Origin of the sequence: Rhizobium tropici CIAT 899 (assembly GCF_000330885.1) — a bacterium.
In the GTDB taxonomy this organism is placed as follows: Bacteria; Pseudomonadota; Alphaproteobacteria; order Rhizobiales; family Rhizobiaceae; genus Rhizobium; species Rhizobium tropici.
The window spans coordinates 1,401,106-1,848,651 of the sequence record NC_020059.1; the positions used below are offsets into that span (position 1 = coordinate 1,401,106).

General features: G+C 58.9%; 437 protein-coding genes, 19 tRNA genes and 1 pseudogene (2 of these 457 cut by a window edge). 301 read left to right on the forward strand and 156 right to left on the reverse strand.

Features of this window, described 5'->3' with window-relative positions; translation table 11 throughout:
- The 5 genes from RTCIAT899_RS06790 to RTCIAT899_RS06810 all read left to right on the forward strand — a co-directional run.
- A protein-coding gene (locus RTCIAT899_RS06790) for a type I polyketide synthase (protein ID WP_015339498.1) crosses the window boundary here: on the forward strand, positions 1 to 4,971 show its 3' portion. It extends 2,490 nt beyond the left edge of the window; the window shows 4,971 of its 7,461 coding nt (coding positions 2,491-7,461); its start codon lies beyond the left edge, outside the window; its stop codon occupies positions 4,969 to 4,971.
- A gap of 50 nt (positions 4,972 to 5,021) precedes the next feature.
- Positions 5,022 to 6,380 (forward strand): aminotransferase class I/II-fold pyridoxal phosphate-dependent enzyme, encoded by a 1,359-nt coding sequence (locus RTCIAT899_RS06795; protein WP_081598398.1) that lies wholly within the window; start codon positions 5,022 to 5,024, stop codon positions 6,378 to 6,380.
- Between the two features lie 19 nt (positions 6,381 to 6,399).
- The gene (locus tag RTCIAT899_RS06800; protein ID WP_015339500.1) at positions 6,400 to 7,254 is read left to right on the forward strand and encodes an SDR family oxidoreductase; all 855 of its coding nucleotides are present in this window, start codon (positions 6,400 to 6,402) and stop codon (positions 7,252 to 7,254) included.
- A 131-nt stretch (positions 7,255 to 7,385) separates the two neighbouring features.
- A complete protein-coding gene (locus RTCIAT899_RS06805) occupies positions 7,386 to 8,963 on the forward strand; it encodes an LTA synthase family protein (RefSeq protein WP_015339501.1) in 1,578 nt (525 codons plus the stop codon).
- Positions 8,960 to 10,255 carry a capsule biosynthesis protein gene (locus RTCIAT899_RS06810; protein WP_015339502.1) on the forward strand — a complete coding sequence of 432 codons (1,296 nt, stop codon included), beginning with the start codon at positions 8,960 to 8,962 and terminating at the stop codon, positions 10,253 to 10,255. Before RTCIAT899_RS06805 ends, RTCIAT899_RS06810 begins: the two co-directional genes overlap by 4 nt.
- 360 nt (positions 10,256 to 10,615) lie before the next feature.
- On the opposite strand, the gene RTCIAT899_RS06815 is transcribed toward RTCIAT899_RS06810, so the two are convergent.
- Positions 10,616 to 10,691, reverse strand: a tRNA-Val gene (locus RTCIAT899_RS06815).
- 391 nt (positions 10,692 to 11,082) lie between these two features.
- On the opposite strand from RTCIAT899_RS06815, the gene RTCIAT899_RS06820 reads away from it, so the two are divergent.
- From RTCIAT899_RS06820 to mce, 21 genes are all read left to right on the forward strand, one after another.
- A tRNA-Asp gene (locus RTCIAT899_RS06820) sits at positions 11,083 to 11,159 on the forward strand.
- A gap of 48 nt (positions 11,160 to 11,207) precedes the next feature.
- Positions 11,208 to 11,284 (forward strand) — tRNA-Asp (locus RTCIAT899_RS06825).
- A gap of 258 nt (positions 11,285 to 11,542) precedes the next feature.
- A complete protein-coding gene (locus RTCIAT899_RS06830; RefSeq protein ID WP_034489570.1) occupies positions 11,543 to 11,908 on the forward strand; it encodes an NADH-quinone oxidoreductase subunit A in 366 nt (121 codons plus the stop codon).
- Positions 11,899 to 12,480, forward strand: a complete 582-nt coding sequence (locus tag RTCIAT899_RS06835) for a NuoB/complex I 20 kDa subunit family protein (RefSeq protein ID WP_015339504.1) — start codon at positions 11,899 to 11,901, stop codon at positions 12,478 to 12,480. Before RTCIAT899_RS06830 ends, RTCIAT899_RS06835 begins: the two co-directional genes overlap by 10 nt.
- A gap of 18 nt (positions 12,481 to 12,498) precedes the next feature.
- Entirely contained in the window at positions 12,499 to 13,101 is a 603-nt protein-coding gene (locus tag RTCIAT899_RS06840) for an NADH-quinone oxidoreductase subunit C (protein ID WP_015339505.1), read from the forward strand.
- Between the two features lie 66 nt (positions 13,102 to 13,167).
- Entirely contained in the window at positions 13,168 to 14,358 is a 1,191-nt protein-coding gene (locus RTCIAT899_RS06845; RefSeq protein WP_015339506.1) for an NADH-quinone oxidoreductase subunit D, read from the forward strand.
- Positions 14,358 to 14,675 carry a hypothetical protein gene (locus tag RTCIAT899_RS06850; RefSeq protein WP_015339507.1) on the forward strand — a complete coding sequence of 106 codons (318 nt, stop codon included), beginning with the start codon at positions 14,358 to 14,360 and terminating at the stop codon, positions 14,673 to 14,675. The genes RTCIAT899_RS06845 and RTCIAT899_RS06850 overlap by 1 nt, the downstream gene beginning before the upstream one ends.
- Before the next feature lie 15 nt (positions 14,676 to 14,690).
- Entirely contained in the window at positions 14,691 to 15,812 is a 1,122-nt protein-coding gene (locus tag RTCIAT899_RS06855; protein WP_015339508.1) for an NADH-quinone oxidoreductase subunit E, read from the forward strand.
- A gap of 10 nt (positions 15,813 to 15,822) precedes the next feature.
- Positions 15,823 to 17,127 carry an NADH-quinone oxidoreductase subunit NuoF gene (nuoF, locus tag RTCIAT899_RS06860; RefSeq protein WP_015339509.1) on the forward strand — a complete coding sequence of 435 codons (1,305 nt, stop codon included), beginning with the start codon at positions 15,823 to 15,825 and terminating at the stop codon, positions 17,125 to 17,127.
- 9 nt (positions 17,128 to 17,136) lie between these two features.
- Positions 17,137 to 17,895, forward strand: a complete 759-nt coding sequence (locus tag RTCIAT899_RS06865; RefSeq protein ID WP_015339510.1) for a 5' DNA nuclease — start codon at positions 17,137 to 17,139, stop codon at positions 17,893 to 17,895.
- Positions 17,896 to 18,133: 238 nt separating this feature from the next.
- Positions 18,134 to 20,215 (forward strand): NADH-quinone oxidoreductase subunit NuoG, encoded by a 2,082-nt coding sequence (gene nuoG / locus RTCIAT899_RS06870; protein WP_015339511.1) that lies wholly within the window; start codon positions 18,134 to 18,136, stop codon positions 20,213 to 20,215.
- Between the two features lie 12 nt (positions 20,216 to 20,227).
- Positions 20,228 to 21,271, forward strand: coding sequence for an NADH-quinone oxidoreductase subunit NuoH (gene nuoH / locus RTCIAT899_RS06875; RefSeq protein WP_015339512.1), 1,044 nt, complete (start codon positions 20,228 to 20,230; stop codon positions 21,269 to 21,271).
- Between the two features lie 40 nt (positions 21,272 to 21,311).
- Positions 21,312 to 21,803 (forward strand): NADH-quinone oxidoreductase subunit NuoI, encoded by a 492-nt coding sequence (gene nuoI / locus RTCIAT899_RS06880; RefSeq protein ID WP_015339513.1) that lies wholly within the window; start codon positions 21,312 to 21,314, stop codon positions 21,801 to 21,803.
- Positions 21,804 to 21,952: 149 nt separating this feature from the next.
- On the forward strand, positions 21,953 to 22,567 hold the full coding sequence (locus tag RTCIAT899_RS06885; protein ID WP_015339514.1) for an NADH-quinone oxidoreductase subunit J: 615 nt from the start codon (positions 21,953 to 21,955) through the stop codon (positions 22,565 to 22,567).
- Positions 22,568 to 22,598: 31 nt separating this feature from the next.
- Positions 22,599 to 22,907, forward strand: a complete 309-nt coding sequence (nuoK, locus tag RTCIAT899_RS06890; protein ID WP_007689961.1) for an NADH-quinone oxidoreductase subunit NuoK — start codon at positions 22,599 to 22,601, stop codon at positions 22,905 to 22,907.
- Positions 22,908 to 22,914: 7 nt separating this feature from the next.
- Positions 22,915 to 24,909 (forward strand): NADH-quinone oxidoreductase subunit L, encoded by a 1,995-nt coding sequence (gene nuoL / locus RTCIAT899_RS06895; protein ID WP_015339515.1) that lies wholly within the window; start codon positions 22,915 to 22,917, stop codon positions 24,907 to 24,909.
- Complete coding sequence (locus RTCIAT899_RS06900) at positions 24,909 to 26,420, forward strand: NADH-quinone oxidoreductase subunit M (protein ID WP_015339516.1); 1,512 nt, start codon at positions 24,909 to 24,911, stop codon at positions 26,418 to 26,420. The genes nuoL and RTCIAT899_RS06900 overlap by 1 nt, the downstream gene beginning before the upstream one ends.
- Before the next feature lie 18 nt (positions 26,421 to 26,438).
- Positions 26,439 to 27,881, forward strand: a complete 1,443-nt coding sequence (gene nuoN, locus RTCIAT899_RS06905) for an NADH-quinone oxidoreductase subunit NuoN (protein ID WP_015339517.1) — start codon at positions 26,439 to 26,441, stop codon at positions 27,879 to 27,881.
- A complete protein-coding gene (locus RTCIAT899_RS06910; protein WP_041677354.1) occupies positions 27,881 to 28,645 on the forward strand; it encodes a biotin--[acetyl-CoA-carboxylase] ligase in 765 nt (254 codons plus the stop codon). The genes nuoN and RTCIAT899_RS06910 overlap by 1 nt, the downstream gene beginning before the upstream one ends.
- A gap of 14 nt (positions 28,646 to 28,659) precedes the next feature.
- Positions 28,660 to 30,333, forward strand: coding sequence for a ribonuclease J (locus RTCIAT899_RS06915; RefSeq protein ID WP_015339519.1), 1,674 nt, complete (start codon positions 28,660 to 28,662; stop codon positions 30,331 to 30,333).
- A 30-nt stretch (positions 30,334 to 30,363) separates the two neighbouring features.
- Positions 30,364 to 30,768, forward strand: a complete 405-nt coding sequence (gene mce / locus RTCIAT899_RS06920) for a methylmalonyl-CoA epimerase (RefSeq protein ID WP_015339520.1) — start codon at positions 30,364 to 30,366, stop codon at positions 30,766 to 30,768.
- 67 nt (positions 30,769 to 30,835) lie between these two features.
- Here mce and RTCIAT899_RS31855 read toward each other — a convergent pair.
- Positions 30,836 to 31,782, reverse strand: a protein-coding gene (locus tag RTCIAT899_RS31855) for an IS630 family transposase (protein ID WP_085999170.1) whose coding sequence is annotated in 2 segments (ribosomal slippage) — positions 30,836 to 31,443 and positions 31,443 to 31,782 — 948 coding nt in all. Because the reading frame shifts where the segments join, the coding sequence is not laid out codon by codon here.
- A gap of 183 nt (positions 31,783 to 31,965) precedes the next feature.
- Here RTCIAT899_RS31855 and RTCIAT899_RS06935 point away from each other — a divergent pair.
- The 4 genes from RTCIAT899_RS06935 (at position 31,966) to RTCIAT899_RS06950 (ending at position 36,236) form a co-directional block, all read left to right on the forward strand.
- Positions 31,966 to 32,241, forward strand: a complete 276-nt coding sequence (locus RTCIAT899_RS06935; protein WP_015339523.1) for a DUF1467 family protein — start codon at positions 31,966 to 31,968, stop codon at positions 32,239 to 32,241.
- A gap of 637 nt (positions 32,242 to 32,878) precedes the next feature.
- Positions 32,879 to 34,201 (forward strand): proline--tRNA ligase, encoded by a 1,323-nt coding sequence (gene proS, locus RTCIAT899_RS06940; RefSeq protein WP_015339524.1) that lies wholly within the window; start codon positions 32,879 to 32,881, stop codon positions 34,199 to 34,201.
- A 26-nt stretch (positions 34,202 to 34,227) separates the two neighbouring features.
- On the forward strand, positions 34,228 to 35,538 hold the full coding sequence (locus RTCIAT899_RS06945) for a lipoprotein-releasing ABC transporter permease subunit (RefSeq protein ID WP_015339525.1): 1,311 nt from the start codon (positions 34,228 to 34,230) through the stop codon (positions 35,536 to 35,538).
- Positions 35,539 to 35,552: 14 nt separating this feature from the next.
- Positions 35,553 to 36,236, forward strand: coding sequence for an ABC transporter ATP-binding protein (locus RTCIAT899_RS06950; RefSeq protein ID WP_015339526.1), 684 nt, complete (start codon positions 35,553 to 35,555; stop codon positions 36,234 to 36,236).
- 5 nt (positions 36,237 to 36,241) lie between these two features.
- On the opposite strand, the gene RTCIAT899_RS06955 is transcribed toward RTCIAT899_RS06950, so the two are convergent.
- Both RTCIAT899_RS06955 and RTCIAT899_RS06960 read right to left on the reverse strand, forming a co-directional pair.
- On the reverse strand, positions 36,242 to 36,709 hold the full coding sequence (locus RTCIAT899_RS06955) for a DUF5680 domain-containing protein (RefSeq protein ID WP_015339527.1): 468 nt from the start codon (positions 36,707 to 36,709) through the stop codon (positions 36,242 to 36,244).
- Between the two features lie 76 nt (positions 36,710 to 36,785).
- Positions 36,786 to 37,382 carry a hypothetical protein gene (locus RTCIAT899_RS06960; protein WP_015339528.1) on the reverse strand — a complete coding sequence of 199 codons (597 nt, stop codon included), beginning with the start codon at positions 37,380 to 37,382 and terminating at the stop codon, positions 36,786 to 36,788.
- A gap of 355 nt (positions 37,383 to 37,737) precedes the next feature.
- Here RTCIAT899_RS06960 and dnaE point away from each other — a divergent pair, with 355 nt between their 5' ends.
- Positions 37,738 to 41,232 (forward strand): DNA polymerase III subunit alpha, encoded by a 3,495-nt coding sequence (gene dnaE, locus RTCIAT899_RS06965; RefSeq protein WP_015339529.1) that lies wholly within the window; start codon positions 37,738 to 37,740, stop codon positions 41,230 to 41,232.
- Between the two features lie 62 nt (positions 41,233 to 41,294).
- Here dnaE and RTCIAT899_RS06970 read toward each other — a convergent pair whose 3' ends face one another.
- Positions 41,295 to 42,566, reverse strand: coding sequence for a L,D-transpeptidase family protein (locus tag RTCIAT899_RS06970; protein ID WP_041677356.1), 1,272 nt, complete (start codon positions 42,564 to 42,566; stop codon positions 41,295 to 41,297).
- Positions 42,567 to 42,730: 164 nt separating this feature from the next.
- Between RTCIAT899_RS06970 and RTCIAT899_RS06980 the strand changes: the two genes are divergently transcribed.
- Positions 42,731 to 43,857, forward strand: a protein-coding gene (locus RTCIAT899_RS06980) for an IS3 family transposase (protein ID WP_085999171.1) whose coding sequence is annotated in 2 segments (ribosomal slippage) — positions 42,731 to 42,959 and positions 42,959 to 43,857 — 1,128 coding nt in all. Because the reading frame shifts where the segments join, the coding sequence is not laid out codon by codon here.
- Positions 43,858 to 43,981: 124 nt separating this feature from the next.
- Here the strand turns inward: RTCIAT899_RS06980 and RTCIAT899_RS06985 are convergent.
- Both RTCIAT899_RS06985 and RTCIAT899_RS06990 read right to left on the reverse strand, forming a co-directional pair.
- A complete protein-coding gene (locus RTCIAT899_RS06985) occupies positions 43,982 to 45,025 on the reverse strand; it encodes a glycoside hydrolase family 25 protein (protein WP_015339533.1) in 1,044 nt (347 codons plus the stop codon).
- Between the two features lie 190 nt (positions 45,026 to 45,215).
- On the reverse strand, positions 45,216 to 46,505 hold the full coding sequence (locus RTCIAT899_RS06990) for a DNA polymerase IV (RefSeq protein ID WP_015339534.1): 1,290 nt from the start codon (positions 46,503 to 46,505) through the stop codon (positions 45,216 to 45,218).
- 83 nt (positions 46,506 to 46,588) lie between these two features.
- Here RTCIAT899_RS06990 and RTCIAT899_RS06995 point away from each other — a divergent pair, with 83 nt between their 5' ends.
- Positions 46,589 to 47,167 (forward strand): GNAT family N-acetyltransferase, encoded by a 579-nt coding sequence (locus tag RTCIAT899_RS06995; protein ID WP_015339535.1) that lies wholly within the window; start codon positions 46,589 to 46,591, stop codon positions 47,165 to 47,167.
- 17 nt (positions 47,168 to 47,184) lie between these two features.
- Here the strand turns inward: RTCIAT899_RS06995 and RTCIAT899_RS07000 are convergent, their stop codons facing one another.
- Both RTCIAT899_RS07000 and RTCIAT899_RS07005 read right to left on the reverse strand, forming a co-directional pair.
- A complete protein-coding gene (locus RTCIAT899_RS07000; RefSeq protein ID WP_015339536.1) occupies positions 47,185 to 47,832 on the reverse strand; it encodes a hypothetical protein in 648 nt (215 codons plus the stop codon).
- A 2-nt stretch (positions 47,833 to 47,834) separates the two neighbouring features.
- A complete protein-coding gene (locus tag RTCIAT899_RS07005; RefSeq protein ID WP_015339537.1) occupies positions 47,835 to 48,143 on the reverse strand; it encodes a DUF3572 domain-containing protein in 309 nt (102 codons plus the stop codon).
- Between the two features lie 131 nt (positions 48,144 to 48,274).
- On the opposite strand from RTCIAT899_RS07005, the gene RTCIAT899_RS07010 reads away from it, so the two are divergent.
- Both RTCIAT899_RS07010 and RTCIAT899_RS07015 read left to right on the forward strand, forming a co-directional pair.
- Positions 48,275 to 48,646 carry a response regulator gene (locus RTCIAT899_RS07010; RefSeq protein ID WP_041677854.1) on the forward strand — a complete coding sequence of 124 codons (372 nt, stop codon included), beginning with the start codon at positions 48,275 to 48,277 and terminating at the stop codon, positions 48,644 to 48,646.
- 16 nt (positions 48,647 to 48,662) lie between these two features.
- Positions 48,663 to 50,036 (forward strand): PleD family two-component system response regulator, encoded by a 1,374-nt coding sequence (locus RTCIAT899_RS07015; protein ID WP_015339539.1) that lies wholly within the window; start codon positions 48,663 to 48,665, stop codon positions 50,034 to 50,036.
- An 816-nt stretch (positions 50,037 to 50,852) separates the two neighbouring features.
- Here the strand turns inward: RTCIAT899_RS07015 and rpmG are convergent.
- The 9 genes from rpmG to RTCIAT899_RS07060 all read right to left on the reverse strand — a co-directional run bounded on the left by rpmG (position 50,853) and on the right by RTCIAT899_RS07060 (position 62,456).
- Positions 50,853 to 51,020: a 50S ribosomal protein L33 gene (rpmG, locus tag RTCIAT899_RS07020; RefSeq protein WP_003547442.1), complete on the reverse strand. Its 168-nt coding sequence runs from the start codon at positions 51,018 to 51,020 to the stop codon at positions 50,853 to 50,855.
- 96 nt (positions 51,021 to 51,116) lie between these two features.
- Complete coding sequence (locus RTCIAT899_RS07025) at positions 51,117 to 52,301, reverse strand: MFS transporter (RefSeq protein ID WP_015339542.1); 1,185 nt, start codon at positions 52,299 to 52,301, stop codon at positions 51,117 to 51,119.
- 306 nt (positions 52,302 to 52,607) lie between these two features.
- A complete protein-coding gene (locus tag RTCIAT899_RS07030) occupies positions 52,608 to 53,063 on the reverse strand; it encodes a DUF983 domain-containing protein (RefSeq protein ID WP_015339543.1) in 456 nt (151 codons plus the stop codon).
- Positions 53,064 to 53,095: 32 nt separating this feature from the next.
- Positions 53,096 to 55,474: a ribonuclease R gene (gene rnr, locus RTCIAT899_RS07035; RefSeq protein ID WP_041677357.1), complete on the reverse strand. Its 2,379-nt coding sequence runs from the start codon at positions 55,472 to 55,474 to the stop codon at positions 53,096 to 53,098.
- Complete coding sequence (gene topA, locus RTCIAT899_RS07040; protein ID WP_041677855.1) at positions 55,471 to 58,140, reverse strand: type I DNA topoisomerase; 2,670 nt, start codon at positions 58,138 to 58,140, stop codon at positions 55,471 to 55,473. The genes rnr and topA overlap by 4 nt, the downstream gene beginning before the upstream one ends.
- A gap of 273 nt (positions 58,141 to 58,413) precedes the next feature.
- Positions 58,414 to 59,562 (reverse strand): DNA-processing protein DprA, encoded by a 1,149-nt coding sequence (dprA, locus tag RTCIAT899_RS07045; protein ID WP_015339546.1) that lies wholly within the window; start codon positions 59,560 to 59,562, stop codon positions 58,414 to 58,416.
- Positions 59,562 to 60,179 (reverse strand): glycerol-3-phosphate 1-O-acyltransferase PlsY, encoded by a 618-nt coding sequence (plsY, locus tag RTCIAT899_RS07050; protein WP_015339547.1) that lies wholly within the window; start codon positions 60,177 to 60,179, stop codon positions 59,562 to 59,564. Before plsY ends, dprA begins: the two co-directional genes overlap by 1 nt.
- A gap of 34 nt (positions 60,180 to 60,213) precedes the next feature.
- A complete protein-coding gene (locus RTCIAT899_RS07055) occupies positions 60,214 to 61,503 on the reverse strand; it encodes a dihydroorotase (RefSeq protein WP_015339548.1) in 1,290 nt (429 codons plus the stop codon).
- Positions 61,500 to 62,456, reverse strand: coding sequence for an aspartate carbamoyltransferase catalytic subunit (locus tag RTCIAT899_RS07060; protein ID WP_015339549.1), 957 nt, complete (start codon positions 62,454 to 62,456; stop codon positions 61,500 to 61,502). The genes RTCIAT899_RS07055 and RTCIAT899_RS07060 overlap by 4 nt, the downstream gene beginning before the upstream one ends.
- A gap of 184 nt (positions 62,457 to 62,640) precedes the next feature.
- Between RTCIAT899_RS07060 and RTCIAT899_RS07065 the strand changes: the two genes are divergently transcribed.
- From RTCIAT899_RS07065 to RTCIAT899_RS07085, 6 genes are all read left to right on the forward strand, one after another.
- Positions 62,641 to 64,299, forward strand: a complete 1,659-nt coding sequence (locus RTCIAT899_RS07065) for an acyl-CoA dehydrogenase family protein (protein ID WP_041677856.1) — start codon at positions 62,641 to 62,643, stop codon at positions 64,297 to 64,299.
- Between the two features lie 85 nt (positions 64,300 to 64,384).
- The gene (locus RTCIAT899_RS07070) at positions 64,385 to 64,630 is read left to right on the forward strand and encodes a type II toxin-antitoxin system ParD family antitoxin (protein WP_015339551.1); all 246 of its coding nucleotides are present in this window, start codon (positions 64,385 to 64,387) and stop codon (positions 64,628 to 64,630) included.
- The gene (locus RTCIAT899_RS07075; RefSeq protein ID WP_244441445.1) at positions 64,620 to 64,970 is read left to right on the forward strand and encodes a type II toxin-antitoxin system RelE/ParE family toxin; all 351 of its coding nucleotides are present in this window, start codon (positions 64,620 to 64,622) and stop codon (positions 64,968 to 64,970) included. Before RTCIAT899_RS07070 ends, RTCIAT899_RS07075 begins: the two co-directional genes overlap by 11 nt.
- 103 nt (positions 64,971 to 65,073) lie before the next feature.
- The gene (locus RTCIAT899_RS07080) at positions 65,074 to 65,730 is read left to right on the forward strand and encodes a TetR/AcrR family transcriptional regulator (RefSeq protein ID WP_015339553.1); all 657 of its coding nucleotides are present in this window, start codon (positions 65,074 to 65,076) and stop codon (positions 65,728 to 65,730) included.
- A 136-nt stretch (positions 65,731 to 65,866) separates the two neighbouring features.
- Positions 65,867 to 66,034 carry a hypothetical protein gene (locus RTCIAT899_RS33675; protein ID WP_162531105.1) on the forward strand — a complete coding sequence of 56 codons (168 nt, stop codon included), beginning with the start codon at positions 65,867 to 65,869 and terminating at the stop codon, positions 66,032 to 66,034.
- Positions 66,031 to 66,363, forward strand: coding sequence for a DUF6105 family protein (locus RTCIAT899_RS07085; RefSeq protein ID WP_041677358.1), 333 nt, complete (start codon positions 66,031 to 66,033; stop codon positions 66,361 to 66,363). Before RTCIAT899_RS33675 ends, RTCIAT899_RS07085 begins: the two co-directional genes overlap by 4 nt.
- Here the strand turns inward: RTCIAT899_RS07085 and ruvX are convergent.
- Positions 66,300 to 66,794: a Holliday junction resolvase RuvX gene (ruvX, locus tag RTCIAT899_RS07090; protein ID WP_041677359.1), complete on the reverse strand. Its 495-nt coding sequence runs from the start codon at positions 66,792 to 66,794 to the stop codon at positions 66,300 to 66,302. The two genes, RTCIAT899_RS07085 and ruvX, sit on opposite strands and share 64 nt — an antisense overlap.
- 205 nt (positions 66,795 to 66,999) lie before the next feature.
- Here ruvX and RTCIAT899_RS07095 point away from each other — a divergent pair, with 205 nt between their 5' ends.
- From RTCIAT899_RS07095 to RTCIAT899_RS07110, 4 genes are all read left to right on the forward strand, one after another.
- Positions 67,000 to 67,710: a metal-dependent hydrolase gene (locus RTCIAT899_RS07095; protein WP_015339556.1), complete on the forward strand. Its 711-nt coding sequence runs from the start codon at positions 67,000 to 67,002 to the stop codon at positions 67,708 to 67,710.
- Positions 67,711 to 67,797: 87 nt separating this feature from the next.
- The gene (gene gatC / locus RTCIAT899_RS07100; protein ID WP_015339557.1) at positions 67,798 to 68,085 is read left to right on the forward strand and encodes an Asp-tRNA(Asn)/Glu-tRNA(Gln) amidotransferase subunit GatC; all 288 of its coding nucleotides are present in this window, start codon (positions 67,798 to 67,800) and stop codon (positions 68,083 to 68,085) included.
- 57 nt (positions 68,086 to 68,142) lie between these two features.
- Positions 68,143 to 69,624 carry an Asp-tRNA(Asn)/Glu-tRNA(Gln) amidotransferase subunit GatA gene (gene gatA / locus RTCIAT899_RS07105; RefSeq protein ID WP_015339558.1) on the forward strand — a complete coding sequence of 494 codons (1,482 nt, stop codon included), beginning with the start codon at positions 68,143 to 68,145 and terminating at the stop codon, positions 69,622 to 69,624.
- A 215-nt stretch (positions 69,625 to 69,839) separates the two neighbouring features.
- Positions 69,840 to 71,840: a DUF4139 domain-containing protein gene (locus tag RTCIAT899_RS07110; protein WP_015339559.1), complete on the forward strand. Its 2,001-nt coding sequence runs from the start codon at positions 69,840 to 69,842 to the stop codon at positions 71,838 to 71,840.
- A 78-nt stretch (positions 71,841 to 71,918) separates the two neighbouring features.
- Here RTCIAT899_RS07110 and RTCIAT899_RS07115 read toward each other — a convergent pair whose 3' ends face one another.
- Positions 71,919 to 72,176 carry a YjhX family toxin gene (locus RTCIAT899_RS07115; protein ID WP_015339560.1) on the reverse strand — a complete coding sequence of 86 codons (258 nt, stop codon included), beginning with the start codon at positions 72,174 to 72,176 and terminating at the stop codon, positions 71,919 to 71,921.
- A 298-nt stretch (positions 72,177 to 72,474) separates the two neighbouring features.
- On the opposite strand from RTCIAT899_RS07115, the gene RTCIAT899_RS07120 reads away from it, so the two are divergent.
- The 6 genes from RTCIAT899_RS07120 to RTCIAT899_RS07145 all read left to right on the forward strand — a co-directional run bounded on the left by RTCIAT899_RS07120 (position 72,475) and on the right by RTCIAT899_RS07145 (position 76,620).
- Complete coding sequence (locus tag RTCIAT899_RS07120) at positions 72,475 to 72,984, forward strand: GNAT family N-acetyltransferase (RefSeq protein ID WP_015339561.1); 510 nt, start codon at positions 72,475 to 72,477, stop codon at positions 72,982 to 72,984.
- Positions 72,985 to 73,071: 87 nt separating this feature from the next.
- The gene (gene gatB, locus RTCIAT899_RS07125; RefSeq protein WP_015339562.1) at positions 73,072 to 74,577 is read left to right on the forward strand and encodes an Asp-tRNA(Asn)/Glu-tRNA(Gln) amidotransferase subunit GatB; all 1,506 of its coding nucleotides are present in this window, start codon (positions 73,072 to 73,074) and stop codon (positions 74,575 to 74,577) included.
- Between the two features lie 3 nt (positions 74,578 to 74,580).
- On the forward strand, positions 74,581 to 75,084 hold the full coding sequence (locus RTCIAT899_RS07130; RefSeq protein ID WP_015339563.1) for a GNAT family N-acetyltransferase: 504 nt from the start codon (positions 74,581 to 74,583) through the stop codon (positions 75,082 to 75,084).
- Positions 75,085 to 75,104: 20 nt separating this feature from the next.
- A complete protein-coding gene (locus tag RTCIAT899_RS07135) occupies positions 75,105 to 75,572 on the forward strand; it encodes a GNAT family N-acetyltransferase (RefSeq protein ID WP_015339564.1) in 468 nt (155 codons plus the stop codon).
- Between the two features lie 106 nt (positions 75,573 to 75,678).
- The gene (locus RTCIAT899_RS07140; protein ID WP_015339565.1) at positions 75,679 to 76,077 is read left to right on the forward strand and encodes an NADH:ubiquinone oxidoreductase subunit NDUFA12; all 399 of its coding nucleotides are present in this window, start codon (positions 75,679 to 75,681) and stop codon (positions 76,075 to 76,077) included.
- Between the two features lie 102 nt (positions 76,078 to 76,179).
- On the forward strand, positions 76,180 to 76,620 hold the full coding sequence (locus tag RTCIAT899_RS07145; RefSeq protein ID WP_015339566.1) for a DUF2155 domain-containing protein: 441 nt from the start codon (positions 76,180 to 76,182) through the stop codon (positions 76,618 to 76,620).
- A gap of 72 nt (positions 76,621 to 76,692) precedes the next feature.
- On the opposite strand, the gene RTCIAT899_RS07150 is transcribed toward RTCIAT899_RS07145, so the two are convergent.
- The 6 genes from RTCIAT899_RS07150 to RTCIAT899_RS07175 all read right to left on the reverse strand — a co-directional run bounded on the left by RTCIAT899_RS07150 (position 76,693) and on the right by RTCIAT899_RS07175 (position 81,463).
- Entirely contained in the window at positions 76,693 to 77,322 is a 630-nt protein-coding gene (locus RTCIAT899_RS07150) for a DUF1062 domain-containing protein (protein WP_015339567.1), read from the reverse strand.
- A gap of 323 nt (positions 77,323 to 77,645) precedes the next feature.
- Complete coding sequence (gene aat, locus RTCIAT899_RS07155) at positions 77,646 to 78,275, reverse strand: leucyl/phenylalanyl-tRNA--protein transferase (RefSeq protein ID WP_015339568.1); 630 nt, start codon at positions 78,273 to 78,275, stop codon at positions 77,646 to 77,648.
- Between the two features lie 3 nt (positions 78,276 to 78,278).
- Positions 78,279 to 79,631, reverse strand: coding sequence for an acetyl-CoA carboxylase biotin carboxylase subunit (gene accC, locus RTCIAT899_RS07160; protein WP_015339569.1), 1,353 nt, complete (start codon positions 79,629 to 79,631; stop codon positions 78,279 to 78,281).
- A 9-nt stretch (positions 79,632 to 79,640) separates the two neighbouring features.
- On the reverse strand, positions 79,641 to 80,111 hold the full coding sequence (gene accB, locus RTCIAT899_RS07165; protein WP_015339570.1) for an acetyl-CoA carboxylase biotin carboxyl carrier protein: 471 nt from the start codon (positions 80,109 to 80,111) through the stop codon (positions 79,641 to 79,643).
- A gap of 24 nt (positions 80,112 to 80,135) precedes the next feature.
- Positions 80,136 to 80,573, reverse strand: a complete 438-nt coding sequence (gene aroQ, locus RTCIAT899_RS07170; protein ID WP_015339571.1) for a type II 3-dehydroquinate dehydratase — start codon at positions 80,571 to 80,573, stop codon at positions 80,136 to 80,138.
- Between the two features lie 122 nt (positions 80,574 to 80,695).
- On the reverse strand, positions 80,696 to 81,463 hold the full coding sequence (locus tag RTCIAT899_RS07175) for a DsbA family protein (RefSeq protein ID WP_015339572.1): 768 nt from the start codon (positions 81,461 to 81,463) through the stop codon (positions 80,696 to 80,698).
- Positions 81,464 to 81,675: 212 nt separating this feature from the next.
- Between RTCIAT899_RS07175 and RTCIAT899_RS07180 the strand changes: the two genes are divergently transcribed.
- The gene (locus tag RTCIAT899_RS07180) at positions 81,676 to 82,833 is read left to right on the forward strand and encodes a pyridoxal phosphate-dependent aminotransferase (RefSeq protein WP_041677857.1); all 1,158 of its coding nucleotides are present in this window, start codon (positions 81,676 to 81,678) and stop codon (positions 82,831 to 82,833) included.
- A gap of 183 nt (positions 82,834 to 83,016) precedes the next feature.
- On the opposite strand, the gene RTCIAT899_RS07185 is transcribed toward RTCIAT899_RS07180, so the two are convergent.
- Positions 83,017 to 85,908, reverse strand: coding sequence for an Rne/Rng family ribonuclease (locus tag RTCIAT899_RS07185; protein ID WP_015339574.1), 2,892 nt, complete (start codon positions 85,906 to 85,908; stop codon positions 83,017 to 83,019).
- Between the two features lie 642 nt (positions 85,909 to 86,550).
- Here RTCIAT899_RS07185 and RTCIAT899_RS07190 point away from each other — a divergent pair.
- The 3 genes from RTCIAT899_RS07190 to prfB all read left to right on the forward strand — a co-directional run bounded on the left by RTCIAT899_RS07190 (position 86,551) and on the right by prfB (position 91,779).
- Positions 86,551 to 87,801, forward strand: a complete 1,251-nt coding sequence (locus RTCIAT899_RS07190; RefSeq protein WP_376766873.1) for an N-acetylmuramoyl-L-alanine amidase — start codon at positions 86,551 to 86,553, stop codon at positions 87,799 to 87,801.
- A gap of 258 nt (positions 87,802 to 88,059) precedes the next feature.
- Positions 88,060 to 90,522 carry a penicillin-binding protein 1A gene (locus RTCIAT899_RS07195; RefSeq protein WP_015339577.1) on the forward strand — a complete coding sequence of 821 codons (2,463 nt, stop codon included), beginning with the start codon at positions 88,060 to 88,062 and terminating at the stop codon, positions 90,520 to 90,522.
- A gap of 125 nt (positions 90,523 to 90,647) precedes the next feature.
- Positions 90,648 to 91,779, forward strand: a protein-coding gene (prfB, locus tag RTCIAT899_RS07200; RefSeq protein WP_135488176.1) for a peptide chain release factor 2 whose coding sequence is annotated in 2 segments (ribosomal slippage) — positions 90,648 to 90,716 and positions 90,718 to 91,779 — 1,131 coding nt in all. Because the reading frame shifts where the segments join, the coding sequence is not laid out codon by codon here.
- A 106-nt stretch (positions 91,780 to 91,885) separates the two neighbouring features.
- Here the strand turns inward: prfB and RTCIAT899_RS07205 are convergent.
- The gene (locus RTCIAT899_RS07205; protein ID WP_015339579.1) at positions 91,886 to 92,659 is read right to left on the reverse strand and encodes an NAD kinase; all 774 of its coding nucleotides are present in this window, start codon (positions 92,657 to 92,659) and stop codon (positions 91,886 to 91,888) included.
- 158 nt (positions 92,660 to 92,817) lie between these two features.
- Between RTCIAT899_RS07205 and RTCIAT899_RS07210 the strand changes: the two genes are divergently transcribed.
- Positions 92,818 to 92,893: transfer RNA gene (locus RTCIAT899_RS07210), tRNA-Thr, on the forward strand.
- Between the two features lie 133 nt (positions 92,894 to 93,026).
- The gene (locus RTCIAT899_RS07215; RefSeq protein WP_015339580.1) at positions 93,027 to 93,296 is read left to right on the forward strand and encodes a hypothetical protein; all 270 of its coding nucleotides are present in this window, start codon (positions 93,027 to 93,029) and stop codon (positions 93,294 to 93,296) included.
- Between the two features lie 139 nt (positions 93,297 to 93,435).
- On the opposite strand, the gene RTCIAT899_RS07220 is transcribed toward RTCIAT899_RS07215, so the two are convergent.
- Together RTCIAT899_RS07220 and rlmB are read right to left on the reverse strand one after the other, a co-directional pair.
- Positions 93,436 to 94,125: an AprI/Inh family metalloprotease inhibitor gene (locus RTCIAT899_RS07220; RefSeq protein ID WP_015339581.1), complete on the reverse strand. Its 690-nt coding sequence runs from the start codon at positions 94,123 to 94,125 to the stop codon at positions 93,436 to 93,438.
- 40 nt (positions 94,126 to 94,165) lie between these two features.
- Positions 94,166 to 95,074, reverse strand: a complete 909-nt coding sequence (gene rlmB / locus RTCIAT899_RS07225; RefSeq protein ID WP_015339582.1) for a 23S rRNA (guanosine(2251)-2'-O)-methyltransferase RlmB — start codon at positions 95,072 to 95,074, stop codon at positions 94,166 to 94,168.
- Positions 95,075 to 95,272: 198 nt separating this feature from the next.
- Between rlmB and RTCIAT899_RS07230 the strand changes: the two genes are divergently transcribed.
- The 5 genes from RTCIAT899_RS07230 to RTCIAT899_RS07250 all read left to right on the forward strand — a co-directional run bounded on the left by RTCIAT899_RS07230 (position 95,273) and on the right by RTCIAT899_RS07250 (position 98,254).
- Positions 95,273 to 95,357: transfer RNA gene (locus RTCIAT899_RS07230), tRNA-Tyr, on the forward strand.
- A 25-nt stretch (positions 95,358 to 95,382) separates the two neighbouring features.
- A tRNA-Gly gene (locus RTCIAT899_RS07235) sits at positions 95,383 to 95,456 on the forward strand.
- 211 nt (positions 95,457 to 95,667) lie between these two features.
- The gene (locus tag RTCIAT899_RS07240) at positions 95,668 to 96,096 is read left to right on the forward strand and encodes a DUF3597 domain-containing protein (RefSeq protein WP_015339583.1); all 429 of its coding nucleotides are present in this window, start codon (positions 95,668 to 95,670) and stop codon (positions 96,094 to 96,096) included.
- Between the two features lie 402 nt (positions 96,097 to 96,498).
- The gene (tuf, locus tag RTCIAT899_RS07245; protein WP_015339584.1) at positions 96,499 to 97,674 is read left to right on the forward strand and encodes an elongation factor Tu; all 1,176 of its coding nucleotides are present in this window, start codon (positions 96,499 to 96,501) and stop codon (positions 97,672 to 97,674) included.
- 202 nt (positions 97,675 to 97,876) lie between these two features.
- A complete protein-coding gene (locus tag RTCIAT899_RS07250) occupies positions 97,877 to 98,254 on the forward strand; it encodes a hypothetical protein (protein WP_244441446.1) in 378 nt (125 codons plus the stop codon).
- Positions 98,255 to 98,267: 13 nt separating this feature from the next.
- Here the strand turns inward: RTCIAT899_RS07250 and RTCIAT899_RS07255 are convergent, their stop codons facing one another.
- Positions 98,268 to 98,798: a GrpB family protein gene (locus RTCIAT899_RS07255; protein ID WP_015339586.1), complete on the reverse strand. Its 531-nt coding sequence runs from the start codon at positions 98,796 to 98,798 to the stop codon at positions 98,268 to 98,270.
- 155 nt (positions 98,799 to 98,953) lie between these two features.
- Here RTCIAT899_RS07255 and RTCIAT899_RS07260 point away from each other — a divergent pair, with 155 nt between their 5' ends.
- From RTCIAT899_RS07260 to rpoC, 12 genes are all read left to right on the forward strand, one after another.
- The gene (locus RTCIAT899_RS07260; RefSeq protein ID WP_041677361.1) at positions 98,954 to 99,847 is read left to right on the forward strand and encodes an NAD-dependent epimerase/dehydratase family protein; all 894 of its coding nucleotides are present in this window, start codon (positions 98,954 to 98,956) and stop codon (positions 99,845 to 99,847) included.
- Between the two features lie 330 nt (positions 99,848 to 100,177).
- The gene (locus tag RTCIAT899_RS07265) at positions 100,178 to 100,864 is read left to right on the forward strand and encodes a glycosyltransferase family protein (protein WP_015339588.1); all 687 of its coding nucleotides are present in this window, start codon (positions 100,178 to 100,180) and stop codon (positions 100,862 to 100,864) included.
- Between the two features lie 95 nt (positions 100,865 to 100,959).
- Positions 100,960 to 101,745 carry a 3-deoxy-manno-octulosonate cytidylyltransferase gene (locus tag RTCIAT899_RS07270; protein WP_184462023.1) on the forward strand — a complete coding sequence of 262 codons (786 nt, stop codon included), beginning with the start codon at positions 100,960 to 100,962 and terminating at the stop codon, positions 101,743 to 101,745.
- Positions 101,746 to 101,957: 212 nt separating this feature from the next.
- Positions 101,958 to 102,033, forward strand: a tRNA-Trp gene (locus RTCIAT899_RS07275).
- Between the two features lie 194 nt (positions 102,034 to 102,227).
- Positions 102,228 to 102,428 (forward strand): preprotein translocase subunit SecE, encoded by a 201-nt coding sequence (gene secE, locus RTCIAT899_RS07280; protein ID WP_015339590.1) that lies wholly within the window; start codon positions 102,228 to 102,230, stop codon positions 102,426 to 102,428.
- A gap of 18 nt (positions 102,429 to 102,446) precedes the next feature.
- Entirely contained in the window at positions 102,447 to 102,977 is a 531-nt protein-coding gene (nusG, locus tag RTCIAT899_RS07285) for a transcription termination/antitermination protein NusG (RefSeq protein ID WP_004123460.1), read from the forward strand.
- Positions 102,978 to 103,190: 213 nt separating this feature from the next.
- Complete coding sequence (gene rplK, locus RTCIAT899_RS07290; protein WP_015339591.1) at positions 103,191 to 103,622, forward strand: 50S ribosomal protein L11; 432 nt, start codon at positions 103,191 to 103,193, stop codon at positions 103,620 to 103,622.
- A gap of 4 nt (positions 103,623 to 103,626) precedes the next feature.
- Positions 103,627 to 104,325, forward strand: coding sequence for a 50S ribosomal protein L1 (rplA, locus tag RTCIAT899_RS07295; RefSeq protein ID WP_015339592.1), 699 nt, complete (start codon positions 103,627 to 103,629; stop codon positions 104,323 to 104,325).
- A gap of 331 nt (positions 104,326 to 104,656) precedes the next feature.
- Positions 104,657 to 105,175: a 50S ribosomal protein L10 gene (rplJ, locus tag RTCIAT899_RS07300; RefSeq protein ID WP_004123444.1), complete on the forward strand. Its 519-nt coding sequence runs from the start codon at positions 104,657 to 104,659 to the stop codon at positions 105,173 to 105,175.
- A gap of 58 nt (positions 105,176 to 105,233) precedes the next feature.
- On the forward strand, positions 105,234 to 105,617 hold the full coding sequence (gene rplL, locus RTCIAT899_RS07305; RefSeq protein WP_015339593.1) for a 50S ribosomal protein L7/L12: 384 nt from the start codon (positions 105,234 to 105,236) through the stop codon (positions 105,615 to 105,617).
- 261 nt (positions 105,618 to 105,878) lie between these two features.
- Positions 105,879 to 110,021, forward strand: a complete 4,143-nt coding sequence (gene rpoB, locus RTCIAT899_RS07310) for a DNA-directed RNA polymerase subunit beta (protein WP_015339594.1) — start codon at positions 105,879 to 105,881, stop codon at positions 110,019 to 110,021.
- Positions 110,022 to 110,195: 174 nt separating this feature from the next.
- Positions 110,196 to 114,404, forward strand: coding sequence for a DNA-directed RNA polymerase subunit beta' (rpoC, locus tag RTCIAT899_RS07315; RefSeq protein WP_015339595.1), 4,209 nt, complete (start codon positions 110,196 to 110,198; stop codon positions 114,402 to 114,404).
- A gap of 115 nt (positions 114,405 to 114,519) precedes the next feature.
- On the opposite strand, the gene RTCIAT899_RS07320 is transcribed toward rpoC, so the two are convergent.
- Positions 114,520 to 114,813 carry a hypothetical protein gene (locus tag RTCIAT899_RS07320; protein ID WP_004123433.1) on the reverse strand — a complete coding sequence of 98 codons (294 nt, stop codon included), beginning with the start codon at positions 114,811 to 114,813 and terminating at the stop codon, positions 114,520 to 114,522.
- A gap of 509 nt (positions 114,814 to 115,322) precedes the next feature.
- Here RTCIAT899_RS07320 and rpsL point away from each other — a divergent pair.
- The 36 genes from rpsL (at position 115,323) to RTCIAT899_RS07500 (ending at position 138,918) form a co-directional block, all read left to right on the forward strand.
- The gene (rpsL, locus tag RTCIAT899_RS07325) at positions 115,323 to 115,694 is read left to right on the forward strand and encodes a 30S ribosomal protein S12 (protein ID WP_003507760.1); all 372 of its coding nucleotides are present in this window, start codon (positions 115,323 to 115,325) and stop codon (positions 115,692 to 115,694) included.
- 81 nt (positions 115,695 to 115,775) lie between these two features.
- Positions 115,776 to 116,246, forward strand: coding sequence for a 30S ribosomal protein S7 (gene rpsG / locus RTCIAT899_RS07330; protein ID WP_015339596.1), 471 nt, complete (start codon positions 115,776 to 115,778; stop codon positions 116,244 to 116,246).
- Between the two features lie 30 nt (positions 116,247 to 116,276).
- Complete coding sequence (gene fusA, locus RTCIAT899_RS07335; RefSeq protein WP_015339597.1) at positions 116,277 to 118,376, forward strand: elongation factor G; 2,100 nt, start codon at positions 116,277 to 116,279, stop codon at positions 118,374 to 118,376.
- Between the two features lie 66 nt (positions 118,377 to 118,442).
- Positions 118,443 to 119,618, forward strand: a complete 1,176-nt coding sequence (gene tuf, locus RTCIAT899_RS07340; protein WP_015339584.1) for an elongation factor Tu — start codon at positions 118,443 to 118,445, stop codon at positions 119,616 to 119,618.
- 309 nt (positions 119,619 to 119,927) lie between these two features.
- The gene (rpsJ, locus tag RTCIAT899_RS07345; protein WP_003547547.1) at positions 119,928 to 120,236 is read left to right on the forward strand and encodes a 30S ribosomal protein S10; all 309 of its coding nucleotides are present in this window, start codon (positions 119,928 to 119,930) and stop codon (positions 120,234 to 120,236) included.
- Between the two features lie 39 nt (positions 120,237 to 120,275).
- Positions 120,276 to 120,917: a 50S ribosomal protein L3 gene (gene rplC, locus RTCIAT899_RS07350; protein ID WP_015339598.1), complete on the forward strand. Its 642-nt coding sequence runs from the start codon at positions 120,276 to 120,278 to the stop codon at positions 120,915 to 120,917.
- A gap of 13 nt (positions 120,918 to 120,930) precedes the next feature.
- Positions 120,931 to 121,551 carry a 50S ribosomal protein L4 gene (gene rplD / locus RTCIAT899_RS07355; RefSeq protein WP_015339599.1) on the forward strand — a complete coding sequence of 207 codons (621 nt, stop codon included), beginning with the start codon at positions 120,931 to 120,933 and terminating at the stop codon, positions 121,549 to 121,551.
- On the forward strand, positions 121,548 to 121,841 hold the full coding sequence (locus RTCIAT899_RS07360; protein WP_015339600.1) for a 50S ribosomal protein L23: 294 nt from the start codon (positions 121,548 to 121,550) through the stop codon (positions 121,839 to 121,841). The genes rplD and RTCIAT899_RS07360 overlap by 4 nt, the downstream gene beginning before the upstream one ends.
- 11 nt (positions 121,842 to 121,852) lie before the next feature.
- Complete coding sequence (rplB, locus tag RTCIAT899_RS07365) at positions 121,853 to 122,689, forward strand: 50S ribosomal protein L2 (protein ID WP_015339601.1); 837 nt, start codon at positions 121,853 to 121,855, stop codon at positions 122,687 to 122,689.
- A gap of 15 nt (positions 122,690 to 122,704) precedes the next feature.
- Positions 122,705 to 122,983, forward strand: coding sequence for a 30S ribosomal protein S19 (gene rpsS / locus RTCIAT899_RS07370; RefSeq protein ID WP_015339602.1), 279 nt, complete (start codon positions 122,705 to 122,707; stop codon positions 122,981 to 122,983).
- Positions 122,984 to 122,985: 2 nt separating this feature from the next.
- Positions 122,986 to 123,375, forward strand: coding sequence for a 50S ribosomal protein L22 (rplV, locus tag RTCIAT899_RS07375; RefSeq protein ID WP_015339603.1), 390 nt, complete (start codon positions 122,986 to 122,988; stop codon positions 123,373 to 123,375).
- Positions 123,375 to 124,100 carry a 30S ribosomal protein S3 gene (rpsC, locus tag RTCIAT899_RS07380; protein WP_004118393.1) on the forward strand — a complete coding sequence of 242 codons (726 nt, stop codon included), beginning with the start codon at positions 123,375 to 123,377 and terminating at the stop codon, positions 124,098 to 124,100. The genes rplV and rpsC overlap by 1 nt, the downstream gene beginning before the upstream one ends.
- A gap of 36 nt (positions 124,101 to 124,136) precedes the next feature.
- Complete coding sequence (rplP, locus tag RTCIAT899_RS07385) at positions 124,137 to 124,550, forward strand: 50S ribosomal protein L16 (protein ID WP_004118395.1); 414 nt, start codon at positions 124,137 to 124,139, stop codon at positions 124,548 to 124,550.
- Between the two features lie 11 nt (positions 124,551 to 124,561).
- Positions 124,562 to 124,762 carry a 50S ribosomal protein L29 gene (rpmC, locus tag RTCIAT899_RS07390; protein ID WP_007690763.1) on the forward strand — a complete coding sequence of 67 codons (201 nt, stop codon included), beginning with the start codon at positions 124,562 to 124,564 and terminating at the stop codon, positions 124,760 to 124,762.
- 12 nt (positions 124,763 to 124,774) lie between these two features.
- Complete coding sequence (gene rpsQ / locus RTCIAT899_RS07395; protein ID WP_015339604.1) at positions 124,775 to 125,014, forward strand: 30S ribosomal protein S17; 240 nt, start codon at positions 124,775 to 124,777, stop codon at positions 125,012 to 125,014.
- A 225-nt stretch (positions 125,015 to 125,239) separates the two neighbouring features.
- On the forward strand, positions 125,240 to 125,608 hold the full coding sequence (rplN, locus tag RTCIAT899_RS07400) for a 50S ribosomal protein L14 (protein ID WP_003573790.1): 369 nt from the start codon (positions 125,240 to 125,242) through the stop codon (positions 125,606 to 125,608).
- 11 nt (positions 125,609 to 125,619) lie between these two features.
- On the forward strand, positions 125,620 to 125,928 hold the full coding sequence (rplX, locus tag RTCIAT899_RS07405; RefSeq protein ID WP_015339605.1) for a 50S ribosomal protein L24: 309 nt from the start codon (positions 125,620 to 125,622) through the stop codon (positions 125,926 to 125,928).
- A complete protein-coding gene (rplE, locus tag RTCIAT899_RS07410) occupies positions 125,921 to 126,478 on the forward strand; it encodes a 50S ribosomal protein L5 (RefSeq protein ID WP_015339606.1) in 558 nt (185 codons plus the stop codon). Before rplX ends, rplE begins: the two co-directional genes overlap by 8 nt.
- A gap of 33 nt (positions 126,479 to 126,511) precedes the next feature.
- A complete protein-coding gene (gene rpsN / locus RTCIAT899_RS07415; RefSeq protein ID WP_004118406.1) occupies positions 126,512 to 126,817 on the forward strand; it encodes a 30S ribosomal protein S14 in 306 nt (101 codons plus the stop codon).
- A 12-nt stretch (positions 126,818 to 126,829) separates the two neighbouring features.
- Positions 126,830 to 127,228, forward strand: a complete 399-nt coding sequence (gene rpsH, locus RTCIAT899_RS07420) for a 30S ribosomal protein S8 (protein WP_015339607.1) — start codon at positions 126,830 to 126,832, stop codon at positions 127,226 to 127,228.
- Between the two features lie 43 nt (positions 127,229 to 127,271).
- Positions 127,272 to 127,805 carry a 50S ribosomal protein L6 gene (gene rplF / locus RTCIAT899_RS07425; protein ID WP_015339608.1) on the forward strand — a complete coding sequence of 178 codons (534 nt, stop codon included), beginning with the start codon at positions 127,272 to 127,274 and terminating at the stop codon, positions 127,803 to 127,805.
- A 12-nt stretch (positions 127,806 to 127,817) separates the two neighbouring features.
- Entirely contained in the window at positions 127,818 to 128,180 is a 363-nt protein-coding gene (gene rplR / locus RTCIAT899_RS07430) for a 50S ribosomal protein L18 (protein ID WP_004118412.1), read from the forward strand.
- Between the two features lie 131 nt (positions 128,181 to 128,311).
- Positions 128,312 to 128,881 (forward strand): 30S ribosomal protein S5, encoded by a 570-nt coding sequence (rpsE, locus tag RTCIAT899_RS07435; RefSeq protein ID WP_004118414.1) that lies wholly within the window; start codon positions 128,312 to 128,314, stop codon positions 128,879 to 128,881.
- 13 nt (positions 128,882 to 128,894) lie between these two features.
- Positions 128,895 to 129,107, forward strand: a complete 213-nt coding sequence (gene rpmD / locus RTCIAT899_RS07440) for a 50S ribosomal protein L30 (protein WP_007690786.1) — start codon at positions 128,895 to 128,897, stop codon at positions 129,105 to 129,107.
- 17 nt (positions 129,108 to 129,124) lie between these two features.
- Entirely contained in the window at positions 129,125 to 129,601 is a 477-nt protein-coding gene (rplO, locus tag RTCIAT899_RS07445; RefSeq protein WP_015339609.1) for a 50S ribosomal protein L15, read from the forward strand.
- A gap of 226 nt (positions 129,602 to 129,827) precedes the next feature.
- Positions 129,828 to 131,168 carry a preprotein translocase subunit SecY gene (gene secY, locus RTCIAT899_RS07450; protein ID WP_015339610.1) on the forward strand — a complete coding sequence of 447 codons (1,341 nt, stop codon included), beginning with the start codon at positions 129,828 to 129,830 and terminating at the stop codon, positions 131,166 to 131,168.
- Positions 131,165 to 131,824: an adenylate kinase gene (locus RTCIAT899_RS07455; RefSeq protein ID WP_015339611.1), complete on the forward strand. Its 660-nt coding sequence runs from the start codon at positions 131,165 to 131,167 to the stop codon at positions 131,822 to 131,824. Before secY ends, RTCIAT899_RS07455 begins: the two co-directional genes overlap by 4 nt.
- Positions 131,825 to 132,032: 208 nt before the next feature.
- Positions 132,033 to 132,401, forward strand: coding sequence for a 30S ribosomal protein S13 (rpsM, locus tag RTCIAT899_RS07460; RefSeq protein ID WP_015339612.1), 369 nt, complete (start codon positions 132,033 to 132,035; stop codon positions 132,399 to 132,401).
- Between the two features lie 131 nt (positions 132,402 to 132,532).
- Positions 132,533 to 132,922: a 30S ribosomal protein S11 gene (gene rpsK, locus RTCIAT899_RS07465; protein ID WP_004118426.1), complete on the forward strand. Its 390-nt coding sequence runs from the start codon at positions 132,533 to 132,535 to the stop codon at positions 132,920 to 132,922.
- 103 nt (positions 132,923 to 133,025) lie between these two features.
- Complete coding sequence (locus tag RTCIAT899_RS07470) at positions 133,026 to 134,036, forward strand: DNA-directed RNA polymerase subunit alpha (protein ID WP_015339613.1); 1,011 nt, start codon at positions 133,026 to 133,028, stop codon at positions 134,034 to 134,036.
- A gap of 48 nt (positions 134,037 to 134,084) precedes the next feature.
- The gene (gene rplQ, locus RTCIAT899_RS07475) at positions 134,085 to 134,507 is read left to right on the forward strand and encodes a 50S ribosomal protein L17 (RefSeq protein WP_015339614.1); all 423 of its coding nucleotides are present in this window, start codon (positions 134,085 to 134,087) and stop codon (positions 134,505 to 134,507) included.
- Positions 134,508 to 134,677: 170 nt separating this feature from the next.
- Positions 134,678 to 135,088, forward strand: a complete 411-nt coding sequence (locus RTCIAT899_RS07480; RefSeq protein ID WP_015339615.1) for a ribosomal maturation YjgA family protein — start codon at positions 134,678 to 134,680, stop codon at positions 135,086 to 135,088.
- Positions 135,089 to 135,277: 189 nt separating this feature from the next.
- Positions 135,278 to 135,748, forward strand: coding sequence for a MarR family winged helix-turn-helix transcriptional regulator (locus RTCIAT899_RS07485; RefSeq protein ID WP_015339616.1), 471 nt, complete (start codon positions 135,278 to 135,280; stop codon positions 135,746 to 135,748).
- Positions 135,745 to 137,817, forward strand: a complete 2,073-nt coding sequence (locus tag RTCIAT899_RS07490; RefSeq protein WP_015339617.1) for an FUSC family protein — start codon at positions 135,745 to 135,747, stop codon at positions 137,815 to 137,817. The genes RTCIAT899_RS07485 and RTCIAT899_RS07490 overlap by 4 nt, the downstream gene beginning before the upstream one ends.
- A 4-nt stretch (positions 137,818 to 137,821) precedes the next feature.
- A complete protein-coding gene (locus tag RTCIAT899_RS07495) occupies positions 137,822 to 138,031 on the forward strand; it encodes a DUF1656 domain-containing protein (RefSeq protein ID WP_015339618.1) in 210 nt (69 codons plus the stop codon).
- The gene (locus RTCIAT899_RS07500; protein WP_015339619.1) at positions 138,028 to 138,918 is read left to right on the forward strand and encodes an efflux RND transporter periplasmic adaptor subunit; all 891 of its coding nucleotides are present in this window, start codon (positions 138,028 to 138,030) and stop codon (positions 138,916 to 138,918) included. The genes RTCIAT899_RS07495 and RTCIAT899_RS07500 overlap by 4 nt, the downstream gene beginning before the upstream one ends.
- 28 nt (positions 138,919 to 138,946) lie before the next feature.
- Here RTCIAT899_RS07500 and msrQ read toward each other — a convergent pair whose 3' ends face one another.
- Both msrQ and msrP read right to left on the reverse strand, forming a co-directional pair.
- Positions 138,947 to 139,600 (reverse strand): protein-methionine-sulfoxide reductase heme-binding subunit MsrQ, encoded by a 654-nt coding sequence (msrQ, locus tag RTCIAT899_RS07505; protein ID WP_015339620.1) that lies wholly within the window; start codon positions 139,598 to 139,600, stop codon positions 138,947 to 138,949.
- A complete protein-coding gene (msrP, locus tag RTCIAT899_RS07510) occupies positions 139,600 to 140,550 on the reverse strand; it encodes a protein-methionine-sulfoxide reductase catalytic subunit MsrP (RefSeq protein WP_015339621.1) in 951 nt (316 codons plus the stop codon). Before msrP ends, msrQ begins: the two co-directional genes overlap by 1 nt.
- 339 nt (positions 140,551 to 140,889) lie before the next feature.
- On the opposite strand from msrP, the gene ilvD reads away from it, so the two are divergent.
- Entirely contained in the window at positions 140,890 to 142,728 is a 1,839-nt protein-coding gene (ilvD, locus tag RTCIAT899_RS07515) for a dihydroxy-acid dehydratase (RefSeq protein WP_015339622.1), read from the forward strand.
- Between the two features lie 211 nt (positions 142,729 to 142,939).
- On the opposite strand, the gene RTCIAT899_RS07520 is transcribed toward ilvD, so the two are convergent.
- A complete protein-coding gene (locus tag RTCIAT899_RS07520) occupies positions 142,940 to 143,287 on the reverse strand; it encodes a lysozyme inhibitor LprI family protein (RefSeq protein WP_015339623.1) in 348 nt (115 codons plus the stop codon).
- 174 nt (positions 143,288 to 143,461) lie between these two features.
- Here RTCIAT899_RS07520 and RTCIAT899_RS07525 point away from each other — a divergent pair, with 174 nt between their 5' ends.
- Complete coding sequence (locus tag RTCIAT899_RS07525; protein ID WP_015339624.1) at positions 143,462 to 144,865, forward strand: DegQ family serine endoprotease; 1,404 nt, start codon at positions 143,462 to 143,464, stop codon at positions 144,863 to 144,865.
- Positions 144,862 to 146,178, forward strand: a complete 1,317-nt coding sequence (locus RTCIAT899_RS07530; RefSeq protein WP_015339625.1) for a replication-associated recombination protein A — start codon at positions 144,862 to 144,864, stop codon at positions 146,176 to 146,178. The genes RTCIAT899_RS07525 and RTCIAT899_RS07530 overlap by 4 nt, the downstream gene beginning before the upstream one ends.
- A gap of 32 nt (positions 146,179 to 146,210) precedes the next feature.
- On the opposite strand, the gene RTCIAT899_RS07535 is transcribed toward RTCIAT899_RS07530, so the two are convergent.
- The 6 genes from RTCIAT899_RS07535 to RTCIAT899_RS07560 all read right to left on the reverse strand — a co-directional run bounded on the left by RTCIAT899_RS07535 (position 146,211) and on the right by RTCIAT899_RS07560 (position 149,633).
- Positions 146,211 to 146,519 carry a DUF1883 domain-containing protein gene (locus RTCIAT899_RS07535; protein WP_015339626.1) on the reverse strand — a complete coding sequence of 103 codons (309 nt, stop codon included), beginning with the start codon at positions 146,517 to 146,519 and terminating at the stop codon, positions 146,211 to 146,213.
- 94 nt (positions 146,520 to 146,613) lie between these two features.
- Entirely contained in the window at positions 146,614 to 146,883 is a 270-nt protein-coding gene (locus RTCIAT899_RS07540) for a hypothetical protein (protein WP_015339627.1), read from the reverse strand.
- Positions 146,884 to 146,915: 32 nt separating this feature from the next.
- Positions 146,916 to 147,110 carry a hypothetical protein gene (locus RTCIAT899_RS07545; RefSeq protein ID WP_135488177.1) on the reverse strand — a complete coding sequence of 65 codons (195 nt, stop codon included), beginning with the start codon at positions 147,108 to 147,110 and terminating at the stop codon, positions 146,916 to 146,918.
- Between the two features lie 143 nt (positions 147,111 to 147,253).
- On the reverse strand, positions 147,254 to 148,195 hold the full coding sequence (gene dapA, locus RTCIAT899_RS07550) for a 4-hydroxy-tetrahydrodipicolinate synthase (protein WP_015339628.1): 942 nt from the start codon (positions 148,193 to 148,195) through the stop codon (positions 147,254 to 147,256).
- A 12-nt stretch (positions 148,196 to 148,207) separates the two neighbouring features.
- Positions 148,208 to 148,435, reverse strand: a complete 228-nt coding sequence (locus RTCIAT899_RS33680) for a hypothetical protein (protein WP_041677368.1) — start codon at positions 148,433 to 148,435, stop codon at positions 148,208 to 148,210.
- A gap of 181 nt (positions 148,436 to 148,616) precedes the next feature.
- Positions 148,617 to 149,633, reverse strand: a complete 1,017-nt coding sequence (locus RTCIAT899_RS07560) for a ketopantoate reductase family protein (RefSeq protein WP_015339629.1) — start codon at positions 149,631 to 149,633, stop codon at positions 148,617 to 148,619.
- Between the two features lie 313 nt (positions 149,634 to 149,946).
- Between RTCIAT899_RS07560 and RTCIAT899_RS07565 the strand changes: the two genes are divergently transcribed.
- From RTCIAT899_RS07565 to RTCIAT899_RS07580, 4 genes are read left to right on the forward strand one after another with little or no spacing between them, the layout of a single operon-like run.
- Positions 149,947 to 151,395 (forward strand): hypothetical protein, encoded by a 1,449-nt coding sequence (locus tag RTCIAT899_RS07565; RefSeq protein ID WP_015339630.1) that lies wholly within the window; start codon positions 149,947 to 149,949, stop codon positions 151,393 to 151,395.
- A complete protein-coding gene (locus RTCIAT899_RS07570) occupies positions 151,373 to 152,191 on the forward strand; it encodes a hypothetical protein (protein WP_015339631.1) in 819 nt (272 codons plus the stop codon). Before RTCIAT899_RS07565 ends, RTCIAT899_RS07570 begins: the two co-directional genes overlap by 23 nt.
- Entirely contained in the window at positions 152,191 to 153,129 is a 939-nt protein-coding gene (locus RTCIAT899_RS07575; protein WP_015339632.1) for a hypothetical protein, read from the forward strand. The genes RTCIAT899_RS07570 and RTCIAT899_RS07575 overlap by 1 nt, the downstream gene beginning before the upstream one ends.
- On the forward strand, positions 153,123 to 154,136 hold the full coding sequence (locus RTCIAT899_RS07580; RefSeq protein WP_015339633.1) for an OmpA family protein: 1,014 nt from the start codon (positions 153,123 to 153,125) through the stop codon (positions 154,134 to 154,136). Before RTCIAT899_RS07575 ends, RTCIAT899_RS07580 begins: the two co-directional genes overlap by 7 nt.
- Positions 154,137 to 154,154: 18 nt before the next feature.
- Here RTCIAT899_RS07580 and RTCIAT899_RS07585 read toward each other — a convergent pair whose 3' ends face one another.
- A complete protein-coding gene (locus RTCIAT899_RS07585) occupies positions 154,155 to 155,777 on the reverse strand; it encodes an ABC-F family ATP-binding cassette domain-containing protein (RefSeq protein ID WP_015339634.1) in 1,623 nt (540 codons plus the stop codon).
- Positions 155,778 to 156,088: 311 nt separating this feature from the next.
- On the opposite strand from RTCIAT899_RS07585, the gene RTCIAT899_RS07590 reads away from it, so the two are divergent.
- Entirely contained in the window at positions 156,089 to 157,207 is a 1,119-nt protein-coding gene (locus tag RTCIAT899_RS07590) for an alpha/beta hydrolase (RefSeq protein WP_197923092.1), read from the forward strand.
- Between the two features lie 90 nt (positions 157,208 to 157,297).
- On the opposite strand, the gene RTCIAT899_RS07595 is transcribed toward RTCIAT899_RS07590, so the two are convergent.
- Entirely contained in the window at positions 157,298 to 158,221 is a 924-nt protein-coding gene (locus RTCIAT899_RS07595) for an acyltransferase family protein (RefSeq protein ID WP_015339636.1), read from the reverse strand.
- Between RTCIAT899_RS07595 and RTCIAT899_RS07600 the strand changes: the two genes are divergently transcribed.
- Positions 158,222 to 158,632, forward strand: coding sequence for a hypothetical protein (locus tag RTCIAT899_RS07600; protein ID WP_041677372.1), 411 nt, complete (start codon positions 158,222 to 158,224; stop codon positions 158,630 to 158,632).
- 37 nt (positions 158,633 to 158,669) lie between these two features.
- Here the strand turns inward: RTCIAT899_RS07600 and RTCIAT899_RS07605 are convergent, their stop codons facing one another.
- The 5 genes from RTCIAT899_RS07605 to RTCIAT899_RS07625 form a co-directional block, all read right to left on the reverse strand.
- Complete coding sequence (locus RTCIAT899_RS07605) at positions 158,670 to 159,326, reverse strand: hypothetical protein (RefSeq protein ID WP_015339637.1); 657 nt, start codon at positions 159,324 to 159,326, stop codon at positions 158,670 to 158,672.
- A 371-nt stretch (positions 159,327 to 159,697) separates the two neighbouring features.
- Positions 159,698 to 163,495, reverse strand: a complete 3,798-nt coding sequence (locus RTCIAT899_RS07610) for a vitamin B12-dependent ribonucleotide reductase (RefSeq protein ID WP_015339638.1) — start codon at positions 163,493 to 163,495, stop codon at positions 159,698 to 159,700.
- Between the two features lie 775 nt (positions 163,496 to 164,270).
- Positions 164,271 to 164,768: a xanthine phosphoribosyltransferase gene (gene gpt, locus RTCIAT899_RS07615; RefSeq protein WP_015339639.1), complete on the reverse strand. Its 498-nt coding sequence runs from the start codon at positions 164,766 to 164,768 to the stop codon at positions 164,271 to 164,273.
- 315 nt (positions 164,769 to 165,083) lie between these two features.
- Positions 165,084 to 165,929 carry a universal stress protein gene (locus tag RTCIAT899_RS07620; protein WP_015339640.1) on the reverse strand — a complete coding sequence of 282 codons (846 nt, stop codon included), beginning with the start codon at positions 165,927 to 165,929 and terminating at the stop codon, positions 165,084 to 165,086.
- 114 nt (positions 165,930 to 166,043) lie between these two features.
- Entirely contained in the window at positions 166,044 to 166,817 is a 774-nt protein-coding gene (locus RTCIAT899_RS07625; RefSeq protein ID WP_041677859.1) for a competence/damage-inducible protein A, read from the reverse strand.
- Between the two features lie 240 nt (positions 166,818 to 167,057).
- Between RTCIAT899_RS07625 and wrbA the strand changes: the two genes are divergently transcribed.
- On the forward strand, positions 167,058 to 167,657 hold the full coding sequence (gene wrbA, locus RTCIAT899_RS07630) for an NAD(P)H:quinone oxidoreductase type IV (RefSeq protein WP_015339642.1): 600 nt from the start codon (positions 167,058 to 167,060) through the stop codon (positions 167,655 to 167,657).
- 79 nt (positions 167,658 to 167,736) lie between these two features.
- Here wrbA and RTCIAT899_RS07635 read toward each other — a convergent pair.
- Positions 167,737 to 167,822 (reverse strand) — tRNA-Leu (locus RTCIAT899_RS07635).
- 88 nt (positions 167,823 to 167,910) lie between these two features.
- A complete protein-coding gene (locus RTCIAT899_RS07640) occupies positions 167,911 to 168,252 on the reverse strand; it encodes a hypothetical protein (protein WP_015339643.1) in 342 nt (113 codons plus the stop codon).
- 392 nt (positions 168,253 to 168,644) lie between these two features.
- On the opposite strand from RTCIAT899_RS07640, the gene ilvA reads away from it, so the two are divergent.
- Both ilvA and RTCIAT899_RS07650 read left to right on the forward strand, forming a co-directional pair.
- Positions 168,645 to 169,859, forward strand: a complete 1,215-nt coding sequence (ilvA, locus tag RTCIAT899_RS07645; protein WP_051043253.1) for a threonine ammonia-lyase — start codon at positions 168,645 to 168,647, stop codon at positions 169,857 to 169,859.
- A 37-nt stretch (positions 169,860 to 169,896) separates the two neighbouring features.
- Positions 169,897 to 170,235, forward strand: a complete 339-nt coding sequence (locus RTCIAT899_RS07650) for an HlyU family transcriptional regulator (RefSeq protein WP_015339645.1) — start codon at positions 169,897 to 169,899, stop codon at positions 170,233 to 170,235.
- A 113-nt stretch (positions 170,236 to 170,348) separates the two neighbouring features.
- On the opposite strand, the gene RTCIAT899_RS07655 is transcribed toward RTCIAT899_RS07650, so the two are convergent.
- Positions 170,349 to 171,125, reverse strand: a complete 777-nt coding sequence (locus tag RTCIAT899_RS07655) for an SDR family oxidoreductase (protein WP_015339646.1) — start codon at positions 171,123 to 171,125, stop codon at positions 170,349 to 170,351.
- A 105-nt stretch (positions 171,126 to 171,230) separates the two neighbouring features.
- Here RTCIAT899_RS07655 and RTCIAT899_RS07660 point away from each other — a divergent pair, with 105 nt between their 5' ends.
- The gene (locus RTCIAT899_RS07660) at positions 171,231 to 171,812 is read left to right on the forward strand and encodes a TetR/AcrR family transcriptional regulator (protein WP_015339647.1); all 582 of its coding nucleotides are present in this window, start codon (positions 171,231 to 171,233) and stop codon (positions 171,810 to 171,812) included.
- A gap of 52 nt (positions 171,813 to 171,864) precedes the next feature.
- Here RTCIAT899_RS07660 and RTCIAT899_RS07665 read toward each other — a convergent pair whose 3' ends face one another.
- Complete coding sequence (locus tag RTCIAT899_RS07665) at positions 171,865 to 172,479, reverse strand: FMN-dependent NADH-azoreductase (RefSeq protein ID WP_015339648.1); 615 nt, start codon at positions 172,477 to 172,479, stop codon at positions 171,865 to 171,867.
- A gap of 135 nt (positions 172,480 to 172,614) precedes the next feature.
- On the opposite strand from RTCIAT899_RS07665, the gene RTCIAT899_RS07670 reads away from it, so the two are divergent.
- Positions 172,615 to 173,583 (forward strand): LysR family transcriptional regulator, encoded by a 969-nt coding sequence (locus tag RTCIAT899_RS07670; RefSeq protein WP_015339649.1) that lies wholly within the window; start codon positions 172,615 to 172,617, stop codon positions 173,581 to 173,583.
- 46 nt (positions 173,584 to 173,629) lie between these two features.
- Here RTCIAT899_RS07670 and RTCIAT899_RS07675 read toward each other — a convergent pair whose 3' ends face one another.
- Together RTCIAT899_RS07675 and RTCIAT899_RS07680 are read right to left on the reverse strand one after the other, a co-directional pair.
- Positions 173,630 to 175,618 carry a bifunctional 2',3'-cyclic-nucleotide 2'-phosphodiesterase/3'-nucleotidase gene (locus RTCIAT899_RS07675; protein WP_015339650.1) on the reverse strand — a complete coding sequence of 663 codons (1,989 nt, stop codon included), beginning with the start codon at positions 175,616 to 175,618 and terminating at the stop codon, positions 173,630 to 173,632.
- Between the two features lie 137 nt (positions 175,619 to 175,755).
- Positions 175,756 to 176,115 carry a PilZ domain-containing protein gene (locus RTCIAT899_RS07680; protein ID WP_015339651.1) on the reverse strand — a complete coding sequence of 120 codons (360 nt, stop codon included), beginning with the start codon at positions 176,113 to 176,115 and terminating at the stop codon, positions 175,756 to 175,758.
- 159 nt (positions 176,116 to 176,274) lie between these two features.
- Here RTCIAT899_RS07680 and RTCIAT899_RS07685 point away from each other — a divergent pair, with 159 nt between their 5' ends.
- A complete protein-coding gene (locus tag RTCIAT899_RS07685; protein WP_015339652.1) occupies positions 176,275 to 177,078 on the forward strand; it encodes an endonuclease/exonuclease/phosphatase family protein in 804 nt (267 codons plus the stop codon).
- Positions 177,079 to 177,084: 6 nt separating this feature from the next.
- Here the strand turns inward: RTCIAT899_RS07685 and RTCIAT899_RS07690 are convergent, their stop codons facing one another.
- Positions 177,085 to 177,546, reverse strand: coding sequence for an Lrp/AsnC family transcriptional regulator (locus RTCIAT899_RS07690; RefSeq protein ID WP_015339653.1), 462 nt, complete (start codon positions 177,544 to 177,546; stop codon positions 177,085 to 177,087).
- A gap of 152 nt (positions 177,547 to 177,698) precedes the next feature.
- On the opposite strand from RTCIAT899_RS07690, the gene ald reads away from it, so the two are divergent.
- Entirely contained in the window at positions 177,699 to 178,817 is a 1,119-nt protein-coding gene (gene ald, locus RTCIAT899_RS07695) for an alanine dehydrogenase (RefSeq protein ID WP_015339654.1), read from the forward strand.
- Between the two features lie 17 nt (positions 178,818 to 178,834).
- On the opposite strand, the gene RTCIAT899_RS07700 is transcribed toward ald, so the two are convergent.
- The 5 genes from RTCIAT899_RS07700 to RTCIAT899_RS07720 all read right to left on the reverse strand — a co-directional run bounded on the left by RTCIAT899_RS07700 (position 178,835) and on the right by RTCIAT899_RS07720 (position 182,695).
- Positions 178,835 to 179,344, reverse strand: coding sequence for a DUF1203 domain-containing protein (locus tag RTCIAT899_RS07700; RefSeq protein WP_041677860.1), 510 nt, complete (start codon positions 179,342 to 179,344; stop codon positions 178,835 to 178,837).
- A gap of 80 nt (positions 179,345 to 179,424) precedes the next feature.
- The gene (locus RTCIAT899_RS07705) at positions 179,425 to 180,039 is read right to left on the reverse strand and encodes a GNAT family N-acetyltransferase (RefSeq protein WP_051043200.1); all 615 of its coding nucleotides are present in this window, start codon (positions 180,037 to 180,039) and stop codon (positions 179,425 to 179,427) included.
- Positions 179,994 to 180,851: a 3-mercaptopyruvate sulfurtransferase gene (gene sseA, locus RTCIAT899_RS07710; protein WP_015339657.1), complete on the reverse strand. Its 858-nt coding sequence runs from the start codon at positions 180,849 to 180,851 to the stop codon at positions 179,994 to 179,996. Before sseA ends, RTCIAT899_RS07705 begins: the two co-directional genes overlap by 46 nt.
- A gap of 61 nt (positions 180,852 to 180,912) precedes the next feature.
- On the reverse strand, positions 180,913 to 181,650 hold the full coding sequence (locus tag RTCIAT899_RS07715) for an alanyl-tRNA editing protein (RefSeq protein WP_015339658.1): 738 nt from the start codon (positions 181,648 to 181,650) through the stop codon (positions 180,913 to 180,915).
- A gap of 4 nt (positions 181,651 to 181,654) precedes the next feature.
- The gene (locus tag RTCIAT899_RS07720) at positions 181,655 to 182,695 is read right to left on the reverse strand and encodes a cysteine synthase A (protein WP_015339659.1); all 1,041 of its coding nucleotides are present in this window, start codon (positions 182,693 to 182,695) and stop codon (positions 181,655 to 181,657) included.
- Positions 182,696 to 182,990: 295 nt separating this feature from the next.
- On the opposite strand from RTCIAT899_RS07720, the gene RTCIAT899_RS07725 reads away from it, so the two are divergent.
- Complete coding sequence (locus tag RTCIAT899_RS07725; protein WP_015339661.1) at positions 182,991 to 183,821, forward strand: SDR family NAD(P)-dependent oxidoreductase; 831 nt, start codon at positions 182,991 to 182,993, stop codon at positions 183,819 to 183,821.
- A 3-nt stretch (positions 183,822 to 183,824) separates the two neighbouring features.
- Here the strand turns inward: RTCIAT899_RS07725 and RTCIAT899_RS07730 are convergent, their stop codons facing one another.
- On the reverse strand, positions 183,825 to 185,282 hold the full coding sequence (locus tag RTCIAT899_RS07730; protein WP_015339662.1) for a cryptochrome/photolyase family protein: 1,458 nt from the start codon (positions 185,280 to 185,282) through the stop codon (positions 183,825 to 183,827).
- 251 nt (positions 185,283 to 185,533) lie between these two features.
- Here RTCIAT899_RS07730 and RTCIAT899_RS07735 point away from each other — a divergent pair, with 251 nt between their 5' ends.
- Positions 185,534 to 186,646 (forward strand): sn-glycerol-3-phosphate import ATP-binding protein UgpC, encoded by a 1,113-nt coding sequence (locus tag RTCIAT899_RS07735; protein ID WP_015339663.1) that lies wholly within the window; start codon positions 185,534 to 185,536, stop codon positions 186,644 to 186,646.
- A gap of 187 nt (positions 186,647 to 186,833) precedes the next feature.
- Here the strand turns inward: RTCIAT899_RS07735 and RTCIAT899_RS07740 are convergent, their stop codons facing one another.
- The 3 genes from RTCIAT899_RS07740 to RTCIAT899_RS07750 all read right to left on the reverse strand — a co-directional run bounded on the left by RTCIAT899_RS07740 (position 186,834) and on the right by RTCIAT899_RS07750 (position 190,092).
- The gene (locus RTCIAT899_RS07740) at positions 186,834 to 187,748 is read right to left on the reverse strand and encodes an ABC transporter permease subunit (RefSeq protein WP_015339664.1); all 915 of its coding nucleotides are present in this window, start codon (positions 187,746 to 187,748) and stop codon (positions 186,834 to 186,836) included.
- 7 nt (positions 187,749 to 187,755) lie between these two features.
- Complete coding sequence (locus RTCIAT899_RS07745; protein ID WP_015339665.1) at positions 187,756 to 188,640, reverse strand: carbohydrate ABC transporter permease; 885 nt, start codon at positions 188,638 to 188,640, stop codon at positions 187,756 to 187,758.
- Between the two features lie 99 nt (positions 188,641 to 188,739).
- Positions 188,740 to 190,092, reverse strand: a complete 1,353-nt coding sequence (locus RTCIAT899_RS07750; protein WP_015339666.1) for an extracellular solute-binding protein — start codon at positions 190,090 to 190,092, stop codon at positions 188,740 to 188,742.
- A 37-nt stretch (positions 190,093 to 190,129) separates the two neighbouring features.
- Between RTCIAT899_RS07750 and RTCIAT899_RS07755 the strand changes: the two genes are divergently transcribed.
- Both RTCIAT899_RS07755 and RTCIAT899_RS07760 read left to right on the forward strand, forming a co-directional pair.
- Positions 190,130 to 190,381: a hypothetical protein gene (locus RTCIAT899_RS07755; RefSeq protein WP_135488178.1), complete on the forward strand. Its 252-nt coding sequence runs from the start codon at positions 190,130 to 190,132 to the stop codon at positions 190,379 to 190,381.
- Between the two features lie 34 nt (positions 190,382 to 190,415).
- Positions 190,416 to 190,973 carry a sugar O-acetyltransferase gene (locus RTCIAT899_RS07760; RefSeq protein WP_015339667.1) on the forward strand — a complete coding sequence of 186 codons (558 nt, stop codon included), beginning with the start codon at positions 190,416 to 190,418 and terminating at the stop codon, positions 190,971 to 190,973.
- Between the two features lie 5 nt (positions 190,974 to 190,978).
- Here RTCIAT899_RS07760 and RTCIAT899_RS07765 read toward each other — a convergent pair whose 3' ends face one another.
- Positions 190,979 to 191,290 carry a hypothetical protein gene (locus RTCIAT899_RS07765; RefSeq protein WP_015339668.1) on the reverse strand — a complete coding sequence of 104 codons (312 nt, stop codon included), beginning with the start codon at positions 191,288 to 191,290 and terminating at the stop codon, positions 190,979 to 190,981.
- 116 nt (positions 191,291 to 191,406) lie between these two features.
- Here RTCIAT899_RS07765 and RTCIAT899_RS07770 point away from each other — a divergent pair.
- The 3 genes from RTCIAT899_RS07770 (at position 191,407) to RTCIAT899_RS31865 (ending at position 192,681) form a co-directional block, all read left to right on the forward strand.
- Positions 191,407 to 191,481: transfer RNA gene (locus RTCIAT899_RS07770), tRNA-Asn, on the forward strand.
- A 296-nt stretch (positions 191,482 to 191,777) separates the two neighbouring features.
- Positions 191,778 to 192,182 carry a DoxX family protein gene (locus RTCIAT899_RS07775; protein WP_015339669.1) on the forward strand — a complete coding sequence of 135 codons (405 nt, stop codon included), beginning with the start codon at positions 191,778 to 191,780 and terminating at the stop codon, positions 192,180 to 192,182.
- Positions 192,183 to 192,492: 310 nt separating this feature from the next.
- Positions 192,493 to 192,681 carry a hypothetical protein gene (locus tag RTCIAT899_RS31865; protein ID WP_081598371.1) on the forward strand — a complete coding sequence of 63 codons (189 nt, stop codon included), beginning with the start codon at positions 192,493 to 192,495 and terminating at the stop codon, positions 192,679 to 192,681.
- A gap of 187 nt (positions 192,682 to 192,868) precedes the next feature.
- Here RTCIAT899_RS31865 and RTCIAT899_RS33475 read toward each other — a convergent pair whose 3' ends face one another.
- Both RTCIAT899_RS33475 and RTCIAT899_RS07785 read right to left on the reverse strand, forming a co-directional pair.
- A complete protein-coding gene (locus tag RTCIAT899_RS33475) occupies positions 192,869 to 193,027 on the reverse strand; it encodes a hypothetical protein (RefSeq protein WP_015339671.1) in 159 nt (52 codons plus the stop codon).
- Positions 193,028 to 193,398: 371 nt separating this feature from the next.
- On the reverse strand, positions 193,399 to 194,505 hold the full coding sequence (locus tag RTCIAT899_RS07785) for a porin (protein WP_015339672.1): 1,107 nt from the start codon (positions 194,503 to 194,505) through the stop codon (positions 193,399 to 193,401).
- A 984-nt stretch (positions 194,506 to 195,489) separates the two neighbouring features.
- Here RTCIAT899_RS07785 and RTCIAT899_RS07790 point away from each other — a divergent pair.
- Positions 195,490 to 195,563 (forward strand) — tRNA-Cys (locus tag RTCIAT899_RS07790).
- A gap of 438 nt (positions 195,564 to 196,001) precedes the next feature.
- On the opposite strand, the gene RTCIAT899_RS07795 is transcribed toward RTCIAT899_RS07790, so the two are convergent.
- A complete protein-coding gene (locus RTCIAT899_RS07795; RefSeq protein ID WP_015339673.1) occupies positions 196,002 to 196,442 on the reverse strand; it encodes a Rap1a/Tai family immunity protein in 441 nt (146 codons plus the stop codon).
- Positions 196,443 to 196,885: 443 nt separating this feature from the next.
- Between RTCIAT899_RS07795 and RTCIAT899_RS07800 the strand changes: the two genes are divergently transcribed.
- From RTCIAT899_RS07800 to exoR, 6 genes are all read left to right on the forward strand, one after another.
- Positions 196,886 to 197,536, forward strand: coding sequence for a protein-L-isoaspartate O-methyltransferase family protein (locus RTCIAT899_RS07800; RefSeq protein ID WP_015339674.1), 651 nt, complete (start codon positions 196,886 to 196,888; stop codon positions 197,534 to 197,536).
- A gap of 252 nt (positions 197,537 to 197,788) precedes the next feature.
- Positions 197,789 to 198,643 carry a PopZ family protein gene (locus RTCIAT899_RS07805; RefSeq protein ID WP_015339675.1) on the forward strand — a complete coding sequence of 285 codons (855 nt, stop codon included), beginning with the start codon at positions 197,789 to 197,791 and terminating at the stop codon, positions 198,641 to 198,643.
- A 122-nt stretch (positions 198,644 to 198,765) separates the two neighbouring features.
- The gene (locus RTCIAT899_RS07810) at positions 198,766 to 201,609 is read left to right on the forward strand and encodes a valine--tRNA ligase (protein WP_015339676.1); all 2,844 of its coding nucleotides are present in this window, start codon (positions 198,766 to 198,768) and stop codon (positions 201,607 to 201,609) included.
- A 502-nt stretch (positions 201,610 to 202,111) separates the two neighbouring features.
- Positions 202,112 to 203,371, forward strand: a complete 1,260-nt coding sequence (locus RTCIAT899_RS07815; protein ID WP_015339677.1) for an OmpP1/FadL family transporter — start codon at positions 202,112 to 202,114, stop codon at positions 203,369 to 203,371.
- A gap of 358 nt (positions 203,372 to 203,729) precedes the next feature.
- Positions 203,730 to 204,059: a hypothetical protein gene (locus RTCIAT899_RS33000; RefSeq protein WP_135488179.1), complete on the forward strand. Its 330-nt coding sequence runs from the start codon at positions 203,730 to 203,732 to the stop codon at positions 204,057 to 204,059.
- Positions 204,052 to 204,855, forward strand: coding sequence for an exopolysaccharide production regulator ExoR (gene exoR, locus RTCIAT899_RS07820; RefSeq protein WP_041677378.1), 804 nt, complete (start codon positions 204,052 to 204,054; stop codon positions 204,853 to 204,855). Before RTCIAT899_RS33000 ends, exoR begins: the two co-directional genes overlap by 8 nt.
- Positions 204,856 to 204,918: 63 nt before the next feature.
- Here the strand turns inward: exoR and xth are convergent, their stop codons facing one another.
- Positions 204,919 to 205,710, reverse strand: a complete 792-nt coding sequence (gene xth / locus RTCIAT899_RS07825; protein WP_015339679.1) for an exodeoxyribonuclease III — start codon at positions 205,708 to 205,710, stop codon at positions 204,919 to 204,921.
- Positions 205,711 to 205,839: 129 nt separating this feature from the next.
- Complete coding sequence (gene erpA, locus RTCIAT899_RS07830) at positions 205,840 to 206,172, reverse strand: iron-sulfur cluster insertion protein ErpA (RefSeq protein WP_015339680.1); 333 nt, start codon at positions 206,170 to 206,172, stop codon at positions 205,840 to 205,842.
- A gap of 308 nt (positions 206,173 to 206,480) precedes the next feature.
- Here erpA and RTCIAT899_RS07835 point away from each other — a divergent pair, with 308 nt between their 5' ends.
- The 13 genes from RTCIAT899_RS07835 to RTCIAT899_RS07895 all read left to right on the forward strand — a co-directional run bounded on the left by RTCIAT899_RS07835 (position 206,481) and on the right by RTCIAT899_RS07895 (position 221,791).
- The gene (locus tag RTCIAT899_RS07835; protein WP_015339681.1) at positions 206,481 to 207,698 is read left to right on the forward strand and encodes a deoxyguanosinetriphosphate triphosphohydrolase; all 1,218 of its coding nucleotides are present in this window, start codon (positions 206,481 to 206,483) and stop codon (positions 207,696 to 207,698) included.
- A gap of 55 nt (positions 207,699 to 207,753) precedes the next feature.
- A complete protein-coding gene (gene argS, locus RTCIAT899_RS07840) occupies positions 207,754 to 209,514 on the forward strand; it encodes an arginine--tRNA ligase (protein ID WP_041677862.1) in 1,761 nt (586 codons plus the stop codon).
- A 61-nt stretch (positions 209,515 to 209,575) separates the two neighbouring features.
- Positions 209,576 to 212,323 (forward strand): SPOR domain-containing protein, encoded by a 2,748-nt coding sequence (locus tag RTCIAT899_RS07845; RefSeq protein ID WP_015339683.1) that lies wholly within the window; start codon positions 209,576 to 209,578, stop codon positions 212,321 to 212,323.
- A gap of 124 nt (positions 212,324 to 212,447) precedes the next feature.
- Positions 212,448 to 213,461 (forward strand): beta-N-acetylhexosaminidase, encoded by a 1,014-nt coding sequence (nagZ, locus tag RTCIAT899_RS07850; protein ID WP_041677863.1) that lies wholly within the window; start codon positions 212,448 to 212,450, stop codon positions 213,459 to 213,461.
- Between the two features lie 74 nt (positions 213,462 to 213,535).
- Positions 213,536 to 214,333, forward strand: a complete 798-nt coding sequence (locus RTCIAT899_RS07855) for a segregation and condensation protein A (RefSeq protein WP_051043255.1) — start codon at positions 213,536 to 213,538, stop codon at positions 214,331 to 214,333.
- 42 nt (positions 214,334 to 214,375) lie between these two features.
- Positions 214,376 to 215,062, forward strand: a complete 687-nt coding sequence (scpB, locus tag RTCIAT899_RS07860) for an SMC-Scp complex subunit ScpB (protein WP_085999196.1) — start codon at positions 214,376 to 214,378, stop codon at positions 215,060 to 215,062.
- Positions 215,063 to 215,309: 247 nt separating this feature from the next.
- The gene (locus RTCIAT899_RS07865; protein ID WP_015339687.1) at positions 215,310 to 215,516 is read left to right on the forward strand and encodes a twin-arginine translocase TatA/TatE family subunit; all 207 of its coding nucleotides are present in this window, start codon (positions 215,310 to 215,312) and stop codon (positions 215,514 to 215,516) included.
- Positions 215,517 to 215,570: 54 nt separating this feature from the next.
- On the forward strand, positions 215,571 to 216,290 hold the full coding sequence (tatB, locus tag RTCIAT899_RS07870) for a Sec-independent protein translocase protein TatB (protein WP_015339688.1): 720 nt from the start codon (positions 215,571 to 215,573) through the stop codon (positions 216,288 to 216,290).
- Positions 216,287 to 217,114: a twin-arginine translocase subunit TatC gene (gene tatC, locus RTCIAT899_RS07875; RefSeq protein WP_015339689.1), complete on the forward strand. Its 828-nt coding sequence runs from the start codon at positions 216,287 to 216,289 to the stop codon at positions 217,112 to 217,114. Before tatB ends, tatC begins: the two co-directional genes overlap by 4 nt.
- A 99-nt stretch (positions 217,115 to 217,213) precedes the next feature.
- Positions 217,214 to 218,497, forward strand: a complete 1,284-nt coding sequence (gene serS, locus RTCIAT899_RS07880) for a serine--tRNA ligase (RefSeq protein ID WP_015339690.1) — start codon at positions 217,214 to 217,216, stop codon at positions 218,495 to 218,497.
- Between the two features lie 15 nt (positions 218,498 to 218,512).
- Positions 218,513 to 219,277 carry a 5'/3'-nucleotidase SurE gene (gene surE, locus RTCIAT899_RS07885; protein WP_015339691.1) on the forward strand — a complete coding sequence of 255 codons (765 nt, stop codon included), beginning with the start codon at positions 218,513 to 218,515 and terminating at the stop codon, positions 219,275 to 219,277.
- Positions 219,278 to 219,281: 4 nt separating this feature from the next.
- Positions 219,282 to 219,935, forward strand: a complete 654-nt coding sequence (locus tag RTCIAT899_RS07890) for a protein-L-isoaspartate(D-aspartate) O-methyltransferase (RefSeq protein WP_041677382.1) — start codon at positions 219,282 to 219,284, stop codon at positions 219,933 to 219,935.
- Positions 219,936 to 220,105: 170 nt separating this feature from the next.
- A complete protein-coding gene (locus RTCIAT899_RS07895; protein WP_041677384.1) occupies positions 220,106 to 221,791 on the forward strand; it encodes a LysM peptidoglycan-binding domain-containing M23 family metallopeptidase in 1,686 nt (561 codons plus the stop codon).
- An 82-nt stretch (positions 221,792 to 221,873) separates the two neighbouring features.
- Here the strand turns inward: RTCIAT899_RS07895 and RTCIAT899_RS07900 are convergent, their stop codons facing one another.
- Positions 221,874 to 222,746 (reverse strand): ATP-binding protein, encoded by an 873-nt coding sequence (locus RTCIAT899_RS07900; RefSeq protein WP_041677864.1) that lies wholly within the window; start codon positions 222,744 to 222,746, stop codon positions 221,874 to 221,876.
- A gap of 207 nt (positions 222,747 to 222,953) precedes the next feature.
- On the opposite strand from RTCIAT899_RS07900, the gene yajC reads away from it, so the two are divergent.
- From yajC to RTCIAT899_RS07925, 5 genes are all read left to right on the forward strand, one after another.
- Positions 222,954 to 223,301 carry a preprotein translocase subunit YajC gene (yajC, locus tag RTCIAT899_RS07905; RefSeq protein WP_015339695.1) on the forward strand — a complete coding sequence of 116 codons (348 nt, stop codon included), beginning with the start codon at positions 222,954 to 222,956 and terminating at the stop codon, positions 223,299 to 223,301.
- A 159-nt stretch (positions 223,302 to 223,460) separates the two neighbouring features.
- Positions 223,461 to 226,004, forward strand: coding sequence for a protein translocase subunit SecDF (gene secDF, locus RTCIAT899_RS07910; protein ID WP_015339696.1), 2,544 nt, complete (start codon positions 223,461 to 223,463; stop codon positions 226,002 to 226,004).
- Between the two features lie 4 nt (positions 226,005 to 226,008).
- Positions 226,009 to 226,395: an Mth938-like domain-containing protein gene (locus RTCIAT899_RS07915; protein WP_015339697.1), complete on the forward strand. Its 387-nt coding sequence runs from the start codon at positions 226,009 to 226,011 to the stop codon at positions 226,393 to 226,395.
- 15 nt (positions 226,396 to 226,410) lie between these two features.
- On the forward strand, positions 226,411 to 227,271 hold the full coding sequence (locus tag RTCIAT899_RS07920) for a phytoene/squalene synthase family protein (RefSeq protein WP_015339698.1): 861 nt from the start codon (positions 226,411 to 226,413) through the stop codon (positions 227,269 to 227,271).
- Positions 227,272 to 227,347: 76 nt separating this feature from the next.
- A complete protein-coding gene (locus RTCIAT899_RS07925) occupies positions 227,348 to 227,809 on the forward strand; it encodes a hypothetical protein (protein WP_015339699.1) in 462 nt (153 codons plus the stop codon).
- A gap of 124 nt (positions 227,810 to 227,933) precedes the next feature.
- On the opposite strand, the gene trmFO is transcribed toward RTCIAT899_RS07925, so the two are convergent.
- The 3 genes from trmFO to RTCIAT899_RS31880 all read right to left on the reverse strand — a co-directional run bounded on the left by trmFO (position 227,934) and on the right by RTCIAT899_RS31880 (position 230,078).
- A complete protein-coding gene (gene trmFO, locus RTCIAT899_RS07930; protein WP_015339700.1) occupies positions 227,934 to 229,370 on the reverse strand; it encodes a methylenetetrahydrofolate--tRNA-(uracil(54)-C(5))-methyltransferase (FADH(2)-oxidizing) TrmFO in 1,437 nt (478 codons plus the stop codon).
- 112 nt (positions 229,371 to 229,482) lie between these two features.
- Positions 229,483 to 229,626: a DUF1127 domain-containing protein gene (locus tag RTCIAT899_RS31875; protein ID WP_015339701.1), complete on the reverse strand. Its 144-nt coding sequence runs from the start codon at positions 229,624 to 229,626 to the stop codon at positions 229,483 to 229,485.
- A 305-nt stretch (positions 229,627 to 229,931) separates the two neighbouring features.
- On the reverse strand, positions 229,932 to 230,078 hold the full coding sequence (locus tag RTCIAT899_RS31880) for a DUF1127 domain-containing protein (protein ID WP_015339702.1): 147 nt from the start codon (positions 230,076 to 230,078) through the stop codon (positions 229,932 to 229,934).
- Positions 230,079 to 230,925: 847 nt separating this feature from the next.
- Between RTCIAT899_RS31880 and RTCIAT899_RS07935 the strand changes: the two genes are divergently transcribed.
- The 5 genes from RTCIAT899_RS07935 (at position 230,926) to RTCIAT899_RS07955 (ending at position 235,583) form a co-directional block, all read left to right on the forward strand.
- On the forward strand, positions 230,926 to 232,065 hold the full coding sequence (locus RTCIAT899_RS07935) for a DUF2157 domain-containing protein (protein ID WP_015339705.1): 1,140 nt from the start codon (positions 230,926 to 230,928) through the stop codon (positions 232,063 to 232,065).
- Positions 232,062 to 232,676 (forward strand): GDYXXLXY domain-containing protein, encoded by a 615-nt coding sequence (locus tag RTCIAT899_RS07940; protein ID WP_015339706.1) that lies wholly within the window; start codon positions 232,062 to 232,064, stop codon positions 232,674 to 232,676. Before RTCIAT899_RS07935 ends, RTCIAT899_RS07940 begins: the two co-directional genes overlap by 4 nt.
- A gap of 145 nt (positions 232,677 to 232,821) precedes the next feature.
- A tRNA-Leu gene (locus RTCIAT899_RS07945) sits at positions 232,822 to 232,906 on the forward strand.
- 279 nt (positions 232,907 to 233,185) lie between these two features.
- On the forward strand, positions 233,186 to 234,673 hold the full coding sequence (tig, locus tag RTCIAT899_RS07950) for a trigger factor (RefSeq protein ID WP_015339707.1): 1,488 nt from the start codon (positions 233,186 to 233,188) through the stop codon (positions 234,671 to 234,673).
- 238 nt (positions 234,674 to 234,911) lie between these two features.
- Positions 234,912 to 235,583: an HAD family hydrolase gene (locus tag RTCIAT899_RS07955; protein WP_015339708.1), complete on the forward strand. Its 672-nt coding sequence runs from the start codon at positions 234,912 to 234,914 to the stop codon at positions 235,581 to 235,583.
- Positions 235,584 to 235,625: 42 nt separating this feature from the next.
- On the opposite strand, the gene sthA is transcribed toward RTCIAT899_RS07955, so the two are convergent.
- The 6 genes from sthA to RTCIAT899_RS07985 form a co-directional block, all read right to left on the reverse strand.
- On the reverse strand, positions 235,626 to 237,029 hold the full coding sequence (gene sthA, locus RTCIAT899_RS07960; RefSeq protein ID WP_015339709.1) for a Si-specific NAD(P)(+) transhydrogenase: 1,404 nt from the start codon (positions 237,027 to 237,029) through the stop codon (positions 235,626 to 235,628).
- Between the two features lie 109 nt (positions 237,030 to 237,138).
- Positions 237,139 to 237,735 (reverse strand): dual specificity protein phosphatase family protein, encoded by a 597-nt coding sequence (locus tag RTCIAT899_RS07965; protein ID WP_041677865.1) that lies wholly within the window; start codon positions 237,733 to 237,735, stop codon positions 237,139 to 237,141.
- 262 nt (positions 237,736 to 237,997) lie between these two features.
- Positions 237,998 to 238,816, reverse strand: coding sequence for a RadC family protein (gene radC / locus RTCIAT899_RS07970; protein ID WP_085999197.1), 819 nt, complete (start codon positions 238,814 to 238,816; stop codon positions 237,998 to 238,000).
- Between the two features lie 42 nt (positions 238,817 to 238,858).
- Entirely contained in the window at positions 238,859 to 239,695 is an 837-nt protein-coding gene (map, locus tag RTCIAT899_RS07975) for a type I methionyl aminopeptidase (RefSeq protein ID WP_015339712.1), read from the reverse strand.
- Positions 239,696 to 239,697: 2 nt separating this feature from the next.
- The gene (gene sfsA, locus RTCIAT899_RS07980) at positions 239,698 to 240,444 is read right to left on the reverse strand and encodes a DNA/RNA nuclease SfsA (protein ID WP_015339713.1); all 747 of its coding nucleotides are present in this window, start codon (positions 240,442 to 240,444) and stop codon (positions 239,698 to 239,700) included.
- Positions 240,445 to 240,458: 14 nt separating this feature from the next.
- Positions 240,459 to 242,300 carry a PHA/PHB synthase family protein gene (locus tag RTCIAT899_RS07985; RefSeq protein WP_015339714.1) on the reverse strand — a complete coding sequence of 614 codons (1,842 nt, stop codon included), beginning with the start codon at positions 242,298 to 242,300 and terminating at the stop codon, positions 240,459 to 240,461.
- A gap of 160 nt (positions 242,301 to 242,460) precedes the next feature.
- Here RTCIAT899_RS07985 and RTCIAT899_RS07990 point away from each other — a divergent pair, with 160 nt between their 5' ends.
- From RTCIAT899_RS07990 to recJ, 4 genes are all read left to right on the forward strand, one after another.
- On the forward strand, positions 242,461 to 242,913 hold the full coding sequence (locus RTCIAT899_RS07990; RefSeq protein ID WP_015339715.1) for a hypothetical protein: 453 nt from the start codon (positions 242,461 to 242,463) through the stop codon (positions 242,911 to 242,913).
- Between the two features lie 223 nt (positions 242,914 to 243,136).
- On the forward strand, positions 243,137 to 244,357 hold the full coding sequence (locus tag RTCIAT899_RS07995) for an LL-diaminopimelate aminotransferase (protein ID WP_015339716.1): 1,221 nt from the start codon (positions 243,137 to 243,139) through the stop codon (positions 244,355 to 244,357).
- A gap of 57 nt (positions 244,358 to 244,414) precedes the next feature.
- Positions 244,415 to 245,734, forward strand: a complete 1,320-nt coding sequence (locus RTCIAT899_RS08000; RefSeq protein ID WP_015339717.1) for a homoserine dehydrogenase — start codon at positions 244,415 to 244,417, stop codon at positions 245,732 to 245,734.
- Between the two features lie 54 nt (positions 245,735 to 245,788).
- A complete protein-coding gene (gene recJ, locus RTCIAT899_RS08005; RefSeq protein WP_041677387.1) occupies positions 245,789 to 247,594 on the forward strand; it encodes a single-stranded-DNA-specific exonuclease RecJ in 1,806 nt (601 codons plus the stop codon).
- Between the two features lie 74 nt (positions 247,595 to 247,668).
- On the opposite strand, the gene RTCIAT899_RS08010 is transcribed toward recJ, so the two are convergent.
- The 5 genes from RTCIAT899_RS08010 to RTCIAT899_RS08030 form a co-directional block, all read right to left on the reverse strand.
- Positions 247,669 to 247,743 (reverse strand) — tRNA-Glu (locus tag RTCIAT899_RS08010).
- 128 nt (positions 247,744 to 247,871) lie between these two features.
- Positions 247,872 to 247,946, reverse strand: a tRNA-Glu gene (locus tag RTCIAT899_RS08015).
- An 83-nt stretch (positions 247,947 to 248,029) separates the two neighbouring features.
- Positions 248,030 to 248,104: transfer RNA gene (locus tag RTCIAT899_RS08020), tRNA-Glu, on the reverse strand.
- A gap of 173 nt (positions 248,105 to 248,277) precedes the next feature.
- Positions 248,278 to 249,069 carry a hypothetical protein gene (locus RTCIAT899_RS08025; RefSeq protein WP_015339719.1) on the reverse strand — a complete coding sequence of 264 codons (792 nt, stop codon included), beginning with the start codon at positions 249,067 to 249,069 and terminating at the stop codon, positions 248,278 to 248,280.
- A 204-nt stretch (positions 249,070 to 249,273) separates the two neighbouring features.
- On the reverse strand, positions 249,274 to 249,714 hold the full coding sequence (locus RTCIAT899_RS08030; RefSeq protein ID WP_015339720.1) for a VOC family protein: 441 nt from the start codon (positions 249,712 to 249,714) through the stop codon (positions 249,274 to 249,276).
- A gap of 197 nt (positions 249,715 to 249,911) precedes the next feature.
- Here RTCIAT899_RS08030 and RTCIAT899_RS08035 point away from each other — a divergent pair, with 197 nt between their 5' ends.
- Both RTCIAT899_RS08035 and RTCIAT899_RS08040 read left to right on the forward strand, forming a co-directional pair.
- Complete coding sequence (locus tag RTCIAT899_RS08035; protein WP_015339721.1) at positions 249,912 to 250,490, forward strand: cold-shock protein; 579 nt, start codon at positions 249,912 to 249,914, stop codon at positions 250,488 to 250,490.
- A 168-nt stretch (positions 250,491 to 250,658) separates the two neighbouring features.
- Positions 250,659 to 251,819 carry a tyrosine-type recombinase/integrase gene (locus tag RTCIAT899_RS08040; protein WP_041677866.1) on the forward strand — a complete coding sequence of 387 codons (1,161 nt, stop codon included), beginning with the start codon at positions 250,659 to 250,661 and terminating at the stop codon, positions 251,817 to 251,819.
- A gap of 35 nt (positions 251,820 to 251,854) precedes the next feature.
- Here RTCIAT899_RS08040 and RTCIAT899_RS08045 read toward each other — a convergent pair whose 3' ends face one another.
- Complete coding sequence (locus tag RTCIAT899_RS08045; protein WP_244441447.1) at positions 251,855 to 252,307, reverse strand: XRE family transcriptional regulator; 453 nt, start codon at positions 252,305 to 252,307, stop codon at positions 251,855 to 251,857.
- 257 nt (positions 252,308 to 252,564) lie between these two features.
- On the opposite strand from RTCIAT899_RS08045, the gene RTCIAT899_RS34015 reads away from it, so the two are divergent.
- The 32 genes from RTCIAT899_RS34015 to RTCIAT899_RS08210 all read left to right on the forward strand — a co-directional run bounded on the left by RTCIAT899_RS34015 (position 252,565) and on the right by RTCIAT899_RS08210 (position 281,087).
- Complete coding sequence (locus tag RTCIAT899_RS34015) at positions 252,565 to 252,696, forward strand: helix-turn-helix transcriptional regulator (RefSeq protein ID WP_244441469.1); 132 nt, start codon at positions 252,565 to 252,567, stop codon at positions 252,694 to 252,696.
- An 80-nt stretch (positions 252,697 to 252,776) separates the two neighbouring features.
- Entirely contained in the window at positions 252,777 to 253,874 is a 1,098-nt protein-coding gene (locus RTCIAT899_RS08050) for an AAA family ATPase (RefSeq protein ID WP_015339725.1), read from the forward strand.
- A 172-nt stretch (positions 253,875 to 254,046) separates the two neighbouring features.
- Complete coding sequence (locus RTCIAT899_RS08055) at positions 254,047 to 254,256, forward strand: hypothetical protein (protein WP_015339726.1); 210 nt, start codon at positions 254,047 to 254,049, stop codon at positions 254,254 to 254,256.
- Positions 254,253 to 255,389 (forward strand): hypothetical protein, encoded by a 1,137-nt coding sequence (locus RTCIAT899_RS08060; RefSeq protein WP_015339727.1) that lies wholly within the window; start codon positions 254,253 to 254,255, stop codon positions 255,387 to 255,389. The genes RTCIAT899_RS08055 and RTCIAT899_RS08060 overlap by 4 nt, the downstream gene beginning before the upstream one ends.
- A 244-nt stretch (positions 255,390 to 255,633) precedes the next feature.
- Positions 255,634 to 255,710 (forward strand) — tRNA-Pro (locus RTCIAT899_RS08065).
- Between the two features lie 4 nt (positions 255,711 to 255,714).
- Positions 255,715 to 255,791, forward strand: a tRNA-Met gene (locus tag RTCIAT899_RS08070).
- A gap of 491 nt (positions 255,792 to 256,282) precedes the next feature.
- On the forward strand, positions 256,283 to 256,681 hold the full coding sequence (locus RTCIAT899_RS08080; RefSeq protein ID WP_015339728.1) for a hypothetical protein: 399 nt from the start codon (positions 256,283 to 256,285) through the stop codon (positions 256,679 to 256,681).
- Positions 256,638 to 258,611 (forward strand): terminase large subunit, encoded by a 1,974-nt coding sequence (locus RTCIAT899_RS08085; RefSeq protein ID WP_015339729.1) that lies wholly within the window; start codon positions 256,638 to 256,640, stop codon positions 258,609 to 258,611. Before RTCIAT899_RS08080 ends, RTCIAT899_RS08085 begins: the two co-directional genes overlap by 44 nt.
- Positions 258,612 to 258,749: 138 nt before the next feature.
- Entirely contained in the window at positions 258,750 to 259,949 is a 1,200-nt protein-coding gene (locus tag RTCIAT899_RS08090; protein WP_244441470.1) for a phage portal protein, read from the forward strand.
- Positions 259,946 to 260,569, forward strand: a complete 624-nt coding sequence (locus tag RTCIAT899_RS08095) for an HK97 family phage prohead protease (RefSeq protein WP_015339731.1) — start codon at positions 259,946 to 259,948, stop codon at positions 260,567 to 260,569. The genes RTCIAT899_RS08090 and RTCIAT899_RS08095 overlap by 4 nt, the downstream gene beginning before the upstream one ends.
- Positions 260,570 to 260,647: 78 nt before the next feature.
- Positions 260,648 to 261,898, forward strand: a complete 1,251-nt coding sequence (locus RTCIAT899_RS08100; RefSeq protein WP_015339732.1) for a phage major capsid protein — start codon at positions 260,648 to 260,650, stop codon at positions 261,896 to 261,898.
- Between the two features lie 227 nt (positions 261,899 to 262,125).
- Complete coding sequence (locus RTCIAT899_RS31635; protein WP_015339733.1) at positions 262,126 to 262,788, forward strand: head-tail connector protein; 663 nt, start codon at positions 262,126 to 262,128, stop codon at positions 262,786 to 262,788.
- Between the two features lie 15 nt (positions 262,789 to 262,803).
- The gene (locus RTCIAT899_RS08110; RefSeq protein ID WP_041677391.1) at positions 262,804 to 263,013 is read left to right on the forward strand and encodes a hypothetical protein; all 210 of its coding nucleotides are present in this window, start codon (positions 262,804 to 262,806) and stop codon (positions 263,011 to 263,013) included.
- 3 nt (positions 263,014 to 263,016) lie between these two features.
- The gene (locus tag RTCIAT899_RS08115; protein WP_015339734.1) at positions 263,017 to 263,421 is read left to right on the forward strand and encodes a hypothetical protein; all 405 of its coding nucleotides are present in this window, start codon (positions 263,017 to 263,019) and stop codon (positions 263,419 to 263,421) included.
- Between the two features lie 181 nt (positions 263,422 to 263,602).
- Entirely contained in the window at positions 263,603 to 263,962 is a 360-nt protein-coding gene (locus RTCIAT899_RS08125; RefSeq protein ID WP_015339735.1) for a head-tail adaptor protein, read from the forward strand.
- A 14-nt stretch (positions 263,963 to 263,976) separates the two neighbouring features.
- Positions 263,977 to 264,453, forward strand: coding sequence for an HK97 gp10 family phage protein (locus RTCIAT899_RS08130; RefSeq protein WP_244441448.1), 477 nt, complete (start codon positions 263,977 to 263,979; stop codon positions 264,451 to 264,453).
- A gap of 65 nt (positions 264,454 to 264,518) precedes the next feature.
- Positions 264,519 to 264,872, forward strand: coding sequence for a DUF3168 domain-containing protein (locus RTCIAT899_RS08135; RefSeq protein ID WP_244441449.1), 354 nt, complete (start codon positions 264,519 to 264,521; stop codon positions 264,870 to 264,872).
- Positions 264,873 to 264,915: 43 nt separating this feature from the next.
- Positions 264,916 to 265,347 carry a phage tail tube protein gene (locus RTCIAT899_RS08140; protein ID WP_015339738.1) on the forward strand — a complete coding sequence of 144 codons (432 nt, stop codon included), beginning with the start codon at positions 264,916 to 264,918 and terminating at the stop codon, positions 265,345 to 265,347.
- 23 nt (positions 265,348 to 265,370) lie between these two features.
- Positions 265,371 to 265,751 carry a hypothetical protein gene (locus tag RTCIAT899_RS08145; protein WP_015339739.1) on the forward strand — a complete coding sequence of 127 codons (381 nt, stop codon included), beginning with the start codon at positions 265,371 to 265,373 and terminating at the stop codon, positions 265,749 to 265,751.
- Positions 265,752 to 265,777: 26 nt separating this feature from the next.
- Positions 265,778 to 265,951 carry a phage tail assembly chaperone gene (locus tag RTCIAT899_RS31895; RefSeq protein ID WP_081598374.1) on the forward strand — a complete coding sequence of 58 codons (174 nt, stop codon included), beginning with the start codon at positions 265,778 to 265,780 and terminating at the stop codon, positions 265,949 to 265,951.
- Between the two features lie 80 nt (positions 265,952 to 266,031).
- Positions 266,032 to 269,424 (forward strand): tape measure protein, encoded by a 3,393-nt coding sequence (locus tag RTCIAT899_RS08150; RefSeq protein WP_041677393.1) that lies wholly within the window; start codon positions 266,032 to 266,034, stop codon positions 269,422 to 269,424.
- A gap of 3 nt (positions 269,425 to 269,427) precedes the next feature.
- Entirely contained in the window at positions 269,428 to 270,180 is a 753-nt protein-coding gene (locus RTCIAT899_RS08155; protein WP_015339741.1) for a hypothetical protein, read from the forward strand.
- A 66-nt stretch (positions 270,181 to 270,246) separates the two neighbouring features.
- Positions 270,247 to 270,846: a hypothetical protein gene (locus tag RTCIAT899_RS08160; RefSeq protein ID WP_015339742.1), complete on the forward strand. Its 600-nt coding sequence runs from the start codon at positions 270,247 to 270,249 to the stop codon at positions 270,844 to 270,846.
- Between the two features lie 79 nt (positions 270,847 to 270,925).
- Entirely contained in the window at positions 270,926 to 271,261 is a 336-nt protein-coding gene (locus RTCIAT899_RS34020) for a DUF6950 family protein (protein WP_425281485.1), read from the forward strand.
- Positions 271,258 to 273,444, forward strand: a complete 2,187-nt coding sequence (locus tag RTCIAT899_RS08170; RefSeq protein WP_041677395.1) for a phage tail protein — start codon at positions 271,258 to 271,260, stop codon at positions 273,442 to 273,444. Before RTCIAT899_RS34020 ends, RTCIAT899_RS08170 begins: the two co-directional genes overlap by 4 nt.
- 36 nt (positions 273,445 to 273,480) lie before the next feature.
- Complete coding sequence (locus RTCIAT899_RS31640) at positions 273,481 to 275,616, forward strand: right-handed parallel beta-helix repeat-containing protein (protein WP_015339745.1); 2,136 nt, start codon at positions 273,481 to 273,483, stop codon at positions 275,614 to 275,616.
- Positions 275,617 to 275,697: 81 nt separating this feature from the next.
- Positions 275,698 to 277,425 carry an AAA family ATPase gene (locus tag RTCIAT899_RS08180; RefSeq protein ID WP_015339746.1) on the forward strand — a complete coding sequence of 576 codons (1,728 nt, stop codon included), beginning with the start codon at positions 275,698 to 275,700 and terminating at the stop codon, positions 277,423 to 277,425.
- Positions 277,426 to 277,500: 75 nt separating this feature from the next.
- The gene (locus RTCIAT899_RS08185; protein ID WP_015339747.1) at positions 277,501 to 277,707 is read left to right on the forward strand and encodes a DUF7940 domain-containing protein; all 207 of its coding nucleotides are present in this window, start codon (positions 277,501 to 277,503) and stop codon (positions 277,705 to 277,707) included.
- On the forward strand, positions 277,697 to 278,284 hold the full coding sequence (locus tag RTCIAT899_RS08190) for a lysozyme (protein WP_015339748.1): 588 nt from the start codon (positions 277,697 to 277,699) through the stop codon (positions 278,282 to 278,284). Before RTCIAT899_RS08185 ends, RTCIAT899_RS08190 begins: the two co-directional genes overlap by 11 nt.
- Entirely contained in the window at positions 278,281 to 278,652 is a 372-nt protein-coding gene (locus tag RTCIAT899_RS08195; RefSeq protein ID WP_041677398.1) for a hypothetical protein, read from the forward strand. The genes RTCIAT899_RS08190 and RTCIAT899_RS08195 overlap by 4 nt, the downstream gene beginning before the upstream one ends.
- 228 nt (positions 278,653 to 278,880) lie before the next feature.
- Complete coding sequence (locus tag RTCIAT899_RS08200; RefSeq protein WP_161624403.1) at positions 278,881 to 279,210, forward strand: hypothetical protein; 330 nt, start codon at positions 278,881 to 278,883, stop codon at positions 279,208 to 279,210.
- A 371-nt stretch (positions 279,211 to 279,581) separates the two neighbouring features.
- Positions 279,582 to 281,087 (forward strand): hypothetical protein, encoded by a 1,506-nt coding sequence (locus RTCIAT899_RS08210; protein WP_015339751.1) that lies wholly within the window; start codon positions 279,582 to 279,584, stop codon positions 281,085 to 281,087.
- 694 nt (positions 281,088 to 281,781) lie between these two features.
- Here the strand turns inward: RTCIAT899_RS08210 and RTCIAT899_RS08215 are convergent.
- Both RTCIAT899_RS08215 and RTCIAT899_RS08220 read right to left on the reverse strand, forming a co-directional pair.
- On the reverse strand, positions 281,782 to 282,084 hold the full coding sequence (locus RTCIAT899_RS08215) for a hypothetical protein (protein WP_015339753.1): 303 nt from the start codon (positions 282,082 to 282,084) through the stop codon (positions 281,782 to 281,784).
- Positions 282,085 to 282,111: 27 nt separating this feature from the next.
- Positions 282,112 to 282,663 (reverse strand): hypothetical protein, encoded by a 552-nt coding sequence (locus RTCIAT899_RS08220; protein ID WP_015339754.1) that lies wholly within the window; start codon positions 282,661 to 282,663, stop codon positions 282,112 to 282,114.
- A gap of 141 nt (positions 282,664 to 282,804) precedes the next feature.
- Between RTCIAT899_RS08220 and RTCIAT899_RS08225 the strand changes: the two genes are divergently transcribed.
- Positions 282,805 to 283,335 carry a phospholipase D family nuclease gene (locus tag RTCIAT899_RS08225; protein WP_015339755.1) on the forward strand — a complete coding sequence of 177 codons (531 nt, stop codon included), beginning with the start codon at positions 282,805 to 282,807 and terminating at the stop codon, positions 283,333 to 283,335.
- A 66-nt stretch (positions 283,336 to 283,401) separates the two neighbouring features.
- Here RTCIAT899_RS08225 and RTCIAT899_RS33005 read toward each other — a convergent pair whose 3' ends face one another.
- The 4 genes from RTCIAT899_RS33005 to RTCIAT899_RS08245 all read right to left on the reverse strand — a co-directional run bounded on the left by RTCIAT899_RS33005 (position 283,402) and on the right by RTCIAT899_RS08245 (position 286,154).
- Positions 283,402 to 283,797 carry a hypothetical protein gene (locus tag RTCIAT899_RS33005; protein ID WP_015339756.1) on the reverse strand — a complete coding sequence of 132 codons (396 nt, stop codon included), beginning with the start codon at positions 283,795 to 283,797 and terminating at the stop codon, positions 283,402 to 283,404.
- A 558-nt stretch (positions 283,798 to 284,355) separates the two neighbouring features.
- Entirely contained in the window at positions 284,356 to 284,826 is a 471-nt protein-coding gene (locus RTCIAT899_RS08230; protein ID WP_015339758.1) for a helix-turn-helix domain-containing protein, read from the reverse strand.
- A complete protein-coding gene (locus tag RTCIAT899_RS08235; RefSeq protein WP_015339759.1) occupies positions 284,823 to 285,119 on the reverse strand; it encodes a hypothetical protein in 297 nt (98 codons plus the stop codon). Before RTCIAT899_RS08235 ends, RTCIAT899_RS08230 begins: the two co-directional genes overlap by 4 nt.
- A gap of 708 nt (positions 285,120 to 285,827) precedes the next feature.
- On the reverse strand, positions 285,828 to 286,154 hold the full coding sequence (locus tag RTCIAT899_RS08245; protein WP_015339761.1) for a helix-turn-helix domain-containing protein: 327 nt from the start codon (positions 286,152 to 286,154) through the stop codon (positions 285,828 to 285,830).
- Between the two features lie 103 nt (positions 286,155 to 286,257).
- On the opposite strand from RTCIAT899_RS08245, the gene RTCIAT899_RS33010 reads away from it, so the two are divergent.
- Both RTCIAT899_RS33010 and RTCIAT899_RS31910 read left to right on the forward strand, forming a co-directional pair.
- Positions 286,258 to 286,503 carry a hypothetical protein gene (locus RTCIAT899_RS33010; protein WP_135488183.1) on the forward strand — a complete coding sequence of 82 codons (246 nt, stop codon included), beginning with the start codon at positions 286,258 to 286,260 and terminating at the stop codon, positions 286,501 to 286,503.
- Positions 286,504 to 286,682: 179 nt separating this feature from the next.
- A complete protein-coding gene (locus RTCIAT899_RS31910; protein ID WP_015339762.1) occupies positions 286,683 to 287,054 on the forward strand; it encodes an HNH endonuclease in 372 nt (123 codons plus the stop codon).
- On the opposite strand, the gene RTCIAT899_RS08255 is transcribed toward RTCIAT899_RS31910, so the two are convergent.
- Together RTCIAT899_RS08255 and RTCIAT899_RS08265 are read right to left on the reverse strand one after the other, a co-directional pair.
- Positions 287,006 to 287,245, reverse strand: a complete 240-nt coding sequence (locus RTCIAT899_RS08255) for a hypothetical protein (protein ID WP_015339763.1) — start codon at positions 287,243 to 287,245, stop codon at positions 287,006 to 287,008. The genes RTCIAT899_RS31910 and RTCIAT899_RS08255 overlap by 49 nt on opposite strands.
- 1,019 nt (positions 287,246 to 288,264) lie before the next feature.
- Positions 288,265 to 288,510 (reverse strand): hypothetical protein, encoded by a 246-nt coding sequence (locus tag RTCIAT899_RS08265; RefSeq protein WP_015339765.1) that lies wholly within the window; start codon positions 288,508 to 288,510, stop codon positions 288,265 to 288,267.
- 215 nt (positions 288,511 to 288,725) lie between these two features.
- Here RTCIAT899_RS08265 and RTCIAT899_RS08270 point away from each other — a divergent pair, with 215 nt between their 5' ends.
- Together RTCIAT899_RS08270 and RTCIAT899_RS08275 are read left to right on the forward strand one after the other, a co-directional pair.
- Complete coding sequence (locus RTCIAT899_RS08270) at positions 288,726 to 289,574, forward strand: hypothetical protein (RefSeq protein ID WP_015339767.1); 849 nt, start codon at positions 288,726 to 288,728, stop codon at positions 289,572 to 289,574.
- A gap of 33 nt (positions 289,575 to 289,607) precedes the next feature.
- Positions 289,608 to 290,048 (forward strand): hypothetical protein, encoded by a 441-nt coding sequence (locus RTCIAT899_RS08275; RefSeq protein WP_015339768.1) that lies wholly within the window; start codon positions 289,608 to 289,610, stop codon positions 290,046 to 290,048.
- Between the two features lie 25 nt (positions 290,049 to 290,073).
- On the opposite strand, the gene RTCIAT899_RS08280 is transcribed toward RTCIAT899_RS08275, so the two are convergent.
- A complete protein-coding gene (locus tag RTCIAT899_RS08280; RefSeq protein WP_015339769.1) occupies positions 290,074 to 290,349 on the reverse strand; it encodes a hypothetical protein in 276 nt (91 codons plus the stop codon).
- A 420-nt stretch (positions 290,350 to 290,769) separates the two neighbouring features.
- Between RTCIAT899_RS08280 and RTCIAT899_RS08285 the strand changes: the two genes are divergently transcribed.
- The 5 genes from RTCIAT899_RS08285 (at position 290,770) to RTCIAT899_RS08305 (ending at position 293,449) form a co-directional block, all read left to right on the forward strand.
- The gene (locus RTCIAT899_RS08285) at positions 290,770 to 291,744 is read left to right on the forward strand and encodes an AlbA family DNA-binding domain-containing protein (RefSeq protein ID WP_015339770.1); all 975 of its coding nucleotides are present in this window, start codon (positions 290,770 to 290,772) and stop codon (positions 291,742 to 291,744) included.
- Between the two features lie 291 nt (positions 291,745 to 292,035).
- Positions 292,036 to 292,578, forward strand: coding sequence for a DUF192 domain-containing protein (locus RTCIAT899_RS08290; RefSeq protein ID WP_015339771.1), 543 nt, complete (start codon positions 292,036 to 292,038; stop codon positions 292,576 to 292,578).
- A 141-nt stretch (positions 292,579 to 292,719) separates the two neighbouring features.
- Positions 292,720 to 292,796 (forward strand) — tRNA-Pro (locus tag RTCIAT899_RS08295).
- A gap of 179 nt (positions 292,797 to 292,975) precedes the next feature.
- Positions 292,976 to 293,281, forward strand: a complete 306-nt coding sequence (locus tag RTCIAT899_RS08300) for an ETC complex I subunit (protein WP_015339772.1) — start codon at positions 292,976 to 292,978, stop codon at positions 293,279 to 293,281.
- A gap of 91 nt (positions 293,282 to 293,372) precedes the next feature.
- Positions 293,373 to 293,449 (forward strand) — tRNA-Arg (locus tag RTCIAT899_RS08305).
- 53 nt (positions 293,450 to 293,502) lie between these two features.
- On the opposite strand, the gene RTCIAT899_RS33685 is transcribed toward RTCIAT899_RS08305, so the two are convergent.
- The 5 genes from RTCIAT899_RS33685 to RTCIAT899_RS08325 form a co-directional block, all read right to left on the reverse strand.
- Positions 293,503 to 293,664: a hypothetical protein gene (locus tag RTCIAT899_RS33685; protein ID WP_015339773.1), complete on the reverse strand. Its 162-nt coding sequence runs from the start codon at positions 293,662 to 293,664 to the stop codon at positions 293,503 to 293,505.
- Positions 293,665 to 293,906: 242 nt separating this feature from the next.
- Positions 293,907 to 294,680: an amino acid ABC transporter ATP-binding protein gene (locus RTCIAT899_RS08310; RefSeq protein ID WP_015339774.1), complete on the reverse strand. Its 774-nt coding sequence runs from the start codon at positions 294,678 to 294,680 to the stop codon at positions 293,907 to 293,909.
- Between the two features lie 18 nt (positions 294,681 to 294,698).
- Positions 294,699 to 295,853: an amino acid ABC transporter permease gene (locus RTCIAT899_RS08315; RefSeq protein ID WP_015339775.1), complete on the reverse strand. Its 1,155-nt coding sequence runs from the start codon at positions 295,851 to 295,853 to the stop codon at positions 294,699 to 294,701.
- Between the two features lies 1 nt (position 295,854).
- A complete protein-coding gene (locus RTCIAT899_RS08320; RefSeq protein WP_015339776.1) occupies positions 295,855 to 297,048 on the reverse strand; it encodes an amino acid ABC transporter permease in 1,194 nt (397 codons plus the stop codon).
- 100 nt (positions 297,049 to 297,148) lie between these two features.
- Positions 297,149 to 298,174 carry an amino acid ABC transporter substrate-binding protein gene (locus tag RTCIAT899_RS08325; RefSeq protein WP_015339777.1) on the reverse strand — a complete coding sequence of 342 codons (1,026 nt, stop codon included), beginning with the start codon at positions 298,172 to 298,174 and terminating at the stop codon, positions 297,149 to 297,151.
- Positions 298,175 to 298,546: 372 nt separating this feature from the next.
- On the opposite strand from RTCIAT899_RS08325, the gene RTCIAT899_RS08330 reads away from it, so the two are divergent.
- Positions 298,547 to 299,734 carry a cystathionine beta-lyase gene (locus RTCIAT899_RS08330; RefSeq protein WP_015339778.1) on the forward strand — a complete coding sequence of 396 codons (1,188 nt, stop codon included), beginning with the start codon at positions 298,547 to 298,549 and terminating at the stop codon, positions 299,732 to 299,734.
- Here RTCIAT899_RS08330 and RTCIAT899_RS08335 read toward each other — a convergent pair whose 3' ends face one another.
- A complete protein-coding gene (locus RTCIAT899_RS08335) occupies positions 299,735 to 300,898 on the reverse strand; it encodes an FAD-dependent monooxygenase (RefSeq protein WP_015339779.1) in 1,164 nt (387 codons plus the stop codon).
- A gap of 29 nt (positions 300,899 to 300,927) precedes the next feature.
- On the reverse strand, positions 300,928 to 301,173 hold the full coding sequence (locus tag RTCIAT899_RS08340; protein ID WP_015339780.1) for a zinc-finger domain-containing protein: 246 nt from the start codon (positions 301,171 to 301,173) through the stop codon (positions 300,928 to 300,930).
- A 201-nt stretch (positions 301,174 to 301,374) separates the two neighbouring features.
- On the opposite strand from RTCIAT899_RS08340, the gene RTCIAT899_RS08345 reads away from it, so the two are divergent.
- Complete coding sequence (locus RTCIAT899_RS08345; protein ID WP_041677876.1) at positions 301,375 to 302,160, forward strand: alpha/beta fold hydrolase; 786 nt, start codon at positions 301,375 to 301,377, stop codon at positions 302,158 to 302,160.
- An 8-nt stretch (positions 302,161 to 302,168) separates the two neighbouring features.
- Here the strand turns inward: RTCIAT899_RS08345 and RTCIAT899_RS08350 are convergent, their stop codons facing one another.
- Positions 302,169 to 302,969, reverse strand: coding sequence for an enoyl-CoA hydratase-related protein (locus RTCIAT899_RS08350; RefSeq protein ID WP_015339782.1), 801 nt, complete (start codon positions 302,967 to 302,969; stop codon positions 302,169 to 302,171).
- Between the two features lie 76 nt (positions 302,970 to 303,045).
- Between RTCIAT899_RS08350 and cysE the strand changes: the two genes are divergently transcribed.
- From cysE to clpA, 5 genes are all read left to right on the forward strand, one after another.
- Positions 303,046 to 303,909: a serine O-acetyltransferase gene (gene cysE, locus RTCIAT899_RS08355; protein WP_015339783.1), complete on the forward strand. Its 864-nt coding sequence runs from the start codon at positions 303,046 to 303,048 to the stop codon at positions 303,907 to 303,909.
- 227 nt (positions 303,910 to 304,136) lie between these two features.
- Positions 304,137 to 304,340, forward strand: coding sequence for a DUF3126 family protein (locus RTCIAT899_RS08360; protein WP_015339784.1), 204 nt, complete (start codon positions 304,137 to 304,139; stop codon positions 304,338 to 304,340).
- Positions 304,341 to 304,693: 353 nt separating this feature from the next.
- Positions 304,694 to 305,059, forward strand: coding sequence for a phasin family protein (locus RTCIAT899_RS08365; RefSeq protein ID WP_015339785.1), 366 nt, complete (start codon positions 304,694 to 304,696; stop codon positions 305,057 to 305,059).
- A 288-nt stretch (positions 305,060 to 305,347) separates the two neighbouring features.
- On the forward strand, positions 305,348 to 305,701 hold the full coding sequence (gene clpS / locus RTCIAT899_RS08370) for an ATP-dependent Clp protease adapter ClpS (protein WP_041677877.1): 354 nt from the start codon (positions 305,348 to 305,350) through the stop codon (positions 305,699 to 305,701).
- A gap of 10 nt (positions 305,702 to 305,711) precedes the next feature.
- Positions 305,712 to 308,246, forward strand: a complete 2,535-nt coding sequence (gene clpA, locus RTCIAT899_RS08375; protein WP_015339787.1) for an ATP-dependent Clp protease ATP-binding subunit ClpA — start codon at positions 305,712 to 305,714, stop codon at positions 308,244 to 308,246.
- A 109-nt stretch (positions 308,247 to 308,355) separates the two neighbouring features.
- Here clpA and RTCIAT899_RS08380 read toward each other — a convergent pair whose 3' ends face one another.
- The 4 genes from RTCIAT899_RS08380 to RTCIAT899_RS08395 all read right to left on the reverse strand — a co-directional run bounded on the left by RTCIAT899_RS08380 (position 308,356) and on the right by RTCIAT899_RS08395 (position 311,322).
- Positions 308,356 to 308,784: an HIT family protein gene (locus RTCIAT899_RS08380; RefSeq protein WP_015339788.1), complete on the reverse strand. Its 429-nt coding sequence runs from the start codon at positions 308,782 to 308,784 to the stop codon at positions 308,356 to 308,358.
- 41 nt (positions 308,785 to 308,825) lie between these two features.
- Positions 308,826 to 310,013: a GNAT family N-acetyltransferase gene (locus RTCIAT899_RS08385; protein ID WP_015339789.1), complete on the reverse strand. Its 1,188-nt coding sequence runs from the start codon at positions 310,011 to 310,013 to the stop codon at positions 308,826 to 308,828.
- A gap of 122 nt (positions 310,014 to 310,135) precedes the next feature.
- Positions 310,136 to 310,855, reverse strand: coding sequence for a glycerophosphodiester phosphodiesterase (locus RTCIAT899_RS08390; RefSeq protein WP_015339790.1), 720 nt, complete (start codon positions 310,853 to 310,855; stop codon positions 310,136 to 310,138).
- Positions 310,855 to 311,322: a RidA family protein gene (locus RTCIAT899_RS08395; protein ID WP_015339791.1), complete on the reverse strand. Its 468-nt coding sequence runs from the start codon at positions 311,320 to 311,322 to the stop codon at positions 310,855 to 310,857. The genes RTCIAT899_RS08390 and RTCIAT899_RS08395 overlap by 1 nt, the downstream gene beginning before the upstream one ends.
- Positions 311,323 to 311,457: 135 nt before the next feature.
- On the opposite strand from RTCIAT899_RS08395, the gene RTCIAT899_RS08400 reads away from it, so the two are divergent.
- The 15 genes from RTCIAT899_RS08400 (at position 311,458) to tnpA (ending at position 327,068) form a co-directional block, all read left to right on the forward strand.
- Positions 311,458 to 312,285, forward strand: coding sequence for a cell envelope integrity EipB family protein (locus RTCIAT899_RS08400; RefSeq protein ID WP_015339792.1), 828 nt, complete (start codon positions 311,458 to 311,460; stop codon positions 312,283 to 312,285).
- 205 nt (positions 312,286 to 312,490) lie between these two features.
- On the forward strand, positions 312,491 to 313,258 hold the full coding sequence (rpsB, locus tag RTCIAT899_RS08405; RefSeq protein ID WP_015339793.1) for a 30S ribosomal protein S2: 768 nt from the start codon (positions 312,491 to 312,493) through the stop codon (positions 313,256 to 313,258).
- Between the two features lie 272 nt (positions 313,259 to 313,530).
- Positions 313,531 to 314,457 carry a translation elongation factor Ts gene (gene tsf / locus RTCIAT899_RS08410; protein WP_015339794.1) on the forward strand — a complete coding sequence of 309 codons (927 nt, stop codon included), beginning with the start codon at positions 313,531 to 313,533 and terminating at the stop codon, positions 314,455 to 314,457.
- Between the two features lie 237 nt (positions 314,458 to 314,694).
- Entirely contained in the window at positions 314,695 to 315,414 is a 720-nt protein-coding gene (gene pyrH / locus RTCIAT899_RS08415; RefSeq protein WP_015339795.1) for a UMP kinase, read from the forward strand.
- A 56-nt stretch (positions 315,415 to 315,470) separates the two neighbouring features.
- Complete coding sequence (frr, locus tag RTCIAT899_RS08420; RefSeq protein ID WP_015339796.1) at positions 315,471 to 316,031, forward strand: ribosome recycling factor; 561 nt, start codon at positions 315,471 to 315,473, stop codon at positions 316,029 to 316,031.
- A gap of 103 nt (positions 316,032 to 316,134) precedes the next feature.
- Positions 316,135 to 316,881, forward strand: a complete 747-nt coding sequence (locus tag RTCIAT899_RS08425) for an isoprenyl transferase (protein ID WP_015339797.1) — start codon at positions 316,135 to 316,137, stop codon at positions 316,879 to 316,881.
- Positions 316,881 to 317,714 (forward strand): phosphatidate cytidylyltransferase, encoded by an 834-nt coding sequence (locus RTCIAT899_RS08430; RefSeq protein WP_015339798.1) that lies wholly within the window; start codon positions 316,881 to 316,883, stop codon positions 317,712 to 317,714. Before RTCIAT899_RS08425 ends, RTCIAT899_RS08430 begins: the two co-directional genes overlap by 1 nt.
- A gap of 126 nt (positions 317,715 to 317,840) precedes the next feature.
- A complete protein-coding gene (gene rseP, locus RTCIAT899_RS08435) occupies positions 317,841 to 319,514 on the forward strand; it encodes an RIP metalloprotease RseP (RefSeq protein WP_015339799.1) in 1,674 nt (557 codons plus the stop codon).
- 197 nt (positions 319,515 to 319,711) lie between these two features.
- A complete protein-coding gene (bamA, locus tag RTCIAT899_RS08440) occupies positions 319,712 to 322,045 on the forward strand; it encodes an outer membrane protein assembly factor BamA (RefSeq protein WP_015339800.1) in 2,334 nt (777 codons plus the stop codon).
- Positions 322,046 to 322,096: 51 nt separating this feature from the next.
- Entirely contained in the window at positions 322,097 to 323,164 is a 1,068-nt protein-coding gene (gene lpxD, locus RTCIAT899_RS08445; protein WP_015339801.1) for a UDP-3-O-(3-hydroxymyristoyl)glucosamine N-acyltransferase, read from the forward strand.
- Positions 323,157 to 323,630: a 3-hydroxyacyl-ACP dehydratase FabZ gene (fabZ, locus tag RTCIAT899_RS08450; protein ID WP_041677401.1), complete on the forward strand. Its 474-nt coding sequence runs from the start codon at positions 323,157 to 323,159 to the stop codon at positions 323,628 to 323,630. The genes lpxD and fabZ overlap by 8 nt, the downstream gene beginning before the upstream one ends.
- Complete coding sequence (gene lpxA / locus RTCIAT899_RS08455; protein ID WP_015339803.1) at positions 323,627 to 324,442, forward strand: acyl-ACP--UDP-N-acetylglucosamine O-acyltransferase; 816 nt, start codon at positions 323,627 to 323,629, stop codon at positions 324,440 to 324,442. Before fabZ ends, lpxA begins: the two co-directional genes overlap by 4 nt.
- Positions 324,443 to 324,444: 2 nt before the next feature.
- Positions 324,445 to 325,326, forward strand: coding sequence for an LpxI family protein (locus tag RTCIAT899_RS08460; RefSeq protein ID WP_015339804.1), 882 nt, complete (start codon positions 324,445 to 324,447; stop codon positions 325,324 to 325,326).
- Positions 325,323 to 326,504, forward strand: a complete 1,182-nt coding sequence (lpxB, locus tag RTCIAT899_RS08465) for a lipid-A-disaccharide synthase (RefSeq protein WP_041677412.1) — start codon at positions 325,323 to 325,325, stop codon at positions 326,502 to 326,504. Before RTCIAT899_RS08460 ends, lpxB begins: the two co-directional genes overlap by 4 nt.
- Positions 326,505 to 326,633: 129 nt before the next feature.
- Positions 326,634 to 327,068: an IS200/IS605 family transposase gene (tnpA, locus tag RTCIAT899_RS08470; RefSeq protein ID WP_015339464.1), complete on the forward strand. Its 435-nt coding sequence runs from the start codon at positions 326,634 to 326,636 to the stop codon at positions 327,066 to 327,068.
- An 86-nt stretch (positions 327,069 to 327,154) separates the two neighbouring features.
- On the opposite strand, the gene gltA is transcribed toward tnpA, so the two are convergent.
- The gene (gltA, locus tag RTCIAT899_RS08475; RefSeq protein ID WP_015339806.1) at positions 327,155 to 328,444 is read right to left on the reverse strand and encodes a citrate synthase; all 1,290 of its coding nucleotides are present in this window, start codon (positions 328,442 to 328,444) and stop codon (positions 327,155 to 327,157) included.
- A 291-nt stretch (positions 328,445 to 328,735) separates the two neighbouring features.
- Here gltA and RTCIAT899_RS08480 point away from each other — a divergent pair, with 291 nt between their 5' ends.
- A complete protein-coding gene (locus RTCIAT899_RS08480) occupies positions 328,736 to 331,204 on the forward strand; it encodes a ComEC/Rec2 family competence protein (protein WP_015339807.1) in 2,469 nt (822 codons plus the stop codon).
- Here RTCIAT899_RS08480 and lexA read toward each other — a convergent pair.
- Entirely contained in the window at positions 331,185 to 331,907 is a 723-nt protein-coding gene (lexA, locus tag RTCIAT899_RS08485) for a transcriptional repressor LexA (protein WP_015339808.1), read from the reverse strand. The genes RTCIAT899_RS08480 and lexA overlap by 20 nt on opposite strands.
- Positions 331,908 to 332,325: 418 nt before the next feature.
- Here lexA and RTCIAT899_RS08490 point away from each other — a divergent pair, with 418 nt between their 5' ends.
- The 12 genes from RTCIAT899_RS08490 (at position 332,326) to lipA (ending at position 343,847) form a co-directional block, all read left to right on the forward strand.
- The gene (locus RTCIAT899_RS08490; protein WP_015339809.1) at positions 332,326 to 333,213 is read left to right on the forward strand and encodes a VOC family protein; all 888 of its coding nucleotides are present in this window, start codon (positions 332,326 to 332,328) and stop codon (positions 333,211 to 333,213) included.
- Positions 333,210 to 334,049, forward strand: coding sequence for a 3-deoxy-8-phosphooctulonate synthase (kdsA, locus tag RTCIAT899_RS08495; protein ID WP_015339810.1), 840 nt, complete (start codon positions 333,210 to 333,212; stop codon positions 334,047 to 334,049). The genes RTCIAT899_RS08490 and kdsA overlap by 4 nt, the downstream gene beginning before the upstream one ends.
- A 148-nt stretch (positions 334,050 to 334,197) precedes the next feature.
- Positions 334,198 to 335,472, forward strand: a complete 1,275-nt coding sequence (eno, locus tag RTCIAT899_RS08500; protein ID WP_015339811.1) for a phosphopyruvate hydratase — start codon at positions 334,198 to 334,200, stop codon at positions 335,470 to 335,472.
- A 219-nt stretch (positions 335,473 to 335,691) separates the two neighbouring features.
- Positions 335,692 to 336,003 (forward strand): FtsB family cell division protein, encoded by a 312-nt coding sequence (locus RTCIAT899_RS08505; protein ID WP_015339812.1) that lies wholly within the window; start codon positions 335,692 to 335,694, stop codon positions 336,001 to 336,003.
- Between the two features lie 156 nt (positions 336,004 to 336,159).
- Positions 336,160 to 337,203: a pyruvate dehydrogenase (acetyl-transferring) E1 component subunit alpha gene (pdhA, locus tag RTCIAT899_RS08510; RefSeq protein WP_015339813.1), complete on the forward strand. Its 1,044-nt coding sequence runs from the start codon at positions 336,160 to 336,162 to the stop codon at positions 337,201 to 337,203.
- A 16-nt stretch (positions 337,204 to 337,219) separates the two neighbouring features.
- Positions 337,220 to 338,602 carry a pyruvate dehydrogenase complex E1 component subunit beta gene (locus RTCIAT899_RS08515; protein ID WP_015339814.1) on the forward strand — a complete coding sequence of 461 codons (1,383 nt, stop codon included), beginning with the start codon at positions 337,220 to 337,222 and terminating at the stop codon, positions 338,600 to 338,602.
- Between the two features lie 15 nt (positions 338,603 to 338,617).
- A complete protein-coding gene (locus tag RTCIAT899_RS08520; RefSeq protein WP_015339815.1) occupies positions 338,618 to 339,973 on the forward strand; it encodes a pyruvate dehydrogenase complex dihydrolipoamide acetyltransferase in 1,356 nt (451 codons plus the stop codon).
- A gap of 138 nt (positions 339,974 to 340,111) precedes the next feature.
- A complete protein-coding gene (locus RTCIAT899_RS08525) occupies positions 340,112 to 340,753 on the forward strand; it encodes an SGNH/GDSL hydrolase family protein (protein WP_015339816.1) in 642 nt (213 codons plus the stop codon).
- Between the two features lie 52 nt (positions 340,754 to 340,805).
- Positions 340,806 to 342,251, forward strand: a complete 1,446-nt coding sequence (gene lpdA / locus RTCIAT899_RS08530) for a dihydrolipoyl dehydrogenase (protein WP_015339817.1) — start codon at positions 340,806 to 340,808, stop codon at positions 342,249 to 342,251.
- A gap of 55 nt (positions 342,252 to 342,306) precedes the next feature.
- A complete protein-coding gene (locus tag RTCIAT899_RS08535; protein ID WP_015339818.1) occupies positions 342,307 to 342,561 on the forward strand; it encodes a GlsB/YeaQ/YmgE family stress response membrane protein in 255 nt (84 codons plus the stop codon).
- Between the two features lie 29 nt (positions 342,562 to 342,590).
- Positions 342,591 to 342,839, forward strand: a complete 249-nt coding sequence (locus RTCIAT899_RS08540; RefSeq protein ID WP_015339819.1) for a GlsB/YeaQ/YmgE family stress response membrane protein — start codon at positions 342,591 to 342,593, stop codon at positions 342,837 to 342,839.
- A 36-nt stretch (positions 342,840 to 342,875) separates the two neighbouring features.
- Positions 342,876 to 343,847 carry a lipoyl synthase gene (gene lipA / locus RTCIAT899_RS08545; protein ID WP_015339820.1) on the forward strand — a complete coding sequence of 324 codons (972 nt, stop codon included), beginning with the start codon at positions 342,876 to 342,878 and terminating at the stop codon, positions 343,845 to 343,847.
- Positions 343,848 to 343,892: 45 nt separating this feature from the next.
- On the opposite strand, the gene RTCIAT899_RS08550 is transcribed toward lipA, so the two are convergent.
- A complete protein-coding gene (locus tag RTCIAT899_RS08550) occupies positions 343,893 to 344,267 on the reverse strand; it encodes a VOC family protein (RefSeq protein WP_015339821.1) in 375 nt (124 codons plus the stop codon).
- A 164-nt stretch (positions 344,268 to 344,431) separates the two neighbouring features.
- Between RTCIAT899_RS08550 and RTCIAT899_RS08555 the strand changes: the two genes are divergently transcribed.
- On the forward strand, positions 344,432 to 345,007 hold the full coding sequence (locus tag RTCIAT899_RS08555; RefSeq protein WP_210305319.1) for a P-loop NTPase family protein: 576 nt from the start codon (positions 344,432 to 344,434) through the stop codon (positions 345,005 to 345,007).
- Positions 345,008 to 345,016: 9 nt separating this feature from the next.
- Positions 345,017 to 345,463, forward strand: coding sequence for a type II toxin-antitoxin system RatA family toxin (locus tag RTCIAT899_RS08560; protein WP_015339823.1), 447 nt, complete (start codon positions 345,017 to 345,019; stop codon positions 345,461 to 345,463).
- Between the two features lie 12 nt (positions 345,464 to 345,475).
- On the opposite strand, the gene RTCIAT899_RS08565 is transcribed toward RTCIAT899_RS08560, so the two are convergent.
- Complete coding sequence (locus RTCIAT899_RS08565) at positions 345,476 to 345,970, reverse strand: CinA family protein (protein ID WP_015339824.1); 495 nt, start codon at positions 345,968 to 345,970, stop codon at positions 345,476 to 345,478.
- On the reverse strand, positions 345,970 to 347,190 hold the full coding sequence (locus RTCIAT899_RS08570; RefSeq protein ID WP_041677878.1) for a bifunctional 2-C-methyl-D-erythritol 4-phosphate cytidylyltransferase/2-C-methyl-D-erythritol 2,4-cyclodiphosphate synthase: 1,221 nt from the start codon (positions 347,188 to 347,190) through the stop codon (positions 345,970 to 345,972). Before RTCIAT899_RS08570 ends, RTCIAT899_RS08565 begins: the two co-directional genes overlap by 1 nt.
- 221 nt (positions 347,191 to 347,411) lie before the next feature.
- Between RTCIAT899_RS08570 and dusB the strand changes: the two genes are divergently transcribed.
- The 8 genes from dusB to hflX all read left to right on the forward strand — a co-directional run bounded on the left by dusB (position 347,412) and on the right by hflX (position 357,629).
- Positions 347,412 to 348,440, forward strand: coding sequence for a tRNA dihydrouridine synthase DusB (dusB, locus tag RTCIAT899_RS08575; protein WP_041677415.1), 1,029 nt, complete (start codon positions 347,412 to 347,414; stop codon positions 348,438 to 348,440).
- Positions 348,437 to 349,594, forward strand: coding sequence for a two-component system sensor histidine kinase NtrB (locus RTCIAT899_RS08580; RefSeq protein ID WP_015339827.1), 1,158 nt, complete (start codon positions 348,437 to 348,439; stop codon positions 349,592 to 349,594). The genes dusB and RTCIAT899_RS08580 overlap by 4 nt, the downstream gene beginning before the upstream one ends.
- Positions 349,591 to 351,042 carry a nitrogen regulation protein NR(I) gene (gene ntrC, locus RTCIAT899_RS08585; RefSeq protein WP_015339828.1) on the forward strand — a complete coding sequence of 484 codons (1,452 nt, stop codon included), beginning with the start codon at positions 349,591 to 349,593 and terminating at the stop codon, positions 351,040 to 351,042. Before RTCIAT899_RS08580 ends, ntrC begins: the two co-directional genes overlap by 4 nt.
- A 283-nt stretch (positions 351,043 to 351,325) precedes the next feature.
- On the forward strand, positions 351,326 to 353,599 hold the full coding sequence (locus RTCIAT899_RS08590) for a sensor histidine kinase NtrY-like (RefSeq protein ID WP_015339829.1): 2,274 nt from the start codon (positions 351,326 to 351,328) through the stop codon (positions 353,597 to 353,599).
- Entirely contained in the window at positions 353,589 to 354,953 is a 1,365-nt protein-coding gene (gene ntrX / locus RTCIAT899_RS08595; protein WP_015339830.1) for a nitrogen assimilation response regulator NtrX, read from the forward strand. Before RTCIAT899_RS08590 ends, ntrX begins: the two co-directional genes overlap by 11 nt.
- Before the next feature lie 49 nt (positions 354,954 to 355,002).
- Positions 355,003 to 355,866: a D-amino-acid transaminase gene (locus RTCIAT899_RS08600; protein WP_015339831.1), complete on the forward strand. Its 864-nt coding sequence runs from the start codon at positions 355,003 to 355,005 to the stop codon at positions 355,864 to 355,866.
- A gap of 107 nt (positions 355,867 to 355,973) precedes the next feature.
- On the forward strand, positions 355,974 to 356,216 hold the full coding sequence (gene hfq, locus RTCIAT899_RS08605) for an RNA chaperone Hfq (protein WP_003539403.1): 243 nt from the start codon (positions 355,974 to 355,976) through the stop codon (positions 356,214 to 356,216).
- A 78-nt stretch (positions 356,217 to 356,294) separates the two neighbouring features.
- Positions 356,295 to 357,629, forward strand: coding sequence for a GTPase HflX (hflX, locus tag RTCIAT899_RS08610; protein WP_015339832.1), 1,335 nt, complete (start codon positions 356,295 to 356,297; stop codon positions 357,627 to 357,629).
- A gap of 6 nt (positions 357,630 to 357,635) precedes the next feature.
- Here hflX and mazG read toward each other — a convergent pair whose 3' ends face one another.
- A complete protein-coding gene (gene mazG, locus RTCIAT899_RS08615) occupies positions 357,636 to 358,484 on the reverse strand; it encodes a nucleoside triphosphate pyrophosphohydrolase (protein ID WP_041677879.1) in 849 nt (282 codons plus the stop codon).
- A gap of 22 nt (positions 358,485 to 358,506) precedes the next feature.
- Entirely contained in the window at positions 358,507 to 359,094 is a 588-nt protein-coding gene (locus RTCIAT899_RS08620) for a deaminase (RefSeq protein WP_015339834.1), read from the reverse strand.
- A 295-nt stretch (positions 359,095 to 359,389) separates the two neighbouring features.
- On the opposite strand from RTCIAT899_RS08620, the gene cysG reads away from it, so the two are divergent.
- The 5 genes from cysG (at position 359,390) to RTCIAT899_RS08645 (ending at position 364,423) form a co-directional block, all read left to right on the forward strand.
- On the forward strand, positions 359,390 to 360,826 hold the full coding sequence (gene cysG / locus RTCIAT899_RS08625) for a siroheme synthase CysG (RefSeq protein ID WP_015339835.1): 1,437 nt from the start codon (positions 359,390 to 359,392) through the stop codon (positions 360,824 to 360,826).
- 3 nt (positions 360,827 to 360,829) lie between these two features.
- Entirely contained in the window at positions 360,830 to 361,144 is a 315-nt protein-coding gene (locus RTCIAT899_RS08630) for a DUF2849 domain-containing protein (protein ID WP_015339836.1), read from the forward strand.
- Between the two features lie 17 nt (positions 361,145 to 361,161).
- Positions 361,162 to 362,841 carry a nitrite/sulfite reductase gene (locus RTCIAT899_RS08635; protein WP_015339837.1) on the forward strand — a complete coding sequence of 560 codons (1,680 nt, stop codon included), beginning with the start codon at positions 361,162 to 361,164 and terminating at the stop codon, positions 362,839 to 362,841.
- 11 nt (positions 362,842 to 362,852) lie between these two features.
- Positions 362,853 to 363,365, forward strand: a complete 513-nt coding sequence (locus tag RTCIAT899_RS08640; protein ID WP_015339838.1) for a DUF934 domain-containing protein — start codon at positions 362,853 to 362,855, stop codon at positions 363,363 to 363,365.
- 245 nt (positions 363,366 to 363,610) lie between these two features.
- On the forward strand, positions 363,611 to 364,423 hold the full coding sequence (locus tag RTCIAT899_RS08645) for a ferredoxin--NADP reductase (protein ID WP_015339839.1): 813 nt from the start codon (positions 363,611 to 363,613) through the stop codon (positions 364,421 to 364,423).
- Between the two features lie 54 nt (positions 364,424 to 364,477).
- Here the strand turns inward: RTCIAT899_RS08645 and RTCIAT899_RS08650 are convergent, their stop codons facing one another.
- From RTCIAT899_RS08650 to RTCIAT899_RS08660, 3 genes are all read right to left on the reverse strand, one after another.
- Positions 364,478 to 365,092 (reverse strand): GntR family transcriptional regulator, encoded by a 615-nt coding sequence (locus tag RTCIAT899_RS08650; protein WP_015339840.1) that lies wholly within the window; start codon positions 365,090 to 365,092, stop codon positions 364,478 to 364,480.
- A 184-nt stretch (positions 365,093 to 365,276) separates the two neighbouring features.
- On the reverse strand, positions 365,277 to 365,483 hold the full coding sequence (locus RTCIAT899_RS08655; RefSeq protein ID WP_015339841.1) for a hypothetical protein: 207 nt from the start codon (positions 365,481 to 365,483) through the stop codon (positions 365,277 to 365,279).
- A 192-nt stretch (positions 365,484 to 365,675) separates the two neighbouring features.
- The gene (locus RTCIAT899_RS08660; protein ID WP_015339842.1) at positions 365,676 to 365,933 is read right to left on the reverse strand and encodes a GlsB/YeaQ/YmgE family stress response membrane protein; all 258 of its coding nucleotides are present in this window, start codon (positions 365,931 to 365,933) and stop codon (positions 365,676 to 365,678) included.
- Positions 365,934 to 366,309: 376 nt separating this feature from the next.
- Here RTCIAT899_RS08660 and RTCIAT899_RS08665 point away from each other — a divergent pair.
- Together RTCIAT899_RS08665 and RTCIAT899_RS08675 are read left to right on the forward strand one after the other, a co-directional pair.
- Positions 366,310 to 366,385, forward strand: a tRNA-Lys gene (locus RTCIAT899_RS08665).
- A 682-nt stretch (positions 366,386 to 367,067) separates the two neighbouring features.
- Complete coding sequence (locus RTCIAT899_RS08675) at positions 367,068 to 367,547, forward strand: hypothetical protein (RefSeq protein WP_015339844.1); 480 nt, start codon at positions 367,068 to 367,070, stop codon at positions 367,545 to 367,547.
- An 833-nt stretch (positions 367,548 to 368,380) separates the two neighbouring features.
- On the opposite strand, the gene RTCIAT899_RS08685 is transcribed toward RTCIAT899_RS08675, so the two are convergent.
- Entirely contained in the window at positions 368,381 to 368,662 is a 282-nt protein-coding gene (locus RTCIAT899_RS08685) for a PsiF family protein (protein ID WP_041677417.1), read from the reverse strand.
- A 284-nt stretch (positions 368,663 to 368,946) separates the two neighbouring features.
- On the opposite strand from RTCIAT899_RS08685, the gene RTCIAT899_RS08690 reads away from it, so the two are divergent.
- On the forward strand, positions 368,947 to 369,699 hold the full coding sequence (locus tag RTCIAT899_RS08690; RefSeq protein WP_015339848.1) for a cytochrome c biogenesis CcdA family protein: 753 nt from the start codon (positions 368,947 to 368,949) through the stop codon (positions 369,697 to 369,699).
- A gap of 64 nt (positions 369,700 to 369,763) precedes the next feature.
- Complete coding sequence (locus RTCIAT899_RS08695; protein WP_015339849.1) at positions 369,764 to 370,726, forward strand: AEC family transporter; 963 nt, start codon at positions 369,764 to 369,766, stop codon at positions 370,724 to 370,726.
- Here the strand turns inward: RTCIAT899_RS08695 and RTCIAT899_RS08700 are convergent.
- Positions 370,703 to 371,905 carry a UbiH/UbiF family hydroxylase gene (locus RTCIAT899_RS08700; protein ID WP_015339850.1) on the reverse strand — a complete coding sequence of 401 codons (1,203 nt, stop codon included), beginning with the start codon at positions 371,903 to 371,905 and terminating at the stop codon, positions 370,703 to 370,705. The genes RTCIAT899_RS08695 and RTCIAT899_RS08700 overlap by 24 nt on opposite strands.
- Before the next feature lie 212 nt (positions 371,906 to 372,117).
- Here RTCIAT899_RS08700 and pcsA point away from each other — a divergent pair, with 212 nt between their 5' ends.
- From pcsA to RTCIAT899_RS08775, 15 genes are all read left to right on the forward strand, one after another.
- On the forward strand, positions 372,118 to 372,843 hold the full coding sequence (pcsA, locus tag RTCIAT899_RS08705) for a phosphatidylcholine synthase (protein WP_015339851.1): 726 nt from the start codon (positions 372,118 to 372,120) through the stop codon (positions 372,841 to 372,843).
- Between the two features lie 84 nt (positions 372,844 to 372,927).
- Entirely contained in the window at positions 372,928 to 373,911 is a 984-nt protein-coding gene (locus tag RTCIAT899_RS08710) for a quinone oxidoreductase family protein (RefSeq protein WP_015339852.1), read from the forward strand.
- Positions 373,912 to 373,953: 42 nt separating this feature from the next.
- On the forward strand, positions 373,954 to 375,528 hold the full coding sequence (locus tag RTCIAT899_RS08715) for an ABC transporter ATP-binding protein (RefSeq protein WP_015339853.1): 1,575 nt from the start codon (positions 373,954 to 373,956) through the stop codon (positions 375,526 to 375,528).
- Positions 375,518 to 376,603: an ABC transporter permease gene (locus tag RTCIAT899_RS08720; protein ID WP_015339854.1), complete on the forward strand. Its 1,086-nt coding sequence runs from the start codon at positions 375,518 to 375,520 to the stop codon at positions 376,601 to 376,603. Before RTCIAT899_RS08715 ends, RTCIAT899_RS08720 begins: the two co-directional genes overlap by 11 nt.
- A complete protein-coding gene (locus RTCIAT899_RS08725; protein ID WP_015339855.1) occupies positions 376,600 to 377,520 on the forward strand; it encodes an ABC transporter permease in 921 nt (306 codons plus the stop codon). The genes RTCIAT899_RS08720 and RTCIAT899_RS08725 overlap by 4 nt, the downstream gene beginning before the upstream one ends.
- 53 nt (positions 377,521 to 377,573) lie before the next feature.
- Positions 377,574 to 378,650: a BMP family ABC transporter substrate-binding protein gene (locus RTCIAT899_RS08730; RefSeq protein ID WP_015339856.1), complete on the forward strand. Its 1,077-nt coding sequence runs from the start codon at positions 377,574 to 377,576 to the stop codon at positions 378,648 to 378,650.
- A gap of 141 nt (positions 378,651 to 378,791) precedes the next feature.
- On the forward strand, positions 378,792 to 379,754 hold the full coding sequence (ytfQ, locus tag RTCIAT899_RS08735; protein WP_015339857.1) for a galactofuranose ABC transporter, galactofuranose-binding protein YtfQ: 963 nt from the start codon (positions 378,792 to 378,794) through the stop codon (positions 379,752 to 379,754).
- Between the two features lie 131 nt (positions 379,755 to 379,885).
- The gene (gene ytfR, locus RTCIAT899_RS08740) at positions 379,886 to 381,409 is read left to right on the forward strand and encodes a galactofuranose ABC transporter, ATP-binding protein YtfR (protein WP_015339858.1); all 1,524 of its coding nucleotides are present in this window, start codon (positions 379,886 to 379,888) and stop codon (positions 381,407 to 381,409) included.
- Positions 381,406 to 382,434 carry an ABC transporter permease gene (locus RTCIAT899_RS08745; protein WP_015339859.1) on the forward strand — a complete coding sequence of 343 codons (1,029 nt, stop codon included), beginning with the start codon at positions 381,406 to 381,408 and terminating at the stop codon, positions 382,432 to 382,434. Before ytfR ends, RTCIAT899_RS08745 begins: the two co-directional genes overlap by 4 nt.
- A complete protein-coding gene (gene yjfF, locus RTCIAT899_RS08750) occupies positions 382,431 to 383,399 on the forward strand; it encodes a galactofuranose ABC transporter, permease protein YjfF (RefSeq protein WP_015339860.1) in 969 nt (322 codons plus the stop codon). Before RTCIAT899_RS08745 ends, yjfF begins: the two co-directional genes overlap by 4 nt.
- Before the next feature lie 16 nt (positions 383,400 to 383,415).
- On the forward strand, positions 383,416 to 384,162 hold the full coding sequence (locus RTCIAT899_RS08755; protein WP_041677420.1) for a FadR/GntR family transcriptional regulator: 747 nt from the start codon (positions 383,416 to 383,418) through the stop codon (positions 384,160 to 384,162).
- Between the two features lie 101 nt (positions 384,163 to 384,263).
- On the forward strand, positions 384,264 to 385,625 hold the full coding sequence (glmU, locus tag RTCIAT899_RS08760; protein WP_015339862.1) for a bifunctional UDP-N-acetylglucosamine diphosphorylase/glucosamine-1-phosphate N-acetyltransferase GlmU: 1,362 nt from the start codon (positions 384,264 to 384,266) through the stop codon (positions 385,623 to 385,625).
- Positions 385,626 to 385,737: 112 nt separating this feature from the next.
- The gene (gene glmS, locus RTCIAT899_RS08765; protein ID WP_015339863.1) at positions 385,738 to 387,564 is read left to right on the forward strand and encodes a glutamine--fructose-6-phosphate transaminase (isomerizing); all 1,827 of its coding nucleotides are present in this window, start codon (positions 385,738 to 385,740) and stop codon (positions 387,562 to 387,564) included.
- A 175-nt stretch (positions 387,565 to 387,739) separates the two neighbouring features.
- Entirely contained in the window at positions 387,740 to 388,438 is a 699-nt protein-coding gene (locus RTCIAT899_RS08770; RefSeq protein WP_015339864.1) for a DUF502 domain-containing protein, read from the forward strand.
- 238 nt (positions 388,439 to 388,676) lie between these two features.
- On the forward strand, positions 388,677 to 390,164 hold the full coding sequence (locus tag RTCIAT899_RS08775; protein WP_244441472.1) for an esterase-like activity of phytase family protein: 1,488 nt from the start codon (positions 388,677 to 388,679) through the stop codon (positions 390,162 to 390,164).
- A 41-nt stretch (positions 390,165 to 390,205) separates the two neighbouring features.
- On the opposite strand, the gene recG is transcribed toward RTCIAT899_RS08775, so the two are convergent.
- Complete coding sequence (gene recG / locus RTCIAT899_RS08780; RefSeq protein ID WP_041677421.1) at positions 390,206 to 392,311, reverse strand: ATP-dependent DNA helicase RecG; 2,106 nt, start codon at positions 392,309 to 392,311, stop codon at positions 390,206 to 390,208.
- Positions 392,312 to 392,483: 172 nt separating this feature from the next.
- On the opposite strand from recG, the gene RTCIAT899_RS08785 reads away from it, so the two are divergent.
- Together RTCIAT899_RS08785 and mfd are read left to right on the forward strand one after the other, a co-directional pair.
- The gene (locus RTCIAT899_RS08785; RefSeq protein ID WP_041677422.1) at positions 392,484 to 392,798 is read left to right on the forward strand and encodes an FAD assembly factor SdhE; all 315 of its coding nucleotides are present in this window, start codon (positions 392,484 to 392,486) and stop codon (positions 392,796 to 392,798) included.
- On the forward strand, positions 392,795 to 396,295 hold the full coding sequence (mfd, locus tag RTCIAT899_RS08790; RefSeq protein WP_015339868.1) for a transcription-repair coupling factor: 3,501 nt from the start codon (positions 392,795 to 392,797) through the stop codon (positions 396,293 to 396,295). The genes RTCIAT899_RS08785 and mfd overlap by 4 nt, the downstream gene beginning before the upstream one ends.
- 48 nt (positions 396,296 to 396,343) lie before the next feature.
- On the opposite strand, the gene ubiA is transcribed toward mfd, so the two are convergent.
- Complete coding sequence (ubiA, locus tag RTCIAT899_RS08795; RefSeq protein ID WP_041677881.1) at positions 396,344 to 397,258, reverse strand: 4-hydroxybenzoate octaprenyltransferase; 915 nt, start codon at positions 397,256 to 397,258, stop codon at positions 396,344 to 396,346.
- 151 nt (positions 397,259 to 397,409) lie between these two features.
- Positions 397,410 to 397,832: a RidA family protein gene (locus tag RTCIAT899_RS08800; RefSeq protein WP_041677882.1), complete on the reverse strand. Its 423-nt coding sequence runs from the start codon at positions 397,830 to 397,832 to the stop codon at positions 397,410 to 397,412.
- 164 nt (positions 397,833 to 397,996) lie between these two features.
- Between RTCIAT899_RS08800 and RTCIAT899_RS08805 the strand changes: the two genes are divergently transcribed.
- Entirely contained in the window at positions 397,997 to 398,584 is a 588-nt protein-coding gene (locus tag RTCIAT899_RS08805) for a TetR/AcrR family transcriptional regulator (protein WP_015339871.1), read from the forward strand.
- A gap of 80 nt (positions 398,585 to 398,664) precedes the next feature.
- On the opposite strand, the gene RTCIAT899_RS08810 is transcribed toward RTCIAT899_RS08805, so the two are convergent.
- Together RTCIAT899_RS08810 and RTCIAT899_RS08815 are read right to left on the reverse strand one after the other, a co-directional pair.
- Positions 398,665 to 399,336 (reverse strand): DsbA family oxidoreductase, encoded by a 672-nt coding sequence (locus RTCIAT899_RS08810; RefSeq protein ID WP_041677884.1) that lies wholly within the window; start codon positions 399,334 to 399,336, stop codon positions 398,665 to 398,667.
- Between the two features lie 93 nt (positions 399,337 to 399,429).
- Positions 399,430 to 401,241 carry an extracellular solute-binding protein gene (locus RTCIAT899_RS08815; protein WP_015339873.1) on the reverse strand — a complete coding sequence of 604 codons (1,812 nt, stop codon included), beginning with the start codon at positions 401,239 to 401,241 and terminating at the stop codon, positions 399,430 to 399,432.
- Between the two features lie 264 nt (positions 401,242 to 401,505).
- Here RTCIAT899_RS08815 and RTCIAT899_RS08820 point away from each other — a divergent pair, with 264 nt between their 5' ends.
- On the forward strand, positions 401,506 to 402,165 hold the full coding sequence (locus RTCIAT899_RS08820; RefSeq protein ID WP_015339874.1) for an invasion associated locus B family protein: 660 nt from the start codon (positions 401,506 to 401,508) through the stop codon (positions 402,163 to 402,165).
- A gap of 152 nt (positions 402,166 to 402,317) precedes the next feature.
- Here the strand turns inward: RTCIAT899_RS08820 and hspQ are convergent, their stop codons facing one another.
- The 4 genes from hspQ to RTCIAT899_RS34390 all read right to left on the reverse strand — a co-directional run bounded on the left by hspQ (position 402,318) and on the right by RTCIAT899_RS34390 (position 405,016).
- Positions 402,318 to 402,647 (reverse strand): heat shock protein HspQ, encoded by a 330-nt coding sequence (gene hspQ / locus RTCIAT899_RS08825; protein ID WP_015339875.1) that lies wholly within the window; start codon positions 402,645 to 402,647, stop codon positions 402,318 to 402,320.
- Between the two features lie 208 nt (positions 402,648 to 402,855).
- On the reverse strand, positions 402,856 to 404,265 hold the full coding sequence (gene glnA / locus RTCIAT899_RS08830) for a type I glutamate--ammonia ligase (RefSeq protein ID WP_015339876.1): 1,410 nt from the start codon (positions 404,263 to 404,265) through the stop codon (positions 402,856 to 402,858).
- A 62-nt stretch (positions 404,266 to 404,327) separates the two neighbouring features.
- Positions 404,328 to 404,666, reverse strand: a complete 339-nt coding sequence (locus RTCIAT899_RS08835) for a P-II family nitrogen regulator (protein WP_015339877.1) — start codon at positions 404,664 to 404,666, stop codon at positions 404,328 to 404,330.
- 218 nt (positions 404,667 to 404,884) lie between these two features.
- Entirely contained in the window at positions 404,885 to 405,016 is a 132-nt protein-coding gene (locus tag RTCIAT899_RS34390; RefSeq protein ID WP_280117189.1) for a hypothetical protein, read from the reverse strand.
- Between RTCIAT899_RS34390 and RTCIAT899_RS08840 the strand changes: the two genes are divergently transcribed.
- Positions 405,015 to 406,490, forward strand: coding sequence for a bifunctional ADP-dependent NAD(P)H-hydrate dehydratase/NAD(P)H-hydrate epimerase (locus tag RTCIAT899_RS08840; RefSeq protein ID WP_015339878.1), 1,476 nt, complete (start codon positions 405,015 to 405,017; stop codon positions 406,488 to 406,490). The genes RTCIAT899_RS34390 and RTCIAT899_RS08840 overlap by 2 nt on opposite strands.
- Before the next feature lie 2 nt (positions 406,491 to 406,492).
- On the opposite strand, the gene RTCIAT899_RS08845 is transcribed toward RTCIAT899_RS08840, so the two are convergent.
- The gene (locus tag RTCIAT899_RS08845; RefSeq protein ID WP_015339879.1) at positions 406,493 to 407,299 is read right to left on the reverse strand and encodes a DUF72 domain-containing protein; all 807 of its coding nucleotides are present in this window, start codon (positions 407,297 to 407,299) and stop codon (positions 406,493 to 406,495) included.
- 32 nt (positions 407,300 to 407,331) lie between these two features.
- Entirely contained in the window at positions 407,332 to 410,253 is a 2,922-nt protein-coding gene (gene uvrA, locus RTCIAT899_RS08850) for an excinuclease ABC subunit UvrA (protein WP_015339880.1), read from the reverse strand.
- A gap of 273 nt (positions 410,254 to 410,526) precedes the next feature.
- Between uvrA and RTCIAT899_RS08855 the strand changes: the two genes are divergently transcribed.
- On the forward strand, positions 410,527 to 411,078 hold the full coding sequence (locus RTCIAT899_RS08855) for a single-stranded DNA-binding protein (protein WP_041677885.1): 552 nt from the start codon (positions 410,527 to 410,529) through the stop codon (positions 411,076 to 411,078).
- Between the two features lie 99 nt (positions 411,079 to 411,177).
- On the opposite strand, the gene RTCIAT899_RS08860 is transcribed toward RTCIAT899_RS08855, so the two are convergent.
- The 3 genes from RTCIAT899_RS08860 to RTCIAT899_RS08875 all read right to left on the reverse strand — a co-directional run bounded on the left by RTCIAT899_RS08860 (position 411,178) and on the right by RTCIAT899_RS08875 (position 412,934).
- Positions 411,178 to 411,938 (reverse strand): IS5 family transposase gene (locus RTCIAT899_RS08860; RefSeq protein WP_085999169.1). Its coding sequence is split into 2 segments (ribosomal slippage): positions 411,178 to 411,611 and positions 411,611 to 411,938, totalling 762 coding nucleotides; the frame shifts between segments, so codons are not numbered across the junction.
- 40 nt (positions 411,939 to 411,978) lie between these two features.
- Positions 411,979 to 412,230 carry a hypothetical protein gene (locus RTCIAT899_RS08870; protein WP_041677423.1) on the reverse strand — a complete coding sequence of 84 codons (252 nt, stop codon included), beginning with the start codon at positions 412,228 to 412,230 and terminating at the stop codon, positions 411,979 to 411,981.
- Positions 412,231 to 412,301: 71 nt separating this feature from the next.
- The gene (locus tag RTCIAT899_RS08875; RefSeq protein WP_041677886.1) at positions 412,302 to 412,934 is read right to left on the reverse strand and encodes a MarC family protein; all 633 of its coding nucleotides are present in this window, start codon (positions 412,932 to 412,934) and stop codon (positions 412,302 to 412,304) included.
- Positions 412,935 to 413,158: 224 nt separating this feature from the next.
- Here RTCIAT899_RS08875 and gyrA point away from each other — a divergent pair, with 224 nt between their 5' ends.
- On the forward strand, positions 413,159 to 415,954 hold the full coding sequence (gene gyrA / locus RTCIAT899_RS08880; protein ID WP_015339883.1) for a DNA gyrase subunit A: 2,796 nt from the start codon (positions 413,159 to 413,161) through the stop codon (positions 415,952 to 415,954).
- A 150-nt stretch (positions 415,955 to 416,104) separates the two neighbouring features.
- On the opposite strand, the gene RTCIAT899_RS08885 is transcribed toward gyrA, so the two are convergent.
- The 4 genes from RTCIAT899_RS08885 to RTCIAT899_RS08890 all read right to left on the reverse strand — a co-directional run bounded on the left by RTCIAT899_RS08885 (position 416,105) and on the right by RTCIAT899_RS08890 (position 417,852).
- Positions 416,105 to 417,025, reverse strand: a complete 921-nt coding sequence (locus RTCIAT899_RS08885; RefSeq protein WP_312862835.1) for an NAD-dependent epimerase/dehydratase family protein — start codon at positions 417,023 to 417,025, stop codon at positions 416,105 to 416,107.
- Between the two features lie 178 nt (positions 417,026 to 417,203).
- Positions 417,204 to 417,338 carry a hypothetical protein gene (locus RTCIAT899_RS34395; protein WP_015339885.1) on the reverse strand — a complete coding sequence of 45 codons (135 nt, stop codon included), beginning with the start codon at positions 417,336 to 417,338 and terminating at the stop codon, positions 417,204 to 417,206.
- Positions 417,339 to 417,377: 39 nt separating this feature from the next.
- Complete coding sequence (locus RTCIAT899_RS33770) at positions 417,378 to 417,536, reverse strand: hypothetical protein (RefSeq protein ID WP_015339886.1); 159 nt, start codon at positions 417,534 to 417,536, stop codon at positions 417,378 to 417,380.
- A gap of 91 nt (positions 417,537 to 417,627) precedes the next feature.
- The gene (locus RTCIAT899_RS08890; protein ID WP_135488286.1) at positions 417,628 to 417,852 is read right to left on the reverse strand and encodes a hypothetical protein; all 225 of its coding nucleotides are present in this window, start codon (positions 417,850 to 417,852) and stop codon (positions 417,628 to 417,630) included.
- A 202-nt stretch (positions 417,853 to 418,054) separates the two neighbouring features.
- On the opposite strand from RTCIAT899_RS08890, the gene coaD reads away from it, so the two are divergent.
- The 6 genes from coaD (at position 418,055) to RTCIAT899_RS08920 (ending at position 422,687) form a co-directional block, all read left to right on the forward strand.
- The gene (coaD, locus tag RTCIAT899_RS08895) at positions 418,055 to 418,567 is read left to right on the forward strand and encodes a pantetheine-phosphate adenylyltransferase (RefSeq protein WP_015339888.1); all 513 of its coding nucleotides are present in this window, start codon (positions 418,055 to 418,057) and stop codon (positions 418,565 to 418,567) included.
- A 29-nt stretch (positions 418,568 to 418,596) separates the two neighbouring features.
- Positions 418,597 to 419,169, forward strand: a complete 573-nt coding sequence (locus RTCIAT899_RS08900) for a peptidylprolyl isomerase (protein WP_015339889.1) — start codon at positions 418,597 to 418,599, stop codon at positions 419,167 to 419,169.
- A gap of 34 nt (positions 419,170 to 419,203) precedes the next feature.
- Positions 419,204 to 419,704, forward strand: coding sequence for a peptidylprolyl isomerase (locus RTCIAT899_RS08905; RefSeq protein ID WP_015339890.1), 501 nt, complete (start codon positions 419,204 to 419,206; stop codon positions 419,702 to 419,704).
- Positions 419,705 to 419,792: 88 nt separating this feature from the next.
- Positions 419,793 to 420,878, forward strand: coding sequence for a tRNA preQ1(34) S-adenosylmethionine ribosyltransferase-isomerase QueA (queA, locus tag RTCIAT899_RS08910; protein ID WP_015339891.1), 1,086 nt, complete (start codon positions 419,793 to 419,795; stop codon positions 420,876 to 420,878).
- A gap of 6 nt (positions 420,879 to 420,884) precedes the next feature.
- The gene (gene tgt / locus RTCIAT899_RS08915) at positions 420,885 to 422,015 is read left to right on the forward strand and encodes a tRNA guanosine(34) transglycosylase Tgt (RefSeq protein WP_015339892.1); all 1,131 of its coding nucleotides are present in this window, start codon (positions 420,885 to 420,887) and stop codon (positions 422,013 to 422,015) included.
- 246 nt (positions 422,016 to 422,261) lie between these two features.
- The gene (locus tag RTCIAT899_RS08920) at positions 422,262 to 422,687 is read left to right on the forward strand and encodes a VOC family protein (RefSeq protein WP_015339893.1); all 426 of its coding nucleotides are present in this window, start codon (positions 422,262 to 422,264) and stop codon (positions 422,685 to 422,687) included.
- Positions 422,688 to 422,693: 6 nt separating this feature from the next.
- Here RTCIAT899_RS08920 and RTCIAT899_RS33015 read toward each other — a convergent pair whose 3' ends face one another.
- Positions 422,694 to 422,891: a hypothetical protein gene (locus tag RTCIAT899_RS33015; protein WP_135488285.1), complete on the reverse strand. Its 198-nt coding sequence runs from the start codon at positions 422,889 to 422,891 to the stop codon at positions 422,694 to 422,696.
- A gap of 49 nt (positions 422,892 to 422,940) precedes the next feature.
- Here RTCIAT899_RS33015 and RTCIAT899_RS08925 point away from each other — a divergent pair, with 49 nt between their 5' ends.
- Positions 422,941 to 423,831: a cell wall hydrolase gene (locus tag RTCIAT899_RS08925; protein ID WP_041677430.1), complete on the forward strand. Its 891-nt coding sequence runs from the start codon at positions 422,941 to 422,943 to the stop codon at positions 423,829 to 423,831.
- Positions 423,832 to 423,909: 78 nt separating this feature from the next.
- On the opposite strand, the gene RTCIAT899_RS08930 is transcribed toward RTCIAT899_RS08925, so the two are convergent.
- Genes RTCIAT899_RS08930 through RTCIAT899_RS08940 form a run of 3 tightly spaced genes read right to left on the reverse strand, consistent with a single transcriptional unit; the run spans position 423,910 to position 426,179 of the window.
- Entirely contained in the window at positions 423,910 to 424,332 is a 423-nt protein-coding gene (locus RTCIAT899_RS08930; RefSeq protein ID WP_015339895.1) for a DUF4864 domain-containing protein, read from the reverse strand.
- A gap of 57 nt (positions 424,333 to 424,389) precedes the next feature.
- The gene (fabF, locus tag RTCIAT899_RS08935; protein ID WP_015339896.1) at positions 424,390 to 425,655 is read right to left on the reverse strand and encodes a beta-ketoacyl-ACP synthase II; all 1,266 of its coding nucleotides are present in this window, start codon (positions 425,653 to 425,655) and stop codon (positions 424,390 to 424,392) included.
- A 17-nt stretch (positions 425,656 to 425,672) separates the two neighbouring features.
- A complete protein-coding gene (locus tag RTCIAT899_RS08940) occupies positions 425,673 to 426,179 on the reverse strand; it encodes a winged helix-turn-helix transcriptional regulator (protein WP_041677432.1) in 507 nt (168 codons plus the stop codon).
- A 189-nt stretch (positions 426,180 to 426,368) separates the two neighbouring features.
- Here RTCIAT899_RS08940 and RTCIAT899_RS08945 point away from each other — a divergent pair, with 189 nt between their 5' ends.
- Positions 426,369 to 426,860 (forward strand): GNAT family N-acetyltransferase, encoded by a 492-nt coding sequence (locus tag RTCIAT899_RS08945; RefSeq protein WP_015339898.1) that lies wholly within the window; start codon positions 426,369 to 426,371, stop codon positions 426,858 to 426,860.
- A 20-nt stretch (positions 426,861 to 426,880) separates the two neighbouring features.
- Here the strand turns inward: RTCIAT899_RS08945 and RTCIAT899_RS08950 are convergent.
- From RTCIAT899_RS08950 to RTCIAT899_RS08960, 3 genes and pseudogenes are all read right to left on the reverse strand, one after another.
- Positions 426,881 to 427,472: pseudogene (locus RTCIAT899_RS08950) on the reverse strand (NADPH-dependent FMN reductase).
- Between the two features lie 37 nt (positions 427,473 to 427,509).
- On the reverse strand, positions 427,510 to 429,411 hold the full coding sequence (locus RTCIAT899_RS08955; RefSeq protein ID WP_015339901.1) for an ABC transporter ATP-binding protein: 1,902 nt from the start codon (positions 429,409 to 429,411) through the stop codon (positions 427,510 to 427,512).
- 2 nt (positions 429,412 to 429,413) lie between these two features.
- On the reverse strand, positions 429,414 to 431,303 hold the full coding sequence (locus RTCIAT899_RS08960) for an ABC transporter ATP-binding protein (RefSeq protein WP_015339902.1): 1,890 nt from the start codon (positions 431,301 to 431,303) through the stop codon (positions 429,414 to 429,416).
- A gap of 226 nt (positions 431,304 to 431,529) precedes the next feature.
- Here RTCIAT899_RS08960 and RTCIAT899_RS08965 point away from each other — a divergent pair, with 226 nt between their 5' ends.
- Positions 431,530 to 432,186 (forward strand): dihydrofolate reductase family protein, encoded by a 657-nt coding sequence (locus RTCIAT899_RS08965; RefSeq protein ID WP_041677888.1) that lies wholly within the window; start codon positions 431,530 to 431,532, stop codon positions 432,184 to 432,186.
- A gap of 42 nt (positions 432,187 to 432,228) precedes the next feature.
- Here RTCIAT899_RS08965 and RTCIAT899_RS08970 read toward each other — a convergent pair whose 3' ends face one another.
- Positions 432,229 to 433,119: a LysR family transcriptional regulator gene (locus RTCIAT899_RS08970; protein WP_015339904.1), complete on the reverse strand. Its 891-nt coding sequence runs from the start codon at positions 433,117 to 433,119 to the stop codon at positions 432,229 to 432,231.
- Between the two features lie 102 nt (positions 433,120 to 433,221).
- Here RTCIAT899_RS08970 and RTCIAT899_RS08975 point away from each other — a divergent pair, with 102 nt between their 5' ends.
- A complete protein-coding gene (locus RTCIAT899_RS08975; RefSeq protein ID WP_041677434.1) occupies positions 433,222 to 433,449 on the forward strand; it encodes a DUF1127 domain-containing protein in 228 nt (75 codons plus the stop codon).
- A gap of 15 nt (positions 433,450 to 433,464) precedes the next feature.
- Here the strand turns inward: RTCIAT899_RS08975 and RTCIAT899_RS08980 are convergent, their stop codons facing one another.
- Complete coding sequence (locus RTCIAT899_RS08980) at positions 433,465 to 433,695, reverse strand: hypothetical protein (protein ID WP_015339906.1); 231 nt, start codon at positions 433,693 to 433,695, stop codon at positions 433,465 to 433,467.
- Positions 433,696 to 433,718: 23 nt separating this feature from the next.
- On the opposite strand from RTCIAT899_RS08980, the gene RTCIAT899_RS08985 reads away from it, so the two are divergent.
- Positions 433,719 to 434,573, forward strand: a complete 855-nt coding sequence (locus tag RTCIAT899_RS08985) for a D-alanyl-D-alanine carboxypeptidase family protein (protein ID WP_015339907.1) — start codon at positions 433,719 to 433,721, stop codon at positions 434,571 to 434,573.
- A gap of 457 nt (positions 434,574 to 435,030) precedes the next feature.
- Entirely contained in the window at positions 435,031 to 435,774 is a 744-nt protein-coding gene (locus RTCIAT899_RS08990; RefSeq protein ID WP_015339908.1) for a class I SAM-dependent methyltransferase, read from the forward strand.
- 182 nt (positions 435,775 to 435,956) lie between these two features.
- Here the strand turns inward: RTCIAT899_RS08990 and RTCIAT899_RS08995 are convergent, their stop codons facing one another.
- The 5 genes from RTCIAT899_RS08995 to metG all read right to left on the reverse strand — a co-directional run bounded on the left by RTCIAT899_RS08995 (position 435,957) and on the right by metG (position 440,270).
- Positions 435,957 to 436,436, reverse strand: coding sequence for an SRPBCC family protein (locus RTCIAT899_RS08995; RefSeq protein ID WP_015339909.1), 480 nt, complete (start codon positions 436,434 to 436,436; stop codon positions 435,957 to 435,959).
- Between the two features lie 169 nt (positions 436,437 to 436,605).
- Entirely contained in the window at positions 436,606 to 437,097 is a 492-nt protein-coding gene (locus RTCIAT899_RS09000) for a YbaK/EbsC family protein (RefSeq protein ID WP_015339910.1), read from the reverse strand.
- Positions 437,094 to 437,921 carry an MBL fold metallo-hydrolase gene (locus RTCIAT899_RS09005; protein ID WP_015339911.1) on the reverse strand — a complete coding sequence of 276 codons (828 nt, stop codon included), beginning with the start codon at positions 437,919 to 437,921 and terminating at the stop codon, positions 437,094 to 437,096. Before RTCIAT899_RS09005 ends, RTCIAT899_RS09000 begins: the two co-directional genes overlap by 4 nt.
- A gap of 4 nt (positions 437,922 to 437,925) precedes the next feature.
- Positions 437,926 to 438,708 carry a TatD family hydrolase gene (locus RTCIAT899_RS09010; protein ID WP_015339912.1) on the reverse strand — a complete coding sequence of 261 codons (783 nt, stop codon included), beginning with the start codon at positions 438,706 to 438,708 and terminating at the stop codon, positions 437,926 to 437,928.
- An 8-nt stretch (positions 438,709 to 438,716) separates the two neighbouring features.
- Positions 438,717 to 440,270, reverse strand: coding sequence for a methionine--tRNA ligase (gene metG / locus RTCIAT899_RS09015; protein ID WP_015339913.1), 1,554 nt, complete (start codon positions 440,268 to 440,270; stop codon positions 438,717 to 438,719).
- Positions 440,271 to 440,575: 305 nt separating this feature from the next.
- Between metG and RTCIAT899_RS09020 the strand changes: the two genes are divergently transcribed.
- A complete protein-coding gene (locus tag RTCIAT899_RS09020) occupies positions 440,576 to 441,319 on the forward strand; it encodes a sulfite exporter TauE/SafE family protein (RefSeq protein ID WP_051043259.1) in 744 nt (247 codons plus the stop codon).
- A 123-nt stretch (positions 441,320 to 441,442) separates the two neighbouring features.
- Complete coding sequence (locus RTCIAT899_RS09025; RefSeq protein WP_015339915.1) at positions 441,443 to 442,363, forward strand: LysR family transcriptional regulator; 921 nt, start codon at positions 441,443 to 441,445, stop codon at positions 442,361 to 442,363.
- 17 nt (positions 442,364 to 442,380) lie between these two features.
- Here the strand turns inward: RTCIAT899_RS09025 and RTCIAT899_RS09030 are convergent, their stop codons facing one another.
- The 5 genes from RTCIAT899_RS09030 to RTCIAT899_RS09050 form a co-directional block, all read right to left on the reverse strand.
- Positions 442,381 to 443,334 (reverse strand): NmrA/HSCARG family protein, encoded by a 954-nt coding sequence (locus RTCIAT899_RS09030; RefSeq protein ID WP_015339916.1) that lies wholly within the window; start codon positions 443,332 to 443,334, stop codon positions 442,381 to 442,383.
- 241 nt (positions 443,335 to 443,575) lie between these two features.
- A complete protein-coding gene (locus tag RTCIAT899_RS09035; RefSeq protein ID WP_015339917.1) occupies positions 443,576 to 444,607 on the reverse strand; it encodes a DNA polymerase III subunit delta' in 1,032 nt (343 codons plus the stop codon).
- Complete coding sequence (gene tmk / locus RTCIAT899_RS09040; protein ID WP_015339918.1) at positions 444,604 to 445,281, reverse strand: dTMP kinase; 678 nt, start codon at positions 445,279 to 445,281, stop codon at positions 444,604 to 444,606. Before tmk ends, RTCIAT899_RS09035 begins: the two co-directional genes overlap by 4 nt.
- Positions 445,282 to 445,434: 153 nt before the next feature.
- Entirely contained in the window at positions 445,435 to 446,646 is a 1,212-nt protein-coding gene (locus RTCIAT899_RS09045; protein WP_015339919.1) for a D-alanyl-D-alanine carboxypeptidase family protein, read from the reverse strand.
- A gap of 70 nt (positions 446,647 to 446,716) precedes the next feature.
- Positions 446,717 to 447,546, reverse strand: the 3' portion of a protein-coding gene (locus RTCIAT899_RS09050; RefSeq protein ID WP_041677436.1) for a septal ring lytic transglycosylase RlpA family protein. It continues 343 nt past the right edge of the window; the window shows 830 of its 1,173 coding nt (coding positions 344-1,173); the start codon falls outside the window, past its right edge; its stop codon occupies positions 446,717 to 446,719.

Genomic DNA, 447,546 nt, shown 5'->3' on the forward strand with positions numbered 1-447,546 from the left:
GATCCGGTCTCACAGTCATTTGCACGGGCGGTTGCCAACGGTGCGCCTGCGCTACGCACGCGCAGTAGCGCCACGCGCAACGCCTTCGTCAAGCTGCCGCCCCTGCCTTTCGAGCCGGTGGAGCTTCGTGCTCATGCGACGACGGACGAGATCGATATTTTCGGTCGCGACCGCAAAAGCCCGTATACGCTGCTTGGCTGGCGCGCCGATCTCAATGGTGCGAATTGGAAGAACCACCTCGACGCCCGCCTCTTTCCAGACCTCGCCGAACATGTGGTGGATGGCAAGGCAATCCTGCCCGGCAGCGGCTTTATCGAAATCGCAGTAACGGCTGCGCAGCGTTATTACGGGACTGATGAAGTCGAAATCGCCAATCTCGAAATCTTCCGGCCGCTCGAATTGTCTCAGGACCGGATGGTCGAATTGTCCACCATTCTGTCACCCGAGACGGGAGATCTCGAGATCCGGTCGCGCGAGCGCCTCAGCCATGACGAATGGACAGTGCATGCGGTCGGACGTTGCCGCAAGCCGCTGGCGGCGGAGATAGATAGCAGGGCCGCCGCGCGATCGAGCGGGGACCGTAAATCCATGTTGACGTCCGAGGTGGCCTACGAAACCGCGGAACGTTTCGGATTGCATTACGGCCCGCATTTCCAACTTCTGTCGAAAGCCGTGGCGTCTGGTCATCATGCGATCGAAGTGGACCTGAAGCCGGCGGCCTCGCCGTCTCATCCCTTCGCCAGCTATAATCTCAACCCCATGTCTGTCGACGCGGCCTTTCACGGTCTCGTCGCATTGTTCGATCAATTTTCCGGCGATGAAACCGGCGCTCCCTATATTCCCGTTCACTTTGGCACCGTGAGAGCTTTCGGCAAGGAAAGATCGATCGTCAAAGCCTTCATCGAGATCGAGCGTTTCAGCGCGAATTCGATCAAGGCGCGTTTCACCTTGTTCGATGCGAAGGGCAGCGCGGTTGCCGTTCTTGACGATTGTCGTTTCCGCCGCACGCAGCTGCGCCGCAGGGCAACGCTCGATTCCGTTGCATTTCATTATGAGAGCGTACCTTCGGCTCTTTTCGCTGGCGTACACAAATCGGGCGCTAACGGACGGCAGATTCCGTCGTACGGCAGTTCCGGCGAGAGCCATGCGCTCAACAATGCAAGCCTTCTTCTCGAAGCCGCAGTCTATCGCGCCTGCTACGATATCGCGCTAAAGGTTGCGGACCGCAACGGCGCCGTCGCATTTTCCGGCCTTCCCGGCGATGCCGAATTCCGGTCTTTCCTGGTCAATTGCCTCTACATTCTGGAGGATGCCGGCATCGCTGAGACTGGAGACGGCAAGTGGCACGTTCCCCTGGAGCCGACACTGCCGCCTGTGGCCGAGCTGTTGCAGGAAATCTATCGTGAGGACGCTGGGCGCGTGGCCGAAAGTGTTCTCGTTGGCGATGCCTATCGCGAGACGCTCGAACATCTGGCGACGATACGGCCGCACGTGTTGGAACGCGAGCCTGCTGCCCAAGGGGCAAACATTCCGGGTGGGGCAACTCTGGAGCATGTGCTTGTTCATTCGCCCTTGAGCGAACGGCGGCTTTCGATGCTCGCGGAAGCATTGACATCCGCCATCGAGGCCGATGCCGGCGTGATCGCATACGTTTTGGAAGTCGGCTCGGTTTCGGCCGCTTTCAGCCGAAAACTGGCGACGATCACCGCAGCAGCGGGCGCATGTCTCGTGATTGCCGAACCGCGTGAACAGGTGCGCCGAGCACTGGAGATCGCATTCGAACGCGATGCGCATGTCGTCGTCACCGATCCGGCCAAACTGACGGATCGCTATGTCGCGGACCTCGTGGTCGCCTCCGGCGATCAGAGCCAGCACCTGATGCTTCACAATGACGATATCAAGCGAGCTGTCCGGACGATTGCCGCCGGCGATGCGCGGTTGTTGCTGGTCGATCGTGCGCCGAGCGCTTTCAATGATTTCGTCTTCGGCCTTTCCGAAGGCTGGTTTGCCGATAGCCCGTCGCCGGAATTCCCCGTTGGGCGGCTCGGCACACCGCAGCAGATCGCAGAGCTCCTGGGGAGCTTGGGCTTCGCCAAGCCGCTGATCCGTGAGCAGGTATTCCCCGAGGGAGCGTTGATAGCGGTATCGGCTGTATCCGAACGGCAACCGGAAGCAGCTGCCATCGTAGAGACCGCCGAGCCAATCCTGATCTTGTCGGAGCAGGGCAAGAAGGGTCTTGGCAAGCTGGGTGAGAATGCAAAGGTCATCGATCTCAGTGCGTTGTCGACAGATATTGCCGGCGCTCTCGATCCGGTCAACCGGAAAACCAGCCGGATCGTGTATCTTGCCGGCATGAAGCGCGGCGATGCGGCGGAATTCTCACTATCGCGTCTCTCGATCTTCACCGAACTGGCGAACCTGCTGTCGCAGCACGGCGATGGAGCACGGATTCGACTGGTGATCTTGGCGCCGGGCGGCTCTCCGCTGTCGGCTCGCCCCGTCGACGACGTGAATGCCGGTTTGTGGGCTTTGGGCCGCGTTCTTCAAAACGAATATGATGCCTTTGACGTCCATCTGCTGGATGCCGATGCGGATGACGGGCGAGTGTTTTCCGCAGTTGATACCCTCATGACGGCGGACACGGACAACCGCGAATGGTTCATGGATCGCGCGACCGGAAAGGTCCGGGAGATCAGAGTTGCCGCAGGTCCCTTTGATGCCGTCGAAGCAAGCCGCCGGGATTTTGCCGCGGCGATGATCCGGCAACATGTAGGCGGTCGTCTGGATAGCGTCGTCTGGGAGGAAGTAGGCCTTACTGTGCCTGACGAGAGGGAGATTGTCGTCTCCGTCGAAGCGACCGGCCTCAATTTCCGCGACGTCATGTGGGCTATGGGGCTCTTGCCAGAGGAGGCGCTGGAAGACGGCTTTGCCGGTGCCACCATTGGTATGGAATTCGCTGGGCGAATTCTTGCCGTTGGCGATGCCGTCGACGATCTCAAGCCGGGTGACAAGGTGATGGGGATCGGGCCTGCTGCGTTCTCGACCCATGTCCGTGTTCACCGCGATGGAGTGACGAAGCTCCCCGAACGGATGGACACCGTTGCGGCTGCAACCGTGCCTGTCGCTTTTCTGACCGCCTATTATGCAATGATCGAGCTTGGGCGCATTCAGCCGGGTGAAACCATCCTGATTCATGGAGCTGCCGGCGGCGTCGGTCTGGCGGCGCTCCAGATTGCCAAGCATAGGGGTGCCAGGGTGATCGCCACCGCCGGCACGGTCGAGAAGCGTGGCTTCCTCGAAATGCTCGGCGCTGATCATGTGCTTGATTCCCGCTCTCTGGATTTCGTTTCCGGCGTGCGGCGACTTACGGATGGCGAGGGTGTCGATCTTGTCCTCAATTCGCTCTTTTCCGAAGCGATGGAGCGGAGCATCGAGCTGGTCAAGCCATTTGGCCGCTTCCTGGAGCTCGGCAAGCGCGACTATTATTCCGACCGTAAGATCGGCCTGCGCCCGTTCCGGCGCAATGTCAGCTATTTCGGTATCGATGCGGATCAGCTTCTGGTCAACGTACCCGATCTCACTCGGCGTATCTTCAGGGAGATCGGTCAGCTTTTCGCCGAGGAAAAGCTGACACCGCTGCCATATCGCGCCTTCGCTTATGACGAGATCGGCAATGCCTTCCGTCTGATGCAGAATGCCGGCCATATCGGCAAAATCGTGGTGCGGCCGCCCGTTGCGGGTGTTGACAGCGTCTTGCGCGCACCCGCGAAATCCCTGCGTGTCGATGGCAAGGGTGTTTTCCTGGTCGCGGGCGGCATTGGCGGCTTCGGGTTGTCTGCCGCCGATTGGCTCGTTTCGAAGGGCGCGCGTCGCATAGCGCTATGCTCACGCCGCGGCATTGCCGATGCTGAAACGAAGCAGGCGATAGCAGATTGGGCAAAGCGGGGTGCCGTTACGACGCTGCATGCCTGCGATATCACCGATGCCGCCGCGGTCGAGACGCTGCTCGCCTCGCTCCGCACCGAAGGGGCGTTGAAGGGTGTCATTCACGCCGCTATGGTCCTGGACGATGCGCTCCTTGCCAACTTGACGCCGGAACGCAACCGCCCCGTTCTCGAGGTCAAGATTCGTGGCGCAGAAAATCTGGATCGTCTGACACGAGATGACAGGCTGGAACTCTTCCTCCTATTCTCTTCGGCAACGACCATGCTCGGCAATCCCGGTCAGGCCAACTATGTGATGGCAAATGGCTATCTGGAGGGCCTGGCGCGCTCACGTCGGGCCGCAGATAGGCCCGCGCTCGCTGTCGGCTTCGGCGCGATCGCCGACAAGGGCTTCCTTGCCCGCAACATCGAGGTCAATGATCTCCTCTCCAAGCGTATCGGAAAGGCGGCGTTGAAGGCACGCGACGCGCTGGAACAGGTCGAGCGTTATCTGCTCGCGGACAGAGGGGATGTCGATGCGGCGGCGGTCATGATCGCCGAGATCGATTGGAATGCAGCTCGTTTGCTGCCGATTGCCGGACGTTCTCTGTTCGAGCCGTTGATGCGCCATGCAGGCAGCCATCAGGCCCTCAACGAGGGAGACAGCATCGATCTCAGGGAACTGATCAGAGGCAAATCGGAAGAGGAGGCTCAGGCCGCTCTGCATGCGCTTGTCGCGGCAGAGATTGCAGCCATCCTGCGCGTGACCGAAGACACGGTGACGCCCGACAAGGTTTTGAAGGATATCGGCCTCGATAGCCTGATGGCTATGGAGCTCGGCATGAGCTTCCAGCAGAAAACCGGCTTCGATATTCCTCTGAGCGGCGTAGGCGAGGGGACGACGGTGGGCGATGTCGTCGGCCGTTTGCGTGATCGGGTCATGAATCGCAACGGCGATAATGCTGCTAGTGACATGGCCGGAGACGAGGTGGTCGAGCGCCTGGCGCGCAGCCATGCCGCAGAACACGAAAAAAGGGCCGTGCAGTGACCTATGATGGCGAACCGGCGGAGCAGAAGAAAAGCAAGCTGCTTGAGCAGATGCGCCGTGTCGGCGAATCCTCCGGCCGCAATCGGACCGAAAGGCTGAACCGGCAGCCACAGTCACAACCGCGTCAGGCGACCCGTTTCGAGGATCTGCCTGAATATAAGCGTGTCGCAACGCAGCGCATGGCAGGTGAGCTGCTCGGCGTCGCCAATCCATTCTATCGGTCGCATGACGCCGCCGCCGGCGCGACGACGCGCATCGGCGGGCGTGAGTTCGTCAATTTTGCCTCCTATGATTATCTGGCGACCAATACGGATCCGCATGTCGCCAAGCGCGCCAAGGAGGCGATCGACCGCTTCGGAATCTCGGCGTCGGCCAGTCGTCTCGTCGCGGGCGAGCGACCTGATCATGTGGAGCTCGAGCGCAGGCTTGCCGAGGTCTATGGCGTCGATGCCGCCGTCTGCTTCGTCAGCGGCTACTTGACCAATGTCGCTGCCATCGGCTGCCTGATGGGGCCGCAGGATCTCGTGATCCACGATGAATTCATTCACAACAGCGCGCTTGCCGGCATCAAGCTTTCCGGTGCCGCCCGCCGGCTGTTCCAGCATAATGATGTCGATAGCCTCGAGAATATCCTGAAGACGCTGTCGTCGGATTTCCGGCGTGTCCTCGTCATCGTCGAAGGCATCTATTCGATGGATGGCGATATCGCCGACCTGCCGGCGCTGCTGGAGCTCAAGGCACGCTATGGTTTCTGGCTGATGGTCGACGAGGCGCATGCGCTTGGCATTCTCGGCAGGACGGGCCGCGGCACATTCGAGCACTTCGGTCTTGATCCGCGTGATGTCGATATCTGGATGGGCACGCTCTCGAAGACGACCTCGAGTTGCGGCGGCTATATTGCCGGCACGCGTGCGCTTGCCGATATTCTGAAGGCGGAAGCAGGCGGTTTCGTCTATAGCGTCGGCCTTTCGCCCGTTCTCGCCGCCGCCGCCATCGCTGGCCTCGATATTCTCAAGTCCGAACCGGAGCGAACCGAGCGGCTTAGGCGCAACGGCCATCTGTTTCTCGACGAGGCAAAGGCCGCCGGCCTCGATACCGGCCTCAGCGTGGGGCACTCGGTCGTGCCCGTGATCGTCGGCGATTCGCTTCGGGCCGCGCAGCTTTCCAACGACTTGCTCGCCGAAGGCATCAACGTGCTGCCCATCATCCATCCGGCGGTGCCTGAGGGCATGGCGCGGCTCCGCTTCTTCATCACCTGCAATCACACCGAGGAGCAGATCCGGCGCGCGGTCAGGCTGACAGCGGAAAAACTCAAGAGCTTGAAGGACCGCAATTTCGGTCTTGCTTCGCTGGATATGGAGAAGATGATGCAACTGCTGCCCATGGCTCAAATTCCAGGCGGCTCTTAAGTTTCGGGGCGATCGTCTCATGCACGTTATCGTCACGGGAGGTTCAAGCGGAATTGGTCTGGCGATAGCCAAGCTTTATGCGGCCCGAGGGGCCCGGGTTTCGCTTCTTGCTCGCGATAAGGCGCGCCTCGAAGAGGCGCGCGCCGAAATCGCGATGCTTCCCGGTGTCGACAGTGCCTTTATCCGGACGGCTTCCGTTGATGTGGCCTCTGCCGAACAGACTACCGAGGCCGTAAGGCTTTGCGAGGCGTCTTTCGGCCCTTGCGATATCCTTGTCGCTTCTGCCGGCATCGTGGAGCCTCGCGCCTTCGATGCAATGCCCGCGTCGGTTTTCGATGAGCAGATCTCCATCAATCTCCTTGGGACGGCCAACGCGGTTCGTGCTGTTTATAAAGGCATGAAAAGCCAGCGCAGTGGCCGGATCATGATGATTTCTTCGGGTGCCGCCTTGATCGGTATCTTTGGCTATAGCGCTTATTGCGCATCCAAATCGGCGCTGGCGGGCTTTGCCGAGGCTTTGAGCGCGGAAGCCGACGCTTGGGGCGTGCAGATTTCGATCTGCTTCCCGCCCGATACGATGACGCCGCAATATGCTCGGGAAATCGCGTTAAGGCCGCGCGAAGCGGAGATTTTGATGGGGGCCGTCAAGCCGTGGAGTGCGGAGGAGGTCGCAGCAAGAATCGTCCGTGGGATGGATCGCGGCAGGCAGAAGATTCACTTCGGGTTTTCGCTGACGGCGCTGGCTTATTTCGGGCCGTTGATAAAACCATTGCTGTTATGGTGGTTTTCACGCAAGGCGCGAAAAATATTTGGTGACGAGGCGCATAGCGGTCTTGCCGATGCCGGCAAGCAGAGCTTTGATCGCGATAAGTAATACAAAACGGGCGCAGGAGTTGCACCGCCAGCGAAACACGTGCAAGAGAAGGTAGGTCAGGGGTATTGGCGGCCCGTTCCTCGCTGATATGGAAATGCTGCCGAGGCAGCGGGCATTTGGATGGCGCAGTCTTGAAGCTTCACGATTTTCCAGTTCTTTTGACGCTTGCCTGCTTCGCGTTTTCCTGCGTCATCGTCTTTCTGACCGATCCGTTGGCGATGCCGGCGGCCATCAATGCCGAGAACCGTACGAAAAGAAGCTGGCGGCGAGTAGCCTGCGACTGGGCGGCAAGAATTCCGGTCATCATCCTGATCTATGCGGCTTTCTTCGCCATTTCCTGGCGCCCGATCTACAGCACTCAGGCCGTCATCAGCTTCTTCGTCATCTTCACCGGCATATCGAGGGCGAAATTCGAGTTCATCCGCGAGCCTCTGGTATTTTCTGACATCGCGCTCGTCGTGGATGTCTTCAAATATAAGGAGATCTTCTACGCGACATCGCTGAACATCGTCTTCTGGATCATCGCTTTTGCCTACGTCTTCGGCCTCAGCGGTCTTTACATGTATCTGGAGCCTGCGGTTCTGCCGGACAGCCATGGTGCGCTTTGGATCCTGCTGATGCTGGCTGCAGCCTTTGCGCCATGGGTCGCTTTGTTCAGTCGCGTTGTCAGCGAACCGGTCTGCCGTTTCACGCAGAAGTTTCTCGGCAAGGTTGACGTCAAGAGCGATACGGTGCGATTCGGCACCTTTGCCTCCGTCGTTTTTCATTTCGTCATCTGGGTCGGTGTCCGGCGCGAGGCAATTGTCTCGGAATTGTCCGAGCGCTTCATGTCGGCGCTGCAGGAGCTTTGGGAACATGGCGAAGACGAACCGCTCATCGTCGTCTGGCAATCCGAATCCTTCATCGATCTCAGACATTTCGGCGTCGAGAATATCAAGCTTCCCAATCTCGACCGTCTGAGGGAGCAGGCTGCGCAATGGGGCCGCATGACCAGCGTCTTCGAGGGTGGCTATACTCTACGAACCGAATTTGCTGTCTTGAGCGGGCTACTGCCCGAAAATGTGCATATCGACGCCAGCTACCCTTATTTGCGTGCCAGCCATTACAAGGATGTCGTCTGGCCGGCGCGGCTGAAAAAGGCCGGCTGGAAGACGCAGTTCATCCATCCCTACGACAAGACGTTTTTCCTGCGTCACAAGGCGTTGCCGCAGCTTGGCTTCGACCGGATGATGATGCTGGACGAGTTCGATCACAATCCCGAGCGCGACGGCCCTTACGTCAGCGACCTCTCGCTGACGAAAAGCGTGATCCGGACGATCGATGATGACGGCACGAGCAAGAACTTCCTCTTTGTCGCGTCCATGGCGAATCACGGCCCCTGGGAGCCGGGCCGCTGCGGCGACCTCGTCAATCCGGTGGATATCTACGGCGAACTCCTGATGCGCGCCGATCATGCGCTCGGCAATCTTGCCCATCATCTCGACAGGCTGGATCGCCCGGTTTGGCTGCTTTTCTATGGCGATCACGCACCCCTGCTGAAGGCCTTCGCCGACCCGTTCCCGGATCCGCGCACCGATTATGTCATCGTTCCGCTTGGCCGCGCGCGCGCCCATTCTCAAAAGCCGCAGCCGCCGCAGGAAGAGGCGCCCTGGAATCTGATCGGCACATTGCTGCGCTATGCCGGCCTTGCCACCGAGGTTGCGGAATGATGCCCAGCGGGGAAGGGGCCGCGCGACCGCGCGTCTTCCTCCTCCTGCAGGGCCCATCCTCGCCTTTGTTCGTCGAGACTGCCAGGATATTGGAGAAGGCCGGCGGCCGCTGCATCCGCATCAACCTGAATGCCGGGGACTGGATTTCGTGGCGCCGCCACAAGGCTTTCAACTATCGCGGCGACTTTGCCGGATGGCGAGCCTATGTCAGGCTTCGAATCGAAGCCGAGAATGTCACGGATCTGATCCTGCATGGGGAGGAGCGGCCCTATCACCGGGTCGCCATCGAGGAGGCGCGCCGCGCCGGCGTTGCCGTCAATGTCGTTGAAATGGGTTATCTGCGGCCGGACTGGGTGACCCTCGAGCGAGATGGCCTCTCCTCCAATTCACACTTTCCCACCAATCCGGCTCACATTCTGAAGGCAGCGTCCAATCTGCCGGAGCCGGATTGGACACGTCGTTACAACCAGACTTTCCTGGCGGAAGCGCTTTGCGATCTCGCCTATTATCTGCCGACCGTCTTTCTGTGGTTTCTCTATCCCGGCTATCGCCGGCACGGGCTCTATCATCCCTTGATGGAATATGCCGGATGGCTAAAGAAACTGCCGGCAAGCGGCAGAAGGACACGGGAAGCGCAGGGTGTTATCGAGGAACTGATTGCAGGTGGCAAACGATTCTTCGTCTATCCCCTTCAGCTTCAGACTGATTTTCAGCTCCGCGCGCATTCGCCTTTCCATCAGCAACAGGATGCGATTCGGCTGATTCTCCGTTCTTTTGCGGAGCATGCAGCGCCGGATATGCATCTCGTCCTAAAGTTTCATCCGCTCGACAACGGGCTCGTGGACTGGCGGGCCTATGTCGAGCACATCGGCGCCTCTTACGGATTGTCGTCTCGTGTCCATCTAGTCGACGGTGGCAGTCTTGATCGGCTGATTGCCGCCAGCCAGGGCATGGTAACGGTCAACTCGACTGCGGCACTTTCGGCGCTGCAGGCGGGAAAGCCGGTCAAAGCGCTGGGAGCCGCGATCTACGATATCGATGGACTGAGTGACCAGGGGAACCTGGATCGATTCTGGCTGGAGCCGACGCAGCCGTCGCCGGAACTGCGCGATGCATTTTTTCGCCTGCTGGCCGCGGCTGTTCAGGTACGCGGCAACTTTTGCTCGCGCGAGGGCGCTCGCGCCGCCGCCGTGCAGATTGCCGAGAGACTGTTATCGCGAACGGTGAATTTGCCCGAAGCCTACATCGACCCGCCGCCAAGGCCGCGACCGATAAAGTTTCATGTGCCGTAGTGAAGATGTAATGGGATGAAAGAGGAATGCCGCCGCGAGGGGTCTTCGGGCTGAAATTGACAATACGACCACTTACATGTGGACTGATAAAGAACCCGGCGCGACGATTCGACGTTGGGAGTGAATTTCAATAACGGTTTGCCGGGAACAAACGTCATGGATGACAGCAAGATGGAACGATTCATGTTGAAGGAGCTGCTGATAATCATAGCAGCCCTCGTGCTTGTTTCCGTGGTGCTTCTGGGCGTGATTATTCTCGGCAATTACTGAGTGACTGCAGTCGGACGTGCAGGGGCACCCGCCCAGAAGACGCAATCGATGCGTCCTGCACATGAACCAATAATTTAATCTGTATGGGAGTGGTGGGCGATGAGAGACTCGAACTCCCGACATCCTCGGTGTAAACGAGGCGCTCTACCAACTGAGCTAATCGCCCTTCTGCGAAGCGGGTCATTGGCCCGTCGCGTTCGGTGGCCGTGATCTATGCGGAACGGGGAAAAACCGCAAGAGTGTTTATGAAGATTTTTTGATTTTTTTGATTTTTGCACATTCCTGGCCGCACTCGTTCACATATGTTGGCTCGACGCCCGCCAGGTTGTTCCCAAGCATATCAGGCTCTCATGAAATGCATGAAGCGGGAACCTGCCATGTGAAATCGCGAGGGCCGAAAATTGCAGGAGTGCTTGTCCAAAACAATTCGCATTCTGTCATCGATTTGTATTCAAACCTGCTTGACACCCAAACGCGAACCCCGTAGTTAGCCGCTCATCGAACGGCGAGGGCCGCTTTGATGGGTGCGGAAGCATCTGGAATGCTTGAAATGTAATGCGGGTGTAGCTCAGTCGGTTAGAGTGCCGGCCTGTCACGCCGGAGGTCGCGGGTTCGAGCCCCGTCACTCGCGCCATTTCAAGGCAAATTTCGGATCCGTACTGGCTGAAAGGCCAAACAATGCGCGGGTGTAGCTCAGTCGGTTAGAGTGCCGGCCTGTCACGCCGGAGGTCGCGGGTTCGAGCCCCGTCACTCGCGCCATTCTCTCCAAGCCATTACAATCAAACGTCAATTTATTGCGATTGCGAACGAGCCTTTTCGCGTTTGCGCCAATTTGTCGCGTTGTCGTCGCAACACATTGATATCTACCGCTCGACAGGACCCCGAACGACAGATTCAAAAGGCTTGCGCGCGCGCTCCGCCTGCGCTAACCACGGCTCTGTTGCAACGCTCTTTCGCTTGCTGGGCATTTGCTCAGATGCGCCGCCCCGGCGCTGACCGCAAGCAGGGATGGACATGATGACTGGACTGCTCAGTTCCTATATTCCGATAGCGATTTTCATTGGTATTGCCCTGGTGATTGGCCTGGCGCTGTTGATCACGCCGTTTGCCGTCGCCTTCAAGGCGCCTGACTCGGAAAAGCTGTCGGCTTACGAATGCGGCTTCAATGCATTCGATGACGCCCGCATGAAGTTCGATATCCGCTTTTACCTGGTATCGATTCTCTTCATCATCTTCGATCTGGAAGTCGCCTTCCTCTTTCCGTGGGCTGTATCCTTTGGTGCGATCGGCTGGTTCGGATTCTGGTCGATGATGGTGTTTCTCGCGGTGCTGACCATCGGCTTTATCTATGAATGGAAGAAGGGAGCCCTGGAATGGGAGTAGCTCCAAGCAACACGACGCTCGTGGCGCCGCAGCCGAAGGGGATCATCGATCCCGCGACCGGCCGGCCGGTCGGCAGCAACGATCCGTTCTTCGGCGAGATCAACAATGAGCTCGCCGACAAGGGCTTTCTGGTCACCTCCACCGATGAGCTGATCAACTGGGCCCGCACCGGCTCGCTGATGTGGATGACCTTCGGTCTCGCCTGCTGCGCCGTCGAGATGATGCAGGTTTCGATGCCGCGTTATGACGTCGAGCGCTTCGGCTTTGCGCCGCGCGCTTCGCCCCGCCAGTCTGACGTCATGATCGTTGCCGGCACGCTCACCAACAAGATGGCGCCCGCTCTGCGCAAGGTCTACGACCAGATGCCCGAGCCGCGTTATGTTATTTCGATGGGCTCCTGCGCCAACGGCGGCGGCTATTATCACTATTCCTATTCCGTCGTTCGCGGATGCGACCGTGTCGTTCCGATCGACATTTATATTCCGGGCTGTCCTCCCACGGCGGAAGCGCTGCTTTACGGCGTGCTTCTGCTGCAGAAGAAGATCCGGCGCACCGGCACGATCGAACGGTAAGGCAGGGGACAAGGTATTATGAGTGAAGCCCTGAACGAGCTTGCCGCCTACCTCACGGAAGTCCGCAGCGCCTTGATCTCGTCGAGCGAGATCAAATATGGCGAGCTGACCGTGACGACGACGACCGAAAACGTTATCGCCCTGCTGACCTTCCTGCGTGATGACGCCAAATGCGGCTTCGTCAACATGACGGATATTTGCGGCGTCGACTGGCCACAGCGTGTCGAGCGTTTCGACGTGGTATACCATCTGTTGTCGCCCAAGAAGAACCTGCGCATTCGCGTCAAGGTTCCCGTCGGCGAAGATCAGCCTGTTCCCTCTGCCTGCGGTATCTATCCCGGCGCCGATTGGTTCGAGCGCGAAACCTGGGACATGTACGGCGTTCTCTTCACCGGCCATCCGGATCTGCGTCGTATCCTGACCGACTACGGTTTCGAAGGTCACCCGCTGCGCAAGGACTTCCCGACGACCGGTTTCGTCGAAGTCCGCTACGATGATGCCGCCAAGCGCGTCGTCTACGAGCCGGTGGAACTGAAACAGGAATTCCGCAACTTCGATTTCCTGTCGCCGTGGGAGGGCACCGACTACGTGCTCCCGGGCGACGAAAAGGCGAAGGCCTGATTGTTGGCGTGTGGCGGGCTTCGGCCTGCCATCCTCTGAAATTCCGAAAACGCGAGCATCGCCGTCATGACAGAACATAACGTTCGCAACTTCAACATCAATTTCGGTCCGCAGCATCCGGCTGCGCACGGCGTTTTGCGTCTTGTCCTCGAATTGGACGGCGAAATTGTGGAACGCGTCGATCCCCATATCGGCCTGCTGCATCGCGGCACGGAAAAGCTGATCGAGACGAAGACCTATCTTCAGGCCGTTCCTTATTTCGACCGCCTCGACTATGTCGCGCCGATGAACCAGGAGCATGCCTATGCCTTGGCCGTCGAAAAGCTGCTCGGCATCGATATCCCGATCCGTGGCCAGCTGATCCGCGTCCTTTACTCGGAAATCGGCCGTATCCTGTCGCATCTTCTGAACGTTACAACGCAGGCTATGGACGTCGGCGCGCTGACGCCGCCGCTCTGGGGCTTCGAAGAGCGCGAAAAGCTGATGGTGTTCTACGAGCGTGCCTCCGGTTCGCGCATGCACGCAGCTTACGTCCGTCCGGGCGGCGTTCACCAGGACCTGCCTGAAAAGCTCGTTCAGGATATCGGCGACTGGTGCGATCCCTTCCTGAAGGCGCTCGACGATATCGACGATCTGCTGACCGGTAACCGTATCTTCAAGCAGCGTAACGTCGATATCGGCGTGGTCTCGCTGGAAGACTGTTGGGCCTGGGGCTTCTCCGGCGTCATGGTGCGCGGCTCCGGTGCTGCCTGGGACTTGCGCAAGGCGCAGCCTTACGAATGTTACTCCGATCTCGAATTCGATATTCCGATCGGCAAGAACGGCGACTGCTACGACCGTTACCTCATCCGCATGATCGAAATGCGCGAATCTGTCCGCATCATGAAGCAGTGCGTCAATCGCCTGCTCGGCGATGCCAGGACCGGACCGGTTTCATCGCTCGATGGTAAGGTGGTTCCGCCGAAGCGCGGTGAGATGAAGCGCTCCATGGAAGCGCTGATCCACCACTTCAAGCTTTACACCGAAGGCTATCACGTGCCGGCGGGCGAGGTTTATGCAGCCGTCGAAGCGCCGAAGGGCGAATTCGGCGTCTACCTCGTCTCGGACGGCTCCAACAAGCCTTATCGCTGCAAGATCCGTGCGCCGGGCTATGCGCATCTGCAGGCCATGGACTTCATGTGCCGCGGCCACCAGCTCGCCGACGTCGCAGCCGTGCTCGGTTCGCTCGATATCGTCTTCGGTGAGGTGGATCGCTGATGCGGGTCTGGCAGGTGATAGTTCCGGCGCTTCTGGTCGCTTGCGGTGCCTCGGCACAGCAGACCGGCAAGACGCCGAGCCTGCCGACCCTCAACATGCAGGGTTCGAATGCTACGAGCACGAATACTGCAAAAGGCGGAAATGAGGGTACGTCGGGCGGAGATTCGACCGTTGCGGACCTTCTCTCCCGTGGCTACCAGATCAAGGCCGCCGTGCCGAACGGCGGTAAGTTCGTTGTGTTTATGCAGAAAGACCAGTCGGCCTATGCCTGCGAATTCTCGTCTCTGACGAATACGCGGTGTGGGTCCTTAAACTGAGATAAGGCGTGAAAGATGTCCGTTCGTCGACTAGCCGAAGATCAATTCCAGCCTGCCGCCTTCGCTTTCAATGCGGAGAATGCGGTCTGGGCTGAAAAGACGATCCAGAAATACCCGGAGGGCCGCCAGCAGTCCGCGATCATCCCTCTGATGATGCGTGCGCAGGAGCAGGAAGGCTGGGTCACCAAGGCGGCCATCGAAACGATCGCCGACATGCTCGACATGGCCTATATCCGCGCGCTCGAAGTCGCGACCTTCTATACGCAGTTCCAGCTGCACCCGGTTGGTACGCGCGCCCACGTCCAGGTTTGCGGCACGACGCCCTGCATGCTGCGCGGCGCCGGGGGGCTGATCAAGGTCTGCAAGAGCCGGATCAACGATCACGCTTTCGAGCGCAATGCCGATGGCACTCTCTCCTGGGAAGAGGTCGAATGTCAGGGCGCCTGCGTCAACGCACCGATGGTGGTGATCGGCAAGGATACCTATGAGGATCTGACGCCGACGCGCCTGGAAGAGATCATCGATGCATTCGCCGCAGGCAAGGGTCATGAGATTCAGACCGGCCCACAGATCGATCGCGTTTTCTCCGCTCCGGAAGGCGGTTTGACGTCGCTCCTGTCGGACGAGGCTAAGGCAAAGAGCACGGCGAGCAAGGTGGCCAAGGCTACTGCTGATACCGTATCGATCCCGCCGTCCGAAGCCGCCCGTGCCAAGAGCACGGACGCGGAAACCAATAAGAGCCTGAAGACGCCGGTAACGGCGCCGAAGGAGGCAGCCAAGAACGCCAAGGCAGCCGAAACGCAGCCGCTTTCTGGGACTGCGGCTGCCGAGCCTGTCGCCGGAAAGCCGTCGCTCGACGACAAGAATCGCCCCGCCGGTATCGAAAGACCCGCGCAGCCGGACAATCTGCAGCTCATTTCAGGCGTTGGCCCGAAGATCGAAGGGACCTTGCATGAGCTTGGCATCTTTACCTTCGCGCAGATTGCCAGCTGGCACGAAGCCGAGCGCCATTGGGTCGACGGCTATCTGAATTTCAAGGGCCGGATCGATCGTGATGACTGGGTCAAGCAGGCTGAGGCACTCGCTAAGGGTGGCGAAGCGGAATATATCAAGGTCTTCGGCAAGAAGCCGCGGTAAGAGGTGAAGCATGTTACAGGATCAGGATCGCATCTTTACCAATATCTACGGCCTCAAGGATAAATCCCTGAAGGGCGCGATGTCGCGCGGCCATTGGGACGGCACGAAGCAAATCCTCGAAAAGGGCCGTGACTGGATCATCAACGAGATGAAGGCTTCCGGCCTTCGCGGTCGCGGCGGCGCAGGCTTCCCGACCGGCCTCAAGTGGTCCTTCATGCCGAAGGAAAGTGACGGCCGTCCGCATTATCTCGTCGTCAATGCCGACGAGTCGGAACCCGGCACCTGCAAGGACCGCGACATCATGCGCCACGATCCGCATACGCTGATCGAAGGCTGCGTCATCGCCGGTTTCGCCATGGGCGCGAATACCGCTTACATCTACGTCCGCGGCGAGTACATGCGCGAGCGTGAGGCACTGCAGGCTGCGATCGATGAGTGCTATGATGCCGGATTGCTGGGCAAAAACAACAAGCTCGGCTGGGATTTTGATGTTTTCGTTCATCACGGCGCCGGCGCTTACATCTGTGGCGAGGAAACCGCTCTGCTCGAAAGCCTGGAAGGCAAGAAGGGTCAGCCGCGCCTGAAGCCGCCGTTCCCGGCCAATATGGGTCTCTATGGTTGCCCGACGACGGTCAACAATGTCGAGTCGATCGCCGTTGCCCCGACGATCCTGCGCCGCGGCGCCGGCTGGTTCTCCTCCTTCGGCCGTCCGAACAATGTCGGCACGAAGCTGTTCATGCTCTCCGGTCACGTCAACCGTCCCTGCACGGTCGAGGAGACGATGGGCATCACCTTCCGTGAGCTCGTCGACAAGCACGCCGGCGGCGTTCGCGGCGGCTGGGATAACCTGCTCGCCGTCATTCCCGGCGGCGCATCGTGCCCGGTCGTTCCGGCTGCTGACATCATCGACTGCCCGATGGATTTCGACGGCTTGCGCGAAGTCAAGTCGTCCTTCGGCACGGCTGCGGCGATCGTCATGGACAAGTCGACGGACATCATCAAGGCGATTGCCCGCATCTCGGCCTTCTTCAAGCATGAGAGCTGCGGCCAGTGTACGCCGTGCCGCGAAGGCACGGGCTGGATGTGGCGCGTTCTTGAGCGTATGGCTCGTGGCAACGCCCAGAAGCGCGAGATCGACATGCTGTTCCAGGTGACGAAGCAGATCGAAGGTCATACCATCTGTGCGCTCGGTGACGCTGCCGCATGGCCGGTTCAGGGCCTGATCCGCAATTTCCGTCCCGAGATCGAAAAGCGCATCGACCAGTACACTGCCAACGCGACGAGCCACGGCGCGGTTCTGGAAGCAGCCGAGTAAGGATCGAAGATGGCGAAGACCAACGATATCAGGCAGGAGAGCGGAGCGGCCGGTAATACATCGGCCGATCTTGGCCGCGCTGCTGCCGATATGTTTGGGAACGCGCCGATCATGCCGATCCATCCGCTGATGGCCCATCCGGCCGCAGCCATTGCGGCGGTCACCGCAATCGGTTTCGGCTTTACCTCGCAACTGGCCGGCGCGTTTTTGGGCGCTTTCCAGGGCGCGGTCGAAGCAACCACCCGGTTGGCCGATGCCCTTGAAGACGAAAAACATCCGGCTGAGGTCGCTGCGAAGCCGGCGGGCGTGGACGCTGGGGCAGGGGACGCCAAACCTGTAAAGCCCGAGGCTGCAGCCAAGGAGGCTGCGGTCAAGCCTGTTGCACCGAAACCGGTTGCTGCGAAGCAGAAGCCGGCTGCCGTGAAGAAAGCCGAGCCGAAGCCCGCGGTTGTTGCACCGAAGGCGGTCACGGCTCCTGCAAAGAAAACGGCGAAGGTTGAAGCCGCTGTGCCGGTCGCCGTAAAGCCGGTTCCCGCGCGTGGCCGCAAGGCAGCCGAGAAGGCTGACGACCTGAAGCGGATTTCCGGCGTCGGTCCGAAGCTGGAGCAGGTGCTGAACGGACGTGGCATCAAGCGCTTCGCCGATATCGCCGCCTGGAGCGATGCGGATATCGAGCGGATCGATGGCGAGCTCGGTTTCGAAGGTCGCATCCGGCGCGATGACTGGGTTGGCCAAGCGAAGGAGCTGCTGCCGAAGGGCCGGAGTTAAGGTTTTCCTCGGCTGGATCGCGGCCGGGGAGGGTGAATGAAGGCGATGGAGACGATGTGGGTGCCCCACGTGGCTCGATCGCAAAGCTGGTCTTGCGGGGACAAGGCTTGGCAAAGCTTATTGTGAGCGAACCGGTGCCATCAGGCGTTTGAGCCGCCCCGATGGCAATCCGGCTTGCGATCATGAAATTGTCTGCGGCCAGGTTGGGCTGGAGACGTGACATAGGACTGAGTGGACGATGGCTAAACTGAAGATTGACGGTAAAGAGATCGAAGTTCCGGATCACTACACGCTTATCCAGGCGTGCGAGGAAGCCGGCGCCGAAGTCCCGCGCTTCTGCTTCCATGAACGACTGTCGGTGGCCGGCAATTGCCGCATGTGCCTCGTCGAGGTGAAGGGTGGCCCGCCGAAGCCGCAGGCATCCTGCGCCATGGGCGTTCGCGATATCCGCGGCGGCCCGAACGGCGAGCTTCCGGAAGTCTTCACCAACACGCCGATGGTCAAGAAGGCCCGCGAAGGCGTGATGGAATTCCTTCTGATCAACCACCCGCTGGATTGCCCGATCTGCGATCAGGGCGGCGAATGCGACCTGCAGGACCAGGCCATGGCCTTCGGCATCGACAGTTCGCGCTATCAGGAAGACAAGCGCGCCGTCGAGGACAAGTATATCGGCCCGCTCGTCAAGACCGTGATGAACCGCTGCATCCACTGCACGCGCTGCGTCCGCTTCACGACGGAAGTTGCCGGCATTTCCGAACTCGGCCTCATCGGCCGCGGCGAGGATGCCGAGATCACCACCTATCTCGAGCAGGCGATGACCTCCGAGCTGCAGGGCAACGTCGTCGACCTTTGCCCGGTCGGCGCGCTGACCTCCAAGCCCTTCGCCTTCACGGCTCGTCCGTGGGAATTGAATAAGACCGAATCGATCGACGTCATGGACGCTCTCGGCTCGGCAATCCGCGTCGATACGCGCGGCCGCGAAGTCATGCGCGTGCTGCCCCGTGTCAATGAGCAGATCAACGAAGAGTGGATCTCCGACAAGACTCGCTTCATCTGGGACGGCCTGAAGACTCAGCGCCTGGACAAGCCCTATGTCCGCAAGGACGGCCGTCTGCAGCCGGCAAGCTGGAGCGACGCTTTCGCTGCTATCAAGTCGGCCGTTTCCGCCACCAGCGGCGACAAGATCGGCGCGATTGCCGGCGATCTCGCCTCGGTCGAGGAAATGTACGCCCTTGGCGAGCTGCTGAAGTCGCTCGGATCGGAAAATCTCGACTGTCGCCAGGACGGGACGGCGCTTGATCCGTCGCTCGGCCGCGCAAGCTACATCTTCAACCCGAGCATCCAAGGCATTGAAGCCGCTGATGCGCTGCTGATCGTCGGTGCCAATCCGCGCTTCGAGGCTGCCGTCATGAACTCGCGCATCCGCAAGCGCTGGCGCCGCGGCAAGTTCCCGATCGGCGTGATCGGCGAGGCTGCAGATCTTCGCTACTCCTATGATTATCTCGGCGCTGGGCCGGACACGCTGGCCGATCTCGTCAGCGGCTCGCACAGCTTCGCCGACGTGCTGAAGAATGCTCAGAAGCCGATGATCATCATCGGCCAGGGCGCCCTGATCCGCGAAGACGGTGCCGAGGTTCTGGCAAATGCCGCCAAGCTCGCTGCCGCCGTCGGCGTCGTCAAGGAAGACTGGAATGGCTTTGCCGTGCTGCACACCGCAGCTGCGCGTGTCGGCGGTCTTGATCTCGGCTTCGTGCCGGGCGCAAAGGGCGTTAATGCCGCTACCATGCTGTCCTCGATGGACGTCCTCTTCCTGCTGGGCGCCGATGAGCTCGATTTCAGCCGCAAGGGCGCGAAGTTCACAGTCTATATCGGCTCGCATGGCGATAACGGCGCTCAGAACGCTGATGTCATCCTTCCAGCTGCAGCTTACACCGAAAAGTCTGGCACCTGGGTCAACACGGAAGGCCGCGTCCAGATGGGCAACCGCGCCGGTTTCGCGCCGGGCGACGCCCGCGAGGACTGGGCGATCATCCGTGCCCTTTCCGACGTGCTCGGCAAGAAGCTTCCCTTTGATTCGCTGAGAGAATTGCGCGCCAAGCTCTATGCAGCCTTCCCGCATTTCTCCGGTATCGACGAGATTGCTGAAGGCGATAGCGCCCAAATTGCCGCACTTGCGAAAAAAGCCGGCGCAATGGGCAAATCGGCATTTGCTTCGCCGATCAAAGACTTCTATTTGACGAACCCGATAACGCGCGCATCGGCTGTCATGGCCGAGTGCTCGGCATTGGCCCGCAACAATTTCCGCGTTGCGGCAGAGTAAGGGCAGAGGACTATGGATTCATTCGTTTCGACCTATCTCTGGCCGGCGCTGATCATGATCGGCCAGTCCCTGCTGCTCTTGGTCTGCCTGCTGGTTTTCATCGCCTACATTCTGCTTGCCGACCGTAAGATCTGGGCTGCCGTGCAGCTGCGCCGCGGCCCGAACGTCGTCGGTCCCTTCGGCCTGTTCCAGTCCTTTGCCGACTTGCTGAAGTTCATGTTCAAGGAGCCGATCATCCCGGCCGGCGCCAACAAGACCGTGTTCCTGCTGGCTCCGCTGGTTTCGGTGGTGCTGGCGCTGTCGACTTGGGCCGTCGTGCCTGTCGCGCAGAACTGGGTCGTCGCCGATATCAATGTCGGCATCCTCTACATTCTGGCGATCTCATCGCTGGAAGTTTACGGCATCATCATGGGCGGTTGGGCTTCGAACTCGAAGTATCCGTTCCTCGGCGCGCTCCGCTCGGCGGCGCAGATGGTGTCCTACGAAGTCTCGATCGGCCTCGTCATCGTCACCGTGCTGCTCTGCGTCGGTTCGCTGAACCTGACGGATATCGTGCTCTCGCAGCAGACAGGCCTCGGTACCAAGCTCGGCCTGCCGGCCTCGTTCCTCGACTGGCACTGGCTGTCGCTGTTCCCGATGTTCATCGTGTTCTTCATTTCGGCGCTGGCTGAAACGAACCGTCCGCCGTTCGACCTTCCGGAAGCGGAATCGGAGCTGGTTGCTGGCTTCATGGTCGAATACGGTTCTTCGCCCTACATGATGTTCATGCTCGGCGAATATGCCGCCGTCGTCCTCATGTGCTCGCTGACCACGATCCTGTTCCTCGGCGGCTGGCTGCCTCCGGTCGATATCTGGATCCTGAACTGGGTTCCGGGCATCATCTGGTTCCTGCTGAAGTCGTGCTTTGTATTCTTCATGTTCGCGATGGTGAAGGCATTCGTGCCGCGCTACCGCTACGACCAGCTCATGCGCCTTGGCTGGAAGGTTTTCCTGCCGCTGTCGCTCGCCATGGTCGTTATCGTTGCATTCGTGCTGAAGCTGACGGGATGGGCATGATGATGTCGATTCTCGCTTCAAGCAGATTTGGAGGTTGAAGATGGCCGGAATTTCCAACGCTGTCGGCTCGCTGTTCCTCAAGGAATTTGTCGGCGCATTCTTTTTGTCGATGCGTTACTTCTTCAAGCAGAAGGCAACGATCAATTACCCCTTCGAAAAGGGGCCGGTCAGCCCGCGCTTCCGCGGCGAACATGCGCTGCGCCGCTATCCCAACGGCGAAGAGCGTTGCATCGCCTGCAAGCTCTGCGAGGCCATCTGTCCTGCCCAGGCCATCACCATCGAGGCCGGGCCGCGCCGCAACGACGGCACCCGCCGCACGGTGCGTTACGACATCGACATGGTGAAGTGCATCTATTGCGGCTTCTGCCAGGAAGCTTGCCCGGTCGACGCGATCGTCGAAGGGCCGAACTTCGAATTCGCCACCGAGACCCGCGAAGAGCTCTACTTCGACAAGGCGCGGCTTTTGGACAATGGCGACCGCTGGGAACGCGAAATCGCGCAGAATATCGCGATCGATTCGCCGTACCGCTGAGCGGAGTTTTGAATATGCCGTGACGGGCGGCCAAGCGTCGCCGTCGCGGTTGAAACTAGACCGGAGCTTTGTCGGACCTGTCGTCCGGCCGAGCTCCATCGGGCAGGGAAACTCCCGGCTGCCCGGGGGAAGACGAAAAAGGCACCAACATGGGTCTGCAGGCTCTTTTTTTCTATATCTTCGCCTTTGTCGCTGTGGCGTCGGCGTTCATGGTTATCTCGGCGCGGAATCCGGTCCATTCGGTCCTGTTCCTCATCCTGGTTTTCTTCAACGCGGCCGGCCTCTTCCTGCTGATGGGGGCTGAATTCCTGGCGATGATCCTGCTGGTCGTTTATGTCGGCGCCGTGGCGGTCCTCTTCCTCTTCGTCGTCATGATGCTGGATATCGATTTCTCCGAGCTCAGGGCCGGCATTCTGGAATATGCCCCGATCGGCGCTTTGATCGGCGTCATCCTTGCGGCCGAGCTGATCGTCGTTATCGGCGGCAGCGTGATTTCACCGACCATTGCCAAGACCGTCGCCATGCCGATCCCGGCCTTGACGCAGCGGACGAACACCGCCGCACTCGGCGACGTGCTCTATACCAACTACGTTTATTTCTTCGAGATCGCCGGCCTCGTTCTGCTGGTCGCGATGATCGGCGCAATCGTGCTGACGCTGAAGCATCGCACGCACATCAAGCGCCAGAACATTTCCCAACAGGTCGCCCGCACGCCCGCGACCGCCGTCGAGGTGGTCAAGGTCAAGCCGGGGCAGGGCGTCTGAGGCGAGGCACGAGGGTCAAAGGAACAACAACATGGTCATCGGACTTTCCCATTACCTCACGGTCAGCGCCATCCTCTTCGTGCTCGGCGTCTTCGGTATCTTTCTGAACCGCAAGAACGTCATCATCATCCTGATGTCGGTCGAGCTCATATTGCTCGCCGTCAACATCAACATGGTCGCCTTCTCGTCGTTCCTCAACGACATCGTCGGCCAGGTTTTCGCTCTATTCATTTTGACCGTCGCCGCGGCTGAAGCCGCGATCGGTCTTGCAATTCTCGTCGTCTTCTATCGTAACCGCGGCTCCATCGCGGTCGAAGACGTCAACGTGATGAAGGGCTGATAAAGCTATGTTCTTATATAAGGCTATCGTCTTTCTTCCCCTGATTGGCGCTATTATCGCTGGCCTTTTCGGCCGTGCGATCGGCGCCAAGGCTTCGGAATATGTTACCACCGGCCTGATGATCATCGCGGCCGTCCTCTCGTGGATCGTCTTCTTCACGGTGGCGCTTGGCCATACGGATGGCCCGATCAAGGTTGAAGTCCTGCGCTGGATCCAGTCCGGCGGCATCGACGTTTCCTGGGCGCTGCGCGTCGACACGCTGACCTCGGTGATGCTGATCGTCGTGAACTCGGTTTCGACCCTGGTTCACGTGTATTCGATCGGATACATGCATCACGATCCGCATCGTCCGCGCTTCTTCGCCTATCTCTCGCTCTTCACCTTCGCCATGCTGATGCTGGTGACCTCCGACAACCTCGCCCAGATGTTCTTCGGCTGGGAAGGCGTCGGTCTCGCCTCCTATCTGCTGATCGGCTTCTGGTTCAAGAAGCCGTCCGCCTCGGCTGCCGCGATGAAGGCCTTCATCGTCAACCGCGTCGGCGACTTCGGCTTCGTGCTCGGCATTGCCGGCGTCTTCGTCCTCTTCGGCTCGATCAATTTCGACGTCATCTTCGGCAATGCCCAGAGCTTTGCTTCCGGGCAGGGCGGCCAGCCGACCGATATCGTGCTCAATTTCCTCGGCATGCATCTCGATCGCGGCCATGCGCTGACGGCCGTCTGCCTGCTGCTGTTCATGGGCGCGATGGGTAAATCGGCGCAGTTCCTGCTGCACACCTGGCTGCCGGACGCCATGGAAGGCCCGACGCCGGTTTCCGCACTTATCCATGCCGCGACCATGGTCACCGCCGGGGTATTCCTCGTCGCCCGCATGTCGCCGATCTTCGAACTGTCGCAGGATGCGCTGACCTTTGTCACCATCATCGGCGCGATCACGGCCTTCTTCGCCGCGACCGTCGGCCTCGTGCAGAACGACATCAAGCGCGTCATCGCTTATTCGACCTGTTCGCAGCTCGGCTACATGTTCGTAGCCCTCGGCGTCGGCGCTTATGGCGCTGCGATTTTCCATCTCTTCACCCACGCCTTCTTCAAGGCGCTACTCTTCCTCTGCGCCGGCTCGGTCATCCACGCCGTCGACGGCGAGCAGGACATGCGTCATATGGGCGGCCTGCGCCCACATATCCAGAAGACCTTCTGGATGATGGTCATCGGCACGCTGGCAATCACCGGCGTCGGCATCCCGCTGACCCATATCGGTTTCGCCGGCTTCCTCTCGAAGGATGCGATCATCCTGGCGGCCTTCGCCTCGCACAATGCAGCGGCCGGCTTCGCCTTCACGCTGCTGGTCATCGCCGCGATGTTCACCAGCTTCTATTCCTGGCGCCTGATCTTCATGACCTTCTTCGGCAAGCCGCGTGCTTCGCACGAGGTCATGCACCACGTGCATGAATCGCCGAACGTAATGCTGATCCCGCTTTACCTGCTGGCGATCGGCGCCGTCGCCGCGGGCATGTATTTCAACGCCGATTTCGTCGGCCATGCCTACGAGGAATTCTGGAAGCATGCGCTGTTCACGCTCCCGGACAACAAGATCCTCGAGGAAATGGAACATGCGCCTGTCTGGGTTGAGCTCAGCCCCTTCATTGCCATGCTTCTCGGCCTTGTCACCGCCTGGTACTTCTACATCAGGTCGCCGGAAACGCCGCGCCGCCTCGCTCAGCAGCAGCGCGTCCTCTACGAGTTCCTGTTGAACAAGTGGTACTTCGACGAGCTTTATGACTTCCTTTTCGTCCGCTCCGCCAAGGCGCTTGGCCGCTTCCTCTGGAAGAAGGGCGATATCGGGGTCATCGACACCATCGGCCCGAACGGCATTGCCGCCCGCGTCGTCGACGTCACCAACCGTGTCGTGCGCCTGCAGACCGGCTACCTCTATCACTACGCCTTCGCGATGCTGCTCGGTATCGCAGCCCTCGTTACCTGGATGATGCTCGGGAGTTCCCTCTGATGACCGATTGGCCTATTCTTTCAACGGTCACCTTCCTGCCGCTGGTGGGCGTTCTCCTTCTGCTGTTCACGCAGGGGAACGGCGCCAACGGCCGCCGGAACGTCCTGAACATTTCGCTGGCGACGACCATCGTCACCTTCATCGTGTCGCTGTTCGTCTGGATCTGGTTCGACAATGCCAATCCGGGCTTCCAGCTCGTCGAAAAGCATGAGTGGCTGACGGGCGGCATCAGCTATCACATGGGCGTCGACGGCATTTCCATGCTGTTCGTCATCCTGTCGACCTTCCTGATGCCCTTTTGCGTGCTCGCAAGCTGGCTCTCGGTCGAAAAGCGACTGAAGGACTACATGATCGCCTTCCTCGTCCTCGAAACGATGATGGTCGGCGTGTTCACGTCGCTCGATATCGTGCTGTTCTACGTCTTCTTCGAAGCCGGCCTCATTCCGATGTTCCTGATCATCGGCGTCTGGGGCGGCAAGGATCGCGTCTACGCCAGCTACAAGTTCTTCCTCTACACGCTGCTCGGCTCCGTGCTGATGCTGCTCGCCATCATGGCGATGTACTGGCAGGCCGGCACGACCGATATCCCGACGCTGCTCGCCTACAAGTTCCCGCCGCAGCTGCAGACTTGGCTATGGCTCGCCTTCTTCGCCTCCTTCGCGGTGAAGATGCCGATGTGGCCTGTCCATACCTGGCTTCCCGACGCGCACGTTCAGGCGCCGACGGCAGGCTCGGTCATCCTGGCAGGCATCCTCCTGAAGCTCGGCGGCTACGGCCTCATCCGCTTCTCGCTCGGCATGTTCCCGAACGCTTCGGAATATTTCGCGCCGCTCGTTTTTGCCCTTTCGGTCATCGCCATTATCTACACCTCGCTGGTCGCGATGATGCAGGACGACATCAAGAAGCTGATCGCCTACTCGTCGGTCGCCCACATGGGTTACGTGACGATGGGTATCTTCGCGGCAAACCAGCAGGGCGTGCAGGGCGCGATTTTCCAGATGCTGTCGCACGGCATCGTCTCGGGCGCGCTCTTCCTCTGCGTCGGCGTGATCTATGACCGCACCCATACCCGCGAAATCGCGGCTTACGGCGGTCTGGTCAACAACATGCCGAAATATGCCGTCGCCATGATGGTCTTCACCATGGCGAACGTTGGTCTGCCCGGTACCTCCGGCTTCATCGGCGAATTCCTGACCCTGATCGGCGTCTTCCGCGCCAATACGTGGGTTGCGCTCTTTGCCGCGACTGGTGTGATCCTGTCGGCAGCTTACGCGCTCTGGCTCTACCGCCGTGTCATTTTCGGCGCGCTGGAGAAGGAGAACCTGAAGAAGCTTCTGGATCTGTCGCCGCGTGAACAGCTGATTCTCTATCCGCTGATCGCGCTGACGATCCTATTCGGTGTCTATCCGGCTCCGATCTTCGATGCCACGGCGGCTTCGGTGGATCTGCTGGTGAACAATTATACCGCTGCCCTGCACGCTGCGCAGAATGTTGCGCTGTCGATGAATTGATGACGGGACTTATTCGACATGACTGCTGACACAATTCTTGCAAGCCTGCATCTTTCCATTCCGGAGCTCATCCTCGCGGTCGGTGCGCTTGTGCTGCTCATGATCGGCGTCTTCTCGGGCGAGCGGTCGGGACCCACGGTCACCGGTCTTGCCATCGCGGTCCTCGCGGTGGCAGGTCTCTGGATCATCTTCGTGCCGGGCGAGGGCCTCGCCTATGGCGGCGCCTACCTTGCCGACGGCTTCTCCCGCTTCATGAAGATCGTCGCGCTGGTCGGCTCGATCGTCGCCATGTTCCTCAGCATTGGCCAGGCGCGCGAGCTGCAGCTCGATCGCTTCGAGTTCCCGGTGCTCCTTTTGCTCGCGACCCTCGGCATCCTGCTGATGATCTCGGCGCATGACCTGATCTCGCTCTACCTGTCGCTGGAACTGCAGTCGCTGGCCCTTTACGTCGTTGCCGCCATCAACCGCGACAGCCTGAAGTCGACCGAAGCCGGCCTGAAGTATTTCGTCCTCGGTGCGCTGTCCTCCGGTATGCTGCTTTATGGCATGTCGCTGGTTTATGGCTTCACCGGTCACACGAGCTTCGATGCGATCGCGACCGCACTCAGCGCCGAAACCCGTTCGCTCGGCCTCGTCTTCGGTCTGGTCTTCGTGCTTGCAGGCCTCGCCTTCAAGATCTCCGCCGTGCCGTTCCACATGTGGACGCCCGATGTCTACGAAGGTGCGCCGACCCCGGTCACAGCCTTCTTCGCGGCGGCACCCAAGGTTGCCGCCATGGCTATCCTGACCCGCATCGTGGTCACGGCTTTCCATCCGGTCCTGGCCGATTGGCAGCAGATCATCGTCTTCATCTCGATCGCCTCGATGTTGCTCGGCTCGTTCGCGGCGATCGGTCAGCGCAACTTCAAGCGACTGATGGCCTATTCCTCGATCGGTCACATGGGCTATGCGCTCGTCGGCCTTGCCGCCGGCACCAAGACAGGCGTCTCCGGCGTCATGCTCTACATGGTCATCTACATGGTCATGACGCTCGGCTCCTTCGCCATCATCATGGCGATGCGCCGCAAGGATGGCCGTCAGGTCGAAAACATCGACGATCTCGCTGGCCTTTCGACGACCAATCCTTTCATGGCGGTGGTCCTGACCGCGCTGATGTTCTCGTTGGCCGGCATTCCGCCGCTCGCAGGCTTCTTCGGAAAGTATTTCGTCTTCGTTGCTGCCATCCAGGCGCATCTCTATGCGCTCGCCATCATCGGCGTTCTGGCTTCGGTCGTCGGCGCTTACTACTATCTGCGCGTCATCAAGGTGATGTGGTTCGATGAAGCCAAGGATGAATTCGCACGCACGGCTGGTTCGCTGCGCCTCGTCTTCGGTCTCTCAGGTCTGTTCGTCATCGCCTATGTCTTCTTCGGCGGCGCAATCGGCGGTGCCGCCGATCTGGCCGCTGCGACGCTGTTTTGATGGCGTCTGACATGAATAGCCGGAAGTCGCTCGCCGACTTCCGGCATGATGCGCTTCAGGAAACCTCGTCCACAAACAGCGTCTGTCTCGAACGGGCGCGCGCCGGCGACACCGGAAACCTTTGGGTCACCGCTGAGCGCCAGACGGGGGGACGCGGCCGCCGCGGTCGTCCCTGGGTGTCGGAAGCCGGCAATCTCTACGCATCTCTTCTTCTGATCGATCCCGCTCCCATGGACCGCCTCGGCTCTCTGCCGCTTGCGGTGGCGCTCGCCGTGCATCGGGCGGTACGCGGCGTGCTGCCGCTCGCCGCCGAGCCGGTCGAGATCAAATGGCCGAACGATATCCTGATCGGCCGCAAGAAGACCTGCGGTATCCTGATCGAAGGCGAGGCGCTGCCGGACGGCCGGTATGCGCTCGTCATCGGCATCGGCATCAACATTGCCGTCATGCCTGACAATCCGATGTATCCGGTCACATGCCTGAGGCAGCAGGGCTCAATGGTGTCGCCGGACGAGCTGTTTGCCCATCTTTATGCCGCGATGTCGGAGGCGCTCGACGTCTGGAGCCGCGGCAAGGGTATTCGGGAAATCACCGCGCGCTGGCGTGAATTTGCGTGCGGCATCGGGGAAAAGATCACGGTAAACTTGCCGGATCGCTCGATTTTGGGCCATTTCTCGGGAATCGATGATAATGGCTTGTTGATGCTCGAAACCGAGGACGGCAGGATCATGCCGATCGCGGCGGGCGACGTTTTCTTTAGATAATGGTTGGGGATCAGATGGCGAAGCAAGACGAATTGGTGTTTCTGCCCCTCGGCGGCGTCGGCGAAATCGGCATGAATCTCGCGCTCTACGGCTACGGTCCGGCGGAGCAGCGCCAGTGGATCATGGTCGATTGCGGCGTCACCTTCCCGGGGCCGGATCTGCCGGGTGTCGATCTCGTCCTGCCGGACATCCGTTTCCTCGCCAAGGAACGCAAGAACCTCAAGGGCATCATCATAACCCACGCGCACGAGGATCACTACGGCGCGCTTAATGATCTTTGGCCCGGGCTGAACGTTCCGATCTACGCCTCGGCCTTCACCGCCGGCCTTCTCGAAGCCAAGCGCGATTACGAGAAATCGATGGGCGAGATTCCGGTGACGCTGTTCAAGGCCGGCGACCGCATCAATGTCGGCCCGTTCGAGATCGAAGGCGTGGCCGTCAACCACTCGATCCCCGAGCCGATGTCGCTGATGATCCGCACACCGCTCGGCAATGTCGTCCATACCGGCGACTGGAAGATCGATCATGAACCTTCGCTTGGGCCGCTGACCGACGAGGCCCGCTTCCGCCAACTCGGCGATGAAGGTGTGTTGGCACTGATGTGCGATTCCACCAACGCGTTGCGCGACGGCGTTTCGCCTTCGGAAAAGGACGTCTCGGAAAGCCTGCGCAAGATCATCGAGGATGCCGAGGGCAGGGTGGCGATCACGACGTTCTCGTCGAATGTCGGCCGCATCCGCACCATTGCCGAAGCTGCCGAAGCTGCTGGCCGGGAAATACTTCTGCTTGGCAGTTCGCTGAAACGCGTCGTCGACGTCGCTCGCGATATCGGCATCATGGAAGGCATCAAGCCGTTTATCGCCGAAGATGAATATGGCTATATCCCGCGCGACAAGGTCGTGGTCATCCTGACTGGCAGCCAGGGTGAGCCGCGCGCAGCGCTTGCCAAGCTCTCCCGGGACGAGATGCGCAACGTCGCATTGGCCGCTGGCGATATCGTCGTCTTTTCCTCGCGCGCCATTCCCGGCAATGAGAAGGCCATTCAGGACATCAAGAACGGTCTGATCGAACAGGGCGTTCATGTGGTCACGGATGCCGAGGCGCTCGTGCACGTTTCCGGCCATCCCCGGCGCAACGAATTGCAGAAGATGTATGAATGGACGCGCCCGAAGGTCGTCATCCCCGTGCATGGCGAGGCGACGCATCTGACCGCCCATAAGGAATTGGCCGAACAGAGCGGCATTGCCACCGTACCGCGCGTGCGCAACGGCGATGTCGTGCGCCTTGCGCCCGGTCCGGTCGAGGTGATCGGCGACGCCCCGCATGGGCGCATCTTCAAGGACGGTATTCTGATCGGCGATTTCGACGAGATGGGCATCGGCGAGCGCAAGAAGCTTTCCTATGTCGGCCATGTCGCCGTCAATGTCGTGCTCGATGCCCGTTACGACATTGTCGGCGACCCCGATCTCGTGCCGATCGGCCTGCCGGCCTATGATGATGAAGGTGAGGAGATGGAGGACACGCTCTTCGATGCCATCGTCAGCGCCGTCGAAAGCATTCCGCGCGCTCGCCGCAAGGATCTGAATATGCTGCAGGAGGCGGTACGCCGCGCGGTGCGCGCCGCCGCCAATCAGGGCTGGGGCAAGAAGCCGATGGTGACCGTGTTCGTGACGCGCACCGGCGGCTGAGTTCAACGGCCGATCGGGGAGGAGAGTACCGTGCTGGGACGGATCAATCACATCGCGATAGCCGTACCTGATATTGCGGCGGCTTCTAAGGCCTATCGTGAAACGCTCGGTGCTACAGTATCCCAGCCGCAGACACTACCGGAACACGGCGTTACCGTCGTTTTCGTAGAACTGCCGAATACCAAGGTCGAACTGCTCGAGCCGCTGGGTGAAGCCTCGCCCATCGCTGCCTTCCTGGCCAAGAACCCGGATGGCGGCATGCACCACATTTGTTATGAGGTCGCCGACATCCGCGCGGCTCGCGATAGACTTGTTGCGTCGGGAGCACGCGTGCTCGGCAATGGCGAGCCGAAGATCGGCGCGCATGGCAAGCCCGTGCTTTTCCTGCATCCGAAGGATTTCTTCGGCACGCTTATCGAGCTTGAGCAGGTGTGACACCGGAGCGGGATGATTTTTGCCGGAACTGGCCTAGAATATCAATCCGCATTAGAGCGTTTCCCATTCATGTTGGATCGTATCCGCATGAGTTGAAATAGTTTTGGGCCTCCTGCGGCTCGACCAAATCGATGATCTTTCCGATCCTGTCCCATAGGCCGGTAACGGTTCTCTCGGCAGCCTTTCGCAGGAGTGCCTTCAGCTTGGAAAAGGCCTTCTCTATGGGGTTGAAGTCCGGGCTGTAGGGCGGAAGGAACATCATTGTCGCGCCTGCCGCTTCGATGATTTCCCGCGCCGCCGGTCGTTTGTGGCTCGACAGATTGTCAAGGATGACGACGTCGCCCGGTTTCAACGTCGGCACCAGAACCTGAGCGACATAGGCCTCGAACCACTCACCGTTGATCGGCCCGTCGATGACAAGCGGTGCGACCATTCCTGTGCTCCGTAGGCCGGCAACCAATGTGGTTGTCTTGCGGTGACCATGAGGGAACCCCATCCGCAACCGCTCGCCCTTCCTGCATCGTCCATGAGTGCGGGTCATATTGGTCGCCGTCCAGGTCTCGTCGATGAACACGAGCCGCTCCGGGTCGAGATCGAGTTGGTCCTCGAACCAGCATTGCCGTTTTTCCAGGATGTCTGGACGGCTCTGCTCTACCGCATGGCCAGTCTTTTTTTGCGCGTCTGTTCGTGCCGAACCAGAAACCGGTGCAGGGCCGACTTGCTGGCAATGATACCCTGGGCCGCAAGAGCGTCACGAAGCTCGAACAACGTCCCATCCCGGTGCTCTGCGAGCCAGGCCATGATCAGACCGGCATGAGCTTCAATTTTGTGGGAGTTGCGGTCGCCACCGAGTGGACCGGGACGAACGTTCCCTTGCCGGACTTGCAGGTTACGCCAACGGCTCACGCTTGCCGCACTGACGCCGAAACGCTGGGCAGCCTCCCTATGCGATGCACCGCCGTCAACGGCGGCAAGCACACGTATGCGAAGATCAACGGAAAGCGCTCTCGACATATCTGCCGACCTCCATCGGCAGATAGCTTGAATCAGAATGCAAGCGATTTGCAAAGCCTTCGATTCAATCAGTCAGGGAAACGCTCTAAGTGCGCTGATCTGCGCTTTGAAAGACAACTGTTTTGCCCCTATAAGCAGTTTGGAAGAGGAAGAGACGAGCGGGCTCGTCTCGAAGGGAGCATAATGGCACAGCAGATCATCGCCAGTTTCGCCGTTTATTTCGTCGTCTGGTGGATTACGCTTTTTGCCGTCCTGCCGTTCGGTCTGCGCACCCAGGCCGAAGACGAGCATGTGATTCTAGGTACGGTCGAAAGTGCACCGACGAAATTCCGCGCTTGGCGAGTGGTTCTAATCACGACGTTGGTGTCGGCTCTTCTGTATGGCACCTGGTATGTTGCCTCGCATTATTTCGGGCTGGGCATAGATTCCATTCCGAGGTTCGTGCCGAACTACAATTGATGGAAAGGGCGCGGTAAAACACGGATCGATCATTTGAGCCTTCTCTTTGCTTGCGCCTCGCAATCGCCATCAATTCGTCACACGTCTGTCATGTGCATGGCGCATCAAATCCCGGACGATATTTGAGTTGTTCTGCTGAAAGGCTGAAGACACTTTCTCGCAATTGGACTGATCTGCAGTAGATCGAGCTGAGAAAGCAAAAAAAAACAAGGCTAAAAGCCTTGTTTTAAAGTATCGCGTGATCCTTATCCGTTACCGGGGCAGCGAACGAGCGCGCCTAAGATCTGATCCTCCCAAGACTTGACCGCGAAACGGCAAGAATTTAGCCTTCCTGCCTCTTTTGTGAGCTAAAATTAGCTCAAACATTGAGCTTTGTCATCCTTTTTTTTGCTTTTTTGCTACACTCGCGCAGAATTTTTCTGTTGACGGATTTTCGCCGTAAATCCTTATAAATGTGCGCTTTTTCGAAACAGCCGAAATAGGCGCTTTCCCCTGGATTTCCGGGCTTTTACCAAAATCTTCTGTTGAAGAATGCGGGTTTCCTTCCTACGCCGAAGCAGTTATGAACTGCCTCCTGTACATAATTTGCTAACGATTCCGCCGCGAGCGGAACGTCAAACCATCTGGAACAAGCGTCATGCGTCTGTCTCGTTACTTCATGCCCATCCTGAAGGAAAATCCCAAGGAGGCTGAAATCGTTTCCCATCGGCTTATGCTGCGCACCGGCATGGTCCGGCAGCAGTCGCAGGGTATCTATTCCTGGCTACCGCTGGGCAAGCGCGTGCTGGACAAGGTCAATAAGATCATTCGCGAGGAACAGAACCGTTCCGGCGCCATCGAGCTGTTGATGCCGACACTGCAGTCGGCCGAGCTTTGGCAGGAAAGCGGCCGTTATGACGCCTACGGCAAGGAGATGCTGCGCATCAAGGATCGGCAGGATCGGCCCATGCTTTATGGTCCGACCAACGAGGAAATGGTCACCGACATCTTCCGGTCTTACATCAAGTCCTACAAGGACTTGCCGCTGAATCTCTATCACATCCAGCTGAAGTTCCGTGACGAAATCCGCCCGCGTTTCGGCACGATGCGCTCGCGCGAATTCATGATGAAGGATGCCTATTCCTTCGATCTGACGCAGGAAGGCGCCGTGCAATCTTATAACAAGATGTTCGCCGCTTATCTGCGCACCTTCAATCGGCTCGGCCTGAGAGCAATCCCGATGCGCGCGGATACCGGTCCTATCGGCGGCAATCTCAGTCACGAATTCATCATTCTTGCCGATACCGGCGAGTCCGAAGTTTTCTGCCACAAGGATTTCGTCAATTTCGACATTCCTGGCGAAGACACGGATTTCGACGATATTGCCGGCCTGAAGAGCATTTTCGACAAGTGGACTTCGGTCTATGCCGCAACCTCGGAAATGCATGACGAAGCCGCCTTCAATGCTATTCCTGAAGAGGATCGCCTGTCTGCGCGTGGCATCGAGGTCGGCCATATCTTCTATTTCGGCACGAAGTATTCCGAGCCGATGGGCGCGAAGGTGCAGGGTCCCGACGGCAAGGAACATGCTGTCCACATGGGATCTTACGGTATCGGCCCGACACGCCTTGTTCCCGCCATCATCGAAGCATCGCATGATGAGAACGGAATCATCTGGCCGGCCTCGGTCGCGCCGTTCGATGTCGTGGTGATCAACATGAAGGCTGGGGACCTGGCCTGTGACGAAGCTTGCGAAACGGTTTATGCCGCGCTGTCGAAGGCCGGCAAGGACGTGCTGTACGACGATCGCGACGAGCGCGCCGGAACGAAGTTCGCCACGGCCGATCTGATCGGTGTGCCCGTGCAGATCATCGTCGGCCCGCGTTCGATCGCGAGCGGCGAAGTGGAAGTGAAGGACCGTAAGACCGGCGCTCGCGAGACGATGACGGTCGAGGCAGCGATCAATCGGCTGGCAGGCTGATTGACGATACAAAGGATGAAAGGCGAATGGCGGTGAGCGCGGCAGTGGAACAGCAGGAAAATTCGTTCAAGGCCAGCCCATCGTCTCGCCCGTTCTCCGGTTTCGAACGGCTCGTCGCCTGGCGCTATCTGCGCTCCCGGCGCAAGGAAGCCTCGATTTCGGTGATTGCCGGCTTCTCGTTGGTCGGCATCATGCTCGGTGTCGCTGCCCTGATTATCGTCATGGCCGTGATGAACGGTTTCCGCGCGGAGCTCTTCAAGCAGATTCTCGGCTTCAACGGTCATGTCGTCGTGCAGCCGATTGATTCGCCGTTGAACGATTATTCTGATCTGGCAAAGAAGTTTTCTGCCGTTCCCGGCGTCACCATGGCCTTGCCGCTCGTCGAGGGCGAAACGCTCGCCTCTGGCCGCGGCGGCTCCGGCACCGGTGCGCTGGTGCGCGGCATCCGCTCGGAAGATCTGACCAAGCTCAAAACGGTCTCCGATCACGTCGTTTCCGGCGACCTGGTCGGCTTCGCTTCTGGACAAGGTGTTCTGGTTGGCAGCCGGCTCGCGCGGCAATTGGGTCTCACGGTCGGCGATCAGATCACCCTTACGGCACCGGATGGCGACGTCACGCCTTTCGGCGTCAACCCACGCGTCAAGGCCTATACGATTTCGGGAATCTTCGAGGTCGGCATGTCGGAATATGATTCTTCCGTCGTCTTCATGCCGCTGGAGGAGGCGCAGGTCTTTTTCAATGCCGAGGGAATTGTCGAGAAGATCGAGCTCTTCATCACCAATCCGGATGACGTCGATCAATTGCGGCCGAAGATCGAAGAGGCGGCGGGGCGGCAGATTTTCCTGACGGACTGGCGGCAGGTCAACGCCACTTTCTTCTCAGCCCTTCAGGTCGAGCGCAACACGATGTTCATGATCCTGACGCTGATCGTTCTCGTCGCCGCGCTGAATATCATTTCCGGCCTGATCATGCTGGTGAAGGACAAAGGCAGCGATATAGCCATCCTGCGCACTATGGGGGCCACGTCGGGCGCGATCATGCGCATCTTCTTCATGACGGGGGCGGCGATCGGCGTCGTTGGAACGTTCGCCGGCGTCATACTCGGCGTCCTGGTCTGTCTCAACATCGAGTCCATCCGCCAGTTCTTCTCCTGGATTTCCGGCACCGTGATTTTCAATCCGGAGGTCTATTTCCTCAGCAAATTGCCGGCCCAGATGAATCTCAGCGAGACCATCTCCGTCATCGTGATGGCACTCACTCTGTCCTTCCTTGCCACCATCTTTCCCGCCTGGCGGGCCTCGCGGCTCGATCCGGTGCAGGCGCTGCGCTACGAATAAGGATATTTCATTTGATGAAACGCAACGTCGTTCTCCAGCTCTCTGGCGTGGAGCGTCACTACGGGCAGGGCGAGACGCGGCTGTCGATCTTGAAGGGGGCGGATTTCACGCTGCACAGCGGCGAGATTGTTGCCCTCGTCGCGCCGTCAGGAACGGGTAAATCAACGCTTCTGCATGTGGCCGGGCTGCTTGAGCATCCGGATGACGGCGAGGTGCTCGTCAACGGTCAGGCCTGTGAGGACTTGTCTGACGATAGACGCACGGCCGTGCGCCGCAGCGAGATCGGCTTCGTCTATCAGTTCCATCACCTGCTTCCGGAATTCTCCGCGCTTGAGAATATCATGATGCCGCAGCTCATTTCCGGCCTTTCGCGGAAGGATGCCAGCGAGCGAGCCGCTCAGCTTCTCGACTACATGCGCATCGGCCACCGCGGTGATCATCGCCCCGCCGAATTGTCCGGTGGCGAGCAGCAGCGTGTCGCCATTGCCCGTGCGGTTGCCAACGCGCCGTTGGTGCTGCTGGCGGATGAGCCGACAGGCAATCTCGACCCGGCAACGGCGCATTACGTCTTCGATGCACTGGAGGCGCTGGTGCGCCAATCCGGTCTTGCGGCGCTGATCGCCACGCACAATCACGAACTCGCTGCCCGCATGGATCGCCGTGTTACATTGAGCGAAGGCAAGGTTGTGGAGGTCTGATCCCTTTACGGGATGATCAGGCCGCCGCGATAATCCAGTTCGTAAGCCCTGCGTTCGCTAACAACGATAGTTTCGTAGCCGCTGAAATGGTGGCAGTCGCCGATGTTTTCATCGATGTAAAGCCCATAGGCATGCTCGAACTCGAAGCCGCCGAGAAAGCGCCTTTCGTCAAGATGGAGCCGCAGCAGGGCCGCCTTGATCACCATGCCGGCGCGCGTTCCGTCGATCAGGTCGTGTTCGACGATATGGCCGAAATAGTTCATGGCCCATACCGGCTCGCCGTCATGCCATACGAGCTCTTGTCCGGCGAAGTCCGTGCCGCCGAAATAGCTGTCGAGATAGCGCCAGCGGCCGCTCGCATAGCCAATGTCATGCGAGCCGCTACGGCAGGATGGCAGCCTCTCGCCGTCACCGACATAGGTTTCGGTTTTGGCGACGACAATAAAATCGTTCAGCTCGGCAAGATCCGGCATGACCCTCTCCAATTTTGGTGAGCGGCCAAGATGCCATTCAATGTGAGATTTGTAAAGAACAAAAGGAGAACATTTGCTAGCGATGGCTGCTTTCGCAGGCCTTCTGGCCGATATCATCCTGCCAGTCCTGTATGCTGACGGTCTTGGCATCGGCCTTCAATATCTTGTCGTCCTTAGTCACCTTGCCGGTCAGAACGTTATAATCGCAGCTATAGCTGTTACCGGGTTCGAGGTTGTCACGAAAATCGTAGCTATAGCCGGCAACCAAAAATGCGCCGTTGCGATAGGCAAGCGTCAAAGTCTGATGCCATCGGTCGCGCCCGATCGCATCGTTCTGCGAGGTGACCGCGATTGAACCGTTCGGCAGTGCGGCGATCGATGGTTCCTGGCCGTAGATGCCGCCAGGCTCAGCGCGGCCCCATACCTTATCAGGGGCGGCGGCGGCAAGCTTGAGTAGCTCGTGCTCCTTGTCGCGGAGATAGATATAGATCCCGATCTCATAGTCGGCCTGATCATTCGGCGGCATCGTCACCAGTAACGCAAGGTCCGGCTTGCCGTCCTTATTCCAATCGCCGATCGCCGCATCGATTATGCGGTCGGAAGCAATGGTGTCTTCGGCGCGAGCCGCGATTGCGGTCAAAAGAAGAATGAGAGCGCAGCCAAGTGACTTCATCGTGATCCCCCGGTTTGCCTCTGCATAGCGCCCGGCCGCGCCGACGTCCATTGCAGGCTAAAAAGTCGCTTGATGAAATTTATTGATGCTTCTATTGACTCTCGAACAAAAATGGAACAAAAAGAAAACATAACGAGTAAGGAGCGCCTAAATGACCGACATTATTCGAGACGTTGCAGCATTCACTTCCATCGTCATGTTCGTCGCCAGCTTTTCCCTCATCATGATGGCGATGTAAGTTTTATCCCCCGTTTGCGCATGCTGTTCCCATATTTGATGGGGGCAACTTCTGGACTTTACGGTCCGCAATGCCGAAAATGCCGCTGATTCATTCAGGCGTGCGGAAGGGTATGAAATGGCGGATGCAGGTGGCAGCGGCGTGGCAGCGCCGGTTGGCGAAATGCCGGAATTTGTGCACCTCAGGGTTCATTCCGCCTATTCTCTGCTAGAGGGCGCATTGCCGCTCAAGAAGATATTGGCCAAGGCTGCCGGGGACAGTCAGCCGGCTATTGCGATCACCGATACCAACAATCTGTTCGTCGCCCTGGAATTCTCGCAGAAGGCGATGGATGAGGGGCTGCAGCCGATCATTGGCTGTCAGGTATCGATCGATATGGAGGATGGCGGCGAAAGCGAGAAGCGCGGGCCGCAGCAAGCTTTGGCGAAGATGCCATCCATCGTGCTGCTTGCCGCGACCGAGCGGGGATATGAGCGCCTCGTCGATCTCGTCAGCCGCGCCTATCTCGGCGGCGAGGGCAACAACGCCGTTCACATCACAGCCTCATGGCTTGATGAGATCGGTACGGGAGGGTTGATCGCGCTCACCGGTTCGCTCACCGGCCCGGTCGATATGGCTTTGAAAGAAGAGCACGCCGCACAGGCGCTCTCCCGGTTGTTGAGGCTGAAGCAGCTGTTCGATGACAGGCTCTATGTCGAATTGCAGCGCCACGGCACCTATGATCGTCGTCACGAGCAGAAGATGATCAAGCTGGCTTACGAGCACGAGATCCCGCTCGTTGCCACCAACGAAGCCTTTTTCCCGACGCGGGACGATTACGATGCGCATGACGCCTTGATGGCAGTGGCCCACAATGCCATCGTCTCGGACGATACGCGATTTCGCCTCACGCCGGATCACTATCTGAAGAGCCGCGCAGACATGGCAAAGCTTTTCGCCAACTTGCCGGAAGCGCTTGAGAACACGGTCGAGATCGCTCGTCGCTGCTCCTTCGTGTTGAAGACCCGCTCGCCGATCCTGCCGCGCTTTACCGGGGCGACTGACGACCCTGAAGAGGCTGGACGCGCCGAGGCGGCCGAGCTGCGCGCTCAGGCGGTTGAGGGCCTCGAGCAGCGCATAACCTCGCTTGGCATGGCACCGGGTTACGAGGAGAAGGATTATCGCGATCGGCTGGAATTCGAACTGAGCGTCATCGAGCGCATGAAGTTTCCCGGCTACTTTCTGATCGTTGCCGACTTCATCAAATGGGCCAAGCGCCACGATATCCCCGTCGGCCCCGGCCGCGGTTCCGGTGCGGGTTCGCTGGTCGCCTACGCCCTGACCATCACCGACGTCGATCCGTTGCGCTTCTCGCTGCTGTTCGAGCGCTTCCTCAACCCGGAACGCGTCTCCATGCCGGACTTCGATATCGACTTCTGTCAGGACCGGCGTGAAGAGGTGATCCGTTACGTGCAAGCCAAATACGGCCGCGAGCAGGTGGCGCAGATCATCACCTTCGGTTCTCTGCAGGCACGCGCCGCCTTGCGCGATGTCGGCCGCGTTCTCGAAATGCCCTATGGCCAGGTCGACAAGATCTGCAAGCTGGTGCCGAACAATCCCGCCAATCCGACCCCGCTGAGCAAGGCGATCGAGGAAGAGCCGCGCCTGCAGGAGGAGGCGGACAAGGAGCCGGTTGTCGCCCGTCTTCTCGATATCGCCCAGAAGATCGAGGGCCTCTATCGCCACGCATCGACCCATGCTGCGGGTATCGTCATCGGCGACCGCCCGCTGTCGAAGCTCGTACCGATGTATCGCGACCCGCGCTCCGATATGCCGGTCACCCAGTTCAACATGAAATGGGTGGAACAGGCCGGCCTGGTGAAGTTCGACTTCCTCGGTCTTAAGACGCTGACTGTCCTCAAGACGGCGGTCGATTTCGTCGCCAAGCGCGGCATTTCGATCGATCTCGCCAGCATCCCGCTCGACGACAGGAAGACCTACGACATGCTCTCGCGCGGCGAGACGGTCGGCGTGTTCCAGGTGGAAAGTGCGGGCATGCGCAAGGCGCTGATCGGCATGCGCCCGGACTGCATCGAGGATATTATCGCGCTCGTGGCGCTTTATCGTCCGGGCCCAATGGAGAACATCCCGGTCTACAATGCCCGCAAGCATGGCGAGGAAGAGATCGAATCGATCCACCCGAAGATCGACTATCTCCTGAAGGAAACTCAGGGCGTTATCGTCTATCAGGAGCAGGTGATGCAGGTCGCCCAGGTGCTCTCGGGCTATTCGCTCGGCGAAGCCGATCTTCTGCGCCGCGCCATGGGCAAGAAGATCAAGGCGGAGATGGACCAGCAGCGCGAGCGCTTCGTCGACGGTGCCATCAAGAACGGCGTGTCGAAGGGGCAGGCCGATGTCATCTTCGATCTGCTCGCCAAGTTCGCCAATTACGGCTTCAACAAGTCGCACGCCGCCGCCTACGCCATCGTCTCCTACCAGACCGCCTATATGAAGGCGCATTATCCGGTGGAGTTTCTGGCCGCGTCGATGACGCTCGATATGTCCAATACCGAAAAGGTCAATGACTTCCGTCAGGATGCCAAGCGGCTGGGCATCGAGGTTATCGCGCCCTCCGTACAGACCTCGTTTCGCCATGTCGAGACGGGCGACAACCGCATCTATTATGCGCTGGCGGCCATCAAGGGCGTCGGTGAATCCGCCGTCGACCATATCGTCGAGGTGCGCGGCGATCAGCCTTTTGCCTGCATCGAGGATTTCTGCCTGCGCATCGATCCCAAGCAGATCAACCGCCGCGTTCTGGAGAGCCTGATCTGCGCCGGCGCTTTCGACTGCTTCGAGATCGATCGCGCGCAGCTGATCGGCGGCCTGGACCGCGTCATGGGCTATGCCCAGGTGGCACAGGAAAATAAGCGCAGCGGCCAGCACGACATGTTCGGAAGTGCCGCCTCCGGCCCGGAAAAGATCGTGTTCCCGCCCTATACGCCCTGGCTCGCCTCGGAGCGTCTGCTGCGCGAATTCCAGGTGCTCGGCTTCTATCTGACGGCCCATCCGCTCGATACTTACAAGAGCGTGCTCGACAAGATGCGGGTGCAGCCCTTTGCCGATTTTTCCGCGGCGGTGAAGCAGGGCGCCAGCAACGGGCGTCTCGCCGGCACTGTCATCTCGAAGCAGGAGCGCAAGACGCGCACCGGCAACAAGATGGGCATCTTCGTCTTCTCGGATGCTTCAGGACAGTTCGAAGCCGTGCTTTTCTCGGAGACGCTCAACCAATATCGCGATGTGCTCGAAGTCGGCAAATCCTTCGTCATTACCGCCCAGGCGGACGAGCGCCCCGAAGGTATCAGCTTGCGCCTGCAGACGGCGCAGTCGCTGGAGGAGAAGTCGTTGCAGATGCAGAAGGCGCTGCGCGTCTATGTCCGCGATTCCGGCCCGCTGAAAGCCGTTGCCGCGCATCTGAACACGAAAGGCGACGGCCTCGTTTCCTTCATCGTCATCAAGGAAGAGGGCTTGCGCGAGGTCGAGGTGGCCTTGCCGGAAAAATACCGCATCACGCCCGAGATCGCCGCCGCATTGCGCACGGCGCCGGGCGTGATCGACGTGGAGCTGGTCTGAAGCAATTCCAGGAAAAGCGTATAGCGGTTTTCCGTCCGGAATTGCGTAAAAACAAAAAGGCTCTAGCCCTTCTTACCCAGCGCGCCGTTGTTGGTAACGGTGATGAAATCGGTCTCGTTGCCGGTTTCCGGTCCGACGCCGGTATCGGAAATCGTCAGAGACGATCCCGCGGTCAGCAGATCCTCGATGCGGTGACGGATATCGTCAGGGATGGTGATGCGATTGAGCGCCTGTCCGGCTGCGTCGAACGATTGCGATTGCTCTTCGCTGGTGATGCCGTAGCGCTTCTTCGTCTGCTTGCTCAGATCTTCTTCGAGCGTCATGCCGAACCAATCGGCCTTGCCGCTGATCCGGTCGATCGCGTTGGCGGTGAAGAAATGCACGCCGAGCGCCTCCTGCGGCTCGGCAATGATGGCCGGTCCTTCAAGGAGCGGCTTGAAGTTCTGGCGGACCATGATCGCGCCGTTCGGCGGTTCGCCCTTGCCGGCCGCGGCATAGACTGCTTTCATCAGCGCGGGGCTGACGAGGCCGCCCGTCGTCTTGATGTCATGCGCCTTCTTGAAGTCCTCGATCGCCTGCACTGTCGCAGGCCCCAGCATGCCGTCGGGCGTTCCCGTGATGAAGCCCATCCCGTTTAAGATGCCCTGAAGGTCGCGCACGTTTTCGCGCAAGCCCCGCCGGGTGATGAGGATGCTGAGCGGTGCGGGATCGGCCGGTGGCGCCAGAGTCTCCCGCGCCTTCGGTATCTGGATCGAGGTCACGTCGTTCGTCGCGACCTGCAGTTGTTGTGCCTGCGGCAGGAAGCTTGCGGTCATCGGACGGAGTTCGATGCCGGAAAACAGCGCCGGCGGTGGAGCTGGCAGCGGTTGGAACAGCATCGCGTTTTCAAATGGCTGCGGCACCAGCGGCTGATCGGCGATGACGACATGCACGCCGCGCTCGGTCATTTGATAAAGCGTCTTGGCAAAGGCCTTCGGCATCCGCACGCAGCCATGCGATGCCGGATAATTCGGGACGGAATTGGATTCGTGCAGGGCGATCCCGGACCAGGTCAGCCTCTGCATGAAGGGCATGGGCGAGGCCGAATAGAGATTGGATTCGTGATACACCTTCTTCTCCAGAATGGAGAAGATGCCGCTGGGGGTCGTGTGGCCGCGCTTGCCGGTGGAAACCTTCGAAGTCGCGATTACCTTATCGCCGTCATATACCGCGAGCGACTGCCTGTCCTTCGACACTACGATCTGCAGGGTGCGGGTATCCGGCGCAGCAAAGACGGGATGGGAAAGGGCGGTGGCTGACACCAGCGCGAGGCCCAGCAACAAAAATGGCTTCATAGACACAACCAAAACGCAATACTCGTTGTACCCGAGGTTAGACTTGGAAGTTTAAGGAAGACTTGCCGAAAACTCATGCCCTTCCGTGTCCATGGAAACGTGAGTTGAATAGCCCCGAGATTTGTAGACGCCTTCTTTCCTAATTTTGAGGCAAGAAGAGCATCATGAGCAAATCGAATTTCAGCGAAGAGTTTAAGCGTGACGCGGTGCGCCAGATCACGGAGCGAGGCTATCCGGTTGCGGAGGTCTCGCAGCGCCTCGGCGTCAGCCAGCATTCGCTCTACGAATGGAAAAAGAAGTTTGCTGCGTCGAACACCAAGGGCAACGACGAGGCCGAGGAGATCCGGCGGCTGAAGAAGGAACTGGCTCGCGTCACCGAGGAGCGAGATATCCTAAAAAAAGCGGCCGCGTATTTCGCCAGGGATGCAAAGTGAAGTACGCGTTCATTGCTCTGCATTGCTTGCAGTTTTCGGTGCGGACGATGTGCCGCCTTCTGCGGGTTCATCCCAGTGGGTTTTATGCCTGGCTGAAGAACCCGCTGAGCAGGCGAGCCAGCGAGGACAAGCGACAGACCGACCTGCTCCTGAAGGCATGGGAAGAGAGCGGCAAGGTCTACGGTTATCGCAAGCTGCACGACGACCTTCTCGATCAGGGAGAGACATGTTGCCCGAACCGGGTTGCGCGTCTGACCCGCCTTGCCGGGATCAAGGCGCAGATTGGCTACAAACGCCGTCCCGGCATCCACGGCGGCAGGCCTTCGGTCGTCATCGACAACACGCTCGACCGGCAATTCGACGTGACGGCTCCAGACACTACCTGGGTGACGGACATCACCTACATCCGAACCTGCGAGGGCTTCGCCTATCTTGCCGTCGTCATCGATCTTTATTCGCGTCGTGTGATCGGTTGGGCAATGCAGAGCCGCCAAACCACCGATGTCGTTCTACAGGCTCTGCTTATGGCCGTGTGGCGACGCAAGCCGAAGGAAAAGGTGCTGATCCACTCGGACCAGGGCTCGCAGTTCACCAGCATGGACTGGGCCGCGTTCCTCAGGCATCACAATCTGGTTCATTCCATGAGCCGACGCGGCAACTGCCATGATAACGCGGTGGCCGAGAGCTTCTTCAATCTTCTCAAGCGAGAACGGATACGTCGCAGGGTCTACCGTTCACGCGATGAAGCTCGCCAGGACGTGTTCGACTACATCGAAATGTTCTACAACCCGAAACGCAAACACGTCAGGAACGGGATGCTGTCGCCCGTCGAGTTCGAAAAGCAGCAGAAAATCTAACCCGAGGGCGTCTAGGAAACTCGGGGCTATTCAAGTTCGCCGAACGCGAGCCAATGTGGCATCGCCGAAGCGGAGCGTTCAAACTCTGCTTCGGCGATGATTGAAATCTTGAACTGACAGGGAATCAGTGGACGCTGGAGGCCACCCAGTTGTGCCAGTCCTGCTCGCTGCCGTGGAAGGCGTTGAGGTCGATCTTGCCTTCGACGCCGTGGGATACACCGGAGCCGGAATATTGCCAGAACAGCCATTTACGGCCCGGATAGACCTTGGACGGATGTTGAGCCACGGCGCGCAGCCAGAAGGGATAGTTGAGCAGCTCGCCACTCAGATTGTCGCGATAGAAGTCCGGAGCCGTGTAGACGATCGGACGCTGGCCGTAATGCTTTTCCAGCTTGTCCATGAAGACCTGCATCTTGGCGAGAACCTGCTCGCGCGAGGGCCGCCGCTTGCAGCTCGACTCACCGTTCCATTCCACGTCGATGACCGGCGGCAGGGCGCCGGCTTCCCTCGGCACGTTGCGAATGAACCAGTCGGCCTGCTCTCCGGCAGTCCGGCACCAGTAGAAGAAATGATAGGCGCCATGTTTCAGGCCGGCCTGCTGGGCAGCCCGCCAGTTCTTCTTGAACATGGGATCGATGTGATCGCCGCCATCCGTTGCCTTGATGTAGACGAAGTTCGCACCCTGCGTGCGCAGCGTATCCCAGTCGATCTCGCCCTGCCAGCGAGAGACGTCGACGCCATGGACAGCGAGCTTCCGGGGCGAGGTTGATGTACCGAAGTTGATCGGCTTGGCATCGCGGAAGCGATGGCTGTAGATCTGCATCGGCTGCTGCCGCAGGGCGCGGGGCACCGGATTCGATGGCGAGAGCATGGCGAGCGGTCGTTGCAGCGGGACTGGCGCGTCATCGTCGCCGCTCTGGTCGGAGGGCATAAGGCTCTCAGGCCGGAGATTCGTCGGCATCGCGACTGCGAGCGCCTGCTGCCGCTCGACGCGCGAAACGGTTTCGCCGATTTCGACCGAAGGCACGACTCTACTGGTCTTTGTGATGGAACCGGTCAATTCTTTCGAAGGCGGGGCGGCTTGCGCGGCTTCGCGCTCACCTCGGGCGGCGCAGCCTGAAATCGTCAGGCAGGCGAGAAGAATGGTCGATACAGCCGATAGACGCATAGGAACCCGTACGCAAAACACTGGAGGCGACGAGTTCACGCCGCCGGAAAGTTACAGAATCCAAGTCCTAATGGAAATTTACCAAAAAAGTTTGAATCCGAGCTTTCTCGCGCTAAAGAATCGCGCACGTCGTTCAATTATTTGCGATGCAGCCAAAAATCACCATCTGATGACTTATGCTAAATAATTGTTATTTTTTGTTTTTGTCGCCGAACGTGTAGCCGGTTTCGACTGTCTTGTTGCCGAATTTTTCTCGGAGCTTGTCCATGGCCGCTTCCGCAGCGGCCCGCCGCATGGCCTGAACGTCGATAAGATCGGGCGGATCTGCGCGCCCGGCATCGCCAAGATCGGTAACCCCGATGCCAATGAGACGGAATTTCGTGCCGTCGGTTTCAGGTTCGAGCAGCCGCAGTCCGGTACGGAAAATCCGATCCGCGAGTTGGGTTGGGTCCTCCAGCCGACGATTGCGCGTGCGGATCTTGAAATCCGATGTTTTCAGCTTCAGGACGACGGTCTGACCGGCAATGCCGCTGCGCTTCAGACGTCGGGAAATCTTTTCCGAGAGATCGCGTAGGATCGGCACAAGATCTTCATGGCGCCAGATGTCTTCGAAGAAGGTGGTTTCTGAAGACACGCTCTTTGCCGCTTCATTGGGATGCACGGTTCGGTCGTCGATTCCGCGCGAGAGACGGAAAAGCCGCTGGCCGATGACGCCATAACGGCGCATGAGGTCACCTTCCTCCATGGCCTGCAACTGGCCGATGGTGCGAATGCCGTCGCTTTCGAGCGTAGCGGCAAAGGCCCTACCTACTCCCCAGATGGTGGTGACCGATCGTGGCTCCAGGAAGGAGAGCGCCTCTTCCTTGCCAATGACGGAGAAGCCTCGCGGCTTCTGTAGATCGGAGGCAACCTTGGCGAGGAATTTGCAGTAGGAAAGGCCGACGGAGATGGTGATGCCGACTTCCTGCTCCACGCGCTTGACGAACTTGGCGAGGATGCGCGCCGGCGGATCGTGATGCAGCCGCTGCGTGCCTTCTAGCTCGAGAAAGGCCTCGTCGATCGAAAGCGGCTGTACCAGCGGTGTCAGGTCCTGCATCATCGCACGGACCTCGCGGCCGACGCGCACGTATTTCTCCATGTTCGGCCGGATGACGACGGCCTGCGGGCAGGCTTCCAGCGCCTTGAACATCGGCATGGCGGAGCGCACCCCATGGATGCGGGCGATATAGCAGGCGGTGGAGACGACGCCGCGCTTGCCGCCACCGATGATAACGGGCTTGTCGGCCAACTCCGGATTGTCGCGTTTCTCGATGGAGGCATAAAAGGCATCGCAATCGATATGCGCCAGCGTCAGTGCGTAGAGTTCCCGGTGGTAAACGAGGCGAGGGCTTCCGCAGCTCCGGCAGCGCGTGCGCGTGGCCGATTGCTCGCTCAAGCAATCGCGACAGAAGCCGGAGATCTTGTCGGGCGCATGGGTCATCGAGTGAGAACAAAAATTGAACATCGCCACTTTATGATCTAAGCTCGCGAGTCTCAAGCTGGAAAGCCGCCGGGGAGGCGCGAGTGCAGAACTTAATCGTGCAGCGATTGACGCCGGACCGTTGGGACGATTTCGAGACACTGTTTGGACCAAGCGGTGCCTGCTATGGCTGTTGGTGCATCCATTTCCGTGTCCCGACATCGCAGCGCAAGACGATGGACGCAACAGCAAAGAAGCAGTTGATCCGAGAGCGAATCTCGGTGGGGCCACCGCCCGGTCTTCTAGGCTACATTGATGGGCAACCGATCGCCTGGGTGCAGGTTGGTCCGCGTGCAGAGCTGCCGCAATGGAACTCGCCGAAAACGGTGTCTCGTCCGCTCGATCCAGCCGATGCGGAAGATAGCACTGTTTGGGCGGTAAGTTGCTTCTTCATAAATTCCAAGGATCGCGGGAAGGGGTATAGCCATCGCATGCTGTCGGAGGCCGTGAATTTCGCGCGTACTTCCGGCGCGCGGCTGCTGGAGGGCTGCCCGATCGAGCGCACGAAGCAGTCGAAATCGGTCGGTCTCTATGTCGGCTCGCAGCGCATATTCGAGGCCGCCGGATTTTCTGAAGTTGCGAAGCGGAAGGACGGCAGGCCTCTGATGCGTCTTGCTCTTTGAGGGTAGGTTGGATGACGTCAGCGTGCGATATGAGCCTGGATCAGCGGTGCTGCCTGGCCCCATTCATTGGCTTCCGGAATACCGGCGGCGACAGCGGGCGCCATGTGGTGAACGATGGAGGCCGGTTTCAGATTGATAAGGAGGCATCCCGGAACATATTCGCTGACCGAATGCAGGTTATGGGCCATGTCGTCGATGAAGGCGACGGGCATCTCGCGCTGTCGATGCAGCGAGCGTACGATCGGCCCCTTCGGCTGCAGCGACGCGAGCAACGGATAGTCAAGCTCAAGCCTGTCGAGGAGCCGCCGCCTCTGCTCCCAGAACTGCGGCGGCATGGCTGTCAGGAAAACGATATCGGCATCTTTCGAAAACGTGGCGAGCGTGTCCACCACGCGATCGAAAGGCGTCTGCCATTGTTCCTGCGCCTCGAAGAAGGCTTCGATCAACCGGCGGACATCCTTTTCTTCCAGCACGGAGCCATTGGCCTTGGAAACGATGTTGCCCGTCAGCCGGAAGGAACGCGGCAGGAATTCATGGCCTTCGGCGTCGATGAAGGCCAGGAAAGGCGCAAAGAAATGCAGAACAACGTCATCGACATCGCAGACGATCAATGGCCGTTCCTGCAGCCGGATATGCGATACGTCGAATTCGAGCGGCGCATCCATGATCAGTATTCTCCAGAGGCAAGGCCGGGCGGCGAAAAATGCGCCGACGCGGCGGCGACGGCCTCCGGTGGAATGCCGCTGGCCTCGCAGAAGGCCAATAGTGTCGGTTCGTGGTTCATGAGGAAATCGAGCATGCCAGCAAGAAAGGCGGGCTCGTTGATGGCGTTGCGCACCTGCGCCGGCTCCACGCCGGTGAGCGCCAGGAAGCGGCCAAACATATCGGGTTCATTGGCGAGCCAGCCGAGTACGGCAATAGCAGTCTCTTGCGGGGCGGCCGCGCTCTTCTTCGGGTTCTTGAAGTTACTTTGCATTTTGAGGGGTGAGTTACCTATTTTTCAACCAAATGCCGGTAATTTGCGATTCAACTATTTCTGGAATCGGTTCCTCGCGACCCTATATTTCGAGAGAATGGATGCAATACCGGATGCAGGGGCAGCGTTCCATGGCTAAGCAGGTAATGATTGTAGAAGACAATGAGCTGAATATGAAGCTCTTTCGCGATCTGATCGAAGCCTCCGGCTACACAACGATCCAGACCCGCAATGGCATGGAAGCGCTCGATCTCGCGCGCAAGCACCGTCCAGATCTGATTCTCATGGATATTCAGCTGCCGGAGGTCTCCGGTCTGGAGGTCACCAAGTGGCTGAAGGAAGACGACGACCTGCATATGATCCCCGTAATCGCAGTCACGGCCTTCGCCATGAAGGGCGATGAGGAGCGCATTCGCCAGGGTGGCTGCGAGGCCTATGTCTCGAAGCCGATTTCAGTGCCGAAATTCATTGAGACCATTAAAACCTATCTGGGCGACGCCTGATGATGGGGAGCAGCTGATGACCGCACGCATCCTGGTAGTCGACGATATTCCGGCCAACGTAAAGCTTCTGGAAGCGCGGCTGCTTGCCGAATATTTCGAAGTGCTGACGGCTGAGGACGGCTTGAAGGCGCTCGCCATTTGCGCGAGCACGCAGGTCGATCTGATCCTTCTCGATATTATGATGCCCGGCATGGACGGCTTCGAAGTGTGTGAGCGCCTGAAATCCGATCCCCGAACTGCGCATATCCCGGTCGTCATGGTGACGGCGCTCGATCAGCCTGCCGACCGCGTGCGCGGTCTGAAGGCCGGTGCCGACGATTTCCTGACGAAGCCGGTCAATGACCTCCAGCTGATTTCGCGCGTCAAGAGTCTGCTTCGCCTGAAGACATTGAGTGACGAACTGCATATGCGCAACGAGACCGCGCGCAACTTCGGCATCGGCGATCTGATGCGCTCCGGAGAAGGTCGTTCCGAGGAGGCCGGCCAGGTGCTGCTGGTCGACGGCCGCGCCAATTCGCAGGAGCGGATTATCCGAACGCTGAAGCCGATTGCCCAGGTCATTGCGATGTCCGATCCGCAGGCGGCTTTATTCGAAGCGGCCGAACGGCCGTTCGAGCTGGTCATCGTCAATTCCAATTTCGACGATTACGATCCGCTGAGGCTTTGCTCGCAGCTACGCTCGCTGGAGCGCACGCGCTTCCTGCCAGTGCTGCTGGTGACGGAGCAGGGGGCCGATGACATGATCGTCCGCGCGCTGGATCTCGGCGTCAATGATTATATCGTCAGGCCGATCGAGCCGAACGAGCTCGTGGCCCGCTGCCTCACGCAGATCCGCCGCAAACGCTATAACGACCGTTTGCGCGCCAGTGTACAGCAGACGATCGAGCTTGCCGTCACCGACGCACTCACCGGCCTGCACAACAGACGCTACCTCGACAATCACTTAAAGGTGCTTTTTGATCGATCCCTTGCACGGGGCAGGCCGCTTTCGATTCTGATCACCGACATAGACCGCTTCAAGACCGTAAACGACACCCATGGTCACGATGCCGGCGACGAAGTTCTCAAGGAGTTTGCAGCACGAATCCGCTCAACGGTGCGCGGCGCCGATCTTGCCTGTCGTTACGGGGGTGAGGAATTCGTTGTGGTCATGCCGGACACGCCTGCCGATATCGCCGCAGCTGTCGCAGAACGGCTACGCGCTGCGGTAGAAAATATGCCTGTGAAATTACGCGAAAACGGTGTTGCGCTTAACATCACCGCATCCTTCGGAATTTCGTGCCGTTTGGAGACGATCGATACGCCGGAGCAGTTGATGAAACAGGCCGATCTCGCGCTTTACGAAGCCAAAAGGGCAGGCCGCAACAGGGTCGTAGCTTCAGCCGCATAGGGGTAAACGGCCGAAAATGGCAATTACCCATCAATACTGAGGTAGCTTCCAGGTTTTTGAACCGCGATTCAATTCTTTCCGTTCTTTATCTCGCCTGCACAGCCACTTGAGTTCTGGTTCAAAGAAAATAAGAATACTTATACTTTCGATTTTGGAATAAGTTCTCGCTTTCTGTCCAGGGCCGAGATATTCGTATTATATTACTATATGTTTTTATCTTGTTCGTGGCTTGGTGATCAGGGGGGGCTGGAAGGCGGGGGCTTGATTGAAACTAAATTGAATATTCAATTTTACTTTAGTATCTATAGTGTATCTTTTCTGCCGAGAGAGGAGATCTCTCTTTATTCTTGATAATTTCTTGACTATTTTTTGTTAATGCTATCGGGCATTCTTTTCCATCAAAGTCATGAATTTTAACCATCCGGGCAGACAGGTATTTTTATCATTAAGAATTTGTTGATTTCCTTTTGATTTCGCGCGAATTTAGTCCCGTATACAGACAACCCGTTTGGGTATCCGAGATACCCCATGATGCTCAGGTCCGCCGCATCTCCTGGGTCGTGGGGTCGGTCGGTTGGCAGGCAGAAGATAACGGTTCCTCGTGCCGTTTTGCAGGCCAGCCGGCCCCCATTCAAAACGCCGCTCTTCATTTCTGAAGGGCGGCGTTTTTCTTTTGCCGTGCTGGCAAGGCATTGTTCGGCTGAGGCGTTTTCAACCGCTGTTGCAAAATCGGGCGGCGATCGAGATGAGGCTTATAAAACAAAAAAGGCGCCAACCCGAAGGTCGCGCCTTTTTGTAACCTGAAGTTTAGGAAACTTACTTGATCTTCGTTTCCTTGAACTCGACATGCTTCTTAGCAACCGGGTCGTACTTCGTCTTCGTCATTTTGTCCGTCATCGTACGGCTGTTCTTCGTCGTGACGTAGAAGAAGCCGGTGTCGGCCGTCGACAGCAGCTTGATCTTGATGGTGGTAGCCTTGGCCATGGTCGTCCTGCCTTTAATAAAAATGAACGCCGTGGACGGCCAGTGCGGAGGTCCACGGCGAATTCTGGCGCGAAAATACAAATCGCGCCCGAAAAGTCAACCTCTGTTGCCCATGAAAAGCAGGCGTATCCCCGAAAGCAGGACATAAAGACCGAAGAAAAACGCCACGGCCCAGGCAAAGCCGCTGGGATTGGCGAGATCCATGGCCGTGCCGACCGTCGGCGGCCCGAGGACCATGCCTACAGCGTAACAGAAAACGAAGGCCGCATTGGCGGCGACGAGATCGACGCCCGTCAATCGCGTGCCGAGGTGACTGAGGCCGACCGTATACATGCCGGAAACGCAGCCACCCCAGAAGAGCAGGATGATGGCAAGAATGATCCAGTTCGATGACAGCGACGGTAGTAGGAGGGCTCCGACAAACCCGATCGTGGCCATGATCGACAGCAGCGGCCGCTTGTCCCGCATGCGGTCGGCAAGCAGCCCAAGCGGGATCTGGAACACGAAGTTGCCCACACCCATGACGGTTAGCAGCAGTGCCGCCTGTGATTCGTTGAAACCGAGGCGGGTCGCATAGCTGGTGAAGAGCGATCCGCCGCCGACGGTAACCGCGCCAAACACGAAGACCGCAGCCGTCGCCGTCGGCACGAGGAAGATGTAGCGCACGAAATGCAGCTCCGGCTTCTCGTCGACGATCGGGCTCTCGTTTCGCGCAATGAAGATCGGGATGGCAGCGGCCAGGATGATGCAGGCGCCGATGAGGAAGGGCATCAGGCCTTCGCTGCCGACGACGGAAAAGACGAGGGGGCCGGCCGCAAATCCCAGAGAGAAGACGGTGGAATAGAGACCGAGCACGAATCCGCGTTTGGAAGGCGGCGAAGCGGCGTTGATCCAGAATTCCGACAGGATGAAGAGCGTTGTCGTCGCCCCATGGAAGACGATGCGCAGCGGAAACCATAGAAGCAGATTTTCTGCATAGTAGAAGCCGAGCGAGCTCAGAGCCGATAGGAAAACCGCCCAGATCATTGTCTGCACGACGCCGAACCGATGCGCGAGCTTGGTCGTGACGACTGCTGCCAGCATCGAGGCGACGCCCATCATGGCCGTGTTGAGGCCGATGAGGCTCGAGGGAACGCCGCGCTTTTCGAGAATGATGCTCAGAAGCGGCAGTCCCAGCCCGATGGCGATGCCAACGGCGGATACGGAGGTAATGGCTGCGACGAGCGAAGGCCAGTGAATTTCTTCGACGTGGCCGGCCTTGTCGTTCGTCGGTTCAAGCATAAAAGAATCCCTGGGGCATGAGGCGGGCGAATCGATCGGAATGTGGAGCACAGGAAGCCACGGCTCGGCCAAATTCAGGTGACGGGTCGGCTTTCATGTGATCGATCACACCCTCCGGAGTAGTCCCTATGACGCGCGGCATGTTCAGACAAGAAATGCTGCTCATGTCAAGCGGTTGCCGGCAAAGCAGTTCGCCAGAAGCACGATTAAGCGACAAAACCTCTGCAGTTTCCGATATAGAAGCGCAATGCGCGGAAGCAATCTCTGCCAACGATAGAGACCGGCGGCATGAACCGGATAGCATGGTCACGACCGGCCGTTTCCTTGATCCCATTCCTCTGGGGTGTCGTCATGGCCACCGAAGCCATGCATGCGCAGCGCCCATTGCAGGCCGATGACGCCACCCTTGATCGGCTGGATGATGGCAAGTGCCGCGATAATGGTGATGGGTGCCCAGATGGCAAGATGCGCCCAGAGCGGCAGCTTGAAGGTCATATCCGTCAGCATATAGCCGCCGACGATCAGGTGGCCGAGAACGAGGATTACCAGATAGGGCGGCAGGTCGTCGGCTCGCTGATGAGAGATATTTTCATCACAGACCGCGCATCGGTCGACTGGTTTCAGAAAGGCGCGAAAGAGCTTGCCGGTGCCGCAGCGCGGGCAGCGGTTCAGCATGCCGCGTAGAATCGAGCGTCCGAGCGGACGTTCGCTTTCGTCTGAGCCACCGAAGCGGATGGGGGAGTCGGATGGGCTGCCCGTCATGAATGCGCTTCCTCCGTGCCGGCAGCCGTTCTTTACCTGCGGCCGCGCGGTGGTCTCGTGCCCGGCGCCTTGCGCGCCTGGCTCTTGTTGCGGCGGGTGGCCTTATGGAAGGAACGCACCGCCGTCGGCATAGGCTTGCCGTCGCTCAGCATTTCGAAGCGCAGCGCTCCGGCAAGCGGCACGGCTTCCGCCAGCCTCACCGTTACATCGTCGCCGAGACGAAATCCTAGTCCCGTTCTTTCGCCTGTCAGCGCCTGATGGGCCTCGTCGTAGATGAAGTAATCGGTGCCGAGCGTAGATATAGGGATGAAACCGTCGGCGCCATAGTCCGGCAGGGTGACAAAAAGTCCTGACTTGGTGACGCCGCCGACGCGCGCTTCGAACTCTGCGCCGACACGGCCGGCGAGGTGATGGGCGATAAGCCGATCCACCGTCTCGCGCTCCGCGGCCATGGCGCGGCGCTCGAAGGTCGAGATCTCGGCTGCGATATCGTCGAGCGAGGCTTCTTCGTCCGGCGTGATCGCACCTTCGCCGAGGCCGAGCGAGCCGACCAGCGCGCGATGCACGATCAAGTCGGCATAGCGGCGGATGGGCGAGGTGAAGTGGGCGTATTTCATCAGATTGAGGCCGAAATGCCCGATATTGTCTGGGCTATAGATCGCCTGGCTCTGTGAGCGCAGTACCATCTCGTTGACCATGGTCTGATGCGCCGTACCCTCGGCTTTCGCCAGAATGCCGTTGAAGCTGTTGGCGCGCACATTGCCGCCCTTGGCAAGCGAAATGCCGAGGGTGGCCAGAAATTCGCGCAGGATTTCCTGCTTGGCGAGCGTCGGGCCATCGTGGATACGGTAGATCAGCACCTGCTTGCGCTTTTCCAACGTCTCCGCCGCAGCGACGTTCGCCTGGATCATCATTTCTTCGATGAGCTTGTGCGCATCGAGGCGCGGCGGCACGAAGACGCGATCGACGGTGCCATCCGGCTTCAGCAGGATCTTGCGCTCGGGCATGTCGAGTTCGAGCGGCTGGCGCCGGTCGCGGCCCTTTTTCAAAATCTCATAGGCGTGCCAGAGCGGCTTGAGGATCGGCTCCAGCATCGGTCCGGTCTTGTCGTCGGGCTGGCCGTCGATCGCAGCCTGCGCCTGCTGGTAGGAAAGCTTGGCAGCGCTCTTCATCATAACACGATGGAAGGTATGCCCAGCCTTGCGGCCTTCCTTGGAGAAGATCATTCGAACCGCGAGGGCAGGGCGGTCGACGCCTTCCTTGAGCGAGCAGAGATCGTTGGAGATGCGCTCGGGCAGCATCGGCGCGACGCGATCGGGGAAATAGACCGAATTGCCGCGCTTCAGCGCCTCGCGGTCGAGCGGCGAGTTCGGGCGCACATACCAGGAGACGTCGGCGATGGCGACGGTGACGATCACGCCGTCCGGATTGTCGGGCGAGGGGTCCATTTCGGCGTAGACGGCGTCGTCATGATCCTTGGCGTCGGCCGGGTCGATGGTGATCAGCGGCAGGCTCCGCCAATCCTCGCGATGGGACATGGTGGCGGGCTTGGCTGCGTCGGCCTCCGCAATCACGGCCGCGGGGAAGACATGCGGAATTCCATGTGCGTGAATGGCGATCATCGAGATCGCTTTTTCCGAGGCGACAGAACCGACAACAGATAGAACCTTGGCGCGCGCCAGACCGAAGCGGCCGAGACGCGCCACTTCCACTTCGACCAGATCGCCATCCTTGGCGCCGCCGGTATAATCGGGGTCGATGACCATTTCCTCGCCGCGCCGTTCGATCGGCATCAGCCGCCCGCCGCCGCCCGGCGTTTCGCGGAAGACGCCCATGGAGGCGCCCTGCCGCTTGTCGATGACCTTGATGATGCGAGCCGTATAGGCTGGGCCGCCGCGATCGACGGCTGAGAAGATCTTCGCAAGTATGCGGTCGCCCATGCCGGCGACCGGCGTCTTGCCCTTGCCGTTGCGGCCGGCAGGCGAGGAGGACTGCTTGATCATCACGGCAGGTGCTACGCCGTTTTCGTCGGCCCATTCGGCGGGGCGGCCGATCAGCATGCCATCCTTGTCACGGGTGGTGATATCCAGCACGGCGATCGGCGGCAGCGCGCCGGGGCGGATGAGCGATTTGCGGCTCTTCTGCACCATGCCTTCTTCTTCAAGCTCGCGCAGCAGTTCCTTCAGCGCGACGCGACTTTCACCCTTCAGGCCGAAGGCCTTGGCGAGCTCGCGCTTGGAAGCCTGTTGCGGATGATCGGCGATGAAGCGCAGGATGACTTCGCGCGGCGGCAGCTCGCCGTGGATAATTGCCATCATCGGCTCAACGTCACCGCCTGCCTTGCCGGCGCGGCCGGGCTTACCGGAACGCCGTTCCGACGATGGGTTCCTGCCGCGCGGTTCTCTGCTCACTCTGCACTCTTCTTTTTCGCTGCCGTCTTGGCCGCTGGCTTCTTTGCAGCAGCCTTCGGCTTGGCAGTCGTTTTCGTGGCTTTTGCGCCGGCTGCCGCGGCCTTTGCCTTGGCGGGCGCCTTCTTGGTGGTGCCGCCGCTCTTGCCGGCCTTCGCTGCGATCAGAGCCACGGCTTCCTCGACGGTGATGGCCTGCGGATCCGTGCCCTTCGGCAGGGTTGCGTTGACCTTGCCCCAATTGACGTAGGGGCCATACTTGCCGTCGCGAACGGTGATCGAGCCGCCGCCATCCGGATGCGCGCCGAGATCCTTCAACGCTGCGGGCGTCCCGCCGCGCGCTCCACCGCCTGCCTTGCTCTGCTTTTCGGCAAGAACGGTGACGGCGCGGTTCAGACCAACGGTGAAGACATCCTCGACGCTTTCAAGGTTGGCATAGCTGCCGTCGTGCAACAGGAACGGTCCATAGCGGCCGATGCCGGAAGAAATCATCTTGCCGGTTTCGGGGTGCTTGCCGATGTCGCGTGGCAGCGAGATCAGCGCCATCGCCTTTTCATAATCGATATCCTCCGGCTTCCAGCCGCGCGGCAGCGATGCACGCTTGGCATCCTTGCCGTCGCCGCGCTGGATATAGGGACCGAAGCGGCCCGAACGCAGCGTCAGCTCTTCACCGGTCACCGGATCGGTGCCGAGCGCTTTCGGCTCATTCAATCCGTTGGATTCGGCCTCCGCGCCGCCTTCCGACGAAAGCTGGCGGGTATAATTGCACTCCGGATAGTTCGAGCAGCCGACGAAGGCACCGTATTTGCCGAGTTTCAGCGAGAGATTGCCCGTGCCGCACACCTGGCAGATGCGCGGATCGCTGCCGTCTTCGCGCTTCGGGAAGACAAGCGGTGCCAGCGCATCGTTCAGAGCATCGAGAACATTGGTGACGCGCAGTTCCTTCGTGTCTTCGATCTGGGCGAAGAAATCACGCCAGAAGTCGCGCAGCACGTCCTTCCAGTTCAGCTCGCCGGCCGAAATGCGGTCGAGCTTCTCTTCCAGATCGGCTGTGAAATCATACTCCACATACTTGGTGAAGAAGCTTTCGAGGAAGGCTGTAACCAGCCGTCCCTTGGCCTGTGGCACCAGCTTGCGCTTGTCGATGGTCACGTAATCGCGGTCGCGCAGCGTTGCGAGCGTCGCCGCATAGGTGGAGGGGCGGCCAATGCCGAGCTCTTCCATCTTCTTGATCAGCGACGCCTCAGAATAGCGCGGCGGCGGTTCGGTGAAATGCTGGGTCGAATTGATCTTCTGCTTGGCGAGATTTTCCCGCGCGTTGATCTCGGGCAGACGACCGCCTTCTTCGCTGTCGTCGCTCTGCTCGCCGTCTTCCTTCTGGTCAGTATAGGCAGCGATGAAGCCGTCGAAACGGATGACGGAGCCTACGGCGCGCAGGCCCGCCTTGTTGCCCGCGTTATCGGCCAGGATCTCGACCGTCGTACGCTCGATTTCTGCCGATGCCATCTGGCTGGCGATACCGCGCTTCCAAATCAGATCGTAAAGCCTGAGCTGGTCGTCATCGAGGAACTTGCGGATGCGGTCCGGCACGCGGTCAAAATCGGTCGGGCGGATCGCTTCGTGTGCTTCCTGGGCATTCTTTGCCTTGGTGGAATAGAAGCGTGCCTTTTCCGGCAGGTAGCGGTCGCCGAACTGGTTGGCGATGGCGTGGCGTGCCGCATCGATCGCTTCCGGCGCCATCTGCACGCCGTCCGTACGCATATAGGTGATGAGACCGACGGTTTCGCCGCCGATATCGACGCCTTCATAGAGCTTCTGCGCCACCTGCATGGTGCGCGAGGCCGAGAAGCCGAGCTTCGAGGAAGCGGCCTGCTGCAGCGTCGAGGTGGTGAAGGGTGGGCTCGGATTGCGCTTGACCGGCTTCGCCTCGACGGTGTCGACGACATAGGAAGCGCCTTCGAGCAGCGCCTTTAGCTTGCCGGCCTCTTCGCCATTGCCGATCGCGCGCGGCTGGAGGCGCTTGCCATCAGCGGATACGAGGCGGGCTTCGAATTCGTCGCCGCGCGGCGTCTTCAGGATTGCCGAGAGATTCCAGTATTCTTCCGAGATGAAGCGCTCGATCTCGGACTCGCGGTCGCAGACGAGGCGAAGGGCCACGGATTGCACGCGCCCGGCCGAGCGCGCGCCCGGCAGCTTGCGCCACAGAACCGGCGACAGGTTGAAGCCGACGAGATAGTCAAGCGCGCGGCGGGCGAGATAGGCGTCCACCAGCGGCACGTCGATGTCGCGTGGCTCGGCCATTGCGTCGAGCACGGCCTTTTTCGTGATGGCGTTGAAGACGACGCGCTTCACCGGCTTGCCGTTGATGACGCGCTTCTTGTTCAGCACGTCGAGCACATGCCAGGAAATGGCTTCACCCTCACGATCCGGGTCGGTCGCGAGAATCAGGCCGTCGGAGGTTTTGAGCGCGTCGGCGATGTCCTTGATGCGCTTTTGCGAGGCACCATCGACTTCCCACAGCATTTCGAAATCCTGGTCCGGTAGCACCGAACCGTCTTTGGCTGGCAGGTCACGCACATGGCCGAAGGATGCAAGAACCTTATATCCGGGTCCCAGATATTTATTGATTGTCTTGGCCTTGGCAGGCGATTCCACCACTACAACGTTCATCATCAAGTCTCTGAATATGAGGTCGCGCCGGTATAAGACGCGGGAGATACCGGGTTTTTCCGTCTTCCCGGCCTTCCGACATGGACAGGGAAATCGTCGCGGTCAAGAGGCTACTGCATAATTCCTTAAATCGGAATCGATTGAAGCATAAAATTATGCGGCACCTTTAACGTGTTGCAGCGACTTTTGCGCGCCATATGCGACGCGCGGCGCTGTAATGCGATTTTGCGCTTGGCGCGGCGATGCTTAGAATCGGTACGCGTGTCACAGTTTTCAATCCAGCATGGAGATCGACACCAGCCCGCCGGGATGCCGATGTAGCCGGCCGGCCATGTCCAGTTCGAGAAGAACGGAGTGAACGGCCGATATCGACAAGCCGGTGTGACGGACGATATCGTCGATCTCGACCGGCGTCGGCCCTAGCGCCTCGACGATATGGTCGCGCTCGGCATCATCGGGCGGCGTGGAGAGCGGCTTGCTTCTTTCGAGGGGTGCCGTTGCGGGGCGCGGGCGAAAGAGATCCGGCTCGGCGAGCGGCCGCAGCGCATCGACGACATCGTCCGGTGTCGTGACGATCATCGCGCCATCTTTCAGCAGGCCGTTCGTTCCTTCGCAGCGCGGATCGAGCGGTGAGCCGGGAACGGCAAAGACGAGCCGGCCGAATTCGCCGGCAAGTCGCGCTGTTATCAGCGAACCGGATCGCATTGCCGCCTCGACGACCACGACACCGAGCGAGATGCCGGCGATAAGTCGATTGCGGCGCGGAAAGTCGCGCGCTCGCGGCTCCCAGCCGAAGGGCATCTCGCTGACGGCAAGCCCGTTGCCACTCCAGATGTCATTGAGCAGGCCGATATTCTCGGGTGGATAGGGCTGGTCGAGGCCACCAGCCATGGCAGCGATCGTACCGGTGGCGAGGCTGGCGCGGTGAGCCGCCGTGTCGATGCCGCGTGCCAGGCCGGAAACCACCGCATAACCGGCCTCGCCACAGGTGCGCGCAATCATGGCGGTGAATTTGGCGCCGCTGATCGAGGCATTTCGCGAGCCGACCATGCCGATGGCCGGCCTCGTCGCTACGGACATGTTGCCTTTGACGGCAAGCAGCGGCGGCGCGCCATCGATCTCGCGAAGGGCAGGCGGATAATCCGGCTCGCCGATGCCGACGAAACGTGCGCCGAAGCGATGTGCCGATTCCAGCTCCCGCAGGGCATCCCGCTCATCGGCAATGCGGATCGCGCGCGTCGAGCCGCCGCGCTGCGAAAGCTCCGGCAACGCGGCCAGAGCGGCTTCGGCCGAACCATAGTGATTGATGAGGTCGCGAAAGGTGGACGGTCCGACATTGTCGGAGCGGATGAGCCTGAGCCAGGCGATCCTTTGTTTTTCGGTCAGCGCAACTCCGGTCCGTCTTGCGCTGCCTGCGTCCATTATCCCTTTGCTCCGATCTTGCCTTCCGTTCCCGCGGTCAGCCGGGCAATATTGGCCCTATGCTTGTACCAGGAGATGACGGTCATCAGCGCCATGACGGCGGCGATCTTATCGGCCCCCAATATCCACAATACAACCGGGATGACAAGAGTTGCAACCAGTGCGGAAAGCGAGGAATAGCGGGTGGTAAAGGCGATCGCCAGCCAGACGATGGCGAAGATCAGGGCCATCAGCGGTGCAAGCCCGAGCAGGATGCCGAGATAGGTGGCGACACCCTTGCCGCCCTTGAAGCCGATCCAGACCGGGAAGATGTGGCCGATGAAGGCGGCAAAGCCGGCAAGAACGCCGGCATCCTCGCCAAAGAAATGCGCGCTGATCAGCACGGCGGCCGTACCCTTGAAGGCGTCGAGCAGCAGGGTTGCGGCTGCAAGCCCCTTGTTGCCGGTGCGCAGCACGTTGGTCGCGCCGATATTGCCCGAACCGATGTTGCGCACGTCGCCGAGCCCGGCCATGCGGGTCAGCAGGAGGCCGAAGGGAATGGAGCCGAGCAGATAGCCGATGACAAGCGCTGCCAGCGCGGTCTGCAGGGTAAGCTGCCAAGTCCAGAAATCAGCCATCGCGTCTTATTCTCCGTAAACCCTGGCGCTTGCCTTAGAGACTGTGAACCACCTTGCCGGCGACATAGGTTGCAACCGCCCGGCCGCTCATTCTCGCATCTTCGAAGGGCGTATTCTTCGAGCGCGACAAAAGCATGTCTTTTGCGACAAGCCAAGGCTCGTCGAGATCGACGAGAGCGATATCCGCTTTGGCGCCGGGCTTCAGTGTGCCGGCGGGCAGCCCGAAGATCTGGGCCGGCCGCGTCGAGAGCGCATCGATGAGCCGCATCAGGCTGACTTGGCCGCTATGATAGAGCCGGAGCGCCGCCGGAAGCAGCGTTTCCAGCCCGACCGCACCGTCCTCTGCCTCGCCGAACGGCAGGCGTTTCGTATCCACATCTTGCGGATCATGCGAGGAGACGATGATGTCGATCGTGCCGTCGGCCAAAGCCTCGATCATGCCTGTGCGGTCATCCTCTGAGCGCAGCGGCGGGTAGAGCTTGAAGAAGGTCCGGTACTCGCCGATGTCGTTCTCGTTGAGTGCCAGATTGTTGATGGAGATGCCGCAGGTGACCTTGGCGCCACGCGAGCGGGCGAGGCGGATTGCCTCCGCCGATTCCGGCACTGAGATCATAGCAGCGTGATAATGGCTGCGTGTCAGCGTCGCGACGCGGAGGTCGCGCTCGAGCGGGATCAGTTCAGCTTCCTTCGGAATGCCGGAGAGGCCAAGCCAGCTTGCGAGCAGTCCTTCATGCATCACGCCGTTTGCGCCGAGATATTTATCGCGCGTCTCGCAGGAAATGACAGCGCCGAATTCGCGCGCATAGGTCATCACCCGGCGCAGGACCTGGCTATCGTGAAGGCTGGAATGCGCGTCGGTAAACACGACGGCTCCGGCTTCGCGCAGCAGGCCGATTTCCGTCATCTCCTCGCCGGCAAGTCCCTTGGTGAGAGCCGCTGCCGGATAGACGTTGACGACGGCCGTGTCGCGGGCCGTCTTGCGGACGAATTCGACCAGCGCGATATCGTCGATGACGGGGTCCGTGTCCGGCATCATGATGAAGGAAGTGACGCCGCCGGCCGCAGCCGCACGGCTCGCAGAGGAGATCGTTTCGCGATGTTCGCCGCCGGGCTCGCCGACATGAACGCGCGCATCGACCAGGCCGGGAATGGCGACGAGCCCATTGCAGTCGCGAACGGACGCGCCCTTGGGCACGGCGTGGCTCTTCGCATCCTTGCCGGAGGCTACGATCACACCGTCTTCGACGACGATCGTGCCGATCTCATCGAGATCGCGGGAGGGATCGATGATGCGGACGTTCTGAAGGACGATCGAGTTGCTCATGCGCCTGCTCCCTCGGTGCGAGGTCCCTGGTTCTGTGAAACGAGCAGGGTTTCCATCACGGCCATGCGCACGGCGACGCCCATCTCCACCTGTTCGGCGATGACGCTTTGCGGGCCGTCGGCCACCTCTGAGGCGATTTCCACCCCGCGGTTCATCGGCCCCGGGTGCATGACCAGCGCATCCTCCTTGGCGACCTTCAGGGTCTCGGCGTCGAGCCCGTAGAAGTGATAATATTCGCGCACCGAGGGCACGAAGGCGCCGGACATGCGCTCGCGCTGCAGCCGCAGCATCATCACGACATCGGCGTCCTTCAGCCCTTCCTTCATAGAGTGGAAGACTTCGACGCCCATATCGGCGATGCCGGCCGGCAGGAGAGTGGCGGGTGCGACGACGCGGACGCGTGCACCCATGGCGTTGAGAAGCAGGATATTGGAGCGGGCAACGCGCGAATGCAGCACGTCGCCGCAGATCGCGACGATGATGCGCGAGAGCTTGCCCTTGGCGCGGCGGATCGTCAGTGCGTCGAGCAAGGCCTGGGTCGGATGCTCGTGCTGGCCGTCGCCGGCGTTGACGACGGAGCAGGAGACCTTCTGCGCCAGAAGTGCTGCGGCACCCGCGCTCGAATGGCGGATAACAAGCACATCGGGCCGCATCGCATTCAGCGTCATCGCCGTGTCGATCAGCGTCTCGCCCTTTTTGACCGAGGAGTTGCCGACCGACATGTTCATCACATCGGCGCCCAACCGTTTTCCGGCCAGCTCGAACGAGGATTGCGTGCGCGTCGATGCTTCGAAGAAGAGATTGATCTGCGTCAACCCGCGAAGCGTCGACGTCTTTTTCTCGCGCTGGCGGCTGATCTTGACCGCCTCGTCGGCCTTGTCGAGAAGATAGGTGATATCCTGCTCGGTGAGGCCCTTGATGCCAATGAGGTGGCGGTGGGGAAAGAAGACCATGAACCTGCCTCCGGATTTCGTCAGGCGGTCTATAAAGAGGGAGCGCCGATGGGGCAAGCGGGGGTATGTGCCGAGGCCGTTTGTTCCCCATGCAATTTTGCCCGAATCCCGCTACAGGAGCGATGCCGGTGGGAGACGTAACTTCCAGTTTCCCTTTGCAACCCACTTGTTCTACAAGCGATTCATGACCCAAGCGACCCGGACTGACGATCCCTTTGCCGACCTGAACCAGCCGAGCCTCTGGACCGGCATCAATGCCTATCGTTCCGATCCGCTGATCGTCGATCTCACCTCCGGCCTGCCGCGTTCGATACGGGAAGAGCTGGAGCAGCATGGTCGTTTCGTCACCTCGCACGAGGCCCAGGAACTGGCGCGCATGGCAAACCAAGGCACGCCGCAGCTGCGCACCCATGGCCCGCGCGGCGAGCGTCTCGATGTCGTCGAGTTTCACCCCGCCTGGCACGCGCTGATGCGCCGCTCCATGGCGATGGGCCTGCATTCCTCGATCTGGGACGCGCAGGCTGACCCTGAAGCGAAGGGTCATTCGCACAAAGTGCGCGCCGCCCGTTTCTATCTGACGGCGCAGCTCGAATGCGGCCACCTCTGCCCCCTCACGATGACCAGCGCCTCGGTTGCCGCCATGATGGCCTCGCCGGCGGTGCAGAAGGATTGGGCACCGAAGATTCTCTCGCGCAAGTACGATTCGTCCAACAAGCCCGCCATGCAGAAGAGCGCCGTCACCATCGGCATGGGCATGACGGAAAAGCAGGGCGGCACGGATGTGCGTGCCAACCGGACGAGTGCCGATAAGGTCAGCGAAGGCATCTACAGGCTTTCGGGCCACAAGTGGTTCATGTCGGCGCCGATGAGTGACGCCTTCATCATGCTTGCGCAAACCAAGGACGGCATGGGCTGCTTCCTGGTGCCGCGTCTTTTGGAAGATGGTTCGGCCAATGGCCTGCACTTTCAGCGGCTGAAGGATAAGCTCGGCAACCGCTCGAACGCTTCCTCCGAAGTCGAGTTCACCGATACCTTCGGCTTTCTGCTCGGCGCGCCCGATGGCGGCATCCGCACGATCCTCGACATGGTGACGCTGACGCGGCTCGACTGCGCTCTGGCATCCGCCGGCATCATGCGCGCCTCGCTCGCCGAAGCCGTGCATCACGCTCGCGGTCGCAGCGTCTTCGGCAAGATGCTGGTCAACCAGCCGATCATGACGCGCGTACTTGCCGACATGGCGCTCGACGTCGCCGCCGCGACCGCGCTCGCCTTCCGCCTGGCCGAGGCCTTCGACAAGGCCAGCGGCAGCACGGAAGATGCGGCCTATGCCCGCGTCATGACGCCGGTCGCCAAATATTGGTGCTGCAAGATCGCGCCCGCGCTGATCTATGAGGCCATGGAGTGCATCGGCGGCAGCGGCTACATCGAAGAGCGCCCGATTGCCCGCCATTACCGCGAAGCCCCCGTCAATGCGATCTGGGAAGGCTCCGGCAACGTCATGGCGCTTGATGTGCTGCGCGTGTTGAACCGGGGCAAGGACCTGTTCGAGACCGTCTTTGCCGGTCTCGCCCGCGATCTCGGCCCTGCCGGCAAAAAGACCATCGACGTGCTGCGTGCCGCCATGGCGCTTTGCGAGCAGGATGAGGGCGCCGCCCGTCTGCTGGTCGAGCAGATGGCGCTCGCGGCCGGTGCCGCCGAGCTTTATCGCCTCGGGGCCGGCAAGATCGCCGATGCCTTCATCGAAACCCGGCTTGCGGGTGGCTGGCGCGCGACCTACGGCATGCTCGATTCGCGCTTCGACGCCAGCTACATCGTCGATCTATTGTATCCGCCTGCGACTTAGCACTGCGCCAGCGGTTCTGCCGCGACATCCTTGATTGATGCGATACCAATATTTATTATCTATTGGTATCGGCAAGGAGGGCTTCATGGCTCATAACACATCCGTCTCGCTAGGAGATCATTTCAGCGCCTTCATTGAGGCTCAGATACAGACAGGCCGGTATGGCTCTGCCAGTGATGTTGTTCGCGCGGGCCTCCGCCTGCTTGAAGAGCACGAGGCAAAGGTCAAGGCTCTGCAGAGTGCGTTGATCGCCGGTGAAGAATCCGGGGAGATTGCTTCCTTCGATAACGCCGCATTCCTCAAGCGAATGCGCGCGACCTATGGTGAATAGGCCTCGCAAGTACGGTCTTTCCTCGCTTGCGGTGACCGATCTTGAAGGTATTTGGCGATATACGGTCGAGAACTGGTCTGTAAGGCGAGCCGAGATCTACCATGCCGAAATCGTTGAAGCTTTCGAGGGATTGGCATCCGGCCTGAAAATTGGCCGCGCGACCGACATCCGCGACGGCTATTTCAAATATGCCGTAGGGTCCCATGTGATCTACTATCTTTTGCGGAATGGTGAAATCGCGATCATTCGCATATTGCAACCGGCGAATGGATGTCGGTCGGCATCTTTGAAGAGATGTCTGGCGTCCGAAACGACAGTGTGGTTTGGTCAGTTTCTCTAATCTGTGGATTCGCGCGTTTTGACGGACAGAGGCCTGACGGCTTTGTTGTTCAGGGCGACTTGGCTTGTTATTCACCGCTCGGTGACAGATTGGAGTCGAGTCGATGGCCCCCGCAAACGCTGCCGTTAAAATCCCTTTGGAAATGCCTGTCGTGGAAAAGCGTGTGCGCAATCGCGCTGCGACTGAGCAGGCAATCCTGGATGCCGCCAAACGTCTTCTGGCGGAGGAAGGGTTCCAGAATTTCGGTATCAATGCGGTTGCTCGCGGTGCCGGCTGCGACAAGCAGCTGATTTACCGCTATTACGGCGGCCTCGACGGCCTCGTGGAAGCCATTGGCACCGATCTCGGCAGCTGGGTGACGGATCGCATTCCTGACGACACCGGCGGCATGTTCCTTCTGACCTACGGGGATCTGATGGAACGGCTTTCGATGCTCTTCCTCGATGCGCTGCGCGCTGATCCCCTCATGCGCCGCATCGTCGCCTGGGAAGTCTCGGAAAACAGCGAGCAGGTTCGCCGCCTGTCGGAAGCGCGTTCGAAGGCGCTCGCCGGCTGGATCGAACGCATGCGCGGCTCGTTGATGCCGCCCAAGGGCGTGGATGCCCAAGCGGTCAACGCCATGATTTTTGCCGCCATCCAGCACATCGTCCTGGCCGCCGCTGTCAGCGATCAATGCGCCGGCCTCGCGTTGAAAAACGGCAAGGATTGGGAGAAGGCGGCAACGGCCTTGAAGCGGATCGTGCGCGGCGTCTACGGCTGATATCGACCACCGGGCGGCGGATATCCACAGGCTCGCTGCGCCATTAACCTTAACAAATGGTTTACATTGCGCGGCAGCGGTTAACTCGTCACTGTTGGAAGATGATTAGTTAACCATCAAGCGTGCAGCCATGGGGTTGAAACCCACAAAATTCGTGTTTCTCGTGACGGCGGTGATGTTCTTCGCTGTGCTCGCACTAGATATCACGCTGCCCGCGATGGTCTTGAGCGCCATGGCGCTGTCGAACTGGCTCGTCCTTTCGGCTGGCACGACGCAATTTCAGCGTCGAAGGGGTACCGCATGAAGTGGTTGTTGATTTGCTGGGCCGGACCGGTCTCGTTTCTCGGGGCATGGTATTACCTGTCGTACTACGACATGAGCTTCGGCATCTTCATGCTGACGCGGCAGATGCATGACCTCGTGTTCGACATTTACGGCAAGATTCTCGGCATTCCGCCGGAAACCATCCCGCCGCTGGTCGCGCGCGCGATCGCCTTCGACAGCCTCCTTGTGTTCGCGATTTTCGGCTTCCGCCGCCGCGCTGCCATCATGGAATGGTGGAGACGCCGTCAGGCATCGAGGTCGGGCAAGGTCGCTCTTCCGAGCGCCGACAGCCTATCCAACGCTCCCTGAAGAATGAAGCTTGCCGCTGCCGAGTCAATCCGCTCGGCGCGCTTGGCCCGCGAGACGTCCATTTCCAGCAGCGCGCGTTCGGCCGCAACGGTCGAAAGCCGCTCGTCCCAGAAGACGAAGGGCAGGGCGGTCTTTTCCGCCATGCTGCGCACGAAGGCGCGCGTTGCCTGCACGCGTGGTCCGGCAGAGCCATCCATGTTCATCGGGAGCCCGATGACGAAGGCTGCGACCTTTTCCTTCTCGGCGAAAGCAAGCAATGTTTGGGCATCCTGGGTGAATTTCACGCGCTTGAGGACCGGGCGGGGCGTGGCAAAGCGCCGCCCGAGATCGGACATTGCCAGCCCGATCGTCTTCGTGCCGAGGTCGAGACCGGCAATCGGCTGGCCGGGCAGGAGCATCACGGCTAGGTCTTCGATGGTCAGCGTGGTCATCAGGGTCTCGCTCTCGTCAAAACAAATTGAAGTCCTAACCGCTTTTCTTTGCTGCGGTTTGGGATATTTCCTAGAGCATTTCCAGCAAAAGCGCACAGCGGTTTTGCCTGCGGAAATGCGGAAGAGCCAATAGAAGGAGTGTTTCCATCGGAAATGCTCCAGACACCAGCCTTTCATTTCAAATCAAGTCATAAGGAGAAATCCAATGAAGATCACCTGGCTCGGCCATGCCGCTTTTCGTATCGAAACGGCCAAGGCAAAAATACTGATCGATCCATTTCTGTCTTACAATTCTTCCTTTGCCGCTGCCGGGCTCGGCATCAAGGACGTTGCCGAAGGCGTGACCCACATCCTGCTGACGCACGGCCATGCCGATCATGTCGGCGACACGGTGCAGATCGCCAAGGACACCGGCGCGGTCGTGCTCGCCAATGCCGATCTCGCTTCCTGGCTTAATACCAAGGGTGTCGAAAAGCTCGAAATGGGCAATACCGGCGGCACAGTCGGGCTCGGCGGCTTCTCGGTCACCTTCACCAATGCACTGCATTCTTCCGCCCAGATCACCGAGGACGGCGTTTCCCACGCGCTCGGCAATCCGAACGGCCTGATGCTGCATTTCGACGACGAGCCGACACTGTTCCATATGGGCGATACCGACATCTTCTCGGATATGGCTCTCATCAACGAGCTGCATCAGCCCGATATCGGTATCGTGCCGATCGGCGACCGCTTCACCATGGGCGGTGCGGTGGCGGCACTCGCCTGCCAGCGCTTCTTCAACTTCAAGACCGCGATTCCCTGCCACTACGGCACTTTCCCGATCATCGACCAGACGCCGGAAAAGTTCATCGCTGGCATGGAAGGTTCGAAGACCGCGGTTGCGGCGCCGAAGGCGGGTGAGAGCGTTTCTGCCTGACGATACCCGTTGCGTATGGCGGGCATGGCCTTTATAGCGTGAAGCAAATCCACTTTTGGTGGATAATCTTGCTATTCGGAGAATGCCATGTCCGTCGATCTCGCTACTGTCAAACGCGTCGCCCATCTCGCCCGCATCGCCGTCAATGAAGACGAAGCGCAGCGGATGATGGGCGAGCTTAACGGCATTCTGGGCTTCGTCGAGCAGCTTTCCGAAGTGAATGTCGATGGCGTCGAAGCCATGACCTCGGTAACCCCGATGGCGATGAAGAAGCGCACCGACGAAGTAACGGACGGCAACAAGGCCGCCGACATCGTAGCCAATGCGCCGAATACCGATCAGAATTTCTTCCTGGTGCCCAAAGTCGTCGAATAACGGTTCCTTCGAGCCTTTCCGACCCGTTGCCCAATTCCAGATCTGAAGCGAAACAAAATGAGCGAACTGACCAGCCTGACCATTGCCGAAGCCCGCGACAAGCTGCGCGCCAAGCAGATTACTGCCACTGAACTGACCGAGGCCTATATCTCGGCGATCGATGCGGCTAATGGTCAGATCAATGCCTATATCGCTGTTACGCCCGACAAGGCGCGCGAGATGGCCAAGGCCTCGGATGCACGCCTCGCTGCCGGCAAGGCCGGCGCGCTCGAAGGCATTCCGCTTGGCATCAAGGACCTGTTCGGCACCGAAGGCATTCACACCCAGGCCTGCAGCCACATTCTTGACGGCTTCAAGCCGCGCTATGAATCCACAGTCACGCAGAACCTCTGGAACGACGGCGCCGTCATGCTGGGCAAGCTCAACATGGATGAGTTCGCCATGGGCTCCTCCAACGAGAGCTCCTATTACGGCCCGGTCATCAACCCATGGCGTGCCAAGGGTTCGAACCAGCAGCTCGTTCCGGGCGGCTCGTCAGGCGGTTCGGCCGCTGCCGTTGCGGCACATCTCTGCGCCGGCGCGACCGCGACCGACACTGGCGGCTCCATCCGCCAGCCGGCCGCCTTCACCGGTACCGTCGGCATCAAGCCGACCTATGGCCGCTGCTCGCGCTGGGGCATCGTCGCCTTTGCCTCGTCGCTCGACCAGGCCGGCCCGATCGCCCGCGACGTGCGCGACGCAGCCATCCTGCTGAAGTCGATGGCAAGCGTCGACGCCAAGGACACGACCTCGGTCGACTTGGCCGTGCCGGATTATGAAGCCTCGCTCGGCCAGTCTCTGAAAGGCATGAAGATCGGCATCCCCAACGAATACCGCGTCGATGGCATGCCGGAAGAGATCGAGACGCTCTGGCAGCAGGGCATCGCCTGGCTGAAGGATGCCGGGGCCGAGATCGTCAACATCTCCCTGCCGCACACGAAATATGCGCTGCCGGCCTATTACATCGTCGCTCCCGCCGAAGCGTCCTCGAACCTTGCCCGCTACGACGGCGTTCGCTACGGCCTGCGCGTCGATGGCAAGGACATCGTCGACATGTACGAAAAGACGCGCGCTGCCGGCTTCGGCCAGGAAGTGAAGCGCCGCATCATGATCGGCACCTATGTTCTGTCGGCCGGCTATTACGACGCCTACTACCTGCGCGCCCAGAAGGTCCGCACGCTGATCAAGCGCGACTTCGAGCTGGCCTTCAACGCCGGCGTCGACGCGATCTTGACACCCGCCACGCCGTCCTCCGCCTTCGGCATCGCCGATGAAGATCTCGCTTCCGATCCGGTGAAGATGTACCTGAACGACATCTTCACGGTGACGGTCAATATGGCTGGCCTGCCGGGCATCGCAGTCCCCGCCGGCCTCGACTCGAAGGGCCTGCCGCTCGGTCTGCAGCTCATAGGCAAACCGTTCGAAGAAGAAACCCTCTTCAAGACCGCCCACGTCATCGAACAGGCCGCCGGCAAGTTCACGCCGGCGAAGTGGTGGTAAACACCCACGACGGCACGAGCGGCTTGATGAAAGATCTGGTCAAGCTTCGCGACGTCTGAGGCCACTTATAAGAAGGGCCGTCCGGAAATCCGGACGGCTTTTTTCATATGCCAATATTCCGCCCAGTCGCCATCACATTTTGGACCGAAATACGATCATAAATTGCAGCCGGCCGCTTGGCCTCGTCCTCTGCAACCGAATCGGAAGGTCTCTTCATGCTCAAGCAAGTCACGGCGATCCTGCTCCTCAGCGCGGCCTTTCCAGCGATTGTGCTGGCGGCCGACAACGGGGCCATCCGATCCATCACCTTGTCCTCGGGCGGTCTGGCCCAGGTTTCCAGATCGGCCGATATCAACAGTGACGGCGTGATCCGGATCGAGGTTCCCCTTGATCAGGTCGATGATATCCTGAAGAGCCTTGTGGTGAATGGGTCGGCGGGCTCGGTGGCCGGCATGTCGCTAGCCGGCCCACAGCCGTTGCAGGAAACCTTCAAGGGCCTGCCGTTCACGCCCGAAGCGCTTTCGTCCGTGCCGTCGCTTCTGACATCCCTGCAGGGTGCCAGGGTGTCGGTCACCAGCGGGGGAAAGACCGTCGAGGGAAATATTCTCGGCATCGAGACGAGAAAGGCCGGCGATAAAGCAGCGGCTTACCTGCTCACCGTTATCGATAGGGATGGCGCAGTGGAGACGCTGGCACTGGGCGAGGATGCATCCGTCCGGCTTGAGGATGCCGAACTGAGAGCGAAGATCGCCAAAGCTGCGGCAGCCATCGCCCACGGCAAGAACGATCGCACACGCACCATCGATATCAAAGTGAACGGTGTGAAGGACGGCAGCGCTGTCGGCCTGACCTATGTCGTGCCGTCTCCGATCTGGAAAACGGCTTACAAGGTCGTGATCGACGAAAAGAATAGGGCGCGTCTGCAGGCATGGACGGTGCTGGAGAATGCCAGCGGCGAAGACTGGAAAGGTGTCAAAGTGACGCTGACCTCGGCCGAACCGGTAACGCTGAAGCAGGGTCTACACCAGCTCTATTGGCGTGAGCGGCAGGAGGTGCCGGTTAACACGGCTTCGAATATGGTTCCTGATGCCGATAGCGGAGACCTGTCCAACCGGCAACGTCTGGCATCGAGCACCGCAGCGCCTGCACCCGCCGGAGCAATGCGGCCCGCGGCCAAAAGAATTGCAGGTGAGCCGGCCTATGAAGCCGACGAACTGGCGCGGCTGGCAGAACCAATGCAGGTTGCCGCCGGAAACCCGACCACTGTGACCGAAAGCGACATCTCCGCCACTTTCGAGCTTCCGGGGACCTACGATCTGGCCAATGGCGATACGCTATCGGTGCCGATTATGGATGCGGATGTGGAAGCCGACATGGTGGACATGTATCGAGCCGGCAGTGCCTATCGCAATCCCATCGCCGCCGTGATGCTCAAGAACAGCACCGGCGTCAGCGTGCCGGCAGGAATTCTGACGCTCTATGACAGCAAAACAGGCTATATCGGCGATTCCCAATTGTCCGCGCTACCCAAGGAGGACACGCGCCTGGCCAGCTTCGCAACCGATCGTAAAGTCTCGATCAGCGAGCAGCAGACGCCAACCGAGGAGATCGCCTCTCTGAAGGTCTCCGATGGCATGATGAATGCCACCGTCAAATATCGCCAGACGACGACATACACGGTTTCGGGCGCGCTGGATGGCGAGCGGACCGTCATCATCGAGCATCCGATGAGAGACGGCTGGTCGTTCTCCTCGGCTGAAAGCTTCGGCAAGACGGCAACGCATCAGCGCCTCAAGGCTGTCGTGCCGGCAGGCACGGAGAAAGTGTTGACCGCAGTCGACGAGCAGCTTCAGAGTAGCAGTTATGCTTTGGTCGATGCCGAACCGGACATGCTGCTGGGATGGTCGGCTTCGGCACATGACAAGGCACTTACGGATAAGCTCACAAGCCTCGCAGATGCGCGCAAAAGGCAGGTTGCCGTCCAGAACGATCTGGAGCGCCTCGACAGCGAAATCGAGAAGACCACCAGCGAACAAGAACGGATAAGACAGAATCTCGGTGCCGTACCTGACAATAGCGATCTGAAGAAACGCTATTTGAAGGCTCTGGCAAATAGCGAGGATCAAATCGCGGCCATGAACGAAAGGCGCGATGCGGTGCAGGCAGAAAGCGATCGCCGCGGTGATGACGTGGCGGAGATCATCCGCACCTTCTGATCGCCCAGCGCTTTCTTTTCCGAATAGAATAGTATCGCCCGACGAGAGCCGCCTCATTCGGCGGCTCTCGTGTCCGGCTTATCGATTGTTCAACTGCGCCCTCACCAGCCGCAATCCCTTTTCGCTGATGCGATAGGGATGGCCGTCGGTGGATTTTATCGCCTTGAGGCGCTTCAGCCGTCGGAAGAGGTCGAGGTCGAAATCGGGGTAGACCCAGCCATCTCGCGTAAAGCAGTAGACTGTCTCGATCTTCTTGTTGTCGCTGCGTTCGATTTCGATGCGCCCGCCCTGGGCGAGCAGGTGGAGAATGCGCTGTTCCGCGCGGGAAATGTCCATTGTTGTCAGAATCCGTATGGCGCCAAAGGGCGCACAAAAACGATCCGAGCCTTCCCTTGGGGAAGTCGGGGCTTCGTTTTTCAGGCCCGGCACGCAAGAAGACTTGCGAGCGGGGCCTCTACCGGGACTGACAAAAGTTAGACATCAAAACTCCGTTGATGTTTCTCTCTAAAGCAGGTTGCGCCACGTCGTCAAGTTCAACCCGTTCGATGCGTTTTGCTTCATAGCTGTTTGCCAATCTCGCCGCTGGCAAATGCTTTCTATGGGTGCTTTACTATCTCCAAATAGCGGGGGCTCGATGATCCACATTCGCAATGCCCATGAAGGTGAAACTGCGGTATTGGCGAGCATCGGCCTGCGCTCCTGGCAGAAGGCGATGAGCGCGATCGGCGGCACGGGCGAGCTGCTGGAGAGTGCCAGCGAAGCCTTTGAAAATTTCACCCGCAATCTCTGGCTGACGATATCAGTCATAGAGCTCAACGGCGAGGCTGTGGGATGGGCGGCGCGCGAGGCTCTGGACGAGGCGATTTCCGATTTCTGGATCGATCCTGATTTCGTCAGACGCGGCCTCGGTACGGCGCTTTTGGCGCGGATCGAAGCGGATGTGCGCGGGCAGGGACTGGAGAAGGTTTCGTTGCAGAGCCATGCGGGCAACACCGATGCCATAGCCTTCTTCAGGGCGCGCGGCTATGAAATCCGCTGGCTGTCGATCGTCTATTCCCCCAAGCTCGACAGCGACGTGCCGACGGTCGGGCTTTCGAAATCGCTGGTCGATGACAGCGACGGCGCCTATGGCCCGGGCATATAGCAAGCGGTCGATGCCGAAAGCCTTGCGCCGCCTCGCCAATTGCTCTACCTCACCAAAGCAGAAAACAGCATTATACAAGAGCTTCCCATGACCATTGTCGACGTCCGTACGCCTGATCCGAAACGCTTCATTCCCGGTGCCACTGGTGATTGGGAAGTCGTTATCGGGATGGAAGTCCACGCCCAGGTGCTGAGCAAGTCCAAGCTCTTCTCCGGCGCCTCGACGGAGTTTGGCAAGCCCCAGAATTCCAACGTGTCGCTGGTCGATGCCGCCATGCCAGGCATGTTGCCCGTCATCAACGAGGAATGCGTGAAGCAGGCCGTGCGCACGGGCCTTGGCCTCAAGGCGCAGATCAACAATCGCTCGATCTTCGACCGGAAGAACTACTTCTATCCCGATCTGCCGCAGGGCTATCAGATCTCACAGTTCAAGGATCCGATCATCGGCGAGGGCAGGATCGTCATCTCGCTCGGCCCCGATCGCCAGGGCCAGTTCGAGGATATCGAGATCGGCATCGAGCGCCTGCATCTGGAACAGGATGCCGGCAAGTCGATGCACGACCAGCATGCGACGATGTCCTATGTCGATCTCAACCGCTCCGGCGTAGCACTCATGGAAATCGTCTCCAAGCCGGATATCCGCTCGTCGGACGAGGCGAAGGCCTATATGACGAAGCTGCGCTCGATCGTCCGCTACCTCGGCACCTGTGACGGCAACATGGACGAAGGCTCGATGCGCGCCGACGTCAACGTCTCGGTCCGTCGCCCGGGCGGCGAGTTCGGCACGCGCTGCGAAATCAAGAACGTCAACTCCATCCGCTTCATCGGTCAGGCGATCGAATATGAAGCGCGTCGCCAGATCGGCATTCTGGAAGACGGCGGCAAGATCGACCAGGAAACTCGCCTGTTCGATCCGAACAAGGGCGAGACGCGGTCCTTGCGCACCAAGGAAGATGCGCACGACTATCGCTATTTCCCCGATCCGGATCTGTTGCCGCTCGAATTCGACGACGCTTTCGTTGCCGAGCTTGCCGAGCATCTGCCCGAGCTGCCCGACGATAAGAAGGAACGTTTCGTCCGCGAACTCGGCCTCTCGATCTACGACGCTTCCGTGCTCGTCTCGGAAAAGGCGATCGCCGATTATTTCGAAGCGGTTGCTGCCGGTCGCGATGGCAAGATGGCGGCCAACTGGGTCATCAACGACCTCTTGGGCGCTCTGAACAAAACCGGCAAAGACATTGAAGAGACTCCGGTTTCGCCCGCCCAGCTCGGCGCGATCATCGATCTCATCAAGGCCGAAACCATCTCCGGCAAGATCGCCAAGGATCTGTTCGAAATCGTGCTCAACGAGGGTGGCGATCCCGCTGAGATCGTCGAGGCCCGCGGCATGAAGCAGGTCACCGACACCGGCGCGATCGAAAAGGCCGTGGACGAGATCATCGCCGCCAATCCGGATCAGGTTGCCAAGGTCAAGGCCAAGCCGACGCTCGCCGGCTGGTTCGTCGGCCAGGTGATGAAGTCGACGGGCGGCAAGGCCAATCCGCAGGCGGTGCAGGCGCTGGTCAAGGCCAAGCTCGGCATCGAAGAGGAATAATCGGTGTTCTTCGTCCGCACCGCCAGCGAGCAGGATCTCGAAAAGGTCCGTACTCTGCTCGGCGAAACCTGGCATGCGACCTATGATCGGATCTTCGGGCCGGAAAAGGTCAACGAGCTGCATGCCTCCTGGCACTCGCCGGCCTCGCTGAAGGCGCGGCTGGCGAACAAGAATTCGGAATTCCTGGTGGCCGACGACGGCAAGACGATCGGCGGCATGGGCTATGCCGCCATGTCCAAGGAGATGACGAAAACCGTCATGCTCTACATGCTCTATATCAGCCCCCGCCATCAACGGCAGGGCATCGGCCGTGATATCTTCGCCGAACTGGAGACCTGCTTCCCGGACGCTGAAATCATGCGTCTCGAAGTCGATCCGCAGAACGAGCCTGCGATCGCCTTTTACCAAGCCCATGGCTTTGTCGAGGTCGGCCGCACGGAAAACTGCGGCGACGGGCAGTCGGGCATTCCGGCGCTGATATTCGAGAAGCCGCTGACGGCCCACTGAAAGAATAGACGAGACCGCTCATGGAAGACGTCCGCCTGGTGATCCGCGAAGCGAAAGAATCCGACCTTCGTGCCTTGATCGGGCTCTTTGCCGCCGACGCCGTCGGTGGCCATGGCGATACGACCGACGCCTCCGCCTATGACGATTACCTCCGAGCGTTTTGCACCATCGCGGCGTCGCCTGAGCAGACGCTCTATGTCGCCGAACGCGACGGCCAAGTTGTCGGGACGTTCCAGACGATGATCACGACGACGCTGACCGGGCGAGGTAGTTCCGCCATGATCATCGAAGCAGTCCAGACGCGCGCCGATATGCGCGGGCAGGGGATCGGCGCCGTCATGATCAATTTCTGCATCGACGAGGCAAAAAGCCGCGGGATGCGGATGATTCAGTTGACATCGAATAATGCCCGCAAGGACGCGCACCGCTTCTATGAGAGACTGGGTTTCAAGCCGACGCATCTAGGCTTCAAGATGCTATTGAAATGAAGCCTTTTGCCCGCTGGAATCACTGGACAAGCAGGCCTAGGGGCGGCATAAGCAAACTATCGAATTCTGGTATCGCTCGCCGCTTAGCGGGTATCGAGGAAAAGACATGTGGAATTTCATCGTACAGACATTTACTTGGTGGAACGGTCAGACCATGGGCACGCGCTTCGCGACCTGGCGTTTTGGCAAGCGTGTCGGCGAGGATGAATTCGGTAATGTCTATTACGAAGGCGGCATGTCTTCCTACGGCCTTCCGAAGCGCTGGGTAATCTATAAGGGCTATGCCGAAGCCTCCGCCATTCCTCCGGGCTGGCACGGCTGGATGCATCATCGCACCGACGTTCCGCCGACCAAGGAAAACTATGTCACCAAGGAATGGCAGAAGGAACATCGTGCCAATCCAACCGGCTCGCCGCAGGCTTACCGCCCGCCGGGCTCTCTCGCCGTTGCCGGCGAGCGTCCACGCGTGACTGGCGATTACGACGCCTGGACCCCGGGCAACTAAGCGAGAAGCCGGCTCGTCCTTTGGCCACAATTGGGCTTTAGGCGCGACATATGCCGGCTTTTGCTCGGCGCCTTGACCGAGACCAAGCGGAGAGTGGCGGATATGATGGTTTTCACGCGGAGCGCTTCTTTGCGTGCACTGGCCGTAGCCGGCGTTGCTCTCGTTGTCGGCATCTTGGCAGCTTCCACCGCCGAGGCCGCCCGCATCGCAAATCCGGTCGCCGTTTTCTCCGGCCTCGATAAAATCACCGGACGCATCACCACTTTCGATGTCTATGTCAACGAAACCGTGCAGTTCGGCGCGCTGCAGGTGACGCCACGCGCCTGCTATTCGCGAGACGATACCGAGCAACAGAAAGTAGACGGCTTTGTTGAGGTGGACGAGATCACCCTCGACCGCCGTATCCGCCGTATCTTCACCGGCTGGATGTTTGCCGACAGCCCTGGCCTCAACGCCGTCGAGCATCCGATCTATGACGTCTGGCTGAAAGAGTGCAAGCAAAAGTCCGACGTTCCGGCGCCGGATACCGCTGGCGCGAAGTAATCGGTCTTTGGGACATTCGCAGCAGGACTATGTGCCCGCAGAAGCCTTGCTCCTGCGGGCATTGATTTAGCTTTATTCGGTACTGGCGGCGGCTTCACCTATCGCCTGACGATCGGCAATCTCCGACAAGTCGAGAATGATCCTCACGCCGTGTTTGACCTTATGACGAAACAAGTCGTTGCGGTCGGGATCGGCTCTCAACTTGCCTCCGTCACGGAGGGCCTGAAGCCGCGAGCGCGAGATCGCCAGCTCCGATGCGAGCAGCCGATCAAGTCGCAGGTTCATCGGGAATTCGGCTGATATCTCGATCTCCAAAACAGCCCAGTTGCTTGCCGCACGTATCGTCTCCTTCCGGATGATAACGTCGGGCGGCTCGTCAATACGTTTTGCTTTCCGCTTCAGTCCATCAAGATCGAACTCCTGCGCTCGCACCCAATCCGGATCGCTGCGCTGCAGCGCCTCGAGCGCGGATGAGCCAAGATCTTGAACGGTCCGGCGCTCGAAGAGCGTTCGGTTCCATGTCTTGTCGCAATCGATGCACTTATAGACGAGCCAGGCATCGAGCCGCTTGCCATTGGCGTTGAGCCTTACCTTGCCGCTCGATCTGAAGGGTTTCTGGCATCCGCAGCCGCTGCAGGCGATCCATGGCTGAGGCGATGTTTTAGGCGTAAGGGTCCAACGGACCTGAAGAATATTGCACATACCGTCTTGGTCTTCCGTATGGAAGTCCACCAGGCTGGCGGTGAGACAAGCCCGTCGGGGCACGGTATGGCGATATTGCGGGACGGCTGAAGAGCTGAGACAGCGGCGGCTGTACTAGGCGCGTTTTGACAATGCCAAACCGGTCTCAGGCCATCACCCGATGGACATGAACATGCATCGGACGGCATCTTGCCGCCCTGAGGCACGGGGTGATTTCGATGAGACCGGTATTTACGACGGCAAAATGGAACCTCTATGCACCAAAGCTCTTCTCGAGCAGGGATAGCAGACCACAACCGGAATTTGAAGTGATCCCAAAACGCTCAGGGCTGATCGTCGGAGAAGCTGAGATTGGGCGATTCCATCGCCTCCTCCAGCATCTTCGCATAGGCATCCTTCGGCACGTCGATGGCGCCGAATGTCTTCAAATGCTCGGTGGTGAATTGCGTGTCGAGCAGGGTGAAGCCGCGTTCGCGCAGGCGCTCCACCAGATAGACAAGACAGATCTTGGAAGCATCCGTGCGGCGAGAAAACATGCTTTCGCCAAAGAAGGCGGACCCCAGTGAGACGCCATAGAGGCCGCCGACCAGCCGATCGCCTTCCCACGCTTCGACGGAATGGGCATGGCCGATGTGGTGCAGGGTGGCGTAGAGCGAGCGGATCGTCTCGTTGATCCAGGTGCTGGGGCGATCGCTCGTCTGTTCGCCGCAGGCGGCGATGACCGCCTCAAAATCGCTATCGAAACGGATGTCGAAGGGGTGTTGACGGATTTTCTTGGCGAGGCTCTTGGAGACGTGAAACGTATCGAGAGGGATGATGCCCCGCAGTTCCGGCTCGACCCAGAAGATTTCCGGGTCATCAGCCGATTCGGCCATCGGGAAAAGCCCGATGGAATAGGCGCGCAACAGGATCTCCGGGGTAATGCCGGGATGTCTGCCGCGCGCTCCGGGCATTGGCTAGGCCGATGTGTTTGCCAGGTAGTTTTCCAGCCAGTGGATATCGTAATCGCCGTTGGCGATATCCTGGTTGGAAACCAGATCCTGGAAGAGCGGCAGGGTAGTCTTGATGCCATCCACCACGAATTCGTCCAGCGCGCGGCGCAGGCGCATCATGCATTCGACGCGGGTGCGCCCGTGCACGATCAGCTTGCCGATGAGGCTGTCGTAGTAGGGAGGGATCCTGTAGCCCTGATAGGCGCCGGAATCGATACGGACGCCGAGGCCGCCAGGCGCATGGAAATGCGTGATCGTGCCGGGCGAGGGGACGAAGGTACGCGCGTCCTCGGCATTGATGCGGCATTCGATGGCATGGCCTTGGAAATGCACCTCATCCTGCGTGACCGAAAGACCGCCGCCGGAAGCGACGCGGATCTGCTCGTGCACGAGGTCGATGCCTGTGATCGCTTCCGTGACCGGATGTTCCACCTGCAGGCGTGTGTTCATTTCGATGAAATAGAACTCGCCGTTCTCATAAAGGAACTCGATGGTGCCGGCGCCGCGATATTTCAGCTTCTTCATCGCGTCGGCGCAGATCTGGCCGATCTTCATGCGCTGTTCGACGTTGAGCGCCGGGGAGTTGGCTTCTTCCCAGACCTTCTGGTGGCGGCGCTGCAGTGAGCAATCGCGTTCACCGAGATGGATCGCGTTGCCTTCGCCATCACCGAAAACCTGGATTTCGATGTGGCGCGGCTTGCCGAGGTACTTTTCCATATAGACGGATTCGTTGCCGAAGGCGGCTGCGGCCTCAGTGCGGGCCGTCGACCAAGCCTCGATCAAGTCCTCTTCCGTGCGGGCAACCTTCATGCCGCGGCCGCCGCCGCCGGCGGTTGCCTTGATGAGAACCGGATAGCCGATTTCGCGCGCCGTCTTCAGCGCATCCGCCTCGGTCTTCACTTCGCCGTCGGAACCGGGGACAACCGGAATGCCGAGCTGCTGCGCCGTGGTCTTGGCGGTGATCTTGTCGCCCATGATGCGGATATGCTCCGCCGTCGGACCGATGAAGGTGATGCCGTGTGCATCGAGAATATCGGCGAACTTGGCATTTTCCGAAAGGAAGCCATAGCCGGGATGCACGGCGTCCGCGCCGGTGATTTCACAGGCGGCAACAATCTGGTGGATGTTGAGATAGCTGTCGCGCGACGGCGGCGGGCCGATGCAAACGCTTTCATCCGCCAGGCGCACATGCATCGCGTCGCCGTCAGCGGTCGAATGCACCGCAACGGTCGCAATGCCAAGCTCCTTGCAGGCGCGCAGCACGCGCAGAGCGATCTCTCCGCGATTGGCTATGAGAATCTTCGAAATAATGGGCATGGGCCGACCTTACTCGATGACGACCAGGGCTTCGCCGTACTCGACCGGACGACCGTCCTGAACGAGAATTTCAGTCACCGTTCCGGACTTCGGCGCGGGAATCTGGTTCATCGTCTTCATGGCTTCGATGATGAGCAGCGTCTGCCCTTCCTTGACGGTCGCGCCGACCTGGATGAAGGCAGCAGAGCCCGGTGCCGGCGCCAGGTAGGCAGTGCCGACCATGGGCGCGCTGACGACGTTGTCGGGATTGCGGGCGTTGGTTGCCGGAGCGGCGGCGGCCGGTGCTGCTGCAGCGGCGGGAGCGGCATAGGCAACCGGGGCGGCAATTGGCGCCTGAACATATTGCGTCGCGCCGGCGCGCGATACGCGGATGCGCAAATCTTCCTGTTCGACTTCGATCTCGGTCAGATCCGTGTCGTTGAGAATATTGGCGAGATCGCGAATCAGCGCCTGGTCGATACCCGATTTCTTTTCAGCCATTGGATTTCTTGCCCTGTATTTTTGTTATTGGGTGATGGATTTCAGCGCTTGCAGCGCCAGGATGTAGCTATGAGGTCCGAAACCGCAGATCATGCCCTTTGCAGCGGGCGCGATCATCGATTTGTGCCGGAATTCTTCGCGTGCGTGGATATTGGAGATATGCACCTCCACGACGGGAATGGAGATGGCGCGGATCGCATCGTGTAAAGCGATCGATGTGTGACCGTAGGCGCCGGGATTGATCGCGACACCGACGGCCTTATCGCCGGCTTCATGGATCCAATCCACCAGCACGCCTTCGTGATTGCTCTGACGGAAGTCGACAACGAAGCCCAGGCTTTCACCGACGGACTTGCAGTCGGCTTCGATATCCTTGAGCGTCTTGCCGCCATAGATGCCCGGCTCGCGCTTGCCGAGAGCATTTAAATTGGGTCCGTTAAGGACGAAAATAGTTTGCGCCATCAGTGGTTCCGTCAAAGTGCAGCGCAACCTATAGACTCCCGAGGCCCTATAGGAAAGCCCCGGTGCGAAGGTTGCGTGCCTCTAGATGTGGAAACGCCGCGATTTTGGCATTTTTGCGCCGCTCAGCAGCTCGTCTTGCCGCAACTGCGAACGTTGGCGATCTTCTCCTTGATGGCATCGAGGCCAACCGCGCCGGAAATCATCTCGTTGCCGATGACGTAGGCGGGTGTGCCGTTGACGCCGAGATCGGTAGCAAGCTGGTAGGTGGCCTTGATCATGGCGGTATTCGGCGCTTTTGCCATTTCGGCGCGGATGGCCGCCTCGCTGACACCGAGCGAGGTGGCGACATCGATGGCGGTGTCCTCGGAGGCGCGGCCGTCGCTGCCCAGCAGCTTATGATGGAATTCGGCATATTTTTCCGGCGCGAGCAGGCGGAACGCGCTAGACACCCGGGAAGCTGCTACCGAATCCTGGCCAAGGATCGGGAACTCCTTCAACACGAAGCGAACATTCTTGTCCTGCTGCAGGAGTTTGTCCATGTCGCCAAGCGCATGCCGGCAATAGGTGCAATTATAGTCGAAGAACTCGACAACGGTGATATCGCCCTTCGGATTGCCGATGGCGACATCATCCTTGGAATTGAAGATCGCGTCCTTGTTCTGTGTGATCATCTGAGACGACTCTGCGATCCGGGCTTCGTCCTGCTTCTTTTCGAGCGCGGCCTGCGCATCCAGCAGCACCTCCGGATGCTCGACGAGATACTCCTTGATGAAATCCCCGATTTCCTTCTTCTGCTGGTCGTCCAGCGCCGCGGCCGGCTGGATTGTGGCGAAGGACGCTGTCAGGGCAATCGCCGAAACCGTCAGCAGGCTTTTGAGAGAAAAGGTCATTGGGTCCTCGTTTGGATCTGATCGGAGACGTCATTCTCGGATGCGCCATAGCATCGTCGGGTTAACATCCGCAAATAAGCATCGACAATTTACGGTGCGTCCTTATTTCCAGAAACAGGAATTTTCACGACAAAGCAGCAATCGCAGGATTGTGAACGAGCCGATATTGCGGCAAATGTCGCTTGCCTATCCGATCCGAGAGAGAATTGACCTTGTTTTCCCTATCCAAGCGCAGCGATGTCGAACCCTTCCATGCCATGGACGTACTGGCGGAAGCGACGCGGAGACGCCAAGCCGGATACGCGGTCATTTCCATGGCTGTCGGACAGCCGTCTCATCCCGCACCCCAGGCGGCGTTGGAGGCTGCGCGTGCGGCTCTCGGCCATGGCCGCATCGGCTATACTGATGCGCTCGGCACTCTAGCTCTGCGGCAGGCACTCTCCACCCATTACCAGGCACACCACGGCCTCAGCATCGATCCGAAGCGTATTGCGATCACGACCGGATCGTCGGCTGGCTTCAACCTTGCCTTTCTGACCTTGTTCGACGCCGGTGACAGCGTCGCCATCGCCCGGCCGGGCTATCCGGCCTATCGCAACATCCTTGCCGCACTCGGCCTCGATGTCGTCGAGGTTCCGGTCACCGAGGAGACGCAGTTTACGCTCACGCCCGAGAGCCTGGAGACAGCACAAGCGGCAAGCGGCAAGCGACTGAAGGGCGTGCTGTTGGCAAGCCCCGCCAATCCCACAGGCACGGTGACGGGCAGGGCGGCTTTGAAGGCGCTGGCGGATTATTGCGCCGATCGCTCCATCGCCTTCATCTCCGATGAAATCTACCACGGGCTGACCTTCGTCGGCGAGGAGACGAGCGCGCTGGAACTGACGGACGAGGCGATCGTCATCAATTCCTTCTCGAAATATTATTGCATGACCGGCTGGCGCATCGGCTGGATGGTCTTGCCGGAGCAGCTGGTTCGCCCCGTCGAACGTGTGGCCCAGAGCCTTTATATCTCCGCGCCGGAACTGTCGCAGATTGCCGCGGAGGCGGCGCTCGGCGCAGGTGCCGAATTGGATGTCTATCGTGAGAGCTACGGCCGCAACCGCGATTTCCTCATGCGCCGGCTGCCGGAAATCGGCTTTCGCATTGCCTCGCCCATGGATGGCGCTTTCTACGCCTATGTCGATGTCAGCCGCTTCACGAACGACAGCATGGTCTTCGCGCAAAAGATGCTGGCGGAAATCAATGTCGCCGCCACGCCCGGCCTCGATTTCGATCCCGTGGAAGGACATCGCGCGATGCGTTTCTCCTACGCCGGCTCGAATGCCGAGATCGAGGAAGCCACCGAACGCATGGCGGCCTGGCTGAAATAGAATCCGCAATCAATAGCTTGTGCGAACTTGCGAAAGTGCTTTCGCAAGTCGAAGAGCTGTACGCTTTGGCCTCGCTCTGTTCAGTGCTCGGGCATGACTGACGAATAAATCGTGCGACGGAAACGAAAAATCCGGCCGCGTCGCCACGGCCGGATTTTGTCAAATTATTCTCAGTCGGTCTTCTTAAAAGAAGCCGCGGCGCTGCCACCAGCCGGCCTTCTTCGGCTTCGCCGACTCTCCGTCGCTCTCGCCACCTTCATTGGTGCGAGTGGATTTTACCACCGGAGCAGAGGAAGAAACGTTCGATTCGCGATTGGCTCGGGCCGGCTTGGCTGCATCCTCAGTCGCTTCGGGCGTTGCCGCTTCCGCCGAACTGTCCAAAGCTTCGGTGGTCTCTGCGACTGCTTCGATTTCGACATCCGCTGCCGGCGCTTCGTCGACCACGGGTGTCTCGACGGGCGATGCCTCGATGGCCTTTGCCTTCCGACGACCGCGGCCCTTGGCGGGCTTGACGTCTTCGGTGACGGCGGCTGCGGTTTCGACCGCTGCCATGGCGGGCTGCGCCTCGACGGCAGCTTCGCCTTCGGCAACCGCGATCTCGGCCACCGTTACGGTTGTTTCGTCGCCGTCTTCGGCATCATTCTCATCAGCTTCGCCGGAACCGGTTTCCTCGCCTGCAGCGGTCTGTTCGTTGCCTTCGTTTTCACGATTACGCCGGCCACCACGCTTGCCGCGGCGACGGCGCTTGCGCTTCTGCTGCGCGTCATCGTCGCCGCTGGCGGATGCGGCGTTATCTGCGCCGGCATCATCCTCGTCATCGTCGCCTTCGTCTGCATCTTCGGAGGTATCGGCCGCCGAACCATCTTCGGAAGCAGGAGCGGCTTGGTTATCATTGCCGCGGCCACGACGCCGACGACGGCGCTTGCGCTTGCGGTTGCCATCATTGCTTTCAGAGCGAGTGGCAGGCTGCTGCTCGGCGCTTGCAGCCTTTTCTTCCAACTCTTCGTCTTCATCCTCATCGGCTTCGATGACGATATCGTCGTCATCATCGTCCGGGATGGCTGCGAAGTTGAACAGGCTTTCGATCTTCACCGGATTGGCGACCGGCTCGCCACGGTCGATCGCGAAGTGCTGCGTGCCTACGGCGTTGTCGGCATCGATGAGGATCGCGACGCCGAAGCGGCTTTCGTAATCGATGATCGTCTGGCGCTTGTGGTTGAGCAGATAGAGCGCAATGTCCGGCGTCGTGCGCACGGTGATGTCGTGCGTCGTGTTCTTGAGCAGATATTCCTCGATGCCGCGCAGGACATGCAGGGCAACGGAAGACTGCGAGCGGACGTGACCCGTGCCACCGCAATGCGAGCAGATCTGCGTCGTGCTTTCGAGAACCGAAGCGCGGATGCGCTGGCGCGACATTTCCAGAAGGCCGAAATGCGAGATGCGGCCGACCTGGATGCGGGCGCGGTCGTTCTTCAGGCATTCCTTCAGCTTCTTCTCGACGGCGCGATTGTTGCGCTTTTCTTCCATGTCGATGAAGTCGATGACGATCAGGCCGGCAAGGTCACGCAGGCGAAGCTGGCGAGCCACTTCGTCGGCTGCTTCGAGGTTCGTCTGGAGCGCCGTGTCCTCGATCGAATGTTCGCGGGTCGAGCGGCCGGAGTTGACGTCGATCGAAACCAGCGCTTCCGTCTGGTTCATGATCAGATAGCCGCCGGACTTCAGCGTGACCTGTGGCTGCAGCATGCGGTCGAGCTGCGCTTCGATGCCGGAGCGCGAGAAGATCGGATGGATGTCGCGATACGGCTGAACCACCTTGGCGTGGCTCGGCATCAGCATCTTCATGAAGTCTTTCGCTTCACGATAGCCTTCCTCGCCGGAGACGATGATCTCGCTGATATCCTTGTTGTAGAGGTCGCGGATCGAGCGCTTGATCAGGCTGCCTTCTTCGTAGACGAGGCAAGGAGCGGTCGATGCCAGCGTCAGCGTGCGGACGTTTTCCCACAGGCGCATCAGATATTCGAAATCGCGCTTGACCTCGACCTTGGTGCGGTTGGCACCGGCAGTACGCAGGATGACGCCCATGCCCTGCGGCACTTCGAGCATCTTGGCGATTTCCTTCAGGCGCTTGCGGTCCTGCGGATTGGTGATCTTGCGGGAGATGCCGCCGCCGCGCGCCGTGTTCGGCATGAGAACCGAATAGCGGCCTGCGAGCGAAAGATAGGTGGTGAGTGCCGCACCTTTGTTGCCGCGCTCTTCCTTCGCCACCTGAACTAGTAGAATCTGGCGGCGCTTGATGACTTCCTGGATACGGTATTGCTTGCGCGGCTTGCGCTGGGCGCGATCGGGAACTTCTTCCATCGCGTCTTCGGCGCCGACGGATTCGATCACTTCCTCTTCATGGTCATGATCGTCATCATCGTCGTCGTCATCGCGGCGACGCTTGGAGGTCGCGACGTCTTCCGAGATCGAATCGGTTTCAACCATCGCCGCCATTTCGCCCGACGGTCCTTCTTCGTCCTCGCTCGGCGCATCGACTGCGTCCGTCGCTTCAGGGGCGGGGGCTTCTTCAGCTGCGGCCTTCTTGCGGCTGCGGCGCGGCTTTGCCTTCTTGGCAGGCGCTGCCTTTTCGGTGGCTTCGACGGCCTCCGAGGCAGGAGCCTCGTCCGCGATTGCGGCCGGCACTGCGGCGTCTTCCGCCTGCGCCGGGACAATGCCGATATCGGGTTGTTCCTGCTGTGAAAGATCGAGCGCCGTTTCGACATGCTCGACGTCGTCGTCGCGGCGATGCTCTTCGGCCTCAGCCTTCAGAAGCGCCTGCCGGTCGGCCAGCGGGATCTGGTAGTAGTCGGGATGGATTTCGGCAAAGGCCAGGAAGCCGTGCCGGTTGCCGCCGTAATCAACGAAAGCGGCCTGAAGCGAGGGCTCGACCCTCGTTACCTTTGCAAGATAGATGTTGCCGCGGATTTGCTTCTTGTGCTGGGACTCGAAGTCAAATTCTTCTATGCGGTTCCCGCGAACGACAACGACGCGCGTCTCTTCCTCGTGAGACGCATCGATAAGCATTTTGTCTGCCATGAAAGCTGTGCTCCTCGGCGCAGACAGTCGGATGGGGGCCTGCCTGTCACTGGGACAAGCCGGATGTGATCCGCAATTGTTGCACCGGATAATGAAAGTCGCGATTGGTTCGGCGATGACAGCATCCAGACGGCAACCGGGGCATCATATCCCTGGGGTCTGTTGACTTTCTGAAAAAGCTGCTGCGGTAACATCCGTAACCAAGCGAGATCGACTATGCCTTAGACCCACAAATGGGTCCGATGAAGGTGCTCTCTAAAGAGCGTTTGGTGGCTCTCCACCGATGAATTTCCCGTTTGAGGCCGGAAATTCAGATATCCACTGTTTCGAGCAGAAGTACTGCAGACGGCGGATGAATGCCGCTTATTGGCGCCTGGTACTCGAGGCGGCTGCCTTTGCGACGACTCTATCCCGTCAACACTTCTACCCTAATATGCGTTGTATGTTTTATCTGTCACAATAGCAAGGGAAAAGCCAAGTATGCCATAATATTGATGGATTCGTCGGATGATGAGGACGCGGGAGGATGTCTTGTCGATTCGTCTCCCGGCGCATCACCGATGCAGCCATCAGGTCAAACCTGGTTCCCGTTATTGGCACTTCAAAAACAACGCCGAAACCAATATGGGGCGCGTTGGGCACTTGGTAAAGGGATTGCGGCATGTGGCGGAGAGTGGCGTGAAGGCTTTGCGATTTGCGGCAGCGGCCTTTGCTCTGGTAATTCTCGTTTTGGTTTCTGCATTTGCGCCCGCAGCGGCGGCGGATGCTTCTGTGCTTGCCTATGGCGCCCGCATTGCCGGCGACGATGCCCGCACGCGTATCGTCATCGACATGGACCGGGCCCCCACCTTCACGGTTCACTACCTTGACAATCCCGTCCGCATCGTCGTCGATCTCCCATCAACTGCATTCGGCTTCCCGGCCGGCAGTCTGAAGCCGACCGGCGTCTTCAAGGATATTCGCTACGGCACGATGGATGCGGACAGCGCCCGTATCGTGCTGACGGCAAAGAAACCGGTTAAGCTGGTCACGGCCAAGGTTCAGGCCGATGAGAGCGGCAAGGGGCAGCGCCTTGTGCTGGATGCCGAGATGCTGCCTGCCGAACAATTTGCCGAGCTTGTAAATAAGCAGAGCTGGACGAGCGACGATACCGCTGGGGATGTCGGTCCGGTCGAGCCGGCGCAGAAAGCCGATCCGAATGTCTTCCTCGTTGCGGTCGATGCCGGTCATGGCGGTATCGATGCCGGCGCGACCGGCACGGACGGCGTCACGCAGGAAAAGGACATTACGCTCGCATTTGCGAAAATGTTTGCCGACAGGCTGAATGCACAGCCCGGCATCAAGGCCTTCCTTACGCGCGATAAGGATCAATATCTCTCGCTGTCCGAACGCGTGACGATCGCCCGGCAGAATCGCGCCTCGCTCTTCATCTCGCTGCATGCCGATACTCTTAAGCAGAAGGATATCCGCGGCGCGACCGTATATACCATCTCGGACAAGGCGTCGGACCGTCTTGCCGGCGAGGTGGCCGATCGTGAAAACAATTCCGATCAGATCGCCGGCGCCGAGGCTCAGACGCAGCCGGCCGCCGTCAACGACATTCTGACTGATCTGACACGCCGTGAGACTCAAGCCTTCTCCATTTCGCTGGCGCAGGATGTATTGTCCTCGTTCAACGGCCAGATCGCCATGATCAACAATCCGCATCGCCATGCGGGTTTCCAGGTCCTGACGGCGCCCGACGTGCCCTCGATCCTCCTCGAGCTCGGTTTTCTCTCCAACAAGGAGGATGAAAAGCTGCTGCTCGATGCCAATTGGCGAGAGAGGGTCGCCGATCGTCTGACGGAGGCGGTGAAGCAGTATCGCGTGGCCATCATCGCCAACGGCGGTTGACGGCTCCGGATGGGGCGATCCGCCGTGGCTTCCATGTAACAGCGATGTACTTTAGGACTGGATGAAATTGGAATGCTGGTGTCGGGCCCTATTTTGCTCACATTCCCGCCGTTACAGCGAAGTATCATTTGCTCGCGTATGAAGCATGGCTTTGTCCCATTGCCGTCTTGCATTCACGCCGCGAGCGTGCAAAACGCCCGTGATTATGCGATGATCTCGCGCACATGCCGCATGAAGAACAAGCACCGGTAGTATCAGATGATCAGACTAATTGGATATTTCTTTGGCTTGGGCTGCCTCCTGTTTCTGGGTGTAGCGGCTGCGGCTGCCATCTATCTGAGCGTGGTCTCGAAGGAACTGCCCGATTACGAGGTGCTTGCCAAATACGCGCCGCCGGTCACGACGCGCATCCACGCCGGAAACGGCGCGCTGATGAAGGAATATTCGCGCGAGAACCGGCTTTTCGTGCCGATCCAGGCCATTCCAGATCGCGTCAAGGCGGCTTTCCTTTCCGCGGAAGACAAGAATTTCTACAACCATCCCGGCGTCGATGTCGGCGGTCTTATCCGCGCCGTGGCTGTGAATCTGCAGAATATCGGTTCCGGCCGCCGCTTCGTCGGCGCGTCCACCATCACGCAGCAGGTCGCCAAGAACTTCCTGCTGTCCGCCGACCAGACGTTCGACCGCAAGATCAAGGAAGCGATTCTCTCCTTCCGCATCGAGCAGGCCTACAGCAAGGACAAGATCCTCGAGCTTTACCTGAACGAAATCTATTTCGGCCTGAATTCCTACGGCATCGCCGGCGCTGCGCTCACCTATTTCGACAAGTCGGTCAACGAACTGACCATCGCCGAATCGGCCTATCTGGCATCGCTCCCGAAGGGTCCGTCGAACTATAATCCCTTCCGCCGTGCCGAAGCAGCGCTCACCCGCCGCAACTGGGTGATCGATCGCATGGTCGAGAATGGCTATGTCAGCCAGAGCGACGGTGAAGAGGCGAAGAAGCAGCCGCTCGGCGTCGTGCCGCCGAAGAGCGGCCCGTCACTCTTCGCCTCCGACTATTTTGCCGAGGAAGTTCGCCGCCAGTTGATCGATCAATATGGCGAGAAGACCCTCTACGAAGGTGGCCTTTCCGTTCGTACGTCGCTCGACCCGCAGATGCAGCTCGAAGCTCGCAAGGCCCTTCAGGATGGTCTGATCGATTATGACGAGCGCCGCGGCTATCGCGGCCCGCTCAAGCAGATTGCCACCTCACAGGATTGGGGCGTCGAGCTCGCGAAGGTTCCAAGCCTGAGCGACGTGCCGGAATGGCGGGTCGCCGTCGTCCTTTCTGTATCGGATCAAGGCGTCGATATCGGCCTGCAGCCCCGCGTCGATGCCGCCGGCAAGGTATCGACGGAGCGGACACGCGGCACGATCTCCCCCGGCGACATGCGCTGGGCCTATCGCTCGGCCGGCGGCAAGTCGGCCAAATCGCCGAGCGGCGTATTGAGCCCCGGTGATGTGATTTACGTGCAGAAGACCGGTAATGCCGATTCGAGCAGCTACCGTCTGCGCCAGCCGCCGAAGGTGCAGGGCGGTCTTGTTGCCATGGACCCGCATACCGGCCGCGTACTCGCCATGGTCGGCGGCTTCTCCTACGCGCAGTCCGAATTCAACCGTGCCACGCAGGCCAAGCGGCAGCCCGGTTCGTCGTTCAAGCCTTTCGTCTACGCGGCCGCCATGGATAATGGCTATACGCCGGCCTCCGTCATTCTGGACGACCCGCTGCAGATCACGCTGAGCAATGGCGACGTCTGGAAGCCGACGAACTACGAAGGCGAGGGCGGCGGCGTCCATACGCTTCGTTTCGCCATCGAACACTCGCGCAATCTGATGACGGTCCGTCTCGCTTCCGACATGGGCATGCCGTTGGTTGCCGAATATGCCGAGCGCTTCGGCATTTACGATCATATGAACCCCGTGCTCGCCATGTCGCTGGGTGCCGGCGAAACGACGGTGCTGCGCATGGTTTCGGCCTATTCGGTCATGGCCAATGGCGGTAAGCAGATCAAGCCGACGCTTATAGACCGCATCCAGGACCGTTACGGCAAGACCATCTTCAAGCATGAGGAACGCGTCTGCGACAGTTGCAACGTTAGCGCCTGGCAGAATCAGGACGAGCCTGTCATCGCCGACAATCGCGAGCAGGTGCTCGATCCGATGACGGCCTATCAGGTCACCTCGATGATGCAGGGCGTCATCATCCGTGGTACGGCCGCCGGCAAGATCAAGCTCAACACCGATGTTGCCGGCAAGACGGGCACTACCAATGATGAGAAGGATGCCTGGTTCGTCGGCTACACGCCGAGCCTCGTCGCCGGCCTTTACATCGGCTACGATACGCCAGCCACGCTCGGCCGCGGTGGCACCGGCGGCGCCCTTGCCGCGCCGATCTTCAACGAGTTCATGCAGGCCGCCACGAAGGATGAGGCGCCTGAGAAGTTCCAGGTTCCGGCCGGCATGACGATGGTTGCGGTCAACCGTGCGACCGGCATGGCCGCACAGCCCGGCGAGCCGAATGCCATCATGGAAGCCTTCAAGCCCGGCACCGGCCCGGCTACCAGCCTGCAGGTCATTGGCGGCGGCGATGCCGCGGCGCAGGTGGCGCCTGAGGAAATCCTCAGGACTTCGCCGCAGGCGAACCAGGCGGTTACCTCCGGATCCGGCGGTCTCTTCTGATCCGACCCTATTTGTCTGATCGACATGCCGCGGGGCTTTACACCAGCGGCATGTATATCTATGTCACCAGCACTCTTTGAATTGGATGACCGCTGTCTTGAGCGGTGAACTGAAGAAGTGGGATTATGCGAGCCGAAATCGAGAAAGTAGTCGATGAAACCAAGCAGGCTATCACCCTGCTGAGGAGGCATCTTTGACTGGGACCAGGCGGTAAGACGGCTGGACTGGTTGAATAACAAGTCAGAGGATCCGACCCTCTGGAACGACGCTTCTGAGGCGCAGAAGCTGATGCGCGAGCGCCAGCAGCTTGACGACGGCATCAGTGGCGTGCGCGCGCTGGAGCAGCAGCTTGCCGACAATGTCGAGCTGATCGAGCTTGGCGAAGAAGAGGGCGACGCCGATGTTGTCCGCGAGGCTGAAGAAGCGCTCAAGGGATTGAAGGCGGAAGCCGCGCGCCGGCAGGTGGAAGCCATGCTGTCGGGCGAGGCTGACTCGAACGATACCTATCTCGAAGTCCACTCCGGCGCCGGCGGCACCGAGAGCCAGGACTGGGCCAACATGCTTCTGCGCATGTATACCCGCTGGGCCGAACGCCAGCGCTTCAAGGTGGAGCTGCTGGAAGTCCATGACGGCGAAGAAGCCGGCATCAAGTCTGCAACGCTGCTCGTCAAGGGCCACAATGCCTATGGCTGGCTGAAGACCGAATCGGGCGTGCATCGCCTCGTGCGCATCTCGCCCTATGACAGCAATGCGCGCCGCCACACGTCATTCTCGTCGATCTGGGTCTACCCGGTCGTCGACGACTCGATCCAGATCGAGATCAACGAAAGCGACTGCCGCATCGATACCTACCGCTCGTCGGGCGCCGGCGGCCAGCACGTCAACACGACCGATTCGGCCGTGCGTATCACGCACATCCCGACGGGGATCGTCGTGCAGTGCCAGCAGGAACGCTCGCAGCACAAGAATCGCGCCAAGGCGTGGGACATGCTGCGCGCCCGCATGTACGAGGCCGAATTGATGAAGCGGGAAGAGGCGGCCAATGCCGAAGCCGCCTCCAAGACGGATATCGGCTGGGGTCACCAGATCCGTTCCTACGTCCTGCAGCCTTACCAGCTGGTGAAGGATCTGCGCACCGGCGTTTCCAGCACGGCGCCGAGCGACGTTCTGGACGGTGATCTCAACGAGTTCATGGAAGCAGCCCTAGCGCATCGCATCAGCGGTGCTGCCGATACCGTCGTCGACGACGTCGAATAAGGTCGCATCCGTTCAAGCATAGAAAAGCCCCGGAGACGGGGCTTTTTTTCATGGTGCATTCTGCCCGGCTGCTTCCGGCCTCTTGGGCCTAACGCAAATATCGCGCTCAATCCGAAAACTGTTCCGCCAGGATCCTGTCCGACCATGACCTGTCCGGATCGGAGAGAATGCGGGCCGTCGTATCCTCGCTCTGGCGGATCTGAATGCCGAGAACCGATTTGACCTCGGTATTGTCGGCTGCCGCATTGACGGGGCGCTTCTCCGCTTCGAGCACGGTGATGTCGACCGTCACTCTGTTGGGAAGGAGCGCGCCGCGCCAGCGGCGGGGGCGGAAGGCGCTGACGGGCGTCATGGCAAGCAGCGGCGCTTCCAGCGGCAGGATCGGGCCATGGGCGGAAAGATTGTAAGCGGTGGAGCCCGCCGGCGTCGTCACCATCAGCCCGTCACAGATCAGTTCCGGCAGGCGGACCCGCCCGTCGATCTCCACCTTAAGCTTTGCCGTCTGATAGGATTGACGAAACAGCGACACTTCATTGATGGCGAGCGCGACGCAGGAGCTGCCGTCGGCATTGCGTGTGGTCATCTGCAGGGGGTGAAACGCGTTTTCGACGGCTGCGTCAATGCGCTCGGCCAGGCCATCCGTGCGGTAGTCGTTCATCAGAAAGCCGATGGAGCCGCGATTCATGCCATAGACGCGTTTGCCGGTGTTCATCGTCTTGTGCAGCGTCTGCAGCATGAAACCATCGCCGCCGAGAGCCACGACAATATCCGCATCTTCCTGCGATGTCTGGCCGTAAAGGCCAATAAGCTCTTCCTGCGCCGCTTGAGCCTCTGGCGCGGTGGAGGCGAGAAAACAAACGGATTGAAGATTGCGCGACATGCAATGTCCTCTGAAATAGCGATTCTTCGTAATGTTATTCCCTTGTCGCGACAAGACGTTTCGCGCGAACTGGTGAATCGGTCGATCCCCAGCTTTGACGTTGATCGACCGATTTTCCCTTTACAGGATTTCAAAATCTGGTACTGGCATGCCCATACGCCCTTGTAGCTCAGTTGGTAGAGCACCTGATTTGTAATCAGGGGGTCGCGGGTTCGAACCCTGCCGGGGGCACCATTTTTTCCTGGATATTGTCGATCGTTTCATCTCCGGTATGGAAAACCGGCGGTAGCGATATAATATGTCGTGGTGCGCGAGTTCGGAACACGCGTAGCGGTCATCAATCCTATATTCGTGTGCCTGGAACCCTATGCCCAGCAAACCCAAGAAGCCTAAACTCGAACACTCCGAGCTTTCGGGTGAGTTCACCGATGATGGCGTGACCGTCCTGGTCGATATCTTTCGACCGGCTGGCACCAATGCCGACTGGCGGATGGAGGTCATCACGCCGGAAGAGGATCTGATTGAATGGGAAGAACCCTTCGCGACAGACCGCGAGGCATTCGATGAGTTCCTTGCGACGATTGCACGCGATGGCATCAGGTCGTTCTTCGACGAAGCGGATCCTGCGATACACTGATCACCTGCCCGCGCATTGGCGGCGCTAGGTGCGCGGAAAGAGCAGCCTCGGGAAGGGGTTTCGCCGTCGCATGAAGGCGGTCGCCAACATCAGAAATGTGGCTATGTTTGCGATACGGCGGGCCGCGGCCGGGCTCTGCTTATTTGCGTACCAGCAGCAACGGCTCGCCTTCCTCTTCTTCGGACTTCTGGAAACTGCCGTCGGGCTTCATATCGAAGGAGAGCGAGGAGCCGTCATTGCCCAGCATGACAAGCCCGAACCCTTCCGTTGCCCATAGTGAGAGTTTGAGGTCACCGACTTCGCTGGCGCAATCACCGCTCGGCGACATCTTGGAGGTGCCATCCTGATCCTTGTCGGTTGTGAGCGTGATATCGCAGATGGGCTTGCCGTCTGGCGTCTGGATGCGCCACGCGCCGGCAAGGCTTGCAACAGTCGGCACATGATCGACATCTCCGAGCGCCGGCAGCAGCCAGGTCGGGTCTGCGCCTTCGCTTTCCCACGGCGAGCCTTCCTCCTGCTGGAAGCGCATGAGCGGCTTGCCCCCACCGTCCACGATCGCCAGCGCGCCATCATCGGTGAAATTCCAGATCTTGGCTGCGGTAAGGGCGGGGAGCGGCACCGCGCACGCATCCGCCCCCGTAATCTCGTAGCCGCCGGAGACCGCATTCGTCCCGAAGGTGAGGCGGCAGCCCTTGGCGCCGCTTTCCGGCGCAACCAGCCAGACGCCTGCTTGCGCCTGGATCATTTCGTCATCGGCGGCGCGCGCCGGCTGGACTATGGTCAAAGCAAGGGCGGCGGCAACCGCCGCGGGACCAAGAAGACGGATCAAAGCAAATTCCCCCAACGTGCTGCGGCCGCCAAGGGCGCCACTATGATTTGAGATAGGATCGCGTCGCATATAGCGCGATCGCGGCAGCATTCGAGACATTGAGCGACTTGATGGCGCCCGGCATATCGAGCCGAGCGAGCGCATTCACCGTCTCCCGTGTCTTCTGGCGCAGGCCCTTGCCCTCGGAGCCGAGCACGAGGGCGATCTTGTCGCCGCTGAAGGTACCTTCGAGCGGTGCGGGACCTTCCGAATCAAGCCCGATGGTCGTGAAGCCGAGCCGGTGCAGCTCGCCGAGCGCATCGGCGAGATTGGTGATCTGTATATAAGGTATGAGTTCCAGCGCGCCGGAGGCCGATTTTGCCATCACGCCTGATTCGGTCGGGCTGTGGCGCTGTGTCGTGATGACGGCACCCGCATCGAAAGCGACGGCCGAGCGCATGATGGCGCCGACATTGTGCGGGTCCGTCACCTGATCGAGCACCAGGAGCAACGGACTGTCCTTCAATGCCTCGAGACGGCGCACGGGCAGGGGGCGCGTTTCCAGCATGACGCCTTGGTGAATCGCTTCCGGGCCGAGCACCTTATCGATATCCTGCGGCGAGACGATCTCGACGGGAATGCCGAGCGCATCCGCGGGGCCGATTTCCAGCCGCACCAGCGCATTCTGCGTCGTCGACAGCTTGATGTTCTTGCGCTCGGGATTGGCAAGCGCGGCGCGGACCGTATGGAGACCATAGAGAAAGACCTGGTCGGGTGCGAGCGCCGGCGGCTTCCAATCGTCCGCGCCAGTCTTCTTGCGTTTCTGCGGCGTCGGCGTCGGGATTTCGCCGCGCTCGCGCTTGGCATCGCGATGCGCGCGACGCAGGGTGGCGTAATGCGTGTCCTTGGCCGACTTGTCGTCGGAGGTGCTGTCTGGGCCGGCGCGGCCGGAAATTTTATCTTTGCTCATGCGGCTTTATAACCAGCGCGTCCGCAAGCGCCTAGCCTCTTTCAGTGCCGGGCTTTTCCCACAGGCTGAAATTTTTTTGTCATTTTTGGTAATTCCTTGTGTTGACAGACGGAAGTGGTCCGGCCATATACGCGGCGCAGATCACGGCGGCGACGCCACGGTCTGACAAGCTTGGTCGCAAGATCCAGTCGGAATACTGGAGGGATGCCCGAGTGGTTAAAGGGGACGGACTGTAAATCCGTTGGCTCAGCCTACGTTGGTTCAAATCCAACTCCCTCCACCATTCCGTGCCGGATCTTGACCATCCCGCGGGTATAGCTCAATGGTAGAGCAGCAGCCTTCCAAGCTGAATACGCGGGTTCGATTCCCGCTACCCGCTCCAAGAATTTCAATTTATTAGCCTCTTCATCGTTCTTCGTTACAGCGAAGAGGATATTGTGCCTTGCATGCTCGTCGGTCCTGACGGCGGCTTGGGTCTCGGCGTGTCTCACCGGCGCGTATTGGCTTCTGCCTTTGCATATTTGACATGAAGGGTTGCTTATATTTGCGCGAGCGATACATATTGCTCTGGCAACCGAAACGGGAGAGCGCAAATGGGTATCTTCGACAAGATCAAGGGTGCAATCTGGGGACAGGCAAAGGCTGCCGAGGCTGCTCCGGCACCGTCGACCACCGCCGCAACTGCCAATCCGGCGCCTGCGCCGACGCCGGCTCCTTCAGCGACGACGGCAGCAACCTCGCCTGCCACCAGCGCGCCGTCCGCTCCAGTGGATATCGCCTCGATCCTTGACGCCGCCGTCAAGAAGAGCGGCCAGAAGCTGGACTGGAAACATTCCATTGTCGACCTGATGAAGGCGCTTGGCATGGATGCGAGCCTTTCGGAACGTAAGGAGCTGGCGCAGGAGCTTGGCTATACTGGTGATGCCGGCGATTCCGCCAAGATGAACATGTTCCTCCACAAGGCTCTTCTGAAGAAGCTTGCGGACAATGGCGGCAAGGTGCCGGCCGATCTTCTCGACTGATCGCTGCAAAGCTTCGGCGTCTCCGATCGGCTGCGTCGAATGATGCATCGTGACAAGCGACGATTGATTGTGGTTTGATAATTCTGCGCCCTTTCCTGCCGGGAGAGGGTGCTTTGCGTTCGAGATCGGACGAATGCCTGCCCCTCTAGCGGCACTGGATTTCTTCGCCGTGTCTCCCTATGTAAGCGCCTGAACCGGCAAATGCTTTTTTGTCTTTCCGGATCGGCCGGCGAACCTTACGCGGCGAAGGAATGTTGGTGGCTTGAGATCATCCGCCATCGGCTAGGCTTCGCCCGGAATAGGGGTTGCAATTAAGTCTTGCGCAAACGCAACGAAAGCCTTAAACGGCGGCACTAAACCGGTTCGCCGGGGTCACTCATTACGTTCACAGGAAGCATTCAAATGGCAAAGAGTAAGTTTGAGCGCAATAAGCCGCACGTTAACATCGGTACGATCGGTCACGTTGACCACGGCAAGACGTCCTTGACGGCAGCGATCACGAAGTACTTCGGCGAGTTCAAGGCGTACGACCAGATCGACGCGGCTCCGGAAGAGAAGGCTCGTGGTATCACGATCTCGACGGCCCACGTTGAATACGAGACGCCGAACCGTCACTATGCGCACGTCGACTGCCCCGGCCACGCCGACTACGTCAAGAACATGATCACGGGTGCCGCACAGATGGACGGCGCGATCCTGGTTTGCTCTGCCGCCGACGGCCCGATGCCGCAGACGCGCGAGCACATCCTGCTTGCTCGCCAGGTTGGCGTTCCGGCGATCGTGGTGTTCCTGAACAAGGTCGACCAGGTTGACGACGCCGAGCTTCTCGAGCTCGTCGAGCTCGAAGTTCGCGAACTTCTGTCGTCCTACGACTTCCCGGGCGACGATATCCCGGTCGTCAAGGGTTCGGCGCTTGCAGCCCTTGAAGATTCGGACAAGAAGATCGGCGAAGACGCGATCCGCGAGCTGATGGCTCAGGTCGACGCCTACATCCCGACGCCTGAGCGTCCGATCGACCAGCCGTTCCTGATGCCGATCGAAGACGTGTTCTCGATCTCCGGCCGTGGTACGGTTGTGACGGGCCGCGTCGAGCGCGGTATCGTCAAGGTTGGTGAAGAAGTCGAAATCGTGGGCATCCGTCCGACGTCGAAGACGACGGTGACCGGCGTTGAAATGTTCCGCAAGCTGCTGGACCAGGGCCAGGCCGGCGACAACATCGGCGCACTGGTTCGCGGTGTTAACCGTGACGGCGTCGAGCGTGGTCAGATCCTGTGCAAGCCGGGTTCGGTGAAGCCGCACAAGAAGTTCATGGCTGAAGCCTACATCCTGACGAAGGAAGAAGGCGGCCGTCATACGCCGTTCTTCACGAACTACCGTCCGCAGTTCTACTTCCGTACGACTGACGTGACCGGCATCGTGACGCTTCCGGAAGGCACGGAAATGGTTATGCCTGGCGACAACGTCACGGTTGCCGTTGAGCTGATCGTTCCGATCGCGATGGAAGAAAAGCTTCGCTTCGCAATCCGCGAAGGCGGCCGTACCGTCGGCGCCGGCATCGTGGCTAGCATCGTCGAGTAATCTTCGGATTATTCCTTTATAAGAGGCCCCGCTGGAAACAGCGGGGCCTTTTCGCATCCGGAGGTATTGCATAAGTCTGATCATTCTGACCGGTGCTTCGGGCTCGGGAAAGACCGCGATCGCGCAGGCGATCGCCAGGGACCATGCCTCTACATTAGCCGTCCATCATTTCGACAGTATCGGCGTGCCGTCGCTTGACGCCATGATCCGCGATCACGGTTCGCCCGAGGGCTGGCAGCGGGATAAGACCCTGGAATGGCTGGCGCGGCTTGCGCCACGGGTGCGGAAGGGTAGCGCCACTCTTCTCGAGGGGCAGATGCGGCCGTCCTTCATCAAGGAGGCAGCGGCCGCCGCCGATATCGATGACTATCGCCTGTTATTGATCGATTGTGATGATGCAACGAGGACACATCGTTTGTCCGTCGAGCGAGGCCAGCCGGAACTTGCCGATGCGAATATGATGAACTGGGCGGCCTACCTGCGCCGTGAAGCCCAAGCATCCAGCTTTGAGATTCTCGATACGAGCCATCTTTCTCTTAAGCAGAGCGTGGATAATGTGTTGAGGCACCTGATCGATTGATCCAACGACATTATCACCGATCGGTGATATTTTCGATCGATGAGACCTCTATCTTCGCGCGGCGCACGATATCGGCAACGAAATCGCTCTTACCGCCGGTATAGTGGTCCCACTCGCCACCGGCCTCTTCAGCCAGGCGCCGTTTCAAGTTCGCATAATTCGCCGCGCATTCAGGATGCGCGCGTAGATAGTCGCGAAAGAGAAGGCGCTCCCGATGGGCCTCGTTATCAGGCAGGCAAAGATAAAGTCGGGTGCCATAAGGCGTCTCATCCTTGGTGAAGGCCCAACGTCCGGCATCATGCGGATCGCCATGAAAGCGATATCCGTCTTCCTTCAGGCGCTCCGTCGCATCGAGCCTGGCATCTTCCGAGAAGAGGACCGCATCGATATCGAGCTTGGGTTTGGCGCATAATCCGGCGATGGCAGTGCTGCCGATATGATGAAACGCGGCGGCATGGCCAAGCAACAGGCTAATCGTCTGGCTTCTGCTTTCGAAGAGAAGAGGCCATTGCGGATCGTATTCGACAAGCGTGATCGGCCGCATCCCACTCATCTCCTTTCGCCGTTTTCGCCACGCGGCATATGCTTTATCGAGTCGGCTCGATTATTTTGCCGAGAAACCGTCAGCTCACCAAGCCGTGTCTTGCGAAATGGAAGCAAGGGCCTATGTATCGCTCGATTTTATCTGGAGGAGATTTCATGAAGAAACGTATTTTGTTCACGGGCGGCAGCGGCAAGGCTGGACGTCACACGGTTCCTTGGCTGGTCAATGCCGGCTATGAGGTCCACAATGTCGATCTCGTGCCGCTGAACAGCCCCGGCGTCACCAATCTGGTGGCTGATGTCACCGATGCGGGACAGGTCTATAATGTCCTGACGATGCACCGCGATTTTCCCGATCTCGATCAAGGCAAAGGCGTGCAGCCCTTCGACGCAGTCGTCCATTTCGCCGCCATACCGCGCATTCTGATCAAGCCAGATAACGAGACCTTCCGCATCAATACGATGAGCACCTACAATGTCATCGAGGCGGCCGCGAAGCTTGGCGTCAAGAAGATCATTGTCGCTTCCAGCGAGACGACCTACGGTGTCTGCTTTGCCGAAGGCCACCGCGATTTTCACCAGTTTCCGCTGGAAGAAGACTATGATGTCAACCCGATGGATTCCTACGGTCTGTCCAAGGTCGTGAATGAGAAGACGGCTCGGGCTTTCGCCGAGCGTTTCGGCATCGACATCTATGCGCTGCGCATCGGCAACGTCATCGAGCCGCACGAATATGAGCGGTTCCCCGAGTTTTTCGCCAACAGCGAAATCCGCAAGCGCATCGCCTGGAGCTATATCGACGCCCGCGATCTCGGCCAGATCGTCCATCTCTGCATCGAGAAGAGCGGCCTCGGCTTCCAGGTGTTCAATGCCGCCAACGACACGGTATCGGCCAATACGCCATCGCGAGAGCTGGCCGCCAAGCACTTTCCGAACGTCCCGTTCACGCGCGAGATCGGCGAATATGAGGGCTTGCTGTCCAACCGCAAGATCCGTGAGGTCCTGGGCTTCAAGGAAGAGCACGACTGGCGGAAATATGTGAAGGTCTGAGGGGACGCAGCCCTTGCAGATAGGCCGGGTGCTTTGTGTTGGCGCCCGGCAAGCGTATCGATCCGGGTGAGGGCGCCTCTCTATTTGTTACGCAACAAAACCAAAAATGCTTCCCCAAACACTCGACAAATATCGCCGTTTATTTAAGTAGGGTTGCGTTCGCGAAGCATCTCCTGGAGATTGCAGCGCATGGCCCGGTATATCCGTGCCCGTGTTTTGAACCAGTACCCTCCGGCCGATGGGTCTCAAGGGTGGGCAGCGCGCGATTTGCGTCGCGACGGAAGATAATAGTCGGCTGACCTGCAAGCGCTCAGCCGTTTCGGAGGTATCATGAAGGATAATGTTGCACGCATTTTTGTCGGGTTCGATTCCAAGGAAGTCGTGGCCTATCACGTCCTGACCCAAAGCATCATCGAGCGCTCGTCTATTCCGGTGGTGTTCTCGCCAATCGTGCTCAACAATCTCGAGGGCGTCTTCACGCGCGAGCGCAATCCGCTGCAGTCGACCGAATTTTCCTTCTCGCGCTTTCTCGTGCCTTATCTCAGCGATTATCAGGGCTGGAGCATCTTCATGGATTGCGACATGCTCGCCCGCACCGATATCGCCGAGCTTTGGGCGCTGCGCGACGACCGCTATGCGGCCATGTGCGTGAAGCACGACTACCAGCCGAAAGTCGAGACCAAGTTCCTCGGCCAGACGCAGACCAAATACGAGAAGAAGAACTGGTCGAGCATGATCCTGTTCAACAATGCCAAGTGCACGGCATTGACGAAGGATTTCGTCAATACGGCAACCGGCCTGCAGCTTCATCAGTTCAAGTGGCTGGAGAATGACGACCAGATCGGCGAGGTGCCGGTGACCTGGAATTATCTCGTCAACGAATATGACTACCGTGACGATGCCAAGCTCGTGCATTTCACCGATGGCGGCCCGTATTTCGACGAATATCGCAATGACGATTATGCGGAAGAATGGTTCGCCATGCGCGACCGGATGCTGCACGTCCAGCAGAAGTGAGCGAGTTGGATCACAAGACGACTGAAAACATCGATGTCGGCATACCGGCTGCGGGCTCCGCGGCCGGTTTGAACAGCGCCGACGGATGGCGGACCATGTTGATGGGGTTTTCCCATATCGTCCTGGTCGCCAATAGTGATGCAGTCGATATCGCAAGCCTGCAGGCGCAGTTTCCGCAGACGGCGCTCTTCGTCTTCTTCAACAAGGTCTACAAGGTTCTGGATCGCCCGTTCCATGGGCATTCGCTGCTGATCTCGCGCGGGCAGCCGCGCGGTGCCAACATCGTCTATCGCGGCGAAGTGGGCGAGGTCGTCAAATTCTTTCCGAAGGAATATTTCCTCGGCATCATGAACATCCGCCTCGGACCGGAGGAGAAGCTCAATCCCGCCGCTGATTTCCAGGGAGCGCCGACCGGCCACCTTGATCTCGTGGGCTTCTGCTCGGATTTCTACACGGAGGGCAAGACGCCGACGAGCGGCTTTGCCATGGCGCTCTGGCTCAGCGACCTGAAACTGCCCGGCGCGATCGTGCTTGCGGGTTTCTCGGCCAGACGCAGCCAGAAGTGGAGGGTGGTTTCCGCCCATGATTGGAGCTTCGAGCAGACCTTCCTGCGCCTATTTGCCCGATTGGGGAAGATCACCATCCATGGTGGGGTCGCACTGAACCCCTATATCAGCCTTGCCCAGCGCTTCACGGAAGTTCCGCCGGCCGAGATTGCTTTGGCCGCGGCTGAGGTTTTGTCGGAGCGACTGGGCAATACCGACACCGAAATAGATAAGCTGATCTCCCTGACCAATGTGATTCGCTCCGCGGATAACTTCATGCGTCGCCTCAGGCCGAAATTTCTCAAGCGCAAGCCGAAAGGCTCTCCCGGAGAATAACGAGGGCGAGGGGTATCCTTCCCGTAGCATTCGCGGCGGCTTTGCCCTGGCGGCAAATCTTCTGTTGGAGCCAGTCCCGTGTGAAGTTGCGGGTTCGATTGGGAAAAAGCAAAAAACGCTCTTGCCAATCGTTTCGTCCCGCCTTAAAGGGAGCGCCATGTCTTCGAACTGTTTGGGCGGTCCACCGCTTTAAGCAAATATTCGAAGGAAGAAGGGGTATAGCTCAGTTGGTAGAGCGGCGGTCTCCAAAACCGCAGGTCGTAGGTTCGAGCCCTGCTGCCCCTGCCATTTCCTTGATTTGACTGGCGCGTTGTTTCGCAGCTTCTTGGGTTGAGGGTCGTGCCGGATTGCCGGCAAATTTTAGAAAACACCGTATTGCCTCTTGTTAAATCGGGAATCGGTGTTTATGTAGGGTTTAACAGACACGCGGTGCGTGGGGCTGATATGTTCAGCTTTACGCGCCGTAATTGCGTGGGCAGTCAATGGCATCCAAAACGAATCCACTAGCGTTTCTGCGGCAGGTGCGCTCCGAGACGTCGAAAATCACTTGGCCCTCACGCCGCGAGACGATGATCTCGACGGTGATGGTGCTCGTCATGGTCGTTTTCGCTTCGCTGTTTTTCTTTGCTGCTGACCAGCTCATTGGCTGGATTCTCGGCTACGTGCTGAATACCGGCAATTGATATCGGGTGGAGATGAACATGGCGGCACGTTGGTACATCGTCCACGCTTATTCTAATTTCGAAAAGAAGGTGGCTGAATCCATTGAGGAGAAGGCCAGGCAGAAGGGTCTTGAGCATCTGTTCGAGAAGATTCTTGTGCCGACGGAAAAGGTTGTAGAGGTTCGTCGCGGTCGCAAGGTCGACAGCGAGCGCAAGTTCTTCCCGGGTTACGTGCTCGTGCGCGCCAATCTGACGGATGAAGCCTACCACCTGATCAAGAATACGCCGAAGGTCACAGGCTTCCTCGGTTCCGACAATAAGCCCGTTCCGATTCCGGATTATGAAGCCGAGCGCATTCTCGGTCAGGTTCAGGAGGGCGTCGAGCGGCCGAAGGCTTCCGTATCCTTCGAGATCGGCGAGCAGGTCCGTGTTTCCGATGGTCCGTTCGCATCGTTCAACGGCACGGTTCAGGATGTGGACGAAGAGCGTTCGCGCCTGAAGGTGGAAGTGTCGATTTTCGGCCGCGCTACGCCGGTCGAGCTGGAGTACAGCCAGGTCGAGAAGGTCTGATTGTGATTTCTACGAAGGGTTGGCCTGGCGGCTGGCCTTTCGTTCGAGTTTGGATATAAGTAAATGCTTACTTATGTCTCGCGGCGCAGCCGCACTGCGCGTGGAAGGGTAGGGTCTTAGCCGGACCTGGTGATCCGCACCACGCAACCGCAGCCGCCGGAGCGATCCGGCATAGTGGGCCGGGCAGCCGGTCATGTAGAAAGGCAGAGAGAAATGGCTAAGAAAGTTGCAGGCCAGCTCAAGCTGCAGGTCAAGGCCGGCTCGGCGAATCCGTCGCCGCCGATCGGTCCTGCGCTTGGTCAGCGTGGCATTAACATCATGGAATTCTGCAAGGCGTTCAATGCCGCCACGCAGGAAATGGAAAAGGGTATGCCGATCCCGGTCGTCATCACCTACTACCAGGACAAGTCCTTCACCTTCATCATGAAGCAGCCGCCGGTCAGCTACTTCCTGAAGAAGGAAGCGAAGATCCAGTCCGGCTCGAAGACCCCGGGCAAGGGCGCCAAGGCTGGCACCCTGACCAAGGCTCAGGTCAAGGCAATTGCCGAAGCCAAGATGAAGGATCTGAACGCCGCCGATATCGAAGGCGCAATGGCCATGATCGAGGGCTCTGCCCGCGCCATGGGCCTGGAAGTGGTAGGTTAAGACCATGGTAGCAAAGCGTATTCAGAAGATCCGTGAAGGCGTTGATCCGACCAAGCTTTATGCCCTGGATCTGGCCATCAACATGGTCAAGGAACGTGCCGTCGCCAAGTTCGACGAAACCGTCGAAATCTCGATGAACCTCGGCGTTGATCCGCGTCACGCCGACCAGATGGTTCGCGGCGTCGTCAACCTGCCGAACGGCACCGGCCGTACGGTTCGTGTTGCCGTCTTCGCTCGTGGCGCCAAGGCCGACGAAGCCAAGGCTGCCGGTGCTGACATTGTCGGCGCTGAAGACCTGGTCGAAATCGTTCAGGGCGGCAAGATCGATTTCGATCGCTGCATCGCCACCCCGGACATGATGCCGCTGGTCGGTCGTCTCGGTAAGGTTCTCGGCCCGCGTGGCATGATGCCGAACCCGAAGGTCGGCACCGTCACGATGGACGTCAAGGCTGCTGTCGAAGCATCCAAGGGCGGCGCTGTCGAGTTCCGCGTCGAGAAGGCTGGTATCGTCCATGCTGGTATCGGCAAGGCTTCCTTCGACGCCAAGGCTCTGGAAGAAAACATCCGCGCCTTCGCTGACGCCGTCATCAAGGCGAAGCCGGCTGGCGCCAAGGGCAACTACGTCAAGCGCGTAGCGATCTCCTCGACCATGGGTCCGGGCGTCAAGATCGAGCCGTCGTCCGTCACGGCGCCGAGCGCCTGATTGATTTTGCCGGGCGGTAAGCTCGGCTTTTAAGAATTCCCGGCCTTTCGGGGCCGGGATTTCCGGAGAAATCCGGAATTCCTGTCCGAGATTGCAGGTGGTTATCCCTTAATCACTTAAGCCTGCATGAGACGGGTAAGACCCGAATTTTGAAGAAGCATCGCTTCGATGAACTCGGTTCGAGCCTTGGATGCCTTGTGCCTTGGAGCCGTATGGCTCGAGCGCGAGGGGACAGGATCCTCAAGCGTCGCTTGGGATCTCTCTTGATCCCAGGAGGCAAAAGGCAACCCGGCAGGCCCGTTAACCCGGTCCTGTCAACTGGAGAAAAGCAGTGGAAAGAGCGGAAAAACGCGAATTCGTCACGGAACTGAACGAAGTCTTCAAGGCTTCGGGCTCGGTTGTCGTGGCCCACTATGCTGGTGCTACAGTCGCTCAGATGAACGATTTTCGTTCCAAGATGCGCGCTGCTGGCGGCACCGTCAAAGTCGCGAAGAACCGCCTGGCCAAAATTGCTCTTCAGGGCACGGATGCGGAAGGGATTTCCAATCTCTTCACCGGTCAGACGCTGATCGCATACAGCACTGATCCGATTACCGCTCCGAAGGTCGTCGTGGATTTCGCCAAGGGCAACGACAAGATCGTTGTACTGGGCGGTGCCATGGGAACAACAACGCTCAACGCCGAAGGTGTAAAGTCGCTCGCGACCCTGCCTTCGCTGGACGAGCTGCGCGCGAAGCTGCTGGGCATGATCCAGACTCCGGCTACCCGCATCGCAGGTGTTGTTGCAGCGCCGGCAAGCCAGCTTGCTCGCGTGTTCTCGGCCTACGCCAAGAAGGACGAAGCCGCGTAAGGCGGTTTTTCGCTGTTTATAACCAACCAGTTCGAACCGAACAAAAGGAACTATCAAAATGGCTGATCTCGCAAAGATCGTAGACGACCTCTCCTCGCTGACCGTTCTCGAAGCCGCAGAACTGTCGAAGCTTCTCGAAGAAAAGTGGGGCGTTTCCGCCGCTGCTCCGGTAGCTGTTGCTGCCGTTGCCGGTGGTGCTGGCGGCGCTGCTGCAGCTGCTGAAGAAGAAAAGACCGAGTTCGACGTCATCCTCGCTGATGCCGGCGCGAACAAGATCAACGTCATCAAGGAAGTCCGCGCCATCACCGGCCTGGGCCTCAAGGAAGCCAAGGACCTCGTTGAAGCCGCTCCGAAGGCTGTCAAGGAAGCTGTTTCCAAGGCTGAAGCTGCTGACATCAAGAAGAAGCTCGAAGACGCCGGCGCTAAGGTCGACGTTAAGTAAGCTTGAAACTGCTTTGGGAGGTGGTTTTTGCCGCCTCCCATTTGCCGTTTTTCTGAACGAATTACCCAAAAGCCGCGGGCAAAACGGCTTTTGGGTAATGGGTTCTTCAAGAGGATGGTCTCAAACCGAACCGCGACGCAATCCGGCTGAGCGGTTTTCGGTTAGATAGACGAGATTGAACTACTCATTGATTGATGGGGTCGCCTGGCCAGTGATTCCCATCCGTTGCAGGCCCGGGTGCAGGATTTTAAAGGAGCGACGATGGCTCAGACCCTTTCGTTCAACGGTCGCAGGCGCGTACGCAAGTTTTTTGGTAAGATTCCCGAAGTCGCAGAGATGCCGAACCTCATCGAGGTTCAAAAAGCGTCCTACGATCAGTTTCTCATGGTCGAAGAACCCAAGGGCGGCCGCCCGGACGAAGGTCTCCAGGCCGTCTTCAAGTCGGTTTTCCCGATCACCGATTTCTCCGGCGCTTCCATGCTGGAGTTCGTTTCCTATGAATTCGAGCCGCCGAAGTTCGACGTCGACGAGTGCCGCCAGCGCGACCTGACCTATGCAGCGCCGCTGAAGGTGACCCTCCGTCTGATCGTGTTCGATATCGACGAGGATACGGGCGCGAAGTCCATCAAGGACATCAAGGAACAGAGCGTCTACATGGGCGACATGCCGCTCATGACGAACAACGGTACGTTCATCGTGAACGGCACCGAGCGCGTGATCGTGTCGCAGATGCACCGTTCGCCGGGCGTATTCTTCGATCACGACAAGGGCAAGAGCCATTCTTCCGGCAAGCTGCTCTTTGCCGCTCGCGTCATTCCGTATCGCGGCTCGTGGCTTGACATCGAATTCGACGCCAAGGACATCGTCTACGCCCGTATCGACCGTCGCCGCAAGATTCCGGTGACGTCGCTGCTGATGGCACTTGGCATGGACGGCGAAGAAATTCTGTCGACCTTCTACACGAAGTCGCTCTATGAACGTTCCGGCGATGGCTGGCGCATCCCCTTCAAGGCGGAAACGCTCAAGGGCGCCAAGACCGTTACGGACATGATCGATGCCGACACCGGTGAAGTCGTGGTCGAAGGCGGCAAGAAGCTCACGCCGCGCCTGCTGCGCCAGCTGCAGGACAAGGGCCTCAAGGCTCTGAAGGCGACCGACGAAGAGCTGTATGGCCTGTTCCTGGCAGAAGACATCGTCAACTTCCAGACCGGCGAGATCTATCTCGAAGCCGGCGACGAAATCGACGAGAAGACGCTGCCTATCATCCTGAAGGCCGGCTTCGACGAGATCCCGATCCTCGGCATCGACCACATCAATGTCGGCGCCTACATCCGTAATACGCTGTCGGCTGACAAGAACGAGAACCGCCAGGACGCTCTGTTCGACATCTACCGCGTCATGCGTCCGGGTGAGCCGCCGACCATGGAATCGGCCGAAGCCATGTTCAACTCGCTGTTCTTCGATGCGGAGCGTTACGATCTCTCCGCCGTCGGCCGCGTGAAGATGAACATGCGCCTCGACCTCGACGTCGAAGACACCGTCCGCATCCTGCGCAAGGACGACATCCTGGCCGTGGTCAAGATGCTTGTCGAACTGCGTGACGGCAAGGGCGAGATCGACGACATCGACAACCTCGGCAACCGCCGCGTCCGTTCGGTCGGCGAGCTGATGGAAAATCAGTATCGTCTGGGTCTGCTGCGCATGGAGCGTGCGATCAAGGAACGTATGTCCTCGATCGAAATCGACACGGTCATGCCGCAGGATCTGATCAACGCAAAGCCGGCTGCTGCTGCTGTCCGCGAATTCTTCGGCTCCTCGCAGCTGTCGCAGTTCATGGACCAGGTGAACCCGCTTTCGGAAATCACCCACAAGCGCCGTCTTTCGGCTCTCGGCCCGGGTGGTCTGACCCGCGAGCGCGCCGGCTTCGAAGTCCGCGACGTGCATCCGACGCACTACGGGCGTATTTGCCCGATCGAAACGCCGGAAGGTCCGAACATCGGTCTCATCAACTCGCTGGCGACCTTTGCCCGCGTCAACAAGTACGGCTTCATCGAAAGCCCTTATCGCCGCATCATCGACGGTAAGGTGACCAACGACGTGCTCTACCTCTCCGCCATGGAAGAGGCGAAGTACTACGTTGCTCAGGCCAATGCCGAGCTCGACGCCGACGGCTCCTTCATCGAGGAATTCGTCGTTTGCCGTCATGCCGGCGAAGTCATGCTCGCTCCGCGCGACAACATCAACCTGATGGACGTCTCGCCGAAGCAGCTGGTTTCGGTCGCTGCCGCTCTGATCCCGTTCCTGGAAAACGACGACGCCAACCGCGCCCTCATGGGCTCGAACATGCAGCGTCAGGCCGTGCCGCTGCTGCGTGCCGAAGCTCCGTTCGTCGGCACCGGCATGGAGCCGGTCGTCGCGCGTGACTCCGGTGCTGCTATCGGCGCCCGCCGCGGCGGCGTGGTCGACCAGGTCGACGCAACGCGTATCGTTATCCGCGCCACCGAAGACCTCGATCCGTCGAAGTCCGGCGTCGATATCTACCGCCTGATGAAGTTCCAGCGTTCGAACCAGAACACTTGCGTCAACCAGCGTCCGCTGGTCACCGTCGGTGATGTGGTCAACAAGGGCGACATTCTGGCGGACGGTCCGTCGACCGACCTCGGCGATCTGGCTCTCGGCCGCAACGTGCTCGTCGCGTTCATGCCGTGGAACGGCTACAACTACGAAGACTCGATCCTGCTCTCCGAGCGTATCGTTGCCGACGACGTGTTCACCTCCATCCACATCGAAGAATTCGAAGTGATGGCGCGCGACACCAAGCTCGGTCCGGAAGAAATCACCCGCGACATTCCGAACGTTTCGGAAGAAGCGCTGAAGAACCTGGACGAAGCCGGCATCGTTTACATCGGCGCCGAAGTTCAGCCGGGCGATATCCTCGTCGGCAAGATCACGCCGAAGGGCGAAAGCCCGATGACGCCGGAAGAAAAGCTCCTGCGCGCCATCTTCGGTGAAAAGGCATCGGACGTTCGCGATACCTCCATGCGCATGCCGCCCGGCACCTACGGTACGGTCGTCGAAGTTCGCGTCTTCAACCGTCACGGCGTCGAGAAGGACGAACGTGCCATGGCGATCGAGCGCGAAGAGATCGAACGCCTTGCCAAGGACCGTGACGACGAACAGGCGATCCTCGACCGTAACGTCTACGGCCGTCTGGTCGAGATGCTGCGCGGTCAGGTTGCTCTTGCTGGTCCGAAGGGCTTCAAGAAGGGCACGGAACTGTCGAATTCAGTCGTTTCCGAGTATCCGCGTTCGCAGTGGTGGATGTTTGCCGTCGAGGACGAAAAGGTCCAGAGCGAGCTCGAAGCCCTGCGTGGCCAGTACGACGAATCCAAGTCGCGTCTCGAACAGCGCTTCATGGACAAGGTCGAAAAGGTCCAGCGCGGCGACGAAATGCCTCCGGGCGTCATGAAGATGGTCAAGGTCTTCGTCGCTGTTAAACGCAAGATCCAGCCGGGCGACAAGATGGCAGGTCGTCACGGGAACAAGGGCGTGGTCTCGCGCATTGTTCCGGTCGAAGACATGCCGTTCCTTGAAGACGGTACGCATGTCGATATCGTGCTGAACCCGCTGGGCGTTCCCTCGCGTATGAACGTCGGTCAGATTCTCGAAACGCACCTTGGCTGGGCTTGCGCCGGCATGGGTCGTCAGATCGGCGAACTGATCGAAGCCTACAAGGCGAGCGGCAACATCGAACCTCTGCGCAAGACGATCGATCTGGTCGTCGGCGACGGTCCGAAGAGCGACGACGTTCACGAGTATGACGATGCGTCGGTGCTGCGTCTGGCCGATCAATGGAAGCGTGGCGTGTCCATCGCGACCCCGGTCTTCGACGGTGCTGGCGAAGCTGACGTCAACCACATGCTGGCAATGGCAGGTCTCAAGCAGACCGGTCAGTCGACGCTGTACGATGGTCGTACCGGCGAGCAGTTCGACCGCCAGGTCACGGTTGGCTACATCTACATGCTGAAGCTGAACCACCTTGTCGACGACAAGATCCACGCCCGCTCGATCGGTCCGTACTCGCTCGTTACCCAGCAGCCGCTTGGTGGTAAGGCGCAGTTCGGCGGCCAGCGCTTCGGCGAAATGGAAGTCTGGGCGCTCGAAGCTTACGGTGCAGCCTACACGCTGCAGGAAATGCTCACGGTCAAGTCGGACGACGTGGCCGGTCGCACCAAGGTCTACGAAGCCATCGTTCGTGGCGACGACACCTTCGAGGCGGGCATTCCGGAAAGCTTCAACGTTCTCGTCAAGGAAATGCGCTCGCTGGGCCTCAGCGTCGAACTGGAAAACTCCAAGGTCGACGATCTGCAGACGGCAAGCCAGCTTCCGGACGCAGCCGAGTAATAGCCTGCGGGTGCGCGCTGCCAGTCAGCGCGCACCGCTTGGAATATTGCAGCGCCGTTGGCGTCCCTTCGGATGCATGGCGCCGCAAGGCGGTTTAAAAGCGTCAGTCCGGTTCCCGGGATTTGCCGGCACTGTTCGCAATTCGAGGGCGTTTCGCCCCTAAAGGAGATAGGCATGAACCAAGAGGTCATGAATCTTTTCAATCCGCAGGTGCCTGCGCAGAATTTCGATTCCATCCGGATTTCGATTGCGTCGCCGGAGAAGATTCTTTCCTGGTCTTATGGCGAGATCAAGAAGCCGGAAACGATCAACTATCGTACGTTCAAGCCGGAACGCGATGGTCTTTTCTGCGCACGAATCTTCGGACCGATCAAGGACTACGAATGCTTGTGCGGCAAGTACAAGCGCATGAAGTACAAGGGCATCATCTGCGAAAAGTGCGGCGTCGAAGTCACGCTGTCGCGCGTTCGCCGCGAGCGCATGGGCCATATCGAGCTCGCCGCTCCCGTTGCCCACATCTGGTTCCTGAAGTCGCTGCCTTCGCGCATTTCGACGCTGCTCGACATGACGCTGAAGGATGTGGAGCGCGTGCTCTACTTCGAAAACTACATCGTCACCGAGCCGGGCCTGACTGCTCTCAAGGAGCACCAGCTGCTCTCCGAAGAAGAGTACATGCTCGCCGTCGACGAGTATGGCGAAGACCAGTTCACCGCCATGATCGGCGCTGAAGCGATCTACGAGATGCTGGCCAGCATGAACCTCGAAAAGATCGCCGGCGACCTGCGCTCCGAGCTTGCCGACACGACGTCGGATCTCAAGCAGAAGAAGCTGATGAAGCGCCTGAAGATCGTTGAGAACTTCATGGAGTCGGGCAACCGTCCGGAATGGATGATCATGAAGGTCGTCCCGGTCATCCCGCCGGACCTGCGCCCGCTGGTTCCGCTCGATGGCGGCCGCTTCGCGACCTCGGATCTGAACGATCTGTATCGCCGCGTCATCAACCGTAACAACCGTCTGAAGCGCCTCATCGAACTGCGCGCTCCGGGCATCATCATCCGCAACGAAAAGCGCATGCTGCAGGAATCTGTCGATGCGCTGTTCGACAACGGCCGTCGTGGCCGCGTCATCACCGGCGCCAACAAGCGTCCGTTGAAGTCGCTGTCCGACATGCTCAAGGGCAAGCAGGGCCGCTTCCGTCAGAACCTGCTCGGCAAGCGCGTCGACTATTCCGGCCGTTCGGTCATCGTGACCGGTCCGGAACTGAAGCTGCACCAGTGCGGTCTCCCGAAGAAGATGGCGCTCGAGCTGTTCAAGCCGTTCATCTATGCCCGCCTCGACGCGAAGGGTTATTCCTCGACCGTCAAGCAGGCCAAGAAGCTGGTCGAAAAGGAAAAGCCGGAAGTCTGGGATATCCTCGACGAGGTCATCCGCGAGCATCCGGTTCTCCTGAACCGCGCACCGACGCTGCACCGCCTGGGCATCCAGGCCTTCGAACCCACGCTGGTCGAAGGCAAGGCCATTCAGCTGCACCCGCTCGTCTGCACGGCCTTCAACGCCGACTTCGACGGTGATCAGATGGCCGTTCACGTGCCGCTCTCGCTGGAAGCCCAGCTGGAAGCCCGCGTGCTGATGATGTCGACCAACAACATTCTGCACCCGGCAAACGGCGCGCCGATCATCGTTCCCTCGCAGGACATGGTTCTCGGCCTGTACTATCTGTCGATCCTGAACCAGAATGAACCGGGCGAAGGCATGGCCTTCTCGGATCTCGGCGAGCTGCATCACGCGCTTGAAAACAAGGTCGTGACGCTGCACTCGAAGATCCGTGGCCGCTTCAAGTCGATCGGCGAAGATGGCAAGCCCTATTCGAAGATCTATGAAACGACCCCCGGCCGTCTGCTGATCGGCGAACTCCTGCCGAAGCATGGCAAGGTGACCTTCGACATCTGCAACCAGGAAATGACCAAGAAGAACATCTCCAAGATGATCGACACGGTCTACCGCCATTGCGGCCAGAAGGACACGGTCATTTTCTGCGACCGCATCATGCAGCTTGGCTTCTCCCATGCCTGCCGCGCCGGCATTTCGTTCGGTAAGGACGACATGGTCATTCCGGATACCAAGGTTAAGATCGTCGGCGATACCGAAGCGCTGGTGAAGGAATACGAGCAGCAGTACAACGACGGTCTCATCACCCAGGGCGAAAAGTACAACAAGGTTGTCGATGCCTGGGGTAAGGCCACGGAGAAGGTCGCCGAAGAAATGATGGCCCGCATTAAGGCCGTTGAATTCGACGAGAAGACCGGTCGTCAGAAGCCGATGAACTCGATCTACATGATGAGCCACTCTGGTGCCCGTGGTTCGCCGAACCAGATGCGCCAGCTGGGCGGCATGCGCGGCCTCATGGCCAAGCCGTCGGGCGAAATCATCGAGACGCCGATCATCTCGAACTTCAAGGAAGGCCTTACCGTTAACGAGTACTTCAACTCGACGCACGGTGCCCGTAAGGGTCTGGCCGACACCGCCTTGAAGACCGCGAACTCCGGTTACCTGACCCGTCGTCTTGTCGACGTCGCGCAGGATTGCATCGTCACGCACGTCGATTGCGGTACCGAGAATGGTCTCACCATGACCGCCATCGTCGATGCCGGTCAGGTCGTCGCCTCGCTCGGTGCCCGCATCCTCGGCCGTACCGCCTTGGACGACATCGATCATCCGGTCACGGGTGAGCGCATCGTCGACGCCGGCAAGATGATCCTGGAACCGGATGTCATCGAGATCGAGAAGGCAGGTATCCAGTCGATCCGTATCCGTTCGGCCCTGACCTGCGAAATCCAGACGGGCGTATGCTCGGTCTGCTACGGTCGTGACCTTGCTCGCGGTACGCCTGTCAACATCGGTGAAGCTGTCGGCGTCATCGCCGCTCAGTCGATCGGTGAGCCGGGCACCCAGCTGACCATGCGTACCTTCCACTTGGGCGGCACGGCGACCGTGGTCGACCAGTCGTTCCTGGAAGCTTCGTATGAAGGCACGGTTCAGATCAAGAACCGCAACATGCTGCGCAACTCCGATGGCAACCTGGTTGCCATGGGCCGCAACATGACGGTCCAGATCCTGGACGAACGTGGTGTCGAACGCTCCTCGCAGCGCGTCGCCTACGGCTCGAAGCTGTATGTCGACGACGGCGACAAGGTGAAGCGCGGTCAGCGTCTGGCGGAGTGGGACCCCTATACCCGTCCGATGATGACGGAAGTGGCCGGTACGGTTCACTTCGAAGATGTCGTCGACGGTCTCTCGGTTCTCGAAGCGACGGACGAATCCACCGGTATCACCAAGCGTCAGGTTATCGACTGGCGCTCGACGCCGCGCGGCTCCGATCTGAAGCCGGCGATCGTCATCAAGGACGCCAGCGGCAATATTGCCAAGCTGTCGCGTGGTGGCGAAGCCCGCTTCCTTCTCTCGGTCGACGCGATCCTGTCGGTCGAGCCGGGTACGAAGGTGTCGCAGGGTGACGTTCTCGCCCGTTCGCCGCTGGAAAGCGCCAAGACCAAGGACATCACCGGTGGTCTGCCGCGCGTTGCCGAACTGTTCGAAGCTCGTCGTCCGAAGGACCACGCCATCATCGCAGAGATCGATGGTACGATCCGCCTCGGCCGCGACTACAAGAACAAGCGTCGCGTCATCATCGAGCCGGCGGAAGACGGTGTCGAGCCGGTCGAATACCTGATCCCGAAGGGCAAGCCCTTCCACCTTCAGGAAGGCGACTATATCGAAAAGGGTGATTACATCCTCGACGGTAACCCGGCTCCGCACGACATCCTGGCGATCAAGGGCGTGGAAGCTCTGGCTTCCTACCTGGTCAACGAAATCCAGGAAGTCTACCGCTTGCAGGGCGTTGTCATCAACGACAAGCACATCGAAGTGATTGTCCGTCAGATGCTGCAGAAGGTGGAAATCACCGATGCGGGCGACAGCCAGTACATCGTCGGCGACAACGTCGACCGTATCGAGCTGGACGACAACAACGATCGCCTGATCGAAGAAGGCAAGAAGCCTGCTTATGGCGATCCGGTTCTGCTTGGGATCACCAAGGCATCGCTACAGACGCCGTCCTTCATCTCGGCCGCATCCTTCCAGGAAACGACGAAGGTGCTCACCGAAGCTGCAATCGCCGGCAAGACCGACGGTCTGCAGGGCCTGAAGGAAAACGTCATCGTCGGCCGCCTCATCCCGGCCGGTACGGGCGGTACCATGACGCAGATCCGCCGTATCGCTACGGCCCGCGACGAGCTTATCCTCGAAGAGCGCCGCAAGGGCACGGATGCCGGCGTCGCAACGCCGATGCTGCAGGATCTCGCCAGCGAGAACAGCCCGGCTGAATAAGCCGGTAGCGAATGTGAAAAATCAAAACCGCCCGGAGCGATCCGGGCGGTTTCTTTTTATGCGATGATAAAATCGATGGGGCGAGGGGAGGCCGCCTCCGCTGGCGGTCGTCCAATCAGCGGAAGCGGATGATCGCGACTTCACCTTCGAGCGCGCCTTGGTAGGCGGAGGCATGCGGCTCTTCGTCCGGTATATCCGTCAGGAGCCCGATCTGGTCGAGATCGGCCTCGATGAAGCCTTCCTCGGCCAACGCGTTCAGCGCCTCGCGCACGGCGGTATCGTCGTCAGGCGCTTTCAGCATGACATGCAAGTCGATGCCTTCGCCGCCATCGGTCTCGTAGCCCTTGCCGATGATGATGAAGACCATGGGACCGTCTGAATTGTTGTCGTTGTCTGGCGCAGTAATCATGGATCTTCCTTCGGGAGTATCGAATCGACCCGGCGATTCCTTTTCGCCGCGCGGGTCCGTCGGATGGAAATGTTCTTCCGTGATTCCTTATAGGGATTTTGTCGAAATACCAAAGTCCATCTTGCGGAAGGGGCGCCATTTCCGTATCCAATGCGCCAAATGGCTGGTTTGCCCGGGGTTTCCGGGCTTTATGACAAAGATAATTTCTTAACCGGCCTTGACGAACCGGCGGGAAACCAGTAGTACCGCCGCCATCGGAACCCATGTGAGGCATGGCTATTCGGGGCGACGCGCCCTGGAGTTCACCTCAAACAAGGTTCTAAACGCACGTTGAAGACACGAATGCTGCACGCACGACGCCACTTTTGGTGTCCTCTGCTTTTCTGTGGTCCATCTGCGAGAGCGGATCGGGCCACGTTTTGCGCATTGAGACGAACGTGTGTCGGTGCCGGTGACGGCGAAAGTCATGCCCGTAAGGGTGTCGAGATAGATTTACAAGGGATGGTTGAATGCCTACCGTAAACCAGCTGATCCGCAAGCCTCGCCAGGCGCAGGTAAAGCGTAACAAGGTTCCCGCTCTTCAGGAGAACCCGCAGAAGCGCGGCGTTTGCACCCGCGTCTACACCACGACGCCGAAGAAGCCGAACTCGGCTCTGCGTAAGGTCGCAAAGATCCGCCTGACCAACGGCTTCGAAGTCATTGGTTACATCCCCGGTGAAGGTCACAACCTTCAGGAACACTCTGTCGTCATGATCCGTGGCGGCCGCGTTAAGGACCTTCCGGGTGTTCGCTACCACATCATCCGCGGCGTTCTCGATACCCAGGGTGTCAAGAACCGCAAGCAGCGCCGTTCGAAGTACGGTGCAAAGCGTCCGAAGTAATTCGGATTTTTAGATAATCCGGCGCTGCGCGAGGTTCTCCGCGTGGTGAAGCGTCGCAAAAGTTGAGAGACGAGAAGTTATATGTCCAGACGTCACAGAGCAGAAAAGCGCGAGATCAACCCGGACCCGAAGTTCGGCGATCTGGTCGTTACCAAGTTCATGAATGCCATCATGCTCGACGGCAAGAAGTCCGTAGCTGAAAACATCGTATATGGCGCGTTTGACGCCGTGCAGGGCAAGGCAAAGCAGGAGCCGCTCGGCGTGTTCCATCAGGCTTTGGATAACATCGCTCCGCACGTTGAAGTCCGCTCGCGTCGCGTTGGTGGTGCTACGTACCAGGTTCCGGTCGATGTGCGTCCTGAGCGCCGTCAGGCTCTGGCCATCCGCTGGCTGATCACCGCTGCTCGTAAGCGTAACGAGACGACCATGGTCGATCGTCTCTGCGGCGAACTTCTCGATGCCTCCAACAACCGCGGCGCTGCCGTCAAGAAGCGCGAAGACACGCACAAGATGGCTGATGCCAACCGTGCGTTCTCGCATTATCGCTGGTAATCCCGAACGGTTTCGGAAAGGCAGTCCATTATGGCTCGCGAATATAAAATCGAAGACTACCGCAATTTCGGTATCATGGCGCACATCGACGCCGGCAAGACCACGACCACCGAGCGTATTCTTTACTACACCGGCAAGTCGCACAAGATCGGCGAAGTGCACGACGGCGCAGCCACCATGGACTGGATGGAGCAGGAGCAGGAGCGTGGCATCACGATCACCTCCGCTGCCACGACCACCTTTTGGAAGGGCCGCGACGGCAAGACCCGCCGCTTCAACATCATCGACACTCCCGGCCACGTCGACTTCACCATCGAAGTCGAGCGTTCGCTGCGCGTTCTCGATGGTGCCATCGCTCTGCTTGACGCCAACGCCGGCGTTGAGCCGCAGACGGAAACCGTCTGGCGTCAGGCTGAGAAGTATCATGTTCCGCGCATGATCTTCTGCAACAAGATGGACAAGACCGGTGCTGACTTCTATCGCTCGGTCGAGATGATTAAGACCCGCCTCGGCGCGACGGCTGTTGTCATGCAGCTGCCGATCGGTGCTGAAACCGAATTCAAGGGCGTCATCGACCTGATCGAGATGAATGCTCTCATCTGGCGCGACGAATCGCTCGGCGCTCAGTGGGACGTCGTCGAAATCCCGGAAGACATGAAGGCCAAGGCTGCTGAATACCGCGAAAAGCTGATCGAGACCGTTGTCGAGATCGACGAAGCCGCGACAGAAGCCTACCTCGAAGGCAATCTGCCTGACAACGATCAGATCCGCGCGCTCGTCCGTCGCGGCACGATCGACGTCAAGTTCCATCCGATGTTCTGTGGCACCGCCTTCAAGAACAAGGGTGTTCAGCCGCTGCTCGACGCCGTTGTCGATTACCTGCCGTCGCCGCTCGACATCCCGGCGATCAAGGGCATCGACTTCAAGACGGAAGGCGAAATCGAACGTCACGCTGACGATAGCGAGCCGTTGTCCATGCTGGCATTCAAGATCATGAACGACCCCTTCGTCGGTTCGCTCACCTTCGCCCGCATCTACTCTGGCAAGCTCGAAAAGGGCGCATCGGTCATCAACACGGTCAAGGACAAGCGCGAGCGCGTCGGCCGTATGCTGCAGATGCACTCGAACTCGCGTGAAGACATCGAAGAAGCCTTTGCTGGCGACATCGTTGCTCTGGCCGGCCTCAAGGAAACCACGACTGGCGATACGCTCTGCGATCCGCTGAAGCCGGTTATCCTCGAGCGCATGGAATTCCCCGAGCCGGTCATCCAGATCGCGATCGAGCCGAAGACCAAGGGCGACCAGGAAAAGATGGGCCTCGCGCTCAACCGTCTGGCTGCTGAAGATCCGTCCTTCCGCGTGAAGACGGACCAGGAATCGGGTCAGACGATCATCGCCGGCATGGGTGAACTTCACCTCGACATCATCGTCGACCGCATGCGTCGTGAATTCAAGGTTGAAGCCACTGTCGGCGCGCCGCAGGTTGCTTACCGCGAAACCATCACGCGTCAGACGGAAAAGGACTACACCCACAAGAAGCAGTCGGGTGGTACCGGTCAGTTCGCTCGCGTCAAGATCGTGTTCGAACCGAACCCGGACGGCGACGATTTCAAGTTCGAGTCCAAGATCGTCGGCGGTTCCGTTCCGAAGGAATACATCCCGGGCGTTCAGAAGGGTATCGAAAGCGTCCTGTCTTCTGGTCCGCTGGCTGGCTTCCCGATGCTCGGCGTCAAGGCGACGCTCATCGACGGTGCCTTCCACGATGTTGACTCGTCGGTTCTGGCCTTCGAAATCGCTTCCCGCGCTTGCTTCCGTGAAGCAGCCCGCGAAGCTGGTGCCCAGCTCCTCGAGCCGATGATGAAGGTCGAAGTCGTGACGCCGGAAGATTACGTCGGCGACGTCATCGGCGACCTGAACTCGCGTCGTGGCCAGATCCAGGGCCAGGAAAGCCGCGGTATCGCTGTTGTCATCAACGCGAACGTCCCGCTGGCGAACATGTTCAAGTACGTCGATAACCTGCGTTCGATGTCTCAGGGCCGTGCGCAGTACACGATGACCTTCGATCATTACGCGCCGGTTCCGTCGAACGTCGCACAGGAAATCCAGGCAAAGTATTCCGGTCAGAAGTGACCGGAATACCAATTGACCGATAACAAGAATTGATCCCTCAGGGGACAGGAAAACGGAGAGCCGAAAATGGCAAAGAGTAAGTTTGAGCGCAATAAGCCGCACGTTAACATCGGTACGATCGGTCACGTTGACCACGGCAAGACGTCCTTGACGGCAGCGATCACGAAGTACTTCGGCGAGTTCAAGGCGTACGACCAGATCGACGCGGCTCCGGAAGAGAAGGCTCGTGGTATCACGATCTCGACGGCCCACGTTGAATACGAGACGCCGAACCGTCACTATGCGCACGTCGACTGCCCCGGCCACGCCGACTACGTCAAGAACATGATCACGGGTGCCGCACAGATGGACGGCGCGATCCTGGTTTGCTCTGCCGCCGACGGCCCGATGCCGCAGACGCGCGAGCACATCCTGCTCGCCCGCCAGGTTGGCGTTCCGGCGATCGTCGTGTTCCTGAACAAGGTCGACCAGGTTGACGACGCCGAGCTTCTCGAGCTCGTCGAGCTCGAAGTTCGCGAACTTCTGTCGTCCTACGACTTCCCGGGCGACGATATCCCGGTCGTCAAGGGTTCGGCGCTTGCAGCCCTTGAAGATTCGGACAAGAAGATCGGCGAAGACGCGATCCGCGAACTGATGGCTCAGGTTGACGCCTACATCCCGACGCCTGAGCGTCCGATCGACCAGCCGTTCCTGATGCCGATCGAAGACGTGTTCTCGATCTCCGGCCGTGGTACGGTTGTGACGGGCCGCGTCGAGCGCGGTATCGTCAAGGTTGGTGAAGAAGTCGAGATCGTCGGCATCCGTCCGACGTCGAAGACGACGGTGACCGGCGTTGAAATGTTCCGCAAGCTGCTCGACCAGGGCCAGGCCGGCGACAACATCGGCGCACTGGTTCGCGGTGTTAACCGTGACGGCGTCGAGCGTGGTCAGATCCTGTGCAAGCCGGGTTCGGTCAAGCCGCACAAGAAGTTCATGGCTGAAGCCTACATCCTGACGAAGGAAGAAGGCGGCCGTCATACGCCGTTCTTCACGAACTACCGTCCGCAGTTCTACTTCCGTACGACTGACGTGACCGGCATCGTGACGCTTCCGGAAGGCACGGAAATGGTTATGCCTGGCGACAACGTCACCGTTGCCGTCGAGCTGATCGTTCCGATCGCGATGGAAGAAAAGCTTCGCTTCGCCATCCGCGAAGGCGGCCGTACCGTCGGCGCTGGCATCGTGGCTAGCATCGTCGAGTAATTCGAAGACGGCCACTCCCTCCGAGTGGCCGATTCGATGACAATATTATGATGCAAGCGGCACTAGCCGCTTGCTTATGACATGGAAATGTTGCAAATGGCGCGCGAGCGCGATTTGCGCGCTGCTTCGGATGACGAAGTGGCCAATGAAATTAACAATAAGGTGGGCTGAAAGGCCTAAAGAGTGGATAGGGATGCCCGTAGCCGGCGTCCCTCTCGATCTTTGAAACCGGTGGTCCGCCTTAGGAAACAGAACAATCCGTGCCTTTTCGAGAGGCGCGCGAGATAACAAACACAAGGATAACGTCGAATGAACGGCCAAAATATCCGCATTCGCCTGAAGGCGTTCGATCACCGGATTCTCGATGCTTCCACGCGCGAGATCGTGTCGACGGCGAAGCGCACCGGTGCAAGCGTCCGGGGCCCCGTTCCGCTTCCGACTCGTATCGAGAAGTTTACGGTAAACCGGTCCCCGCACATCGACAAGAAGAGCCGCGAGCAGTTCGAGATGCGCACGCATAAGCGCCTCCTCGACATCGTTGACCCGACCCCGCAGACGGTAGACGCGCTGATGAAGCTCGATCTCGCCGCCGGTGTCGATGTTGAGATCAAGCTCTGAGACCTCCGGTCCTCGAGCTGAGTGAGAAGGATTGAACCGATGCGTTCAGGTGTGATTGCACAGAAGGTGGGAATGACCCGCGTCTATAACGACGCCGGCGAGCATGTCCCGGTTACCGTATTGCGTTTGGATGGCTGCCAGGTCGTAGCCCAGCGCACAGTTGAAAAGAATGGCTACACCGCAGTTCAGCTCGGTGCCGGCCAGGCTAAGGTTAAGAACACGACGAAGGCTCTTCGCGGCCATTTCGCCGTCGCAAGCGTAGAGCCGAAGGCCAAGCTCGCAGAATTCCGTGTCACGGAAGACAATCTGCTTGAAGTCGGCACCGAGCTCAACGCAGGTCACTTCACGGCGGGTCAGCTCGTCGACGTGACCGGCACGACGATCGGTAAGGGCTTTGCCGGCGCCATCAAGCGCCACGGTTTCGGCGGTCTGCGCGCCACGCACGGTGTGTCGGTTTCGCACCGCTCGCATGGTTCGACCGGTTCGCGTCAGGACCCGGGCAAGGTGTTCAAGAACAAGAAGATGGCTGGTCACATGGGCCAGACCCGCGTTACGACGCAGAACCTTGAAGTGGTATCGACCGACGAAGATCGTGGTCTGATCCTGGTCAAGGGTGCGGTTCCCGGCTCCAAGGGTGCCTGGATTATCGTGCGCGACGCCGTCAAGTCGGCAGCGAAGTAAGGGAGCCAAACCAATGGAATTCAACGTCAAGACCCTCGAGGGCAAAGACGCCGGGAAGGTTTCCCTTTCTGATGCGATTTTCGGCCTCGAGCCGCGTGAAGACATTCTCGCTCGCGTCGTTCGCTGGCAGCTTGCCAAGAAGCAGCAGGGCACGCATCAGGCAAAGGGCCGCGCGGACGTAGCGCGCACCGGCGCCAAGATGTACAAGCAGAAGGGTACGGGCCGCGCTCGTCACCATTCGGCTCGCGCTCCGCAGTTCCGCGGCGGTGGTAAGGCTCACGGCCCGGTCGCCCGCAGCCACGAGCATGATCTGCCGAAGAAGGTTCGCGCCCTCGGCCTGCGTCACGCTCTCTCGGCCAAGTTCAAGGCTGAAGACGTGATTGTTATCGACAATCTCGTCGCTACCGAAGCCAAGACCAAGGCACTCGCTGGCGCTTTCGAGACGCTCGGCCTGACGAACGCTCTGTTCATCGGCGGTGCTGAACTCGACAGCAACTTCAAGCTCGCAGCCCAGAACATCCCGAATATCGATGTTCTGCCGGTTCAGGGCATCAACGTTTACGACATCCTGCGCCGCGGCAAGCTCGTGCTGTCCAAGGCTGCAGTTGAAGCTCTAGAGGAGCGTTTCAAGTGACGGATCTTCGCCATTATGATGTGATCGTTTCTCCTGCGATCACCGAAAAGTCCACGCTGCTTTCGGACAATAACCAGGTTGTTTTCAACGTTGCGAAGACCGCGACGAAGCCGGAAATCAAGGCTGCCGTCGAAGCGCTCTTCGGCGTCAAGGTGACGGCCGTTAACACTCTGCTGCGCCTCGGCAAGACCAAGCGGTTCAAGGGTCTCGTCGGCAAGCAGAAGGACGTGAAGAAGGCTGTTGTGACGCTCGCCGAAGGCCAGTCGATCGACGTCTCCACCGGTCTCTGAGGAATAAGAAAATGGCATTGAAAACATTCAATCCGACGACCCCGAGCCAGCGTCAGCTGGTCATTGTCGATCGCTCCTCGCTCTACAAGGGCAAGCCGGTCAAGTCGCTGACCGAAGGCCTCACCTCCAAGGGTGGCCGTAACAACACTGGCCGCATCACCGTCCGTTTCCAGGGCGGTGGTCACAAGCGCAGCTATCGTCTGGTCGACTTCAAGCGTCGCAAGTTCGACGTCGAAGCAACCGTCGAGCGTATCGAATACGATCCGAACCGTACCGCTTACATCGCTCTGGTGAAGTACACGGACGGCGAACTGGCCTACATCATCGCTCCGCAGCGTCTTGCTTCGGGCGACAAGGTCATCGCTTCGGAAAAGGCAGTGGACGTGAAGCCGGGCAACACCATGCCGCTTCAGTTCATCCCGGTCGGCTCCATCATCCACAATGTGGAAATGAAGCCGGGCAAGGGCGGACAGATCGCTCGCTCCGCCGGTTCCTACGCACAGCTCGTCGGTCGTGACCAGGGCATGGCGATCCTTCGCCTGAACTCGGGCGAACAGCGCCTCGTGCATGGTACTTGCCTCGCCACGATCGGTGCGGTTTCGAACCCGGATCACGGCAACATCAACGACGGTAAGGCTGGTCGTTCGCGTTGGCGTGGCAAGAAGCCGCATAACCGCGGCGTTGTCATGAACCCGGTCGACCATCCGCACGGCGGTGGTGAAGGCCGCACCTCCGGTGGTCGCCATCCGGTGACCCCATGGGGCAAGCCGACCAAGGGCAAGCGTACGCGGTCGAACAAGTCGACCGACAAGATGATTATGCGCTCGCGCCATCAGCGCAAGAAGTAAGAGAGGAAGTCTCAAGTGGCTCGTTCAGTATGGAAAGGTCCGTTTGTTGACGGCTATCTTCTCAAGAAGGCTGAGAAGGTGCGTGAAGGCGGACGTAACGAAATAATCAAGATGTGGAGCCGTCGCTCCACCATCATGCCGCAGTTCGTTGGTCTCACCTTCGGTGTCTACAACGGCAGCAAGCACATTCCGGTCAGCGTCAATGAAGACATGGTCGGACACAAGTTCGGCGAGTTCGCCCCGACCCGTACCTATTATGGTCACGGTGCGGACAAGAAGGCGAAGAGGAAGTAACAATGGGCAAGGCAAAAACCGAACGCCGGCTGAAGGACAATGAAGCGCAGGCAGTTGCGCGCACGCTCCGTGTCAGCCCGCAGAAGCTCAACCTGGTCGCGGCTTCGATCCGCGGCAAGAAGGTTGACCGCGCGCTCGCAGAGCTGGAATTCTCGCGCAAGCGCATCGCAGGAGCCGTCAAGAAGACGCTCGAATCTGCGATCGCCAATGCGGAGAACAACCACGATCTCGACGTTGACTCGCTGGTCGTAGCGGAAGCTTACGTCGGCAAGTCGATCGTCATGAAGCGTTTCCACGCTCGTGGCCGTGGCCGCGCATCTCGCATCGAGCGTCCGTTCGCACACCTGACGATCGTCGTTCGTGAAGTGGAAGCTCAAGAGGAGGCCGCATAATGGGTCAGAAAATCAATCCAATCGGCTTTCGTCTTGGCATCAACCGCACTTGGGATAGCCGCTGGTTCGCGGACAATGCCGAGTACGGCCAGCTCCTCCACGAAGACCTGAAGATGCGCAAGTTCGTTATGAACGAACTGAAGCAGGCTGGTATCTCCAAGGTGGTCATCGAGCGTCCGCACAAGAAGTGCCGCGTCACGATCCACTCGGCTCGTCCGGGCCTGATCATCGGCAAGAAGGGCGCTGACATCGACAAGCTCCGCAAGAAGCTGTCGGACATGACGAATTCCGAAACGCACCTCAACATCGTTGAAGTTCGCAAGCCGGAAATCGACGCGACGCTGGTTGCCCAGTCGATCGCTCAGCAGCTGGAACGCCGTGTTGCTTTCCGTCGCGCCATGAAGCGCGCCGTTCAGTCCGCGATGCGTCTTGGCGCCGAAGGCATCAAGATCACCTGCGCCGGCCGTCTCGGCGGTGCAGAAATCGCTCGTACGGAATGGTACCGCGAAGGCCGCGTGCCGCTGCATACGCTGCGTGCCGACATCGACTACGGTACGGCTGAAGCAGAAACCGCTTTCGGTATCTGCGGCATCAAGGTCTGGATCTTCAAGGGCGAAATCCTTGAGCACGATCCGATGGCCTCCGAACGCCGCGCGCTCGAAGGCGACGCCCAGGGTCCGGCTAGCCGCGATCGCGATAGAGACCGTCGCCGCGACAACGCTTGATAGCGTACGTGGCAGATAAGTTCGGAGAATAAGAAAATGTTGCAGCCAAAGCGTACGAAGTACCGCAAGCAATTCAAGGGCCGCATCAAGGGCGTTGCCAAGGGTGGTTCTGATCTGGCGTTCGGCGAATTCGGCCTGAAGTCGCAGGAGCCCAACCGCGTCAACGCTCGCGAGATCGAAGCGGCTCGCCGCGCGATCACGCGCTATATGAAGCGCGCCGGCCGTGTATGGATCCGCGTGTTCCCGGATGTTCCGGTAACCGCAAAGCCGACCGAAGTCCGTATGGGTAAAGGTAAGGGCTCTGTCGAATACTGGGCATGCAAGGTCAAGCCCGGCCGTATGATGTTCGAGATCGACGGTGTGAGCGAAGAAATCGCTCGTGAGGCTCTGCGCCTCGGCGCTGCCAAGCTCTCGGTCAAGACGCGCTTCGTTCAGCGCATTGCAGAGTAAGGAAGAAGCTCATGAAAGCCGCAGATGTTCGCGCCCTGAGCGCCGACCAACTCAAGGACGAGCTTGCCAAGCTGAAGAAGGAGCAGTTCAACCTGCGCTTTCAGAAGGCGACTGGCCAGCTCGAGAAGTCCTCGCGCATCAACGAAGTCCGCAAGGACATCGCTCGCGTAAAAACCATTGCCCGCCAGAAGGCGGCAGAAGCAAAGGCCTAAAGGAAAAATAACATGCCGAAGCGCATTCTGCAGGGCGTCGTGGTCAGCGACAAGAACGAGAAGACGGTAGTTGTCCGCGTTGAGCGTCGTTTCGCTCACCCGCTGCTCCAGAAGACCGTTCGTCGTTCCAAGAAGTACAAGGCTCACGACGAAAACAATCAGTACAAGACCGGCGACGTCGTTTCCATCGAGGAATGCGCGCCGATCTCCAAGGACAAGACCTGGACGGTCATTTCCGCCCAGTCCAAGTAACAGAATTTCGCTCAGGCCCTTGCGCTTGGGCGAAATATCTGTATGAAGCACGAGCTTGGAAGCAGGACGCTCGAGAACGGGCGTTCTTTTGCTTTATTGATGGCCGGCGGAGACGATCCTTGTGGTCGCGAAGCCAGGCATAATCAGACAAGACACTAGTCCATAAGCCGGGGTAGGGGGTCTATTGGCCCAACCATTCCGGTAACAACAAGAAGGCGACCTGACATGATTCAGATGCAAACAAACCTCGACGTGGCGGATAATTCCGGCGCACGTCGTGTCATGTGCATCAAGGTGCTGGGCGGCTCGAAGCGCAAGTATGCCTCGATCGGCGACGTTATCGTCGTTTCGATCAAGGAAGCTATTCCGCGCGGCCGTGTGAAGAAGGGTGACGTGATGAAGGCGGTCGTCGTTCGTACCGCCAAGGACATCCGTCGTCCGGATGGCAGCGTCATCCGCTTCGATACCAACGCAGCAGTCCTCATCGACAACAAGAAAGAGCCGATCGGCACCCGCATCTTCGGACCGGTTCCGCGCGAACTTCGCGCCAAGAACCATATGAAGATCATCTCGCTGGCTCCAGAAGTACTGTAAGGAGCGGAGCGATGCAGAAGATCCGTAAAGGCGACAAGGTTGTCGTATTGACCGGTAAGGACAAGGGCCGTACCGGCGAAGTCATTCAAGTGCTGCCGAAGGAAGACCGTGCGGTCGTTCGTGGCGTCAACGTCATCAAGCGCCATCAGCGCCAGACGCAGAACCAGGAAGCCGGCATCATCAGCAAGGAAGCCTCGCTTCACCTGTCCAACCTGGCAATCGTCGACAAGGACGGCAAGCCGACCCGCGTCGGTTTCAAGGTTGTAGATGGCAAGAAGGTCCGCGTGGCGAAGACCTCGGGAGAAGTGATCGATGGCTGAGGTAAAGTACGAGCCGCGGCTCAAGAAAGAATACGTTGCTCGCATCCGTGCAGCCATGCAGGAGAAGTTCTCCTACGCTAACGAGATGCAGATCCCGAAGCTGGACAAGATCGTGATCAACATGGGCGTTGGCGAAGCGACGGCTGATTCGAAGAAGCCGACCGTTGCTGCTGCCGACCTGGCGGCCATCGCTGGCCAGAAGCCGGTCATCACCCGTGCACGCAACTCCATCGCTGGCTTCAAGGTCCGCGAAAATATGCCGATCGGCGCGAAGGTTACCCTGCGCGGCGCCCGCATGTATGAGTTCCTGGATCGTCTGGTCAACATCGCGCTTCCGCGCGTTCGCGACTTCCGCGGCCTGAACCCGAAGAGCTTTGACGGTCGTGGCAATTTTGCCATGGGCATCAAGGAGCACATTGTGTTCCCTGAGATCAACTACGACAAGGTTGATCAGATGTGGGGCATGGACATCATCGTTTGCACGACGGCGACGACCGACGACGAAGCACGGGCTCTTCTGACAGAGTTCAACTTCCCGTTCCGTCAATAACCGTAACGACGAGCGTAGAAAAGGAACCCTGATATGGCGAAGACAAGCGCAGTTGAAAAGAACAAGCGCCGCCGCAATACGGTTGCCAACCAGGCCGCGAAGCGGGCTGCACTCAAGGCAATCATCATGAACCAGTCTCTCTCGATCGAAGACCGGTTCAAGGCCACTCTGAAGCTGGCATCGCTGCCGCGCGATGGATCGAAGACCCGTATTCGCAATCGTTGCGAAGTGTCTGGCCGTCCGCGCGCCTACTACCGCAAACTGCGCATGTCGCGTATCGCGCTGCGTGAACTCGGCAATCTCGGCAAGGTGCCGGGCATCGTCAAGTCCAGCTGGTAAGGAGCAGATTAGATGTCTATGACTGATCCTTTGGGCGATATGCTCACCCGCATCCGCAATGGCGCTTCGCGCCGCAAGTCGTCGGTTTCGACGCCTGCGTCCAAGCTCCGTGCGCGCGTTCTCGATGTACTCCAGGCTGAAGGCTACATCCGTGGCTACTCCGTCGTCGATTTCGGCAACGGCAAGTCTGAGCTCAACATCGAACTCAAGTACTACGAAGGCGCATCGGTGATCCGTGAGATCGGCCGTGTGTCTAAGCCGGGCCGCCGGGTTTATGTCTCGGTCAAGTCCATTCCGCAGGTCGCGAACGGCCTCGGCATCACCATCCTTTCGACTCCGAAGGGTGTGATGGCCGATCACCAGGCTCGCGAACAGAATGTTGGTGGCGAGGTTCTCTGCTCGGTCTTCTAAGATCGAACAGAGATATCTCCTTCGAAACAGACAGGTTTGAAAAATGTCTCGTATCGGTAAGAAGCCCGTTCAGGTACCTGCAGGGATCACGGCCACGGTTGATGGCCAAAAAGTGACTGCCAAGGGCCCCAAGGGCGAGCTGTTTTTCGTCGCTAACGACGAAATCGGTCTCAAGCTGGAAAACAATGCAATCGTCGTAACGCCGCTCAACGACTCCAAGGATGCTCGCGCAAAGTGGGGCATGTCCCGCACGATGATCGAGAACATCCTCAAGGGTGTTAAGGACGGCTACGAGCGCAAGCTCGAAATCAACGGCGTCGGCTACCGTGCCTCCATGCAGGGCAAGAACCTGCAGCTCGCGCTCGGCTTCAGCCACGACGTGGTTTATGAGCCGCCGCAGGGCATCTCGATCGCTGTGCCGAAGCCGACGGAAATCGTCGTCACCGGCATCAACAAGCAGCAGGTCGGCCAGGTTGCCGCTGAAATCCGCGAATACCGCGGCCCCGAGCCCTACAAGGGCAAGGGCGTTAAGTATGCCGAAGAGCGGATCATCCGCAAAGAAGGCAAGAAGAAGTAAGGATCACGCGAAATGGCTAGCAGGAAAGAAGCACTTGCGCGTCGCGCCAACCGCGTGCGCCGCCAAATCAAGTCGGTGGCCAACGGCCGTCCGCGCCTGTCGGTTCATCGCTCGTCGAAGAACATCTACGCCCAGGTCATCGATGACGTGGCTGGCAAGACCCTCGCGGCTGCCTCCACCCTCGACAAGGATCTGCGCGGTTCTCTGAAGACCGGTGCCGATACCGCAGCCGCAGCCCTCGTTGGCAAGCTCGTCGCAGAGCGCGCCTCCAAGGCCGGCGTGAAGGAAGTCGTGTTCGATCGCGGCGCTTTCATCTACCACGGCCGTATCAAGGCTTTGGCTGAAGCAGCCCGCGAAGGCGGCCTGACCTTCTAATCAGATTTCCGGCCGGCGATCCCAAGGACGCCGGCCGGATATTCACCGGACCGCAGGTTTCCCGCAAGGGAGGGCATGCGGTCTTCGTTTTGTTTGCCGATTGCACCCGGAAAAGAAAAAGGAAGAGGACAATGGCACAGGAAAAGAGGGCTCCGCGGGAAGACCGTCAGAGCCGTGAAGAGCGCGATAGCGAATTCGTCGACAAGCTGGTCGCGATCAACCGCGTCGCCAAGGTTGTCAAGGGCGGCCGTCGTTTCGGCTTTGCTGCTCTCGTCGTCGTCGGCGACCAGAAGGGCCGCGTAGGCTTCGGTCATGGCAAGGCACGCGAAGTGCCGGAAGCCATCCGCAAGGCCACCGAAAGCGCCAAGCGCGACATGATCTTCGTACCGCTGCGCGACGGCCGTACGCTGCATCACGACGTTCATGGCCGCCATGGCGCTGGCAAGGTTCTGCTGCGCTCGGCCAAGGTCGGTACCGGTATCATCGCCGGCGGCCCGATGCGCGCCGTTTTCGAAACGCTCGGCGTTCATGACGTCGTTGCCAAGTCGACCGGTTCGTCGAACCCGTACAACATGGTTCGCGCCACGTTCGACGCCCTAAAGCACCAGGTTCACCCGAAGGACATCGCAGCTCAGCGCGGCATCAAGTATGCCACCCTGCAGGCTCGCCGCGCCGCTTCGGGCAACGCCTCCGAAGAATAAGGGAGTTTGACCTATGGCCAAGACGACCAAGAAGGCTGAAGCTAAGGCGACCGTTACGGTCGAGCAGATTGGCAGCCCGATCCGCCGTCCGGATGTTCAGCAGAAGACGCTGATCGGTCTCGGACTGAACAAGATGCACCGTCGCCGCACGCTGGAAGATACTCCGGCTGTTCGTGGCATGATCCGTGCTGTCCAGCATCTCGTTCGCGTTGTCGACGAGAAGTGAGCCGGAGGTAATTCGCTATGAAACTGAATGAAATCAAGGATAACGAAGGCTCGACCCACAGCCGCAAGCGCCTCGGCCGCGGCATCGGCTCCGGCTCCGGCAAGACCGGTGGCCGTGGCGTGAAGGGTCAGAAGTCCCGTTCGGGCGTTGCGATCAACGGCTTCGAAGGCGGTCAGATGCCCATCTACCGTCGTCTGCCGAAGCGCGGCTTCAACAACATCTTCGCATCCGACTACGTTGTCGTATCGCTGGCACGCATCCAGGCTGCCGTCGATGCCGGCAAGCTCGATGCCAAGAACACGGTTGATGCAGCAGCTCTCAAGGCTGCCGGCGTCATTCGCCGCGTCAAGGATGGCGTTCGCGTTCTCTCGGACGGCGAACTGAAGGCGAAGCTCGCTCTCGAAGTTGCAGGCGCTTCCAAGACCGCAGTCGAGAAGATCGAAAAGGCTGGCGGTTCCGTCAAGCTGCTCGCTGCCGCCGCCGCTGCAGAATAATATTATCAATAATCGCCCGAAGTGACTTCACTTCGGGCGATTTTGCTCCCATATGTGAGCCTCACGAATCTGATCGATGCGGCAAGTGTCTTTCCGATCGATAACGGGAACCAAGGGTGAGGCGCCCGATTGCTGCGCAATCCGTCCGAAGCCCGGCTTTTGAACAATTTACAGACCGATTCCGGACTCGGCCGACTATGCCGGAATTGGTGATGCGGAGATTTGCATGGCTTCTGCAGCGGAACAATTGGCGTCCAACCTCAATTTTTCGACCTTTGCCAAAGCCGAGGATCTCAAGAAGCGCTTGTGGTTTACGCTCGGCGCTCTCCTCGTCTACCGGCTCGGCACTCACATTCCGCTTCCTGGCCTCAATCCTGCCGCTTACGCCCAGGCTTTCCAGAATCAGTCGGGCGGCATCCTTGGCCTCTTCAACATGTTCTCGGGCGGCGCCGTGCAGCGCATGGCGATCTTCGCGCTCGGCATCATGCCCTACATCTCGGCCTCGATCATCGTTCAGCTGATGACCTCGGTCGTTCCCTCGCTCGAAAACCTGAAGAAGGAAGGCGAGCAGGGCCGCAAGATCATCAACCAGTACACCCGCTACGGCACGGTGCTGCTCGGCGCATTGCAGGCCTATGGCATTGCGATCGGCCTTGAGCACGGCAACGGCGTCGTCGTTGATCCCGGCTGGTTCTTCCGCATTTCCACCGTCATAACGCTGCTCGGCGGCACAATGTTCCTGATGTGGCTTGGTGAGCAGGTGACGTCGCGCGGTATCGGCAACGGCATCTCGCTGATCATTTTCGCGGGTATCGCTGCAGGTCTTCCTACTGCGCTTGCCGGTACGCTCGAGCTCGGCCGCACCGGCGCGCTTTCCACGCCGCTCATTCTCGCCGTGCTAATCGTCGCCATTCTGGTCATCGCACTCATCGTCTTCGTAGAGCGCGCGCAGCGTCGCCTTCTGATCCAGTATCCGAAGCGCCAGGTCGGCACGCGCATGTTCCAGGGCGATACGTCGCACCTGCCGCTGAAGCTCAACACTTCGGGCGTCATCCCGGCGATCTTCGCGTCATCGCTGCTGCTGCTGCCGGCAACCGTCGCAGGCCTCGGCAACAACACCGCGCTCCCGACCTGGGTTACCTCGATCGTTGCGGCACTCGGTCACGGCCAGCCGGTCTATATGGTGCTTTACGGCGCTCTGATTGCCTTCTTCGCCTTCTTCTACACGGCTCTCGTTTTCAATCCGAAGGACACGGCCGACAATCTGAAGAAGCACGGCGGCTTCATTCCGGGTATCCGTCCGGGTGAGCGCACCGCCGAGTATATCGATTACGTCCTGACCCGTATTACGGTCATCGGCGCGATCTATCTTGTCTTCGTCTGCATCCTGCCCGAAATTCTCGTATCCCAGACAGGTATTCCCTTGTCTCTGGGTGGCACTTCGCTTCTGATCGTGGTTAGCGTAACGCTGGATACGGTGGCGCAGATTCAGGGTCACCTGATCGCACAGCAATATGAAGGCCTGATCAAGAAATCGAAGTTGCGTGGAGGAAAGAGGGGGCGATGAGACTCATACTTTTAGGGCCGCCGGGAGCAGGTAAGGGGACCCAGGCCCAGCGCATTGTGGAAAAGCACGGCATTCCGCAGCTTTCCACAGGCGATATGCTGCGCGCGGCCGTTCAGGCCGGCACGGAAGTCGGCAAGCGCGCCGACGCCCTGATGAAGGCTGGCAAACTCGTTCCGGACGAAGTGGTCAACGCGATCGTTTCCGAGCGTATCGACCAGCCGGATTGCGCGAGGGGTTTCATTCTCGACGGTTTCCCACGCACGCTGGTGCAGGCGGATGCAACTGAAAAGATGCTTAGTGCGAAGGGCCTCGAGCTCTCCGTCGTGATCGAGCTGAAGGTCGATGACGCCGAACTGATTCGCCGCGTCTCCGGCCGTTATTCCTGCTCGAACTGCGGCAGCGTCTATCACGACACTGACAAGCTTCCGGCAACGGCAGGCGTTTGCGACAAATGCGGCTCGACGCATTTCAAGCGCCGCCCGGACGACAATGCCGAAACCATGGCGACTCGCCTCCAAGTCTACTACAAGGAGACGTCGCCGCTGATCGGTTACTACTATGCAAAGGACAAGCTGCAGAGCATCGACGGCATGGCCGATATCGAGCATGTGACCGAAAGCATAGAGGCTATCCTGGCTAAGCTTCAGATAGCCTAAAATAAACTTGCCGGAGCAGTTGCTTTTTTGCGCTGATTCCGCTAAACACCGCGCCAACTCGCGACATGCTATGCGATCGGCGCGGATTTCCAACGGGAAGTCCGGGTACGGTCGTTTTGACATGTGGCGGACACACATCGAACAAGCAGCTCCCGGGCTGCATAACAAGACCTTTTGCTGAGGCAAGGGGAATGCAAGGAGAACAGGCGTGGCTCGTATCGCTGGCGTCAACATCCCGACTGCAAAGCGCGTAGTTATTGCGCTTCGTTACATTCACGGGATCGGACCGAAGTTTGCACAGGAAATCTGCGAGAAGGTCGGTATTCCGGCCGAGCGTCGCGTCAACCAGTTGACGGATGCTGAAGTTCTGCAGATCCGCGAAACCATCGACCGTGACTATCAGGTCGAAGGTGATCTGCGTCGCGATACCGCGATGAACATCAAGCGTCTGATGGACCTGGGTTCGTATCGCGGCCTGCGTCATCGTCGCGGCCTGCCGGTTCGCGGCCAGCGCACGCACACCAATGCCCGCACCCGCAAGGGTCCGGCAAAGGCGATCGCCGGTAAGAAGAAGTAATTTCCGGGCAACCGGATTTGGGAGGCTGGCGGTCCGCCGGCCTCTTTTGAGTTTGAAGCGGTGCTCCACGGGCGTCGCTTCGGTGTAGCCGCTGGCATTACGGCGGTGCAGAGATCCAAGAAAGGACTAACATGGCCAAGGAAGCCGTACGCGTTCGTCGTCGCGAGCGTAAAAATATCACGTCGGGCGTCGCACACGTCAACTCGACCTTCAACAACACGATGATCACCATCACCGACGCACAGGGCAACGCGATTGCCTGGTCGTCCGCTGGTGCCAAGGGCTTCAAGGGTTCGCGCAAGTCGACCCCGTTCGCTGCCCAGATCGCTGCCGAAGACTGCGCCAAGAAGGCTCAGGAACATGGCATGAAGTCGCTGGAAGTTGAAGTTTGCGGTCCGGGCTCCGGTCGTGAATCCGCTCTGCGCGCCCTCCAGGCTGCTGGTTTCATGATCACGTCCATCCGCGACGTGACCCCGATCCCGCACAATGGTTGCCGCCCGCGCAAGAAGCGTCGCGTCTGATCATCGCCACTCACGACACCGGCCGGGGTAGATGCGCCCGGCTTGGTGTTACTCAAGCTCGGTTGCCACGATTGGATGGTGGCAACGAACGGAAGGCAAAAACATGATTCAGAAAAACTGGCAGGAACTGATCAAGCCCAACAAGGTCGAGTTCACCTCGAGCGGCCGCACCAAGGCAACGCTCGTGGCCGAACCGCTGGAGCGTGGCTTCGGTCTCACCCTCGGCAACGCGCTGCGTCGCGTTCTGCTGTCCTCTCTGCGTGGTGCCGCTGTGACGGCCGTGCAGATCGACGGCGTATTGCATGAGTTCTCCTCTATCCCGGGCGTCCGGGAAGACGTGACGGACATCGTGCTGAACATCAAGGAAATCGCCATCAAGATGGACGGCGATGATGCCAAGCGCATGGTCGTCCGCAAGCAGGGCCCAGGCGTAGTAACGGCTGGCGACATCCAGACGGTCGGCGATATCGAAATCCTCAACCCCGAGCATGTCATCTGCACGCTCGACGAGGGTGCCGAAATCCGCATGGAATTCACCGTCAACAACGGCAAGGGCTATGTCCCGGCCGAGCGTAATCGTGCGGAAGATGCTCCGATCGGCCTTATCCCGGTCGACAGCCTCTATTCGCCGGTCAAGAAGGTGTCCTACAAGGTTGAAAATACCCGTGAAGGACAGGTTCTCGACTACGACAAGCTGAGCATGTCGATCGAAACCGATGGTTCGATCAGCGGTGAAGATGCCGTCGCTTTCGCGGCTCGCATCCTTCAGGATCAGCTTGGCGTGTTCGTCAACTTCGACGAGCCGCAGAAGGAAGCCGAAGAAGAAGCAGTCACCGAACTCGCTTTCAACCCGGCGCTCCTCAAGAAGGTGGACGAACTCGAACTGTCCGTTCGCTCGGCAAATTGCCTGAAGAACGACAACATCGTCTACATCGGCGACCTCATTCAGAAGACCGAAGCAGAAATGCTCCGCACGCCGAATTTTGGTCGCAAGTCGCTGAACGAAATCAAGGAAGTTCTCGCTTCCATGGGCCTGCATCTCGGCATGGAAGTGCCGGCATGGCCGCCCGAGAACATCGAAGATCTCGCCAAGCGATACGAAGACCAGTACTAACGTTTCAAACGGCAGGCGAGCGATGCCTGTAAGTGAAGGAGAATAGCAATGCGCCACGGTAAAGCCGGCCGCAAGCTGAATAGAACCGCTAGCCACCGTAAGGCGATGTTCGCCAACATGGCGGCTTCGCTCATCACCCATGAGCAGATCGTCACCACGCTTCCGAAGGCGAAAGAAATTCGCCCGATCGTCGAGAAGCTGGTAACCCTCGGCAAGCGCGGCGACCTGCACGCTCGTCGTCAGGCCATCTCGCAGATCCGCGACGCTGCCGTCGTTTCGAAGCTCTTCGACGCGATTGCAACCCGCTACGCCACCCGCAACGGCGGCTACCTGCGCATCATGAAGGCCGGCTTCCGCCAGGGCGACAATGCCGCTCTCGCAGTCGTCGAATTCGTCGATCGCGACGTCAATGCCAAGGGCGCAGCCGACAAGGCTCGCGTTGCCGCTGAAGAAGAAGCCGCAGCCGCTTAAGGCTAAGCTTCGGATTAAATATAAAAGGCCGGATGAGCGATCATCCGGCCTTTTGTCGTTTCCGCTACGGGAGCGGCCTTTCAATCTCCCTGATTGCTTTGGAGTATCACAATCAGCCTTGCTGAGTCGTAGTCGGCTCGGCTCATCAGGGGCAGGGAGCGTCGTGGGACATGCAGCGAAAATTGACGCGCGGGAGACCGCTTCTGGTCGTGGCGCTGCTGGTGACTATCGCCAGCGGTCTTGCGTTGCGGCGCTATGGTTATGCGATCAATCTGCCTTTCGTAGTCGTCAAATATGGCGGCTCGTTATTGTGGGGAGCGATGGTCTATTGGCTCCTTGCGGCAATCTTCGTATCGCAGGGGCGTTTCAGGATTGCCATGGCGGCACTGCTTATCGCCGTCGCCGTTGAGTTTTTCAGGCTTTGGCACACGCCTGATCTCGATGCTTTTCGATTGACTGCCGCCGGAGCCCTGTTGCTGGGCAGGGTGTTCTCGCCGTGGAATATCGTCGCCTATGTCGTCGGAATTGCGCTGGCGTTGGCGCTCGATTGCGCGCTGTCCGGAACGAGGCGCTCGGCTTGATGTTCTTGCCTAGCTTCTATCTCGGCGACCTCGATCGTCGCTGAGTGATTCACTAGGCCATCGGTCGCTTGTGATCCCGGTCGGTTACCGCTGCCCTCTCGATATTCGCATAGCTGCATTTCCCATTTAGAATAGCGCTTTTGATGATAATAATTTGAATCCTAATTAGTTTAGTGCTAATAGGTTTTCATGAACTCGTCAAACGCCCTGCAACGCATATTCACCGCCAATCTGCTGACCACTGGCCGCCAATGGCGCCGGGCTGTCGATCTTGCGCTGAGCTCCCATGGCATATCCGAGGCGGTGGCCGCGCCGCTGCTTTGGATCGGCCGCCTCGGGGGAGGCGTGCGGCAGGTGGTGCTCGCCACCTGTGTCGGTATCGAAGGCCCGTCTCTGGTTCGGCTGATCGATCAGCTCGAAAGCATGGAACTTGTCATCCGCAAGGATGATCCGACGGATCGGCGCGCGAAAGGCCTGTGGCTGACGCCTGAGGGCGAAAAGCTGGCTTCCCGTATGGAAGACGTACTTGATGAGCTGCGTGGCAAGATCCTTGCCAATGTCGACCCTGCGGATATCGAAGCCGCAGTTCGCGTCCTGAAGGCTTTCGAGGAGTTTGAGGCATCAAAGGCCGCCGAACCGGAGCCGGAGAAGGTCTCATGAGCATTCCATCCTGGCGCGAGTGGTTATTTTCCGTCAAAGCCTTCATTGCTGCGATCATGGCGCTGTTCATCGCGCTGTCGCTCGATCTGCCGCGTCCCTATTGGGCGATGGCTGCCGTTTATGTGGTCGCCAATCCGCTTGCCGGCGCGACCAGTTCCAAGGGACTTTACCGCGCGCTCGGCACGCTTATCGGTGCCACCGCGTCCGTGATCCTCATCCCACTCTTCGTCAATGCGCCCGAACTGCTTTCGATCGTGGTAGCACTCTGGACCGGCACGCTGCTGTTCATCTCTATGCTCGACCGCACCTCGCGCAGCTATGTCTTCATGCTGGCCGGCTATACCTTGCCGCTCATCGCGCTGCCGACCGTCGGCTCGCCCGAAACCATTTTCGATGTGGCGCTTGCCCGCTCCGAGGAGATTATTATCGGCATCGTCTGCGCGAGCGTGGTCAGCGCCGTCGTCTTTCCGAGCAGCGTCGGCACTGTGCTCGGCCAGCGCATAGGGTCCTGGCTGGATGACGCCGGCACCTGGGCGGATGAGATCCTGCGCGGCGAGGGCGCTTCGCCCGCAACACCCCTTAAGCGGCAGAAGCTCGCCGCCGACGTTTCCGGCCTGGATCTCGTCATCAGCCAGTTGCGCTATGATGCCGGCAGCCGTGACATCGTCAGGCATTCGCGCGAGCTGCGCGGCCGCCTGCTGATGCTGCTGCCGCTCTTCTCCTCACTTGCCGACCGCCTGCACGCCTTGAAGGCCGGTGGCAAGCCGTTACCGCAGGAATTGGTCGTTGTTTTGAACGAGGTGGCCGATTGGCTGGGGCAGGGTGGTCGCGGCAAGGCCGACGAGACCGCTGAGACCTTGTCGCGGAAGATCGAGGAGTTGCAGGAGGACGACCTCGATATCGGTTGGGACGATCTCGTCCGGTCGAGCGCGCTCGCTCGCCTCAAGGAAATTGTCGACTTGTGGCAGGATTGCCTGACGCTGCGCGCTGAGATCGTCTCGGGACAGCAGGTCGGCGCCTGGCGTCCCGCCTTCCGCTACCGCAATGTCGTCGGTCGCAGCAGGCATTATGATTACGCCCTGCTTGCCTTCTCGGCCGGTAGCGTCATCGCCGGGATCGCCGTCGCCTGCTTCTTCTGGATCTATTCCGGCTGGGCGGATGGTGCCGGCTTCATCGCCATGGTGGCCGTTGCCTGCTCGTTTTTCGCCGCGCTCGATCGTCCCGCACCCTTCATCACCACCATGTTCATCTGGACCGCGGTGAGCCTGGTCATCGCCTGCGTCTATATCTTCGGCGTGTTGCCGTCGATTTCCGGCTTCGAGATGCTGGTGCTGGTCTTTGCGCCGCCCTTCCTGGTGATGGGGCTGCTGATTACGCGCCCGCAAACCAACATGCTCGGCATGCTGCTGGCGGTGAACGGCGCAAGTTTCATCGCGCTGCAGGATCGTTACACCGCCGATTTCGCCAGCTTCACCAACAGTGCGATCGCTGCTCTGGCCGGTGTTGGTTTCGCCTTGGTCTGGACTTTGCTTACACGCCCATTTGGTTCCGAGCTTGCCGCCTGGCGGTTGGTCCGGGCCGGCTGGAGAGATCTGGCCGAAACTGCCGCCGGTATCCGCCGCGCCGATCATGAACGCCTCTCAGGTCGCATCCTTGATCGCCTGGGCCAGCTCGTGCCCCGCCTTGCAGGCATCGAGGACCGCGAACTGAAGAAGGTGGACGGCTATGCCGATGTCCGTCTCGGCTTCAATGTGCTGATGCTGCAGAAGGAGCGCGGCCAATTGAAGCCCGCTGCCGCCGCATCCGTCAGCGAAGTCCTGATCGGCGTGTCGGATTTCTATCGTTCGCGGCTGAAGGCAAAACGAGCCGTGGATCCGGCCGAAGAACTGCGTGTATCGATCGACCATAGCCTCGAAGCGGTCGCGCAGGAAAAGCGAGATTCCGCTCGGGCGAGCCTTGATGCGCTGGTCGGCCTTCGCCGGGCGCTTTTCCCGCATGCCGAACCGCCGGCGAGCTGGCGACCGCCCATAGCGGATACAACCCAACCTCTCCCCATTGCCGCCGAGTAATATCATGCCCGCAGAATTCGATCTTTATGGCGTCTATATCCCGCGCCTTCTCGTTCTCATGCTCTTGACCTTGTTTGTCGTCATTATCCTTCGGCGCCTGCTCGCATGGATCGGAGTCTACACTCTGGTCTGGCATCGCGGCCTCTTCGATCTCGCGCTTTACGTCCTGCTGCTCGGCGCGGTCTCCTCAGTCTCTCGTTGGTACTTCACATGAACGCGTTAAAACTCATCGGCCGCGTCGCCGTTACACTCATTTTCGTTATTACCGCTGTCTATGTCGGCCGCCATCTCTGGGGTCATTATATGGACGAGCCCTGGACGCGCGATGCGCGCCTGAGGGCCGATGTCGTCGGCATCGCGCCTGACGTCTCCGGCCTGGTGAGCGAGGTCCTCGTCAAGGACAATCAGGCCGTCAGGAAAGGCGATGTCCTCTTCCGCGTCGATCGCGATCGCTTTGCCATCGCTCTCGAACAGGCGGATGCAGCGCTTGCAAGCAGCAAGGCGGCTCTCGAACAGGCCCAGCGTGAAAGCGCGCGGCAGGCGCGTCTCGGCGATGCCGCCTCCCTGCAGCAGAAGGAGCAGGCGCTGACCACCGTGCAGCAGGATGAAGCCGCCGTTCGTCAGGCAACTGCCAATCGCGAACTCGCCCAGCTCAATCTCGACCGCTCCGAGGTTCGCGCCACCGTTAACGGCACGATCTCGAACCTCAGCCTGCGTCCGGGTGATTATGTCTCTGCCGGCACGGCCAAGGTCGCGTTGATCGACAGCGATTCCCTGCGCGTCGAAGGCTATTTCGAGGAAACCAAGCTACCGCGCATTCATATCGGTAACGAGGTTTATATCCATCTGATGGGCCAGACTGAAAAGCTGACGGGCCACGTCGAAAGCATCGCCTATGGCATCGAGGACCGTGAACGCACCTCCGGCAGCCTGCTTGCCAACATCACGCCGACCTTCAGCTGGGTACGGCTGGCGCAGCGTGTGCCGGTGCGTATCGTTCTCGACAAGGTGCCCGACGGCACGAAGCTGATCGCCGGCCTGACGGCAACCGTCGAGGTGCAGGAACAGAGCCAGGCGAAGATCGCCAGCGCTGCGGAATGATTCTCGCTTAAAGGCAGGGCGGCCGCCTTCAGGCCGCTCTGGAACTCGAAGCCGCAACCGGCTTGCGCGCCGCCCGGCGTCTTTCCATCATGATCGGACGGTAGGATCTGTAGAGGATCATCGCGATCAGCAGGCCGATATAGATGAATTGCTCCACCGAGAGGACTTTGGTCGATAGCGCAAAGTGCAGGGCACCGCAGGCAGCGATGATATAGACGAGGCGATGCAGCCAGATCCATTTCTTGCCGAGACGCTTGATCGAGAAATTGTTCGAGGTGACAGCCAAGGCCAGCAGCATGACGAGCCCCGCCATGCCGAACATGATGAAAGGCCGCTTCAGCACGTCGTCGATGACCGCCTGTACGTCCAGCGCCTGGTCGAGGACCATATAGACGGTCAGATGCATCAGCGCGTAGTAGAAACAGAGGAGGCCGAGCGCGCGGCGATAGCGCAGATAGTTCCAGCCGAAGAGATCGCGAAGCGGCGTCACCGCAAGCGTCAGCAGCAGGAAGCGGATCGCCCACAGCCCCAGGAAAAGCTCGAAGGTCTTGACGGCATCGGCGCCGAGCTGGTCCGTCGCCCCGAGATAGAATTCCCAAGCCGCCGGTAAAAGCCCGACAAAGTAGAGCGCCCAGACGGAGGCGGGTTGCCAACGCTTGGGAAGAGCGAAGGAGAGGACCATCAGAAATTCACCCTGAGATCCATGCCGCTATAGAGGCTGGCGACCTGATCGGCATAGCCGTTGAAGGGCAGGGTGGGATGACGGTTCGAGCCGAAGAAGCCGCCTTCGCCGATGCGCCGCTCCGTCGCCTGGCTCCAGCGCGGATGGTCGACGGCCGGATTGACGTTGGCATAGAAGCCATATTCCTGGCTGTTCGTCGCCTGCCAGGTATTGATCGGCTGCTTGTCGGTGAGCGTAATGCGGACGATCGACTTGATGCCCTTGAAGCCGTATTTCCACGGCACGACGAGCCGGATTGGCGCGCCGTTCTGGTTCGGCAGGGTCTCGCCATAGAGGCCGACGGCAAGCAGCGTCAGCGGGTTGCGCGCCTCGTCCAGACGCAGGCCCTCGACATAGGGCCAGTTCAGGGATTGCAGGAGGCCCGACTGCCCCGGCATTTCTTCCGGCCGCACCACGGTCTCGAAGGCTACATATTTGGCGCTGCCCTGCGGCTCCACCTTGTCGAGCAGGGCGGAGAGCTGGAAGCCGTCCCATGGAATGACCATCGACCAGGCTTCGACGCAGCGCATGCGATAGACGCGCTCTTCCGGGGGAAATTCCTTGATCAAGGCATCGACATCGAACGTGCCGGGCTTGTTGACCATGCCGTCGACCTTGATCGTCCAGGGACGTGGCTTGAACTTGCCCGAGAGGTTGGCCGGATCGGACTTGTCGAGGCCGAATTCGTAGAAATTGTTGTAGGTGGTGACATCCTTGATCGGCGTCAGCTTCTCATTGACCGTGTAATTGCTCTTGGTGGCCGTCAGCGCCTCTGCCAGCGCCGCCTTGCCGCCGATAGCCGCCATGCCGATGCCGGCCGCTGCGGCCGTCAGGAACTCGCGGCGCTTCCGATAGACGGAGCGGGGTGTAATCTCGGAGGATGCGATTTTCGGCGGGCGATACGCGGCCATGGAACAATTCCTTTATGCGATAGCAGCTTCGATATGAGCGATACGCAACGGACACAGGTTTTGTTACACTCTTAGGCAGGCATTTCTTTGGAAGTGAAAGCAACTTTTTGTGTGCGCTTGCGATCGAGCCGTTTCGTTCCCAACTTTGGTCGAGCGACTTGTTTGCCCGGACGCGGCCCTTGCCCGGCAGCGTACCGGATTCGCTCGAGTTGATAGTGACAGTACTGCATGATTGGATTAGGACAATTCCAAAAAGCGGAGTTGCCGGCGCCCCTTTGGCCTGAAACCTTTGGCCCATGCCCGACGCCGCGCAAATTCCAGGATGACGAGGAAGACACCATGCCAGCTTATCGTTCCAGAACAACCACCCACGGCCGCAACATGGCCGGCGCGCGCGGCCTTTGGCGTGCGACGGGTATGAAGGACAGCGATTTCGGCAAGCCAATCATTGCGGTGGTCAATTCCTTCACCCAGTTCGTGCCCGGCCACGTTCACCTCAAGGATCTCGGCCAGCTCGTTGCCCGCGAAATCGAAGCTGCCGGCGGCGTTGCCAAGGAATTCAACACCATCGCCGTCGATGATGGTATCGCCATGGGCCATGACGGCATGCTTTATTCGTTGCCATCACGCGAGCTGATCGCCGATAGCGTCGAGTATATGGTCAATGCCCATTGCGCCGACGCCATGGTCTGCATCTCCAACTGCGACAAGATCACCCCCGGCATGCTGATGGCCTCGCTGCGCCTCAATATCCCGACGGTCTTCGTGTCCGGCGGCCCGATGGAAGCCGGCAAGGTCGTTCTGCATGGCAAGAAGGTCGCCCTCGACCTGGTCGATGCCATGGTCGCCGCGGCTGACGACAAGATCAGCGACGAAGACGTCCAGGTCATCGAGCGCTCTGCCTGTCCGACCTGCGGCTCGTGCTCGGGCATGTTCACCGCCAATTCGATGAACTGCCTAACCGAGGCGCTCGGTCTGTCGCTGCCGGGCAACGGCTCGACGCTCGCCACCCACGCCGACCGCAAGCGCCTCTTCGTCGAAGCCGGCCATCTGATCGTCGATCTCGCCCGCCGTTACTACGAGCAGGACGATGCCTCCATCCTGCCGCGCTCCGTTGCCTCCAAGCAGGCCTTCGAGAACGCCATGGCCCTCGATATCGCCATGGGCGGTTCGACGAATACGGTTCTGCACATTCTGGCCGCCGCGCACGAAGGCGAAGTCGATTTCACCATGGCCGACATCGACGCGCTGTCGCGCCGCGTCCCGTGCCTGTCCAAGGTTGCGCCTGCCAAGAGCGACGTTCACATGGAAGACGTGCATCGCGCCGGCGGCATTATGTCGATCCTCGGCGAGCTCGATAAGGGCGGTCTCATCAACCGCGATTGCCCGACGGTTCATGCCGAAACGCTCGGCGACGCCATCGACCGTTGGGACATCACCCGTACCAACAGCGAAAGCGTACGCGAATTCTTCCGCGCGGCTCCGGGTGGCGTTCCGACGCAGGTTGCCTTCAGCCAGAGCTCCCGCTGGGATGAACTCGATACGGACCGCGAGAAGGGCGTCATCCGCTCCGTCGAGCATCCCTTTTCCAAGGATGGCGGCCTGGCCGTCCTCAAAGGCAATCTGGCGCTTGACGGCTGCATCGTGAAGACGGCCGGTGTCGATGAATCGATCCTGAAGTTCTCCGGCCCGGCCAAGGTCTTCGAAAGCCAGGACGCTGCCGTCAAGGGCATCCTCAGCAGCGAAGTGAAGGCCGGCGACGTGGTCGTCATCCGATACGAAGGCCCAAAGGGCGGCCCCGGTATGCAGGAAATGCTCTATCCGACGAGCTACCTGAAGTCGAAGGGCCTCGGCAAGGCCTGCGCGCTGATCACAGACGGCCGCTTCTCCGGCGGCACCTCGGGCTTGTCGATCGGCCATGCTTCGCCGGAAGCGGCCAATGGCGGTACGATCGGTCTGGTGCGCGAAGGCGACATGATCGACATCGACATCCCGAACCGCACCATCAACTTGCGCGTTGATGACAAGGAACTTGCGGTTCGCCGCGAAGCTCAGAACGCCAAGGGCTGGCATCCGGCCGAACCGCGTAAGCGCAATGTGACGACGGCACTCAAGGCCTATGCTGCTTTTGCGACGAGCGCCGATCGCGGTGCTGTTCGCGACCTGGGTGGCAAGTAACCAAGTCCCTTCGCCCCGTGAAACGGGGAGAAGGTGGACTTGAGCGGTCGAGCGGAGCTCGGCCGCGAAAGGACGGATGAGGGGCTTTCGAGCTTTATCGCCGCGGCGGAGTTTGGCTGTCGCTCCGCTTGCCCCTCACCCTAGCCCTCTCCCCGCAGGCGGGGCGAGGGGACATCTCAGCGAAAACCTTTAAGCCATTCAAACCAAGCCCTTACAGCGGTCGATTGATCTGCTTGTAGGCGTCGTTCAGCTCTTTCTGACGCTCCTGATAGGACGAGGTCAGGCACGCCACATCCGCTCCGCAGGCCTGCCGCTTTTTCAGCCATTCGGTCTGCTGGTCCTGCATTGTGCCACGCGCACCCATGGCAAGCAGCCCGGAAAGCAAGTCGAAGGTCGTCACCATTCTCACGTCGGCATCGTTGAGCGCCCTCACATCGCAGATCGTCTTCTCGTCCGGCTTCAGGTTCTGCGCCTCGCAATCGAAGCTGGCGGCGTGAGAGGCGCCGGCCATGCCCAGCGAAACGAGGAAAGTGGCGGCGGCAAGATGGATCGATCGCATGTGTAGCTCCCTTTGGCGATTCCCAACGCGAAATGCATGACAGCACGGTTTTGTTCAGCGAGCCTGTTTTTTATCGCCGCAAACATCCATTTATGCTTCATGCTTCCGCCCTCTTTTCTTTCTAGCGTCGGGCGCTACAACGTTGTTTAAAGAGAATTAAAAAGGGAAATTTCCATGCATGTCCTCCTGAAGCGCACTGCCGTTTCGATGATTGCCCTCGTCATGGCGATGCCGCTTTCCGCTGAGGCTCAAACGGCAAAGACGCTGCCGCAAAGCCAGACGCAGATGCAGCTTTCCTTCGCTCCGCTGGTCAAGCAGACCTCCGGCGCCGTGGTGAATGTCTATGCCGAGCGTGTGGTGCAGCGTCAGTCGCCCTTCGCCGGCGATCCCTTCTTCGAGCAGTTTTTCGGTCAGCGCATGCCGAATCGCACCGAGAAGCAATCTTCGCTCGGGTCCGGCGTCATCGTGGAGGCGAATGGCACCGTCATCACCAACAACCACGTCGTCGACGGTGCTGACGATATCAAGATCGCGCTTTCGGACGGCCGCGAATTTCCCTGCAAGGTCGTTCTGAAGGACGATCGCGTCGATCTTGCCGTCTTGAAGATCCAGTCGAAGAACGAGAGCTTCCCGGTTCTGCCGCTCGGCAATTCCGACGGCATCGAAGTGGGCGATCTCGTGCTTGCGATCGGCAATCCCTTCGGCGTGGGCCAGACGGTCACGAGCGGTATCGTCTCTGCGCTCGCCCGTAACCAGGTCAAGAACGAGGTTGGCTTCTTCATCCAGACCGATGCGTCGATCAACCCTGGCAATTCGGGCGGTGCGCTCGTCGACATGACCGGCGAGCTGATCGGGCTGAATACGGCGATCTTCTCCCAGGGGGGCGGCTCCAACGGTATCGGCTTTGCCATTCCCGCCAATCTGGTCAAAGTCTTTCTCGCCGCTGCCGATCGCGGCGACAAGGCCTTCGAGCGCCCCTATATCGGTGCCTCCTTCGAGCCGGTGACATCGGACGTCGCCGAAGCGCTTGGCCTCGACAAGGTGCGCGGTGCGTTGGTAACGAAGGTGGTCGACGGTGGCCCTGCTGCCAAGGCCGGCCTCAAGCCCGGCGAAGTGATCACAGCCCTGAACAATATCTCGATCGAGCATCCCGATGCGCTCGGCTATCGCCTGACGACGGCCGGTCTCGGCGCGACGGTGGCATTGACGGTGCTGGATAACGGCAAAGAACATCAGGCGACGATGACGCTGGCCGCAGCGCCAGAATCGACACCGCGCGACGAGCGGGTGATCGACGGCAATAATCCTTTCTCTGGCGCGACCGTTGCCAATCTCTCGCCGCGCGTTGCCGATGATCTGCATATGCCGCCGGATTCCACGGGCGTCGTCATCGAGAGCCTCAAGCAGAACTCGCCGGCCGACAGGCTTGGATTTGCCGCCCGCGATATCGTCATCTCCATCAATGGCGTGGCGATCAACACGACGGAAATCCTTCAGAAGACCGTCACGTCAAACCCCAGCTTCTGGCGCGTCGAGATCGAGCGTGACGGCCAGCGTATCCGGCAGTTCTTCCGATGAGCAATGACCTGTTTGCACCGCGGATACCGGAGGAGGTCGCCAACAAGCGGCCTCTCGCCGATCGTCTGCGGCCGCAGACATTGGCCGAAGTCACCGGTCAGGAACATTTGACCGGTGAGGATGGTGTATTGCGTCGGATGATCGAGGCGGGTTCGCTTGGATCGATGATCTTCTGGGGACCGCCCGGCACCGGCAAGACGACCGTTGCAAGGCTTCTTTCGGGCGAGGCGGGTCTTGCCTTCGAGCAGATTTCGGCAATCTTCTCCGGCGTCGCCGATCTCAAGAAGGTGTTCGAGGCGGCACGTCTGCGCCGCATGGATGGCCGCCAGACCCTGCTGTTCGTCGACGAGATCCATCGTTTCAATCGCGCGCAGCAGGATAGCTTCCTGCCCGTCATGGAAGACGGCACCGTCATTCTCGTCGGGGCGACGACGGAAAATCCCTCTTTCGAACTCAACGCCGCTCTTCTCTCCCGCGCCCGTGTCCTGACGTTTCGCTCGCATGACGAGGAAAGCCTGGAAGAGCTGCTGCGCCGGGCCGAGACGGTGGAGGGCAAGCCGCTGCCGTTGACGGAGGATGCCCGTGCCAGCCTGATCCGCATGGCCGATGGCGATGGCCGCTCGGTGCTGACGCTGGCGGAAGAGGTCTGGCGTGCCGCGCGCAAGGACGAGCTTTTCGATCCCGATATGCTGGTCAAGATCGTCCAGCGCCGCGCTCCAGTCTATGACAAGGCGCAGGATGGGCATTACAATCTGATTTCTGCGCTGCATAAGTCGGTTCGTGGCTCTGATCCGGATGCCGCGCTCTATTATCTCGCCCGCATGTTCGATGCCGGTGAAGATCCGCTTTATCTCGGACGTCGGCTGGTGCGCATGGCGGTGGAGGATATCGGGCTTGCCGATCCGCAGGCTCTGGTCATCTGCAATGCTGCCAAGGATGCCTATGATTATCTCGGGTCGCCTGAAGGTGAATTGGCGTTGGCGCAGGCCTGCGTCTACCTGGCCACCGCCCCGAAATCCAATGCCGTCTATACGGCCTTCAAGGCCGCGACCCAGGCCGCGAAGCAGAACGGCTCGCTGCTGCCGCCGAAACACATCCTGAACGCGCCCACGAAACTGATGCGCACGGAAGGCTATGGCGATGGCTATCGCTACGATCACGACGAGCCGGATGCTTTTTCAGGGCAGAATTACTTCCCGGAGAAGATGGGTCGCCAGACCTTCTACGATCCGCCGGAACGGGGCTTCGAGCGTGAAATCCGCAAGCGGCTGGATTGGTGGGCGAAGCTGCGCAAGGAGCGTGGCGAGCGCTAGTCCATATATCACCTGGCGGTGATGGATTGCCGCTATGCTTTTTGCATGCGTGGAACGGTTACCCTGTCCACCATTTTGACGCTTGATTCAGCCAGGCTCTTATGACCTTCCATATCGACCACCAGATGCCAATGGCCGGCATCCGGAATGACCAGCCGTATCGGCGATTTCTTGGCGACACCGCCGAGAAACTGATGTTTCAGCGTTTCGGTGAAGCGCTCGAAATTCGAGCCATTCATCAGCCTGACATTGGCAATGGCCGAGAGCGTGATTTCGATCACTGTTCCGGCGCGCTGTTCCCCGAGATCGTAGTGGCTATAGCGGAAGGCAGGCTTCGACATTGTCTTCTGTTCTATGGATATCTGGCGAAAGCTTACCTTGGGGCGGTTAAGGAAGCGTTCGGCGGGATATTGTCGAAGCCTGCCAGGGGCAAGTTCAGTGCAGGTTTGACGGGGCAGGCGTAAAGCCATCCAGATCGAGAATGGCGCCTTTGGGTGCCAGGCAGATGTCGGCCGGATTGTGGTTGCATTCCTCGGCGGCGAAGTGGAGGGCCGCCGCCTCATTGCGGAACAGACCGCCAACGAGGCCTTGCCGGTCCTGAACGATCCAGCTGCCGCGGCGGTCACGGCCGATGATGAAGCGCGCCGGCGCCGGCGAAATCGCGCTGTGAGCCGAGCGGCGTTGAAGATGCCGTGCGTTTGCCATTGTTATTTCCTCTTGGATCTCTTCGATTTCACTCAGTGTCCGGTCAGATGCAGCCCCATTTGCAGGGCAGCGGCGATCAGGAGGACAAGCCCGAGGCGCGGAGCGACGGAGCGAATTCCGTCCAGCAATGCGTCCGAAGAGAAGTGACGCTCGTTGCGCGCAAACGCGACGGCACGAGGGCGTTGGAGAGGGCCGGCGGATAGGCCGACTTGCCTGTAGCGTGACATCATGGTTCCTTTCAGCGTCACCAGCACGACGGTCCGATAAGACCATTTCCGGTGCTACGCTGATGAATCTATGAGGGGGTTGCTAGGTTTTCCATTTGCCTGAAACGGCAAAAATATAAAAATCTCATAGGGATGAAGCGATTTCACAATCCCCGGCGATAGGCATGGCGCGAGGCAAACCGGCCGGTGCCATCGAGCTGAAACGGGGTGATTGCCGCCTGGATGGCCGCGGCTGTCTCAGTGCCGACGCCAACCAATGGCAGGCGAACCTCCGCCTCGATATCTCTGGCCAGTGACAAGGCATGCTTGATCGTCGCCGGCTCGTTTTCGCGGGCGAGTGCGTTGAACAATGGCTGCAGGCGCTCGTCGATGGATCGGGCAGCGCTGATGTTGCCGCACGCGGCTGCATGCTGCATGGATCGAAAGAGGCGTGGGACGATATTGGCCGCGCTGGAGAAGCAGCCATGACCGCCCGCAGCCGCGAAGCCGAGCGCGTTGGCGTCGTTGGATGTGAACAGGCCGAACCCCTCCGGCAGGAAATGTCGCCAGAGATCGATGCGCGAGATATCGCAGCCGTCGTCGGCGATCCCGATAATCCCCCGGATTTCGGCAAGCCGCGCGACCGTTGTCGGAGCGAGATCGACGGCTGTACGCGATGGCTGATCGTGGATGATGATCGGCAGTTCGGTCTTCGCCGCCAGCTGCTCGAAATGGTGGATGATCCCTTTTTGCGTCGGCTTGGAGTAATAGGGCACCGTCACGAAGGCCGCATCTGCGCCAAGGCGCTGTGCCCGTATCGTTTGCTCCAGGGTCGTCTTTGTGTCGTTGGTTCCGGTCGCGACGATGACCGGCACCTTGTGTTCGGAAAGCTCGACGCAGATCTCGATGGCTCTCACGCGTTCGGCCTCGGCCAGCGTCGGGCCTTCGCCGGTCAGCGAACAGACGAGAAGTCCGTCGATCCCGCTCAGCAGCTGCCACTCGATATGGGCCATCATGTCGACACCATCGAAAGCGTCGTCGCGAAAAGGCGTGACGAGGGCGGTGATCGCACCGCCGACACGCCTTCGAAAAGTCGGTCTACCCATGCTTGTGAAATCTCAGAGGTAATGCAGCACAATGAAAAGCTCGAGGGCGCCGAGCAGCAGGCCGAAGGCGAGCATGGCCTGAAAGGTGCGCTTTTCCCGAACCTGGCGCGAGCGAGGCTGGTTCTTACGCGGTCTCTTCGTTGTTTCAGCCGATGCCGGAATGCGATGATGCTTCTCGTCGCTGTTATGAACGAGAACACGGATGGATTCCGTGAGATTGGGTGCGTGCGTGTCGAGCATGGGATCTGTCTCCATATTCCACCGCAAGCGTAGAGCCAGGCCCCATAGGAAATCCATTCGGGGTTAAGGACGAAGACGTAAGTGAAATATAAAGAACTGATATGCCCGGAGTTCTTCCGGAAACTGGCCCGTGGACCGCTGCCGGAGGATCGAAAAGCTGTCTGGCGTCGTCGACCGCCGCTTAGTCGGCGCCCTGCCGGTTCTTGCGGTCGAGCTCCGTCACCAACGCCAGGATGGTCGTCGAGACCGGCGTCGGTATATTCACGAGCTTTCCGAGCGAGACGACGACGCCCACGAGAGGCGTGATTTCTAGCGCCTTGACGGCAAGTAGGTCCTGCAGCATCGAGGTGCGGACGGGTCCGATCTGACGGGAACGCTCAAGACGTTCTTCGACGGACATGGCGATGTGCGATCCCAAAGCCTCGGCAACGGCTTTTACCTCGCTCATTACTTGGCCGACCATGGCCGCAAGTGCTGGATCGTCCATGATATCGGACATCAAACCGCGGGTGAGCGCGCTGATCGGATTGAAGGCGGCGTTGCCCATGAGCTTGCTCCAGATATCGTCGCGAATGCGCGAGGAAATCGAAACATTGACGCCGGCCCGCTGCAGCAGTGCTGCGATGGCTTCGATATCGCCCGTCCTCTCGCCGGAAGGTTCGCCAAGGATGAAATGGCCGGTGTTGGCAAGTTTGACCTCGCCGGGTGCGACGACTTCCGCTCCCTGATAGGCAACGCAGCCGATGACGCGTTCCGGTCCGATCAGACGCCGGAGATCGCCGTTCGGGTCGAGCTCTTCTATCTGGTGTTCGGCGTAACCGCTCCGGCTATCCCGGTGAAAATACCACCATGGAACGCCGTTGAGGATCATGACGACGCGGGTGCCGGAATGCAGCAGTTTCGCAATACCCGGAGCCGCTGCGGTGAGCTGATGACCTTTGAGGCCGGTGATAACGAGATCTTGCGGCTGCAATTCGCCCGCATCGGAGGTTGCTGTCATCTGCGCGACGAGAGGACTGTCCGCTTCCGCTTCCCACAGGCTTATGCCGCCGGCGCGAATGGCCTCCAGATGGGCTCCGCGCGCCACGACGGAAATCTTGGTCTGACTCTCATGAGAGGAGGCGAGCCTGGCCGCGATCGCACCACCGAGCGCGCCGGCGCCGTAGACGCAGATGTTCTTGAAAGGAGAGGACGTCATGACTTGATACTCCGAACGAAGTCGCATGCCCCTGCCAAGATATGGCGGGGCTACGATTTGGCGAGTGGTTTATCAGATTGCTGGCAATCGGAACTGAAATCGCCTAGCCCTTGGACACACTACAGGCCTCGCGTAATTTCACCATGCTTGTCACACTTGAATCGGAGGCTTTTTCGTTCGGCGTAGGCTTGGGCTAGTCTTTACCACAATCACATCCTAACTTCGGCTAGATCGCTCTGGACCGTGGACAACCGGTGCGATATCGATTTCTCAATTGTCCTTTCTAAGTTGATGAATTCGCCGGGGAAGATCGTTGCGTTTCGAAGCCCTCAACCGTCTCTGGGATAGCGTTCGAGAGACCAGCCATGATTTCCGTGCCTCGACGGACGTTTTTCCCGTCGTCGATATCGAAAAGCTGGGTGCGACCCTCGATCTGAAAGAAAAGGGAGCCGCAGCTGGGCGTCAGAACCGGCCGCCGCCGGATGCGCAATCGCATGACGAGACGGAGCAGCGCATCGTCGCCTGGGTCGAGGCGGAGAAGAAAAGCTCCTATCAAACCCTCGAAGACCAGCTCCAGACCTTCGACGGCCGCTTGCGCAACCTCGATTTCGAGGGGCAGTTCGGGCTGATCCGTCAGGCGAATGCGTCAAGCGTCTCGGATTTCAAGGCGGAAGTGGCAAGCGGCGTCGACGAGCTTCACGGCCTGCGCCGCAAGCTGAAGACGGCCGAGGACGAGATGGTGGGCTTCAAGGCCAGGCACAAGCTGCAGCGGGCCGCCAAGGTTTCCAGCAGGGCAGCCTGGGGCTTCAAGGTCTCGCTGATCGTCTTCCTCGTGCTCATCGAAATGGTGATGAACGGCAGCTTTCTGGCCAAGGGAAGCGAGCAGGGCCTCGTCGGTGGTGTAACCGAGGCGGCCGCCTTCGCCTTCCTGAACATCGGCACGGCGTTGATGTTCTCTTTCTTCTGCGTTCGCTTTCTGGTGCATCGCTCCTTTGCGCTGAAGCTGCTCGGTCTCCTCGGGCTTGTCGCCTATGTCGCCGTGGCTTTGGGCATCAATATTGCTCTGGCGCATTATCGCGAGGTCTCTGCAACGATCTTGAGCGGGGCCGGCGCTGAGGTCATCCAGCGTCTGAAGGCAGCACCGCTCGGGCTGCAAGAACTGAACTCATGGATGCTCTTTGCCATTGGTCTGATGTTCTCGCTCGTCGCCTTCATCGACGGCTGCTATCTGACCGATCCTTACCCCGGCTTTGCTGGTGTGCAGAAACGTCTCGATGCGGCGAGGGACAATTATATCGACCGCAAGCTCGATCTCATCGAAGATCTTCGCGAAATCCGCGACGAGCATAACAGCAAGATCGAGGAAATCATCCGCGACCTCTCGCTGCGCCGGCAGGAAACGGCTGCCATCATCGCCCATCGTGCGAGGACCGCAGGCCTTTTTGCCGAACACCAGAACCATCTCGAGCGCGCCGCCAATGTGCTGCTCACCTCCTATCGCGATGCGAACCGTGCTGCGCGAACCGAGGCGGAGCCACCCTATTTCAAAACCGCTTACAAGATGGAGCGCCTGACACCTGTCATTCGCACCGAAGAGGAATGGGACGACAAGGTACTCGGCGCACGCATCCAGAGCGCCCAGGCGGAATTGTCGGAGCAGATCAAACGGATCGGCGACGAATTCGAGCGCGCCATCGAGAAATACCATCAGCTCGACAATCTTTTCCCGGAGAGCATCCTTGGCTCGACGCAAGCGGCGTAGCCGGCGCGGCGGATCCGCCGGTCTCATCATCGCAACGGTTTGTCTCGCCGTCCTGTCCCTCGGGATCGTCGGCGCCTATGGTTGGCTGCGCTACAAGGCAAGCGGCAATGTCGCGGTCGACCAGGCGTCTCTCTGCCCGATTGATGGCCCGAAAGCGGAAACGGCCATCCTCCTCGATGTCACCGATCCGATATCAGACACGACGGCGCTCGATCTGCGCAACCAGTTCCAGAAGATCGTTGCGGATGTGCCAATCGGCGGCGCGATCGATATCTATGCGCTCACCGAGAAGGAAGGGGAACTGATCCAGACCTTCCATGGTTGCAATCCGGGAAGCGGCGCAAATGTCGACGAGTGGACCAGCAATCCGCGTCTGGCGCAGGCGCGGTGGGAGAAGGGCTTCCAGAAGCCGCTTGCCGATATCGCCGGCAAGCTGACCGCGGGTGAGTCCGGCAGGCTGTCGCCGGTCATGGCAGCCATCCAGAAGATCAATCTGGAGGTCTTCGCCAATGCGCCGGCCGGCATCCCGAAGCGCCTCTACATCGCCTCCGACATGATCGAGCACACCGCCGCCTTCTCTAATTACAAGGATGGCGTCTCCTATCAGAGATACCAGAACAGCCCTGCGAACGACCGCTTTCGCACGTCGCTGAGCGGTGTCACAGTCAAGATTCTCGCCTTTCAAAGGCCCAACATGAAGTTCAGCATGGAGGATCTTGCGAATTTCTGGGCGCAGTGGATCAAGAACAACAAGGGTGATTTTGGCGGCTTCGTGCGGCTGGAGGGGATACGCTGATGGCCAATACCGATGCCAGATATCTCATCCGGGATTACGGGCCGATGGTGCTGTTCGCCTCCATCACCGTCGGCGGCATGATCTTCATCTGGTCGGCGAAGCTCATGGGCTGGTCGCTGCCCATCGTGACCGGCGTGCCGCTCGTGCTGATGGGGGTCTACTTTATCGTATCGCTCGCCGTTGCCGGGTTCCGGCTGCACAATGAGCAGGCGGGCGACAACCTCTATTACATGGGTTTTCTCTTCACCCTCTCGAGCCTGGGCGTATCGCTCTATCTCTTTGCTGGCGAAACATCGATCGAGACCATCGTCCGCAACTTCGGCATTGCCATCACCTCGACCATTGCCGGCGTGACGCTGCGTATCCTCTTCAACCAGATGCGGCGCGACCCGATCGACATCGAGCGCAGCGTGCGCCATGAGCTTGCCGAGATGACGCGGCGCGTGCGCACCGAACTCGATTCCTCCTCGCGTGAATTCTCGCATTACCGGCGCGTCAGCAACCAGATGCTGTCGGAAGGATTCGAGGAGATCGCGCGGCAGGCCGAACGCAATGGTCAGGAAATCAACAAGATTCTCGAAATGCTGGCGAAGCAGGCCGTGACGCCGATCAATGACGCGGCGGCGCAGCTGACGACGACGACATCGCAGTTGTCCGACATCATCGGCACGTTCGGCGCCGCCGTCGAAAATGTCGGCAGGAAGCTGGAGGAAATCCGTTCCCCCGAGGATGTCGTGCGTGCCGAGCTGGCGCCGGCAATCACCGCGATCAAGGAGATGTCGGAGGCGCAATTGCAGCCGCTGCGCAACATCGAAGTGGCGCTCGGCCGCATGGCGGAGGCGATGGGGCACGCGTCGCCGAGATCATCCGCCGCCGATCGGGATGCGATGCCGACAAATGAAATCGTGCCGCGAAAACGCTGGTGGCATCTATGGTAGTAGGAGGCTCGGACAACAAGCCGAAACTGGAGCACAAGGGCTATAATCGTGGCCTCATCCTTGGCCTGACGATGGCCGAATCCATGCTGCTTTTGGTCTTCTGCCTGCTGCTCGTGGCAGCCGCCTTGATTTCGGCGGAGAGAAGCAAGCGCTACGAGGTCGAGCGGAAGCTTGAGAAAGTCGAGCAACAGGTCGCAGTGCTGGAGAAGAAGCGGGCGGAGCAGGCGGCCGAGATCGTGCTTCTTCAGTCCAAGGTCGTCTCCGGCAATCTCACAGCGGCGGACAAGGCGATGGTAGACAAGCAATGGCGGGAGCTGGTGCTGGCGAAAGAAGCGCTAGATAGCGTGACGGACCAGGGCGCAACCCCGGCCGATCTGCAATCACTGTCCAAGGTCGCGGCCGTTCTGAGGGAACATGACATCTCGCTCGCGACAGCCGCCGATGCGGTCAATAAGCTTCTGGCCAGCAATGGCGGCGGGAACGGCATGCACGACTGGCCGCCCATCATCAATCTCGACGATGCCAAGAAAAACTATTTCCAATCGGGAAGCGCCGAACTGACAGGCACTTTCGCCCAGCTTCTCAGCACGACGATCACAGACGAAATCGCCAGCAATCTGAGCCTCTATGGCGCCAATATCGTCGAGGTGATCGGCCACACGGACGAGCAGCCGGTGGCGCGCGAAAAATCCAATCTCGACGATACGATCATCAGCGCGATGGACGGCAAGCTGCCGGTATCAGCGCTGCTGCCCGCCGACAATGCCGGACTTGGCCTTGCCCGTGCCATTGCCGTCGCCAATGTGCTCAAGGCCAATCCGAAACTGAAGGATGCCACGATCCTGCCGATGTCCGCCGCGCAGCTCATCCTGCCCGGCGATACCGTCACCTCGGGTCAGCGCGGCGCCGTCGAGGCACGACGCCGCATCGAAATCCGTGTGCGGGGTAGGACGGCCCCCGTTGTCATCATCAATGCCGGTGCCGCGCCCTCAACGAACACGCAATAGTGCTCGTTCGGCTTGTCATCAGCTTCTGAGGCCGGGTGCTTCATAGCCGGTGCGCTCCACGTACTCGGTGTAACCGCCGGCATATTGGTGGATGCCCTCCGGCGTCAGCTCCAGAACGCGATTGGAGAGTGCTGCCAGGAAATGCCGGTCGTGCGAGACGAACAGCATCGTGCCTTCATATTGCGACAGCGCCTCGATCAGCATTTCCTTGGTGTCGAGATCGAGATGGTTGGTCGGCTCGTCGAGCACCAAAAGGTTCGGCGGATCGAAAAGCATGATCGCCATGACGAGCCGCGCCTTCTCGCCGCCCGACAGCACGCGGCATTTCTTTTCCACATCGTCGCCAGAGAAGCCGAAGCAGCCGGCAAGGGCTCTCAGGGAGCCTTGGCCTGCCTGCGGAAAATCATGTTCGAGCTGCTGAAATACGGTGCGCTCTCCATCCAGCAGATCCATGGCGTGCTGAGCGAAATAGCCCATCTTCACGCTGGCGCCGAGCGCCACGCTGCCTTCATCCGGCTGCGCCGAGCCGGCGACCAGCTTCAGAAGCGTGGATTTGCCGGCTCCGTTGATACCCATGATGCACCAGCGCTCGCGGCGGCGTACCATGAAATCCAGTCCTTCATAGATGGTGCGGCTGCCATACGTCTTGTGAACGTTCTTCAGCACGGCGACGTCTTCGCCCGAGCGCGGTGCCGGCTGGAATTCGAAGGCGACGGTCTGGCGGCGCTTCGGCGGCTCGACGCGATCGATCTTTTCCAGCTTCTTCACGCGGCTCTGCACCTGCGAAGCATGCGATGCGCGCGCCTTGAAGCGCTCGATGAACTTGATTTCTTTGGCAAGCATCGCCTGCTGCCGCTCGAACTGCGCCTGCTGCTGCTTTTCGTTCTGAGCGCGCTGTTGCTCGTAGAATTCATAGTCACCCGAATAGCTGGTCAGGTTGCCGGCGTCGATTTCGATGATCTTGGTGACGATGCGGTTCATGAACTCGCGGTCGTGCGAGGTCATCAGCAGCGCGCCTTCATAGCCCTTCAGGAAGGATTCGAGCCAGATCAGGCTCTCAAGATCCAGATGGTTGCTCGGTTCGTCGAGCAGCATGACGTCGGGACGCATCAAGAGGATGCGGGCAAGCGCCACGCGCATCTTCCAGCCGCCCGACAGCGCGCCGACATCGCCGTCCATCATCTCCTGGCTGAAGCTCAAGCCCGCCAGCACTTCGCGGGCGCGGCCTTCGAGCGCGTAGCCATCCAGTTCCTCATAGCGCGCCTGCACCTCGCCATAGCGCTCGATGATTTCATCCATCCTGTCGGCCTGGTCCGGATCGCTCATCGCTGCTTCGAGTTCGCGAAGTTCGGCGGCAACGGCGCTGACGGGACCGGCACCTTCCATCACTTCCGCGACGGCACTGCGCCCCTCCATCTCGCCGACATCCTGATTGAAGTAGCCGATGGTGACGCCCTTATCGACGGAAACCTGCCCCTCGTCGGGCTGCTCCTGTCCGGTGATCATCCGAAAAAGCGTCGTCTTGCCGGCACCGTTCGGCCCGACCAGCCCGACGCTCTCGCCTCTGTTGAGGGCAGCGGATGCCTCGATGAAGAGGATGCGGTGGCTGTTCTGTTTGCTGATATTTTCGATACGAATCATGGTTACGCGTAGCCCGAAGAAAGTTTTTCGGGGGCCTTATGCCACGGGTTGGGCGCTCTGTCGCAGGTTTTCGGGCGGAGATGTAAGATCGATAGCGAACTGACGTTCAAGGGCGACAATTTCCGGTCCGCCTATTTGCCATGCGGGAGAGAAACTTTCGCCGCAGCGACGGATTCTGCCCGCGCGTTCGTTCAAGCAGCATGGCTTCCAGCAGGACCGGTGCTTGATCGGATCGCCGGCTGTCTTCTGCGTGGTTGGAAGTCGCTATATTCATTGTCATCCGTCTCAGCCGAGTTTTACAGATGAAGATTATGAGAAGCATTCAGGGCCGGGTTTGCGCCCGACTGACGATCGCAGCGCTGATCGCCATCGGCATGTCGGGCGAAGCTCAATTGGCCAGTGCGGCTTCCGAACATCAGCGGCTCAACGAACCAGTTAAGGAGATCGCGGATCAGCGCCTGCTCCTCGACACGCCTGATGGCAAAGGGGAGTTGCCGGTCTATGCGGATCATGCGATCGAAGCGGCATCGCCCGATGTGACGAAGGTGCTGATCATAATTCATGGCACGCTCCGAAATGCCGATGCCTACTACGCAGCCGGAGAGGAGCTGCTCGCAAAGGCCGGCGATATCGCCGACGGTACGATGGTGGTTGCGCCGCAATTCCTGATAAGGCCCGATGTGGATGCGTTTTCGCTGAGTGCGCAGACGCTCGCCTGGACGCAAAATGGCTGGAAAGGCGGTGAAGCCGCGCGTCAGCCGGCGCCGATCAGTTCTTTTGCCGCGCTTGATGCCCTGCTCAAGCATTTCGCCGATCGTCGGTTGTATCCGTCTCTGAAGACCATCGTCGTGATGGGACATTCGGCGGGAGCGCAATTGGTCCAGCGTTATGCCGTGGCCGGAAGAGAGATCGAAGATTTGACGAGCGCCGGCATCTCCGTCCGCTACCTCGTCGCCAATCCCTCGAGCTATCTTTATTTCGACAACGAACGACCGGCCTTGCAAGATCAGCAGGCCGGATTGGCGTCATGCCCGAAGGCGGTGCAATGGCGATATGGTCTGACCGGCGCACCGCCTTACGTGTCCACACAGGATCCGAAACTCCTCGAAACCAGATATGCCGCGCACAATGTCGTCTATCTGCTGGGGCAGGCAGACACGAACCCCTACACCCATTTCATCGATCGCTCCTGCGGAGCAATGGCGCAGGGACCCTATCGGCTCGCGCGCGGGCTGACCTATTTCGACTATATGAGAAAGCGGCATCCATCCGACCTCAATCAGAAGGTCGTCGAGGTGCCGGGCGTGGGACATGATGACGAAGCGATGTTTACATCGGATTGCGGCATTGCTGTTCTGTTCGATCGCCCGGTGCCGCAAGCCTGCCCGGTTATCGATGCGACTGCAAAACTATCCGGAGCGGTGCCGTAAGTTTTCTCGAATGGTCGATCCCCATCGCGAGCACATGCAGGTGGTGAGGCTTCTGGGGTTTATCGTGATCCGGCCATCCACTTTCATGCTTCAGTTGCGATAGGCCGGCCGCGGGCGCGACGATCGCATTTTTCGCTGTATCGGGCGCTCGATGCCCAAGTAGAAAACGATAGCAAAGGCCAGCGAACCCAATGCGATCGGCATCGGCTGCATATCGTGCGGCACCCCGAGGCGCAAAAGCAGCGCCGTGACCAGGATGCCCGTCAGGACGTGCCAGACATAGATGGAATAGGAAGCATCCCCCAGGAAATGCAGGAATGCCAGCTGCGGCACGCCTCGCTCCCGCTCCGCAAAAACTGCGCCGGATAACAGCAGCATCGACGGCAAACCCCAGCGCACGGCGCGTTCCAGATGGATCAGCGGGTCACTCGCGACCAGCAGCACGACCCCGATGATCATCAAGCCAATGGCGACGCGAAAGGGCAGGCGATATCCTTGCTTCCACAGATGCCCGATGACGATTCCAGCGGCAAATTCCAGAATGATCGGCTGCGTAAAAATACTGGCATATCCAGAGGGCAGCAGGAAATGCGCAACGACCACGGCCCCCAGGATCACGATCAGGAACCATAGCCGACGGAACTCCGGCAGGAGCAATGAAACCGAAAAGATAAGATAGAAGAACATCTCGTAGGACAGGGTCCAGCCCTGTTCGACGACGGGTTGGAGCGCTTCATCCTTGACGATAGGCACGAAAAACAACGAGCCCAACAGATTACCGACGCTCGAATTCGTGTCGAAGAAGAATTGCGGTTTCAACACGGCCACGGCGAATGTTACCGATGTCGCAATCCAGTAAAGCGGCACGATCCTGATGATCCGGCGCCACATGAACTCCTGCGGGCCGATCGGTTTTCCAACCGTCGTAACCCACATGATGAAGCCGCTGATGACGAAGAATATATCGACGCCCGCCGCTCCGATCTTGAAGTTCAGGCCGTATGTTTCGCTCACATGGAAGCAAAGGACGGCGATCGCCGCGATGGCGCGCAGATACTGGATGCTCTTGATATCGTTGCCGGTTTTCAGGATGGTGCCTCCTGCGACTGGACTACTATCGCTGATGCCCTGATGGCCGATTTAGCAATAGAATGCGTCGAAAGGCCGGATACTCATGCGAAATGGCTTGGAGTACGGCAGATATGGCTGGTGGCAACAATTTCAATCAAAATGGATGATATTCCGCCATTTCGTGTTCGAAATCGGGCATTTCGGATGCGGGGCTATGGCGCGTATAGTTCAAGGCTTCTCTTGATACGGAGTTCCGATGTACAGCGCCGCCCGAGGGGCATGGGCGGTTTACATAATAGTTTCAGCCCCAAGCAGAAACGCCTGGGGCTGATTTTGGCTCCCATATCTGACTAACCAGATCTTGTTTGGTCGGTGCTAGACGGCTTAAAGATCACAGATGAGGCGATGGCGCTTCCGGACCGATTGATAGCCCAAGTTCATTCCGCGCAACCTCAAATTGGTTGTCCAGGAACTCCAGCAGCTTCTCTCCGAGGAGCGCAAGCTCCCTATCCGCTTCCGACCACTTATAGATAGAGCCATCCTGCAGCGAGAGGACGGCGAAATCGTCAGGCCTATTTTCAAGAGGGTAACGCGTAGCAACCGTGCTGAGCGCTGCTCTCACCAACTGGCCACTTAGACGAAACTGAGTATTCCAGAGATGGACCGCGGTGCGACGCCCCTCTATTTCAAGGAGAAAGTTGGGCGTGAATTCCACCTTATAGAGCCCCTTCGGGCTTGGGAAGAGGAGGCCTTTGGTGGTTTCAATTGCGCCGGAGTTCTGCTGCTTCCATTCGAAGAAACGCTTGAGCCCACGCCGCGCCGACTCTCGCTCGGAAAGTTTTGTAATTTCAGACGTTGAATCGAATACCTGTTGAAAGGAAAGCTCGCCGAACGCGATCTGCTGCACCCTCAATCTAAGACTCTTATGGTAGTCGTATCCACCTTTGTTGGGCCGATATCGATCTCGCACGAGGCGCTTTTGTGGCTTCGGGTTAGCGTTAAGGAGTTTCAGAAATGCTGAAAATCCGAATTTAGGAATCTGAGCCATCGCTCATCCTTTTCGTTGATAAACGCCGAAACCCAACTCGACTCTCGTACGCGACTCTCCATATAATCACCTTGCCACAGGGCGGAGAACGTTACTTCGCCTCACGAATGGTTTCAGCTTATTCGTGATCGCAAAAGCCGAATCCAGTAGGATTCGGCTTTTGTATTTCCAAGCCGCGTCACCGCAGCATCCTTCAATTTACCTCTCCTCAAGATTCTTGGTTTGTTCCTGGTTGGATTTTCCGGACAGATTCTGTCCGGAAAATCTAGCTGATATTGAAACCGGATTGGCAAGCTTACGATCCGTGTAGTCCTTATCCGGATGCATTTCCTACCGGGCGGATGGCCGCCCAGAGTAATACCTTGTCGTGGTCAGCTGCAGCCGCTCGTTGCCCCACACGTGTCGCACTTCTCGCAAGTTCCATTCCGGACCATCGTGAAGTTCTGGCACTCGGTGCACATGTTGCCGGTGTAGCCCTGCATGATGGAGCGGGCGCGCCGTTCTGATTCCAGCTTCTTCGCTTCCGTCTTGGCATTTGCAGCTTCGCTTGCTGCGTTATCGCTGAAGAGGCCCGTCGCGGATTCGGAGATAACTTCCTCTGCGATCTCTTCGGCCAGTTCCTTGGCACGCTCCTCATAGTCGCGCTTGAAGGCGACGACTTCGGAGGTCGAGACGGAGCTTGTCGGCTCCAGCTTGCGGACCGTGTTGCCAGCAAAGGCGGTTACGGTCGAGAGCGAGGCGGCGCGGGCAGGGGCAGCCGTTGCTGAACCCTTGGCGTCTGCCGAACGCTCGCCCGATGTCGGAACCAGCGTCGGCTTGTAGCCGCGGGTCAGGCCCTTGGAGACGACATCGGCCTTGCCTTCGGAAACACCGCGGCCGAGCGCCGTGTTGTTGAAGTCGGACGTGTCGACATGGGCAAGATCGTGGCGGCCGAGATAGGAGATCGCCAGTTCGCGGAACACGTAGTCGAGGATCGACGTGGCGTTCTTGATGGCGTCATTGCCAGTCACGATGCCGGCCGGCTCGAACTTGGTGAAGGTGAAGGCATCGACATATTCCTCGAGCGGCACGCCATACTGCAGGCCGAGCGAGACGGAGATCGCGAAGTTGTTGATGAAGGCGCGCAGAGCCGAGCCTTCCTTGTTCATGTCAAGGAAGATTTCGCCGAGACGACCGTCGTCATATTCGCCGGTGCGCAGGAAGATCGTGTGTCCGCCGATCTTGGCCTTCTGGGTGTAACCCTTGCGGCGACCGGGAAGCTTTTCCTGCGTGCGGATGACCTTCTCGATGACGCGCTCGACGATCTTTTCCGTGATGGTGACGGCCTGTGCGGCTGCCGGAGCCTGCAGGAATTCCTCCAGCGCATCCTCGTCGCTGTCATCCTCGATCAGCGAGGCGTTCAGCGGCTGGCTGAGCTTGGAGCCGTCGCGATAGAGCGCGTTGGCCTTGAGGCCGAGCTTCCAGGACAGCATGTAGGCGTTCTTGCAATCCTCGACGGTTGCTTCGTTGGCCATGTTGATCGTCTTGGAGATGGCGCCCGAGATGAACGGCTGTGCTGCCGCCATCATCCGGATGTGGCTTTCGACCGAGAGGTAACGCTTGCCGATCTTGCCGCAGGGGTTGGCGCAATCGAAGACAGCCAGATGTTCGTTCTTCAGGAACGGCGCGCCTTCCAGCGTCATCGCACCGCAGACATGGATGTTGGCGGCTTCGATGTCTTTCTTGGAGAAGCCGAGATGGTCGAGCAGGTTGAAGCTCATGTCGGCCATCTGCTCGTCGGACACCTTCAGAGTGCCCTTCAGGAAGTCGGCGCCGAGCGTCCACTGGTTGAAGACGAACTTGATGTCGAAGGCGCTCTTGAGAGCGGCGTTGACGGCATCGACCTTCTCGGCCGTGAAGCCCTTGGCCTTCAACGTCGACGGGTTGATGGCCGGAGCCTGGTTCAGGTTGCCGTGGCCGACAGCGTAGGCCTCGATCTCGGCGATCTGGCTTTCGGAATAGCCGAGTGTGCGCAACGCTTCCGGAACGGCGCGGTTGATGATCTTGAAGTAGCCGCCGCCGGCGAGCTTCTTGAACTTCACCAGGGCGAAGTCCGGCTCGATGCCGGTTGTGTCGCAATCCATGACGAGACCGATCGTGCCGGTCGGCGCGATCACGGTTGCCTGGGCGTTGCGGTAGCCGTGCTTTTCGCCGAGTTCCAGCGCCTTGTCCCAGGCAGCCTTGGCATGGGCGACGAGATCCTGGTCCGGATTGTCGGAGTGGACCAGCGCCACCGGATTGACCGACAGGTTCTCATAGCCCGAGGTCTCGCCGTAAGCGGCGCGACGATGGTTGCGGATGACGCGCAGCATGTTTTCGCGGTTCGGCTTGAACATCGGGAAGGTTCCGAGTTCGGAGGCCATTTCGGCCGAGGTCGCATAGGCGACACCGGTCATGATCGCGGTCAGCGAGCCGGCAATAGCGCGGGCTTCGTCCGAGTCGTAGGGAATGCCCGACGACATCAGCAGGCCGCCGATATTGGCGTAGCCGAGGCCGAGCGTGCGGTATTCATAGGAAAGTTCGGCGATGCGGCGCGAGGGGAACTGCGCCATCATCACGGAAACTTCGAGAACGACGGTCCAGAGGCGAACGGCGTGTTCGTAATCGGCAATGTTGATGCGCTTCGTCGCTGCGTCCTTGAAGGTCATCAGGTTCAGCGAAGCGAGGTTGCAGGCCGTGTCGTCGAGGAACATGTATTCCGAGCACGGGTTGGACGCGCGGATCGGGCCGGCAGCCGGGCTGGTGTGCCAGTCGTTCATCGTCGTGTTGAAGTGCAGACCCGGATCGGCCGATGCCCAGGCGGCGTAGGAGATGGATTCCCAGAGGTCGCGGGCCTTCAGCGTCTTGACGACCTTGCCGTCCTTGCGGGCGGTCAGGCTCCAGTCGCCATCATTCTCGACGGCGCGCAGGAAGTCATCCTTGATCGAAACCGAGTTGTTGGAGTTCTGGCCCGATACGGTGAGATAGGCCTCCGAATCCCAGTCCGTGTCGTAGGTCTTGAATTCGAGATCCGTATAGCCCTGGCGGGCGAACTGGATCACGCGCTGGACGTAGTTTTCCGGAACCTGATCCTTCTTGGCAGCGCGGATCTCGCGCTTCAGGGCAGGGTTCTTGGCCGGGTCGAAGCAATCGTCATTGTCGCCTTCGCAATTGACCGTCGCCTTCATGATCGCCTTCAGGTGCTTGGCGACGATCTTGGAGCCGGTGACGAGGGCGGCAACCTTCTGCTCTTCCTTGACCTTCCAGTTGATGTATTCCTCGATATCCGGATGGTCGATGTCGACGACCACCATCTTGGCGGCGCGGCGGGTCGTGCCGCCCGACTTGATGGCGCCGGCAGCGCGGTCGCCGATCTTCAGGAAGCTCATCAGGCCCGAGGAGCGGCCGCCGCCGGAGAGCTTTTCGCCCTCACCACGCAGCATCGAGAAGTTGGAGCCAGTGCCCGAACCGTATTTGAACAGGCGCGCTTCGCGAACCCAAAGGTCCATGATGCCGCCCTCGTTGACGAGATCGTCCTCGACGGACTGGATGAAGCAGGCATGCGGCTGCGGATGCTCATAGGCGGACTTGGACTTGGTGAGCTTGCCGGTGAAAGGGTCGACATAATAGTGGCCCTGGCCGGGACCATCGATGCCATAGGCCCAATGCATGCCGGTGTTGAACCACTGCGGCGAGTTCGGTGCGACGCGCTGCGTGGCGAGCATATAGGCGAGCTCGTCCTGGAAAGCAGAGGCGTCTTCCTCCGACGAGAAATAGCCGCCCTTCCAGCCCCAATAGGTCCAGGTGCCGGCGAGGCGATCGAAAACCTGGCGCGCATCGGTTTCCGAGCCGCTCTGCTGATCCTTGGGCAGATCCTTCATCGCCGCATCGTCGGGCACGGAACGCCACAGGAAGGAAGGAACGTCGTTTTCCTCGACCTTCTTCAGCTTGGCGGGCACGCCGGCCTTGCGGAAATACTTCTGCGCGAGAATGTCGGCGGCAACCTGCGAGAACTGCGCGGGTACATCGATGTTTTCGAGGCGGAACACGATCGAACCGTCAGGATTCTTGATCTCGCTCGTCGCCTTGCGGAATTCGATGTCCGCATAGGGTGACTGGCCGGCCTTCGTAAAACGACGTTCGATGCGCATGGTCCCAATCCTTCATTCGTTGGTGTGCGCCTGCATGAAAACAGGGCGCAAAAATTCTCATTCCGGCATCGCGAATTCAACGCGCAGCCAGCTTCCGATCCGCTCTTTGACAGGAGGTGTCACCCGGAGATGTCTTTCCTGTATCTTGTGGTGATGGTGGCTGCAAACACTAAATATAGTATTAACAGCTTGTTGCCGCCAGTCCCCGCATATATTTTTTCGGCAGTCTCGATACCGGCACAAAAACCCTCACGGCGGGCCACCTGCACAGGTGAAACGCCTTGAATCCAAATCCGATTTCGAATTGAGAACCAGCCCTCGTAACCCCGCCTGGTCCAGTCGCCGCCGCAACGTCGTCCATTAACTTTGAAAGACCCGATTCCGTCAAGGGGTGGTTTGTAACGGATTGCTAACCACAATATCTTGTGGGCTTGCCTGTGGAAACTGGGGAAACGCCAGTAGAGCAAGAGATTCAAGAACTTGAGGGGGGATGCTCGCCCTTCGTACGACCGTTGGCGCAACAACTATTATCACCGCCGGTGTCGAAAGCGACAAAATTGTGACCGTGACCTGGATACCATTGGCAGCACGGCAAAATCATGCCGTAGAGCATCATGATTCGCGTGGAAACCCTTGAATCCCACGCATTCCCATCAAAGCGACGTCCACTAAATCTAGTGGGCGCCGCAGCGCCCACCTCTATTACCGTTATTCGAATCGGATTTCGGCATCGCCATCAGATCGGGTCTGATTCGCGCTGCCGATAGCCGGCAGGTCAGCCACGATGGCCCTTGGCGATCGGCTCCTGATAGGTGAAGCCCATGTCCCAGGGGAAGTAGATCCAGGTATCCTGGCTAACCTCTGTGATGAAGGTGTCGATCGTGGGAACACCTGTCGGCTTGGCGTAGACGCAGGCGAAATGCGCCTTCGGCAGCAGGGCGCGAACTTCGAGGGCCGTTTTGCCGGTATCGGTGAGATCGTCGATGACGAGGACGCCTTCGCCGCCGTTGACCGACAGCTCCGGTGCGATGCCTTTGAGCAGGTTCATTTCGCCCTGGCTGGAATAGTCGTGATAGGAGGCGACACAGACCGTCTCGATCAGCCGGATATTGAGTTCGCGAGAGATGATGGCGGCCGGCACGAGGCCGCCGCGGGTGATGCAGACGATTGCCTTGAACTCACGGTTGAGGCCGGCAAGCCGCCAGGCAAGCGCGCGCGCATCGCGATGGAACTGATCCCAGGATACGGGAAAGGCTTTATCGGGCAGGGACATGGCAGAAAGCTCCGGGGCATGGAATAATGACGCACCGGCAGCGCCGGCGACCCTGAGCAGACCCCGCGCTGGGCGCGGACCAAGAACCAAATCCGGAACGCGATTCGCTTGCTATCTGCTTGAACAGGATCTCATCCGGGAAAAGCCTGGGCTTTTCGGGATCATGCTCCTTAGACCGCGCGAACGGTTCCCTGGCGGGAATTCTGTCATCGGTCGCTGCTTTCTGCTGGATTTGCTGGCAAAAGGCAATAGCTGCAAGGGGTGCAACCGGTGCACATTCACACCGGTTGCCACAGGAATTGAGTTTTCAGCCGTTCAGCGGGCCAGCAGCGTCATCGCCGTCATCGATTGCAGCAGGGTGCGCGTCGTGCCGCCGAAGATCATCTGCCACAGCCAGGAATGCGTATAGGCGCCCATGACCAGCAGGTCGATACTGTCGTCGGCCAGCCGGTTTTCGATGACCTGCGATGGCGTCGATTTGCCGGTGCAGGCTGCCGTCTCGAACTTGGCGCGAACGCCGTGGCGTGTCAGCGCCGCGGCTATCCGGACGCCGGTTTCCTTGGACGGATGCGGATCCTTTTCCGACGTGCTGACGGAAAGGATCTCGACCGAATCCGCAGCCTTGAGGAAAGGCAGGGCGTCGAAGGTGGCACGCGCCACTTCCTTGGAGCCGTTCCAGGCGATCAGCACACGGCGGACGGGCTTCGGCTCCTTCAGAATGTAGGGGATCAACAGGACCGGCCGGCCGCTGTCGAACAGGAAGGTTTCGACATCGACCTGAGTATCGGCGTATTTCGAAGGATCCGGCTGCACGGCCACCAGAAGATCGGCGCTGCGGGCACTTTCGATCAGCGGTTCGGTGCCGTAGCCGACCGTGCTGGCAAAGCTGTGCCATTCGTAGTCGAGACCGGCGGCTTCCATCTTCGAACGGAACACCCGTTCGATTTCGACCGCCTGATTATGGGCGACCTCCTGAAGCGCCTGGACCGCGACAGGGTCCGGAATCTCCATCGGCGCCACCAGCGGCACGGTCGAGACGATTTCCGCATGAAGCCCGACGACATGGGCGCCGTGCTCCTTTGCGAGCGCTGCCGAAAACTCCGCAGCAATGCGCGTATTGTCGGGATTGTCGAGAACGGTCACTATCGTTTTGTAGGACATGAAGAGATCTCCCATGCGGAAGGGTTGGATCGGATCATGATATCAGCATTCCGCTACAAGATAATGCTCTGAATGGTCTCAGAGTTCCCCGGAAGTACACGTCCTCGTTGAGAGTCAGGCCTCAGCCGACTGATTTTCCTTGGATTTCGACTGCCCGATGGCCTCGATCATTGCACGTACTTCCGCTGCGACACTTTCGACTAATTCCGCCGAGCGGCCTCTGACGACGATCTCGGTCGAGAAAAATTGGCCGACATAGCGCGGATAGGAACCGATGCTGGTATCCGGATGCGCCTTCTGGATGAGGCCGAGCGGCGTGCCGATCTCGCCCTCGCCATAGGGGCAGGAAATCGCTGTTGACAGCACCTTTGCGCCGGTCTTCAGCGTCGGGATGACATTGTCGAGCATCGCCTGGAAAACCTGCGGCACGCCGGCCATGACATAGACATTGCCGATGTTGAAGCCGGGTGCGGTCGAGACCGGATTGGCAATATGCTTTGATCCCACGGGCATGCGTGCCATGCGCTGGCGAGCCTCGGTGAACTCCATCTCGCGCCGTGCATACATTTCACCCATGATCCGCATGGCTTCGGCGTCGTGCTCGCAGGGCACGCCGAAGGCCTTGGCGATGGCATCGGCGGTGATGTCGTCATGGGTCGGGCCGATGCCGCCGGACGTGAAGACGTAATCATATTGGCCGCGCAGGGCGTTCAGCGCCGATACGATGGCGTCCTCTTCGTCGGCCACGATACGGACTTCCTTCAGGTCGATGCCGGCCAGCAGCAGCACGTCGGCGAGGTGGCTGATATTCTTGTCCTTGGTCCGGCCGGAGAGCAATTCGTCGCCGATGGCGAGCATGGCGGCTGTGACAATGGTTTCGTTCGACATGAAGATATCCAGGACAATGCGCATTCGGCGCGTTCAAAAAGGTCCGAGATAGGTAGCGCTGTTTGCGGCGAATGCAAACGCTCCTTTTGCTGGGCCGCTGGTCATAACAAGATGTTGCAAGTGAATTTCCGTCTACACAGGATGAACACTGCGTTCTGAGCGTGGGGGCTGCGCCCCTGTCGCATCGCTGATACAACATTCCTCGACATTCAACGCGTCCAACAAACGGGAGACGTTTTCATGGCTAAGGTTCTGGTTCTCTATTATTCCGCTTACGGTCACATCGAGAAGATGGCCTATGCCGTCGCGGAAGGCGTAAAGTCGGCCGGTGCCGAAGTCATCGTCAAGCGCGTGCCGGAACTCGTTCCGGAAGAGGTCGCCAAGGCCTCCTACTTCAAGCTCGATCAGGAAGCCCCGATCGCAACGCCGGACGAACTGGCAGACTATGACGCCATCATCGTCGGCGCCGGCACGCGCTTCGGCACGGTCGCTTCGCAGATGCGCAATTTCTGGGATCAGACCGGCGGCCTGTGGTTCGGCGGCAAGCTCGTCGGCAAGGTCGGCTCGGTCTTCACCTCGTCCGCAACCCAGCACGGCGGCCAGGAATCCACCATCCTCGGCTTCATCCCGACGCTCCTCCACCACGGCATGGCCGTCGTCGGCCTCCCTTACGCCTTCCAGGGTCAGATGGGCACGGAAGAAGTCAAGGGCGGCTCGCCCTACGGCGCCTCCACCATCACCAATGGTGACGGCTCGCGCCAGCCGTCCGAAATCGAACTGGAAGCCGCAAAGTATCAGGGCGCCCATGTCGCCAAGATTGCTGCCAAGCTCACGGCTTGATTTGAATTCTACACATCGATTGAGAGAGGCGCGGTGAAAGCTGCGCCTTTTTCATTGGGATTTTGATGGAATTTGATTTTGGTGCGGACGACGGGGGTCGAACCCGTACAGCCAAAGGCCGAGGGATTTTAAGTCCCTTGCGTCTACCAGTTTCGCCACGTCCGCGTGCCTTTCCCCATCAAGCACTTGAGCGATTCAGTCAAGGATTGTTTTGCAGGAAGGGGCCGATCGGCGTGAACCTGACATGCTCGGCTCAGCGACCCTTGAGCACGCTGACAAGCGCCGGTGTCACCTTCTTATGTTGGAACATTGCCTTAAAATCAGCATAGCTGATCTTTCCCGATACCACACCGTTCATCAGTCGCTGACAAAAGAGCCGCTTTGCGTCGCTTCTTTGAGATTTGACGTAGAAAGCGATTTCATCCAGCGTTTCCGGTGGCAGGCGCTGCGACATGCACTTGTCGATGACCTGTGCTCGTGCCGTCGGGCTTTCCTTCATAATGGGGATGTTCTTCTCGAAGCTTTTTTCCTGCGAGGCGCAGGAAGCAAGCACCGCAAGAGTGAAAGCGATTATAGCTGGGCGCATAAGGCGCATGACGATGTTCTCCCCTTGAACAAAACTGGGATAAACATCTTTCGCGCGATTCTCAATCGTATGCGCAAGTATAAGTTAATGCCAGCATGGATAAGCGAAGCCCGCCGGAGCCGACGGATCGGTTTTAGGGCGGGCCTCTAACCATCATCATGATGGCTGTGTCATATTGGACGCGGGGGGAGCTTGGCTGTCAATTCACAGATTTAGGGGTTTCCGCAGTCAGGGGCATAAATAGTTAATGACTCGTCAGTGCGGCGAATACCGCTATCGCAGGTCCGAAAGCGCGATAAACAGGCTTTCTTTGCTCATCTTTCCTGTGCCATAGCGGAGGCGGATTGAAGAAGGACGGATAGACCGTGGACAAACAGACTGTTCTCGAAGCCACAAAGGCCATGCGTGGCCTCTTTCCTGCAACGCCGCTGCAGCTGAACGAGCATCTTTCTGCCCGCTATGGCGCCGATATCTGGCTGAAGCGTGAGGATCTCACGCCGGTTCGCTCCTACAAGATCCGCGGCGCCTTCAATTTCTTCCGCAAGGTGATTGCCGAAGGCGGTACGGGAAAGACTTTCGTCTGCGCATCCGCCGGCAATCATGCCCAGGGCTTTGCCTTCGTCTGCCGTCATTTCGGCGTGCCTGGCGTGGTCTACATGCCCGTGACGACACCGCAACAGAAGATCGATAAGACCCGCATTTTCGGCGGTGAGTTCATCACCATCAAGCTCTTCGGCGATTTCTTCGATCAGTGCTATCAGGCGGCGCGCGAACATGTCGAAAAGATCGACGGCGTCATGGTGCCGCCTTTCGATCATGCCGATATCATCGAGGGGCAGGCGACGGTCGCTGCCGAGATCGCCGAGCAGCTGCCTGATGGTATTATCCCCGACCATGTTCTGCTTCCCGTCGGCGGCGGCGGCCTTGCCGCCGGGATCACCGGCTATTTTGCCGATACGCTTCCCCGTGATGCCTTCACCTTCGCCGAACCAGCCGGCGCGCCGAGCCTGCGCCGCAGCATAGAGGCGGGGCAGGTGGTCACGCTTGCCAAGGTCGATAATTTCGTCGATGGCGCTGCCGTTGGCCGTATCGGCGAGCTGAACTTCGCCGCGCTCAAGGACTTCGCGGCCGAGCAGGTGACGCTCATTGAGGAAAACGCCATCTGCGTCACCATTACCGATATGCTGAATGTCGAAGGTGTCGTGCTGGAGCCGGCTGGCGCGCTGGCGATCACGGCACTGGAAAAGCTCGATCGCGACAGCATTCGCGGCAAGACCATCGTTGCCGTCGTCTCCGGCGGCAATTTCGATTTCGAGCGCTTGCCCGACGTCAAGGAGCGCGCCATGCGCTATGCCGGCTTGAAGAAATACTTCATCCTGCGTCTGGCGCAGCGCCCCGGCGCGCTTCGCGATTTCCTCAACATGCTCGGCCCGGAAGACGATATCGCCCGCTTCGAATATCTGAAGAAGAGTGCCCGCAATTTCGGCTCCATCCTGATCGGCATCGAGACGAAGAATCCGGATAATTTCAAACAGCTTATCGCGAACTTTGAAAGTTCCGGCATGGGCTACGAGGACATCACTGAAAACGAGATCCTGGCAAACCTGATCATTTGACTTTGCGACCCTGCAACCTTCATGCTAAAGGCGATCCATGGCTTCGTTCTTTTCAAATATCCTTTCGATTTTCACCGGCGGCGCATCGCAGGCTGGCACGGAAAAGTCCGGCGGCTCGACAGTCAGCGTCGAGCCCCAGGTGCATGCCGGCTGCACGATCTATGCGACGCCGCAGCGCGAGGGCAATCAGTTCCGGCTTATGGGCCGGATCGAGAAGGATGTGAACGGCGAGATCCTGGTGCGCAATTTCATCCGCGCCGATGTCTTCACCTCGTCGGACGATGCGGTGGAATCGACCTTCCGCAAGGGCCAGCAGATCATCGACCAGAACGGCGCCGGCCTCTTCGGCGACGGCGAAAAGGTTCGCCAGGTCTGATCTTCGGACGGATCCCCTAGAATGCGTTTGATGCAGGGCCGCCTCCCGCATGTGCTTTTGGCGGCCCCAGAATATTCTTTGAAATCGATAACTGATTGGATTTTCGCAGGGGCTCAAGCCGTGCGGAACATCTTCGCGCCGGCGGGGGCGTTGACGGCGCCGCCGTCGACCGTGATTTCGATCGCCGTGACATTGGCGGAATCGTCGGAAGCGAAGTAGAGCGCGGCCTTGGCGATCTCGTCGGCTTCGCTCATGCGGCCGAGCGCGCTCAGGCCGCCAAAGCGGGCCTGCAGCGCATCCAGAGCCTCCGGCGTGCTGGCGCGCGGGTCCCAGATCGGTGTCTTGGTGGCGCCCGGTGTGACCTGGTTGACGCGGATGCCGCGGGGCGCAAGCTCGGAAGCGAGATTGCGGGTCATGGCGCGAACGGCGCCCTTCGTGCCGGCATAGGCCGAAGCGCCGGGAATACCGAGAACGGCATGCACGGAGCCGTTCAGGATCACCGAGCCGCCATCGTTCAGATATGGCAGGGCGGCCTGCACCGTGAAGAAGACGCCGGTGAAATTGATGCGGACGATGGTTTCGAACTGCTCAAGCGTCGTTTTGCCGAGCGGCGTATCCCCGGCAATGCCTGCATTGGCAAAGACCACATCGAACTTTCCAAGCTTTTCCGCAGCCTCGGCAAAGGCTTTCTCTAGGGCCGGAATATCGGTGGTGTCGGCCTGCAATGCCAGCACGTCGCCGCCGAGTTGTTCCGCTGCCGTGGCCAATGTCTTGGCGTTGCGGCCTGTTATGGCGACCTTGGCGCCTTCGGCGAGGAAGAGGCGGGCGGTGGCAAGGCCGATACCGCTGTTTCCGCCGGTGATGACGGCAACTTTGTTCTTGAGACGCATATTCGTAGCTCCTGTTGGCTTTTGTCACGATCTGGATTATGATCGTTATCTATAAGGATTATGATTGTAATCCACTTTGTCAAGCCGGGCATGAAAGGATTTTCGATGGGCCGCTCACAATTGGAAAAGCAGAAGACGCACGAACGCATCGTGACGCTGGCTGCCAAGCGCCTGCGCGAAGAGGGATTGGAAGGGATCGGCGTCGCCGACCTCATGAAGGAGGCGGGGCTTACCGTCGGCGGCTTCTACAAGCACTTCGCCTCTCGCGATGAATTGGTCGCAGAAGCCGTCGAATCGGCGATCGGGTCATGGCGGCGGCAGCAGGAGGAAAAGGGGATCGTCCCCGAGACCATCTCGCTGAACGATTATGTCGATACCTATCTCAGCGAAGGTCATCGCGATCATTGCGGCGAGGGCTGCGCCTATGCGGCGCTGACGGCGGATATGGCGCGTAGCAGCGAGACGGTCCGCGCCGTTGCGACGGAAGGCCTGCGACGGAATTTCAATGCCATGACGGCGCGCATGCCGGAGCCGGAAACTGCCGAAGCAAGGCGAAAGGCGATTATCGCCTCCTGCCTGATGACCGGGGCGCTCGGTCTCGCGCGTGTGGCGGATGACGAGGCTCTTTCGAGCGAAATTCTGGAGACCGTGAAACAGTTCGTAAAGGCGCTGCCGCAGGCACAATAGCAAAGCGGCCGGTTTTAACCGGCCGCCTGTGATCATCTGAATAAGTAATTGATTAAGCGGCGAGAGCCAGCTCGGAAGCGCGGGCCTGGGCGGCGCCGATTGCCTTCTCAACAGCTTCCGGACCAAAAGCGATGCCCTCGATGTAAACGGTCTCGACATCGGTGATGCCGATGAAGCCGAGTACGGACTTCAGGTAGGGAACGGCATGGTTCAGCGGGGCAGCCGGGCCTTCGGAGTAGACGCCGCCGGAGGCTAGCACGATATAGGCCTTCTTGCCGGTAGCAAGGCCCTTCGGACCGGTTTCCGTGTAGGTGAAGGTGCGGCCGGCGCGGGCGACGTTGTCGATCCAGGTCTTCAGCGAGGAATAGATGTTGAAGTTGATGAGGCCGGTGCCGATAACAAGCGTGTCGGCTGCCAGCAGCTCGTCGATCAGCGCGTCGGAAACCTTGACCAGTTCCTGCTGCTCGGGCGTGCGGGCGTCAGCCGGCGTGCGGATGGCGACCGTGAAGGGGCCGTCGATGTGCGGGAGATTGTCGGCCGCAAGGTCGCGCTTGACGAGCGTCTTGCCCGGATTGTTGGCCTTGATCTTCTCGGCCAGCTCGGTGGCGATCTTGGTGGAGAGCGAGTCCGGACGCGGGCTGGAGGTCAGAAGCAGAATAGAGGACATATCCGTTTTCCTTTTCAATAAGTTGCTAAATCGGCTGGGAGAGTCCGATCACGTTCGCCCCACAAATAAGTCATCAGTGCTATCGAGAAAAACTGTGATAATATGGATTGGAATTATCGATAGAATGGATGGCAGATGCTCCCCAATCCCACCCTTGACCAATTGCAGGTCTTTCTGACCGTCGCCGAGTCAGGCAGTTTCTCCGCCGCCTCGCGTGCGCTTAACCGCGCGCAGTCGGTCATCAGCTACACGATCGCCAATCTGGAGGCTCAGCTCGAAATGCCGCTGTTCGAGCGCTCCGGCTCGCGCCAGCCGAGGCTGACGGATGCGGGCAGGGTGATGCTGGAGGATGCGCGCCGCATTCTTTCCGATCTGCAAGTGATGCGCGCCAGGGTGAAGGGTTTGAAGACCGGGCTCGAGGCGGAGGTGGCCGTCGCCATCAGCGTCATGGTGCCGGTTCATGCCACCGTCGACGTGCTGCGCGAATTCCGTGATCGTTTTCCTTACGTCTCCCTGCGGCTCGACACCGGCGAACTCGGCTCGATGCTCGAGCTTGTCACAAGCGGCAAGTCGACCATCGGTATCGGCGGCTCGGTGGTGAAACAGGATGATGCTTTGGTCATCGAGCGCATCGGACATTCCTTCATGATGCCGGTTGCTGCCCCCACTCATCCGCTCGCTATGCTCGGACGGCCGTTGACGCTTGCCGATGTACGCGAAGAAGTGCAATTGGTCGTCACCGACGCGTCAAACCTCACCAATGGCAAGGATTTCAACGTCCTGTCCTACAAGATCTGGCATCTGAGCGATATCGCCACCAAACATCAGCTGATCCGGGGTGGTCTTGGCTGGGGCGGCCTGCCGGCCTCGTTCATCATGGAGGATCTGCAGAAGGGCAGGCTGGTGCCGCTGGCACTCGATGCCTACGACCAGAGCGAATACCCGCTCTATGCTATCCGCAAGGTGGACAACCCCCCTGGGCCTGCGGCTGCGTGGATGATCGAGGCTTTCCGTTCGCGCTTGGCGCGGTGCCCGAACCAAGAAGACTTCAAGTCCGCCGTCGAGATGTTCCATCCGGGCGACAAGCGCCTGGCGGCGGAGTGAAAAAGTCCTCTCCCCGAATGAGAGGAGAGGACGATAGCATCCTTGATTACAGAATCAGCCGGTAGCTGCGGAAGCCGTCGGCGCCTTCGCCGGCATCTTCGATCTTCACGCTCTTGACCTGACCGAGGAAATCCTTGGCCTTCGGCGAACTCTGGAACCGGACGGTCGTGTCCGCCAGCGGCTTGAAGGTCCAGTTGCCGTCGGCGGTCGGGTTGATCGTGCCCTGCTCGTGGACATAGCGTACGATGACGTCGCGGTTGGTGTCCGGCGCCTGATAGACGACCTTGTCCGCCGCGATTTCCGGGAAGTTGCCGCCGCCGCCTGCGCGGTAGTTGTTGGTGACGACCAGGAACTTCTGTGCGAGGTCGATCGGCTTGCCGTCGAACTGCAGGTTCTGGATGCGGTTTGCATCGGCATTCAGAACCTTGCCATCATCGCCGAAGCGGCGCGGCTGCGAGAGGTCGATCTGGTACGTGACGCCGTCGATGACGTCGAAATTGTAGGAGGGGAAGCCGCTGTTGATCAGATCCGCATCCTTGGCGCCGGGCTGCACCTGGTTGAACATCGCAGCCGACATTTCCAGCCAGTTCTTGACCTGTGCGCCGTTGATGACAACGGCCTGCACGGTGTTCGGATAGAGGTAGAGGTCTGCGACGTTCTTGATGGCGATATTGCCGGCGGGAACATCCGTATAATAATCGGCGCCGTTGCGACCCCCGCATTTGAAGGGGGCAGCCGCCGAAAGAACCGGCAGGTCGTTGTACTGCGTCTCCTTCAATATGTTCTTGATGTACCAGATCTGCGCCTGGCTGACGATCTGGACAGAGGGATCGTCGGCGACCAGCGCGAAGTAGGAATAGAGCGGCGCGGAGGTCTTGCCGACGGGCGTGCGGACATAGGTCAGCGTCGCCTCATGCTCGGCCTTGGCTGCTTCGACGACTTCCTTCTTGTCGGCGACATCGGCGACGACCTTCTTCTTGTCGTCGCGATGGTAGATCGGTCGCGCCTCGGAAGTGAAGTCGACGATCTTCCAGCTCTTGCCGTCCTTTTCGAGCAGCAGGTCGATGAGGCCGAGATGCGAGCCCCAGAAGCCGGCCATGACGGCGGGCTTGCCATGCAGCGTTCCCTTGACGGGATCGGCGTCCTTGATGCCGTCCCAGGTCTTCGGGCCGGGAAAGACGAGGTGCTGGTGACCGGTAAAGACGGCATCGATACCATCGACCGCCGCCACATAGAGCGAGGCGTTTTCCATCTTCTCGCTCTGGCCGCTGCCGTCGATGCCGGAATGGGAGAGGGCGATGATGATGTCGGCGCCTTCGGCCTTCATCACCGGAACCCAGGCCTTCGCGGCTTCGACGATATCGCGCGTCTGCGCCTTGCCTTCGAGGTTCTTGATGTCCCAGAGCATGATCTGCGGCGGCACGAAGCCGATGAAGCCGATCTTGATCGGGCTTTCATTGCCGGCGCCGTCCTTGATCTTCTTTTCGAGGATCAGATAGGGTTTGAAGAACAGGTCGTCCTTCGTCGGGTCGGAAGCAAGTTGGCCCTTGGTCAGGTTGGCGCAGACGAAGGGAAAGTTCGCGCCGGCCAGCACCTTGAACATGAAGTCGAGGCCGTAGTTGAATTCGTGGTTGCCGAGCGTGCCCACGGAATAGCCGAGCGTGTTCATCGCCTTGATGACCGGATGGACGTCGCCGTCCTTCATGCCGTGTTGATAGGCCATGTAATCGCCCATCGGATTGCCCTGCAGCACGTCACCATTGTCGATGAGGAGCGAGTTGGTGGCTTCGGCGCGGATGTTGTCGATGATCGTTGCCGTGCGCGTCAGGCCCATCGTGTCGTTCGGTTTGTCGGCATAATAGTCATAGGGGAAGACGTTGACGTGAATGTCGGTCGTTTCCATGAGGCGCAGATGCGCCTGGTTGCTGGCGGCGCGGGCGGCGAAAGGGTGCAGCACGATCAGCGCTGCCGCAGCACTCAGGCCTTGCAGCAGGGAACGGCGTGACATGCTGGGCAAATCCAGAATGGAAGACATAAGACACTCCTTCAACGATGGGGCTATGGTCCGTCGATCATCTCTCGGGCGAGGGAGATTAGGACGATTTTCGAAGGTGTGCACCAGTAATGTGACAGGCTTATTGTGGATCATAGCCGGCTTGTGCCGGCATTCGATCAGCGCTTGAGAACCGGCTTTATGTCCTTGTGGAAAAAGCGGAAATAGGACGCGACTTTCGCCGACGCGTTGGACGAGCGATCGAACTCGATGCCGATGCGGCCGTTGTGAGCCCAGCGCACGAAACCATCCAAAAGGCCGATATCGTCGCATTCGACGCGAACCTTGCTGCCAGCGGCGGCATAAAGCGGCGCCTGCAGGTCGAGCGCGATGCCGCTAGTCGAAATGTCGACGACGCGACCGGTGACAAGCTTGGTGAAATACCGAACCTGGCCCGTGAGCCGCGCATGGTGGCGCGACGAGCCGCGTGTCTTGATTTTCAGATTGCCCTGAATGGGAGATTTCGAAGAGAACTGCATGATGTTATCCCGGCTCATCCGTCTTTTCTCGCGTTGAATATCAGATGTGCCTTGCGGGATGTTTAGCATAATCGTTAAAATTGTAGCCGGGCGTCCCGAATCGGTACCGCATCGAGATGGCCGCTGCGATCGGCCATGTGACTACGAGAGGTGCGGGATATGCGTATCGTTTCTTTGAATGCATGGGGTGGCCGGCTGCATGAGCCATTGATGCCCTATCTCGTCAATGTCGAGGCGGATGTTCTGTGCCTGCAGGAAATGGTTCGCACGCAGGGAGCGGACGCCGATTGGCTGGTCTATCGCGATCACGGCATCGAGCTCCTGCAGCGCGCCAATCTTTTCGAGGAACTGAAGGCTGCTTTGCCGGCTTACGATGCTTTCTTCCTCCCCGTGGCGCGAGGCGATCTTTTCGAGGGGGACCGGCGATTCGATTCCGAGTTCGGTCTGGCAACCTTCGTGCGCCGGACCTATCCGATCATTGGCCAGGCAGCCGGCTTCGTTCATGGTGAATTCTCGGCCGACGGCTATGGACCTCATCCGCGTTCGCGCAATGCGCATTGCATCCGCCTGTTCGACTATGAGCGCGGCTATCCGATCACGATTGCCCATATGCATGGTCTGCGGGATCTGGAAGGGAAGGGCGATACGCCCGCCCGTCGTCATCAGGCAAACGCGTTGGTCGATCTCATCCGGCAAGTAAAGCACGAGGGTGACAGGCTGGTCGTCTGCGGCGATTTCAACCTGCTGCCCGGCAGCGAGACCTTCGATATTCTCAGCTCACTTGGCCTTGCCGATCTTGTCACTTCACGGGGATATGAGGATACACGCACGTCCCATTACAAGAAGCAGCCGCGCTTTGCCGACTACATGCTGGTGACGTCCAATGTCGAGGTGATCACTTTCGATCCTGTCGCAGAGCCTGAAGTCTCGGATCACCGCGCTTTGCTGCTGGATTTGAAATAGGAAAGGTCACAGGCCGACATTCGGCCGGTCGATGATCTCGCGCAGCGCGAAGCTCGAATTGATCTTCACGACATGGGGCAGGGCCGAGAGCCAGTCTCGATGGATGCGTTCGTAGTCCTCAAGGTCGCGCGCGGCGACCCGCAATATGTAGTCGTATTCGCCCGACATGAGGTAGCAGGACAGCACGTTGGGGCAGCGTTTTACCGCCGCTTCGAATTCCGAAAGCGTCTTGGCGAATTGGCCTGATAGTGAGATGTGTACGAAGGCGATCATCTTGTAATCAAGCGCCTTGTGCGAAAGATGCGCGTGATAGCCGTCGATGACGCCGCTCTTTTCGAGGATATCGAGCCGGCGTGAACAGGCCGAGGGCGAGAGGCCGACCTTTTCGGCCAGTTCCGCGTTGGTGATCCGTGCATTCTGCTGAAGCATCCGCAGAATCGAATGATCTATGGCGTCTAGGTCGGACATTCGAAGAACTTTCGAAAAAACTCCTGTTCACGCAATAAATCACGAAAAATGACCGCAGCGCAAATCGTCTTTGCAAGGACATTGCGAGGCGGTGGTGGTCTGATTTCAGTCGGAGAAAATGAAAGACGCAAAAGCATTCGAGGAGGAATGAAATGCGCGTTGGCTGCCCGAAGGAAATCAAGAACCACGAATACCGCGTCGGTCTGACGCCGGCATCCGTTCGCGAATATGTCGCTCATGGCCATGAAGTCTGGGTCGAAACGAAGGCCGGTGCCGGCATCGGTGCCGACGATCATGCCTACATTGCCGCAGGCGCCAAGATCGCCTCAAGCGCCAAGGATATTTTCGAGAAGTGCGACATGATCGTGAAGGTCAAGGAGCCGCAGCCCTCCGAATGGGCGCAGCTTCGCGAGGGACAGCTTCTTTACACCTATCTGCATCTTGCGCCCGATCCGGAGCAGACCAAGGGGTTGCTTGCTTCGGGCGTCACCGCCATTGCCTATGAGACCGTAACCGATGAGCGGGGCGGCCTGCCGCTGCTGGCGCCGATGTCCGAAGTCGCTGGCCGTCTATCCATCCAGGCGGGCGCAACGGCTCTGCAGAAAGCCAATGGCGGCCTCGGCATCCTGCTCGGCGGCGTGCCCGGCGTGCTGCCGGCCAAGGTGGCGATCATCGGCGGCGGCGTCGTCGGCCTGCATGCGGCGAATATGGCGGCGGGCCTCGGCGCTGATGTCAGCATCCTTGATCGCTCGCTGCCGCGCCTGCGCCAGCTGGACGATATCTTCAATGGCCGCGTCCACACCCGCTATTCCAGCATCCAGGCGCTGGAAGAAGAAGTCTTTTCCGCTGATCTTGTGATCGGTGCCGTGCTGATCCCCGGCGCGGCTGCGCCGAAGCTGGTGACGCGCGAAATGCTGTCAGGCATGAAAAAGGGCTCGGTGATCGTCGACGTCGCCATCGACCAGGGCGGCTGCTTCGAGACCTCGCATGCGACGACCCATTCCGACCCGACCTATATGGTCGAAGGTGTCGTGCATTATTGCGTCGCCAACATGCCGGGCGCGGTTCCTGTCACCTCGGCGCACGCCTTGAACAATGCAACCATTTATCATGGCCTGGCGCTCGCCGATCGCGGTTTGCGCGCGATCGCGGAAGACAAACACCTCCGCAATGGCCTCAATGTCCACAAGGGCCGCATCACCAACCGGCCGGTGGCCGAAGCGCTCGGCTATGAGGCCGTGGCGCCAGAGAGCATTCTGAACGTCGCGTAAAACCCATTGCGCGCAGATCAGATGGAAGCGCCGGCATCCGCGTACGCCGGCGCTCCTATTTTATCGATCCGGCACTGATAGCAGTTGTTTCGTGCCGAGCGGACATGGACATAGGCGATGTCGGGACGCTCAAGCAGCGAAGCCGCATAGGCTGCGATGTCGCCGGTCGGCGTCACGGCGCCGGTTCCGTAGACGATGCGATCGTTCTTCCCATAACCGCGCACAATGAAATCCTTGCTGGTCGTCAGCACCGGCGGCAGGATTTCTTCCGCTTCGTACCGCTGGCACGGCGTCTTGTGCAGGAAGATCGGACCCGTCTCCGCATAGGGCTGCAATTCCGGGAAGGGGCGATAGGCGAAGACGAACAGTTCTTCGCCAGCATCGATATTGCGCAGGCAATGCCGGCAGGGATGGCCCGGACCATCGGAAATCATGGTCTCCGGCTGGTGACTATAGGCATCTGCGCCGCCGTTCCACAGAAGTTCGGCGTCGGAGGTAGGCATGGCTCCAAAGGCGATGGAAGTCATGGCAAAGCTCCTTTCGAGATTTGCCATGTGATGCGCCGGAGCGACGCGCGAAGCCACCCGATTCCTGCGGCTATAGCGCCCTAGCCCTTCTTGGCGAGCTCAAGCAGTTCCTTATCGCTCAGCGGCCGAACGATACCTTCGCCCGTCGAAATCGGTGAGAAGCCGAACATCTGATAGAGCTGCAATGCTCTGGGATGATCGAGATTGTTCGTGGTGGTCACGATGCGTTGCGGGTTCATCGTCCAAATGGCGTAGAGCGACTGTAGCAGGAACCATTTGCCGATACCGAGGCCAAGCGCGTTTTCGATGAGGCCGAAATGGCTGAGCTCGATCGTCTCGTCGTCCTGGCGGAAATATTCGAAGAATCCGCCCGGCGCACCGTTGACGTAAAGCACGCTGATATCGTTGCGTTGGTCGTGAAGGACAGCGGCCAATTGCTCGTCGGAGAGGCGGAGACGCTCTACCCAATGCCAGCGGGCGCCTACCTGACGATAGAGATAGCGGTAGAACGGCAGCGGGATGCCAGGCGCCCGCATGATCGCGGTCTGTATATTGACCGGCACCGGCAGGCTGGCCTTGGGCGGCGCGGTCATTTCCAGACGGGTGATGTGAACTTTGATCGACGAGGGCGTCTTCACGGCCGGGATACTCAATCTTGACCGGTGACGATGGGCGTATCCGCCCGGCTGCCCCATTCCGACCAGGAGCCGTCATAGAGCTTGTTGTCGCCATGGCCGAGGGATTCGAGCGCCAGCGTGATGATGGCGGCGGTAATGCCGGAGCCGCAGGTCGTCACCACGGGCTTTTCGAGATCGATGCCGGCCTTCTCGATGGTTTCCCTCAATTCCGGCAGCGACTTGAACTTGCCGCTCGTGGCGAAGACACCCGATGGCAGACTTTTTGCGCCCGGCATATGACCCGAGCGCATGCCTTCGCGCGGCTCCGGCTCGGTTGCCGCAAAGCGGCCGCCACTGCGGGCATCGGCGATCTGCAGGGAATGGCTGTCGACGATTTCTCGCATCTCGTCGAGCGAAACGACACGATCGGCATTGAACGTCGGCTTGAACGTCGCGGGCGCGAAGCTCGGCGTCGCCGTCTCCAGCAGCCGACCCTCGGCCTTCCAGCCATCCAGGCCGCCGTCGAGCACAAAGACATTCGGCGCGCCCATGACGATGTGGAACAGCCACCAGACGCGTGGCGAAGCAAACAGGCCTGGACCGTCATAGATCACGATGCGATCGCTCTCGCTGATGCCGAGCTTGCCCACCTCTGCCGCGAAGAATTCGGGCGAGGGGACCATATGCGGCAGGCCGGTCGAATGATCTGCAATCTTGTCCTGATCGAAGCGGATCGCGCCGGGAATATGGCCGCTGGCATATTCGGCGTCGGCATCGCGCTTCTGTGCCGGCAGATAGAAGGATGCGTCGAGGATACGCAGATCCTTGGCACCCAGCTCAGCCTGCAGCCAGTCGGCGGATACGACGAAACGGCTCTTGTCCGCTGCCATGATGATCACTCCCCTGCTATGGTTTATTGGTCTTGATATCGAGATATAGGCGCTTGCCCGGTCAATTCTCGTTGGTCGGTACGCCGAAACGAATGCGGAAGCGGCGGTTTTCCTTGCCCTTCTTCTCGATCTTGGCAATGTGGATTGCGCCGACCTCCTGCGTTTCCGACACATGCGTGCCGCCGCAAGGCTGGCTGTCGATGGCCGAATCCTCGCCGATGCAGACGAGACTGACCCGGCCCAGGCCCATCGGCGGGCGCACATTCTTGGATTTGACGATGCCCGGATTGGCGATCAGCTCCCCGTCGGTAATCCAGCGGACGAAGACGGGATGGTTCTCTTTAACGAGCGCCATCATCTTCGCCGTCACTTCATCCTTGTCGATCGTCTCGCCCATGTCGAAATCGACCCGGCTCTCATCCTCGCCGACCGCCGCGCCCGTGATCGGATAGGGGCAGACCACCGAGAGGAGATGGCAGGCCGTATGCATGCGCATCAGCTTGTAGCGGCGTGCCCAGTCGATATGCAGCACCAGCTTCTCACCGACGATGGGCAAGGGCTGATTTTCGAGCGGGACATGAATGATGATGTCCTTGATCGGCCCATGCTTCGTTTGACCGAGCATGATCCTCGAGCCGTCGCCGCGCTCGAGGAAACCGGTATCGCCAGGCTGACCGCCCGAAGTCGCATAAAAGCAGGTCTGATCGAGCTCTATGCCCCCGTCTTCGTGGATCGCGGTAACGACGGCTTCCGCGGTCGAAAGATAGAAATCGTCACGATAGAGGGCATGGACGGTCATATGGTCACGCTGTTGTTTCGTATGGAATGGCGATTTCAGCCCGTTTTTCCAAATAGCCCGGCAGCGGCAGGCCCTTCGACTTCAGGAAGTCGGGATTGAAGAGCTTGGACTGATAGCGATTGCCGTAATCGCACAGGATGGTCACGATCGTATGTCCGGGGCCGAGATCCCTGGCGAGACGAACCGCGCCGGCAATGTTGATGGCAGTCGAGCCGCCGAGGCACAGGCCTTCATATTCGACCAGATCGAAGACGTAGGGAAGCGCTTCGGCATCGGTGACCTGATAGGCGAAATCGGGCGTGAAACCTTCCAGGTTCGCCGTGATGCGGCCCTGGCCGATGCCCTCGGTGATCGAAGAGCCGGAAGATTGCAGCTCGCCGTTCTTGTAGAATTCATAAAGGGCGGCACCTTCGGGGTCGGCAATACCGATCTTGATGTCCTTGTTAAAGGCATGCAGCCCCATGGCGACGCCGGCGAGCGTGCCGCCGGAACCGACCGAGCAGATGAAGCCGTCGATCTTGCCATTGGTGTCGTACCAGATTTCCTTGGCCGTCGTCTCGATATGGGCCTGACGGTTGGCGACATTGTCGAACTGGTTGGCCCAAATCGCGCCGTTAGGCTCGGTCTTTGCGAGCTGCTCGGCCAGCCGGCCCGAGACCTTCACGTAGTTGTTCGGGTTCTTGTAGGGGACAGCGGGAACTTCCACCAGTTCGGCCCCGAGCAGTTTCAGTGCATCCTTCTTTTCCTGGCTCTGTGTCTCAGGAATGACGATGACGGTGCGGTAGCCGAGTGCCTTGGCAACCAGCGTCAAGCCGATCCCGGTATTGCCGGCCGTGCCCTCGACGATGACGCCGCCCGGCCTCAGCAGCCCCTTCTTCTCGGCGTCGCGGATGATGTAGAGCGCGGCGCGATCCTTCACCGATTGACCGGGATTGAGAAATTCGGCCTTGCCGAGAATGGTCGAGCCCGTCGCCTCGGAGGCGCCCTTGAGCTTGATCAACGGCGTATTGCCAATTGCTTCGAGGACGGACGGATGGACGGTCATTGGAATCTGCCTTCTGTTCGCAACTACTGTAAGAACGGTCTTTTCCCTTCACAAGGCGGGATAGGCAAGAAATTCTGTTCCTTGCTATCTATTCGCCTCGCAAAATTCGACTTGGCGGGCGTCTTGACCTCCCTCTTTCATTCAAGTCCTCGGTCTCCAATTGGTGACATTGTTTTCCCGATGACGCCGTCAGTCTGGCCGAAAGCGGCCACAATGATGCGCTATTTCTAAAATGCCACGGACGGCCGCAGTTTAAGCGTTTGATGTAGGCGGCCGCCAGCCAAGGAGAAGAGCCATGAGCCCGTTCATCGCACGTCCTGAACACGGAGTCGTCTGGATTACCGGCGCCAGTTCCGGTATCGGCCGCGCCCTCGCGCTGAAGCTGGCAGAGGAAGGCTACAAGGTCGCCGTTACGGCGCGCAGCCACGACAAGCTTCTGGCGCTGCAGGCCGAGGCAAGCGCGCTTGCAGGCAGCATTGTCGTGCTCGACGGCGATGTGACCGATACAGAGGACATGGAGCACACGGTCGCTGCGATCGAATATCAGCACGGCCCCATTGCCCTGGCGGTTCTGAACGCCGGCGTCTATTTGCCGGCACGTGGCGAAGATCTCAATCACGAAGTGTTCGAACGCAGTTTCGCTGTCAATCTTCACGGTGTCGTCAATTGTCTCGTTCCGGCGGTGCGGCATATGCGGGCGAGGGGATACGGCCAGGTTGCCCTTGTCTCATCCGTCGCCGGTTATGGCGGACTTCCCGGCGGTGCGGCTTACGGAGCCAGCAAGGCCGCGCTGATCAACATGGCGGAAAGCCTGAATTTCGAGCTCGACCGCATGGGCATCCGCATCCAGCTCATCACCCCAGGCTATGTCGACACGCCATTGACGGCGCGGAACAAGTTCGACATGCCCGATATCGTGTCGGCACAGCATGCGGCTGACGCGATCGCCATCGGGTTGAAATCACCATCTTTCGACATCAGTTTCCCGAAGAGCATGGTCTATCGGGCAAAGCTGCTGAAATTCCTGCCATACGGCCTCTATTTCAAGGTGCTCAGGTATTTTTTGGGGAGCGGCAGCAAGCGCCGACCGGCCGGGCCGCATATTACCGCGCACCCGGCCGAATAGCGCCTATCCATCATCTTTAAGCGATGCGTGCGCGGCGAGTGCACGCTGCCGCGCCATGGCATGATCGACGATGGGGCGGGGGTAGTGCCTGCCGAGTTCTATCCCTGCACGCTTGAGCACGTCATCGGGCGCCTCGAACGGCCGGTGGATATATTTGCTGTCGAGCTTGGAGAGCTCCGGCACGAAGGTTCTGACATAGCCGCCATCCGGATCGAATTTCTCGCCTTGCAGCACCGGATTGAAGATGCGGAAGAACGGTGAGGCATCGGCGCCGGAGCCGGCCACCCACTGCCAGTTGGCGGTATTGGCGGCCGGATCGGCATCGACGAGCGTGTCGCGAAACCACGCTTCGCCTTCGCGCCAGTCGATCAGCAGATCCTTGATCAGGAAAGATGCCGCGATCATGCGAACGCGATTGTGCATCCAGCCATGGCGCCACAGCTGCCGCATGCCGGCATCGACGATCGGATAGCCTGTTTGCCCACGCTGCCAGCTTTTCAGACGCTTGGCATCGGACAGCCACGGGAAGTCGTCGTAACGATCGTTCCAATTGGCTGTCCGAAGCTTTGGGAAATGGAACAGCTGATGATAGCAAAACTCCCGCCAGATGATTTCTTTGCGGAAGCGGACGACATTGTCCGTGCCGACCTTGTCAGGCAGCCCGCGTGTTGCGTGCCACATACGGGCAGGTGAAATCTCTCCGAGCGCCAGATGTGGCGAGAGCAGGGAGGTTGCCGGTTTGTCCGGAAAATCGCGGCCGATCGCATAATCGTTAAGCGCCCCGTCGACGAAGTCTTTCAGCTTATCGAGAGCCGCAGCTTCGCCTGGCGTCCAAATGTCCGCGAACTCGGATGCCCAGTTCGGCTTGGCGGGCAGCAGCGACCAAGCATCAAGAGAGTCCGATTGCGGCCAGCGGCCGGGGGCAAGAAGCCTTCGGGGCGCCTCGATCGGAAACGGCGGCTCGCCGGATTGCTCGAACGCGCGCCAGAAGGGCGTGTAAGTCTTGTAATGGTTACCGGTTCCCGTGCGCAGGCGCGTGGGTTCGTGCAGCAGCTGACCGGCAAAGCTGTTGGCTTCGATGCCCTTGCTCCGCAACGCCTTCTTGATCTGAGTGTCCACCTCGACACCGGCCGGATCGTATCGACGGTTCCAGACAACGGCTTCGGCCCCCGTTTCCTTAACGAGTTTTTCGAGCACCGTCAGCGCTTCGCCGTGGCGGAGGATAAGCTTGCTCCCAACTGCATCAAGAGCGATTTGGAGGGCAGCGAGTGAATAATGCAGCCACCATTCCTGTGCTCCGCCAAGCGGGCCACGCTCCGTGACGCCTGGCTCGCGAATATAGACGGGAATTAGAGGGCGACTCGATGTTGCCGCCGACTGCAGCGCGTGGTTGTCGTCCAGGCGGAGATCCTTGCGAAACCATAGCAGGATGGGGTTCGGCTCTTTTGTCGATGTCGTCATGGTCCCGGCCGATCGCCCATCCTTTGTTGCGTCTCGCATGCCGCCTTTTAGTGGCGGAAATCATTATACGGTGTCAGCCGTCAATGGTTCCGCTACCGCGCGTTACATAAGCGAATGCCACACGCAACTCTCGTAGGGAAAACTCGATCTCCTCTGTGGTATAAGGAAGGCTTGTCACTGTTCTGTAATGCAAATTCGCTAGCAGTCCACCCGATTGACGTGCCGAGAATGGACAGGCGAGGAAGATTAAAATGGCGGAAATCCGCATCGAACAAGTTCGCAAGGCCTATGGCCGTAATCCGGTCGTTCATGGCGTCGACCTGAATTTCCGATCGGGCGAATTTGTCGTCATCCTCGGACCTTCCGGCTGCGGCAAGTCCACGTTGCTGCGCATGATCGCCGGGCTTGAAGATATCACCTCGGGCGAGATCAGCATTGACGGTAAGGTGGTCAACCAGCTCGAGCCGCGCGAGCGCGGCTGCGCCATGGTCTTCCAGAACTATGCGCTCTATCCGCACATGGATGTCGCAGCCAACATGGGCTATGCGCTCAAGGTCGCCGGCGTGCCACGCGCCGAGCGCGAGCGCCGCATCAAGGAAACTGCCAAGATCGTCGGCCTCGAAGATTTCCTCGCCCGCAAGCCGGCCGAGCTTTCCGGCGGTCAGCGCCAGCGCGTCGCCATGGGCCGCGCCATCATCCGCGAGCCGAAGGTCTTCCTCTTCGACGAACCGCTTTCCAATCTCGATGCCAAGCTGCGCGTGCAGATGCGTGTGGAAATCCGCCGCCTGCACAAGCGCCTTTCGGCGACGTCGGTCTTCGTGACGCACGACCAGGTCGAGGCCATGACGCTCGCTGACAAGCTTGTCGTCATGTACAAGGGCAATGTCGAGCAGGTCGGCACGCCACTCGAGGTCTACAACACGCCGCGCACCCGTTTCGTCGGCTCCTTCATCGGCTCCCCGGCCATGAATTTCCTGGAAGGCACTTTCGCGGCCAATGGCGAGCAATTCATCTTCGATGGCATTCCGATCGCCATCGACGCCAACATCGGTAAGCGCCATGCCGGCCAGCCGGTCGCCCTCGGCCTCCGGCCGGAACATGCACGCCTCGTTCCCGCCGGCACGCCCGGCGCAATCCCGGCAACGGTCGATTTCGTCGAAGAACTCGGCGCCGGCCGTGTCATCCATTGCGATATCAATGGTTCAAGCTTCGCTGTCGCCGTTGCCGATCATACGACAGGCCAGACCGGTCAGTCGGTTGCGCTGGAACTGCCGCAGCAGCACACGCACCTCTTCGCCCAGGATACCGGGCTGCGGCTCGACGCGGTTGCCTCTGTTACGCCGCTCAAGGTGCTGGCAAGCTGATTTCAAACATAGCTTTTCAGTAGGTATAGCCCGGAAGTTTTCCCGACTTCCGGGCTTTTTATGTGTCGGAGGTCGACTGAGTTTAAGTGAAGTTGGGTTTGCGCAGGGATATTCCGGCACGATACCGATGAATACTCGATCGCAGGGGACTGCCGCGCCCGCAAATCCGGCGCGGCAGGAAACGAGATTACTTCTCGGTTGCGATCAGCCCACGAACGAACCAGCGCTGCATCAGCACGACGACGGCCAGCGGCGGCAGCATGACGATCAGCGTGCCGGCCATGGCGATGTGCCATTCCGGAAGGCCGCCGATGTTCGGGATGAGCTGCTTGAGTTCGGTCACGGCGGTTGCATGCGCCGGATCGGTGGTGACGAGCAACGGCCAGAGATACTGATTCCAGGCCCAGAGGAACATGATGGTGCCGAGGGCAGCCATATTGGTGCGCGACAGCGGCATCAGAATATCGATGAAGAAGCGCAGCGCACCGGCGCCATCCATGCGAGCGGCTTCCGTCAGCTCATCCGGTATCGTGAGAAAGAACTGGCGATAGAGGAATGTACCGGTCGCCGTAGCGATCAGCGGTAGGATCAGGCCGGGATAGGAATTGAGCAGCCCGAGGTTCAGCGAGACTTCGATACCCGTAAGCTTTGCGATGAGCCAGGTGATGCCGGTGAGGTCGAGCAGCCCCTGATAGGGTGACAGGACGTTGGCGGCAACGGCATAGGTCGGCACGATACGCACTTCGAGCGGCAGCATGAGCGTTATGAAGATCAGCCAGAAAATAAAGTGGCGGCCAGGATAGCGGAAATAGACCAGGGAAAAGGCCGTTATCGCCGAAATGAGCACCTTGCCCACCGCAACGCCGGTGGCGAAGATCAGGCTGTTCAGTAGCTTGGGGCCGAGATTGGCGGTCGTCCAGGCCGTCTTCATGTTGACCCAGAAATCCGAGCCGGGGATCAGCGACATCGGCACTTTGTTGACGTCGGCGATGTTATGCGATGCCGCAATGGCGACGATAGCCAGCGGGCCTACGGCGATGCTGAAGCCGATGAACAGGATCAGATGAGTGAAGAAGTTAAGGATGGGGGTGCGCTCGATCATGTCAGCCTCAACGGTAATGCACGCGCTTCTCGATGAAGCGGAACTGGAAGATGGTCAGCAGGACGATCAGCAGCATAAGAATGATGCTCTGCGCCGCCGCCCCGGAAAAATCGAGACCTTTGAAGCCGTCCGAATAGATCTTGTAGACCATGAGGTTGGTCGAGTTGTGCGGGCCGCCCGATGTCATGATGTCGACGATGCCGAATGAATCCTGGAAGCTTTCGGTGATGTTGATGACGAGCAGGAAGAAGATCGTCGGCGTGATCAACGGGAACTGGATATCCCGGAAGCGGCGGAGCACGCCGGAGCCGTCAATGGCGGCCGCTTCGATCAGCGAGCGTGGAATGGCCTGGAAGGCGGCGAGAAAGAAGATGAAGCTGTAGCCGATATATTTCCAGGAGAACGCGGCGATGACCGAGGCCATGGCGGCGTTGCCATCGAGACCCGGATCCCAAAATCCCGGCCAATAGTGATTGACGATGGACATGAAGCCGGCTTCAGGCGCCAGGATGAAGCGGAAGGCCATGGCCGATGCGGGAGCAGCGATGCCGTAAGGCCAGATGAGCACGACACGATAGATTTTCGAGCCCCGCAGCTGCCGGTCGGTCAGTGCAGCGAGGATCAGCGCGACCACCATGGAAATCGCGGTGCTGATAGCTGCGAAGGCGATGCTGATCGTCACCGAGTTCCAGTAATCGGAATTGGCAAGGATGGATCTGAAATTATCGAGCCCCACCCAGATGTTGCCGCCGCCCCAGGGCTGCTGCAGCGTTAGGGACCAGAAGATCGCCTGACCTGCCGGCCAATAGAAAAAGGTGAAGATGAGGAGCAGCTGCGGCACTGCGAACAGGATGCCGACGCTCCATTTGTTGAAAGTTACTCGCTTTTCCATTGTCTCTACCGGCTTGAGATCTCGATGCCACGCTTGCCTTCATAACGAACGTCCGCCGGGAAACCCCGGCGGACGCTGTTCTGTTACGAGCTTTGCGGCTTACGGCAGCTGCTTGCCCTTATAGGTGGCTTCGAAGCGCTCGAGCACGGCATTGCCGTTCTTGGCGAGATTGTCGATGCCTTCCTGGACGCTGACCTTGTTGGCAAAGATGGCCTGCATCTGGTTGCCGAATTCAGCGCGGATCTGCGTGAAATTGCCGAGACGGATACCGCGGGTAATCTGGGTCGGTTCCGAAGCGGTCAAGCTGGCGATGGCGACTTCGCGGCCCTTATAGGGAGCCTTGTCATAGAAGCCGGAGGACTTCATGAATTCAAAACCGGAATTGGTAACCGGGATGTAGCCGGTGTTGGTCGACCAGAAGAGAGCGGTCTTGGGGTCGTGGATGAAGTTCAGGAACGCAGCGGCGCCCTTGTATTCGTCAGCCGACTTGCCGGAGAGAACCCAAAGCGAAGCGCCGCCGACCAGCGAATTCTTGCGCTCGGTGCCGGCATAGACCGGAAGCTCGGCAACATCCCAGTTCATGCCGGCTTTCTGCGTCTTGCCAACCGTGCCATGGTCGCCGACCGAGGTCATGATCATCTGGCAATCGCCCGCTGCAAAGGCCTGAACCATGTCCTGGCCGAGGTCCTTGGACTTGATCTTGATGAGGCCCTGATCGTACCAGCTCTTGAGGTCGGTCACATATTTGACGAACTTGGTCTTGTTGACCTCAAGACGGGCGTCGAGGCCATCATAGCCGTTATTCTTGGTGGCGATCGGCTGATTGTGGATGGCGGAGAACTGTTCCATCAGCTGCCAGCTTTCGTTGCCGGAGATGTTGATGGCCATCGGGCAATCATAGCCGGCACCCTTGAGCGCCTTCATGTCTTCGGCGGCTTCTTCCCAGGTCTTCGGAGCGGCAGTCTTGCCGATCTTCGCGAAGGAGTCCTTGTTCCAGTAGAGCAGGGCGGTCGAGGAGTTGAACGGGAAGGAGAGCAGCTCGCCCTTCGACGTTGCATAGTAGCGTGCAATGCCGGGGAAATAGTCGTTCCAGTCGATCTTGTAACCGTTTTCGGACATCAATTTGCCGGCCGGGTAATAGGCGCCGGAGAGCATCATGGTCGCGGTGCCGGCATCGTAGACCTGAACGATTGCGGGCTGCTTGCCGGCGCGGAAGGCGGCGATGGTGTTCTGCAGGGCGGCGTCATAGTTACCCTGGCTGACGCAGGAGACTTCATAATCCTTTTGGGAATCGTTGAAGTTCTTGCAGAGCGTCTGAACGACACGTTCCAGGTCGCCCGACAGACCGAACCAGAAATCGAACTTGACCGGCGCTGCGGCAGCCGGCATCGCCAGAGCGACGCTCATGACGCCAGCGGCGGCGGCAGAAATGTAATTTTTAAGTTTCGACATATCCCTATTTCCTTTTGAAAGCTCGGAACCGGTGGTCTTGCGCAAGTCCGCGGTAGCGCGGGTTATAGACAAGCTGTGTGACAGTTTGTTGTGGGCAAGAATCCCGCATTGGCGGGCTTTTTCACAAGGGTTGCTGTCTGTGGAGGAGCGCTCTTTGCAGGATCGTGCACTTGAGATCCCGTTGATAAAGAAATGGGGCTGGCAGGCGTTTGCCCACGGATTGCTGATCGGCAAAAAGACGCAATACTCCTCCTTGTCTGTGCCTACAGCCGTGTTGCAAGATCGGTGACCGGAAATTCGGAAGGCATTGGAGGAGTGGGAGCATGGGCCTCAGCGAGCGGCAGAAAATGGCAGCGGGAGAGTGGTACTGCTGCTTTGATCCCGAACTCGACGCCTTGCGCTGGCGGGCGCGCGAAGCTGTGCATGCACATAATACAATGCCGCCGTCCGAACGCGGCCATCTCGCCCCGGCCTTATCTGCTCTCTTTGCCGAGATCGGCGAAGGCGTCTTCATAGAGGCGCCGTTTCACTGCTCCTATGGCATCAATATATCGCTTGGCCGCCGGGTCTATATGAATGCCGGCTGTACGATCCTCGACAGCGCCAGCGTGCGCATCGGCGACGGCAGCATGCTGGGGCCGGGGGTCCATATCTATTGTGCCGAACATCACAAGGATGCCGAACTGCGCGGAGCGGGCATGGAGATCGCGCGGCCGGTAACGATAGGCAGAAGCGTCTGGATCGGCGGTGGAGCGATCTTGGTCGGTGGCATCACGGTAGGCGATGGCGCGATCATCGGCGCCGGCGCGGTCGTGACCAGAGATGTTGCCGCCGGGGCGACTGTTGTCGGCAATCCTGCTCGTCCCGTTCGCGCGGGATAGGAAGTTTAGTTCGCCGGGCGGCGTTTTCGCGTCCACCATACGGCGAAGCGGCGGCGCCAGCGGCGCACCATAGGCATGTCGTGCGAGAGCACGATGAAGCCCAGTGGCAGCATCCAGAAGCCGAGCACCGGCAAGAAGCCGAGCAGTCCGCCGAAAATCAGCGCTATCCCTACGCCGACGCGGGCAAGGCGCGATCGGGGCAGGGGGATTCTCACGGAGCCGAAAACCAGCTCGCGGGTCGCGGGATCAATGCCAAAACGGCGGGTTTTCCGGCCATTCCGATCGGCATTTGCTGTCGTTTCGCTTTGATCGGTCATCCACAGGAAATGGTGGCGGGAGGAAATAATGCAAGAGAATTCATTTTTTTTGAAAAAACCGCTTGGCAAATCGGGAAAGCATTTGTATTACCCCGCTCACACCGCGCCAAGCGCATTCCCTGGTAGCTCAGCGGTAGAGCATTCGACTGTTAATCGACAGGTCGCCGGTTCGAATCCGGCCCGGGGAGCCACTTTTTTCCACAGAACTGAAGTATATAACGGCGCTGGAGCGCCCGGTTGGATCTAGTTCCGCTTTTGCGGTTCTAAAGGCTGATCAATGCGGCTGGGCTTATAGCAGCGCATTTTTGCAGTTTTATTGCACCTGGCTCACGGTAGTGATTTCCGCGGAGGCTCGTTCGGTTCGATCACCGCATCCTCGTTGACCTGTCTTTCCCATTCATGCCAGATTGCCGCGGCTTGTCAGCCAGGCACCAATGCCGGCGGGCAATTCGGGGATATCGGCCAGATTCGGCGGATTGGGGATAAAATGGCTGAGAATACGAGCTTTCGTGGTGAGGTGGTGCTGGGCTGGATTCTGAGCGCGATCGTTATTCTTGCATTGGCGGCCGATGCGGCTGTCGATCTCTTTGTGCCGTCATTGATTGGCCCGCAGATGGCGGAGACGGGCTTTCCCGCCAATCTGGCTACGGTGGTGGGTTTGATCATCCTCGTCAGTGTTGTTCTTTACGCAATTCCGCGCACCGCGGTTCTTGGAGCTATCCTCACGACCGGGTTCTTCGGCGGTGCTATTTGCACCCATTTGCGTCTCGGAGAGATCGGTTCTCCACCACAACTTATCGGTTTATTGCTCGGCATCATGGCGTGGGGCGGTCTCTATCTTCGGGATGAACGTATTCGGCGCCTGCTGCCCCTGCGTTCGGTGAGTGGCTGAAAAACGGCTCGCGCCTCATTTGAAGTTTTTGCGGTGCAATAACAACATCTTGCGCTGCACCTTATCTCGGCGGCAACCGCGAATGATAGCGGGCTAAAGGGATTGTTCCAACGTGAGATATCAACGACCTGCGAGAGCCTGCGGAGCCGGCTTCCGGGCAGATATATGTGGTATTTCTGAAAAAATAAGTTCAAGGTATGGTTGCTCTCGCGAATGTGAGGGCATGTTCATGTGTCGTTAATGCGATGCGGCGCATGAACATAATGCGCGATCCGCGCAGCATAGTCCCCCAATGCTTTAGAGGTTCGACATGAAAAATCTGATTCTTGCTTCTGCAGTAGCTGTGGCGTCGGTCTTTGCCTTCAGCGTGCCGTCCGAGGCCGCTCCGATGCATCATCGTCATTACCATCAGCACCATCATCATCACTGCCATGTGAAGAAGGTAAAGCGCAAGGTTCATGGACGCTGGGTTATCCGCCATGTGCGCGTCTGCCGCTGATCGCAAGACGCTTGGAACCGGCGCAAGTTCCTCTTAAAACAATAGGGCCGCCGCCGGAGTTCCGGTGGCGGCCTTATTGTTTGTGTTATTCCTCGAAGTGACCCGCTGCCTACCTTGTATCCGACGTGAGCTTGGCAGGTATCATTCCGATAAGGCAACCGGCCGCACTAAGGCCGAATCTCGAATATCACGCCGCCATGGCGGCGATGATGATAGCGACGGTCGTCCCGCCATCTGTCATCCCAATGGCGGCGGCGATCCCAGCCGCGGTCACCATGCCAGTAACGGCGATCGCGATCACGCCAGTGGGGACGGTCGCGATCACGCCAGCGGGGACGGTCGTCATCGCCCCATCTGCGCGATCCTTGCTCTTGCACAAGGATAAGATCCGACGCGCGCGATATAGATGGACTGCTCGGCGGCGCGGCCATCGCGGGGAGGGCGGCGGGTAGCGCAGAGCCTGTGGCCAGCGTCACGCTCAAGGCGAGTGAAGCAAAGTGGTGTTTCAAGATTCTAACTCCTGTAGTCAGCCATGTCCCTTTCATCGCTAAACGCCAGGGCATCGACTAGGTTCCCCTTTTCGTTGACTGGAGATCCTTGTGATACCCGAACTGATCGCAGGAGGAGCGGCTGATTGCAGGTGTTACAGTAAAAAAGGGGGGCGGCAGGGAAAGCCGGCCCCCTTCCTTCTCTGATCGGAGGTCAAGTCTGATCAGGTTAGAAGTTGCGTTCGAAGCGCAGGATGCCCGAAACGGTGTCGTCGTGGGCATAGTCGTAATGAACGTAAGTCAGTTCCGGCTCGACCAGGAGGTTCTTGACCGGGTTGAACTTCAGGTTCGTGGTTGCTTCGAAGATCTTCGAGTCGCTGTAAGCAAGCTGCAGGTTCCACTTCAGCTTGTCATTGACCGGAACGCCAACGCCGCCCCAGACAGCCCAGTCACCCCAGCCGCACTTCGATGCATTGACGGTACCGTTCGGTGCCGTGCAGGCGGAGACGTCCTGGTTGGTGCCGGCATACTTGTTGAGCTTGTCGCCGTCCGTGTTCCAACCACCCATCAAGAAGGCCGTGAATGCGCCGAAGTCAGCATCGACGCGAGCCTTGATGGCGCCTTCTTCGACGATCGAGTCGTAACCGCCGACGACCTTGAAGCCCCATGCACCGGATTTGAAGCCGGCACCGGCAACGACGTCAGGAGCGTAGTGGTTCTGCCTGTCATCCGTCCACCAGCTTGCGCCGTAAGATGCCGAACCGGTCGTAGCGGAGTTGGAATCTTCAAGCGAGATTACGGCCGAGAAGCCGTTGCCGCCGTCATATTCATAGGTCAACTGGTTCAGTTCGTACGGGCCGTCATAGATCACGTCGTCGTTGATGACGTCGCCGGCGTAGCCGATGTACAGGTTGTACTGCGAGTCCTTCTTACCAACCGTAAAGCCGCCGAGGCTGATGTAAGACCACAGCAGGTTGGTGGAGGTGGAGCCGCCATCGTTCCAGTCCCAGCGAACGATGGTTTCGGTCTTCAGCGGACCGTATTCGGTGTCGGTTGCGGTATCAACGTTCAGTTCGGCGCGGGTATGCCACAGCGTGCCCTGATGACTGTCACGGTTATAGGCGTTGTACCACTCACCTTCGGTACGTACCTTGCCGCCGATCTTGAGGCAGGTTTCGGTGCCCGGGATGAAGAAGTAGCCAGCACCGTACGCGTCGCAAATGCGGACGTATTCCAGCGGCTCCGGCTCAGCTGCTACGATCGCATCAGCCGCGTGAGCACCGGATACTGCTGCCAGCGCAGCAGCGGAGCCGAGAAGAAGGCTCTTGATGTTCATAATAACTCCAATCTTTCTTGATTGGGCATGAGATATCGCGCCGAAAAACGACGTGCCCAACCCCATCCCGTTCATGTTCCCTATCAGTAGGTGCGAAGTAATAAGCCTCGCGAACTATTTCCTGAACCTGCTTCGGTGATTTGGCAAGATACTAAGGGTATGGAACTATATGTGTGCTACTTGAAATCCGACGCTGTTGCAAAAATGACGCAAATCGCGGAGCCTCCCCGGCCACAACGCCGTTGAATCGCACTTGAATAGGCTTTGTTCCACGAACCAGAAAGCGTTTACGTCTCCGCGCGTTAGAGTCGACAGCGGCCCGATGAGGGCGGTGACCCCGAAACATTTTACCGAGCCATGAGTGTTGAAATAATTGTCGGGCGGAAAAACTGAACATCATCCTAAAGCGGAGAAGATGGCAGCTCGTCTGGCGTTCCACCTCGTTGCGATTGCAGCTATCTGGCCGTGGTGCGTCCGACGACATTACTGGGGGCGTAGTCTCGTCGGACGCGGCACTGTCCGGTCTGTGGGTGGCGTACAAACCGGTAGTACTAATTCTAGCATCTACCTTAGGTCCCTATAACCTACCTGAATGGGCTGGCATCGACCGCACCTCCAGACGGGTGGCGATCCCCCGAGTCGGCGATGTTCTTTTGCTCCCGAACCCGGTTGGTTCGCGATAATTCGGGGCGATTGGCAGAGCATCCGGGTTCGCCCGTTGTCGGCAGTTGCGCCTCGTGTTGCAGCCGGTCTTTGCCGATGCAAATGAAGGATCGGGTAGGGCGCCTCTGATTGTCTATATCGGGCGCGTCCCGCGGCGCTGAAACCGAGCCGCTCGTAAAGGACCGGGCCGGCATTTTGCTCGCCCGCGTGAGCAAATATCTTTTCGGAATGAAAAAAGGGCGGGATTCGGAATGAACCCTCTTGCGGTTTTCTTTGGATCATTCTAAATCCGCGCCACCACAACGCAAATTGCTTTCGGATGGCCTCGTGGCGGAGTGGTTACGCAGAGGACTGCAAATCCTTGCACCCCGGTTCGATTCCGGGCGAGGCCTCCATCCCTTCCAAAACGGATTTATAAATATCTGATTTCGTTTTGTGTTTTCAGCTGTGGCAATCGTTGCCCCTGAGCTTTCCTTCGCATACACCGCCTGTAATGATTTTGGCGGTTCCATCCAGCTAATCAAGGCCTCGAGCAAAGGATCGCTACACTGTGATCAAGCGAGATCGCGGCCGGAGCATTCACTCTAGCGGCTGGGCATGGCGTTTCCCTGCGGTCGAGTGATCTTGGATTTCGGGTTTATGACGAAGCCGTCAGCCTGACGGTGTCAGTGAATTCGCATCCATCAAAAGCAAAAGCGGTCCAGTCTAGGGAAAAAAACTGGGCCGCCTTTTGCTGGACTAGAGGTCAATCAAATTCAGCACGCTAATTATAAGTTTGGCTTAGTATTTGTCAACGGAAATAGGACGAGGGACGTTGAGCGTTGCTGGCGGGCCTATTCCTCAAGGCACGGAAAGGCGAATTTATAGGCGCGTGCGATCAGAGAACTGGCGGGCCGCTCCAGTTGCCAGGAGTGCTCCGCCATCCATTTGCAGGCTATCGTCGTTGCCTTTGTATTGCTGAGTTCGGGCGGCAGACAGAAAGCGCCCACGAACTGTTGAAGGTAGCGCTCGTAGCGCGACGAGTTCTTAGGCGTCTGCTTCGTGGCCCGGATCGTCAGGTTCTTCGTTCGCTGGGCTTCATCGAGAATGCCCTGGATATAGACCGAAGCGAGCGTTCGGTCCTCTTCGCACCATTCGTCGAGCTGCTTTCCGGTAACGACATGTCCGATGATCGGGGCTCTGTCCTTCGCCTCATCCTCGCTTGATGTTTCCTCGCTCAACGCGACTTGGGGCAGGAGAAGGAGAAGCGCTGCGGCGAAGAGCGAAAGCCTCATTCGGAAAACCTACATCATCGAGGAAAGACTCGCGGCCAGAAAAACCACCAGCGGCAGCGACGTTACGACGAAAAGAACGAGAGAAACAGGCATCCCAGCCACCTTCTATTCAAATTTCATATCTGGGCCGAATGGCTTCGGGCCGGAAGGTCGATTGGTCACCACACGGGTCCAACGCATTGAAGCGTGGTCGCGCGAAGTTAACATTTTGCTAACGAGTGTCCCGGTCCGGAGCATGGCGGATCCGTAAGATGTCGCATATCCCGGATGCACGGCGCTGACTTGTATTTGCGGATGTCAATTGTTGTTCATCGGCGACGCCTCGCCATGAATCTCCACGGCTGTTGCCGCAATGCCTTGAAAGCGCAGCGTCAGGCGATTAAGACACGCGTAACAGAAAGTAGAGCCAGCCCGGTCTGGCACCAAGGGCGCAAGAGGATAAGATGGATTTCGAAGCAGCGCGCGTGAAGATGGTCGAGAACCAGATCCGGACGACGGATGTCACCTCCCATTCCGTGTTGAATGCATTTTTCGCCGTGTCGCGCGAAAATTTCGTGCCGGAGAAGTCGAAGCTCCTGGCCTATGTCGATTGCGATATCGAGGTCGCTCCTGGCCGTTTCCTGATGGAAGCCTCGCCGCTCGCAAAGCTGCTGCAGCTCGGCGCCATTACTAAGGATGACAAGGTTCTCGATGTCGGCTGCGGCACGGGTTACGTGTCCGCCGTCCTGTCACTTCTCGCCGGCAAGGTTATCGCGCTTGAATCCAACGAGGAGCTCGCGGCTCAGGCGAAGGCCAATCTCGCCGCGCTTGGCTACGACAATGTGACCGTCGTTGGCGGTGACCTTGAAAAGGGTCATGCCGCCGATGCACCCTATGATGTGATTTTCCTCAACGGTTCGATCGAACAATTGCCGCAGGGCCTGCTCGACCAGCTCGGCGAAGATGGCCGCCTTATCACCGTTATCGGCTATGGCCATGCCGCGCGCGCGACCGTTTTCATGCGCGAACGCGGTGCGTTCTCGGAAAACGTCTTCTTCAACGCCTCGATCAAGCCGCTGCCGGGCTTTGCCAAGGCCAAGGAATTCGTCTTCTGATTTCCTGAAGGTACGATGATTGAGCTTGCGACAGGCGCCTTCGGGTGCCTGTTTTTTATTGTCGCGCCTTGTGGCAGAATCACGCTTAGCAGAGCGATTCGTCGTGATCGTAACAAAACTGTGCATCACCGGGTTTAGTGCTTTTCAGGTGATTTTGTTCCCGAAGACAGTCATCTAGGGTGGCCCTGATTCGGGTGCCGCCTGGCGAGTTTATGGTGCGAGTTTCCGGTCGTCGAATATGGGAAAACGGGGATGAATATGGCTCAGCCAAATGTAGTGCGTGAACCGTCCATGGAAGAAATTCTGGCGTCGATCCGCAGGATCATCGAAAGCAACGAACCCGTAGGTGCCAAGCCGACCCCCATGACGCATTTTGCCGCTTCCGGCATGCGTGACGACGACATTCAATTGACTGTGGATGAAGAATTCGCCGCCGCCGATCGCGCACGCGCTGCCGAGCAGGATCCGCGTTTCGTTGCGGCAAATTCGCAGGTGCCCGCTGTCGAACCGGAAGGTGCGGGCCGCGGTCTGTCGCTGGCCGATGTTGCCGCGCGCGTGCGCGCTGCCTCCGAACGCAATACCGCCGCCTTACTGAATGCCGGGCGGGAGCCGCGCGAGCTGCCGCCGGCCATAGCCGCACGCCTTGCCGAGGTGCATGTCGAGCCGATCGCCGATGTCCCTCTGAGGCAGGCCATTGCAGATGTTGCCGCACCGGTTGTTCAGCCTGTTTTGCGGGCGGTGGCCGAGGGTGAACCTGAGATGGAAGCGCGGAGGCCAATGGCTGCTTCTACGGCGCCTCAGGCCGAGGCACCTATTTTTGAGGCGCCGGAACCAGCCGTTGCCACGGAAGTGGAAGCGCCTCTGTCGTCGGCCCAGGCCGTGTCTGTGTCGCCACTGCTGTCGGAAGCGGCCGGCGCACAGGTTTCCCGCTCGTTCGAGGAGTTGGCTGCCATCGTCGATGGCGGTCCGCGCCGCTCCCTTGACGAGCTTGCCCAGGAGATGCTGCGACCCATGCTGCAGGAATGGCTCGACGATAACTTGCCGACCCTTGTGGAGCGCCTCGTGCGTGAGGAAATCGAACGAGTGGCCCGCGGTTCGCGCCGCTGACAAGCCTGAGCTTCGGGTAGCCGATCCGCCGCTCCGGGCTCCGGGGCGGCTTTTTTATTGACTTGCCCACGGCCATCCTATTTACAACCCGCATCACCCAGTCCTCTAGATCCGGTCCTAAAATGCTCGACAAAACATATGATTCCGCCACCGTCGAACCGAAGATCGCCCAAAAATGGGATGAGGCCGACGCCTTTCGCGCCGGCGCGAACGCCAAGCCCGGCGCGGAAACCTTCACGATCGTCATACCGCCGCCGAACGTGACCGGTTCGCTGCACATGGGCCATGCGCTGAACAACACGCTGCAGGACATCATGGTGCGGTTCGAGCGCATGCGCGGCAAGGACGTTCTCTGGCAGCCGGGCATGGACCATGCCGGCATCGCCACGCAGATGGTCGTCGAACGCCGTCTCGCCGAACGGCAGCAGCCGGATCGCCACAAGATGGGACGCGAAGCCTTCATTCAGAAGGTCTGGGAGTGGAAGGACGAGTCCGGCGGGTTGATCTTCAACCAGCTGAAGCGCCTCGGCGCTTCCTGCGACTGGTCGCGCGAGCGCTTCACGATGGACGAGGGACTGTCTAAGGCCGTTCTCGAAGTCTTCGTCACGCTCTACAAGGAAGGTCTGATCTATCGCGACAAGCGGCTGGTCAACTGGGATCCGAAGATGCTGACCGCGATTTCGGACATCGAAGTCGAGCAGCACGAGGTCAACGGCAATCTCTGGTACCTGCGTTATCCGCTGGAACCGGGCGTCACCTATCAGCATCCGATCGCCTTCGATGAAAAGGGCAAGCCGACGGAGTGGGAAACGCGCGATTATCTCGTCGTCGCCACCACCCGTCCCGAAACCATGCTCGGCGATACCGGCGTTGCCGTTAATCCGGAAGATGAGCGCTACAAGCCGCTCGTCGGCAAGCATGTCGTCCTGCCGATCGTCGGTCGCCGCATCCCGATCGTTGCCGACGAATATCCGGATCCGACGGCCGGAACGGGGGCGGTCAAGATGACGCCTGCGCATGATTTCAACGACTTCGACGTCGGCAAGCGCCGCGGCCTGCGCGTTGTCAACATTCTGACGCCGGAAGCGACCATCACCATCAAGGACAACGAGGATTTCCTTGAAGGTCTCGACAACCCTGCAGCCCTGCACGGGGCCTGGGACGAGCTGGAAGGCAAGGATCGCTTCGAGGCGCGCAAGATCATCGTCCGCATTTTCGAAGAATCGGGCCTGCTGGACAAAATCGAGCCGCACAAGCACATGGTTCCGCATGGCGACCGTGGCGGCGTGCCGATCGAGCCGCGCCTGACGGAACAGTGGTATGTCGACGCCAAGACGCTCGCCGAACCGGCGATCGCCTCGGTCCGCGAAGGGCGCACGAAGCTCGTTCCGAAAAGCTGGGATAAGACCTATTACGACTGGATGGAAAACATCCAGCCATGGTGCGTTTCCCGTCAGCTGTGGTGGGGCCATCAGATTCCGGCCTGGTACGGACCCGATGGCCAGGTCTTCGTCGAAAAGACCGAGGAAGAGGCACTGCAGGCTGCGATCCAGCATTATCTGTCGCATGAAGGGCCGATGAAGGCCTATGTCGAGGACCTGTTAGAGAACTTCAAGCCGGGCGAAATCCTGACGCGCGACGAAGACGTGCTCGACACCTGGTTCTCGTCGGCGCTTTGGCCTTTCTCGACGCTCGGCTGGCCGGATGAGACGCCGGAATTGGCTCGCTACTATCCGACGAACGTCCTCGTCACCGGCTTCGATATCATCTTCTTCTGGGTTGCCCGCATGATGATGATGAGCCTTCACTTCATGAAGGACGAGGGTGGTGAGCCTGTCGAGCCGTTCAATACGGTCTATGTCCACGCCCTGGTGCGCGACAAGAACGGGCAGAAGATGTCGAAGTCCAAGGGCAACGTCATCGATCCTCTTGAGCTGATCGATCAGTACGGCGCCGATTCACTGCGTTTCACGCTGGCGATCATGGCGGCGCAGGGTCGCGACGTGAAGCTCGATCCTGCCCGCATCGCCGGCTACCGCAATTTCGGCACCAAGCTTTGGAACGCGACGCGCTTTGCCGAAATGAACGGCGCCAAGAGCGACCCGCATTTCGTGCCGGAAGCCGCAGAGCTCACCGTCAACCGCTGGATCCTGACGGAACTGGCGCGCGCGGAGCGTGACGTGACCGAGGCGCTGGAAAGCTTCCGCTTCAATGATGCGGCAGGCGCGCTCTATCGCTTCATCTGGAACCAGTTCTGCGATTGGTATCTCGAGCTGTTGAAGCCGATCTTCAATGGCGAAGATGAAGGCGCCAAGGCGGAGGCACAATCTTGTGCTGCCTATGTGCTCGAAGAGACCTACAAGCTGCTGCATCCATTCATGCCCTTCATGACCGAGGAGCTCTGGGCTCATACGGCGGGCGAGGGCAGGGAACGCGACGGCCTGATCTGCCATGCGGATTGGCCGGCGCCGTCCTATGCCGACAACGTCGCCGCCGATGAAATCAATTGGCTGATCGATCTGGTCTCCGGCATTCGCTCCGTGCGTTCGGAAATGAACGTGCCGCCGGCTGCAACGGCGCCGCTGGTCGTTGTCGATGCCAATAGCCTGACGCGCGAGCGCCTGTTCCGTCATGACGCCGCCATCAAGCGGTTGGCGCGCGTGGAATCGGTTTCGCTAGCCGATACCGCACCCAAGGGCGCTGCTCAGATCGTCATCGGCGAGGCGACCATCTGCCTGCCGCTCGGCAGCCTCATCGATCTCTCGGCCGAAAAGGCGCGTCTCGAAAAGGCGATCGCCAAGAACGACCAGGAGATCGCGCGCATCAACGGCAAGCTTTCGAACGAGAAGTTCGTCGCGAACGCGAATCCGGACGTCGTCGCCGCCGAGCGCGAGCGCCTCGGCGAACTCGAGGGGCAACAGGCGAGCCTCAAGGTGGCGCTGGCCCGGGTAAGCGAAGCCGGCTGAGAGGCATTCGCACAAACCAATGTTTTCGCTCAAAGGCGGATGTGCGACCAAATGTGAAAAGCGTCGCAATCGAAGCTGAGACATCGGCGTCGCGTTAGGAAACAGAGATCGAAGAATCGAAAAAGGCATGCGGTATTCGCCGCGTGCCTTTTTTCTATTGCCTCGATTCGATGGAATGAACCGGATCTATGCCCCAGATCCGCCGCCAGTTTCGCACAGGCGAAACAGACTACCCCTGAAGCTGTTGGATACGCTCGAAAAGCAAAACTGTTGTCATATTGTAACAGAATTGTTGCGGTGAAGAATGAGAATCTATCAGGGGCCGAAAATGCTATTTCGAAAGAAAAAATTACCTACACTGATAGATTTTCAGAGGCGGGGTTCGTTTTCTTACGTAAATCAATCACTCTCTTACATGACCTGTGCTCTTATGCGCCACATTGCCAATTTACGCGATCATCGCAACAATCAAGCCACTGAATGCACATGTGGGGGAGATACAATGGCATTTTCTGTTGCGCTGAGGAGCGCATTTACACTCGTTATCAGCTCGTCTTTTGCCGGTGCTGCCTTTGCGGGCGGCCTTGATCGTGGCGGCTACGACATCGATCTGCTCTTCGACAAGGGCCGCTATGTGTTCGAGTCCGGTGTTACTTACGTCATGCCCGACCGCAAGCTGAAGAATGCCAAGGACATCAATCCAGCCGATGGCAATCTCAATAACCGCAGCCGTTCGACGGATGCATCGGAAAATTACGCCATTCCCTATGCTGCCTTCAAGATCGGCATCACCGATGATCTCGACTGCATGGCCGACTATTCGCAGCCTTTCGGCGGCCACCTCAACGAAGGTGCAAATTGGGCCGGCGCCAATAATGAAACCGAAGTCAAGGTTCGAACGAACAACTATTCAGCCACCTGCTCGTACAAGTTCGATGCGGGTCCGGGGCAACTGCGGCTGATCGGCGGCGGTTTCTATCAGGAAGTCAGCGGCTACAAGTCGCGCCTCGTTTACGCCACTCCGGCTCTGATTTCTGCCATTTACAATGGCATGGGTTCGCTTGACATCGATGGTCACGGCTGGGGCTGGCGCGCCGGTATCGCCTACGAAATTCCGGAATATGCCTTCCGTACGAGCCTCGTCTACAATAGCCGGGTCAAATACGACAACCTGAAGGGTAGCGTTGACCTGACCGAAGTGCCGCCGCCTGTCGTCCCGGGTTTCGGTGGCAAGCTGACATCGGTTTTCGGCTCAGCCGATGCTCCCGATTCCCTGGAATGGAAGGTACAGACCGGTATCGCGCCTGACTGGCTCGCCTTCGGCTCGGTCAAGTGGACGAACTGGAGCATCCTGCAGAGTATTGCACTCTGCCCCAGCTCCACCCGCAGCATATCCTGCAGGGCCAACGGTCCGACCGAGCTGACCTCGCTCGACTTGCTGTTCAAAGACGGCTGGACGATCACCGGCGGTGTCGGACACAAGTTCAACGACAAGTGGAGCGGTGCCGTAAGCCTGACCTGGGATCGCGGCACGAGCGACGGCTATGGCATGAATTCCGATACGTGGACCCTCGGCGCGGGCGTGGCCTACAAGCCGACCGAGCATGTTCAGTTCAATTTCGGCGGCGCTCTCGGCCTCATGACATCAGGCAAGTCCGGACCGGTCACGCGTGGCGGTGTCGTCTATGGCAACGATGCGACCTACAGCTACGGCAATGACTTGGTCGCTGCTCTTCAGACATCGGTGAAAGTCAGCTTCTGATGACAAGCCGCTGAATTGAAGGAGCCTATGAGAGTTCCTTCACTCTATTGTCGACGTCGCGAGCTCTTACGGGTTTCGCGACGTTTTTTATAGGATCGGGAAAAGTGGAGCGTAAACCGGGCCTTCTGCCTGATTTATGGTTAAAGAAATCTCAAGTCCGATTAAATTTTTGTGACGAATTAGCAACACTCTATTTCAAGACATTGCAGCTACGTGATGAGATTACAATTTGTCCATTTCCCGCCACAAATGGGGAGCAGCGATTACGCAGGCATAGGGGCAAGCCTTATAGAAAGTGCGTAAGCGGTTGATGGGTGAACTTCCACTTTGGCATAAGCAAAAATCTGGGATCGGAGCCATGATGCTTCCGACACGGGGGAAAAATCGTTGTCTGCCAAGGGAAGTCGTCAGCCGAACGATCTTTGATTTCCATTATCGGAAGACGATTGCGAACGCTGCTTCGGCGGCGGGACGTGATCGCGGCCGGACAAATGCTGGTTTGGACATAATTGCAAGCTATGCTCGCAAATGTGGCAAACAGCATCGGTTGGACGCCACAGGAGCCGCCCTCTCGAAGGACGATCCGGTCTCGTGCGCCATCAGGGAAAACATTCGTGAAACTGGCGGCGTTTGTGAAAGCGCCGTAACAGGTCCGAATGGAGCGAAAGAAATCGACTGTTATGTTTAAGTCCGAGTTCATATCAGCGAGAGTTATGATGCTCAGCCTGTCTCTTGCCACTGCGGTGGTGCTGGCAGGGCAAGCCGAAGCATTCGACATCAATGCCGGCGTCACCAAGGAATCGGGTCCGTTCGATCTCTTCAAATTCGGCTTCAAGGCCTATAAGAACGGGCAGAAGGAAGAGGCGGTCGAAGCCTATCGGTATGCCGCCGAAAAGGGTCATACAGGCTCCCGCTGGGCTCTCGCCAACATGTATGCCGATGGCGATGGCGTGACGCAGAACGATTTCGAAGCTTTCAAGATCTATAGCGAGATCGCCCAGCAGGGCGTGGAGCCAGGTTCGGAAGACACCGGTTTCTTCATCAACGCGCTGCTGGCGCTTGCGAGCTACTACAAAAGCGGCATTCCCAACAGCCCCGTAAAGATCGACCTCAATCAGTCCCGCCAGCTTTATTTCCAGGTGGCATCCACCTTCGGCGTGCCGGAGGCGCAGTTCCAGCTGGCGCAGATGATGCTATCAGGCGAGGGCGGCGCCACCAACGTTCAGCAGGCCAAGAAATGGCTGAACCAGGCGCGCAAAAGCGGTCATCCGGGCGCCATGGCCGTTTTTGGCAATCTCCTGTTCCAGGAGGGGCAATCCATTCGCGGTCTGGCCTTCATGACGGCGGCACTCGACAAGTGCAAGCCGAAGGACTGCAGCTGGATGGAAGACATGCAGGAGCAGGCCTTCTCCATCGCCAATGAGAACGACCGCCGCGTGGCCGTTTCCATGGCTCATCAGCTCGATGTCGCAGGCCCCGATTGATTGGCATCGCGCCGGGCTTCCGTCCGGAACAGACGGGTGGCTTTTCCCGATCGGGATTGAAGCTTAATTGCTGAAATCCAGGTGAGCGACGACGGGAACGTGGTCGGAAGGTTTTTCCCAGGCGCGCACATGCTTCTCGATTGCCGTTCCGGTGAGGCGATCGGTCGCCTCTGGTGACAGCATCAGGTGATCGATGCGGATACCGTTGTTTTTTGGCCAGGCGCCGGCCTGGTAATCCCAGAATGAGTAAAGCTTGATCGCGTCCGTCGTCGCACGTACGGCATCGGTGAAGCCGAGATGTTCGAGCTGGCGGAAAGCCTGACGCGTCTGCGGCAGGAAGAGTGCGTCGCTTTCCCAGACCTTGGGGTCGAAACAATCATGCGGCTCGGGGATGACGTTGTAGTCGCCGGCGAGTATCAGGGGCTCTTCAAGAGCCAGGCGCTCCAGGGCGAATTTGCGCAGGCGCTCCATCCAGGCGAGCTTGTAGGGGTATTTTTCCGTATCGACCGGATTGCCGTTCGGCAGATAAAGGCAGCACACCCGCAAGGCACCGTGTCCTTCGACGGAGAACACCGCTTCGATGAAGCGAGCCTGTTCGTCGCTATCGTCCCCCGGCAAGCCGCGCGTCACCTCATCCGGCTTGGTCTTCGAGAGAATCGCAACGCCGTTGAAGCCCTTTTGCCCATGCGTTTCGACATGATAGCCGAGCGCCTCGATCTCCAGCCTGGGAAATCCTTCATCGACGGTCTTGATCTCCTGCAGGCAGACGATGTCCGGGTTCGAGTCCTTCAGCCACTGGCAGAGGTTCTCGATACGCGCTTTGACGCCGTTGATGTTCCAAGTGGCGATTTTCATGGGCGGCTCATTCCTTTGCTTCGCCCTGTTGTATCCGCAGCCGGCCGGCTTGACTACAGCCCATGTGAAAACCGGCCCGGAGCGAAGGCTCCCGGTCGGTCATCAAATTGTGGAAAAGCTGAGTGAGGATCAGATGGCAAAACTTGTGCCGCAGCCGCAACTTGCGACCGCATTCGGATTCTTGATCTGAAAGGATTGGCCGAGAAGATTGTCGACAAAATCGATCTCCGAGCCTGCCATATAGACCAGCGACAGCTGGTCGATCAGGACGGTCGCATTGTTCTTTTCGACAATGATGTCGTCAGCTTCGGGGCCTTCGACGAGATCGAATTTATAGGAAAAACCCGAACAGCCGCCGCCTTCGACAGCGACGCGAAGAGCGCGCTTTCCGGCATCCGCGCCGACGATAGCAGCGATTCGCTTGGCCGCGGCATCCGATAGGGTAACACTTGTCTCAGTCATATCTTCCTCCTGCCGGGGTCAAGATCCGGAGAGAACCATTAAGCCGTCGAACTTTCAAACGGCTGATATTCGTAGCCTTTAACATGAAAGTCAGGCCGGCGACAGCTATGGTTTCCTGGTTGAGCCAGACGCCATTTTGCTGTTTTCTTGTCTATAGGTATGAAGGCCGCAAAGCGGCGTCAATGGGCCGGGATGTAGGAAGAGCGGACATATGTCCGCATTGCCGGGCACGGGCAGGGACCGATTGCAGGGAAACGACTGTCGCGCTGATGGCGGTGCGGTAGCCAAATGCCGGAAATGGATTGATAATGACGATTGATACGCATGCATTGGGTTTCGGGTACGGGGAAAAGGCAGCCTATGCAACGAATCCCTGGGAATCGCGCGGACGGCTCTACGAAGAAGGGTCGAGCCCGACACGTTCCGAATTCCAGCGCGACCGCGACCGGATCGTCCATGCGACCGCCTTCCGGCGGTTGAAGCATAAGACGCAGGTCTTCATCGCTCAGGATGGCGACCACTACCGCACTCGGCTCACGCATACGATCGAGGTGGCGCAGATCGCCCGCGCCCTGGCGCGAGCCCTGAAGCTGGATGAGGATCTGGCGGAGGGGGTGGCACTTGTCCACGATTTCGGCCACACGCCTTTCGGTCATACGGGCGAGGATGCACTGCACGAGGTGCTGCTGCCCTATGGCGGCTTCGATCACAACGCCCAATCCCTGCGCATCGTCACCAAGCTCGAGCGCCGTTATGCTGATTTTGACGGGCTCAACCTCACCTGGGAAACGCTTGAGGGCCTGGTGAAGCACAATGGACCGCTGATGACGCCTGATGGCAAGGGCATCCAAGGTCCGGTGCCGCGGCCGATCCTCGATTATTGCGAGATCCACGATCTCGAAATCGCCTCCTATGCCAGCCTTGAAGCGCAGGTTGCCGCGATCGCGGATGACATCGCCTACAATACGCACGACATCGATGACGGCTTGCGCTCCGGCTATCTGACGTTCGACATGCTGGAGGAGGTGCCGTTTCTTGCCAAGCTGATGACCGAGGTGAGGGCACGTTATCCGCATCTGGAGGCGAGCCGCTTCACGAACGAAATCATGCGCCGGCAGATCACCCGCATGGTGGAGGATGTGATCGCCGTTTCGCAGCAGGCGCTCGCTGAAATCAAGCCCCGCAATGTGGCCGACATTCGGGCTGCCGGGCGGATCATCGCGACCTTCTCGCCCGAGATGGCCGAAACCGACAAGCTGATCAAGCAGATGCTGTTCAAGCGCATCTACCGTCATCCCGACATCATGCGCATCCGTGCCGGCGCGGCGCAGATCGTCACGGACCTTTTCCGCGCCTATATGGAAAATCCCAGGGAGATGCAGAGCCATTACTGGGTCGATCATATTGCCGGATTGGCGATCGCCCCCAAGGCAAGGCATGTCGGAGACTATCTCGCCGGTATGACGGACACCTACGCCATCAGCGCCCACAAGCGCCTGTTTGACCAGACTCCCGATTTGCGGTAGGCAGCGGCGGCGTCGGGCCGATAGCGGCTCGCGAAGCTAATGCATGGACGATATGATGAACCTTTTCACCGACTTCGAAGTAAGAATTAAGAACGCTCTCGAACAAATTGATATTGTACGAGAAAAGCGATCTGAGCTCGATTTCGGACGTATCGGCGTGGAGCCGCCGCGCGATGCCACTCACGGCGATGTTGCCACCAATGCGGCCATGGTTCTGTCCAAGCCGCTTGGCACGAATCCGCGTGCGCTTGCCGAAATCATCGTCGCCAAGCTGAAGGAAGACGCTGATGTCGCCGAGGTTTCGGTGGCCGGCCCCGGCTTCATCAATCTCCGTCTTTCGGTCGGCTATTGGCAGCGGCTGCTGTCCACGATGATCGCGGAAGGCGAAAAATTCGGCCGTTCCAAGCTCGGCGAGGGGCAGAAGGTCAATGTCGAATATGTTTCGGCCAACCCGACCGGGCCGATGCATGTCGGCCACTGCCGCGGCGCCGTCGTCGGCGATGCGCTGGCAAACCTGCTGGCCTTCTCCGGCTATGAGGTCACCAAGGAATATTACATCAACGATGCCGGCTCGCAGATCGACGTGCTCGCACGCTCCGTCTTTATTCGCTATCGCGAGGCGCTGGGCGAGCAGGTCGGCGAGATACCCCCGGGCCTTTATCCCGGTGATTATCTCGTTCCGGTCGGTGAAGCGCTTGCCAAGGAATTCGGCACCAAGCTGCGCGGCATGCCGGAAGAGCAGTGGCTCCCGATCGTCAAGGATCGCGCCATCGACGCAATGATGGCAATGATCAGGGAAGACCTGGAGGCGCTGAACGTCCATCACGACGTATTCTTCTCCGAGCGCACCCTGCATGCCAATGGTGCGGCACTGATCCGCACCGCGATCAACGATCTGACGTTCAAGGGCTATGTCTACAAGGGCGCGCTGCCGCCGCCGAAGGGACAGCTGCCGGAAGACTGGGAAGATCGCGAGCAGACGCTCTTCCGCTCGACCGAGGTGGGTGACGATATCGACCGTCCGCTGATCAAGTCCGATGGTTCCTATACTTACTTTGCCGCCGACGTTGCTTACTTCAAGAACAAGTTCGACCGCGGCTTCAACGAGATGATCTACATTCTCGGCGCCGACCATGGCGGCTACGTCAAGCGGCTGGAGGCGGTGGCCCGCGGCGTTTCCGATGGCGCTGCGAAGCTGACGGTGCTTCTGTGCCAGCTCGTCAAGCTGTATCGGAATGGTGAACCGGTGAAGATGTCGAAGCGCTCGGGCGATTTCGTCACCCTGCGCGAAGTCGTCGATGAAGTCGGCCGCGATTCGGTGCGCTTCATGATGCTTTACCGGAAGAATTCCGAGCCGCTGGACTTCGATTTTGCCAAGGTTACCGAGCAATCGAAGGACAATCCGGTCTTCTACGTGCAGTATGCTCATGCCCGCTGCATGTCGGTCTTCCGTCAGGCCAGGGAAGCCTTCCCGGATCTCGATATAGCCTCGCTCGATCTGTCGAAAGCTGTCGTCGGCGCGATCTCAGATCCTACTGAATTGCAGTTGGTTGCGAAGATTGCGGAATTCCCGCGAATCATCGAAGCTGCAGCTCAGTCTCAAGAGCCGCATCGCATCGCTTTTTATCTTTACGATTTGGCCAGTTCCTTCCACGGACACTGGAATAAAGGTAAAGATTTACCGGAATTACGTTTTGTTAACGATAAGAACCGAGAATTGAGCATTGCCAGACTTGGGCTGGTGTACGCTGTCGCGTCGGTTTTGAAGTCGGGTCTTGGTATAACCGGGACCGCTGCACCGGACGAAATGCGATAAACGTCACCATTTACCCACATTACGCTGGCATTTGTTGAAGCGTTTTCGAGTGGAACGGGTGATGGCAGAAAAACAGTTCGCGTATCGCGCAAGCGGAAACGACAAGTTCTTTGCGGATGATGATCCGCTTGCGGAACTTGCTCGTATCGTAGGTTTCGAGCCGCGCCCCGCTGCTCAGGAGAACGCTCCGGTTCAACGGCAGGATCCTGCCTTCAATCTCGAAGACGAGCTTCTTCGCGAATTCGAGCGGTACGATACGCCGCGAATGAGTCCGGCAAATGACATTTCGGCTCCGGCGGAGCAGGTATCGCCGCCGAGCCATGAGCAGGCAGCTCTTCCAGCTGAGCCGGTACAGGCTGAACCCAAGTTCGAAGAGCCGAAGTTCGAAGAGCCTGTGCCGCAGCCGGTGGCTCCGATAAAGCCGACGATCGGTGCTCGCGATCTGATCGACGAGCTCGAAATGTCGATCGCGCCGGTTTTGCAGCCGGCCCAAAAGCCCGTGTCCGTCCAGCCGCAACCGGCTGGTCCGGTGCTGAAGCCGACGCCGCAATCCGCTGCCGCCACCATAAGGCTGCCGCTTGCCAACTTTACGCTGGCAACCCCGGCTGCCCCGCGTGAGCAATTCACGCCGGCTGCAGTCTCCACACCGATGGCCGCTTCCGATGAAGCGCTGTTCGATGGCGCTGTCGATTTCGAGGCGTTCGACCCTGTGGAGCGTGCGCGCGCTCCGGAACCGGTCTCTCAGCCTGCCGTATCCCAGCCGGCTCCGGCCGTCTTTCATGCGCCCGAGCCGCCAAAGGTGGTCAAGGCCGATCCGGCCGCACTTTCGGCTGAGATCGATGCCCTCCTGGCCGATGTGAATCGCTATCCGGTTCCATCCAAGACCGATGCGCCGGTTGCCAAGGAAGAGCCAGCTTTCGAAGATTTCAGCGCCTCCTTCTCGGAGCTTGCGGAACTGCCGGTCGCTCCGGCCCCTGTAGCGCAGCGCGAAGAGGCAAAGCCGATTACCTTCGGTGCGGAAGATCCCTTCACCGATCAGGACTTCGAATTCGATCTGGCCGATATCGAGATGGAACTTGCTGGTCTCGATTTCGCTGAGGCCGATAAGTCTTCTGCCGCACGGCAGTCGGCTCCCGCCGCTCCGATGGCGGAGCCGGCCCTTTCCCGAGCAACGCCCGTTGCGCCTGCGCCTGCCGCTCCGGTATTTGCCGCCGCAGCGCCCCAACCCGTGCAGCCTATCCAAACGTCTGCCGTAAATGTTGCGCCTGCAGCGACTACGGCCGCGCCGGTATTCGAAGCCGATCAGCCACTGCCGTTTGATCCGACGGAAATCGCCGAGACGGAGGAGCGTGTCGAAACCTTCGAGGGTTCCCATGTTCCGCATCTGCCGGCAATCGAGCCGGAGGAGCCAATCGCGGTGCCGTCGGAATTTGATTTCGATCTCGATTCGGAAATGGCGAGCCTGCTCGGTACTCCGGCCAGGGAAGCAGCACCTGAGTCGATCAAGCCGGCTGTTGCGGCCGCACTTGGCGGTGCCGCCGCCGCTTCCTGGTCGAAGAATACGGCTGCCCAGCCTGCCGTGCCCGTCGCAAAGCAGCCGATCGAAGAGTTCGACGAGTTCGAGCGCGCGCTGGAAGAGGACTTCCGCCGCAGCTATCGCGAAGCCGCGACGCCTGTCGAGAATGTCGCCAGGATGACGCTGAACCCTGCGGCCAACCGTCGCCCGGTTCGCTCCGTTCGTGGAATGGTGACGACTGCCGCTGTCATCGTGGTTCTTGGCGTCGGTGCTTACGGCGCCTACAGCTGGATCCGTCACGGCGCGCCGATCTCCAGCTTCTCGGGTGAGCCGCGCGTGATTGCAGCCGACAGCGATCCGGTAAAGGTCGCTCCGGAAAATCCAGGCGGCACCGTCGTTCCGAATCAGGACAAGGCCGTCTACGACCGCGTTGCCGGCGACAGCACAGCGGCGCCGAAGCAGAAGGAGCTTGTCTCCTCCAACGAGCAGCCTGTCGATGTCGTCCAGAAGACGCTGATTCCCGAAGCCGTATCTCCGGATGACGGCAGCGGCGATCAGGTCACGCCGACGCCAGTCGGTGAAACCGAAGATCCACGCCTGCTGCCGAACCAGAATGGCGGCAACACCAATGTCGCCGCCAACAACGACGAACAGGTTCCGTCGGTCTCGCCGCGCAAGGTGCGTACGATGATCGTCAAGGCGGATGGTTCACTGGTGCCGCGCGACGAGCCGGTTGCCGATACGACGACTGCAGCCGCCAAGCCGGCGAATAATCCGGTCGCATCCACCAGTTCGCGCCCGTCTCCAGCAAATGCCCCGACGGCAGCCCAGTCGGATAATACCGATGCCGCCAGCGCCGAGAGCACGCCGATCCGCGTTGTCAAGACGAACCCGGTCCCGACGGCACGCCCGGAGCCCGCCGCCAAGGCGAATACGGCTGCTCCGGCCCAGGAGGCCCAGGCTCAAGCTCAGCCCAAGGCCCAGCCGAAGCAGGTCGCATCTGCTAGCTCGGCGACTGCAACTCCGGCGGCCACCTCCGCTGCAGGCGGTGGCGCTTACGGTGTGCAGATCGCATCCCTGCCGACCGAGGCCGACGCGCAGAAGTCGCAGGCAAACCTCAAGGTCAAGTTCGCCAGCGTCATCGGCAACCATCCTCTGGAGATTCGCAAGGCCGATATCGCCGGCAAGGGCACATACTATCGCGTCCGCGTCGTCGCCGGCTCGAAGGATGATGCCGCTGCCATCTGCACGCGCTATCGCGCCGCCGGCGGCACCTGCCTGATTTCGAAGTAAAATCAGATAGGAAACTTGGAAAATGGCGAGCATCGGCTCGCCGTTTTCGTTTGGAGCGCGCTGTTCCTGTGCATCTCCGCTTGACGTCACTCGCATTTCCCGGCGCAAGCCTTATGATTCGGATATGACCGAATCGAAATCCATGATCCTCGGCTGTAGCGGCCACACCATCACCCCCGAAGAGCGATCCTTTTATCAAGGGGAGCAGCCCTGGGGCTTTATCCTGTTCGGACGCAATATTTCCGAGCCGGCGCAGATCGCCGATCTCGTTGCGTCTCTTCGTGATAGCGTCGGGCGCGATGCACCGGTTTTCATCGATCAGGAAGGCGGCAGGGTGCAGCGCATCCGTCCACCGATCCTGCAACATTATCCCTCGGGGCAGGCACTCGGCGATATCTATCGTCAGGATCGCGAACGAGGCCGACGCGCCGCATGGCTGATGTCGCGGCTCCACGCCTTCGATTTGCTGAAGTTCGGTATCAATGTCGATTGTCTGCCGGTGCTCGACGTGCCTGTGGAGGGATCGAGCAACGTCATCGGCAATCGCGCCTATGGCTCCGATCCGGGGACGGTGACGGAGATGGGGCGTGCCGCCGCGGAAGGTCTGAAAGCCGGCGGCGTGCTGCCCGTGATGAAGCATATGCCCGGCCACGGCCGCGGCTTTGCCGATTCGCATCACGAGCTACCCGTCGTCTCGGTTCCGCGCGCAGAACTGGAGGCGCATGATTTCGCGCCTTTCGTGGCTCTCAAGCATGAGCTGATGGCGATGACGTGCCACGTCGTCTTCACCGATATCGATCCGGAGAATCCGGCCACGACGTCGCGCAAGGTGAACGAGGAGATCATCCGCGGCTATATCGGTTTCCAGGGGCTGCTCCTGTCGGACGATACCTCGATGAATGCGCTGAAGGGCACGATCGGCGAGCGCGCAGCAAATATTGTTGCGGGCGGATGCGATATCGTGCTGCACTGCAATGGCGTCATGGACGAGATGCAGCAGGTGGTTCGCAATGTTCCCGCGCTGGCGGGTGCATCGCTGGCAAGGGCCAAGGCGGTCGAAGCGGCTTTCGGCAGAAATGATGGTGCCGATGAAGCCTCCATTCGGGCGGAATTCGACGCGATCTTCGCCGTAGCGTAGAGCCGGACTTCGAGGAACAGACGGGTGACAGAGTGAGCGGCAGCACGGACAAGCTTCAGCAGGCGGCAACACCGATGGACAAGCTCTGGCAGGAAGGCGAGGCACAGCGCGGCTCGCACGAACCGTCGCTTGTCGTCGATCTTGCCGGCTTTGAGGGACCGCTCGATCTACTGCTGCATTTGGCGCGCACCCAGAAAGTCGACCTTTCCCGAATCTCCGTTCTGGCGCTTGCCGAGCAATATCTTCAGTTCATCGACAGCGCCCGGCGCATCCGTATAGAGCTTGCTGCCGATTATCTCGTCATGGCCGCATGGCTCGCCTACTTGAAATCCAAGCTGCTCATCCCGCAGCAGAGCAAGGAAGACGGGCCGACGGGCGAGGAGATGGCGGCAACGCTTGCCTTCCGCCTGAAGCGCCTCGAGGCCATGCGCGATGCCGCAACCGATCTCGTCAATCGCAACCGTCTCGGCCGCGATATCTTCGCGCGTGGCGCGCCGGAGCATATTCCGGATCGCCGCCAATCGGCCTTCGATGCCAGCCTTTATGATCTCCTGACCGCCTATGCCAGCCTGCGCCAGCGCCAGGCCGTAACCCAAGTGACGATCGAGAAGCGCCGTGTCTGGTCGCTCGCCGATGCCCGCGTCATCCTTGATCGCATGATCGGCGAAATCACCGATTGGACGGCTCTGGAGCATTATCTGCTGAGCTATATGACGACTTCAAGCGAGCGGGCGACGGCGATCGCCAGCGCTTTCGCAGCTTCGCTCGAACTGGTGCGCGAGGGGCAGCTCGAAATTCGTCAGGAAGGCGCGTTTCAGCCGCTTTACATGCGGCGCGGGCCGAAGCATTCGTCACTGGAAGCAGCGGAATAGGGCAGGGAACGCGTGACGGAACCGGACGACGAGCAGCAGCATGTGGGGCACGAGGCGGAGACGCCCGATGTGGACGATCGTCTGGTGAGCGAGGCTGAACGCATCGCCGAAGCGTTGGTTTTCGCCTCGGCGCAGCCGGTTTCCGAGGCTTTCATTGCTGAGCGCGTGGCGCGTGGCATCGATATTCCAGCCATTATGCAGAAGCTCAAGGCCGATTACGCGATGCGTGGCGTCAATCTCGTGCAGGTGGACGGCGCCTGGGCCTTCCGTACGGCCGCTGATCTCTCCTTCGTGATCCGGCGCGATGAAAGTGAGGTCCGCAAACTGTCCCGTGCTGCGCTGGAAGTGCTGGCCATTATCGCCTACCACCAGCCCGTCACGCGCGCGGAGATCGAAGATATCAGGGGCGTGCAGACCTCCAAGGGTACGCTCGACGTGCTGATGGAAGCCGGCTGGGTCCGCTTCCGTGGTCGTCGTCGCACGCCGGGAAGGCCGGTGACGCTCGGCACGACGCGCGATTTCCTCGATCATTTCGGCCTTGAAGAGCTGCGGGACCTGCCTGGTCTCGAAGAGCTGAAGGGGGCGGGGCTGCTCTCGGGCCGTATCCCGGCCAATTTCAACATTCCCTCGCCATTGATGAGTGACGAGCTCACCGAGGATGAAGATCCGATCACACAGCTGGATCTGGAGGAACTCGGCATCCTCCCACCGAGCGGCTCAAGCGACTGAACCATCGGCCGGTTCCTGAAAGGCGGCCGCAATCGCATCGGCAGAATTTTCGCAAAACGGAGCGTCAGGTCTCTCTTTCGCCATCAGCGGGTGCAAATATAACAATCATCCTCTCGGCTTGGAGACGTTCGGTCGCCCGCATCGGCGTTCGCTATCCCGATATGCGTGGATGTACTACATTTTCGTGTTTGAAAAACATCCGCAAACGTCTTACATCGAAAAGACACTATAATTGGGAGTTAAAGCAATGGGTTCTCTAAGCATATGGCACTGGCTGATCGTCCTGGCCATCGCGCTGTTGTTGTTCGGCCGTGGAAAGATTCCGGAGCTGATGGGTGATGTCGCCAAGGGCATCAAGAGCTTCAAGAAGGGCATGAACGACGACGAAGATACGTCGACATCCGCGACGACGACGTCCCGTACGGTCGAGCACAAGGCTGACGAAACGAAGTAATCATGTCGGGCAGGCGCAAGCTGAAAGGCTTGCCGTTAGCCCAGGAGCCTTTGCATGTTCGATATAGGCTGGTCCGAGCTTGTGGTTATTGGCGTCGTGGCTTTGGTGGTGATTGGCCCCAAGGAGTTGCCGTCGACATTGCGGACCATCGGTAAGATGACGGCGCGGGCCAGGAAGGTCGCTGGCGACTTTCGTGCCCAATTTGATGAAGCCATGCGCGAGGCAGATCTGGACGATGTGCGCCAGACAATTGCCGACGCCCAGAAGCTCAATCCGGTCAACTCGCTGCGGGAAGCCATGAACCCGCTGCGGGAAATGGGCAATGAGATAAAGGCCGATCTGCAGCGTACGGCAACGCCGGACAAAGCAGCTCCGGCCGCGACACCGTTGCCGTCTGAGCCGGTTCCCGGTGTGACGTCAGGCCTGCCGGAAGCTCTTGCGGCCTCATCTCCGACGTCTGCCGCTTCGAGCAACCCGTCGCCGGCGGCTGCTCCCGCGGCAGCGGTCGTTCCGCAGCCGTTAGCCGCTGCGAGTGAAACGTCCGAGAAGCCAAAGGCTGTGCGCAAGCCGCGCTCGAAGGCTGTCACCAAGTTCGACGAGGTTGCGGCCGCTGCCGTTCAGACACCGATCGTGACGGAAAAACCAAAGCGAGCCCCGCGCAAGGTCGCGACCGCTGTTGCCGTGGAGAAAGCGCCTCCAGCTCCCAGGAAGCGTGCGGCTGCCACAGCCAGCAAGGCCACGCCTAAAACGCCCAAGAAGAAGGACCAGGCATGACGGGTGACATCGACGATAAGCCGCAGCCGCTTATCGAACACCTTATGGAATTGCGCACGCGGCTGATCTGGTCGCTCGTTGCGTTCTTCGTTGCCTTCATCGGATGTTTCGCTGTGGCGAAGCATCTCTTCAATTATCTGGTCTATCCATACAAATGGGCCGTCGAATGGGCTCATCTCGATCTCGCGAAGTCCGAGCTGATCTACACCGCGCCGCAGGAATTTTTCTTCACGCAGGTGAAGGTCGCAATGTTTGGCGCCCTGGTGATTTCATTCCCGATCATCGCCGCGCAGATCTACAAGTTCGTGGCGCCGGGTCTCTATAAGAACGAGCGTTCCGCCTTCTTGCCGTTCCTGATCGCGTCGCCGATCCTGTTCCTCATGGGCGCTGCACTTGTCTACTTCTTCTTCACGCCCATGGTCATGTGGTTCTTCCTGAAGATGCAGCAGGCGCCAGCCGAAGGTCAGGTGGGTATCGCGCTGTTGCCGAAGGTCTCGGAATATCTGAGCCTCATCATGACGCTGGTCTTTTCCTTCGGCCTCGTTTTCCAGCTTCCCGTCATCACGACGCTGCTTGCGCGCGTCGGCCTGCTGACGTCGGCCTGGCTCGCGGAGAAGCGCAAGTTCGCCATCGTTTTCGCCTTTATCGTCGCCGCCGTGCTGACACCGCCGGATCCGATGTCCCAGATCGGCCTTGCACTGCCGACGATCCTTCTCTACGAGATTTCCATCTATGCGGCGAGACTCGTAGAACGCCAGCGTAGCCGGCAAACGCTTGAAGAGAGTGGCGGGACTTCCGAGATCACCAAGACGGACGACGTCTAGGCGAGGAAGGTTCGGCCTCGTTTCCCAGCTATTGCCGTTTCGACCTCCGACCGAGACCTCGGTCGGAGTTATACTCATGTCAAACGACCTGGAACGAAGATGCTTGATATCAGATGGATTCGTGAGAATGCCGAAGCTTTCGATGCAGCGCTTGCAAAGCGCGGTGCGGAGCCTCAGTCGCAAAGCCTCATAGCGCTCGACGAAAAGCGCCGCTCCGTCATTCAGTCCGTCCAGGACATGCAGTCCCGCCGCAACGCCGCGTCCAAGGAAATTGGTGCGGCGATGGCGCAGAAGAACAGCGAGCTTGCCGAAAAGCTGAAGGCGGAAGTTGCCGACCTCAAAGTCTCGCTTCCGGCTGCGGAAGAAGAAGAGCGCACGCTCACGGCCGAGCTCAATGATGCGCTGTCGCGCATTCCGAACATCCCGCTCGAGGACGTGCCCGTCGGCAAGGACGAGCACGACAACGTCGTCAAGCATGCCTGGGGCTCCAAGCCCACATGGAACCATCAGCCGAAAGAGCACTTCGAGATCGGTGAAGCGCTCGGCTATATGGATTTCGAGCGCGCAGCAAAACTGTCGGGCTCGCGCTTTACGGTGCTGACTGCGCAGCTTGCTCGTCTTGAGCGCGCGCTTGGCCAGTTCATGCTTGATCTCCACACCAGCGAGCATGGCTATACCGAAGTAAGCGCACCGCTGATGGTACGCGACGAGGCGATGTTCGGAACAGGTCAGCTGCCGAAATTTTCCGAGGATTCCTTCAGGACCACGGACGGCCGCTGGCTCATCCCGACGGCGGAGGTTTCGCTGACCAATCTCGTTTCCGGCGAGATCCTTGATCAAGAGAAGCTGCCGCTGCGCTTCACGGCTCTGACGCCATCCTTCCGCTCGGAAGCAGGCTCCGCCGGCCGCGACACGCGCGGCATGCTGCGCCAGCATCAGTTCTGGAAGTGCGAGCTCGTGTCGATCACCGATGCGGAAAGCTCCATTGCCGAACATGAGCGGATGACGGCTTGCGCGGAAGAGGTGCTGAAGCGCCTCGGCCTGCATTATCGCGTCATGACGCTCTCGACCGGCGATATGGGCTTTGGCGCACGCAAGACCTACGACCTCGAAGTCTGGCTGCCGGGGCAGGATACCTATCGCGAGATCTCGTCCTGCTCGGTCTGTGGAGATTTCCAGGCGCGGCGCATGAACGCCCGCTACCGCGGCAAGGACGATAAGAGCACCAAATTCGTTCACACGCTGAACGGTTCTGGCACTGCAGTCGGTCGCTGCCTCATCGCCGTCCTTGAGAATTATCTCAATGCTGATGGCTCGGTCACTGTCCCCGACGCACTCCTGCCATATATGGGTGGTCTGAAGAGGATCGAAAAAGCAGCATAATCAGGTGGTGGGGCGATGCGGATTCTTCTGACCAATGATGACGGCATTCATGCCGAAGGTCTGGCGGCGTTGGAGCGTATCGCCCGCACTCTGTCCGACGATGTCTGGGTTGTCGCGCCCGAGACGGATCAGAGCGGACTTGCCCACTCATTGAGCCTTTCCGAACCTTTGCGCATGCGCAAGGTTTCCGAGAAGCATTATGCACTCAGGGGAACGCCGACCGACTGCGTCATCATGGCAATCCGCCAGGTGATGGACGTCAAGCCGGATCTGGTGCTTTCGGGCGTCAATTCCGGCTCGAACGTTGCCGACGACGTCACCTATTCCGGCACCATAGCCGGTGCCATCGAGGGCACCCTGCAAGGCGTTCGTTCCTTTGCGCTGAGCCAAGCCTATCTCTATGAAAATGGCTCCCGCGTCGTGCCCTGGGATGTCGCCGAAACGCATGCGCCGGCTTTGCTCAACAAGCTGATGACTGTCGATTTGCCTGACGGGACGTTCCTCAATCTGAACTTTCCCAACTGTCGCCCCGACGAGGTCGGCGGAGCGGAAGTGACCGCACAGGGCAATCTTGCCTTCAACGTGCAGGTCGAGGAGCGGGCCGATGGCCGCGGATTCCCATATTATTGGCTTCGCTTCGGCGAGCGAAACGGTATCTTCCGTCCGGGCACTGATATTCAGGCGTTGAAACAAAATCGTATTTCGGTAACGCCTTTGAAACTCGATTTGACGGATTATTCGGCGCAAGACCGCGTGGCGCGGGCGCTCGGTATGGAGTAGCGGATTGACACCTCGTTTGGTGGAAAAGGAAGGCTTTGCGGCCGTGGTTTTGCGGCTGCGGGCAGAGGGCATATTGGATATCGATCTGATGACGGCGGTCGAGCAGACGCCGCGCATGCCTTTCGTGCCGGTGCAGTTTGCCGATGATGCCTATTCCAGCCGGACCATCCCGATCGATTGCGGTGCCTTCATGGAAGGCATCGATTTGGTCGTGCGTATTCTTCACAGCCTGAAGATCAAGCCTGGCCATCGCGTGCTCGAAATTGGTACGGGCAGCGGCTTCACCGCTGCCGTCATGGGGCGGATCGTCGAGCGCGTGCTGACGGTCGATCGCTATAAGACCCTGACGACATCGGCGCAGCAGCGCATGGATGCGCTCGGCCTGCGCAACGTCATCATCCGTCAGGCGGACGGCAGCGCCGGTTTGCCGGGCGAGGGCACGTTCGACCGCATACTGGTCACTGCCGCCTTTACCACGATGCCGCGCTTCTATGCAGAGCAGCTGGTGTCCGGCGGCTCGATGATAGCCCCACTTATCGTCGATGAGCATACGTGTCGTCTGGTGCGCCTGACGAAGACGGGAAGCCGATTCGAGCGCGAAGAATTATTCGACGTTCCCTACCAGCCCATCGTTCCCATGCTCGCCTCCTATCTTTGAGGCTCAATTCGGGCTGACGCCCCCATGGAAACGGGCGATTGGCACCGCTTCATTTTCTATGGTTATCAATTCCTCAAAAAAACACATGCCGCACCAGTGCTTTAACCGCATGGTAAGATTAACGCGCTTTAATCGACCCATAATCGGTTGCGTCTTAAGTGGGTCGAGTCATGGGTTTCAGTCTTTCTTCAAACGTCAGCAAATCGGCAGGGAAAGTCCTGGTGGCCGTTCTTCTGGCGAGTACTGCCACAGCTTGCAGTTCGGACACGACCCGCTTCAGCGGTCTCTTCAATAAGACGGACAACGTAACGACCGGCTCGATCAACCGGCGCGGCCTCAATGGTCCGAATGGTGATCCCGTGCCTCGCGCCGACGTTGCTCAGGCGGGCGGTTACGGCCAGCAAGATTATTCGCAGCAGAGCGCGCCGGTATCGCAACCATACCCGAACTCTCCGGCTCGCTATAACCCATCCTATTCCAGCGCACGGGCTTCGACCGCTCCTGTCGCAATCCAGCGCGCAGATCTCGCTCCTCCGGGTGCTGCTGTCAGTGCCGGTCGTCCTCGCGCAGTATCGCAGGGACAAGCCGAAGCGCTCGCACAGCCGTTTCCCTCGTCCCGTGGAAATGGTTCCCGTGCTGCACCGGCGCTTGCTCCCGATACGATGTCTACCGGCACGATCAAGGCCGCGGCCGCGCAGCAGATGTCTCCCGGCTGGACTACGGTCAATGCCCCGAGCGTAACGCTGCATCAGGGTGAGAATATTGCGCTGCTGTCGCGCCGCTACGGCGTTCCGGAAAAGGAAATTCTGCGTGCGAACGGCCTGCGCAATGGCTCTGCCGCGCAGCCGGGCCAGCAGATCGTCATCCCGACCATGAATGGCGCCGGTGTCTCAGGTCCGGCCAAGATGGCCGCTGAAGCGACGGATCTTTCCAAGGGCGGCAAGATGCCCGGCCCGGCCAAGGCGCCGCAGCAGGAAGCGCTCGCGCTGCCTTCGGGCAACCAGATGCGCGGCAAGGCTGGCCTTGTCGATCCCAATAAACTCGCCGCCGGCAATGGCAAGGGGCCGACGCCGAAGGGCACCTACGTCGTCAAGCCAGGCGACTCGCTGGCGAGAATTGCCAAGGAAAGCGGTGTTTCCGTCGCCGAACTGAAGCGTGCAAACAACATGCAGGCCGGCGACAGCATTCGCGTCGGTCAGGCACTCGCGTTGCCGCACGGTGGCGTCGCTGCCGCAGATCCGGTCAAGACCGCTTCGATCGAGCCGCAGAAGGCGTCGGTCAAGCCGGGCGTACTGCCTGTAGAGCCGAAGCAGGCTGCCGCTGATCCGATCGGTAAGCAGGCGCCCAAGGCGGTTGCCCATGCCGATGCGGCAGCTGATGCCCCGGCCAAGCCCAAGGAAGTTGCCTCGGCTTCGCCGAGTCAGTCCATCAATGATGCCGCAAAGTCGGATGCGCAGGCCGATGCGCCCGAGGCGACCGGTATCGGTAAGTATCGCTGGCCAGTTCGCGGCGCTGTCGTCGCTGGCTACGGTGCCAACGTCAACGGCAGCCGCAACGACGGCATCGACATCTCCGTTCCGGAGGGCACACCCATCAAGGCTGCCGAAAACGGTGTCGTCATCTATGCCGGCAACGGCCTGAAAGAACTCGGTAACACCGTCCTCGTCCGCCACGACGACGGCACGGTAACGGTCTATGGCCACGCGGACGCGCTTAGCGTCGCTCGCGGCCAGAAGGTCCAGCGCGGTCAGACGCTCGCCACGTCAGGTATGAGCGGCAATGTCAGCCAGCCGCAGTTGCACTTCGAAGTCCGCAAGAATTCGGCCCCGGTCAACCCAATGACGTTCCTTGAATAGGTAGTGCGTCTCAAGGACTCTGCAAAAAGCCCGGTCAATGCCGGGCTTTTTGTCGTTTATGGCGATGTTGATCGATTGAGGATCAATCACGCTCCAGCACGATGCGCAGCCGGCCGGCCAGATCCTGGATATATTGCCAGGCGACGCGACCGGAACGGGCGCCGCGGGTCGTCGCCCACTCCAGGGCTTCGTGATGCATTTGGGCGCGATCAAGATCGAGCTTGAAGTGATCGGCATAGGCGTCGATCATCTGCAGATAGTCTTCCTGGCTGCATTTATGAAAGCCGAGCCAGAGGCCGAAGCGATCGGAGAGCGAAACCTTTTCCTCGACGGCTTCCGAAGGATTGATGGCGGTCGACTGTTCGTTTTCCATCATATGACGCGGCAGCAGGTGGCGACGGTTGGATGTCGCATAGAACAGCACATTATCAGGCCGTCCTTCGACGCCGCCGTCCAAAGCCGCCTTCAGCGACTTATAGGCGGTGTCGTCATGATCGAAGGAGAGATCGTCGCAGAAGATGATGATGCGATGCGGCGTTGCCTTCAGGATATCGAGCAGCACCGGCAGCGAGGAAATATCCTCGCGATGGACTTCGATCAGCTTCAGCGACACGCCGGTCGCCCGACGCACGTCTTCATGCACTGCTTTGACGAGCGAGGATTTGCCCATGCCGCGCGCGCCCCAGAGCAGCACGTTGTTGGCCGCGAAACCTTCCGCGAAGCGCAGCGTGTTTTCGTGCAGGATGTCGCGCACGTGATCGACGCCTCGGATGAGGGTGAGCGCCACACGGTTCGGCCGTGGTACCGGCTGCAGATAGAGTCGGGCAGGGGCCCAGACGAAGCAGTCGGCGGCATTCCAGACATTGACGGCCGGGGCCGGTCCGGCCAGGCGTTCGACAGCGTCGGCAAGGCGACGGACTTCGGCAAGGATCAGGGCGTTTTGGTCTTCAGTCACCGTTTCCTCCTGAATATTGAACAAGAAAGTCGTAAAATGCACGCGCTGTCTTGCCGGGTATCATGCTCCTTTGGGGGCTGAAAGGCTAACAGACCGGGAAAACGGTACGGTTGACGGCTGTTTTTGTTGCATTCGCCAAGCGCGTAACTATATTCCGGCCACCTGACGCGGGGCCTTGTTCCCGCTAGGAGTTCAAGGGAGTTCTCGATGTTTATCACCAACGCATATGCGCAGAGCGCAACAGATTCGGCCGCGAGCGCCTTCGGCGGTTCCGGCTTTGAAATGATCATCCTGTTTGTGCCGCTGATGGTCGTTTGGTATTTCCTCCTCATCCGTCCGCAGCGCGCGCAGGCGAAGAAGCGTGACGAGGTCCTGAAGAATATTCGCCGCGGCGATCAGATCGTCACCAGCGGCATCGTCGGCAAGGTCACGAAGGTGATCGACGAAAAGGAACTGGAAGTCGAGATCGCCGATGGCGTGCGCATCCGCGTTGTCCGCAGCGCTATTTCCGAGGTTCGCGTCAAGGGTGAGCCCGTCAAGGCGGACGCCGCGTAAGGCTCTTTCCGAGAGGCGGCTTCCGCCGTCGCTGCGCATCTTCCAAATTCGAGATCGACTTTCTTGAAGGATTGTGCACAAATTCAAGGTGTTACTGCGCCCTTTGCATTTTCGTTCGAAAGGGAGGGCGCAGTAGGGAAGTCCTAATTCGAGAGAGCGATGCTGCACGTCTCCTGGTGGAAGACCACCCTGATCTGGTTCGTCGTTCTCTTGAGCGTGCTTCTGGCCGCTCCCAATCTGCTTGGCGAGCGCGAGCTTTCATTCCTTCCGACATGGTGGGCACACCGAAAGATCGAGCTTGGCCTTGATCTTCGGGGCGGATCGCATCTGCTGCTGAAGATGGAAAGGGGTGATGTCGAAAAGGATCGCCTGGAAAGCATTGTCGGCGATATCTCCATCCGGCTGCGCACTGTCAACGTCGCCTATTCGGGCCTAACCGGCACCGGCCGCAAGATCCAGCTTCGCATCAACGATCCCGCGCAGATCCAGACGGCCTTGACGGCACTGCAGCCGCTGACATCAGGACCGGATAAGCCGTCCGCGGTTCTATCTCAGGGTGACAACGGTGCGCTGATGCTCGATATCACCGATACCGATATCGACAGCCATGTGTCATCGGCGATCGCACGCGCGATGAAGGTCATCCACGCGCGCATCGCACAACTCGGCGTCGGCGAACCCTTAATCCGCAGGCAAGGGTCTGACCGCATCGTCGTGCAGGTGCCGGATCTTGCCGATGCGCAGCGACTGAAGAACCTTCTCGGCCAACCCGCCAAACTCAGCTTCCGCCTGATAGATCAGTCGATGTCGGTCCAGGACGCTATGGACAAGCAGCCACCGGCCGGGTCCGATGTGCTGTTTTCCGAAGATGATCCGCCCGTTGGCTATCTCGTGCAGCGGCAGCCGCTGCTCTCGAACATCGATTTCTCCGATGCCGTCGCGGTCGTTGACAATCAAAAAGGCGAGGGCACGGTCTCCGTGAAGCTGACGCAGGAGGCGACCCACCGCTTTGCACAATCGACGGCCAACAATCTCGGCAGGGTCATCGTTGTCGTGCTTGACGACCAGGTCATCTCCGCTGCCTCGCTGAAGACGGTTATAGCAACAGGCGAGATTGACGTTCCCGGGGATTTCACGGCCCAGGGCGCCCAGGATCTCGCCGTCATGGTCAAGAGCGGACCATTGCCCGCGACGCTGACGACGGTCGAAGAGCGGACCATTCAGCCCGGTCTTGGTGGCGAAACGGCGCGTTATGGCCTGATTGCCTGCATTGCCGCCGCGGTCTTCGTCGCCGCCTTGATGATCGGTTTCTATCGCCTGCTCGGCATCATCGCGACCATCTCGCTCGTCATCAACATGATCATGGTGGCAGCGCTCATGGGCTTGCTCGGTATCACCCTGACCTTGCCCGGCGTTGCGGCAATCGTTCTCATCATCGGCATCGCCCTCGATGCGCTGGTGCTGATCTATGAGCGTGTGCGCGAGGAGGAGAAGAAGACCCATCTTCTCGTCGATGCGCTGCGCCATGGCTTCAATCGGGCGGCTGCGACCGTCGCCGATGCCAATCTGACAGTGCTGATCGTCGCCGCCATTCTCTTCTACGCCAGCACGGGCGCGGTGCGCGGCTTTGCCGCGACGCTGATGGTCGGCGTTGTCTCGACCTTCTTCACCTCCTGCTTCGTCACGCGGTCGCTGGTGAATATGTGGATTTCACACCGCAAGCCGCGTACTTTGCTTGTTGGCGTGCGCAGCGGCATTTTTGACAATGCCAATATCCGCTTCATGGGCATCCGCCGCTATACGTTTACGGTCTCCGCCGCCCTGTCCGTCATCACGCTCATTGCCTTCGCGACGGTCGGCATGCACCTCGGCATCGATTTTGCCGGCGGATCGATCATCGAGGTGCGGGCCAAACAGGGCGTTGCCGACGTGGCGGATATTCAGACGCGCCTTGAAGCGATCGTACCTGGCGACGTGCGCGTCGAGCGGCTGGCCGATCGGCTTGGCGCCGTGGTTCGCGTCCATGCGCAGGACGGTGGCGAGAACGCCGAACAGTCGGCCGTTTCCCTGGTGCAGGACGAGTTGAGCAAGAACTACAATTTCTCTCGCGTCGAGGTCGTCGGCCCGGCGGTATCGGGCGAAATCACCATGACGGCCTCCCTTGCCGTCCTGGCGGCGCTGGCAGCAATTCTGATCTATATCTGGCTTCGGTTCGAATGGCAGTTCGCAGTCGGCGCGATCATCGCGACACTGCACGACGTCATCCTGACGCTCGGCCTCTTCGTGCTATCAGGTATGGAATTCAACATGACCGGCATTGCCGCGATCCTGACGATTGTCGGCTATTCGCTGAACGACACGGTTGTCGTCTATGACCGCATGCGCGAAAACCTGAAGCGCTATTCGCAGATGCCGTTGCCGATTTTGATCGATGCCTCCATCAATCAGACATTATCTCGTACCATTCTGACATCTGCGACGACGCTTCTGGCGCTGCTCGCGCTCTATATTTTCGGCGGCGAGGTGATCCGTGCCTTCACCTTCGTCCTGCTTTTCGGCGTCGCGGTCGGCACTTTCTCGTCGATTTATATTGCGGCGCCCGTGCTGATCCTGTTCAAGCTGCGGCCGGATAAGTTCCAGACCGGCGGCGAAAGCAATGGACCCGCCGCCGGCAACATCCAGTCAGGCAAACCAGCGGTGTGATACAGTGGCTAAAGGTATAGAAATCCGAAACGCGCATTTCCCCGGCCGCGCACCGATCGACGCCTACGGCAATGGCGGTTTCCGCTTTGCCGACATGTCGCATCGTGGCTCGCTGCTTTGCCTGCCCTCGGGCATCTATGGCTGGGACATGCTGCAGGGCGATGCGCTGATGCCGGATCGCTTCCAGAAGGTTCTCGATGAAGCTGCCGAGATCGAAGTGCTGCTCGTCGGCACCGGCATGGAGCTGCGACCGCTTCCCGCCGAGTTGAAGGCTGCCCTGCGCGGAAAGCAGATTTCATCCGACCCGATGAGCACCGGCGCTGCCGTGCGCACCTTCAACATCATGCTGTCCGAATCGCGCGCCGTGGCCGCCGCGCTGATCGCCGTCTGATATTCGGATCCAGGTATGACGATAACAGCTGCGCCCCGTAGCAACCGGGACATCTGCCTCGCAACGCTTCGCGACACCGATCGCGATCGCTATCTCGCCTGCCTGCTGGCGCCCGAAGAGAAGCGCCCTGCGCTGGCCGCGCTCTATGCCTTCAATGCAGAGCTGGCGCGTGTGCGGGATCTCGTGCACGAGCCGCTGCCCGGCGAGGTGCGCATGCAGTACTGGCGCGATCTCCTGGAGGGGCAATCTCACGGATCGAGCGAAGCCAATCCGCTGGCCTCCGAGCTTCTGACCGCGATCGAAGAATATCGCTTGCCGCGCCAGACGCTGATCGACATGGTCGATGCGCGCATCTTCGATCTCTACGACGATCCCATGGAAAGCCGCAGCAGCCTGGAAGGCTATGCCGGCGAGACCGCGTCTGCTCTCATCCAGCTTGCAAGCCTGGTCTTGTCTGCCGACGAGGCGAAGCGCTCCGCCGATGCCGCCGGCCATGCGGGCGTTGCTCAGGCAATCGCCGGCTTGCTGCTTCTGATGCCGCTTAATCGCCATCGCGGCCAGGTATACCTTCCGCTGGAGATTCTCTCGGCGACAGGGCTAGATCGCGACAGTTTTCTCGCTGGTGAAGACAAGCAGCGCATTTCGGCAGCGGTCGAAGCCTTTGCCGGTCTTGGTCGCGAGCATCTCGCCAAGGCGAAAGCAGCAGGCCCTGTACCGCAGGCGGTATTCCCCGCCTTTCTGCCTGTTACCTTGGCCGAGCCTGTCCTGCAGAAGGCACAGAAGCTTGGTGCTGGCATCTTCGATCGATCCCTTGTGCTGCCGCAATGGCGCCGGCAGCTGCGCATGGCGATAGCGTCGATCACAAAGAAAATCTAAAATACACCAAGCTCGCGCAAGTCTCGGCGTCTATGGAGATGACCGGCACTTGATTTGCATTTCAGGGGGATCTGCCGTGGGTATTGTCGTCTGGTGCATATTGTTTGCGATCGTCATCTTCATTGCCTATTACGCGACGCGCATGGCATCGCAGAACAAGGAAGACGGCCTGCACGATACCGGCCTTGCCATTCTGGAATTCGGCCGCGCTTTTCCGGCCGAAGCGATCCGGCAATTGCAGACGACCGCAGACGGGCAGGCGGTCTTCGTGCGGCTGCACGATGACAAAGCCGGCTTTATGCGCAACGTGCGCAATCATTTCAGCGTCCATCTGATCGAGCCCGGCAAGGCGCGTGCCAAGATTTCAGCAACCGGACGCGGCTTGATCGTCGATTTCCTCGATGTTCCGCATCACAACAGCACGTTCGAGTTCAAGACGCCGGCGGAAGCTGCGGAAGTCTCGCTCTGGCTGCTCGGCAATTATGTCGCCGGCGAAGACGCGAAGCTCGAGCACCACGCGCCGCCGGCAACAAGCTGAAGATCACGAAAGCCCGCCGGAGCATTTCCAGGAAAATTGCGCAGCGGTTTTCCGTCCGGAATGCGTCAGGAAACAAGAAGATAGAGCGTTTTGGCTATTCGAAGAAAAGCGAAAACGCTCTAGCTCAGGCGCTTTCCGCCAACACAGGCGCCTGCACGCCGAGCCATTTGGCGCACTCGGCAAGCGCACGCTTGGCGATCAGCTGCCGCTTCATGATGGTCTTGTCCTTGCCGCGGAAGCGCTTGACGCCCTCCGGCTTGACGATCGAGCCCGGCTCCAGCTCCGGGAAAAGCCCGAAATTGATGTTCATAGGCTGGAAGGAGCGTTTGCCCGGCTCCTCGTCCGAAACGATATGGCCGCCGGTAATGTGGTTCAGCAACGAGCCGAGCGCCGTGGTGGGCGGCGGCAGCGAGGGAGCTTCGCCCTTGCGTTCGGCAGCTGCGAAGCGGCCCGCGAGCAGGCCGATGCTGGCGCTTTCGACATAGCCTTCGCAGCCGGTGATCTGGCCGGCAAAACGCAGGCCCGGCCGGGATTTCAGCACCAGCGAGCGATCGAGCAGGGTCGGCGAGTTGATGTAGGTATTGCGGTGCAGGCCGCCGAGGCGTGCGAATTCCGCATTTTCAAGGCCCGGAATGAGCCTGAAGATCTCCGCCTGTGCACCATATTTCAGCTTCGTCTGGAAACCGACCATGTTGTAGAGCGTGCCGAGCGCATTATCCTGACGCAGCTGCACGACGGCATAGGCCTTGACCGTGGGATTATGTGCATTGGTCAGTCCCATCGGCTTCATCGGCCCGTGGCGCAGCGTCTCCCGCCCACGTTCCGCCATGACCTCGATCGGCAGGCAGCCGTCGAAATAGGGCGTGCCTTCCCATTCCTTGAAGCCAATGGCATCGCCGGCGATCAGCGCATCGAGGAAGGCATTATATCGAGCCTCGTCCATCGGGCAGTTGATATAGTCCTTGCCCGTGCCGCCGGGGCCGACCTTGTCGTAACGCGACTGATACCAGCAGATATCCATGTTGATGCTGTCGCGATAGACGATCGGCGCGATGGCATCGAAGAAGGCGAGCGCGTCGGCACCGGTTTCGGCCTGGATGGCGCTGGCAAGGCCGGGTGCGGTCAGCGGACCGGTGGCGATGATCGCCTGGTCCCATTCCCTTGGCGGCAGGCCTTCAATCTCCTCGCGGACGACTGTGATCAGCGGGTGGGTTTGCACGGCCTGCGTCACCGCAGCCGAAAAGCCGTCGCGATCCACAGCAAGCGCGCCGCCGGCCGGCACCTGATGCCTGTCCGCACATGCCATGATGAGCGAACCCGCCATGCGCATTTCCGCATGGATGACGCCGACGGCATTGCTGGTGGCATCGTCGGAGCGGAATGAGTTGGAGCACACCAGCTCGGCAAGATCGTCCGTCTTGTGCGCTTCCGTGCCGCGCACCCCGCGCATTTCATGTAGGATGACCGGAACGCCGGCATTGGCGATCTGCCATGCGGCTTCCGAGCCCGCGAGGCCGCCGCCGATAACGTGAATGGGAGAGTGGGAAGTGATCTGAGTCATGCGCGCGTCATTATCACGGGCAGGCCGGCGATCCAATTGATTTGCTGACGGCCGGAATCAAAAACGGCGCCAAAAGGCGCCGTCTTGAGGCAGTCTGCTCAGTCTATTCCTATTAACGGAAAGAACGAGCAGCGATGTTGCGGATTTCGTAGCGGCTGACGCCGATGTCCGAAAGGGTCTGGCTGGAGAGGTTGCCAAGTTCGTTCAGAGTGCGGCGGTAGCTGATCCAGTTCTTGGCAATGCGAAGCGGGTTCATGATCTTTTCCTCAGTATCTTGTTTGCGGGCGGTACGATTACCGCCTCAGCGCTTGCACTCTATATAGGCGCGAAGAGACTGATTGTGCAGTGCAAAGAAGAGGCGTCTGCCATGCATTTGTGCAATATGACGCCCAAAAAGCAGTCGATGCTTAAAATTTGTGTGCCTTGCAAATGGGGAATAGCTCGCAGCGGAATCGATTATGCTGCGCCTGCTCAGTCGATAGGCAAAAAAGAACGCCCGCCGCGGAGGTCCGCAACGGGCGTTGAGAAGGCTTTCGCTATTGGGCGAAGCCTATCCGGCTGTTAACGGCCGGTGGCTTCGCGGGCAACGCGATGGATGTCGGCGCGGTCGATGCCGAGGTCGTGCAGTTCACGCGAGCTCATGCGGCCGAGTTCGTTGACGGTCTGACGATACTTGCGCCAGTTGTTGAAAGAGCGGGTCAGGTTCATTTTAGTCCCTTTCGAGGATCAAGGGATCGAGCAGTTCCGTGATTGGTTCCGTCGTCGATCTAATGGATTTAAATATATGCTGCGCCGCGAAAACTAAAAGCGCGAAAGCTTCATGCCACCTATGCGCCGTGTGCAAGCCTTATGGGTGTTTTGCCTAAGATGGTGGCTTCTTTGTGTGCATATCACGACCAACCGGGTTCGCCGCTGGAAGTCAATTTCGAGCAAGTGTCGGGTATTCCGAAGCATTTGCCGGCGGCGGCCTGCTTTCAGCCATCTTTTCGCCGGCCTTGCTGTTTTGGAGGGCTCGATTTCCGCTGCGAACTGCCATGCAGCCTTTCGATGGCAGTCCGCTGGCCATCATGCACATCTGCACAGGATAAACCGATTTGGGGGAGATAAAAAATAACGCCCACCGCGGGAGGAGGATGCGGTGGGCGTCATTTGTGGTGATTGACGACTTGGGAGGAGGAGCGTCGCCAATCGATCGGAGCGCATTGGGAGGAGGAGTATGCGGCTCCGAATATGATGTCGGGATATTCCATCCCCAGGCTTGATCCGATCTGAATCGGCCCGGCGCGCCACCGCCGTCTTGTTGTCTGATGAATAGTATGACTTTTCGAGTTTGTGCAGCGCAATAATTTCATGGGAGGCATGAGCTGCGCGCATATCTGCAGTCGGTATCTGTTTACCGGCCTCAAGGATACTGCATGATCCCTTAATTCCGTATTAATATGGCACATATTCCTGTGAGCCGAAGCTTCTGCCAGAACCGCTCGGCTCGCATCGATTGTGCGGCGATTTGTGCTAATTCTGTCGCAAGCAGAATCGCAGCGAGGGGGAGCCGGGCATGTACAGGGGCAGGCTGGAGCGGGATCTGAAGATCTGGACCGACAAGGGCCTGGTCGACGCGGGGACGGCCAAAGCCATCCTCAGCGAGTATGACGGCCGCCAGACGAGTTTCAGCGCCGGCCGGGTGCTGACCATCATCGCCGCCGTACTTCTCGGCCTTGCCATCTTGCTGTTCATATCTGCAAACTGGGAGACCATTCCGAGAATTGCCCGTCTGCTCGGGCTGGTCACGATGATATGGGCCTTCTATCTCGCGGCTGCATATTTGTTAGGCCAGGGCCGCTCCATCATCGCCGCTGCATTGTTGATTCTCGGCACCTTGAGTTTCGGTGGCGCCATGGCACTGGTTGGCCAGATGTACAATCTGTCCGGCGATGAACTGAGAATGATGCTCGTCTGGTTCGCTGCAGCCTGCATCGTGGCGGCCTTGTTCCGTTCGTCGGCCCAGGTCGGGCTCGCGGGTTTCCTGGCCTGGGCATTTTGCGGCGTCTATCTCTGGGGGCATTTCGACGAATGGTATGGGATCATGCCCTGGATGCCGCCTCTGATGGCTGCGGTCCTGATTGGGCTTGTCCGCTATGCCGACGCGCCCATGGCTCGACATTTGGCTTATCTCATGCTCGTCGGCTGGCTGACATGGCTATTCGGCCGCCATGAGGGATTGAATACCGCGATCCTGTTTGCCGCTCTCGGCATGGCAGCGTTTCTCGTCGTCAGCGTTCCCGCTTCGCCGCTCCTGCCCTTCGCCCGCACGGCCGGCGCCGCGCCGGCTTTCTACACCTTTCTGATCGCATCGATCGGCTTTTTCCTGGTTCATGCCGAGATCAGCAACGGCTCATTTGAAAATAATGTCTGGGTCGAGGATAAATTGCCGCTTGTCATAGTGGCGGCGGCGACGTTGGCGAGCTCGGTGATCGCCATCGCTCTCACTGGCCGCGACAATGGCGCGGTGCGCTATCTCGCTTACTTCGTCTTTGCCTGCGAAATTCTCTATCTTGCAGGCGAGACGATAGGCTCGATCATCGGCACGGCGGGGTTCTTCCTCGTTGCCGGCTTGCTTGTGGCCATTGCAGCCTGGGTGGTCATCCAGCTGGAACGCCGCTTTTCCGGCAATCGCGAGCAGGAGACGCGGGCATGACCGATATCGCTGAGAAGAGCCCGACCATCGGTTCCCGTCGCCTATGGATTGCTGCCATCGTCGTTGCCGCTTTGCAGACGGCGGTTCTCGGCTACATGGTCGGCGAGCGGGCCTGGGGCCTGCGGAGCGGCGTCGAGATTCTCTTGAAGACGGCGCCGGTCGATCCGCGCGATCTTCTGCGCGGCGACTACGTGACCTTGAACTACGACATCTCACGGGTTCCGTTCTCGACGATGGTCGAAGGACCGCCGAAAATGAGCCGAAGTGCCGCGATATTGTCCGTTCGCCTGACGAGGCAGGATGATGGTTACTGGGGCATCGTCGAATCATCCTTTGGAAAGCTCGATCAGAAACCCGATACGGTCGTGCTCAAAAGCCTGCCTGTCGAATATGTTTTCTATGGCGATGCCACCGATCCCCAGCAGGCGATTGTCGGGGTCACCTATGGCATCGAGCGCTATTACGTGCCCGAGGGGCAGGGGCGCGATATCGAGAGCGCCCGCAACGACAATCGCGTCGCCATTGCGGCGCGCGTGTCTTCCGACGGTGTTGCCCATATCAGAAGCCTGCTTCTCGACGGCAAATCCGTCTATGAGGAACCGCTTTACTGACGATATCTGCATGAAGAGCTCCGATAAGCTTTAAGCGTCGTCGCGGAAGCGTCATTTTTCCTTTGCGTGGTTTGAAACGGGTGATATAGAGACGCCGCGCTCCGGAAGGCCCCATGGGCAGGCATCGCCATGCGGTTTTGGGAACGCGGGTATGGTGAAATTGGTAGACACGCCAGATTTAGGTTCTGGTGCCGCAAGGCGTGGGAGTTCAAGTCTCTCTACCCGCACCAACACTGTCTTGTGGACGGGGGGAGGCCGACCAAGCCTGTCCTCCGATATGCCGCAGGACGCGCATCTTGCCCAAAGCATCCCGCTTTCGATGAGGAAAGGGGATAAGATGTTTTGGCTCGTGATGGGATAGAGCTGCCTTTTGCGCGTTCATTTGAAGGCGCGGCGCTCTTGCAAGGTGAAAGAGAATTGCATCCAAGCCACGCTCGGGATTTTCCGGCGTCGTGCTCATCGAAACGAACGGCAGGCTGGGCACGGCCGCCATGAATGAAGGTAGGACAATGCAGGTTATCGAAACGCTCGCTGAAGGGCTGAAGCGCGAAATCAAGGTGGTCATCCCGGCCAAGGACATGGAAGTGCGCATGAACGAGCGCCTGGCCGAGGTCAAGGACAAGGTCCGTATCAACGGCTTCCGTCCGGGCAAGGTTCCAGTCTCGCACCTGAAGAAGGTCTACGGCAAGTCGATCATGGCCGATCTCGTCAACGAAATCGTTCGCGACCAGCCACCGGCGATCCTGACCGAGCGCGGCGAAAAGTCGGCCACCCAGCCGGAAATCGCGATGACGGAAGACCAGGACGAGGCAGAAAAGATCCTCTCCGCTGAGGCCGATTTCGAATTCACGCTGTCTTACGAAGTCATCCCGGCGATCGAACTGAAGCCGGTTAGCGGCATCAAGGTCACCCGCGAAGTCGCCGAGATCGGCGAAGACGAAGTGACCGAGCAGATCCTCAAGATCGCCGAAAGCGCCCGCAGCTACGAGACCAAGAAGGGCAAGGCCGCCAACGGCGACCGCGTCACCATCGATTATCTCGGCAAGGTCGACGGCGTTGCCTTCGACGGCGGCAAGGATGAGGACGCACAGCTCGTTCTCGGCTCCAACCGCTTCATCCCGGGCTTCGAAGAGCAGCTCGTCGGCCTCAAGGCTGGCGATGAGAAGGTCATCACCGTAACCTTCCCGGCCGATTATCCGGCCAAGAACCTCGCCGGCAAGGAAGCGACCTTCGACATCAACGTCAAGGAAGTTGCAGCTCCTGGCGAAGTCGAAATCAACGACGAACTCGCTTCCAAGCTCGGCCTCGAATCGGCTGATCGCCTGAAGGAGATCGTTCGCGGCCAGATCGAAAGTCAGTACGGTTCGGTCACTCGCCAGAAGGTCAAGCGTCAGATCCTCGACCAGCTCGACGAAATGTACCAGTTCGACACGCCGCAAAAGCTCGTCGACGCTGAATTCGCCAGCATCTGGCGCCAGATCGAGGCCGATCTTGGCGAATCCGGCAAGACCTTCGAAGACGAAGACACCACCGAGGAGAAGGCTCGCGAAGAGTATCGCAAGCTTGCCGAGCGTCGCGTTCGCCTTGGCCTCGTTCTCTCCGAAATTGGCGAGAAGGCCGGCGTCGAAGTCAGCGAAGACGAACTGCAGCGCGCTCTCTACGCGCAGCTTCAGCAGTTCCCGGGCCAGGAAAAGGAAATCCTGGAATTCTTCCGTAAGACGCCAGGCGCTTCCGCTAACCTGCGCGCCCCGATCTTCGAAGAAAAGGTCATCGACCATCTGCTGACCGAGGTTAACGTCACCGACAAGACCGTTTCCAAGGAAGCGCTGCTGGCTGACGACGAAGAAGAAGACAAGCCGGCTGCCAAGAAGGCTGCTCCGAAGAAGAAGGCTGCCAAGGCTGAAGCGACCGAAGCTGCCGCCGAAGGCGAAGAAGCTGCTGCTCCGAAGAAGAAGGCCGCTCCGAAGAAGAAGGCTGCTGAAGACAGCGCTGAGTAATCGGTTCTTTTTCCGACTGAAATTGAAGCTCTGCCGTTCGCGGCAGGGCTTTTTTTGTGCTTATGCCATGAAAGCTTTTTGATACCATCGCCATGCTCAATATTGCCTGGTCCGGCTCGGTATCGCCCTTGCGGTTCAGGCGGCGCTTGCGGCCTAACTCGATCGTCGGCAATGGATATGTCTCATCAGAGTTATAGACTCTATCCAGAAGCACGATGAAGGGCGAAGGAGACCGAACTTGATTAAAGCGGCAATGTTTGATCTGGACGAAACTCTTATCGATCGGCGCGCCGCCCTGCTGGCATTCCTGCCGGATCAATTCAAACGGCTTGAAGATCAACTGAAGGACGTCACTTTTCAGAATTTTCAAGAAACGTTCTTTGCCTTGGAGAAGAAAGGTCTCGTCGACAAACAGAAGCTTTATCCGCGGTTGGTGGCTGCTCTCGGTGTGAGCGATGATTGCGGAGTTCTCTTGCTTTCCGATTTTCAAAGGCGCTATCCACATTTCGCGCGGCCCTCGATAGGCGCCCTGGAAATGCTTGCCGCGCTGCGCAGGCACGGCTTGAAGACGGCCATCATCAGCAACGGCCATAGCGACGTTCAATCCGCAAAAATTGAGATCACCCGACTGAGAGATGCCGTGGATCTCGTGGTCATTTCAGAGGATGTCGGCCTGCGTAAGCCGGACGCGAGAATTTTTCAGCTTGCCGCTGAACGGCTGGGTGTGGCCCCAGCAAGCTGCATTTTTGTCGGTGACAATCCGGAGGCCGATGTCAGGGGTGCGGAGGTGGCGGGAATACGAGGTGTATTCTACGCTGGCGGCACTTCTTGGCCGGACACGCTGCCATCCCCGAAATATAGCGTCGGTTCCTTCGCCGAAGTCCTGCCCCTGATCGAAGCCCTTGCGTGAGGCCTACCGGCCTCAAGCAAGGGTGAGATTTCACGGACGCGCTCAAATCTCGGACTTGATATCGCCCATGCGGTTCCAGGCGTCGAGGCCGGCGATCTTGTAGGCTTCGGCGAGCGTCGGATAGTTGAAGGTGTTTTCGACGAAATATTCGACGGTGCCCTTGAGGTTCAGTACGGCCTGGCCGATGTGGACGAGTTCGGTCGCGCCTTCGCCGACGATGTGGACGCCCAGCAGGCGGCGGGTCTTCAGCGAGAAGATCATCTTCAAGAGGCCGGTGTCGAGGCCCATGATGTGGCCGCGCGAGGTCTCGCGGAAGCGGGCGATACCGCATTCATAGGGGATATGCCGCTCCTTGACCTCTTCTTCGGACAGGCCGCAGGTGGAAATCTCCGGCACGGCATAGATGCCGTAAGGGAAGTATTTCGGCGGCTCCTTGGCGATCGCGCCGACGGCGACGCGGGCGGCGATGCGGCCCTGTTCCATCGAGGTGGAGGCAAGGCTCGGGAAGCCGACGACGTCGCCCGCGGCAAAGATATGCGGGACCTTGGTTGCGAAAGTCTCCGGATTGACGTTCAGGCGGCCGCGAGCATCGGCCTCGAGGCCAGCAGCGGCAAGATTAAGGGTGTCGGTGGCACCCATGCGGCCGGCGGCAAAGAGCACCATGTCCGTAGTGAGGCGGCGGCCATTGTCGAGCGTCAGCTCCACCTTGCCGTTCTGCCGCTCAACCTTCTCGGCCTTTTGGCCGAGCAGCAGCTTCATGTTGCGATCGCGCAGCTGATAGATGAAATCCTCGACGATCTCCTTGTCGATGAAATCGAGCATGGTGGATTTCGGATCGATCAGCGTCACCTGCGTGTCGAGGGCACTGAAGATTGTGGCGTATTCGATGCCGATGACGCCTGCGCCGATGACGACCATCGATCGCGGCAGATCCTGGATATCGAGGAGTTCGTCGCTGTCGAGAACCGTCCTGCTGTCGAACGGCATGTAATCCGGACGGAAGGGCTTGGTGCCGACTGCCAGCAGGATGCTGGCGGCGGATACGGTGACGACCTCGCCATCATCCTTGACGATCTGCATCGTCTGCGGATCGACGAAGCTCGCCTTGCCTCTGATGTGCTGGACGCGATTGCGGGCGAACTGATGCTCAAGCACTTCGACCTCGTGGTCGAGAGTGATCAACAGGCGGCGGCGCAGATCTTCGGCGCTGATTTCCTGTTTGACGCGATAGGCGCGGCCGTAGAAGCCGCGTTCTCGCCAACCCGAAAGGTTGAGCGCCGTTTCGCGCAGTGTCTTCGAAGGGATGGTACCGGTGTGGACCGAGACGCCGCCGACCCGTTTGCCTTGCTCGACGACGAGCACCTTCTTGCCGAGTTTGGCGGCCTGGATAGCGCCTCTGCGGCCGGCAGGGCCGCTACCCACGACTAGGAGATCGAATTGGTCCATCGGGAAGCCTCGGATGACTGGAATAGGGAATCAATGTCGCAATGCAACATGCACTCCGTCAACCGGTAGCGGCTCAATGTTACAGATTATCTAACGGGAAGTTTGGCGCTCAGGACGCTGAAAGGCCCAGCCAGGGTTCCAGCTTTTCAAAAGTACGGTCCATGGCATAGGCACGGGTGAAGGAGAACGGCAGGTGACCATAGATGATCGACATCTGGCCCTCCGCGGTAGCCTCATTCGTTTTGGCAATGGCGGCAAGGTAAAGTGCCGAGGCTAGGCCGGTTCTGTCAGCTCCGGCCTGACAATGAATGAGGATCGGCTTCGGCGCATTCCGCATGATCTCGACAAGCTGGGCCGCCTGCTCCTGTGTCAGCTCGCGGCCCGAAGACATGTGGAAATCGATATGGTCGATGTTGAGCGCTTTCGCCTGAGCGACTTCGGTATCATACCAATGGTGCCCGCTATTGTCGCCACGCAGGTTGATAATCGTCTTGATACCGTATTGCTTCTGAAACTCGGCGATGTTGCTGGCCGAGGGCTGTGAGGAGCGGTAGAGCTCGCCGGCGATGACCGGATGGAAATTCGTCGTCCAGAGCATGTGAGCATAGAAGCCACCGGCGATTGCCGCGAAACCGATCGAGGCAACGAATGCGCCACGGCCAAAACGGCGAAGGCGAGAGGCAGGTGTCGGCGATGTCTTCTGCATGCGATCTCCGGATCGGGTCGACCACTGAGGCGGATTGGTCAAATCAAAACAGCAGCTGCCGCCAGCAGGCTTGCCGTTGCGATAGCCGCGATCCTTTTGCCAGATGATACTGACGCTGAACTGAAAAATGGTAACTGACGGGAATTGGCGATTCACAGCCGCTTCGAAAAATCGGAAGTGTCTACTGTCTTAAAAAAATATAAATATATCAAAAATTTGAGTTTTATTTTTAACTAAAAATCTTAGGAAGCATTCGGCAATTTCAGATCAATCGCAATGCCCGGAAGCTGACGTGGCCGTTTTTCCCAATGATAACATGGTCGTGAACCGTGATGCCCAAGGGCTTGGCGGTATCGATGATCGTCTTGGTCATGTCGATATCGGCGCGGGATGGGGTTGGGTCTCCCGACGGGTGGTTGTGCACCAAAATCACCGCTGAGGCGGAGAGTTCGAGTGCGCGTTTGACGACCTCGCGCGGATAGACCGGCGTGTGATCGATGGTGCCGAAGCCCTGCACCTCGTCGGCGATTAGGGCATTGCGTTTGTCGAGAAACAGTAGGCGGAATTGCTCGCGGGCTTCGTGCGCCATCGCGGCATGACAATAATCGATCAGCGATTTCCATGAGGAAAGCACTGGTTTACCCGTCAACTCGCTCTTGAGCATCCGCTGTGCGACGCTCGCGACCAGCTTCAGGTCGAGCGCGACCGCATCGCCGACGCCGCTGACCTCGGTCAATAGGCCGACCGGCGCGCCGAATACGCCGCCGAGCGTGCCGAAGCGGGTGAGCAAGGCCTTGGCGATGGGTTTCGTGTCGCGACGCGGGATCAGCCGGAAGAGCAGCAGCTCGAGGATTTCATAATCGGCCAGCGCCGCGTCGCCACCGTCGCGATAGCGATTGCGCAACCGTTCGCGGTGACCATGATAATGGGCTTCGACATTGGCCGGCGCGGATTTGGCGATCGGGGCGGATCTGGTGGTCTGCGAGGTCGGCTTGACAGTTTGTTGGGGGAAGAACAGCCGCTCGTCGAGCAGCGGAGCCTCTTCCAAAGTCTCCGGCTTCCCGCCTCTTTCGAGGGGCATGTCACCATGTCCATTGGAAGAAGCGGGACGTTTCGCCATGAATTATCCATGCAGCGGCGGCAGGCCGGGGCGGTCGAGGCCGCCGGGCGACAGGGTGAAGATCTCGCAGCCCGTCGCAGTGACGCCGACCGTATGCTCGTACTGTGCCGAGAGCGAACGGTCGCGGGTGACGGCCGTCCAGCCATCGCCGAGCACTTTCACATGCGGCTTGCCGAGATTGATCATCGGCTCGATGGTGAAGATCATGCCTTCGCGCAGTTCCGGGCCGTCATTGACGCGGCCGTAGTGCAGGATGTTCGGCGAGTCATGGAAGAGGCTGCCGACGCCGTGGCCGCAGAAGTCGCGCACGACCGAGCAGCGCTCGCCCTCGGCATAGGTCTGGATCGCTTCGCCGATGGCGCCGGTGCGGGCACCCGGCCGGACGGCGGCGATGCCGCGCATCAGGGATTCGTAGGTGACCTCCAGAAGCCGTTCGGCCGAGCGCTTGATTTCGCCGACCGGATACATGCGGCTGGAATCGCCGTGCCAGCCATCCAACACATAGGTCACGTCGATATTGACGATATCGCCTTCGCGCAGCGGCTTGTCATTGGGAATGCCATGGCAGACGACGTGGTTGATCGACGTGCAGGAGGATTTCATGTAGCCGCGGTAGTTCAGCGTCGCTGGATAAGCGCCGTGATCCATGCCGAATTCGAAGACGAAACGGTCGATGACGTCGGTGGGGACGCCGGGCTTGGCGATCGCGGTAAGTTCATCGAGGCAGCGCGCGGTCAGCTGGCAAGCCTTGCGCATTCCGGCAAAGGCATCCTCTCCGTAGATGCGGATAGCTCCCGTATTTTTCGCTGGCGCCGTTGCCGCTTCGATGTAGTTCACCATGACTAGCCTTCGGTAGAGATCTTAAACTGTTCTAATGCAGCTATGCCGGGTTCGTCTATCGGGATCAACCCGGCAGGCGCGATTTCCGTCGGCGAAACCCTGCATTTCAGCGCATAGACTTCGACGCCACGCGCCAAAGCGCGATGGTAAGCCTTGGCGTAGACCGGATCGAGATCACCGCAGATGCGGAAGCGATGGCAATCATTACGCTGGATCACGAACAACATGACGGCGCGGTAGCCGGCCTCGGCCATATCGCCGAGTTCTTCCAGATGCTTGGCGCCGCGTGCCGTCGCCGTATCGGGGAATTCTGCAAGACCAGGCTGCCGCATGAAATGGACGTTTTTCACCTCGACATAGGTGGTTGTCCGCAAAGGGTCGGTCAAGAGCAGGTCTATGCGTGAGTTGCGGCCGTAATTCTGCTCGCGTTTTACCATCGTATACTCCCCGAGATCGGAGACCTGCCCAAGCGCGATCGCCTCGGCTGCGATGCGGTTTGGCATGGCGGTATTGACGCCGACCGTGGTGTCGTCGGCTTCGATCAATTCGAAGACATGACGGTATTTTCGCTTCGCGCCCTCGTGCTCTGAAAGCCAGATTCGCGAGCCCGGTGCCGTCAGCCCGAGCATCGAGCCGGTATTCGGGCAGGAGCCGGTGATGAAGATGCCGTCCTCCAGCTCGGCATCGAAGAGGAAGCGCTTGTAGCGGGAAATCAGGCGGGCAGGGACGAGAGGCGAAGGGAATTGCATAATCGGGCGACTGCCTACGCCCGCTCCAGGACATAGCTGCCGGGTGCCTCTTCCAGCGCATTGAGGGCCTTGCCGCCGGGTTTGCGCGCAGCCGTCATGCGATGGTCTTGCGCGAGGATCCAGGCATGCCAATGTGGCCACCAGGAGCCATGCGTTTCCTTTGCCTCGGCGAGCCATTCTTCATAGTCGCCGCCCAACGGGCCTCCTGTCCAGAACTGGTATTTGTGCTTGTCGGGCGGGTTGACGACACCGGCAATGTGACCGGAGCCGGTCACCACGAATTCCACCGGACCGCCGAAACATTGGCTGCCGACGAAGACCGATTTGGCCGGCGCGATATGGTCTTCGCGCGTCGCCAGATTGTAGACGGGGATGCGCACATCCTTCAGCGACAGCGTCTTGCCGTCGAGCACCATTTTGCCCTGGCTCAATGCATTGTTGAGGTAGCAGTTGCGCAGGTAAAATGAATGGTTGGCCGCGGCCATGCGCGTCGAATCGGCATTCCAGAACAGGAGGTCGAAGGGTAGGGGTTCCTGTCCCTTCAGATAGTTATTGACGAAGTAGGGCCAGATCAGTTCGGAGGCGCGCAGCATGTTGAAAGCCGTCGCCATCTTCGAGCCTTCGAGATAGCCGAGCGCATTCATCTGCTCTTCGAGTGCCGCAATCTGCTCCTCGTCGACGAAAACCTTCAGATCGCCAGCAAAGGTGAAATCGACCTGCGTCGTTAGGAAGGTTACCGTTCGGATGCGCTTGTTCTTTTGCTTGGCATGGAGGGCAAGCGTAGCTGCAAGCAGCGTGCCGCCAACGCAATATCCGACAGCATTCACCTCTTGCTCGCCCGTTGCCTTTTCGACCGCCTCCAGGGCGAAATCGATGCCCTCGCGGGCATAGGAGGTCCAGTCCTTCGTCGCATGGCGATGGTCCGGGTTTACCCAGGAGATCACGAAGACCGTGTGACCCTGCTCCACGCACCATTTGATGAAGGATTTCTGTGGGTTGAGATCGAGAATGTAGAATTTGTTGATCCAGGGCGGGCAGATCAGCAGCGGTCGTTTCAAGACCTTGTCGGTCGCCGGCTCATATTGGATCACCTGGCAGACATCGCTCTGCGCAATGACCTTGCCCGGAGTGAGTGCCATATCGCGGCCGACCGCGAATTTCGTCATGTCCGTTTGCCGCAGCCGCAGCTCGCCGTGGCCAAGACTGATATCCTCCGCCAGCATCTTCATACCGCGTACCAGGTTCTCGGCATTGGAGGCGATGGTCTCGCGGTAGACCTGCGGATTGGTCGCAATGAAATTGGTCGGCGAGAAGGCCGCTGTGATCTGTTTCGTATAGAACGCAGCCTTGTGACGCGTGTGTTCGTCCAGTCCTTCCGCATCTCCGACCAGCTTTTCCGCCCAGTTCGATGTCAGAAGATAGGTCTGCTTCAGGAAGTCGAAGAAAGGATTCGTCTGCCAGTCCTCGTCGGCAAAGCGCCTGTCTTTCACGGGTTCCGCTTCGGCTGACGAATCACCGCTGAGGCGCTGCATGGTCTTCGTCCACAGGCCGAAATAGCCGGAAAGCAGATGAGTCTGCGCCTCCAGCGTCCGGCGGGGATCGGAAAGCCAGTATTCACCGACCTTGGAGAGTGTCTTGACCATGTCGGTGAAGGGATCGGCAACCGCATCGACCTTCTCGCCGCGTTCGCGTGGCGCAAGCCAGGCGGAGGCTGCCTTGCCGAGATTTTCCAGCGCACGGGCAAAGTTGACGGCCATCGCTTCGGGATCCCTGACGATGTAAGGCTCGACTGACTTTGGATCAAAGCCGGGAAAGCCGCCATTACCTTCATTCTTGTCCCGCTTGCTGTCGGTCACGCATCATCCTCCCGGCGGCAGCTCGTGTCTTGTTTTCCATTTGTACATCTTGCGGGAAAAGGAATACAAGTCGAATGAAACGCAACCCTGCTCTTGCTTTGCTGCTGCGACAAATTTAACAGTCGCAACCCACAGCAAGGAATAGCGCAGGAAGACAATTATGGGCGGCGGCATGGTGGCAAGACTGAACCGGTATTCCGTACTCTGCGGTGCAATGTGCGGAATTCTCGCATTGACGCTCGCGGGCTGCTCGACGCCCGAGGAAAAGGCGGCCTTCGCCAAGCGCAAGCAGCCGCCTCAGGCTGTCATCGTAAAGCCCGCCAAGGGCACGCCGGTGGTGGAAACCAGCACGCAGCAATATTACAAGGACGGCTATCCTTCCTTCAACGCGCCGCCGACCGCTGCAAACGTCCAGATCAACGATCAGCAGGCGGGCGATCTGGTCAAGCAGCTGACCGCGCTCGGATCGCAGCGCAAGGCTGGCACGATTTCGGAGGCCGAGTACCAGAAGCGCGTCGCCGAAATGCGCAAGCTCGCTGCCGAACATGGCCAGGATACGCTGCAGGAAATTCAAAAAGAGAGCGGCACGCAGCCTGCCCAAACGCAGAATTAGCCTTGCGTTTCAGGCGATTTGGACGCAAAGCGTTCGGATAGGCCGAAATTGGATGTATCTTGACGGGCGGGTTGCATTTTGCGTGCATAAGCGCCCAAGATTCACCTTATCTTTCGAGATAGCATGAATACGGCGCCGCGAGTCCCAAGTTCGTATCGCGGCTGGCCGGGAGATCAACGAACTTCAGCGCGGTTTTGAGGGCCGCTGTCCCATGGGGAAAGAAATGGAAGAGTTTCATAAAGTCCGGCGTTTGCCGCCCTACGTTTTCGAACAGGTCAATCGTTTGAAAGCGAGCGCGCGAGCGGGCGGGGCGGACATTATCGACCTCGGCATGGGCAATCCAGATCTTCCCACCCCCAAGGCCATCGTCGATAAGCTGTGCGAAGTGGTTCAGGACCCGCGCACGCATCGCTATTCCTCCTCCAAGGGCATTCCTGGCCTTCGCCGCGCGCAGGCCGCCTATTATGCCCGCCGTTTCGGCGTGAAGCTCAATCCCGATACGCAGGTGGTCGCCACCCTCGGCTCAAAGGAAGGCTTTGCCAATATGGCGCAGGCGATCACGGCGCCTGGCGACGTGATCCTCTGCCCGAACCCGACCTATCCGATCCATGCTTTCGGCTTCCTGATGGCCGGCGGCGTGATCCGCTCGATCCCGGTCGAGCCGGATGATAGCTTCTTCCCGCCGCTGGAGCGGGCCGTGCGCCACTCGATCCCGAAGCCGCTCGCGCTCATCCTGAACTATCCGTCGAACCCGACGGCCTATGTGGCGACGCTCGATTTCTACAAGGAAGTCGTCGCTTTTGCGAAGAAGCACGACATCATCGTGCTTTCGGATCTCGCCTATTCGGAAATCTACTTCGACGACGCGCCGCCGCCGTCCGTGCTGGAAGTGCCGGGCGCCATGGATGTGACGGTCGAGTTCACCTCGATGTCGAAGACCTTCTCCATGCCCGGCTGGCGCATGGGCTTCGCAGTCGGCAACGAGCGGCTGATCGCGGCGCTGACGCGCGTAAAGTCCTACCTTGATTACGGCGCCTTCACACCGATCCAGGTGGCGGCGACCCACGCGCTGAATGGTGACGGCTCCGACATCGCCGAAGTGCGCAACATCTACAAGCGCCGTCGCGACGTTCTGGTCGACAGCTTCGGCAAGGCCGGCTTCGACGTGCCGCCGCCGGCCGCGACGATGTTTGCCTGGGCGAAGATCCCGGAAAAGTTCCGTCATCTCGGCTCGCTGGAGTTTTCCAAGCTGCTGGTCGAGAAAGCCGACATCGCAGTTGCTCCAGGCATCGGCTTCGGCGAGCAGGGCGACGATTACGTGCGCATAGCGCTTGTTGAAAACGAGCATCGCATCCGTCAGGCGGCGCGCAATCTGAAGCGCTTCCTCTCCACCGCGGATGAAACCATGCACAATGTCATTTCGCTGAACGCTCATCGTTCATAATATCGTGCGGCAGCCGTTTCCGCGGCTGCCGTCCCAATACTGATCAGGAATTTTTCCATGGCAGATGCCCTCAAAATCGGCATTGCGGGCTTGGGTACCGTTGGTGCCTCGCTTGTCCGCATTATCCAGAGCCGCGCTAACGAGCTTGCCGTTACCTGCGGTCGTCCCGTCAAGATCGTCGCCGTCACGGCGCGCGATCGCACGCGGGATCGCGGCATCGATCTGACGGGCATCGAATGGTTTGGCGGTCCGGTCGATCTGGCGCAGAAGGCCGATATCGACGTCTTCGTCGAGCTGATCGGCGGTTCCGAGGGCGCGGCCAATGCAGCTGTGCGCGCAGCGCTTGCACGCGGCCTGCATGTCGTCACCGCCAACAAGGCGCTGCTTGCCTATCACGGTGTCGAGCTCGCGCAGATCGCCGAAGAGAAGGGTGCCCTGCTGAATTTCGAAGCAGCCGTTGCCGGTGGCATCCCGGTCATCAAGGCCCTGCGCGAATCCCTGACGGGCAATACGATTTCCCGCGTCTATGGCATCATGAACGGCACCTGCAACTACATCCTGACCCGGATGGAGAAGGAAGGCCTGTCCTTTAGCGATTGCCTCAAGGAGGCACAGCGTCTCGGCTATGCCGAGGCGGACCCGGCTTTCGACATCGAGGGCAATGACACGGCTCATAAGCTTGCCATCCTAACGACGCTTGCCTTCGGCAACCGCATCGCGGCCGATGATATCTACCTCGAGGGCATCACCAACGTTTCCATCGAGGATATCCGCGCTGCCGCCGATCTCGGCTACCGCATCAAGCTGCTCGGCGTCGCCCAGCGCACCGAAAGCGGCATCGAGCAGCGCGTGCATCCGACCATGGTGCCGCTCGATTCAGTCATCGCACAGGTCGATGGTGTCACCAATGCCGTGGCGATCGAATCCGATATTCTCGGCGAACTGCTGATGGTCGGCCCAGGTGCCGGCGGCAATGCCACCGCATCTTCCGTGCTCGGCGACATCGCCGATATCGCCAAGAGCCGGCCGGGCGAGCAGCGTGTCCCGGTGCTGGGGCACCCCGCCAAGGCGCTGGAGCCCTACCGCAAGGCGCAGATGCAGAGCCATGAAGGCGGCTATTTCATCCGCCTGACCGTGCTTGACCGTACCGGCGTCTTTGCCAGCGTCGCGACCCGTATGGCGGAAAACCATATTTCGCTCGAATCGATCGTGCAGCGCTCCAAGCAGCATCTGGCGCCATCCGATCACCAGACGATCATCCTCGTCACCCACGCGACGACGGAGGATTCGGTGCGCAAGGCGGTTGCCTCGATCAAGAACGAAGGCTATCTCGTCGGCGAGCCGCAGGTCATCCGTATCGAGCGTCCGAAAGAATAGTCTCAGTAGCGGCGGCGTACCTCAAAGGGACGCCGCTCTCAAATTTCGGGAGAGATGGTGGAGCAACCGGTCGATCCAGTTCAGCGGGCATTTCTGGGTGTCGAGCGCTCGGTATCAGGCAATCGCTGGGTATCCAGGCTCGATCAGGCCGGCCAGAACAGGGCGCTCGCCATTGCGCAGACCCATGGCCTGCCGGAGCTGATTGCCCGCGTGCTTGCAGGGCGCGGCGTCGGGCAGGACGAAGCCATGGCTTTCCTCGACCCGACGATCCGCGGCCTGATGCCGGACCCGCATCTGCTGACCGATTGCGAGAAGGCAGCACAGCGCCTCCTGCACGCCATCAGGAAGGGCGAGACAGTCGCGATCTTCGGCGACTACGATGTCGATGGCGCGGCCTCCTCGGCGCTGCTCTATCGCTTCCTCGCCCATTTCGGCGTTCCGGCCAGCATCTATATTCCCGATCGCATCTTTGAGGGTTACGGCCCCAATCCCACAGCCATCAATCAGCTTATCGACAATGGCGCGACGCTGATCGTGACCGTCGATTGCGGCTCCACCAGCTTCGAATCGCTTGATGCGGCGAGGGCGCGCAATGTCGACGTCGTCGTTATCGATCACCATCAGGTGGCGCACGAGCTGCCGCATTGTCATGCCCTGGTCAATCCGAACCGTGAGGATGATCTGTCGGGGCAGGGGCATCTCTGTGCCGCCGGCGTCGTCTTCATGGTTCTGGTTGCGGCGCTGCGGCTGCTGCGCGAGGCCGGCGATTCCCGCGTACGCTCCATCGATCTGCTTGCCTGGCTCGATATTGTTGCGCTTGCGACCGTCTGCGATGTCGTGCCGCTGAAAGGCCTCAACCGTGCCTATGTCGTCAAGGGGCTCATTGCCGCCCGCCATCAGGGCAATCTCGGGCTCGCAGCGCTGTTTCGCAAAGCAGGTCTCAATGGTCCCGTCACACCCTATCACTTCGGCTTCCTGATTGGCCCGCGCATCAATGCCGGCGGCCGCATCGGCGATGCCGCTCTTGGCGCACGCCTGCTGACGCTGGAGGACGGCGGCGAAGCGGAAACCATCGCCGCGAAGCTCGACGAGCTCAATCGTGAGCGGCAGGCCATGGAGGCCGCCATGCTGCAGGAGGCGGAGGCCGAGGCGCTGGCGGAGTACGGCAATGGCGACGGCGCCTCCGTCATCGTCACGGCGCGCGAGAACTGGCATCCGGGGATCGTCGGCCTCATTGCATCGCGCCTCAAGGACAAATTCCGCCGGCCGGCTTTTGCCATCGCCTTCGATCCGATGGGCAAGGGTACAGGCTCCGGTCGCTCCATCAACGGCTTCGATATGGGTCGCATGGTGCGCGCGGCCGTCGATGCCGGTCTGCTGGTCAAGGGCGGCGGCCATGCCATGGCGGCCGGCCTGACGGTGGAACGGAGCAATCTCGGCAAGCTGCGCGCCTTCTTTACGGAGAAGGCGGAGAAACAGGTAGCCGGCCTTGTTGCCAACGAGACCCTGAAGATCGACGGTGCGCTCGGCGCAAGCGGCGCGACCGTGGAGCTGATCGATAGGCTGGAGACAGCCGGTCCCTATGGCTCGGGCCATCCACAGCCCGTCTTCGCCCTTCCGAGCCACCGCCTGCGCGATTCTCGTCTTGTCGGCCAGTCGCACATCAAGATCACGCTCGAAGCACAGGATGGCGGCCGAGTGGATGGCATCGCCTTCCGCGCGGCGGAGACGCCTTTGGGTGAGCTGCTGCTGTCGTCGCGCGGTGCACAGATCCACGTCGCTGGCACGCTCGGTGCCGATCACTGGCAAGGCAGCCGACGCGTGCAGCTGCGGATCACGGATGCGGCGAAAGCTCCGTAACGCAGATCACGCCAGATACGCGTCTGCATAACAGCGTTTATCGAGCAAAAACATCAATTAAGGGGGAGAGGCAGTGGCACGCCCTAGGGGAGTCGAACCCCTCTTTACAGAATGAAAATCTGTCGTCCTAACCGATAGACGAAGGGCGCGTGCTGTGGCGCCCTTATAGTCAGCACCTTTCATTCCCGCAAGCGGAAAAACGAGAAAAATCGCAGAAAAATCCATGACTAGGCGAAGAATTTTTCGGAGAACTGTGGAAAACGTCGAGCCGCGCGATTGGCACGCCCTAGGGGAGTCGAACCCCTCTTTACAGAATGAGAATCTGTCGTCCTAACCGATAGACGAAGGGCGCATGCTGTGCGGTGTAAATAGGAATACTCTATTGCGGCCGCAAGCGGTAACTTAAATGAATTGACTATGGGGGAAGAACAACAGTGGCACGCCCTAGGGGAGTCGAACCCCTCTTTACAGAATGAAAATCTGTCGTCCTAACCGATAGACGAAGGGCGCGTTCAGCTGTTGTGTGGCGCGCTTATAGCGGGGCGATTTCATTCCCGCAAGCGGCAATTTTGCTTTTTTGTGGAAAAAATGACAGATGGGTGAAACTACCGCCGACGCTGAATAAGTGAGCCTTAACAGGCTCTTGTCAGTGACAATAAAGAAACCCTGGAAACGTCGGCTCTTTATTGCCCTGTCGCGCCTTGGACCGGCTGCACCAGCAGCTTGCCATTCTGCGGCTGGTTCTTCGAGGCGATGAATTGCGCCAGGGCGGCGGCCTGTCTGCCGTTCAACTCATGGACATTTGGGGTCGGCATGGCTGCCGCTCCGGACGCCGTTACCTGGGCGATCGGCTGCGGCGAACCCGCGGCCGGTGAGGTTGCATTGCGGATGACGGGCGGCGGCAGCATGTCTGCCGAGGTGCGGCCGTTCGGCGCGGCGGCATCCATCGCCGGTGGAGCCGTTGTCGGCATTGCTGACGGCGGCGTGCTGTAGACACTGCGCATCATCGGCGTAATGGGTTGGGCTCCGTCGGCTCCAGCCTTGGCAAGCGTCCCATCCGGATTGACGGCAATAGGCGGCGGTGCGGAAAATATGCTGCTTCTGCTCGCATTGACGCCGGTCGGCTGCGTGACCAGCCCGGCAATACCGGTTTGCCCCTCGGGGGGAGTTTCCACAGGCGCCGGATAGAGCGCCTGATTCTGCTGGGCGACGATCTGCTGGCGCGTGCCGTTGACGCTATGTACCAGCGGGTCGCGATAGGCGAGGTCGGCGTTGCGTCGCCGGGCATCGGCCCTGTTGTTCATATCGGTCGCGAGCTGCTCCGCTGCCGTCGGCTGCGCGGCGGGCGCGATGTCCGATGTCTCCGTCGGCTTTTTGGCCGTGGTCGCGCAGCTCGCAATCATCACAAATGAGGCAAGAACGGCAATTGTGCTTGCTAGCTTCTTTCTGCCGTATAAAATCTGCTGATCGCACATAGGACGTTCCCTGCAAAAAGGTTTGCATCGGAACGGCCTCCTGCGAGGGACGATGATATCGCACGTGCCGACTGGGAACGATGACCGCGCGATATCCGATGCATGATGCTTCGAGTCGTCCAAGCATGCCGGAGGATGGGCATGGGCGGCAAGCGCGAAACGGATGGCTCCGCGCGTGCCGTAAGCCTCGCGAAAGCTTAGGCCTTACCAGGAGCCGGTATTGGCCATGGAAGCCCAGGGCTCGGCGGAGGGAAGATTGGCGCCCTTCTGCAGGATTTCGATCGAAATGCCGTCCGGAGAGCGCACGAAAGCCATGTGACCATCGCGGGGCGGGCGGTTGATCGTGATGCCGTTGTCCATCAGCTTCTGGCAGGTCGCATAGATATCGTCGACCTCGTAGGCGAGGTGGCCGAAGTTGCGTCCTCCGCTATATTCTTCCGGGTCCCAGTTATAGGTCAGTTCCAGGCTGGGGGCGCCGTTGCTGCGAGACGATTCGGCGTCCTCGTCGGCCGCAAGGAAAACGAGCGTATAGCGACCTTTCTCGTTTTCGTAGCGGCGAGTTTCGACAAGCCCGAACAAGGTGCTATAAAAATGCAACGAGGCGTCGAGATCGGTGACGCGGACCATCGTATGGAGATAACGCATTCTATTTCCTCTCTTAATGTTGAGCTGGGCGGATCTTCGATCGGGACACCAGCTTCGCGCAAGTCTTGGAGCAATAATCTTAGGGTGGGAATAAACGAAAACTAGGACTTGCGCTTTTCCGTTACCAAGATGTTAATCTTGATATCAGGGAATCAGTTAACCGTAACAGTGTGACGCGTAATCGAGGGCTGACTAGGATGGGTGACAGAATTTCATCGAAGGGAGTTGTCGACTTCGAGGAGATGTCCGGCGATACCGTGGAGCTCATCGAAATCTCAGGCGTCGTCAAGTGGTTCGATGTCGCCAAGGGCTTCGGTTTTATCGTGCCTGACAATGGCATGCAGGATGTATTGCTGCATGTGACGTGTCTGCGCCGTGACGGTTATCAGACGATTCTCGAAGGAACCCGCATCGTCGCGCTGATCCAGCGCCGGGAGCGCGGATATCAGGCTTTCAAGATCCTCTCCATGGACCAATCGACGGCCGTACATCCGTCGCAGATGCCGCCTGTCCGCACACACGTGCAGGTGACCGCGACGAGCGGCCTTGAACGCGCACTGGTCAAGTGGTTCAACCGCACCAAGGGCTTCGGCTTCCTGACACGCGGCGAGGGCACGGAGGATATCTTCGTGCACATGGAAACGCTGCGCCGCTTCGGTCTCGCCGAGCTTCGGCCGGGGCAGGTGGTGCTCGTCCGCTTCGGACCGGGCGAAAAAGGCCTGATGGCCGCCGAAATCCACCCGGATGCGCCGAGCCCGGTGACACGGCCGCACTGATATGAGCAAAGCTGGTTTTGCCGGAATTTTGAAAAGCGCCATTTTGGCGCTTTGATGCTGCTGGTATAATTGGTGAAAAATCGAGAAAGCCCGGATCTGCGGGCTTTTTTGTTGCCTGCTGCGTCTTCTGTGTCCATATTGGCAACCAAGAGGTTTATGGTATGGAATATGGTAAGCAACAAGCTCACAGACTCCAAAATCAAGGCGATTAAGAAGCCAGGCATGTATTCGGACGGCGATGGCCTCTACCTTCGCATGCACGCCGGCGGAAGTAAGTCGTGGTTCTTTGTTTATACGAGGGACGGGAAGCGACGAGAGCTTGGTCTTGGCGGCCTTGCAGGTATTGCGCCTGTGTCTCTGGCTCTGGCACGGCGCAAGGCGGAAGAGCTTCGGACGAAGTTGGCGCATGGACAAGATCCACATGCGGACAAAGTTGCCGCGAAGGTAGCGGCAGAGAGGACGTTCCGAAAAGTTGCGGAACTGTTCATTGCGGATCGGGATGATTGGACACCGCATACTCGCAAAGAATGGGAGCATCATCTTTATGAGCACTCTGCGGCACTGGCTGACAAGCAGATCGACGCTCTTACCACGGACCTCATCGAGGAGACCCTCAAACCCATTTGGGAAAAGCGGCCGGCAACTGGCCAACGGGTCAGAGGAAAAATCGAGTCGGTTTTAGACTATGCCGCCGCGAAGGGGATGCGCACGGGAGATAACCCGGCGCGCTGGTCTGGTCACCTGGAGCATCTTCTCACCAAAGCTGGACGGGTTACCGGCGCGAATCATAAGGCGCTGAGCTATTCAAATGTGCCTGCCTTTCTGTCTTCGTTGGGCAGTAGTGTCATTGAGCGCCTTATTCGGTTCATCGTGTTCACCGCCGTTCGTAGCGGTGAGGCTCGTCTAGCCGAATGGAAAGAGATCGATCTCGGCGCTAAGATTTGGACTATACCGAAAGAGCGGACAAAGACTGGGCGGGAATTGATTGTTCCGCTCACAAATCAAGCAATTGCCTCGCTACCAGAGCAAGGCGAAGGCCTTGTTTTCACTCAAGATGGCCAAGCATTATCGATAATGGCCATGCCCAATTGGATCGGGAGGAACAAGTCGGGCATCACGATGCATGGCTTTCGATCGGCGTTTCGTGACTTCGCCGGTGACAAGACTGAATTCCCCAGAGAAATCGCCGAGATGGCACTCGGTCATAGGATCGGCAATGCTGTCGAACAGGCCTATCGACGTGGCGATGCGCTTGACAAGCGCCGAGCGCTGATGACGGATTGGGCGGATTTCCTCAATAAGCATTCCAGTTCTGGCCCGATTGGCTGACTATCAATGGCAGCAGCGACGCGGAAAAACCGTCCTCAGGCAAGCTCAGCCAACGTAACGACGTGAACCTCCTGATCTTCTTGCACGGAAATCGGCCAGGTCGCCAAGGCTGCATGATCTTTTGTTCTGATTAGTACGGTATTGCCAGGGAGAGGTGTAATTCGAGGATCAACCCAAAGGTGGTGGCCATCGACACGTACGGCATAGCAATTGGAAACGTTCGGTGCGGCAAATCCAACGGCAAACTGTTCGACTATGATGGATTCGCTTGAGCCTCTTCCCATGAGGGGAGCACCAATATTCGGAAGCTTAGTAGTTCCGGTGCTTGCCTTGGCTTCATCTGCGAGTTCAGACATTTGATCGACTGAAATCTGAAGAAATTCCGCCAATGCTGCATACATCTTCGGCCGTGGCACTACGCCGGCCTTCCAACTTGAAAAGGCTTGCTGTGAGAATCCGTATTTTGCGCCAAGCTCGCTCTCCGTCATGCCTCTCCTATTTTGCTCGTTGAGGAGCATTTGAGTGAGCCTCGTCCTTTTGGGTCTATTCATTTTACCATCTTGACAAATTTGTAAAGTTGTACTATAGCTATATCGATTTTGGTGGCAATCGCAACCTTGATAACCACCTTAACAAATTTGTTATCATAGTCAATGCGAGATGCCGGATGAAACACGCCAACGACAATATTCCGATATTGATAAGCCTTAACGACGTCTGCCAACTAACTTCGCTCAGCCGTACGATGATCAACCGCCTTCGTTCAGAAGGCCGCTTTCCAGGGGCGGCAGACTTGGGGGATAGACGGGTCGCTTTCGTCCGAACTGAAGTACTTCAGTGGATCGAGAGCAAGATAGCCTCTCGTGCCATCGCCTAGCGGCCGACCACGCTTAATAAAATCTGGGTCAAAATATCAACGTTACCACGACGACCGGCCAACGCCGGCGAAGGAGATCTGTGATCAAGAATTTTGCGTCTATTGATTGGGACGAGTTCGATGATGGAAATGAAACTTTCCGGTCCATCTCTGGTCATCTGACCGCGCACGCCTCGCAGAGAGAGCCGCGCCATAAATATTGGAAAATGCCTGGATGGGTCGGCAGTGGTGACCTGACGGCCATCTTCGGGCCGAGCGAGGCAGGTAAGTCTGTATTCTCGGTCGACCTTGCTTGCCGTCTTGCCGCGGGGTGGGATTTCGGTGAGCGCAAAGACGGACCTCAACACAATGTTTTGTACATTGCGGCAGAGCGTGGTGATCAGGTCAAACGCCGCGTCGACGCCTTCGTAAAGCATCACGGCGGCGAACCTTTCAGCAACTTGCTGATTTACGATGGTCCGATCGACCTTTGCGAGGAGAACTTCCTTCGCGCCGTGATACGGGCGGCGTCCTGGCATTTCCCCGATGAGTACGGCGCGGAAGTCGTGATCATCGATACGCTAGCTGCGGCAATGAGCGCGTCGGACAGCCACCCAGACGCCATGCACAGGGCGGTAAACAGCCTCACGGACGCCGTTCGCCACGGCAACCCTGAAGGGCTGTGCTCGGTCGTGGTGGTGCATCACTCTCCTATTAGCGGCGAAGCGCGCATGCGCGGCGCCGGGCAGCTGCAGGGCGCCGCTGACATGACCATCCACGTCACGCGCAAACGTGACGTCTCGGTTGCGAAGGTAGCCAAAAACAACGAAAGCCCTGACCGACCTACGCGCAGTTATAGGATGGAGACCGTTAGTCTTGGCCGTGATCGTCCTGAAGATCCCGAAACTACGGCGCCTGTCTTGGTTGCAGAAGCCGCCGCGACAAGTGTCACAGATGAGCGTGACATGTCACGCGTCAGAAGCCATACGAAGGCTATGGAAACGCTGCGTCAGGCGATTGCCGCCAACGACAACAAGCCGGTGACAGAAAGTCAGTGGCGATCTGCGGTTTATCAGGCTGCGGAAGGGATATCGGAAGCCGGAAAACGCAAGCGCTTCGAGCGGGACCGTAGGATTCTCGGGTCTAGCGTCACCGTATTAGACGGATTTTTTAGCGTGACAGAACGTGACGTAGCGTGACGTAGCGTGACGTAGCGTGACGTTTGTCACGGTTGAAAATCTTGTCACAACACGGGCGTCAACGTGACAAAAACAGCGTGACAATACCTACCCCTTTAGGGGGTAGGTTGTCTCGCGTTGTCACGGTGTCACGCCCCGCAGTGATGTCGGAGCAAAGGGTTTTGGAGATTAAATGATCAGAGCCAGAGTTCAAAATATTGGTGGGCCGTTCCCCGGTGTCGGCGCTGCCCCCGAAATGACACGCGACAAGGTGCTGCCTGCGGATGGCAGGGCAGCATTCGAGAAGCTAAACGACGCCGTATCGACCAGCGGTGTCCTGATAAACTTCGGATCGTTCGTGCCGGCGAATGACAATGATAAGCAAAAGGCGGATGCGGCTTGAAACATCGCGACTTTTCCGAACTGGCCACGCTGTTGGCTGAGCGCATCGCAACACCGGCTAAGGCTGCAAAGCCGACCCCCGCCAAAGTCCGCCAGCCTGCCAACGACAACAAGCCGGTGCCGGATGTTCTCGCCTGGCCTGCACTCGAGCGTCTCGCTTATCGCGGCGACAAGGTGCGTCTTTTTGCTCTCCGTCATTGGCGTGACCTTTGCTTTCCGCGCCAAATGGAAGTCACCGCTGACGAGGAGCAATACGACCCAGAAGCTACTATCGAGACACGTCCATCAGAAGCCGAGCTGTTGGGCGCGGTCGGCTGGAAAGTGGTAGGGAAGGAACGGTGGAACCACACTGGAGAAATTGTGAACGTGTATTCTAGGTCTGCCGAAGCTCGGCCCATATACACCACAAAAATCGTCGCCCGGAAGTCAGGCGGTCTGCACCGCGCGCTTGATGCGCGTATCGGTGAGCTAACATTCACTGATGGCAAACTGATGCAGTGGGGTGTAACAGCCAAGGGGCGAGCATTGCGGCCCGATGAGCGCCGACGAGGTGAGAAGGGCGGCTCAAGCGCAGGGCGCACGGACGGCGAGGTTTGGTCATACCTCAAGCTGAAGGGGGCCGCCTCACCGTTTCGCGCTGAGCCCTATCTTAGGCCCATTTCGTCCCAGCCGGCGAGCCGCGAGTACTACACGCCATCACCTGCCGCTCACAAGGGACGCAAATTACTCGAGGAGCTTGGTATCGATGGCTCCGTCTGTTTCGATAAGTTGCCGTTCAAAGCAACGCGTTGCCCTGATGCACTCGCGGCGAATGCGCTTTGGTTAGGGGGCGTTAAGCAGCCAAAGCCGACCGCATCAGAGCCAGCGGGAAAGGAGCCGGAATTTGTTAGGCACATTGAGGCCTCGTATTATGTCGACCATCTTCGGCTCAAATTGGGAGACCACGCAAAAGTGCTGGATCTGGCAATCAGCGATGGCACGGCGGCAGAGATTGGAGCCGCGATGGGTCTTGCTCCTGCCTATGCAGCAAAGCGAGGCGCAGCTCTGATCGACGAGGCGATCTATAAGCTGATCGAGGTCGACGAGACGGCACGGGCCGATTTCGAAAAAATTCCGGAAAAAATTGCGGCGTAGTGTCCACTCAACGGCATGCTCAAACCGTATATTTATGAAGGGCCATGAAACCCGACAGCCGCCTTGTGCGGCTGTTTTCATTTGAGGCGCCGAATTTGCGCGGACGCTATGGGCTCGCTTGCGATGCCGGGACAGCCTCAAAACACATCACCTGGCGCTGCCTACTCCAGCGACGGGCGATCGTGCGGCGAGTAGAGCCATGGCGCGCTTAGCGCATGTGGTTCCTCGCCGCTTTTGGTTTCTTCTGGGTGTGGCGCAGACTGGTAGCGCACGTGATTTGGGATCACGGGGTCGCAGGTTCGAACCCTGCCACCTAGACCAATATTGCGGGGTGGAGCAGCCCGGTAGCTCGTCAGGCTCATAACCTGAAGGCCGCAGGTTCAAATCCTGCCCCCGCAACCAATTCCATGGTGATACATGGCCAATAGCGAATATCACCATCTATACAAAAGCGCGCGCTGGCGCGGCATGCGCCATGAGCAACTTTCCATTCAGCCGTTATGCGAATGGTGCCTCGAGCGCGAAGAGATAACCGCCGCAACTGAGGTGCACCATGCCACCCCACATAGAGGCGATCTATCTTTGTTCTGGTCTGGGCCATTCGTGTCGACCTGCAAACCATGCCACTCATCACGAGGCCAGCTCGAAGACCACGGTAAGATCGTGGTTCGGTACGGCGCTGATGGATGGCCGATTTAGTTGATGCGTTGAATGAATATTTCTTCACAAATATCTGAATTATCTTGCACTATTAGTTTGACAAACGACGACATACCTGCCATAATGAAGGGTTTGCCTGGGAGGGGTGGGTCGAATCTTGCCGACCGCGCCGTCAAGGTACCGGCGGACCCCATCCGTACACAACGCCACAATTCAAATGTTGAGGTTGCGTCATGCCGAGGCCACGCACGCCGCGGTCGAAAGCTGCTGTCACCGGCGCCGACAAAAAGAACAAGGGACGCTTTGAGGCGCGCAACGAGCCTTTGGTTAGCGATGATCTTGGTGATCCGCCAGACTGGATTGTTGATGGCGAAACCAACAAGGCAAGGGAAGCGTGGCAGACGCTGCGCAAGGAAATCCCTTGGCTCAACTCAAGCCACCGAATCCTGGTGGCCACGGCAAGCAACATTTTGGGGCGCATGATCGCCGGTCAGGACTGCGGTGTGCAAGCAATGAATCTGCTTAGGCAGTGCCTGGGCCAGATGGGTGCGACGCCTGCCGACGCCAGCAAGGCCGGAGCTAAACCAGATGGCGAAAGCAAAGATCCGGCAGACGAGTTCTTCGACGAGTAGAAAGAGCCAATCAGCCGCAATTCCTGCGCACTTCAATCCAAAGTATCCCACCGGCCCCGTTGATGAATACGCCGAGAAGGTCATCAACGGTGATATAGTAGCTGGGCCGCACGTTCGCAATGCCTGCCGCAGGCACAAAGACGATCGACTGAACGGTCCAAGCCGCGGCATCCATTGGGACCCGGAAGCTGCCGATAGGGTGCTGCGCTTTTTCCCGGCAGTGCTGCGCCTGAACGGGGGGCAGTTCGAAGGGCGGCCTTTTTACCCGCACATCTCGCAACAGTTCAAGATTGGCTCTATTTTCGGATGGAAGCGTGTCGAATCTGACGGCGCAATCCTGCGACGCTTTCGACGCGCCTATATCGAGGAAGGCAAGGGCAACGGGAAGTCTCCGCTGGCCGCAGGCATTGGGCATTACTGCCTAACGTCTGACGGGGAGGCGGCTGCCGAGATCTATGCGGCTGCGGCGAACAAGGATCAGGCATTCGTCCTGTTTCGCGATGCTGTTGCGATGTACGAGCAGTCGCCGGCGTTGAAGTCGAAGTTGACGCCATCGGGCGGCAATCCTGTCTGGAACCTGTCTTACCTCAAGCGGCGCTCATTTTTCCGGCCGATATCGCGCGAAGGTGCACACAGCGGCCCGCGCCCGTATATCGCGCTCTGCGACGAAATTCACGAGCATCCAGATGGCAAGGTCATCGAGATGCTTGAGCGCGGTTTTAAATTCCGCCGGCAACCGCTGCTGTTCATGATCACGAACAGCGGCAGTGATCGCAATTCGATTTGCTGGGACGAACACCAGCATGCCGTGAAGGTAGCCGCAGGCACGCAGACGCCTGACGATGATTTCACCTATGTTGGCGAAGTCATCGACGACACGACGTTTTCATATGTCTGCGCGCTCGACAAAGACGACGATCCTTTTACAGACCCGACCTGCTGGCAAAAAGCAAACCCGCTCTTCGGCATTACGCTGAAGCATGACTATCTGGCAGGCGTCGTCAATCAGGCAAAGGACATTCCGTCCAAGCGTAACGGCATTCTGCGTCTGCATTTCTGTGTATGGACTGAGGCGGATACCGCCTGGATACCGCGGCCGCTGCTCGAAAAGGTGATGGTCGACTTCGACCCATATGTTGAGCATCAGGGTACAAAGATCGCCGCAGCCGGCCTGGATTTGTCTGGCGCCAAGGATTTGACAGCGGCCGCCTTTGCGATCGAGACTGGCACCAAGCGCGTGAAGCGCGAGGACGGCACGGAAGCGGATTTGCCGACTTACGATCTTTGGATCGAGGCATGGACACCGCGCGACACGATGGACGAGCGTTCGAAGCAGGACCATGTGCCTTATCGGCTATGGAATGAGACGTTCCACACAGGAACCACACAACCGTACATCAACGCGCCGGAAGGTGCGCGCATACGCTACGATCACGTCGCGGCTTTGTTCGCAAGGCTGAACGCTGAGCATGGCATTGCCATGCTGGCATATGACAAATACGCATTCGACAAATTCGAGCAAGAGCTCGATGAATACGGCGTCGAGATCAAAACTGTCGCGCACCCACAGGGCGGCAAGAAGCGCGCAAAACCAGACGAAGAGAAAGTGCAGGCGGCGAAAGACGCCGGCCTAGACCCCCCTCTCGGACTGTGGATGCCGGGCAGTGTCGCTGCGCTGGAGGCGCTTATTCTCGAAGAGCGCGTGCGGCTGCGCAAGTCGCCTGTCCTTCTTGGTGCATTGATGGGTGTGGCGATCGAGACCGATCCACTCATGGGCAACCAGTGGTTCTCGAAAAAGAAATCTACGGTTCGTATCGACCCAGCCGTTGCTTGTGCAATGGCGGTTGGCGCTGCGGTCGACGGATTTGTTGAGATCAAGCCGGCGGCCAGCCCTTGGGAAGATCCTGAATTTCAGCTGGCAACGCTATAGCTGCGGCAAGGTTATTTGATGTTTGGACTTACAACGAAGCGGGCCGCTGAAAGGCAGGCCGCGCAGGCTATTGCCGAAACGCGCGCCAGCCTTGAAAATCCAAGCGTGCCGCTGTCTGACGTCGGCGCGTGGCGGTCAATGTTTGAGACATGGAATGCTGCAAGCGGCGTTCCGGTTACGGTGGAAACCGCGCTTGGCGTGCCCGCTGTGTGGTGCGCGGTCAATTTCTTGTCGGGCACACTGGCATCTCTGCCACTGGAGATGTTCGTCAAGAGCGCCTCTGGCCGCGAGGCTGTCGAAGGAAATCCGCTTTACGCGATCCTTCAGGACGCGATCAATCCGGAATGGACATCGTTTGCCTGGCGCAAATACTCGATGGTCAATATTCTGACCTTGGGGCGCGCATTCACCTTCATCGAGCGCAACAAGGCCGGCCGGGTCACCAACCTGTGGCCGCTCAATCCGCTACTAACGACGGTTGAGCTGCGCCAGGGCCGAAAGTTCTACATCTACGAGGACACACGCAGGAGGATCGAGTATCAGGCGTCGGAGATTATCGATGTCCCGTTCATGCTTGATGCTGACGGCATCAGTCACGTGGCGCCAATACAGCGCCTGGCAAAGGCTGTCGGGTTGGCAATCGCACTCGAATCCTACGCCGAGAAGTTCTTCCTGAACGGCGGCGTGCCACCGTTGGCGCTTTATGGCCCCGTAGGGTCGCCGGCAGCTGCATCGAGGGCGGCAACAGACGTCACTAAGGCGATCAGAGATGCGAATGCGGAGCGCCGAAATGTATTGATTATGCCGAAGGATCATGAACTGAAGCCGGTTGGCATTGATCCTGACAAATCCCAGATGGAGGCGGCACGCCGCTTCCAGATCGAGGAAATTGCCAGGATTTTCGATCTGCCGCCAGTATTTCTGCAGGACCTGACGCACGGCACGTTCTCCAACACCGAACAGCAGGACCTTCACTTTGTGAAGCACACACTCATGCAGTGGCTCACGGCATGGGAGCAAGAGCTAAACCTCAAGCTGTTCACGGCACGGAATACGAAAAACTTCGTTGCCTTCAATCAGGACGGCCTTCTGCGTGGCGATTTTACCACGCGCATGAACGGTTACGCCACCGCGATCCAGAACGCCATCAACACGCCTGATGAAGTGCGATCGATGGAAAACTGGCCAACGCACGGCGGAGATGCGGCCAAACTTCATATCCAGGGCGCGACGGTGCCGCTTGGTTCACAGAAAATGGGCCACAACGGCGGCCCTCCGTTGGGCGATCAGCCAGCCGCAAACGAAAACAAGAATACCGACGAGGCGAAGGCCGCATGACGAACATTGAAAAGCGCAGCCATATCGCTGCTGTAGAGACGCGCGCCACCGATGGCAAGCGCACGCTTGTGGGCTATGCCGCCGTCTTTGAGCGTCTCGCCGATATAGGTGGTTGGTTTCAGGAGCAGATCGCACCCGGCGCCTTTACCGACGCAATCAAAGGAGACGTCCGGGCGCTAGTGGATCATGACTCCGGTCGTGTGATTGGCCGCACCAAGTCCGGAACACTTCGGTTGCAGGAGGATGGTACCGGCCTGCGTGTCGAAATCGATGTTCCAGATACGACCGATGGCAATGACCTGTGGGTGCTCGTCGAGCGTGGCGATATCAGCGGCATGTCTTTCGGTTTCTGCGTCACGAAAGAGACATGGGACGAAACCGGCGACGTGCCGACGCGAACGATCCAGGCACTTGAACTTCTCGAAGTCTCTGCCGTGGCATTTCCGGCCTACGATGACACCACTATCGGTGTACGATCGCTCGAAGAATGGCGCTCTGCCAATAAGCCACAGCCAGAACCAAAGATTTCAGATCCGGCGGCAGCGCCGGTAACCAGAGCCGCAGCCGTCAAGGCGCGTCTCAAAATGGACCTTGACCTAAAGGTCCGCAGCACGCGCTGACCAGCGCTGCCACCCACCAAAACACCACCACAGAACGAACCTCGCCATTAGCGGGGCTCTTTGTATTGGAGACTTCATTTGTCCAAAATTTCTGAACTGCGCGAAAAGCAGCTCAAGCTCGTTGCCGATGCTCGCGCCCTGCGTGACGAAATCACCGATGACACTGCCGAAGCGCGTGTAGCCGAGATCGACGCTGCACATGACAAGGCCATGGCCGAATACGACCGCATCGGCGAACGTATCGCACGCGAAGAAGCTCTTGAGGCGCGACAGGCCGAGCTCGACGCAGTAGAGGACGCTCGCCGTCCGCTCGGTGAAGATCGTTCGCGCAAGCCTGGCAAGGTTGACGAACGTCCGCTTGAAGAGCGACAGGTGGAAGCATTCCGCACGTATCTTCGCCGCGGTATCGAAGGCCTATCCCCCGAGCAGCGCCAGATCGTGCGCGAACTTCGTGCCGGCCCACAGGCGACATCTCCTGGCGCCGATGGCGGCTACCTCGTGCCGCAGGGCTTCATGGCCGAGCTCGTCAAGTCGCTCAAGGCTTGGGGTCCTATGCTTGATCCTGGCGTCACGCGGTTCCTGAATACCGCGGCCGGCAATACGATTCCTTGGCCGACGATGGATGACACGTCCAACACCGGCGCGCTGATCGCCGAGAATGCTCAGGTGTCTCTCGCTGAAATGGCATTCGGCACGAAGATGCTTGAAGCATACAAGTATACATCGGGTGTCGTTCTTGTTTCCAGCGAGCTCCTGCAGGATTCGGCCCTTGATGTTGAGGCCATCGTTCGCGATGCAATGGCAGAGCGCATCGGTCGTATCGCCAACCTGCATCTGACAACTGGTGACGGTTCTTCGAAGCCGCACGGCATCGTCGCAGCCGCTGGCGCAGGCGCCACCGCTGGCAGCGCAACTGCGATCTCGTTCGATGACATCATCGAGCTTTATCATAGCGTCGATCCGGCTTACCGCGCTGATCCTTCCTGCCGTTTCATGTTCAATGACGGCACGCTCAAGGCTCTCCGTAAGCTGAAGGACGGTGAAGGCGAATATATCTGGCAGCCGGCGAACGTTTCCTTGGGCCAGCCGGACACGATCCTGAATCAGCCGTATTCGATCAATCAGGCTATGGCCTCGATCGCAACCGGCAACAAGACTGTCGCTTTCGGCGCCTTCAACCGGTACGTCGTCCGTCGCGTGAACGAGTTTGCGATCCGTCGCCTCGTCGAGCGCTATGCCGACTATGATCAGACAGGTTTCATCGGCTTCACTCGCTTTGATGGCGAACTGCTCGACGCTGCGGCCGTCAAGGTTCTGACCCAGGCTTAATGCTGTGAGGGCGGCTTTGGCCGCCCTATCATTCTTTGGGAGGCGCCCGTGCTAATTCGTTTACTGCAGGCGCTATCCGGCGTCATGAAGCATTATGAAGCTGGTCGCGAGGTTGAGTGGGAAGATGTAGATGCACTGCGGCTAATTGAGCGCGGCATCGCGGAGCGCACTGCGGAGTCTGGGCCAACATCGCCCCGGCCGGGGCGGCGAGGCAGAAAGGCGGCCGCATGACCGATTGGTCAAGGCTTACTCGCTTGCAGGCGCCTGAGACGTCACCGATCGATTTGGACACCGCTAAGCAGCATCTGCGGATCTTCCACGATGACGAAGACCAGCATATTCAGCTGTTGGTCGACGCCGTTGTTGCTTTCGTCGAGGGACCTGACGGCATTGGGCTCGCGCTGACGCCGCAAAAGTGGCGTCTGTCGCTCGACAGCTTCTACTCTCGCAATTTGATCAACGGTTTCAGTCCTGCCTACGGGTATGGTGCGGCCTACCTCGATGTTGGCGCGATCTACAGCGCGATTTCGATCCCGCTTGGTCCTACCACGTCCGTTGAGCAGGTGCTTTACACCGACGACGCCGGCGCAACGCATGTGGTGTCACCAGCCGATTACATCGTTGATGTGGAATCTTCGCCAGCGCGAATTTCGCCGGTCTATGGCGGCATGTGGCCAATCACCATCAACTATCCCGGCGCTGTGAAGGTGGATTTCACTGCTGGTTTTTCCGAAACGCCGGCAGACCTCAAGGCAGCGTTGCTATTGCTGCTGGGCCACTGGTTCGAAAACCGAGATACGGTAGTCGCGGGCGAACGCGCTGCGGCTGTTGAGGTCCCATTCACCGTTGATGCCATTCTCAACAAATATCGCGTCGGTAGATTTGCCTGACGCCAGGAGGCTAACATGCCAGTCGGCAATTATTCTGCCAATGTCCATTTCAACGGGCCGGACGAGCTCGTTATCGATGTAGGCGGCAAGCTTACGATCGTCAATGGCGCCCAGATCACCGGCCTAGATTCGGTCGTTACTGCCGCCATCAAGAACAAGGCGCAGGTTCAGGCGCTGACGCCGTCCTCGACGGCCGCCGATATCGTCGCGGCTCTGAAGGCGTAATCCATGGCTGATCTCGTCATAACCCCCGCAAACGTCGTTGCAGGCTCTAACGCCACGCGCGACATTGGCACTGCCGGCGCTACGATCGCTGCCGGCCACGCTGTCTATCTCGATGCAGCAACCAACAATTGGCTGTTGTCGGACAACAACGGCACCGGTACGCGCCAGGTGAAGGGCATTGCTCTCAACGGCGCATCGATCAATCAGCCGCTCACGGTTGCAAAGGCCGGTGATGTTACGATCGGCGCGACGCTCGTGCCCGGCACGGCATATTACCTCTCGGCCACGCCGGGTGGCATTTGTCCGGTGGCTGATCTTGCGACGGGCATGGATTCAGTGCTTATCGGCCTGGCCAAGAGCGCAAGCGTTCTGGCCGTCGACATCCAGAACTCGGGCGTCACGCTCTAATGTGGGTACGGTTTACGGCCCACTTCCATTGGAAGGTTTCGTCGGCCGTAACCATCGCCTACAAGCCGGATGGCGGCCCCATGAAGGATGGTCGCTACCTGGTGACGCGCGCCTGCGCTGAAGCCGCGGGCGACAAGGCGGTCAAGTGCGGCCGACCTTCCGGACCTGGGAGGCTTCGATAATGGCTCCGACAAAACCCGGTATCCCAAAGCTGCGAGAAAAGCTTCACTTTCAGCGCCGAGAGATCGTCGATGACGGCTACGGCAATGAGGTTTCCGGCGATTTCGCAACGGTATTCACTGCTGCTGCGGAGCTCATTCCGCTGACGGGTAGCGAACCGGTCATTGCAGCGCGGCTCACCGGCGTGCAGCCATATATCATTCGCATTCGCAGCCATGTCGCAGCGCGCGAGGTGGCGACGTCTTGGCGCGCCGTCGATGCACGAAACGGTGCTCGCATTTTCAACATCACGTCATCTGCGAACCTCGATGAGAAGAACGCCTATATCGACATGATGGCCACGCAAGGGGTCGCGGCGTAATGGCGCTGAAGGCTATGATCATCGGCCGCGAGCGGCTTAACCAGCGCATCAACGATATGGCGCCGAATGTCGAAAGATATGCGGCGCAGGCGAAGATGGCGGCCGGGACTGAACTCGCCGAGGCAATTCGGCAACTGGCCCCGCGTGGCGCTACGCTCGAGTATGCCGAAAGCATAGATGCTGATTTGCTGGCAAGCCGCCCAGCGCAAGAGCAGGTGGGCACAAGCAAGACTAAAGACCCGTCAGCAGTCGGAATATTTGCCGAATTCATTTGGCGGTTTCTCGAATTCGGGACTGCGCCGCACAACACCGCCAAGGGTGGCGGAACTGTTGCCGGCAAGAAGCAGGCTGCGGCAGGTGGAGGCAATATGCATCCCGGTACGGCGGCGCAACCGCATGTCTTCACGACATACCGAGCGATGAAGCCGCGCATAAAACGCAAGATTATGGCTGCCGTTAGCCGTGGCGTCAGGGAGGCTATGAAGAAGTAATGGCTAGTCCTGAGCTTGAGCTACAGGGCGCTATCGTGGCGCGCCTGAAGGCAGATAGCGCCGTCATGGCGCAGGCGAACGGCATCTATGACCAGCCGCCAGACACCGCATTCGCGACCCCCAAAGAGGGATATGTCACGATCGGCGAGGCGCAAACACTGCGCGATGATGCTTCATGCATCAATGGCGGAACATCGTTTCTGACCCTGCATGCATGGTCTAGGAAGGTCGGATTTCCGGCTGTGAAGCTGTTGGCCGACGCCGTTGTGGAGAGCCTCCATCTGGCGCCGATCACGCTTCAAACCAATCGGCTCATATCGATTATGCACCGCCAGACGCGGGTCTTCCGCGATCCGGACGGACTTACAAGCCACGCCGCCATTGATTTTGTGGCGCGCACCGAAAAGCCGATCGCCTAAGCGCCGGCCACCCTACCACCACCACATTTTTTGGAGACCTGATATGGCAGATGGCCAGCAGCTTGGCCGCCTGTTGCTGATTAAGATCGGCGACGGCGCAGATCCAGAAGTATTCACCAATCTCTGCGGTCTCAAGACCCGCAGTTTCAACATGTCCGCCAACGAAGTCGACACGACTATTCCATCGTGCACGAATCCGGGCGGCCCGGTCCAGAAAACGAGCCGGCCAGGCATTGCCAATCGCACTTTTACTGGTTCTGGCAACTTCGTTTCGAGCGCAGCGTCTGACGTGTTCATGAATCACGTTCGCGCAAGCGAGGCGTTTAACGCTCAGGTCATCGTTCCGGGCGACGGCACCTATCAGGGTTCGTGGATGGTCACTGACTTTTCGTTCAGCGGCGACGTCGAGCCCAACATGGAATTCAGCGCGACCTTCGTTGCCGCTGACGTCCTGACATTCACGCCAGAAGCATAATTCCGACGAGCGAGGAGATAGTCGTGACCTCTGAAAAGAAAAGCAAAGTCTTTCCGCTTCCCGTCAATGAGGCGAGAGGCGAAGTGCCGCTGTGGATCGGCAATATTCCGATCGTTCTTGCCGCTGAAATGGAGCGCCTCGCAGGTTTGTCAAGCCGCCTGCAGTGCAGATCGTTGAACGAACTTTTCCAGCGCCTGACGAGCGTGGAGCTTTCTGCAACGCTCGCAGGCGTAGAATTGCTTGCTGTCCGCGGCGACGTTAAGGGCGCGCTGTCGAAGCTCAGTTTGAAGCATTTTGCTGACTGTGGCGTCGCCTTTTCCGCTGTCCTCGCCCACCATTTTGACGGTGACGAGGGAAACGAGGAGGCCGTCGAGGAAAAGACGGCGGCCGACAAGACGGAATAGACGATGCTTTTCCGTGGCGCCAATGGATGCGCACAGGGATAGGTGGACTGGGTTGGCGGCCTTCTGATTTTTGGGCCGCCACCCTGACGGAGTTTTTTGAGGCGATCCGCGGCTATAACGACGCGAACGGCGCCGAAGAAGACGCTGGAGCCCCGACCGACAACGAGATGGCCGGACTTCTAGCCAAATACGGCGGTTGATCGCCAAGGTTTTTCAAACATCGACATTTCCAACAATGCCCGCTCGCGCGGGCATTGTCTTTTTTTAGGGTGCGCGCCTAGTGGCTGATGATAATGAAGACCTAATTATTTCGATCAGCACGGACGTCGCAACGCTTCGTCGATCGAATAAGAAGCTCGAAGCTGCTATGGGCGAGACGCTCAAGAAGATCGAGCAACTTACTGCCGGCACCAGCGCCAAGATGGATGCCACGTTCGCCAATGGCGCGAACAAGATGGCTGCCTCCATGCGCAAGGTGGAAGGTGCTTCGCGCGACGCCAGTCGGGCTGGCTTGGGCATATCTGCGGCGTTTGCGAAGGTTTTTGCCGTTGTGGGCGCAGCAAAGGGATTTCAGGATCTCGCTGACAGCTCAATCCGCATGACGAATGCCCTTAAGGTCGCAGGCCTCCAGGGCGCGGAATTGCAGTCTACGCTTGGAAAGCTTTACGATTCGGCGTTGCGCAATCATGCGCCTATCGAAGCCCTGACGACCCTTTACGGGCGAGCCGCGTTGCAGCAGAAAGAGCTTGGGGCATCAAGCAGCCAGCTTATCACGTTTACCGACACTGTTGGCAAAGCACTTCGAGTTTCCGGTACGAGCGCCGAGGAGGCGCAAGGTTCGCTTCTGCAGTTGTCGCAGGCCCTTGGCTCCGGCACTGTTCACGCGGAAGAATTCAATTCGATCATCGAAGGTATGCCAGCGCTTGCGCAGGCTGCTGCCAAGGGTATCAAACAGGCGAACGGTTCCGTCGCAGAGCTTAAGACCCTTGTAAACAATCAACAGCTTTCGAGCCGCGCATTATTTGACGGCATTATCGCCGGCGCTTCCGATCTTGACCATAAATTGCAGGGCACCGGCGCCACGATAGGCAATGCCTTCACTGACCTGCAGACGTCGCTCACGAAGGCGGCCGGAAAGTTCGACGATGTTACTGGCGCCAGCAAGGCGACAGTTGAGACGATCGAGAAGGTCGTCACGACCCTCAATGGCCTCGATATCGTCAAATTGGCCAATGACGTTCAGTCGGTCATTAACAAGCTCAATGAATTTGGCAATACCTACGATAACCTGCTAAAGCAGGCCGGCAGTGGTCCGACGCTGAAAGAGCGTATTGACGAGCTGGTGAAACCGTTCACTGGCGGCAAGCCTCTTATTGATCTTGGTCCGGCCTTTTCCAATCAGCCGATCGACGTTGAGAAGCTAGGCCGAGAGCGCTCAGCTCGTCAGTCTGAGGCTGACGCGGACAAGCTCAAGGCGCTGCAGGAGCAATATGACGCTGCTGTGAAGTTGCAGAAGGCCATCGGCCTTCCTGTCAACAATGACGCCAATGTAGAGCTGCTTCGGCATATGGATGAAATTCGCGACAGGATCAATGCCGCGAAGGATGCGCTGGTATCGTTCAAGCGCGAAGGCGAAAAGCAGGGTCCGCCCGATCTTCGGCGCTTTCAAAAGCCGGATAACTTCAAGGATGAGCTGCCGCCACCGGCACAGGTGGATATCACCGATCCGCGTTATGCAAATACCGCTCAAAATGCTGCAAAGCTAAAAAAGGCGTATGACGACCTATCCAAATCCGCGCAGGATCGCAATGATCAGGTGCGGCAAGAAATTTCCCTTGTTGGTAAGTCCGGTGCTGTTCTTGACGCTGCTCGCACGAAATTGCAGCTGCTGCAAAAGGCGCAGAATGACGGCATTACCGGCGACAACCTGAAGAACATTCAGGATCTGGCCGATGCCTACGCCAAGCTTTCTGAGGAGTTGGCCGGCGTCACGCTGGTTCAAACGGCGAAGGACAAAAACCAGGATCTTCAGAACGAGATTGAACTCGTCGGGAAGACCGGTCTTGCCTACGATGCCGCAAAGTACAAGCTTGATCTCCTCAATGAGGCGCGCAAAAACGGCGTGACAGGCGAGCATCTCGCGGCTCTTGAAAAAGAAGCTGATATTTACGCCAAACAGGCGGAAGTGCTCGCAAAAGTCAAGCTTTATAAGGATCTCAGCGACCAAAACCGGCTTGCTGCGCTGCCGTCTCGCGATCGACAGATTGTCGAAATGCAAAGGCAATATGGCCTTCCTGAAGATCCAAACAGCGCAACGGGTCGCGATATAGGGCGCAACCTTGACCAGCAGGCGAACCGCGAGGCTGTCACCAGCTTCCTGACTGATTTTAAGGATGGTCTCGTCAAGAACGGCGAGAGCATCGGCAAAGCCTTTGGGCAGGCGCTGCAAAATGCGCTGATGAAGCAGGCGGACAAACTCTGGGAGAACTTGTTCAACCAGATTGCAAATGCCTTGTTTAAAACCAGCGGCTCTACGCCAAGCGTTGCAACCGGTGTTTCTAGCGTTGGCGCCTCTGTTGTAGGGAAGGCACTTTCTGGCTCATCCGGTGCCGCCGTCAATCCTGTTACGGCTGGCAATATGTCTGCCTTTGCTGGCGCGATTAAGTCGATCGAGAGTAGCGGAAATTATGGCGCTCTTGGACCGGTTCTCAAAAGTGGTGATCGGGCATATGGCGCCTATCAAGTGATGGGAGCTAACGTTCCTTCATGGACAAAGGCCGCCACAGGAACGGCAATGACGCCAAGTGCATTTCTTAACGATAGAAATGCACAAGATGCTGTTTTCAATAAATATTTCGGTGCGTCGCTATCGAAATATGGAAATCCGCAAGATGCGGCCAGCGTATGGTTTTCGGGGCGACCGCTGGCTAAAGCTGGACTCGCCAGCGATGGCTTCAACACTACTCCAGAATACGTCACCAAGTTCAATAATGCGCTTGGTGATGCATCGAAGAGCGTTGGAAATTTCGGCACAGACATCGGTCAGATTGGCAATTCAATAGGTAAGAGTTTGACGGGCGGTGCAGGTGCACTTTCTGCGACGCCTGCAGCCGGTGGCTCTCTTCTATCTCTGCTGTCGTCGCCAAACTTCACACCGAATACCAGCCTCGGCGCGGTTATCGGCATGCCAGGTGCGCAGCAGCCATCTGCTGGCGGCCTGTTTGGGTCGTTGTTCTCTTGGATACCCAAGATTTTTGGATTTGCCGATGGCGGCCATGTGGCCGGCCCTGGATCGGGTCGCAGCGACAGCATACCGGCATGGTTGTCCAATGGCGAGTTCGTCGTCAATGCGAATGCCACGAAAAAGCATCGCAACATGCTTGAAGCGATAAACCGCGGCTCGGTGGCGAAGTTCGCTGACGGCGGCCTTGTTACGCCGCAGCTGGTTACGGCGCCCACCGCACCTACGCTTCGGCCTCGGGCTGCCACCGCCGCCAATGACAACCGCAATCCAGGCATCCTTCATGTCCAGATCAGCGGCGCAAGCGGCGACGATCATGTCCGCACGCTTGTGAAGCAGGGCGTAGGTGAGGGGCTCGCTCAGTACAACACCCAACAGCGTCGCGGCGGCTTCGGTCGCCTGCAGAACCAGTACGCAAACCAGAAGGCATGATGGATGGGAAGTCTTATCAACCAGCCCATATTGGCGCTGGATTTTTTGGCGTGCCCAAAAGCCATCTATGACGTGGTCGGCGCTGGTATCGACGGAGGCCGCAACAGCGTCGGTGAAAGCCAGAACATAGAAATGAGCGGAGGCGGCATCGTGACCGCCTCGCTCGAAGACTGCAAGATCGTCAGCCGGGAGCAGCTTCGCTACATCAACAAGCTGGGCGCGCGCCTAAACGGCGGTTTTCGCTACATTGTGGTGCCGATCCCAACTGACTGGTTTGGGCCATTCCCCACCGTTGGCAATTTGCCGACGCCAATCATGCGCGGCATTCCTCATTCTGACGGCTCGCTCTTCTCTGACGGCTCTGGCTACAGCCAAGCGACGGTTTGGGGCAAGTTTCTCGCTGATGCTGCACTGAACGCAGGTCAGGTTACCGTTCGCGTTTATGGCGCGACACGCGATATCGATGGCGACTGGTTTTCAGTTAAACATGCCGCCAAAGGCTGGCGCGCTTATCGAGACTGGGAAACGTCCAAGATTGGAAGCGGGACGGAAACTGTCAGCGGCGCCAGCGTCGCCTACAATGATTTTCAATTGTCAATCCAGCCGCCATTACGGCAGGCCGTACCGGCAGGCACTCGCATCGAGTACGCCAGGCCGCGCTTCGTTGCGAAGTTCAAGACGGACTTCACTCTGCCCCTCACCATAGAGGCGTTCTTCGTCACCGAACAGACGATCCAATTTTCTGAGGCGTTCTAGCGCTTTTGCAACAAATTCATTCATGAAGGCTCGCTCGCGCGGGCCTTTTCAGTTTCTGGAGGCTCGATGGCCTGGATACCGGACTCTGTCATCGCAGCCATGCGAGGCAGCTATCAGCTAGGCATCTTCCTTCGTGTCGATACAGATCCTGCGCTGCACATCTGGTTCGGCGTCAACGATATGCCAGCCAGAATGGACAGCATAGATCCGGATGGCACCGTCTACATGGGCGGTGGCCGCTTGATCGGCATTCCTTCGCTCGAGGTGCTTGTGAACGGAACGGCCGACAGCGTGGATTTCACGCTGAGCGGCATTGATCCGGCGACAGCAGCCAAAGCGATCGACAGCTTGCCGCCGGTGCGTGGCGCCGTCGTACAAATCGGCATTATGACGCTTGATGACTATTATCAGCCGATGGGGCCGATTGTGCCCATATGGCGCGGCACCGCGTCTCACGTCAGCGAGGCAAGCGAGGCTGTGGGCAGCGAGGATCAGCCGTCGCTAACGCTGAGCCTTTCCGCCGTCACCGGCAGTGTAACGCGCTCGCGCGCCGTTCATTCCCTTTGGTCTGATGCTCAGCAGAAAGCGATCTCGCCGACTGACGACTTCTGCAAGCAGGTCCAGCGCCTGAGCCGCGGCATTGCGCCGGTTTGGCCGAACTACTGAGGCATCCATGAAATTGCGAGATTGGCTTGAGCTACCGCACCGCTTCAGGTGGGGCGGCCGGAGCGGCGACGACTGCCTGATGTTTTGCGCTTCGTGGGTGTGGCACGTAACCGGCCGAGATCCTGTCGAGGAGTTCCGCGGAACCTATTCGTCTGAAGACGAAGCGAGAGAAATCTTGACCGCCCATGGCGGCATGATCGCCCTCGTCGACGCCGTAGCGATGAAGGCAGGAATCAGAAGAACCGACGACCCACAAACCGGCGATATCGGCATCATTCGAGCTCCATCATGGCTTGGCGGCAAGCTTACTGAAATAGGCGCCATCAAGTTCGGCCCTGTTTGGGCATGTCTCGGCCCGGCAGGCGTCGTGGGCAAGAAGGCGGAGTGCCTAGCCGCTTGGTCGGTGCCTCAATGAGCATGCACCACCAGCGTATGCTTGTGCGATACGGCCTTTCGAGCTGTACATCGCTTTATAGCCAGGTCGTCTTCGACCCAATTTTCACACCCCTTTTTACGGCGGTGTTTTCGAGCCTTGGCCTGACGGTCGGCACAGGCCTCACGACCGCAGTAACGATCTCGTCTGCTATCGCAACGACTGCGCTCGCGGTCGGCATTCAGGCGCTGATGGCGCCGAAACCGCCAGATCCGGAGAGTGGCCGCGTCCCGAAGGTTCAGAGCACGCCTTTCCGCATTTGGTCGATAGGCCGCAATCGTCTCGCCGGCGCGTACATGCTGTGGGAGGCAAGCGGCGATTATCTCTATGCGGTCCAGGCGCTCGTGGGCCATCGCGTGAAGTCGATCAATCGCTATTGGCTGCATGATGACGAAGTCTTTCTCGACGCCAACGGCTACACGACGAATGACGACAATGGCAGGTATGGCAACAACGTCCGACTTCTGACGCGCATCGGACTGTCCACTGAGACGGCGTACGCGCCATTGGTTGCGAAGCTCACCTCTGCGGGAGTTTGGACGAACAATCATCGTGGAGACCAGCAAGCCTCTATTGCGATGATCGCCGAGTCTACTGCGGCAAAAAACCAAAATAAGCGCTTCCCATATGGTGCCCCGCAAGTGTCGGCGGAAGTCGATGGAGCTCTCTGCTGGGATTTTAGAGATTCATCGCAAAGCCCAACAGACCCGAATACTTGGACCTGGACACGCAATCCAGTCATTCAGCTTTGCTGGCATGAGTGCTTCAATGAGTTCGGCAATCGCCGCGACTATCGATCGGCGATTCTGCCAGTCATCGATATGTGGACCGAAGAGGCGAACATTTGTGACGAGGATATTCCTCGCGCCGCTGGCGGCACTGAAAAGCGATATGAGTGCTCCGGCTGGGATACCACGGAAAACGGTCCAAAGGTCGGCACTAACGCCATCTTGGCGGCCTGCGACGGGTGGATGTGCGAAAGGGGTGACGGTGCCCTGCTGCTCACCGTTGGCAAGTTTCGCGAGAGCCGTGTCGAGACGCTAGCTGACGTCGATCTTGTCGGGCACCAAATTCAATATGACGTCCTCTTTGAGGAGGAGTGCAACCGCCTAGTCCCTAAATTCACCTATCCTGATACCGGCTATTCGTCCTGCGACACAGATTTCTTCGAAGATGCAGCAGCGCAGCTAACCGCTGGCCGTGTTTTGTCACAGGACGGTGACTATCGCTACTGCCAGCAATGGCGGCAAGCGAGGCGCCTTGGCATTCGCGACTGGCGACGGTTGCAGCAGAAGGTCAAGGGCACTCTCGATGTTCGTTTTTCTGGGCTAAATGCGATCTATAGCCGCTGGGTAAGGCTGGCAACACCAATTCGCCTGCCGAGGCTTGATGGGAAGGTTATAGAAAATCGCCGTTCCACGCTTGCGATCACCCGCGGCGGCTTCACGATGGAGATTATTCAGCATCCCGACAACATAGACGACTGGAACCCCGTGACAGACGAGGGGCAGCAGCCGCCGGTTCCCAATACGCTCGGCACTGCTGAGATCCCGCCTGGCATCATCAACACGGTAGAGGCAAAGGCAAACGGCGGCTCGGTCTATCTTCGGGTTCTGATTGTTGATCCAGAATCCGAAAGCCTTACGCCGGTCGTTTTCTATCGCTTGCGTGATACCGGCGGCGGATCGCCAGGGACGTGGATTGAGCAACAGTTTCCCGATGTGACGCCATCTGGCGGCTTTATCGAGCTCAACACGGGCGCCGTTCCTGTAGATGTCGATCTAGATGTGCAGGTAGGCTACATTGGGTCCAACGGCTCATATGGCCCGCGGTCACCGACCGAAGAAGTGCACACCACAGCAGATCCAACACCGCCAGGCCCCGTTATTGGGGTCACAGCAACCGGTGCAGTAGGGCAAGCAACATTCAACTGGACGGCGCCGAACAGCTCAAATTATGCGGGCGCGCGCCTCTATTGGAACACATCCAACAATTTCGCCACGGCAACGATTGTTAGCCCTCCAGAGTATGGGGCTCCCAGCACCCCTGATAGTCGTATCGTGACTGGTATTAGTGCCGGTACACGCTACGGGTGGGTAGTTTCCATAAATCGATCTGGCATTGAGGGCACCTCAGTGCCCACTGGCGCCTTCACGGTCAGCTAACGCCTGCGTCAAGCGGGCTTTTTCTTAGGAAATTCAATGACGTTCTCCCCAAACGCCGAGACTGTTTATGCGGACGGCCCATACACCGATCCATACGATCCGTCTAAACCAGAAATTCGCGCGCTGTTGACGCAGTATGAAAACGCTATCGAAGCATACTCGTCGGGCGCAGGGTCAATTGCCAAGGATACACGCGGAAATCTTTATGCCGACGTCGCGCACGACTCAGACGTTACTGCCTGGGTCTATGCCGACGCAAACACTGCGAACAACGGCGTTTATCGGAAGATCGGCGCGTCTGGATCTGGATCGTGGTCTCTCATTCTACCGCTTCCGTACTCGTTCATCATAGCTACTGATTACGGTGCGGGCACCGCAAACGCTATAAAGGCGTCAACGACGGTACCAGTCTCGGAATCGGCTCTCATATGGTTTCAGATTTTCCGCACGAACGACTCGTCGCCGGTCACTATCTCGTTCAACGGCGACGCACCTCTCACGATCAAGACCAATGCCGGCAATGATCCAGCGGCCGGCGGTCTAGCCCAGGGCATGATCCTTTTCGGCGTAAAAAGCGGCGCGACTTTCCGGCTTCTGAACGATCAAGTTTCTACTGCGATCGTTGCAGCAGCTGAAGCGGCCCAGGCGGCAGCTGAAGCTGCTCGCGATGCTGCTCTTAGTGCGGTCCCGAATGTCTTTGCTCTCACCCGCACAGCGCTAAAGGCCCTCAACACGGCGACAATCACCAGCGCCTTCCTTAAAGAATCCGGTCGAGAAGGTCAGTTTGTTTGGCGATCTGGCGACTATAGCGCGAAGATCTCCGCGGATTCCGCCGAGGGCCTATTTATCAAAGCCAACGCGATTGCTTCCACCGTAGGGGCGTGGGTACGGGTCTATGACGGCGATATCCAGGCAACATGGTTCGGCGCCAAAGCCGACGATGCTACTGATAATGCGTCGATACTAAATGTTGCCATTGCTTCCTGCATGGCGCTCGGCCTACGCGTCCTCAAGCTGCCGCCCGGCGTTCTGCGGTTCGGGTCGACCATCAATTTCTCCAGCAGCTATTTTGCCATTCGCGGTGCGGGCATAGGCGCAACGACCCTACGCAGGACATTTGCGGATGGCACGGCAATCTACTGCGCTGTTGCTGCCCCAAATCCCATTCAGAGCATAGCGCTGTCAGATTTTTCAATGGATACGACGGTGCGGGTCACCAACGGTTCCATGATCTATGTGGAATCGGGCGTTGGCGTATGGCTCGACAACCTGAACATCGCCGGCGGCTTCTGGCAAATAGGCCTTGGCGGATGCTTTGATGTCCATCTGACAAATATCAGTGGCGTATTCGGCGAGACGAATGATACCGGGGAGGTCGGCCTTGTCGTGACCACTCGGAACGCATCGTATGGCGGCAATTATGGCGGAAACATTTTCGTTGATGGCTGCAGCTTCCGAACGGCGTTCGGAAATGGCGGTGGCGGCGCGGGTGGGAGATACGGCATCGAAGTGGTTGCCGTAGATGGTCTGTTCGTTTCGAACTCGTATTTCGGCTATTTCAAGGTCTCAGCAGCCTATATCTTTAACACGCTGGCGACCGTATACGTAGCCGGAATCAAGTTTAGCAACTGCTGGTTCGATTGCTACGAAGGGAACGGCGTTACTCTCGACGGTGGAGTGAGCTCGAATTTCTCCGATATTGAATTCGTGGGATGCTCGTTCCTTGGCGGGGCTAATGCCCAGTACAATTTCCGCAGCGCAGGAAATCCTTCCTCGGTACGATTGCAAGGGTGCCATTTCGCAGCTGTCAATGGCGACAATATTCGCATCGACACCACAGGACTTGGGTTCTGTGTCACGGGAAATACTCTTTTTGCCGCGGATATGGACAATACTTCCGGTGGCGACGGGATCGTCATCAACTCGGGGTCCGACTTCACCATCTGTGACAACGTGATAAATGGCAACAACACATCAGACAATGGTATTCGACTGCTGACCGGCACCCGCGCGGTTGTATCGAACAATAGAATTCGCAATTGTATCAATGGGATATCAATCGCCGCAGCGTTTAACTATTACTCGGTGATCGGGAATATTACAGTAGACAACTCCGGAACAGGAATCGCTGATTTGGGTGGCCCTAACAAGGCCGTTGCGAATAACGTCTAGCGTCGCAAACCGACGAGCCGTTAGCCGAAATGCAACTTATGTTTGATTAAGTCTGCCCTCGACAAAATGCGAGGGCAGCTGGTGAGAATTAGATCAGTAAAATTTAACAACCACCCTGTTCTAGGGGACCTCAACCTCGATTTTACCGATCCGGTATCACGTCAGGCCGCTGATACTGTGATAATTGCCGGAGAAAACGGCTGCGGCAAGACTGCCATTCTTCATTCGATATTGATGTTGATAAGCGGCGGGTCCGAGCGTAGCAAGGATCTAAATTACGAGGCGAGTTTGGAGCTCACCGGCGAAGATCGAAGAAGATTTGCCGATTATTTCGACGCACCAAACTTCAATCAAAAGGTAGTGACCGTGCGGTCCCCCGCATCTTGGTCTCCTGGCCAGGGCACGGTCGAGTTTGCTGCCGATACCGGCGAAACGATATCGCGAAAATTCCCCGATGGTAACGCACAAGCGCGAGGTAACTTGCATCCCTTTAGGGCGTTCTTTGATGAAGTCGGGATAGGGCACGGGAACGTAGCCGTGTCGCAGGTTAGCGTAACAGAGTTAGACTCGAGGCCGATTCAGAGGAGCGGAGTGGCAGCGCTTGCGCAACAGATAGGCCAATTGCTAGTCGATGTTAGGCACGCCGATAATGAAGATGCAGCCGTCTGGGCCGAAAACAATCCAGATCAGCCTGTCCCACTTGACGTTCGCCGAAAGAGAATATCGCGCTTCGACGACGCGCTGAGCCAGATGCTATCTCATGTGCGTTTTCATTCTATCGAGCGCATTGTCGTCGACCATATTAATCCCAGATTTCAGATTAAATTCAAAAAAGGCGACAAACTTATCGAGCTGAATGATCTTAGCGCTGGTGAAAAACAAATCATACTGAGGAGCAGCTTCCTTCTTCAACATCAAGGCTCCTTGAGTGGCGCTATTGTGTTGGTCGATGAACCGGAACTGGGCTTGCACCCAAACTGGCAAGCACGAATTCTCGGCTTTTATCGAAAGCTGATTCCCGACGAAAAGCGTGAGACCACGCAATTTATTGTTGCGACGCATTCGCCGTTTGTCGTCCACGATGCCAAGGCTACGAAGGTGATCATTCTTCAGCGCAGTTTGGATACTGGGGCACTATCGGTGCTGGAAGAACCTTCATATCCCAGCACCGGGCAGGAACGCGTAGTTTCAGCATTTGATGTATCTCACATACTGCAAGCTTCGCAGAAAGATATCATTGTGCTTGTGGAGGGTGAGACTGATAAGCGAATCTTGGACATTGCTTGGCAAAAGATTCATCCGGGGCAGGTTTGCCCGTACGATTTTCGTAATGCGCTCAATTTTCACAACATAAGATCGTCGCTCAGCGAAAAAGAAACGTTCAAAAAAGATCCGTCAAAGAAGATCGTCGGGATATTTGATTTTGATAGTGCCTACGATGCCTGGAATGGCCTCTGGGATAAAAATACAGTCATTCAGGCTCAGGAAGCGGCTGGCCTTGTGAAAAAGCACCTGCAGTTCGCTGGTTGGGCAATATTGCTTCCAATTCCATCATTTCGAGAAACGCAAGCTGGTCAAAAATACGGCGGCAAGTCTGCGCTTTCTATTGAATTGCTTTTCCGCGAAGCCGAAGAATACCCGCACCTCACCACGATGAAAGAGGTTCTCGGTGGCGCGATGGTGCCTATGGTCAATGATGGCAAGAAAGTCGAATTCAGTAAACATGTTGCGAGCCTGCCACCGGAGAGCTTCGACGCGTTTATCCCGTTATTTGATCGCCTAAAAGAGGTGCTGGATCACCAGATATAGCGGCATCAAGTCATATGGCATAAGGTAACGAGAAGGCCCGTTACAGCGGGCCTCTTATTTTTTCAAGGACATCTCATGAAACCGAAACTCGTACCCAAGCCGGGGCGGGCGCTTTGGCGCGCCTATTCGATGTGGCCAGTCTATCTCGCCGGCGCCCTTGGCGTCATCCCATACATCGTTCCGTACCTTGACGGCGTTATTCCGAGGTGGCTGTCAATCGCCATTCTCTTGCTGTCGCCTCTGGGGCGAATCATTGATCAGGGAGACATAGATGCCGATTAATCGGATTGTCGCGACGAAACGCGGCAACGCGCTGGTCGCTGGTGTTGTTGCAGCCGCTATCAGCGGCATGGTCGCCATATTTCCCGGCGAGCCACCAGTTCATGACGACACTGCGCTCGCCATCAAGATCCTGCAGCCGTGGGAGGGTAGAAGGCTCGTCGCCTACCTCGATACTCTCCCTACAAAACCAGTCTGGACAATCTGCGATGGCGACACGGACAATGTTCGGAAGGGCATGATTGAAACCAACGCCGGCTGCGACACCCGTCTCGCCAAGAAGATGGAGAGGGATTATCGGCCGCATTTGGTGAAATGCATCGCAGATTGGGACAGCAAACCACTTAGCTGGCGCGGCTCGATGCTTACGCTTTCATGGAATATCGGTGTCGGAGCAACATGCAATTCGACGGCAGCGCGCCTTGGACGCGAAGGCAAATATCGCCAAAGCTGTGAAGCTGCAACAGCATTCAATAAGGCCGGCGGCCGCACCCTCAAGGGTCTCGTAAATCGCCGCGAGATGGGTGATTCCCAGCGTGCCGGCGAGGCAGAGGTTTGTGTATCGGGGCTGTCGGCATGATCGCATTTCTCAGCACAAGCCTTGGGCGCTGGATCGCCGGCGCTCTTGTGGCTGTTCTGGCGCTTGCCAGCGTCTATTTCGTCGCCGATCACCGCGGATATGCGCGGGCCGAAACAGCATACACTGCCAAGATTGAGCAGATGAAAGCCGCTGCCGCCACGGCGCGCGCCGCCGAGATTGAGCGCCAGGACGCCGCGAACAACGCCGCGAAGCAAGCCGAAGCCAAGCGCATCGTGCAGATGCAGGCAGACACCGAGGCACTTCAAATCCAGATAGAGGAGCTCCAGCGTGAAGCTCATCAAGACCCTGACGCTGGTAAGCCTGCTCTTGGCGCTTCCAGCGTGCGCCGCATCAACAAGGTACGTTAGCCCGCCACCGGCGCCGCAGCTGGCAAAACCGGATTCGGCTCTGACGAAGGATTGCGACGCGCCGGTTAACATTGGCGACAAAGCGCTGACGCAGGAGCAGACTGAAAATCTGTGGATTCCAGACCGCAAGGCGCTCCTTGAATGCCGTCGCCGGCATGCGGCGCTGCGGGATTTTTATGCTGACCGAGATAGCAGACTGGAAGGCAAGAAGTGACGGCAGAAGAAATCATGAAGGCCGTGATGTTCTTCCTTGCCGTCGCTGGCGCCGGCTGGGGAGTTTGGTGGAAGATCGACGGCAAGGTCGACAGGGTGAAGACCGAAGCCGATAAAAAATTTGCGGACCTGAGCGAAGAGGCCAAGAAGGCTCGTGAAGATCTGGCGGAACACAAGCTCCACTCGGCAGAGACATACATCACCAAGCAGGGTCTTCGGGAAACAACAGACCAGATCATGAGTGCTATCGGCGGCGTAAAAACCGCCGTCGAAAACATGACCCTGCGCGTCGATCGCATCGTCGAAAATCAGAGTAAGCAGCCGCGCTCAACTCGGGCCGGATAAGGATGGACTATGCCGGACAGGCCACGTTACGACACATACCTGACGAAGGGCGATTGCTTCGATCTTTCGCTGATTTATAAGGCGAACGGGTCCGCTGTCGACCTGACTGGATATTCCGCCCAAATGGCTATTGCATGGTCATATGAGCGCGGGCCAGCGAAGGTAATTACGAATGGCTCATTGATCTTGAGCGGCACAATCGTCGCTGCTGAGGGCAAGATATCATTCCACGCCACGTCGGCGCAAACTGGCGCGCTCCCCAAGATTTCGAAGGCTGACTATCAGGTCCGGATAACAGATCCAGGCGGTTGCCTTTCTACAATCCTATACGGCAACCTGAGTGTCTATAAGAGCGACTTCGAGGTAGTATAATGTCTGACGTTGATGTCACAATTATCGCCAAAGAGCGTATCGTTGTAGTTGAGGCCGTTGAAAATCTCATCGAGGTCGCGCAGCCTGGCCCACAAGGCCCGGCTGGTCCTCAAGGTGATCCAGGGCCGCCAGGACCAAGCGGAGCATCTTCTTGGTCTGATATTACCAATAAACCATCCACGCTTGCCGGCTATGGCATCACGGACGCCGCGACGGCCGCGCAGGGCGCCAAGGCGGACAGCGCCTTGCAATCTGGGGCATCGAGCGACCTGATAGCAGAAGGCGGAGGCCATCTGTTTTTCTCGTCATCGAGGGTGTTGGGCGTTGTTTTGTCCGGCCTATCTAGTGCCACGAATGCCGCTATAACCGCGTCAGACACTGTTTTGTCTGCGTTCGGAAAATTGCAGGCGCAGATAAATGGGCTTGCTTCCAGCAAGCTCGACACGACGGCAACCGCTGCGGCAGCAACGAAGCTGGTGACGGCAAGAACAATCAATGGCGTTTCGTTCGACGGCACCGCAAACATTACCGTTGCGGACGGCACCAAAGAGCCTGGGATCGCGGCTGGAACAACGGCTCAATATTGGCGTGGTGATAAATCATGGCAGGACTTGGCGGCTTCTGTGCGAGCGATCGTTCTGACCGGATTGTCTACGGCGACTAGTACAGCCATCGCCGCAACCGATAGCGTGCTCTCCGCGCTTGGAAAGCTGCAAGCTCAAGTGTCCTCGTTGTCGACAAGTAAGCTTGATGTTTCTGCAACCGCTGCGGCAGCAACGAAGCTGGTGACGGCAAGAACAATCAATGGCGTTTCGTTCGACGGCACCGCAAACATTACCGTCTCCGACAGTTCGAAAGAACCTTCCATCGCAAGTGGCACGGCCGCACAATTTTGGCGCGGTGACAAAACTTGGCAGGATTTCGCTACCGTCACTCGAGCAGTTGCGTTGACGGGGTTAAGCACGGCCACGAATGCTGCCATCGCTGCCACCGATTCAATTCTAGTAGGATTCGGCAAGCTCCAGGCTCAGATAAATGGCTTGGCGCCGACGAACTCTCCTACATTAACTGGCACGCCTACCGCCCCGACGCCCGCATCTACCGACAGCGGGACGACTATCGCGACCACAGCGTTCGTCAAAAGTATGTATCCATCAGCTGCTGTCGTGCCGGCGAGTGGGTTCACCTTGGGTGCATCACCGGATGCCGGTCGAGCAAAAAAGACAGGCCCGATTGTTCATCTGGATGGTTGGTTGTTAAAGACCGGCGGCGGCGCCATGGCTGCAAATACGAAAATTGGAAATGTTCCATCGGGGTACGCCCCGCTTGGTAACCTCCTGTGCAATTTGTTGGTGAGTGATGGCGCGGGCAGCTACCAACTCATCGCAGCCGGTATAACTCCAGCTACGGATTCGGACCCCGGAAAGATCTTCACAACGCAGGCCGCGACGGTGTCATCGGTTATTAGCCTGCAAAATATAACCTACGATACCAATTTCGCATGATACTCGAGGAGGGATCATCAATCGCGCTGTATCAGGCGGCCGATCGATTGGTTTTTTTCTAGCCGCTGCGGAAAGAGCAGCCGACCATAGACGTCGGCTGCTCCATAGCGTTACTTTGTCCTGGTTGGATCAACCAAAGTGTATGTGGACCCCGCCTTGGGAGTGGGCGGGAGAGGTTCGCCGCGAACGACGGTCCTTTCTGGTCCGGTTCCGCCGCGTGGTCCAGTAATGCCATACTGGCCTGATCGGGGAGCGATCATGCCAGGACGTAGTCCAGTAGTCTTTGCCATTTCATATGGCCCTTTCTCCTGACTTGCCAAATCAGCCATTGGGCGCTATCTACGAAAGCTGTTCACACCACCGCTTCGGCGCACGGTCTTGCCTCACGGCAAGTCAGGAAACCGTGGCAAAACACACAAAGGCGTGCCGAATCAACGGCACGCCTTTTTTGTCGCAAAAAGCGAGGGTTAACGCAAGGTGAATCTTTGGTGGGAATTCTCTGTATTCGGCGTTATAGCTGAGTTATCCACTCTGTCAACATGACGGCGCCGTCATTATGAAAATTTAATCTAGTCGGGGCTAGACCCTTCAAGTCAAACACCAGAATTTTATTCCATGCTTTCTTGGATTTTTAAATCTTCGCGGATGCATTTTTTGTGAGTTAAACCACCAGGTCGCGCTAGTGTCGCCTGCTTTAGAGCTTTATATCTTTCCACACCGGTTTGCGAATAATTCTGATCTCGGTAAGTCGACGCACGCTCATGCCGACACGCTCCGCCGACGGCGGGCTTACGAGGTCGGCGGTCAGGTAGTCTTTCCTGTTGCATCGCTCGCAACGGAACTGCTTTGCGATTTGCCGGACCGAGATGTTTCCGCATAGCTGCAGGAGATCCACCGGCTCATAGAACCGCTTCACCTGGCAGAGCGCGCAGTCGATTTTGACGAAGTAGGAGCCATCCGCGTAGTTGCGCAGCGTGGGCGCCGAAAGCACGTCCATTCGGCTCGGGGCCTTCTCGGGCATCGGTCATGCTTGTGCTTGGAAATATTGCACCCAGGTGGGATGGGTTTCGATCCCATCGACAATGAGCTCGATCGTCGTTTCAAGGTTTTCGCCGATATCGTACCAGTTCGGCCCAAGATTGAGTTCGGTTCGGTCGATCGGGATGCTGATGAGCGTGCAGATCTTGCCTTGGGCTTCATCGATAGCGAACTGCAAGTCTGCGAAGTATCCCGAAGGCAACGCGGTATTCACTTGCACGCGCTTGAAAACGAGGCCCGGCCTACCTTCGGTCTCACTAGCGAGCGCATGTTCGATTTCGTTGGTCGGAAGATCGAATGGGCCTTCCCACCAGAAGGTATATGGCGGCAGGTCGTCGTCTTCCTCATTATCGAAATCATAGGCGCCGATCTGCTCCAGCACTCCTCGAGCGTCGCCGATCACTTTCAGAAATGCCGTTGATTTCGCAATCGCTCCATCATGCCGGCGTTCATCGAAAACGTCCTGGCTGACGAATGCGACAAGTTGCTTGAGCACCTCTGCGCCTTGGCGCGTGATTGTGTAATGGTTCGGTTGCATGGCGCACGTCTCCGTTCCGCCCGGAGGGGCGGTTCCTTTCAGCAAATTTTGTGTAATCCCAGGCCATCGGCCTTGTTTGTTCTCAAAATGTTCTCATTTTGGAGAAGAGTCAAGCGTGACCGAAAGTGCTATGGAGACCGCATGAGAATCGCCGCCGCCACGATTGCCGCCCTGATATTTGCAAGCCCGGTTTATGCCAGCGAGCCGGTCGAGGCGAAAGTCTCCGTCTGCTTCACGCCAGGCGAACAGTGTGAGGGTAAGATCATTGAGGCCGTCGACCGGGCCAAATCATCCATCCGCGTCCAGGCCTATGGCTTCACGTCGCTGCCAATCATCCACGCGTTGCGACGGGCCGCGGGCAGGGGCGTGGAGGTGCTCGCCATTCTCGATAAGACGAATGAGCATAAATATTCCGGCGCCACGCTACTCGAAGCCGCCGGCGTTCCGGTATGGATAGATTTCGAGCCGGCGATAGCCCACAACAAGATCATCGTGATCGACGGCCATCTGACCATAGGCGGCTCGTACAATTACACCGCGGCGGCGCAGAAGCGGAATGCGGAGAACGTCACTTTCACCGAGAGCAAGGAGATCGCGCGTCAGTTCATGGTGAATTGGGATAGCCGATTGAAGGTGTCGCGAGGTTTCGAAGGGGCTTCTAAAGCATATTGAACCCGACAGGTCGGCACAGCGCGCGCTTCCTGACTTGCCGGCGCGTTCGATCAACCCAAAGATGCCCTATGTTTTGCTTGGCGATGGCGGAAACTTACCCGGACCCATTACCGGTTTTCCCGTCAATGGCGAATACCTGGGTTGGCGTGCCGGCTTTGCCGACGTGGTACCTTGCGAAGGCACCGGCACTCGGCGCCAACCATTCATCGTCATGCACTGTTGGACGAATTGATCGGCACGGATGGCATTGCCGATCGCGTTACCCAATTGTGCGCCCGCCACGTAGCTAGTGCTGCCCCAAGCAACCACGCCCTGTTGAGTGCTTGATGATAGCATCTGACACTGCGCCTGCGTCATCTCGATGTTCGGTGGATTGGGAATGATCGGTTCATACGTATAATTTGTTGCGCACGATGAAAGGCCAGCGGTCAAGCCGACCGCCGCTATATATTTGATTTTCATTGCATTCCCCTCAAGCCCGGTGTAATTATGCACGCGGAGCGAGAATGGTCAATGCTTGGATTTCGCGTTCGGATGAGAAATGGTGTGATCAACAGATAGTTGACGTTTCACCAATCTGTTGACAATCGTTACGGATGTTACGGTTTGTCGTTGCCCAACAAGAAAACTTGTAGCACGGTAAAAGTGGCTGTCGGCGAGACCAGCATTCGCGCTGATCTCGCCACCGAGGAGCCACCTAGCGCGGAGAATGCGGTATCAGCTTGCAGGCAAGCCGCATTCCCCGTTGCAAGGACCTATAGGAGAGCAGACTTCTCCATCAAATCGCAAGCGATCCCGGTGTACTCCCACACAAAAGTGTGGCTTTTGGCGACAATGCTCCACAAGTTTTTTTAAACTGGCTCCGATCTAGGTCGCGCAACCCGCTAAAAGCGCCTGATGGCGCCAGTTTATGAGTCTTCTCGTATCCATTTTTCGTACGGATCTTCGTTGTCGTTCACGCCAATACCGCAATATGCCGCCGCTTCTTTTCGGCCGATCAGGCGAGGGAGTTTTCGTCTGTCATTTTCTTTTCCTCGCTTTCGCGTCGGCCAGCCTAGCGGCGCGCTGGGCTAGGAACCCGTTGCTCCCTGCCATAGAGCGATCAATGGCAAGATCGCACGCACTCTTGCGCGTTCCGCTTTGCCTCGCCCTCTGCGGTCCTGGATCGTGGCAGTCGCGTCTAGTGTGACGCTTGATGAAGCTCTCTATTTCCTCTGGTCTGAAGGTAAGTCGTTTTCTCTCTGTGCCGCGTCCGGCGTGTACATAGGCGAGTTCGCCGAATCGCACGAGATCGTTGACCGTGGAGACCGAAACAGCCAACGTGTCGGCGACGTCCCTCAATGACATAAGCCGAGCGACCGGTGGCGCTTCAGCACCAGCCATGAATGCGACCTGGATATCCTCGCGCTGCCATCCTTTATCGGGATCGAGAGGCTGAATGGTGCGGATATAATCCAGGGCGGATTTTTGGGTATAGGGACGAGAGTTCATGGTTGTGGCTTTCGGCGGCTGTGCGGCGATTTCTTCCAGTCTCCTAGCCTTTCCTCTCCATCCGGCGCGGCAGTAACAAAGCCGGCTTTGATGCCGAAGTAGCCTTCATAGAATTTACGGACCAATGGAACCGGGCGACCATCATGGAGTGGGTCAATTCTTGGAAAGCCCTTACGCTCGAGCTGGGGGATGACAGCCTTTACGAACATTGAGGCCCTCTCTTTGCCGACGATGGCAATGGCAATTTCCCGGTCGGCGGCGAACATGGGGAGCTTTGAGAGCGGGTCGGTCACGTCTTTTGCTTCAGATGCCTGCCCCAACCGCCGGCGCTCTTTCCATGCTTTATACGATGATCGATCCACCGGTCTACTATCGAGATCTGCTCTCGCCCTTTCTCGGTGATGGCAACCTTGATGTCGTCTTCGTCGTCGCGACCGCGCTCTACGACGAAACCTAGCCTAAGGAATGCCTCCATTGTGCGAGGACCGGCTCGTTTGATCTGTTTATGGGTCAATGGCGCCTCCTGACAGTCCAGTGCTCGGAGGACTTCCATCTCGCGGCGATCGACAGATGCCGAAGGACCGAATCGCCAAAAGTTCTCCTTCATCCAGTCACGCGCTGGCGCAGCCGAGACAGTGGGGGACTTGGGCGACTTCGGTGGCTCACGAAGGACTTCCCATAGCCCCAAGATGTCGGCTTCAGAAAAAAGATAGTCGCGACCGCGGCGGGAGCAGAGTCCGTATTGTCTGCCCAATTTGATCACGCCGCGATTGGTCAAGCGCAATCGCGCTGCCGCTTCGCCGGCTGTATAAATTGTGTCGAGCGGGATGGTCGGCCGCATTAGCGCACCTCCATAAGAGAATAATGATCGCTCGCCGGCACAAATGCCGGAAAGCTATTCATCGTCTCCTTGATGTGGTGGCGTCGGCATGAGCCTGGATGCGGATTGGTAGGCCGCAGGTGGAAGCTATGGTGCCAAGAGCGAACGGTCAAGCCGCGATTTAACCGCCGGCGCCGGGCGGCGCGTCGTTCTCCAGGTTCTCGCGATATTGAACGACTTGGCTCTCGTCGACGTCGATAGCCGCCCCATCAGACTTATTCAGCGATACGCCGGGGCCACTTGCGTTACCGCCGGCCTGCAGGAAGGTAACGCCAGCGGTTTCGAGGGCAGTGCGAATATCACGCAGCGTCCGGCCATATGGGGTGCTTTTCTCCAATTCGAAGTTTGCCAAAGTAGCGCGCCCCACGTCAGCCGCGGCACAGAGATCACTCTGAGACCAAGCCAGGAGCGCGCGAGCGGCTCGACATTGCGCAGCAGAGATAGACATTTTTTATAATCCGATGCAAAAGTTATTGACTTATGGTCAACTCGATGTATTTTGTATCGTGTTGTAACAAATGACTGTCACGAACGCAACGAGGAGCGATGCCGTGGATACGTATACGCATAGCGAAAGAAGTTTGCTGCCGCGCGGACTGATCGGCAGACGACGCCGCGTCTATACCGCCAACTGGACATATAAATTAGATAGTTTTGTCGATTATCGAGGAGAGCGCGCTGTCGTCATCGACCGCCACCGCACGATAATGGGCGTAGAGATTTACACCATCATTCCTTTGACCGCACCACCGGCACGACGGTGCGTAGTAGGTCGGTCCCTCAAGCATATTCATTGATTTCTATTTTGCGCCGCATGTGTCGCACATCGGCTCCAATAAGCGCCTTGCCCTGGGCGCCGGCCCGTCGCTATCGCCGCATGTCGGCGGCGGGCCTCCAATTACCACCGCCACCACAAAGCGCGCCGCCGGTCTCACCACCCGGCGGCTTTTTCGTTGATGTATGTTACCGTTCCGAAATGAAGACAGCTCTAAAACGACGCTACTTGTTGACGCTGTTTGCCAAGCAGGATGGAAAGTGCTGCTATTGCGACCGGCATGTCATCCTTTCATACCGTTGGCGCGACCAGCAGAGGCCTGACGCGGCCACAATCGAGCACCTGCGGCGCCGCGCTGATGGTGGATCTAACCACCCAGACAATCTAGCTATGGCATGCAAGGAGTGTAATGACGGCCGGGGACCGGTGGACTGGTTGACATATCGCTCTTTCAAGCGGGGCGAGATCAGCGAGTTCGCAAAATGTTTCGCGCCGCAGCCGGCGCCCGGCGCCCGCCAGTCCCATCACCACCAGCGAGAATCATTAGACCCGGCGTCGCGACCGAGCACATAGCCAATCGCGAAGGCTAGGGCGCCGATCGTCAGGACGATCCCGGTCGCTGTGTGTGGATGCTCAGCAGCGCCCGCGGCAACTGCGGTGCTCTCGCGCACAACGGCGTCCCTCGCATCCTTTGCGACTTTTCGCACGCCTGTCGGCGGATCTGCGGGTCTCCCTGTGAAGCCGGCACTCAGTTCATCGGACATGGAGCTCCTCCTTCTTGTGAGGGAAGGAGAACACGCGTGGGGAAGGGTTGTTCCAGCGCCTCGGATGGCAGGCGAGGGCAGGCGTCACGGTTCACGCCAACTGGCGAAACGAACGCCGGCGGTAGTTCCTTGAGATGGGACCACGACCTACCGTTCCCGAACAGAAATTCGAGCACTGGGTTGTTGGGCACGGCGAATAAGCACTCCTGCCGCGTTAGACTTAAGAGAAACATGTGTCGGGTTATGAGTGAGCCGGTACCTGAAAACGGATCAAAGTGACCATGGCGTCATTTTGCTTTTGCTCTTCGACACGAGATGTTGCAAGATGAAGGTCGCTCGGGGGATGAACCGCTGGAACGATGCATCCCCTCTGCGCGGTTGTAGTCATAGACTACTTCGTACCAAGGCCGGGGCGCGACTTTGAGGTGTTTGTGAGATACCCGTCGTTTGCTTCGGCCTTTGCGTAATCAGCCCTGAAAATCGAATGAAATCAACGATGAATTTTACACAAAATTCATTAGCGGCCATTGACTTAGTTGCGTAATTTTGACTGTCACAAGCCCTTCAAAAAAGAATCGCTTTGCAATCAATATGATTCCTGTCCAGCCAGATTCTGGATGTGTCCAAAATTTTTTTGCAAGGAACGCCGATTCGCACATCGCGCGACTGTTGATACTGATTATGCCGCTAAATTGGGCATCAGCGGTGCCACATTGGCGATCATCTAGTCCCTTAAAATATGGCAATTGATTCGTCTGCGCGGCGCGCCCCTGCTAGCGCAAAATCAACTACGCTCGGCAGCAAGGCGTCGGAGAATAGGCATAGCTGCGGCTCTTATGTCGTGAAGATTGAAGTCGTTAGTATCAATCCCGGCTCTAACCATTAAATCACCGATGTCACTCGGGTCTTTATAGCGGTACGTAGAAATGTGCGTTCTCGTCGGACGGTGGATTACCGTCACATCATCGACGATATCGAATTGATCTTCTGTCACCTGCTTCATTCTTACTGGCTCTCGGTCAGTTGCGACGAACGGACATGTACGGGATCGCGAGTGCCCTGCCGTCTATTGTGTGGCTCTGGATCAGAACCCGGACTGGCACCTCGGTAAAATCACTGATGAGTTCCACGTCGTGGGACGCATAGGCATCTCCCAAAAACAACGAGTGACCTTGTAGGAGCAGGCCGCCATTGCGTAGGCCCAATATTGTTACCGGCATCGAAGTATTGTTGTTCTTGATGGCAAGCCTAGCGTTGAGGGTCATTGATGCGTTCTCGATGTTTTCAACGGAATCGAGGTGGGCATGCCGCATTCGAATTACAAGCCGGCGTTCGTATGGACGCTCATGCAGCTGCCTATAGGACAGCAGCCAAGCGCAAACTCAACGATTTTGGCCGTTATTTCGGCTTCATGCTCGTCCCATTGCAAAGAATGCGGCAGCTCGCTTAGCTTCGCAATAGATGCGCGAAAGGGCAGCAGATGCAAAAGAAGGATCAGGATTGGACTTATTGGACCGGCTGGCTCGCCGCTTATGGCATCCTGACCGTAATCTTTCTTGTGATCCTGTTTTGGGGGTGGTTCGACCAGCCATGGTGCGATGCTGGCAAGCAAGGCGTGCCGTGTTTGAGAGACTGGCTTGAAGCCCTGGGAGGCTGGGCGGCGCTTCTCGTAGGCGGCCCTTCTCTCTACGTCCTTTGGCGGCAGGTGCGCGATGCGGATCGCAATCAACGTACGACGTTCAAAATTCAGCTGAGACGATCGAAAAGTCTCGCACGCAATGTTCTGCGAAATGCGAACTCACTGGTTCATGTTACCGATATGCTCGTTAAAATCGTATTGATTCCGGCGATTCGCGCAAGCGAACCGATGAATATCGAAGGGTACGACGCGATTTTCGACGAGATACAGCGCCTGCTTGAGTCTGGAGGATTTCAGCAGTTCGAGGATGAGATTGAGGTCAGCACCGAAAGAACGCTCGAAGTCGTCCTTTTCGTGATGAAGATGCATCGTCAGTCGGAGCATTTGCCGACTGCACGGAGCGATCGTCGCGCAGGTCATTTGGCAATTCTCTTGGAGTTAATTGGGCGATACTGCAAAGAGGTCACGGTGCACGCTACCGAGTTTCTGGAGGAGGTGGATGAACTAGTTGGTGAAGGAAAGAACCCTTTTGATATCAAAAATGCCACTTCCACGACCGAAAGCGGCGACCCCAGTTCAGGATCGCCGCGCTCATCTTCCACATCGTTCGAGGCGGCCGGCGTGCGGGCAGGCGGCAGGGATACTGCAGCTGGCCTTTTTGAGGAACTCGGCAGCGATCTAGCCGATTGATCGGAAGAGCAGGCGTCGGAGGCGGGCATACCAGTGGCTGAGCGCACTGGCTATTTCAGCGTCACCTATGGCAAGTCGAACCTGACGCCACTGTCGTCGAAGCTGGACTGGCGCAGGCTTGTCAGCGTGCCGCTCGGCAACGGGCAGGGACTGCAGAGGCCTCAGGACCATGCGCCGGCTGTCGTGTCGTGGTCATGGCCTAGTGCTGAAACCATTATCGACGGTGTCACTAAGGAACAGCGCGCAATGATCTGCGCCGCAGTGAACGCCACGGATTACAAGGCATCTCCGAAGGCCAAGAACTGGGTAGGGCAGGCCGTGGCGTATGCCGTGGGCCTCGATATCGAGGATGAAGCGTCGCGCAAGCGAGCGGCTAGCATAGCCAAGGCGCTGCTGAAGGAAGGTGTGCTTGTGGAGCGCGAGGGCAGGGACCCTGTGAGACGAGAGACGGCAATGTTTGTCAGGGCGGCGTAGAAAAGGCGGCAGAGATGCCGCTTTTTTATTCCTTGATCACCTCTCCCCACTTATCATCGTCGTTCTCTTCCACAACGATGTTGATCCCACAGCGAGTGTCATCGTAGTACGTGAAAAGCCTCGATTTTACGCGACCAGAATAGCGCGGCGAATCGCGATCCTTAAGCGGTTCGAGGTGAACATAATCGCCAACTGCCGGCAGCATACCCAACTCGTCCGTCTCAAAATCTGATGAACTCGGGTTATCAATTGGTCGACCTATAGATTTGTCGAACTGCTGAAACGAAACATAGTACTTCATCAAAATCTTCCTCCATTGATGACGTCATGTAAGATGGCGATTGGCTAAGTTTATTGCAACCACACTTGCACGTTAATTTCGCGTTAAAGTTTGCCCGGATGCACGCTTTATTATCCGTGCATTATTCGTGCACATGCGTGCGGTGACACCTGCACAGCGCTGCCCGGTTGGTGCACGACGCGCTGCAAACTCGGACCCTGGACTTCGAGGATCGAGGCCGACCAATCGATACCGATCAATTATCTTGCCCCATTGTTGATCCATATGATCAACAATGCGCCGCGCAGACAGACGCCTGGCAATCGAGGTTCTATCGCCCCTGGATATTGTCGAACACGTTTTCGGAGAAGTTGGCGGACATATATATTCAACCACGCGTGAAATTCGGCTATTCAGTGGACGGTTTTGGGGAGCAGCATCATGTGGGACGAATTAGTATCTGGAGGCGAAGCAGCAATCGAACGCCTCCTTGGTCGCCAGGAAGATTTGACGCTTGAGTTTAAAGCCCATGATCTGCGCGAGCCAATTTTTCTTGATGGCAGCCTCTCTCCGGCTGGGAAGAAAATCTTCGCAAAAGAGGCCTCAGCATTTTCAAATTCTGCCGGTGGCGTAATCGTTTTTGGCGTGGATTGCAGGTCAACCCATGGAATCGACCAAGCCGAGCGTCTCACCCCGATATCCAGCTTAGCAAGAGCTGAAACGTCGGTACGCGATGCGGCGGCTGAGCTTCTGCAGCCCCGACATACGGGTATTGAAGTAGTTAGAATTCCTTCACTTGCAGATCAAGCATCCGGGTACATCATTGTCCGCGTTCCCCGGTCGGACAGACGCCCCCATCGCTCAGAGGCGAAGGGCCAGAAGGAATATTTCAAGCGGATCGGAAGCCGATCCTATCCGATGGAACATTATGACGTTGAAGATGCGTTTAGGCGCACGACCGCCCCGATTTTAGTTCTAAAGACTTCCTTCGATGGGGCCATGAACATCAATGTAAGGGAAATGCGTTATAAATTTCAATTTGGGCTGAGCAATGAAGGTGAAGTCAGTGCAAAGTCGATCTCGGTGCAAATTTGGAATTTGGTGGGAGAAGCCTTCGGAGCGCTTGGATACACTACTAGCAAAAACGAGATATCAATTTACGGCGGACGCCATCATATCAGCGCGCCATCCGATTTTGTTGTGCATCCTGGTGAGACGAGACTGTTTCATGAGTTTCAACTGATTCTGAAGCGCGACCCTATTTCGGGCGAGGTCCGATCCGGAAGCAATCCGTTGCGAAGTGGTTGTATTCACTTCAGCTATGCGATCGGAGCTGAAAATATGAGGGTGGTAGAGCAAAAATGCGTTCTCAGTGATGAGGAACTCGCGCCGCTGCTCAACGCATATTGGGGCTGAGCGCCCTGTAATTGACCAAAACCAACAAACAATACCTTATACGATGATTTTGCCCGGTGCAGGCGATCTGAAGCCACTTTCCTCTCGACTACCACCCCAATGTCGATATACCGCTTTTGCAAATTCCAGCCAGATGGGCGGAATCGCTGGTGGCTAGAATGGCCGTCGAGATAACCGAACGCTGAATATTCGCATGCGCCGACATGAAAGTGACGACCGACCCACATCAATCATGCATCGACAGCGAAGGCCATTGCGACCATAATGACCATGATAGCAACCTATTTGAATATGGTTTTAGTTATGGTAGAAATTATAAAATCTTTTAAAAACAATGCATTATGCATCGTAAAAAGCGCCATTTTGGCGCTTTTTCTCGTTGGGGCCGTTATCCCGGTGTCCTTTGCGGGACAAACTGTGGGCCGGCAGTCGATGGCTTTCGATTCGGAACCGCTTTCGATCGCATCGCCCAAGGGCCAGACGCATAAATTCACCGTGGAACTGGCCCTGACGCCGCCGCAGCTCGAACTCGGCTTGATGTATCGCGACAGCATGCCGGCCGATCATGGCATGCTGTTCGATTTCGGCACGTCGCGGCCTGTCATGATGTGGATGAAGAACACCAAGTTGCCGCTCGATATGCTGTTTCTGGATCAACAGGGTATCGTAACCCATATCCAGGAAAACGCCGTGCCCTATTCCGAAGCGATCATCAGCTCCGGCGGGACGGTTGCCTATGTCATCGAGCTGAATGCCGGCATTGTTCGCAAACTCGGCCTTGCCGTAGGCGATACGGTGACGAGTGCCACCATTTCAGGAAAGCTCGGCAAGTAAATTTTCACCGGGGAAGATGTGCCGGGCGAGATTTTACCTGTTGCAGCGGGGAGATGAACCGTGTATCTCCCCACTCGTTCCGCAGGATCAAGCGTTCGGCGGAAATCAGCTCATGGTCCCGTTTGGGTCGTGCTGACGGTACGGAGTGTAGCGCAGTCTGGTAGCGCATCTGGTTTGGGACCAGAGGGTCGGGAGTTCGAATCTCTCCACTCCGACCATTTAATATCCCCTCATAGAAGTCGTTGAATTCGTCCCGATAGCGGCTGCCTTTTCGCTTGAAAACAAAGGGATTCGCGGCTAAGCAAAAGTCGTGTTCGCGTGACCTGCAAGGGATCGCGCCAAGGCAAGAGAAGCAAGAAGGCGGATCATTCCCGCTCGATTCGGAGGCGCTGCAGCAATGCCTGCCAAGATTTATCGTCCTGCAAAAACCGCCATGCAATCCGGCAAGGCCAAAACCAATATCTGGGTTCTGGAGTTCGATCAGGAAACGCCGCGCAAGATCGATCCGATCATGGGCTATACGTCCTCGGGCGATATGCGCCAGCAGCTCAAGCTGACCTTCGAGACGCAGGAGCAGGCGGAAGACTACGCCAAGCGCAACGGCATCGAATACCGTGTCATCGCGCCGAAGGATCCAATCCGGCAGACGGTGTCCTATACCGACAACTTTCGCTTTAACCGCATCCAGCCCTGGACTCACTGAAGCCAGGCACTTATTGAACGCCGCCCATTGAGTTTGGCGGCGGTTTCAGGCATGTGTTGCCCGCCGCACCTAAGGTGCGGCCAGGCCTTACGGCCCCTTAGCTCAGCTGGATAGAGCACTTGCCTTCTAAGCATGTGGTCGCAGGTTCGAATCCTGCAGGGGTCGCCATTTTCCGATCAGATAGCGTGCTGCTGATCACGCGCGATCAGCCCGCTCTATGCTCAATTCGCCGTCGTTGACCAGCCGCCGGCGCCTACGGGCCTTGTAGCATCGACCGCCATCTGAATGAGATCGTGGCCATACATTGCTCCGGCCAGTTTTATGACGATGATGGCGGCGCTTAAAAGTGCAAGTCCGCCGATGATCCTGTCGATCTTTTTCACGGCCCGCTTCCCTCGACGTCTCGTGAATTCCCCATTATTCGTGGTGGTAAAGAATATATCGCGTTTTGCGTAAAGCGCTACCGGGTCTACTCATGCTGCCAATTGCCAGGCGGCAATCGGGAGGAGACGGCCCGCGAAATCCTCGGCCCAACGTCGATGGTGATCATTGACGCCGGCGGCCTATAAAAAAAACCGCCGGCTGCGATGCAGCGGCGGGTTTCGTTCATTCGATCTATTCCAAATCAGTGCAGGATCTGGCTGAGGAACAGCTTTGTGCGCTCATGCTGCGGGTTGTCGAAGAATTCCTTCGGCGAATTCTGCTCGACGATCTGGCCTTGGTCCATGAAGATGACGCGGTTGGCGACCTGGCGGGCGAAACCCATTTCGTGGGTGACGCACAGCATGGTCATGCCTTCTTCGGCAAGGCCGACCATGGTGTCGAGCACTTCCTTGATCATTTCGGGGTCGAGCGCAGACGTCGGCTCGTCGAACAGCATGATCTTCGGGTTCATGCAGAGCGAGCGGGCGATCGCCACACGCTGCTGCTGGCCGCCGGAAAGCTGGCCGGGATATTTCTTGGCCTGCTCCGGGATCTTGACGCGGGTGAGGAAGTGCATGGCGATCTCTTCCGCCTGCTTCTTCGGCATCTTGCGCACCCAGATCGGTGCCAGCGTGCAGTTTTCCAGAATGGTCAGGTGCGGGAAGAGGTTGAAGTGCTGGAACACCATGCCGACTTCGCGGCGCACTTCGTCGATCTTCTTCAGATCGTTCGTCAGCTCGACGCCGTCGACGATGATCTGGCCCTTCTGGTGTTCTTCCAGGCGATTGATGCAGCGGATCATCGTCGATTTGCCCGAACCGGACGGGCCGGCAATGACAATGCGCTCACCGCGCATGACCTTCAGATTGATATCGCGCAGCACGTGGAAATCGCCGTACCACTTGTTCATGTTGATCATGTCGACCGCGACCTCGGTCTCGGAGACAGTCATTTTCTTCGATTGGGCTTCAGCCATTTTGTGTTTCCCTCAATTTTATCGCTTGTGGCCGGTGTCGAGATGGCGTTCCACGAAACCTGAATAGCGCGACATGCCAAAGCAGAACAGCCAAAAAACGAATCCTGCGAAAACGAGACCCGTTACCGGGGTCACCGCAGTCGCCCAATTGGCATCCGCGAAGTTCTGACGGACGATGCCGAGCAGGTCGAACATGCCGATAATCGCAACCAGCGACGTGTCCTTGAACATGCCGATATAGGTATTGACGATGCCGGGAATGACCAGCTTGATCGCCTGCGGCAGAATGATCAGCCGCATCTTCTGCCAGTAGCCGAGGCCGAGTGAATCGGCGCCCTCGAACTGGCCCTTCGGTATGGCCTGGAGGCCGCCGCGAATGACTTCGGCCATATAGGCTGAGGTGAAGATCGCGACACCGACGACGGCACGCAGCAGCTTATCGATAGTCCAGCCCTGCGGCATGAACAGCGGCAGCATATAGCTCGCCATGAACAGCACCGTGATCAGCGGTACGCCGCGGATCACTTCGATGAAGATCACGCACAGCATGCGCACGACGGGCATTTTCGAGCGGCGGCCCAGCGCGAGCACGATGCCGAACGGAAAGGAGACCGCGATGGCGACGAAGGCAATGACCAGCGTCACCAACAGCCCGCCCCATCTTTCCGTTTCGACGATCTCAAGACCGAAGCCGCCATGAAGCAGGAAGAAAGAAACGATCGGCAGTATGAAGAATGCCAGGATTGCGTTCAATCCCTTCCTGGGAACGGACGGTATCAGCAGCGGCGCGAAGCTCGCGACCATCAAGATGCAGACGAGCAGGGGCCGCCAGCGCTCGTCCGGTGGATAGAGGCCGAACATGAAGACGACGAATTTTGCGCGGACGAAGGCCCAGCAGGCGGCATTCCAGCCATCTGGCTGCGTTCCACCCTGAACCGTGGTGGCGCAGAATGTGCGGTCCGTGCCGCTCCAGACTGCGTTTATGAACAGCCAGTCGACCAGGTGCGGTATCGTCCAGGCCAGGAAGGCGACAGCAATCAAGGTCAGGACGATGTCTTTCGGCGTGGCAAACAGGTTTTTTTTCAACCAGTGCCACGGACCTTTCTCGCTGGCGGGCGCCGGCTGCGCCACCAGCAATGTCTTGCTGACGAAGTGTTGATCTACGCTCGACATCTTATCTCTCCACCAGAGCCATCTTGGCGTTGAACCAGTTCATGAACAGCGAGGTTGCGATGCTCAAGATGAGATAGACGACCATCCAAAGGATGACGATTTCGACGGCTCGGCCGGACTGGTTGAGGATCACGCCGCCAACGGCGACAATATCCGCATAGCCGATGGCGATGGCGAGAGATGAGTTCTTGATGAGATTGAGATATTGGCTCGTCAGCGGTGGAATGATGATGCGCATTGCCTGTGGTAAGACGATCAGCCGGTTGATGGCTGACGCCCGCAGACCGAGTGCGCCCGCCGCTTCCGACTGCCCCTTTGCTACGCCGCGAATGCCGGCGCGAACGATCTCGGCAATGTAGGATGCGGTGTAAAGGGAAAGGGCAAGGAGAAGCGCAAGGAACTCCGGACCAATCACCGTGCCGCCCGTCAGGTTGAATTTGCCGGCAACCGGGTAGTCGAAGGAAAGCGGCATGCCCGTCACCAGGAAGACAAGCAACGGCAGGCCGATCAAGATGCCGATCGACACCCAGATTGTGTGGAATTGCTGACCCGTTGCCGTTTGACGCCTGTGCGCCCAGCGCGCCACGAAGAACACCGCAGCTATGGCGATGAGGAGGGCAACGCCGACGGCCCACATGGCCGCACCGAAAATCGGGCTCGGGAAGGCAAGCCCGCGGTTGCTGAGATAGCTGGAGAACGGCAGATGCACGGCCTCGCGCGCCTGCGGCAGCAATACGAGAACGCCGCTGTACCAGAAGAAGATGACCAGCAGCGGCGGGATATTGCGGAAGATTTCGACATAGGCCTGCGACAGCTTCGCAACGAGCCAATTATGCGAAAGCCTGCCCATGCCGACTAAAAAGCCGATGATTGTTGCCGCAATGATGCCCACCAGCGAAATGAGAAGCGTGTTGAGCAGGCCAACGATGAGTGCCGTGGTATTGGTCGAATCGCTGGAATAGGGGATCAGCGCCTGCCCCAGGTTGAAGCCGGCGCGACCTTCGAGAAAGTCGAAGCCGAAAGATCTGTTCAAGGCGCGCAGATTATCCATCGTGTTCGTAACGATGAACCAGCAGAATGCGGCAAGGATAATGATCGTGACGGCCTGGTAGAACACGCCCCGAACCTTGGGGTCGTACAACGCTGCCGATAAGGCCGAACGCTCGCCTTCAGGCGAGTTTGCAGTAATTGCCATGTAGAAATTTTCCCCAATGTGCCCGTTTCAGGCTTGTTTTCTTGAGGGAAGAGAGGCGAAGCCGCCTCTCTCTTTAAGTTAGGCCTGGGCTCTTCGCGGCTTAGCGCACCGGAGGTGCGTACTGAATGCCGCCCTTGTTCCACAGAGCGTTGATGCCGCGGGCAATCTTCAGCGGGCTGCCTGCGCCGATATTACGCTCGAAGATTTCGCCGTAATTGCCGACGCCCTTGATGATGTTATACGACCAATCGTTGGTCAGACCGAGATCGGTGCCGATCTTGGAGCCTTCCTCGGCGCCGAGGAAGCGCTTGATGTCCGGGTTGGCCGAATTCTTCATTTCGTCGACGTTCTTCTGGGTGATGCCGAATTCTTCGGCGCTCACAAGCGCATAGGCCGTCCAACTGACGATGTTGAACCACTGGTCGTCACCCTGACGAACGGCCGGGCCAAGCGGCTCCTTCGAGATGATCTCGGGCAGAATGACGTTATCGTCCGGGTTCTTCAACGTCAGACGAACGGCATAGAGCTGCGATTGGTCTGTGGTGAAGACGTCGCAACGGCCGGAATCATAGGCCGTCGTGATTTCTTCGAGCTTGTCGAAGACAACGGGATTGTACTGAAGGTTGTTGGTCTTGAAATAGTCGGCGAGGTTCAGCTCGGTCGTCGTGCCGGACTGGACGCAGATGGCAGCGCCCGACAGCTCGAGCGCCGACTTCACGTTCAGTTCCTTGCGAACCATGAAGCCCTGGCCGTCGTAATAGGTGACCGGGCGGAACTTGAGGCCGAGCGCCGTATCGCGGTTGATGGTCCAGGTGGTGTTACGGGAAAGTACGTCGATTTCGCCCGACTGCAGCGCGGTGAAGCGGTCCTTGGCACTGAGAGGCGTGTATTTCACCTTGCTCGGATCGCCGAATACGGCAGAGGCTACAGCCTTGCAGAAGTCGATGTCGAAGCCGGTCCAGTTGCCGGCCGCATCAGGCTGTGCAAAGCCGAGAAGAGCAGGATTCACGCCGCATTGCACGAAGCCTTTAGCTTTCACGTCGCTGAGCGTCGAAGCCGACGCGCCGGACACGGTGCAAGCCAATGCTGCGGCTCCGAGAAATACGGAGAGAGCAAACTTTTTCATTTTCCCTACCTTTGTCTATTTGTTTTATAATTAAAAGAGTATCGCCTCCGAAGCAGGTCCCTGAGAAACCATGTTCCTTCCTTATCGGAGCGAGTGACGCTATCACAGTCGTAAAAGGTGTAACGGTCAAGAGATCGCCCCAATTATTGCGGATTTATTCGGCATTTTCGTTCGATGCGGCCAAAAACTCGTCATTTGGCGTTAAAATGGGCGGCATTTTGCCAAAAAACTGCGCGAAAATGCGGTTTCCTCCACAATTTCCATTATTTTAGCCCTCGAATAATGAGAGTGTGTCGAAAGCGTCGGGGTTGACCCAGCGGAGCTTGGTCGCCACAAATCCACTTTCTCGCAGCGCCAAAGGCATATCCGGACATGAAAGACAAAGACAACTTCCTGCAGAACGCCGGCATCAACACGCGTTTGTCCCATATCGGCAATTCGCCATTCGATTTCCATGGATTCGTCAATCCGCCCGTGGTGCATGCCTCGACGGTGCTGTTTCCCAATGCGCGGGTGATGGAGACGCATGACCAGAAATACACCTACGGTACGCGTGGAACTCCGACCACGGATGCGCTTTGCGAGGCGATGAATGCGCTGGAAGGCTCCGCCGGAACGGTGATCGTTCCCTCCGGGCTTGCAGCGGTGACGGTGACGTTTCTCGCTTATCTGTCTGCCGGCGATCATGCCTTGATCGTCGATTCGGTCTACGGCCCCACGCGATTCTTCTGCGATACGATGCTGAAGCGCCTCGGTATCGAGGTCGAATATTACGATCCTATGGTGGGTGCTGGCATCGAACAGCTGATCAAGTCAAACACCAGGCTGGTCCACACCGAGGCGCCGGGTTCGAACACCTTTGAAATGCAGGATATTCCGGCGATTTCGGCGGTGGCTCATCGTCACGACTGCGTCGTCACCATGGACAATACCTGGGCGACGCCGCTCTATTTCAAGCCGCTCGATCATGGCGTCGACGTTTCCATTCATGCCGTGACGAAATATCCGGCTGGCCACTCCGATATCTTGATGGGAACCGTTTCGGCCAATGAAGCGCATTGGAAGCAATTGATCGCGGCGCATGGGCAGCTCGGCCTCTGCGGCGCGCCTGACGATGCCTATCAGGTCCTGCGCGGCTTGCGCACCATGGGCGTGCGTCTGGAGCGTCATCAGGAAAGCGCGCTTGCGATCGCACAATGGCTCGAGGGCAGGGAGGAGGTTGCGCGCGTGCTGCATCCGGCCCTGCCGAGCTTCCCGGGCCACGACTTGTGGAAGCGCGATTTCAAGGGAGCGAGCGGAATCTTCTCTTTCGTTGTGGCTGTTGACGATCCGCAAGAATTCAAGGTGAAGGCGCATGCCTTCCTGGATGCTCTGCGTATTTTCGGTCTCGGCTATTCCTGGGGCGGCTTCGAGAGCCTTGCACTGCAGGTCAACCTCAGTGACCGGCGCGTGACCAAGGCTCCGACGGAAGGGCCTGTTATCCGGCTGCAAATCGGCCTGGAAGACGTCGCCGACATCAAGGCGGATATTGAAAAGGGCTTTGCTGCTGTCCGGGCCTGATCAGCCGATGGCGCGATAGCCGTAGATCCAATCCATGTCCGCCGCGAGACTTTGCGGCGGGCGCAACGAGAGGACGAGATCGCGCGCCAGGCGGATGGGGCCACGTGCGTGATAGGCAAACTGGTTGAAGGCGGCGCGCTGGCGCAGGCGGGATATCCGCGGGGCTCGATGCCTCTCGTAAAGCTCGAAAGCTTCCGCGGGCTCGCGTCCCGACAGCATGCCGGCAAGCTCGAAGGCGTCCTCTATCGCCATGGCTGCACCCTGGGCCGCAAACGGCATCATCGCATGCGCAGCGTCCCCGATCAGAATAGTATCGCTGCCATTATGCCATCGGCCCGCCTTCATCTCGTAGAGCGGCCAGAAGCTGGCCTGCTCCTGGGCTTCGAGCATTTGCAGGATCGTTCTGTTCCAGCCGGAAAAGCCGCGCAGCATCTGCTCACGCTGCGTTTTGTTGCCGGCCGCGCCCCAATCGCGGCTGGCGCCGCTGCCGGAGACGATCGCGACAATATTGAAGGCGGCATTTTCCCGAATGGGATAGCAGACGAGATGGCTCGATGGCCCGAGGAAGGCCGTAACGCTTGTCTTGCTCAGGACGGAAGGGGCGACCGCCTCAGGAATGGAGAAGCGCCAGGCAATATTGCCCGAAAAGAGCGGCGAGGGCGCGCCTGGCACCATCGCATGCGCCTTCGACCAGACGCCGTCGGCACCGATGACGAGATCGAGCTTCCTTCCGGCGATCTCTTCCAGTGCCAGCATGTTTTTGATGTCGATGTGCCGGCCGAGATGCAGCCTGCATAGGGTATTGCCCGTCACCGCATCCAGAAGCGCCTTTTGCAAGGTCGCCCGATGCGCGGTACCATAGGGCGCACCCCATCGCTCTCTTGCAAATTTTCCACAGGGAACCAATGCAACGGGACGCAGCGATGAGCCGGACACGAGCCGGACTTCTTCCGGCTCCAGCCAGACGGATCGAAGTTTGTCGAGAACGCCGAGCGTATCGAGGATGCGGGAAGCATTTGGCGAAATCTGCAAGCCTGCGCCAACCTCGGTCAGCACCTCTGCCTGTTCGAAAATGTCGGGGGCAATGCCATGTCGCGCCAGCGCCAGCGCCGCCGTCAATCCAGCTATTCCGGCGCCAATGATTGCGGCTGCTTTGATCGGCATTTTCCTGTGTCCGATCGGACGCTGTGGCGTCAGGCAGCCTTGAAATGGAAGACGCAGCCAGCCGGATTGGTCTGATCCGCCTTCAGCGACGGATTGTAGCGATAGAGCGTCGAGCAGTAGGAGCAGACCTTCTCGTTCTCGTCTCCGAGATCGATGAAGATGTGCGGATGATCATAGGGAACCGAAGCGCCGGTGCACATGAATTCCTTCACGCCGATTTCGATGACGCGATGTCCGCCGTCGTTCTGGAAATGGGGAATATTGTGGCCGGCCATGATGATCTCCGAATGCGTCTTGCCGTGAGGGGCATGAATGTTGCGCCAGACTTGGTAGCCCCTCTTTATAATCCTTCTTCCCGATTGTGTAGTGCGAAAGTCCGGCTTGATGCAGAGATTTTCGCAAGCGCAGGGTTCATTTGATATCGCCGATAAAATATGGTCCGCCGCCAAGAGGACCCAATTTATAAAGACGAAGCCATGAATTTGAATGCTCCCAAGATGCTCCACTTTGTCAAAGATGGATTGAAGCTCGCCTTTTTCGATGAAGGGGATCCGAACGGCCCGCCGGTGCTGCTGATCCACGGCTTTGCCTCCACGGCGATTACCAATTGGGTCAATCCCGGCTGGCTGAAGACGCTCGGCGAGGCGGGTTATCGCGTCATCGCCATCGACAATCGCGGTCACGGCTCGAGCGACAAGCCTTACGATGTCGATGTCTATCACCCTTGGATCATGGCAGAGGATGCCGTGGCACTCCTCGATCATCTGGGCATTTCAGAGGCACATGTCATGGGTTATTCCATGGGCGCGCGCGTTTCGGCCTTCATGGCGATCGCTCATCCGGATCGTGTCCGCTCATTGGTTCTCGGCGGTCTCGGCATTGGCATGGTTGAGGGCGTCGGCGATTGGGATCCGATCGCGGATGCGCTGGTGGCGCCGTCGCTCGATGATGTTACCCATGCGCGCGGGCGCATGTTCCGCGCTTTTGCCGAACAGACGAAAAGCGACCGTCAGGCGCTGGCCGCCTGCATCCAGGGCTCGCGCGATCTGGTTTCACGGGAGGACGTGGCGAAGATCGAGGCACCGACATTGATAGCCGTCGGCACCAAGGACGATATTGCCGGCTCTGGGCAGGAGTTGGCTGCACTGATGCCGAATGCCGAGGCCATAGACATTCCGAACCGCGATCATATGCTCGCCGTTGGCGACAAGATCTTCAAGGCTGCGGTTCTGGAATTCTACCGGCGCCTGGACAAGCGCTAGGTTTCAGGTCACTTGCCGGTGAAATGCGGCTTCCGCCGCTCGGCAAAGGCGGCACGGCCCTCGGCGTAGTCGGCGCTGTCGAAAGTCTCGGCGCCGATTACTTCCGCCTCGCGCAACAGGTCGCCATCCTGCTCGATGACAGCCCGGATAGCGAGTTTCGAAGCGTGCAGCGCGATCGGCGCATTGGCCGCAATCGCATGGGCGAGGGCGGATACTTCCTGATCGAATACGCTTGCCTCGACTTCCTCCAGAAGAAAGCCGACGGCAGCCATCTTCTCGCTCGACATGGAGGCACCGGTAAATAAGGCAACCTTCGCCATCTGTTGCCCGAGCGCGTTGACGATATCCTGCACGGCGTCGGCGGGATAGGCGATGCCGAGGCGAGTGGCGGGAACGGAAAACCGCGCGCCTTTTTCGGCGATGCGCAGATCGCAGGCGGCGGCGAGCCCGAAGCCGCCGCCATAGCAGATGCCGCGGATTGCGGCGATCGTCGGCACGCGGCAGTGACGGATGGCCTCGAAAGCCCGACTGTTCAGAGCCTCATAGGCGACTGCGGTCGCGGAATTCTTGCGAACGCTGTCGAATTCGCTGATATCGGCGCCGGCTGAAAAATCCGCGCCCGTGCCGCGCAGAACAATCACATGCGCATGGGCTTCATCGGTCAGAATGCGCGCTGCTTGCGGGATCGCACGCCACATGGCGGCCGTCACCGCATTCTTTCTGTCGGGGTTGCTGATCGCAATCATGCCCATGCCATCGCTGCATGTCGCGCGAATGAGACCGCCGGCAAAGTCATGCTCGAAAATCATGTGCGATCAACCCATTTGTCTTGTGTGGCTTTTATTCTATATAATGCACCCCTGTCAGAAAATCGGGAGACCGCCAATGGTCGCAGCAACGGATATTCGCCAGGTAGAAGGCCTAGGCGCAGTGAAGCTCATGGACCCGATCTGGGACAGCATGCGCGAGGAAGCACGCGCCGCTGCCGAAAAGGATCCGCTCCTTGCCGCCTTCCTCTATTCGACGATCATCAACCATCGTTCGCTGGAAGAATGCGTTATCTATCGCATTTGCGAGCGGCTCGACCATCCGGACCTGCAGGCCATCCTCCTGCGGCAGACCTTCGAGGAAATGCTGGCAGACTGGCCGGAATGGGGATCGATTCTGCGCGTCGATATCCAGGCCGTCTACGATCGCGACCCTGCCTGCCTGCGGTTCCTGGAGCCGGTGCTCTATTTCAAGGGTTTCCATGCGCTGCAGACACATCGCCTTGCGCATTGGCTCTATAATCGCGGCCGCCGCGATTTCGCGCTCTATCTGCAGAGCCGCTCCTCCAGCGTTTTCCAGACCGATATCAACCCGGCGGCGCGCATCGGCAAGGGCATCTTCCTCGATCACGCAACCGGTCTCGTCGTGGGCGAGACGGCCGTCATCGGCGACAATGTCTCGATCCTGCACGGGGTCACGCTCGGCGGTACCGGCAAGGAAGGCAGCGACCGCCATCCGAAGATCGCCCACGGCGTCTTGATCGGGGCGGGAGCAAAAATTCTCGGCAATATCCAGATCGGCCATTGCTCGCGTATCGCCGCCGGCTCGGTAGTGCTGAAGGAGGTTCCCGCCAAGACGACTGTGGCCGGCGTTCCGGCCAAGGTGGTCGGGGAAGCAGGGTGTTCCGAGCCGTCTCGCTCGATGGATCAGCTGTTGGCCGAGCAATTGGTCGTGGATCAGATCATGGGCGCGGGAATCTAAAGCATGTCGCGCAAAAGTGTGCGGCGGTGTTGCGACAACGACATGCCCAGATCAAAGACCTAAAGCGCAAGAAGCGAATCCGAAAGATCGCGACGCGCTTTAGGGGGATCCAACTCGATTTTCCGAGGCTTGCGCAGCCGGTGGATAGCTATGCGCGGTTCCGGTCTTTACACCGCCGCTTTTCCTATGCAAGAAGCGGCCAACAGAGATCCTCACGGAGAAGCATTGTGAAGCCCGAAGAAATCAAGAAACTCGACGCCTATTTCAAGCGCACGTTCAACCCGCAGGTCGTGGTGAAGGCCCGCCCGCGCAAGAATGATTCTGCGGAAGTCTATCTCGGCGAGGAGTTTCTGGGTGTCGTCTATATCGACGATGAAGATGGCGACCGCTCCTATAACTTCTCGATGGCCATTTTGGACGTCGATCTCTGATTCCATCGATCTCGTATAGTGATCGAGTATTCGGGCCGTATTTCATTGAAATGCGGCCTTTTTCTTTGGCAGTCGTCAATTTGATCATTCCGTCGCCGTTTTGATTTCTTGCGGCTTCTTTCTGACCAAATGCCAATATTTTAATCAAAGCCTGTGGTTGCAAGCCCGATGATATATTTTAGAAAAAACAAAATGATGCGCTGCACTCGAAGCCACTGGCGGCCTGTTCTTCTCCGGAATACAATCTAAAGGAGATATTGCGCCGCACAAGACTACTTGACTAATTGTGCATCGCATTTAACCTTTATCCCTGTAAACCGGCCGCCGGCCGGCCAACAAAGGGACGGAGAAGCATGTTCAATTTCGATGATGCAAACAAGAAGGGCAAGGAAGCCATGGACACGGCGCTGAAGAGCTATTCCGATGTCACCAAGGGTTTTCAGGCGATCGCCGCCGAAGCCGCTGAATACTCCAAGAAGTCTTTCCAGGATGGTGTTGCGCACTTCGAAACGCTCGCCGGCGTCAAGAGCTTCGAAGCTGCCTTCGAACTGCAGAGCAGCTATGTGAAGTCCTCCTACGAAAATTTCGTTGCCGAAGCCACCAAGCTCGGTGAAATGTATGCCGATCTCGCCAAGAATGCATACAAGCCTTACGAAGCGCCCGTCGCGGCTGCAACGAAGGCTGCCGGCAAGGCAGCAGCTACGGCGACCGCCGCTTAAGCTTTCGCCGAAAGGCAAAATTTCCGGAAAGGCCGGCTGCGCGATGCGTGGCCGGTCTTTTGCGTTTTGGTGCATCGAACCAAAGGCGAAGATATGCAGCGACTTTTTTGACCCCAGCCCGCTTTGTCAGCGAATTGTGATTGCAGTGTCCCGCAAGGGGCTTAAAATCCCGCCAATATGAACTAAGTTAGAGGTTCGGATATCCGGCCCGACCAAGTGAAGAACCCAACCCCCAGTGCCAAGTCGGAATGCGATAGCTTCTGCCGGATGATTTGAGGAATGAATGAAATGATCGCTGAGCCGATCCGGATGCAAAACAACAGCGAAAGGAACGGGGACAACGGAAACCGTGGGACCTCGGTGATTACACGCACCAAGCCCAAGACCAAAAAACCGAACCTGTACCGCGTGCTGCTTCTGAATGACGACTATACGCCCATGGACTTCGTGATCCATATCCTGGAGCGTTTCTTCCAAAAGGATCTCGAAGGTGCCACCCGTATCATGCTTCATGTCCACAATCATGGCGTGGGCGAGTGCGGGATATATACATATGAAGTAGCCGAAACGAAGGTGAGCCAGGTCATGGACTTTGCCCGGCAGCACCAGCATCCGCTGCAATGTGTTATGGAAAAGAAGTGAGGATCTGAACGTGCCAACATTTTCGCCTAGTCTTGAGAAGGCGCTGCATCAGGCACTGACCTACGCGAACGAGCGGCATCACGAGTATGCCACGCTGGAACATCTGCTTTTGGCGCTGGTAGACGACGCCGATGCCGCAGCTGTCATGGGCGCGTGCAATGTTGATCTCGACGCGCTCCGTAAGACTCTGACTGAATACGTCGATAATGAACTCTCCAACCTGGTCACGGGCTATGATGAGGACTCGAAGCCGACCTCCGGCTTCCAGCGCGTCATCCAGCGCGCCGTGATCCATGTGCAATCTTCCGGCCGCGAGGAAGTGACGGGCGCCAATGTTCTCGTCGCGATTTTCGCGGAGCGGGAAAGCCATGCTGCCTTCTTCCTGCAGGAGCAGGAAATGACCCGCTACGATGCGGTCAACTATATCTCTCACGGCATCGGCAAGCGCCCGGGTTCCTCCCAGACCCGCACGCCGCGCGGCGCCGAGGAAAGCGAATCCGAGAGCAAGCCGACCTCCCGCGGCGAGCAGGAGGAGGGCAGTGGCAAGAAGCAGCAGGATGCGCTGAAGGCCTACTGCGTCAACCTCAATGAGAAAGCCAAGAGCGGCAAGATCGATCCGCTGATCGGCCGCCACTCTGAGGTCAACCGCACCATCCAGGTGCTGTGCCGCCGCTCGAAGAACAATCCGCTCTATGTCGGTGACCCCGGCGTCGGCAAGACGGCGATTGCCGAAGGTCTTGCCAAGCGAATCGTCGAGGGCAAGGTTCCGGAAGCGCTCGCCGATGCCACGATCTTTTCGCTGGATATGGGCACGCTGCTTGCCGGCACCCGTTATCGCGGCGATTTCGAAGAACGCCTGAAGCAAGTCGTCAAGGAACTCGAGGAGTATCCGGGCGCCGTGCTGTTCATCGACGAAATCCACACTGTTATCGGTGCGGGCGCCACCTCCGGTGGCGCGATGGATGCGTCGAACCTGCTGAAGCCTGCTCTTTCCTCAGGCGCGATCCGTTGCATCGGCTCGACCACCTATAAGGAATACCGTCAGTTCTTCGAGAAGGACCGGGCCCTCGTCCGTCGTTTCCAGAAGATCGACGTCAACGAGCCGAGCATCGAGGATGCCATCGAAATCATGAAGGGCCTGAAGCCCTATTTCGAAGAGTATCACCACCTGCGCTACTCGAACGACGCCATCAAGTCGGCTGTCGAGTTGTCGGCCCGCTATATCTCCGACCGCAAGCTGCCGGACAAGGCGATCGACGTCATCGATGAAACCGGCGCCGCGCAAATGCTGTTGCCGCCCTCGAAGCGTCGCAAGCTGATCACCGAGCGCGAGATCGAGGTGACGATCGCCACCATGGCCCGCATTCCGCCGAAGACGGTTTCCAAGGATGACGAGATGGTTCTCGCCAACCTCGAGCAGGAACTGCGTTCTGTCGTCTACGGCCAGGATACGGCGATCGAAGCACTTTCGACCTCGATCAAGCTGGCACGTGCCGGCCTGCGCGAACCGAACAAGCCGATCGGCTGCTACGTCTTCTCCGGCCCCACCGGCGTCGGCAAGACGGAAGTTGCCAAGCAGCTTGCCTCGTCGCTCGGCGTCGAGCTGCTACGCTTCGACATGTCGGAATACATGGAGCGTCATACGGTTTCCCGTCTGCTCGGTGCACCTCCCGGCTACGTCGGCTTCGACCAGGGCGGCCTCCTGACCGATGGCGTCGATCAACATCCGCACAGCGTGGTTCTGCTCGACGAAATCGAGAAGGCGCATCCGGATATCTTCAATATCCTGCTGCAGGTCATGGACCACGGCGCGCTGACCGACCATAACGGCAAGAAGATCGACTTCCGCAACGTCATCCTGATCATGACGACCAATGCGGGCGCTTCGGAAATGGCCAAGGCCGCCATCGGCTTCGGTTCGTCCAAGCGTACGGGCGAGGATGAAGAGGCTCTCAACCGCCTGTTCACCCCGGAATTCCGCAACCGTCTGGACGCGGTTATTCCCTTCGCGCCGTTGCCGACGACCGTTATCCACAAGGTCGTGCAGAAGTTCATCATGCAGCTGGAAGCGCAGCTTTCCGAGCGGAACGTTACCTTCGACCTGCATGAGGACGCAATCGCATGGCTGTCCGAGAAGGGTTACGACGACAAGATGGGCGCCCGTCCGTTGGCGCGCGTCATCCAGGAAAACATCAAGAAGCCGCTGGCGAACGAAATCCTCTTCGGCAAGCTGAAGAAGGGTGGCGTCGTCACCGTCACGGTCGGCAAGAAGGAAGACGGCTCGACCGGCATCCTGCTCGAGGCGATCGCCGACACCGCTCCGATCCGGCCGAAGCCGGAAGCCGAAGTGGGCGATGTGCCGGCCGAGGTGGAAGAGGATGACGGCGACACGACAGTCAAGGCCAGAAGCCGCGTCGGCAAGGCTGCAACGGCAGCCGATAGCCGCCGCTCGGCTAAGGCTGCGACATCAGGTGAAAGCGGCGAGTCCGAAGGCAAGTCACCACGCAAGGGCGGTGGCACGGTTCCTAAGGTTCCGCGTAAGTAGTCACCGATCGGTGATTTGAGAAAAATGAAACGGCTGCATTAGAGATAATGCAGCCGTTTTTATATGGTTATAAGAAAAATCTCAGAGAGGACTTGAGGAACTCAGCGCATCAAGACAGCGCTTCGATGATCTTCCTCGCGTTTTCCGCCAGCACGGCGCCATCCTCCATCTTGCCCGAATGCGGCTTCAGCGCGACACCCTCGATGCGCGGGATAACATGGAAATGCAGATGGAACACGGTTTGTCCCGCGGGGGGCTCGTTGAACTGCGCGATATAGACGCCGTCCGCGTCGAAGGCTTCCCGAACGGCGACGGCGATCTTCTGTACCACAGTGATAGCCTGCTGCAGCGCGGCCGGATCGGCGTCGAAAATATTGCGGGAGGGCGCCTTCGGCACGACAAGCGTATGGCCCGGCGACTGCGGCATCACATCCATGAAGGCGACTGTGTGCTCATCCTCGTAGACGCGGTAGGAAGGGATCTCGCCTTTCAGGATCTTTGCGAAGATATTGTTGTCGTCATAGGCGGGGCTGGTCATCCAGGGTCTCCTCGTCTTGCGTTTGTGTTTATGCCGAACGGTTAGATATCCTGCCGCTCACCCTTGCGGAAGGGGCTGTGCTCGGTGAGGATTTCGCTCATCTCCTCCACTTGTTCCCGCTCATGCTTCAGATAGTCCGCAACGGCGCGTCGCAGGCCCTGATGACCGATATAGTGCGCGGAATGCGTGATGACGGGAAGATAGCCACGCGCCAGCTTGTGTTCGCCCTGCGCCCCGGCTTCCACACGCTTCAAGCCTCTACTCAGCGCAAAATCGATCGCCTGATGATAGCAGACTTCGAAATGCAGAAAGGGATGATCCTCGATGCAGCCCCAATGGCGGCCATAAAGCGTCTCGCCGCCGATGAAGTTGATGGCGCCGGCGATGTAACGTCCCTCGTGCTTCGCCATGACGAGCAGGATATCATCAGGCATACGCTCGCCGATCAGCGAATAGAATTTCCGCGTGAGGTATGGGCGGCCCCATTTGCGACTGCCGGTATCCATGTAGAAGGCGAAGAACTGGTCCCATATGCCCTCCGTCAGATCGCTGCCGGTCAGCCAGTCGATGGTGATGCCGTGCTCGACCGCCGCGCGCCGTTCCTTCTTCAATGCCTTGCGCTTACGCGATGCCAGCGTCTCCAGGAACGCGTCGTGATCGGCGTAGCCCTCGTTGATGAAGTGGAACTGCTGGTCGGTGCGATGCAGATAACCGTCGGTTTCGAAAACAGAAATCTCGTCTTCCGGCAGGAAGGTGATGTGCGCTGAGGAAACGCCGAGCTGGCGGGTGACCTCTTTCAGACTTTCGGCAAGCGCCGGCTGCAGCACGCTTCGGTCCTGTCCCTCGGCAACCAGCAGCCGCGGGCCGGTGGCGGGCGTGAAGGGAATGGAGCACTGCAGCTTCGGATAATAGCGGCCGCCGGCCCGTTCGAAGGCATCGGCCCAGCCGTGGTCGAAGACATATTCGCCCTGGCTATGGCTCTTCAGGTAGCCCGCGACGGCACCAAGCAATTCGCCGCCGTCGGTTTCGAGCAGCAGATGACTGCCGAGCCATCCCGTTTTGTCGGTCGCGGAACCGGACTCCTCCAGCGATGAGAGGAAGGCGTGCGAAACAAAGGGATTGTAGGGCAGGACGCTGCCGGTTCTGGACGCTCCGGCGAGCTTCGACCAGCTTTCCGGGGCGATATTCTTGAAGGATCGTTCGACTCGAATGGATAATTCGTCTGTCATCAAACTCTTGCGCTTGGAAGGAAGGGAGGGGCTTTCACCGCTGCGCCATCCGCCCGATGGGCGTGTTGTCGGCGCAGCGGCAATTTGGGTATGCGCAAAGCCTCTCCTTCAATCGATGCCGATTACGAGGCCTGGCGCGGATCAAAACCTTCGAAGGTCATCTGGTCTGCATTGGCAAATGTATGTTTGCGGGCCGCTTCGTCGCGCACGGTCCAGGTGATGACCGGAATACCGCGCTGGCGTTGCGCCGTAACAAAGGGGTTCGGCAAGTGGCCGTAGAAGTACGAAATGAAGTCTAGCCCAAGATGCATGGCTTCGTCATGCTGAAAAAACGTCTCAGGCTTGTTTCCTTCGGCCGTCAATCCCACAGGGTAGGGTGCCTCCAGGCTTTTAAGATCCTTCAGCAGCCAATGGTCGAAGCTCATCAGGGCCACATGCCCTTTATAGCCTTCCAGCACTTCGAGCACGGATTCGGCAAAGCCTTCGTCATCGCCTTCGCGTCCTTTCAACTCCAGCACCAGCGGCACCTTACCGCCGCAGAGCTGCAGGAGTTGCTTCAGCGTAGGGATCTTGTCCTTGGTACCGCCGATAGAAAGCAGGCCGAGTTCCGCCGAGGTGAGCTCGCGCACTTCGGCCGGCAGGTTGCAGACGCGCTGGAGGTCGTCGTCATGGAAGACCACGGGAACGCCGTCCGAGGCGTAGTGGAGATCGCACTCGATGGCAAAGCCGGCTTCGATCGCGCGGCTGAAGGCGGAAAGTGTGTTCTCCCAGACTTCTTTGTTCATGTCATGATAGCCGCGGTGAGCGACGGGGCGCTCGGTCAGCCAGGCAAACTTGCTCATTATGCGATTTCCAGAATGGCATCGATTTCAACGGCGGCATTGAGCGGCAGGGCGGCCATGCCGACGGCGGCGCGGGCATGCTTGCCGGCTTCGCCCAGTACGTTTGCCAGAAGATTGGATGCGCCGTTGATCACAAGATGTTGTTCGACGAAATCGGGCGTTGAGGCAACGAAGCCATTGAGCTTGATCAGCCGCTTGATCCGGCCGAGATCGCCGCCGAGGGCGGCTTTTGCCTGAGCGAGAATATTGATGGCGCAAAGCTCTGCCGCCCGCTGCCCGCCGGCTACATCGACATCCTTGCCGAGATGACCCGTCACGCCGATCTTGCCGTTTTCCATCGGCAGCTGGCCCGATAGATAGAGAAGATTGCCGCTGATGACATAGGGAACATAATTGGCGGCCGGTGCTGCGGCCTGCGGCAGAACGATGCCGAGTTCCTGCAGGCGGGCCTCGATAGCGTCGGACATTTTCATCTCCCGTTTTGTTGTAAAAACTTCAAAAATCCGGCATCAAGACTAAATTCGGTCACTTAGGATCGGCAGCCTCGTTTCAGCCGAAAGCGTTCTTATAACATCGCGTGCGAGTCCAACAGGAGATAATGAATGTTCCGCTCGAGTCTTGCTGCTACCGTTTTTTCGGGCCTGAGCATTCTTTCCCTAGGGGCCTCTGCAGCCCATGCGGCCGGTCCGAGCGGACTGATCGCGCATCGCGCCGTCTACGAGCTCGAACTGAAGGATGCCTCTGATCGCTCCGGCATTTCCGGCATGGTCGGCCGCATGGTCTATGAGTTCGAAGGCTCGGATTGTACCGGATTCACCACCAATTTCCGCTTCGTGACGAAGATCGATACGGGGGACTCAACGCGCGTCAGCGACCAGCAGACGACGACCTTCGAGGATCTCGGCAAGCGCTTGTTCCGCTTCGAAACCAAATCCTATACCGACAGCCAGCTCGACAAGGATGTGCGCGGCGCGGCAAGCGACGACCAGAAGGGCATCAAGGTCGACCTCACGCAGCCGCACAACAAGCAGGTCCAGATCATCGAGAGCCGTTTCCCGACGGAGCACATGCTCGACATCATCCATAACGCGAAGCTCGGCAAGAATTTCTTCGAGGCGCAGGTCTTCGATGGTTCGGATGACGGCGACAAGCCGCTGATCGCCACCACTGTCGTCGGCAAGGAGCAGACGCCGGCCACCGATGATCCCGATGCTGACAAGGCTGGCGCCTTCTCCAAGACACCTTTCTGGCCGGTGACCGTGGCTTATTTCAACGAAAAGTCCACGGGCGACGCCGTACCCGTCTACCGAATGTCCTTTAAACTCTACGAGAACGGCATCACGCGCGACCTCACCATGGATTATGGCGACTTCGTGCTGACTGGTAAGCTCACCAAGCTTGAAGTTCTCGGTACGAAGGCCTGCCAGTAGCCAGCTGCGGGATGGATTGCGATAAGAATCGGCTATTTTGAGCCTCAAGCCTTGCATTCCACGCGAATCGAATGTATGGGCACCCGCATTCCACACGTAAGGCATGGGATTGTCCGGGAGAAATCCGGATTGTTCCGCCCGGTGGCATTCTCGAAGAGGATGCTGTTCGCCTTGCGGAGGTTCAACCGGAAAAGGATACAAAGGCATGGCATTGCCCGATTTTTCTATGCGCCAGCTTCTCGAAGCAGGTGTTCACTTCGGCCACCAGACGCACCGCTGGAACCCGAAGATGAAGCCGTACATTTTCGGCGATCGTAACAACATCCACATCATCGACCTCGCTCAGACGGTTCCGTTGCTGAGCCGCGCTCTGCAGGTTGTCAGCGACACCGTTGCCCGTGGCGGCCGCGTTCTGTTCGTCGGCACCAAGCGTCAGGCGTCCGAACTGATCGCTGACAGCGCAAAGCGTTCGGCTCAGTACTACGTCAACGCCCGCTGGCTCGGCGGCATGATGACCAACTGGAAGACGATCTCCAACTCGATCCAGCGTCTGCGCAAGCTCGACGAAATCCTCTCCGGCGAAGCCCAGGGCTTCACCAAGAAGGAGCGTCTGAACCTTGAGCGCGAGCGCGAAAAGCTCGACAAGGCCCTCGGCGGTATCAAGGACATGGGCGGCACGCCGGACCTGATGTTCATCATCGACACCAACAAGGAAAAGATCGCGATCGACGAAGCCAAGCGCCTCGGCATCCCGGTCGTCGCCATCATCGACTCGAACTGCGATCCGGACCTGATCGACTATCCGATTCCGGGCAACGACGACGCCTCGCGCGCCATCGCTCTTTACTGCGACCTGATCTCGCGCGCTGCCATCGACGGTATCGCTCGCCAGCAGAGCGCATCGGGCCGTGACCTCGGCGCTTCCGTAGAAGCTCCGGTCGAGCCGACCCTGGCGGACGGCACCGAAGCCTGATCGCGCCAAGAGGCGGACAATAAACCGTCCGCCCAAGCGCAATGACATCCGGGATAAGGCCGTTTGCGACTTAACAAGTTCGGGCGGCCTTATCGCGTTTTTGGTAACTGCTCGCCTGGACGGAAAATCCAGGCATGTTCCAATCAAGAATTCCACAGTATGACGCTGCTTCATAACGCTGTCATACTTACGGGTACATTTCGTCCCTCAAATCGGTGCCGCTTCGGCTTGACGCCCTTCGCCGCACCGTATGAACCGACAAGAGGAAGCTTATGACCGAGATTACGGCTGCACTGGTGAAAGAACTGCGCGAAAAGTCTGGCGCAGGCATGATGGACTGCAAGAAGGCGCTGACCGAGACGAACGGCGATATCGAAGCCGCGATCGACTGGCTGCGCGCCAAGGGCATCTCCAAGGCCGACAAGAAGTCCGGCCGCACCGCCGCTGAAGGCCTGATCGCCATCGCCGGCGCCGGTCACAAGGCCGTTGTCGTCGAACTCAACTCCGAAACCGACTTCGTTGCCCGCAACGATGCCTTCCAGGACCTCGCTCGCGGTATCGCCGAAGTTGCGCTGTCCACCGACGGCACGGTTGAAGCTATTTCGGCTGCGACCTATCCCGCATCCGGCAAGCCGGTCGCCGACGCCATCAAGGACGCGATCGCAACCATCGGCGAGAACATGACGCTGCGTCGTGCCGCCAAGCTGGAAGTCGAGCACGGCGTCGTGGCGACCTACATCCACAACGCTGCCGGTGACGGTATCGGCAAGCTCGGCGTTCTCGTCGCCCTGAAGTCGGTCGGTGACAAGGCCGTTCTGACGTCGATCGGCCGTCAGATTGCCATGCACATTGCTGCTACCAACCCGCTGGCTATTCGTGCCGAAGAAGTCGACGCCGCCGTCGCCGAGCGCGAACGCAACGTCTTCATCGAACAGTCCCGCGAATCCGGCAAGCCGGAAGCCATCATCGAAAAGATGGTCGAGGGCCGCATGCGTAAGTTCTTCGAGGAAGTCGCTCTTCTCTCGCAGGCTTTCGTCATCAATCCGGACCTGACGGTCGGTGCTGCCCTCAAGGAAGCTGAAAAGACCGCCGGCGCCACGATCGAAATCACCGGCATGGCCCGTCTGCTGCTCGGCGAAGGCGTCGAGAAGGAAGAAAGCGACTTCGCTGCAGAAGTTGCTGCTGTCGCCAAGGGCTGATCTGAGCATTCCCAGGAAAAGTGCGTAGCGGTTTTCCGTTCGGAATGCGTAAGGAAACAAAACGATAGGGCTTTTCCGCAGTTTGAAGACGTGCGGAAAAGCCCGATCGAAAAGAGACATATCCCGGTTTGGTGAAACCATATCAGGGAAAACGTATGGGCATCGCGTGACAACGCGGTGCCCTTCGTGTATCCGGCTTTCACAATCATTCCCCGGTGATCACTTCAAGGAGCTACGATGTCCCAGCCGATCTACAAGCGCGTGTTGCTCAAGGCCTCTGGTGAAGCTCTGATGGGCAGCCAGGGTTTCGGTATCGATGTCACCGTCGCGGACCGGATTGCCGGCGACATTGCGCAGGCGCGCGAAATGGGTGTCGAGGTCGGTGTCGTCGTCGGTGGCGGCAACATCTTCCGGGGGGTAGCCGTGGCTTCCAAGGGTGGGGACCGCGTGACCGGCGACCACATGGGCATGCTTGGCACGGTCATCAATGCATTGGCCCTGGCGACCTCGCTGCGCAAGCTTGATATCGATACCGTCGTGCTCTCGGCCATCTCCATGCCGGAAATCTGCGAGAGCTTCTCGCAGCGCGCCACGCTTTACCACCTCTCGCTCGGCCGCGTGGTGATCTTTGCCGGCGGTACCGGCAATCCCTTCTTCACAACCGATTCTGCCGCCGCGCTGCGTGCCGCCGAAATGGGCGCCCAAGCGATCTTCAAGGGAACCCAGGTCGATGGCATCTATTCCGCCGATCCGAAGAAGTTCCCCGATGCCGAGCGCTTCGAGCAACTGACCCATAGTCAGGTGCTCGAGAAGGGGCTGGCGGTCATGGATGTCGCAGCCGTTGCGCTTGCACGCGAAAATTCCATTCCGATCGTCGTCTTCTCCATTCACGAGAAGGGCGGTTTCGCGGAAATCTTGACCGGCGGCGGCCGCAAGACCATCGTATCAGACAATTGATATTCCCGTGACGTCGGGTCAGCCCCGGTGTCGCCTCATTACAGGGGAGCATAGACATGAGTGAAGCCAGCGATCTCAAGGAACTGAAGCGCCGTATGGATGGCGCCATTGCGGCATTCAAGAGCGATATCGCCTCACTGCGCACCGGGCGTGCATCCGCCAACATTCTCGATCCCGTGACGATCGAAGCTTATGGCTCGCGCATGCCGCTGAACCAGGTGGCCAACATCACCGTGCCGGAGCCGCGCATGCTGACCGTGTCGGTATGGGACAAGTCGATGGTCAGCGCCGCCGAGCGAGCCATCCGCGAATCCAATCTCGGCCTCAATCCGATCGTCGATGGCCAGAACCTGCGCATCCCGTTGCCGGAACTCAACGAAGAGCGGCGGCGTTCGCTGGTGAAGGTCGCCCACGAATATGCCGAAAAGGCGAAGGTAGCGATTCGCCACGTGCGTCGCGATGGCATGGATGGCCTCAAAAAGGCCGAAAAAGACGGCGTAATCGGTCAGGACGAGAGCCGCTCGCTCTCCGAACGTGTGCAGAAAATGACGGATGAGACGATTTCGGAAATCGACCGCTTGCTAGCGGACAAGGAAAAGGAAATCATGCACGTCTGATCGTACGCTGGGGAGTGTCGAGCTTTTCGCAATATTGAAAGCCGCGACCGCGCCCTAGATTACCAGACCATAGCATCTTTCCGCTGAACGAAACCGGACCCATATGTCAGCTCCTACGTTGTCTGCCGTACCTGAACACGTTGCCATTATTATGGATGGCAACGGTCGCTGGGCCAATGCGCGCGGCCTGCCGCGCACCATGGGTCATCGCAAGGGCGTGGAGGCGGTTCGGGAGACGGTGCGGGCGGCGGGCGACATCGGCATAAAATATCTCACGCTGTTTGCCTTCTCTTCGGAGAATTGGCGCAGGCCCGAGGCGGAGGTGAGCGATCTCCTCGGACTTCTCAAGGCCTTCATCCGTCGAGACCTTGCCGAACTTCATCGCCAGAACGTACGTATCCGCGTCATCGGCGATCGTACCGGTCTGCGTGGCGATATCCTGCCCCTGCTGCTCGAGGCGGAGGAGACCACCAGGAACAATACGGCCCTGACGCTGGTCATTGCCTTCAACTATGGCTCGCGCGACGAAATCACGCGTGCCTTCGTAAGTCTTGCCAGGGATGTCGAAGCCGGAAGGCTGCGCCCGCAGGACATCACTGCGGACCTGGTCGATGCCCGTCTCGACACGGCCGGTATTCCCGATCCGGATCTCATAATCCGCACGAGCGGCGAGGAGCGGCTCTCGAATTTCCTGCTCTGGCAAGCCGCTTATTCGGAATTCATGTTCGTGCCGGACTATTGGCCCGATTTCAGCCGCGAGCTCTTCTTCTCGGCGCTGGAGAAATATGCTGCGCGCGACCGGCGTTTTGGCGGCCTTTCCGCCAAGCAAGCGGCGGCCGTGGGGTCCTGATGAGCCGCGAACTCAGGCTGCGCATTATCTCTGGCATTATTCTCGCCGTCGTCGTTCTTGCAGCTACCTGGTATGGCGGCACAGGCTTTCGCCTGCTGGCCGCCGTGATCGGGCTGCTCGTCTATTATGAATGGTCGACGATATCGGATCTGCATGGCCGCGATCCTCAGGGAAACGCGCTCGGCTGGCTTGGGCTCGTATTGATCGCCGGTGCGACCGCGTTGAGTGAATCCGTCTATTCTATAGAGGTTCTTGCTGCCTTCGTCGCTGTCACGGCGATCATGGTCGCCGCGCGCGGCAAGAGCTGGTGGCTGCCGGGCGGCATATTCTATTCCGGACTGACGGCGATTGCCCTTGCCGAGATTCGCGATGACGATTTTCGCGGCTTCGTGCTGATGCTGTTCATCTTTGCCGTGGTATGGGCGACCGATATCTTTGCCTATTTCGTCGGCCGCGCTATCGGCGGCCCGAAGCTGGCGCCACGCATATCGCCGGGTAAAACATGGTCGGGCGCAATCGGCGGCGCCGTCGCAGCCGTCGTTGCGGGAGCCGCTGTCGTCTGGAGCTTCTTTTCAGCTGAAGACCTGTGGATTCCCGTCCTTGCCCTGGTGCTTTCGGTCTGTAGCCAGATCGGCGACCTATTCGAGTCATTCATCAAGCGCAAGTTTGGCGTGAAAGACTCCAGCCATCTGATTCCCGGACATGGCGGCGTCATGGATCGGGTCGATGGACTAATTTTTGCTTGTTTTGCAGCGTTTTTGTTGGCTATCGTAATATCGCTGACAATGGGCGGCGAGACCTTTTCATTGGGCGGCGTTCTGCTCGGGGTCTGATACCAGAGCAATTCCAGGAAAATCGCGCAGCGGTTTTCCGTCTGGAGTTGCGAGAAAACAGAAAGATGGAGTAGTTCGGAGCTTCCGTGAAAGCTTGAACCACTCTAACACGAACAGGATCGTTGCATGGGTAGCGCGGCTGGCTTCATCGGTTTCTTGACGAACAACGTCATTACGTTTGTTTTTGTGCTGTCGCTGCTCGTTTTCGTGCACGAAATGGGCCACTATCTGGTGGGACGCTGGTCTGGCATCCGCATCATGGCTTTTTCGATCGGCTTCGGGCCGGAGATTGCCGGATTTACCGACAGGCACGGCACCCGTTGGAAGCTTTCCCTCATTCCGCTCGGCGGTTATGTGCGATTCTTCGGTGATGAGGATGCCTCCAGCAAGACCGATGTGGATCAGCTCTCGGCGATGACGGAGGAGGAGCGCGCCCAATCCTTCGCCGGCGCCAAGCTCTGGAAGCGGGCTGCAACCGTGGCAGCAGGCCCGATTGCCAATTTCCTGCTCGCAATTGTGATCTTTGCCGTTCTTTTTAGCGTTTATGGCCGCACGGTCGCCGATCCTGTCGTTGCCATGGTGACGCGTGACGGCGCGGCCGCGGAGGCTGGCATCGAACCAGGCGACCGCCTGATCGCTGTCGATGGCAACAAAGTGACGACTTTCGATGAAGTGCAGCGTTATGTCGGCCTGCGCCCGGGCCGTACTATCGTACTGACCGTCGACCGCGACGGTCAGAATCTCGATTTCCGAATCGTGCCGAAGCTGGTGGAGGACACGGATCAGTTCGGCAACAAGATGGAAATGGGTCGCATCGGAATTGCGCTGGTCGATCCGGTCGTCACTGCGGTGGAACCGGCCGGACCGGCGGCAAAGGCCGGCGTGCAGGCGGGAGATCGCCTGATTGCCGTTGATGGCAATAATGCTGCCACCTATTACGATATCGGCCGCTACATCGCCGAGCACCCTGGCAAGAGCATCGTGCTGACCGTTCAGCGTAATGGCGTGATCCGCGATTTCACGATGACGCCCGAAACATTGCCGGATACGGATGCATCCGGCGACAAGAAGGATGTCGGCAGCATCGGCATCGCGCCGATCGATCCGCTGATTGCGTCGATCGGTGCTGACAGCCCGGCCCAGGCGGCAGGTTTGGAGCTCGGTGACCGCATTCTTTCTGTGGATGGACGAGCAATCGGCTCCATCGGCGAGGTCCAGCGTTATGCTGCAGCTCATGCCGACAAACCCATCACGCTCTCGGTGGAACGCAAGGGCCAGACACGCGAAGTGGCCGTGACGCCGAAAAAGTCGGAGGAGACCGATGTCTTCGGCGCTCGGACGGAGATTGCCACGATCGGGATCGGCGACGGACAGAAGCCGATCAGGCTGCGTTACGAGGCTTATGGGCCGCTGCGGGCGCTTTCCGAAGGGGTGAAACAGACCGGCAGCATCGTTTCCGGCACCTTTGAATATCTCGGCAACGTCATCGGCGGATACATGAAGGCCGATCAGCTCGGAGGACCTATTCGGGTTGCGCAACTTTCGGGGCAGATGGCAACCCTGGGTTTTGCTGCGGTGCTCCAATTCGCCGCCATACTTTCTGTTTCAATAGGGTTATTAAATTTGATGCCGGTCCCGGTACTTGATGGCGGCCATCTGATGTTCTATGCGATTGAAGCTGTAAGGGGAAAACCTCTGGGTGCACGGGCGCAGGATATCGCTTTCCGGATTGGATTTGCGATGGTGCTCTCGCTCATGGTGTTTGCGACCTGGAACGATATTAGTTCCAGAATAGGCTAGTGGGGCGACGAGAGGAAAATTACGATTTATTTACGATGTTTCAAAGCCGTAGTGGCGAATGGGCCACGCTTTGAAATGAAGTAAACAGAAATTAACGTGCTCCCTTGCTTGTATGTCAAAAGCGGGTAAAACGACACACGTGGCCGGAATCGGGTTCGCTCGAGGCTGGGGACGATTGAAAAAAGGTAAGAAGTGAAATGAAGGCTGGTTCAAAATTTTTGAACGCAGTGTCGGCGGTAGCGCTGTCTGCAGGTGTTGTTGCGTCGGGCGCTGGTGTGATCACCCTTGCCTCTGCTTCTGTCGCTGAAGCAGCTGTTATTCAGCGGGTCGACGTTCGCGGTGCTGGGCGCGTCGGCGAGACGGCCGTCCGGGATAATATCACGATCAAGCCCGGCAAGAGCTTCTCCGCCAGTGACATTGATGCTTCGGTGAAGCAGCTCTATGCCACCGGATATTTCTCCGATGTCCACATTACCGTTTCGGGTAGCACGCTGGTCGTATCGGTCAGCGAAAACAAGCTCATCAACGCTGTGGTCTTCAACGGCAACCGCAAGATCAAGGACGACAAGCTTCAGGGCGTCGTGCAGACGCACGCTGCAGGCCCGTATAACGAGGCGACCGTTCAGGCTGACGTCAAGACCATCAAGGATGCCTATGCATCCATCGGTCGTAACGATGTGCAGGTGACGACGCAGACCGCCGAGGTCGCGCCGGGCCGTCTGAACGTGGCCTTCGTCATCAACGAAGGCGAGCGTACCAAGATCGACAAGATCAATTTCTCGGGCAACCAGGCCTATGGCAGCGGTCGCCTTGCTTCGGTCATCGGCACGAAGAAGAGCAACTTCCTATCGTTCCTGACGCGTAAGGACGTCTACAGCCCCGAGCGCCTGCAGGGCGATCAGGATCAGCTGCGTCAGTTCTACTACAATCACGGTTATGCCGACTTCCGCGTCGTCAGTGCCGATGCGACGCTGAATGAGCAGAACAACGAATACACGCTGAACTTCAACGTCGATGAAGGTCCGCGCTACACCTACGCCGACATCAACGTCGTCTCGACCGTCGAGGGCATAAATGCCGACGAGTTGAAGGGCCTTGTCATCACCCACAAGGGCGATGTCTACAGCGCCAAGGATATTCAGACTTCGATCGAGAACATTTCCAAGCGCGTCGCGGCTGCCGGCTATCCGTTCGCCCGCATTACTCCGCGCGGCAACCGTGATCTGTCTGGTCATACCATCGGCATCGAATATCTCGTCGACCAGGGCGAGCGCGCCTATGTCGAGCGTATCGAAATCCGCGGCAATACCCGCACGCGCGATTACGTCATCCGCCGCGAGTTCGACCTGAACGAAGGCGATGCTTTCAACCAGGAAATGATCACGCGCGCCAAGCGTCGTCTTGATGCGCTCGGCTACTTTACCAAGGTCGATATCTCGACGGCTCAGGGCAGCGCTCCGGACCGCGTGGTCGTTATCGTCAATGTCGAAGATCAGCCGACCGGCTCCTTCGGTATCGGCGCCGGTTACGCTGTCGGCAACAATGGCGGCCTGCTTCTCGAAGCCTCGGTCGAAGAAAAGAACTTCCTCGGTCGCGGTCAGTACATCCGTCTCGCCGCAGGTGCCGGCACGGAAGGCAATCGTACCTACAACATCTCGTTCACCGAGCCTTATTTCCTCGGTTATCGTCTGGCTGCCGGTTTCGATATCTTCAAGAACCAGACGTCGAGCGACGATTACTACGATTATTCGGAAGAAGGCTTCTCGCTGCGCGTCACCGCGCCGATCACCGAGAACCTGGCAACGACCCTGCGCTACAACTACAAGCGCCTGACCTACGACGGCACGAACGATTGGCAGAACAATCTTTCGGCTCCGTATCTCAACCTCGTCGAGAATGGCCCGTGGGTGCAGTCGACGGTTTCGCAGACCTTCACCTACAATACGCTTGATGATCAGAACCTTCCGCGTGAGGGCATCATCGCCAAGTTCACGCATGAATTTGCGGGTCTCGGCGGCGACTCCGACTTCTACAAGCTGAGCGGTAAGGCTCGTTACTACCAGATGATCAGCGACGAAGCCGATATCATCGGCTCGCTGACGGTGGGTGCCGGCTACGTGATGCCGACGAATGGCAAGCTGAACGTCTTCGATCAGTTCACGCTCGGCGGCCGTGAAATCCGCGGCTTCGAGAATGCCGGTATCGGTCCGCGTTCGTCGCATGGCGATCCGCTTGGTGGCACGACTTACTTCACAGCTTCGGCTGAAGCGAGCATGCCAATGCCGGGTGTTCCTCAGGATATCGGTCTGCGTATCGCAGCCTTCGCCGACGCAGGCACGCTCTACGGCAACAAGGCGAATCTCTTCGGCGATACGCTTCACAATGACAACTCGATCCGCGCATCGCTCGGTGCCGGTCTGATCTGGTCGTCGCCGTTCGGTGTCATCCGCGTTGACTATGCGGTGCCGGTCTTGAAGGAAGATTACGACAAGACTGAGAATTTCCGGTTTGGCATCGCCAACCAGTTCTGATATCGGCAGTCCAGAACTGCGGGCTTGAACACCGTTCTGGAGCTGGTGCTTATGGAACATACTGGTTTTTTCCCGCCCCATGGTGGCGTCAGCTTGAAACAGCTGGCTGAGCATCTTGGGGCGGAACTGGCTGATGCAACCTCTTCGGAGGTCGTCATCAGATCTATCGCTCCCGTCTATCGGGCAGGCGAAGGTGATATTTGTTATATCCTTTCCCGAAAGAATCGTGCTGAGCTGGAGACCTGCAAGGCTTCGGCGATCATTTGCCTTCCGGCGTTGAAATCTTTCGTCCCCGATCACATCCCGGTACTTCTGTCGAAGAAGCCGCATACGGATTTTGCCATTGCCGGTGCATTGCTGCATCCGCAAGCCATGCGGCCCGTTACGTTTACCGCGAATCCGGCGACGATTTCGCCCGCCGCGACGATCGATGCGACCGCTAAGCTGGAGGCCAATGTCGGCATCGAGCCGGGTGCAATTATTGGCCCGGGTGCAGAGATCGGCGAGGGGACCTATATCGGCCCTAACGCCCTCATCGGGCCGGGTGTCAAAATCGGGCGCAATTGCAGCATCGGCGGCGGCGCGAGCGTGCTCTGCGCCTATCTCGGTAACGGCGTCATCATCCACAATGGCACGCGCATCGGTCAGGACGGTTTTGGCTATGCGCCGGGACCGCGTGGCATGGTTAAGATCGTGCAGATCGGCCGCGTCATTATCCAGGATAATGTCGAGATCGGCGCCAATACCACGATCGATCGCGGCACCATGGATGATACCGTGATCGGCGAAGGCACGAAGATCGACAATCAGGTCCAGATCGGACATAACGTCCGCATCGGTCGTCACTGTGCTATCGTCAGCCAGGTCGGTATTGCCGGAAGTACGGTGATCGGCGATGGCGTGCAGATCGGCGGGCAGGCTGGCCTCAACGGACATATCCACATCGGCGACGGCGCGCAGATCGGCGCCAAGAGCGGTGTGATGAACAGCATCCCGGCGGGCGAGCGCTATGCGGGCCTCCCGGCGCGGCCGCTATGGGATTTTCTAAGGGAATCGGCGGAGATCGCAAAGCGGTCAGGAGCCAGAGACAAGAAAGACGGGAGTGCGGAGCATGACTGAGGAAGCCAAGGCGTCGTTATCATCGGCTGACGTTCTGGAAATTATGAAGCTTTTGCCGCATCGCTATCCCTTCTTGATGGTCGACAAGATCATTGAGATCGATAGCGATAACTCCGCGATCGGCATCAAGAATGTGACGGCGAACGAGCCGCAATTCACCGGACATTTTCCGGAATCGCCGATCATGCCGGGCGTGTTGCTCATCGAGGGTATGGCGCAGACTGCGGGTGCGATCTGCGCCCGCAAGGATGGCATCGGCGGCAACCTCGTCTACTTCATGACGATCGACAACGCCCGCTTCCGCAGGCCGGTCGTTCCGGGCGACCGCGTCGAGTTCCACGTCGTCAAGCAGAAGCAGCGTGGCACGATCTGGAAGTTCCATTGCGATGCCAAGGTTGACGGTTCTCTGGTGGCCGAGGCTGATATCGGCGCGATGATCGTACGGAAGGATCAGGAACAGGCATGAGCAGCATCGCAAAGAGCGCCCGCATTCATAAGCTGGCGGTTGTCGAGGACGGCGCAGTCGTCGGCGAGAATGTTGTTGTTGGCCCGCTCTGCTACGTCGGTCCCAAGGTTGTTCTGCACGACGATATTCAGTTGCTCAATAATGCAGTCGTGACCGGCCGCACGACGATCGGGAAGGGAACGAAGATCTTTCCGATGGCTGTCGTCGGCGGTGATCCGCAGAGCGTTCACCATCACGGCGAAGAGACGACGCTTGATGTCGGCGAGAATTGCACGATCCGCGAGGGCGTCACGATCAACACCGGCACGGCCGATTACGGCGGCAGAACGATCGTCGGCAACAACAATCTCTTCCTCGCCAATTCGCACGTCGCACATGATTGCCGCGTCGGCAACAATGTCATCATGTCGAATAACGTCATGCTGGCCGGGCATGTGACCATTGAGGACCGCGCTATTCTTGGCGGCGGCTGCGCTGTGCACCAGTTCACCCGTATCGGCAGGCAGGCCTTCATTGGAGGGCTTACGGCAGCCAGCTACGATGTTATCCCTTACGGCATGTTGAACGGCAATCCCGGCGTGTTATCAGGATTGAATGTCGTCGGGATGAGCCGCGCGGGGATAGATCGCGCCGTCATTCACCGCGTTCGCCGCGCCTACAAGAGCATCTTCGAAGGTGAAGGATCCATTCGCGACAATGCAGCGGCTATCCGCGAGGAATATGCCGATTGCAAGGAAGTGATGGAAATTCTCGATTTCATTGCTGCCGAAAGCGACCGCGCGCTTTCATCGCCGAATCGCGGCAAGAGCTGAGGGTGGTTTCGGCCAGCGAAAACGGCAAGGGCAGACTGGCGATCATCGCCGGCAGTGGGCTTTTGCCGGTTTACGTCGCCGATGCCGCCCGCCAAGCCGGAGAGAATCCTGTCATTATTGCTTTGACTGACGAAGCGGACCGCGACTGGTCTGCCTTCGATCATGCCAATCTTGGCGTCGGCAATTTTGCCGGTCTCGAGGCAATGTTCCGCCGACACGGTGTCGATCGTGTTGTCATGTCGGGCGGTGTTGCACGACGTCCTTCGTGGCGTCAGGTGCATCCGACTTGGCGTGTCATCAAGGAATTACCCTCCACCATCCGCACTCTTCTTTCGGGAGGGGACAACGCCGTTCTGCAGATGGTCATACGTCTGATCGAGGCCGGTGGCGTTCGCGTCGTGGGTGCGCATGAAATTGCGCCGGATCTTTTGGCGGCGACGGGGCCGCTTGGAAAAATCTCGCCGGCGAAAGAGGATCTGCGCGATATTGCCCAGGGCGCAAGGGCCGCCGATGCGCTGGGGCTTTTGGATGTCGGACAGGGTGCCGTCAGCGTCGGCGGCCGCGTTGTCGCGCTTGAGGGCGCCGAGGGTACTGACAAGATGATCGAGCGAGTTGCCGAACTGCGTGCGGCCGGACGCATCTCGACGCGCCGCCGTGGCGTTCTCGTCAAACTCTGCAAGCCGCAGCAGGATATCCGCGCTGATCTACCGTCGATCGGCGTGTCTACGGTATCGAACGCCAAGAAGGCTGGACTGGCCGGCGTCGCCGTCGAAGCCGGCAGAGCGCTGATCCTCGACCGGCAAGCGGTAATTGCCGCTGCCGACGAGGCCGGCATTTTCGTCTGCGGCATCGACCGTGGCCTGAGCGCCGAGGGCTTCATGTGAGCGCGGCGCCTTTGAAGCTTGCCGTCGTTGCCGGAGAAGTCTCCGGCGATCTCTTGGGCGGCGATCTCATCGCAGCCTTGAAGCGGAGTCACGGTGGTGCGATCGAGCTGGTGGGCGTCGGTGGCGAGGCGTTGGAGGCACAAGGTCTGCGCTCGCTCTTCGATTACTCCGAGCTCTCGATCATGGGCTTCATTCAGGTCATCAAGCGGCTGCCAAAGCTACTGGCCCGCATCCGGCAGACGGCAGATGCGATCATTGTCGCAAAGCCCGATGTGCTTCTGATCATCGATAGCCCCGATTTCACCCATCGCGTTGCCAAGCGTGTGCGCAAGGCGCTGCCCGACCTGCCAATCATCGATTACGTCTGCCCCAGCGTTTGGGCGTGGAAGGAATATCGCGCGCAGAAGATGCTCGCTTACGTCGACCATGTGTTGGCCGTATTGCCGTTCGAGCCTGCTGCCATGGAGCGCCTGGGCGGCCCAGCAACCACCTATGTCGGCCACCGCCTGACGGTCGATGCTAATCTGCTGGACACTCGCCGTCAGCGCGCCTTGCGCGGTCTGGCAGGCCCAGATGCACAAAAGACGATCTTGCTTCTGCCCGGATCGCGTGCATCGGAGATTCGGCAGCTACTCCCGGTTTTTGAGCAGGCTATCGAAGAACTTAGCCGGAGAAATAACAATCTTCGTTTTCTGCTGCCGACAGTGCCGAAACAGGAGGCGCTGGTTCGCTCGCTGACGGAAAATTGGCAGGTCAAGCCGGATATATTTGTCGGGCAGGATGCCAAGTGGAGCGCCTTTGCTGAGGCCGATGCTGCCATGGCCGCCTCCGGAACCGTGATCCTGGAGCTGGGCCTAGCCGGGGTTCCGGTGGTTTCGACCTATAAGACCGAATGGCTGGCGAAATTCGTGCTGTCGCGGATCAAGATCTGGACGGCCGCCTTGCCGAACCTCATCGCCGACTATGCTGTACTGCCGGAGCTCATCAATGATGTTCTGCGACCGGGCATGCTGGCCCGCTATATGGAGCGGCTGGCGAGCGAGACGCCGGAGCGTGCGGCGATGCTTGCCGGTTACAATCTCGTTTGGGAGCGAATGCAGACCCAGGAGCCGCCCGGCGATAAGGCGGCGCAGATTGTTCTGGATGTTCTAGCCCATAAAAAAACCGGTCATCTCTGACCGGTCTTTTTGTTATATCCATAAATAAACCTCCACCTACGGTGGAGGACTGGACGAGTTCTACACGGTAGTTAAGAGACCTCCTGCTTGAACCGCTGGCGTGGCCCAGACTTCGAACAAGGAGGTTATATGGATGAGCAAACGCTCTCGCATGCGACGTGGGACTGCAAGTATCACGTTGTTTTTGGCAGCAAATACCGCACGAAGAGACTCTACGGGGACGTGCGGCGTGAGTTGGGAGAACTCTTACGTCGGCTGGCACAGCAGAAAGGCTGCCAGATCGAGGAGGGTCATCTGATGCCCGACCATGTGCATATGTTGATATCGATCCCGCCGAAATACTCGGTTTCGCATATTGTCGGCTTCTTGAAGGGTAAGACGGCCCTTTACGTAGCGAACAAATATGCGCGCAAGCGCCGCTACAAAGGTTATCACTTTTGGGCGCGCGGGTATTTCGTATCGACGACGGGCTACAATGAGCAGGTCGTCAGACAATATATCCGTCATCAGGAAAAGGCCGACAAAGCTTCCGACTTTGCCGACCTCTTCAATCGTAGCTACTAAGCGCTAACAATACCGCTTCTAGCGGTTCAAGCGCAGCGTTTCAAACCTCCACCTCTGGTGGAGGTCATGACTTTCAATACCGAAGCTTAGCGCTTGGAAACAGGCACATATTCGCGCAGCGGAGCACCGGTGTAGAGCTGGCGCGGGCGGCCGATGCGCTGATGCGGATCCTCGATCATTTCGTTCCACTGAGCGATCCAGCCGACTGTGCGGGCAAGAGCAAAGAGAACGGTGAACATGGTCGTGGGGAAGCCGAGAGCCTTCAGCGTGATGCCGGAATAGAAATCGACGTTCGGGTACAGCTTCTTCTCGATGAAATATTCATCGGTCAGAGCGATGCGTTCCAGCTCGATCGCGATATCGAGCAACGGATCGTCCTTGATGCCGAGCTCGCCGAGAACTTCGTGCGCTGTCTTCTGCATGATCTTGGCGCGCGGGTCGTAGTTCTTGTAGACGCGGTGGCCAAAGCCCATCAGGCGGAACGGGTCGTTCTTGTCCTTGGCGCGGGCGATGAATTCCGGAATGCGGTCGACCGTGCCGATTTCGTTCAGCATGTTCAGGGCCGCTTCGTTGGCGCCGCCGTGAGCCGGTCCCCAGAGGCAGGCGATGCCTGCTGCGATACAGGCAAACGGATTGGCACCGGAAGAGCCAGCCAGGCGAACCGTCGACGTGGAAGCATTCTGCTCGTGATCGGCATGCAGGATGAAGATGCGGTCCATGGCGCGCGCAAGCACCGGATTGACGACATATTCTTCGCACGGAACCGCAAAGCACATGCGCAGGAAGTTCGACGCATAGTCGAGGTCGTTCTTCGGATAAACGAAGGGCTGGCCGATATGGTACTTATAGGCCATGGCGGCCAGCGTCGGCATCTTGGCGATCATGCGCAGGCTTGCGACCATGCGCTGGTGCGGATCGGTGATGTCGGTCGAGTCGTGATAGAAGGCGGAGAGCGCGCCGACACAGCCGCACATGACGGCCATCGGATGCGCGTCGCGGCGGAAGCCGGTGAAGAAGCGCGACATCTGCTCATGCACCATCGTGTGGTGGGTCACGCGATAGTCGAAGTCCTTCTTCTGCGCTGCCGTCGGCAGTTCGCCGTAGAGAAGGAGGTAGCAAACTTCGAGGAAATCGCCGTGTTCGGCCAGCTGATCGATCGGATAGCCGCGGTGCAGCAGAACGCCTTCGTCGCCATCGATATAGGTGATGCTCGACTCGCACGATGCGGTGGAGGTGAAACCAGGATCGTAAGTGAAAGTAGAGGTGTTCTTGTAAAGGGCACCAATATCAATGACACTCGGGCCGATGGTTCCGGTCTTGACCGGCAGGTCCACCGTCTTTTCACCCCAAGTTAGTTTCGCGCTTTGTTCCGTCATGCTGATCCTCCAAGATTTGGCGGGATTGACGCCATAAAAAGCGCCAAAAGGTTAAGCGACTACCGACTAGCTATATGATCCAGAGCCTAATGCCAAGTTATCCTAACGCCGAATTGTGCAATGCAGTATCAACTTTTGGGCACTGCAGAAGCGTCCTTTCGTATGCTACGCCGGGAAACCGGTCCAATTGAGCTTTGTTCCCGCCGATTTCAGTTGAATTCACTGTGTGGTGACGGCACAAATCGCGCAGAAGCTGTAATTTGGCGCGGGGGCAGTCAGCGAGTGCCTAATTTGGAGGCATCCGACCAGCAGGAAGAGAGCAGGGACGTTACCGCGTCCCCGCAACCTCGTACCATTTCCGCCGCAATTACCCTTCGCGCCAAAGCGCGACAATGGGAGCGAACACAGGATCAGGCGCCGCTGACGTCGCGTTTCCTGCGTGTTCCGAAGCGCCTTAGAACCGCTGTCCTCGGCTTGATTGCGGAGGAGGCAGCCCATGGCCGTGCTGTTCTTTTCGCGCCGATCTATATGGGTTTGGGTGCGATTATCTGGTTCGAGGCGCAAGTCGATCCGCCCCCGCAGGCGTTTCTCGCGGGCCTCGTTCTGTTTGCTTTGGGCTTTTTGCTAAAGCGCGATGCGGGCAGGCTGTTTCATCACACACTTTTCGCCGGTATGCTCATCTGCCTGGGCATGGCGCTCGCCCAGTGGGAAAGTTGGCGGGTTTCCACCGTCATGCTCGACTCGGCCGTGACGACCACCGTGACCGGGCAGATTGAGCGACGGGAATCCTATGACAATGGGCGCTGGCGCTATGTCGTCCGCGTCGAGGCAACGGAAAAACCCTCTATCCGCCGCGCGCCGCAGCGGGTTACGGTCTTCGTGCGCAAGCAGGCGGAACCGTTCGATCTGGGGGATCGGATCCGGGGCAGGGCGCGCCTGACGCCTCCGGCCGGACCGGCATTGACGGGTCTCAACGATTTTGCCTTCAGCTCTTATTTCAACGGCATCGGCGCGAATGGCTTTGCCTACGGAACGCCGGAATTATTATCACCATCCGGTGACAATGCTGCCGGCTCGTTACTGGATGCGGCCGATATCTGGCTCGCTGGCCTGCGCAACAGCATCGGCGACCGCATCAGGCAAACCTTGGCCGGCGACACCGGCGCCTTTGCAGCAGCGCTTGTCACCGATGAGAGACGTGCGATCTCGAAGGATACGACCGAAGCCCTGAGAATTGCCGGCCTGACCCACATCATTGCAATTTCCGGTCTCAACATGGCGCTGTCGGCTGGCATCTTCTATGTCGGTCTGCGCTATTTCTTCAGCCTGTTTCCCGGTGTCGTGCAGGCCTGGCCGACGAAGAAGTTCGCAGCCTTCGGCGCGCTTCTAACGGTAACTGCCTATTACCTGATTTCCGGATTCGGCGTCTCCGCCGAACGCGCCTTCATCATGATGGCGATCATGCTGGTGGCCGTGCTTTTCGACAGGCCATCCATCAGCTTGCGCAATGTGGCGCTCTCAGCCATCGTCATCCTAGTCTTGTCACCGTCGCAGGTACTCGGTCCCAGTTTCCAGATGTCTTATGCCGCTACGCTGGCGCTGGTATCAGGCTATTCGCTCTGGAAGCGACGGCGGCATCGCGAAAACATCCTGCCGCGCATCCGTCTGTTAAGTCCGCTACTGTTCGTCACACGCTTCTTTGGAGGCGTGATGTCGACCTCGTTCATCGGCGGTGCGTCGACAGCCATTTTCTCGATCGAGCATTTTCACCGGTTGGCGACATATGGACTTGCTGCCAACCTTGCGGCCATGCCCGTCGTCTCTTTCATCGTCATGCCCTTCGGCATGATGGCGATGCTGCTGATGCCTTTCGGAATCGATGGACCATTCTGGAAAGTCACCGGTGAGGGACTGGAGCTTGTGATCGTCATCGCGAAAACGGTGGCGGGATGGGGAGGCGATATCACCTTCGGCCGCCAACCCGGCTGGCTGATGCCGACTTTCATCGCCGGATTCCTGATCATGAGCATGTTGCGGACCCGGCTTCGCCATCTGGGCCTGTTGCTGCTGCTGTCATCTGTCGGGGTGGCCGCGTTCGGCTCTGGTGTGCCGAAGCCGGATCTGATGATCTCGGAAGATGGCATTCTGGTTGCCTTGCGCCAGGACGATATCCTCGCCACCAATCGCGAGAGACCGCAGGCCTTCATCTTCGAGCAATGGCAGAAAGCGCTCGTCGCGGCCGAACATCAACCGCCGACCATGCTTCCGACCGATAGCCGGCTTCCGCAGATCAGTAAGACGGATCGGCATAAGCGATTAAGCAACGAAGAGCAGAAGGCGGTCCGCACCGCAATGGAAGAAGCTTTAGACCGCACCATGCAAGGCAGCTTTGCTTGTCAAAAGGGAGCATGGTGTGTGGCCGTGCTCGAAAACGGCGCCATACTGGTCACCATCGAGAACGCAGCCTATCTGCCCGCGGCTTGCGACACCGGGAGCATTGTTGTGACGCCAATCCGGCTGCGGCTGGACCATTGCCGTTCCGGAGCAACGCTCATAACCGGCGCGACATTGCGCAAAACCGGCTCCATCGAAATGGTGCTTACCTCAGACAAGCCCATTACATCAGCCGCATTCAACAACCCGCAGCGCCCATGGACCAGGCATCGAACCTATGATTGGCGCACCGGCAAATTCGACGCGCCAATTGCAAAGGCACCACCAGTCCTAGACAATTCACCGGTCAGTGATAGCGACGAATAAGGCCAACGAGCTTGCCCTGAACCTTGACGCGATCCGGCCCGAAGATGCGGGTTTCATAGGCTGGGTTCGCGGCTTCCAGCGCGATGGAGGCACCCTTGCGACGGAAGCGCTTCAAGGTAGCTTCTTCATCGTCGACGAGTGCAACGACGATATCGCCGGGATTGGCCGTGGTCGAATTGCGGATAATGACCGTATCGCCGTCGAAAATTCCGGCGTCGATCATCGAATCCCCTCGAACTTCAAGCGCATAATGTTCGCCGGAGCCGAGCATGTCCGCGGGAACGGTAATGTCGTGCGTATTGTTCTGGATGGCCGAGATCGGAACGCCGGCTGCGATGCGACCCATCACCGGCACGGACGCCGAGCCATTATGATCGTCATTTGCCACCTTCGACGGAGCGGGCGGGGCAACGGGCTGCGGCTTGCCGAGGCTGCCTTCGATGACGCTCGGTGAAAAGCCGCGACGCGGCTGAAGGCTGGGATTATAGGCATCCGGGAGCTTGATGACTTCAAGGGCCCTGGCCCTGTTCGGCAGCCGGCGGATAAAGCCGCGCTCCTCCAGCGCCGTGATCAGACGATGGATACCGGATTTGGATGCCAAATCCAGTGCATCCTTCATCTCGTCGAAGGACGGCGGAACACCGGATTCCTTCATGCGTTCGTGAATGAAGAGAAGCAGTTCCTGCTGCTTGCGCGTCAACATCGTCTTGGTACCCCAGAATCAAGAAAAGCCGTGAAACAAATCCAGAACGGACACTATATGTTCCATATGTGTTCCGCAAGTGCTTAAATTTCGGTAAAGCCTTGTAGTGTCAGTTAAATAATTACGACTTGCGAATGGATCGGCTTAGGATGTTGAGACGCTATATAGGCTACAACTATTTGAAAAATATAGGAAATGTCGCCATTTCCGTTATCAGGTTTTACTGCTCGGTCGACGTATTCAGGAAGCGGATCCATATTGGACGTCATTGCTCACGCGCGCTGGGGGTGAGAATCAGCAATCACGTTTGCGAGATTGCTTTCGGTCCTGCCCCTATGCGTTGAGTGTTCCATGCTCCTATCTTGAATTGCGCGGGGGATGGGCGCAAATCTGCTGCCACAGGCAAACAGGAGGAACCATGATTTCGTCACCGCATCCGCTGGATCATCTCGTGCTGCCAACCGTCGATATCGCTCTGGCGCGCGAACGCCTCGGCAAGCTCGGTTTCACGGTGGCTTCGGATGCGCTGCATCCCTTTGGCACGCAGAACGCCTGCGTCTTTCTTGCCGATAAAACCTATCTGGAGCCTTTGGGCGTGGCATCTCCGGAGCAGTGCGAGAAGAGCATCGTGGATGGCAATGTTTTCGTCGCGCGCGATCAGGCTTATCGTTTCCGGGTGGGGGAAGATGGTTTTTCGGCCGTGGTGTTTGGCACGGATGATGCGATGGCGGATGACGAGCGCTTCAACGAGGCGGCGATTTCCGCCGGGCGAATGCTGGACTTCTCCCGTCCGATGAAGATGCCGGACGGAACGGAAACCACGGCCGGCTTTCGTCTCGCCTTTGCCGCTGATCTGCGTGCGCCGGATTTTCTCGCCTTCTGCTGTCAGCGCATCAATCCGCTGCCGGCTGATCGCAGCGTGCTTGAGCGTCACGAGAACTGCGTGACCGGCATTGCGCGGGTAGCGCTTTGCGCGCTGCAACCGGCCGTCTATCGCCGCTTCTTCGAAGACGTTGTCGGCAGCCCGCAAATAACGGAGCATTCCTTCGGTTTGACCATCAAGGCGGCGAACGCCGATCTGGAGATTTTGACGCCGGAAGGAATGGAGGTGTTCTATGATCTGCCTGTTCGCACGAATGATCCGGGGCTCAGAGCGCGGGCAATCCTTTTCAAGACACGCGATCTTTCCGTGACATCGTCGCATTTCACTGCTAACGGCGTCACCTATACGCGTAAGAACAATCGTCTATTGGCGAGGTTGGCGCCCGGTCAGGGCGCATTGTTTGCCTTTGAGGAGATAAAATGAGCACAAATTCCGAAGTCACCGTCGGCGAGGGTGCCTCCAAGGTCCTTTTTTCCAATACTGCAAAGCTGTCCCTGATCGCCGGCCCCTGTCAGATGGAAAGCCGCGATCATGCCTTTATGATTGCCGGCGTGCTGAAGGAACTCTGCGGCAAGCTCGGCATCGGCCTTGTTTACAAGTCGTCCTTCGACAAGGCGAACCGCACATCGCTGTTGGGCAAGCGCGGCATCGGGCTGGAAAAGGCGCTGGAAGTCTTTGAAGACCTGAAGAAGGAATATGGCTTCCCGGTCCTGACCGACATCCACACGGAAGAGCAGTGCGCCATCGTTTCCAAGACGGTCGATATCCTGCAGATCCCGGCTTTCCTGTCGCGCCAGACAGACCTTTTGGTTGCCGCTGCCAAGACCGGCCGCGTGGTCAACGTCAAGAAAGGCCAGTTCCTGGCGCCATGGGATATGAAGAACGTGCTTGCCAAGCTGAACGAAAGCGGCAATCCGAATATTCTTCTTTGCGAGCGCGGCGCCTCCTTTGGCTATAATACCCTTGTTTCCGACATGCGCTCGCTGCCGATCATGGCGGCGATGGGCGCGCCCGTCATCTTCGACGCGACGCATTCCGTGCAGCAGCCGGGCGGGCAGGGCGGTTCGACCGGCGGCGATCGCCGGTTCGTCGAGACGCTGGCGCGCGCCGCCGTTGCCGTCGGTGTCGCAGGCGTTTTTGTCGAGACGCATGAGGACCCGGACAATGCACCGTCCGACGGCCCGAACATGGTCTATCTGAAGGATATGCCGAGGCTTCTGGAGAAGCTGCTGGCCTTCGACGCCATCGCCAAGGCCTGAAACATAGCCGGCATTCAACAGGCTGACATGAACTTGCGTTACGGGCCTGCAGGAGTGCCAAATCGCGGCGCGGATCGCCATTGAAATTTCCGCGCCTTCGATTAAGACGATTTAAATCGATTTATAAACCAGCGAGCAGGGAGCTATCATGACCGCAATCACCGACATTATCGCCCGCGAGATTCTCGACAGCCGTGGCAATCCGACTGTCGAAGTCGATGTCTACCTCGAAGATGGCAGCTTGGGCCGCGCGGCGGTTCCGTCGGGTGCGTCGACCGGTGCACATGAAGCCGTCGAGCTTCGCGATGGCGGCAAGCGCTACCATGGCAAGGGTGTCGAGAAGGCCGTCGAAGCCGTCAATTCGGAAATCTTCGACGCGATCGGCGGCATGGATGCCGAAAACCAGATCCAGCTCGACAACATCATGATCGAGCTCGACGGCACGCCGAACAAGTCGCGCCTCGGTGCCAACGCCATCCTCGGCGTCTCGCTCGCCGTTGCCAAGGCTGCTGCCCAAAGCGCCAACCTGCCGCTCTACCGTTATGTCGGCGGCGCTCACGCCCGCCTGCTGCCGGTTCCGATGATGAACATCATCAACGGTGGCGCCCACGCCGACAACCCGATCGACTTCCAGGAATTCATGATCCTGCCGATCGGCGCTGACTCGATCCGCGAAGCCGTCCGCATGGGTTCGGAAGTCTTCCACGTTCTGAAGAAGGAACTGGCATCGCAGGGCCACAACACCAACGTTGGTGACGAAGGCGGTTTCGCACCGGGCCTTTCCAGCGCTCCGGCAGCTCTCGACTTCATCATGAAGTCGATCGAGAAGGCCGGCTACAAGCCGGGCGAAGAAATCGCTCTCGGTCTCGATTGCGCCTCGACCGAATTCTTCAAGGATGGCAAGTACGTTCTCGAAGGCGAAGGACGCACGCTGGAATCCGGCGCCATGGCTGAATACCTCGCAGAACTCGCAGCCAAGTATCCGATCGTTTCGATCGAAGACGGTATGGCTGAAGACGATTGGGAAGGCTGGAAGACGCTGACCGACCTCATCGGCAAGAAGACGCAGCTCGTCGGCGACGACCTGTTCGTCACCAACTCTGCCCGCCTGCGCGATGGCATCGGCATGGGCGTTGCCAACTCGATCCTCGTCAAGGTCAACCAGATCGGCTCGCTGACCGAGACCCTCGACGCCGTGGAAACTGCGCACAAGGCGAACTACACCGCCGTCATGTCGCACCGCTCCGGCGAAACGGAAGATTCCACGATCGCCGATCTCGCTGTCGCCACCAACTGCGGCCAGATCAAGACCGGCTCGCTGTCGCGTTCGGACCGTCTTGCCAAGTACAACCAGCTCATCCGTATCGAGGAAGCGCTCGGCCCGCAGGCAAAATATGCCGGCCGCTCAATCCTGCGCGGCTGATATCTGATTGGTCGGATCCATCTGGATCCGCGGCCAGATTGTTCGCTTGGATCGAACCGCGCCTTCGGGCGCGGTTTTTTGTTGACCCTGGCAGTTAGAGTCAACGGACGGTTAATCTCTGCCGGTTATCTTGGCTCCAGGTATTTGATTTCATATGATCTTGTTTGGGCCGAATGGGCTTTGAGGAGATCGCGTAAAGCTAGAGCGTGACGAGCGAGTATGTGGACAAAGTATCATAAGAAGAGAAGGTTCGGCCGTCTCATCCTTCCCGCCATCACCATCGCTTTTGTGAGCTACTTCGGTTATCATTGCATTCATGGCGATTACGGCCTGAAGGCGACTGAGGTTTTCGAGCAGCGCCGCGTCGACCGTGCAAAAGAGCTGGCTGATCTTGTCGCCAGGCGCGAGCACCTTGAAAAGGAGGTTGCGCTGTTGAGCGATGGCTCTCTGGATAAGGATATGCTCGATCAATATGCGCGCTACCAGTTGACCTATTCCAAGGCGAACGAGATCGTCATCTTCAATAAATAGCCACAATTAACTGAATTCCGGTTAATTGCATTTTTATGATTTATATCAATAACTTGCAGTGAATATGAGCCATGCAATTATAGCATTGCTGTGGCGGACAATCTTCCCTATGTTACGCCTCACCAAAAACGAGGCTACTCACACAGGGAGGGTTGAATGGCGCCGCGAAAGAACGCGACCGTTTCCAGCCGTAAAACAGCATCAAGGCCAGCCAAGGAAACCAATGGCGGCCCGATCGCAGATTTCGATCGTGATGCGGAGCTCAAGGCTTATCGTGAGATGCTCCTGATCCGCCGCTTCGAAGAGAAGGCCGGCCAGCTTTACGGCATGGGCTTCATCGGCGGCTTCTGTCACCTTTATATCGGCCAGGAAGCAGTCGTCGTCGGCATGCAGCTGGCGCTGAAGGATGGCGACCAGGTCATTACCGGCTATCGCGACCATGGCCATATGCTGGCGACCGGCATGAGCGCGCGCGGCGTCATGGCCGAGCTCACCGGACGCCAGGGCGGCTATTCCCGAGGGAAGGGCGGCTCCATGCACATGTTCTCCAAGGAAAAGAACTTCTACGGCGGCCATGGCATCGTCGGCGCCCAGGTTTCGCTCGGCACCGGCCTTGGCTTTGCCAACTGGTATCGCGGCAATGACAATGTCAGCGTTGCCTATTTCGGCGACGGTGCTGCCAACCAGGGGCAGGTCTACGAAAGCTTCAACATGGCGCAGCTCTGGAAGCTGCCGGTTATCTTCGTGATCGAAAACAACCGCTACGCCATGGGCACCTCGACGGCTCGCGCCACCGCGCAGGCCGATTTCTCCAAGCGTGGCGCCTCCTTCGGCATTCCCGGTATTCAGGTCGACGGTATGGACGTCCGCGCCGTCAAGGCTGCGGCTGACGAAGCCGTTGCGCATTGCCGCTCCGGCAAGGGCCCGATCATCCTGGAAATGCTGACCTACCGCTACCGTGGTCACTCCATGTCCGACCCGGCGAAGTACCGTTCCAAGGACGAAGTGCAGAAAATGCGCTCCGAGCACGACCCGATCGAGCAGGTCCGTATTCGCTTGCTCGAAAAGGGCTGGGCGACCGAGGACGATCTGAAGGATATCGACAAGGATGTCCGCGATATCGTCGCAGACAGCGCCGATTTCGCCCAGAACGATCCGGAGCCGGATGCATCCGAGCTCTACACCGACATTCTGCTCTAAATCGGGGAGGGACACTATGCCCATCGACATTCTCATGCCCGCCCTTTCTCCGACTATGGAAGAGGGTACCCTTTCGAAATGGCTCAAGAAGGAAGGCGACAAGGTCGTTTCCGGTGACGTCATTGCCGAAATCGAAACCGACAAGGCTACCATGGAAGTGGAAGCCGTCGACGAAGGCACGATCGGCAAGCTGCTGATCGACGCCGGCACCGAAGGCGTCAAGGTCAACACCAAGATCGCCATCCTCCTGCAGGACGGCGAATCCGCAGACGCTATTTCGTCCGCAAAGGCTGCACCTGCTGCCGAGCCGGCAAAGACCGAAGCTCCTGCCGCCGCTCCGGCGCCGGTCGCTGCACCGGTCCCGGCCCAGCCAAAGGCTGCCGCTCCTGCCGATCCGGAAATTCCAGCTGGCACGGAACTGGTATCGATGACGGTGCGTGAAGCGCTGCGCGACGCCATGGCCGAAGAAATGCGCGCCAACCCGGACGTCTTCGTCATGGGTGAAGAAGTTGCCGAATATCAGGGCGCCTACAAGGTGACCCAAGGCCTGCTGCAGGAGTTCGGCGCACGTCGCGTCATCGACACCCCGATCACCGAGCACGGCTTTGCCGGTATCGGCGTCGGCGCTGCGATGGCGGGTCTTCGCCCGATCGTCGAGTTCATGACCTTCAACTTCGCCATGCAGGCGATCGACCAGATCATCAACTCCGCTGCCAAGACGCTCTACATGTCCGGCGGCCAGATGGGCGCTCCGATCGTGTTCCGCGGCCCGAACGGCGCTGCTGCCCGCGTCGGCGCTCAGCACAGCCAGGACTATGCCGCCTGGTACAGCCACATTCCGGGCCTTAAGGTCGTCATGCCCTACACGGCAGCCGACGCCAAGGGCCTGCTCAAGGCTGCGATCCGCGATCCGAACCCGGTCATTTTCCTTGAGAACGAAATCCTCTACGGTCAGCATTTCGATGTGCCGAAGCTCGATAACTTCGTTCTGCCGATCGGTAAGGCCCGCATTCATCGTCCGGGCAAGGACGTGACGGTCGTCTCCTTCGGCATCGGCATGACCTATGCCACGAAGGCCGTCGCCGAGCTGGAAGCCCAGGGCATCGATGTCGAACTCATCGACCTGCGCACCATCCGCCCGATGGATCTTCCGACCATCATCGAATCGGTCAAGAAGACCGGCCGCCTGGTCACCGTCGAGGAAGGCTATCCGCAGTCCTCCGTCGGCACGGAAATCGCCACGCGCGTCATGCAGCAGGCCTTCGATTATCTCGATGCGCCGATCCTGACGATCGCCGGCAAGGACGTACCCATGCCATACGCCGCCAACCTCGAAAAGCTGGCGCTCCCGAGCGTTGCCGAAGTGGTCGATGCGGTGAAGGCCGTTTGCTACAAGTAAGGGGAGGGCTCATCGATGCCTATCAACATCACTATGCCTGCCCTCTCGCCGACCATGGAAGAGGGTAACCTCGCCAAGTGGCTGGTCAAGGAAGGCGACAAGATCAAGTCCGGCGATGTCATCGCCGAGATCGAGACTGACAAGGCAACGATGGAAGTCGAGGCTGTCGATGAGGGCACGGTCGCCAAGATCGTCGTTCCCGCCGGCACTGAAGGCGTGAAGGTCAATGCCCTGATCGCCGTGATCGCTGCCGATGGCGAGGATGTCGCTGCTGCAGCATCAGGCGCTGGTGCCGCTGCTGCTCCGGCAGCCAAGGAAGCTCCGAAGGCGGAAGCAGCCCCTGCGGCCGCTCCGGCAAGCATTGCGGCTCCTGCCGCAGCAGCCCCGGCTCCGGCTGCATCGGCTCCTGCCGCAAACGACGGTCATCGCACCTTTGCTTCGCCGCTCGCACGCCGTCTTGCCAAGGAAGCCGGCATCGATGTGACTGCAGTCTCCGGCACCGGCCCGCATGGCCGCGTGGTCAAGAAGGATATCGAAGCTGCCGTTTCCGGCGGCACCGCCAAGGCCGCTCCTGCAGCAGCACCGGCTGCACAGCCGGCCGCGGCTGCTGCTCCGGCCGCTGCGAAGGGCATGTCCGACGACGCCGTGCTCAAGCTGTTCGAGCAGGGTTCCTACGAGCTCGTGCCGCATGACGGCATGCGCAAGACGATTGCAAAGCGCCTGCAGGAATCCAAGCAGACGATCCCGCACTTCTACGTTTCGGTCGATTGCGAACTCGACGCGCTGCTGGCGCTCCGCACGCAGCTCAACGATTCCGCTCCGAAGTCGAAGGACGGCGTCCCGGCCTACAAGCTCTCGGTCAATGACATGGTCATCAAGGCCCTGGCGCTGGCATTGCGCGATGTTCCGGATGCCAATGTCTCCTGGACCGACAGCGCCATGGTCAAGCACAAGCATGCCGATGTCGGCGTCGCCGTCTCCATTCCGGGCGGCCTGATTACCCCGATCATCCGCAGCGCCGAGCAGAAGACGCTCTCCACCATCTCCAACGAGATGAAGGACTACGGCAAGCGCGCCAAGGAGCGCAAGCTGAAGCCCGAGGAGTATCAGGGCGGCACCACCGCAGTGTCGAACATGGGCATGATGGGCGTGAAGAACTTCGCCGCCGTCGTCAACCCGCCGCATGCGACCATCCTGGCCGTCGGCGCGGGCGAGCAGCGCGTCATCGTCAAGAAGGGCGAAATGGTGATTGCCAACGTGATGACCGTCACGCTGTCGACCGACCACCGCGCCGTCGACGGTGCGCTCGGCGCCGAGCTCCTGGCAGCCTTCAAGGGCTACATCGAAAATCCGATGGGGATGCTCGTCTGAGCCTAGAGCCGGATGATTTTAGGTCGAATCGACCTAAAATTTGAATCCGCTCTAGAAACAAATAGGTAGAGCGTGATGTCGCCCGAAAACCGCTTACACTTTTCGGCATCACGCTCTGGTCGCAACACGGAGGCATGAATGACCAAGACTGTTCTGTGTTACGGCGACTCGCTGACATGGGGCTACAGTGCCGAAACGGTCGGCCGTCATGCCTATGAAGATCGGTGGCCGAGCGTGCTGCAAAGGGCGCTCGGCGATCAGGTCCGTGTGATTCCTGAGGGATTGAACGGCCGGACGACAGCCTTCGACGATCATCTCGCCGATTGCGACCGCAACGGCGCGAGGATCCTGCCGACGATCCTGCAGAGCCACAATCCCCTTGATCTCGTCATCATCATGCTCGGCACCAACGATATGAAGCCCGTCGTCGCCGGTTCGGCCTTTGCCGCTCTGCAGGGCATCAGCCGCCTGGTCCAGCTGGTACGCAATCATGCCTGGGGGTTCGACTACGAGGTGCCCGATATCCTCATCGTCGCCCCGCCGGCAATCACCGAGACCGCCAATGCCGCCTTTGCGGCAAGCTTTCTTGGTGCAGTCAAGGAATCGAGCAAGCTGCCGACGCTCTATAGCGATCTGGCGGACGAACTCGGATGCGGCTTCTTCGACGCTAACACGGTCGCTGTGACCACGCCGCTCGATGGCGTTCATCTCGATGCGGAAAACACCCGAGCGCTCGGTCGCGGCCTCGAGCCGATCGTGCGGATGATGCTCGGTCTCTGATAGATTCAAGGCGCCGGCTCCGATCCGCCGCCAGCAATAAGGCAGGAAACACATGGCTGAGAATTACGACGTCATTATCATCGGCTCCGGTCCGGGCGGTTATATCGCCGCCGTGCGTGCCGGGCAGCTTGGCCTGAAGACCGCGATCGTCGAGCGCGAGCACCTGGGCGGCATCTGCCTCAACTGGGGCTGCATTCCGACGAAAGCGCTGCTCCGTTCCGCTGAAATCCTCGATCATTCCAACCATCTGAAGGACTACGGCCTCGTTCTCGAAGGCAAGGTCAGCGCGGATGTGAAGGCCGTCGTTGCCCGCTCGCGCGGCGTCTCCGCTCGTCTGAACCAGGGCGTCGGTTTCCTGATGAAGAAGAACAAGGTCGACGTGATTTGGGGTGAGGCGAAAATTACGAAGCCTGGCGAGATCGTCGTCAGCAAGTCGACCAAGCCGGTCGTCGAGCCGCAGCATCCGGTGCCGAAGAACGTCAAGGGCGAGGGCACCTACACCGCCAAGCACATCATTGTCGCGACCGGCGCCCGTCCGCGCGCTCTGCCCGGCATCGAGCCGGACGGCAAGCTGATCTGGACCTATTTCGAAGCGCTGAAGCCGGATTTCCTGCCGAAGTCGCTGCTCGTCATGGGCTCAGGCGCCATCGGCATTGAATTTGCAAGCTTCTATCGCTCGATGGGCGTTGACGTTACCGTCGTCGAAGTCATGCCGACCATCATGCCGGTCGAAGACGCCGAAATCTCCGGCATTGCCCGCAAGCAGCTCGAAAAGCGCGGCCTGAAGATCTTCACCAAGGCGAAGGTCACGAAGGTCGACAAGGCTGCCAACAGCATCACCGCCCATGTCGAAACCGAAGACGGTAAGGTTCAGCAGATCGTTGCCGACCGCATGATCTCGGCCGTCGGCGTCCAGGGCAATATCGAGAACCTCGGCCTCGAGGCGCTCGGCGTAAAGACCGACCGCGGCTGTGTCGTCATCGACGGCTACGGCAAGACCAATGTTCCCGGCATCTATGCGATCGGCGACGTTGCCGGCCCGCCGATGCTCGCTCACAAGGCCGAGCACGAAGGCGTCGTCTGCGTCGAGAAGATCGCCGGCCTGCCCAACGTTCATCCGACCGACAAGAGCAAGGTTCCGGGCTGCACCTATTGCCAGCCGCAGGTTGCTTCCGTCGGCCTCACGGAGGCCAAGGCCAAGGAACTCGGCCGCGATATCCGCGTCGGCCGCTTCTCCTTCGTTGCCAACGGTAAGGCGATCGCGCTTGGCGAAGATCAGGGCCTCTGCAAGGTCATCTTCGACAAGAAGACCGGCGAGCTTCTAGGCGCGCACATGGTTGGCGCCGAAGTGACCGAGCTCATCCAGGGTTTCGTCGTCGCCATGAACCTGGAGACGACCGAAGAAGAGCTGATGCATACGATCTTCCCGCATCCGACCGTTTCGGAAACGATGAAGGAAGCCGTGCTGGATGCCTATGGCCGGGTGCTGAACGCTTGATAATTTCCTGCCATGCCCTTTATCCAGGGGGTGGAAAACAGGAAAGGAAATCAACATGTCTATCACGGCGGAAGGTTGGATCGTCTTTCTTCTCATCGGTCTGGTCGCGGGCTTCCTCGCGAGCCTGATCGTCGGAGGCGGTGGGCTCATCGGTTGCCTGGTGAGTGGCGTGATCGGGGCTTTCGTGGGCGGTTTCCTGTTCCGTTATTTCGGGATATCGCTCGGCATTGAAAATGCGCTTGTCGTGGAGATCATCCATGCCACGGTCGGTGCGATCATCGTGGTGCTGTTGGCGAGATTGATCGTCTAGAGCATCCTGGCAATGGGAACGAGGGTTTGATGGAAAGTGTCGGTTGGCTGGGTCTGATCATCATCGGCGGTCTTGCGGGCTGGCTCGCAGGCAAGCTGATGGACGCGCGCTATGGGGTCATCCTGAACATCATCCTCGGCATTGCCGGCTCGGTCGTGGCTGCAGCGCTGATGGTGGCCCTGCATGTCGGCGTGCCGGGCGGCCGGCTCGGCTTTTTCATCACCGGTTTCATCGGTGCATGCATTCTGATATTCCTCGCCAAATTCGCTCGGCGATGAAGGGCCGCGTTTCAAGCGGCGGAAAGTAGACGTTCCATGGTCACCATTCTCGACACGATCAACCCGGACGCCAAGCGTGTGCGACACCCGGAAAAGGCGCACCGACCGGATACGGAAGTCATGCGCAAGCCGGACTGGATCCGCGTGAAGGCGCCGACGTCGAAGGGTTATGCCGAAACCCGCTCGATCGTGAAGGAGCACAAGCTCGTCACGGTCTGCGAAGAGGCCGGCTGCCCGAATATCGGCGAGTGCTGGGACAAGAAGCACGCCACCTTCATGATCATGGGCGAGATCTGTACGCGCGCCTGCTCCTTCTGCAACGTCGCGACCGGCAAGCCGAACGCGCTCGACATGGCCGAGCCGGAAAACGTCGCCAAGGCGGTCAAGGAGATGGGCCTCAGCCACGTCGTCATCACCTCGGTCGACCGCGACGATCTGGAAGACGGCGGCGCAGAGCATTTCGAGAAGGTGATCTGGGCGATCCGCGCCGCTTCGCCCTCGACCACGATCGAGATTCTGACGCCGGACTTCCTGAAGAAGCCGGGCGCCCTGGAGCGCGTCGTCGCTGCCAAGCCCGACGTCTTTAACCACAATCTGGAAACCGTACCCGGCAATTATCTGACGGTTCGCCCCGGTGCCCGCTATTTCCACTCCGTCCGCCTGCTGCAGCGGGTCAAGGAACTGGACCCCACCATGTTCACCAAGTCGGGCATCATGGTCGGCCTTGGCGAAGAGCGCAATGAAGTGCTGCAGCTGATGGATGACCTGCGCACGGCGGATGTCGACTTCCTGACGATTGGCCAATATCTGCAGCCGACGCGCAAGCATCATCAGGTGATGAGCTTCGTCACGCCGGAAGAGTTCAAGTCCTACGAAACCGTGGCTTACACCAAGGGCTTCCTCATGGTCGCTTCCAGCCCGCTGACGCGCTCGTCGCATCACGCTGGCGACGATTTCGAGCGTCTGCGCGCTGCCCGCGAGAAGAAGGCTCTGCTGGCAGCGGAATAGGAAAAAAGTAGTCTCTTTGTCCTCAGGGGCGGCGACGCGGAGATCTCAGGAGCTTTTTGGTTCGAATAGTTCGATCGCGTTCCCGGACGGATCCTCGCACAGGATTTGTCGTCCGCCTGGTCCCTCTATGATGTCGTTGCGGAAATGAACACCATGTTCGCGCAGAGTGGAAACGAGTGTGGGCAATTCTTCCTGAATCTCAAGCACGAACCGGTTCCAACCGCCGGGTTCAGGTTTGCGGCCATCTGGCATTGGCCGGGAAGCCGACGCCATCGGGCCTGCAAGCCACAATGTGAGGTCGTCCCGCGTCAGAATCGCCATTGCCGGTCCGAACTGTTGTTTTAGCGTAAAGCCGAAATGCTTCAGATAGAATGCCGCTGACGCTTCCACATCCTCGACTATGTACCGCACCATCGCCATTGCGCTGCTCCTCGATCTGGCCAAGGGATCCTTACCACGGTTTTCGCGTGCTCTGCCACAGGATCGTCATTCGCTTGATTTAGGAAGCATGCCAGCCGTTTGCTGCTGGTACCGGCACCTGTCGAGATCGAATATGGAGCCGTATCGTGGAGCAGATCGTCGCGCTGCAGGCGCTTTTCCCTGCCGTCGATATCGAAGAGGCGGCTGCGCTTGTCAAAAAGGCGAACCGAATCCTCGTTATGGGCTGCTCCGGCGGCGGCAAGTCGACCCTGTCGCGGAAGATCGCCGCACACGTCGGCCTTGCCTATGTCTCGATCGATCGCGACGTTTTGTGGCTGCCAGGCTGGGTTCAGCGCGACAAGGCCGAGCAGCGCGCCATCATCGTTGCCAAAGTGCAGGGCGAGCGATGGATCATGGACGGGACCAATCCCTCGACATTCGATGTGCGTCTGCCACGCACGGACTTGGTCATATGGGTGAGGATGCCTCGCTTACTATGCATCTGGGGTGCCGTTTCTCGCTGGATCAAATGGATGGGCCGCACGCGACCGGAGATGGCGCCTGGCTGCATAGAAAAAATCGATTGGGAGTTCCTGCGCTTCATCTGGACATTTGAAGAAAAATTCACGCCGCGGGTTCTTGCCGGTCTTGCCGAGCACGGTCCTGATGTCCCCGTTTTGCAGCTGAAATCCCGCGGCGAAATGCGTCAGCTTCTTGATCTTCTTGGCCGTCCTGCTTAATTGCGGCTCATGCCTCAATTCGAAACTCATCGCCCCGTTCCGCATTCGCCCGACCAGATGTTCGACCTCGTCGCCGATGTGGAGCGCTATCCGGAATTCTTGCCACTTTGCGAGGCGCTGACGATCCGCAGCCGCAAGGAGCGTGACGGCAAGAGCCTGCTCGTTGCCGATATGACGGTCGGGTATAAAGCCATCCGCGAGACGTTCACCACACAAGTGCTCTTAAACAAGGCGGAGCGCGCGATTGACGTGAAATACATCGACGGCCCGTTCAAATATCTCGATAATCGCTGGCGCTTCACGCCGTCGGAAAACGGCGGCTGCAGCATCGATTTCTTTATCGATTACGAGTTCAAGAGCCGCATCCTCGGCGCCTTGATGGGATCGATGTTCGATCGGGCTTTCCGCATGTTCACGGATGCCTTCGAGACGCGCGCGAACAAAATCTATGCTTGAAGCCGTGCCCGGTCATTGGGCGAGTGCGACTAGCATCTCCAACGCCGTCTGTAACGTGGCGAGCCGGACGTTGTCGCGACCGATATCGCCATAGCGCATTTCGCGATGGATGAGCCCACCGCTGCGCGCCTTGGCGGCGAGGTGGACGAGCCCGACCGGCTTTTCTGCCGAACCGCCACCGGGGCCGGCGATACCCGTAACCGCTATGGCGAAATCAGCCCGGGAGCGGAAGAGGGCGCCATGGACCATCTGCAGCGCCGTTTCCTTTGAAACCGCGCCGAACTGCGTAAGCGTCCCCCCCTGAACGCCGAGCATCTCCATCTTGGCAGTGTTGGTGTAGGTGACGAAGCCGCGATCGACGACGGCGGATGAGCCGGGAATCTCCGTCAGCGCGCCGGCGATCAGTCCGCCGGTGCAGGATTCGGCCGTCACGACCATCCAGCTTCTTGCTGTGAAATCCGTCACGATCGTTTGGGCGAGCCCGATAATCTCATCGGGAAAATGCATTATACCTTGCCTCCGCGATAAACGACGGTGGCGGTCGCGATGGCCGCTATGCCTTCGCGGCGGCCGACGAAGCCGATCTTCTCATTTGTCGTTGCCTTGACCGAGCAGCGATCGATGCTGATGCCCAGAAATTCGGAAAGCCTGGCGCGCATGGTGTCGCGATGCGGCCCGACCTTCGGCGCCTCGGCGATCAGCGAGACATCCGCATTCATGATGGTGCCGCCGCGTTCGCGCACGATCTTTGCCGCATGCTCGATAAAGATGCGCGACGGAGCGCCCTTCCATTGCGGATCGGAGGGCGGGAAATGATCGCCGATATCGCCGGCGCCGCAGGTGGCGAGCAGGGCGTCCGTGAGGGCATGCAGGGCGACATCGGCGTCCGAGTGCCCCTTCAGCTTCTGATCGTGGGGAATGAAGACGCCGCAAAGGGTGACGCCATCGCCCGGCTCCAGCTGATGGACGTCATAGCCGTTGCCGGTGCGCACATCAGGCAGCAGGCCGGCGCTGAGCTTTTCATCGGCCATGGCAATATCCCTTTTGATTGTCAGTTTTACGTTGTCGGCGCTACCAATCGCGAGTGTCACCGGTAGGTTACACCATTCCGCGATTGCCGCATCGTCCGTGAAATCGGTTCTGCCATCGGCAGCGGCTTTTTCATGGGCGTCGAGAATATCGGCGAAACGGAAGGATTGCGGCGTCTGCGCGGCGTGCAACCCGGCGCGGGGAATCGTGTCGACGACTAGCCCATCGGCATTGCCGCGTTTCAGCGTGTCTGTGACGGGCATAGCGGGCAGCACGGCCGGCGCACCGCCTGCAAGCGCTGCGGCGACACGATCGAGCAGATCATGGTCGAAGAAGGGGCGGACAGCATCGTGGATCATCACATGCGTGACGCCGCTGTCTTTCAAAGCGCGCAGCCCGGCAAGCACGGATTGCTGGCGAGTCGCTCCACCGAAGGCGATCTTGATCTCAGGCAGGCCTGAAACCTGTTCCAGCGCCGCACGCAGCAGCTTCTCATCGTCGCGATGGATGACGACGACGATTTTCGATGCCTGTGGCCATGTCACGAATCTTTCAAGCGTATGCGCAATAACCGCTCTGCCGCCGATCGGACGATATTGTTTGGGGCCTTCTTCCGGAGAGCCCGCCCGTTCGCCGCGCCCGGCGGCCACGATGACGATTCCCACCGACAACGGTTGCTTTGAATGCATTTGCGTCATAAATCCCCGAAGATGAAAGGCTCCGTCTGCGGCATGGCTTTGAAAAGCGTAGAGCTTTCTTTTGAACAAGCACATGCTAAATAGATCGCCAAAACGGGATCCTGCTCAAGCAGGGTCTATCGCCTCAACTGAGTATTTTCCAGCATCTGCCCAAAAAATATCGGGATTCTTCGAAACCCCTTGGCAAACTTTCAAAGCGTGTCTAAAAATAGTGCAGACGTATGGTGTGCCCGAAAGATAATCATTTGCTGTCTTCCAAGCTTGCAGACCCATTTTTCATCGGTTCCGTGTCCATCCGGAATCGTGTGATCCTGGCACCGATGTCGGGCGTAACCGATCTGCCTTTCCGGCAGCTTGCCTTGCGCTATGGCGCCGGTCTGGTCGTTACCGAAATGGTCGCAAGCCGCGAACTCGTGCAGGATACGGCTGAATCCTGGGCGCGTCTGAGAAGCGCTGGGCTGAAGCCGCACATGGTGCAGCTTGCCGGCCGCGAGGCGCTTTGGATGGCCGAGGCTGCAAAGATCGCCACGGACAATGGCGCCGATATCATCGATATCAATATGGGCTGCCCCGCCAAGAAGGTGATTGGCGGCTATTCCGGCTCGGCACTGATGCGCGATCCGGATCATGCGCTGACATTGATCGAAGCCACGGTCCGTGCGGTGAACATTCCCGTCACGCTGAAGATGCGGCTCGGCTGGGACGAGAATTCCATCAATGCGCCTTATATCGCGCGCCGGGCCGAAGAGGCCGGTATCCAGCTCGTGACTATTCACGGCCGCACGCGCATGCAATTCTACGAGGGCAGGGCGGATTGGGATGCCATCCGTGCCGTGCGCGATGCCGTCTCCATACCGCTCGTGGCGAATGGCGATGTCGAAACGGCAGAGGACGCGCAGGAAATCCTGCGGCGCTCCGGCGCCGACGCCGTCATGATCGGCCGGGGCTGCCAGGGCCGTCCCTGGCATGCGGGCGTGCTGGCAGGGCATCGCGAGCCAAGCCGCCAGGAGATCGTCGAGATCGCTCTCGAACACTATCGGATGATGCTGGAATTCTACGGGGAAACGGTCGGCATTCGCCATGCCCGCAAGCATCTCGCCTGGTATCTCAATCGCTATGCGCCGGCAGCGACAGGTGCGGATAAGGCGAAAATCATAACGTCGAAAGAAAGCGGCGAGGTGGCTGCATCCTTCCGTGCCGCGCTGCAGGCCGGCACCGATGTCGCCCAATGCGTTCAGGAGGCTGCATGACTTCGAAATCCAGCTCCGGCGCCGGTGATACCGCGGCCAACTCTGTCGCCATGGCGGTTCTCAATGCAATCCAGAATCCCGTCGTCATGGTCGACGAGGCGGGTTTGATTGCTTTCGCCAACTGGGAGGCGGAGGCCTTCTTCGGCGCCAGCGCATCGCATCTGTCGCGCTACAAGATTTCGACCTTCATTCCGTTCGGCAGCCCCTTGCTGGCGTTGATCGATCAGGTGCGGGAGCGCCGCGCGCCGGTCAACGAATATCGCGTCGATCTGAGTTCGCCGCGCCTGGGACAGGACAAGCTGGTGGATATCTATGTTGCGCCGATTTCCAGCGACCCCGGCTCCGTGGTGGTGGTGTTCCAGGAACGCTCCATGGCCGACAAGATCGACCGGCAGCTGACGCATCGCGCCGCCGCCCGCTCGGTCACGGGCCTTGCCTCCATGTTGGCGCATGAGATCAAGAATCCGCTGTCGGGCATCCGCGGCGCCGCTCAGCTGCTGGAACAGTCGGTCGAGGACGACGATCGCGCGCTGACACGCCTCATCTGCGACGAGACGGACCGTATCGTCTCGCTGGTCGACCGCATGGAAGTTTTCTCCGACGAGCGGCCCGTCGATCGCGTCCCCGTCAACATCCATTCCGTGCTCGATCATGTGAAGGCCGTCGCCAAGGCCGGCTTCGCCCGCAACATCAAGATATCAGAGAATTACGACCCCTCACTGCCGGCGGTCTTCGCGAACCGGGACCAACTCGTGCAGGTGTTTCTCAATCTGGTGAAGAACGCCGCTGAAGCGGTGGGCGACCGTCAGGACGGCGAGATCATGCTGACGACGGCCTATCGTCCCGGCATCAGGCTCTCGGTTGCCGGCACGCGCGAGAAGATCTCGCTGCCGCTGGAATTCTGCGTCATCGACAATGGCCCGGGCGTGCCGGCCGATCTCGTGCCGCATCTCTTCGATCCGTTCATCACGACCAAGACGAACGGAACCGGCCTCGGCCTTGCGCTGGTCGCCAAGATCATCGGCGACCACGGCGGCATCGTCGAATGCGACAGCCAGAACCATCGCACCACATTCCGCGTTTTGATGCCTGCCTCCAAGGGCATCACCTCAGAAGATGCCCCACTTCCGAACTCTACAGGGACTACTCGATGACAGCCACGATCCTTGTCGCCGATGACGATGCGGCCATCCGCACCGTGCTCAACCAGGCTTTGAGCCGCGCGGGCTACGACGTACGCATCACGTCGAACGCTGCCACGCTCTGGCGTTGGGTCTCCGCCGGCGAAGGCGACCTTGTCGTAACCGACGTCGTCATGCCCGACGAAAACGCATTCGATCTGCTGCCGCGCATCAAGAAGGCGAGGCCGGATCTGCCTGTTCTGGTCATGAGCGCGCAGAACACCTTCATGACGGCGATCAAGGCATCCGAGAAGGGCGCTTACGACTATCTCCCCAAGCCGTTCGACCTGACCGAGCTGATCGCGATTGTCGGTCGCGCGCTGTCGGAGCCGAAGCGCAAGCCGGCGAAGATCGATGACGACATGCAGGACGGTATGCCGCTTGTCGGCCGCTCCGCCGCCATGCAGGAAATCTACCGCGTACTTGCGCGTCTGATGCAGACCGATCTCACGCTGATGATCACCGGCGAATCCGGAACCGGCAAGGAACTGGTAGCGCGCGCCCTGCATGATTACGGCAAGCGCCGTAACGGCCCCTTTGTGGCCATCAACATGGCTGCCATCCCGCGCGACCTGATCGAATCCGAACTGTTCGGCCATGAGAAAGGCGCCTTCACCGGTGCACAGACCCGCTCGACCGGACGCTTCGAACAGGCCGAAGGCGGCACGCTGTTCCTCGACGAAATCGGCGATATGCCGATGGACGCGCAGACCCGCCTGCTGCGCGTGCTGCAGCAGGGCGAATATACCACCGTCGGCGGCCGCACCCCGATCCGCACCGATGTCCGCATCGTTGCCGCTACCAACAAGGACTTGAAGCAGGCCATCAATCAGGGCCTGTTCCGCGAGGACCTCTATTACCGCCTCAACGTCGTGCCGCTGCGGCTGCCGCCGCTGCGCGACCGCGCCGAGGATATTCCCGATCTGGTGCGTCATTTCATCCAGCAGGCCGAGAAGGAGGGGCTTGGTTCCAAGCGTTTCGATCAGGAAGCGCTCGAACTGATGAAGGCCTATCCCTGGCCCGGCAATGTCCGCGAGCTGGAAAATCTCATCCGCCGGCTGATGGCGCTTTATCCGCAGGATGTCATCACCAAGGAGATCATCGACGCGGAGCTGCGCGCCGACGTGCCCGACAGCCCGATCGAAAAAGGGCCTGTTCGCACCGGCTCCATGACTATTGCGCAGGCGGTGGAAGAGAATATGCGAACCTATTTCGCCAGTTTCGGCGAGAACCTGCCGCCCCCGGGTCTCTACGACCGTGTATTGACGGAGATGGAATATCCGCTGATTCTCGCCGCCCTGACCGCGACACGCGGTAATCAGATCAAGGCGGCCGATCTTTTGGGTCTCAACCGCAATACGCTGCGCAAAAAGATCAGAGAACTGGGTGTTTCGGTTTACAGAAGTTCCCGAACGGCTTGACAACGCGATCCGATGCGTTGCATTTTCGCCACAATGCGTTGCTTAAAGGTCACGCAGTTGATTCGTCGTTTTTGCAGTGGCGATTCGTCTGGCCAGCTCTCCCAAAGGCAAGAGTTCGTCTGATTTTTCAGCTATTTGCAATGATGACCTGAAGTAAGGGTTTCGCTCCTTAGCGAAACCGGACGACAGTTCCCGCCTCTGCCTGTCACTCGCATGAAGGTCGTAATTGGCCGTGCATTTGACCAGGGCGCCGACCGTCGCTCGGGCGTGGAGATTGATGGGAATGATACAGGACGCGGTGTCGCCGGCGGCGAGCGACGAGACGGTTGTCAAGGTGACGGACCGTCGTGCTTCCTTTGCCCTACCTGGTCTGATCCTGGCGGGCGGCGCGCTTTTGTGCGCCATCGCGACCTTGCTGATGCTTCTTGGGCTGACGCCGGTCGCCCCGACATCCTCAGTCGTTTTCACCTCGGTCGTTATCAATGGACTTTTCGTCCTGGGTTTGATCGCTCTGATCGCCCGCGAAGTGGCGCGCCTGATGAAGGCACGCAGCCGTGGTCGCGCGGCAGCCCGCCTGCATATCCGCATCGTCGTTCTTTTCTCGATCGTCGCGATCACGCCGGCCATTCTCGTAGCCATCGTTGCCAGCCTGACGCTCAATGTCGGCCTGGATCGCTGGTTCGGCGTGCGCACGCAGCAGATCATCAGCTCCTCGCAGAACGTCGCGCAGGCCTATCTGATGGAGAATGCGAGCTATCTGCAGGGTCAGACTGTGTCGATGGCGAACGATCTGGAGCGCAACCGTTCGCTCTTCAATCTCGATCGCACCGGCTTTGCCGACTTGATGACCCGTCAGGCACGCGGGCGCGGCTTGCTGGGTGCATTTCTCGTGCGCCGCGACGGCAGCGCCATTGTCCAGGCCGAGATCAAGACCGAACGGCCGCTGCCGGCCATTCCGAAAGACGCGCTGGATTCTTCGGCCAACGGGCAACCGACCCTCATCCCGCCTGGCGTGACCAATCTTGTCGGCGCTGTCATCAAGCTCGATGAAATACCCGGCGCGTTTCTCTACACCGTTCGGGCGGTCGATCCGCGCGTCATGAATGCCATGCGGATGGTGGAGGACAATACCGTCGAGTACAAGGCGATGGAAGAAGGGCGCATGTCGCTCCAGATCGCCTTCGCCGTTCTCTATATCGGCTTTGCTCTCATCGTACTTCTGGCGGCGATCTGGACAGCCATCGCAATTGCCGATCGTATCGTCAGACCCATCCGTCTCCTCATCAGTGCTGCGGATAACGTTGCTTCGGGGAACATGAACGTGCTGGTGCCGGTACGCTCGGCTGACGGCGACGTCGGCAGCCTCTCGCGCACCTTCAACAAGATGATCTCGGAAATTCGCACGCAGCGCGATGAAATCCTTGAAGCGAAGGACGAGGTCGACGACCGCCGCCGCTTCATCGAAGCCGTGCTTTCGGGTGTGACGGCGGCCGTGATCGGTGTCGAGCACGATCGGCGTATCACCATCGTCAACACCTCGGCCGAAGATTTGCTGGCGCTCAAGAGCGACGAGCTTATCGGCAAGAACCTGTCCGACATCTCACCAGAGGTCGATCAGGTCGTGACGGAAGCGACGGCGCGCCATCGCAGCGATTTCCGCAAGCAGATCAGCCTTGTTCGCGGCGGAACGGTACGCACGCTAAGCGTTCAGGTAACGCGTGAGGAATCGCGCGATGCTAACGAGTCTTATGTCATCACACTCGATGACATTACCGATCTTGTCATAGCGCAACGTTCGACCGCCTGGGCTGATGTCGCGCGCCGCATTGCCCATGAGATCAAGAACCCGCTGACGCCCATTCAGCTGTCGGCCGAGCGTATCCGCCGCCGTTTCGGCAAGAACATCGCCGAGGCCGACCGCCCGGTCTTCGACCAGTGCACGGATACGATCATCCGGCAGGTCGGTGATATCGGTCGCATGGTCGACGAGTTCTCCTCCTTCGCCCGCATGCCGAAGCCGACCATGGAGCCGACCGATCTGCGCGATATTCTGCGCGACGCCGTGTTCCTGCGCGAAATGGGCAATACACATGTCCAGTTCGGGCGTGAGTTGGGCGACGAGCGGCTCGAGGGCATGTTCGATGCGCGAATGCTCGGCCAGGCCTTCGGCAATCTCATCAAGAATGCGGTCGAGGCAATCGAAGGCTTACCGAGCGACCAGGCTCGCGAGCAGCCAAAGATCCTCGTGCGCTCGTCGCTCGATCCAGATCGCGATCGCTTCACTGTCGACGTCATCGACAATGGCCGCGGCCTGCCGGTGGAAAACCGGCACAGCATTCTCGAACCCTATATGACGATGCGCGAGAAGGGCACGGGCCTTGGCCTCGCCATCGTCAAGAAGATCATTGAAGACCATGGCGGGCAGATCGAACTCCACGATGCGCCAGCCGATTTCGACCAGGGCAGGGGGGCCATGATCCGCGTGCATCTGCCGCGCCGTGAGCAAGCCGCCGTCGCCCGTACAGAAAATGACAAGGAAAGCGTCTATGGCATCTGATATTCTCGTAGTCGACGACGAGGAAGACATTCGCGAAATCGTTTCGGGGATTCTTTCGGATGAGGGCCACGAAACCCGCACTGCGCATGACAGCGACAGCGCGCTCGCCGCGATTTCCGATCGCGCGCCGCGGCTGATCTTCCTCGATATCTGGATGCAGGGCAGCAAGCTCGACGGTCTGGCGCTATTGGATGAGATCAAGGCACGCCATCCGGAGCTGCCCGTGGTTATGATTTCGGGCCATGGCAATATCGAAACGGCCGTGTCCGCCATCAAGCGCGGCGCTTTCGATTTCATCGAAAAGCCATTCAAGGCCGATCGCCTCATCCTGATCGCCGAGCGCGCGTTGGAAAATTCCAAGCTGAAGCGTGAGGTCTCCGAGCTTAAGCGCCGCACGGGCGACGCCGTTGAATTGATCGGCACGTCGGTTGCGGTGTCGCAGCTGCGCCAGACCATCGACAAGGTTTCTCCCACCAACAGCCGCATCATGATCTTCGGTCCGTCGGGCTCCGGCAAGGAGCTCGTGGCCCGGATGATCCACAAGAAGTCGACCCGCGCCAATGGCCCCTTCGTGGCGCTGAACGCCGCCACAATCACGCCGGAGCGCATGGAAATCGCCCTGTTCGGCACCGAAGGCTCGCCGGGGCAGGCGCGCAAGATCGGCGCCTTGGAAGAGGCCCATCGCGGTATCCTCTATCTCGACGAAGTTGGTGAAATGCCGCGCGAGACGCAGAACAAGATCTTGCGGGTGCTCGTCGATCAGCAGTTCGAGCGCGTCGGCGGTTCCAAGCGGGTGAAGGTGGATGTGCGCATCATCTCGTCCACGGCCTACAATCTCGAGAGCCGCATTGCCGAGGGCCTGTTCCGCGAAGATCTCTATCACCGCCTAGCTGTCGTGCCCGTCCGCGTCCCTGCTCTTGCCGAGCGCCGGGAGGATATTCCCTTCCTCGTGGATCAGCTGATGCGCCAGATTTCGGAGCAGGCGGGCATCCGGCCGCGTCGCATCGGTGACGACGCCATGGCCGTGCTGCAGGCGCACGATTGGCCCGGCAACATCCGCCAGCTGCGCAATAACATCGAACGGCTGATGATCTTGGCACGCTCGGATGGCGCAGAAACGCCGATCACCGCGGAAATGCTGCCGACCGACCTCGGCGATATGCTGCCGAAGGTCTCCGCCAAGAATGATTATCACATCATGACATTGCCGCTGCGCGAAGCCCGCGAAATGTTCGAGCGCGATTATCTCATCGCTCAGATCAACCGTTTCGGCGGCAATATCTCGCGCACGGCGGAATTTGTCGGCATGGAGCGCTCGGCACTCCATCGCAAGCTGAAGTCGTTGGGCGTCTGATCGGCCGCCCGACATTTCGAACATCACAGCATTCGGATCAGGGGCTTTTATGCCGAGAATAGCTTACGTCAACGGCCGCTACGTCAAGCATAGCGATGCCATGGTGCATATCGAGGATCGCGGCTACCAGTTCGCCGATGGCGTCTACGAGGTGTGCGAGGTTCGTCATGGCGTGATCGTCGACCTGACGCGCCATCTCGATCGACTCAATCGTTCGCTGAGCGAGCTGCGGATCGCCTGGCCGATGACGCGACAGGCATTGGTTCTTGTGATTCGCGAGACGCTGCGCCGCAACCATGTCCGCAATGGCCTATTCTATCTGCAGGTGACGCGCGGCGTTGCCCGGCGCGATCACGTCTTCCCGCCTGATGGCACGCCATCCTCGATCGTCGTCACCGCCAAGAGCACTGATCAGTCCGTGATTGCCAGGAAGAATGCCGATGGCATCAAGGCGGTCACCGTCCGCGACAACCGCTGGGACCGCGTGGATATCAAGTCGGTCGGTCTGCTTCCGAACGCCATGGCCCGCCAACAGGCCAAGGAGGCCGGCGCGCAGGAGGCGATCTATATCGATCACAACGGCATGGTGAAGGAAGGTGCGGCGACTAACGTCTGGATCGTCGATCACGACGGGAATCTCGTCACCCGCCCGGCCGAGCATGGCATCCTGCGCGGCATCACCCGCACGACGTTGATGGACGTTGCAGCCAAGCTCGATGTGACGATCATCGAGCGATTCTTCTCGGTCGAAGAGATGATGAAGGCCCGCGAAGTCTTCATCACGGCGGCGACAAGTATCTGTTTTCCGGTCGTTTCTATCGATGGAGAGACGATAGCGAACGGTCATCCGGGCAGCATGTCACAGAAAATTCGTGAAGCCTTTTTCGACGTTGCGGAAAAGACTGCGATTTGATACCAACATTCGCTGGGGGGAGAGAATGAGGGTATCTCCCGTCCGGGACCTCTGTATACCATGACATTCAACCGGCTCAGGTCGGCAAAAAAGAAAGAAGCGGCGCGATGGCGGAACGTTCTCAGAACTTGCAGGACTTGTTTCTCAATACTGTTCGCAAGCAAAAGATTTCACTCACAATTTTCTTGATTAACGGCGTGAAGCTCACAGGTGTCGTAACCTCATTCGACAATTTCTGCGTCCTGCTCCGCCGCGATGGCCATTCGCAGCTCGTCTACAAGCATGCGATCTCGACGATCATGCCGGGTCAGCCGATGCAGATGTTCGAGAGCGAAGAAGCCGCATCCTAACCGGGACTTGCCGTTATCACGACACGCGATACCAAAAATGATTCCCTCATCCCGGAGACCGTAAAGCACCGGGATGATATGCGCGCCGTTGTCGTCGTGCCTGTGCTGAAACAGGCACGTGCCGCGCGTTCCGCTCAAGCCGACAGTGCCATCTCCGTTTCACGCCCACCCGAAAGCCGGCTGGAAGAGGCCAAGGGCCTCGCGCTGGCCATCGATCTCGATGTCGTCAACGGCTCAATCGTTCCGATCAGCGACCCGCGGCCGGCAACCCTGCTTGGAACCGGCAAGATCGAGGAAATCCTCGCGTTGCTCGACGAGTTCAACGCCGGGCTCGTCATCGTCGATCATCCTTTGACGCCGGTACAGCAGCGCAATCTCGAGAAGGCATGGAACGCCAAGGTCATCGACCGCACCGGCCTCATTCTCGAAATCTTCGGCCGCCGCGCTTCCACCAAGGAAGGCACGCTGCAGGTCGAGCTTGCGCATCTGAACTACCAGAAGGGCCGGTTGGTTCGAAGCTGGACCCACCTTGAACGCCAGCGCGGCGGTGCCGGCTTCATGGGCGGCCCGGGTGAAACCCAGATCGAAGCCGACCGTCGCATGCTGCAAGAGCGGATCATCCGGTTGGAGCGCGAACTGGAACAGGTGGTTCGCACCCGTCAGCTTCATCGCGCCAAACGAAAGAAGGTGCCGCATCCGATCGTGGCTCTGGTCGGCTATACCAATGCCGGCAAGTCGACGCTGTTCAATCGCATTACCGGCGCCGGCGTGCTGGCGGAAGACATGCTGTTTGCGACGCTCGATCCGACGCTGCGCCGCATGAAGCTGCCGCATGGCCGCACGGTCATTCTTTCAGATACCGTCGGCTTCATCTCCGATCTGCCGACTCACCTGGTGGCCGCGTTTCGCGCAACGCTGGAAGAGGTGCTGGAAGCCGACCTGATTCTGCATGTCCGGGATCTCTCGGATGACGACAATCAGGCCCAGAGTGCAGATGTCATGCGCATTCTCGGCGATCTCGGCATTGGCGAGGCCGAAGGCGCCGAGCGCATTCTTGAGGTCTGGAACAAGATCGACCGCCTGGAGCCGGAAGCGCATGACGCCATCGTCCAGAAGGCGTCGACTGCTGAAAACGTCATTGCGGTCTCAGCGATAACAGGCGAGGGCGTTGATCGTCTGATGGATGAAATCAGCCGGCGTCTTTCCGGCGTGCTGACGGAAACGACGATCACGCTGCCGGTCAAAAAACTGCCGCTGCTGCCCTGGCTTTACAATCACGCCATCGTCGATAACCGCGAGGACAATGAGGACGGTACGGTGACGCTCGACGTCCGATTGACCGAGGCTGAAGCGGCTGAATTGGAGCGGCGCATGGGCAATGGCCCGAAGCCGCAGCGCGAAGACTGGGAATAGGCGTTTTTACGCCGTTTTGACTCCGGCAAGCTGCCGCTCGATGGCTTTAGCCGACTGCCAGATCTCTTCCATCCGCTCCAGCGAGGCGCCTTCCAACGTCTCGCCTTCAGCCTCGAGCGTCGTTTCGATGTGATGGAAGCGGCGGCGGAACTTGGTGTTTGTGCCGCGCAAAGCCTGCTCCGGATCGGCCTTCACATGCCGGCCGATATTGACTACAGCAAAGATCAGATCGCCGAGTTCGTCGCTGACCTTGGCCTTGTCGCCGCTTGCAAGTGCTGCCCGCAATTCGCCGATTTCCTCCTCGATCTTGTCGAGGATCGGCTCCGGCGCAGACCAATCGAAACCCACCTTGGCGGCGCGCTCCTGCAGTTTCAAGGCTTCGGTCAGGGCAGGGAAAGTCCGCTGCACCGAACCCAGGAAACCGGCCTTGAGATCTTCAATGATACCGCTCTTGGCGCGGCGTTCGGCGCGTTCCCGCTTCTCCTCGGCCTTGATCCGATCCCATTGCAGCGTCACCGCGTCCTCGGTCTTGGCATCGGAGACGGCAAAGACATGCGGATGGCGGCGGATCATCTTGCGGGAGATGGCGTGGACGACATCGCCGAAGGAAAACGCGCCGGCCTCCTCGGCGATCCGGGAATGGAAAACGACCTGTAGCAAGAGATCGCCGAGCTCGTCGCAGAGATCGTCCGTATCCTTGCGCTCGATCGCATCCGCGACTTCATAGGCCTCTTCAATAGTATAGGGCTTGATGGTCTCGAAGGTCTGGACAATATCCCAAGGGCAGCCGCTTTCGGGGTTTCGCAGCGCCGCCATGATGTCGATCAGGCCGTTTATGTCTCGCGATGCTTCCATCATTGCCTCGGGTCTTGCTCTGTCAATTCAAAGGGATGTCGTTACTGCTCTTCGACGCCTGGTAGTTGTCGGAGAGATCCGCATAGGCCCGCTTGATGCGCGCGGTCTGGTCCTTCAGCTCGCCTTTGCGTGGATCGTCTTCCGTCTCCACGAGGTCGGAAATGGCAAAGCTGTTCCAGAATGCGTTTTGGCGGCGATAGCCACCCGGCTCCAGGCCGAAGACTTCTTTTAGGATCTTGAGATCATGCGGGATCGCAAAGGCATCCCGGGAGTCCTCGTGGCTGAAGAAATAGTAGAAATTGTCGAAACCGGCCCAGGTGATCGCCGACATGCACATGGTGCAGGGCTCATGGGTCGACAGAAAGATCAAACCCTTGGTCGCGGGCTTCTCGCCGAGTTCGTAGAAGCGCTTCAGGGTGTGAACCTCGCCATGCCAGAGCGGATTTTCCAATTCATTGTTGGTTTCCGCAATGACGAGCGATAGATCGGGCTTTCGCAGGATGGCCGCGCCGAAAACCTTGTTGCCGGCCGCGACGCCTTTGCGGGTCAGGGGCAGAATGTCATGCTCGACGACGTTGAGAAGGCGTGCAGCGATGCTATTGTCAGACAAAGGTTTTCTCCAACGATTTTCGCTGCAGTCTATCGGGATTGCAAATGCGGCGGTATGCGTAAATAACTTAAAGACTATGTTTGCCACAAGCAATAAAGCAGCTCGGCAACGGCGCTGAGTCATAAAACTCTATAGATTTTATAGGCTTATTGCAATCTGCTCGCCTGGTGAGTTTTGCTCAAATCCTTGTCATGTCGAGCAAAAGAATACGCGCATGCATGGGCATTAGAATTTCTGTTTCTTCAATCTCTTGGCCGCAGGGGCGATATTCGCCAAATCTCGAAGTGGAACCATGATGCCTCCCAGGACTGAACAGCTTTCAGTGTTTCCCGCTTTCTTCCGCGTGGAAGGAAGGGTGGCGGCTGTCTTCGGCAATGGCGACGAGGCCTTTGCCAAGGTGCGACTGCTTTTGAACACGCAGGCGAAAGTCGTTGCCTTTGCGTCGGTGCCCGAGGCTGACTATCACGCTTTCCTCATCGCAAACCGCATCGAAACCGTACGTGGCGATTTTTCACCCGATCAGGTCAAGGGCGCGACGCTCGTCTTTGCCGCCACTGGTGATGCCGAAGCAGATCGCGCGATCGTCGATGCGGCTCGCGCCGAGCGAATTCCGGCAAACGCCGTCGATCAGCCCGACTATTGCGATTTCTATACGCCAGCGCTGGTCAATCGTGCGCCTGTTGCCGTCGCCATCGGCACCGAGGGTGCCGGACCTGTGCTGGCGCAGATGATCCGCGCGCAGATCGACCAGATGTTGTCGCCGTCGCTCGGCAAACTGGCGGAGCTGGCCACGCGCTATCGCAAGCCGGTCGAGCGTCTTGTGCCGCGTGGCGTCGCTCGCCGCATCTTCTGGCGGCAGTTCTTTTCCGGACCGGTCGCTGATGCCGTCAATGCCGGTCATGTCGCGCAGGCGGAGCAAGCAGCCGATGAACTGCTGCGGTCGTCCCGCGATGTCGAGGGCCGCGTCTGGCTGGTCGGTGCCGGCCCGGGCGCCGAAGATCTGCTGACGCTGCGGGCGCAGCGCGTGATGATGGAAGCCGATGTCATCGTCTATGACGCGCTGGTGCCGCAGGCGATCGTCGATATGGGACGTCGCGACGCGGAGCGCCTCTCCGTCGGCAAGCGCAAGGGATGCCATAGCAAGTCGCAGGAAGAGATCAACGATCTGCTGGTGCAGCTGGGCCGCGAAGGCAAGCGCGTCGTGCGGCTGAAATCGGGCGATCCGCTGGTTTACGGCCGTGCCGGCGAGGAAATGGCGGCTCTGCGCGCCGCCGGTATCGGCTATGAGATTGTTCCCGGCATCACCTCGGCCTTTGCCGCTGCTGCCGATTTCGAATTGCCGCTGACGCTGCGTGGCGTCGCCTCGTCGCTGGTCTTTACAACGGGTCACGATCTCACGGGCGATGTGCTGCCCGATTGGGCCAGTTTGGCCGTATCCGGCGCCACGATTGCGGTGTATATGGGACGGACGGTTGCCGCTTCCGTCGCCGGCCGTCTGATGCAAGCCGGACTGCCGCCCGAGACGACCGTTGCCATCATCGAGAATGCCAGCCGGCGCGATCGCCGCTTGATGCACGGCATCCTGCGGGATCTACCCGATCTCGAACACCGCGATGAGCTGGGTGGGCCGGTCATGGTCATTATCGGCGACGCCGTCGCCGGTGCGAATTTTGAACAATCCGAGCCGCTGGTCCGCCGCGAGACCGCTGCTCAAGACTATGCAAGGAACTGATTGATGGTCGACAAGGTTCTGACCGCAAACCGGCTCACCGATGGCGTCGCCGTCTGGCTCAATGCAAATGGCGAGTGGGTGACATCGCTGCAGGAGGCGCTGGTCGCTCGGCATGCCGAAGCGGAAGCCGCGCTGGAAGCGATCGGCAAGCAGGCCTATGCTGACAACAAGGTCGTCGACGTCAATCTTATCGACGTGCAGGAAACGGGCGGCAAGCTTTGGCCGCTGCGCCTGCGCGAGCGCATCCGCGCCGAAGGCCCCACCATGGAATACGCGCCCGGCTATGCTGCGGCCGATCCCGATTTCATTGCAGTCTGAGAAGTCCCGAGGAAGTCATGTATCGTTACGATGAATTCGACCACGCCTTTGTTGCGGAACGGGTTGGCCAGTTCCGCGATCAGGTGGAGCGACGCCTCTCGGGTGAGCTTTCGGAAGATGCGTTCAAGCCGCTGCGCCTGATGAACGGCGTCTATCTGCAGCTGCATGCTTACATGCTGCGCATCGCCATCCCCTATGGCACGCTGAGCTCGCGCCAGATGCGCATGCTCGCCCACGTCGCCCGCACCTATGACCGCGGCTATGGCCACTTCACCACGCGTCAGAACCTGCAGTTCAACTGGCCGAAGCTTTCCGAGATGCCGGATGCACTGGCCGATCTTGCTTCTGTCGAGATGCACGCGATCCAGACCTCGGGCAATTGCATTCGCAACGTGACGGCCGATCATTTTGCCGGCGCCGCGGCCGACGAAGTCGCCGATCCCAGGCCCTATGCCGAAATCCTGCGCCAATGGTCTTCCGTTCATCCGGAGTTCTCCTTCCTGCCGCGTAAGTTCAAGATTGCCGTCACCGGCGCCGAGCGCGACCGTGCCGCTATTCAGGTGCATGATGTCGGCCTGCATCTGAAGAAAAACGACAAGGGCGAGATCGGTTTTGCTGTCTATGTCGGCGGCGGGCAGGGGCGGACGCCGCTGGTTGCCAAGCTGATCCGTGACTATTTGCCGGAAGCGGATCTTCTTTCTTACATCACCGCCATCATGCGCGTTTATAATTTGCATGGCCGCCGCGACAATAAGTACAAGGCGCGCATCAAGATTCTCGTGCATGAAACGGGCGCCGAGGAACTGGCACGCCAGGTCGAAGTCGAGTTCGACAAGCTGCGAGACACCGAGCTGAAGCTGCCGGAAGCCGATGTCCAGGCCATCTCGGCCTATTTCGCGCCGCCGGCGCTGCCGCAGCGCCCTGAAGGCTGGGAAAGCCTGGCGCGCTGGAAGAAGGCCGATCCGGCCTTTGCCCGCTGGGTGCAACAGAATGTCCAGCCGCACAAGAACCCCGATTACGGCATGGTGACAATCTCGCTGAAGCCGATCGGCGGTATTCCGGGCGACGCGACGGATGTTCAGATGGAGGCTGTCGCCGATATCGCCGAGGAATATGCCTTCGACGAAATCCGTGTCAGCCATGAGCAGAACCTTATCCTGCCGCATGTTGCACTGGCAGATCTCGAAGCCGTCTATCGCGGCCTCGTCGCTATCGGCCTGGAGACGGCCAATGCCGGCCTGATTACGGATATCATCGCCTGTCCCGGTCTCGACTATTGCGCACTTGCCAATGCGCGCTCCATTCCGGTTGCGCAGGAAATCTCTACGCGTTTCGGTTCGCCCGAGCGCCAGGCGGAGATCGGCGAGCTGAAGATCAAGATTTCCGGCTGCATCAATGCCTGTGGCCATCATCATGTCGGTCATATTGGCTTGCTTGGGGTCGAGAAGAAGGGTGCGGAACTCTATCAGATCACGCTCGGCGGCTCCGGCGACGAAAATACCTCGATCGGCGAGATCATCGGTCGCGGCTTCGAGCCCGACAAGGTGACCGACGCCATCGAGACCATCGTCGACACCTATCTCGGTCTTCGTCTGGATCCCTCCGAAACCTTCCTCGCCGCTTATCGCCGCGTCGGGCCGCAGCCGTTCAAGACCGCGCTCTACGGCGCGTCCTCGTCGGCAGCCGAAGCAGCGTAAGGAGATTGACCATGACCAAGATCTGGCGTGAAACAGGCTTCGTGGAGCATGATCCGTGGGTCATCGAAACTGACGAGGTCAAGGCAACCGAGGCGCAGAAGCCGCTGCTCGGCCTCGATGCGTTGATCGCAAAGGCGGAAGAGAGCAATGAGGCCGGCCTCGGCGTCGTCATCAAGCCAGCCGACGACGTGACACGGCTGCAGCCCTATCTCGACCGTCTCGATATCGTCGCGGTTGCCTTTCCAGCCTTCAATGATGGTCGTGCCTTCAGCCATGCCTCGCTGCTGCGCCAACGCCTCGGCTACGCCAATGAGCTGCGTGCTGTCGGCGACGTGCTGATCGACCAGATTCCGTTGATGCTGCGCGTCGGCATTGATAGTTTCTCGGTGACGAATGAAACCGCACTGAAGAGATTGGCGGAGAACCGCCTTCCGGGCATTCCGCATTACTATCAGCCGACCGCGCGCCGCGCAGAAGGCGGGCAGGCCTATAGCTGGCGGCGATTGCCGGCAAAGTCGGCCTGATGTCGAAAGGCGGCCGTTGCGGCAATTTGACAGCGTCGGATTGCCGTATTCAAGCCTTTCGAATTATGTACGTTCGGTGATATGGAAACTTGACTGGAATAGGCATATTTCAGTCCCGTAACGTCGGTTGGAATGGAATGCCTTTCAAAACCGGCTATATTGTTATATCAGCGTCGCGAAATGAGCCTGCCAGGGAATACGTGCCCAGGAAGAACGCGTAAGACTAATACGGGATTCGAGACAGAATGAACGCCCCCGCAAAGACAGATGAATTTGCTTCAGCAGTACCCGCCGGCGTCTTCGCCGAGAAGGTGCTGAGCGTCACGCATTATACCGACCGGCTCTTTCGCTTCACCATGACCCGGCCGCAGGGCTTCCGTTTCCGCTCGGGCGAGTTCGCCATGATCGGCCTCATGGTCGAGGGGAAGCCGCTTTATCGCGCCTATTCGATCGCGAGCCCCGCCTGGGCCGATGAGCTTGAATTCTTTTCCATCAAGGTGCCGGACGGTCCGCTGACCTCGCACCTGCAGAACATCAAGCCCGGCGACGAAGTGCTGATGCGCAAGAAGCCGACGGGCACGCTGGTTCTGGATGCGCTGACGCCCGGCCGTCGGCTCTATATGTTCTCGACCGGCACCGGAGTTGCGCCGTTTGCGAGCCTTATCCGCGATCCGGAAACCTATGAAAAATTCGAGGAAGTCATCCTCACCCACACGACGCGCGATGTTGCCGAGCTGAAATACGGCTTCGATCTTGTCGAGGAAATCCGCAATGACGAGATCCTTAGCGAAGTCGTCGGCGATAAGCTGCGCCACTACGCGACCGTCACCCGCGAGGAATTCCCCTTCAAGGGCCGCATCACCGATCTCATCGAAAACGGCAAGCTTTTCAGCGACCTCGGCGTACCGCCGCTGGATCCCGTGATCGATCGCGGCATGATCTGCGGCTCCTCCGCCATGCTGAAGGACACCAAGGTCCTGCTCGAAAAGGCCGGCCTGAACGAAGGTGCCAACAACAAGCCGGCCGAGTTCGTCATCGAACGCGCTTTCGTCGGTTAAGCAAATTATTCCAATGCTAAATGAAAGGCGGTTTCGGCAACGGGGCCGCCTTTTTCATGCGTTGTTGAGATAATCGATAAGTGCAGCCATGGCTGTGCGCGCCTTGTCCGCATCGCCGCCGCGGATGGCGTCTATCGCCTGAACATGCATGGTGATCGCGCCGCCCATGCGGTCATGCGTTCCAGTCGAATACCATAGCCGGCGCGCATGTGTTTGCACTGGGGCGAGCGCTGCCGTGATGAAGTTGTTGGGGCAGGCGGCTTCCAGAATTTCATCGAATGTCTTGTCGGCGGCGAAAAAACCGGGCAGGTCGCCGGTACCGGCGCATTCCGCCATCCGTCGGGCGCATTCGCGCAATCGCTCCCGCTGCTGCGGATCGGCATAGGTGGCGGCGAGCGCGGCGGCAATCGGTTCGAGTTCGCGTCGCACCTGCATGACATATTGATGATCTTCCGGGCGAATTTCCGCGATTTGCAGGCCGACGCGCGGGCGCACATGGATCAATCCCTGCCAGGCAAGCTTCTGAATGGCCTCGCGCACCGGCGTCCGTCCGTGTCCCGCCATCTCGATCAGCTGTTTTTCGGTCACAAGGTCGCCTGGCTTCAACTCAAGCGACACGATCGCATATTCCAGCGCGAGATAGGCAAGATGGCTGAGCGAATTCTGCATCCGAAATCATGTCCGGCTTATGCGTGAGAGCACACAGTGTCATCTGGCCTCGTCGAAGGCAACGGTCGCGACACGTCAACAAGGCCGGCTCGGCGGCGCGTTCAAATCGCCTTACCGGAAATCGTCGTTCCCAGGGGCCGACGATTTCCGGATATTTCGCAAGTGGAGCAAAGGAGCCGCGTCGTTATTGGCCGATTGCAGTGGCAAGGGTGGGCGGTCTTCGTTTGGCGGCCATGAGAAGGTCCAGCTCGGTGGACGACGGGCCGAACTTGTAGAAAAGGCGTTTTGCCTCCGCATCATCGAGACGGTACTTCCGTGCAAACTCGGCAATGCTGTATGGGCGGCCGCGGATGACTTTGCGGGCGGTTGTCCGATTGGCGTTTTCTATCATCTTTCCAACCTCCTTTCGGTTCCTCATCCGATAGATAGCGCCAAGCTGGAGCTTGAAAAGACCTTGAAAGTCGCGTTGCCTCCGCTAAAGGCAGCCTTTCGCCGGGCTCACGCAACAAAAAAGGGAAGGCGATTTGCTCCGCCTTCCCTTTTTTCCTCTTCCCAATTCGGGCGTATGCAGCCCGATACGCTGCTATCGCCTGATCAATCGCCCGATGAAAATGAGAATGCAGGCGCCGATGAAGCCAGTGACCAGATAGTTCAGCCATACATGAAACGGCAGCGCGATGCCGAGGGCACGAAACAGCCAGCTGGCGACGAGCGCGCCAACAATGCCGAGGATGATGTTCATGATGATGCCGGTGTTGCTCTTCATGATCATCTCGGCGAACCAGCCAGCCAAACCGCCGATGATAATTGCTGCAATCCAACCTACGTTTGCGTCTTCCATAAAAGAACCTCCTGAGGGCCCGACAGGTTGTTAACAATAGCTGATATACACCAAAAACGATTCGCACCCCAACTGTTGCGCATGGCGAGCCGATTGATCCGTTCATTGCAACCCTGATTATTAAGGGAAATTGTTACGGTTGTTTGGGTCTCTGAGAATCGATTGTCTTGCCGCAGCTCATTCGTCGCTGGCGCCGGAATTCTGATTTTCCTGAAGAACGGGCGGCTTCTTCGGCCTATGGCGTCGTTTCGTGGTAGTGAGGTGAGGAAAAGCATCCTCGGCCACTGACAACCGCAATTTTATGGGTTGACCACAATAAGGCGTCTGCATATGTTCCGCGCACTTCCAGCCGGGGCAGCTTCTGCCAGCGGAGAGGGAGAGCGTAGCTCAGTCGGTAGAGCAACTGACTTTTAATCAGTAGGTCATGGGTTCGAATCCCATCGCTCTCACCATCGTTTCTTTGTCCAGCCCGGAGAGATAGGTCGCCAAACGCCCTTAGGCGAAGGTGCGGATTTTTGTATTACTCGATTTTCCAGTGATATCGCCGTTACCTAGACCAGGTACCTGGCCAAGATGCGGCACACACAGGAAGAGCCATATTTCTACCGAGCAACCCAGACACAAGAACAACCCGGTATTCGCTGCCTGCAGGGGAGATGCGCGAATCGAGATATTTAACTGAGCTCGCTGATCCACTAAATGAGCGCTCTTAAATACCAAAGGATCAAGATGTCTGACCATCCGCGTTCATTAGAGTCGACAAGGCGTTGCTTATCGGACCGAAAGCCCAAAGGCACCATTATTTACATAATGGTCGCTGCGGTTGCGGTCATCATCGGATTGACTTCCGGACGGCACGAGAGCGCGATGCAAACCGTCCCCCAGGTTGCGAAGCTGGTTCATTAGAACGATCATGAGCCTACCCGAAGGCCGCACACAACCCGGCAACCTTCGCAGATGTTTTTGATTGCTGAATCTCATCGATTGTCTTGCCTCGGTTCGCATCGCGCTTTCGTCCGTCAACCGGAACGCACAGGTTGTTGATGACGTTTGGTCCGAATTGGCTGGTGACGAATCTCGATTTCATAGTATCATAGCTTCATCAATAAGACTGTTGGTGAAGACGACGGGCGAATGATGGAATTCGTGGCAGAGCTGTCTCTGTGGGAGATTTATGCAATCGTTTGCGGGTTGCTGGTATCCTTGGGCCTTTTGGCCGGGCTGATCGCGGGCAGGAGGTTTTCTATAGCCTTGAGAGTGCTGCCGCTTCTCGGAATCGCGATCACCGCGCCCGCGACCGAGCGGCTTGTGATCCCCTACCTCTCCGATCGTTATCCGGTGATCTTCGCCAACAAGGATTTGCCTAAGAAGATCGACCAGAAAACCACGCTGACGAAGATAGACCTCAGCGATCACATCTATAGCTATTTCTACGATCTCGATGACGATGATGACGATTTCGATTCGCCTCTCGTCAAATCCGCGCAGCTTACCGATCTCTGCGACTTCCTGCTGCCGAAATTCAGTTCCGGCGAAGCATCTTTGGCGAATTACATCTATCAGCTGAAGGGCAGGGACTATTCGTTTTCGGTCGACAGCACCGACTGTTCCTGACGTTGGGCAGGCGAAATATCGAGCAGCAAGATTCGAGATCCCGATAACGTTATTACCGCGCTCGCCTCCGCGGAGGTCGTGACCGGTACTTACGCAATTGTTGAGAGCGCAACGACTGCGACCGCCGTCAGCCCAGCGAAGATCGGCAGCAATTTGAGCATAACAAGCCGCGCGAGCTTCTTTCTTTCGATCGACGTCATGATCAGCATTCCTCACATGGCAGCGAAGCTTAAACGGATGGAATTCAAGATTCGTTTCACGCCTGTCGTCGCATTATTATATTATATGTCGCTAAAAGTACAGCGAAGCGGCATTTGCCTAATTCGAAGACAACAAATCCGCTGGTTAGTGGGATAGGGACCGCTGAGCATAATCGTGTCGTGCCTTCGTTCGGAACCTAATTTCATCAGGTGAGTTCCCTCTTTAACAAAAAGGAGGCACGCCTTGGCACAGGATCGAGATGAATCGAATGGCGAACGTGAGAAGAAGCAAGCGCTGGCAAAGATACAGCACAGCAAGGCGCATAAGAGCGATCGAATGAATAGGGAAAAGGATGGAGCTTCAGTCGTTGCCGATCCCAGAAATAGGCTTGCGGAGGGCAAGACCGATCCGGTGACAAAGGAGCGTAAACCGAGAGATGCATGAGCGATAACTACCGCTCATACATTTGGTGGCCATCTGAACGATCGAACGAAATTCAAATCCGGCTGACGCGATTTTTCGCCGAGGCCTGGCATTTCATCTGAATTTTGCGTGAGAGTAACGAACCGGTCGCGGTCAACTTTACCGCCAGCTGGATGGTAAAGTTGACCGCGATTTCAGAGTGAAAAAGTCTAGGCCTTGCCGCCGTTCTTCTTGCAATCGCTTCGGAATTTGGCGCGCGCCTTTCCATGCAGGCCCTTCGCATCGGCCTGGGCCGAACATGCCTTGGAAACGGCAGTTTGGGCAGGCTTCGCTGCCTTTGGCTTCATCGTATTGGTCGTCGATGGCGTCGACGTCGTTGCACTCGGCGTGGTCGTTGTCGTGGTGCTGGGGGTGGTGGCCGTTTGTGCCATCGCGCTTACGCTGAAGAGTGCGACAAAGGCTGCAGTCGTGAACATAGTAGCAATTCTCATGGGGGCTTTTCCTCCGCTGACTAGCTTGAGTGGAATGTGCGTTGTTCGACGAACTTCAACAGCTTGAACCAATATTTTTACAAATGCAATTCGCTCATCGCATAGCTTCGCGACTCCTGGTTGGGCCCGGAAAACCGGGGAAAATCGGGGTTTTGCGCCTGGCTGCAGCTATCCCAATTCCGTCAACTTTAAGGCACGACGGCAAGCTCGCTCGAAAAGGTGATTGGCTTTCCGGCACCCGCGTCGTTAGGAAGGGAGCCGGAATGACATAGCCGGAGTCCATCGTGTCGCTTGCCGATATTTCGCTTCTGAGTGCTTTGGTCGCCGGAGCGCTTTCGTTTCTTTCACCCTGCGTGCTGCCGCTCGTGCCGCCTTATCTCTGTTACATGGCGGGAATTTCGGTCGAGCAGTTTCGCGGCGGCGGAGTGGCCGTCGCTCAGGCACCGGGCATCCGCGGCAATGTGTTGATGTCGGCGCTGTTCTTCACGCTGGGGTTTGCCACAGTATTCATCGCGCTCGGCGCCGGTGCGTCCTCGATCGGCATGCTTCTGCGCCAGCATCTCGATATTCTCGCCAAGATCGGCGGTTTGATCATCGTCATCATGGGGTTGAACTTCCTCGGTGTCTTCCGCATCGGCCTTCTGGCCCGGGAGGCGCGCTTCCAGAGCGGCGGCAAGCCGGCGACGCTGACGGGCGCCTATATCATGGGCCTTGCCTTCGCCTTCGGCTGGACGCCCTGCATCGGCCCGGTGCTCGGCGCCATCCTCGGCATTGCCGCATCGCGCGAAACGGTCGGCGCGGGCGCCGGCCTGCTCGCCGTCTATTCGCTCGGGCTTGCCATTCCCTTCTGGATCGCCGCCGGCTTTTCGGGCGCCTTTATGCGCTTTCTCTCCCGTTTCCGCCGTCATCTCGGCACGGTCGAACGGATCATGGGCGGGCTTCTGGTGCTCACCGGTCTCGCCTTCATCTTCGGCTATATCAGCGACATGGCGATCTGGTTTCAGCAGACCTTTCCGATCCTGATGAAAATCGGCTAAGTCGGGCGATATTTTCGCCTCTCGTTCTTCTCGGCAAATGGAACATGCCCGATGGCTGACCCCCATGGCTGATATCGTTGGTCTGTTGCTGCCGTTCTTCGGGCTGATCCTGGTCGGCTACGTCGCTGCACGCGTTACGAAGCAGCCGGCCGAGACGCTCGGCTGGTTGAACACGTTCATCATCTATGCCGCGCTGCCGGCGCTGTTTTTCAAGCTCGTGTCGCAAACACCGATCGACGAGCTGACGCGGATCGACTTCATCGCCACCGATATCGCCGCGACTTACTCGATTTTCCTGCTGCTGTTTCTGATCGGCCGTTTCCTGCGTCGCAATTCGGTTGCCGACAGCACTATCCAGGGCTTTGCGGGAGCCTATGGCAACATCGGTTACATGGGGCCGGGGCTTGCGCTGCTGGCGCTGGGCGAAAAGGCGGCTGCTCCGGTGGCGCTGATCGTCTGCTTCGAAAATGCGCTGCACTTCATCGTCGCACCTGCTCTGATGGCACTGGAAGGTGCCGACAGGCGTTCGTCGGCGAAGCTCGCTGTGGATATCGCCCGCAAGGTGCTGCTGCACCCCTTCATCCTGTCGACCGCGCTGGGTTTCGTCGCGGCAGCGTTTTCTCTCCATCAGCCGATCGCCTTCGAGCGATTTGTCAATTATCTCGCGCAAGCTGCTGCTCCTTGCGCACTATTTGCCATGGGCGTGACGCTCGCGCTGCGTCCGCTCAAGCGGATTCCGGTCGAGATCGGCTATATCGTGCCGGCAAAACTCATGCTGCATCCGCTCTTGGTTTATGTCGTTCTACAAGCGGTCGGCGGCTTTGATCCGATCTGGATCGAGGCGGCGGTGTTGTTGGCGGCATTGCCGACGGCAACGAATGTCTTTGTCATCGGTCAGCAATACGACGTCTGGCAGGAGCGGGCCTCCGCCACTATCCTGATCACCACGGGCTGTTCCGTGGTGACGGTTTCGCTGGTGCTTTACCTGATAAAGTCGGGCGCCTTACCGGCGCAGCTTTTCCCGTAACGCCGAGGAAAAATTGCGCAGGCCGCCGCCGGGTTCGATGCCCTCGCGCATGACGATGTTGCGGAGCGGCGCGATGGCCGAAAGCACATGCAGGCCTACTGCCCGCAGCATCTGCACGGGTAAAAAATCCGACAGAAGCGAGCGATTGAGGAGATCGACACTCGCCGTGCGGCTGACAATATCGGCGCGCCTCTTACGATCGAAACTGTCGCCCGATGTCGCCGAGATCGGCTGATCGGCGCGCGAGCAGAGAATGTCCGAAAGGGCCAAGATATCGCGAAGGCTGAGATTGAGGCCCTGCGCGCCGATCGGCGGGAAGACGTGGGCTGCCTCGCCGATCAGCGCGGCGCGACCCTTGCCGAAACGATAGGCCGTCATGCCGGAAAGCGGCCAGACCTGCACGCTGTCCTCGATCGTGACCTGGCCGAGCATCGATTGCATGCGTTCCTCGACCAACCGGCCCAGTTCTTCGAGCGACTTCTCCGCGTTGGCAGCGGCTTCGGTCGGCTTCTGAACCCAGACGAGGCTGGAGCGCCGGCCGGGCAGAGGCACCTGCGTAAAAGGGCCGCTTTCGGTGTGGAATTCCGTGGAGATGTTCTGATGCGGCAGGCTATGTGAAAAATTCAGAACCATTGCCGATTGCGGATAGGACCAGCCCTTGGTTTTGATTCCGAGGGTCTCTCGCACTATCGAATTGCGGCCGTCCGCGCCGACGACGAATGCAGCTTCGATCGAATCACCATTGTCGAACGTGATCGAGACACCATCGTCGCGGAAGGCGATTTCGGAAGCCGTGGCTTCGATGCGGCTGACATTGCCTTCCGCTTCGATGGCTTGGCTGAGGTTGTCCAGCAACACGGCATTCGGAATATTGTAACCGAAGGCATCCAGGCCGATTTCCGATGCCCGGAACGAGACCGTCGGTGCCCGCAGCAGCCGTGACGTGCCGTCGATGATGCGCATCGTGGTCAGCGCCGCCGCCGAAGGCGCGATCTTCTCCCATAGCGTCAGTCGCTCCAGAAAACGGATCGATTGATCCATCAGCGCCGTGGTCCGCTTGTCGGCTTTGTTGTGCGGCGCGGCCACAAGGGCGACGGATCTTCCGCCGCGCGCCAGCGCGAACGCCGTGATCATGCCGGCGAGCCCACCGCCGATAACGGCCACTTCAATCTGCTTCATATCGATGCCTCAATTGCCTTCGGTACTGAAAATAAGCGCTTAGCCTGTTGAAATCCATGGGATGAAACATCGCAACGGGTGAAAATGACAGTAAGTCGCGCTAGCGTGCCCAGATAAACGCTTTTGCGCTGGCGATGCCGACCAAAGGATGCATATTAGCAAGAAAAACCGCCTGCTGGGGCAGGTGAATAAGCTGACGAGTCGTGGGGCGGATGAAAATCTTCAATTACAAGCGGGTGCCTTATGCGGAGATGCGTGCCTTCTCCGTTCATATACTGACGGCATCCGGATCGTTTCTCGCCTTTCTCGGCGTCGTCGCGGCATCAGAACATCGCTTTGTCGATATGTTCTGGTGGCTTGGCCTGGCGCTGCTGGTCGATGGCATCGATGGGCCGATCGCGCGCAAGGTTCGCGTCAAGGAAGTGTTGCCCAACTGGTCCGGCGATACGCTCGACAATATCATCGATTACGTGACCTATGTGCTCCTGCCGGCATTCGCTCTCTATGAGAGCGGCATGATCGGCGAGCCCTGGTCGTTTGTCGCAGCCGGGATGATTGTCGTTTCCAGTGCCATCTATTACGCCGATACCGGCATGAAGACGGACGAATATTTCTTCTCCGGTTTCCCGGTCGTCTGGAACATGGTGATCTTCACGCTTTTCGTCATCGGCGCCAGCGCGACGACGGCCATGATCCTTGTCGGCGTTTCCGTCGTCCTGACCTTTCTGCCGATCAATTTTCTGCACCCCGTGCGTGTCAAGCGCTTGCGACCGCTGAACCTTGGCATATTTCTCTTCTGGTCGGCACTCGGCATCTATTCGCTGCTGATGCATTTCGTCATGCCGCAATGGGCCGTTGTCCTCTTCATCATCAGCGGTATCTATCTCTATTGCATCGGTGCCGTGCTGCAGTTTTTCCCGTCGCTCGGACGTCAGTAAGGCTCGTTCCTGGGTCGTCAGTCATGCGCGTCCCTAGAACGTCAGTGAGGCCCGTCCCTAGGACGTCAGTAAGGATTGTGCATCATGAAGAAGACCAAAGTCATCCGTATCCATGAGAATGGCGGTCCGGAGGTCATGAAGCTGGAGGAGGTGGATCTGCCGCCTCCCGGCGCGGGTGAGGTGCAGCTTCGTCAAGCCGCGATCGGCCTCAACTTCATCGATGTCTATTTTCGATCCGGCCTCTACAAGGCACCTCAGTTTCCATTGCCGCTCGGCAAGGAAGCTGCGGGCACGATCACCGAAGTTGGGCCTGGCGTGACCGATTTTGCGGTCGGCGACCGCGTCGCCTATGTCGGCAGCGATGGCGCCTACAGCATCGAGCGCAATATCGAGACGCGTCATCTGGTCAAGGTGCCCGATGATATCACGCTCGAAACCGCGGCATCGATGATGCTGAAGGGCATGACGGCCGAATATCTGCTGAACCGCACCTTCAAGGTCGGCCCTGGAACGACGCTTTTGTTCCACGCGGCCGCCGGTGGCGTTGGCCTGATCGCCGGCCAGTGGGCGAAGGCCCTCGGCGCCGCAACCGTCATCGGCACTGCCGGTTCCGCCGAAAAGGTCGATCTGGCGCTGGCGCATGGCTACGACCACGTCATCGACTACAGCAAGGAGAATTTTGCCGAGCGCGTTCGCGAAATCACCGGAAGCAAGGGCGTCGATGTCGTCTATGACTCGGTTGGAAAGGATACTTTCCCGCAATCGCTCGATTGCCTGAAGCCGCGCGGGATGTGGGTCACCTTCGGCCAGTCTTCCGGTCCGATCGAGAATTTCAATCTCGCCATCCTCAACCAGAAGGGTTCGCTCTTTGCCACGCGGCCGAGCCTTTTCGCCTATGTCGGTACACCTGAGGAGTTGAGAGCCAGTGCAAAGGCGTTATTTGCTGTTGTGCAAAGCAGCAAAGTGCGTATCAATATTCATCAAACTTATCCGCTTGTTGATGCAGGGCGCGCGCATGCGGATCTGGAAGCCAGGAAAACGAGTGGAACTACACTGCTGATCCCATAGATCCGTAAAGGGCAGGAACGGTGGGAAGGAAATGAGGGGAACGTGTCGTCATCTGATGCGCCGACAGCCGGTGCACTATTGTCAGTTCGCAAACTGACGAAACTCTTCGGCAGTTTTGCAGCCTGCAACGAAATCGATCTTGAAATCCAGCCAGGCGAAATTCACGCCCTTCTAGGCGAAAACGGCGCTGGCAAATCCACGCTGGTCAAGATGCTGTTCGGCGTGCTCGAACCGTCGCATGGGCAGATCGTTTGGCAGGGGCAGCCAGTGGCGATCGATGCGCCGGGCACGGCGCGCAAGCTCGGCATCGGCATGGTATTTCAGCATTTTTCTTTGTTCGAGGCGCTGACTGTCGCGGAAAATATAGCGCTCTCGCTCGACAGCAATATCCCGCTCGCAAAAATTTCCGAGGAAGCCGCCAAGCTCTCTCATGCCTATGGCTTGCCGCTCGATCCGAATGCGCATGTGGCCGATCTCTCGGTCGGAGAACGCCAGCGCATCGAGATCGTTCGGGCGCTCCTGCAAAACCCTAGGCTCATCATTCTCGACGAGCCCACCTCGGTTTTGACGCCGCAGGAAGCCGATCGACTGTTCGAAACGCTATTCAAGCTGAGGGACGAAGGGCGCTCGGTGCTCTACATCAGCCATCGGCTTGAGGAAGTGCAGCGCATCTGCTCGCGCGCCACCGTCCTCCGCCACGGCAAGGTCACAGGCGCCTGCGATCCCGGGCGGGAAACGACCGGTTCGCTTGCGCGCATGATGGTCGGCAGCGATGTCGCCAGCGTGCAGCACGAGGGGCTTGGTAACAAGGGCGATATTCTCCTGGAGATCGCGGGCCTTTCGGCACCGGCGCGAACCCCGTTTGCCATGGCGCTGAAGGACGTTTCCCTGCGCGTACGGGCCGGTGAGGTGCTGGCGATTGCTGGCGTTGCCGGTAACGGCCAGGGCGAATTGTTCGATGTCATTTCCGGCGAATACACCGTCCCCGCGGATGATCTCGTCCAGCTTCGCGGCAAGTCCGTCGGCACCAAGGGCATCAATGCGCGCCGGCTGATCGGCGCTGGCTTCGTGCCTGAGGAACGCCACGGCCATGCTGCGGTATCGACGTTGAAGTTATCGGATAACCTCGTGCTTGCCCGGCATCAGTCGGATCGCAAGTCGTTCCTGGGTGGTGGCTTCTTCAATGTCATCAGGCACGGCGCGGTCAAGCAGGCGACGAAGCGCATCTGCGAGGCGATGGATGTCCGCAAGAGCGGCGAGGATCCGGCTGCCGGCGCCTTGTCCGGCGGCAATTTGCAGAAGTTCATCGTCGGTCGCGAACTGGATCGTCAGCCGAGCGTGCTCGTCGTCAATCAACCGACCTGGGGCGTTGACGCCGGCGCCGCAAGCCGCATCCGCCAGGCACTGGTCGATCTCGCTCGCGACGGCTCGGCCGTGCTTGTCATCAGCCAGGATCTGGATGAGATTTTTGAAGTCGCGACCGATATCGCCGTCATCTCGGAAGGGCGTCTGTCGCCGTCCTATCCGGCCGGCGAGCTGACCCGCGAGAAGATTGGACTGCTGATGGGCGGTCTGCATGAATCGAAGACGCATTCGGAGCCTGCACATGCGCATTGAACTTGAAAAGCGCCCGCAGGTCTCCAAGCTGTTCGGCTTGCTATCGCCCCTGCTTGCTCTCGCATTGGCGTTGATCGCCGGCATCATCATGTTCGCCGTCATGGGCAAGGATCCCGTCGAGGCCCTCGATGCATTCTTCGTCGAACCTCTGCTGGAGGTCTGGTCGCTGCACGAACTGGCGATCAAGGCCGGACCGCTGATTCTGATCGCTGTCGGCCTCTGCCTCTGCTATCGCTCCAACAACTGGAATATCGGCGCCGAAGGGCAGTTCACCATGGGCGCGATCGCCGGATCATTCATCCCGATCGTCTTCACCGATTGGCATTCGCCCGTGATCCTGCCTTTGATGCTGATCGCCGGTGCCGTCGGCGGCGCGCTCTATGCCGCCATTCCGGCGCTCCTGAAGGCGCATTTCAATACCAATGAGATCCTGACGAGCCTGATGCTGGTCTATATCGCGCAGCTATTTCTGGATTGGCTGTCGCGCGGGCCATGGCGCGATCCGCAGGGCCATAACTTTCCGCAGAGCATCGACTTTCCGCCGGAGGCGGTTCTGCCGGCGATCTGGGAGGACTCCGGGCGAGCGCATTGGGGCATCGTCTTCGCCGTAGTCGCGGCGATCCTTGCCTGGTTCATTATGAAATATACGCTGAAGGGCTTTGAGATAAGCGTGCTTGGACAGTCGGCGCGGGCAGGGCGCTTTGCCGGTTTTTCCTCGCGGAAAATGGTCTGGTTCGCCTTCCTCGTCTCCGGCGCGCTCTCGGGGCTGGCGGGCATATCCGAAGTTTCCGGCTCCATCGGCCATCTGCAGCCGGCGATTTCGCCGGGTTACGGTTTCACCGCCATCATCGTCGCCTTCCTTGCGCGCCTCAATCCGCTCGGAGCCATTCTCTCCGGTCTGGTGCTGGCGCTGACCTATCTCGGCGGCGAGGCGGCGCAATTGTCTCCGGGGATCTCCGCCAAGGCGGCCAGCGTCTTCCAGGGCTTGCTTTTGTTCTTCGTGCTCTCCTGCGATACGCTGATCTATTACAAGATCCGTGTGGTCTGGTCGCGGGTCCGCGGAGGTGCGGCATGAGTGTTTTTGAAGCCATCCTGCTCACCATCATCACCGCGTCGACGCCGCTCGTCATTGCCGGCCTGGGCGAACTGGTGGTGGAACGCTCCGGCGTCCTCAACCTCGGTGTCGAAGGCATGGTGATCATCGGTGCGGTCGCCGCTTTTGTTGGAGCGCAGATAAGCGGATCGCCCTATGTCGGCCTCTTGACCGGCATCGTCGGGGGCGCGCTCTTCTCGCTGCTGTTCGGTTTTCTCACGCTGACGCTGGTTACGAACCAGGTCGCGACCGGCCTGGCGCTGACCATCCTGGGGCTCGGCCTTTCGGGCATGATCGGCGAGGGCTATGTCAGCGTGCCGGGCGTGCAGCTGCATGAAATCGTATTTCCGCTGCTGTCGGACATACCGTTCCTTGGCCCGGTACTTTTTAGGCAGGACCTGACCTTTTATCTGTCGATCGCGCTGCTCGTCGGCGTCAACTGGTTCCTCTTCCGCAGCCGTGCCGGCCTGAAGCTGCGCGCCGTCGGCGATAGCCATGGCTCGGCCCATGCTCTCGGCATCGACGTCATCCGCACCCGTTATCTCGCAGTCATGTTCGGCGGTGCCTGCGCGGGGCTTGCAGGCGCTCAGCTGTCGCTGGTCTACACTCCGCAATGGGTCGAGAACATGTCGGCCGGCCGCGGTTGGGTGACGCTGGCGCTCGTGGTCTTCGCCTCCTGGCGGCCGATGCGCGTCATGGCAGGCGGTTATCTTTTCGGTGCCGTGACGATCCTGCAATTCCATGCGCAGGGCTTCGGCGTCGGCATACCCTCGCAATTCCTGTCGATGCTGCCCTATGCATCGACTATTGTGGTTCTCGTCATCATCTCTCAAAATCGCCGCGCGACCTTGATCAACACGCCAGCGTCGCTCGGCAAAGCCTTCGTTCCGGAGCGCTGATTGCAACAGCCGGACCGATTTCTGCAAAACATGTCAAACCAGTAGGGGTAACCATGAAAAAACTAGCACTCGCCCTCACAACGACAGCCGCTGCCATCGTTGGTTTCGCTGCCGCCGCTGAAGCGGCACCGACCAAGGTCTGCTTCGTCTATGTCGGTTCGCACACGGACGGCGGCTATTCGCAGGCGCACGATCTCGGCCGTCAGCAGATCCAGAAGGAATTCGGCAACAAGATCGAGACGCCCTATCTCGAAAACGTGCCGGAAGGCCCGGATGCCGAGCGCGCCATCGAGCGTCTTGCCCGTTCCGGCTGCTCGCTGATCTTCTCGACTTCGTTCGGCTTCATGGACGCGACCGTCAAGGTTGCCGCCAAGTTCCCGAAGGTGAAGTTCGAGCATGCGACCGGGTTCAAGAGCGGCCCGAATCTCGCAACCTACAACTCGCGCTTCTATGAAGGCCGCTATATTCTCGGCCAGATCGCCGCCAAGACGTCGAAGAATCATGGTGCCGCCTACATCGCTTCCTTCCCGATTCCGGAAGTGGTGATGGGCATCAACTCCTTCGAACAGGGCGCCCGTTCGATCGATCCGAGCTTCAAGCTGAAGGTGGTATGGGTCAACACCTGGTTCGACCCGGGCAAGGAAGCCGATGCCGCCAAGGCCATGGTCGACCAGGGTGTCGATATCCTGACGCAGCACACCGATACGACGGCGCCGATGCAGGTGGCTGAAGAGCGCGGCATCCACGCTTTCGGTCAGGCTTCCGACATGATCAAGGCTGGCCCGAAGGCGCAGCTGACGGCGATCATCGACACCTGGGGTAACTACTACTCCAAGCGCGTTCATGCGTTGCTCGATGGCACGTGGAAGTCCGAGCAGAGCTGGGACGGCCTGAAGGACGGCATCCTGAAGATGGGCGACTATACGAATATGCCTGACGACGTGAAGAAGATGGCTCAGGAAACCGAAGCCAAGATCAAGTCAGGCGAGCTTGCTCCCTTCACCGGCCCCATCAACAAACAGGACGGTACGCCCTGGCTGAAGGCCGGCGAAAAGGCCGATGACGGCACGCTGCTCGGCATGAACTTCTACATCGAAGGCGTGGACGACAAGCTGCCGGCTTCGAAGTAAGCACGAGAAATAGTTTAAGTTGAAAAGGGGCGTTCAAAACGCCCCTTTTTGTTGCGCTGCATCATCGAATGTCGATTTACAAAAGTATTACTATATGATTTTTTGACCATGGCCTCAGGAGATGGCCTTTGGGAGATAATCATGAAATTTAAGACCGCACTCGTTAGTGCTACGATTCTCGCTGCCTGCATGTTCACATCGGCATCGGCTAAAGACCTGGTCGTCGGATTCTCGCAAATCGGTTCGGAGTCTGGTTGGCGTGCGGCCGAAACGACCCTGACGAAGCAGGAAGCCAAGAAGCGCGGCATCGATCTGAAGTTCGCCGATGCGCAGCAGAAGCAGGAAAACCAGATCAAGGCGATCCGGTCCTTCATCGCGCAAGGCGTTGATGCGATCCTGCTGGCACCGGTCGTCGAGACCGGCTGGGATGCTGTTCTGAAGGAAGCCAAGGAGGCCAAGATCCCGGTCATTCTGCTTGACCGCACGGTTGCTGCACCGAAGGACCTTTATCTGACAGCTGTCACGTCGGACCTGGTTCATGAAGGCAAGGTCGCCGGCGACTGGCTTGTAAAGACGGTCGGCGACAAGAAGTGCAACATCGTCGAGCTGCAGGGCACGACCGGTTCCTCGCCGGCCATCGCCCGCAAGAAGGGCTTCGACGAGGCCATCAAGGGTCATGACAACCTGAAGATCGTTCGCAGCCAGACCGGCGATTTCACCCGCGCCAAGGGCAAGGAAGTCATGGAAAGCTTCCTGAAGGCTGAAAACGGCGGCAAGGACATCTGCGCGCTCTATGCCCATAATGACGACATGGCCGTTGGCGCCATCCAGGCGATCAAGGAAGCCGGCCTGAAGCCTGGCAAGGATATCCTGACCGTGTCGGTCGATTCGGTTCCGGATCTCTTCAAGGCGATGGCTGCCGGTGAGGCGAACGCAACCGTTGAGCTGACGCCGAACATGGCAGGTCCTGCCTTCGACGCGCTCGATGCCTATTTGAAGACCAAGAAAGAGCCGCCGAAGTGGATCCAGACGGAATCCAAGCTCTATACCCAGGCGGATGATCCGCAGAAGGTCTACGAGCAGAAGAAGGACCTCGGCTACTAAGACGAAAGCCCATCGCACCGGCTCGGCAATGCCGCGCCGGTGCGATATCCTGTGCAAGATGCCGGCGCACCCACGGAATGCGCCGGCTATCGCTTTCGCAATTTGATTCATTCCAAGGAAATTCGCGCTTCATGGCTCACGACGTAGAGCGACTTCTGACGGCGACAGGTTTTTGTAAATATTTCCCCGGTTCGACCGCTCTCGATCATGTCGATTTCACATTGATGCGCGGCGAGGTCCATGCGCTTCTCGGCGAGAACGGTGCCGGAAAATCGACCCTGATCAAATGCATGACCGGCGCCTATCGCCGCGATGCGGGTGCCCTGGTTCTCGATGCGGCGGAGATCGATCCGCATGATACGCTGGCCGCTCAGAAGCTCGGTATTGGAACCGTCTACCAGGAAGTGAACCTGCTGCCCAATCTGAGCGTAGCGGAAAACTTGTTTCTGGGCCGCCAGCCGCGGCGGTTCGGGATGGTCAGCAGCCGCGTCATGAATAGGATGGCCAGAGATCTGCTGTCACAATATGGCCTGGATATCGATGTCAGCCGCCAGCTCGATCGCTTTTCGGTCGCCATTCAGCAGGTGATCGCCATCGCCCGCGCGGTCGATCTTTCCGGCAAGGTCCTCATTCTCGATGAGCCTACTGCGAGCCTGGATACGCATGAAGTCGAGATGCTTTTCGGCATCGTCAGGCGATTGAAACAGCGCGGGCTGGGAATTGTCTTCATCACGCATTTCCTGGAGCAGGTTTACGAAATCTGCGATCGCATTACCGTTCTCCGCAACGGCCGCCTGGTCGGCACGCGCGATGCGAAGGGTCTTCCTCGGCAGACCCTGATCGCCATGATGCTCGGCCGCGAACTCGCCGAGACGGAAAGTACGATAAAGCAGAGCGAGACGGAAAGCGGCCCGGTCAGATATCACTTCACGAATTTCGGCAAACGCGGCAAAATCAAGCCGTTCGATATGGAGGTGCGCGTCGGCGAAGTTGTGGGCATTGCGGGCCTGCTTGGCTCGGGGCGGACGGAGACCGCCGAAGTGCTCTTCGGCGTCGAGCGCGCCGACAGCGGCGAGGCGAAAATCGAAGGCAAGACCATTGCGCTTTCCAGTCCGCGCGCCGCGATCAAGAGCGGCTTCGGCTTTTGCCCGGAAGACCGCAAGACCGATGGGATCATCGGTGATCTCTCCATTCGCGAAAATATCGTCATGGCGCTGCAGGCGAGGCGGGGCTGGGCAAGGCCCTTGCCGCGCAGCGAGCAGAACGCCATCGCCGATCGCTACATCAAGGCGCTGGATATCCGCACGACCGACCGGGAAAAGCCGATCAGGCTCCTTTCAGGCGGTAACCAGCAGAAAGCGATCCTTGCGCGATGGCTGGCGACCAATCCGAGCTTCCTCATCCTGGATGAGCCGACGCGCGGCATCGATGTCGGTGCTCATGCGGAAATCATCCGCTTGATCGAGGATCTTTGCCGGCAGGGAATGTCCCTGGTGGTCATTTCATCCGAACTTGAGGAGCTTGTCGCCTATAGTTCGCGCGTCATCGTCCTGCGTGACCGCGAACATATTGCCGAGTTGGCCGGAAGTGAGATCACGGCCGGAAATATCGTCGAGGCCATCGCCACGGCTCAAAAGACGCGGGAGGACGCATGAGCTCGCCAATCAAAATCTCCTTGCTTCGGCTGATGCCTCAGCTCATTGCACTCGCGGTTATTCTTCTCTTGAATTTCATAATGTTCCCGCATTTCTTTCATCTGGAAGTTCAGAATGGAAGGCTCTACGGGAGCTTGGTGGACGTACTCAATCGTGGTGCGCCGGTGGCGCTGCTTGCCATCGGCATGACGCTGGTCATCGCCACGAAAGGCATCGATCTGTCCGTCGGCGCGGTCATCGCGATCTGCGGTGCTGTTGCGGCATCCTCGATCGTTGCCGGCTACTCGCTTTCCTATACGCTGCTGTTGACGATCGGCGTCGGCCTGGCATGTGGGCTCTGGAACGGTTTCCTCGTCGCCGTACTCGATATCCAGCCCATCATCGCAACGCTGGTGCTGATGGTGGCGGGCCGCGGGATCGCGCAATTGATCACTGAGGGCGCGATCCTCACCTTCAACAATGACGGACTGATCTTTCTTGGCAGCGGCTCGTTCGTTGCCCTGCCGATGCCGGTGGTGATCTGGCTTGTCGCCGCGCTTTTGGTCATCGCTTTGGTCCGACGCACGGCTCTCGGAATGTTGGTAGAAGCCATCGGCATCAATCGCCGGGCAAGCACCTTGTCCGGTATCCGGACCCCGGTCCTGCTGATTGCGGTTTACGCATTGAGCGGCCTTTGTGCCTCCATTGCGGGCATCATCGTTACTGCCGACATCAAGGGTGCGGACGCCAATAATGCCGGTCTTTGGCTTGAGCTGGATGCGATCCTTGCGGTCGTGGTTGGCGGCAACTCGTTGCTCGGCGGTCGTTTCAGTATCGTCGGTTCGCTGATCGGCGCAATGATCATTCAATCGGTCAATACAGGCATCCTGCTCTCCGGCTTTCCGCCGGAATTCAATCTGGTCATCAAGGCGATTATCGTCATCGTCATTCTGGTCATCCAGTCTCCGGCGGTTCAATCCGCCACGTCATTCTTCTGGCGTCGCCGAGACGAGGGGCAGATGGTGCAAAAGGAGCAGGCAAAGTGAATTCGAAATATCTTCCGCTGCTTGCGACGATCCTCATCTTCATTCTGGCCTATATCGCGTGCGTGACGCAGTATCCGAACATGCTGTCGACGCGGGTGGCGGGCAACCTGTTGACTGATAACGCATTTTTGGGAATTGCCGCCGTAGGCATGACCTTCGTCATCATCTCGGGCGGCATCGACCTGTCCATCGGCTCGATCATTGCCTTTACCGGTGTTTTCCTGGCCGTCATTCTGCGCGATACGGCGATCCATCCGTTGATCGCATTCGTTCTTGCTCTTGTCATCACGACGATTTTTGGCGCTGGCATGGGTGCCATCATTCACTATCTCAGCATGCCGCCTTTCATCGTGACGCTGGCCGGCATGTTTCTGGCGCGGGGCTTCGCCTTCGTGTTGTCGATCGACAGCATCCCGATCGAGCATGATTTCTATTCACAGCTCAACGACCTCTATTGGCTGATGCCTGGCGGCGGCCGGCTGACATTGATCGGCGGCCTCATGCTGCTCGTCTTTGCCGCCGGCATTGTGCTGGCGCAGCGCACCCGCTTCGGCGCCAATGTCTATGCTCTCGGCGGCGGCGCTCAAACGGCGGTGCTGATGGGCGTGCCCGTCGGCAAGACGACCATCCAGATCTATGCCCTTTCTGGATTTCTTGCTGGCCTATCCGGAATCGTTTTTTCTATCTATACATCTGCCGGATACTCGCTTGCCACGGTCGGTGTCGAACTCGATGCGATCGCTGCCGTGGTCATAGGGGGAACACTGCTGACGGGGGGAGCGGGGTTCGTCGGGGGAACACTCATCGGAATTCTCATACAGGGCTTGATTCAGACCTACATCACCTTCGATGGAACGCTTTCCAGCTGGTGGACGAAGATATTGATCGGCTTGCTGCTGTTTGCCTTTATTCTGATGCAGAAGGGACTCCTGCTGCTTTCCCGCTTGAACCGACGATATGTCTGAGGGAGGGACAGAGCTCTTGCGAAACCGAATGCTTGAGACCGGAAAAACCGAGGGAAAATCTCGCACGAGCCACGCTCAGGTGGTCGATGAGTTGGGCAAGGCGATCGTCTCGGGTGCATTTCCGATCGGAAGTATTCTTCCCGGCGACAGCGAGCTTCTGCAACGGTTTAAGGTATCCCGCACGGTTCTGCGTGAAAGCATGAAGACTTTGGCCGCAAAGGGGCTGGTGGTGCCGCGTGCGCGCGTCGGCACGCGCGTGACCGAGAAGATCCATTGGAACATGTTCGATAATGAAGTGCTCAATTGGCATTTCGAAAGCGGCGTCAACAAGGAATTTCTTCTTCATCTTTACGATATACGCATGGCGTTCGAGCCTTTCGCCGCGAGTCTGGTGGCGAAAAGGGCGAGCCGTGAGGACATCGAACTGCTTCGCAATCTTGCAGCCGCCATGGCGGCGCCGCACCATACTTCCGATAGCCTCGCAGTCGCCGATTTGCATTTTCACTTGGCAATTACTGAGGCTTCGCAAAATCCGTTCATGCGGTCGCTGGGTGGGCTTATCAAAGCCGCATTGGTTGGCATGTTTCGCATGAGCGCGCCGCCGTCAACCAATGGCTTCGCCAATATTGCTGATACGCATATGGCCATAGTGGACGCGATAGCGGCACGGGACGGCCTTTCTGCCCATAAGGCGATGGAATTCGTGATTATCGACGGGCGTCAGCATGTCCTCGAAGCTTTCGAGACTCTCGCCGAGGCCTAAAGGTCGCCTTGAATTTCGTCGTAGTTCATCGCTCGACTTGTTGATATGAGGGGACTCGCTCGGCCTATGCCGACGCCTGACCGTATATCTCGGAGCCCGAAATGGAACGCAGCTGCCTCGCCATCATCCTCGCCGCCGGTGACAGCACCCGCATGAAGTCATCGATGTCGAAGGTCCTGCATCCGATTGCCGGGCGCCCGATGATCGCCCATGTCATGGATGCGATCTCCAAGACCGGGATTTCGGCGGCGGCACTGGTTGTCGGGCGCAATGCGGATGAGGTCAGCGCGGCAGCGTCGATCGGCGGCATAACAGTCGAATCCTATCTTCAGAAGGAACGTCTCGGCACAGGCCATGCCGTGCTGGCGGCGCGTGAGGCGATTGCCCGTGGATATGACGACATTATCGTTGCCTACGGAGACGTCCCTCTGCTGACCGATGTGCCGCTTCGTGCCGCCCGCCAGGGACTGGCCGATGGTAACGACATCGTCGTCATTGGATTTCATACGGAACATCCCAACGCCTATGGTCGATTGCTGGTCAAGGATGGCGAGCTGATCGCCATTCGAGAAGCCAAGGATGCAACCGATGCCGAGCTCGCTATAAAGTGGTGCAATAGCGGACTAATGGCGATCAACGGCCGCAAGGCGCTGGATCTCCTTGATCGCATCGGCAACAACAATGCCAAGGGCGAATATTACCTCACCGATCTCGTCGAGATCGCCCGCTCGCTTGGCGGACGCGCCGTTGCCGTCGATGCGCCTGAGGTCGAGATGACCGGCTGCAACAATCGCGCCGAACTTGCCTTCATCGAGCGCCTCTGGCAGGAGCGCCGCCGGCATGAGGTAATGCTGTCGGGCGTGACCATGATAGCGCCGGAAACCGTTTTCCTCGCCTATGACACCGTGATCGGCCAGGATGCGCTGATCGAGCCGAATGTTGTCTTCGGTCCGGGGGCGGTCATCGAGGGAGGCGCAGTCATTCATGCCTTCTCGCACATCGAGGGCGCCCATGTCAGCGCTGGAGCGACAGTCGGACCTTTTGCACGGCTGCGCCCGGGCGCCGTTCTCGCCGGTAGCGCCAAGGTCGGCAATTTCTGCGAGGTCAAGAATGGCAAGATCGGCGAGGGCGCCAAGGTCAATCATCTGACCTATATCGGTGATGCGAAGATCGGAGCCGGCAGCAATATCGGCGCGGGTACGATCACTTGCAATTATGATGGCGTCAACAAGCATGAGACGCATATCGGCGCCAATGCTTTCGTCGGCTCCAACTCATCGCTGGTTGCGCCCATCCGCATCGGCGACGGCGCATATATTGCTTCCGGCAGTGTCATCACCGAGGATGTTCCGGCCAATGCGCTGGCCTTCGGCCGGGCTCGCCAGGAAGTAAAGCCGGAGCGGGCCAAGGTGATCCGCGAGCGAGCCCTTGCCATCAAGGCAGCGAAAAAGGGCGGCCACTAAGACTGTGCGTTGACGTAACGGTCCGAAATCGAAAGTGACCGTGGTTGCAATTGAGAAAATTGCAGGAATGATTAGGACTTGCCTTCATATCTGAGGCCAGACGGAGAGCTGTATGTGCGGTATTGTTGGGATCGTCGGAACGAAGCCTGTGGCGGAGCGTTTGGTGGACGCGCTGCGGCGGCTCGAATACCGCGGCTATGATTCGGCTGGGGTCGCGACGATCCATGACGGCGTGATGGATCGCCGCCGCGCGGAAGGAAAGCTCTTCAATCTGGAGAAGCGGCTGGAAACGGATCCTCTGCCCGGCACGACGGGCATTGCGCACACGCGCTGGGCAACCCACGGTGTTCCGAATGAAATCAATGCCCACCCGCATTTCGTGGAAGGCGTTGCTGTCGTCCATAATGGCATCATCGAAAACTTCTCCGAATTGCGCGAAGAGCTGAAGGCCGAAGGCAAGGTATTTGCTTCGCAGACGGATACGGAAGTCGTCGCGCACCTGCTCGCAAACCATATCCGCGAAGGTCTCGAGCCCCGCGCCGCAATGCTGAAGATGTTGAACCGCGTGACCGGCGCCTACGCATTGGCCGTGATGTTTGAGAACGATCCTGACACGTTGATGGCGGCCCGTTCCGGGCCTCCGCTTGCCGTCGGTTACGGCAAGGGCGAGATGTTCCTGGGTTCGGATGCGATCGCGCTTGCACCTTTCACCAATGAGATCACCTATCTGGTCGACGGCGACTGCGCGATCGTCACGCATGCCGGCGCGACCATTCTCGATTTCAACGGCAATGAAGTGACGAGGCCGCGGCAGATTTCCCAGGCAACCGCCTATGTGGTGGACAAGGGCAATCATCGCCACTTCATGGAAAAGGAAATCTACGAGCAGCCGGAAGTCATTTCCCATGCGCTCAGCCACTATGTCGATTTCGCCAGCTATCGCGTGCGTCCGGATGTCTCGGCCATCGATTTCGGCGGGGTTTCCGGCCTTGCGATATCAGCCTGCGGCACCGCCTATCTCGCCGGCCTCGTGGGTAAATATTGGTTCGAGCGCTATGCGCGCCTGCCGGTCGAAATCGATGTTGCCTCCGAGTTCCGCTATCGCGAAATGCCGTTGTCGCCGTCGCAGGCGGCCCTGTTTATCTCGCAGTCCGGCGAGACCGCCGACACACTGGCGTCACTGCGCTATTGCCGTGATAACGGCCTGAAAATCGGTGCTGTCGTCAATGTGAGGGAATCGACCATCGCGCGCGAGTCCGACGCGGTGTTTCCGATCCTGGCCGGCCCGGAAATCGGTGTCGCTTCGACGAAGGCTTTCACCTGCCAGCTTGCCGTTCTTGCCTCGCTGGCGATTGGAGCCGGCGTCGCTCGGGGTACCATTAGCGCCGAAGATGAACAGGAAATGGTGCGCCATCTCGTCGAGATGCCGCGTATCATGGCGAATGTTCTGAATATCATCCAGCCGCAGATGGAAAGCCTGTCGCGCGAGATCTCGAAGTTCAAGGATGTGCTCTATCTCGGCCGTGGCACCAGCTTCCCGCTCGCCATGGAAGGTGCGCTGAAGCTCAAGGAGATTTCCTACATCCACGCAGAGGGCTATGCGGCCGGCGAATTGAAGCATGGGCCGATTGCGCTGATCGACGAGAACATGCCCGTTATCGTCATCGCTCCGCATGACCGCTTCTTCGATAAGACCGTTTCCAACATGCAGGAAGTTGCGGCTCGTGGCGGTCGAATCATCTTCATCACGGATGAAATTGGCGCTGCCGCATCGACATTGCCGACCATGGCGACGATCACCTTGCCCGTCGTCGACGAGATCATAGCCCCGATCATCTTTTCGCTGCCGATTCAATTGCTTGCCTATCATACGGCCGTGTTCATGGGCACGGATGTCGATCAGCCGCGCAATCTCGCCAAATCGGTCACCGTGGAATAGGATTCCTTCCGCCGCGCATTTGCCGTCACGTCCTCGTGAGCCGATCGCTTGTTCGGCTCACAGATGTGGCTAGCGGGTTGTATGCCGCGCCAATTTCTGGCACGATTCGCCCACGGAGATGGGGGGAGGGTTTGCCGGGAAGCGGTAGCGACGGGACGGAGTTTTCGAGCGGCGAATGACTGAAAAACTCATCAAAATGTCCGTGACGACGCGGATCAGAAACAATTTCCTGGCCGGCCTGATTATCTGTGCCCCGATCGCCATTACACTATGGCTGACCTGGTCCGTCGTCCATTGGGCCGATAGCTGGGTTCGCCCCTACATTCCCGCGCGCTACGATCCCGAGAGCTATCTGAACTTCGCTGTACCTGGTACCGGCCTGGTAATTGCGATGATCTTTATCACGATCGTCGGATTTCTGGCCAAGAACCTGATCGGTCAGAGCATCGTCCGCTTCGGCGAGTCGATCGTCAATCGCGTGCCGCTGGTGCGCACGATCTACAAGAGCGTCAAGCAGATCTTCGAAACGGTGCTGAAAGAGCAGGGCACCTCGTTCAAGAAGGTTGGGCTGATCGAATATCCAAGCCCGGGCCTCTGGTCCATGGTCTTCATATCGACGGATGCCAAAGGCGAGATCGCTTCGAAATTCAATGCCATGGGTCAGGACATGGTGGCAGTCTTCCTGCCGCCGACGCCGGTGCCGACGGCCGGCTTCCTTGTCTTCGTTCCGCGCGAAAAGATCACGGTGCTCGATATGAGCCCGGAGGATGGCGCCAAGCTGCTGATCTCGGGCGGCCTTGTGTCGCCGGAATACAAGGAACTGGTCGCAGCCAAGAAACTGCAGCAGCCGATTCCGATGAATTCTTTGACCTAAATTGCTCATCTTCCAATGGTTGGATCAATAGATTCGCGTTCTGCGCGAACTGTCATGCCTTTATCATATTGACACCTTAGATCGTCAGTCGGGGCAGACAATCGCATGTATCTCAACATCGAATGTTCGGGGCATGGGCACCGAGCTGCGGATCTTCAACGCGGTCCGCAAACAGGCGGGAGATGGATGTCGTTGCCTCCACAAAAGTTTTTATCAGGAGGATATTGTCTTGAGATATATGCGTTCGAAGAGCTTGCCGCTGCTGTCGGCGGCGCTTGCGACATTTGTTTTCACGGCTCCAATGCCGGCGCTGGCGGATAATTCCGTGACGATTGAAGGCGTGACGCTCGTCAACAAGGGCCGCGTCGCCGTCGGCCGCATCCCGGCCAATCTGCGCGACAAGTTCGGCGAGACCTTCGGTTCCGGTTCGGGCATGTCGATCGATACCAAGAGCTGGGTTCGCAATGCCGATGGCACCTACAACGGCTCGCTGTGGCTGCTGCCGGACCGCGGCTATAACGTAGCCGGCACCACCGATTACCGCGGGCGTCTCAACACCATCGATATCAAGCTGACGCCGATTGCCCCCGGTGCAGCGCCTCCAGCCGGTAAGGAACAGGCGGGCGTCGAAGCCAAGCTCGCGGATACGCTGCTGTTGAAGGACAACAAGGGCAACGAAACCACTGGCCTTGACCCAGCCACCGGCGTTCGCCAGGCGGAAGGCGGCATGCCGCTTCTGCCGCAGGCACCGAACGGCAAGATCGCGCTCGATAACGAAGCCATTGCCCGGCTGCCCGATGGTTCTATGTTCATCAGCGATGAATACGGTCCCTATATCTACCGCTTCTCGGCGGATGGGCTGATGATCTCGGCCACGGCACCACCGGCCGCGTTTCTGCCGATGCGCCACGGCGCCGTGAATTTTTCCTCGAACAATCCCGGCCCTGGCGAAACCGCGCCAGATCCGAAGGATCCGACCAGCGGGCGCCAAAATAATCAGGGTTTCGAGGGCATGTCCCTGACTCCGGACGGTAAGTTCCTGATCGTCGTGCTCCAGTCCGCGACTCGCCAGGATGGTGGCGATTCCAGCTCCACGCGCCAGAATACCCGCGCGCTTGTCTTTGATGCCGCCGATCCTGCAAATCTGAAGCTGGTGCACGAATATGTCGTGCCTCTGCCGGTCTTTACCAATGACAAGGGCAAGACGGCCGTTGCCGCCCAAAGCGAAATCGTGGCGCTTTCGCCGACAAGCTTCCTGATGCTGGCGCGAGACAGCAACAATGGCTACGGCCAGAAGGGCGACAAGTCGCTCTATCGCAGCGTTGTGGCCGTCGATGTGTCCGCTGCCACCGATATTGCCGGCGGCAAGTTCGACAGCGATACGGCGGTCGCACCGAAGGGCGTTCTTGATCCTTCGGTAAAGCCGGCTGTCCTCAGCCAGTTCATCGACATCAACGATGGCGCCGATCTAGCGCGTTTTGGTCTGCATAATGGCGCACCGAACGACCGCAACAACCTCTCTGAAAAGTGGGAGGCCATGTCGATCGTCAGCATTCAGGATCCGAAGCTGCCCGACGATTACTTCCTGTTCGTCGCCAACGACAACGACTTCATCACCCAGGACGGTTTCCAGGTCGGCGCTGCCTACAAGGATGACAGCGGCGCCGATGTCGATACCATGTTCCAGGTATTCCAGGTTACCATTCCCGGTCTCTCCGCCAAATGATGTTTTGAAACAGGATGGGCGCAGTCGCTGCGCTCATCCGCTTACCCCGCTCGCAGGAAGCGGATCGCCTCGTCGCGGCGGAAGAGATAGAGCAGGGTGCGAACCGCTGCGCCGCGCTCGCTCATAAGCTCCGGATCGCGCTCGATCAGATAGGCGGCATCCTTGCGGGCGATCTCCAGAAGATCGGCATGAGCCTCGAGGCTGGCGATGCGGAAGCCCGGCGTGCCGGACTGGCGTGTCCCCAGAAGCTCACCTTCGCCGCGCAGCTTCAAGTCCTCCTCGGCAATGCGGAAGCCGTCTTCGGTCTCTCGCATGATCGACAGTCGCGCATGCCCGGTTTCGCCGAGGGGGCCCTTGTAGAGAAGGATACAGGTCGAGGCTTCGTCACCGCGACCAACGCGCCCGCGCAACTGGTGAAGCTGCGCCAGGCCGAAGCGCTCGGCGTGTTCGATAACCATGATCGTCGCGTCCGGCACGTCGACGCCCACTTCGACGACCGTCGTTGCCACAAGCAGGCGGATCTCGCCATTCTTGAACGCCATCATGACGGCGTCTTTTTCCGGTCCGCTCATTCGGCCATGAATGAGGCCGATGCCGGGGCCGAGCGCCTTGATCAGCGTTTCATGACGCTCCTCGACCGACATTAAATCGGATTCTTCGGATTCCTCCACAAGTGGGCATATCCAATAAGCTTTTTTGCCTTCCGAAAGCGCGCTTTTCAGCCGGCCAACGATGTCGCCGGTCCGTTCATTCGGGATGGTGATCGTCTGGATCGGCTTTCGGCCCGCCGGCTTCTCGGTGAGCTTGGAAACGTCCATATCGCCGAAAGCGGCAAGCACCAGTGTTCGCGGAATGGGCGTCGCGGTCATGACGAGCATATGCGGCGAGATGCCTTTTGCGGTCAGGCGCAGGCGCTGGTGAACGCCGAAGCGATGCTGCTCGTCGACGACAGCCAGCATCAGATTGGCATAGGCGACGCTATCCTGAAAGAGAGCATGGGTGCCGATGATGATCTGCGCTTCGCCGGAGGCAATGCGCTCCAGGATCGCATCCCGCTCGCGGCCCTTCGTGCGGCCTGTGAGAACTTCGACGGAAAGGTTTGCGTTTGCTGCGAATTTTGAAATCGTAGCGAAGTGTTGTCGGGCAAGGATTTCGGTTGGTGCCATCAGTACCGCCTGGCCGCCGCTTTCGATAACGGCTGCGATCGCCATCAACGCCACCAGCGTCTTGCCCGCGCCGACATCGCCCTGCAACAGCCGGAGCATGCGCTCGGTGCCGGCCATATCCTTGAGAATATCGGCCACTGCATCTCGCTGGCTGTTCGTCATAGAGAAAGGAAGAGATTCCAGTATCTTGCCACTGATCTCTCCAGTTGCATGCGCCGACTGCCCCGCAACCTTGCGCAGCCTTTGGCGTACCAGCGAAAGCGACAATTGCCCGGCCAGGAACTCGTCATAGGCAAGCCGGCGTCGCGCCGGTGCCTGCGGGTCGATATCGGCCGCATCTCTCGGCGCATGCAGCATGTGGAAGGCATCGGAGATCGAGGGGAAACCCTGCTTCTGCGTCAGGGCTATATCATCCCACTCGGGCAGCTGCGGAATGCGTGGCAATGCTGCCTCTATCGTCTTGCGCAGGAACTTCGGCGTAAGCCCGGCGGTTAGCGGATAGACCGGTTCGACCAGCGGCAGGTTTTCCGCCTCGCTCTCGCGCATGATATAATCCGGATGCACCATCGACGGCCGGCCGTTGAACCAGTCGACCTTGCCGCTGACGGTAACGGTTTCATCGATCGGCAGCTGCTTTTCGAGCCATTGCGCCTTGCCACGAAAAAAGACCAGCGCTAGTTCGCCTGTTTCGTCGTGCAGATAGACGCGATAAGGCACGTTGCTGCGCGGATTGGGCGGCGGCTGATGGCGATCGACGCGGCCGGTGATGGTGACGATGGCCCCCTGCGGCGCCCGGGCAATGCCCGGCTGTTCGCGCCGGTCGATGATCGAATGCGGCGCGTGGAAAATCAGGTCGATGACGCGGCAATCGTCGATGGTTTCCCGATCGAGCAGCTTCACCAGCAGTTCCGATACCTTCGGCCCGACGCCTGATAGCGAGGAGATGGAGGCAAACAGCGGGTCGAGGATAGCGGGACGCATGGCGGCAAAATGCGACGGGCAGGGCGCATTTGGCAAGGGGCACCGGAGAACTCGATCTCTTTGAGATCAACACTCCCCGGAAAATTGCATTGCAGGTGCTTTTTTCTGAAAAACAGGTTCCCACCTTTGAGTGCTGGTTTTATAGAGACGCATCAACATAAAGGTGTTTTTGATGACTGGGCTGACCCTCAGCAGTGCCGATCTCGATCCTCGCCGTCGGCGCATCCTTTTCCGTTGCTGGCATCGCGGCATCCGCGAGATGGATCTCGTCTTCGGCCAGTTTGCCGATAACGAGTTGCCGCGCCTCGCCGAAGCTGATCTTGATGAGCTCGAGCGCATCATGGCTGAAGAGGACAACGATCTCCTCAAATGGATCCTCGGTAGTGAGCCGACGCCTCAGCATCTGCGCACACCGCTCTTTGAGCGCCTGGCATCCTACAAGCCCGATTTCGAAGAGATCGCCGAAAGGTTCGGATTAACGAAATGATCCCCGGTTTCGATGCGAAGAAGCTGCTCGCCGCAAGCGAGCCGGTGACGATCGGTCATGTTCCGGCTGGTCTGGAGCCGTTCCTGATTGCCGAAATGGCAAAGGCCGGTCAGCCGGTCGCCTATGTCATGTCCGACGGTCAGCACATGGCCGATGTCGAACAGATGCTCGGCTTCATCGCGCCTGAAATTCCGGTACTCACCCTGCCGGCCTGGGATTGCCTTCCCTACGACCGCGTTTCCCCAAGTTCCGACACCTCGGCCCGGCGCTTGGCGGCTTTGTCCGGCCTGATCGCGCATCATCGCAAACCGCATGCAGCCATTGTGCTGGTGACTGTCAACGCCATGCTGCAGAAGGTCGCCCCGCAGGAAATCATCGAAAGCCTGGCGTTCTTCGCCCGCCCCGGCAACCAGATCCGGATGGACGATATCGCGGCTCGCCTCGAGCGCAACGGCTTCGAGCGCGTGGCGACCGTGCGCGAGGTCGGCGAATATGCCGTGCGCGGCGGCATTCTCGACGTCTTCGTTCCGGGCACGGAAGAGCCGGTGCGCCTGGATTTCTTCGGCGATACGCTGGAAAGCATCCGCAGCTTCGATCCGGCCAGCCAGCGCACGACAGGGCAGGTGCGTTCGCTCGATCTCAATCCGATGAGCGAAGTGACGTTGACGCCGGATACGATCAGCCGCTTCCGCAAGAATTATCTCTCCGCCTTCGGCGCCGCCACGCGCGACGACGCGCTCTATCTCGCGGTCTCCGAAGGTCGCCGCTATGCCGGCATGGAACATTGGCTGCCGCTGTTCTACGAGAAGCTCGAGACGGTCTTCGATTACCTTAAGGGCTTCCGGCTGGTGACGGATCATACGGTGCGCGAGGCCGCCGAGGAGCGTTCCAAGCTCGTCTTCGACTATTACGATGCCCGCCTGCATTCCGGCCAGCAAGGCAAGGGGCAGATGGCGCAGGGAACGCCCTACAAGCCCGTTACCCCGGGCCAGCTCTATCTTGACGGCAAGGCTTTCGGCAACGCGCTCGATGCCTTCGGCGCCGTCCGCATCTCGCCCTTCAACGAGCATGAGGGCGAGGCGCGCCGCGTCATCGAGCTTGATGCCCGTCAGGGGCCGCGCTGGGCACGCTCCGCGACCGATAGCGCCGACAGTGAGCGCGTCAACGTCTTCGATGCAGTCGTCAAGCATATCGCCGATAAGCGGGCTTCGGGCGGCAAGGTGCTGATTTCGGCCTGGACGGAAGGCTCGCTCGATCGCCTCCTGCAGGTGCTATCCGAACACGGGCTGGCGCGCGTCAAGACGATCGAGGCCTTCAAGGACCTTGGCGGCCTGGCGAAGGGTGAGGCGGCCGCAGCCGTGCTCAGCCTCGAAGCCGGTTTCGAAACCGGCGATCTGATCGTTATCGGCGAGCAGGATATTCTCGGCGACCGCATGGTGCGCCGTTCCAAGCGGCGCAAGCGAGCCGCCGATTTCATCTCGGAAGTAGCAGGCCTTGATGAAGGCTCGATCGTCGTTCATGCCGAGCACGGTATCGGCCGTTTCGTTGGCCTCAGGACCATCGAGGCAGCCGGCGCACCGCATGCCTGCCTCGAGCTGCAATATGCCGACGATGCCAAGCTGTTCCTGCCGGTCGAAAACATCGATCTGCTCTCGCGCTATGGCGGCGAGGGCACAGAGGCGCAGCTCGACAAGCTCGGCGGCGGCGCATGGCAGATGCGCAAGGCCAAGCTCAAGAAGCGCCTGCTGGATATGGCCGGCGCCTTGATCCGCGTCGCGGCCGAACGCCTGACGCGGCATGCGCCTGTGCTCAGCACGCCGGATGGACTGTATGACGAATTTGCCGCGCGTTTCCCCTATGACGAGACCGACGACCAGATGAACGCCATCGAGGCAGTGCGTGAAGATCTTGGTGCCGGCCGGCCGATGGATCGCCTCGTGTGCGGCGATGTCGGCTTCGGCAAGACGGAAGTGGCGCTGCGCGCAGCCTTCGTCGCTGCCATGAATGGCGTACAGGTCGCGGTCGTTGTGCCGACGACGCTGCTTTCGCGCCAGCATTTCAAGACCTTCTCCGAGCGCTTCCGTGGGCTGCCGATCCGCATACAGCAGGCATCTCGTCTGGTCGGTTCCAAGGAACTGGCGCTCACCAAGAAGGAAGTGGCCGATGGCAAGACCGATATCGTTGTCGGCACCCACGCGCTGCTCGGCGCCGGCATCCAGTTCGCCAATCTCGGCCTGCTCGTCATCGACGAGGAGCAGCATTTCGGCGTCAAGCACAAGGAGCGCCTGAAGGAGCTGAAGAGCGATGTGCATGTGCTGACGCTGTCGGCGACACCGATCCCGCGCACCTTGCAGCTTGCGATGACCGGTGTACGCGAACTGTCGCTCATCACCACGCCGCCCGTCGATCGTATGGCGGTGCGCACCTTCATCTCGCCCTTCGATTCGCTGGTCATCCGCGAAACGCTGATGCGTGAGCATTATCGTGGCGGCCAGAGCTTCTATGTCTGTCCGCGCCTCGCCGATCTCGCCGATATCCATGCCTTCCTGCAATCGGATGTGCCGGAGCTGAAGGTGGCGGTCGCCCATGGCCAGATGCCCGCCGGTGAGCTGGAAGACATCATGAACGCCTTCTACGAAGGCCGTTATGACGTCCTGCTTTCGACGACCATTGTCGAATCCGGCCTCGACGTGCCGACGGCCAACACGCTGATCGTCCATCGCGCCGATATGTTCGGCCTTGCCCAGCTATATCAGCTCCGTGGTCGCGTCGGCCGCTCCAAGGTGCGCGCCTTCGCACTTTTCACGCTGCCGGTCAACAAGGTGCTGACCACGACGGCGGAGCGCAGGCTCAAGGTGCTGCAGTCGCTGGATACGCTCGGCGCCGGCTTCCAGCTTGCGAGCCACGATCTCGATATCCGCGGCGCCGGCAATCTGCTGGGCGAGGAACAGTCCGGCCATATCAAGGAAGTTGGCTTTGAGCTTTACCAGCAGATGCTCGAGGAGGCCGTCGCCGAGGTCAAGGGCGTCGACGAGATCCAGGATACCGGCTGGTCGCCGCAAATTTCCGTCGGCACGCCGGTCATGATCCCGGATGATTACGTGCCCGACCTGCATCTGCGCATGGCGCTCTATCGCCGCCTCGGCGAGATCACCGAAATCAAGGAGATCGATGGTTTCGGAGCTGAGATGATCGATCGCTTCGGTCCCTTGCCGATCGAGGTGCAGCATCTCCTCAAGATCGTCTATATCAAGTCGCTCTGCCGCATCGCCAACGTCGAGAAACTGGATGCCGGCCCGAAGGGTGTCGTCGTACAATTCCGCAACAAGGAATTCCCCAACCCGGCCAACCTCGTTGGCTATATCGCCAAGCAGGGCACGATGGCCAAGATCCGTCCCGACCACAGTGTCTTCCTGACCCGCGATCTTCCGACGCCGGAAAAGCGGCTGCAGGGGGCGGCTGTGGTCATGACGCAACTGGCGGAGCTGGCGAAATAGAAGGTGGGCTCTGGGCCGAAAATCCGCATCTCTTCCTTTGGACGCGGCTTACAGAGTTCCAGCAAAGGCCGCTGCGGCCAGCAACATACCCGTTAGAATATTCGCTAGAAACAGCCGGTAGCTGATCTCTGGGCGTGAAAGATCGAGGCGCCAAGTCTGCCAGCCGAGATGGGCGGCGATGACAAGCATTCCTGTCGCATAAGGCAATGACATGCCCATCAGCCACCCACCGGCGGACCATGCCGCGATGGCAATGGTATAGAACAGGCCGATACATGCCCTGCCGCGGTTGCCGAACAGGATGGCGGTCGACTTCAAGCCCAGTCGCGTATCGTCGCGAACATCGACATAGGCATAAACGGTATCGTATCCGATCTGCCAGGCGACGGCTCCAAGCCACATCAGAACGGCACCGACGGGAATCGCGCCTGCGACTTCCGACCAGGCCATCAGCATTCCCCAATTGAATGCCGCACCAAGAATGGCCTGGGGCCAATATGTGAAACGCTTGCAGAGCGGATAAACAAAGACAAGCGGCAAGACACTGATCGCGACGAGGCGCGTAAAGGGCGTCAGAAAGAATAACAGCCAGGCGGCCAGTGCCAGTTCCGCCGCAAGAAACAGCACGGCCTGTCGCACGCCGATTTGACCGCTTGCCAAGGGGCGGAAGCGGGTTCGCTCGACATGGCCGTCGAATTTCCGATCTGCGATGTCGTTGACCGTCGAGCCTGCGCTTCTCATCAGCAAAGCGCCCAGCGAGAAGACGGCCAGCTGTCCGAGATCTGGAAAACCGTGTGAGGCTTGGATGAGCGCTGCCCAACAGGGAAAAAGCGTGAGCCAAATGCCAACAGGCCGATCCAGCCGCGCAAGCCGCGTGTAGGGTCTCAACGCCGCAGGCAGGCGGCGATCCACCCAGTCTCCCAGTGCTATATCGCTCAGATCGGGGCGGGTGGAAACGTTCATCATCGAAATCCGTAGTTTCATCGACGAAGAAAAATAGCGACTTCCGTACATCTCGCAACGACTGGAAGCACGGCTGCGCAAATTAGCTTTGACGGTCACGCCCAGCCCGCGACGGTCATTTTCCGCCGCGAGCTGAAATCTGACCATACCCTCAAGCCGCCCGCGGCTCGCTCATCTCCCCGGCATCCCGAATACGCGCGATGACCTTGATTTCGAAATCGAAGCCTGCCAGCCAATTGACGCCGATCGCCGTCCAGTTCGGGTAGGGTTTTTCGGTGAAGATCCGGTTCTTGACGGTCATGATCGCGCCGAACTGCCGCTCTGGATCTGTATGGAACGTGGTGACATCGATGATGTCATCGAAGGTGCAGCCTGCCGCTTCCAAAGTTGCTCTCAGATTGTCGAAGGCGAGCTGGACCTGCTTTTCGAAATCCGGCTCCGGGCTTCCATCCGCGCGGCTGCCGACCTGGCCGGAGACGAACAGCAGGTCGCCGGAGCGGATTGCTGCGGAATAGCCGTGCTCCTCATAAAGCGCATGCCTGTTCTTCGGGAAGATTGCGTTACGTGTCGTCATAATGTTTTGGCTTTCGTTGATGTGAAAAGATCGGAAGGACGCAAGCTCACGCGAGACTTCCAAACTGCCGCTTCGTTTGATATACGACATGTATGTGAAATATTCATATGCGCGACGTATGTCAATATTTCAAATACGAAACGTATGTGAAATTTGAGAGTGATATGGCAAAGCGCCTGGAAACCATGGAAGAAAATCGGCGCAAGTTGATTGCCGCTGCGCGGAAAGCCTTCGCGGAGAAAGGATTTGCGGCGGCCTCAATGGATGAGTTGACGGCGGATGTCGGCCTGACGCGAGGCGCCCTCTATCATAATTTCGGCGACAAGCGCGGATTGCTGGCCGCCGTCGTCGATCAGATCGACAACGAACTGGCGCTACGGGCGAAGGAGATCGGCGCACAGGCGGATGGTGACTGGCAGGGTCTGCTTGCGGAGGGGGAGGCCTATATCAAGATGGCGCTCGATCCCGAAGTGCAGCGCATCGTCTTGCTCGACGGTCCGGCCGTTCTGGGCGACCCCTCGAAATGGCCCAGCCAGAACAGCTGTCTCGCCGGCACCCGGCAGACGGTCTCAAAACTTCTGGAACAAGAGGTGGTCAAGCCGGTCGATCCCGAGGCTGCGGCCCGGCTCATTTCCGGCGCAGCGCTGAATGCTGCCCTCTGGGTTGCTGCCAGCGATAATCCGGCGGAAGTGTTGCCCAAGGCGATAGAAGCCTTCCGGGCGATGGCTTCGGGATTACTGGCAAAAACCTGATGCCGGTACAACTCGGCTACTTCCGCGATCTGCGATTCGCGGAAGCTCTTGCAGCTATGATCGAAAAAGCGGAATCCTGCTTAGTTCATCGCCGCCCGTGCTTCCGTTTTCATCTTGGCGATGTCGCGCAAGGCCTCGGCGAGCACATCCGGCGTCTGTGCCCCGCTGACGGCATATTGCTGGTCGAAGATGAAGAAGGGCACGCCGTTGACGCCGATCTTCTGGGCGGCGTCGATTTCGCCGATGATAAGATCGCGGTCCGCATCGGAGGCGAGCAGCGTTGATATGACCGAGCGGTCGAGGCCTGCTTCTTCGGCAATGTCGAGCAGCACGGCGTGATCGCCGACATTGCGACCTTGTTCGAAATTGGCCTTGAAGAGCGCATCGACCACCTTGTCCTGCTTTTCGCGGCTTTCGGTGACGGACCAGTGGATGAGGCGATGGGCATCGAGCGTGTTCGGACCGATCTTGATGGCGTCAAAATCGAACTTGATTCCCACTTCGCGGCCGAGCTCGGTCAGCATCTTGTGCCCCTCGGCGACACGCTCCGCGCCGCCGAGCTTTTGCTCCAGCGCCTTTTTCTGGTCGACGCCTTCGGGCGGATAGTCGGGATTGAGCCGATAGGGTCGCCAGTTGAGGTCGACGCCCACTTCGTCCTGCACCTCGGCAATGGCGAGCTCCAGGCGGGCCTTGCCGAGATAGCACCATGGGCAGACGACATCCGAGACGATGTCGATCGTGATGCGTTCCATGGTTTCATCCTTTCCGTTTTTCGCGCTGTTCTCCTCCATCTAGGCCTTTGTGCCGACGGCTTCAACCGGTTACCGAAAGGGAACCGGCCGAGATTATTGGACGGAAGCGTCCCACCACGCCGGCAGATAGTACCCGTAAAGCGGCAGAACGCCGGGATGATTGATGCGGCTGCGCCGCGCCGCCCATTGCTGGTCGATATGGTAGAGCGGCACTAGATAATAACCAGAAATCAACATCCGATCGAAAGAACGCACCGCGTCGCGGAAATCCTCGGCCGAACGCGCCATGAGAAAATGTGATATCAGCGTATCGACATCGGGGTCTGCGGCGCCGACGAAATTAAGGCTGCCTTCGGTTTTGGCGGCAACGGAGCCCCAGCGCCCCACTTGCTCGATGCCCGGCGATAACGACGAAGGGTAGGACTTGATGATCATGTCGTAGTCGTAGTTGATCGTCCGGAGCTGATACTGCGAATCATCGACCGTGCGAATCGTTACTGCAATGCCGAGCAATTCCAGAGACCGGCGATAGGGGATCGCCATGCGTTCCTGATCCGCATTTTGGGTCAATATTTCGAAGCTGAGCTGGCGGCCGTTCTGATCGACCATCTTCTCACCGCGGATTGTATAGCCACCCTCCTTGAGCAGGGCTACCGCCTCGCGCAGGATCTTGCGGTCACGCCCGGAACCGTCGCTGACGGGCAGCTTGTAGGTGCCATCGAGCACGTCCGGATCGATGCGGTCCTTGATCGGTCCCAGCATGGCGAGCTCATGCGGATCCGCGGGAATGCCGAACGACGAAAGATCGGAATTTTGCCAATAGCTCTCCGTGCGCTTATAGGCGCCCGAATAGAGATTTCGGTTCAGCCATTCGAAGTCGAAGGCGAGGGTCAGTCCCTTACGCACATTCTTGTCGGCAAACATCGGCCGCCGCGTATTGAAGACGAAACCCAACATGCCGCTCGGCGTTTTTGGCCTAAAGGTCTCCTTGATGATGGCGCCGGAAGTTACCGCAGGAAAATTGTAAGCCTGCTGCCAATGGCCTGGGCTGCCGTCGGGATAAATATCGACATCGCCTTTCTTGAACGCTTCGAACAGCGTCGTGTCCTGCAGGAAGTAATTGACGGTGATTTCATCATAATTGTCGATGCCGATCTTCGACGGGAGGTTCTTGCCCCAGTAGTCAGAACGGCGCTCGAAGACGATGCGCTGGCCGGGATCGATGCTCTTGATCCTGTAGGGGGCGGAGCCGATCGGAATGCGCAGGGAGGTCTGATCGAAACTATCCGTGTCGATCGCATGCTTCGGCAGAATCGGCAGCGAAGAGGCGATAATGAGCGGCGTTTCGCGATTGGCTTTCTCGTTGAAGCGGATCATCACGCTGTGCTCACCAACCTTCTCCATGCTGGCGATGGTCTCAAGCCACGATGAAAACGGGACGCGGCCTTTGTCGCGAAGAAGTTGGAACGTGAAGATCACATCTTCCGGCGTAACCGGCTGGCCGTCCGACCATTTGGCATCGGGATTGAGGTTGAACTGAATATAGCTTCGGCTCTCATCCCATTCGACCGTCTGCGCCAGCAGCCCATACAGTGTAAAAGGCTCGTCGCGCGAGCGCACCATCAGCGGTTCATAAACGAGATTGCCGTATTCCGGGTCCCACATGCCCCGCGCCGTCGTGCGCATGCTCTTCAGAATGAAGGGGTTGAGATTGTCGAACGTGCCGACGACGCCATAGCTGACGCGGCCGCCCTTTTTTACATCCGGATTGACGTAAGGGAAATGCTTGAAGTCCCCCGGCAGCGCCGGATCTCCATGCATGGCGATGCCGTAAAGCGGCTGAGCTGACGCGGCATTGCACAAGGTTGCGAAGAACAGGAAGGCAGCGATCCGGAGCGCTTGCATGGCATCCTTTCCGGGAAGGGTATGATTCGGCCGAACATTATCATGAGCGTGCCGAATTCAACACGCGACTGCGGAAATCTTAGGACTTGGCAGAAAAGGCCAAAGAAAAGCTGGATATCCGTGCCAGTGCGATGTAACAGGAGTGCCGGGTTTCTCGGGTCATGTATTTGCCTTATTCATTCGACAGGTGGACGACGGTTTGACCCGAATTGCATGGGACGGCGCGCTGTCGTCCCGCAGCGGATTTCAGGAGGCGGTTTCGCTATGATGTTCAAGACTGACAACAAAATGCGGGCAGGTCTTTCTGCTCTGGCTCTCATGATTGGCGCGGCCATGCCGGCTGCCGCTTTCGCGCAGGATGCGTCCAACGCAGCTCCGGCCGATGGCGGTGGTGATCCCAACCAGCCGCGTCTCGGCTGGTACAAGACCTGCACCAAACAGGACGATGCTGACATCTGCATCGTGCAGAACCTGATCATGGCAAACAACGGCCAGCTCGTTACGGCTGTCGGCCTCATCTCCGTCGACGGCAAGGTAAACCGCAAGATCCTGCAGATCTCCGTTCCGACGGCCCGCCTCATTCCGCCGGGCATCACCATGCAGGTCGATGGCGGCAAGGGTCAGAAGCTCGATTACGCCGTCTGCCTTCCGGACAAGTGCACCGCGGAAGTCCCCGTGACGGACGCGATGATTGCTTCGCTGAAGAAGGGCACCGACGTCACTTTCACGTCTGTGAACTTCCGTCGCGCTCCGAACCCGATCAAGATCTCGCTGACCGGCTTCGGCGCCGCTTTTGACGGCCCGGCGATCTCCGACAGCAAGCTTGCCGAAAGCCAGAAGAGCCTGCAGGACAGCATGCAGAAAAAGGCCGAGGAAGCTCGCAAGAAGCTCGAAGACGCGCAGAAGGCTGCCAAAGCGCAGTAAGCTTGCGGAATTTCATTATCCTATAAAAAAAGCCCGGAGCGATCCGGGCTTTTTCTTTGCGCAGGGGACGGCATGCGATGCTTGGAAGCCAAATAAAAAGGGAAGGCGTTGGGAGCGCCTTCCCTTTGGAATAGGATAGGTTTTACCCACGCTTAATGGGCGAAGCTCATCTTGGGTTTGAGCTGCCCGGTCGGGGCTTGGTCGAAGATCTGAGCGACTTGCGGATTGCGCAAGGGAAGCCCGCTCTCATCGTTGATGAGGTTCTGCTCCGATACGTATGCGACATATTCCGTCTCGTCGTTTTCGGCGAGAAGGTGATAGAAGGGCTGGTCCTTATCGGGACGCACTTCCGCGGGAATGGAATTCCACCATTCCTCTGTATTTGCGAATTCCGGATCGACATCGAAGATGACACCGCGGAAGGGGAACATCCGGTGTCGAACCACGTCGCCAATATTGAATTTTGCGTTTCGTTGTTTCATGGCACGACTTCCTTTCAAGCAATCATGTGGTGACTTTCACCACTGATATCAAGGATTTTGCCCCCATTCCTTCATTGAACTGTCACACTCGGCTCGGTTCTACGCCGAGCAACAGCTCAATGTGAAGACGGTATTTGGAGGGACGCCTGCCACCGGCTTCCTCATTATGAGGAAAGCCCCGGCAAGGCCGGGGCTTTCACAACTGATGTCAGACCGAATAGTACATGTCGTATTCGACCGGATGCGGGGTCATTTCGAAGCGCATGACTTCCTGCATCTTCAGTTCGATGAAGGCATCGATCTGATCATCGTCGAAAACGCCACCGGCGGTCAGGAACTTGCGGTCCTTGTCCAGGCTTTCCAGAGCTTCGCGCAGCGAGCCGCAGACCGTCGGGATCTTCTTCAGTTCCTTCGGCGGCAGGTCGTAGAGATCCTTGTCCATGGCCTTGCCGGGATGGATCTTGTTCTTGATGCCGTCGAGGCCGGCCATCAGCATGGCGGCGAAACCGAGATAGGGGTTGGCCGTCGGGTCAGGGAAGCGGACTTCGACGCGCTTTGCCTTCGGGTTTGAGCCGAACGGGATACGGCAAGAAGCCGAACGGTTGCGAGCCGAATAGGCGAGCAGAACCGGAGCTTCGTAACCCGGAACGAGACGCTTGTAGGAGTTCGTCGACGGGTTGGTGAAGGCGTTGATCGCCTTGGCATGCTTGATGATGCCGCCGATGTAATAGAGGCAGGTCTCGGAAAGACCTGCATATTCGTCGCCTGCGAAGGTCGGCTTGCCGCCCTTCCAGACCGACTGGTGAACGTGCATGCCCGAGCCGTTGTCGCCGAAGATCGGCTTTGGCATGAAGGTTGCCGTCTTGCCATAAGCATTGGCGACCTGGTGGACGACATATTTGTAGATCTGCATGCCGTCGGCGCTGCGTACCAGCGTATCGAACTTGATGCCGAGTTCGTGCTGGGCGGCTGCGACTTCATGGTGGTGCTTTTCTACGGTAACGCCCATTTCGGTCAGAACCGTCAGCATCTCCGAACGCATGTCCTGGCAGCTGTCGATCGGCGGGACCGGGAAGTAGCCGCCCTTGACACGCGGACGGTGGCCGAGATTGCCGGTTTCATAGTCGGTGTCGTCGTTGGACGGCAGTTCGCTCGAATCGAGCTTGAAACCGGTATTGTAGGGATCGGCCTTGTACTTGACGTCATCGAAGACGAAGAATTCGGCTTCCGGGCCGAAGAAGGCGGTGTCGCCGATACCCGAAGCCTTGAGATAGGCTTCGGCTTTCTTGGCGGTGCCGCGCGGATCGCGGTTATAGGATTCGCCGGAGATCGGGTCGAGGATGTCGCAGAGAATGACCATCGTCGACTGCGCGAAGAATGGATCCATGTGGACCGTATCCGGATCGGGCATCAGCACCATGTCGGATTCGTTGATGGCCTTCCAGCCCGCAATCGAGGAGCCGTCGAACATGACGCCATCGGCAAACATATCTTCGTCGACACAGACCACATCCATGGTGAGATGCTGCAGCTTGCCCTTCGGATCGGTGAAGCGCAGGTCGACGAACTTGACGTCGTTATCCTTGATTTGCTTCAAAATTTCGCTTGCAGTCGTCATGAAATTACTTCCCTTGACATAGATGACGATTGAACGAGCCGCGGCCTGAAGGGCCGGGCGGATTAGATGGCGTCGATGCCCGTTTCGCCGGTACGAATTCGGATGACTTCTTCCACGTTGGAAACGAAAATCTTTCCGTCGCCGATACGCCCTGTTTGCGCGGCCTTGCGGATGGCCTCGATCACCGCCTCCGCATTTTCGTCCGCCAATACAACTTCGACCTTCACCTTCGGCAGGAAGTCGACGACGTATTCGGCGCCACGGTAAAGCTCCGTGTGGCCCTTCTGACGACCGAAGCCCTTCGCTTCCGTGACGGTGATGCCCTGCAGTCCGACTTCCTGAAGGGCTTCCTTCACTTCGTCGAGTTTGAAGGGCTTAATGATCGCTTCGATCTTTTTCATGAGAAAATGTCTCTCCGCTTCTCCTGTTACAGCAGGCCTATTTCCCGCTCGGCCAACGTAATGCACGTATCATGCCAATTGAAAACAAGCTGCCGTAAAAATTCCCGGCGATTTCGCACCGAGACGATAAATTGATGAGGATTTTTCGGGAAAATGGAAGCGATTTCGCGTCGAAATGCGTTGGATAAGCAAAATTTCGCAAAAAAGTGCTGTGCGCGTCATGTTTGTGCTCCAGCAAGGCCTTGAATGTTATCGGCTAATTGTTGTGCAAATGCATATTTATAGACCAAAATGACTGCCGCAATAGCGGTTGTTTTTGAGGCAGATTTCGCATCTATAATATCCGCCATGATGTTGCCGCTCGCCGATCTGCTTCTCACCCCTGACGCCATGTCTTGCGTCGACCGCGTTGCGGCCGCATCCGGCATCAGCTCCTATGGTCTTATGGAGAAGGCGGGGCAGGCGGTTGCTGCCGCTGCACTTCGGCACTTTCCCGGAGCGCTGCGTTATGTCATCCTTTGCGGGCCCGGCAATAATGGCGGGGACGGCTATGTGGCGGCGCGGGCGCTGCAACAGGCCGGAGCCGACGTACAGCTATTTCATCTGGGGGATCCGCAGCGGCTCAAAGGGGACGCCGCCCGCGCTTTCGCCGATTGTCCCATCAATGGCGCCGCGTTCAGTGGTTACGCCCCGATGACCGGAGATGTGGTGATTGATGCTGTCTTTGGCGCAGGACTCTCCCGTCCCGTGCCGGATGATGTGGCGGCCATTATTGCACGGGTCAACGAGATCGGCATGCCGGTGATTGCCATCGACCTGCCGTCTGGGCTCGATGGGCGCAGCGGCCGGATTCTCGGCGCTGCCTTCCGCGCTGTGCGAACAGTGACCTTCATGACGCGCAAGCCGGGGCATCTTCTCCTTCCCGGTCGCGACCTTTGCGGAGAGCTTGGGGTTTTCGACATCGGCATTCCCGACCGTATCGTCCGCGCCCACGCCGACCGCTTGCTCGCCGAAAACAAGCCGGCACAGTGGCAGGCGGCCATACCTTCGGCAGGCGTCGAGACGCACAAATACAAGCGAGGTCATCTCGTCGTTTTCTCGGGCGGGCCGAATGCGACAGGTGCCGCGCGCATGTCGGCGATGGCGGGCCTGAGGGCGGGGGCAGGGCTCGTCACTATTGCATCGCCCTCGGAGGCCCTGGGGGTTAACGCCAGTTTGTTGACCTCAATTATGCTGCATGCAGTCGACGACGAAGCTGCTTTACGGACTTGGCTTACCGATCGGCGTCTTTCGACCTTTATTCTCGGGCCGGGCTTCGGCGCCGGCGAGAAGGCGCGGCAATTCTGCCTCGCGCTTGCGGATCGGCATCTGGTATTAGACGCAGACGGCATCACCTCGTTTCGCGACGAGCCGCAGCGATTGTTCGATGCTTTCGCCGAAGGGCCGACGCGATTGGTGCTGACGCCGCATGAAGGGGAGTTTGGCCGCCTCTTTCCAGATATTGCCGCCGACGAGACATTGAGCAAGATCGACAAGGCGAGGGCAGCGGCAAAGAGAACCCATGCCGCGATCATCTATAAGGGCGCCGACAGCGTGATCGCCGCCCCCGATGGCAGGGCCTTGATAAACGCGAACGCGCCGCCCTGGCTGGCCACTGCCGGTTCTGGCGATGTGCTCGCCGGCATTGTCGGCGGCCTCATGGCGCAGGGGGCTCCGGCCTTCGAAGCCGCTGCCGCCGGCGTCTGGCTGCATGGTTTGGCAGGCCAGCATGCCGGAAAAGGACTGACGGCTGAAGATCTCGTAGTGGCCATCAAGCCGCTGTAGAGCTATTTCGCCACTTCTTGCTGCAATGCGATTGCGCCCGGAGGCGCGTTCACCTTGCCCTCATGGATCATGAAGGCAAAGACATCACGCGGCTCGGCTTTGATTTTGCGTTTCGCATCGATCAGCGGCAGGTCATCCGGCACCTTGCCCGTGGCCCAGGTTCTCAGGCGATCCGCCCAGGCTTTCAGGTCCTTCGGCGGATAGCAGGTCTTGATGTCATCCGAGCCTTTCTGCAGTCGGGCATAGACGAAGTCCGCTGTCACGTCGGCGATCATCGGATATTCGAAATGCTCGGCACAGACTGGCGCCACATTATACTTTTCAAGCAGTGCAATGAATTCCGGCACCTTGAAGGAATCGTGCCGGACTTCGACTACATGCCTGAGAGCAAGCCCATCCTGCTTGGCCGGCAGCAGCTTCAGGAATGCCTCGAAGTCATCCGGATCGAACTTCTTGGTCGGCGCGAACTGCCAGAGCAGGGGGCCGAGATGATCACCGAGCTCGCTGATGCCGGATTCCAGAAACTTCTGCATGGATTCGCCGGCTTCCGAGAGGACACGGCGGTTGGTGACGAAACGCGTCGCCTTCAGAGAGAAGATGAAACCATCGGGCACATCGGCCGCCCATCTGGCGAAGACCTCGGGCTTCTGCGTGCTGTAATAGGTGCCGTTGACTTCGATCACCTTCAGCTGGCGGCTGGCGTAGTTCAGCTCGTCCTTCTGCTTCAGCGTGTCGGGATAGAAGGTCCCGCGCCATGGCTCGAAGGTCCATCCGCCTATGCCTGTGCGGATTTCGCCCGCTTTGGTCATTCTCTCCTCCTTGGCCGTTCGGCCGGGTAACCTTACTCCGCCGCCGCAACCTTCTTCACCGGACGCCGCTCCAGCAACTCTTTCAGGAATTGCCCCGTATAGGAGCGTTTCTCCTTCACGATCGCCTCTGGCGTGCCGACAGCCACGATCTCGCCGCCGCCATCACCGCCCTCGGGACCGAAATCGAGGATCCAGTCGGCAGTCTTGATGACTTCGAGATTGTGCTCGATGACCACGACGGAATTGCCCTGATTGACCAGCTCATGCAGCATTTCCAGAAGCTTGGCGACATCGTGGAAGTGCAATCCGGTTGTGGGTTCGTCGAGGATGTAGAGCGTGCGGCCCGTCGATCGCTTCGACAATTCCTTGGCTAGCTTGACGCGCTGCGCTTCGCCACCCGATAGCGTGTTGGCCTGCTGCCCGACCTTGATATAGCCAAGGCCGACATCCTTCAGGCTCTGCAGCTTGTCGCGCACGGCGGGGACGGCCGCAAAGAAATCGACGCCCTCCTCGACCGTCATGTCGAGCACGTCGGCGATCGACTTGGTCTTGAAGGTGACATCGAGCGTTTCGCGATTGTAGCGCTTGCCGTGACAGACGTCGCAGGTGACGTAGACATCGGGCAGGAAGTGCATCTCGATCTTGATGACGCCATCGCCCTGGCACGCCTCGCAGCGGCCGCCCTTGACGTTGAAGGAGAAGCGGCCCGGCTGATAGCCGCGTGCCTTGGCTTCCGGCAATCCGGCGAACCAGTCGCGGATCGGCGTGAAGGCGCCGGTATAGGTCGCCGGGTTCGAGCGCGGCGTGCGGCCGATAGGTGACTGGTCGATGTCGATCACCTTGTCGATATGCTCGAAACCGTCAATGCGGTCATGATCGGCGGGGATTTCACGCGCGCCCATGACACGCCGCGCCGCCGATTTATACAGCGTCTCGATCAGGAAAGTGGACTTGCCGCCGCCGGACACGCCAGTCACCGCAGTGAAGACACCGAGCGGGATAGACGCCGTAACATTCTTGAGATTGTTGCCCCTTGCGCCGACAACCTTGATCTCCTTGCCCTTCTTGGGCTTGCGTCGCTCGTCCGGAACCGGCACGCCGAGCTCGCCGGAGAGATATTTACCGGTCAATGACCTCGGGTTCGCCATGATCTCCTGCGGCGTGCCATGCGCCACCACCTGGCCGCCATGCACGCCGGCCGCGGGGCCGATATCGACGACATCGTCGGCTGTCAGGATGGCGTCCTCGTCGTGCTCGACGACGATGACGGTGTTGCCGATATCCCGCAGATGCTTCAGCGTCTCCAGAAGGCGTGCATTGTCGCGCTGATGCAGGCCGATCGACGGCTCGTCGAGGACATAGAGAACGCCGGTCAGGCCCGAACCGATCTGTGACGCCAGCCGGATGCGCTGGCTTTCGCCGCCGGACAGCGTGCCGGAATTACGCGACAGGCTCAGATATTCGAGGCCGACATCGTTGAGGAACCGGAGGCGATCGCGGATTTCCTTGAGGATCCGCACCGCGATTTCGTTCTGCTTGTCGGTGAACGTGCCCGGCAGCGCATCGAACCAGTCGCGAGCAACGCGGATGGACATTTCCGCCACCTGGCTGATGTGCAGCTTGTCGATCTTGACCGCCAGAGCCTCCGGCTTCAGGCGATAGCCGTTGCAGGCCGGGCAGGGGGCGGCCGACATGAAGCGTTCGATCTCCTCGCGTGCCCAGGCGGAATCCGTTTCCTTCCAGCGGCGCTCGAGGTTCGGCACGATGCCTTCGAAATTCTTATGCGTGGTGTAGGAACGCGCCCCATCGGCATAGTGGAATTCGATCTTGTCTTCCGTGCCGTTCAGGATCACGTCCTTGGCTTTGTCGGACAGCTCGTTCCAGCGATTGCCGAGCTTGAAGCCGTAATGCTTGCCGAGCGCTTCCAGCGTCTGGTTGTAATAAGGCGAGGTCGACTTGGCCCAGGGAGCGATCGCGCCATCGCGCAGCGTACGTTCCGGCTCCGGCACGATCAGTTCCGGATCGATCTTCTGCTGCGAGCCCAGGCCGTCGCAGGACGGGCAGGCGCCGAAGGGATTGTTGAAGGAGAACAGGCGCGGCTCGATTTCCGGAATGGTGAAGCCGGAAACAGGGCAGGCGAATTTCTCCGAGAACAGCACGCGCTCATGCGTCTCGTTCAGCGACTTGTTGGCGGAACCGCCGGCAGCAGTCTCCTCCGGCGGCAGCGGCTTGTCGGCAAATTCCGCGACCGCGAGCCCGTCGGCAAGACGCAGTGATGTCTCGAAACTGTCGGCAAGGCGAGCCGCCATGTCCGGACGCACGACGATACGGTCGACGACCACGTCAATGTCGTGCTTGTATTTCTTGTCGAGCGCCGGCACATCGGCGATCTCGTAGAACTGACCGTCGACCTTGACGCGCTGGAAGCCCTTTTTCATGAGCTCCGCCAGTTCCTTCTTGTATTCGCCCTTACGCCCGCGCACGAGCGGCGCGAGAATATAAAGCCTCGTGCCTTCCTCATAGGCGAGCACGCGGTCGACCATCTGGCTGACTGTCTGGCTCTCGATCGGCAGGCCCGTGACCGGCGAATAGGGAACGCCGACGCGGGCAAACAGCAGACGCATATAGTCGTAGATTTCCGTGACCGTGCCGACCGTCGAGCGCGGATTGCGCGAGGTCGTCTTCTGCTCGATCGAAATCGCCGGCGAGAGGCCGTCGATCTGGTCGACATCAGGCTTCTGCATCATTTCGAGAAACTGCCGCGCATAGGCCGAAAGGCTTTCGACATAGCGGCGCTGGCCCTCGGCATAGATGGTGTCGAAGGCGAGCGACGACTTGCCGGAGCCGGAAAGGCCGGTCATGACGATCAGCTTGTTGCGTGGCAGATCAAGATCGATGCCCTTGAGATTGTGCTCGCGCGCACCACGTATCGAAATAGTCTTCAGTTCGCTCATCGTCGTATGCAGGTCCTTTGGAGTCTGCCTTTATTTAGTGATGTCAGCCCGCGAGTCGAGGCTGAAATGAAGGGATGGAGCCGGGTTTTCGATTCCGTTGACATCATCATAGGGATAAATTAGAACAAATAAAGAACAAAATTATCGCGGCGATTTCTTTGTGGATGAACGGAACTGAGAAGGCCGCATAAATAGCACCTGACGCCCGCTATGGGTTAAGGTGCTCCCCATAGAATTTCAAAGCCGTCGATGGGCGGCAAGCAGGGTGGTATCATGGCCGGTAGTGTGAACAAGGTAATTCTGGTTGGAAATCTCGGGGCGGACCCGGAAATCCGCCGCACGCAGGACGGCCGCCCGATCGCGAACCTCAACATCGCCACGTCGGAAACCTGGCGCGACCGCAATTCCGGCGAGCGCAAGGAAAAGACCGAATGGCACCGCGTCGTCATCTTCAATGAAGGTCTCTGCAAGGTCGCGGAACAGTATTTGAAGAAGGGTGCCAAGGTTTACATCGAAGGTGCGCTGCAAACCCGCAAATGGCAGGACCAGAACGGTCAGGACCGCTACTCGACCGAAGTCGTGCTGCAGGGCTTCAATTCGACCCTGACCATGCTCGACGGCCGCGGCGAGGGTGGCGGTTCCATCGAAGGTGGAAGTCGTGGTGGCCGCGGCGGTGATTTTGGCGGCGACTACGGTGGCGACGACTACGGCCAGTCCTCATCGCAAGGCTCTTCCCGTGGCGGCGGCGGTGGCAACCGTGGCAGCAGCAGCCAGGGCGGCGGCGGCAACTTCTCGCGCGATCTGGATGATGACATCCCGTTCTGAGATAGGCGTGCCCGACTGACTTTAAAACCCGTCTTTTGGTGGGTTTTTATCAGCTTCGATTTGTCTTCGCTATTCTTCTAGGCTATGGTGACGATTTAACTATTTGAGCCAGATTGCAATTGCAGCGATGATGACGAACCCTCTGAAGTTGACGAGGAGTTTGTCGTATCGGGTAGCCACGCGACGGAATTGCTTGAGCTTTGCAAAGAAGCGCTCCACGAGGTTGCGTTCCTTGTAGAGGCCCCAATTGCAGGCATGCGGGCGTCGTCGCCCGGGTCGTGGTGGAATGACCGGAACAGCGCCGGCGTCCAGAATGGTGTCGTGGAAGTGTTCGGCATCATAGGCTCGGTCGGCGATGACGTGGCTGGGATTGAGGCCATGGAGCAATTCCTTGCCATAAATCACATCGCCACGGTGTCCCGGTGCAAGTACGAAGCGCACCGGTAGCCCCAAAGCATCCACGACGGCGTGGATCTTGGTGCCTAGCCCGCCGCGTGAGCGGCCAAGGCCCTGGGCGTCCGCTCCCCCCTTTTTCGCCGGGCGCCAGCGGCTTGAGGCTGGGCACGGATGGAGGTGGAATCGATCGAGACCCAGTCAAGGTCCGCTTCTCGCGCTAACGCCTCGAACAAACTTTCGAGGACACCCATCTCGATCCAGCGGTAATAGCGCCGCTTGACGGTCTGGTAGTTGCCATAACCTTCGGGTAAATCACGCCAACGTCCACCAGAGCGGGCCATCCAGACCAGCGCCTCGACGAACCGCCTGTTATTGGAGCGCGGACCACGACGCCCCTTGCGTCCTCCCGGCACAAACGGCTCGATCCGAGACCACTGTTCCGCACTGAGCCTATCGATATCCATGACCGACCTCCAAAAATCAGTCTTGAATCTGATTTGCTCCTCACTGGGAACCCCAAATCCTTAAATCGTCACCACAGCCTAGGGCGGCTGGATTATCAATTGATTTATCCTTGGTAGTTCCTTTAATTTCTCTCAGGATAGCTTCACACGCATCGATTGTTTGCGTGAGATTTTTTTCGGTGACAATGCTCATTGAAGCATATTCGCTGTCCTTATGATCGCGCAGATACATCGTCTTGAGAAACGTATAGCCATACCTTTTGAAGACTGATCTTATTATGCTTTTCAACATCGAGAGTTCCGAGCACTTTCAGTTGCCGAGTATCCCGGCTCATCGAATAAACCGTCTGACCGACGCGCTTTTCATGAAAGCGTGAGCGCCGCTTTTGCTCCATCCACGACGAACTGCGCGGCAAGCGCCGCAAGAATAACCCCGAGCAGCCGGGTGAGAATGGCGCGGCCGGTAGCGCCGAGCATTCGGTCGAGCCGGTCTGAAATGGCAAGGGCTGCAAAGACCAGCGCCAGATTGATGGCGATGACGCCGATCAGCTGCGCGCGGTCGAGCGTCGTCTGCAGCGAGCCGGCCAACAAAATGGTGGCCGAGATGGCGCCGGGACCGGCGATCAGGGGCAGGGCGAGGGGAAAGACCGCAATATTGCGGATATGATCCTTGGTAATAGCGACTTCCGTCGTCTTCTCTTTTCTGTCCTGCCGCCGCTCGAACACCATTTCGAAGGCGATCCAGAAGAGCAGCAACCCGCCGGCAATGCGGAACGCACCGATGGAGATGCCGAGCACACCAAGCACGCTCGCGCCGAACAAGGCGAAGGCCGCCAGGATGAAGAAGGCGATCAGCGAGCCGCGCAGCGCCACCTGCTTGCGCTCGGAGCGATTCATACCCGCCGTAAGCCCGATGAAAAGCGGGGCGAGCCCAGGCGGATCGACGGTAACAAGCAGAGTCGTGAAGGCATTGATCAGCGTATCCGCGCTCGCCATATAGTCCCCGAAGCCTGTTTTGTCGCTGTTAGCGAGCATTGTTATGCGAGGAACGGGCTTTCGCAAAGGGTCATGCGCCGGTGTTGATCAGTTTCGCCATGGAAATGTTCGATTCCATGGCTTAAAGGGGCAAAACCTGTTCAAAAACACCGGCCAAAATTGGCGCTCGCCAGGCCTTTCGGCTATAAATTTCGCAGTGATTCTAAAAGAGATCGTGATCTGTTTTGACTGAGCAAACACCACCCGGCGGCGGGAAGCTCCCGCCAGGCATCGAGCCGATTTCCATCATGGAGGAAATGCAGCGGTCGTACCTCGATTACGCCATGAGCGTGATCGTCAGCCGCGCGCTTCCCGACGTCCGCGATGGTCTGAAGCCCGTTCATCGGCGCATCCTCTATGCGGCCCATCAGAGCGGCTATCACTGGAACCGCAAATATGTGAAGTCGGCCCGCCCCGTCGCCGACGTCATGGGTAGCTATCACCCGCATGGCGACGCCTCGATCTATGACGCCTTGGTCCGCATGGCGCAGGATTGGTCGATGCGTGTGCCGCTCATCGACGGGCAGGGCAATTTCGGCTCGATCGATGGCGATTCGCCGGCGGCGATGCGTTATACGGAATCGCGCCTGACGAAGGTTGCCCACGAGCTTCTCGAGGACATCGACAAGGAAACGGTCGATTTCCAGGAAAACTACGATGCGACCACGGAAGAGCCGAAGGTTCTGCCGGCGCGCTTCCCGAACCTGCTTGTCAATGGTTCCGGCGGTATCGCCGTCGGCATGGCGACCAACATCCCGCCGCACAACCTTTCCGAAGTCATCAACGGCTGTATTGCGCTGATCGACAATCCCGCGATCGAGCTGTCCCAGATGATGGAGATCATCCCCGGCCCGGACTTCCCGACCGGTGCGAAGATTCTCGGCCGTGCCGGCATCCGTTCCGCCTATGAGACGGGTCGCGGCTCCGTCGTCATGCGTGGTGTCGCAGCCATCGAGCCGATGCGCGGCGATCGCGAGCAGATCATCATCACCGAGATCCCCTATCAGGTGAACAAGGCGTCGATGATCGAGAAGATGGCCGAGCTCGTGCGCGAGAAGCGCATCGAGGGCATCTCTGACCTTCGCGACGAATCCGACCGCCAGGGCTATCGCGTTGTCGTCGAGCTGAAGCGCGATGCCAATGCCGATGTCATCCTGAACCAGCTTTATCGCTACACGCCGCTGCAGACCTCCTTCGGCTGCAACATGGTGGCGCTGAACGGCGGCAAGCCCGAGCTGATGAACCTGATGGACATCCTGCGCGCTTTCGTGGCGTTTCGTGAGGAAGTCATCAGCCGGCGCACCAAATACCTGCTGCGCAAGGCCCGTGATCGCGCTCATGTCTTGGTCGGTCTGGCGATTGCGGTTGCCAATATCGACGAAGTCATCCGCGTGATCCGCCAGGCGCCGGATCCGCAATCGGCCCGCGAAGAGCTGATGACGCGTCGCTGGAATGCGGCAGACGTCGAATCCCTTATCCGGCTAATCGATGATCCTCGTCACCGAATCAATGAGGACGACACCTACAACCTCTCGGAAGAGCAGGCGCGCGCCATCCTCGAACTACGTCTGGCTCGCTTGACCGCTCTCGGTCGCGATGAAATCGACGAGGAACTCAATCAGATCGGCGCTGAGATCAAGGAGTATCTTGATATTCTTTCGTCGCGCGCCCGCATCCAAACCATTGTAAAAGATGAGCTTGCTGCCGTTCGCGACGAATTTGGGACGCCGCGCCGCACCGAGATCATTGATGGCGGTCTTGAGATGGACGACGAGGATCTGATCGCCCGTGAGGATATGGTCGTCACCGTTTCTCATCTCGGTTATATCAAGCGCGTGCCGCTGACGACCTATCGTGCACAGCGTCGCGGCGGCAAGGGCCGCTCGGGAATGACCACCCGCGACGAGGATTTCGTTACCCGGCTATTCGTTCTCAATACGCATACCCCAGTCCTGTTCTTCTCATCGCGCGGCATCGTCTACAAGGAAAAGGTCTGGCGTCTGCCGATCGGCACGCCGACCTCGCGCGGCAAGGCGCTTATCAACATGCTGCCGCTGGAGCCCGGCGAACGCATCACCACGATCATGCCGCTGCCCGAGGACGAGGACAGCTGGGACAATCTCGATGTGATGTTCACGACGACGCGCGGAACCGTGCGCCGCAACAAGCTGTCGGATTTCGTGCAGGTCAACCGCAACGGCAAGATCGCCATGAAGCTCGAAGAGGAGGGTGATGAAATTCTCTCCGTCGAGACCTGTACGGAGCATGACGATGTGCTGATGACGACCGCGCTCGGCCAGTGCATCCGCTTCTCCGTATCGGACGTGCGCGTCTTTGCCGGCCGCAATTCGATCGGCGTGCGCGGTATTACACTTGCACCAGGCGATCGCATCATCTCGATGACGATCGTCCGTCATGTGGATGCCGAGCCGTGGGAGCGTGCTGCTTATCTCAAGCGCTCCGTCAGTGAACGCCGCTCCGCGACTGGCGACGACGAGGAGATTGCACTGGTTGGCGAGGAAGTCACCGAGGAGGGACAGCTCAGCGACGAGCGCTACGAGGAGCTCAAAGCTCTTGAACAGTTCGTTTTGACGATCTCGGAAAAGGGTTTCGGCAAGCGTTCTTCTTCTTACGATTTCCGCATCTCCGGCCGCGGCGGCAAGGGCATCCGCGCCACCGACACGTCGAAGACAGGGGAAATCGGCGAGCTCGTCGCCGCCTTCCCGGTCGAGGATGGCGATCAGATCATGCTCGTCTCGGATGGCGGTCAGCTGATCCGTGTGCCCGTCGGCGGCATCCGCGTCGCCAGCCGCGCCACCAAGGGCGTCACCATCTTCTCTACTGCAAAGGACGAGAAGGTCGTATCCGTCGAGCGTATCAGCGAGCCGGAAGGCGACGAGGATGATGCTTCGGCAGCCGAGGATGACGTTGTTGCTGATGAGGCTGGAGATGCCGGCAGCGAGGGTGGCAGCGAAGAATAGTCTTCGCTGTGCCCGCCTGGAGAGATCAGCGGCTGCTCGGCCGGCCCATCTGGAAGTCGAAGGTTTTCGATCGCATGAGCCTGGCAACAGGCTCATGCGATTGTCATTTGAGGCAAAGCGCACAGGATCTGGCGGCCGATTCGTAGCTCTTTATTCCGGGCGTTCGTTATTTTGCGAAAAGGGCGGCAGAACCTCCAGGCTTTCCCGTTCCAGCTGCGCAAAAACCTCGTCATAGCCAAAACGGAAATGCCAGCCGAGAACCGTGCCCGCAGATTTCGATGCATGAATGCGATCGATTCCATCAGGCAACGGCCAATTTCGCTGTGCAAATTTCGCGGCGAGGCCGGGCGCGCGCAGCTGGATGACGGAGGCGGCATCGGCCGCGAGCGCCTCGCAGTCTTCTGGTTTAAATAGCGTGCCGGCGGAAACGATATGTCGTTGAAAATCTTTGCCGCCGTTCGTGAGTGCCGCCACATGGGCGTCCGCAACATCGCGGATATCGACGCCGCGATGCAGGCGATGAACAGCCATCACATTGGCTGCTTCTGGAAAACTTCGAGACATGCGTAAAACGCGGACCTGCAAATCCGGGCCGGTCATGCCTTTAAGGAGCTGCTCAGCTTCCAGTTTCGTGCGGTGATAGATGCTTTTCGGTTGCGGCACGGTGTCTTCATCGACCCATGTGCAATGACCGGGAACGACCGCCCGGCCATAAAGTGCGGTCGTACTGGTAAACACCAGTCGTCTCACGCCGGCAGCCAGCGCCGCTTCCGCCAGCCGCCGTGTCCCGTCCACATTGATGCGGCGAAATTCATCCTCGGAAACCGCGCCGACATGAGGCGCGTGCAGGGCCGCGCAATGGATGACTGCATCCGCACCCGTCAGCGCCTGACGTAGCAACGCCGCATCGGTAAAATCTCCGAGTAGATGTGTCGTCGAAAACGGCGAACGATCGATGCCTATCACCCTATGGCTTGGCGCCAGCGCATTAAAGATCGCCCGGCCAAGTCGCCCGGAGCTGCCTGTCAGGACAATGCGCATCTTGATCCCTCGATGAACCACGATCACCATAGCATGATTGAAGCAGCTGGCGCGCTTCCTCTTATAAAATCATGCTTTTGCGTCTTGGCAGCGGGGCCCAAGGGAAGCGCCGGGACCATAGGCAATAAAAAACCGGACGCTGGCGGGGAAAGCGTCCGGTTCAGGATCCATCCGGGCGTATGTGGCGGGGGAGCCCGGTACGCGGAGATCAGAGCGTCTTGTGACGCTTATGCAGCCTCTTGCTCTCTTCGCTTTCGCGATGAAGCGCCGAAATGGTGGATGCGACTGACACGACAAACATGATGCTGATGAAAATTGTAAGCAGCGTCAAAATTGTGAACATGATCGCTCCCTCCTTAGGTGGGACTAGCGTTCAGATCCCTTAGTACTGGCTCGAGGCAACGAAGGGACGAGCCGAAGCAAAGGGACCGTAGATCTTCGACTGGTCGGGTTTCTGATCGTAAAGTGCAACGGTTGCTGCAAGCATTCCCGAAATCATGGCCATCCAAACAACGTTAATAAGGGTGATCTTGTCGGGCATACTCTTCTTCCTTCTTGCCGCAATGTGCAATCTGAGTTTCGGACTGTTAACGCGGCGTTTTCCAAATGGTTCCGCCGATATTGAGAGCTATCTAGCAATGCGTGCCTGAAGCGACCTTGAATGCCTTGTTCATCTGGCGTTCAGATTCGCGATGCGTCCTGCGCATGGCGGTGGCGATTTCTTGGGCAAAATTGATATCCCTGCCGTTTTCCGAGGCGGAATCCCACTCGATCTCATAATGGTCGACGAAAAGATGAACGAGGTATTCGACGAAAAATGAACCGATGATGGCGCCTGCGATGATGAAGACGAGCATGGCGTGATGTCCCTGAAACCGAGATCGGCGAGCCGTTGAACCAGGCCCGTTTCGATGTTGATGCCAGTAAAGCATTGTCGAGCTGAAACAGGCTTGAACGGCGTGTTCATCTGCAGTTCAGAGGCTGCCGCCGGGTTGCAAATCACTTGCGATACGGCCTCATCCATGACAAAAGGCGTCGAAACAACGAGCCGGCTTGATAATGACGACAGCCTTCTATCCAGGGTCCTTCGACCCGATGACCAACGGACATCTGGATGTCCTCGTGCAGGCGTTGAATGTCGCCGCCAAGGTGATCGTCGCGATTGGCATTCATCCGGGCAAGAAGCCGCTTTTCTCTTTCGAGGAGCGGGCGGAGCTGATCCGCAGATCGCTCGGTGAGGCTCTGCCGCAGAAGGCAGGCGATATTTCCGTCGTTGCTTTCGACAATCTGGTCGTCGATGCAGCCCGCGCCCACGGCGCGACCTTGCTTGTACGCGGCCTGCGCGATGGCACCGATCTTGACTATGAAATGCAGATGGCCGGCATGAACAGGCAGATGGCGCCGGATATTCAGACGCTGTTTCTGCCTGCCGGCACGGCCTCGCGGCCTATAACCGCCACATTGGTGCGGCAGATCGCATCCATGGGCGGCGATGTCAGCGCCTTCGTGCCGTCGGCGGTTCTGGAAGCGCTGAACGGCAAACTCAAAAATAAGGCCAGCGGCAACAGCTGAGCCGAAATCCAATCCCGAACGGAGCATCCATGAAACTCTTTCATATTGCATTGGCAGGATTCCTGAGCCTTGCCGCCTTCGCAGGCAGTGCGTTCTCGGCCGCAGCTGCAGATCTTTTGACCATCCAGCTCAAGGACGGTCCGGTGGTTATCCAGCTGATGCCGGAAGTTGCTCCGAAGCACGTCGCCCAAATCGAAGCGCTGGCGAAGAAGGGTGCATACGACAACGTCGTGTTCCATCGCGTCATCGATGGCTTCATGGCTCAGACAGGCGACGTCCAGTATGGTAACGCCTCTAAGGGTTTTGATCCGAACAAGGCCGGCACTGGCGGTTCCGATCTGCCGAACCTTCCGGCAGAATTCTCCAAGGTTCCGTTCACGCGCGGCGTTGTCGGTATGGCGCGCGCCCAGGACCCGAATTCCGCCAACTCGCAGTTCTTCATCATGTTTGCCGACGGCGCTTTCCTGAACGGCCAGTACACGGTCGTCGGCAAGGTCATCTCGGGCATGGAGCTCGTCGACAAGATCAAGCGTGGCGAAGGCCAGAACGGCGAAGTGAGCAATCCAGACAAGATGGTCAAGGTCACCGTCACCAAGAAATAATTCCAAAGCAAACACAGAGAACAAGGAAACGAACATGGCTGAGATCAAGGATCCAGAAAACACCCTCATCCTGGAAACCACCAAGGGCCAGGTTGTCATTCAGCTCCTGCCGCAGGTCGCTCCGGAGCATGTTGCCCGCATCAAGGAATTGGCGCGCGAAAAGGCTTATGACAACGTTGTTTTCCATCGTGTCATCGACGGATTCATGGCTCAGACCGGTGATGTCGAGCATGGCAAGGTTGGCGGCAACACCGCTCGCGCCGGCACCGGTGGCTCGTCCAAGCCTGACCTGAAGGCTGAATTCTCCGCAACTCCGCACGTTCGCGGTACGTGCTCGATGGCTCGTTCGCAAAACCCGAACTCGGCCAACTCGCAGTTCTTCATCTGCTTCACCGATGCACCTTGGCTGAACAAGCAGTACTCCGTTTGGGGTCAGGTCATCTCCGGCATGGAATTTGTCGACCAGATCAAGCGCGGCGAGCCGGTAAAGGATCCGGATTCGATCGTCTCCGCGCGGGTTGCCGCCGACGTCTGATCGTGATTATTCCTGAAACCCGCTTCTTGCGCCTTTGGCGTGAGGGGCGGGTTTCGCTTTGCCTGGATGAACTGCCTGGATCAATTGAATGCGTGTTGACCTTTTCGATTTCGATCTGCCGGAGGAGCGTATCGCGCTCAGGCCTGCCGAGCCGCGCGACAGCGCGCGTCTGCTTGTTGTCGATCCGAACAATGGCTCGCATACGCTGAGCGACTATCAGATACGGGATCTGCCATCCTTCCTGCGCCCAGGCGACGCTGTGGTCTTCAACGATACCAAGGTGATCCCGGCACAGCTGGAAGGCATTCGTCACCGCGAAGGTGCGCCCGGCCAGCAGGTGTCTGCTACCCTCCATATGCGCGCCGCACCCGACCGCTGGAAGGCCTTTGCCAAGCCCGGAAAGCGTATCAAGATCGGCGATCGCATCCAGTTCGGTCATGGCGAAAATGTCTGCGCGCTCGGTTCGCTCGACGCCACTGTCGAGGAAAAGGGCGAGGGCGGCGAGATTACCCTGCGGTTCGATCTATCCGGTCCCGCTCTGGATGAGGCGATTGCCAGCGTTGGGCATATTCCGCTGCCACCTTACATCGCGGCGAAGCGCCCCGAAGACGAGCGTGATCGCGCCGATTACCAGACGATCTATGCGCGTGAAGAGGGCGCGGTCGCAGCGCCCACCGCCGGCCTGCACTTCACGCCATCCTTGTTTGCCGCGCTCGATGCCATGGGCGTCGAGCGGCATTTCGTGACGCTGCATGTCGGCGCTGGCACCTTCCTGCCGGTCAAGGCCGACGATACCGACGATCACAAGATGCATTTCGAGATCGGCTATGTCGATGCCGCCACCGCCGAGAAGCTCAACGCCGTCAAGGCGAGGGGTGGGCGCATCGTCTGTGTCGGCACTACCTCGCTGAGACTGATAGAAAGTGCCGCCGCTGACGACGGTACGATCCACCCTTGGCATGGCGCCACCGGCATCTTCATCACGCCCGGCTACCGCTTCAAGGCCGTCGACATGCTGATGACCAATTTCCACTTGCCGCGCTCGACCCTGTTCATGCTCGTATCGGCCTTTGCCGGCCTCGATACGATGCGCGCGGCCTATACCCATGCTATCGAGACGGGCTATCGCTTCTATTCCTATGGCGATGGCAGCCTGCTCCACCGGAAAGACTAGGACGAAATGAGCGAGAGCTTTCAGTTTCAATTGAAGAAGACCGATGGCGGCGCCCGCCTCGGCGAAGTTTCCATGCCGCGCGGCACGATCCGCACGCCGGCCTTCATGCCTGTCGGTACCGTCGGCACCGTCAAGGCAATGTATCTCGATCAGGTACGCGAGACGGGCGCCGATATCATTCTCGGGAATACCTATCACCTGATGCTGCGTCCGACAGCCGAGCGCGTCGCCCGCCTCGGCGGCCTGCACCAGCTGATCCGCTGGCCGCATCCGATCCTCACCGATTCCGGCGGCTTTCAGGTGATGTCGCTATCCGGTCTGCGTAAACTCGACGAGCAGGGCGTCACCTTCAAATCGCATGTCGACGGCAGCCTGCATCACATGTCACCGGAGCGATCGATCGAGATCCAGGGACTGCTCGATTCCGATATCCAGATGCAGCTCGACGAGTGTGTTGCTCTGCCGGCAACGCCTAAGGAAATCGAGCGTGCAATGGAAATGTCGCTGCGCTGGGCAGAGCGCTGCAAGGTAGCGTTCGGCAACCAGCCCGGCAAGGCGATGTTCGGCATCGTCCAGGGAGGCGACGTGCCGGAGCTGCGCGTCCGCTCCGCACAGGCGCTGAGCGGTATGGACCTGAAGGGCTATGCGGTCGGCGGTCTTGCCGTCGGCGAGCCGCAAGAAGTCATGCTGCGCATGCTCGAGATCACGCTTCCGGAGCTGCCGACAGAGAAGCCGCGCTACCTGATGGGCGTCGGCACGCCGGACGATATCCTGAAATCAGTGGCTCGCGGCATCGACATGTTCGATTGCGTGATGCCGACCCGCTCGGGTCGTCATGGATTGGCCTTCACGCGCCGCGGCAAGGTGAATATCCGCAATGCCCGCCACGCCGAAGACATGCGTCCGCTGGACGAACAGTCCAATTGCCCGGCTTCTCGGGATTATTCCCGCGCCTATCTGCATCATCTCGTCCGCGCCAACGAAGCGCTCGGCGGTATGCTGCTCTCCTGGCACAATCTCGCCTACTATCAGGAACTGATGCAGGGCATTCGCCAGGCGATCGCCGAAGGCCGCTTTGCCGATTTCATGGCTGAGACGCAGGAAAATTGGGCGAGGGGTGATCTCGAGCCCGTTTGATTCAGCGACGACGAGGATGCGCCACGCGATCTTGCTCCAATGGCGGTTTCGCGCTAACAGAAGAGTGTCGAAAAAGGCAGGGTTGGTTTCGGTAGGCCCAACCCCTTCCGGTTTGGAAGTTCTGCTCCTAGCCATTGGCGATGAGAGCCCGCGACGCGGAACTTGACCATTGTGGTCGAGTGTCTCGCGTTGGCGTGGGCCGGGATCGACCGACATGTCTCCGCGGGAATGCCTTTTGGAGCTGTCATGAGACTGAACCACCTGGATCTGCATGTTCCCGATGTCGCCGCGACTCGGGAATTTTTTGTTTCCGTATTCGGCCTGACGGAGGTGGAAACGCGGGGCGCAAATGGCCTTGCCATCCTTCGCGACGATGCCGGGCTTGAACTTGTCATCAGCCGGCCTGTCGAGAAATTCGGTGGTGCTGATAGCGTCTCCATCGGTCGCAACACCTATCATATCGGCTTCATGCAGCCGTCTCGAGAGGCAGTCGATCTGCTGTTCGAGCGAGCGAAATCGAGCGGCTGCGAGATTTGGAAACCACCTTCGGCCATACGTGGCAATTGGTCGTTTTATTGCTTCGCACCGGGGCGAATCCTCATCGAAGTTGGCTGGCGCATGGACCTTGCGCTGTTGGTAAATCATTTATTATCGATTGATTGCTATCCTTAATAAACATCATTTTGAGCCGGCTGGAACGGGCTTGCCTTGGGCAATTTCCGCTTCCGGCCGTGTTTCAAAATGAGCTTGGCGACAATAAAGCATTGGGAAAAATAGCGAATCGGAATAAACGGTCCATCCGCCTTTGAAAAACGTCATTGGCAGATTTGATTGCGTGGCCGCTTGGAATTTTGAAAAAATCCAGCTAAAACGCATTCTCTTAATCGATAAGGGCTGTACTACCGAAAATAGGAGGCACTTGCCGTTGAGGGCGCAACGCAAATTCGGGGCATGTCTTTCGGGACTATTGGTTGTCGGTTTGGCCGCTACGAGCTGCACGACGACGCAGAAGACAACCCCCACCCCCAGCAATACCACCAAGCCCATTCGTGGCGCTAAAGTAACGTACAATTACACGACGAAGGACAAGGACTGTCTCGAACGTGCAATGTACTTCGAATCAGAGCGTTCCGACCCGAGCGGTTACATGGCTGTCGGTACGGTCGTAATGAACCGGCTGACCTCCGGTGCTTATCCGCCCACGATATGCGGCGTCGTTGCGCAGGAAAAGCAGTTCGCTCCGGGCGTGATGACCAGGGAAGTCAAGGATCAGGCGAAGCCCGATCTTGAAGTCGCTGCCTCGAAGATCCTGCGCGGCGAGCGGCATCCCCAGGTGAAGGACGCGATGTTCTTTCATACCGAAGGCCTGAGATTCCCATACGATAATATGCACTACGTCGCTTATGCCGGCGGCAACGCATTCTACGAGAAGCGTGGTCGCGATGGCGAACTGCAGACGCCCGCGCCGCTTCCGGCCTATGAGGTTGCGATGAATTACGTGCCCGCGCAGGGCGCGCCGCAATCTCCGTTCGTCCTGCCGGAAACGCAGCCTGCGTCCATGACGTCTGCCGTGGCTGCCTTCACGCCGGTTTCGAATCCGACGGTGACCATGCCGCAGAGTGCCGTCGTCATCCCGACTGCGGTTCCGATCCCGACGCCCGCACCTACGGACATGGCAATTTCAGGACCGCTCTCGAGCGGCGAGACCACATACACGAATACGCCTATGCCGGCTTCGACAGTTGTGATTCCGCAGCCGCGGCCGGAATTCGATGGCAATAGCGCTGTCGGAAGTGCAGCTAGAATTCGCGGTTAGAAACAGCTGGTCGCAGTTCATACAGCGCGTTTTTCCTAGGAAAGACGCGCTGTTTTGCTGTTTGGGCGTTGCCGCAGTTCAAATGCCTTCGCTTGCCGTTTTGGCAAGAATCTGCACGCCGTTGATCTTGTAACTGCCGTCCGGCTGACGAGTTATCTGGTAAATCGCCGTCCAGTCCCTATCATCGGTACCTGTGATCAACACCTCCTGATAGACGACTGCGCCGTTGTCGATCGCGCGGCTTTTGCCGAAGGCATAGTTGCCAGGATGATAGACCGGCAGGTAGTTCTTCCTCACCATGGCGAAGAAGCTGTCCTTGTCGGGAAAGAGGGCCTTGATGCCAGGTGCGGCGAAGGAATAGGCCGTCGCCGCATCATCGTGCAGAAAAGCTTCGATCTGCTGCTCAATAAGGCTCTGTGCCGTTTGCACCGGATCTTCCGCGTAAGCGACCGGTGCAAAGGCAACGCAGCAGAGAAAAACGGCGAAAGAAAAAGCGCGCATGTCCGTCCCCAGCCATATGGAGAAAGCTTAGCGCGCTTTGATCGCAAGCAGAAGCGATTACTGCCAGCGGCGGAAGAGGGCGCTGGCGTTGACGCCGCCGAAACCGAAACCATTGGAGATTGCGTAGTCCATGGCCATCGGTCGCGCCATGCCGCCGACGATGTCGATGCCTTCGGCAGCCGAATCCGGATCTTGCAGATTGCGCGTCGGCGGCGCGATCTGGTCCCGCAGCGCCATGATGGTGAAGATTGCTTCCATGCCGCCGGCCGCGCCCAGAAGGTGACCAGTCGCCGCCTTCGTGCCACTGACGGCAATCGCACCCTCGCGGCCGAAGACGCTCTTAATTGCTTCCATCTCGCCGCGGTCACCGACCTGTGTCGATGTCGCATGCGCATTCAGGTGTTTGACCTCGGCCGGCGAAATTCGTGCTTGGGCGAGGGCAGCGAGCATAGCCCGGCGTGCGCCATCGCCGTCTTCCGGCCCTGCCGTCATGTGATAGGCATCGGCGGCAGTGCCATAGCCGACAAGCTCGGCAAGCGGCATGGCACCACGCGCAAGGGCATGCTCCAACGTCTCGATGACAAGCATTCCCGCGCCTTCACCCATGACGAAACCGTCACGGCCGCTGTCGAAGGGACGGGAGGCTTCCTCGGGGCGGTTGCTGAAGCCTGTCGAAAGCGCACGCGCCGCAGCAAAGCCGCCAAGGCTGACCTTGTCGATGCAGGCTTCCGCTCCGCCGCAGATGGCAACATCGGCCTCTCCGGAGCGGATCAGCCGCGCCGCATCGCCGATTGCCTGCACGCTGGCCGCACAGGCGGTGACCGGCGCACCGAGCGGCCCCTTGAAGCCATAGCGGATACTCACCTGGCCGGCGGCAAGATTGACGAGGAAGGAGGGGATCGTGAAGGGCGAAAGGCGGCGCACTCCCTTCGTTTCGGCCGTGCGCACGGCATCGGCGATGGCGGGAAAGCCACCGACGCCCGACGCAATGATCGTGGCCGTCCGCTCCAGAGCGCCGATGTCAGTCGGTTGCCAGCCCGCCTGGAGGATCGCTTCCTCGGCGGCAGCCATGGCGAAGAGGATGAAGCGATCCATCTTCTTCTGGTCTTTGATGGGCACATAGCGATCGGCATCGAAGCCAGCCTCGGGATCTTGAGCGATATCGGGGACGACGCCGCCGATCTTCGCCCCGAGATCGCCCACCATTTCTTCGGGCAACAGCCTCAGGCCTGAGCGCCCCTCGACAAGCCTCTTCCAGCTTGCATTGACACCTACGCCGAGGGGCGAAACCAGCCCCATGCCGGTGACGACGATACGATCCATCTTTTGCTCCTATTATCTCAGGCGTCGAAGCCCAGAAACCATGCCTTCATCTGGGCGATGCGTTCATGAACGGTGTCGTCGGCTGCCGGTCCCGGCACGAGGATCGTGTCTTCGGGCTGAAAGGCGCGGCCGGTGACGCGGTCGATGAGAAGTGGGTCACGATCTTCGCCCGTATGGGCGTCGACAAGGCGCATTGCCACTTCTTCGGCAGGCAGATGCTGGTTACCCCATGTAAACAGCGCCATCAGCACGGGGAAAAAATTCCGACCCTTTTCGGTGAGCACATATTCGTAACGCGGCGGCCGCTCATTGTAGAGACGACGTTCGAACAGGCCTTCATCCGTCAGATGCTTGAGACGCCGCGCCAGTATATTCGGCGCTATACCGAGACTTTTCTGGAATTCGTCGAATCGGCTCAATCCCTGGAATGCATCGCGCAGGATTAAAATGCTCCACCAGTCGCCGACACTTTCGAGCGCACGGGCGGCTGGGCATTTGAAACTGCTGAAGCTGGTTCTCTGCATATTGGAGGCAGATAGCACGAGTAACTATCATGATGCAAGTTACTAAACTGGCGCAACATTTGTGGGAATTTGCATCAGGGCATCAGCAATAAAATGGAGCGAACCGGAATCCGCTTGCGATAATTTCAATCCAGATGTTCAGCTTCTTATAGGATTGATATTGAGAGAGAATCCCACTGGCGTAGCGATATGATAACAACCCCATATTTCATCACGGAGCGGTTACACCTACGCGAAATTCTTATCTCCGACGTCTCGTTCATCGGAGAGTTGATCAGCCATGCCGAGGTGCGGCGCTTTCTCGGCGGTCCTGTTCCGACTGTTCAGCGCGAAGCGGCGATATCTGATTACCTCTCGTTTGCCGAGGGGAAGTTGGTTTGGCTGGTGGAAACCAGGGGGGTGCGACATCCTGTTGGCTTGATTAGCATTTCACGCCACACAGACGGCGAGGATTATGAACTATCTTATCAGCTTCATCCTGATGCGTGGGGCTTCGGTTATGCAACCGAAGCAGCAATGCGTGTCATCGAATTTGCTCTGAATGATCTACAGCTTAAGCGGCTGATAGCGGAAACCCAGTCCGCCAACACTGCGTCCCGCCGTCTGCTCGAAAGGTTAGGAATGAAGGAGCTACGACGATTGCAGCGGTTTGCAGCAGAACAAGTCATCTATACGAGCTAGTTGTTCATCGCAAAGAGGTTTCAATAGGGAGGTGCCTTGCGGGCACGCTGCTGTTTTGCTGCCTCGGTCCACCAGGCGAGGTCCTCGGCAAAACGGGGGAACGCTTTTGCAAGGGCATCACCTCCACTCCCTGTCAGTTTGCCGTCAGCGTCCAAGGCGGCCGAGATATTGGCGACTGCGAGAGTGCTTGAGATGACGACCATTCCCATCTCGGAAAGGGTGCCGTGCCAGGCTGGCGCCGCATGTGCGCCGGAAAGGCGGCCGCCGGAATAGCTGGCGATGGCCGCCGGTCGCCAAAACCACTCCTCAAGGTAATGGTCGGTCAGGTTTTTCAGGGCCGGGTTGCATGCCCCAATTATATTCGCCGGTGACGAAGACGAAGGCATCGGCAGCCCGAATTTTCTCGGCAAGCTGCTCCATGGCCGAGGGAGCGGAGCCGTTGGGATATTCCTTATACATCCGATCCAGCATCGGCAGGCCAACCGCCTTGGCGTCGATGAGCTCCACATCGTTTCCGCGCTGACGCAGGCTGGTTACGAGATAATTCGCGAGACGGATGCCGAGGCGATCCGAGCGGTAGGAACCGTAGAGAACCAAAATACTGTCGGTCATTGTTGCTTATGCCCCTACAGTTTTGTGTGACCTTACTCTAGGTCTGCGACTCCGTAGGCACTGAAGCAGACGCCTCTTCCTCCGGAATATCGTCGAAGGACGCATAATTGAGGTTATAGAGCTTCGAGTAAAGCTTGCCGTTTGCCATCAGCTGATTGTGGTTGCCGCTTTCAAGCAGTTGGCCGTTTTGCAGCACGATGATGCGGTCGGCTTCGCGGATGGTGGCCAGACGATGGGCGATGACGAGCCCGGTGCGGCCTTCGAGCAGCTTCACCAACGCTTTCTGAATCAGCATTTCGGTGTAGCTGTCGATATTCGCAGTGGCTTCGTCGAGCACAAGGATCTTGGCATCGGCCACGAGAGCGCGGGCGAAGCTGACCAGCTGGCGCTGGCCGAGCGAAAGACCGCCGCCGCGCTCGCCGAGAACGGCGTCGTAGCCATCCGGAAGACGCATGATGAACTCATGCGCACCGACTGCCTTGGCTGCTTCTATGACTTCCTCGCGCGTCGCCTCCGCCTTGTTGTAGCGGATATTCTCCAGCACCGTACCGGTGAAGAGGAACGGTTCCTGCAACACCATGGCGATCTGGCGGCCGAGCGAATCCTGGGTGAGGGAGCGCACGTCGTGACCGCCGACCAGTACCTGGCCCTGCTGCACATCATAGAAGCGATGGATAAGCGCCATCGAACTGGATTTGCCCGAGCCCGTCGGCCCGATCAGCGCCACCGTTTCTCCTGGATTGACCCTGAAGCTGACATTCTTCAGCACAGGGTGCTTTGGATCATAGCCGAAGATCACATCGCGAAATTCCACCGAGCCGTCCATGTCGGCCGACAGCTCGGTCGCATCCGGCGCATCCTTGATGTCGACCGGAACGTCGAGCACTTCGGTCAACCGCTGGCCGGAGGCCATGGCGCGCTGCATGACCGAATATTGCATGGTGAGCGAGCGGATCGGATCGAAGAAGCGCTGGATGTAGAACAGGAAGGCGACCATGATGCCGACATCGAGCCTGTGGTTCAGAACCATCGAGCCGCCGACAATGATGACGATCGCCATCGCCATGCCGGTCAGCGTATCGACGATCGGCACCATGATCTGCGCATAGCGTGCCGCCGTCAGATGCGACTGAAGATTCGCATGTGCCTTGTCGTCAAAAAGAGCGAAATTGACGGATTGCCTATGCATGCCCTGGACAGCGCGCACGCCATGGATCGCCTCCGCCAGCGCCCCGTTGGTGACGGAGTTGGTCTCATGCGCGTTCATGAAGGCGACACGCGCCTTCGGCAGCCAGAACAGCCGCACGATGAAGAGGATCGGCATGACGGAAAGCGTCAGCAGGCCGAGCCGGAAATCCAGCGACAGCATGACGATGACGATGCCGAAAAGCAGAGCTATATCGCCGACGGAAAGCACTGAGGTTTCAAGGAATTCCTGCATGGAGTTCACGTCGCCCTGCAGGCGCGACATCAAACGCCCGACTTCCGTCTTATCCATGAAGGACAGAGAGACGCGCTGCAGATGCGCAAACATCGCCCGACGGATGTCGAACAAGACCTCTTCGGCGACTTGGCCGACAAAGGTTTCCTGCACGTAGCTCGCGCCGTAATTGACGAGGATTGCCGCAGCAAAAATCGCCAGGGACAGCCAGAGCGCGGAGTAATCGATGGCACCGGGTGCCATCGCATTGTCGATCGCATGCCGGATCACGAGCGGGATGACGATCTGCGATCCCGTGAAAAGCAGAACGGCGACGACCGAAATATAGACCTGCCGGCGGTAGGGGCTGACGAAGGCCCAGATTCGGCTGATAATCTTGCTGTCGAAGACCTTGCCAAAGATCTCTTCTTCGACGCGGTGCGAGCCGACAACTGCGCGGGGAGGGCGGCGACCGTCGTCGCGCACATCGTTGCGCTCGGTTTCGGTGATTTCCGACATCGTCATACCTCCCTTTTTGCTCTTTCGAGCACGTCGCCCGACGTCCTGATGACATCGTCCTCCGGGCGAACCTGGAGATCGTAAAGCGCCTTGTAACGGCCAGCGGCGGCCAGAAGCTGCTCATGCGTGCCGCGCTCGACGATCCCGCCGTCCTCGATGAAAAGGATCTGGTCGGCATGCATCAGCGAGCTCAGTCGATGGGCGACGATCAGGGTCACGCGGTCGCGGGCAAAACGCTTCATGGCGCTGCGGATACGCTGCTCCGTCGCTGCATCGATCGCGGCGGTGGAATCGTCGAATACCATGACGGCCGGCTTCAGCATCAGGGTGCGGGCGATCGTCAGGCGCTGACGCTGGCCGCCGGATAGCGACACGCCGCGCTCGCCGACGACCGTGGTGTAGCCGGCGGGCAGGCCGAGAATGTAATTATGCAACTGCGCCGACTCTGCGGCGCGCTCGATGCGGGTTTCCTTCGCCCAAGGATCGCCATAGGCGATGTTGTTCTCGATGCTTGTGGTGAACAGGAAGGAATCCTGCTGCACGACGGCAACGTTCTGTCGCAGCGATTGCAGTGTCGTCTTGCGGATATCCTGACCGTCAAGGGTGATCCCTCCGGCCGTGACATCGTAGAAGCGTGGAATAAGGTGGGCGATGGTGGACTTGCCGCTGCCGGGCGGGCCGACAATGCCGATCGTTTCACCGCGTCTTGCTTCGAAACAGATATTCTTCAACACCGGGCGCTCCTCAGCGCCTGGATAGCTGAAGTCGACATTCTCGAACCGCAGTGTGCCACTGGTGACGACGAGCGGTTTGGCGTCCGGCGCATCCTTGATGGGGATATCAAGATCGAGGAGCGCAAACAGGCGTGAGCCACAGGTCGATGCGCGGGCGAAGGCATTCACCATCAGGCCAAGCTGGCGCACCGGCATCTGCAGGATGGTCATGAAGGTCAGGAACGAGGCCAGCGTGCCGACGCTGATTTCGCCATTGATGACCTTGAGGCCACCCAGCCAAAGCACTAGCCCCATAGACGCGAAAAAGGAGAAGTTCATGGCGCTGGTATTAACCACGCGGATGCCGACGCGCTTGTGCGCTAGCGAAAGCGCGTTGTGGGAGGCACGATCGAACTTCAGGATTTCATGCGCCTGTGCGGCAAAGGCACGGACGACACGGATGCCGCCGAGATTTTCCTCCATGACGCGCGTCAGCACCGAGAGCCGTTCCTGCAGCTCGAGCCATGTCGACCGCAGACGCAGCTGCGTCACGGAGGAGCGCCAGGCGACGAAGGGCACGAAGCTCAGGGCCAGGAGGCCGAGCACTACATCGGTCGTAAGCAGCATATAGGCGCCGACCCCGATCAGCATGGTGAGCAGCACCATGCGCACCAGCGCGGTGGAAAAATACATGCGCACGCCTTCGAGATCGAGCAGGCCGACGGTGATAAGGTCACCGGAATGGACTTTATCGTGGAAGCTGAAGGAGAGCTGTTGGATCTTCTCGTAGCAGGCAAGCCGGAGCTCATAGCCCATATGGTGGCCAACCGATTCGCTGTAATAATTCTGCACCATCGTGAACAGGCCGCGCAGAACGCTAACGACAAGCAGCAGCAAAGCGGTCGTCATCAAGGCATTTTCGGCGATCTGGCCAGCGGTACCGCCAGCGACCGCTGTCTGTGTCTGATCGACTGCGCGACCGAGCAGGCGCGGGATCGTCAGCTGCAACGTTGCAGCTACGAATGTTGCCCCTATGGCGAAGCTCGTCTGCCATGGGTGGCGCAGCGTCATATGGGTGATCCGGACGATCGTCGACAGGCCTTGGCCCCACCCGACCGCATTGATATGCGCACGCGAGGCCAATGGCTTCGCGGCGCTTCTTGATGAATCGCTGCTCACGCTTTTATCCAGGCATAATTGAACGAGGCGGGCCCGCTGACGGGTTCGTATCTCAGGGAAAGTATTGATAGGATGAATTTTGCCGATTCCATGGCGACGTTCAAGAGTCAATCGGTCACAAGTGCCACGCGAACGTTAGATTGCGTGTTCAAAAATTGCCGATGACATGTCGGGATGGGGCTCGATGAGGCGTCCTTTGGGCACCATGCCAGAAAAGGAGGGCATCATGCGCAAGATTATCGCAGCGACATTCATCAGCCTCGACAGCGTCATGCAGGCACCCGGTGGTCCGGACGAGGATCCGACCGGTGGCTTCAAGTATGGCGGCTGGGTCTTCCCGCACTCTGACGAAGAAACCGGCAAGACGCTCTTCGAACTGTTCGAAAAGCCGTTCGATCTGCTGCTCGGTCGTAAGACATATGAGATTTTCGCAGCCTATTGGCCCTATATCGACAACGACAATCCGATTGCCAATAAATTCAACAGCGTCACCAAATATGTCGCGACGCGCGGCGACGCCGAATTGAAATGGAACAAGAGCCGATCGCTCGGCGAGGATGTCGTTGCTGCAATCAAGGAACTGAAGGCGGGTGAGGGGCCGGATCTGCTGATCCAGGGCAGTGGCGATTTCATTCAGACCCTCCTCCGCCACGGGCTGATCGACGAATACCGTCTAGTGATCTTTCCGCTGGTTCTAGGCGCCGGCAAAAAGCTTTTTGCCGGCGGGGCAGTGCCTTGTGCAATGAAGCTGCTGCGCAGCATAACCTCTCCAACCGGCGTCATCTTCGCGACCTATCAGCCGGACGGTCCGGTGAAGACCGGTTCCTTCGTCGGGCCGGATCCGTCTGAAGAGGAGATCGAGCGCCGCAAGCGACTGGAATAGCTGATCCGACCATGGCAGGGGTTTAACGGACGCCCGCCGCGATTACGTAGTGAGCTCGGTCTTCGGGAATTCGCGAAGGGATTTAATGATTTCGCGAAGACCTTTCGTGAGATGTTTGTCCCGACGCAACACGATGCCGAGTTGCCGAACGAGCCTTGGCTTGAGCGGCGAGGTAACCAGCTGGTCCGACTTATCCCGTCTCAGAGCCATCTCAGGAAGGATGGACCATCCAAGCCCCGCGGCGACCAGCTCCTTGATGGCCTCGACACTACCGAACTCCATGGCCGGCTCGGGGTTAACTCCGCCAGCCTCGAACCATTCATTCGTGGCCCGACGCGTGTTGCCGCCTTCGTAAAGCAGCAGCGTCTTGGCTTTCATGAACTCCACATCCGGCCCGCCCTCCGGCATCACGCTTCCCTTGGGGGCCACGGCCAAAAGCTCGTCTTCATGGAATGGCTCGACTTCCAGCGAACGGCCGGAGGCGGGCAGGGCGACGACCGCGAGATCCAGCGCATTGGCTTCGAGATCACGCAGAATCTCGTCGATATTGCCGACACGGACGATGATCTCAAGATCCGGCATGCGCTTCTTTGCCACGGCGATGGCGCGCGGCAGCAGATGAATCGAAGCGGTGCCGCCGCTGCCGATCCGCACGCGTCCGACCGATCCCTCTCGAAAAGGCGTCATCGCCTCCTCTGCGATCGAGCAGACTTCGATGATGCGGCGGGCATGCGCAAGCAAATCAAGCCCGGCCGGCGAGGGCTGCGCCCGCCTGCCGACGCGCTCGATCAGCTTTACGCCGAGACGCTGCTCCAGCAGTTTCACCTGCAGGCTGACAGCCGGTTGTGTGAGCCCGACCTTATCGGCAGCGGCTGTAAAGCTTCCAAGATCGACAACACTGACAAAGGCGGCGAGCTGATCCAGGTTGAACAAGAAAAGAATTCCTTATGATTTGTATAAATATCATAAGCTTTATTCATTGTCAGCGCCAGTGCATCCTGAGCCCATGTTCATATGAGCCTGAGGAGCAGGAAAATGACGACCGATATCGACAGACCGATGCAAGCAGCGGCCACCGTTGCAGGTAGAGGTCGGCGAAAGCCGGGATTGTGGCGAAAAGCGCTGAAGAGATTCCTGACCTATCTTGAAAAGCGCGAGACGAGATGGAGCCTGCGCGAGCTGACCGATGACCAGCTTCTAGACATCGGCATGACGCGCGCCGAAGCCAGGACCGAAGTTAATAAGTCGTGGTTCTGGGGATAGGCCGCTTGAAAGCGTTCAAACCATCGGCGCGCGGGTTGGAATAGCGGTATCTTGCAGCGATTGCCGGCGGAAAGCGGTTGAAAGCTTGGCATTTGGGCGATGGCGGGAAAAATGGTCTGGGGAGTATTTTCCGATCGTCCTTTTTTCATCCCATTGTTCTTTTTTCCGCCACAGATTTGCCCGATCCATTCCGCTCGAAAGCTGGCAGCCGGTTTCCTCGGTGATCTGCCATTTCGCCCGGAACATTAAATTACGAGACCGCAAAATCCATGCTCAAGACAAAATCCCTGCTCCTCGCCGCGGCGATTTCGACCGTATCGCTTCTCGGCGCAGCTTCGACGGCGGAAGCCGGGCAGGCGAGTTATCTCGTGGATGCGCATAGTGGCCAGGTGCTGGAAGCGTCGAATGAGAACGAGTTGAATTATCCGGCCTCGCTCACGAAAATGATGACGCTTTATCTCGCCTTCGAAGCGCTGCATGACGGTCGCCTGAAATGGGATCAGAAGCTGACCATGTCGGAGAACGCCGAGAGCAAGGAGCCCTTCAAATTCGCGATCGGTGCAGGCCGCAAGGTCACGATGCGCGAAGCTGTCGAAGGCATCGTCGTCCTGTCGGCCAATGATGCGGCTGTCGCGATTGCCGAGCAGCTTGGCGGCTCGGAGGAGAACTTCGGCAAGATCATGACCGCGAAGGCGCATCAGCTTGGCATGAGCAAGACCGTCTTCAAGAATCCGTCAGGTTTGCCGGATCCGGAACAGGTCACGACCGCACACGACATGGCAACGCTGGGCGTTGCGCTCATGCGCGACTTTCCGGAAGAGTTCAAACTCTTCTCGCTGCGCGGCATGAAGTTCCGCGGCATGAAGCTGCGGGGCCATAACAATCTGATGTATCGCTACGCAGGCGCCGATGGCATCAAGACCGGCTATACCGATGCCTCCGGCTACAATCTCGTGACGTCAGCCTCGAAAAACGGCCGCCGCGTTGTCGGCGTCGTGATGGGCGAAAAGACGGCGCAAGTTCGCGACGACAAGATGGCGAGCCTTCTGGACACCTATCTGGCTCCCGTGGCATCAACCACCACTGTATCGACCGGCGCTCCCAAGCAAAGCTCGGCGAACTGATTTCCGCTTGATTTCAGCGTCCGGCCGACCATTGATCTTTGGGCGGCTGACGAGGGATGGCTCCGTTTCCGAAGTCGCTCCATGGAGAAGTTAACCTGCCGCATTACAGGGTGAGGCGGCGGGTTTCTTCGTGCAAAAGTGCGATGCCCCCGACTGCCGCCTTCATGCAAGGCTTTTCATGCTTGATCAGTGAGAGGGCTCTCTCATGATGAATAATCGAACAGCGATTGCCGAACTGGCGGATTGCCCTATGTCTACTGTTGCTCGTTCGCTGCGCTTATCGTGATTTGGTAGGAATCAGCGCCGAACTGCGAATTCGCGTAGGCGGAGATATCTGGTTTCAGTTTGTATTCTCCGAAATGAAGGATCCATCATTGGCCGCGACCGGTCTGATGCTCCTGTAAAATCTCGCAAAGCAAATATTTCAACGCATTAGGGTCAAGTTGGGAGGACCGGAATGACGTATGATGATGCACGTTTGACGCGTGAGCGCGACTTTCACAATGAACGCTTCGGTGCAGTGGAGGAGCGCAAGGAGGATTCGTTTTATTTCGCCGTCAGAGCCGCTGTGGACACCTATTGGCGGCTGGTGAGGGCGGGTTGTCCCGAAAAAGATGTGCTCGAATACGGATGCTCGAACGGCATGAGCAGCATTGGTCTTGCGCACTCCGCCAAGCGGATCACCGGTATCGACATTTCTGATGTCGCTATTCAACAGGCTACGGATACGGCGGCTGGCCGTGGAATCAACAACGTGGCCTTCCAGGTCGACAATGCGGAAGACATGACGTTGCCGTCGGCGGGTTTTGACGTCGTCTTCGGTAGCGGCATCCTGCACCATCTGGTTCTGGAGAAATCGCTTAGCGAGATCCGGCGTGTGCTCAGACCCGGTGGCAAGGCTTTCTTCTTCGAACCACTCGGCCACAACCCCGTGATCAATCTCTATCGCAACCGGACGCCGGAGGCCCGTACGGTCGATGAGCATCCGCTCTTGAAATCCGACTTCGAAATCGTGCGCAAATATTTCTCGAAGTGTGATCTGGAGTTTTTCGGGCTCGCTGCGCTTGCTTCCATTCCCTTTCGCAGGAGCCCGCTCGGCGCCGCGGTCCGGGGTACAGGCGAACGGATCGACAATCTGCTGCTCAAAATCCCAAGCATCAGATGGCATGCCTGGATCGTCGTCATGACATTGGAGGCATGAGGGGCAGGCGTGTTCAATCGCGCAAAAGAGCAGGCCGTCCGGTGCTCAAGAAATCATGGCGGATGCCGTGTGGCTGTCGCGCTTGGAAATAGAATGTACCCCGCTAAAACCAAAAATCAGATAAGATAGATTATGGAACTAAATCCATATAGATACCACGATAGGATCGACATTTTTCGCTTTTATTCCAGATGGTTGGCGAGATTTTCGAGAGTCGATTTCAGTCCTTCGTCATGATCTTCTCTGCGGATGCCGTAAGGCACGTTCTCGCAAACTACGGCGACCCTTGTGCCGGTCGGAACTTCTGTCAAGGACCAGCTTATGGTCATCGTCCCGCCGAATGCGTCGTCATCGGATTCGAAATCCACCGCCTGAACGATGCGTTCATCCGCCACGATCTCAATGAACCGACCAGAGATAATGTCGGTATGCTCCGAGGATTTCCCAGGCGTCGAATGATCCGGTGCGTCATAGAATAGCGCCATTCGATAACTGCCGCCTTTATGCGGCTCGAAGACCTGGATGCGGCACGTCATGCCTTTCGGCGGAAGCCATGAGGCCAGTGCTTCGGGATCGAGGAAAGCCCTGAAGATCGCGTGTGGTGTCGCACGAACTATCCGGGAAGCCGTATCGGTCCTTTTGCCGTCCGAAGCCTCGCTCATCGCATCCTCCCTGTAGCACCGCAGGGACCCCATGCAATCGCTGCCGGCGCCGGCTGCATTCGTTATTCTTAGAGCATTTCCGCTTTTCTTCGAATCGCGAAGCGCGCTATCTTCCTGTTTTTACGCAGTTCCAGACGCAAAACCGCGTCGCACTTTTGCTGGAACTGCTCTAGCTCGCTTTGATGCGGATCACCTTGGCGGCAATCTTCTCGGCCAGCGTCGTTGGATTGCAGGAGAAAATGCTGTCCGGACGCCCGGCCGCGCACCAGACCTGATCATAAGCCAAAAGGCTCTCGTCCATAAAGACAGGCAGATCGACCAAATGGCCGATGGGCGCGACGCCGCCGATGGCAAAGCCGGTTTGGTCGCGAACGCGATCGATATCCGCACGCTTCAGCCGAACGCCATAAGCCGCTGCAATATAAGCGGTGTCGGCATTGTGGGCGCCGGAAACAAGAAGTAGTGTCAGCGCCTGCGTATCGGCATTGACGAAAACCAGAGATTTCACGATCTGGCCGACGGCGCATCCTGCGGCCTTGGCAGCTTCTTCGGCGGTCCGTGTCGATTGCTCCATGCGCTTGATCGAGATGTCGAGCCCCAGCGTGCGCGCCGCAAGTTCGACGCGCTCCAGACTGGAAAGCTTCCTGATATCTTCGCTCATAGCTCATCATCCTCCACGTCGAGTTCGATCTGCATCTGATCGTAGGCCGGCTCGACATGATCGGGCGTTTCAGCCAGTACGGTTTCATAATCGAGCGGCGTATGCATGTGGGTCAAGATGGCGTGTTTCGGCGCTAAGCGTTCGACCCATTCGAGCGATTGCTGCAACGACAGATGGCTTGGATGCGGCCGATACTGCAACGCGTCGATGATCAGAACGTCGAGGTTTTGAACTCTTTCTATCGATTCCGGTGGGAAGTCGCTGATATCGCTGCAATAAGCGAGTTTGCCGATACGGAAGCCCAACGAATGGATATCGCCGTGTACCTGCTTGTGCGGCCAGAAGCGGATCGGACCGCCTGCCCCATCGATCACGAAACTTTTCTCGAGATTTTCGATCAGCACCGGCCTCACGATCGGCGGATAGTTGCTGCCGGCAGGCGTTTCCAGGCAGTAGCGAAAGCCTTCGCGAATGCGGTCCATCGTCGGCGGATCGGCATAGATCGGGATGCGCTCGTTCGAGATATGGAAATAGCCGCGCAGATCATCGATGCCGTGGATATGGTCGGCATGGGCGTGGGTATAGAGAACGGCGTCGATGAAGCTGACACCGGCATGGATCATCTGTTCTCGGAAATCCGGACCGGTATCGATGACGACGGTGGTAATGCCGCCATCCGGTGCGATCTGCTCGATGAGGAAGGCTGCGCGCGTGCGGCGGTTTTTAACGTTTTTCGGATCGCAGGCGCCCCAATCGCCGGTAATACGCGGAACCCCCGGCGACGATGAACAGCCCAAAATGGTGAAGCGCCGCCGGTATGTCACGACGTCAGACCCTCGTCATCTTGGAGAAGCAGCGGAAGGCGTTTTCGGTCGTGATGTCGGCGATCTCGTCCATGCTGACACCGATCGTATCGGCCAGCACTTCGGCCGTATTAACGACATAGGACGGCTCGTTGCGTTTTCCCCTCCAGCGTTTCGGCGCCAGATACGGCGCGTCGGTCTCGACCAGCAGCCGGTCATGCGGGATTGTCTTGGCGATGTCACGCAGCTCCTCCGACTTCGGGAAGGTCAGAATGCCGGAAAAGGAAATATAGCCGCCCAGTTCGACGCCCGTTCGGGCAAGGGCAGGGCCGGCAGAAAAGCAATGCAGGATGAAGGGGAAAGCCCCCTTCCCTGTTTCCTCTGTCAGGATCGCGGCCATGTCCTCGTCGGCGCTGCGGCTGTGTATGACGAGCGGCAGCTGCGTTTCGCGTGCGGCCGCTATATGGCGCAGGAAACCGGTCTTCTGATCTTCCGGCTTGACGGTGTCGTAGAAGTAATCGAGACCCGCCTCGCCGATCGCGACGATCTTCTCATGCTGGTTTGCCAGCCGCACAAGATCTTCCGTCTGGATATCCAGCTCCTGGTCGGCGCTGTTCGGATGGGTGCCGACCGAGCAGAAAACCGACGGATAACGCTCGGTAAGAGCAAGCAATCCGTCGAGCTTCCTGACCTTTGTCGAAATGGTGACCATCTGCTTGACGCCCATCTCGTGGGCGCGAGCGACGATCGCGTCGCGCTCCTCTTCGAAGTCGGCAAAATCCAGATGGCAATGCGTGTCGATCAGCATGGAAAACCTTATTCGGCAGTCGGCGCGACATAGCGCGGGAAGACCGGCTTTGGGGCCTCCAGCGGCGTTCCGGCAACGAGGCGACCGGCCTCGCCGAGGGCTGCGAAATCGCGCTTGTCGGCTGGGATGGCGATGAGATCCAAGAGTTTGCCCGAGGATTCCGGCATGAAGGGCTGCAGGAGAATGCCGATCTGACGCACGACATCGGCCGTGACATAGAGCACGGTTGCCATGCGCGCCGGATCGGTCTTCTTCAGCGCCCAGGGCTCCTGGCTCGCGAAATAGCGGTCGGTTTCGGAAACAACCGCGATGATGGAAGCGAGAGCGCGATGGATCAGCTGCTTGCCCATGTCTTCGCGGGTCGAGGCAAGCAACGCGTCGGCCTGAGCCAAAAGCGCCTGGTCTTCGTCGGTCAGCGGACCGCATTCCGGAATCTGGCCGTCGCAATTCTTGACGATCATCGACAGCGAGCGGCTGGCGAGATTGCCAATGCCATTGGCGAGGTCGGAGTTGATGCGCGTGCCGATCGCTTCTTCGCTGTAGCTGCCGTCCTGGCCGAAAGAGACTTCGCGCAGGAAGAAATAGCGCACCTGGTCCAGGCCGAAATGGTTCACGAGGTTGACCGGATCGACGACATTGCCGAGCGACTTCGACATCTTCTCGCCCTTGTTGAGCAGGAAGCCGTGGGCATAGACCCGTTTCGGCAGCGGCAGCTTCGCTGACATCAGGAAGGCCGGCCAGTAGACGGCGTGGAAGCGAATGATATCCTTGCCGATGATATGAAGATCGGCAGGCCAGTATTTCGCCCTCGGATTGTTCCTATCCTCGATGTAGCCGGTCGCCGTGATGTAGTTCGTCAGAGCGTCGACCCAGACATACATGACGTGCGACGGATCGTTGGGCACCTTGATACCCCAGTCGAAAGTCGTGCGGGAAATCGACAGATCCTTCAGGCCGGACTTGACGAAGGAAATGACTTCGTTGCGGCGTTCGGCCGGGCCAATGAAATCCGGGTTCTCTTCGTAAAGCTTCAGCAGCCGGTCCTGGTATTCGGAGAGCTTGAAGAAGTAGCTTGCCTCCTCCACCCACTCGACCGGCGTGCCCTGTGGGCCGTAGCGCACGCCATCGGCGCGCAGCTCTGTTTCGTTTTCCTGGTAATAGGCTTCGTCGCGCACCGAATACCAGCCGGCATAGGAATCCTTGTAGATGTCGCCGGCATCGGCCATCAGGTTCCAGATGTTCTGCGAGGTCTCGTGATGGCGCGCCTGCGTCGTGCGGATGAAATCGTCATTCGACGCATTCAGCAACTTGCCCATCGCCTGGAATTCATCGGAATTGCGATTGGCGAGCTGCTGCGGTTCCATGCCTTCGGCCCGCGCCGTCTGCTGCATCTTCTGGCCATGCTCGTCCGTACCCGTCAGAAAGAAGACATCGCGGCCATCGAGGCGCTGGAAACGTGCCAGCGCATCGGTGGCGATCAGCTCATAGGCATGGCCGATATGCGGCTTGCCGTTGGGATAGGCGATCGCGGTGGTGATGTAGAACGGAGTTTTTTCGGTCATGTGAGGCAGTGGCCCGCTTTTACTGTTACGTCGCTGTTATTCTTGCTCCGCTCGCTTTAGCGCATGTTTGCCATGAGCGAAACACCAAGTTTCGCGCGCGCGGCATTCGGACTTCAGGATGGCGCTTTGCTTGACTCGACTCCGCCTCGCCTTTACCCCTTCGGACAAGTAGAACGCAGGACAGACGTGGCCGTGGATTTCATCGTTTTATGTATTGGTCTGCCTAGCGGCTTCAAGAGGCCGTGAATTTGAGTTTGATTGAATCCTTTCAGCCGCTTTATTCCTTTTCCGGCTTTTTCGTCGGCATGCTCGTGGGCATTACAGGGGTTGGCGGCGGTTCGCTGATGACCCCTCTCCTCGTGCTTCTCTTCGGTGTCCATCCGGCAACGGCCGTCGGCACGGATCTGCTCTATGCCGCAATCACCAAGACCGCGGGAACGGCCGTGCACGGCATGCACGGACGCGTCAATTGGAAGGTTGTGAGCCTTTTGGCGTCAGGCAGCGTTCCGGCGGCGCTCGCCATGCTCTGGATCATGGCCGGCGTCAATCGCGAGAGCCCAGCCGTTGCTCATTCCATTACCCTGTCATTGGGCTGTCTTTTGCTTTTGACGGCGCTGATGCTGATTTTCCGTGGCCAGATCCTCGAGGCCATCCGCAAATGGCGCGGCGAGCGCGGAACGATATCGCCGCGCAACATTGCTCTGCTCACAGTCATCCTCGGCCTGCTGCTTGGGATTCTCGTTACGATGACCTCGGTCGGCGCCGGCGCGCTCGGTGTCACCGTCCTCCTGGTGCTCTATCCGCAGACGGATGTCCGCGAAATCGTCGGCTCCGATATCGTCCATGCCGTGCCGCTGACTTTGATCGGCGGCATGGGCTATTGGTTCATCGGCGAGATCAACTGGACGATGCTGTTCGCCCTGTTGGTGGGGTCAATTCCAGGTATCGTCGCCGGCAGCCTGCTCGCGCCTCGCCTGCATGAGCGGTCCGTACGCATCATTCTTGCCGTGACGCTCGCGATCGTTGCCTGGAAGCTGATCTTACCCTAGGTCGCCCTGAACACAATGCCGGATCGACAGCCGGTACGATCATGCAGCCGCCTTGGAAGGGTTGCCGTAGCCAAAGGCGATTGATCAGCTTATAAGAGGTAATGAACCTGATTTCGCCAAAAAATGGATGATCAAGGCCTTTCCCTGGATCGGATGCGGACCTTCGTCCGGGTCGTAGAACGTGGTAGTTTGTCGGCTGCCGCGCGCGAGCTTGGCCTTGGTCAATCGACGGTAACCCGCCATATCAATGAGTTGGAGGCGGCCGTCGGGGTCCCTCTTCTCGGAAGGACCACACGCCGCGTCACCCTCACCGAGGAAGGAAGCCGCTACTATGCAAACTGCCTGCAGATTCTGCGGCTTGTCGAGCAGGCTACCGAAGAAGCAAGAAATGCGCGGCGGTCGCCGGCAGGTGCCGTTCGCCTGTCCTGCACTGCCGCTCTCGGCGTCATGCACGTCACGCGGATGATTTTCGATTTTCAAGACCGATATCCGGACATCAGGATAGATCTTAATCTTACAGATGAGCGCATCGATCTTGCCCGGGAGGGGATTGATATCGCTTTGCGTCTGGGGCCGATCGCCGATGACGCCATGAAGCTCGTTTCCATCGGAAAAAGCCATCGAAGGCTCGTGGGTTCTCCCGATTATTTTCGCCGCAAGGGGCGGCCCACAAGTCCCGCCGACCTCGCGCAGCACGATAGCGTGGTAATGTCCAACATTTCCGGAAGCGATCAGCTTATTCTGTTTGCTCCGGATGGGATGCGTCTGGTGGTTCCGGTGAGCGGAATGCTGCGGGTCGATCACGGCCTCGCTGCTCGAGCTGCTTTGGCGGCCGGCCGCGGCATCGGTCCCGCTCACCTCTGGTTGGTTCAGGATCTGCTCGATGCCGGTACGCTCGAAGTCCTGTTTGACGAGTACGACCTTGAGGCGGTTCCCGTCAGCCTGCTCGTCGTACCCGAACGAGCAGGCGTCGCTCGCGTGCGGTTATTGGTCGATTTTCTCGTCACCGAGTTAAAGAAGCTGCCGGGCATCGCTGCTGACTGAGGGATAAGCAATCGGCCTTAAAGCCCGAACGCTCGCTTTTCGCCGCGCCAGCCGGTGGTTCGCAAAAATTGCTCCCAGTTCAATGTGTCTGGATCCAAGCGGCGACTCCAGCCGAGATCATGTTCTCCACTGAAATAGCCATATTCGACGGCATATTCGACCATCCCCAAAGTCTCGCGGACGAGCAGCTCGTTGGGGGCGAATTCCGGAAAATACCGCAGGAGGCCGTCCCTGGAAAAGGCGTTCCGATATTCGGCTTTCAGACCCGTTACGCGCCGGAAGGTATCGACTATCTCACGCGGTGAAATGATATCGCCGACGATCGGAAGTGTCTTTCCATTGTAGCGTTCGGGGTGGGAGAATATCTCCAGCACGACAGGACCGGTAGCCGTCAAGGGATCGACGAAAGGCGCGGCGAAGTCTTCCGGCAGATAGATCGGCAGCAGAAGCGTGTCGCCGTCATAACGAGGAACATAATATTCCATCAGATTGGTGTAGAAGAACGCGAGCATGACGAAGGAGTGCGAGACCGGAAGTCCGCGTATATAATCGGCAACCTCTGCCTTGTCGGTGAAATGTGGCGCATACTTCGTTCCGCCTGTGATCTTTTCGACATTCTCCAACGTGCTGAAGACCACATGGCCGACCCCGGCCTCCACGGCTGCGTCGGCCAATTGCCGGCCGAGCGGCGCCTCACTCGTGTCTGGCGGCGCGATGGGAGGCGTCATCAGGAAGGCGCCGGCAGCGCCCTCGAAAGCACCCACGAGTTCCTTTGTCCGGCCGAGTTCGAGCGGCACCGTCACGATTTCCGCCCCTAACGCCCGCAGCGCGCGCGCTGAGGGAGAATCCTTGCTCCGAGTAAGCGCACGGACGCGGAAGCGTTGACTTTGAAGCAGCGTCGCCGTCACGCTTCGCCCTTGCTTGCTCGTCGCACCGACAATCGCGATCAACGGTTTGTCATGTATTGTCACGGTTAATCTCCAATCCAATTCCACAGCCTAAGAGCTGCGGCAGCTTCGAATGAGACCGATCACTTCAGCTGGGATGCGGTCTGACCATGAAAGTAGGAGACCGCATCGCGCTGCACTACACGCTGGTAATGAATTACATCATGCCATTTTTTGGATATATCGCTGTGATGATCCGCATGCATCTCTTGCCGCAAAACTGAGGAATGCAGCGAGTTTTCATTCCCGGAAATTGCATGGGAAGCTAGGCCGAAAGCTGCTGTTTGAGCTCGCCGAGGATGGTAATCAGCGTCTGCTTACGATCGAGATTATAGGCTTGCGACACGTTCAGCCGCTCTGTCGTCTCGGAATGCAAGCGTGCCAGCCTTTCGGCCGTCGAAATCGAGCCGTCAAGCGCTGCAGCGCGAGCGCGCTCGATGATGTCGTCGCCGATATGCGACAGAAAGAAGCCGAAGATCGTGTCGCTGTCCTTGCCGGAAAGCGCGTCAGCGAGCCGATGCATTGCCTTGCGTGCAGCAGGTCCGTCTGCCGAAAGCACCTGGCGGTAAGCTTCGATGATCTCGCCGCCGCCATAGTTCAGGAGCTTGAGCGCCTCGCTGACGCTGCCTTTGGCTGCTGAAAGCACGTCGTTCCCCTGCCCCGCCGGCACGCCAAGATTTTCGAGCGCCCGGCGCAAAGGCTCGTTTTCGAGCGGCGCGAGCTTCAGAGGCAGACAGCGCGAGCGTATCGTCGGCAAAAGCCGGCCTGGCGCATGCGACAGCACGAGGAACAAAGCGCGCTTCGGTGGCTCCTCTAGGATTTTCAGGATGGCGTTGGCCGCGCTTCGGTTGAGATCGTCGGCGGGATCGATGATGACGATGCGCCAGTTGCCGGTGCCCGATGTCTGCGAGAAGAATTTTCCGGCACGGCGCACTTCGTCGACGGTGATCGCGGATTTCATCTTGCCGGTCTTGTCGTCGACCGGCCGGCTCAAATGCAGCAGATTATGCGATGCTCCGCCGGAAATCTGCCGGCTGACGACGGATACCGGGTCGGGATCGCCGATCGTCTCCGGCGCAGATGCCGGATCGGGATGAGAGAGGACGTGATTGGCGAAACGGAAGGCGAGCGTCGCCTTGCCGATACCCTCAGGGCCTTCGATCAGCATGGCATGATGGCCCTTGCCGGAGCGATAGGATTGAGCGAGGAAAGCTTCGGCTTCTTGATGGCCGAACAGCTTCGTATTGTCCTGCGGAGGAATGGCGCCGTCGAGGACACCCGGTCGCTCGTCGCTCATTGCGCGGCTTCCGATCTGGCGACGATATTGGCAGCGCCGAGCCGCTTATCGACGATCCCGGCGATTTCAGCGGCGATCTCATCTTCCGGCTTCAGGGCGTCGATGACGTGGCAACGCTCGGGCTCGCGGGCGGCGATATCGAGGAACGCCTCGCGGCGCTTCTCGTGGGTCTGCATCTCTTCCTTCTCGAAGCGATCGGGTGCGGTTACTGCGGAGGCGCGCTTGCGTGCGCGCTCCAGACCGACTTCGGCGGGAATGTCGAGAATCAGCGTGCAATGCGGAATGACGCCGTTGACGGCAACCCTCTGCAGAGCCTCGATATAGTCAGGCTCGAGATTGCCCGTCACACCCTGATAGACGCGCGAGGAATCCATGAACCGATCGCAAAGGACGATGGTGCCGCGCGAAAGTGCCGGACGAATGACGTCCTCGACATGATCGTTGCGGGCAGCAGCGAAGAGAATCGCCTCCATGCGCGTGCCGAACATTTCCGCAGCACCTGAAAGCAGGACGTGCCGTACCGCTTCCGCTCCCGGCGAGCCTCCGGGTTCGCGCGTTACCAGAACCTCATGGCCACGCTCGCGCAACAGTTCAGCCAGGCGGCGAATCTGAGTGGACTTGCCGGCCCCCTCGCCGCCTTCGAAGCTTACGAATAATCCGTTTGCATCAGCCAATGATCATGTCCTGCACTTTTCGCGTGCCATTCGTGCGGCGTGCGATACGCATCCTGTTTAACCCAAGACATGCCCAGGTGGAACCGTGCATGTCCCGGTCTCCGCCACTCTATATGGGGTGTGAACAGAGATTTCGCGAGCCTCGCGGCCCACTCAGGCCGGCCAAGGCTTGTCCCACAGCCAGGAGAACAGCAGTGATTCGGTCAGTTCCATGAGGGCGTCGAAGGCACGGCGACCCAATGTGCCCTGCCCGACCGATTCTTTCGTGTAGAGTGGCAGCTCCCGTACCAAACGCGCGCCCAGGAACACGCGAAGGGTGCCGGCTTCGTAACCCGCAGCCACCGGTGCCGTCAGCGGCCAGCGATAGACGATGCGCGCCGAGAGCCGATCCGGCGTCTCGATCGGAACATAGACGTCGACGGGTATTTTCGCCTGCAGGCCGACGGTAGAAGCAGCGCCGCCATAGACGCTGGCGTGGCCGATCACTTCGCCATCGGCGAAGATACGCTGGCTCTTGAAATTGCTGAGCCCCCATTCGAGGACGCGGCGCGTCTCCTCGATGCGTTCCTTGTCGCTCTTTAGGCCTCCCAGTGCCAGGAACAGCCGGCGTCCATCGCGCTGAATGGACGCTACGATCGAAAAGCCCTCGCCTTCGGCAAAGCCAAGCCCCAGACCATCCACGCCGATATTGAGCAGAAGCATCGGGTTCTTGTTGCGCTGATAGATCTTGTTCCAGGTAAAGTCGGCCTGCCCGAAATACTTGTAGAGATCCGGGTGCTTTACCTGCAGGTCCTGAGCCAGCATGACCATCTCTCGCGCGGAAACCTTGCCGCCGGCATTGGGATCGTTGGCATCCGGCAGGCCGGTGGAATTGGTGAAGGTGGACCGGGACATGCCGATCTCGCGGGCGCGCGCCGTCATGCGCCGCGCGAATTCGCGTTCGCTGATGGACATGCCTTCCGCCAGAACGATACAAGCGTCGTTCGCCTGCTGCACGGCAATACCCTGGATCAGATCACCGACGCGGATGCGCGATTTCAGAGCCGCGAACATCGTTGACGCACGCGAAGGAGCGCCACCCGTTCGCCAGGCATTTTCCGAGACGGGATATTCGGTATCCAGATTGATCTCACCTCGCCCGATCGCATCGAAAACGACATCCAGCGTCATCAACTTCGCAAGCGACGCAGGCGAAATCAGCTGATCCTCGTTTTTGGCAAGCAGGATAGTGCCAGTCGACGCCTCGATCATGAATGCCTGCGCGGCTTTCGTGTCGAAAGCGCCTGGTGCGGCCGGCTGCGCGAAGGCCGTGACATTCGCAAACCCGAGGAGAAAAAGGAACAAAAGAATCAAGCGCTTTGGCATATCGTCCCCTTCATCCGACCACCGGCTCGATTATTTTAGTGACCGGTTAAGATTCAGGCAATGACGCCGATCAATCGACCTGCGTCGTACCCTGATGCTGGCGGCGATAGGACGACAGGATCGATTCCTGCGTGAGCCCGTCATTGCGAACCATGACGGCATCGAAAGCGAGATCGACATAAACTGTTTTGACCGGCGCATTCTGATAGGCGGCGACAGCCGAACCCATCGATTGATCGTCAAGGCTTGCCAGTCGGGGCGTGAAATCCGGTCGCTCACGAGGAATCGGCCCGATTTGCGGCAGAACGATCATGACCGGTTCGGCGCTCTCGGCGGCAGGCATGGCGCCGCCGTTCCAGGTCATCGGCGGCGGATTGTTGCGCTTGTCGCCATTGTACGCAGGCTTCGGTGCATCGGCGAAGGCTGTTGCCGAATAGGGCGACTGGCGTGGGACGGGTGCGATCGCCGGTGCGGCTTCAAAGCTGCGCACCTGACGGCTGGGGCGCGTCGGTGTAGGGGTATACGAATCCGGCAGCTGATCCGCAGTCATGCGGCCGGCAGAAGCCACCATCACGCCTGTTGCGATCTGGCCACCCGGGTTGATGCCGGGTAGACGCGACCCCTTCGGGATGTAGGAGGCCATCAGATAAGGCTCGTCATGACCGTCCATGCGGGCGCGGCCGACATATTGCACGCGTACGTCGCCGGTGCCGCTGTGCTGAAGGTCAAGCAGCTGTGCCGTCTTGTTCGAAAGGTCGATGATGCGGCCGGGATGGTATGGGCCGCGATCGTTGACGCGAACGATGATGGAGGAGCCGGTCTCGACGTTGGTGACGCGCGCATAGCTCGGCAGCGGGAAGGTCGGATGGGCGGCGGTCAGCGACTGCTGGTCGTAGACTT

What these genes read in the sequence shown, in the direction of transcription:
- RTCIAT899_RS08870 (WP_041677423.1), bottom strand. Translation starts at nt 412,230, where the DNA reads ATGTTGAAAAGCATAATAAGATCAGTCTTCAAAAGGTATGGCTATACG.
- gatA (WP_015339558.1), top strand. Translation starts at nt 68,143, where the DNA reads ATGAGCGAACTGACCAGCCTGACCATTGCCGAAGCCCGCGACAAGCTG.
- RTCIAT899_RS08365 (WP_015339785.1), top strand. Translation starts at nt 304,694, where the DNA reads ATGTTCAATTTCGATGATGCAAACAAGAAGGGCAAGGAAGCCATGGAC.
- RTCIAT899_RS08395 (WP_015339791.1), bottom strand. Translation starts at nt 311,322, where the DNA reads ATGTCCGACGCTATCGAGGCCCGCCTGCAGGAACTCGGCATCGTTCTG.
- RTCIAT899_RS08090 (WP_244441470.1), top strand. Translation starts at nt 258,750, where the DNA reads ATGTTTGAGACATGGAATGCTGCAAGCGGCGTTCCGGTTACGGTGGAA.
- RTCIAT899_RS07580 (WP_015339633.1), top strand. Translation starts at nt 153,123, where the DNA reads ATGGTAGTAGGAGGCTCGGACAACAAGCCGAAACTGGAGCACAAGGGC.
- RTCIAT899_RS08990 (WP_015339908.1), top strand. Translation starts at nt 435,031, where the DNA reads ATGACGTATGATGATGCACGTTTGACGCGTGAGCGCGACTTTCACAAT.
- RTCIAT899_RS08560 (WP_015339823.1), top strand. Translation starts at nt 345,017, where the DNA reads ATGCCTCAATTCGAAACTCATCGCCCCGTTCCGCATTCGCCCGACCAG.
- RTCIAT899_RS31640 (WP_015339745.1), top strand. Translation starts at nt 273,481, where the DNA reads ATGACGTTCTCCCCAAACGCCGAGACTGTTTATGCGGACGGCCCATAC.
- RTCIAT899_RS06835 (WP_015339504.1), top strand. Translation starts at nt 11,899, where the DNA reads ATGGGAGTAGCTCCAAGCAACACGACGCTCGTGGCGCCGCAGCCGAAG.
- RTCIAT899_RS07005 (WP_015339537.1), bottom strand. Translation starts at nt 48,143, where the DNA reads ATGCAAAGTAACTTCAAGAACCCGAAGAAGAGCGCGGCCGCCCCGCAA.
- rpsK (WP_004118426.1), top strand. Translation starts at nt 132,533, where the DNA reads ATGGCCAAGGAAGCCGTACGCGTTCGTCGTCGCGAGCGTAAAAATATC.
- RTCIAT899_RS07935 (WP_015339705.1), top strand. Translation starts at nt 230,926, where the DNA reads ATGTACAGGGGCAGGCTGGAGCGGGATCTGAAGATCTGGACCGACAAG.
- gatC (WP_015339557.1), top strand. Translation starts at nt 67,798, where the DNA reads ATGTCCGTCGATCTCGCTACTGTCAAACGCGTCGCCCATCTCGCCCGC.
- RTCIAT899_RS34395 (WP_015339885.1), bottom strand. Translation starts at nt 417,338, where the DNA reads ATGTTCACAATTTTGACGCTGCTTACAATTTTCATCAGCATCATGTTT.
- RTCIAT899_RS07480 (WP_015339615.1), top strand. Translation starts at nt 134,678, where the DNA reads ATGCAGCGAAAATTGACGCGCGGGAGACCGCTTCTGGTCGTGGCGCTG.
- secY (WP_015339610.1), top strand. Translation starts at nt 129,828, where the DNA reads ATGGCTTCTGCAGCGGAACAATTGGCGTCCAACCTCAATTTTTCGACC.
- rplO (WP_015339609.1), top strand. Translation starts at nt 129,125, where the DNA reads ATGAAACTGAATGAAATCAAGGATAACGAAGGCTCGACCCACAGCCGC.
- RTCIAT899_RS08685 (WP_041677417.1), bottom strand. Translation starts at nt 368,662, where the DNA reads ATGAGAATTGCTACTATGTTCACGACTGCAGCCTTTGTCGCACTCTTC.
- RTCIAT899_RS07920 (WP_015339698.1), top strand. Translation starts at nt 226,411, where the DNA reads ATGACGATAACAGCTGCGCCCCGTAGCAACCGGGACATCTGCCTCGCA.
- RTCIAT899_RS07765 (WP_015339668.1), bottom strand. Translation starts at nt 191,290, where the DNA reads ATGACCGATCAAAGCGAAACGACAGCAAATGCCGATCGGAATGGCCGG.
- RTCIAT899_RS07965 (WP_041677865.1), bottom strand. Translation starts at nt 237,735, where the DNA reads ATGCAGAAGACATCGCCGACACCTGCCTCTCGCCTTCGCCGTTTTGGC.
- dusB (WP_041677415.1), top strand. Translation starts at nt 347,412, where the DNA reads ATGGTGTGCCCGAAAGATAATCATTTGCTGTCTTCCAAGCTTGCAGAC.
- RTCIAT899_RS07185 (WP_015339574.1), bottom strand. Translation starts at nt 85,908, where the DNA reads ATGGCAGACAAAATGCTTATCGATGCGTCTCACGAGGAAGAGACGCGC.
- RTCIAT899_RS31880 (WP_015339702.1), bottom strand. Translation starts at nt 230,078, where the DNA reads ATGAACCTGACCCGCTCTTTCAACAACTGGCGCAAGTATCGTCAGACC.
- RTCIAT899_RS08330 (WP_015339778.1), top strand. Translation starts at nt 298,547, where the DNA reads ATGAAAGACAAAGACAACTTCCTGCAGAACGCCGGCATCAACACGCGT.
- RTCIAT899_RS07760 (WP_015339667.1), top strand. Translation starts at nt 190,416, where the DNA reads ATGGGCCTCAGCGAGCGGCAGAAAATGGCAGCGGGAGAGTGGTACTGC.
- RTCIAT899_RS08265 (WP_015339765.1), bottom strand. Translation starts at nt 288,510, where the DNA reads ATGACCCTCAACGCTAGGCTTGCCATCAAGAACAACAATACTTCGATG.
- RTCIAT899_RS07115 (WP_015339560.1), bottom strand. Translation starts at nt 72,176, where the DNA reads ATGGACATTTCCCGCGCGGAACAGCGCATTCTCCACCTGCTCGCCCAG.
- RTCIAT899_RS08725 (WP_015339855.1), top strand. Translation starts at nt 376,600, where the DNA reads ATGAGTGTTTTTGAAGCCATCCTGCTCACCATCATCACCGCGTCGACG.
- RTCIAT899_RS06885 (WP_015339514.1), top strand. Translation starts at nt 21,953, where the DNA reads ATGGGTCTGCAGGCTCTTTTTTTCTATATCTTCGCCTTTGTCGCTGTG.
- accB (WP_015339570.1), bottom strand. Translation starts at nt 80,111, where the DNA reads ATGGCTGAAAAGAAATCGGGTATCGACCAGGCGCTGATTCGCGATCTC.
- RTCIAT899_RS06935 (WP_015339523.1), top strand. Translation starts at nt 31,966, where the DNA reads ATGGCACAGCAGATCATCGCCAGTTTCGCCGTTTATTTCGTCGTCTGG.
- RTCIAT899_RS08840 (WP_015339878.1), top strand. Translation starts at nt 405,015, where the DNA reads ATGATGTTGCCGCTCGCCGATCTGCTTCTCACCCCTGACGCCATGTCT.
- RTCIAT899_RS07195 (WP_015339577.1), top strand. Translation starts at nt 88,060, where the DNA reads ATGATCAGACTAATTGGATATTTCTTTGGCTTGGGCTGCCTCCTGTTT.
- fabF (WP_015339896.1), bottom strand. Translation starts at nt 425,655, where the DNA reads ATGGATCGTATCGTCGTCACCGGCATGGGGCTGGTTTCGCCCCTCGGC.
- nuoL (WP_015339515.1), top strand. Translation starts at nt 22,915, where the DNA reads ATGTTCTTATATAAGGCTATCGTCTTTCTTCCCCTGATTGGCGCTATT.
- RTCIAT899_RS06985 (WP_015339533.1), bottom strand. Translation starts at nt 45,025, where the DNA reads ATGCGTCTATCGGCTGTATCGACCATTCTTCTCGCCTGCCTGACGATT.
- RTCIAT899_RS08900 (WP_015339889.1), top strand. Translation starts at nt 418,597, where the DNA reads ATGAAACTCTTTCATATTGCATTGGCAGGATTCCTGAGCCTTGCCGCC.
- RTCIAT899_RS08905 (WP_015339890.1), top strand. Translation starts at nt 419,204, where the DNA reads ATGGCTGAGATCAAGGATCCAGAAAACACCCTCATCCTGGAAACCACC.
- RTCIAT899_RS07520 (WP_015339623.1), bottom strand. Translation starts at nt 143,287, where the DNA reads ATGCGATCGATCCATCTTGCCGCCGCCACTTTCCTCGTTTCGCTGGGC.
- RTCIAT899_RS07835 (WP_015339681.1), top strand. Translation starts at nt 206,481, where the DNA reads ATGACGATTGATACGCATGCATTGGGTTTCGGGTACGGGGAAAAGGCA.
- RTCIAT899_RS07150 (WP_015339567.1), bottom strand. Translation starts at nt 77,322, where the DNA reads ATGTGCAATATTCTTCAGGTCCGTTGGACCCTTACGCCTAAAACATCG.
- RTCIAT899_RS08245 (WP_015339761.1), bottom strand. Translation starts at nt 286,154, where the DNA reads ATGTCTATCTCTGCTGCGCAATGTCGAGCCGCTCGCGCGCTCCTGGCT.
- RTCIAT899_RS07055 (WP_015339548.1), bottom strand. Translation starts at nt 61,503, where the DNA reads ATGAGCAACTCGATCGTCCTTCAGAACGTCCGCATCATCGATCCCTCC.
- rplL (WP_015339593.1), top strand. Translation starts at nt 105,234, where the DNA reads ATGGCTGATCTCGCAAAGATCGTAGACGACCTCTCCTCGCTGACCGTT.
- RTCIAT899_RS06945 (WP_015339525.1), top strand. Translation starts at nt 34,228, where the DNA reads ATGGCGGTGAGCGCGGCAGTGGAACAGCAGGAAAATTCGTTCAAGGCC.
- RTCIAT899_RS08985 (WP_015339907.1), top strand. Translation starts at nt 433,719, where the DNA reads ATGCTCAAGACAAAATCCCTGCTCCTCGCCGCGGCGATTTCGACCGTA.
- RTCIAT899_RS07490 (WP_015339617.1), top strand. Translation starts at nt 135,745, where the DNA reads ATGAGCATTCCATCCTGGCGCGAGTGGTTATTTTCCGTCAAAGCCTTC.
- RTCIAT899_RS08390 (WP_015339790.1), bottom strand. Translation starts at nt 310,855, where the DNA reads ATGAGCAAGTTTGCCTGGCTGACCGAGCGCCCCGTCGCTCACCGCGGC.
- RTCIAT899_RS07145 (WP_015339566.1), top strand. Translation starts at nt 76,180, where the DNA reads ATGATGGTTTTCACGCGGAGCGCTTCTTTGCGTGCACTGGCCGTAGCC.
- RTCIAT899_RS07585 (WP_015339634.1), bottom strand. Translation starts at nt 155,777, where the DNA reads ATGATTCGTATCGAAAATATCAGCAAACAGAACAGCCACCGCATCCTC.
- RTCIAT899_RS07535 (WP_015339626.1), bottom strand. Translation starts at nt 146,519, where the DNA reads ATGTCGAAGCCTGCCTTCCGCTATAGCCACTACGATCTCGGGGAACAG.
- RTCIAT899_RS07080 (WP_015339553.1), top strand. Translation starts at nt 65,074, where the DNA reads ATGGCCCCCGCAAACGCTGCCGTTAAAATCCCTTTGGAAATGCCTGTC.
- RTCIAT899_RS07685 (WP_015339652.1), top strand. Translation starts at nt 176,275, where the DNA reads ATGCGTATCGTTTCTTTGAATGCATGGGGTGGCCGGCTGCATGAGCCA.
- RTCIAT899_RS08745 (WP_015339859.1), top strand. Translation starts at nt 381,406, where the DNA reads ATGAGCTCGCCAATCAAAATCTCCTTGCTTCGGCTGATGCCTCAGCTC.
- RTCIAT899_RS09025 (WP_015339915.1), top strand. Translation starts at nt 441,443, where the DNA reads ATGGATGATCAAGGCCTTTCCCTGGATCGGATGCGGACCTTCGTCCGG.
- RTCIAT899_RS07725 (WP_015339661.1), top strand. Translation starts at nt 182,991, where the DNA reads ATGAGCCCGTTCATCGCACGTCCTGAACACGGAGTCGTCTGGATTACC.
- sseA (WP_015339657.1), bottom strand. Translation starts at nt 180,851, where the DNA reads ATGGCAGCGGACAAGAGCCGTTTCGTCGTATCCGCCGACTGGCTGCAG.
- RTCIAT899_RS33015 (WP_135488285.1), bottom strand. Translation starts at nt 422,891, where the DNA reads ATGCGTTTTAGCTGGATTTTTTCAAAATTCCAAGCGGCCACGCAATCA.
- ilvD (WP_015339622.1), top strand. Translation starts at nt 140,890, where the DNA reads ATGCCAGCTTATCGTTCCAGAACAACCACCCACGGCCGCAACATGGCC.
- RTCIAT899_RS09035 (WP_015339917.1), bottom strand. Translation starts at nt 444,607, where the DNA reads ATGAGCGACGAGCGACCGGGTGTCCTCGACGGCGCCATTCCTCCGCAG.
- rpsN (WP_004118406.1), top strand. Translation starts at nt 126,512, where the DNA reads ATGGCGAAGACAAGCGCAGTTGAAAAGAACAAGCGCCGCCGCAATACG.
- tatB (WP_015339688.1), top strand. Translation starts at nt 215,571, where the DNA reads ATGTTCGATATAGGCTGGTCCGAGCTTGTGGTTATTGGCGTCGTGGCT.
- RTCIAT899_RS08270 (WP_015339767.1), top strand. Translation starts at nt 288,726, where the DNA reads ATGCAAAAGAAGGATCAGGATTGGACTTATTGGACCGGCTGGCTCGCC.
- trmFO (WP_015339700.1), bottom strand. Translation starts at nt 229,370, where the DNA reads ATGACTCAGATCACTTCCCACTCTCCCATTCACGTTATCGGCGGCGGC.
- lexA (WP_015339808.1), bottom strand. Translation starts at nt 331,907, where the DNA reads ATGTTGACGCGCAAGCAGCAGGAACTGCTTCTCTTCATTCACGAACGC.
- RTCIAT899_RS07940 (WP_015339706.1), top strand. Translation starts at nt 232,062, where the DNA reads ATGACCGATATCGCTGAGAAGAGCCCGACCATCGGTTCCCGTCGCCTA.
- gatB (WP_015339562.1), top strand. Translation starts at nt 73,072, where the DNA reads ATGACCATTGTCGACGTCCGTACGCCTGATCCGAAACGCTTCATTCCC.
- rpsH (WP_015339607.1), top strand. Translation starts at nt 126,830, where the DNA reads ATGTCTATGACTGATCCTTTGGGCGATATGCTCACCCGCATCCGCAAT.
- RTCIAT899_RS08095 (WP_015339731.1), top strand. Translation starts at nt 259,946, where the DNA reads ATGACGAACATTGAAAAGCGCAGCCATATCGCTGCTGTAGAGACGCGC.
- RTCIAT899_RS07670 (WP_015339649.1), top strand. Translation starts at nt 172,615, where the DNA reads ATGCTCCCCAATCCCACCCTTGACCAATTGCAGGTCTTTCTGACCGTC.
- RTCIAT899_RS08080 (WP_015339728.1), top strand. Translation starts at nt 256,283, where the DNA reads ATGCCGAGGCCACGCACGCCGCGGTCGAAAGCTGCTGTCACCGGCGCC.
- RTCIAT899_RS07455 (WP_015339611.1), top strand. Translation starts at nt 131,165, where the DNA reads ATGAGACTCATACTTTTAGGGCCGCCGGGAGCAGGTAAGGGGACCCAG.
- RTCIAT899_RS07250 (WP_244441446.1), top strand. Translation starts at nt 97,877, where the DNA reads ATGATCCGCGATCACGGTTCGCCCGAGGGCTGGCAGCGGGATAAGACC.
- rpmC (WP_007690763.1), top strand. Translation starts at nt 124,562, where the DNA reads ATGAAAGCCGCAGATGTTCGCGCCCTGAGCGCCGACCAACTCAAGGAC.
- RTCIAT899_RS07575 (WP_015339632.1), top strand. Translation starts at nt 152,191, where the DNA reads ATGGCCAATACCGATGCCAGATATCTCATCCGGGATTACGGGCCGATG.
- RTCIAT899_RS08325 (WP_015339777.1), bottom strand. Translation starts at nt 298,174, where the DNA reads ATGAAAAAGTTTGCTCTCTCCGTATTTCTCGGAGCCGCAGCATTGGCT.
- RTCIAT899_RS08195 (WP_041677398.1), top strand. Translation starts at nt 278,281, where the DNA reads ATGATCGCATTTCTCAGCACAAGCCTTGGGCGCTGGATCGCCGGCGCT.
- RTCIAT899_RS07740 (WP_015339664.1), bottom strand. Translation starts at nt 187,748, where the DNA reads ATGATCGAGCGCACCCCCATCCTTAACTTCTTCACTCATCTGATCCTG.
- RTCIAT899_RS08125 (WP_015339735.1), top strand. Translation starts at nt 263,603, where the DNA reads ATGGCTCCGACAAAACCCGGTATCCCAAAGCTGCGAGAAAAGCTTCAC.
- RTCIAT899_RS06910 (WP_041677354.1), top strand. Translation starts at nt 27,881, where the DNA reads ATGGCGTCTGACATGAATAGCCGGAAGTCGCTCGCCGACTTCCGGCAT.
- RTCIAT899_RS06830 (WP_034489570.1), top strand. Translation starts at nt 11,543, where the DNA reads ATGACTGGACTGCTCAGTTCCTATATTCCGATAGCGATTTTCATTGGT.
- coaD (WP_015339888.1), top strand. Translation starts at nt 418,055, where the DNA reads ATGACGACAGCCTTCTATCCAGGGTCCTTCGACCCGATGACCAACGGA.
- RTCIAT899_RS07085 (WP_041677358.1), top strand. Translation starts at nt 66,031, where the DNA reads ATGAAGTGGTTGTTGATTTGCTGGGCCGGACCGGTCTCGTTTCTCGGG.
- RTCIAT899_RS08230 (WP_015339758.1), bottom strand. Translation starts at nt 284,826, where the DNA reads ATGAACTCTCGTCCCTATACCCAAAAATCCGCCCTGGATTATATCCGC.
- RTCIAT899_RS08210 (WP_015339751.1), top strand. Translation starts at nt 279,582, where the DNA reads ATGTCTGACGTTGATGTCACAATTATCGCCAAAGAGCGTATCGTTGTA.
- tuf (WP_015339584.1), top strand. Translation starts at nt 118,443, where the DNA reads ATGGCAAAGAGTAAGTTTGAGCGCAATAAGCCGCACGTTAACATCGGT.
- RTCIAT899_RS07070 (WP_015339551.1), top strand. Translation starts at nt 64,385, where the DNA reads ATGGCTCATAACACATCCGTCTCGCTAGGAGATCATTTCAGCGCCTTC.
- RTCIAT899_RS07750 (WP_015339666.1), bottom strand. Translation starts at nt 190,092, where the DNA reads ATGTCGAAACTTAAAAATTACATTTCTGCCGCCGCCGCTGGCGTCATG.
- RTCIAT899_RS08675 (WP_015339844.1), top strand. Translation starts at nt 367,068, where the DNA reads ATGATGGAATTCGTGGCAGAGCTGTCTCTGTGGGAGATTTATGCAATC.
- pcsA (WP_015339851.1), top strand. Translation starts at nt 372,118, where the DNA reads ATGAAAATCTTCAATTACAAGCGGGTGCCTTATGCGGAGATGCGTGCC.
- rpsC (WP_004118393.1), top strand. Translation starts at nt 123,375, where the DNA reads ATGGGTCAGAAAATCAATCCAATCGGCTTTCGTCTTGGCATCAACCGC.
- hfq (WP_003539403.1), top strand. Translation starts at nt 355,974, where the DNA reads ATGGCGGAACGTTCTCAGAACTTGCAGGACTTGTTTCTCAATACTGTT.
- ntrC (WP_015339828.1), top strand. Translation starts at nt 349,591, where the DNA reads ATGACAGCCACGATCCTTGTCGCCGATGACGATGCGGCCATCCGCACC.
- RTCIAT899_RS06840 (WP_015339505.1), top strand. Translation starts at nt 12,499, where the DNA reads ATGAGTGAAGCCCTGAACGAGCTTGCCGCCTACCTCACGGAAGTCCGC.
- RTCIAT899_RS07075 (WP_244441445.1), top strand. Translation starts at nt 64,620, where the DNA reads ATGGTGAATAGGCCTCGCAAGTACGGTCTTTCCTCGCTTGCGGTGACC.
- RTCIAT899_RS08845 (WP_015339879.1), bottom strand. Translation starts at nt 407,299, where the DNA reads ATGACCAAAGCGGGCGAAATCCGCACAGGCATAGGCGGATGGACCTTC.
- RTCIAT899_RS07320 (WP_004123433.1), bottom strand. Translation starts at nt 114,813, where the DNA reads ATGATTACTGCGCCAGACAACGACAACAATTCAGACGGTCCCATGGTC.
- rpoC (WP_015339595.1), top strand. Translation starts at nt 110,196, where the DNA reads ATGAACCAAGAGGTCATGAATCTTTTCAATCCGCAGGTGCCTGCGCAG.
- RTCIAT899_RS08035 (WP_015339721.1), top strand. Translation starts at nt 249,912, where the DNA reads ATGGGTGACAGAATTTCATCGAAGGGAGTTGTCGACTTCGAGGAGATG.
- RTCIAT899_RS06800 (WP_015339500.1), top strand. Translation starts at nt 6,400, where the DNA reads ATGCACGTTATCGTCACGGGAGGTTCAAGCGGAATTGGTCTGGCGATA.
- RTCIAT899_RS33000 (WP_135488179.1), top strand. Translation starts at nt 203,730, where the DNA reads ATGATGCTTCCGACACGGGGGAAAAATCGTTGTCTGCCAAGGGAAGTC.
- RTCIAT899_RS08810 (WP_041677884.1), bottom strand. Translation starts at nt 399,336, where the DNA reads ATGGAACGCATCACGATCGACATCGTCTCGGATGTCGTCTGCCCATGG.
- rplQ (WP_015339614.1), top strand. Translation starts at nt 134,085, where the DNA reads ATGCGCCACGGTAAAGCCGGCCGCAAGCTGAATAGAACCGCTAGCCAC.
- RTCIAT899_RS08170 (WP_041677395.1), top strand. Translation starts at nt 271,258, where the DNA reads ATGAGCATGCACCACCAGCGTATGCTTGTGCGATACGGCCTTTCGAGC.
- eno (WP_015339811.1), top strand. Translation starts at nt 334,198, where the DNA reads ATGACCGCAATCACCGACATTATCGCCCGCGAGATTCTCGACAGCCGT.
- RTCIAT899_RS07270 (WP_184462023.1), top strand. Translation starts at nt 100,960, where the DNA reads ATGTTGATGGGGTTTTCCCATATCGTCCTGGTCGCCAATAGTGATGCA.
- RTCIAT899_RS07640 (WP_015339643.1), bottom strand. Translation starts at nt 168,252, where the DNA reads ATGCGCCTTATGCGCCCAGCTATAATCGCTTTCACTCTTGCGGTGCTT.
- RTCIAT899_RS08055 (WP_015339726.1), top strand. Translation starts at nt 254,047, where the DNA reads ATGATCAGAGCCAGAGTTCAAAATATTGGTGGGCCGTTCCCCGGTGTC.
- glmS (WP_015339863.1), top strand. Translation starts at nt 385,738, where the DNA reads ATGTGCGGTATTGTTGGGATCGTCGGAACGAAGCCTGTGGCGGAGCGT.
- erpA (WP_015339680.1), bottom strand. Translation starts at nt 206,172, where the DNA reads ATGACTGAGACAAGTGTTACCCTATCGGATGCCGCGGCCAAGCGAATC.
- RTCIAT899_RS31635 (WP_015339733.1), top strand. Translation starts at nt 262,126, where the DNA reads ATGACCGATTGGTCAAGGCTTACTCGCTTGCAGGCGCCTGAGACGTCA.
- RTCIAT899_RS08130 (WP_244441448.1), top strand. Translation starts at nt 263,977, where the DNA reads ATGATCATCGGCCGCGAGCGGCTTAACCAGCGCATCAACGATATGGCG.
- RTCIAT899_RS08805 (WP_015339871.1), top strand. Translation starts at nt 397,997, where the DNA reads ATGGCAAAGCGCCTGGAAACCATGGAAGAAAATCGGCGCAAGTTGATT.
- rpsB (WP_015339793.1), top strand. Translation starts at nt 312,491, where the DNA reads ATGGCATTGCCCGATTTTTCTATGCGCCAGCTTCTCGAAGCAGGTGTT.
- RTCIAT899_RS07540 (WP_015339627.1), bottom strand. Translation starts at nt 146,883, where the DNA reads ATGGCAAACGCACGGCATCTTCAACGCCGCTCGGCTCACAGCGCGATT.
- RTCIAT899_RS08815 (WP_015339873.1), bottom strand. Translation starts at nt 401,241, where the DNA reads ATGCAAGCGCTCCGGATCGCTGCCTTCCTGTTCTTCGCAACCTTGTGC.
- RTCIAT899_RS07025 (WP_015339542.1), bottom strand. Translation starts at nt 52,301, where the DNA reads ATGCTTGAACCGACGAACGACAAGGCCGGCCACGTCGAAGAAATTCAC.
- msrQ (WP_015339620.1), bottom strand. Translation starts at nt 139,600, where the DNA reads ATGGTCCTCTCCTTCGCTCTTCCCAAGCGTTGGCAACCCGCCTCCGTC.
- dprA (WP_015339546.1), bottom strand. Translation starts at nt 59,562, where the DNA reads ATGGACGCAGGCAGCGCAAGACGGACCGGAGTTGCGCTGACCGAAAAA.
- RTCIAT899_RS08650 (WP_015339840.1), bottom strand. Translation starts at nt 365,092, where the DNA reads ATGCAGAATTCGCTCAGCCATCTTGCCTATCTCGCGCTGGAATATGCG.
- glmU (WP_015339862.1), top strand. Translation starts at nt 384,264, where the DNA reads ATGGAACGCAGCTGCCTCGCCATCATCCTCGCCGCCGGTGACAGCACC.
- tig (WP_015339707.1), top strand. Translation starts at nt 233,186, where the DNA reads ATGCAGGTTATCGAAACGCTCGCTGAAGGGCTGAAGCGCGAAATCAAG.
- RTCIAT899_RS07140 (WP_015339565.1), top strand. Translation starts at nt 75,679, where the DNA reads ATGTGGAATTTCATCGTACAGACATTTACTTGGTGGAACGGTCAGACC.
- RTCIAT899_RS08995 (WP_015339909.1), bottom strand. Translation starts at nt 436,436, where the DNA reads ATGAGCGAGGCTTCGGACGGCAAAAGGACCGATACGGCTTCCCGGATA.
- nuoI (WP_015339513.1), top strand. Translation starts at nt 21,312, where the DNA reads ATGGCCGGAATTTCCAACGCTGTCGGCTCGCTGTTCCTCAAGGAATTT.
- RTCIAT899_RS08135 (WP_244441449.1), top strand. Translation starts at nt 264,519, where the DNA reads ATGGCGCAGGCGAACGGCATCTATGACCAGCCGCCAGACACCGCATTC.
- ilvA (WP_051043253.1), top strand. Translation starts at nt 168,645, where the DNA reads ATGCGTGGCCTCTTTCCTGCAACGCCGCTGCAGCTGAACGAGCATCTT.
- RTCIAT899_RS07205 (WP_015339579.1), bottom strand. Translation starts at nt 92,659, where the DNA reads ATGTCGCGCAATCTTCAATCCGTTTGTTTTCTCGCCTCCACCGCGCCA.
- RTCIAT899_RS07720 (WP_015339659.1), bottom strand. Translation starts at nt 182,695, where the DNA reads ATGACCGTCCATCCGTCCGTCCTCGAAGCAATTGGCAATACGCCGTTG.
- glnA (WP_015339876.1), bottom strand. Translation starts at nt 404,265, where the DNA reads ATGACGACTGCAAGCGAAATTTTGAAGCAAATCAAGGATAACGACGTC.
- RTCIAT899_RS07700 (WP_041677860.1), bottom strand. Translation starts at nt 179,344, where the DNA reads ATGACTTCCATCGCCTTTGGAGCCATGCCTACCTCCGACGCCGAACTT.
- RTCIAT899_RS08975 (WP_041677434.1), top strand. Translation starts at nt 433,222, where the DNA reads ATGACGACCGATATCGACAGACCGATGCAAGCAGCGGCCACCGTTGCA.
- RTCIAT899_RS07000 (WP_015339536.1), bottom strand. Translation starts at nt 47,832, where the DNA reads ATGGATGCGCCGCTCGAATTCGACGTATCGCATATCCGGCTGCAGGAA.
- mazG (WP_041677879.1), bottom strand. Translation starts at nt 358,484, where the DNA reads ATGGAAGCATCGCGAGACATAAACGGCCTGATCGACATCATGGCGGCG.
- RTCIAT899_RS08200 (WP_161624403.1), top strand. Translation starts at nt 278,881, where the DNA reads ATGAAGGCCGTGATGTTCTTCCTTGCCGTCGCTGGCGCCGGCTGGGGA.
- RTCIAT899_RS08730 (WP_015339856.1), top strand. Translation starts at nt 377,574, where the DNA reads ATGAAAAAACTAGCACTCGCCCTCACAACGACAGCCGCTGCCATCGTT.
- RTCIAT899_RS07805 (WP_015339675.1), top strand. Translation starts at nt 197,789, where the DNA reads ATGAATATGGCTCAGCCAAATGTAGTGCGTGAACCGTCCATGGAAGAA.
- RTCIAT899_RS06970 (WP_041677356.1), bottom strand. Translation starts at nt 42,566, where the DNA reads ATGAAGCCATTTTTGTTGCTGGGCCTCGCGCTGGTGTCAGCCACCGCC.
- map (WP_015339712.1), bottom strand. Translation starts at nt 239,695, where the DNA reads ATGGTGAACTACATCGAAGCGGCAACGGCGCCAGCGAAAAATACGGGA.
- plsY (WP_015339547.1), bottom strand. Translation starts at nt 60,179, where the DNA reads ATGGCTGATTTCTGGACTTGGCAGCTTACCCTGCAGACCGCGCTGGCA.
- tnpA (WP_015339464.1), top strand. Translation starts at nt 326,634, where the DNA reads ATGGATGAGCAAACGCTCTCGCATGCGACGTGGGACTGCAAGTATCAC.
- cysE (WP_015339783.1), top strand. Translation starts at nt 303,046, where the DNA reads ATGGTCGCAGCAACGGATATTCGCCAGGTAGAAGGCCTAGGCGCAGTG.
- RTCIAT899_RS08280 (WP_015339769.1), bottom strand. Translation starts at nt 290,349, where the DNA reads ATGAAGTACTATGTTTCGTTTCAGCAGTTCGACAAATCTATAGGTCGA.
- surE (WP_015339691.1), top strand. Translation starts at nt 218,513, where the DNA reads ATGCGGATTCTTCTGACCAATGATGACGGCATTCATGCCGAAGGTCTG.
- RTCIAT899_RS34020 (WP_425281485.1), top strand. Translation starts at nt 270,926, where the DNA reads ATGTTTTGCGCTTCGTGGGTGTGGCACGTAACCGGCCGAGATCCTGTC.
- RTCIAT899_RS08350 (WP_015339782.1), bottom strand. Translation starts at nt 302,969, where the DNA reads ATGATTTTCGAGCATGACTTTGCCGGCGGTCTCATTCGCGCGACATGC.
- RTCIAT899_RS08570 (WP_041677878.1), bottom strand. Translation starts at nt 347,190, where the DNA reads ATGACGCAAATGCATTCAAAGCAACCGTTGTCGGTGGGAATCGTCATC.
- RTCIAT899_RS07215 (WP_015339580.1), top strand. Translation starts at nt 93,027, where the DNA reads ATGCCCAGCAAACCCAAGAAGCCTAAACTCGAACACTCCGAGCTTTCG.
- topA (WP_041677855.1), bottom strand. Translation starts at nt 58,140, where the DNA reads ATGAACGTTGTAGTGGTGGAATCGCCTGCCAAGGCCAAGACAATCAAT.
- rplD (WP_015339599.1), top strand. Translation starts at nt 120,931, where the DNA reads ATGGAATTCAACGTCAAGACCCTCGAGGGCAAAGACGCCGGGAAGGTT.
- RTCIAT899_RS08335 (WP_015339779.1), bottom strand. Translation starts at nt 300,898, where the DNA reads ATGCCGATCAAAGCAGCCGCAATCATTGGCGCCGGAATAGCTGGATTG.
- RTCIAT899_RS08320 (WP_015339776.1), bottom strand. Translation starts at nt 297,048, where the DNA reads ATGGCAATTACTGCAAACTCGCCTGAAGGCGAGCGTTCGGCCTTATCG.
- RTCIAT899_RS07800 (WP_015339674.1), top strand. Translation starts at nt 196,886, where the DNA reads ATGGATTTCGAAGCAGCGCGCGTGAAGATGGTCGAGAACCAGATCCGG.
- serS (WP_015339690.1), top strand. Translation starts at nt 217,214, where the DNA reads ATGCTTGATATCAGATGGATTCGTGAGAATGCCGAAGCTTTCGATGCA.
- RTCIAT899_RS08640 (WP_015339838.1), top strand. Translation starts at nt 362,853, where the DNA reads ATGACCAAGATCTGGCGTGAAACAGGCTTCGTGGAGCATGATCCGTGG.
- RTCIAT899_RS08580 (WP_015339827.1), top strand. Translation starts at nt 348,437, where the DNA reads ATGACTTCGAAATCCAGCTCCGGCGCCGGTGATACCGCGGCCAACTCT.
- RTCIAT899_RS09045 (WP_015339919.1), bottom strand. Translation starts at nt 446,646, where the DNA reads ATGCCAAAGCGCTTGATTCTTTTGTTCCTTTTTCTCCTCGGGTTTGCG.
- aat (WP_015339568.1), bottom strand. Translation starts at nt 78,275, where the DNA reads ATGCCCGGAGCGCGCGGCAGACATCCCGGCATTACCCCGGAGATCCTG.
- RTCIAT899_RS31910 (WP_015339762.1), top strand. Translation starts at nt 286,683, where the DNA reads ATGAAGACAGCTCTAAAACGACGCTACTTGTTGACGCTGTTTGCCAAG.
- RTCIAT899_RS08980 (WP_015339906.1), bottom strand. Translation starts at nt 433,695, where the DNA reads ATGTTCCGGGCGAAATGGCAGATCACCGAGGAAACCGGCTGCCAGCTT.
- RTCIAT899_RS08340 (WP_015339780.1), bottom strand. Translation starts at nt 301,173, where the DNA reads ATGGCCGGCCACAATATTCCCCATTTCCAGAACGACGGCGGACATCGC.
- gpt (WP_015339639.1), bottom strand. Translation starts at nt 164,768, where the DNA reads ATGTCCCTGCCCGATAAAGCCTTTCCCGTATCCTGGGATCAGTTCCAT.
- rplF (WP_015339608.1), top strand. Translation starts at nt 127,272, where the DNA reads ATGTCTCGTATCGGTAAGAAGCCCGTTCAGGTACCTGCAGGGATCACG.
- rpmD (WP_007690786.1), top strand. Translation starts at nt 128,895, where the DNA reads ATGGCCAAGACGACCAAGAAGGCTGAAGCTAAGGCGACCGTTACGGTC.
- aroQ (WP_015339571.1), bottom strand. Translation starts at nt 80,573, where the DNA reads ATGGCGCAAACTATTTTCGTCCTTAACGGACCCAATTTAAATGCTCTC.
- ytfR (WP_015339858.1), top strand. Translation starts at nt 379,886, where the DNA reads ATGGCTCACGACGTAGAGCGACTTCTGACGGCGACAGGTTTTTGTAAA.
- RTCIAT899_RS06955 (WP_015339527.1), bottom strand. Translation starts at nt 36,709, where the DNA reads ATGCCGGATCTTGCCGAGCTGAACGATTTTATTGTCGTCGCCAAAACC.
- RTCIAT899_RS31895 (WP_081598374.1), top strand. Translation starts at nt 265,778, where the DNA reads ATGCGCACAGGGATAGGTGGACTGGGTTGGCGGCCTTCTGATTTTTGG.
- RTCIAT899_RS06915 (WP_015339519.1), top strand. Translation starts at nt 28,660, where the DNA reads ATGGCGAAGCAAGACGAATTGGTGTTTCTGCCCCTCGGCGGCGTCGGC.
- RTCIAT899_RS08945 (WP_015339898.1), top strand. Translation starts at nt 426,369, where the DNA reads ATGATAACAACCCCATATTTCATCACGGAGCGGTTACACCTACGCGAA.
- secE (WP_015339590.1), top strand. Translation starts at nt 102,228, where the DNA reads ATGGCATCCAAAACGAATCCACTAGCGTTTCTGCGGCAGGTGCGCTCC.
- mfd (WP_015339868.1), top strand. Translation starts at nt 392,795, where the DNA reads ATGATCCCCGGTTTCGATGCGAAGAAGCTGCTCGCCGCAAGCGAGCCG.
- fusA (WP_015339597.1), top strand. Translation starts at nt 116,277, where the DNA reads ATGGCTCGCGAATATAAAATCGAAGACTACCGCAATTTCGGTATCATG.
- RTCIAT899_RS08720 (WP_015339854.1), top strand. Translation starts at nt 375,518, where the DNA reads ATGCGCATTGAACTTGAAAAGCGCCCGCAGGTCTCCAAGCTGTTCGGC.
- ntrX (WP_015339830.1), top strand. Translation starts at nt 353,589, where the DNA reads ATGGCATCTGATATTCTCGTAGTCGACGACGAGGAAGACATTCGCGAA.
- rplP (WP_004118395.1), top strand. Translation starts at nt 124,137, where the DNA reads ATGTTGCAGCCAAAGCGTACGAAGTACCGCAAGCAATTCAAGGGCCGC.
- gltA (WP_015339806.1), bottom strand. Translation starts at nt 328,444, where the DNA reads ATGACGGAACAAAGCGCGAAACTAACTTGGGGTGAAAAGACGGTGGAC.
- nuoF (WP_015339509.1), top strand. Translation starts at nt 15,823, where the DNA reads ATGTTACAGGATCAGGATCGCATCTTTACCAATATCTACGGCCTCAAG.
- ubiA (WP_041677881.1), bottom strand. Translation starts at nt 397,258, where the DNA reads ATGAACGTTTCCACCCGCCCCGATCTGAGCGATATAGCACTGGGAGAC.
- RTCIAT899_RS07065 (WP_041677856.1), top strand. Translation starts at nt 62,641, where the DNA reads ATGACCCAAGCGACCCGGACTGACGATCCCTTTGCCGACCTGAACCAG.
- rpmG (WP_003547442.1), bottom strand. Translation starts at nt 51,020, where the DNA reads ATGGCCAAGGCTACCACCATCAAGATCAAGCTGCTGTCGACGGCCGAC.
- RTCIAT899_RS08515 (WP_015339814.1), top strand. Translation starts at nt 337,220, where the DNA reads ATGCCCATCGACATTCTCATGCCCGCCCTTTCTCCGACTATGGAAGAG.
- RTCIAT899_RS08040 (WP_041677866.1), top strand. Translation starts at nt 250,659, where the DNA reads ATGGTAAGCAACAAGCTCACAGACTCCAAAATCAAGGCGATTAAGAAG.
- RTCIAT899_RS08160 (WP_015339742.1), top strand. Translation starts at nt 270,247, where the DNA reads ATGGCCTGGATACCGGACTCTGTCATCGCAGCCATGCGAGGCAGCTAT.
- hspQ (WP_015339875.1), bottom strand. Translation starts at nt 402,647, where the DNA reads ATGAAACAACGAAACGCAAAATTCAATATTGGCGACGTGGTTCGACAC.
- rpsG (WP_015339596.1), top strand. Translation starts at nt 115,776, where the DNA reads ATGTCCAGACGTCACAGAGCAGAAAAGCGCGAGATCAACCCGGACCCG.
- RTCIAT899_RS07625 (WP_041677859.1), bottom strand. Translation starts at nt 166,817, where the DNA reads ATGTCGAACGAAACCATTGTCACAGCCGCCATGCTCGCCATCGGCGAC.
- clpS (WP_041677877.1), top strand. Translation starts at nt 305,348, where the DNA reads ATGATCGCTGAGCCGATCCGGATGCAAAACAACAGCGAAAGGAACGGG.
- RTCIAT899_RS07265 (WP_015339588.1), top strand. Translation starts at nt 100,178, where the DNA reads ATGAAGGATAATGTTGCACGCATTTTTGTCGGGTTCGATTCCAAGGAA.
- RTCIAT899_RS08770 (WP_015339864.1), top strand. Translation starts at nt 387,740, where the DNA reads ATGACTGAAAAACTCATCAAAATGTCCGTGACGACGCGGATCAGAAAC.
- rplA (WP_015339592.1), top strand. Translation starts at nt 103,627, where the DNA reads ATGGTAGCAAAGCGTATTCAGAAGATCCGTGAAGGCGTTGATCCGACC.
- RTCIAT899_RS07680 (WP_015339651.1), bottom strand. Translation starts at nt 176,115, where the DNA reads ATGCAGTTCTCTTCGAAATCTCCCATTCAGGGCAATCTGAAAATCAAG.
- metG (WP_015339913.1), bottom strand. Translation starts at nt 440,270, where the DNA reads ATGACCGAAAAAACTCCGTTCTACATCACCACCGCGATCGCCTATCCC.
- sthA (WP_015339709.1), bottom strand. Translation starts at nt 237,029, where the DNA reads ATGGACCAATTCGATCTCCTAGTCGTGGGTAGCGGCCCTGCCGGCCGC.
- RTCIAT899_RS31865 (WP_081598371.1), top strand. Translation starts at nt 192,493, where the DNA reads ATGAAAAATCTGATTCTTGCTTCTGCAGTAGCTGTGGCGTCGGTCTTT.
- RTCIAT899_RS08110 (WP_041677391.1), top strand. Translation starts at nt 262,804, where the DNA reads ATGCCAGTCGGCAATTATTCTGCCAATGTCCATTTCAACGGGCCGGAC.
- RTCIAT899_RS08430 (WP_015339798.1), top strand. Translation starts at nt 316,881, where the DNA reads ATGAGCCGCGAACTCAGGCTGCGCATTATCTCTGGCATTATTCTCGCC.
- bamA (WP_015339800.1), top strand. Translation starts at nt 319,712, where the DNA reads ATGAAGGCTGGTTCAAAATTTTTGAACGCAGTGTCGGCGGTAGCGCTG.
- hflX (WP_015339832.1), top strand. Translation starts at nt 356,295, where the DNA reads ATGCGCGCCGTTGTCGTCGTGCCTGTGCTGAAACAGGCACGTGCCGCG.
- RTCIAT899_RS34390 (WP_280117189.1), bottom strand. Translation starts at nt 405,016, where the DNA reads ATGGCGGATATTATAGATGCGAAATCTGCCTCAAAAACAACCGCTATT.
- wrbA (WP_015339642.1), top strand. Translation starts at nt 167,058, where the DNA reads ATGGCTAAGGTTCTGGTTCTCTATTATTCCGCTTACGGTCACATCGAG.
- pyrH (WP_015339795.1), top strand. Translation starts at nt 314,695, where the DNA reads ATGTCCCAGCCGATCTACAAGCGCGTGTTGCTCAAGGCCTCTGGTGAA.
- RTCIAT899_RS08540 (WP_015339819.1), top strand. Translation starts at nt 342,591, where the DNA reads ATGGAAAGTGTCGGTTGGCTGGGTCTGATCATCATCGGCGGTCTTGCG.
- RTCIAT899_RS08400 (WP_015339792.1), top strand. Translation starts at nt 311,458, where the DNA reads ATGTTCCGCTCGAGTCTTGCTGCTACCGTTTTTTCGGGCCTGAGCATT.
- RTCIAT899_RS08885 (WP_312862835.1), bottom strand. Translation starts at nt 417,025, where the DNA reads ATGGTGATCGTGGTTCATCGAGGGATCAAGATGCGCATTGTCCTGACA.
- RTCIAT899_RS07110 (WP_015339559.1), top strand. Translation starts at nt 69,840, where the DNA reads ATGCTCAAGCAAGTCACGGCGATCCTGCTCCTCAGCGCGGCCTTTCCA.
- accC (WP_015339569.1), bottom strand. Translation starts at nt 79,631, where the DNA reads ATGCCCATTATTTCGAAGATTCTCATAGCCAATCGCGGAGAGATCGCT.
- RTCIAT899_RS08385 (WP_015339789.1), bottom strand. Translation starts at nt 310,013, where the DNA reads ATGACAGACGAATTATCCATTCGAGTCGAACGATCCTTCAAGAATATC.
- RTCIAT899_RS33680 (WP_041677368.1), bottom strand. Translation starts at nt 148,435, where the DNA reads ATGCTCGACACGCACGCACCCAATCTCACGGAATCCATCCGTGTTCTC.
- nuoN (WP_015339517.1), top strand. Translation starts at nt 26,439, where the DNA reads ATGACTGCTGACACAATTCTTGCAAGCCTGCATCTTTCCATTCCGGAG.
- nuoH (WP_015339512.1), top strand. Translation starts at nt 20,228, where the DNA reads ATGGATTCATTCGTTTCGACCTATCTCTGGCCGGCGCTGATCATGATC.
- RTCIAT899_RS07650 (WP_015339645.1), top strand. Translation starts at nt 169,897, where the DNA reads ATGGCTTCGTTCTTTTCAAATATCCTTTCGATTTTCACCGGCGGCGCA.
- RTCIAT899_RS08220 (WP_015339754.1), bottom strand. Translation starts at nt 282,663, where the DNA reads ATGCAACCGAACCATTACACAATCACGCGCCAAGGCGCAGAGGTGCTC.
- kdsA (WP_015339810.1), top strand. Translation starts at nt 333,210, where the DNA reads ATGAGCACAAATTCCGAAGTCACCGTCGGCGAGGGTGCCTCCAAGGTC.
- RTCIAT899_RS08965 (WP_041677888.1), top strand. Translation starts at nt 431,530, where the DNA reads ATGCGCAAGATTATCGCAGCGACATTCATCAGCCTCGACAGCGTCATG.
- RTCIAT899_RS08190 (WP_015339748.1), top strand. Translation starts at nt 277,697, where the DNA reads ATGCCGATTAATCGGATTGTCGCGACGAAACGCGGCAACGCGCTGGTC.
- RTCIAT899_RS08700 (WP_015339850.1), bottom strand. Translation starts at nt 371,905, where the DNA reads ATGAAGCAGATTGAAGTGGCCGTTATCGGCGGTGGGCTCGCCGGCATG.
- RTCIAT899_RS07605 (WP_015339637.1), bottom strand. Translation starts at nt 159,326, where the DNA reads ATGGCTCAGATTCCTAAATTCGGATTTTCAGCATTTCTGAAACTCCTT.
- RTCIAT899_RS07995 (WP_015339716.1), top strand. Translation starts at nt 243,137, where the DNA reads ATGGAAGAGTTTCATAAAGTCCGGCGTTTGCCGCCCTACGTTTTCGAA.
- proS (WP_015339524.1), top strand. Translation starts at nt 32,879, where the DNA reads ATGCGTCTGTCTCGTTACTTCATGCCCATCCTGAAGGAAAATCCCAAG.
- RTCIAT899_RS08520 (WP_015339815.1), top strand. Translation starts at nt 338,618, where the DNA reads ATGCCTATCAACATCACTATGCCTGCCCTCTCGCCGACCATGGAAGAG.
- RTCIAT899_RS07660 (WP_015339647.1), top strand. Translation starts at nt 171,231, where the DNA reads ATGGGCCGCTCACAATTGGAAAAGCAGAAGACGCACGAACGCATCGTG.
- RTCIAT899_RS08635 (WP_015339837.1), top strand. Translation starts at nt 361,162, where the DNA reads ATGTATCGTTACGATGAATTCGACCACGCCTTTGTTGCGGAACGGGTT.
- RTCIAT899_RS08380 (WP_015339788.1), bottom strand. Translation starts at nt 308,784, where the DNA reads ATGACCAGCCCCGCCTATGACGACAACAATATCTTCGCAAAGATCCTG.
- ald (WP_015339654.1), top strand. Translation starts at nt 177,699, where the DNA reads ATGCGCGTTGGCTGCCCGAAGGAAATCAAGAACCACGAATACCGCGTC.
- RTCIAT899_RS07560 (WP_015339629.1), bottom strand. Translation starts at nt 149,633, where the DNA reads ATGACGTCCTCTCCTTTCAAGAACATCTGCGTCTACGGCGCCGGCGCG.
- RTCIAT899_RS08695 (WP_015339849.1), top strand. Translation starts at nt 369,764, where the DNA reads ATGGCTGATATCGTTGGTCTGTTGCTGCCGTTCTTCGGGCTGATCCTG.
- dnaE (WP_015339529.1), top strand. Translation starts at nt 37,738, where the DNA reads ATGGCGGATGCAGGTGGCAGCGGCGTGGCAGCGCCGGTTGGCGAAATG.
- RTCIAT899_RS08045 (WP_244441447.1), bottom strand. Translation starts at nt 252,307, where the DNA reads ATGACGGAGAGCGAGCTTGGCGCAAAATACGGATTCTCACAGCAAGCC.
- RTCIAT899_RS07620 (WP_015339640.1), bottom strand. Translation starts at nt 165,929, where the DNA reads ATGTCCTACAAAACGATAGTGACCGTTCTCGACAATCCCGACAATACG.
- RTCIAT899_RS08775 (WP_244441472.1), top strand. Translation starts at nt 388,677, where the DNA reads ATGCGTTCGAAGAGCTTGCCGCTGCTGTCGGCGGCGCTTGCGACATTT.
- lpxD (WP_015339801.1), top strand. Translation starts at nt 322,097, where the DNA reads ATGGAACATACTGGTTTTTTCCCGCCCCATGGTGGCGTCAGCTTGAAA.
- RTCIAT899_RS06850 (WP_015339507.1), top strand. Translation starts at nt 14,358, where the DNA reads ATGCGGGTCTGGCAGGTGATAGTTCCGGCGCTTCTGGTCGCTTGCGGT.
- xth (WP_015339679.1), bottom strand. Translation starts at nt 205,710, where the DNA reads ATGAAAATCGCCACTTGGAACATCAACGGCGTCAAAGCGCGTATCGAG.
- ruvX (WP_041677359.1), bottom strand. Translation starts at nt 66,794, where the DNA reads ATGACCACGCTGACCATCGAAGACCTAGCCGTGATGCTCCTGCCCGGC.
- RTCIAT899_RS07815 (WP_015339677.1), top strand. Translation starts at nt 202,112, where the DNA reads ATGGCATTTTCTGTTGCGCTGAGGAGCGCATTTACACTCGTTATCAGC.
- RTCIAT899_RS08630 (WP_015339836.1), top strand. Translation starts at nt 360,830, where the DNA reads ATGGTCGACAAGGTTCTGACCGCAAACCGGCTCACCGATGGCGTCGCC.
- RTCIAT899_RS07855 (WP_051043255.1), top strand. Translation starts at nt 213,536, where the DNA reads ATGGACAAGCTCTGGCAGGAAGGCGAGGCACAGCGCGGCTCGCACGAA.
- rseP (WP_015339799.1), top strand. Translation starts at nt 317,841, where the DNA reads ATGGGTAGCGCGGCTGGCTTCATCGGTTTCTTGACGAACAACGTCATT.
- RTCIAT899_RS07120 (WP_015339561.1), top strand. Translation starts at nt 72,475, where the DNA reads ATGATCCACATTCGCAATGCCCATGAAGGTGAAACTGCGGTATTGGCG.
- RTCIAT899_RS08155 (WP_015339741.1), top strand. Translation starts at nt 269,428, where the DNA reads ATGGGAAGTCTTATCAACCAGCCCATATTGGCGCTGGATTTTTTGGCG.
- RTCIAT899_RS07015 (WP_015339539.1), top strand. Translation starts at nt 48,663, where the DNA reads ATGACCGCACGCATCCTGGTAGTCGACGATATTCCGGCCAACGTAAAG.
- RTCIAT899_RS07655 (WP_015339646.1), bottom strand. Translation starts at nt 171,125, where the DNA reads ATGCGTCTCAAGAACAAAGTTGCCGTCATCACCGGCGGAAACAGCGGT.
- queA (WP_015339891.1), top strand. Translation starts at nt 419,793, where the DNA reads ATGCGTGTTGACCTTTTCGATTTCGATCTGCCGGAGGAGCGTATCGCG.
- rlmB (WP_015339582.1), bottom strand. Translation starts at nt 95,074, where the DNA reads ATGAGCAAAGATAAAATTTCCGGCCGCGCCGGCCCAGACAGCACCTCC.
- RTCIAT899_RS06960 (WP_015339528.1), bottom strand. Translation starts at nt 37,382, where the DNA reads ATGAAGTCACTTGGCTGCGCTCTCATTCTTCTTTTGACCGCAATCGCG.
- pdhA (WP_015339813.1), top strand. Translation starts at nt 336,160, where the DNA reads ATGGCGCCGCGAAAGAACGCGACCGTTTCCAGCCGTAAAACAGCATCA.
- rpsL (WP_003507760.1), top strand. Translation starts at nt 115,323, where the DNA reads ATGCCTACCGTAAACCAGCTGATCCGCAAGCCTCGCCAGGCGCAGGTA.
- RTCIAT899_RS07810 (WP_015339676.1), top strand. Translation starts at nt 198,766, where the DNA reads ATGCTCGACAAAACATATGATTCCGCCACCGTCGAACCGAAGATCGCC.
- RTCIAT899_RS34015 (WP_244441469.1), top strand. Translation starts at nt 252,565, where the DNA reads ATGATCAACCGCCTTCGTTCAGAAGGCCGCTTTCCAGGGGCGGCAGAC.
- RTCIAT899_RS07845 (WP_015339683.1), top strand. Translation starts at nt 209,576, where the DNA reads ATGGCAGAAAAACAGTTCGCGTATCGCGCAAGCGGAAACGACAAGTTC.
- RTCIAT899_RS07600 (WP_041677372.1), top strand. Translation starts at nt 158,222, where the DNA reads ATGGAAGCAAAGGACGGCGATCGCCGCGATGGCGCGCAGATACTGGAT.
- RTCIAT899_RS08835 (WP_015339877.1), bottom strand. Translation starts at nt 404,666, where the DNA reads ATGAAAAAGATCGAAGCGATCATTAAGCCCTTCAAACTCGACGAAGTG.
- rplN (WP_003573790.1), top strand. Translation starts at nt 125,240, where the DNA reads ATGATTCAGATGCAAACAAACCTCGACGTGGCGGATAATTCCGGCGCA.
- lpdA (WP_015339817.1), top strand. Translation starts at nt 340,806, where the DNA reads ATGGCTGAGAATTACGACGTCATTATCATCGGCTCCGGTCCGGGCGGT.
- RTCIAT899_RS08300 (WP_015339772.1), top strand. Translation starts at nt 292,976, where the DNA reads ATGCCTGCCAAGATTTATCGTCCTGCAAAAACCGCCATGCAATCCGGC.
- RTCIAT899_RS08645 (WP_015339839.1), top strand. Translation starts at nt 363,611, where the DNA reads ATGAACGCCCCCGCAAAGACAGATGAATTTGCTTCAGCAGTACCCGCC.
- RTCIAT899_RS08920 (WP_015339893.1), top strand. Translation starts at nt 422,262, where the DNA reads ATGAGACTGAACCACCTGGATCTGCATGTTCCCGATGTCGCCGCGACT.
- RTCIAT899_RS08505 (WP_015339812.1), top strand. Translation starts at nt 335,692, where the DNA reads ATGTGGACAAAGTATCATAAGAAGAGAAGGTTCGGCCGTCTCATCCTT.
- RTCIAT899_RS08820 (WP_015339874.1), top strand. Translation starts at nt 401,506, where the DNA reads ATGATGTTCAAGACTGACAACAAAATGCGGGCAGGTCTTTCTGCTCTG.
- RTCIAT899_RS33005 (WP_015339756.1), bottom strand. Translation starts at nt 283,797, where the DNA reads ATGAAAATCAAATATATAGCGGCGGTCGGCTTGACCGCTGGCCTTTCA.
- RTCIAT899_RS06810 (WP_015339502.1), top strand. Translation starts at nt 8,960, where the DNA reads ATGATGCCCAGCGGGGAAGGGGCCGCGCGACCGCGCGTCTTCCTCCTC.
- argS (WP_041677862.1), top strand. Translation starts at nt 207,754, where the DNA reads ATGAACCTTTTCACCGACTTCGAAGTAAGAATTAAGAACGCTCTCGAA.
- RTCIAT899_RS07590 (WP_197923092.1), top strand. Translation starts at nt 156,089, where the DNA reads ATGAGAAGCATTCAGGGCCGGGTTTGCGCCCGACTGACGATCGCAGCG.
- RTCIAT899_RS06795 (WP_081598398.1), top strand. Translation starts at nt 5,022, where the DNA reads ATGCGCCGTGTCGGCGAATCCTCCGGCCGCAATCGGACCGAAAGGCTG.
- exoR (WP_041677378.1), top strand. Translation starts at nt 204,052, where the DNA reads ATGTTTAAGTCCGAGTTCATATCAGCGAGAGTTATGATGCTCAGCCTG.
- RTCIAT899_RS31875 (WP_015339701.1), bottom strand. Translation starts at nt 229,626, where the DNA reads ATGAACCCGCTTCGCATTGCCAAGAACTGGATCAGCTACCGCCGCACT.
- rplV (WP_015339603.1), top strand. Translation starts at nt 122,986, where the DNA reads ATGGGCAAGGCAAAAACCGAACGCCGGCTGAAGGACAATGAAGCGCAG.
- RTCIAT899_RS08185 (WP_015339747.1), top strand. Translation starts at nt 277,501, where the DNA reads ATGAAACCGAAACTCGTACCCAAGCCGGGGCGGGCGCTTTGGCGCGCC.
- nusG (WP_004123460.1), top strand. Translation starts at nt 102,447, where the DNA reads ATGGCGGCACGTTGGTACATCGTCCACGCTTATTCTAATTTCGAAAAG.
- RTCIAT899_RS06950 (WP_015339526.1), top strand. Translation starts at nt 35,553, where the DNA reads ATGAAACGCAACGTCGTTCTCCAGCTCTCTGGCGTGGAGCGTCACTAC.
- RTCIAT899_RS08115 (WP_015339734.1), top strand. Translation starts at nt 263,017, where the DNA reads ATGGCTGATCTCGTCATAACCCCCGCAAACGTCGTTGCAGGCTCTAAC.
- RTCIAT899_RS08800 (WP_041677882.1), bottom strand. Translation starts at nt 397,832, where the DNA reads ATGACGACACGTAACGCAATCTTCCCGAAGAACAGGCATGCGCTTTAT.
- rpsQ (WP_015339604.1), top strand. Translation starts at nt 124,775, where the DNA reads ATGCCGAAGCGCATTCTGCAGGGCGTCGTGGTCAGCGACAAGAACGAG.
- rplE (WP_015339606.1), top strand. Translation starts at nt 125,921, where the DNA reads ATGGCTGAGGTAAAGTACGAGCCGCGGCTCAAGAAAGAATACGTTGCT.
- RTCIAT899_RS08590 (WP_015339829.1), top strand. Translation starts at nt 351,326, where the DNA reads ATGATACAGGACGCGGTGTCGCCGGCGGCGAGCGACGAGACGGTTGTC.
- RTCIAT899_RS08425 (WP_015339797.1), top strand. Translation starts at nt 316,135, where the DNA reads ATGTCAGCTCCTACGTTGTCTGCCGTACCTGAACACGTTGCCATTATT.
- RTCIAT899_RS06855 (WP_015339508.1), top strand. Translation starts at nt 14,691, where the DNA reads ATGTCCGTTCGTCGACTAGCCGAAGATCAATTCCAGCCTGCCGCCTTC.
- RTCIAT899_RS07545 (WP_135488177.1), bottom strand. Translation starts at nt 147,110, where the DNA reads ATGTCACGCTACAGGCAAGTCGGCCTATCCGCCGGCCCTCTCCAACGC.
- ytfQ (WP_015339857.1), top strand. Translation starts at nt 378,792, where the DNA reads ATGAAATTTAAGACCGCACTCGTTAGTGCTACGATTCTCGCTGCCTGC.
- fabZ (WP_041677401.1), top strand. Translation starts at nt 323,157, where the DNA reads ATGACTGAGGAAGCCAAGGCGTCGTTATCATCGGCTGACGTTCTGGAA.
- rplX (WP_015339605.1), top strand. Translation starts at nt 125,620, where the DNA reads ATGCAGAAGATCCGTAAAGGCGACAAGGTTGTCGTATTGACCGGTAAG.
- sfsA (WP_015339713.1), bottom strand. Translation starts at nt 240,444, where the DNA reads ATGCAATTCCCTTCGCCTCTCGTCCCTGCCCGCCTGATTTCCCGCTAC.
- msrP (WP_015339621.1), bottom strand. Translation starts at nt 140,550, where the DNA reads ATGGCCGCGTATCGCCCGCCGAAAATCGCATCCTCCGAGATTACACCC.
- rplB (WP_015339601.1), top strand. Translation starts at nt 121,853, where the DNA reads ATGGCATTGAAAACATTCAATCCGACGACCCCGAGCCAGCGTCAGCTG.
- RTCIAT899_RS06990 (WP_015339534.1), bottom strand. Translation starts at nt 46,505, where the DNA reads ATGACCCATGCGCCCGACAAGATCTCCGGCTTCTGTCGCGATTGCTTG.
- RTCIAT899_RS07675 (WP_015339650.1), bottom strand. Translation starts at nt 175,618, where the DNA reads ATGTCTTCCATTCTGGATTTGCCCAGCATGTCACGCCGTTCCCTGCTG.
- tuf (WP_015339584.1), top strand. Translation starts at nt 96,499, where the DNA reads ATGGCAAAGAGTAAGTTTGAGCGCAATAAGCCGCACGTTAACATCGGT.
- RTCIAT899_RS07610 (WP_015339638.1), bottom strand. Translation starts at nt 163,495, where the DNA reads ATGCGCATCGAACGTCGTTTTACGAAGGCCGGCCAGTCACCCTATGCG.
- tsf (WP_015339794.1), top strand. Translation starts at nt 313,531, where the DNA reads ATGACCGAGATTACGGCTGCACTGGTGAAAGAACTGCGCGAAAAGTCT.
- RTCIAT899_RS08940 (WP_041677432.1), bottom strand. Translation starts at nt 426,179, where the DNA reads ATGCAGAGAACCAGCTTCAGCAGTTTCAAATGCCCAGCCGCCCGTGCG.
- RTCIAT899_RS08225 (WP_015339755.1), top strand. Translation starts at nt 282,805, where the DNA reads ATGAGAATCGCCGCCGCCACGATTGCCGCCCTGATATTTGCAAGCCCG.
- RTCIAT899_RS07705 (WP_051043200.1), bottom strand. Translation starts at nt 180,039, where the DNA reads ATGGGGCAGCCGGGCGGATACGCCCATCGTCACCGGTCAAGATTGAGT.
- RTCIAT899_RS07690 (WP_015339653.1), bottom strand. Translation starts at nt 177,546, where the DNA reads ATGTCCGACCTAGACGCCATAGATCATTCGATTCTGCGGATGCTTCAG.
- RTCIAT899_RS07260 (WP_041677361.1), top strand. Translation starts at nt 98,954, where the DNA reads ATGAAGAAACGTATTTTGTTCACGGGCGGCAGCGGCAAGGCTGGACGT.
- RTCIAT899_RS08875 (WP_041677886.1), bottom strand. Translation starts at nt 412,934, where the DNA reads ATGGCGAGCGCGGATACGCTGATCAATGCCTTCACGACTCTGCTTGTT.
- radC (WP_085999197.1), bottom strand. Translation starts at nt 238,816, where the DNA reads ATGCCCCTCGAAAGAGGCGGGAAGCCGGAGACTTTGGAAGAGGCTCCG.
- uvrA (WP_015339880.1), bottom strand. Translation starts at nt 410,253, where the DNA reads ATGAGCGAACTGAAGACTATTTCGATACGTGGTGCGCGCGAGCACAAT.
- RTCIAT899_RS09000 (WP_015339910.1), bottom strand. Translation starts at nt 437,097, where the DNA reads ATGAGCGAAGATATCAGGAAGCTTTCCAGTCTGGAGCGCGTCGAACTT.
- RTCIAT899_RS07990 (WP_015339715.1), top strand. Translation starts at nt 242,461, where the DNA reads ATGGGCGGCGGCATGGTGGCAAGACTGAACCGGTATTCCGTACTCTGC.
- RTCIAT899_RS09010 (WP_015339912.1), bottom strand. Translation starts at nt 438,708, where the DNA reads ATGCTGATCGACACGCATTGCCATCTGGATTTTGCCGACTTCGAAGAG.
- RTCIAT899_RS08255 (WP_015339763.1), bottom strand. Translation starts at nt 287,245, where the DNA reads ATGTCCGATGAACTGAGTGCCGGCTTCACAGGGAGACCCGCAGATCCG.
- dapA (WP_015339628.1), bottom strand. Translation starts at nt 148,195, where the DNA reads ATGGGTAGACCGACTTTTCGAAGGCGTGTCGGCGGTGCGATCACCGCC.
- RTCIAT899_RS07240 (WP_015339583.1), top strand. Translation starts at nt 95,668, where the DNA reads ATGGGTATCTTCGACAAGATCAAGGGTGCAATCTGGGGACAGGCAAAG.
- rpsJ (WP_003547547.1), top strand. Translation starts at nt 119,928, where the DNA reads ATGAACGGCCAAAATATCCGCATTCGCCTGAAGGCGTTCGATCACCGG.
- rplK (WP_015339591.1), top strand. Translation starts at nt 103,191, where the DNA reads ATGGCTAAGAAAGTTGCAGGCCAGCTCAAGCTGCAGGTCAAGGCCGGC.
- RTCIAT899_RS07730 (WP_015339662.1), bottom strand. Translation starts at nt 185,282, where the DNA reads ATGACGACATCGACAAAAGAGCCGAACCCCATCCTGCTATGGTTTCGC.
- RTCIAT899_RS08490 (WP_015339809.1), top strand. Translation starts at nt 332,326, where the DNA reads ATGATTTCGTCACCGCATCCGCTGGATCATCTCGTGCTGCCAACCGTC.
- RTCIAT899_RS08345 (WP_041677876.1), top strand. Translation starts at nt 301,375, where the DNA reads ATGAATTTGAATGCTCCCAAGATGCTCCACTTTGTCAAAGATGGATTG.
- RTCIAT899_RS07495 (WP_015339618.1), top strand. Translation starts at nt 137,822, where the DNA reads ATGCCCGCAGAATTCGATCTTTATGGCGTCTATATCCCGCGCCTTCTC.
- RTCIAT899_RS08785 (WP_041677422.1), top strand. Translation starts at nt 392,484, where the DNA reads ATGACTGGGCTGACCCTCAGCAGTGCCGATCTCGATCCTCGCCGTCGG.
- RTCIAT899_RS08855 (WP_041677885.1), top strand. Translation starts at nt 410,527, where the DNA reads ATGGCCGGTAGTGTGAACAAGGTAATTCTGGTTGGAAATCTCGGGGCG.
- secDF (WP_015339696.1), top strand. Translation starts at nt 223,461, where the DNA reads ATGCTGCACGTCTCCTGGTGGAAGACCACCCTGATCTGGTTCGTCGTT.
- RTCIAT899_RS07030 (WP_015339543.1), bottom strand. Translation starts at nt 53,063, where the DNA reads ATGACGGGCAGCCCATCCGACTCCCCCATCCGCTTCGGTGGCTCAGAC.
- RTCIAT899_RS06900 (WP_015339516.1), top strand. Translation starts at nt 24,909, where the DNA reads ATGACCGATTGGCCTATTCTTTCAACGGTCACCTTCCTGCCGCTGGTG.
- RTCIAT899_RS07470 (WP_015339613.1), top strand. Translation starts at nt 133,026, where the DNA reads ATGATTCAGAAAAACTGGCAGGAACTGATCAAGCCCAACAAGGTCGAG.
- RTCIAT899_RS07795 (WP_015339673.1), bottom strand. Translation starts at nt 196,442, where the DNA reads ATGAGGCTTTCGCTCTTCGCCGCAGCGCTTCTCCTTCTCCTGCCCCAA.
- RTCIAT899_RS08285 (WP_015339770.1), top strand. Translation starts at nt 290,770, where the DNA reads ATGTGGGACGAATTAGTATCTGGAGGCGAAGCAGCAATCGAACGCCTC.
- RTCIAT899_RS33770 (WP_015339886.1), bottom strand. Translation starts at nt 417,536, where the DNA reads ATGCCCGACAAGATCACCCTTATTAACGTTGTTTGGATGGCCATGATT.
- RTCIAT899_RS07665 (WP_015339648.1), bottom strand. Translation starts at nt 172,479, where the DNA reads ATGTCCTCTATTCTGCTTCTGACCTCCAGCCCGCGTCCGGACTCGCTC.
- RTCIAT899_RS08955 (WP_015339901.1), bottom strand. Translation starts at nt 429,411, where the DNA reads ATGTCGGAAATCACCGAAACCGAGCGCAACGATGTGCGCGACGACGGT.
- recG (WP_041677421.1), bottom strand. Translation starts at nt 392,311, where the DNA reads ATGCGTCCCGCTATCCTCGACCCGCTGTTTGCCTCCATCTCCTCGCTA.
- RTCIAT899_RS06865 (WP_015339510.1), top strand. Translation starts at nt 17,137, where the DNA reads ATGGCGAAGACCAACGATATCAGGCAGGAGAGCGGAGCGGCCGGTAAT.
- RTCIAT899_RS08655 (WP_015339841.1), bottom strand. Translation starts at nt 365,483, where the DNA reads ATGATAGAAAACGCCAATCGGACAACCGCCCGCAAAGTCATCCGCGGC.
- RTCIAT899_RS07775 (WP_015339669.1), top strand. Translation starts at nt 191,778, where the DNA reads ATGGCTGAGAATACGAGCTTTCGTGGTGAGGTGGTGCTGGGCTGGATT.
- RTCIAT899_RS07095 (WP_015339556.1), top strand. Translation starts at nt 67,000, where the DNA reads ATGAAGATCACCTGGCTCGGCCATGCCGCTTTTCGTATCGAAACGGCC.
- frr (WP_015339796.1), top strand. Translation starts at nt 315,471, where the DNA reads ATGAGTGAAGCCAGCGATCTCAAGGAACTGAAGCGCCGTATGGATGGC.
- RTCIAT899_RS33475 (WP_015339671.1), bottom strand. Translation starts at nt 193,027, where the DNA reads ATGACGACCGTCCCCGCTGGCGTGATCGCGACCGTCCCCACTGGCGTG.
- RTCIAT899_RS07255 (WP_015339586.1), bottom strand. Translation starts at nt 98,798, where the DNA reads ATGCGGCCGATCACGCTTGTCGAATACGATCCGCAATGGCCTCTTCTC.
- RTCIAT899_RS07895 (WP_041677384.1), top strand. Translation starts at nt 220,106, where the DNA reads ATGGGTTTCAGTCTTTCTTCAAACGTCAGCAAATCGGCAGGGAAAGTC.
- RTCIAT899_RS08710 (WP_015339852.1), top strand. Translation starts at nt 372,928, where the DNA reads ATGAAGAAGACCAAAGTCATCCGTATCCATGAGAATGGCGGTCCGGAG.
- RTCIAT899_RS08600 (WP_015339831.1), top strand. Translation starts at nt 355,003, where the DNA reads ATGCCGAGAATAGCTTACGTCAACGGCCGCTACGTCAAGCATAGCGAT.
- RTCIAT899_RS09020 (WP_051043259.1), top strand. Translation starts at nt 440,576, where the DNA reads ATGCTCGTGGGCATTACAGGGGTTGGCGGCGGTTCGCTGATGACCCCT.
- tgt (WP_015339892.1), top strand. Translation starts at nt 420,885, where the DNA reads ATGAGCGAGAGCTTTCAGTTTCAATTGAAGAAGACCGATGGCGGCGCC.
- RTCIAT899_RS07785 (WP_015339672.1), bottom strand. Translation starts at nt 194,505, where the DNA reads ATGAACATCAAGAGCCTTCTTCTCGGCTCCGCTGCTGCGCTGGCAGCA.
- RTCIAT899_RS07135 (WP_015339564.1), top strand. Translation starts at nt 75,105, where the DNA reads ATGGAAGACGTCCGCCTGGTGATCCGCGAAGCGAAAGAATCCGACCTT.
- RTCIAT899_RS07525 (WP_015339624.1), top strand. Translation starts at nt 143,462, where the DNA reads ATGCATGTCCTCCTGAAGCGCACTGCCGTTTCGATGATTGCCCTCGTC.
- RTCIAT899_RS07060 (WP_015339549.1), bottom strand. Translation starts at nt 62,456, where the DNA reads ATGGTCTTCTTTCCCCACCGCCACCTCATTGGCATCAAGGGCCTCACC.
- nagZ (WP_041677863.1), top strand. Translation starts at nt 212,448, where the DNA reads ATGACCGAATCGAAATCCATGATCCTCGGCTGTAGCGGCCACACCATC.
- rpoB (WP_015339594.1), top strand. Translation starts at nt 105,879, where the DNA reads ATGGCTCAGACCCTTTCGTTCAACGGTCGCAGGCGCGTACGCAAGTTT.
- RTCIAT899_RS07175 (WP_015339572.1), bottom strand. Translation starts at nt 81,463, where the DNA reads ATGACCTTTTCTCTCAAAAGCCTGCTGACGGTTTCGGCGATTGCCCTG.
- RTCIAT899_RS08000 (WP_015339717.1), top strand. Translation starts at nt 244,415, where the DNA reads ATGGCAGATGCCCTCAAAATCGGCATTGCGGGCTTGGGTACCGTTGGT.
- RTCIAT899_RS08930 (WP_015339895.1), bottom strand. Translation starts at nt 424,332, where the DNA reads ATGCGCGCTTTTTCTTTCGCCGTTTTTCTCTGCTGCGTTGCCTTTGCA.
- tatC (WP_015339689.1), top strand. Translation starts at nt 216,287, where the DNA reads ATGACGGGTGACATCGACGATAAGCCGCAGCCGCTTATCGAACACCTT.
- RTCIAT899_RS07485 (WP_015339616.1), top strand. Translation starts at nt 135,278, where the DNA reads ATGAACTCGTCAAACGCCCTGCAACGCATATTCACCGCCAATCTGCTG.
- rplC (WP_015339598.1), top strand. Translation starts at nt 120,276, where the DNA reads ATGCGTTCAGGTGTGATTGCACAGAAGGTGGGAATGACCCGCGTCTAT.
- RTCIAT899_RS08030 (WP_015339720.1), bottom strand. Translation starts at nt 249,714, where the DNA reads ATGCGTTATCTCCATACGATGGTCCGCGTCACCGATCTCGACGCCTCG.
- RTCIAT899_RS08215 (WP_015339753.1), bottom strand. Translation starts at nt 282,084, where the DNA reads ATGGACGTGCTTTCGGCGCCCACGCTGCGCAACTACGCGGATGGCTCC.
- RTCIAT899_RS08550 (WP_015339821.1), bottom strand. Translation starts at nt 344,267, where the DNA reads ATGGCGATGGTGCGGTACATAGTCGAGGATGTGGAAGCGTCAGCGGCA.
- RTCIAT899_RS07715 (WP_015339658.1), bottom strand. Translation starts at nt 181,650, where the DNA reads ATGACCGTCCATGCCCTCTATCGTGACGATTTCTATCTTTCGACCGCG.
- nuoK (WP_007689961.1), top strand. Translation starts at nt 22,599, where the DNA reads ATGGTCATCGGACTTTCCCATTACCTCACGGTCAGCGCCATCCTCTTC.
- yajC (WP_015339695.1), top strand. Translation starts at nt 222,954, where the DNA reads ATGTTTATCACCAACGCATATGCGCAGAGCGCAACAGATTCGGCCGCG.
- RTCIAT899_RS08140 (WP_015339738.1), top strand. Translation starts at nt 264,916, where the DNA reads ATGGCAGATGGCCAGCAGCTTGGCCGCCTGTTGCTGATTAAGATCGGC.
- lpxA (WP_015339803.1), top strand. Translation starts at nt 323,627, where the DNA reads ATGAGCAGCATCGCAAAGAGCGCCCGCATTCATAAGCTGGCGGTTGTC.
- RTCIAT899_RS08085 (WP_015339729.1), top strand. Translation starts at nt 256,638, where the DNA reads ATGGCGAAAGCAAAGATCCGGCAGACGAGTTCTTCGACGAGTAGAAAG.
- RTCIAT899_RS08315 (WP_015339775.1), bottom strand. Translation starts at nt 295,853, where the DNA reads ATGTCGAGCGTAGATCAACACTTCGTCAGCAAGACATTGCTGGTGGCG.
- cysG (WP_015339835.1), top strand. Translation starts at nt 359,390, where the DNA reads ATGCCTCCCAGGACTGAACAGCTTTCAGTGTTTCCCGCTTTCTTCCGC.
- RTCIAT899_RS06845 (WP_015339506.1), top strand. Translation starts at nt 13,168, where the DNA reads ATGACAGAACATAACGTTCGCAACTTCAACATCAATTTCGGTCCGCAG.
- nuoG (WP_015339511.1), top strand. Translation starts at nt 18,134, where the DNA reads ATGGCTAAACTGAAGATTGACGGTAAAGAGATCGAAGTTCCGGATCAC.
- recJ (WP_041677387.1), top strand. Translation starts at nt 245,789, where the DNA reads ATGGTGGAGCAACCGGTCGATCCAGTTCAGCGGGCATTTCTGGGTGTC.
- RTCIAT899_RS07530 (WP_015339625.1), top strand. Translation starts at nt 144,862, where the DNA reads ATGAGCAATGACCTGTTTGCACCGCGGATACCGGAGGAGGTCGCCAAC.
- RTCIAT899_RS08565 (WP_015339824.1), bottom strand. Translation starts at nt 345,970, where the DNA reads ATGCATTTTCCCGATGAGATTATCGGGCTCGCCCAAACGATCGTGACG.
- RTCIAT899_RS07010 (WP_041677854.1), top strand. Translation starts at nt 48,275, where the DNA reads ATGGCTAAGCAGGTAATGATTGTAGAAGACAATGAGCTGAATATGAAG.
- RTCIAT899_RS08525 (WP_015339816.1), top strand. Translation starts at nt 340,112, where the DNA reads ATGACCAAGACTGTTCTGTGTTACGGCGACTCGCTGACATGGGGCTAC.
- RTCIAT899_RS08310 (WP_015339774.1), bottom strand. Translation starts at nt 294,680, where the DNA reads ATGGCTGAAGCCCAATCGAAGAAAATGACTGTCTCCGAGACCGAGGTC.
- RTCIAT899_RS07735 (WP_015339663.1), top strand. Translation starts at nt 185,534, where the DNA reads ATGGCGGAAATCCGCATCGAACAAGTTCGCAAGGCCTATGGCCGTAAT.
- RTCIAT899_RS08535 (WP_015339818.1), top strand. Translation starts at nt 342,307, where the DNA reads ATGTCTATCACGGCGGAAGGTTGGATCGTCTTTCTTCTCATCGGTCTG.
- RTCIAT899_RS07500 (WP_015339619.1), top strand. Translation starts at nt 138,028, where the DNA reads ATGAACGCGTTAAAACTCATCGGCCGCGTCGCCGTTACACTCATTTTC.
- lipA (WP_015339820.1), top strand. Translation starts at nt 342,876, where the DNA reads ATGGTCACCATTCTCGACACGATCAACCCGGACGCCAAGCGTGTGCGA.
- RTCIAT899_RS08290 (WP_015339771.1), top strand. Translation starts at nt 292,036, where the DNA reads ATGGTTTTAGTTATGGTAGAAATTATAAAATCTTTTAAAAACAATGCA.
- RTCIAT899_RS07865 (WP_015339687.1), top strand. Translation starts at nt 215,310, where the DNA reads ATGGGTTCTCTAAGCATATGGCACTGGCTGATCGTCCTGGCCATCGCG.
- rplR (WP_004118412.1), top strand. Translation starts at nt 127,818, where the DNA reads ATGGCTAGCAGGAAAGAAGCACTTGCGCGTCGCGCCAACCGCGTGCGC.
- RTCIAT899_RS08660 (WP_015339842.1), bottom strand. Translation starts at nt 365,933, where the DNA reads ATGGAAGACGCAAACGTAGGTTGGATTGCAGCAATTATCATCGGCGGT.
- rpsE (WP_004118414.1), top strand. Translation starts at nt 128,312, where the DNA reads ATGGCACAGGAAAAGAGGGCTCCGCGGGAAGACCGTCAGAGCCGTGAA.
- RTCIAT899_RS07745 (WP_015339665.1), bottom strand. Translation starts at nt 188,640, where the DNA reads ATGGAAAAGCGAGTAACTTTCAACAAATGGAGCGTCGGCATCCTGTTC.
- RTCIAT899_RS08025 (WP_015339719.1), bottom strand. Translation starts at nt 249,069, where the DNA reads ATGTGCGATCAGCAGATTTTATACGGCAGAAAGAAGCTAGCAAGCACA.
- RTCIAT899_RS08890 (WP_135488286.1), bottom strand. Translation starts at nt 417,852, where the DNA reads ATGCTCGTCTTCATCATCGCAGGCGCCATCATCGGTTCATTTTTCGTC.